This window comes from Crateriforma spongiae (genome assembly GCF_012290005.1).
Classification (GTDB): domain Bacteria; phylum Planctomycetota; class Planctomycetia; order Pirellulales; family Pirellulaceae; genus Crateriforma; species Crateriforma spongiae.
This window is the reverse complement of record NZ_JAAXMS010000004.1, coordinates 403,701-756,015: the sequence shown is the minus strand read 5'-3', so window position 1 is coordinate 756,015 and position 352,315 is coordinate 403,701. Positions and strand designations below refer to the sequence as shown.

General features: G+C 58.3%; 230 protein-coding genes, 1 tRNA gene and 2 pseudogenes (1 of these 233 running past the window's edge). 110 read left to right on the top strand and 123 right to left on the bottom strand.

Translation table 11 applies throughout. The features are described from left to right. The 6 genes and pseudogenes from HFP54_RS14120 to HFP54_RS26195 all read right to left on the bottom strand — a co-directional run. A pseudogene (locus HFP54_RS14120) lies at nucleotides 1-406 on the bottom strand (glycoside hydrolase family 2); the annotation flags it as partial. A 52-nt stretch (nucleotides 407-458) separates the two neighbouring features. Next, a complete protein-coding gene (locus HFP54_RS14115) occupies nucleotides 459-1,892 on the bottom strand; it encodes a sulfatase family protein (RefSeq protein WP_168565608.1) in 1,434 nt (477 codons plus the stop codon). Between the two features lie 27 nt (nucleotides 1,893-1,919). Then, nucleotides 1,920-3,302, bottom strand: coding sequence for a sulfatase family protein (locus HFP54_RS14110; protein ID WP_168565607.1), 1,383 nt, complete (start codon nucleotides 3,300-3,302; stop codon nucleotides 1,920-1,922). 5 nt (nucleotides 3,303-3,307) lie between these two features. Beyond that, nucleotides 3,308-6,712 (bottom strand): DUF5107 domain-containing protein, encoded by a 3,405-nt coding sequence (locus HFP54_RS14105; RefSeq protein ID WP_168565606.1) that lies wholly within the window; start codon nucleotides 6,710-6,712, stop codon nucleotides 3,308-3,310. 86 nt (nucleotides 6,713-6,798) lie between these two features. Next, nucleotides 6,799-8,373: an SLC5 family protein gene (locus HFP54_RS14100; RefSeq protein WP_168565605.1), complete on the bottom strand. Its 1,575-nt coding sequence runs from the start codon at nucleotides 8,371-8,373 to the stop codon at nucleotides 6,799-6,801. Nucleotides 8,374-8,909: 536 nt separating this feature from the next. Further along, nucleotides 8,910-9,239 carry a hypothetical protein gene (locus HFP54_RS26195; protein WP_231604687.1) on the bottom strand — a complete coding sequence of 110 codons (330 nt, stop codon included), beginning with the start codon at nucleotides 9,237-9,239 and terminating at the stop codon, nucleotides 8,910-8,912. Between HFP54_RS26195 and HFP54_RS14095 the strand changes: the two genes are divergently transcribed. Next, nucleotides 9,129-9,971 carry a substrate-binding domain-containing protein gene (locus HFP54_RS14095; protein ID WP_231604679.1) on the top strand — a complete coding sequence of 281 codons (843 nt, stop codon included), beginning with the start codon at nucleotides 9,129-9,131 and terminating at the stop codon, nucleotides 9,969-9,971. The two genes, HFP54_RS26195 and HFP54_RS14095, sit on opposite strands and share 111 nt — an antisense overlap. Nucleotides 9,972-10,060: 89 nt before the next feature. Here HFP54_RS14095 and HFP54_RS14090 read toward each other — a convergent pair whose 3' ends face one another. From HFP54_RS14090 to HFP54_RS14080, 3 genes are all read right to left on the bottom strand, one after another. Then, nucleotides 10,061-12,091 (bottom strand): alpha/beta hydrolase, encoded by a 2,031-nt coding sequence (locus tag HFP54_RS14090; protein WP_168565603.1) that lies wholly within the window; start codon nucleotides 12,089-12,091, stop codon nucleotides 10,061-10,063. 168 nt (nucleotides 12,092-12,259) lie between these two features. Further along, nucleotides 12,260-12,655 (bottom strand): TM2 domain-containing protein, encoded by a 396-nt coding sequence (locus HFP54_RS14085; RefSeq protein ID WP_390657384.1) that lies wholly within the window; start codon nucleotides 12,653-12,655, stop codon nucleotides 12,260-12,262. A 229-nt stretch (nucleotides 12,656-12,884) separates the two neighbouring features. Then, nucleotides 12,885-14,444, bottom strand: coding sequence for a glycoside hydrolase family protein (locus HFP54_RS14080; RefSeq protein WP_168565602.1), 1,560 nt, complete (start codon nucleotides 14,442-14,444; stop codon nucleotides 12,885-12,887). A gap of 638 nt (nucleotides 14,445-15,082) precedes the next feature. Between HFP54_RS14080 and HFP54_RS14075 the strand changes: the two genes are divergently transcribed. Further along, entirely contained in the window at nucleotides 15,083-20,866 is a 5,784-nt protein-coding gene (locus tag HFP54_RS14075; protein WP_168565601.1) for a PAS domain-containing protein, read from the top strand. A 50-nt stretch (nucleotides 20,867-20,916) separates the two neighbouring features. Here HFP54_RS14075 and scpB read toward each other — a convergent pair whose 3' ends face one another. Beyond that, on the bottom strand, nucleotides 20,917-21,792 hold the full coding sequence (scpB, locus tag HFP54_RS14070; protein ID WP_168565600.1) for an SMC-Scp complex subunit ScpB: 876 nt from the start codon (nucleotides 21,790-21,792) through the stop codon (nucleotides 20,917-20,919). A gap of 352 nt (nucleotides 21,793-22,144) precedes the next feature. Here scpB and queD point away from each other — a divergent pair, with 352 nt between their 5' ends. Then, nucleotides 22,145-22,576, top strand: coding sequence for a 6-carboxytetrahydropterin synthase QueD (queD, locus tag HFP54_RS14065; RefSeq protein WP_146413583.1), 432 nt, complete (start codon nucleotides 22,145-22,147; stop codon nucleotides 22,574-22,576). 41 nt (nucleotides 22,577-22,617) lie between these two features. Here queD and HFP54_RS14060 read toward each other — a convergent pair whose 3' ends face one another. Next, nucleotides 22,618-23,100, bottom strand: a complete 483-nt coding sequence (locus HFP54_RS14060; RefSeq protein ID WP_168565599.1) for a MarR family winged helix-turn-helix transcriptional regulator — start codon at nucleotides 23,098-23,100, stop codon at nucleotides 22,618-22,620. 260 nt (nucleotides 23,101-23,360) lie between these two features. Here HFP54_RS14060 and HFP54_RS14055 point away from each other — a divergent pair, with 260 nt between their 5' ends. Together HFP54_RS14055 and HFP54_RS14050 are read left to right on the top strand one after the other, a co-directional pair. After that, nucleotides 23,361-24,761, top strand: coding sequence for an efflux RND transporter periplasmic adaptor subunit (locus HFP54_RS14055; protein ID WP_235951749.1), 1,401 nt, complete (start codon nucleotides 23,361-23,363; stop codon nucleotides 24,759-24,761). Further along, entirely contained in the window at nucleotides 24,758-27,940 is a 3,183-nt protein-coding gene (locus HFP54_RS14050; RefSeq protein ID WP_168565598.1) for an efflux RND transporter permease subunit, read from the top strand. The genes HFP54_RS14055 and HFP54_RS14050 overlap by 4 nt, the downstream gene beginning before the upstream one ends. 21 nt (nucleotides 27,941-27,961) lie before the next feature. Here the strand turns inward: HFP54_RS14050 and HFP54_RS14045 are convergent, their stop codons facing one another. The 7 genes from HFP54_RS14045 to HFP54_RS14015 are packed head-to-tail and all read right to left on the bottom strand — an operon-like array spanning nucleotide 27,962 to nucleotide 34,270. Continuing rightward, nucleotides 27,962-29,293, bottom strand: a complete 1,332-nt coding sequence (locus HFP54_RS14045; RefSeq protein ID WP_168565597.1) for a BatD family protein — start codon at nucleotides 29,291-29,293, stop codon at nucleotides 27,962-27,964. Next, nucleotides 29,290-29,880 carry a tetratricopeptide repeat protein gene (locus tag HFP54_RS14040; protein ID WP_168565596.1) on the bottom strand — a complete coding sequence of 197 codons (591 nt, stop codon included), beginning with the start codon at nucleotides 29,878-29,880 and terminating at the stop codon, nucleotides 29,290-29,292. The genes HFP54_RS14045 and HFP54_RS14040 overlap by 4 nt, the downstream gene beginning before the upstream one ends. A gap of 3 nt (nucleotides 29,881-29,883) precedes the next feature. Next, nucleotides 29,884-30,810 (bottom strand): vWA domain-containing protein, encoded by a 927-nt coding sequence (locus HFP54_RS14035; RefSeq protein ID WP_168565595.1) that lies wholly within the window; start codon nucleotides 30,808-30,810, stop codon nucleotides 29,884-29,886. Next, the gene (locus HFP54_RS14030; RefSeq protein WP_168565594.1) at nucleotides 30,807-31,844 is read right to left on the bottom strand and encodes a VWA domain-containing protein; all 1,038 of its coding nucleotides are present in this window, start codon (nucleotides 31,842-31,844) and stop codon (nucleotides 30,807-30,809) included. The genes HFP54_RS14035 and HFP54_RS14030 overlap by 4 nt, the downstream gene beginning before the upstream one ends. Nucleotide 31,845: 1 nt before the next feature. Continuing rightward, nucleotides 31,846-32,352 (bottom strand): DUF4381 domain-containing protein, encoded by a 507-nt coding sequence (locus HFP54_RS14025; RefSeq protein WP_146413590.1) that lies wholly within the window; start codon nucleotides 32,350-32,352, stop codon nucleotides 31,846-31,848. After that, a complete protein-coding gene (locus HFP54_RS14020) occupies nucleotides 32,352-33,284 on the bottom strand; it encodes a DUF58 domain-containing protein (protein ID WP_168565593.1) in 933 nt (310 codons plus the stop codon). Before HFP54_RS14020 ends, HFP54_RS14025 begins: the two co-directional genes overlap by 1 nt. 26 nt (nucleotides 33,285-33,310) lie before the next feature. Next, the gene (locus HFP54_RS14015; RefSeq protein ID WP_168565592.1) at nucleotides 33,311-34,270 is read right to left on the bottom strand and encodes an AAA family ATPase; all 960 of its coding nucleotides are present in this window, start codon (nucleotides 34,268-34,270) and stop codon (nucleotides 33,311-33,313) included. A 952-nt stretch (nucleotides 34,271-35,222) separates the two neighbouring features. Between HFP54_RS14015 and HFP54_RS14010 the strand changes: the two genes are divergently transcribed. From HFP54_RS14010 to HFP54_RS13995, 4 genes are all read left to right on the top strand, one after another. Then, nucleotides 35,223-42,122 carry a polyketide synthase gene (locus HFP54_RS14010; protein ID WP_168565591.1) on the top strand — a complete coding sequence of 2,300 codons (6,900 nt, stop codon included), beginning with the start codon at nucleotides 35,223-35,225 and terminating at the stop codon, nucleotides 42,120-42,122. A gap of 70 nt (nucleotides 42,123-42,192) precedes the next feature. Continuing rightward, complete coding sequence (locus HFP54_RS14005) at nucleotides 42,193-45,675, top strand: non-ribosomal peptide synthetase (RefSeq protein WP_168565590.1); 3,483 nt, start codon at nucleotides 42,193-42,195, stop codon at nucleotides 45,673-45,675. A 1-nt stretch (nucleotide 45,676) separates the two neighbouring features. Beyond that, nucleotides 45,677-46,504: an alpha/beta fold hydrolase gene (locus HFP54_RS14000; protein WP_168565589.1), complete on the top strand. Its 828-nt coding sequence runs from the start codon at nucleotides 45,677-45,679 to the stop codon at nucleotides 46,502-46,504. Then, on the top strand, nucleotides 46,501-47,451 hold the full coding sequence (locus HFP54_RS13995; protein WP_206036198.1) for an alpha/beta fold hydrolase: 951 nt from the start codon (nucleotides 46,501-46,503) through the stop codon (nucleotides 47,449-47,451). The genes HFP54_RS14000 and HFP54_RS13995 overlap by 4 nt, the downstream gene beginning before the upstream one ends. Before the next feature lie 173 nt (nucleotides 47,452-47,624). Here the strand turns inward: HFP54_RS13995 and HFP54_RS13990 are convergent, their stop codons facing one another. Continuing rightward, entirely contained in the window at nucleotides 47,625-49,202 is a 1,578-nt protein-coding gene (locus HFP54_RS13990) for an arylsulfatase (protein ID WP_146413598.1), read from the bottom strand. Between the two features lie 426 nt (nucleotides 49,203-49,628). Continuing rightward, nucleotides 49,629-50,138, bottom strand: a complete 510-nt coding sequence (locus HFP54_RS13985; protein ID WP_168565587.1) for a TIGR03067 domain-containing protein — start codon at nucleotides 50,136-50,138, stop codon at nucleotides 49,629-49,631. 524 nt (nucleotides 50,139-50,662) lie between these two features. On the opposite strand from HFP54_RS13985, the gene HFP54_RS13980 reads away from it, so the two are divergent. From HFP54_RS13980 to HFP54_RS13960, 5 genes are read left to right on the top strand one after another with little or no spacing between them, the layout of a single operon-like run. Then, nucleotides 50,663-51,097, top strand: coding sequence for a CsbD family protein (locus HFP54_RS13980; protein WP_145298166.1), 435 nt, complete (start codon nucleotides 50,663-50,665; stop codon nucleotides 51,095-51,097). A 22-nt stretch (nucleotides 51,098-51,119) separates the two neighbouring features. After that, nucleotides 51,120-51,536 (top strand): hypothetical protein, encoded by a 417-nt coding sequence (locus tag HFP54_RS13975; RefSeq protein WP_168565586.1) that lies wholly within the window; start codon nucleotides 51,120-51,122, stop codon nucleotides 51,534-51,536. Nucleotides 51,537-51,546: 10 nt separating this feature from the next. After that, nucleotides 51,547-51,807 (top strand): hypothetical protein, encoded by a 261-nt coding sequence (locus HFP54_RS13970; protein ID WP_168565585.1) that lies wholly within the window; start codon nucleotides 51,547-51,549, stop codon nucleotides 51,805-51,807. A gap of 4 nt (nucleotides 51,808-51,811) precedes the next feature. Then, complete coding sequence (locus tag HFP54_RS13965; protein WP_168565584.1) at nucleotides 51,812-52,375, top strand: phage holin family protein; 564 nt, start codon at nucleotides 51,812-51,814, stop codon at nucleotides 52,373-52,375. A gap of 2 nt (nucleotides 52,376-52,377) precedes the next feature. Continuing rightward, nucleotides 52,378-52,623 (top strand): hypothetical protein, encoded by a 246-nt coding sequence (locus HFP54_RS13960; RefSeq protein ID WP_168565583.1) that lies wholly within the window; start codon nucleotides 52,378-52,380, stop codon nucleotides 52,621-52,623. Between the two features lie 239 nt (nucleotides 52,624-52,862). On the opposite strand, the gene HFP54_RS13955 is transcribed toward HFP54_RS13960, so the two are convergent. From HFP54_RS13955 to HFP54_RS13940, 4 genes are all read right to left on the bottom strand, one after another. Then, nucleotides 52,863-54,341: a sigma-54-dependent transcriptional regulator gene (locus tag HFP54_RS13955; RefSeq protein WP_168565582.1), complete on the bottom strand. Its 1,479-nt coding sequence runs from the start codon at nucleotides 54,339-54,341 to the stop codon at nucleotides 52,863-52,865. 534 nt (nucleotides 54,342-54,875) lie between these two features. Beyond that, entirely contained in the window at nucleotides 54,876-55,103 is a 228-nt protein-coding gene (locus tag HFP54_RS13950) for a hypothetical protein (protein ID WP_168565581.1), read from the bottom strand. A 176-nt stretch (nucleotides 55,104-55,279) separates the two neighbouring features. Next, complete coding sequence (locus tag HFP54_RS13945; protein ID WP_168565580.1) at nucleotides 55,280-56,659, bottom strand: deoxyribodipyrimidine photo-lyase; 1,380 nt, start codon at nucleotides 56,657-56,659, stop codon at nucleotides 55,280-55,282. A 167-nt stretch (nucleotides 56,660-56,826) separates the two neighbouring features. Beyond that, the gene (locus HFP54_RS13940; RefSeq protein ID WP_168565579.1) at nucleotides 56,827-57,216 is read right to left on the bottom strand and encodes a hypothetical protein; all 390 of its coding nucleotides are present in this window, start codon (nucleotides 57,214-57,216) and stop codon (nucleotides 56,827-56,829) included. Here HFP54_RS13940 and HFP54_RS13935 point away from each other — a divergent pair. Then, complete coding sequence (locus HFP54_RS13935) at nucleotides 57,202-57,546, top strand: Hpt domain-containing protein (RefSeq protein ID WP_168565578.1); 345 nt, start codon at nucleotides 57,202-57,204, stop codon at nucleotides 57,544-57,546. The two genes, HFP54_RS13940 and HFP54_RS13935, sit on opposite strands and share 15 nt — an antisense overlap. Nucleotides 57,547-57,627: 81 nt before the next feature. On the opposite strand, the gene HFP54_RS13930 is transcribed toward HFP54_RS13935, so the two are convergent. Continuing rightward, complete coding sequence (locus HFP54_RS13930; protein WP_168565577.1) at nucleotides 57,628-61,044, bottom strand: PAS domain-containing hybrid sensor histidine kinase/response regulator; 3,417 nt, start codon at nucleotides 61,042-61,044, stop codon at nucleotides 57,628-57,630. A 758-nt stretch (nucleotides 61,045-61,802) separates the two neighbouring features. Between HFP54_RS13930 and HFP54_RS13925 the strand changes: the two genes are divergently transcribed. After that, nucleotides 61,803-66,701, top strand: a complete 4,899-nt coding sequence (locus HFP54_RS13925) for a chemotaxis protein CheB (protein WP_168565576.1) — start codon at nucleotides 61,803-61,805, stop codon at nucleotides 66,699-66,701. 95 nt (nucleotides 66,702-66,796) lie between these two features. Here HFP54_RS13925 and HFP54_RS13920 read toward each other — a convergent pair whose 3' ends face one another. Further along, nucleotides 66,797-67,159 (bottom strand): SpoIIAA family protein, encoded by a 363-nt coding sequence (locus tag HFP54_RS13920; RefSeq protein ID WP_168565575.1) that lies wholly within the window; start codon nucleotides 67,157-67,159, stop codon nucleotides 66,797-66,799. A 208-nt stretch (nucleotides 67,160-67,367) separates the two neighbouring features. Then, nucleotides 67,368-67,856: a DinB family protein gene (locus HFP54_RS13915; RefSeq protein WP_168565574.1), complete on the bottom strand. Its 489-nt coding sequence runs from the start codon at nucleotides 67,854-67,856 to the stop codon at nucleotides 67,368-67,370. A 312-nt stretch (nucleotides 67,857-68,168) separates the two neighbouring features. Here HFP54_RS13915 and HFP54_RS13910 point away from each other — a divergent pair, with 312 nt between their 5' ends. Beyond that, a complete protein-coding gene (locus HFP54_RS13910; protein WP_168565573.1) occupies nucleotides 68,169-68,441 on the top strand; it encodes a hypothetical protein in 273 nt (90 codons plus the stop codon). Between the two features lie 77 nt (nucleotides 68,442-68,518). Beyond that, nucleotides 68,519-68,698, top strand: a complete 180-nt coding sequence (locus tag HFP54_RS13905; protein ID WP_145298124.1) for a YqaE/Pmp3 family membrane protein — start codon at nucleotides 68,519-68,521, stop codon at nucleotides 68,696-68,698. Nucleotides 68,699-68,742: 44 nt separating this feature from the next. On the opposite strand, the gene HFP54_RS13900 is transcribed toward HFP54_RS13905, so the two are convergent. Next, the gene (locus HFP54_RS13900; RefSeq protein ID WP_168565572.1) at nucleotides 68,743-69,441 is read right to left on the bottom strand and encodes a ZIP family metal transporter; all 699 of its coding nucleotides are present in this window, start codon (nucleotides 69,439-69,441) and stop codon (nucleotides 68,743-68,745) included. A 170-nt stretch (nucleotides 69,442-69,611) separates the two neighbouring features. On the opposite strand from HFP54_RS13900, the gene HFP54_RS13895 reads away from it, so the two are divergent. Beyond that, nucleotides 69,612-70,532 (top strand): YihY/virulence factor BrkB family protein, encoded by a 921-nt coding sequence (locus HFP54_RS13895; RefSeq protein WP_168565571.1) that lies wholly within the window; start codon nucleotides 69,612-69,614, stop codon nucleotides 70,530-70,532. Between the two features lie 29 nt (nucleotides 70,533-70,561). On the opposite strand, the gene HFP54_RS13890 is transcribed toward HFP54_RS13895, so the two are convergent. Both HFP54_RS13890 and HFP54_RS13885 read right to left on the bottom strand, forming a co-directional pair. Then, nucleotides 70,562-71,293: a hypothetical protein gene (locus tag HFP54_RS13890; protein ID WP_168565570.1), complete on the bottom strand. Its 732-nt coding sequence runs from the start codon at nucleotides 71,291-71,293 to the stop codon at nucleotides 70,562-70,564. A gap of 98 nt (nucleotides 71,294-71,391) precedes the next feature. Continuing rightward, nucleotides 71,392-72,609: an AI-2E family transporter gene (locus HFP54_RS13885; protein WP_168565569.1), complete on the bottom strand. Its 1,218-nt coding sequence runs from the start codon at nucleotides 72,607-72,609 to the stop codon at nucleotides 71,392-71,394. Nucleotides 72,610-73,045: 436 nt separating this feature from the next. On the opposite strand from HFP54_RS13885, the gene HFP54_RS13880 reads away from it, so the two are divergent. From HFP54_RS13880 to HFP54_RS13865, 4 genes are all read left to right on the top strand, one after another. Further along, on the top strand, nucleotides 73,046-73,432 hold the full coding sequence (locus HFP54_RS13880; protein ID WP_168565568.1) for a hypothetical protein: 387 nt from the start codon (nucleotides 73,046-73,048) through the stop codon (nucleotides 73,430-73,432). 324 nt (nucleotides 73,433-73,756) lie between these two features. Continuing rightward, nucleotides 73,757-74,182 (top strand): response regulator, encoded by a 426-nt coding sequence (locus tag HFP54_RS13875; protein ID WP_168565567.1) that lies wholly within the window; start codon nucleotides 73,757-73,759, stop codon nucleotides 74,180-74,182. A 481-nt stretch (nucleotides 74,183-74,663) separates the two neighbouring features. Further along, nucleotides 74,664-75,725, top strand: a complete 1,062-nt coding sequence (locus HFP54_RS13870) for a MamS/MamX family magnetosome protein (RefSeq protein WP_168565566.1) — start codon at nucleotides 74,664-74,666, stop codon at nucleotides 75,723-75,725. Nucleotides 75,726-75,858: 133 nt separating this feature from the next. Further along, entirely contained in the window at nucleotides 75,859-76,410 is a 552-nt protein-coding gene (locus tag HFP54_RS13865) for a DUF421 domain-containing protein (RefSeq protein WP_168565565.1), read from the top strand. Here the strand turns inward: HFP54_RS13865 and HFP54_RS13860 are convergent. Together HFP54_RS13860 and rbsK are read right to left on the bottom strand one after the other, a co-directional pair. Then, nucleotides 76,394-77,113, bottom strand: coding sequence for a response regulator transcription factor (locus HFP54_RS13860; protein ID WP_168565564.1), 720 nt, complete (start codon nucleotides 77,111-77,113; stop codon nucleotides 76,394-76,396). The two genes, HFP54_RS13865 and HFP54_RS13860, sit on opposite strands and share 17 nt — an antisense overlap. 675 nt (nucleotides 77,114-77,788) lie before the next feature. Next, complete coding sequence (gene rbsK / locus HFP54_RS13855; RefSeq protein ID WP_168565563.1) at nucleotides 77,789-78,700, bottom strand: ribokinase; 912 nt, start codon at nucleotides 78,698-78,700, stop codon at nucleotides 77,789-77,791. 271 nt (nucleotides 78,701-78,971) lie between these two features. Between rbsK and HFP54_RS13850 the strand changes: the two genes are divergently transcribed. Beyond that, nucleotides 78,972-80,033, top strand: coding sequence for a ThuA domain-containing protein (locus HFP54_RS13850; RefSeq protein WP_168565562.1), 1,062 nt, complete (start codon nucleotides 78,972-78,974; stop codon nucleotides 80,031-80,033). Nucleotides 80,034-80,516: 483 nt separating this feature from the next. On the opposite strand, the gene HFP54_RS13845 is transcribed toward HFP54_RS13850, so the two are convergent. The 17 genes from HFP54_RS13845 to def form a co-directional block, all read right to left on the bottom strand. Beyond that, nucleotides 80,517-81,923, bottom strand: coding sequence for a phytoene desaturase family protein (locus tag HFP54_RS13845; protein ID WP_168565561.1), 1,407 nt, complete (start codon nucleotides 81,921-81,923; stop codon nucleotides 80,517-80,519). A 170-nt stretch (nucleotides 81,924-82,093) separates the two neighbouring features. Further along, nucleotides 82,094-82,345 (bottom strand): acyl carrier protein, encoded by a 252-nt coding sequence (locus HFP54_RS13840; protein WP_145298092.1) that lies wholly within the window; start codon nucleotides 82,343-82,345, stop codon nucleotides 82,094-82,096. 75 nt (nucleotides 82,346-82,420) lie between these two features. Beyond that, on the bottom strand, nucleotides 82,421-83,680 hold the full coding sequence (locus HFP54_RS13835) for a beta-ketoacyl-[acyl-carrier-protein] synthase family protein (protein WP_168565560.1): 1,260 nt from the start codon (nucleotides 83,678-83,680) through the stop codon (nucleotides 82,421-82,423). A 355-nt stretch (nucleotides 83,681-84,035) separates the two neighbouring features. Next, nucleotides 84,036-85,058 carry an NAD-dependent epimerase/dehydratase family protein gene (locus HFP54_RS13830; protein ID WP_168565559.1) on the bottom strand — a complete coding sequence of 341 codons (1,023 nt, stop codon included), beginning with the start codon at nucleotides 85,056-85,058 and terminating at the stop codon, nucleotides 84,036-84,038. Between the two features lie 54 nt (nucleotides 85,059-85,112). Continuing rightward, nucleotides 85,113-86,171 carry a hypothetical protein gene (locus HFP54_RS13825; RefSeq protein WP_168565558.1) on the bottom strand — a complete coding sequence of 353 codons (1,059 nt, stop codon included), beginning with the start codon at nucleotides 86,169-86,171 and terminating at the stop codon, nucleotides 85,113-85,115. A 356-nt stretch (nucleotides 86,172-86,527) separates the two neighbouring features. Then, on the bottom strand, nucleotides 86,528-88,258 hold the full coding sequence (locus tag HFP54_RS13820; protein ID WP_390657382.1) for a hypothetical protein: 1,731 nt from the start codon (nucleotides 88,256-88,258) through the stop codon (nucleotides 86,528-86,530). Nucleotides 88,259-88,460: 202 nt separating this feature from the next. Beyond that, on the bottom strand, nucleotides 88,461-90,896 hold the full coding sequence (locus HFP54_RS13815; protein WP_168565557.1) for a polyketide synthase: 2,436 nt from the start codon (nucleotides 90,894-90,896) through the stop codon (nucleotides 88,461-88,463). A 75-nt stretch (nucleotides 90,897-90,971) separates the two neighbouring features. Next, the gene (locus tag HFP54_RS13810; protein WP_168565556.1) at nucleotides 90,972-93,767 is read right to left on the bottom strand and encodes a VWA domain-containing protein; all 2,796 of its coding nucleotides are present in this window, start codon (nucleotides 93,765-93,767) and stop codon (nucleotides 90,972-90,974) included. After that, nucleotides 93,764-96,307 (bottom strand): N-terminal double-transmembrane domain-containing protein, encoded by a 2,544-nt coding sequence (locus HFP54_RS13805; protein ID WP_168565555.1) that lies wholly within the window; start codon nucleotides 96,305-96,307, stop codon nucleotides 93,764-93,766. Before HFP54_RS13805 ends, HFP54_RS13810 begins: the two co-directional genes overlap by 4 nt. Before the next feature lie 94 nt (nucleotides 96,308-96,401). Then, nucleotides 96,402-97,283 carry a DUF58 domain-containing protein gene (locus HFP54_RS13800; RefSeq protein WP_145298071.1) on the bottom strand — a complete coding sequence of 294 codons (882 nt, stop codon included), beginning with the start codon at nucleotides 97,281-97,283 and terminating at the stop codon, nucleotides 96,402-96,404. Then, nucleotides 97,273-98,367 carry an AAA family ATPase gene (locus HFP54_RS13795; RefSeq protein WP_168565554.1) on the bottom strand — a complete coding sequence of 365 codons (1,095 nt, stop codon included), beginning with the start codon at nucleotides 98,365-98,367 and terminating at the stop codon, nucleotides 97,273-97,275. Before HFP54_RS13795 ends, HFP54_RS13800 begins: the two co-directional genes overlap by 11 nt. A 435-nt stretch (nucleotides 98,368-98,802) precedes the next feature. Further along, complete coding sequence (locus tag HFP54_RS13790; protein WP_168565553.1) at nucleotides 98,803-100,176, bottom strand: Gfo/Idh/MocA family protein; 1,374 nt, start codon at nucleotides 100,174-100,176, stop codon at nucleotides 98,803-98,805. 90 nt (nucleotides 100,177-100,266) lie between these two features. Beyond that, nucleotides 100,267-101,961, bottom strand: a complete 1,695-nt coding sequence (locus HFP54_RS13785; protein WP_168565552.1) for a sulfatase-like hydrolase/transferase — start codon at nucleotides 101,959-101,961, stop codon at nucleotides 100,267-100,269. Between the two features lie 129 nt (nucleotides 101,962-102,090). Further along, the gene (locus HFP54_RS13780) at nucleotides 102,091-104,325 is read right to left on the bottom strand and encodes an alkaline phosphatase D family protein (protein ID WP_168565551.1); all 2,235 of its coding nucleotides are present in this window, start codon (nucleotides 104,323-104,325) and stop codon (nucleotides 102,091-102,093) included. A gap of 442 nt (nucleotides 104,326-104,767) precedes the next feature. Continuing rightward, on the bottom strand, nucleotides 104,768-105,982 hold the full coding sequence (xseA, locus tag HFP54_RS13775; protein WP_168565550.1) for an exodeoxyribonuclease VII large subunit: 1,215 nt from the start codon (nucleotides 105,980-105,982) through the stop codon (nucleotides 104,768-104,770). Nucleotides 105,983-105,985: 3 nt separating this feature from the next. Then, complete coding sequence (gene fmt / locus HFP54_RS13770) at nucleotides 105,986-107,002, bottom strand: methionyl-tRNA formyltransferase (protein WP_315853892.1); 1,017 nt, start codon at nucleotides 107,000-107,002, stop codon at nucleotides 105,986-105,988. Between the two features lie 22 nt (nucleotides 107,003-107,024). Beyond that, nucleotides 107,025-107,609: a peptide deformylase gene (def, locus tag HFP54_RS13765; protein WP_146413634.1), complete on the bottom strand. Its 585-nt coding sequence runs from the start codon at nucleotides 107,607-107,609 to the stop codon at nucleotides 107,025-107,027. Between the two features lie 276 nt (nucleotides 107,610-107,885). Here def and HFP54_RS13760 point away from each other — a divergent pair, with 276 nt between their 5' ends. Beyond that, on the top strand, nucleotides 107,886-108,854 hold the full coding sequence (locus tag HFP54_RS13760) for a hypothetical protein (protein WP_168565549.1): 969 nt from the start codon (nucleotides 107,886-107,888) through the stop codon (nucleotides 108,852-108,854). Nucleotides 108,855-108,872: 18 nt separating this feature from the next. On the opposite strand, the gene HFP54_RS13755 is transcribed toward HFP54_RS13760, so the two are convergent. The 3 genes from HFP54_RS13755 to HFP54_RS25970 all read right to left on the bottom strand — a co-directional run bounded on the left by HFP54_RS13755 (nucleotide 108,873) and on the right by HFP54_RS25970 (nucleotide 111,819). After that, the gene (locus HFP54_RS13755; RefSeq protein ID WP_168565548.1) at nucleotides 108,873-110,069 is read right to left on the bottom strand and encodes a trans-sulfuration enzyme family protein; all 1,197 of its coding nucleotides are present in this window, start codon (nucleotides 110,067-110,069) and stop codon (nucleotides 108,873-108,875) included. Further along, nucleotides 110,066-111,391 (bottom strand): trans-sulfuration enzyme family protein, encoded by a 1,326-nt coding sequence (locus HFP54_RS13750; protein ID WP_168565547.1) that lies wholly within the window; start codon nucleotides 111,389-111,391, stop codon nucleotides 110,066-110,068. The genes HFP54_RS13755 and HFP54_RS13750 overlap by 4 nt, the downstream gene beginning before the upstream one ends. 299 nt (nucleotides 111,392-111,690) lie before the next feature. Continuing rightward, a complete protein-coding gene (locus tag HFP54_RS25970; RefSeq protein ID WP_261346887.1) occupies nucleotides 111,691-111,819 on the bottom strand; it encodes a hypothetical protein in 129 nt (42 codons plus the stop codon). On the opposite strand from HFP54_RS25970, the gene HFP54_RS13745 reads away from it, so the two are divergent. The 3 genes from HFP54_RS13745 to HFP54_RS13735 all read left to right on the top strand — a co-directional run bounded on the left by HFP54_RS13745 (nucleotide 111,818) and on the right by HFP54_RS13735 (nucleotide 115,371). Continuing rightward, complete coding sequence (locus tag HFP54_RS13745) at nucleotides 111,818-113,335, top strand: hypothetical protein (protein ID WP_168565546.1); 1,518 nt, start codon at nucleotides 111,818-111,820, stop codon at nucleotides 113,333-113,335. The genes HFP54_RS25970 and HFP54_RS13745 overlap by 2 nt on opposite strands. A 245-nt stretch (nucleotides 113,336-113,580) precedes the next feature. Further along, on the top strand, nucleotides 113,581-114,282 hold the full coding sequence (locus tag HFP54_RS13740; protein WP_146414401.1) for a hypothetical protein: 702 nt from the start codon (nucleotides 113,581-113,583) through the stop codon (nucleotides 114,280-114,282). 75 nt (nucleotides 114,283-114,357) lie between these two features. Continuing rightward, the gene (locus HFP54_RS13735) at nucleotides 114,358-115,371 is read left to right on the top strand and encodes a hypothetical protein (protein WP_168565545.1); all 1,014 of its coding nucleotides are present in this window, start codon (nucleotides 114,358-114,360) and stop codon (nucleotides 115,369-115,371) included. Nucleotides 115,372-115,393: 22 nt separating this feature from the next. Here HFP54_RS13735 and HFP54_RS13730 read toward each other — a convergent pair whose 3' ends face one another. Continuing rightward, on the bottom strand, nucleotides 115,394-115,957 hold the full coding sequence (locus tag HFP54_RS13730) for a DUF4416 family protein (RefSeq protein ID WP_146413640.1): 564 nt from the start codon (nucleotides 115,955-115,957) through the stop codon (nucleotides 115,394-115,396). 133 nt (nucleotides 115,958-116,090) lie between these two features. Between HFP54_RS13730 and HFP54_RS13725 the strand changes: the two genes are divergently transcribed. Next, a complete protein-coding gene (locus HFP54_RS13725; protein ID WP_168565544.1) occupies nucleotides 116,091-117,194 on the top strand; it encodes a pyridoxal phosphate-dependent aminotransferase in 1,104 nt (367 codons plus the stop codon). Between the two features lie 836 nt (nucleotides 117,195-118,030). Here HFP54_RS13725 and HFP54_RS13720 read toward each other — a convergent pair. The 6 genes from HFP54_RS13720 to HFP54_RS13695 all read right to left on the bottom strand — a co-directional run bounded on the left by HFP54_RS13720 (nucleotide 118,031) and on the right by HFP54_RS13695 (nucleotide 126,462). After that, nucleotides 118,031-118,738 (bottom strand): hypothetical protein, encoded by a 708-nt coding sequence (locus tag HFP54_RS13720; protein ID WP_168565543.1) that lies wholly within the window; start codon nucleotides 118,736-118,738, stop codon nucleotides 118,031-118,033. Nucleotides 118,739-118,841: 103 nt separating this feature from the next. Further along, on the bottom strand, nucleotides 118,842-121,475 hold the full coding sequence (locus HFP54_RS13715) for a sulfatase-like hydrolase/transferase (RefSeq protein ID WP_390657379.1): 2,634 nt from the start codon (nucleotides 121,473-121,475) through the stop codon (nucleotides 118,842-118,844). Between the two features lie 153 nt (nucleotides 121,476-121,628). Next, the gene (galK, locus tag HFP54_RS13710) at nucleotides 121,629-122,825 is read right to left on the bottom strand and encodes a galactokinase (protein ID WP_168565541.1); all 1,197 of its coding nucleotides are present in this window, start codon (nucleotides 122,823-122,825) and stop codon (nucleotides 121,629-121,631) included. A 240-nt stretch (nucleotides 122,826-123,065) separates the two neighbouring features. Next, nucleotides 123,066-123,449 carry a holo-ACP synthase gene (gene acpS, locus HFP54_RS13705; protein ID WP_145298024.1) on the bottom strand — a complete coding sequence of 128 codons (384 nt, stop codon included), beginning with the start codon at nucleotides 123,447-123,449 and terminating at the stop codon, nucleotides 123,066-123,068. Between the two features lie 98 nt (nucleotides 123,450-123,547). Then, nucleotides 123,548-124,519, bottom strand: a complete 972-nt coding sequence (gene trpS, locus HFP54_RS13700) for a tryptophan--tRNA ligase (protein WP_168565540.1) — start codon at nucleotides 124,517-124,519, stop codon at nucleotides 123,548-123,550. 74 nt (nucleotides 124,520-124,593) lie between these two features. Next, the gene (locus HFP54_RS13695) at nucleotides 124,594-126,462 is read right to left on the bottom strand and encodes a carbon starvation CstA family protein (protein ID WP_168565539.1); all 1,869 of its coding nucleotides are present in this window, start codon (nucleotides 126,460-126,462) and stop codon (nucleotides 124,594-124,596) included. Nucleotides 126,463-126,874: 412 nt separating this feature from the next. Between HFP54_RS13695 and HFP54_RS13690 the strand changes: the two genes are divergently transcribed. Continuing rightward, nucleotides 126,875-127,948: an NAD(P)/FAD-dependent oxidoreductase gene (locus HFP54_RS13690; protein WP_145298015.1), complete on the top strand. Its 1,074-nt coding sequence runs from the start codon at nucleotides 126,875-126,877 to the stop codon at nucleotides 127,946-127,948. Here HFP54_RS13690 and HFP54_RS13685 read toward each other — a convergent pair. Beyond that, the gene (locus tag HFP54_RS13685) at nucleotides 127,924-128,202 is read right to left on the bottom strand and encodes a hypothetical protein (RefSeq protein ID WP_206036195.1); all 279 of its coding nucleotides are present in this window, start codon (nucleotides 128,200-128,202) and stop codon (nucleotides 127,924-127,926) included. The two genes, HFP54_RS13690 and HFP54_RS13685, sit on opposite strands and share 25 nt — an antisense overlap. A 749-nt stretch (nucleotides 128,203-128,951) precedes the next feature. Here HFP54_RS13685 and HFP54_RS13680 point away from each other — a divergent pair. The 5 genes from HFP54_RS13680 (at nucleotide 128,952) to HFP54_RS13660 (ending at nucleotide 139,958) form a co-directional block, all read left to right on the top strand. Next, nucleotides 128,952-130,400, top strand: a complete 1,449-nt coding sequence (locus tag HFP54_RS13680; protein ID WP_168565537.1) for an NRAMP family divalent metal cation transporter — start codon at nucleotides 128,952-128,954, stop codon at nucleotides 130,398-130,400. Between the two features lie 137 nt (nucleotides 130,401-130,537). Continuing rightward, nucleotides 130,538-131,932, top strand: coding sequence for an asparagine--tRNA ligase (gene asnS, locus HFP54_RS13675; RefSeq protein WP_168565536.1), 1,395 nt, complete (start codon nucleotides 130,538-130,540; stop codon nucleotides 131,930-131,932). After that, entirely contained in the window at nucleotides 131,919-132,944 is a 1,026-nt protein-coding gene (gluQRS, locus tag HFP54_RS13670) for a tRNA glutamyl-Q(34) synthetase GluQRS (protein WP_168565535.1), read from the top strand. The genes asnS and gluQRS overlap by 14 nt, the downstream gene beginning before the upstream one ends. A gap of 216 nt (nucleotides 132,945-133,160) precedes the next feature. Further along, the gene (locus HFP54_RS13665) at nucleotides 133,161-134,324 is read left to right on the top strand and encodes a WD40 repeat domain-containing protein (RefSeq protein WP_168565534.1); all 1,164 of its coding nucleotides are present in this window, start codon (nucleotides 133,161-133,163) and stop codon (nucleotides 134,322-134,324) included. A 222-nt stretch (nucleotides 134,325-134,546) separates the two neighbouring features. Next, complete coding sequence (locus HFP54_RS13660) at nucleotides 134,547-139,958, top strand: SdrD B-like domain-containing protein (RefSeq protein ID WP_390657377.1); 5,412 nt, start codon at nucleotides 134,547-134,549, stop codon at nucleotides 139,956-139,958. A gap of 880 nt (nucleotides 139,959-140,838) precedes the next feature. On the opposite strand, the gene HFP54_RS13655 is transcribed toward HFP54_RS13660, so the two are convergent. Beyond that, nucleotides 140,839-142,137 (bottom strand): hypothetical protein, encoded by a 1,299-nt coding sequence (locus tag HFP54_RS13655; protein ID WP_168565532.1) that lies wholly within the window; start codon nucleotides 142,135-142,137, stop codon nucleotides 140,839-140,841. A gap of 633 nt (nucleotides 142,138-142,770) precedes the next feature. Between HFP54_RS13655 and HFP54_RS13645 the strand changes: the two genes are divergently transcribed. After that, nucleotides 142,771-143,340 (top strand): DUF2975 domain-containing protein, encoded by a 570-nt coding sequence (locus tag HFP54_RS13645; protein ID WP_206036194.1) that lies wholly within the window; start codon nucleotides 142,771-142,773, stop codon nucleotides 143,338-143,340. 9 nt (nucleotides 143,341-143,349) lie between these two features. Continuing rightward, nucleotides 143,350-143,574 (top strand): helix-turn-helix domain-containing protein, encoded by a 225-nt coding sequence (locus HFP54_RS13640; protein WP_168565529.1) that lies wholly within the window; start codon nucleotides 143,350-143,352, stop codon nucleotides 143,572-143,574. Nucleotides 143,575-143,684: 110 nt separating this feature from the next. Here the strand turns inward: HFP54_RS13640 and HFP54_RS13635 are convergent, their stop codons facing one another. Continuing rightward, nucleotides 143,685-145,448: a ShlB/FhaC/HecB family hemolysin secretion/activation protein gene (locus HFP54_RS13635; protein ID WP_168565528.1), complete on the bottom strand. Its 1,764-nt coding sequence runs from the start codon at nucleotides 145,446-145,448 to the stop codon at nucleotides 143,685-143,687. Nucleotides 145,449-145,877: 429 nt separating this feature from the next. On the opposite strand from HFP54_RS13635, the pseudogene HFP54_RS26435 reads away from it, so the two are divergent. From HFP54_RS26435 to HFP54_RS13610, 6 genes and pseudogenes are all read left to right on the top strand, one after another. Next, nucleotides 145,878-146,519 (top strand): annotated as a pseudogene (locus HFP54_RS26435) (two-partner secretion domain-containing protein); the annotation flags it as partial. 2,238 nt (nucleotides 146,520-148,757) lie between these two features. After that, complete coding sequence (locus tag HFP54_RS26430) at nucleotides 148,758-153,713, top strand: beta strand repeat-containing protein (RefSeq protein ID WP_390657375.1); 4,956 nt, start codon at nucleotides 148,758-148,760, stop codon at nucleotides 153,711-153,713. Nucleotides 153,714-154,057: 344 nt separating this feature from the next. Continuing rightward, nucleotides 154,058-155,392, top strand: a complete 1,335-nt coding sequence (locus HFP54_RS13625; protein WP_235951745.1) for a tetratricopeptide repeat protein — start codon at nucleotides 154,058-154,060, stop codon at nucleotides 155,390-155,392. Between the two features lie 384 nt (nucleotides 155,393-155,776). Next, nucleotides 155,777-159,160: a carboxypeptidase-like regulatory domain-containing protein gene (locus tag HFP54_RS13620; protein ID WP_168565526.1), complete on the top strand. Its 3,384-nt coding sequence runs from the start codon at nucleotides 155,777-155,779 to the stop codon at nucleotides 159,158-159,160. A gap of 317 nt (nucleotides 159,161-159,477) precedes the next feature. Beyond that, a complete protein-coding gene (locus tag HFP54_RS13615; RefSeq protein WP_168565525.1) occupies nucleotides 159,478-161,601 on the top strand; it encodes a glycoside hydrolase family 32 protein in 2,124 nt (707 codons plus the stop codon). A 14-nt stretch (nucleotides 161,602-161,615) separates the two neighbouring features. Continuing rightward, the gene (locus HFP54_RS13610) at nucleotides 161,616-162,956 is read left to right on the top strand and encodes a sulfatase family protein (protein WP_206036193.1); all 1,341 of its coding nucleotides are present in this window, start codon (nucleotides 161,616-161,618) and stop codon (nucleotides 162,954-162,956) included. A gap of 104 nt (nucleotides 162,957-163,060) precedes the next feature. On the opposite strand, the gene HFP54_RS13605 is transcribed toward HFP54_RS13610, so the two are convergent. The 5 genes from HFP54_RS13605 to HFP54_RS13585 all read right to left on the bottom strand — a co-directional run bounded on the left by HFP54_RS13605 (nucleotide 163,061) and on the right by HFP54_RS13585 (nucleotide 169,686). Next, nucleotides 163,061-164,188, bottom strand: coding sequence for a patatin-like phospholipase family protein (locus tag HFP54_RS13605; RefSeq protein ID WP_168565524.1), 1,128 nt, complete (start codon nucleotides 164,186-164,188; stop codon nucleotides 163,061-163,063). Between the two features lie 185 nt (nucleotides 164,189-164,373). Continuing rightward, nucleotides 164,374-165,153: a phosphatase PAP2 family protein gene (locus tag HFP54_RS13600; protein ID WP_146413661.1), complete on the bottom strand. Its 780-nt coding sequence runs from the start codon at nucleotides 165,151-165,153 to the stop codon at nucleotides 164,374-164,376. 445 nt (nucleotides 165,154-165,598) lie between these two features. Then, nucleotides 165,599-166,066: a hypothetical protein gene (locus HFP54_RS13595; protein WP_146413662.1), complete on the bottom strand. Its 468-nt coding sequence runs from the start codon at nucleotides 166,064-166,066 to the stop codon at nucleotides 165,599-165,601. Next, nucleotides 166,063-167,820 carry a hypothetical protein gene (locus tag HFP54_RS13590; RefSeq protein WP_168565523.1) on the bottom strand — a complete coding sequence of 586 codons (1,758 nt, stop codon included), beginning with the start codon at nucleotides 167,818-167,820 and terminating at the stop codon, nucleotides 166,063-166,065. The genes HFP54_RS13595 and HFP54_RS13590 overlap by 4 nt, the downstream gene beginning before the upstream one ends. Nucleotides 167,821-168,048: 228 nt before the next feature. Next, the gene (locus HFP54_RS13585) at nucleotides 168,049-169,686 is read right to left on the bottom strand and encodes a sulfatase family protein (RefSeq protein WP_168565522.1); all 1,638 of its coding nucleotides are present in this window, start codon (nucleotides 169,684-169,686) and stop codon (nucleotides 168,049-168,051) included. A 249-nt stretch (nucleotides 169,687-169,935) separates the two neighbouring features. Here HFP54_RS13585 and HFP54_RS13580 point away from each other — a divergent pair, with 249 nt between their 5' ends. From HFP54_RS13580 to HFP54_RS13570, 3 genes are all read left to right on the top strand, one after another. Continuing rightward, nucleotides 169,936-172,407, top strand: a complete 2,472-nt coding sequence (locus HFP54_RS13580) for a glycoside hydrolase family 3 protein (protein WP_168565647.1) — start codon at nucleotides 169,936-169,938, stop codon at nucleotides 172,405-172,407. 139 nt (nucleotides 172,408-172,546) lie between these two features. Continuing rightward, complete coding sequence (locus HFP54_RS13575) at nucleotides 172,547-172,762, top strand: hypothetical protein (protein ID WP_145297938.1); 216 nt, start codon at nucleotides 172,547-172,549, stop codon at nucleotides 172,760-172,762. Nucleotides 172,763-172,986: 224 nt separating this feature from the next. Continuing rightward, on the top strand, nucleotides 172,987-174,168 hold the full coding sequence (locus tag HFP54_RS13570) for an FG-GAP repeat domain-containing protein (protein WP_168565521.1): 1,182 nt from the start codon (nucleotides 172,987-172,989) through the stop codon (nucleotides 174,166-174,168). A gap of 301 nt (nucleotides 174,169-174,469) precedes the next feature. On the opposite strand, the gene HFP54_RS13565 is transcribed toward HFP54_RS13570, so the two are convergent. Together HFP54_RS13565 and HFP54_RS13560 are read right to left on the bottom strand one after the other, a co-directional pair. Further along, nucleotides 174,470-175,840 carry a Gfo/Idh/MocA family protein gene (locus tag HFP54_RS13565; RefSeq protein WP_168565520.1) on the bottom strand — a complete coding sequence of 457 codons (1,371 nt, stop codon included), beginning with the start codon at nucleotides 175,838-175,840 and terminating at the stop codon, nucleotides 174,470-174,472. Nucleotides 175,841-176,067: 227 nt separating this feature from the next. Further along, entirely contained in the window at nucleotides 176,068-177,402 is a 1,335-nt protein-coding gene (locus HFP54_RS13560) for an excinuclease ABC subunit UvrC (protein ID WP_145297928.1), read from the bottom strand. A gap of 232 nt (nucleotides 177,403-177,634) precedes the next feature. Between HFP54_RS13560 and HFP54_RS13555 the strand changes: the two genes are divergently transcribed. From HFP54_RS13555 to HFP54_RS13535, 5 genes are all read left to right on the top strand, one after another. Then, entirely contained in the window at nucleotides 177,635-179,206 is a 1,572-nt protein-coding gene (locus tag HFP54_RS13555) for a vWA domain-containing protein (RefSeq protein WP_168565519.1), read from the top strand. A gap of 38 nt (nucleotides 179,207-179,244) precedes the next feature. Then, the gene (locus HFP54_RS13550; protein WP_145297923.1) at nucleotides 179,245-179,547 is read left to right on the top strand and encodes a P-II family nitrogen regulator; all 303 of its coding nucleotides are present in this window, start codon (nucleotides 179,245-179,247) and stop codon (nucleotides 179,545-179,547) included. Between the two features lie 274 nt (nucleotides 179,548-179,821). After that, entirely contained in the window at nucleotides 179,822-182,329 is a 2,508-nt protein-coding gene (locus HFP54_RS13545; protein WP_168565518.1) for a PSD1 and planctomycete cytochrome C domain-containing protein, read from the top strand. 43 nt (nucleotides 182,330-182,372) lie between these two features. Continuing rightward, entirely contained in the window at nucleotides 182,373-183,821 is a 1,449-nt protein-coding gene (locus HFP54_RS13540) for a DUF1501 domain-containing protein (RefSeq protein WP_146413669.1), read from the top strand. Between the two features lie 155 nt (nucleotides 183,822-183,976). Continuing rightward, nucleotides 183,977-184,900, top strand: a complete 924-nt coding sequence (locus tag HFP54_RS13535; RefSeq protein ID WP_168565646.1) for an NAD(P)-dependent oxidoreductase — start codon at nucleotides 183,977-183,979, stop codon at nucleotides 184,898-184,900. A gap of 18 nt (nucleotides 184,901-184,918) precedes the next feature. Here the strand turns inward: HFP54_RS13535 and trhA are convergent, their stop codons facing one another. Further along, a complete protein-coding gene (gene trhA / locus HFP54_RS13530) occupies nucleotides 184,919-185,674 on the bottom strand; it encodes a PAQR family membrane homeostasis protein TrhA (RefSeq protein ID WP_315853891.1) in 756 nt (251 codons plus the stop codon). Nucleotides 185,675-185,761: 87 nt separating this feature from the next. Beyond that, nucleotides 185,762-186,781, bottom strand: coding sequence for an alpha/beta hydrolase (locus tag HFP54_RS13525; protein WP_168565517.1), 1,020 nt, complete (start codon nucleotides 186,779-186,781; stop codon nucleotides 185,762-185,764). Nucleotides 186,782-186,922: 141 nt separating this feature from the next. Between HFP54_RS13525 and HFP54_RS13520 the strand changes: the two genes are divergently transcribed. Beyond that, nucleotides 186,923-188,233, top strand: coding sequence for a hypothetical protein (locus HFP54_RS13520; protein WP_168565516.1), 1,311 nt, complete (start codon nucleotides 186,923-186,925; stop codon nucleotides 188,231-188,233). 71 nt (nucleotides 188,234-188,304) lie between these two features. Further along, nucleotides 188,305-189,459, top strand: coding sequence for a quinolinate synthase NadA (gene nadA, locus HFP54_RS13515; protein ID WP_168565515.1), 1,155 nt, complete (start codon nucleotides 188,305-188,307; stop codon nucleotides 189,457-189,459). A gap of 34 nt (nucleotides 189,460-189,493) precedes the next feature. Here the strand turns inward: nadA and HFP54_RS13510 are convergent, their stop codons facing one another. Together HFP54_RS13510 and HFP54_RS13505 are read right to left on the bottom strand one after the other, a co-directional pair. After that, nucleotides 189,494-190,387 (bottom strand): aldo/keto reductase, encoded by an 894-nt coding sequence (locus tag HFP54_RS13510; RefSeq protein WP_206036190.1) that lies wholly within the window; start codon nucleotides 190,385-190,387, stop codon nucleotides 189,494-189,496. Between the two features lie 773 nt (nucleotides 190,388-191,160). Then, complete coding sequence (locus HFP54_RS13505; protein ID WP_206036189.1) at nucleotides 191,161-193,533, bottom strand: arylsulfatase; 2,373 nt, start codon at nucleotides 193,531-193,533, stop codon at nucleotides 191,161-191,163. 307 nt (nucleotides 193,534-193,840) lie between these two features. Between HFP54_RS13505 and HFP54_RS13500 the strand changes: the two genes are divergently transcribed. Then, nucleotides 193,841-195,415 carry a mechanosensitive ion channel family protein gene (locus HFP54_RS13500; RefSeq protein WP_168565514.1) on the top strand — a complete coding sequence of 525 codons (1,575 nt, stop codon included), beginning with the start codon at nucleotides 193,841-193,843 and terminating at the stop codon, nucleotides 195,413-195,415. Between the two features lie 89 nt (nucleotides 195,416-195,504). On the opposite strand, the gene HFP54_RS13495 is transcribed toward HFP54_RS13500, so the two are convergent. Beyond that, entirely contained in the window at nucleotides 195,505-196,965 is a 1,461-nt protein-coding gene (locus HFP54_RS13495; RefSeq protein ID WP_168565513.1) for a BBP7 family outer membrane beta-barrel protein, read from the bottom strand. 455 nt (nucleotides 196,966-197,420) lie between these two features. Between HFP54_RS13495 and HFP54_RS13490 the strand changes: the two genes are divergently transcribed. Both HFP54_RS13490 and HFP54_RS13485 read left to right on the top strand, forming a co-directional pair. Continuing rightward, the gene (locus HFP54_RS13490) at nucleotides 197,421-199,436 is read left to right on the top strand and encodes a preprotein translocase subunit SecA (protein WP_390657372.1); all 2,016 of its coding nucleotides are present in this window, start codon (nucleotides 197,421-197,423) and stop codon (nucleotides 199,434-199,436) included. A 418-nt stretch (nucleotides 199,437-199,854) separates the two neighbouring features. After that, the gene (locus HFP54_RS13485) at nucleotides 199,855-203,286 is read left to right on the top strand and encodes a type II secretion system protein GspD (protein WP_235951741.1); all 3,432 of its coding nucleotides are present in this window, start codon (nucleotides 199,855-199,857) and stop codon (nucleotides 203,284-203,286) included. A 154-nt stretch (nucleotides 203,287-203,440) separates the two neighbouring features. On the opposite strand, the gene HFP54_RS13480 is transcribed toward HFP54_RS13485, so the two are convergent. The 3 genes from HFP54_RS13480 to HFP54_RS13470 form a co-directional block, all read right to left on the bottom strand. Then, the gene (locus HFP54_RS13480) at nucleotides 203,441-204,928 is read right to left on the bottom strand and encodes an SLC13 family permease (protein ID WP_168565511.1); all 1,488 of its coding nucleotides are present in this window, start codon (nucleotides 204,926-204,928) and stop codon (nucleotides 203,441-203,443) included. 163 nt (nucleotides 204,929-205,091) lie between these two features. After that, nucleotides 205,092-207,149, bottom strand: coding sequence for a hypothetical protein (locus HFP54_RS13475; protein WP_168565510.1), 2,058 nt, complete (start codon nucleotides 207,147-207,149; stop codon nucleotides 205,092-205,094). Further along, the gene (locus HFP54_RS13470) at nucleotides 207,146-209,899 is read right to left on the bottom strand and encodes an efflux RND transporter permease subunit (RefSeq protein WP_168565509.1); all 2,754 of its coding nucleotides are present in this window, start codon (nucleotides 209,897-209,899) and stop codon (nucleotides 207,146-207,148) included. The genes HFP54_RS13475 and HFP54_RS13470 overlap by 4 nt, the downstream gene beginning before the upstream one ends. A 112-nt stretch (nucleotides 209,900-210,011) precedes the next feature. Between HFP54_RS13470 and HFP54_RS13465 the strand changes: the two genes are divergently transcribed. Continuing rightward, entirely contained in the window at nucleotides 210,012-211,268 is a 1,257-nt protein-coding gene (locus tag HFP54_RS13465) for an NAD(P)/FAD-dependent oxidoreductase (protein ID WP_146413679.1), read from the top strand. Nucleotides 211,269-211,322: 54 nt separating this feature from the next. Here the strand turns inward: HFP54_RS13465 and HFP54_RS13460 are convergent, their stop codons facing one another. The 3 genes from HFP54_RS13460 to HFP54_RS13450 all read right to left on the bottom strand — a co-directional run bounded on the left by HFP54_RS13460 (nucleotide 211,323) and on the right by HFP54_RS13450 (nucleotide 214,361). Beyond that, a complete protein-coding gene (locus HFP54_RS13460) occupies nucleotides 211,323-211,928 on the bottom strand; it encodes a hypothetical protein (RefSeq protein ID WP_206036188.1) in 606 nt (201 codons plus the stop codon). A gap of 30 nt (nucleotides 211,929-211,958) precedes the next feature. Next, the gene (locus tag HFP54_RS13455) at nucleotides 211,959-213,272 is read right to left on the bottom strand and encodes an NAD(P)/FAD-dependent oxidoreductase (RefSeq protein ID WP_206036187.1); all 1,314 of its coding nucleotides are present in this window, start codon (nucleotides 213,270-213,272) and stop codon (nucleotides 211,959-211,961) included. 84 nt (nucleotides 213,273-213,356) lie between these two features. Next, the gene (locus HFP54_RS13450; RefSeq protein WP_235951739.1) at nucleotides 213,357-214,361 is read right to left on the bottom strand and encodes a proline racemase family protein; all 1,005 of its coding nucleotides are present in this window, start codon (nucleotides 214,359-214,361) and stop codon (nucleotides 213,357-213,359) included. Between the two features lie 461 nt (nucleotides 214,362-214,822). Here HFP54_RS13450 and HFP54_RS13445 point away from each other — a divergent pair, with 461 nt between their 5' ends. Then, nucleotides 214,823-216,472, top strand: coding sequence for a hypothetical protein (locus tag HFP54_RS13445; RefSeq protein ID WP_168565508.1), 1,650 nt, complete (start codon nucleotides 214,823-214,825; stop codon nucleotides 216,470-216,472). Nucleotides 216,473-216,710: 238 nt separating this feature from the next. Here the strand turns inward: HFP54_RS13445 and HFP54_RS13440 are convergent, their stop codons facing one another. Further along, nucleotides 216,711-218,852, bottom strand: a complete 2,142-nt coding sequence (locus HFP54_RS13440) for a vWA domain-containing protein (RefSeq protein WP_168565507.1) — start codon at nucleotides 218,850-218,852, stop codon at nucleotides 216,711-216,713. A gap of 287 nt (nucleotides 218,853-219,139) precedes the next feature. Here HFP54_RS13440 and HFP54_RS13435 point away from each other — a divergent pair, with 287 nt between their 5' ends. The 5 genes from HFP54_RS13435 to HFP54_RS13415 all read left to right on the top strand — a co-directional run bounded on the left by HFP54_RS13435 (nucleotide 219,140) and on the right by HFP54_RS13415 (nucleotide 225,717). After that, a complete protein-coding gene (locus HFP54_RS13435; protein ID WP_146413683.1) occupies nucleotides 219,140-219,805 on the top strand; it encodes a metallophosphoesterase family protein in 666 nt (221 codons plus the stop codon). Between the two features lie 487 nt (nucleotides 219,806-220,292). After that, the gene (locus HFP54_RS13430; RefSeq protein ID WP_168565506.1) at nucleotides 220,293-221,951 is read left to right on the top strand and encodes a BBP7 family outer membrane beta-barrel protein; all 1,659 of its coding nucleotides are present in this window, start codon (nucleotides 220,293-220,295) and stop codon (nucleotides 221,949-221,951) included. Nucleotides 221,952-222,367: 416 nt separating this feature from the next. Then, on the top strand, nucleotides 222,368-222,787 hold the full coding sequence (locus HFP54_RS13425) for a PaaI family thioesterase (RefSeq protein WP_197137284.1): 420 nt from the start codon (nucleotides 222,368-222,370) through the stop codon (nucleotides 222,785-222,787). 246 nt (nucleotides 222,788-223,033) lie between these two features. Continuing rightward, nucleotides 223,034-223,951 carry a TIGR03009 domain-containing protein gene (locus HFP54_RS13420; protein WP_168565504.1) on the top strand — a complete coding sequence of 306 codons (918 nt, stop codon included), beginning with the start codon at nucleotides 223,034-223,036 and terminating at the stop codon, nucleotides 223,949-223,951. 230 nt (nucleotides 223,952-224,181) lie between these two features. Beyond that, nucleotides 224,182-225,717 carry a sulfatase gene (locus tag HFP54_RS13415; protein WP_315853890.1) on the top strand — a complete coding sequence of 512 codons (1,536 nt, stop codon included), beginning with the start codon at nucleotides 224,182-224,184 and terminating at the stop codon, nucleotides 225,715-225,717. Nucleotides 225,718-225,738: 21 nt separating this feature from the next. On the opposite strand, the gene HFP54_RS13410 is transcribed toward HFP54_RS13415, so the two are convergent. Genes HFP54_RS13410 through HFP54_RS13400 form a run of 3 tightly spaced genes read right to left on the bottom strand, consistent with a single transcriptional unit; the run spans nucleotide 225,739 to nucleotide 227,557 of the window. Next, the gene (locus HFP54_RS13410; protein ID WP_145297850.1) at nucleotides 225,739-226,056 is read right to left on the bottom strand and encodes a P-II family nitrogen regulator; all 318 of its coding nucleotides are present in this window, start codon (nucleotides 226,054-226,056) and stop codon (nucleotides 225,739-225,741) included. Next, a complete protein-coding gene (locus tag HFP54_RS13405) occupies nucleotides 226,047-227,045 on the bottom strand; it encodes a Gfo/Idh/MocA family protein (RefSeq protein WP_168565503.1) in 999 nt (332 codons plus the stop codon). The genes HFP54_RS13410 and HFP54_RS13405 overlap by 10 nt, the downstream gene beginning before the upstream one ends. Then, the gene (locus HFP54_RS13400) at nucleotides 227,042-227,557 is read right to left on the bottom strand and encodes a gamma carbonic anhydrase family protein (protein WP_146413688.1); all 516 of its coding nucleotides are present in this window, start codon (nucleotides 227,555-227,557) and stop codon (nucleotides 227,042-227,044) included. The genes HFP54_RS13405 and HFP54_RS13400 overlap by 4 nt, the downstream gene beginning before the upstream one ends. A 254-nt stretch (nucleotides 227,558-227,811) precedes the next feature. Between HFP54_RS13400 and uvrA the strand changes: the two genes are divergently transcribed. The 7 genes from uvrA to HFP54_RS13365 all read left to right on the top strand — a co-directional run bounded on the left by uvrA (nucleotide 227,812) and on the right by HFP54_RS13365 (nucleotide 242,280). After that, nucleotides 227,812-234,402 (top strand): excinuclease ABC subunit UvrA, encoded by a 6,591-nt coding sequence (gene uvrA / locus HFP54_RS13395; RefSeq protein ID WP_168565502.1) that lies wholly within the window; start codon nucleotides 227,812-227,814, stop codon nucleotides 234,400-234,402. Beyond that, the gene (locus HFP54_RS13390) at nucleotides 234,399-236,591 is read left to right on the top strand and encodes a protein kinase domain-containing protein (protein ID WP_168565501.1); all 2,193 of its coding nucleotides are present in this window, start codon (nucleotides 234,399-234,401) and stop codon (nucleotides 236,589-236,591) included. Before uvrA ends, HFP54_RS13390 begins: the two co-directional genes overlap by 4 nt. Nucleotides 236,592-237,259: 668 nt before the next feature. Beyond that, nucleotides 237,260-237,886, top strand: coding sequence for a sigma-70 family RNA polymerase sigma factor (locus tag HFP54_RS13385; RefSeq protein ID WP_145304866.1), 627 nt, complete (start codon nucleotides 237,260-237,262; stop codon nucleotides 237,884-237,886). Next, nucleotides 237,886-239,376, top strand: a complete 1,491-nt coding sequence (locus HFP54_RS13380) for an anti-sigma factor family protein (protein ID WP_168565500.1) — start codon at nucleotides 237,886-237,888, stop codon at nucleotides 239,374-239,376. The genes HFP54_RS13385 and HFP54_RS13380 overlap by 1 nt, the downstream gene beginning before the upstream one ends. Nucleotides 239,377-239,586: 210 nt before the next feature. Further along, nucleotides 239,587-240,579, top strand: a complete 993-nt coding sequence (locus HFP54_RS13375; RefSeq protein WP_146413692.1) for an NADPH:quinone reductase — start codon at nucleotides 239,587-239,589, stop codon at nucleotides 240,577-240,579. A 5-nt stretch (nucleotides 240,580-240,584) separates the two neighbouring features. Beyond that, nucleotides 240,585-241,361, top strand: coding sequence for a VIT1/CCC1 transporter family protein (locus tag HFP54_RS13370; protein ID WP_146413693.1), 777 nt, complete (start codon nucleotides 240,585-240,587; stop codon nucleotides 241,359-241,361). Between the two features lie 37 nt (nucleotides 241,362-241,398). Continuing rightward, a complete protein-coding gene (locus HFP54_RS13365; RefSeq protein WP_168565499.1) occupies nucleotides 241,399-242,280 on the top strand; it encodes a LamG domain-containing protein in 882 nt (293 codons plus the stop codon). 68 nt (nucleotides 242,281-242,348) lie between these two features. Here the strand turns inward: HFP54_RS13365 and HFP54_RS13360 are convergent, their stop codons facing one another. Next, on the bottom strand, nucleotides 242,349-242,846 hold the full coding sequence (locus tag HFP54_RS13360; protein ID WP_146413695.1) for a low molecular weight protein-tyrosine-phosphatase: 498 nt from the start codon (nucleotides 242,844-242,846) through the stop codon (nucleotides 242,349-242,351). Nucleotides 242,847-243,354: 508 nt separating this feature from the next. Here HFP54_RS13360 and HFP54_RS13355 point away from each other — a divergent pair. From HFP54_RS13355 to HFP54_RS13345, 3 genes are all read left to right on the top strand, one after another. Beyond that, a complete protein-coding gene (locus tag HFP54_RS13355; RefSeq protein WP_197137286.1) occupies nucleotides 243,355-243,567 on the top strand; it encodes a hypothetical protein in 213 nt (70 codons plus the stop codon). 475 nt (nucleotides 243,568-244,042) lie between these two features. Next, nucleotides 244,043-246,772: a pyruvate dehydrogenase (acetyl-transferring), homodimeric type gene (gene aceE / locus HFP54_RS13350; RefSeq protein WP_146413696.1), complete on the top strand. Its 2,730-nt coding sequence runs from the start codon at nucleotides 244,043-244,045 to the stop codon at nucleotides 246,770-246,772. A 100-nt stretch (nucleotides 246,773-246,872) separates the two neighbouring features. Then, the gene (locus HFP54_RS13345) at nucleotides 246,873-248,348 is read left to right on the top strand and encodes a 2-oxo acid dehydrogenase subunit E2 (RefSeq protein WP_168565498.1); all 1,476 of its coding nucleotides are present in this window, start codon (nucleotides 246,873-246,875) and stop codon (nucleotides 248,346-248,348) included. A gap of 76 nt (nucleotides 248,349-248,424) precedes the next feature. On the opposite strand, the gene HFP54_RS13340 is transcribed toward HFP54_RS13345, so the two are convergent. Together HFP54_RS13340 and HFP54_RS13335 are read right to left on the bottom strand one after the other, a co-directional pair. Further along, nucleotides 248,425-249,195, bottom strand: coding sequence for a metallophosphoesterase (locus HFP54_RS13340; RefSeq protein WP_146413698.1), 771 nt, complete (start codon nucleotides 249,193-249,195; stop codon nucleotides 248,425-248,427). After that, nucleotides 249,188-249,424: a hypothetical protein gene (locus tag HFP54_RS13335; protein WP_168565497.1), complete on the bottom strand. Its 237-nt coding sequence runs from the start codon at nucleotides 249,422-249,424 to the stop codon at nucleotides 249,188-249,190. The genes HFP54_RS13340 and HFP54_RS13335 overlap by 8 nt, the downstream gene beginning before the upstream one ends. Nucleotides 249,425-249,486: 62 nt before the next feature. Between HFP54_RS13335 and HFP54_RS13330 the strand changes: the two genes are divergently transcribed. From HFP54_RS13330 to HFP54_RS13320, 3 genes are all read left to right on the top strand, one after another. Then, nucleotides 249,487-251,334: a hypothetical protein gene (locus HFP54_RS13330; protein WP_168565496.1), complete on the top strand. Its 1,848-nt coding sequence runs from the start codon at nucleotides 249,487-249,489 to the stop codon at nucleotides 251,332-251,334. 45 nt (nucleotides 251,335-251,379) lie between these two features. After that, nucleotides 251,380-253,116, top strand: a complete 1,737-nt coding sequence (locus HFP54_RS13325; protein WP_206036186.1) for a BamB-related PQQ repeat family beta-propellar protein — start codon at nucleotides 251,380-251,382, stop codon at nucleotides 253,114-253,116. Between the two features lie 87 nt (nucleotides 253,117-253,203). Then, nucleotides 253,204-253,842, top strand: coding sequence for a PIG-L family deacetylase (locus tag HFP54_RS13320; protein ID WP_235951799.1), 639 nt, complete (start codon nucleotides 253,204-253,206; stop codon nucleotides 253,840-253,842). Nucleotides 253,843-254,027: 185 nt separating this feature from the next. Here HFP54_RS13320 and HFP54_RS13315 read toward each other — a convergent pair whose 3' ends face one another. Both HFP54_RS13315 and HFP54_RS13310 read right to left on the bottom strand, forming a co-directional pair. Beyond that, nucleotides 254,028-255,017, bottom strand: a complete 990-nt coding sequence (locus HFP54_RS13315) for a DUF1573 domain-containing protein (RefSeq protein WP_145297803.1) — start codon at nucleotides 255,015-255,017, stop codon at nucleotides 254,028-254,030. A 365-nt stretch (nucleotides 255,018-255,382) separates the two neighbouring features. Beyond that, a complete protein-coding gene (locus tag HFP54_RS13310; RefSeq protein ID WP_146413701.1) occupies nucleotides 255,383-257,173 on the bottom strand; it encodes a hypothetical protein in 1,791 nt (596 codons plus the stop codon). A 490-nt stretch (nucleotides 257,174-257,663) separates the two neighbouring features. Here HFP54_RS13310 and HFP54_RS13305 point away from each other — a divergent pair, with 490 nt between their 5' ends. Both HFP54_RS13305 and HFP54_RS13300 read left to right on the top strand, forming a co-directional pair. Beyond that, entirely contained in the window at nucleotides 257,664-258,350 is a 687-nt protein-coding gene (locus HFP54_RS13305; RefSeq protein ID WP_146413702.1) for a redox-sensing transcriptional repressor Rex, read from the top strand. 109 nt (nucleotides 258,351-258,459) lie between these two features. Beyond that, nucleotides 258,460-258,531 (top strand) — tRNA-Gln (locus HFP54_RS13300). Here HFP54_RS13300 and HFP54_RS13295 read toward each other — a convergent pair. From HFP54_RS13295 to HFP54_RS13285, 3 genes are all read right to left on the bottom strand, one after another. Then, a complete protein-coding gene (locus HFP54_RS13295; RefSeq protein WP_168565494.1) occupies nucleotides 258,507-258,905 on the bottom strand; it encodes a hypothetical protein in 399 nt (132 codons plus the stop codon). The genes HFP54_RS13300 and HFP54_RS13295 overlap by 25 nt on opposite strands. Nucleotides 258,906-258,943: 38 nt before the next feature. Then, nucleotides 258,944-259,141: a restriction endonuclease subunit S domain-containing protein gene (locus tag HFP54_RS13290; RefSeq protein WP_168565493.1), complete on the bottom strand. Its 198-nt coding sequence runs from the start codon at nucleotides 259,139-259,141 to the stop codon at nucleotides 258,944-258,946. A gap of 118 nt (nucleotides 259,142-259,259) precedes the next feature. Further along, on the bottom strand, nucleotides 259,260-259,685 hold the full coding sequence (locus tag HFP54_RS13285; RefSeq protein WP_168565492.1) for a GxxExxY protein: 426 nt from the start codon (nucleotides 259,683-259,685) through the stop codon (nucleotides 259,260-259,262). 195 nt (nucleotides 259,686-259,880) lie between these two features. Between HFP54_RS13285 and HFP54_RS13280 the strand changes: the two genes are divergently transcribed. Then, complete coding sequence (locus tag HFP54_RS13280; RefSeq protein WP_168565491.1) at nucleotides 259,881-260,165, top strand: hypothetical protein; 285 nt, start codon at nucleotides 259,881-259,883, stop codon at nucleotides 260,163-260,165. Nucleotides 260,166-260,637: 472 nt separating this feature from the next. Here the strand turns inward: HFP54_RS13280 and HFP54_RS13275 are convergent, their stop codons facing one another. Further along, nucleotides 260,638-268,620 carry a DUF7619 domain-containing protein gene (locus HFP54_RS13275; protein ID WP_168565490.1) on the bottom strand — a complete coding sequence of 2,661 codons (7,983 nt, stop codon included), beginning with the start codon at nucleotides 268,618-268,620 and terminating at the stop codon, nucleotides 260,638-260,640. Nucleotides 268,621-269,248: 628 nt separating this feature from the next. Between HFP54_RS13275 and HFP54_RS13270 the strand changes: the two genes are divergently transcribed. Beyond that, nucleotides 269,249-272,299: a carbohydrate-binding domain-containing protein gene (locus tag HFP54_RS13270; protein ID WP_168565489.1), complete on the top strand. Its 3,051-nt coding sequence runs from the start codon at nucleotides 269,249-269,251 to the stop codon at nucleotides 272,297-272,299. Nucleotides 272,300-272,329: 30 nt separating this feature from the next. On the opposite strand, the gene HFP54_RS13265 is transcribed toward HFP54_RS13270, so the two are convergent. From HFP54_RS13265 to HFP54_RS13230, 8 genes are all read right to left on the bottom strand, one after another. Then, nucleotides 272,330-273,250 (bottom strand): SMP-30/gluconolactonase/LRE family protein, encoded by a 921-nt coding sequence (locus tag HFP54_RS13265; protein ID WP_168565488.1) that lies wholly within the window; start codon nucleotides 273,248-273,250, stop codon nucleotides 272,330-272,332. A 236-nt stretch (nucleotides 273,251-273,486) separates the two neighbouring features. Next, the gene (locus tag HFP54_RS13260) at nucleotides 273,487-274,566 is read right to left on the bottom strand and encodes a Gfo/Idh/MocA family protein (protein WP_168565637.1); all 1,080 of its coding nucleotides are present in this window, start codon (nucleotides 274,564-274,566) and stop codon (nucleotides 273,487-273,489) included. A gap of 2 nt (nucleotides 274,567-274,568) precedes the next feature. Then, entirely contained in the window at nucleotides 274,569-275,816 is a 1,248-nt protein-coding gene (locus HFP54_RS13255) for an extracellular solute-binding protein (protein ID WP_168565487.1), read from the bottom strand. A gap of 52 nt (nucleotides 275,817-275,868) precedes the next feature. Continuing rightward, nucleotides 275,869-277,017 carry a CaiB/BaiF CoA transferase family protein gene (locus tag HFP54_RS13250; protein ID WP_168565486.1) on the bottom strand — a complete coding sequence of 383 codons (1,149 nt, stop codon included), beginning with the start codon at nucleotides 277,015-277,017 and terminating at the stop codon, nucleotides 275,869-275,871. Next, nucleotides 277,014-278,549: an alpha-L-fucosidase gene (locus HFP54_RS13245; RefSeq protein ID WP_168565485.1), complete on the bottom strand. Its 1,536-nt coding sequence runs from the start codon at nucleotides 278,547-278,549 to the stop codon at nucleotides 277,014-277,016. Before HFP54_RS13245 ends, HFP54_RS13250 begins: the two co-directional genes overlap by 4 nt. Nucleotide 278,550: 1 nt before the next feature. Beyond that, nucleotides 278,551-279,084, bottom strand: coding sequence for a MaoC family dehydratase (locus HFP54_RS13240; protein WP_168565484.1), 534 nt, complete (start codon nucleotides 279,082-279,084; stop codon nucleotides 278,551-278,553). Further along, nucleotides 279,077-280,222 (bottom strand): CaiB/BaiF CoA transferase family protein, encoded by a 1,146-nt coding sequence (locus tag HFP54_RS13235; protein WP_168565483.1) that lies wholly within the window; start codon nucleotides 280,220-280,222, stop codon nucleotides 279,077-279,079. Before HFP54_RS13235 ends, HFP54_RS13240 begins: the two co-directional genes overlap by 8 nt. Continuing rightward, the gene (locus HFP54_RS13230) at nucleotides 280,219-281,385 is read right to left on the bottom strand and encodes an ABC transporter substrate-binding protein (RefSeq protein ID WP_168565482.1); all 1,167 of its coding nucleotides are present in this window, start codon (nucleotides 281,383-281,385) and stop codon (nucleotides 280,219-280,221) included. The genes HFP54_RS13235 and HFP54_RS13230 overlap by 4 nt, the downstream gene beginning before the upstream one ends. A gap of 173 nt (nucleotides 281,386-281,558) precedes the next feature. Between HFP54_RS13230 and HFP54_RS13225 the strand changes: the two genes are divergently transcribed. The 4 genes from HFP54_RS13225 to HFP54_RS13210 all read left to right on the top strand — a co-directional run bounded on the left by HFP54_RS13225 (nucleotide 281,559) and on the right by HFP54_RS13210 (nucleotide 284,963). Beyond that, entirely contained in the window at nucleotides 281,559-282,353 is a 795-nt protein-coding gene (locus tag HFP54_RS13225; RefSeq protein WP_168565481.1) for an IclR family transcriptional regulator, read from the top strand. A gap of 1 nt (nucleotide 282,354) precedes the next feature. Then, nucleotides 282,355-282,810, top strand: coding sequence for a MaoC family dehydratase (locus HFP54_RS13220; protein ID WP_168565480.1), 456 nt, complete (start codon nucleotides 282,355-282,357; stop codon nucleotides 282,808-282,810). Next, nucleotides 282,803-283,876: an L-rhamnose/proton symporter RhaT gene (locus tag HFP54_RS13215; protein ID WP_168565479.1), complete on the top strand. Its 1,074-nt coding sequence runs from the start codon at nucleotides 282,803-282,805 to the stop codon at nucleotides 283,874-283,876. The genes HFP54_RS13220 and HFP54_RS13215 overlap by 8 nt, the downstream gene beginning before the upstream one ends. Before the next feature lie 193 nt (nucleotides 283,877-284,069). Next, nucleotides 284,070-284,963 (top strand): family 43 glycosylhydrolase, encoded by an 894-nt coding sequence (locus tag HFP54_RS13210; RefSeq protein ID WP_315853889.1) that lies wholly within the window; start codon nucleotides 284,070-284,072, stop codon nucleotides 284,961-284,963. A gap of 332 nt (nucleotides 284,964-285,295) precedes the next feature. Here HFP54_RS13210 and HFP54_RS13205 read toward each other — a convergent pair whose 3' ends face one another. Then, the gene (locus HFP54_RS13205; protein WP_168565478.1) at nucleotides 285,296-286,456 is read right to left on the bottom strand and encodes an AraC family transcriptional regulator; all 1,161 of its coding nucleotides are present in this window, start codon (nucleotides 286,454-286,456) and stop codon (nucleotides 285,296-285,298) included. Nucleotides 286,457-286,718: 262 nt separating this feature from the next. On the opposite strand from HFP54_RS13205, the gene HFP54_RS13200 reads away from it, so the two are divergent. From HFP54_RS13200 to HFP54_RS13170, 7 genes are all read left to right on the top strand, one after another. Further along, nucleotides 286,719-288,434: a sodium:solute symporter family protein gene (locus HFP54_RS13200; RefSeq protein ID WP_168565477.1), complete on the top strand. Its 1,716-nt coding sequence runs from the start codon at nucleotides 286,719-286,721 to the stop codon at nucleotides 288,432-288,434. After that, nucleotides 288,431-290,710, top strand: coding sequence for an FAD-dependent oxidoreductase (locus tag HFP54_RS13195; protein WP_168565476.1), 2,280 nt, complete (start codon nucleotides 288,431-288,433; stop codon nucleotides 290,708-290,710). The genes HFP54_RS13200 and HFP54_RS13195 overlap by 4 nt, the downstream gene beginning before the upstream one ends. A 75-nt stretch (nucleotides 290,711-290,785) precedes the next feature. After that, nucleotides 290,786-293,866, top strand: a complete 3,081-nt coding sequence (locus tag HFP54_RS13190) for a glycoside hydrolase family 2 TIM barrel-domain containing protein (protein ID WP_168565475.1) — start codon at nucleotides 290,786-290,788, stop codon at nucleotides 293,864-293,866. A 53-nt stretch (nucleotides 293,867-293,919) separates the two neighbouring features. Further along, entirely contained in the window at nucleotides 293,920-295,038 is a 1,119-nt protein-coding gene (locus HFP54_RS13185; RefSeq protein ID WP_168565474.1) for a glycoside hydrolase family protein, read from the top strand. Between the two features lie 89 nt (nucleotides 295,039-295,127). After that, the gene (locus tag HFP54_RS13180) at nucleotides 295,128-296,387 is read left to right on the top strand and encodes a family 16 glycosylhydrolase (RefSeq protein WP_235951735.1); all 1,260 of its coding nucleotides are present in this window, start codon (nucleotides 295,128-295,130) and stop codon (nucleotides 296,385-296,387) included. Between the two features lie 697 nt (nucleotides 296,388-297,084). Continuing rightward, entirely contained in the window at nucleotides 297,085-298,326 is a 1,242-nt protein-coding gene (locus HFP54_RS13175; RefSeq protein WP_168565472.1) for an enolase C-terminal domain-like protein, read from the top strand. A gap of 26 nt (nucleotides 298,327-298,352) precedes the next feature. Next, nucleotides 298,353-299,888, top strand: coding sequence for an alpha-L-fucosidase (locus HFP54_RS13170; RefSeq protein WP_168565471.1), 1,536 nt, complete (start codon nucleotides 298,353-298,355; stop codon nucleotides 299,886-299,888). Nucleotides 299,889-299,924: 36 nt separating this feature from the next. Here the strand turns inward: HFP54_RS13170 and HFP54_RS13165 are convergent, their stop codons facing one another. The 3 genes from HFP54_RS13165 to HFP54_RS13155 form a co-directional block, all read right to left on the bottom strand. Next, nucleotides 299,925-300,956 carry a TIGR00341 family protein gene (locus tag HFP54_RS13165; protein WP_168565470.1) on the bottom strand — a complete coding sequence of 344 codons (1,032 nt, stop codon included), beginning with the start codon at nucleotides 300,954-300,956 and terminating at the stop codon, nucleotides 299,925-299,927. Nucleotides 300,957-301,100: 144 nt separating this feature from the next. Next, complete coding sequence (locus HFP54_RS13160; protein WP_235951733.1) at nucleotides 301,101-304,277, bottom strand: mechanosensitive ion channel domain-containing protein; 3,177 nt, start codon at nucleotides 304,275-304,277, stop codon at nucleotides 301,101-301,103. A 245-nt stretch (nucleotides 304,278-304,522) separates the two neighbouring features. Continuing rightward, a complete protein-coding gene (locus HFP54_RS13155) occupies nucleotides 304,523-305,992 on the bottom strand; it encodes a TonB-dependent receptor (RefSeq protein ID WP_146413769.1) in 1,470 nt (489 codons plus the stop codon). A gap of 318 nt (nucleotides 305,993-306,310) precedes the next feature. On the opposite strand from HFP54_RS13155, the gene aqpZ reads away from it, so the two are divergent. Then, the gene (gene aqpZ, locus HFP54_RS13150) at nucleotides 306,311-307,045 is read left to right on the top strand and encodes an aquaporin Z (RefSeq protein WP_146413770.1); all 735 of its coding nucleotides are present in this window, start codon (nucleotides 306,311-306,313) and stop codon (nucleotides 307,043-307,045) included. Nucleotides 307,046-307,048: 3 nt separating this feature from the next. On the opposite strand, the gene HFP54_RS13145 is transcribed toward aqpZ, so the two are convergent. Beyond that, nucleotides 307,049-308,116, bottom strand: coding sequence for an L-threonylcarbamoyladenylate synthase (locus HFP54_RS13145; protein WP_235951732.1), 1,068 nt, complete (start codon nucleotides 308,114-308,116; stop codon nucleotides 307,049-307,051). Between the two features lie 69 nt (nucleotides 308,117-308,185). Beyond that, the gene (locus tag HFP54_RS13140; protein ID WP_168565468.1) at nucleotides 308,186-309,238 is read right to left on the bottom strand and encodes an NHL repeat-containing protein; all 1,053 of its coding nucleotides are present in this window, start codon (nucleotides 309,236-309,238) and stop codon (nucleotides 308,186-308,188) included. A gap of 97 nt (nucleotides 309,239-309,335) precedes the next feature. Between HFP54_RS13140 and HFP54_RS13135 the strand changes: the two genes are divergently transcribed. After that, a complete protein-coding gene (locus HFP54_RS13135) occupies nucleotides 309,336-309,911 on the top strand; it encodes a sigma-70 family RNA polymerase sigma factor (RefSeq protein WP_145297690.1) in 576 nt (191 codons plus the stop codon). Between the two features lie 100 nt (nucleotides 309,912-310,011). Here HFP54_RS13135 and pheT read toward each other — a convergent pair whose 3' ends face one another. After that, nucleotides 310,012-312,048 (bottom strand): phenylalanine--tRNA ligase subunit beta, encoded by a 2,037-nt coding sequence (gene pheT, locus HFP54_RS13130; RefSeq protein WP_168565467.1) that lies wholly within the window; start codon nucleotides 312,046-312,048, stop codon nucleotides 310,012-310,014. A gap of 313 nt (nucleotides 312,049-312,361) precedes the next feature. On the opposite strand from pheT, the gene HFP54_RS13125 reads away from it, so the two are divergent. From HFP54_RS13125 to HFP54_RS13090, 8 genes are all read left to right on the top strand, one after another. Continuing rightward, the gene (locus HFP54_RS13125) at nucleotides 312,362-312,805 is read left to right on the top strand and encodes a TadE/TadG family type IV pilus assembly protein (protein ID WP_146413774.1); all 444 of its coding nucleotides are present in this window, start codon (nucleotides 312,362-312,364) and stop codon (nucleotides 312,803-312,805) included. A gap of 5 nt (nucleotides 312,806-312,810) precedes the next feature. Next, nucleotides 312,811-313,257: a TadE/TadG family type IV pilus assembly protein gene (locus HFP54_RS13120; protein ID WP_146413775.1), complete on the top strand. Its 447-nt coding sequence runs from the start codon at nucleotides 312,811-312,813 to the stop codon at nucleotides 313,255-313,257. A 91-nt stretch (nucleotides 313,258-313,348) separates the two neighbouring features. Then, complete coding sequence (locus HFP54_RS13115) at nucleotides 313,349-314,662, top strand: vWA domain-containing protein (protein ID WP_235951730.1); 1,314 nt, start codon at nucleotides 313,349-313,351, stop codon at nucleotides 314,660-314,662. A gap of 276 nt (nucleotides 314,663-314,938) precedes the next feature. Further along, nucleotides 314,939-315,439 (top strand): hypothetical protein, encoded by a 501-nt coding sequence (locus HFP54_RS13110; protein WP_146413776.1) that lies wholly within the window; start codon nucleotides 314,939-314,941, stop codon nucleotides 315,437-315,439. Nucleotides 315,440-315,587: 148 nt separating this feature from the next. Next, on the top strand, nucleotides 315,588-317,609 hold the full coding sequence (locus HFP54_RS13105) for a hypothetical protein (RefSeq protein ID WP_168565465.1): 2,022 nt from the start codon (nucleotides 315,588-315,590) through the stop codon (nucleotides 317,607-317,609). 200 nt (nucleotides 317,610-317,809) lie between these two features. After that, nucleotides 317,810-318,802, top strand: coding sequence for a sigma-54 interaction domain-containing protein (locus HFP54_RS13100; RefSeq protein ID WP_390657368.1), 993 nt, complete (start codon nucleotides 317,810-317,812; stop codon nucleotides 318,800-318,802). An 860-nt stretch (nucleotides 318,803-319,662) separates the two neighbouring features. Then, on the top strand, nucleotides 319,663-321,216 hold the full coding sequence (locus tag HFP54_RS13095) for a BBP7 family outer membrane beta-barrel protein (protein WP_168565463.1): 1,554 nt from the start codon (nucleotides 319,663-319,665) through the stop codon (nucleotides 321,214-321,216). A gap of 241 nt (nucleotides 321,217-321,457) precedes the next feature. Then, nucleotides 321,458-325,810, top strand: a complete 4,353-nt coding sequence (locus HFP54_RS13090; RefSeq protein WP_168565462.1) for a beta strand repeat-containing protein — start codon at nucleotides 321,458-321,460, stop codon at nucleotides 325,808-325,810. A gap of 228 nt (nucleotides 325,811-326,038) precedes the next feature. Here HFP54_RS13090 and HFP54_RS13085 read toward each other — a convergent pair whose 3' ends face one another. The 5 genes from HFP54_RS13085 to HFP54_RS13065 form a co-directional block, all read right to left on the bottom strand. Then, the gene (locus HFP54_RS13085) at nucleotides 326,039-326,530 is read right to left on the bottom strand and encodes an FxsA family protein (RefSeq protein WP_168565461.1); all 492 of its coding nucleotides are present in this window, start codon (nucleotides 326,528-326,530) and stop codon (nucleotides 326,039-326,041) included. 100 nt (nucleotides 326,531-326,630) lie between these two features. After that, nucleotides 326,631-327,212, bottom strand: a complete 582-nt coding sequence (locus HFP54_RS13080) for a hypothetical protein (RefSeq protein ID WP_168565460.1) — start codon at nucleotides 327,210-327,212, stop codon at nucleotides 326,631-326,633. Nucleotides 327,213-327,324: 112 nt separating this feature from the next. Beyond that, nucleotides 327,325-328,560: a competence/damage-inducible protein A gene (locus HFP54_RS13075; protein ID WP_168565459.1), complete on the bottom strand. Its 1,236-nt coding sequence runs from the start codon at nucleotides 328,558-328,560 to the stop codon at nucleotides 327,325-327,327. Nucleotides 328,561-328,698: 138 nt separating this feature from the next. Beyond that, the gene (locus HFP54_RS13070) at nucleotides 328,699-329,271 is read right to left on the bottom strand and encodes a DUF6702 family protein (protein ID WP_168565458.1); all 573 of its coding nucleotides are present in this window, start codon (nucleotides 329,269-329,271) and stop codon (nucleotides 328,699-328,701) included. A gap of 9 nt (nucleotides 329,272-329,280) precedes the next feature. Beyond that, the gene (locus tag HFP54_RS13065) at nucleotides 329,281-331,695 is read right to left on the bottom strand and encodes a M1 family metallopeptidase (RefSeq protein WP_168565457.1); all 2,415 of its coding nucleotides are present in this window, start codon (nucleotides 331,693-331,695) and stop codon (nucleotides 329,281-329,283) included. 274 nt (nucleotides 331,696-331,969) lie between these two features. Here HFP54_RS13065 and eboE point away from each other — a divergent pair, with 274 nt between their 5' ends. Together eboE and HFP54_RS13055 are read left to right on the top strand one after the other, a co-directional pair. Next, nucleotides 331,970-333,160: a metabolite traffic protein EboE gene (gene eboE / locus HFP54_RS13060; protein ID WP_168565456.1), complete on the top strand. Its 1,191-nt coding sequence runs from the start codon at nucleotides 331,970-331,972 to the stop codon at nucleotides 333,158-333,160. Further along, a complete protein-coding gene (locus HFP54_RS13055) occupies nucleotides 333,157-333,876 on the top strand; it encodes a pyridoxine 5'-phosphate synthase (RefSeq protein ID WP_168565455.1) in 720 nt (239 codons plus the stop codon). The genes eboE and HFP54_RS13055 overlap by 4 nt, the downstream gene beginning before the upstream one ends. 59 nt (nucleotides 333,877-333,935) lie before the next feature. Here HFP54_RS13055 and HFP54_RS13050 read toward each other — a convergent pair whose 3' ends face one another. Further along, nucleotides 333,936-334,793, bottom strand: coding sequence for a hypothetical protein (locus HFP54_RS13050; protein ID WP_168565454.1), 858 nt, complete (start codon nucleotides 334,791-334,793; stop codon nucleotides 333,936-333,938). Nucleotides 334,794-335,097: 304 nt separating this feature from the next. Between HFP54_RS13050 and HFP54_RS13045 the strand changes: the two genes are divergently transcribed. Beyond that, nucleotides 335,098-335,574, top strand: coding sequence for a hypothetical protein (locus HFP54_RS13045; RefSeq protein ID WP_146413789.1), 477 nt, complete (start codon nucleotides 335,098-335,100; stop codon nucleotides 335,572-335,574). On the opposite strand, the gene HFP54_RS13040 is transcribed toward HFP54_RS13045, so the two are convergent. After that, nucleotides 335,559-335,909: a LapA family protein gene (locus tag HFP54_RS13040; protein WP_146413790.1), complete on the bottom strand. Its 351-nt coding sequence runs from the start codon at nucleotides 335,907-335,909 to the stop codon at nucleotides 335,559-335,561. The genes HFP54_RS13045 and HFP54_RS13040 overlap by 16 nt on opposite strands. 140 nt (nucleotides 335,910-336,049) lie before the next feature. Between HFP54_RS13040 and HFP54_RS13035 the strand changes: the two genes are divergently transcribed. Then, entirely contained in the window at nucleotides 336,050-337,261 is a 1,212-nt protein-coding gene (locus HFP54_RS13035) for an ImuA family protein (protein ID WP_168565453.1), read from the top strand. Beyond that, nucleotides 337,182-338,948, top strand: a complete 1,767-nt coding sequence (locus HFP54_RS13030; RefSeq protein WP_168565452.1) for a Y-family DNA polymerase — start codon at nucleotides 337,182-337,184, stop codon at nucleotides 338,946-338,948. The genes HFP54_RS13035 and HFP54_RS13030 overlap by 80 nt, the downstream gene beginning before the upstream one ends. Nucleotides 338,949-339,259: 311 nt before the next feature. Here the strand turns inward: HFP54_RS13030 and HFP54_RS13025 are convergent, their stop codons facing one another. From HFP54_RS13025 to HFP54_RS13005, 5 genes are all read right to left on the bottom strand, one after another. Beyond that, nucleotides 339,260-339,649, bottom strand: coding sequence for a hypothetical protein (locus HFP54_RS13025; protein WP_168565451.1), 390 nt, complete (start codon nucleotides 339,647-339,649; stop codon nucleotides 339,260-339,262). A 187-nt stretch (nucleotides 339,650-339,836) separates the two neighbouring features. After that, nucleotides 339,837-340,589, bottom strand: a complete 753-nt coding sequence (locus tag HFP54_RS13020) for a polyprenol monophosphomannose synthase (RefSeq protein ID WP_168565450.1) — start codon at nucleotides 340,587-340,589, stop codon at nucleotides 339,837-339,839. Between the two features lie 35 nt (nucleotides 340,590-340,624). Further along, a complete protein-coding gene (locus HFP54_RS13015; protein WP_168565449.1) occupies nucleotides 340,625-341,050 on the bottom strand; it encodes a hypothetical protein in 426 nt (141 codons plus the stop codon). After that, nucleotides 341,050-342,981: an ExeA family protein gene (locus tag HFP54_RS13010; RefSeq protein ID WP_168565448.1), complete on the bottom strand. Its 1,932-nt coding sequence runs from the start codon at nucleotides 342,979-342,981 to the stop codon at nucleotides 341,050-341,052. Before HFP54_RS13010 ends, HFP54_RS13015 begins: the two co-directional genes overlap by 1 nt. 293 nt (nucleotides 342,982-343,274) lie before the next feature. Further along, entirely contained in the window at nucleotides 343,275-344,174 is a 900-nt protein-coding gene (locus HFP54_RS13005; RefSeq protein ID WP_168565447.1) for a hypothetical protein, read from the bottom strand. Between the two features lie 191 nt (nucleotides 344,175-344,365). Here HFP54_RS13005 and HFP54_RS13000 point away from each other — a divergent pair, with 191 nt between their 5' ends. Both HFP54_RS13000 and ahcY read left to right on the top strand, forming a co-directional pair. After that, complete coding sequence (locus tag HFP54_RS13000) at nucleotides 344,366-345,034, top strand: phosphoribosylanthranilate isomerase (RefSeq protein ID WP_168565446.1); 669 nt, start codon at nucleotides 344,366-344,368, stop codon at nucleotides 345,032-345,034. Nucleotides 345,035-345,325: 291 nt separating this feature from the next. After that, nucleotides 345,326-346,663: an adenosylhomocysteinase gene (ahcY, locus tag HFP54_RS12995; RefSeq protein WP_146413799.1), complete on the top strand. Its 1,338-nt coding sequence runs from the start codon at nucleotides 345,326-345,328 to the stop codon at nucleotides 346,661-346,663. 70 nt (nucleotides 346,664-346,733) lie between these two features. Here the strand turns inward: ahcY and HFP54_RS12990 are convergent, their stop codons facing one another. The 3 genes from HFP54_RS12990 to HFP54_RS12980 all read right to left on the bottom strand — a co-directional run bounded on the left by HFP54_RS12990 (nucleotide 346,734) and on the right by HFP54_RS12980 (nucleotide 349,914). Further along, on the bottom strand, nucleotides 346,734-347,183 hold the full coding sequence (locus HFP54_RS12990; RefSeq protein ID WP_206036184.1) for a GNAT family N-acetyltransferase: 450 nt from the start codon (nucleotides 347,181-347,183) through the stop codon (nucleotides 346,734-346,736). 56 nt (nucleotides 347,184-347,239) lie between these two features. Beyond that, nucleotides 347,240-347,671, bottom strand: coding sequence for a hypothetical protein (locus HFP54_RS12985; protein WP_146413802.1), 432 nt, complete (start codon nucleotides 347,669-347,671; stop codon nucleotides 347,240-347,242). A gap of 185 nt (nucleotides 347,672-347,856) precedes the next feature. Next, complete coding sequence (locus HFP54_RS12980) at nucleotides 347,857-349,914, bottom strand: multiheme c-type cytochrome (protein WP_168565444.1); 2,058 nt, start codon at nucleotides 349,912-349,914, stop codon at nucleotides 347,857-347,859. Between the two features lie 352 nt (nucleotides 349,915-350,266). Here HFP54_RS12980 and HFP54_RS12975 point away from each other — a divergent pair, with 352 nt between their 5' ends. Continuing rightward, nucleotides 350,267-351,598 (top strand): DUF1015 domain-containing protein, encoded by a 1,332-nt coding sequence (locus HFP54_RS12975; protein WP_146413804.1) that lies wholly within the window; start codon nucleotides 350,267-350,269, stop codon nucleotides 351,596-351,598. A gap of 316 nt (nucleotides 351,599-351,914) precedes the next feature. Beyond that, nucleotides 351,915-352,315: the 5' portion of a ParA family protein gene (locus HFP54_RS12970; protein ID WP_168565443.1), read on the top strand. The gene runs 346 nt beyond the window's last position; only the first 401 of its 747 coding nucleotides appear in the window; the start codon lies at nucleotides 351,915-351,917; its stop codon lies beyond the right edge, outside the window.

Sequence of the window (352,315 nt, the reverse complement as noted above, 5' to 3'; positions counted from 1 at the left end):
CCCAGACCGTGGTCTCCCAGATCACTCGTTCCAACACCAGTTCGATTTCACGGTCTTGCCATGACGGGACTAAGTCAAAGCTGCGCGAGTACCAAGCTGCACCGATGTATTGGAACCGCTGATGCAAGTGGTGAAAGACCTCTCTGGTCAGTGCGGGTTGCAAATCCAGCGGCTTGCCCAGCGAAGCCTCGCCGGTGGTACCTGGCAACTGGATCGGTGTCCCCGCAACCGAATCAAACCAGGCCTGCGACTCACCGACATCGTGCGGATCCAGCTTGACGCTCCACTGCCCCGAAAGGTCCAACCCTGTTGGATTCAGCGAAGCGGCCTGCAAGGTGCTAGCCAGAGTAAACGCTACTAGTGCGAATAACGAAAAGCTATTTCGGATGCGATTGGGATGATTCATGGTTCGTTCAAAAACACAGGTTGTCGGTCACGTCTGAATCGGTTCAGGCTGGCTACGGCCGGCGCTGCATGATGGCTTCCATTTGTGCGTTGAGCCGCTCGGTCAGTTCAGGCTTCTGCCCACTCAAATCGTTCGATTCGCCGGGATCTTCCTGAAGGTCATACAACGCGAGTTCTGGTACCAGAGAGTTTTTCAGTCGCAGGTGCGCGTTGTACGCGGCACCACCTTTATTGCGGGCTATTTTCCATCGACCTTCGCGGTAAGCGAATCCACCCCAGCCGCCATTGGCTTGTTGAACCAGAGCATCGCGCCCCTTGGCATTGGGTTTCCCCAGCAACGCGTCCATCACATTCTCGCTGTCGATGAACGTATCGCCCGACTGGTTCAACATCGCCGCCATGCTGGCTGCTAAATCGATCGTGCAAACCATTTGATCGTTGACACCGACCGGAACCGTGCCCGGCATCCGAGTGATGAACGGCGTTCGCGTGCCGCCTTCAAAAACGTTGTACTTCCCACCGCGGAACGGACCATTGGGATCATGGTCGCCAAGCATTTTGACCGAACCGTCGATGTAGTCGTCGTTCAGAACCGGGCCGTTGTCGCTGCAGAACACAAACAACGTCTGCTCCGTCAAACCGAGCTTGTCGACGTGATCGACCAGCTCACCAACGCTCCAGTCCAGTTCGGCAATCATGTCACCACGCGGACCCAGCGACGTTGTTCCCTGAAACCGCTCGTGAGTGATCCTCGGTGCGTGGATGTCATGCGAGCTGAAAAACAGAAAGAACGGCTCGTCTTTGTGGTCATTGATCCAGCGTTTCGACGCATCGACCCAGCGATCGGCCAGGTCTTCATCACGAAACCGCGCCGAGTGGCCTCCGGTGTAAAAACCGATCCGACCGACGCCGTTGTAAAACGTGTCGCGATGGCCTCGCATGGATTGGAACCGCAACTTGTCTTTGTTGTTGGCAACGGTCGGATGATCGTCGCTGGGTTTCTTGTTTCCCACCCATAGTGGGTCGCTGGGGTTAAGGTTGTCGACGTGATGGTCGCGTACGTAAACCTGAGGAACGCGATCATTGGTTGTGGGCAGCAGCAGGCAGTGATCAAAGCCAATTTCCAGCGGACCCGGCGCGATCTTGCCATTCCAATCGGGGCCCTTTCCCGGTTTGCCCAACCCGAGATGCCACTTCCCAATCACGGCAGTCGCGTAACCCGCATCTTGCATGACCGATGCCAGTGTGGGTGTGCCAGCGGGAATCAACGCCGGTTGATTGGGTGGAGCGATGCCAGTGCCAGGCGTCCGAAAAGCATACACGCCTGTTAACAATGAATAACGAGTGGGAGTACACGTCGATGCGGAGCAGTAGCCGTTGGTGAACCGAGTTCCCTCCGCGGCCAAGCGATCGATATTCGGTGTTTGAACTCCCTTGCCTCCGTAGCAAGAAACATCGCCGTAACCCAAGTCGTCGGCAAGAATCAAAACGACGTTGGGAGAGCTCTTGCGTTTCTAGCTCTGCTTCATCGCAGCCAAGCCACGATCGTCGGTGTCCTTTAACCATTGATCCAGACGACCCCGCAAATCCTTTATCGTTGCCGCGTAGTCTGCATTGCCGGCCAAATTGTGGATCTCGTGTGGATCCGCGACGACATCGTAAAGTTCTTCGACTGGTTTGCGTTCTTTCAGAAGCAGCTGCTGTGTTTCGGTCAGTTTGCCTTCGGATGCCAACCGCTGGATCTCGGGCCACATTGGTCGATGGTTGCAAACGTACTTGCACTCGCGGTATCCGTTTTCCGGCGTGTAGTTGCGAATGTACTTGTATTGCTTGGTGCGAACGCAACGAATGTGGTCCATCACCTCGTCGACCAGGTCGCGTGCTGCGAAGATTTCGGACCGCTGCTTCGCTTGGCTACCAATCAATGGTCGACCATCGAGCACCTCGGGCAGTTCGACGCCCGCGACGGAGAGCACGGTCGCCGATACATCGATCATGCTGACCAGATCTTCCTGGACCGCAACATTTTCCTCAGCCAGCGGCTCGGGCCAACGAATGATTAGCGGAACCTTCAAACCGCCATCGTACAGCCAGCACTTGCCGCGAAGATGACAACGACCGTTGTCACCGCAGAAAATCACCACGGTATCGTCCGCGATACCTTCGTCTTCTAACCGCTGCAGAATCTCGCCAACTTGCGAGTCGACCAGTTCAATGGAATCCAAGTACTCTGCCCAATCCAGGCGCGTGATCGGCGTATCGGGTAAGTACGGTGGCAGCTCCACTTTGGAAACATCGACGGGATCGGTGGAACGCTTGCGAATGCCCGCCCAGCCTCCTGACCAATGGGGTTCCAAGCGGTGCGAACTGTAAAGCGTGATTTGGGCAAAGAACGGTTGATCCGGTTCTCGTTCCTTCCAATCCTTGCCATCGAACAGCGGCTTTTGGGTTGTGAAATTCAGATCGGTTTTCTTGTTGTAACCACAACCCAAGGCCGCGAAGTATCCGACGTCTTGTAACAGATGGGGGATGGGCTTGATGGCATCGGGCAAAACGACGCCGCCCCGGCGTTGATCCTGCGTATCAGTTCTCGTTTGATAGACCCCAGTGATCATCGCGTTGCGAGAGGGTGTACACGAAGGCGCTGTGCAAAATGCGTTTTCGTATTTGGTACCCTGCTTCGCAAGTCGATCCAGGTTTGGCGTATCGACCGCAGGATGACCATAACAGGCCAGTTCCGTGCTGATGTCTTCGGCCATGATCCAGATGATATTCGGTCGCTTGGATGCTGCACCGTCATCAGCCGAGACTTCGGAAGTCATCTGCAGACAAGTCAATGACAGGACAATCATTCCAAAATTCCAAAGCTTCATGCTCCAGCGGTTACGGGTATTCATAAACACTAAGCGTTTTCCAAAGAATACGATTCGAGTTGTTTTGCCAGTTCATTGGCCTGTTGATGACTTCGGTCGAACTCCAACACCTTTTTCAGATGGGTTTCGGCATTGGCCATCAAAGTCTCGACTTCGTCAGCGGAGCATTGGCAAAGACCATGGCAGGCGAGCGCCGCCAAGAAATGGTTTTCCGCATCGCGGCGGCACTGTAGTTCCTCATCGAAAACCAATAGGTTCGGCAGGCTGGTTGCGAAGTAATCGATCTTGGCTGGTTCACCAATTTTTTCATTCGCAAACTGAAGCAACTGGGCAAACAAAGCCGCTGCTTCGTCGCGTCGTCCCAGTTCGCACATTGACAATCCGCGGTAGTAGGTCAGCGGACTGAACTGAGTCACAGCCATCTCGGAAAAGTCGCCTTCTTCTTCGGCCGAAAGTTGAAAATGTTTCACCGATTCGTCGTGGCGTCCCATCGCCGCCAGACTGCGACCGATCCAGTAGTTCACGTCGGACTGAGCTTGCAGCGGATGGTAAGCCTCGCCGAGCGAGTCCGGCGTTTCCATGGCCTTTGTGAAGTGGTCATGGGCTGATTGAGCATCGCCGTTTTCCAGGTCGGCCTTGCCCAGTAGCAATCGAGCCAACGTGTACTGTCGCAGCACCGCGCCTTCGCCGCCTTCCCAAGGATGGAACCGGCGCGAGAGCAACAAGTCGAGCGATTCTTTTGCATTTCCGGTCACGTTGTACAACGCCGCAAGTTCGACCGTCGCATCGTCACGCAGCAAAACAAGCTCACGATTGGATTGCAAGAAACTCAGTCGGTCCTCGATCGCGATGTTGCGTTTCTTGGACAACTGATCGAACTCACTAACCAACCGAGCATCTTGCGGGTCTAGATCCATCGCTCGCTGGTAATACGCGCCCGCCTGCTGGCCATCGCCTGAGTGGTTCCATATCGCGATGCCCAGGTTTCGATAGACCTGAGGAACAGTGGACTCTTGCTTGGCCGCGACTTGCCAAACATCGATGGCATCTTGGTGACGACGCTTGTCCAGCAGCAGGTTGCCAAGGGCGTAGGCGGCAAGCGGATCTGAACCGGGCTGCCCCATTGCCCATCGCAGCACATCCATCTCTTCCAAACGCGATGGGAAGCAATGGTCCGCCGATTGGCCGCGTGCCTGATTCAGCACCTCGCCGGCATCTGAGGAATTCGTGCGATGTTTCAGCCACGCCAGCAAATAATGCGTCATCGCGGAACGTTCCAGCGGATTGGGAACCGCAACCGGTGTCACTTCGTTGGCGTGATGCAGCTCAATCAAATCGATCGCATGTTGGTAGAAACCCGACTCGATGTAATCGAATGCCAAATCAAGAATCGTTTGCGCATCGTTTCGGGTTTTGGCCAGAAACTGCTCGATTTCTGCCGACCCAGAATTGTCCGCGAATACCGTCAGCAGGTGGTAGGCCCAATGATCCAGCGGATCGACCGACAATACCTGCTGCACTTGTTTGCGGGTTTCAGCAGCATCGGACGACTCACCACGTTGCTGAGCAAGTTGTGCCTGAGCAAGCGCCAGCAACAAGCTGGCCTTGTTGTGTTGCCGATTCGTATCCAGGGACGCATTGAGGTGATCACATGCGGAGGACCAATCAGCTCGGAGGCAATCAAGCGTGGCAAGTTGATAATAGGCCGCCGACCGCCACTCGTAGTTCCAAGTTGACTTGTACAACGCCGCGTAAGCATCTTGGACATTGCCCAAAGCCCGCAGGGTCAGGCCGAGGAAATAGTGTGCCTCGCCCGTCTCGGGATTCGGATGCAGACTGGTCAGTCGAGCCACCGCCGACTGCAAGTGTTCACCAGCGGCTTCGTACTGCCCACGTTGCAGCAGTCGTTTGCCCAGTGCCAGGTGACAGCGATAATCGCCCGGATCGCGTCGCAGTCCTTCTTGCCAATAGGGTCCGGGCGAACGCGTCGGGTGTCGGTACTGTTCCAAGTGACTGCCAATATGGAACAGCTCATCGACCGATGCGACGTCCTCGGGGGCTGGCGGTTCGGTGGCGACTTGCCGATTGCGAGTTGGAACAGTCGCTGGATCAATCGGTCGATGATCCAGCACTAACTCGCCCCCAGCCGAACGTAGTTCTGCCAACAGGTTGCTTACTTGATCGCCCTGGAACTGCAACTCTGAGTTTTGCCAAGATTGTCCCGGTTGAAGGTTGATTTGCGTTTGCTCAAGCACACGGTCGCCTTCGCGCACCGTCAACTCACCTTCAAACGCGCTGCTAACACAAACACCCAATTCGATTTGGCGATCCGAGCGAACACGAAAGGCCAATGCCGCATCGCAGTTGGCTTGCTGCACCGGACCAATGTCCTGGATCGGCCACCAGAACTGGGAAAACGTTTTCGTCTCGTAGGGAAGCAAATACGAGAAGTCCGGCTGGTTATCCGTGTAGACACCAGCCATCAACTCGACATAGGGACCGCCTTGGTCGGTCAATTCGCGGTCCCAAGTCCAACCAAAACGCTCGTTGCCCCACGTCCACTGTTTCTTGCCGGGGGCGATGTGCCGATTGGCAACGTGGACGAATCCGCCGCCGGCGGCGTGGTCGTAGCCCCCAAAGAAATCCAGTCCGGTTTCGCAGATCATGTAGCTGGTCGGCACCGGGATGTTCTTGTACCAACTCAGGTCATTCGCACCGGGGCGATTGTGATAGTCGACGCCGTAGTAATCTGTGTTGGCCACCGGGAACGAGGACATCGCTCGTACCGCGTGGTCAGCGACGTAATGAACGTCGGGCGGAAGGAAGGATTGGTACTGGTCGTGAACTCGGGCGGCGACGTTCGCCCACCAAAGGAACGTGTGAGTCAACGGCGTGCGGTTGTACAATCTGCCCTTTAGTTCGATCAGCGATGAATCCGGACGCAGACGTACCCCATGCATGCCTTTGAGACGATTCAGTGGATCGTGCTCGCTCATCCAAACCGTTTGGGAACCATCAGACTCTTCCTCGATGTGGACGTCAGCCGGCATGAATGTTCCAGGCCGGTGGTGCTGTGGCCAGTTGAATTCCACCCCACCGGAAATCCATGGCCCGGCCAAACCGACCAGCGCCGGCTTGACGACGTCTTGGCGATAAAAGAAATCGAAATCGTTGTTGGTTTTGTCCTGCCCCAGCCAAATCCGTCCGCCGATTTCCGGCATCATTTCCAGCCGCACAAAGTCGTTTTCCAGGCGAGCGATTTGGTACGTCACGTCCTGCGGTTGGTCAAAGACTTTGTCAACGAATGGCACCGGGTAGACCTTGCCGCTGCTTCCCTGATAAACCCGTTTCTCAAAGAACAGCGGATTCTTTTCAGGTTCTCCGATCGGATAGGTCGGAATGGCCTGACATCCTAAGGTTGCTTGAGTTTTCATGTCGTTTCACATGAGAAAAGGGTGAGAAAAGGGCTGGCGTGCAACCGCGCTCCCGAAGAAGGTGAAAATCGTTTTCAAACACGCGGTTATCGAAATATCAGAAACATGACAACCACGCTGGTAACAACCATCGCGGCGCATACCCGGACGATCGGTTCCGTTTTCAGCTCGATGTCTTCTCGAACAGGAAGTTTTTTGGGTGTTTGGTTAGGCCGCAGGAATGTCATGATCCACATCGTGGCAAAGATGATCGCGAAACAAACCAAAACTTGAGTCAAGAAATGCAGATGAAGAACTCGCTCTGACAGCACATCCGCAAACAGTCCTTCCTTGTTTAGAATCTGTAAAATTGCGTACATCACCGGGCCCAACAGAAGTGCAACGGAACCGGCGGCGGCGGGCGCCCTGGGCAACAAAAACGCTCCCAAAAAAGCAGCCACCACGCCCGGCCAAATGAATCCCTGGAACTGCTGGATAAAAGTGAACACGCCGTCGGTAAGTAGCGGGGCCGTGAAGCAACCCATGACGACAAATGTCACGGTCAGGATCCGCCCCAATCGCACCACTGTTTTGTCGGATGCCTGCGGTCGAATGAGTCGCTGAAAGATATCGATCGACGCGATCGTGGACGCCGAGTTCAACAGCGACGCCAAGGTCGAGATGATCGCTCCGGCAATCGCGGCAAAGATGAAACCTCGAAGCCCTGGCCCGACCAAATTCTTGATCAACGTCGGATACGCCGCATCCGACTTTCCGGCCAATTCGTCGGCATAAAGATTGCCTGCCATGATTCCCGGCATGACGATTGCGAAAGGAATCAACAACCACAAAGCACCGGCAAAGAGCATTCCCAGTTGACCATCTCGCAGGGTCTTTGCCGCGAGATTCCGTTGCACGATGAATTGATTCAAACCGCAGTAGTAGATCATCACGATCCACATACCGGTGAACACGGTGTACCACGGCAATTGGTCGTAACCGGGATGCCCTTTGAATAACAGCAGCTTCAATTTGTCCGAGTTCGCAGCACTGAAATCGGCCCAACCGCCGCTGGCGGAAAGCCCGAGGACAAACACGATCAACCCACCAATGAGCAGCGCGCTGCCCTGAATCAAATCGGCATAGGCAATCGCTTTCAGACCTCCGGTTGCCGCGTACAAGGTCCCGATTGCACCGATGATCCAAACCCCTGTGGACATTGGCACACCCAGCAGCACTTCCAGCGCCGTTGCGCCCGTGTAAAGCACCGCGGTCAGCAGCACACCGACGTAAATGGCGACCGTCACAATCGCCATGATGCTGCGGGCCAGCGTGTTGTATCGATATTCTAAGAACTCGGGCATCGTGTAGATCCCCGCCTGCAGAAACCGAGGCAACAACGTGATCGCAACCAGGCAGATAAACACTGATCCCATCAATTGCCAGGCGGCCACGGCAAGTCCCTGTTCGGCAGCACCGCTGCCGGCCATTCCAACCATCTGCTCGGATGAAATATTGGCAGCGACAATCGAAATACCAATGATCGGCCAAGACAGTGACCGGCCACCTAGGAAGTAATCCGATTCGTCTCGCGACGCCCCCTCTCGAAGACTCTTCCAAAGACTGATTCCGACGACGACAAGGAAAAAAGCGACGAAAGAAACAACATCGATGCCAGTCATATCGGGAAGGCCTCATGGGAGCGGCCGGCATCGCTCGGAAGGTGCATCCCCCTAGCTTTTTACCGACCTATCGTCGTCACCACGTCGGTCCAAACGGCGGCATCAGTCGATGCAACGCACGGCCTTCTGACGAAGACGGACGAAACACTCGGCGACAGAAACGTTTTCGGTCATTCTGGCGAATTTCGCCTTGAGCCGGCGAACGCTTCAATGCCCCATTGTCACCGGCGAAAGACCGTCCGACATTCCCTACGATCTCCAATCCGTTTCGTTTTTTTGTCAGCCCGCCAAGCGTTGAATGTTTGCCTGATATCGGCAGATGACGTAAATTGTCGGGCTTCGCCGTGGCCGCCGGCTGATTCAGGCCATTCCTAGATTACGGCTTTTCTCCAGGCAGGCGACGAATGTCTCGGCTGGCACGCATTCTCCTTCTGATCGAATCGTCCAGGGCTTACGGCCGTGGATGCTTGGCCGGAGTGGCGGCCTACGTTCGCGCCCATCCACACTGGTACGTGATTCATGTCGAGCGAAGCCTGTCAGAAAGCCCGCCGGCTCTTTTGAAAAAGATCGTTCCTGATGGAGTCATCACCCGAAGTGAAACGATCGAAATGGCAGTGGCGATCAATCGCCTGAATGTTCCGACGGTCGATCTTCGTGGGGCTCATCGACCAAGTGCCGGAGTAACGCTGGATACGGATCCGGTGTCTTGTTCCCGGCTTGCAGTCGATCACTTCATCGAGCGTGGCTTTCGTCACCTGGCGTTCTGCGGGTATCCGGGCGTTGGCTTCTCTGACCAGCGTGGTGATGCCTTTGTACAGTATGTTGCCGACCGAGGTCTTTGTGCGGAGCAGTTCATGCCATCCCACCGCTCACCCAATTTCGGCGACACGGTGGCGCGAGAAACTGACGCCGAATTCGGCGAGCGCGGTTTAGACAGTTGGATTTCCAAACTCGCGAAACCGGTTGCGGTGTTCGCATGCAACGACGTTCGCGCGCGCCAGGTGCTTGCCGCATGTGGACGAACTGGCCTTCGCGTGCCCGACGATGTTGCGGTACTCGGAGTTGACAACGACGAAGTGATTTGTGACCTGTCGTTTCCACCGCTAAGCAGCATCATGCCCAACACTTGGAGAATCGGTCACGAGGGGGCATCGCGACTGGACCAGATGCTTTCCGGGAATCCGATTACGGAGAAGCGAGTGTTGATACCGCCTGAAGGCGTTCAAGTGCGGCGATCTTCCGACGTGGTCGCCGTTGAAGACCCCGACGTTGCTGCCGCCCTAAGCCACATTCGTGATCATGCGTGCGAGGGCATTTCCGTTAGCGACGTTGCCCGATGGCTGGCGATCAGCCGCACGACGCTGGATCGCCGGTTTCTTAGTATCCTTCAACGCAGCCCAAAGAGCGAAATTGATCGCGTGCGAATTCAACGGGCAAAGCAACTGCTGGAGCTGACCGAATACAAGCTCGCGACGGTTGCGGAAATGACCGGTTACGCGTCGGCTCCTCAGTTCCTGACAGCATTCAAGCGTTTGACGGGCATCACGCCAGGCGAGCATCGCAAGCGTCATTTAAGATCACCTGAATCGTTTCAGTAGACGCTATTTTCGTGCAGCGAAAGGCGACGATGTCGGCCGCTTCGGCGCTGACCGCAGGTCGTCGTTCACGACCGATGGTGTGGCTTATTTCATTGCCGGCTGACGTGCACGTTTCCGATTCGCTGTCGTGCCATATCGATCACGTGAGGCAATTGGACGACCCGGCTAACGTTCAATAGATCGGGTGCCTGGCGATTGGATGAAGGCAAATCGCGGAGATGAAGTTCGTCGATGCCATCGACAAACAGAGACGCCCACAGCACCCAGAAAGCGGCATCGCCTTGGCCGTGAACGACGGTGGGCCCCGTCAACGCCGAGAGTCTGTCCATGTTTTGCACGGACCGGAGTGCACGAATCACATCATAGACTTGCATCCCCGCGGCGGTCTGACCCAGCAACATGAAACGTCGACGGATGTGCGTCCGCGGACGTTCGTCACGTGTCCACTGTGTCGGCCCCACGCCACGCGGCGCCACAAACAGAGTGGGCTGCTTCCGTATTGACTGCTTTGAATCGGCCCAAGCATCCGGAAGTGCTTTGACCAGGTCGGTGGCAGTGGTCTGGTTGATCCGGTACCAGTCGAAATCACCGAACGTGCTTTGCCAGCCGTCTTCATCCAAAACGTGAACATCGACCGACGATTCGGTCCCGCGATTCTGATCGGTGGGACGTACCAAGACCATCGGCAAACGATACGGCGACTGGCTGTGATATTCCAGAAAGTCGACTTCGACCCCAGAATGCTGAACCGTTCGCAGCGACGTAAGCGGTGCGGGTTTGTCACCATCGTCCGGCCATCCCGCGAAGGTCAGCTCAAGAAGCTTTCGAACCTTTTTCGATACATCATCGGGACCATCAATGGTCTGGTCCGCGGACGCCGGTGGGACAAAGGTCTCATGGATCGTCGTCACTCGTTGATCACCTGGAAGACGATCGAAGACTTTCAATTCCTGGGGCGTGAACAATGGACGGGCAACCGATTCGATCAACGATTCATCATCGCGTAAATACTTGTTGAACCAGCGAAACGCGTGGACACGTAATTCTTGAGTGTCCTGGTGCGGCCCCGATGTGATTTGCAAACCCAGATTCGGTTCGGCGTCGTACAACGCGTAGATCTGCCTGACCTGAGAATGCAAATCGACGACGCCGTCGAGCGGAAAGATACTGTCGCGATCGGTATTGGAGATCAACAGCGGCCGCGGAGCCACCAACGCCGCGACCTTGGCGAAATCCCAACGGTGTGTGTTGACCATGTACATGCAGTCACAGTGGCCGCTGACACAACCGTCCACCACGTGATTCTTCATGTTCGTGATACCGGCGACGGGGACTGCGACCTTGATACGTGGGTCGATCGCCGCGGACCACCACGAGTAAACGCCACCGCCGCTGCGCCCGGTCACGCCGATACGTTCGGAGTCCACGTCGTCGCGTGATTGCAGCAAGTCGATCGCGCGCAGACAGTTCCAAGCTTCGACGCCGGCGGGCGTGTACCCGCGATTGTTCCACCACCACATACCCTTGCGATACGTGCCATGATGGGTGCCTTCGATTTCGCCCAACTGAATCGTATCGATGACCAGGCACACATAGCCGTTGCGTGCGAACCAAGCACCGTGATGTTGGTAGTGAACCTTGTTGCCATAGCTGACACCGTCTTCGACGACTTTTCCGTGGCCACACACGTACAAAATGGCGGGCAGGGGTTCGTCCACTTTGGCCGGACGGTAGAGGTTTCCGGTGACATATAGTCCTGGCAAAGACTGGAAATGAATCTTTTCAACCACGACGCCTTCGCGCTGAACCTGGCCCGTCACCGTGGTTTGAAGATCGCCACGGGGCGGCATGGGATTCAGCCCCAGCATGTCCAGCAATTGTGACCGATAGAGTTCACGATGCTGAGTCCAATCGTCCAGCGCTTGGACATCGGACAAACATCGATCACGGATCTGCCTGGTCTGTTCGGCGAAGTACTGGTGTACCAAGTCATCCCCGCGAGATGATTCGGTCTGATCCGACGATCCCGCCGGATCATCCGCGGCATCGCAGATTCCCGCTGAAAAGAAAAACGACAGCAGCACAAAGTGCGCAACAAACAAACGAAGCGTCGACGACATTGGGCGGTGCCAATTGATGCGAGGGCGGGACAGGCTGGCGGGAATGGGAAGCTCAGACGTTCGTCAGGTCCCATCGTTTGACCATTGTAAAACAGCCGCGCCCAAAGGTGGCCCATCAGCACGGTGGCCGATCCAATCAGTGGCCCATCCACAACACCGGCGTCCGTGTCAAAAGCGTCGGTTCGCCGAATCGACTTGTTCGTTCAATGTCCACAGGTCGTACAGCCAACCGATTCCCAGCAAGCCACCGGTCAACAGATAGATGGCACCCGTGACCCATTTGCCCAGATAGAAACGGTGGACGCCGAACACCCCCAAGAAGGTCAGCAGAATCCACGCAACCGTGTAGTCAAACGGTCCGGTCGCGAATCGCATTGTTGCGCGACGGTCCATCCCAGGAATCAACAACAGATCGATCAGCCAGCCGATTCCACACAATCCCAGCGTGAAGAACCAGATCGTGCCGGAGATCTGTTTGCCATAGTAAAAACGGTGGGCACCAAAAAAGCCGAACAGCCAAACGACGTACCCGATCACGATCGAATGCGTTTCGGTGGGCGGCATCAGGCCACCAGTCGGGTACTCGTGATGGTACTGGTGTTGCGGGGTGGACGTTGCAGTGCTCATGGCGGATGGCCAGACCTTCGGTGTGGACAAATCAATTGCTTCACGTCGTCATTCGTCAGACGTGTCACGACCTTGGTGCACGCGGCGCGCCGATGCCAAAATTGCAGTCACGAACGATCTGCCGCCCGGATTTCAGGCTGATCGGCGACGCGGCCACCCGGTGTTGCTAACCGTTGGCCAGATGTTCATCGGTCTGCAGCGGTGGCGTTAGTTTGTCCACGTGCAGATGGTCGACCAACAATTGTCCACTTTCGATATAGAAGCCGGCGGCACCCTTCGAAAACGCCTTGTCGGCCAACGACAGAATGACTTTGTCGCCGATGCTGAACTCCAAATAGCTGCCAAAGGCCAACAGCCGCACCTTTGCTTTGCCCGGCGTTTCGTTTTGCCAGTACCCGCTTTGCAGCGAATCGAAACGCATCATCTCCTCGCCGCTGCCTTCGCCGTTGCTCCCCCACGATCGAAACTGGGCGACGCCTTTGAACAGATCTAACGACAAGTAGTATCCGTCGCGGGTGTCTCGATCAATTCGAAACAGGATCCCGCACTTTCCGCTGTCCAGCATTTCCAGTTCCGCATCCAAACGGAAGCAGCTGACGTTTTGCGGCAAGACAAAACCTTGAAAGCCTGACAAGCATTCGCACATCAGCCCACCGGACTGGCGACATTCGACGTTCGATTCACGCCCCAAATCCAGTGGCTGCAGCTGTGTTGTATCGATCGTGCCGTCAACGAATTCGTCAAAGCGTTCAAAGGACCGAACTTCCAAATGCCCGGTCGAACGCCGCACCAACCGCTTCGGCGGCGGCATCAAGTTGAACGTCACCCGGTCCACGCCGCCGGGCGTAAAGAAGCTGAATAACAAATAGCCTTCATCGTCGGCACAGACGCGTCCGGCATAATTTCCCGAGGCCAACAAGACGTTATCGGCATAGCTGCGCCATGGTGCGTCGACGTCGCGCGTGTGCCAGTATCGAATTTTGGCGTCTTCGCGAAGGCTGCCGATTAGGTAGTATTCGCCGTCGATTTTGATCAAATTCGGAACTTCGACGTCGTCGTACAGCCCCGGATGGTACAGCGGCGGTCGAGCCTCAAATTGATTCGGTGCGACCTCTTCCATCCGCGCCACGCAACCGCGGCGGACCACCGGTCCATCTTTGATTCGGCCGGCGGCCAACAACCATCGGTGTTCGTCGTCTTGATAAAAGAACGGATCCCGCCATGAAATCCAGTGACGGCCTTCGCAAACATCGCTTTCGTAATACTGCGGGTCGGGGTCCAGCGGGAAACAACTGTCCGGATTGTAGGAAAACGGTGGCTGGGGTGGACGGCCCGGCAATTCATACGGCAGGGGGCTGCGACGATCTTTCCAATTCACCGGCGCCTTGGTCCAGTGATACAAATCATCACTGACGGCCATCCCGATGCGTTGCTTGGATCCCTGATCGCGTCGTGACAGACCGGTGTAGAACATCCGCCACGAACCCGGTTTGTGCGGATCGGGTGTGACGTGAATCGTCCACAACATCGAATCGTCCCAACCGCCCGGGTCGCCCAGGAACAACGCATTTTCGACGCGTCGCCATTGCAGACAATTATTGCTGACCGCGTGAGCGATAAAGTCGTGGTTGGGAAGCACCAAATGAAACAGGTGATAAATACCGTCGTGGTAAAGAACATCGACATCACCAAGTGTTTTGCGGGTTCCAGCAGATTCCGAGTACATCGATCAGTGGGCAATTCGTATCAGGCAGTGAAGGCTGTGGTTTTTTGAATCATCGCGGATAACGCGTTTGCCCCCAACCAGACTAGTTTTTGGACAAGCCGGATCGGACCGCGTTGCCCGCTCTCGAGAAGGCGAACCGATTCTGAGGTTCGCGATGCCGACTGGCCGCTGAACGACCAAGTTGGCTGCAAATGTGGCGATCGTGTTTGATCGCTTTTCACCCTTCGATTCCCGACCGCCACCGATACACTAAGCGGTCCGCAAGACGTCAAATCGTTGGGCAATGCTGGTCGACAGATCCGCACCGGAACACGCGTGGTTTTGCCTGCGTTTGGCATCCGGTTCGCGATCGCGGTCACCGCCAACTTGGGTCGTAACCGCCCCACTTGACCCAACACGCACGGTCAACAAAGCACCAGGTCGAAGTTTCCGGATCGTACCGGTCGCCAAACGATTCAAGGCACTAATCTGGTAACGATCTGGAATTGCAACCTGAAATGCCAACCGCGAACTCGAACACCGCCTTTGCGGCATCGCAGGGGATCCCGCGAACAGACTTTTGCCCAGATCGCTGATTTTTCGACTCGCACACCATCGCCTTTTCACCACCTTTCATCGATCGGATCGATCATCCTTCCATGACCAAAGCCGACGAAACTGCAATCCCGCTTCGCCGATCGGCCGACGGAACTCTGGTCGCCATCGGCGCGGCGGAAGGCTCGGTTGATTCGTTAAAAGAGATGTTGGCGGCGGTGGATGTGCAGTGCCGCGATACTTTTTTGGTGGTGATGAACGGCGGAACCACCGCCGTTCCTTGGGACGTCGCCGCATTGCAAGCCGTCTGTCCGATTCCTGTGGCGTTGATCGACGGCGAAACCTTGGTTCGCCCCGGCACGGTCTATTTGTCGCCGCCGGGGTGTCCACTGCGTCTGCAGGCGTTGCGATCGGTCGACCCGGTGGGTTCCGACGACCGCGCAAATGACCAATGCGTCGCCTTGGTTCCCGGCGACCCATGTGACGATCCGATCAACCAATCGTTTGCCGCCGTGCAATGCATGTGGAAAGGGCCACTGGTCGGCGTTTTGCTATCCGGGCGTGGCAACGACGGTGTTGATGCATTGGCACAGTGGGCGGATTCCGGGCACACGACGATGGTCGAATCGCCTGAGTCCGCGGCGATCGCCGACAAAGTACAGCGGGTCTTGGATCGGTTCCAACCTTGCGAAGTTATCCCCGCCAAGGAAGTTCCGTCGGCGGTCTGTCGTCCGGCGGCCGACTCTTTTCGCGACAGCGATGCCGAAGACGTGGACTCAAGCGACGGATTGAGTGCGGTCGTGGCCCGCGACATTCGCCAAGTCATCGATGACCTGTGCGAAATTTTGCGCAAGCAGACGGACCACGATTTTCGGCACTACAAACAATCCACCGTGATGCGACGGATCGCGCGTCGCATGCAAGTCCGCAAGGTCGCAAACGCGGAAGCCTATTTGGACTTGGTACAGTCGGATCGAGACGAAACCGACCACTTGTTTCGCGAATTGCTGGTCAACGTGACGTCCTTCTTTCGCGATCCCGACGTGTTCAACGTGCTGCGTGACGAAGTCACTCCGGCACTGGTCGAAACTTTGGGCGACGATACGTTGCGCGTTTGGGTGCCGGGTTGCGCCAGTGGTCAAGAAGCCTACTCCATTGCCATCGTCTTGGCCGAACATCGTCGACGTCACCAGCTGGATTTTGAAATCCAGGTCTTTGCAACGGACATTGACCGCAAATCACTGGCGGTGGCACGTCAGGGACACTATCCGCTGTCGATCGCTTCGGAAGTCCCCGGTCCGCTGCTGCAACGGTACTTCACGAAAAAGTCTGATCATTACGAAGTCAACAAACTGTTGCGTGACCTGTGCGTCTTCACCTATCACGACTTGATTGCAGACCCACCGTTTTCGCGAATTGACTTGATCTCGTGCCGTAACGTGCTGATCTATTTCGGTCCGCATCTGCAGCAAAAGGTCATCCCGCTGTTCCATTTCGCTTTGCGTCCCAAAGGTTTCTTGTTGCTGGGCACCAGCGAAAGTCTGGGCAATCATCAAGAACTTTTTCGCGTCGTAGATCAGCGTCAGCGAATCTCCCAACGTCGCCCGGCTTCGGCTGATCCGATGCCCCGATTCATGTCCCACAGTCCATCGTCCAACGCCATTTCCGACAACAATCATCAGCCGGCATCCGATTCGGAAATCGATCGTTTCGCCCAACGCATCATCATCGACGAATTTTCGCCGCGCTGGATCGTCATCAACGGCGATGGCCAGATGGTCGCCGGTTCATCGAAACTGGATCCGTATTTGGAGATCCCAAGCGGGCCGTTTCGCAACGACGCGATCAAGCTGGTCCGGACGGGATTGCGAAACGGATTGCGGACCGCGTTTCGTGAAGCGTCCGAGCGAAAGGACAAGGTCGTACGCCAGGATCTGCGGATCCGTCAAACCGACGGAATTCGTGCGGTTCGTCTGACGGTCCAGCCCATGCCATCGCCCGGCGACGACGATCATCTGTACATGGTGGTCTTCGAAGACATGGGGCCGCTGATCAGCGAACATCCATCGCGCGACGATGATTCGCATGCCTTGGTCGAACAGTTGGAACAGGAAGTCGACCGCACGCGTTCGGAACTGGAATTGACCGTCCAACAATTGGAATCATCCAACGAAGACCTGACGGCGTCCAATGAAGAACTACGCTCGCTGAACGAGGAAATGCAGGCGGCGAACGAAGAACTGGAAGCTTCGAAGGAAGAAGTTGAAACCACGCTGCAACAACTGGCCACTGCAAAGAACGACCTACAGGCACTTTTGGCCAGTTCGCAAATCGCCGCGATCTTTTTGGATGGTGACTTTGTCATCCGCAGTTATACCGAAGCGGCCAAGGAGATTTACGATCTGCTGCCCAGCGACGTCGGGCGTTCGCTGTTGGGTTTCCGGGCCAAAGTCCAACAGATGCCGGACATTCCGGATGTCGGATCTTTAGTCGGAAAGCCACCCACCGATGATTTGATCGAAGCCGACAACGGCCGGTGGTTTGTGCGTCGCGTGTTGCTGCACGAATCCGCGGCCACCGGAAAGCCCGGCATTGTGGTCACGTTCCATGACGTTTCGGAATTACACGAGCGTCAACGGGAATTGCGTGAACGTGAAAACCAATTGCGGACAATCACCGACGCGATCCCGCCGATGATCATTTTGGTCGACAACGATGAACGCTATCGCTTTGTCAACAAAGCCTATGCGAATCAGTTCGGCCAAGATCGCCAGGCCATCATCGGTCGAAAAGTCGTCGACGTGGTGGGACCGGAGAACTACGAAACGGTCCGCCCCCATCTGCTTCGCGGCTTGGCAGGTGAAACCCACACCGTCGACCTGCAGTTTTCCGGCCATCGATTTACCAGCGACAATTTCTATCAAGTCAACTATGTCCCGCAACGAGACAGTTCCGGCGTCGTCGACGGGTGCCACGTCATCGTTACCGACATCACCGAACGCAAACGCAATGAATCGGCGCTTGCCGAAGGTCAGCGGAAACTGGACCTGGCGTTGCAGGCCGGCCATCTGGGAGCTTGGGAATGGGACATCGCTAGCGATCGAGTGACGTGGTCTCGATCGCTGTATGACACGTTGCGATATCGCGAGAACGAGTTTGATGAAACGCTGAACGGTTTCATCGACTTGATTCATCCAAGTGATCGTGGAATGGCACGCGATCGGATCGAAGCCGCATTGTCGGGTGCAGCGGAACAGTACGAAGTTGAAATCCGTATGCTGCGCGGTGACGGACGATACGTTTGGGTGTTCGGCCAAGCGGTCGTGATGCGTGACGCCGAAGGCAATCCCCGCGCGATGATGGGCGTGGCAGCGGACATTAGCAGCCGGAAACAGCGCGAATTGGACTTGGCGTTTCACGCTTCTCTGCAATTGGAATTCAATCGTCTACAAGATCCGGCCGAATTGATGCGTGCAACCACCGCCCGCTTGGCGGATTACCTCGGGCTGTCACGATGCTTATTGACCGAAGTGGACCCGGACGCTTTGATCAGCACGGTGATCCACGACCACCAGACGCACCCGGCGGAGTTCGACGAATCTGCCGTCGGCCAGTACCGCATCTCTGACTTTCACACACCGGATGAATGCGATCGATTGCGTCATGGCGAACAAGTGGTTCTGAACGACGTCCGCGACGGCGATCGTGACCCCCGCTTGGTTGAACACTTTGAATCGCTGGACATCCGATCGCTGGTGGATTCGTCCTATGTCGATAACAACGGTTTGAAGTTCGTCATCGCCGCGATCAAACAGACGCCCCATCAATGGACCGCCTACGAAACGGCCTTGTTGCAAGAAACTTGCAACCGATTGTGTTTGCGACTGGAACGTGCACACGCCGAAGCCCAACTGATCGATCGCGAAGCTCATTTGCGTCGTGTCATCAACAACCAGTTGGGACTGGTCGGTGTGATCGACGCACAAGGCATTTTATTGGAGGTCGATGATCGTTCATTGGCCATCGCCGGTCTGCAACGTGATGACGTGATCGGCAAACCGTTCGCTTCGTCACCCTGGTGGAACTACGACCGCAACGTTGCCGAAAAGATCGAATTTGCCGTCACGCAGGCGCTTTCCGGGCAAACGGTACGCTTCGATATCGGACTGTTCCACCACAGCGGCGAACCACTGATGATCGACTTCATGTTGGCCCCGGTCCGCAATGCCGCGGGAGACGTCGAATTTGTGATTCCGTCCGGTGTGGACATCAGCGCGCGCTACCGTGCCGAACAGGTGCTAAGAGAAGCCAACGCGAAACTGCGAGTACTGTTTGATCAATCGTACTTCTTTACCGGGATCGTCAGCACCGACGGCACGCTGACCGACATCAACGATGCGACACTGACACGTTACGGATTTGGGAAAGACGAAGTCGTCGGAAAACGATTGTGGAACCTGCCCTGGTGGTCTCAGCAAGTCGAAGTCCACCGACAGTTGCGTCAAGAATTCCACAGCGTGTTGGGCGGACAAACCTTTCACCAGGAATTTCGGCTGTTCGATCGAAACGGTCGACCGCATTACATCGACCTGGTTTTGACGCCCGCGTTGGACGAAGAAGGCGAAGTCTTGTTTGTCGTGCTTAACGGCAGCGACGTGACCGAACGTCATGAGTACGAAACGTCGCTGCACGACGCACGTCGCATGGCCGAACAGGCCAACGCCGCCAAGAGCGAATTCATTGCCAACATGAGCCACGAGATCCGCACTCCCATGACGGCGATCTTGGGTTACGCCGACCTGGCACGCCAGCAATCCGATAGCGATGAACTGGATGAATTGCTGGGCACGATTGTTCGCAATGGCAACTTTCTGTTGGACATCATCAACGACATTCTTGACCTGTCGAAGATCGAAGCCGGCAAGATGGAAGTCAGCCGTGAGAGGTTCTCCGTCGTGCATTTGATCGAAGACGTGCGTTCGATCATGAACGTTCGCGCCAAAGAAAAAGGGCTGTCGCTGGACGTCCGCTATGACGGCAAAGTTCCCGAGAAGATCGAATCGGATCCAAGGCGATTGAAACAAGTGCTGATCAATCTGGTCGGCAACGCGATCAAGTTCACTCAAGAAGGCGGCGTCGAAATCGCCGTCAGGCACGACGAATCCGACGAAGATCTGCTGCAGATCGAAATCGAGGATTCGGGAATCGGGATGTCCGATGAACAGCTTCAGAAACTGTTTCGGCCGTTTACTCAAGGCGACGCGTCGGTCAATCGCCAATTCGGTGGGACCGGACTGGGACTGACCATCAGCCGCCGATTGGCCGGGATCCTGGGCGGCACGATCGAAGTCGATTCGGAGATCGAAAAAGGCAGCACGTTTGTGTGCACCGTTGCGATCGGCGACGTCGACGATGTCTCGTGGATCGATGGTCGCGACGTCGCCCAACAAGCGGTGTTGGAAGAAAAGGACGACGCGCCGCCAGAATTGGATTGCTATGTCTTGGTCGTCGACGATCGTCGCGACATTCGATACCTCAGCCGGCATTTGCTGACTCGGTGCGGCGCAACCGTCCGCGAAGCCGAAGACGGCCAGGAGGCTGTGGAATTGGTCGAATCGTTGATGGAACAGGGGCCGCTGCCCGATTTGATCTTGTTGGACATGCAGATGCCGCGTCTGGACGGATATCAAACCGCACGACGGTTGCGGGAAATGGGATTCGATCGGCCCATCATCGCACTGACCGCCGACGCAATGCAGGGTGACATGCGAAAGTCGTTGCAATTCGGGTGCGATGACTATTTAAGCAAACCGATCGACGCACAAGCGCTGCTGCGTACCGTGGCAAAGTTCACCGGACCGACGCCCCGAGACAATGCCGCCGAATGAGCCTACGGCGTTAGCAGCCGCATGCGTCTGGGCCTAACGAATACTCCTGATCAGCTGGCGAAGCCTTCTTCGACGTGCGGCAGGTCTTCCAGGCTTTCCAATCCGAACAGCACCATCATCCGCTCGGTCGGCTGGTAGAAATTGGTCATCTTTCCGGTTTCCTCGTCCCGGGCTCGTGTCAATTCCAGCAACCGTCGACGGACCAGTTGATTCAGCAGCGCGCCGGAATCTTTGCCCCTTTGGTCGTTGACCTTGTGGACGGAAATTCCCGGTTGATAGGCGACCAACGCCAACACCTCGATCATCGCTTGATTCAATCGCGCCTCGCGAACTTTACCCAGGAATGATCGGCGAACCGTTTCCACCTCCGGTGCAATCGTCAGCTTGAATCCATGCTGATCGGGAACGACCCGCAACGCCTGACCCGCATCACGGTACGACTGGTTCAACCGGTCGATCACCTCACGAACTTCGTCTGGGGTAAAGTCACGCATCAACGACGCGATCCGCTCCAACGTGACCGGTTCGTTCTTGGGGTGCCCGACAAACAAGACGGCTTCGACGATGGATTCCGGCGTGACCGGGTCTGCGAAGTCATCCGAATCGCCAGCGGAATCGGCAGGCCCCGATTCTTCCTCGCTGGTTTCAGCTTCATCCCCATCGATCGCGCCATCGTCGGATTCGAGTTCCAGCGTTTCCGGATCGACGAAGGCGTCGGGGTCGTGTGCCGCCGCCGCTTTGGCGTAGGCGGCCCCCAAATCTTCTAGCGAAAACTCTTCCTCCAGGTCATCGTCGGCATCGCCAGCGTCGTCTTGCGAAGCCAAGTCGTTGACGGGATCGGCGGATTCCTCATCCGCCTCGGGCGACGCCGAGGCCGACAATTCGGAGTCCAGTTCGTCGTCGCGACCATCCTTGGGGTCCGTCATGCGTCTTGCTTCGCAAAAGGGTTGAAACACGCCGCCGGGCCGGACGACACGTCGGATTCATCGATCGAATGTTCCGTCGAGACGGCCACGCATGCCCAAACACCCACCGCGACAACCAAAGTGAGCGTCTCGGTGTTATCGATCCCGGACGGTTTTGACCGCCGGCTATGGTACCAACGTTACCCCCGCCCGGCCCACAGCATTGCTAGGCCTTTGACCAAGGTGTACGGACCGGCGTCCACCCCACTCGACGAACCGGCCGTCGGGGTGACATGATTTTCTACAGTTTTCCACGTTCCGCAATTCGCGTTGGAACGATTCCCGATTCCACTCTTACCCCTGATTCAAGCCCGTGGCGATCCGCATCAGCCGACGATTCACCTTTTGTGCCGGACACCGATTGCTGGGGCACGAAGGCAAATGCCAAAATTTGCACGGCCACAACTACGTGGTCGAATTTCATTTGACAGGCGAAGAACAGGATTCGGTCGGCCGGATCATGGATTTCAAGGCGCTCAAGAATGTCTGCAAGGGCTGGTTGGACGACAACTGGGATCACGCGTTCGTGTTGTGGGACCAAGACGAGAACGCATTGCAGGCGATTCGATCGTCCAAGCCGCACCGGATCTACGAATTGCCGTACAACCCGACCGCGGAAAACATGGCCAAGTACTTGTTGGAACAGGTTTGCCCCAAGATCCTGGACGGTACCGGCGCGTCGGCCTACATGGTGCGACTTTGGGAAAGCGAAGAAACCTGTGCCGAGGTCACTTTGGACGACTGAACAAAGGCTTCTCACTCACGTGGCACCGGTTTTTTCACCGATCACTGGTCGGATGCATCCAGGGCGGCGCGAACCTTTTCCATCAAACGGCTGACTTCCTTGAGTTCGGCCTTCGTCAGAGTACCACTGATTTGGTGATGCAAGTCGATCAGCGGCGCATCGATCTTTCGTAGCAACCGCTTGCCGGCCGCGGTGATCTGGACATAGACCACCCGTCGGTCCTGATCACAGCGGCGACGAACGACCAAATCTTGCTTTTCCAACCGATCGATCAAACCTGTGATCGCCGGAACGGTTTGGACCATTCGCTGCCCGATTTCCAGCGACGGCAGTGCGGCGCCTTCGTTCCGCAAAATCCGAAGCACGTTGTACTGCGACGTCGTCAAACCGTAATCGCGAAAGAATTTGCCACAACGATTGATCATCTGGTCGGCCGTCCGAATGACATTCAGATTGGCCTCTTGTTGCGCAGAATCAAACGGAGTCTTTCGCTTTAATTCACGCTGTAGTCCGCCGGCTTTCATCTTGTCGTCTCCCCTGAGTGAAAATACAGTACCGGCAAATGGTTGATACGACAACTATTTTCCGGTCATCTTTACGGGGATGCCTTCCGCCACAAGTGGGGTGGACCTTTGTCTGACCGCCCATTTTGGCGGATTCACGGTCGGCAACTCTATTTCACCGAACCTAGCCTGCGACATTTTGGTCGCCTGTGATTGATACCGGAATCCGGTCCCACGCTATGCAAGTTCAACGCGAGAATCGTGTTTTGAATTCAAACATCATGAAATCTACCTTCGCTGGAATGCTGGCCCTGTCGCTGGGCATCACGATGATGGCGTCACTCGGGTGCAAGCCCGAGCAACAGACGGCGGGTGAGATGCCCCCTCCGACGGTGACCGTGGCCAAGCCGGTTGTTCGACCGATTGTCGAATGGGACGCATACACCGGCCGCCTGGAAGCCACCGATTTTGTGGAGATCCGCGCCCGTGTCGGTGGCTACTTGGAATCGATCCACTTCGACGAAGGGCAAATCGTCAACAAGGGCGACTTGCTGTTCGTCATCGACCCCAGACCTTTCAAGGCCGAACTGAGTCGCGCCAGGGCGGCGTTACAGGAATCGGAATCACAGCTGCAACAGGCGAAAGCGCGACTGAAAGAAGCCCAAGCACTGAAACGCCAATCGGATGCACAATTGTCATTGGCATCCGCACGGGTCGATCGCGCCCGCAGTCTAAAGAGACAGAACGCGGTTTCACAGGAAGAAGTCGACCAGCGTGAGGCCGAATTTCTGCAGGCCGAAGCCGATGTCCAGGGCAGCGAAGCGGGAATCAGTTCGGCCGAGGCTGCGATCGCCACTGCCACGGCGTCGATGGAATCCGCCAAGGCAGAACTGGAAACGGCTCGGTTGAATCTCGGGTACACCCAGATCCATGCACCGGTCACCGGGCGGATCAGTAGCGAATTGGTGACCGAAGGCAACTTGGTCAGTGGCGGAACTTCGACATCCACGTTGCTGACCACGATCACGTCGGTGGACCCGATCCACTGCACCTTCGATGTGCACGAGCAAGATGTGTTGAAGTATGTTCGCTTGGCCCAACAAGGTCGACGTGAAAGTTCACGTGTCGCGAAGAACCCAGCCTACCTTAGCTTGATCGATGAAAAGGGGTTTCCGCACCGAGGCCATATGGACTTTGTCGACAACCGCTTTGATACCGACACGGCAACGCTTCGTGCCCGCAGCATTTTTCGCAATGAATCCGGGACGCTGGTTCCCGGCATGTTCGCACGTGTGCGTATTCCCGGCAGTGCATCGTACAAGGCGATCCTGATCCCCGATTCCGCAATCGGTACGGACCAGTCCAGCCAATTCGTGTACGTCGTGGTCGATGGGAAGATCGAACGGCGACCGATCGACACCGGCCCGATCGCGGATGGTTTGCGTGTCGTTCGCGAAGGCTTGCAAGGCGACGAAGCTTTGGTCATCCAAGGACTGCTGATGGTTCGGCCCGATATGGATGTCGCCGTCAAGGATGGAGAAATCATGGTGGTCGACGACGGACTGCCAGATAAGAGCGATCCGCTTACGCCCGATCAGTGGATTTCGCCCGAACCGACTCCCTTGCCGCAAGATGCCCAAACGGGTGAAGGCTTGGCGATGTACGGGGGTGTTTCCAAATGAAGTTTCCCCACTTCTTCATCGATCGGCCGATTTTTGCGTCGGTGCTTTCGTTTCTGATTCTGTTGGTCGGCGGCATCACGTATTTCTCGCTGCCGGTTTCGCAGTATCCCGACGTCGCACCGCCGACCATCGTCGTCCGCGCCAGCTATCCGGGGGCCACGCCGGAAGTCATCGCCAACACGGTCGCCACTCCGATCGAGCAGGAGATGAACGGCGTCGACGACATGCTGTACATGGAATCGTCGTCCAGCGCCGATGGAACCATGCAACTGACCGTCACGTTCAAGTTGGGTACCGACTTGGACGACGCGCAGGTGCTAGTACAAAACCGCGTGGCGATCGCCGAAGCACGTTTGCCGGAAACGGTGCGCCAAATCGGCGTGACGACGCGGAAACAGATCCCCGACATGCTGATGGTCGTCCACCTGACGTCGCCGGATGAAAGTCGCGACAACCTGTACATCAGCAACTTTGCGTTCTTGCGGGTTCGCGATGCGTTGATGCGTTTGGACGGTGTCGGTGACATTCGAATTGCCGGCGGCAATGAATATGCGATGCGGGTGTGGCTGGACATCGAAAAGATGACTCACGTCGACCTGACCGCCGGCGACGTGTTGGATGCGATTCGGCAACAGAACGTCCAAGTCGCCGCGGGCGTGATCGGCCAACCGCCGACCGACGGAACGGGCGCGTTTCAGTTGAATGTGACGACCCAGGGTCGTTTGAAAGACACCGATGAATTCGGCAAGATCATCGTCAAGCGAGGCGAAGACGGTCGTGTGACTCGTCTGAGCGATGTCGCCAGGATCGAATTGGGGGCCCAAGACTATTCGCGACTGAGCTACTTGGACGGAAAGCCGGCGATCGCGGTGTTGGTCTATCAGCGACCCGGCACCAACGCCGTCGACACGGCGGCGGAAGTCCTGAAGACGATGGATGGTCTTAGCAAAGACTTTCCCGAGGGCGTGGAATACCGTGTCGCGTACAACCCGACCCAATATGTCGAAGATTCGATCAGCGAAGTCTTTCAAACACTATTCATCACCACGATCCTGGTGGTGTTGACGGTCTTTGTGTTCCTGCACCATTTTCGCCCGACGATCATTCCGGTCGTCGCGATCCCGATTTCACTGGTCGGCACGTTCGCCGCCATGCAGGTGTTGGGCGTCACGCTGAACACGCTGTCATTGTTTGGCTTGGTGCTGGCCATCGGAATCGTCGTCGACGATGCGATCGTGGTGGTGGAGAACGTCGAACGTCTGATCCGCGAAGGCATGTCGCCTCGTGAAGCGGCCCACCGTGCGATGGACGAGGTGGGTTCCGCGTTGATTGCGACAACGCTGGTGTTGATCGCAGTGTTCGTGCCGACCATCTTCATCCCCAGCATCAGCGGCCAGTTTTATCAGCAGTTCGCTTTGACGATTTCCATCAGCACGGCCATCTCCACGTTCGTTTCGCTGACATTGACGCCGGCGCTGTGTGCGTTGTTGTTGAAGCCCAAGGCAGAATCCCCGCGACCGCGAAAGACTCGAATCGGCCGCTGGTTTTCGGCGGTGGTTTCGGCTCCGGCTCGCTGGTTCAACGCGACCTTTGATGTGGCCAGCAATGCATATGCAGCCATTGTTTCGCGTCTGGTCCGCACCGCTTTCGTTTCGCTGGTTTTGTACGGCGGCCTTTTGATTGCAACCGGCTACAGTTTCTCTCTGGTGCCGTCCGGGTTCATCCCGCAACAGGACCAAGGTTATCTGATCGTCAGCATCAACCTGCCCGACGGCGCGTCGCTGGCGCGGACGGACAAGATCACACAGCAGGTCGCGGAGATCGGCAAAGGCATCGACGGTGTTGCCCACGCGGTTGGTATCGTTGGGCTGAACGGATCAACCTTCACCATCAGCCCTAATGCCGCGGTAACGTTCCTGCCGTTGAAGGATTCAAAGGAAAGAGCCGAGCGTGGCCGCACTGCCGAAGCGATCGCTACAGACATGCGGAAGGCGGTTGCGTCGATCAATGAGGCAATGATCTACATCATTCCTCCGCCCCCGGTCCGTGGGATCGGTCGTGGCGGTGGATTCAAGATGTACATACAAGACCAAAGCGGCGCGGGTTTGGAAGCGCTGGAGCAGGTCAATCAATCCATGGTGGCCGACGCCAATGTGCATCCGGGCTTGCTGCAGGTGTTTTCAAACTATCGCTTGGGCGTTCCGCAAATCCGCGCCGAAGTCGATCGTACCAAAGCTCAGATGCTGGACATCCCGATCGACAACGTTTTCGAAGCATTGCAGGTCTACTTGGGATCGTCGTACATCAACGACTTCAATATCCTGGGGCGAACCTATCGTGTGACGGCACAAGCCGAACCAGAATTCCGCGACGATCCGGCCGACATCTTGCGGCTGCGCACCCGAAGCGCACGGGGCGCGACGGTTTCGCTGGGCTCGGTCGTCGAAGTCGAACGCGTGGTGGGCCCCGACCGTTTGGTCCGATTCAATCTGTTCCCCGCAGCCGACATCAACGGTGTGACCGTGCCTGGTTTTAGCACCGGACAAGCGTTGACCGCGATGGAAGACATCGCCGAAGCAAAGCTGCCGCCCGGATTCGGTTATGCGTGGACGGAAATTGCATACCAGGAAAAGCAGGCCGGAAACACGATCGTCTATCTGTTCCCGTTGGCGGTGCTGTTCGTCTTCCTGACACTGGCCGCTCAATACGAGAGTTGGCTATTGCCCTTGGCCATCATCCTGATCGTACCGTTGTGCTTGCTGTTCGCAGTGATCGGTATCTGGATGCGAGGGATGGACAACAACATCTTGACCCAGATTGGCTTCATCGTTCTGGTCGGACTGGCCTGTAAGAATGCGATTCTGATTGTGGAGTTTGCCAAGGCGGAAGAAGACGCCGGCAAAGACCGTTTCCAAGCCGCGGTGGATGCGTGTCGTATGCGGTTGCGTCCTATCCTGATGACGGCATTCTCGTTCATCTTGGGGGTGATCCCGCTGTTGATCGCCACCGGTGCCGGTTTTGAGATGCGGCGTGTCCTGGGCACGGCCGTCTTCAGCGGCATGCTGGGCGTGACAATCTTTGGATTGTTTCTGACGCCGGTGTTCTATGTGGTGCTGCGGCGGTTTGCACGAAAGCCCGTTGCCGCTGAAGAAGAAATCCCGCTTTCGAAGGCAGCTTAGTCCGCCCCATGAACGCCGCACCTAGACCGGATTCAGCGGTGGCAACGCATCAACCGAGCCTTCGGCGTCGTCTTTGGTTGCGGCCAAGTATTCGGTCACCGAGCGGCTAAGTTGGGTACCATCCCATGTCGCATCGTCACCGTTTCCATAACGATGACGATGCAGGTCGGTCACCGCCGATTGCAATGCGGGTGTGAAAGTCGGCGGACCAGGCAGACTGTTTTGCCATTGCTGCCAGGCGGCTTCGGCGGCCACCGGATCGTTGTTGCGGCAGGCACGCCGCAGGCGTCCGACCGCCACGCGATCCGGCGGATACAGCCGTGACCAAAACTGTTGCAGGCGGCTTTTCAGTGTCCGTCGCTTCAATACGGCGATGCAGCCAAGCAAGACCACCGCGATCATCAGGCCCAAGGCCCACCAACGTGGGAACGCACCGCCGGACGATTCATCGCTGACAGCGTCGCCACCGGTCGTGGCACTCGCGACGGCTGCGACGTTGTAGGTGACCGCCGGTAAAGTCGTCCAGTCGTACTGATTCTTTGTCGGGTCCCACCAAACGTACTTGGCCGCAGGAAACGTGACCGTGCCGCTTTCGCGTGGCACATAAGTGATCACATCGGTGCGACGGCCGGTGAAGGCGCCGCGCTGCATGTCATCGTCCACTGCTGGATCGTCCGGGTACACGCGAACGTTATCCGGGGCGGTCAAGATCGGCGGTGCCAAGGCCATCGCAGCGACGTCATCGGCACTCTGTTGAATCGTTCGACGAATCAGATCGCCTTGTCGAATGTCGCCCGGCGGTGGTTCCCAGGATTGATTGACTTCCAACCGATGGGTGGAAACGACGAAGACATCGGGGTCGTAATTGTCCGGCGTCTGAATCTGGACGTCGATCCCCGGCGATGTTTCGACATGATCGCTGACCGGTCCGGTGTAGCCGCTTCGGCAACTGAATCGCACCTGGATGTCGGGAATCGATACGGTCCCTGTTGCCTGGGAAAACAAAGCGAACTCATGGGTCTGGACCGTCCAGTCCTGGTCGTCGTCTCCGGTTTCCGATGACACCACCGGTGTGCCCACTTTGACGATCAACGCACGCGGAATGCTGGGGACCGAAAATCCGGCCGCGCCGACGAACGGCCCCGGTGCCTTCAGCTTCACAAAGAATGGCAGCCGTTGACCGACCCATGCTTTCGGCTCCGGTGCATCGGTCTGCACGTGAACGACCACCGACTCGGATTCGCCTCTCGCATCCGAGTCTTGTGAAAAGCACGGTCTGGCCATCACGGCCAGTGCGGCGAAAGCAATGAACCCGGGCCAACGGCGAACAAGAGCGACACGAATGGCAATCACGGTGATGGTTCCTCCGATCGTGACGCCTGCTGATAAGCGAACTTGGATTTCAAGAAATCCGCCGGCTGTGTCTGCACCTGTCGCAACCAGATGGCTTGCACGTTTGCGTCGGTGGTCGCACGGCTGCCTGCCACTTCGGTGTCTTGGCCCTGATTCGATTTCTTTTTGTCAAAGACAATCTTGTCCGCTCCCAAACGCTGGTCGCCCATGTCACCGCCGGGTGCATCGGTCATTTTTTGGCGTGCTTCGGCGATCTTCAAGTTGTCTTTGGCTTCTTTCCAATCCGGGCGTTGTTCGATCGCTTCCTGATAAGACGCAATTGCCTTGTCGTACTTGCCCAACAGCATCCAAGCATTGCCACGGTTGTAGGCGGATTCAGGCGAACGGACTCGCGCGAACGATTGAACCGCATTCTCGAATTCACCGGCACGGTACCAAGCGACGCCCGAACGCATGGGATCGTCAAAGGTTTCCGCAGCCGCCGAAAACTGTTCGGCGTTCATCAATCGTTGGCCCTGCTGATCCGGGGTCAAGAACCAAGACGCCCCAAGCATCCCCGTCAAAACCATCAATGTCCATCGAGCCATGATTCACCGCCCCGCCGCTTGTTGACGACGAAATCCCAAAGCCACCATCAACGTGATCAATGGCGTCAACCAGTATCCGAATTCTTCCCAACGTTCGGTCTGGCCACCGGCTGTCCCAGCCGATCGTCGGTTGGCTTGTGCGATCACCGCATCGATGTCTGAATCATCAACCGAATCCACCTGCACCGTCGCCCTCAACGCTTCGGCGACGTCCTTGATCGACCGATCGGCATCGGTTCCCGGCGGTGACATCGCCAGAAACTGGATCAGCGGCCGGCCCGCTTTCTGGTGCGATTCGGCAACGGTTTTGGGGTCAGCGTCGATTCGATCGGCAACCACAAGCAGCGATCCCGCACCGTCAAAAGCCTTCAGCAATTCCACGGCGGCTGGAATCGCCAAATCCAAGCGATTCCCTGGCACCGGCATGATGTCCGGCGACACCTCCGCAGCCATATCGGCAACCACCGCCGTGTCTTCGGTCGGTGGCAAGACGACATGGGCCGAACCGGCATAGGCGATCAGCCCCAGCGGTTCACCGGCACGGCGATCGGCCAAATCGTCGATTTTGATCTTCGCACGGTCCAGCGGGTTGGGCGACACATCGATCGCTGCCATGCTGTCGCTGGCTGATAGCAGGATCACCACCGGCGGTGCGTCCTTGGCAAACGGATTCGCCATGCGTTGCCAAGTGGGTCCGGCAACCGCCAGCGAAGCGACGATTGCGATCACAAGCCATTGGTAGCGTCGCCAAGATGCGACGTCGTGTTGGTTCTGGGTCAAAGCATCCAACAACCCACGATCCATCTGTTGCCGCCACCCCCGCAACGGATCGGCCGACCGGTGGAAATACCAACCGATGGCCAGTGCCAAAGGTATGGCTAGCAACGCCCAGGGTCGAATGAAATGAAAATCGGTCCAAGCCGCAATCATCGGGTGACCTCCAATTTGCCGGTCATCGCATCGACACGAACTTTCGGTGCATCCTGTTTCAGCGCCGTCTGTCGCGCCGCGGCCATCGCCCGAACCAATCGATCGATCAACAAGATCAGCAAGACGACCGCCACCGCAGCGAAATAGACATCAACACGGGGTTTGTGGCTGACCGTGCGGACCTTGCGGACTTCGATCTGATCCAGCTTGTCATAAATGGATTCCAAATTCTTTCGGTCGGCGGCAAAGAAGTAGTCACCACCTGTTGCCGATGCGACGTCACGCAGTGCCTGCTCGTCCAGCTTGTCTTCACCCACCGTCGTCGGATCACCGATCGCAACGGTGTAGATTTTGATGTCGCGCTGCTTCGCCACTCGAGCCGCTTCGACAGGCGGCACCCGGCTTTTGGTGTCGTTCCCGTCGGTCAACGCAATCATGGTCTTAGCCGGCGCGTCGCTGTCGTCGAACAAGTGAACGCCTAGCCCGATCGCATCGCCCAGCGCCGTACGTGGCCCCGCCATGCCGACTTGACACTCGTCCAGCAACTTTCGCGACAGTTCCAAGTCGGTGCTGAACGGTGCCTGAAGATAGGCTGCGTCACCAAAGACCACCAATCCAACGCGGTCACCTTTGCGTCGCATCAGAAAATCGCCCAAGACTTCCTTGACCGCCGATAAACGATCCACCTTTTTGCCGGCCGCATTGACAAAGTCTTCCTGCTGCATCGATCCCGATAAATCGACCAACAGTAAGAGATCACGCACCGGAAGCTCTTTCTGGATCGGTGGCAAGATCCACTGCGGACGTGCCGTGGCGGCCAGCATCAGCGTCCAAACCGAAACCGCGACCAACCAACGCGGCCATCCCCAAGTGTCGACCGAACCGGCGGATGTCGATGCGTTGGCTTCCTGCAATCGCCGGCCGAACGGAACCTTTACGGTCGTCACCACCGTTTTCACCGGAGGAAAAAGCCAGCGGACCAACCACGGAAGCGGCCACAGCAAAAACACCCACGGATACATCCATGACAACATGTCAGCGTCCTCCGTCCGATGAAGTCACCCTGGGATGCTTCGTCGCGGAAGCGGAAGTCATCGCGGTATGCCGACGGACCCAATCTTTCGCATAGTGCACCGACGCCGCCAACGCATCGTCCGATCCGGAACCCCCATCATAGATTCCCTGTGTCAACGCGACCCGAACCACATCGGGCATCGCAACCGGGGCCGAATCGGCCAGCCACTGTGCCCAGTTGGTCCCCGACAGCCCCGCGATCAATGTTCGATCATTCACCGCCAACGCGGCACGACGCAGCACGGCGGAAACATCCGCAACCGTTGACGCATGATTCAGTTCCGCCAATGCGGATCGTCGATACGCGTCGGCTTGATACCGTTGCCACCATCGAAACATCACCCAAATCATGATCGCCAAAATCATGGCCATGACGACGTACCATCCCGGCGCCGGTGGCCACCAAGACACATCGGCCGGCTGCACGATGTCGTGCATACGATCCAGACTGGTGGACGCATCGTTCATCAGTACCCCCGGCTGCCGAACATCGCCCGCACTTGGCCGGCAACATCATCGGCGGTGCAAATCGGAACGATCGGGATCCGCAGCGATCGGAAAACGTCACGCCAATGATCCAACAAACGTTGAAACGCTTCGCGGAAATCGTCGTGAAACCGTTGGCCTTCGGGGATCCGCCAGACCTTGCCGCGATCACTGGCCAGCATGCCCGGTGCACCCGTCAGCCGAATTCCCAGCGGATCATAGACGGCGATGACAATAACATCGTTATGCGAAGCCAACTCGGTCGCCAGCCTGCGCGTCTGGTCGTCCGCACCGTCCAGATCACTGATCAAGAATACCAGGTGATCATGTTTCGCTAACTGACATGCCTTTCGCAGCACATCATTGATGGAAACCTGATCCGCGGTCTCCGCCGCTTCATCGCCTTCGTCGGCAAGCCGCTGGTTCATCGAAACCACTTCGCCAAACAACTGGAACAACCGTGATTGGCTGCGATGCGGACGCACTTCGACGATCTGATCTTCGTTGAACACCAGTCCGCCAACGCGATCGCCACTGTCAAGCGACTTCCACGACGCCAACGCCGCCATCTCCGCGGCCACAACGGATTTCACCGTTCGCCGGCTTCCAAAGAACATCGGTCGCCGCTGGTCCACCAACACCAACGTCGGCCGCTCGCGTTCCTCGGTGTACACACGGACCTGTGCCGAACGCATCCGCGCCGTCGCTTTCCAATCGATCAGCCGAATGTCGTCGCCTTGTTGATAGTGCCGCAGTTCTTCGAAAGCCAAACCGCGCCCACGAATCCGTGACGAATGACGGCCCGCCAGCAAGGACCCGGCCGGCTGCGTCTGGGAAAACGTGAACCCACGGGCATCGGCTTTCAGCTGCATCAGTTCGCCCAAACTGATGGTGATTCGCGCATCGTTCACCATGGTCGCCTTTGCTTGCCCCCGGACGATTAAACCGCGACGACTTGTTTCAGCAGAGCCTCGATGACCTGAGGACGCGTCACGCCGGCGGCTTCCGCTTCATAGGTCAAATGAACCCGGTGTGCCAGACAAGCCGGTGCCACCGCGCGAACGTCGTCGGGCGATACAAAATCTTGTCCCGCCAGCCAAGCGTGCGCCCGAGCCGCCGCGTCCAATGCGATGGTTCCACGCGGACTGGAACCCAAGCGGATCCAGCGTGGCAAGTCTCCTTCGAATCGTTGCGGTTGGCGTGTCGCCATGACAAGATCGACGATGTACTTTTCGGCCGGCTCCGCCACCGCCACCGCATTAACCTCTTTGCGGGCGGCGAACACCACGTCTTGGGAAATCGGCGCCGGCGGCGTTTTTCCGTCACCAGATTTCTCACCACGTACCAATCGCAAGATCGCTGTTTCATCTTCACCCTGCGGATAATCCACCCGCACATACAGCAAAAACCGGTCCATCTGGGCTTCGGGCAACGGGTACGTGCCCTCTTGTTCGATCGGGTTCTGCGTTGCCAGGACCATGAACAGTTCTGGCAAGTGATGCGTTTGCGACGCCACCGTGACCTGTCGTTCTTCCATCGCTTCCAACAATGCCGCCTGGACCTTTGCCGGAGCCCGATTGATCTCGTCCGCCAGAATCAGGTTGCCAAAGATCGGACCATTCTGAAAAACGAACTCACCGGTCTGTTCACGATAGATCTCTGCCCCGGTGACGTCCGAAGGCAACAGGTCAGGCGTGAATTGGATTCGCCCAAATTCGCTGTCGACCAACTTGGACAACGTTTTGACCGATCGCGTTTTCGCGGTTCCGGGGAAACCTTCCATCAAGACGTGACCATCGGCCAAGATGGCGATCAAAATGCGCCGGACCACTTCCTCTTGGCCGATCACGGCCGCATTCATGGCGTCAAAAATGTCGGCGAAAGCCTCACGCGGCGTCATCAGTCCGGATTCCTTCAGATTTAAGACGTTCGGCCAAAATCACGATGCCGAAAACAGATGTCGATCTTATCACGCCACGCCCGACTTGGGCGACAGGCGGGAACGCAGAACTACCAGGATCGTCCAAGCACCGATGACGTTCACCCATCCTTGCAGCACCTTTCATCGTGCAACTGGACAGCATGTGCGAGCTGTCACCCATGCCGATCGTACCGTGCTGAATCCGATTCTATTGGGGTCCGTTGTCGATCCATTGGAGCGTGTTGGCTTCGACCAGGGTCATCAGAGCGACGCGTCGTGTTAACGAATTCGCGCCAAATCTCCGTGTCTTGGTGCCTCCGTGAGAAACCCCATATCCGTCCCAGACAGAAGTCTCTCACAGAGGCACGAAGGCACAGAGAGGAAGGCCAGGAAGGATCGCGGTGAAAGTAGATTATCGGTGGACGTAGGACGACGAACTCGAACAGCCAATCCCCCACTCCCGCACCCTCGGCAATCAATTCCCAAAAGCCCTCATCGCGAACCTCACTCGCCCCAAACCTCCGTGTCTTGGTGCCTCCGTGAGAAACCCCATATCCGTCCCAGACAGAAGTCTCTCACAGAGGCACAAAGGCACAGAGAAGGATCAGGAAGGATCAGGAAGGATCGCCGCGAAGTACTTCTGGTTGAAGAACGACGGAAACCGATCAGAAGGGACCAGACGCGTCATCCGGCAGCCGATCTTGAAACGTTCGTGATAGTCATGCTGCATCCGACCGTTTGAACCCGCGCTATCTGCGCGATTGAAACATCGCGAATAATCGATCGTGCATTCTTCGCTTCAAACGAGATTCCTGCTCGGCAGCGCTGCGTTCGTCACCCGGAAGTGATTCCGACGTAGCTTTCAGACGGAGCATTCCCGGACCCCGCTCCGGCAAGAGCCTTCGCCGATATCTGCCGACGATGATCACGCATGATTGACGCTGCTGAGTACTATCAACGCATCAACGCACCGACGGTTCGCGACCTTCCTCAACTTCCCGTTCACGCGCTGATCGATCAGGTATGCGAACGTCGCCCCGACACGATCGCTGTTCTGTCCGGTGATGATACGCAAACGTATCGCCAACTGAAGGCCAAGAGCGATCAACTGGCCGTTCACCTTCGGCGACACGGTGTCGGCCTCGGTGACTTGGTCGGACTTTGCAGCAACCGTGACGTTGACACCCCTGCGCTGTTGCTAGGCATCTTGAAGTCCGGCGCGGGCTACGTCCCGCTTGATCCCGAATATCCGCCCGATCGTCTACAGCTGATGGTCGAAGACAGCGGCCTGGGCCACATCGTTTCGCATCGTCAACAAGCGACGTTGATCGGATCGTTCGACGTGGAAACCACCGTCGTCGACGACTGGTCGGCGTTAGCGAACGATTCAGACAATCACACCGTTCCGAAGCTTCCCGCGGCTGGCGACATCGATTTGGAATCGGATGTGGCCTACGTCATCTACACATCGGGTTCGACCGGGAAACCCAAAGGCGTGATGGTTCAACATCAAGCCATGCTGAATCTGTTATCCAGCATGTTGGAATCGCCTGGATTCGCCGAACAAGACCGCTTACTGGCGACCACGACCCTGTCTTTCGATATCAGCGTCGTTGAAATGTTTCTGCCGCTGTTGGCCGGTGGCAGCTTGGTCGTTGTGGATCGACAAACCGCCAAGGACGCGAATGCGCTGAGTGCGGCGATCGATCGTTACGCCGTCAATTTCATGCAAGCGACGCCCGCGATGTGGCGGATTTTGCTGTCCGGCGGATTGCCGAATCGTGCCGACATGCGGTTCGTCTCCGCTGGCGAACCGTTGACGCATGACCTGGCGATGAAACTGCTGGACCATTGCACCGAACTTTGGAATCTATACGGTCCGACCGAAACCACGGTCTATTCGACCGGCCAGCAAATCGAGCGCGAGCAGAGTCGAATCCTGATCGGTCGACCTATCGCCAATACCCAGATATTCATCGTCGACTCCAACGATTCACTTTGCCCGCCCGGCGGTCCCGGTGAACTGCTGATCGCCGGCGAGGGCGTGACGTTGGGTTACCGGAATCGGCCCGAACTGAATCAACAGCGATTCACCGATTGGAAGGGTCATCGTGTTTATCGCACGGGCGACTTGGCCAGACTGACCGACGACGGCCGTATCGATCACCTCGGCCGCATGGACAGCCAAATCAAGTTGGATGGTCACCGAATCGAACTCGGTGAAATCGACGCCGCGATGCTGAATCACCCCAACGTGGTTCAAGCGGCCACGGTTCTGCGAGAGGACATCCCGGGCGAGAAACGCTTGGTCGGATACGTCATCGCGTCCAACCCTGGTGCTGCTGATCTTTCGCAGATGCGGCAAATGCTGGAGCAACGATTGCCGGCGTACATGATCCCCCAGCGGTTTGTTGAAATCGATCAGTTTCCTCAAACCCCGTCAGGCAAACTGGACCGTGACCAGTTCCCATTGCCTCCATCGGATCGCCCCGACGTCGGCACCGACTATGTCGCACCGAAAACCGAAGTCGAAAAGCAGCTTGCGAAGATTTGGTGCGAACTGCTTCAGATTGACCGCGTCGGAATCGAAGACAACTTCTTGCACCTGGGCGGCAGTTCGCTGCGTGCCGTTGCGATGATCGCTCGAGCGGATGAGGAGATCGGACTGAACATCACGCCCGCTGAATTCTTCGATCATCCCACCATCGCATCGCTGGTCACTTTTGCCGACACCAAACAAGAAATTACCAATCGAACGAATTCCAAGCCCGATTCTAGAATTACCGATTCGAATTCAATCGACAGGGACGCTTACGCGATCGTCGGAATGGCAGCCCGAATGCCGGGCGCAGCGAATCTGCAGCAGTTTTGGAGCAACCTGATCGAAGGTCGTGAATCGATTCGCTTCTTTCAGCCAAGTGAACTGGACGCCGGTTTGAAGGAAAGCGTCACCTCGCATCCTGGCTACGTTGCCGCTCGTGGCGTTGTTGACGATGCCGATCAATTCGACCGCAAATTCTTTGGCATGACGCCGCGTGATGCGGAACTGACTGATCCCCAACAGCGGATCATGATGGAACTTGCGTGGACGGCACTGGAAGACGCCGGTGCCATCCCCGGAAAGACCCAAAACCGCATCGGAATCTGGGCCGGAACCTATGCGACGACCTATCTGACCAAGAACTTGCTGACCCATCCGCGAGTCGTTCGTGAGGTCGACGATTTCAAACTCGGCATTCACAACGAAAAGGACTACATCGCGACGCGAGTTGCCCACGCACTGGATCTTCGTGGCCCAGCGGTCAACGTGAACACGGCTTGCTCCACATCGCTGGTCGCGGTGATCCAGGCGTGTCAGTCGCTTCGACTGGGCGATTGCGATGTCGCACTGGCCGGCGGTGTGTCGATCACATTCCCACAAAACCAGGGACACCTTCACCAAGACGGCAGCATCTTTTCGAAAGACGGACACTGTCGCCCCTTCGATGCGGATGCGACCGGGACGTTGTTCAGCGATGGCGCCGGCGTGGTGGTATTGAAACGTCTGCGGGACGCCATCAATGACAGTGACCGTGTCTATGCGGTGATCAAGGGCTATGGGATCAACAATGACGGCGGCCAGAAAGCAAGTTTTTCGGCCCCCAGTCTGCAAGGCCAAGCAAACGCGATCACCGCCGCCCATCGGATGGCGGGATTCGCCCCGGAATCGATCTCCTATATCGAAGCCCACGGAACAGCAACGCCGCTTGGCGACCCGATCGAAGTATCAGCATTGTCCAAGGCGTTCGGCCCGTCATCATCCGGGAAGCCGTTCTGTGCCATCGGAAGTGTCAAATCGAATATCGGACACACCGTATCCGCCGCGGGCGTCGCCGGCCTGATCAAAGTCGCGATGTCGATGCATCACCAAACGATCCCCGCGACCATCAACTATCGCAAACCCAACCCGCAAATTCCGTTTTCCAATAGTCCTTTTTACGTTTGCGACCGGCCGACGCCTTGGCCATCGTCCGATGTTCCTCGCCGCGCCGGTGTCAGTTCCTTCGGCGTCGGCGGCACCAACGCCCACGTTGTGCTGGAAGATGCATCGGCAACTGCGGTGAGTGGTGATCACCGGACCGGACACGAACTGCCGTTCAGCATCCTGCCGATTTCGGCCAAAACGGAACGCTCACTGGATGGCAACGTTGGGGAACTGGACGCCTATCTGCAGCAATCCAATCGTGACGATGACCTAAGCGATATCGCCGCGACTCTACAGGACCGACGTCAGCATTTCCGTCACCGCGCCGCGGTCGTCGCAAGGTCCGCCGAAGAAGCCCAACGCAAGTTAAACGAAAGGTTGCCGCAAAACTTCATTCGCAGTCATGCTTCCCCCCGACCACGCGACCTCGTGTTCATGTACCCGGGCCAAGGGGCGCAGTATGTCCGGATGGGTCAGGATCTTTACGAACACTCGTCGGTGTTCCGTGATTGTCTGGATGAGTGCAGCGAGATCTTACTGCCCTTGCTGGGACGTGATCTTCGTCAAGTCATGTTTCCACCACATGGTGACGAGGCGGCCTCCGAAGAGATTCTTCGCAACACACGGTTCACTCAACCGGCACTGTTCTCACTTGGCGTCTCGCTGTCGCGGATGTGGATGGCGTGGGGCTTTGAACCATCGGCGATGATCGGGCATTCCATCGGTGAATTTGCCGCGGCCTGTGTGTCGGGCATCTTCACGTTGGACGTCGGACTGAAACTGATCGCCCAGCGTGGCCGACTGATGCAAGAACTGCCCGGGGGCAGCATGCTGAGCGTGCGGAAACCCGGCAGCGATGTTGAAACGATGCTGTGGGGCGACATGGCCATCGCATCGTTCAACGGTCCCAACCTGTGCGTCGTCGCCGGCCCCACCGATCAAGTCAGCCAATTGCAGACGAAGCTTGAGGGTGACTCGGTCGCTTGTCGACGATTGCACACCTCTCACGCCTTCCATTCTCCCATGATGGATCCGGTGGTTCAGCCGTTCCAGCAATTTGCGGAGCAGTTCGAATTTGCAAAGCCGAACATTCCGATCCTTTCAACGGTGACCGGACAATGGATGACCGATCACGAAGCGACGGACCCGGGATATTGGGCAAATCATCTGCGAGCACCCGTGCGGTTTTCATCGGCGATCCAAAGGGTCTGGTCCGAGGCCGATGGCGACCCGACGAGAATCCTGTTGGAACTGGGACCGCGAAAAACGCTGTCCAGTTTGGCAAAGCAGCACGCCGCGTCACCCAAGCAGCAACTGGCCTATCCCACCCTGTCTGATCGAGCTGATGACCAGGCCGAATGGTCGGCAACGACGACCGCAATCGCCCGGCTGTGGGCCAGCGGGACCGATGTGAACTGGTCAAAACTGTCGTGCAGCGGTGCGCCACGAAAGAAGTCGGCGCCGGTCTCCATTCCCACGTACAGCTTCGATCGAGAACGTTTCTTCATCGATTCACCGACCGTGGAAGAGCCCCCGACCAGTGAAGCCACTCGTTCCTCCGTCTCGTCGACGCAAACAACGCCCCCAGCCCAACACGCAACGATGAATCGATTGCCCCAACTTATCGAACGTATTCATCACGTCTTCGAAAACTCCTCTGGCTTCGATGTCAGTGAATTCAGCGACGACACGACCTTCTTCGAAATGGGGCTCGATTCACTGGTGTTGACACAGACCGCGTCTTCTTTGACCACGGAATTTGAGACGGAAGTGAACTTTCGGCAATTGCTGGAAGGAACCGTCACCGTCGGATCGCTTGCCCAATGGTTGGACGAAACTCTTCCCGCCGAAACTTGTGCGTCACCCGAACCCTTGCAATCGCCCGCGCCGGCTGAAATGCCCATTGCTGACGAAGCCAATCGCGTTCACACCAACGTGCCGATGCAAGTTCGATCAGAGGCTGAAGGCGATCTACCGGTCAATCCACTTAACGTTGAATCCCAAGTGATGGCGTCGTCGCCAAGCGTTGCGGAAACGAATACCAAAAGCGGTCTTGAGAGCATCGTGCAGTTGCAACTGCAAGCACAAATGCAGCTGATGCAGCAACAACTGGCCGTCTTTGCACAACGCCCAGTCCCACCAACGGCGCACCCCCTGCCCACCGTTACCGCCCAGAAAACACGGCACACCACGCTAGAACCGACAGCCGACCAGCCGCAATCATCCGACCACGTTTCATCCAAACACCAGGATGCTGATACGGCGAAAACGACCGATACGGAAACAACCGTTAGCGATGTCGCTCCTCGAGCGAAACGCTATGACACGGTCAAACTGCAAGACGGTGAACTGGATTCCGACCAGCAACAGGCGCTGGATGCCATGATTGCAATGAATCAGAGCATCATGCCACGCAGCAAGTCTTACGCCCAGGAACATCGCCGGTATCTAGCCGACCCACGAACCGTCTCCGGTTTCCGTCCCAACTTGAAAGAGATGACGCATCCGATCGTTGTGGATCGCAGCAAAGGCGTCCACCTTTGGGACATCGATGGAAACGAGTACATCGATTTCACTTGTGGTTTCGGCTCCAACATCTTGGGGCACGGGCATGACGTGATTGTAGACGCGATCACCGACCAGATTCAAAAGGACTTTTCAATCGGGCCGCAAACGCCACTTGCGGGTGAAGTCGCCAGGATCTTTTGTGAATTGACCGGCCACGATCGGATGGCCTTCAGCAACACGGGGTCCGAAGCCGTTCTCGGGTGCACGCGTTTGGCACGCAACTACACCGGCCGTGACTTGATCGTGATGTTCAACGGCGATTATCACGGAATCCTGGATGAAGTGGTTGTCCGAGGTAGCAAGAAACAAAAGAGTTTTCCTGCGGCGACCGGAATCCCCAAGGACTACGTCACGAACACACTGGTCCTGGAATACGGTGCCGAGCAATCGCTACAGATCATCGAAGACAATCTGGATCGCTTGGCCGCGGTTCTTGTCGAGCCGGTGCAAAGCCGCAAACCTGAACTTCAGCCACAGGCCTTCTTGAAATCGCTGGAACGCATGACGGCGAATCAGCCCACGGCGTTGATCTTTGACGAAGTGATCTCCGGATTTCGGATCGGTCTGGGCGGCGCTCAAGAACATTTTGGAGTCAAGGCAGATCTGGCGTCCTATGGAAAGATTGTCGGCGGCGGCATGCCGATCGGTGTTGTTGCCGGTCGATCCGAATACATGAATGGCCTGGACGGCGGTTTTTGGAGTTACGGGGACGACAGTCGACCGGAAGCGGGAATGACCTACTTCGCCGGAACCTTTGTCCGCCACCCGCTGACCCTTGCGGCGTCCAAAGCGATCCTGACACACCTGAAGAAATGCGGACCTGCCGCGTACGCACGCATCAACGCTTTGTCCGACGATCTGGCCGAAAAGTCGAATCGCGTGTTCCAAGAATTGAACGCACCGATGTTCCTGGCGAACTTCGGATCGTTGTTCAAGATCCAGTTCCGTGAAGACATGCTTTACAGCGAAGTGTTCTTTGCGGGGTTGCGAAGACGTGGAATCCACATTTGGGACCACCGTCCTTGCTTGCTGACACTGGCACATCGACCAGAGCACGTCGATCAGTTCGTTGCGGCGTTGCGTGACACCATCGTCGAGTGCCAGCAGTACCGATTTCTGCCCGGCCAAGGGGTTCCCCAGACCATCGACGCCAACGATGCACAGCAGCCCACTGACCAGTCGGCATCTCCGCCTTGTTTGAATGCCAAACTGGGTCGTGACACGAACAACAACCCCGCATGGTTCGTCGCGGACACGCTAAATCCTGGCCAATACGTCCAAGTCGGTTTGCCGTCTTAGCCCTCAGTGAACAACGAACAATCATCCTTCGGTCTCGACCACCTTCCAACCATTGCCTTCGACTGAATCCATGGACACGTTTCCGTCTCCGAGCTCGACCACCTTTTCCGGCGCTACGTCCCATGGCACCGTTCCCGTCGTCGTCCAGTCCCGAGCGACCAACGATCGGTTCCCGTGCAGCGAAGCGCAGTTGGAAATCTGGTTGGCCAGCCAACAGAGCGAGGAAGCCAATTGTGCCTACAACGAAATCAGCTCGCTGACGTTTCATGGCGCATTGGATGTGGATGCGTTAAGGTCCGCGATCAATCGAGTCATGGAAAGGCACGCGTCCTTGCGATGCGACTTCGCCGATGACGGAAGAACCGTGCGAATTCATGATTCCGTCGCGCCGTCGATTCGCTTTCTGGACTGGTCGACGACATCTCAAGAACAGCGTGAACGGCTCACATACCAATTGATCCGCGACGAAGGCAGCGAGCCGTTTGACTTGACGACAGCACCGTTGATCCGATTCGCGCTGCAGAAGTTTTCGAACGATCATCACAAGCTGACCTTCACTGCGCATCACTTGGTCATGGACGGTTGGTCTCTGTCCGTTTTCTGCCATAACCTGGGCGCCTACTACGATCAGGAAATCGGTGTTCGGCCGCGGCAAGACTTGCCACCGACGGATTATCGCGATTACGCATCCGCGATGAAGGAGTACGAAAATTCTGATCAACGACAAGCGGATGAATCGTTCTGGAAAAAGACATATCACGGCGGAATCCCCAGCCTGGATCTTCCACGACAAGGTCGTCGTCGAAAGCTGCGCACGTATGCAGCGGCCCGCTACGATCACACCTTACCCCCGCATTTGATCGCAAAGTTAAAGCGTGTCTCGGCGAAATCGGGATGCAGTCTTTTCGGCGCGATGTTGGCGGGCTTCGGAGCCTATGTTTCACGGATCTGTGGGACCAATGACCTGATTCTTGGAATCCCCACCGCAGGTCAGGCTGCCACGGATCTTCCCGAACTGATCGGTCATTGCGTCAACACGATGCCGCTGCGTATCACTGTGGATGATTCGCTGTCGTTTGCCGAACACTTGACGACGACACGAACTGCGATGCTTGACGCACTGGACCATCAACGACTGTCGTTCGGGTCCCTGCTCCGCATGCTGGCACCACCGCGTGACCCCAGTCGTCCGCCCATGGTCAGCGTGTCATTCAACGTCGATCCGATGATCGATACCAACCAGATCGGTTTCAGCGGACTGTCGGTCACGCCCGGAATCGAACCGAGGGCGTTTGAAAACTTCGACTGGTTCGTCAATGGCGTGATCCTGAATGACGATTCCATCGAAATGCAGGTTCAGTACAACCGCGATCTCTTCACCGCGGAAGCAATGCGTTTCTATCTGCAGGGATTCGAAGCATTCTTGGACGCTGCGATCCATTCGCCGTTACAGCCGATCGGGCTGTGCCCGGTGATGAGTGTCCCGCAACGACAAACAGTCATTGCGGATTGGAATGAAACATCGCTAGACCTGCCCGACACTGCGACGCTGCACGAGTTATTCGAAGCCCAGGCGAAGAAATCTGCGGATCGAGATGCGGCTGAGTTTCAAGGACGTCGATTGACCTACGGCGAATTGGAAACGAAGGCCAATCAACAAGCCCGCGTCCTTCGCAATCGTGGCGTCCAATCCGGTGATCTTGTCGGCATCTGTATCGAACGAAGCGAACAAATGCTGGTGCATCTGTACGCGATCATGAAAGCGGGCGCGGCGTACGTTCCACTGGATCCGGCCTACCCGACCGACCGTTTAGCGTACATGTGCGATCATTCGGGCTTGAAGATGATTGTCACCCAATCGCACCTGATCGATCGCGTTGCGCAGTTCAACAAACCAATGGTTGCGTTCGATCAAATGACGCAGCAGATTTCCGAACAGAGCCCGGAGCCATTGGGCGTCGCTGTCGCTCCGGATGACCTGTGCTATGTCATCTACACCTCGGGATCGACCGGAAAGCCGAAGGGCGTGCAGGTCCCTCATGGTGCGGTCGTCAATTTCCTGATGTCGATGCAACAGGAACCCGGGTTCACACCGGATGACGTTTTGCTGGCGGTGACCACGCTGTCGTTTGACATTTCTGTTTTGGAGTTATTCCTGCCAACGGTCACCGGCGGAAAGGTGGTGATCCTGGACAGTGTTTCGGCCGCCGACGGAAACGCGTTGTCGGACGCAATCGATCGACACGCAATCACGGTGCTGCAGGCGACTCCATCGACTTGGCGTCTGCTGATTCAGTCCCGATGGTCATCGCACAAGGCTCTGGACCGTCAGGCTGATACAGTGGGTCAAAGCGATCCGCCTAAAACCTTGAAGGCCTTGTGCGGTGGTGAACCCATGCCGGGCGAGATCGTCGGCCCGTTGCTGAGGCACTGTGACGAACTTTGGAATATGTATGGGCCTACCGAAACCACCGTGTGGTCCGCAGCCTATAGGATCACCGATGCAAATGCACCGATCCTGATCGGCAAGCCCATCGGAAACACCCAAATCTATCTGTTGGATTCACAAGGTCGCGAAACGCCGCCGGGTTGCGAAGGCGAACTTCATATCGGCGGGGCGGGAGTCACCCGTGGCTATCGAAATCGCGTCGATCTGAGCGATGAAAAGTTTATCGAAAACCGGTATCGCAACCCTTTTGCCGACTACGTCAGCGATCGACTGTACCGGACCGGCGACATTGCGAAACTACGTTTTGATGGACAGTTGGAATTTGTCCGTCGCAATGACAAACAAGTGAAGGTTCGCGGGTTTCGAATCGAGCTGGGTGAAATCGAGACGCATTTGAAGTCGCATCCCTTGGTCGCCCAGAATGCAGTGATCGTTCGTGAAGACAAGCCAGGCGATAAACGTTTGGTTGCCTACATCGTTGCCTTGGACGGCCAATCGATCGATACCAGTCGGTTACGCGAACACTTGCGTCAGTTCGTTCCGCCCTACATGGTGCCACAGCACTTTATCAGCTTGCCGCAAATGCCGTTGACCAATAATGGCAAAGTGGACCACAAGTCGTTGCCCAAGCCGGACGAATTGACCGACGTACGCGCCGTCCATGATGTTCGGGCGACCGAACACAGTCACTCAGAATCTTATCTGATGTCACTTTGCACGCGTCTGCTTGAGCATACCGACGTGGCATTGGACGACATCTTCTTTGATGTCGGTGGGCATTCATTGCTCGTGATGCAAATCATCGCCACCGTGGAACGCGATAAGGGGTTCAAGTTCAGCCCACAAGATTTCCTGGTCAACACTTTGGGTCAGCTGGCGTCCAAGTTGGAAGCTGCGACAGAATCCAAAGCGGACGAACGTTCGGCAAAACAGCCTGACTCTCAACCCGACGTTCCAGGTGTGGATTGTTCTGCGGATCAAGACATCGAAATCACGCAGCCGAAACGCTCGTTCGCGTCGCGTTTTCTATCAAGGTGGAAAGCCGCGGTACCAACGCAAGAACACACGAAGGATGCTGCGGAACAGAAAGGATTCTGGGACTGATATGAAAGTCGAGTTCTTCGGTGACCGCAAAACGCAACTTCTAGGGGTCACCCACCGGCCATCCCAGACCGATTCGACGTTGCGAGCCATCGTTTTCGTTCCGCCGATCGGGCATGAGTACATCCGGACACATTGGGCGATGAAGTTGTTGGCAAAGCAACTGGCTCGCAAACATATGCATGTGCTGCGGTTCGATCTTCGCGGCCACGGCGATTCTTTTGGAAATCCCAGCGAAGTGCGTTCACTGGACGCATGGCGAAGCGACATCAATAACGCCATCGATCACTGCAAAGAACGCAGCGGTTGTGACTCGGTGGCTTTGTTGGGGCTGCGCGCCGGTGCTGGCTTGATCACCGATGTCGCGACCACCCGAGACGACGTCCACTCGATCATCGCATGGGAACCCGTTTTGCATGGCCGCCGATATCTGACAGAACTTCGCCGGCTGCATTCGACCATGTTGGATCTATGGTTCGAGAGAACGCAAACGGTCGATGAATCTGAATATGAGGAGATCATCGCATGGAAGTACCAAAGATCGCTAGTTGAGGAAATGGATCAGTGGCGGCCACCGTTTGAATCATTGGCACTTCCTCATTTGGTCGTCGAATCGCAATCGAATCCGAATCCTGCTCTCACGCCGACCAATTCGATGCGTAAAACCGTCCCGGTCGCAGAAGACTACTCTTGGAATCGGCTGTGTGATTTGGAAACCGCATGGTTGCGTCCCCATTCCACCCGCACGCTGGTCAATCAGATCCAAAACCTGTTCGAGCGGTTGGAGCAAAAAGGCATGCTGACGCCGAAACGGGAGTTATGCCTGACATGAATGAAACCGTTTGCAGCTTCGGAAGCAACGATGACCTCGTGGGTGTGATCACACGACCGCACGAGACATCGTATTGGGCTCCGACCGACTTGTCGGAATCGATCGCGACACAAGACGGATTCGAAAGCGAAACCATCTTGGAAACCAAGTCCCTTGGGCAACAAACGCGTCGGCGGCCGGACAACCCGTCGCGACCACCGATGGCATTGATTCTGAACGCCGGTGTGGTGCATCGCAGTGGTCCCTTTCGTCTGCACGTCGATCTGGCTCGTGCGTTGGCGTCCGCAGGCTATGAGTGCATGCGGATTGATCTGTCAGGTCTGGGCGATAGCGCCGTTCGGCTGGATCCGAAACCGGGCGAAAACAGGGCCTTGCTGGATGCGAAGGATGCGATGACGCGCATGGCAGACGTCTCGGGGTGCGATCGCTTTGTGATGATCGGACTGTGCAGCGGCGCGTACAACGGACACAAGGTCGCAAGCCAGGATGACCGTGTCGCCGGAGCCGTCTTTTTGGATGGTTTGGCTTTTCCGACGCGGAAGCATCTGCGACGCCGACGTTGGCAAAAGGCGATGCGTTTCCGATTTTGGAGAAACGCAATCAAACGTCGCTTGATTCCCCACGCGATGCAACCAGTTTCTGCAGACGTGCCCGGTGCCGAAGAATTTTTCGAAGCCAGCGAGTCAGCCGCCGTCGTTTCACAGCAGATCCAGCAGATGTTGGATCGCCACGCGAGCCTGTTGTACATCTACACCGAGGGCTACGGGGAACTGTTCGACGTCGAACAGTTCAACGAAATGTTCGGCTTGGTTCCCGACCAACGGTCTTTGCAAGTCGAATACTATCGAAATTTCGAACACACGTATCGACTGTCGAACCACCGCGAGATGGTCGTCGATCGTATTGTCCGTTGGTATGCGGATCGCTTCCCGATCGCCCGCAGGTAAACCTTCGGGCGTCCAACGCTTACGAAACGACATTTCGCTGCAACAGTCAAGCCGCGAGTCAACCGTTGGTGATTCGCAACCGCAAAATCGCGGCGGCCCCGAAGGGAACCGCCGCGGCGAGATTCAGTCGTATACGTCAACGGGCACGAGTGCCATCGGTTGCCGGTGGAAATCTAGTTCCGCGGATAGTCCAGCTTCTCAAGCTTGTCCAAGACTTCCTTGGCCTTCAACGTTTGGTAATTGATACCCGCTGCATTCAAACTTGATCCTGCCTGGAACGGATAATCCGGAATCGTGTCCAAGAACTTTTGGATAAAGTTCTGGGCGGGCACGAAGGTCCACATGTTGTCGGCGTACCAGCGGAAGTATCCGAGTTCGCCTTCCTTCCACATCTTTTCGTACGGATCCGCTTTCAGGTTGATGATCAGTGGCCAACCAGGAACCGTTCGAATACCGGTTGCAATGTTGCCCGTCACAATGGCAAAGTGGATTTTCCAGTTTTGGACACGAATCGCGTTCAATTCGCCGCCCTGACCAAAGTAGTAGATCTCTTTCCGCGGTCCTTCGTCGGCTTCGCCCTTGAAGTACGGCATGAAGTTGTAACCGTCCGGGTGGACCTTAAACGTCTTGCCGTTGGCCATGTAGCCGCTCTTCAACTTGTCGACCACGTTCGGTTCGCCGGCGGCAGCCAATAGAGTCGGCATCCAATCTTCTTGGCTGATGATGTCGTTATAGACGGTTCCTGGTTTGATCGTCCCCGGCCAGCGAACCAACAGCGGGACGCGGAATCCGCCTTCCCAAGTGGTTCCCTTTTCACCATGAAACGGCGTGATTCCACCGTCCGGCCATGAAAAGGTTTCGGCACCGTTGTCGGTGCTGTAGATCACGATCGTGTTGTCGGCGATGCCCAGATCATCAATCTGCTTCAACACTTTTCCGACATAGTCGTCGTGTTCCACCATTCCGTCGGGATACAGTCCAATGCCCGTCCGACCTTGCGATTCCTTTTTCAGGTGAGTCCACACGTGCATCCGGGTGGAGTTGTACCAAAGGAAGACCGGCTTTTCGGCTTTCACGCCGCGCTCCAAGAAGTCCATCGCCTTGGTGTGAACTTCTTCATCGATCGTTTCCATCCGTTTCTGCGTCAGCGGTCCGGTGTCTTCGATCTTGCCGTCGGCGAACGAGTGGATCACGCCGCGTGGGCCATACTTCTTTCGAAATTCCGGATCTTTTGGATAGTAGTACGTCTCGGGTTCTTCTTCGGCGTTCAAGTGATACAGGTTGCCGTAAAATTCATCGAAGCCATGATTGGTCGGCAAGTGCTTGTCTTGATCGCCCAAGTGGTTTTTACCGAATTGCCCCGTCGTGTAACCCTGTTCTTTCAACAAATCGGCGATGGTCGGCGTCCAGTCCGGGATACCGTGATCGCTGCCGGGCATTCCGATCGTCAACAAACCGGTACGAAACGGATGTTGGCCCAAGATGAAAGACGCACGACCGGCGGTGCAGCTTTGTTGTGCGTAGGAATCGGTGAACATCGCACCCTGTTTCGCCAGGCTGTCAATGTTCGGCGTGCGATAGCCCATGATCCCGTGGTTGTACGCACTGATGTTGTGAACCCCGATGTCGTCACCCCAGATGACGACAATGTTCGGTTTCTGGTCGTCGGCGTTGCAAACACCAGGAACAAAGCTTGCCGCCGATAGCAGGATCGCGGCCCATACAAAAAGTCGATTCATGCCGTGTCTCATGAACAAAGGAAAAGCAGATTGCGAAGATCCGTTCCGCGGATCGATGCCCTCGATTCGATCGGGGCGACGCGGACAGGATTATTTAACCTGCCACCCGATCGTTCAATCGCTGGCAGAACCATTTGCGCAAAATTCAGTGGATCTGATCATCGGCCTGTGTGGATCGTTCACTTCCCAGTGGCATTCTGCAGTCGGTGATCTCCCGACAACCAACTTGGTGCATTCTGCACCTTCACGACTGTACACACCCGTTTCCGGTCACTCTGGTGAATGGAACAGAATCTTCCCATTCGGTTCGATTGCCCTTCGTTCGGCAAAGAAACGCAACATGACGCCGCGCAATCACCGCCGCGGCCCAACGAAAACGCCCGATGCAATCCGCGATCGCATCGGGCTCATTCGAATCAGTCGTCATGAGAGGATGGATTAATCAGACAGTTGCCCGGCACCATCGACCGACGGGGTCAGCCCTTGCTTTGATTCATCACGACGCAACTTAAAGTACATCACTTTGCTGCCCTCTGGCGATTGAAATTTGGTGGGCCGGTCGTTTCCCGGCAGTGCATAAGCCAACGACCAACGATCGTCGCCGTTCATCTTCAGGATGCCCAAAGCGATCGAGCGCTCTTGCCCTTTCATGTCCGTGACCATGTTGATCTGCATGGGTTGTTCGGATGCATCAATCGAATACTTGGCCCGATACAGTTCGTTCTTATCCGCATCGTAGGTAACGATCGCGTCCTTATCGACGACGATCGTCGCCCCGTCTTTCTCTTGCTCGGTCATTGGGCGTCCCATCGTGACGCCTTCCTTGATGTCCCAGACTCCCGACAGGGTTTTCGACCAATCCTTCGTCGGCTCTTTGGCGGCCAAAGGAGTGAACGCGGTCAATGTCAGGCCGGCGACAATCACGCCGATTTCCAATAGGTCTTTCATGTTTCGATTCGATTCTGGTGAGGGAAAGTTGTGTCGATCGGCAACAGAGCGATCGCGAAGTCGTGAAGAACATTTGTCACCAGGGGTGTTGTCCCAGCAACGAAATGCAAAGCGTGTCGACTTGCTGATTCGGAGATTGCAATTCGCGGACCGATACGGAACCTGACGCCACGGCCATCTCTATCGGGTATGACGTTGATCGGTTTGCCAACAGGTTGAAGGGTCACCCGTCAGCCGCAATGCGCGCTTGCCGCCGGATCATGCCTCCGCCGGTAAATTCGCGGTGCCGAGATTCCGGCCTTCACATCGGCCCCCAACGAAATCGGTTTCACCCGGTAAATCGCAGTCGATTTCGTTCTCTTTCGCGATGGTCAACCGTTCCACAGATGACCGAATCCGGACCGCTCCGTTGACGGTTTGGTACGGCCAATGCATTTGATCCGTCGTGTAACCGGCGATGACGCAGTGACGTGATCGTCGAGATTGATACGAGATAAGCCTACGAGCAATGAAGGATTGAAAAGATGATTAAACGAGAAGAACTATTGGGTCGCTGGAACGAAGTGAAAGGCGAATTGCGTGAGCATTGGGGCCAGTTGACCGAGGACGACTTGCAACGTGCCAAGGGTTCGACCGAACAACTGGTCGGCATGGTCCAGCAAAAAACGGGCGCCACCCAGCGTGAAGTTGAAAACTTTTTGGACCGCTTGATGTCCGGCGGATCGGTCTCGCAACAGGTCGGTGACGCGGCCAAGCAATACGGCGAAACCGCTCAGCAAATCGCCGACGACGCCGCCGCCTACCTGCGTGACGGCTACCGACGTGTTTCTGACCAAAGCGTCGATTACTCGGCCAAGGTCGCCGATTCGGTGCGGTCGCGTCCGGGCGAAGCGTTGGCAGTGGCATTCGGACTGGGACTGGCCGCAGGTGCGCTGTTCTTCATGAACAAGCGCCGGTGAAATTGTAAGACGACGACTGATCATGACCAAAACGCTCGCCACCGAAAAACAGGCCGAAGCGATCAAGAGACGGATGAGGGAAATTCGGACCGAATTGCCCTACGACGTCGACAACGCCCGGCACCAAGTCCAACAGCTTACCGATTGGCGGTACTACGTCCGCAGGTTCCCCGTGCTGACGTTAGCGACGACTGCCGCGGTCGCGTACGCCTTGGTGCCTCGGCGAAAAGACGCTTCCTCACCAGGGACGCATCACGTCGCTGCCGCCCGACATCACCGCGCGTCGCCATCGGACAGTCCGCCTGTTCCCAAGAAGAGCATTCTGGGCGGTTTGGCCGGGGCAATCGGCGCGATCGCAATGCGTCAGGCGACACGATTCGCCGCCAGCCAACTGGAGTCCGCCTTCCTAGGACGATCGTCCGGGGGCAACCGAAAGTGATCCAACAACCATGATTGCACCACCAAGAAACAACGGCCGGCCGGACTATTACGATGACGGCCGTCGCCAAACGAGTTCGCCATCGACCGGACATACCGTCGCGTCGCGTCCGTCCACAGCCCCAATGCGGGGCGACCCTTCGGACGTTTCGGGACCATCAGTCAATCAACGTGTTCGCAACCTGATCGGTCGCCATAGTGTCGCCGCCGTAATCGCGGCGGCAACCGTTGGGGCGACGATGGGGTGGATCGTCAAACGAAAGCTGAAGTGATCCGATGACGAAAACAACACCCATCCGACGTGTCTTGCGCGACATTCTGGATTTGTTCGAACTACAGATCCAGCTATTCAGCGTGGACGCCCAGGCGGCACAGCGAAAAGCAACGAAAGCCGCCGCATTGTCGATCACCGCGCTGGCACTCGGCGGCGCAACCCTGACCGTGTTCATCATGGCACTGGGTTTTGTGCTGCACGAGCTATCGGGACTCTCCACGGGAGCTTCATTGCTGATCGTGTCCGTACTGATGTTCGCGATCGTCGGCGGGCTGCTAGCACTGGCGGCATCCGCCGTCGGAAAAGTTGGTGAAGCCTTGGGCCAATCTCAGTCGGAAATGGCGGAGAACTTCCGCTGGTTGAAAGCCACTTTGGTTGCACCGGAAAGCTCGCCACGCAACGTCTTTCGCGACGAGTCTTTCCCAAGACACAAAGAACCGCCCACGGATTTTGATCCGCGGTACCACGACGTTGATTCGTCGTACGTCACCACCACGTCGCCCACACCCGGCGACGAACCATTCCCGGTCGATCCGACCACCACCACGCCATTGCACAGGAGATAATCATGGATAACAGCACCACCACCAATCATCCGGAAACGGGCCAGGCAACCGAGCAAGCTCGTGAAACCATGCAGAAAGCCGCAAACACCGCAGCGACCTACGGTTCACGCGCAGCCGATCATTACGTGAAGGAGCCGGCACAAGATCTTTTCAGCTTGGCAAAATCTTACGCCAAAGATCATCCGGACGTCGCCGCATGTTGGGCGTTCGCGTTCGGAGTCGTGGTCGGCTGGAAAATCAAACCCTGATCCGACCATCAGACCTTGTTCAACGGTCGCTTTATCTGAACGCGACCGTTGACCTTGGCAAAGACATTGAGCTGCATGAGATCCATGCAGCTCTTTTTTTTGCGTGATCAACGGCCAGCCGGCAAAGATGCCGGCCCAAGAATTCGCACATTCAATGTGCGTGGTACCGGCCGGCCTCTAGACGCTTCGGCCAGAAACCGGAACAGCAACCGTCCCAAACCATCCAACCAAGTCTTGGCTCAATCAACCGCATCGACTTGAACGTCTGCTTTCAGTGTGATGTTGTACGAATTGATTCGATCGCGAAGCTTTCCACGGGTGATGCCCAGGATCTCCGCCGCCTGACTTTGATTCCCATCGGTGTGCCGCAGCACTTCGGCGATGACGAAGCGTTCCATGTACTCCATCGCTTCGCTGTACAGACTGGTGGACTTTTCCTTCAACAGTCGCGAAACCAAATCGGGCAAAGCACGCCCTGGTTGCAGTGTCGAACCTGCATCGCCGCCGCCTTGATCCGTTGCGGATGATTGGCCTTCCGGCGAAGCGACGCGACGGATTTCACTGGGGAATCCTTCGGCGGTGATCACCGGCATGACGGCGTCCAGCACCGCGCGTCGAATCACGGCACGAAGCTGTCGAACATTTCCCGGCCACTGGTACTGGGTCAGCAGATCGACGGCCTCGGGCGAAAGGCCTTCCAAGTCGGGCTTGTTGAACTCCTGCTTGGCTTGGACCAAAAAGAAGTGAATCAGCGCCGGGACATCGCTTAAGCGTTCACGCAGGGGCGGCAATTCTATTGTGACGCCGTTAAGCCGGTACAACAGGTCTTCGCGGTAATCACCATCATCGACCATCTGTTCCAACGGCCGATTTGTCGCGGCGATGATCCGCACATCGGTCGTCAGTTCTTTGTTGCCGCCGACCCTTTCGAAACGTTGTTCTTGCAGCACGCGCAAAACCTTGGCCTGCACCGAAGGCGCCATGTCGCCGATTTCGTCCAGGAACAACGTGCCGCCGTTGCACTGTTCGAACTTACCGATCCGCCGCGATTCTGCGCCGGTGAAGGCGCCTTTTTCGTGGCCGAACAACTCGCTTTCGAGCAAATTGTCGGGAAGCGCGGCGCAGTTGACCGCCAGGAAGGTTTCGTCGCTGCGATGGCTGTACTGATAAAGGGCCCGTGCAACCAATTCCTTCCCCGTGCCACTTTCGCCGCGGACCAGGATCGGAACGTTCTGTTTGCTGACTTTGCCGATCGACTTGAAAACGCTCAGCATGGCCGGAGATCGACCGATGAAAAGCTCGCCGTTTGATTGCTCATCGCTCTCATCGGCGGAAATCGCCACCGGAACGCTACTGATCTGACGCTGCTCGATCGCGCGTTCGACCAGATCACGCAGCGGTTCGGCGCTCAGCGGTTTGGCAATGTAGTCGAACGCCCCCAGCTGCATCGCTTCGATGGCGGTGCCGCTGGCCGCTTCGATCGTCATGAAGATCACGGGGATCCGGCGATCGTGTTCACGGATTTCACAATAGACGGCCAAACCATTCTGATCTGGCAGCTGAATATCCAACAAAACCGCGTCGAAATCGCCGTTCCGCAGTTCCTGCAATCCCGCTTCGGCACTCGATGCGGTCGTCACATCGGCGATCGGCGCCAAACATCGTTCGGCGAAAGTCAAAATGGTGCGATCGTCATCGATCACCAACAGATTGGGCATAGGTTTGCACCACTTCGATTGTGGGGCCGACTGAGTTTCGGTGGAGGCGAGTCCGGAGGTCATAGAGCTTTGCGTCACAAGAGAATACTGGTTGTCTGGACCGTTTGTCGATCAGCATGACTGACCGGAGTCCAATCGACGGACGCAAGTGGCGTGCCAGCGTCGTAGAGAGACGCGGCGTGAGTGCCCAGAATGGGCAGAAACGGGTCATATGTTCAGGGCGACGTCTGAACTTGGTTCATCATCCGGCAACCTGGATGTTTCGCGAGATTCAACGTCGCTTCGCGGGCTGCGGCGTTCGCTTGGCCGAATGCATGCGATCAACCGCCCGACGGCGATCGCGGCGACAGTCGCCGACAATTTGCAGTCTCGGCATCACCAGCACACTCGGAATACCCCGCACCGCCGGAATCACCTGCTTCCAACTACGGGAAAGGCCAGCGGGGCCGCGGCCGGTCGATGATTCCGAAAGAGCTATCCGTTCACAGCAGGCCGTCGGTGGGAACGACCAAGCCGCACTATCGCCGTTGCGGTTCAGCGATTGCGGGGGGTGGCGTCGCCGGTCGCCAGATCACCGACCTGAGCACCGTCCGGCGTATTGGCCACGGTGGCGGCCCGCTTGGTTTGCCGTTGAATCTCCGGTGCATCGGGTTGTTTCGTGCAACCGCATGGGGGCTCCGTTTTGCGATTCAAATCGGCAACACCGACGACCGGAAACGTGATTCCGTGATTGGTTTGAACCATCAGTTCGTTGGCAAGCATTTTCGTATTCCTTGAGATCGGTTTTTCGATGAATGGGATCGGTTTTGAACGCTTCGGTTTTTCAAATTGAGACCGTTGCGTAGCCATCGTGATACGACGGGCCGCTTTTCCCACCGTTAGGTGTGGTTCCGCGACATAACCAATGAAAAAGCAACCACCGTGCCAGTGTGCGGGAATTATGCCTTGGATGCCGCGAAACGTTCTGCGATCGATCGCACATAGGCGTCCGTGTCGATCTTTCGGTCCAGCCCGCTGGCCGACATCGTCCGCACTTTTCCGAACACGTCTCGTTCGCCGAACGCACGATCGTGATTACCGAAGACCCATGCGACGTTGGCATAGGAATTGGGATCGTTTCCGTCGTAGAAGTACTTGTTGTTCAAATCCAGAGTGACGCGATACGCGTGTTGAATGGTGTTCGTCCAGCCCAAAATTCGCTTGCCCCAGTACATCCGCAAATGGTTGTGCAGGTATCCGCGACACCGCATCTCCGTCATCGCGGCATTCCAAACCGGATCGTCCGTCTGGCCGTCTTCCAATTCCGACGCGGTGTAGTGATCCGGTCGCGGGTCGGATTCGTGTTTCTCCAGCGTTTTGCGGGCCCAATCGGGCAAACAGTCCAGACCGTCATAATCGGAATCGAAGTAAACGAAGTTGATCGCCAGTTCACGCCGTACCAACAGTTCCTCGATGAAATCCGCCGTGCTTTCTCGGTTCGCGCCGGCCTGCCTGACTTCCAAAGCCACCTTGAGCGGGCTGATCTGTCCAAAGTGCAAATAGGGGCTCAACATCGAACAATGTGGCTGGATCACCGAGACGTCGTCACGGTATTCGTCCAACGAATCGCTTAAGAACGCATTCAATCGCGACCTGGCTTGCGATGTTCCGCCGTCGAACTCGTCACACTTGGCGACCGTGTGATCCAAGTCCAGTGATTGGACGCAGTTGTCCAGATCATCCAGATCGATCCCGTTGACCGACAGACCATCGGCCGTGTTGTCGACCGGCGTGGTCGCCAATTCATTCAACGTTTTCTCCGCCGCCTCTTGTAGCTGCGAGCGGATGGTTCGTGCCGCGTACTCACGATCGTCTGACGCCATTTCAACCGGGACGATCACATTCGATTCGATCTGCCAAACCGGTCGGTTGGCTTCGCGTTGGAACCTGTCCACCCAGCGCCGGTCATGACGTAGGTATCCACGGTCGCAAACGACTTCACAAGCATCGCCCGCCAACTTCATCGCCACATCGATCGGACTTTCCCTGCGGACGACCATCGCAATGTTTCGTCGCTGAAGCGCGCCGGCGGTTTCGTGCAATCCCTCCAGCTGGAAACGCATCTGTCGCTCGGTCCTTACCGACGGGTCGTCACCGATGCCGACGCCCACCAGAAGCGGCTTTCCCAGATCGTTCGCGCGGCGGACCGCGAATTCCAAAGCGTGGTTTTGTTCGCTGCGTTGGCTGTGCCGCATCCAATACAAGACGTACTTGCCGTCGACGGGGTCGAGGTCGTTCAGGCGTCGGGTTCGCGATTCGGGGATCAGTCGGCTGGTCATGATGCAGGCTGGGGGCAACGGATGAACGAAGCGGTGTTGTTTCGGCTTGTCTGGGGCAGCGTTGCGGCGTCGACGTCGCTATGAATTGAGACACGCACCGCGGAAAACCGCGGGGCGGCTCTGCGAACGCACCTGGGGTCGCAAAGACCGCGCCGCTGATGGTTTGGCTATTCGTCTGACTTGATCATCCGTATAAGTGGGCAACGTTTGTACGCCCAGCCCTGACCGACCAGCGTCCAGATCGGTGCATTTACAGACACCTGAAAGTCGCGATCCAGACTCGATCCCGTCGAACGGTTGCGTTCCAGACGGTGCGTTCCCGACGGAACCGACGCTGTGGCACGAAAATTGCCTCTCAAGAACCCTCCGGCAGTCAATTCGGGGTGCCCGTTGTGCAATTCCATGACATCGCGCCATGACATCGCCTTGCGCGGTGGCGTCACGCTAAGCTCCTGGACTTTGACGAACCGCACCGGCCGATTAGTTTGCCATCCCCAACGATCGACGAAGAAAAACTTTTCATCACCACGCAGGGTTTCAGGTTGAACGAGACGCAACGAAAACGATTTTCCGACGCACTGGTTCGAGTCGGCGATGACGAAGAAATCTTGTGTGAACTTGCTGCGATCGCTTACGAGGATGGCCAGCCGTTGTTGCAGCAGTTGGATCAGGCGATTTCACACCAGGACATGGAACAAGCCTCGCGCAGCGGCCATTCGCTGAAGGGAACCCTGAGCGGATTCGAAACCGGGCATCCGACGACATTGCTGCAACCAATCATTGATGCGGCACGGCGGGAGGACCCCAACGAAGCCAGTGTGTTGTTCACCAAGGCAAAGCCGCAATTGCAGTCACTGCTGAAAGAGATCCACAGCATCTCCGGCTGAACGCCGCGGCTGTACAACTTGCCTAACTCGGCGACGCTGGCGAATCACCGCTTGTTGCCAATATCGGTTGGGCCGGCCCCATTACACGGGCCGAGTCAATCGGGCGACCAGCCGCAATAAATTCTGGGCGTTGATCGGTTTGGCCAGATAGTCGTTGCATCCGCATTCCAAGCACCGCTTCATGTCGCCCTGCATGGCATCCGCAGTCAAAGCCACGATCGGCCCCGCGAACCCAAGCTCGCGAAGCCGCACCGCGGCTTGATAACCGTCCAGGTTGGGCATTTGCATGTCCAACAGAATGACGTCGAACGGCCTTCCCTGTTCGATTGATTCAACGACCTTGTCCAGAGCCACCTGGCCGTCTTCGGCTTCGGTCACCGTCGCTCCCGCGTCGACCAAGATTCGTCGACTTAGAAAGCGGATGTCGCGACGGTCATCGGTCACCAAGATGTGGCAATCCAGCGACACCGGGGCCGAATCGTCTTCCGACGGCGGAATATCCACCAGCGGTCCGGGCTGAACCATTTCCACATCGGTCAAGTCGCCCGGGTCGATCCGGACGGTGAAAGTGCTGCCGTGCTCCACTTCACTGTCGACGACAATGTCGCCGCCCAGTGATTCGGCCAAGCGACGACTGATCGCCAGCCCCAACCCGGTGCCACCGAAACGACGTGTGACCGACGCATCCCCCTGCGAAAATGGTTGAAACAGCTTTCCCAACTGTTCGGTCGGAATACCAATTCCAGAGTCATGGACCTCAAACCGCATGGCATCGTCGCCATGCTGTTGTTCATGTGCCACGACCAAACGGACGTCGCCGGTTCGGGTGAATTTGATCGCGTTGCCGACCAAGTTGATCAAGATCTGCCGCAAACGTTTCGGATCGCTGTAGATCTGTTGTGGGATGCGACCGTCATAGTCGACCTGCAATGACAAGCCTTTCTCTGCCGCACGAACCTCCATGATGCTGCGAACGTCCTCGACGACTCGAGCGGGATCAAAGACTTCCTGCTGGACTTCGAACTTGTCGGCCTCGATTTTCGATAGATCCAAAATATCGTTGATCAAGTCCAGCAGATAATTGCCGTTGCGGCGAATCGTTTGGATGTAATCCGACGTCTCATCGTCGCTAACATTCTCTGCGACCAAGTCGGCATACCCCAAGATCGCCGTCATGGGTGTTCGGATTTCGTGCGACATGTTCGCCAAGAATGCACTTTTGGCTTGGTTGGCGGATTCGGCATCGATCCGCGCCGCCCGCAATTCCGACTCGTACCGCCGTTGATCGGTGATATCCAGCAACGTTCCGATGATTTGAACCGGTCGCCGGCCGGACCGATCATCGTCGCCGCAAATCGTGCGGGTCTGCAGCCGGACCATGCGGACTTCACCGTCGTAACAGACGACACGATGTTCGATCGACGACGTGTGATCCTCCGCTCGCAAGATCTCGTTCTGAAAATGATCCTGAATCATGTCCAGATCTTCGGGATGGACCCATTCGGGAATCGTTCCCAACGGCCCGTCAAGGTTTGCATCCGGCGGATACTTCAACAGCGATTTCAGTTCGTCGGAAAAGAACTGCATGCCCGATTCGACATCGGCGTGCAGTGTGCCAAATCCGGCCAATCGCGATGCGTCTCGCAAACGCTGTTCGTTCAGTTTGATCGACCGTTCGTTGCGTCGTTGCTGGGTAACGTCACGGCCATGGGCGATCACAAACATGATCTCGCCGTCGTCGTTTCGCGCCGGAACGTACCAGATGTCGACGATCTTTCGGCTGCCGTCGGGGCCGCGGTAACTCAGATCGCGATGGAAACTGTGTCCCTCCAACACAGCGCTGAAGTTGTCTCGTAAAAACTGGCGGCTCTTGGACATCCCTTTCCACCACGGCGTTTCCCAAAACAAGTGTCCGACCATGTCATCGCGTTTCAAACCCCACGGCTGCAGCGCCGTATGGTTCACTTCCGACAACGTGCCGTCCAAGTTCAACACGCCAATGAACGCCGGACTTTGATCAAACAAAGCACTCCATTTCGCATTGGCCGCTCGGATCGCTTTTTCGACCAGATAGCGATCCGAAATATCGACACCGGAGGCAACGATGTTGATCAGGTTGCCGCTGTCGTCGGTCACCGGCATCAATTGAAAATCAATCATCATGCGGGTGTCTCCCGCCATCCGAACCATCGCGTCATAGCGAACGGTTTCGCCGGATTGGACACGCCGGATGTCTTGTTCCAATCGCTCGGCCACCGACGGGTCGTAATTCCACCAGTAACAGTCCCAGAACTTTTTGCCGATCACGTCTTCGCGGCCAACACCACCGGCGGTGATGGCCGGCTGGTTGGCTTCGGTCAGCGTCCCGTCCAAATCCAACACGCCGACAAAGCCGACGACGTGATCGATCACTCGTCGAAGATGTTTTTCGCGGTCCAACAGTTCGGCGGTCTGTTGACGCTGCTTGGTGACATCGCGTGACACCGCCACGTATCGCGTGACGTTCTGGTCGCTGTCGTAGACCGGTGACACGACCACATCCCACCAACGCATGGTGCCTTTGGCCGTTGGACGTTGCGCTTGGAAACGGGCCACTCCATCCTTTTCGGCTTGTCGAATGCTGCGTTTGACCAAACTGCGCGTCGCATCCGGCCACAGTGACCACCAGTATTCGCCCCGCAGCGGTGCGAAGTCATCCAGCTCCATGTGCTGCAAGCCGGCCCGATTGATCTGCAGCAAGCGTCCCTGCGTATCCAGCACTTTGATCCCGTCCGGACTGGTTTCCAATACCGCTTGATTGAATCGATCCAGATTGCTGACCCATTTCAACAACGATGCGTCGGTCGGATTGGTCGCCAAACAGGATTTCAGCAACCGCGACAGTTCCATCGCCACGCTGGACGGGTGATTCGGTCGAAAGGGATCGTCGTCGCCCTGCTCTGCCGGCGTGTTGGGTGCGACACATCGTGGGCATGTCAGACGCACCGCCCAACCGCCGACCTTGCGAATCGCGTCCAAGCCTTCGCCGATCGATGCGTCCGATGCCGGATCCACCGACCCTGGTTCGACGTCTCCTGAACGCAACACAATTCCCGCCGCCGACGGTCCGGCCACTGCGGCGACCGATGCAAGAAAGGTTCCCCAAAGTCCGTCGGTCGCACCATCCGTTTCGATCCATTCGACACAACCGGCCTGCCTCATTCGGGGAACCCGACCCGCCGGACAAAACGCGACCTGCCCCGGCCCGATGTTGCGTGTCGAATCCAACAAGATGGCGTCGTCGCCGATCAGCCGTTGCGTCGCCTCGAAGACCGACGTCGTATCACCGCCATCGGCCCGGTACACCACGAAACGCATCGCCGACCGGTCGACAATTTCTTCCAGCAACGAAACCAACCATTGATCCGACGCCGCATCGCCGGAACATCCGATGGTGACCAGCAATGAAGCGATCTCCGGCGTCGGATTCCAGCCCGATGGTGACGTATCGTCGGTCATGAAATTTGCCACAGGCGAAACGATCCAACCAAACACGGCGTGTCCGAAATCGGACTGCCAGGATTCTTAACGATTGGGCTGCGATTACAAGCGGTTCACAGTCAACAGGATGACGCCTGGACGTGCCCGAAGCCATCGACCGTCGACCCGTCACGCACCAACCTGGCCGATTGCCGGCCAGTCTTCGCCGGCGGCTTTGGTCATTCGCCGACCACCGCGTCTGCGGAAGCCCGCGGATGACGGGTTTCCAAACATTGCAAGCGATCGGGTGATACCCGGAACGATTTTGGCACACCGATTTCTAAGCGGTGACTGTCGGCTTTGCCCCCGCTGTACTTTTGCGCCAGTATCGCGGGCTCCCGTTTCTAAATTCACCGATTCACCTATGGCAGTGGGCCGACACATGAGATGTATCAAAAACTAATAGCCGGCCGACCGTGACACATTGAAGGCCACCCGACGCCCTGATTCTGCAACCTCGAGCGTGCAGCCCCGTTTGTGAATCTGGTTGCCGACCTTAACCTTGGACACAGGACCTACGATCGACAGCGTACGACAAACTGAAGCAATTCGACCACCGCATCATCGCGACGGCTGTGGCAAGCAGTCACGTCACGCCTGCGGCAACCAAGACACACTCACACGCGATCCAATCCAGCTCGATTCATTCCGCAAGGCTCCGTTGAACCGCTCCAATGGCCAAGGCCTGCCGTCGACGGCGTTTTTGGACGGCACCTCGCCCACGACCACCCAATTCTGTGACCGAAGCAGCATCCAACCCATCATCGTCCGAGCCATCCGGCGGGTCCGGTTCCATCCAACATCACGTCGTCGGGGTCGGCGCGTCCGCTGGTGGGTTGGAAGCTTTGGAGACTCTGTTCCGCAACATGCCACTTGATACCGGCATGTCCTTCGTGGTGATCCAGCACTTGTCGCCGGAATTCAAAAGCCACATGGACCAGTTGCTGCAACGCGTCACCGACATCCCGGTGGAAGTGGTCGACGACGGCGTGGACGTCCGGCCGAACAAGATCTATCTGATTCCGCCCAAGATGGAAATGATCGTCAGCGGCGGAAAGCTGTTGCTGACCGAACGCAGTCGTGAAAAGGTTCTGTCCCATCCGATCGATCAGTTCTTTCGATCGTTGTCACAAGATGCCGGCCGGCTTGCCGTCGGCATCATCTTGTCGGGAACCGGCAGCGACGGTTCTCGCGGGATCAGCGAAATTGCTTCCAACGATGGACTGACGGTCGTCCAAGACCCGGCGACATGTAAGTTCGACGCGATGCCGTTGAACGCCCAAGAAACCGGCCACGTTCACTTGGTGCTTTCGCCCGAATCGATGGGTGACATGCTGATCAAGTACTCCTCAGGGGATTTCTCGCCCGGCCAGTTGCGCGACGAAGCCGACGAACCGCTGGACGAAAAAGGCATCTCACGCGTCTTTCAACTGCTGCAGCAGAACCACGGTATCGATTTTTCCCACTACAAATCGGGAACGGTCGGCCGCAGAGTCCAGCGTCGTATCGAACTGTTGCACTTGGAAAACGTCGAACAGTACGTCCAATACATCGATTCGCATCCGTCGGAGGTCAACGAGCTATACAAAGACCTGTTGATCGGCGTGACGCGATTTTTTCGCGACATCGAAGCCTATGAGGTCTTGGAGAACGTCGTCATCCCCGAATTGTTGGCCAAGTGTGGCGAACAACTTCGCGTTTGGGTTTGTGGGTGCGCGACCGGCGAAGAAGCCTATTCACTGGCAATGCTGATCCAAGAAGCGTTGGATCGTGGCGGCCGTGACGTGGACTTCAAAATCTTTGCAACCGACGCACACCGACAATCGCTTCAGTTCGCCGCCGCGGGCGTGTACGACGAACCACGGATGAAGGACGTTTCGCCCAAGCGACGCAAACGATTCTTTCACGAACGTCGTGACGGGTTCTTCGTCAACAATGATTTGCGTCGACGTGTGGTGTTCGCACCGCACAATATCATCAACGATCCGCCGTTCACACAGATGGATTTGGTGACTTGCCGCAACCTGTTGATCTATTTGCAAAACCCGGCACAGCGAAAAACGCTGTCGCTGTTTCACTTTGCCCTTCGGCCCGGCGGCGTCTTGTTCCTCGGTCCCAGTGAAACGGCCGGCGAGATCAGCGACGAATTCGAATTCATCGACGTCCACTGGAAAATTTTTCGCAAGCGTCGTGACATCCGTTTGCCCATCGACACACGCATGACGATGCTTGGGGATCTGCCGCTGCGCGGTGCGGGATCAACGCGGACGTCCGGCACTGCATCTCCGCCGCCCCGCCGCAATACGGAAGTCCTTTCCGAAGCGTATGACATCCTGTTGGGCGAACTGATGCCGCCCAGCGTTCTGGTCGATGCCCAGTGCCGGATCCTGCACATCTTTGCGGGTGCCGATCCGTTCTTGCGTCTGCCCACCGGTCGTCCATCGATGAACCTGATGGAGATGGTTTATCCGGAGGCAAAAAACAGCATCGCCGCAGCGGTTCAGCACGCTTTGAAAGACGGCCAAACCGTGAAATACAGCGGTCTGCGACATCCCGATCCGGACGGTCATTCTCAAGTCCGATTGGTCGTCCGTCCGATCAAGCTGCCCGTTCAACGCGACCTGTGTCTGTTGGTTCAGTTCGAAACCACTGAAAAACTGGCCATCAATCGATCCGACGACGAAGGGTTCAACGAAGTCGTCGCTAGCGAATTGGCCGCATCGCGGATCGAATCACTGGAACGCGAACTGGACTACACCCGCCAAAACCTTCAGGCCACCATCGAAGAACTGGAAACGTCCAACGAGGAACTGCAAGCGACCAACGAAGAAATGGTCGCGGCCAACGAAGAACTTCAAAGCACCAACGAGGAATTGCACAGCGTCAACGAGGAACTGTTCACCGTCAACGCCGAACACCAAGCCCGTGTGGCCGAATTGGATGAAGCCAACGCGGACATGAACAATTTGTTGGCCAACACCCGCGTCGGCGTGCTGTTCCTGGACAATCATTTTCACATCCGTCGGTTCACCCCCGAAGTCGGCCGCTTGCTGTTCATGGAAGAACACGACATCGGACGCAGCATCGATGGCTTCATCAATCGTATCGACGATCCAAAATTCGTCGACCACTTGGACGAGATCCGCCAATCCGGCCAGGAACGCGAATGGGAAATTCGCGTCGGCGGTGCGGCCTATCTAGCGCGTGCTTTGCCTTACTGGCGCAATCATGAGTGCGATGGTGTCATCGTTTCCTTCATCAACATCGAAACGCTTCGACAAACCGAACAGGAAGTCATCCAGTTCAAATTCATGGTCGACGGCAGCGTCGATGGGCAGTTGTTGATCGATAAAAACGCCAACGTTTCCTACGCCAATCGACAAGCCTGCAAGCTGTTGGGATGTCCGACCGATGGGGTCAAAGATCTGTCGGTCTTGCGATTCGAAGTCGCACAAAGCCAACACGATTTTTTTCGCCGATTCGACGACGTCCATCGCAGCGGTGGCGAAACGGTGGAATCGGTTTTCCGGCGCATCGACGACTCCACGGAATTTCCCGTGGAAATCTCCTACACACCGGTCACGCTGCGAGACCAACCGTTCGTGATGGCGTCGGTCCGCGATATCACGGTACGACAACAGCGGCAACGTGAAATGCAGTTGCTGTCCAAAGCCGTCGGGTCGGCCGCCAACGGGATCATCGTCACCGACGTTAACCTGCCCGACAATCCGATCACCTTCGTCAACGAAGGCTTTTGCAAGATGACGGGCTACAGCGAAGAAGAAGTGCTGGGCCGCAACTGTCGGTTCCTGCAAGGTCCCGATACCGACAAAACAGCCATCGCCGAAATCCGCAAAGGCGTCCACGATGGCAAAGCGGTTCGCGCGCTGCTGGAAAATTATCGCAAGGACGGGTCGAAGTTCTGGAACGATCTGTACATCACCCCGGTCGAAAACGAACGCGGCGAAGTCACCCACTTTGTCGGCATCCAAAACAACGTGACCGACAGCATCGCCGCAGCGGAAATCGCTCGCATCAACGAACGCACCATTCGGTCGCTGTTGGATTCGACCGCCGAAGGCATCTTTGGCATCAATTCCGGCGGCAACTGCACGTTCTGTAACAACGCGGCCGCTCGCATGCTGGGATACAAGTCCGGCGATGAACTGGTGGGACGCGACATGCACTCGGTGGTCCAGCCGCACGATGCCCACAACGTGCCGATGCAAAGAGACGAATCGGCGATCATCCGATCAATCAAAACCGGCCAACCGTTCCACAGCGAAAACGACGCCTTCTGCACTCGTGACGCCGGATGTTTTCCTGTTGAGTTTTGGTGCCACCCGATCTCCCAAGACGACGAGGTGGTGGGGTCAGTCGTGACCTTCGTCGATATCACCGAACGCTTGGTTTCCGAACAAAACCTGAAACAGGCTCGCGACGAAGCCACCGCTGCGAACGAAGCGAAGAGTCGTTTCCTGGCCAACATGAGCCACGAATTGCGGACCCCTTTGGCCGCCATGCTGGGATTCACGTCGATCCTGCAGGAAGAAACCGACGACGAATCGGGTGCCCAAGAAAAACTGGCCACCATTCAACGCAACGGCGAATACCTGCTGCGACTGTTGGGCGATGTTCTGGACCTGTCACGCATCGAAGCCGACAAGTTTCAAACGGCCAAGGCGATCGTTTCATTGGACGAACTGCTGGGTGACATCAACACCACGATGCAAATGCGGACCGATGAATACGAAACCGAATTGCATTTCCATCTGAAGAATCCTTTGCCCCAAACCATCACGACCGATTCGGCTCGTTTACGTCAAATCTTGATCAACCTGATCGCCAACGGGTTGAAGTTCAGTCCCAAAGGCCGTGTGGATGTTTTCGTCCGCGAAGAATGCCGCACGTACCAAGGCAAGAGGGTAGAGTTTTTGTCCTTCACCGTTCAAGACAACGGCATTGGAATCTCAGAAGAGAAGCTGAAGACCCTGTTCGAGCCATTCGTCCAGGCCGACAAAAGCATCTCTGAACGTTTCGGTGGCACCGGCCTGGGCCTCAGCATCACCAAGCGTTTGGTCAACGCGCTCGGTGGTGAAATGTCGGTCGAAAGCGAACCGGGCCACGGAAGCACGTTTAGTTTCGAAATCCCGGTCGCTCCGGTCGGCGAACGACGTGAATTGTCGTTGGATGCCGAAGACGACAACAACGACGATGCCACCGCCAATCGCGAAAAGTCGGCGACGCAGGTCATCCCGCTGAACGCGAAAGTCTTGATCGCCGACGACATGCGAGACGTGCGTTTTGTGGCCAAACACTTCCTGGCCAAAGCCAAATGCAAGGTGGACGTCGCCGAAAATGGACGCCAAGCGGTCGACATGATCGTTCAGGCCGCCGAATCGGGCGACCCGTTCCAGCTATGTCTGATGGACATGCATATGCCGGAATTGGACGGCGCCGGCGCGGTGAAGGAGTTACGCGAACGGGGCATCGAATTACCCGTCATCGCCCTGACTGCCGACGCGATGAAGGGCACCCGACGACGGCTGATCGGCATCGGATTTGACGAATACCTGACCAAACCCCTGAACGTCCGCAAGCTGATGCGGATCGCCGACCAACTGCTCAATAGCTGATCCGATCGAATCTTCCTTGGGGGTTCGAGCACTGTGCTTCGCGTTTCGCAGCGGCCAGTGTCCTGCGATTTTGCACACAAAGTGACCAAACCCGGTCAGTCAGCGATCCACAATGCTGCAGCTTCGACGTCGCCGGCCGGAAAGTGCTTGATCTCCGCGGCGACAAAATGAGATGCCAGTCGCTCGGCCACATCCCCCAGAACGGAATCCGTGACGATGGCGACCTTCTGGATACGCTGATGGTGGTCGCGAACGAACCGAAAGTGCGCAACCATCGCTCCGAAACTTTCCCAGCCCGGAAACGTCGGCGCGTCGATGATCAGTCCTCTCAGCCCGCCACTGGATTCGATATACGAATCCACCTTTTCGGCCAAGCCGACAAAGTCCGCTTCCTCCAGCGCCGCCTCCGGCCGCACGAGCAAAACGGAACGCGTCTCATCCAAACGAAACTCAATCATTTCTTCACCTTCGACTCTCTAAAAGGGGTCAGCTCTCTAAAAGGGGTCAGGCTCTCTAAAAGGGGTCAGGCCTCTTTTTCAGGCTCGGGATTGCGGTTGACCCTAGGGTTTCGACTGTTTCCATCGTGAAATCGGTGCGATTTGCAGTGATTGTCGAACAGGCCATTTGCAGCACTTCACCGTCGTGTGATCCTTTGGCCAAAGGCACCTAGAACAATGCGGCGTGTCCGGCGGACCGTCGGCAACTGGAAAGTTGGGATAGATGAAACGCGAAATGATTGGTCAGCAACAGAGCAATCATATCGGCGACGGTAACGATCTGCGTCCCTGTCAACACCGGCACTCCATGCGGACGCTGGAGCAGAGAATCGTCGGTTACTGATCCGGCCAGTCCTCGCAGATCGCGATAGCCGTCGACGACCGCATTGGTCATCAGCGATAGCGAAAGGCTTGCGTCCGGCGTGTCAGTATCAACCGAGTTTGGACCGAACCGTTCGACCCACTCGGGGTGCGTTAACGAACCACCGAGCATGTGCTGTCCCAATTCGGCACAAATCGCTAAGTGACCGAGAATCCACGCGGGAGAATGTCCATGCCCGGGAAAGTGTTCGAACAACGAGTCTTCCGATAAGTCGCGTGCTACCTTCGCGAAATGATCAAGCTGGAATTCATTGTTTGTCCGTTCGCGGTTGAACATCGAGAGACCTGCGGGGCTGTTGGGGTCGTTGACTGAACTCTGGCCAGGCCAGCAACGCGAGTGGTGATCGGTGGCTGGGATTTGATGATTTCAGCTACAGAATAGGCGATTCGCTGTGCGGCGAGGGAAGATCAGGTGAGATGGCTGCGCGATTCGGATTCAGCTTGGTCGCCGAGCGAACGGACGGCCCCGGATTTCATGACAAAGGAAGCTTTGGCACAGACGTTGCAATTCGTTGGGGGTGTCGGAAGAAAACAAGTCCCGCGACCCGTGCTCCGACAGTCACGGTGATCGCATCAATCGAGAAAAAACATGAAGACTCCACTGCTTACCACGCTGCTTGCTGGCTCTTTGGCTTTTGCCACCGTCGGTTGCGACGTCGATCAAACGCAACCTGGCGAAATGCCTGACGTCGACGTCGACATGGAACCGGGCACCATGCCCGAGTACGACGTGGAAACCGCCGACGTCGATGTTTCGATGGAAGAACAACCGGTCGATGTGCCCACCGATATCGATATCGAGACGGAAGAGCAAATGATCGAAACCCCGGACGTCAATGTCGACCTGCCTGACGAAGACTGATCGCACCGTCGGCTGAACCGGCCGGCATGCAAACGATCGCTTTGTCGAAACACGCCATCTGTTAGGAGCACATGAAAATGACCACTGCTGTACGCAACGAAAACACGATTTTGAAAGTCATCCTCGCCATCCTGCTTCCACCGCTCGCGGTCTTCATGGATCGCGGAATTGGGGTCCAATTCGTACTGAACGTCGTGTTGACGTTGGTCGGGTTTTGGATCGTGGGAATCATCCACGCACTGATTCTGATCCTGTAGAACGATCAGTGTTCGAAGCGGCGGTGGAGTGCCGGGATCAACCGTTATCGCTCCATGAGATAGCCGATCATGCCAAGCAAAAAACCCAGCACCGCCCCGAGCGCCGGGGCGTCGGCGTTTTTCAACTTTGCATCGGGTGCGACGTCGTCGATCACCAGATACAAGATACCGGCTGCTGCGAAGACGCTGAGATACCCCAAAACGGTGTCGTGGCCGGATAGGAACCAGTATCCCAGCCCGCCAAATACTGGTCCGAGAAGCGCTGCGACACTGAACCAAAACAGAATACGCTTCTTACACATCCCATTTTCTTTCAATTCGCGGTACGCATTGAAGCCTTCGGGAAGGTTCTGCAACGCGATAATGACCGCGATCACCAGACCGGGGCCACCGGACGCGACCGTCGCCCCCAATGCGATGACCTCCGGAATGTAATCGGAAAGCATCGCAATCAATTGGCTGACCGATGACGTGGATCGGCTGAGCAAACGCTTCAGCATGTAAAAGAACGCACCGCCCGCGACGAACGCGATCACGGATTCGGTGATGCTAAGCTTGCTGGTGCCATCCGGGATCAGAACCAGCGCGACGGCGGACAAAAGCGCGCCGCTGGCAAAGGCAATGATGGAATGCCGGACTTCCGATTCCAGCCAATCGGGCCGAATTCGTTCCACCGACGCCAAGATTCCTCCGACAGGAATCGCCACCCCGGCCAGCAACGACATCCAAAGCATTTCTTCCATTCGAGGTGTCGTCTTTCTTAGGTGCCGTGGCTGGTATGCGAGTTGCGACTGGGAATTCTATCGGCGCTAGCCGCTGGGAACGTTTCGACAGGGCTGAGCACTTTATCGTTCTCACGACCATTTTCAAAGCGTCATCCATCCGCCACTCCGTCCAAAACGCCGCCGCTCCCATGAACTATCTGAAAGAGACCTTTGCCCAGTTTTCCAAGGACCGCTGCACGACGCTTTCCGCCGCGTTGGCATTCTACACTGCACTGTCTTTGCCACCCTTGATTTACCTGTTGACCTTGGTACTGACGCTTTCTTTGTCGGCGATGTACGACACGGATCAAGCGGAAGCGAAAGCTCAAAATGTGATTCAGACACAGGCATCGGAGTTGATCGGAAACGAGGCCGCGGCGGACGAGATCCAAAGCTTATTAAAAAGTGAGCGTGAAACGTCGGGCAAGTGGTGGAAGGCACTGCTGGGCATCGCCGGTACGATTGTGGGTGCGACCGGTGTCGTTGCGGCGTTGCAAGCCGCGTTGAATCAAGTTTGGGAAGTCCGCCCTGACCCGGAATCATCGGGCATCCTGGACGTCCTGCGCAAACGCATGCTATCACTGGGCATGATCTTGGGACTGGGCTTTCTGTTATTGGTATCACTGGTGCTGTCGTCCGTCGTCGGTGCCGCCGGCAAGCAAATCGGTGGATGGTTCGGCATGTCCGACGTGGCGGTGACGTCCATCAACTTTGCGACTCAGGCGCTGGTCGTTTTCGTCATGGTGGCGGCGATCTTTCGATTCATGCCTGACGCGATCGTCCGATGGAAGGACATCGTCGTTGGTGCATTGATGACGACTGCCTTGTTCCTTGTGGGGCGTGCGGTTCTGCAGATCTATTTTCAATACGCATCACCCGGACAGGAATTGGGCGCTGCCGCGGCTTCGTTGGTGATCTTTCTGGTGTGGGTGTACTACACCGGCATGATCATGCTGTTGGGGGCCGAAGCGACGCAAGTTTACGCACGGATGTATGGTGCCGGCATTCGGCCGGAACCCCATGCGGTTAGGGTCGAAGAAAAGATCCGTCGCGAACCCGTCGCGGGGTAGTCGGGCCACAGCGACAAGGCAGCGGATAATCAGACGCTTTGTCGCGGCCGATACGCCGCGGCAAAGCGAGCATCAAATTCTTGGAACGTCTTTAAGACCGATGGTCGATTCATCAGTTGTTGTGCGTCTCGCACTTGTTGGCTGTCTCGAATCGTTTCCACGGTGCCCGCCACATTGTTCTTCTTCTCCGATGCGGTCTTTGAGAAGGCCTTTGCCGCCTGTCGCCAAGGTTTCGTGACGCGTCGTAAGTCAGAAATACTGGAACGCAGAAGCCGAAAGTCGATTCCGCCAAATGCCTGGTCAAAGGCGGCCTTGAACCGCTCGATTTGTTCCCGATTCGGGCTGGTGTCTTGCACTAACTCGGTCTGTTTCCACTGCTGCATTGCACGGCCCAGCAACACCATCCGCAACACATCCAGCGGAACTCCGCGGATCGAGGTCACCAACGCGACGATCTTTCGGATCGGAAACAGCAATAGCTTGACTGGCGCGCGCACCGCCGTCGATGCACAACCCGATAACCAACCACCGCCACTTGAATACAGGTCCGCCACATCCGACGCATCTTCGCCGGCAAAGTCTTTCAGTACCGTTTGCACGACGTACTGTCGACAGCGTTGACGAATCACATCGTCCACGAAGGGGACCGGAACAAATCTGGCCGACGCGTAAACGAATCCTGATGCCAGCCATCGCGACATCTGAATCGATGAGTACTCGATTGTCGGGCCGTCTGTTGTTTCATCTGGGTTGGTGGGCATATCGCTTCAGTCTTTGGGGATCGCGTTGGGTGCTTGCAAGTTGTGTAGGACGTACAGCAGGTGTGGGATGTGAAAGCTTGGTCGTTGACGGGGCCCGATCAGTGGGCCATTTCTTCGATGCTTCGCTGATGATCCACTTGGACGGCGGAGGTGTCTTGGTAACAAGCCGATTCTTCGCTTCGCGATGCGCCCAGAATCACGGCGATCGGACGAGCGGCGGGCAGGTGGCAACACACTTCGCGAATCGTGATCACCATCGGGATTGCTAGGAAAACGCCCAGCAATCCCCACAGAAAACCAAACGCGGCAACCGAGAGCAGGACCACCAAAGGCCCCAAGCGTAACGTTTTCCCGACGATCATCGGCGTCACCAGCGAGCCTTCCAGCACGGTCACGCTGTAATACAGGCCCGCCACCGCCGCGGCATTGATCAGGGGCTCGAAAACGCTGCTAGCCGCCAGGAAAACCAGGCCCGTCGCAGCCAATGGTCCCAGATAGGGCACAAAGTTGAACAAGCCGGCGATCGCCCCCCACAACAACGGCGTCGGCATGCCGACGCCCCACATCACCAGTGATGAAACCGCAGCCAAACCGACGTTGATGGCCGTGATGCTGGCGAAATAAGTGCCAACGTTATGCTGGACGCTGGCCAGTGTTTTCATCACTTCATGTCGCGAACTGCCACGATCGATCACCTCCAGACAACGGTTGACCAGTTCGTCACCATCGCGAAGCATGAAAAACGCCAGGGTCAACACGACCGCGATGAACGCGATCACCTGCCCTGTCGTATTGATCAACAGTGTTTCATTGAGGACTCCTGGCTTCTGGACGTCCACATTGATCTGCGGACGATCTTCCGTGATCGGCTCGCTAGCCTTCTCCAGTTGCGATTCCGTTTCGTCCAAGATGGTCAGCGGCCGAACGATGCTCTGAAAGTTCTCCTTTAGTTTGGCAATGTTCTTCGGGGCCTCCCCCAGCCAATAGGTCAGCGGGCCATACAGCACCGCCACCAAGAACGCCAACACCGCGAACGCCGTCAGCATCAACGCGGCACTCGACAACGTTGGCGAAAGGCCACGTTTCGCTAAACGCACCGTTGCCGGACGTAACGTCAGGTAAGCCAGAAAGGCCATGGTCACCGGGACGATGACTCGGCTGGCGAAATACAGTCCGGCGGCAACCATCACCGCGGCGATCACCGCAATCCCAACCGACATGACCGTGCCCCGGCTGACAGATTCCTGCTGGTCTTTGGAAGAAGCACCACGGACCCAACGATGGTCATGGTCGTTGTCTTGATCGCGGTCGGTCATTGAATTGTGCCATTGGGTGGATGAGATCAAACCAGCGTGATGGATCATCAACCGGGGGTCGGGTGACGATCCGCTGAATCGTTGGTTGGGGCGATGCCATCGCGCCAACCAACCTGATCGCGGTGTTTTTGAAACAAATCCCGACGATCGCATTTGTCATGCCGAGGCATCGTTGCCCAACAAACCCATCAAGCAAACTGTCCACGGCAGCTATCACGGTGGATCCGGCATGAATTGCACATCGGTGTCGGAATGACGCCTCCGCATTGCCGGAATCTCGCCATCACACACCGATGCAAAATTTTTGAAGACCGACTACGGCATACCGGTTGCTACTAACCCCTGACGCCCAGCGTGCCGGCGCGACGGAAACGCCGACATTGACTGGGCTGAAGACGCACCCATCTGATCACCCTTACAAAAGGAAACCCATTCCATGCGTTTCATGACCAGCATTCTGACGCTCGCGCTCGGACTCGCCTTCGTCGGTTGCGACGATAGCATTTATGACGAACAGGCCGAGCAAGTTCGCGATTCGGCACAACAGCAGGCCGCCGACATTCGCGACAGCGCCGACGCCGTTGCAGAAAACACTCGCGAGTCGGCCGAACAGATGGCCGACAACTTGGAACAACGATACGAATCGGCGAAACCCGCTGTCGAAGACGCAGCCGAAGAAAAGGCGGATGCGATCGAAGCTTGGGGTGAAGAGAAGGCCGATGCGGTTGAAACCGCTGGCGAAAACAAGGCTGACCAAATCGAAGTCGAAGGCGAAGAGACTGCGGACGCCCTGGAAGAAATCGACGACGAATCAGTCGAATAATCGACGCTCGATCGTTGATTCGATTCTATCACGCCAGCGTCCGAAACTTCGGCCGCTGGCGTTTTTGTGTTGGTCAACATCGAACAAAACCAAAACACAACCACTGATCATCAATGATTCGGTCGATGGAAAGACAATCGCACGCCGCTGAAATGCCACACAAGGATCTCATGCGTTCCTATGAGTCGGACCTCACCGTCATCATGATCGCACGCGATGAATCCAATCGTCATGCGATCACGCAGAACATCTAGTTAAACAATTGCAGAATCATCGGTCACTGTAAAACGAACCGATGCATTCAAAAACCCAGTAGTCAGTCTCATGTTATCCTCACCGCAAATCTCAGCACGCCATTCAAGTGGACCGGTTGCGGTGGTGGTCGACGATAATCGCGTTACCCGTCGATTGATCCGAACACTTCTTCATCGTCTGGGCATTCGTTCGGTGACCGCACCCGACGGACAGGCGGGACTTCAAACGGTGCAACGTATCCAGCCCGACTTGATCGTAACGGACCTGGAAATGCCCAATATGACCGGCGAAGAACTGGTGCAAGCAGTTCGATGTAACGTCGACCCCAGGATTGCGAATCTTCCGATCGTCGTCTGCAGTAGCTGTAGCGAGACCTTTGTTGCATCCGCCATCGGCAGCCTGCGTACGGATGCTTTTGTGCCCAAGCCAATCGGGAACGACGATTTCCGCACCGCGGTCCATCAGGCAATGAATCAAGACAAAGGTCTCGAATAAGTTCTGCGGCAACTCTGGCCGCTATGCGTCTGCCCACGCTCACGCTCCACTCGCATCGGGACGATCCACCAAACTGGTCGATCATCAATCGAGTCCGTCGATCTATAAGCATTGTGCTGTGCCACGTTATCGAAAAATAGGCGGGCTGATCTTCTGGAGTTTGGCAACCCGATGCGTGAGCAAAAAGAAGGGAATGCTGATATCGCCTCGCTCACGCTTCGAGCTACCAAAAAACAATGCCTCGGGTGAATGCACAACTTCAAAACTCACGCGTCGGGTTGCCATTTTTCGTTGAACTCTTGTCCGCCTGTTTAACACGCCGGGTCATCCGCCCATTTCCCGCCCCGCCTATCAACCAAACTCGAGTTGTTGCGATTTCTTTGCGTGAAACATCCTCTCCTGGCATCGGTGTTGCACGTTGCATCAAGCAACCGAGGCGAATGGCCTTGGATTTATATACGACTTCCCTAGGAGACCTATGATGAAGATGACTAAGAAACGAATGTTGCTTGCCGCCGCCCTTGGTACTGCCGTGTGCACGCCTGGTGGATTCATCGTCGCCGAAGAAGTCAGCACTCGTGGACCGTACTATGAAGATGACGCATGGTACGATATCACGGAATGGTTTGACGGAAATGATTACAATCCGACCGATGAAGCTTTTGGCCGGATTGATGATGAACGTTACAGCTTTGCTGATGATGCGACCAGCGACGACCGGGACAACGACGTCGAAGATGGCGAAACCAATTACGGGTACGCTCGTCGCAATGATGTCATGGAAAGCACCGGCTTTTATGACTACTACGACGACGGCTACGGTACTTGGGAACAGCAGTTCTTCACCAAGTACTACGACGTCGATGACGACGGATACTACGACGCTTACGCATCGTATACCGACACAGACGGCGATGGCGTTTACGACGATTTCGAATACCTGTCTTTCAATGACGCCGGATCGGACGCGCAGCAACAGGCTCGTAATGACAGCAAGGACACCCGTGCGGAACTGAAGCGGGCTGAAGGACAGATTGCCGACACGAAAACGGTGAAGGTTCGCGGAACCGAGCACTTGGTGGCGATGGTCAACGTTCAGAACTCCACCTGGCCTGTCGACTTGGGTCCGAAATCCGAGATCCAAAACTTGAAACAGGGTGATTCACTGACTGCAACCGGCCACGTGCTGACCGTGGGTGACAAGAAGATCCTGGTCGCGACCGAAGCGCAATACGCGGATCAGTCGTTGGACATCCAACGAGGCGGACGCGAATTCAAGGGTAAGGTGCAGAACACCAAGACCGTCAACGTCCGCGGCACCGAGCATCAATTGGCCAAGATCAAGACGGATGACGGCAAAAACTTGATGGTCGATCTGGGACCGAAGAATCAGCTGGACGGCAAGCTGGAGGACGGCAAGTCGATTACCGTTTCCGGTGTACCGGTGAAGGTCAACGACCGAGCGCTGTTGATGGCACGTGAGCTGCATTGCGATGGTGACACGATGCAGATTGCTCGTCGCGGAAATCAAAACCGCAGCTAGTTCACCCGATTGCATCGCGACGGTTGAAAGCCTTGCGATGCACCATGATTGTGGCCGATTCGTTCTATCCACAGCGATAGGGCGAATCGGCCTTTTTTTGTTTCCACCAATTTCGAAGATCCGGACCGTCGTAATGAAAGATCAGTGGAGCGTTTTGTCGTTGGGCGATGTCGTCGTCTTGGTCTTGTCGGCATGGCTGGTATACGCGGCAATCATCATCTACACGCGGCTTTCGGGACTGCGTAGTTTTTCCAAGATGTCCGCCCCCGACTTCGCGATGACATTGGCCGTCGGATCATTGTTTGCGTCCTCGATCTCGGCTCCGCGTCAGCGAATGATCGCAGGCTTGGTCGCGTTGGCAGTGCTGTTTTTGACGCAACAGATCATCGCCTGGTTTCGGACACGGATTGGTCCGATACGGACGTTGATCGACAATCGCCCGGTCTTGTTGATGGCGGGAGATCAGATTTTGGGGGACAATTTGGAACGAGCAAACGTGACGCGATCCGATTTAATGGCCAAGCTTCGCGAAGCCAATGCCGTGAGCCGTTCCGACGTCATCGCCGTGGTTTTCGAAACGACCGGTGACATCTCCGTCCTGCACGGCGATCGCGACTCGGTTGACCCCGAATTGTTTTCGGGGGTGGACGGTGCCGAGCGGCTGAAGCTTAGAAGTGCTCGTTGATCAAACCGTTTTCTTCCAGCCGAACCAGCATCTTGACGATCTCGATGGGGCGATCGAAGCCCATCAAGTCCATAATCTTTTGACGGCGGAGTTCCACCGCGCGCGTCGTGCGACCGACCGCCGAAGCAATTTCTTTGGTGGTGTCACCGCGAGCGTAGCCGCGACAGATGCTGCGATCCACCTCGTCCAGCTGAACCAACAATTCGCGCACTTCGGTCAACGTGCGTCGATATTCCGATTCGGTACGGTCCATCACGCTGGATACACGACCGATCACCAAGATTGAATATCGCGGATCCTTGATCTCGTGCATCCGCCGCTTGTAGGTGGTCATCGTCGCCGTTCGACCGTCGGCAATGGGCCACAGATGTTCCAGTTCCAGATTGCTCACACCGTCCAACAGCATGCTGTCCGAATCACGCGACAGCTTGGCGAAATTGGCCGCCATGTACGAATCGGTCGCCAAACCAACGCTTGATTGCCCGGCAGCGGTCAGGCGGCGAAACGCCGCGTTTTCGCAGGTGATCATCCGCTGTGTGTTTTTCAACACGATGCTGGATTCGAACCTGTCGAGGTTCAGCGGTTCGGTCTGCCCCCTTGCGTTCCACCGCAAGATGAAGCTGATGACTTCCGCTTTTTCCTCTTCGAGCGATGTTTGGTATTCCCAAACATCAGGCTGATCGCCTTGATGTGAATCGTGCATTAAGTGTGCCCTCTTTGATGCAACTGCGATCTTAACGAAGGCTGGCTAAATAGAAACAAGCAATTCGCAATAGCGCAACTTTTTCGCATCGCGAATATTTGTGTGATGATATTTAACGAATATCATCATTCCACGGTTCGCGGCATGCGGAGATTCCCCCACATTTGCAAAAAACACGCGGAGCGAACGTATGAGTGGCGAATACTGTTAACAGTTTCGCAATGGGGCACCGCAACGGGGGCAGTCGAGCGGATACAACGCGAGCGGGGCGGAAGCAACTGGCTGACAGGGACTCGTCGAACGAGGGGCAGTCTTCAACAAGTCCCTGTCATGCCAGTTTGCCAGAACGAAATGGACGTCGGCTCGCTTAAAGGGGGGCCGTGGATCGCTGGGCTGTGTCGACGACGGCATACGGGGCAGAAGAGTGATGCCGAGTCGGCCTGTTTGCGATCACGAGCGACGTTCGATTGGCTGGATTTCGTCCTGACGAAAATAGTATCGCTTGTGCGCAGAGTGACCCCCCAGAGTTTTGCGGATCTTCACCCCGAAATGACCCGGCTGAGCATGACGTGGCCGGCAAGTTCGAATCATCCGTCATAACGGGGCACGGTCCTGATCTCGCGGTGAACCGACAATACGATCATCGTACGGCTGGACGGGGGCCGGTCATGACGATCAGGTCGAAGAATCGGCCAAGTCTTTCCGCGTCGGGCAAGAGCCCTGCGCGCCTTGCCGGGTGACCGCGATCGATGCGGCATGATTGGCCAAACGGACTGCATCCACTCGAGCGGTCCCGAGAGCAAGTTCCGCCGCCAGGGCGCCGTTGAACGTGTCACCGGCCGCCGTTGTGTCCACCACCTTTGCCGGAATTGCGTCAACACACCCCGTGAAATCATCGGACTGGATCCATGCCCCGCGATCGCCCATGGTGATGATGACCGTGGGAACGCCACGCTGCTGCAGCCTTTGCGCGGCCGACTTGGCCGAATCGTCACTGTTGATCGTGACCCCGGTCAACTGATGGGCTTCATGCTCGTTCGGGGTGATGATGTCGATCAAAGCCAACAAGGCGTCTGGCAAATCTTGGGCGGGTGCAGGATTCAAGATCGTGGTCGCCCCCGATTGCTTTGCCAGCTGGGCGGCGGCTTGCACGGTTTCCAGCGGTGTTTCCAGTTGCATCAAAACCATGGAAACATCATCGATCTGTTTCCATGCCGATTGGACATCCGCGACAGACAAACAAGCGTTCGCACCGGAGGCGACTGCGATGCAGTTTTCCCCTGATTCGTCGACGGTGATTGTCGCGACACCGGAAGCCAAATCAGGGTCGACACCGATGAACCGTGTATCAACGCCACAGTGTTGCATGTTGGCCACCGCATCGCGGCCCAGCGAATCGTCGCCGACTTTTCCGATGAAAACAACGTCGCCGCCCAGCTTGGCTGCGGCGACCGCTTGGTTGGCTCCTTTGCCGCCAGGGTTCATCAAGAAGGTTCCCCCCAGGACAGTTTCGCCTGGACCAGGCAATCGCCGGGTGCGGATGACCATGTCGGTGTTGATGCTGCCGACGACGACGATCTTGGACATTTTCAGAAACACTAGGAGAAAACGGAGTTCAGAAAAACAACAAGTCTACCGTGGTGGCGGTTCACCTTGGTGACGATGATCAGGGTTTCGCGCTGAAGTGTCACGCGTGCCAGAACCCCAGTTTTCGGGCCATCACAAACGTCCGCTCGGGCTTTCGGATATTCTTTTGATCCCTCCGTCGAACTCGTGCCTTGGGTTTTTGCTTTGTCCCTTACCCTTGGCTGCCACGACAACGCGTATACGTCCAAGTCCACATGGAGTCACACCTGCGATGAATCATTCTTTGCGTATCAAGCCCATTGGGTTGTTGCTGTTCGCTGCCTTGGCATGGACCTCTTTGATGTCGGCCGAATCATCGGCCCAGTCACCGCTGGTTTACGAGGGCAAGTCCGGCCCCGGTGCCGGCAAGCACATCGTTTTCTTGGCGGGTGATCACGAGTACCGTTCGGAGGAAACGCTGCCCGCGATGGCGCGAATCTTGGCACAGCATCACGGGTTCAAATGCACGGTTTTGTTCACGATCGATCCAGACACCGGCACCATCGATCCCGACGCGGACCACATGCCGGGGACCGAAGTGCTTGCCGATGCGGACGCGGCGGTCATCTTTCTGCGGTTCAAAAATCTTCCCGACGACCAGATGCAGCCGATCGTGGACTATCTGAATCGCAGCGGCCCGGTCGTCGGTTTGCGTACCGCCACCCACGCGTTCAAGATCCCCGCGGATTCACCCTTCGCCCGGTACGATTATCAGTACAAGGGACAGGAGTATTCACGGGGTTTTGGTCGCCAGGTGTTGGGGGAAAGCTGGTCGGGCCACTACGGCAAGAATCACGTCATGAGCACGCGGTTGATCGTGGCGAATGACCAGGCCGATCACCCGATTTTGAAAGGCGTCACGCAACCGTGGGTCCAGGCGGGTGGTTACTGGACCGAACCGATGGACGACGTGACGGTATTAGCGACCGCCCAACCGCTTAACGGAATGACCGCCAACGCACCGGTCGCCGATGACAAGTCGCCGTGTCCAGGCGTTTGGGTGCGGACCTACGGGGATGGCGACGGCCGAGTGTTCACGACCACCTACGGCGCATCGGTGGATCTGTTGGACACCGATTTTCGTCGCATGATGATCAACGCGTGTTTCTGGTCCTGTGGCATGGAGAACCAGATCCGCGAAGACCTGAACATTGATTTTGTGGGCGCTTATCAGCCGTCGAAATTTCAGTTCGGCGGATTTCGGCGTGGCGTGCGTCCGTCGGATTTGGCGGACTTCAACAGCCCGATCATGTCGCTGCGGTACCCGGTCGAAGTGCCCAAGCGACGCAAGTGATCCGTCATGATCGTCGACTTGTCGCCCAGCGACGGTTGCCCCGATTTACATCATCGGCCAACCGTCAGCGCGGTGGAGATGAACACGACGGCCACCAGGATCGCAAACAGATTCAGCGTGAAGATCCAGCGGATTACGTTTCGGTGTTTTGCAGCGGGCGCCAACATTGATCGCACAGCCTGTGAATAGATCAAGCATCCGGTGTCGTCGAAAATTCAACGGTTGAATTTCGAGAACCGGTCTGCTTGATCCTATGCCGCCAACAACCGCGAGATCCAGCGGCACAACGACGCGGCCGCCGGCCCAAATCGAAGGCCAAACACGCTGCGATTCCGCCCGGCCATGGCTCGCTGGTACCGCAAAACACGGCAAGTTTGTGACATCCGGCGCTTTTTGAGTCCGCTTGATCCCACCGAAATCGGCCGGTCGGACGCGACCAATTACCGCACCTTCAGTTGCGAAAAATGGCGGTCCAAGAAAGAGTCAGGCTGCCGTGTCGTCAACCAAGCAGTGGCGGTTGGCCATGCTGATCCCACTAACGATCGCCCCGACGATGCCCACGAATCCTTGGTCGGTGCCGCAAAGGAACAGATTGGGCAAGTGCGTGGTGCCGTCCAGCTGTTTGTCGGGCGCCCCGTAGACGGCCCCGTTGTCGTGCCAAGTGAATCGACGGATCGTCTTGGGCGTGAAGACGTCGGTGTCGACCACATGCCGACGAAAATCCGGCATGAAGCGGACCGATGCGGCGATGGCGGCATCGTACTGCTGTGCCTTGGCGGCCAAGTATAGCTTTTCGGGCAAAGCACACCATCGATCGTGATTGGCCAGCGTGGTGATGCGAATCACCCCTTCGGGCAATTCGCCTTCGTCATCGGAATAGACGTAATTGTTCGGCGAACAAATCACTCCCGTGCGGAAATCACATAACTGATCATCGGGCCGCGTCCAATGAAACGTCGGGCTGTCGTTGTAAAAAACGATCGTCCGATCGAAACCGATCTCTTTGGGTTGACGATCCAGGATGCTGATCGATTCGATGAAGGACAACTGCCCCGCTTTGGCCACATCGACGTCGGTGATGTCATCACACATCCGCATCGTTTCGACGTTTCCGGCAGAAGACAGAATCCGCTTCGCTTCGATCTCCGTTCCGTCGTCCAGAACCACCCCGGTCGCACGTCCGTTATCGACGTGGATCCGCGACACACCGCTTCGCAATTTCAGTTCACCGCCCAGCCCACGAAACTTGCGAACCAGGTTTTTCAAGATCAACCGCACGCCTTTGTAGGGTCGGCCAAAGCCTTCCAGATAACACGCACGAAACATGATGCAAAACTGGCCGAAATCCATATCGTTCTGGCGTGCGTTGCCGTACCACATCAGCGGGCACAACAGCATTTCGATCAACAGCGGTTCGCTGATGTGTTCGGCCAAGACGTCACGGGCCGAACGCATGAAGTTCGCATCGGTGCCGTCCATATCGCTGTAATCCAACAACGACGAACACAGCGAACGAAAGCCATCGATCTGGTCTGGAAACCGTTCGGCGATTTGACTTTCCAACAACGCGATGTCGTTGTTGAAATCCAAACTGACATCGGGAAAGCGAATGCTGCTGCCGATTTGTTCGGCCAGCTGAAAATCTTCCCAGCGAAAACGCAGTTGCCGGATCAACTTGGCCAGCGGTCCGCGGCGATCTCCCTTGCGGGCGAAATTGGTCATCGCGTGCAAGCCGACGTCATAGTCGCGACCGCCCATGCGATAGAACGAATTCAGACCGCCGATCGTGTAATGCTTTTCCAGAATGCAGACGCGCTGGTCATAGTGTGCCAGGCGGATGCCTGCAGCCAGCCCGCTCATTCCGGCGCCGATGATGATCGTGTCGTACATCGATGGCATTCCAACTAGCTTGGACACACACACGCGTAGCGGCGTCAGGCGCGATGATCAAACGATGCTGCACGTAAAGAATGCGGGGACAGCGTCGGCATCACCCGTTGATGCGTCGCCGCGTGCCGGCGGACGCACAAAAAAACTGGGGCGACGCGACGACACCGCCGCTACAGGTCCTTCATCTTCGGTTCCAGGTAAGTCACCGTCGACTGCATGCTGGCCAAATTGCCGTAATCTTCCTCGGGAATCTGAACACGATGGCGCTTGCGCAGCTCCATCACGATGTCCAGAAAGTCCATGCTGTCCAGTTCCAGCTGTTCGCGAAACGGCTTGTCGTCGTCCAGGCTGTCCAGGTCCTCGTCGGGCGAAATATCGTCAAGGATGTCCAGAATCTCGGATCGAATTTCTTCAGGGGTCATATTGATTTTGGCTGGGGATGACAAACGAGAATGACGCCGAGGCGTCGACAAAATGCTGGTCGCGGCAGGGCCGAATCAAACACGGCCGATGATGACGACGGAATTGATACCCAGCATTCCGAAGGAGTTGTTCAGGATGTAATCCACCCGCGAAACTTCCTGAGGTTCGTTCAGAACCAAACCGGGAAGCTCACAGGACGGATCCAGGTCGTCGACATTGATGGTCGGATGGACCACGCGGTCTTCGAAAGACTTTAGGTTGCCGGCCAGTTCCAAAGCGCCCGCGGCGCCCATCGCGTGACCGATGTAGCTTTTGGTGTTGTTGATTTTGGTGCCCGGGGAATCACCGAAGACCCGCCGCAGTGCATCGCATTCTTGGGTGTCACCGCTGTTGGTCCCGGTGGCATGCGTGCTGACGATGTCGATGTCTTCGGCGGCTAAACCAGCGCGGTCCAAAGCCATCTGGACACACTGTGATTGCCGTTCGGGATTGGGCAGAACAAAATCCGTGGCGTCGGTGTTCATCGCGTAACCGACCAGTTCGCCGTAAATCTTGGCGTCACGGGCCTTGGCATCGCTCAGCCGTTCCATCGTGTACAGACAACCGCCTTCGGCGACGACGATACCATTGCGTTGGGTGTCAAACGGCCGACTGGCTCGGGTCGGGTCATCGTGCCGGGCCAAAGCGTTTTGGCTGTTGAAGCTGGCAAAGATTCCGAAGGTGTGAATGCTTTCGCTTGTCCCGCCGGCGATGGCCAAATCACATTCGCCCAGTCGCAACATTTGCGCGCCCTGGATCAATCCCGCGTTACCCGCGGCACAGGCGGCGCCGATCGTGTAGTGCGGCCCGGTAATACCCATGTTCAACGCGATTTCGCCGGCCGGATTGTTGGCGACCGTTCGCGGATTGTGGTGATGCGACCAGCAACTGGTGTCGTAATCGAAACCTTTGATGACGTAGATTTCGTTCTCGGTTTCGACGTTCCCATGCTCGGTCACGCCGACATAAATGCCGACTCGCGAGCGGTCGATGTTTTCCCAATCCAGCCCGCTGTGCTTGACCGCTTCGTTGGCCGCGTACACGCCGACGCTGCCGGCACGAGTCCCACGACGAATCTCTTTCTTTGCCTGGTAACGCTTGGTGTCGAAATCGCAGACGCCGGCCAGGGTCTTTCCGAAGTACCGAATTTCATACGGCTGAACGCCGCTGCGTTTTTCCAGCAACGATTCCCGCATGCTTTCCCAATCGTTCCCATTGGGCGCAGTCAGGCCGATACCGGTGATGACGATTCGTTGATCGTCGGGCAATTTGGAGGCGCGGTTGGGTGCGATCACAGCAGCAAAGGGGCTCGACCAATCGAGCCGTCAGAAGGGGGCACAAAGCCGGGCCGGACGAATGATCCGGCGGCGTCAGGCGGCCGGTGGGTCCGGCGAGGGCGACAATCACAAAAAACTAGCGTTCGCAACGCAGATTGACAACATCCCGGTGGCCGAAGTCCCGCAGCGTTGCGGCCCCGCCCCCCATGCGAATCGTCACGACCGCCCGGCTTTTCGTCCCCACAATCAACCGCCACAAACGTCACCGCCAAGCAAATCGCCCGTGGTTTCGCGACCGGGCGTCCGCAGCCTTGATCCGGCGGATCGCATCGCCCGTTGGGTCGGCAGCCCGATGTCGCATATTTGCCCGATGTTATTTGCCCGATACCGTCCGGTCGCCCAGCGTCCGCAGGTAATCGGCGGTGGCGTCCAGCCCTTGCTGCATCGTCAACAATGGCTGGTACCCCAAACGTTCGGTCGCCGCGGTGCCGTCAAAATAGTGATCCCGGGCCAGCTGTGCCGCGACGAACCGAGTCATCGGCGGTTCGCCCGATCGTGCGGTCAGATGATAGGCGGCCTCCAACATCGTTCCGATCATTCGGGCCGTCCGCAGACTGACTTGGCGGCTCGGCGGCTTGACCCCCGCGGTTTCGCACAGACGCGTGATCCAAGGCCAGCAATCAACCGGTTCGTTTTGGCCGATAAAATAACTGCGTCCGGCGGCACGATCCGGCGACGTTTGCAGTGCGTCGATGGCACACACATGGGCATCAGCCGCGTTGACTACGTGCACCATGTCGATCCGGTTGTTGCCATCGCCGATGATCGCCAGCCGTCCTTTGGCGGCCCGGTCGATCAGCCGTGGCAACAGGTGCGGGTCGCCGTCGCCCCAAATCAAGTGCGGACGCAGCGAACACGTCCGCAGCCGCGACGCGTCGTCCGCTTGGATCACCATCGCTTCGGCCATCGCTTTGGATCGCGGGTAATTGCACATCCACTTGGTCGGATACGGCACCGACTCATCGACGCCGCTTTGGTCCTGGCCGTCGAACGTCACACTGGGGCTGCTGGTGTACACCAATCGGCCGATCGAGTGACGGTGACAAGCGTCGATGATGTGCCGCGTGGTCAGCACATTGTTCCGCAAGTATGGCGGCATGGCGCCCCAGACGCCGGCGATCGCCGCGGTGTGCACGACCACGTCGACATCGCGTACGTGCCGCATGGTCCAGTCGCGATCGGACAGATCCCCACGCCGATGCGTCATCCCGGCGTCGACCAAATCGGGATACTCGCGACGCGAAACACCGATGACTTCGTCACCCCGCCGTAACAACTGGCGGACGATTTCGGCGCCCAGAAAACCGCCACACCCCGTAACCAGGCACCGCGTCATGGCGCCGGAGCCCTGAAAGATCGATTCAAAGCCGCCGTTGATTGCCGTGAAAGATCAGCCTTGGTCGGTCGCCATCTTGCGGAAATAGGCTTCGATGGCGTCGCGGTAATGAGTCGGCAAGTCACGGCTGATCTGTTGAATGGCTTCGTGTCGTTCGGCCGGCGGCAGGTTTCCCCAAGCCGGTCCCTGATCCACATCCTTGCGATCCACATCGCCTTTGCCAAGCGGGTTGCCATCCGCCATGCTGTCGGCCATCCCGCCGCCGGGCTTTCCACCAGACGAACCACTGGAACCGGCCGACGCGGCCTGTTGTTGCTGCTGTTGTTGTTCTTCGATCTTGTCGATCATCTTCGTCAGTTTGTCGATGATCTGTTGTTCGCGTTGCTCCACTTCTTCGTTGGCACGCCCCAGATCCAACCGCCGCTGAACGTCGGTCATCATGCGCGAAATTTCGTCCAACGAATCCGGTTTCATCGGCCGGATGTCGGCGACCATCAACTGCGCCGTTTTGACGAACCGCTGTGGCGCGTCATCGGGGTTTTCCATCAGCCGTCGCAAATCCGCGAGCGCTTCGGTCTTCATCAACAGCGCGTGGTAACACACGCCACGGTAGAACAACAAACTGGCGGGCGCGACCGACGATATCGCGTCGACTTCCGCGATGACGGGCAACGCTTCGTCGTACAGTCGCTGCTGGGTCAGTTCACGCCCCATCCAAATCCGCACGGCGTCACGAGTCGATTCGGGCAACGAATTCAACGCGGCGTAATTTGGTCCGCTGGGGTCGATGCTTCCCGCCGCGGCCGTCAAGTCTTGGCGCGAAAGATCCACCAAGTCCGCCATCGATCGATCGATCCCCGCCGCCAGTTCGACAAACGCATCCAGCGGATCCACGTCTTCGGTTTGCACGGCGTGCAGAAATTGATCGGACGCTTGGTCGATGACATCGGGCGAAACGCCCAGGCTGTCCAAATCCGAACGTAAGCGAGTCGCCCACTGGTCGGCCGACAAGGTTTGCCAGGTGCTTTGTTTCTTCAGCGCGTCGGACGCGGTCGCCGGGGTGCCGATTGGGCCAACGGCAACCGCCGCCAAAGTCAGGAAACCGATGATCAAAGACGAAGTGAGTCGAGCCGATGTGTTGCGGGGCTTGGTCGCGGCGGCGAAAGAAAATTGGGAAGCGACTGATTCAGAAGATTTTGGGCAAAGGACGGAAGACCGAAAGTCTGGACAATCCGCGTGTCCGCTGGTGCGGGGGCGGGCACCGAATGGGGTGGCACCAAGCATTCGGGTGGCACCAAGCTTTCGATCCGACTTCATCATCGTCTTTCCTCGACCGTTCCACTCCGACCTGCCCCCGCATCCATCCGCAAAGGCAAATCGTGTCTAACTAACAAAATCGTTGTTTGACCTGGGACACCGCCCGTCGAATTTCGCGAATCCTTTCGAATTTGCGTCCAACGATGGGGCGTTTACTGGTTGCGTTCCAGGGCCAAATCACGAGTGATTCGGTACAGCCGACTCTGGCGTTCGGCCAAATCTTGCAGCAACGGTTGGACTTCCTCCGACGTCGTTTCGCCCGTCTGGATCAGTCCCGAGTATCGCCGCGTGGTGGATTGTATGCGTGTTTGAATCGTTCGGATCAATTTTAGTTCCGCCAGTGCCTGGACCAGCGGTTCTTCGCCCGGTTGTCCGGGTTGTTGCGGTTGCTGGTTCTGTTGTTTCTTCTTTTCCAGATCGTTTTGAGCTTTCTGTAACGCCGCAATCATTTCCTCCAACGCGGCCAAGACGTCTTCCTGCATCCCCTTGGTCACGCCATCGATCTTGGTTTGCGACAACCGCTGGGCGATCACCACGGTGTCGTCACGAATTTGCGAAATCACTTCGGGGAACGCGACACTTGATCCTTCCTCGCGCAACAACAGCATCGCGCGATCCGCGTCCAAGGTCACTTTTTTCTCCTCGAACGCTAAATCCCCCGCCTTCAAATCGGTCTGACGGTTCCGCTGTGCTTTGGGCGTTTGGGACAGCGCCGTGGTGTCGTCCAAGATCTTGGATTGCATCGCCGCCATTTGACGAAGCCTAGCTTCCAGTTTGGCCAATTCCCGCTGCATCTCCTCTTCACGCAGCTGGCGCAGGATTTGTTCCAGCTGATCGATCGCTTGGCGAAGCTGTTTTTCCGCTTCGCGTTGCTTTTCGACCGCGTCGTCACGCTTGGCTTCTTCCAGGTCCTTTTCGGCCTGACGCATCTTTTCGATGGCCTGCTGCAGCTGATCGTTCGCTTTGGCTTGTGGCGATTGCGGCGGCTGGGGCCCAGACGGCTGGGAATCCGAGGATTCCGATTGCTGGGATTCGGACTGCTGCGAGTCCGACGGCTGGGATTCCGATTGCTGAGACTGAGATTCTTGAGACTGAGATTGCGAGGGCTGTGAATCTTGTTCCGATTTCGGCGACGATTCCGAGGGTGACGATTCGGATGATTCGGCGGACGAATCTTGCGGCTCCTGTTTGTCGCCCGTGTCCGATTCGGATCCATCTTTCGGATCCTTGGCGTCTGATTCATCCGGCTCCGGTGCATCGCCCTGTTCGCCGTCAGATTCGTCGGATTCAGAGTCTTTAGAATCAGCGTCTTCGGATTGCGGCGATGATTCATCGTTCGATTCATCCGACGGTTCGGATGATTCCGATTCGCCGTCGTCCAGGTCATCGGACAACGATTCGGCACGCTCGCTAAGCGATTCTTGCTCGCGCTTCAGTTGATCGGTGTCGGCGCCGTTTTCAGTGCGGGCACGAGTGCTGCGCTGCGAACGTTCGACGCGTTTGAGTTCCCGAATGACTTTGGCGATGCGTTGTTTTTCGTCACGGATACGCTTGCTGCGATCTTCGGTCAGCAACAACTTCAACAACGCGGCCAATTCCTTGGTGGCCGTTTCCTGTTGATCGACGGCGTCTTGGAAACGCTGTTTGTCCAGTGACGATGCGGCGTCTTGCAGCTTGGTCAACACGAACCGATCGCGCGACTGTTTGGCGGCCCGTTTCAACAGCGATGCACGCTCGGGGTTCTCCGCGGCCTCCATGTCGGCCAGACGCAACAACAACGCTTCCAGTTTTTGAAATCGCGTCGCCAGACTGATTTGACGTGCCGAAAGAGCTTCGGTCGCATCGTCGGCCCTTGCAAACGATCCCAGCGTGGGGACCAGCACCGTCAACAACAGACAGATTAAGGAGAAGCGGATGCCGTGAAGTCGGAAGCCGCAAGAAGCGTTGTCGCCCGAAGCCACCAAAGCTGACCGACGACCAAAAACTGCGAAGGAACGTTCAGCCCGTGATCCGCCAGTCCGGCCGACCGTCATCGGGCTGGTCCCATGCTGGGACGGTGTTTCATCGCTCAAATTCAGGCATCCATCAGTCGAAGAAGCTCTTGATTCGCGCTTTTTGCTGTTCCTTGGTTTCTTCCAGCAGTTGTTCCTGGTCGTCAATCAGACCGCGAACCATGTCCAGAATTTCATTGTAGCTTTCCAGGTCAAGCATCTTTTCCAAAATCGCAGAAAGCTGCAACAAAGCCTGGTCCGCGGCCAGGACCGCCGCCTGACGTGCCTGGACGGCTTGCCGGCCGGACGGGCCCGATCCCGCGATGCTGTCAGCCGCGGCGTCGTCAGAACCTTCTGGTTGGGTGGTTTCGTTGTTCGAGTTGGGGGCGTCGGCCGCGTCGTCTTTCGCTTCGGCGGCCAACATCAATTCGGCGATTCGAGCCGACAGACGTTGCATTTCGTTGTCCACCACCGACCGCAGTGGATCGCGGACGGATTGGCCGATACGTTCCCGCCGGTCGACCGAATCGACACGGTTGTTCACCATTTCTTCTAGCAGATCGCCCAGGGCCGCGACGATACCATTTAGTTCCTCGCTGCTCTTGGACGCTTGCAATGCCGCTTGTTGGATACGAAGCCGCAATATCTGCCGTTGACGATCCGGCGAAGCCTGTTCGTCGGAATCCTCGGACGTGCCGGACACCGGTTCGCCTGGCATTTCCAGTCGTGCTAAACCGTCGCGAAGCGTTTGGGTTTCGTCGATCGTTTGTTCCAACCGTGCCCGAAGCCCCAGTTCACGCCGCTCCAACAGTGCCAACAAATCTTCCGGGGTGACGATCTGTAAGCGAAACATCTCGCTTTGTGACACGTGACGGCCATCCAGATCGTATGCGTCGGTCGCCTCGGCATACACGCTGATCGATCCGCCCGGTTGCAGCGTTTCGATCGTTCCCTGGTCGGCCAGATCACGCAAATCAATCGCGCCTTCGCTGCGTCCGTCGCGATCCGGCGTGGGCCGGAAAACGGAAAGCGGTTCGTTCGGTGTCCCCGACGCTTCGGGCGACGACACGACCAAGTCGACGGTGCTTTGGTCGATCCCATAATCGTCTGTCGCCTGGACAGCGATCGGCAACCGAGCGATGGGTGTCACGGCGGACCCGATCCCCGGCAGCTTCAACGAGACCTCCGGCGGCTGGTCTCGGATCACGCCAAAGAAATAGCGATACGGTGCTTGGGCACTGATGCCGTCATCGCTGATCGGCACCAATTTGACCGTCGTCGCTTCGTCGAAATGATCGATCGACAAGCTGGCCGACATCGCATCATCGACGATGCGTGGTGCAATCCCCGGAACGACCTGACCACTTTGGGTGACCTGGTGGTCGATGGCCCCGATCGGCGAACTTGCATGCGCGGTGACTCGAACTCGGCTGCCTTCGCGGATTCGCAACCCTGCCTGATACGGCGTGTCACGGTCGATGACCTGTTCGCCCTGGGGCAGGTCACCACGCAAGTAATCGGGATAGCGAATCTGTACGTCCAATTGCTTGACCGCCGGCGGCGTGACCGCTTCGATACGGTACCCGTCCAAGCGATCATCCAAACCGCGAATGGAAATCGACATCGATTCGCTAAGTCCGGCCAGTGGCGGGCCGTCCAGCAAGAACGCTTGGTACCCATCACGTTGCCGACCGACACGACGCAAGTTGGCTTGGCCGCGTGTGCCGGCGTCGGTTTGGTAATACGCCGTACAAACATCCGGCACGATCGCGTCATCGTCCGCCTTGGCGCGAATACGCAGTACCGGATCGCTGCCGCGAGGCAGACGAACCGTCGTGCCATCGAATTCGACGAACAGCGGTTCCGCATCGTCTTGTTCACCCGCGGTGATTCGCGGCAATTCCACCCCGACCATTTCCAAAGACGCACGTCGCGGCCATGGCTGGTCGCTGAACAACATCAACCGTGACGCGGCGGTCCAAGCGGTCTGGGGACTGATCACCAACAGCAACAATGCGGCCAAGGCCAGCGGCAGTAGCACACCGATTTTTCGAAGCAGTGGTCGCCACTGGAATACCGACCCCAAATCCACGTCGTCGGCGCCGGTCACCGCTTCACGATGCACGCGTCCCAGCAAACGGTCATCATGCGAATCCCCCTGGCGCCCCGGTCGCGTCAACTGCACCGCCGTGACCAGTCGTCCGCCCAACGATGGATGCTTGCGTTCGATCAACAACGCCAAAGAGTCATCGGGCAACGGCCGCGTCAGACGACCGATCAGCAGCCGCGACACCACAAATAACAATAAAGCGGCGATGGCAATTAACAACAACATCCGCGCCGACCGCGGCATCTCCGTCCCGCCCAACTTTACCGGCAGGTAATCCAACGCCAATCCGATCCAAAATCCGGCCAACACAATGACCAATGCCGCCAACAACGCATCCCAAGCGACGTACCGGCGGATTCGCGATCGCAACTGATCGATCAGCGAAGCCAGTTTCGGGTCAAGGGAACTTGCGGAAGACATGGAAGTTGGATTCAGTCGTTGCGGCGTTGGATCAAGGTCAAGCAGTGGTCAAAAATGAACCGTCGGTAATGGCCGTCATGCCAGACGGTGCAGACGTCGGGTCACCCATTCGAAGGTCAAAAACGTCGCGATCAGCCACATCAGTGCGGCGTTTCGGCGTCGAGTAAAGTCTTGGTCAGTGTTACCGGGCAGGACCGTGGTCTGTGGTTGAGGTCGTATGACGCGCACCAATTCATCGGCCACCGTGTTGGTCGACGCCGGATCATCCAATGGGAAGAAGCGGCCGGCGGTCAGATCCGCCAACGACGTCAGGGCGTCATCGTTTCGTCGCGGTCGCTCCAGTTCAACGGTTGGTAATCGCACTTGAACGCTTTGCCGCAGCACCTGTTCGGCCAAAGCATCGCCCAACGTCAATCGAATTTCATATCCGCCGGCCTCGCGCACGATCAGACGTCCGCCATAGGTTCCCGGGCGTGGTTGGCCCGGCGTCGGCGTCAAATCCAGATCCATCACGGTGCCACCGGGCGTCAACACCTTCACCGGAACCTTGGGTACCTGCAACGGTTCGAACTGGTCGTCGGTTAACACCGCGCGGATTGCGATCGTATCGCCCACCATCGCTTTGGAATTGTCGACCAACAGCACACCACGATTACTGTCACGCAGCAAACGTCCTTCGCTGGCCCAGCGGATCAACTGCGTGTAATAGCGGTCAAAGTAGGCGTCGCTGGCTTGCCGCAATCGCCACATTTCACCGCTGGCCTGAAAATACGTTCGACCCGAACCGTAAAACTGTGACGCCATGAAGACCGGCAATTCGTCACCGACACGCGTGGTCGGATCGGAAAATCGTGAATACGCTTTCGCGCCCGGTTTCAGTCCTTTGACACCCACAAAGTCATAGACGCCATCGAATTCGTCCCAGATTTGGAAGCTGGACGTCGGGTCTTGATCGATCCACAAGAATTCCGCTCGTTGCGCGTCCGGCGTGAAGTCCAGCGGCCAAGCATCATCACCGCCCTGGCGACCCCCACCCAACAAAGCACCGCGTGTGGCCAGATCGACCGGAAAGAACCCTCGTACGGTGCTGATGCGGGGATCGGTTCGCCCGCGGAAAAACAGGGGGTGATAAACCGGACCGGCGACCAAAATCAGCCCACCGGCCTGTTCGGCCAACCATCGTTCGATCAACTGCAACGATTCCGCATTGAACGATCGCCAATCGGGATCGAACATGATGATCGCGTCATACTCGAACAGGTCTTCGGGTGTTTCGGGAAAGTCCGTCAGAACCAAATCCGCGTCTTGGCTCATCCCGGGTTGCCCGGTCTGCAGCCAGACGTCCAGTTCCACCGAATTGTCCCGGTACAACAAGTTTCGCACGAACCGGTATTCGCGGGTGGGACCACCGGCGACCGCCATCACTCGCAACTTACGGGACACGACCTCGTATCGCGCCGCCTGGGCGTCATCACGCACGTTCGTGTCACCCTCCGGTGCAACGATACGTACCGCCACGCGACGTCGGCCGACGGATTCTGGTTCCATTTCAAAACGCAGTCCCGACAACGTCCCGTCCACCGGCAAAGTCACACGTCGGCTGTCGATCACGTTGGGCGGCAAATCGACGGCGGTATCGCCACCATCGGTGGACGCATTGCCGTCGCTTCCGGCCGTTTGATCCAATCCGTCCAGCAATTGGACTTCGACTTCGATCGGACGGGCGCCGCTGCCCTGCAACACCGCCGACACGGCAAACTTGTCGCCCGGATAGACGCGTTTGGGGGCATCCAGATCGACCACGCGAACGTTTGTCGCCGGACGACTGCTGCCCAAGCCGACCGGGTACACCGAAACCCCGGCACGTCGGGCCAGCGCCGTCGCACTGCCCAAGTCCACGCCGCCATTATTTTGGCCATCGGTCATGACCACGATTCCCGCCAGTGTGCTGGGTTCGTGGTCGGTCAGAACCGTGCGAATCGCGTCCCCGATCCGGCTCTCGCTGCCGACGGCGGCCACCTGAGTCTGCCAGTCCGCCACGCCCGATGGTCCCTGTGACGGGTCCTCGGTCGATTCCGGTTCCTCGGTCGTATCGTCCGCATCAGAGGGCCCCGACAAACCTAGAATCGACGCCAGCGATGCAGGGCTTTGCACACAATAGACGCTGCCCAAAGATACCCCGCCGATCAACAGACAACTGGCCGAGGTGACCAGGAACCAGCCGACCGATTGTCCACGTCCGGTGGCACCAATGGCCAAGGAGATCAAGGCCAGCAACAAGCCGACCGCGATCGCGAATCCGCCGAACCAGGCTATCCGGCGCGCGGTCGCTGAAATTGTTTCGTCCCCATTGGCTGGCTGCGGCTGTGCCGCCGAATCGGTATCCGATGATTGATCCGCCGTGGCGGTGGACATCCAAAGCGTCGGTTCTGATTCCGCATCAAAACCGTAAACGCTGACGCGATGTTCGTCGCGCATCTGCGTCAACAACGGCGAATCATCCAGCAGGGATTCAGCCAACTGCACTCGACTGGGCGATCCCGGATCGATGCCGCCGGCCAGCGACATGCTTTGGCTGGTGTCGACCATCACGACGACTTCGCTGGGCCGCGTCACCACCCGCTGCGTTCGACGTTGCAGGTCAAAGAAGAAGAACACCAGCGCGATCACGGCGGTCACCCGCAAAAGCATCAGCGTCCAGCCGACGGGCCGCGAAATCTCCACGACGTCGCGTCGATAAAAACGCACGCACAGCGTCAGCAGGGCGACCACGCCCAAGACGACCACGGCCCAAATCCACCACCCGTCCAGCGATCGGGCTCGCATGAATTCGTAAACGACTTCGCTTCGGTCCGCCAGTTGTCCGATCATCCGACGCGATCCCCCGTCAAATCACCGGTCGCTTGCGAACCTGTGGTCGATCGGTTCGACCACGACGCCGGGGTGCTTCCCACACCGCCGCCACGCGGACCACTTTTGATCGACGATGGGGCCGCCGCGTGATAGCTGGCCCAGTACGCCAGAGCCTGTTCGATCGCAAAAAACAACACCAACAATCCCAACAGAACCAGCGACACCAACGAACTGCCCGCTTGGCGTGTTTGGTCGTTCCAACGTCCACGGTCGATGAACTCCGCATCGACCGGCTGCAAGTCACGCAAGACCTCGGCATGCTTGCTGCGCTGCAAATCGCTTTCACCCACACGAATCGTCGTCGCCACCGGCCGCATTTCCGTTTGGCCGTCCAGCGCCGTCAACATCCATTCGCCCAAACCGGGACGCATCAGATCGGTCACATCGACACGTCCGTCGACGATCGCACCGACCGGATCCAATTCCAGCGTCTGCTGCCGGCCACCGTCACCAGATGCTGCACCGGAGCCCGCATCGGTCGAATCATCGTCGGCCAGGTCATCACGGGACAGTTCGATCGGCAATCGCGGCGGTTCGTTGGCCGGTAACCAAGTCAACACCGGGGCGTATCGATCGGCGGGCAAGGAGACACGCATCGGGTCGTCGACCGATCGAGCCGTTGGGGGCGACGCCGCGCTCCATAGATACGCATTGGTTTGCAACAAGAACACCACAAAAGTCGGATCACCCGTCCAGTTGGTCCATTGTCCGTCCAGCCCCGCGGCGACCGTCACCACGCGACCACGTCCGTAATCATGTTGCATCACCACCGGCACACCATCGGTGCGTCGCAGCGGAACTCGCACCGGTCCCATTTCAAGGTTTTCCGATTCCGTGGCGGCCGCGTCGTCAACATCGCCGGACACCACGTCCGTCGAAATGCCGGTGTCGTTTGCATCGTCATCTTTCAAATCCAGCAACCATGAATCGCTGAACCGAACCAACGAAAACACGCCGTCGCCGGCGGATGCCAGTGGAAGCAACAGATCCGATGAATCATCCATTCGCACATCCGCCGTCACGCCATCGGGGCGATCACGCAGCGGTTGGATTTGCAGCAACGCGGCCGGTAACAACCGTCGATCCGCCGACACCAAGGTTTGGTTGTACACCGTTCGATCGACCGATTCGCCCAGGAACCACGCCAGCCCGCCACCGCTGCGGACATACCGGTCCAGCGCCGCGGCGGCACCTTCGCCGATCGTCGGAACATCGATCAGATAGACCGCTCGAAACTCCGCCAACGATTCCGGCGTGATCGATCGCAAGAAACTGGACGATTCCACCTGCGGAACCGCACCAATGTTGACTTGGCCGCCGGGATTCAGAACCGATCCGACGTGATAGGCACCGCGGCCGTCGGGGTCATCGTCGATGACCAGAACCTTTTGCGTTTCGGATAATGGCAACGTGCAGATGCGGCGGTTGTCGATCGCCAAGGCATCCTCGGGCAACCAAGCTTCGATCGCATGAGTCCCCGGTTGCGCAACAAAGACTTGAAACGTCTTGGTGACTTCTTCGCCACTTTGCAGCGATTCGATCACGATGGCGGGCAACGATTCGACGCGACCGCTTTGCGGCAACCCCGGTTCGGGCGTCGTGACGTCGTCGCCGTACAAGACCATCCGCACGCCGATCGTCACGTTGTTGACCGGACCGCTGCCATAATTTTTGACTTTGGCTCGGATCACCACCGGAACGCCCGCGACCCAGACGTCTTGCTGGGGTGAAAGATCGGTGATCGCCAAGTTGCCCGCCGCCGCCCCGGCGCAATCGACCAACCGAATTTCCGCATCGCCATCGATCCGACGAAGCTGCTGAGTCAAACGCTCGGGCGCCGACCAATCGCGACGTCGAAAATCGCTTAACAAATAAACGTGTCGTTCATCGGCCGAATCGTTCTCCAGCAACTGAGCGGCCATCTCCACCGCCGCGGTCATGTCGGTCCGCAGCGGTGATGCCGCCGTCGCCATCACGCGTCGAATCAAACGTGAATCGCCGGTGATCGTCTGGGACGACAAATCCGCCGCCGTATCACCCCGCTGGATCCCGCCTCGGGTCGCCAGAGCCGCGCGGCTGGATCGCATCACCGTCAAACGATGTTCGCCGTCTTCCTGAGCCAATTGGCGGGTCAAGTCCTGCAGGGTTTGCAACGCCGACTGATAGGCGGTCGTGTTGCCGCTGGAATCCCCCATCGAATAGCTGTCATCCAACAGCACGACGTGGTGAACCGTTTTGCCGCCCAGCATTTGCATCAGCTTGCCGCCGCCGGTCCAACCGGCCAACAAGGCGATCAGCAAGGCCGCGAGGGCCAGACGCGACAGCAACAACAACAGTTGCCGCAACACCACCCATTTGCGTTGCTTGCGATAACTGGCCAGCAAAAAGTCCATCGCTGCCCACGGTTGTCGGCGATGGCGCAGCATGTTGATCAGGTGGACCAACAGCGGCACCGCGACAAACAGAAAACCGATCGTCAGGACGGGAAACAGAAACAAGTCGAAGACTTAACGGAAAAAGGAAGACGTGGGGTGAAAACCAATCAAAGGGTCCGGCGGCCGAATCAACATCCGATCGACCGGGCGACGAAATTTACTTACGCAAGTTGGGCAACCTTAAACGCGTCGACAAAAACTTGGCCAACACCGCATCCAATGGTTCACTGGTACGTGTCAGCATGTAATCGATCTGCAACCGGCCACATGCACGGCGGGTGGACTCCAAAAACTCGTTGAGCGCCTCCAGATAACCTTCCCGCAACGCCCGCGGGTTGCAATTCAGAATCTGGTCGGTTTCCAAGCCTTCGAATCGGGTCGCACCGTCGAATTGAAAGTCGACTTCGTGGTCATGCAGCACATGAAATAAGGCGACGTCGTGACCGCGGGCGCGAAACACCTGCAGCCCTTCCAACAATGAATCGACGCCCAGCAAGTCGCTGATCACCACGACCAAACCCCGTCGCGGAATCGTTTGTGCGATTTCCATGGCCACCGATTTCAAATCGGTCCGTCCGTCTGCACCGACTGATTCCAACAACGCCAGCATGCGAGCAAGCTGTTGTTGGTTGCTGCGTGCGGTGATGCTGTCGCGGACCGCGGTGTCGAAGGTGTACAGGCCCGTCGCGTCTTTCTGCCGAAGCGCCAGGTACGCCAGTGACGCGGCGATCGACGCGGAATAGTCGAATTTGTTCGAATCGCCATCGCCGTAAGCCATGCTGGCCGAACGGTCGACGACCAACTGCAACCGCAGGTTGGTTTCTTCTTCGTATTGCTTGATGTGCAATCGGTCTTGCCGCGCGTACACCTTCCAATCGATGTGCCGAATCTCGTCACCGGGCACGTATTGCCGGTGCTGAAGAAATTCGATCGATTGGCCGAAGTAGGGGCTGCGGTGCATCCCGCTTAAGAAGCCTTCGACGACCCGACGAGCCGTCAACTCCAAGCGGCGGATGCGACCGGTAACCTCAGGACGCAAATATCTTTTGGAACCGGGCATCGCGTGACAGGGCGTCTTCGGTGGTGGGCGTGGCGTCAATGATCCGATCGATGACTTCGTCGCTGCCGATGCCTTCGCTTTCGGCCGCGAAGTTGACCACCATGCGGTGACGCAGCACCGGTTTGGCCAACGCTTGGATGTCTTCGATTTGGACGTGGAATCGGCCCTGCAACAATGCCCTGGCTTTTCCGCCCAGAATCAAAAACTGGACCGCCCGCGGGCCGGCACCCCAGCCGACCAATTCGTCGACAAATTCCGGCACACCGTCGCTGCCGACCCGGGTTTGACGAACCAGCGACAACGCGTAACGAATGACGTGATCGCTGACGGGGACCCGACGCACCAAGTCTTGCAGACGAATGATTTCTTCGGCCGCCATCACCGGCTGGACATCTTGATCGTTCATTCCGGTCGTTCGCCGGGCGACTTCGAATTCCTCGTCAAACGTCGGATATTCGACGAAGATTTTGAACATGAACCGGTCCTGCTGCGCCTCGGGCAGCGGATAGGTGCCTTCCTGTTCAATCGGGTTTTGGGTCGCCAACACAAAGAACGGATTGTCCAGCGGGTGCCGCGTTCGCCCCACCGTGACCTGACGTTCCTGCATCGCTTCCAACAACGAAGCCTGCGTCTTGGGCGGCGTCCGGTTGATTTCGTCTGCTAGCACGACGTTGGCAAACAACGGCCCCTTCATGAACCGCAATTCGCGATGCCCGGAATTGCGATCCTCCTCGATGATTTCCGTGCCCGTGACGTCGGCGGGCATCAAGTCGGGGGTGAACTGGATCCGGCTGAAACTGAGATCCAACGTCTGTGCCAACGTGCTGATCATCAGCGTTTTGGCCAAACCAGGCACGCCTTCGAGCAACACGTGACCGCGGCTGAACAGCCCGATCAAGATTTCTTCGATGACATCGTCCTGTCCGACGATGATTTTGCCCAGTTGTTGACGGATCCTCTCCCGAGCTTCCGACAACCGCTTCGCATCATCTGTCCCCAAAGCGGCGTCGTCTTGCGGCGGTCCACCGTTGACGGTCCCGCCGTGATCGGCATCAGCGGCCATGCAATATCCTTGACGTGTTCCATGGATTGGCAGTGAAAAGATCGCTCCGACGCCTCAGTGTATGGCAAAACACATCCGCGGTGCGTCGCCCGGCGAATTTGGCCGTCGGCGTGAAGTCATTCGCCCCACAGTGCGGGCGACCGTCCGTCTGGCGGACCTTAACGCCGACCGCATGTTTCCGCAATTCAGGCCGACAACGACGCAGAATCAGGCAAAACCCGACGGCCGACCATCGACAATCGCTCGATCAAGCGACCCCACTCCGTACGACCGATTCGCCGCCGTTGGTTCATGGCGGTCCGGTCCGTGGTGGCAAGAATTCCGGACTTTGTGCCGACACGACCACCCGTCCGGTATTCGGCCACGCACCGCAGTTCGGCTGCCGCAGTCGTTCGGCCGGTGAAATACTTCGGCAGCCGCAGCAAGTTCAATTCTCTACATCTGGATCTCGTAGCCCGATCGGTACGGACGTGCCAGCATGCTGTCGGCCAGTTCGTCCCCGATCACTCGCTCGGCCTGGGGATCCCAACGGATCTCACGCCCCAGACGGCAACAAATGCCGGCCAAATGACAAACGTGCAGCGACCGCATATGCGAATGCACGTTGGCGATCGGCAACTGACGCGTGTTGATGCAGTGGATCAGGTTGGCCCAGTGCGCCGGTCGATCGTTGCCTTCCATCGGCATGCCCCGATAGATCTTTGCGATCGCATCGTCCGGAAGCGTGTCGTGTGCCAAGTCCTCCACCGGCTTGCCGACCAACTTGCCGCGATTGACGAAGATGCGTCCTTGGTCGCCTTCGAACAAGATCCCACGATCGCCGTCGTGCCGGATGTTCATCTCCACGTCGCCGCCGGCAAATTTGACCGTCAAATCATATTCACGCGCCGTGTTGTAACGATCGTCTTGCTGTGGAACACCATCGACAAAAGGAACGTCATGCATCGCGGTCCCGCTGACCGAAACGGGTTGATCGTTCAAGCCGGCCGCGGCAATGCCCAACAGACCGATGTCGATATGGTGAGCGCCCCAGTCGGTCAGCTTGCCACCGGAATATTGATACCACCAACGGAAATGCGTGTGCCCGTTGGTGTACCACTTGTTGTTGGGCGATTTTAAAAAGCGGTAGTCCGCCTTCGGTGCCGGCCCCAGCCAACGATCCCAATCCAAACCGCTGGGAACATCGGCCAGCGGAATCTCTGGACTCCAACCACCGGCATTGATTCGCACGGTCACCTTTTTCAAATTTCCTAACCGACCATCGGCGATGATCGCCAACGCTTTGTTGAACTTGTCAAAGCTGCTGCGTTGCTGCGTGCCGACTTGGACGACGCGTCCGGTTTCTTTTTGAACTCTGCGAATCAGCTTGCCTTCATCGATGGTCAACGTCAAAGGCTTTTCACAATACGCATCTTTGCCCGCCAACATCGCTTCGACCAAGATCTTGGTGTGCCAGTGATCAGGCGTCGAAATCTGCACCATGTCGATGTCGTCACGTTGCAGAATCTGTTGATAATCCGAATACAAATCCGCCTTGCCGTCACACAGCAGTTCGTTACCACGCTGAAGGTGACTTTTATCGACATCGCACAACGCGACCAAGTCGGCAAATTCTTTGCCCACCGGCGACGTTCGCGTTCCATTGCCGCCGCAACCAATCAACGCAAACCGCAGACGCTCGGACTTTGAGGCCGCTTTTGCGGTGGTCGATCCGATCGGCCAGGCGGCCAAAGATGCGGCCGACGCGGTCTTCAGAAACTGACGGCGTGACGGTGCGTGTGCTTGATAGCTTTCGTTCTTGCGATTCATTGCGGTCTCCCGGCGGTGGGGCGGTGGGAAGGGAAGGGGCAGAAGGTGGTGATATCGACTGGCATCGATCGCGTCGACCGAAAGTCGCGTTCAACGGTTGCCAGATTTCGATTGTTTCGATGCAAGCTGGCGTTCCAGTTCGCTTTCGTCGGTGTAACGCAGCACCGCCGGTGGTTCGGTGCCACGAGCCTGTCGAAGTTTCTGACGCCAAACCTTGCGAAGTCGATTCAGTTGACGCGCGTGTTTCGGATCCGCGGCCAGGTTGTTCAACTCACTCGGATCATTGGCCAAGTCGTACAGTTCTTCGTAGTCGGGAAACGGTGTACGCAGCGACGATTCCACCAAATCACGATAATGGAACATCATCGGATCGCTAACGCCGTACAACGCCGCGGTCTGCTTCAATCCCAACTGAGCCGCCGCTTCGATTTTCGCCTGGGCAGACATGCAATTGTTGCGATAGTAGCGGATGTACTTCCATCGCTTGTCTTGAACCGCTTCGATCTTGGGATTCCCAAAGTGGGTGACCCAAAGGTTTTCGGTGAAAATGTAATCGTGCACTGCGTCGCCGATCTGGTCGACCAAACCTCGCAGCGATTTTCCTTGCATCGTTTCGGGGACATCGACGCCCGCATAGTCCAACATGGTCGGGGCCAAGTCGATCGTCTGGACCAGTTCATCACATCGCCGGCCACGCGCATTCGATTCGGACAATGGGTTGAAAATCATCATGGGAATATGGGTGACCTTCTCATAGCAAAGTGCTTTGCCACCAAGCCCCTGTTCACCCATGAACAATCCGTGATCGGACGCGAACACCAAAATGGTGTTTTGATCCACGTCCAACTCGGCCAGCTTTTCACGCAACTGACCGACCATGCGATCAATCCCCGTCATCGCCTGCATTTTGCGGATGATTCGTTCTCGGTTGTCGTCCGGGTTGTCGACGTGGTCGTATCCGGTTTGACGATCCGACACCCGCCACACGTCGGCGGGGACTTTCGGCTGTTTGATTTCGGCTTTGGCCACATAGTGCGGCGGCATCGGGATTTCTTGATCGCGATACAGCGTTTTATAGATTTCATCATCCGAATCACGTAGCGCCATCGACCCGGCACCCGCATTGTGCGGCAGATTGAAACAGACGCTCAGACAAAACGGTCGCTCGGTCGGGCGAACATCCAGAAAACGGATCGCTCGCCCCAAGCGGTGTTCGTTTGACAAAAAATCCGTGGCCCCTTCGGCCAAGATCTCCACCTGGGTATCGAAAGCCGCGTCATTAAAAATCGCGTGCCGATCTTTGGGATAAAACGTCAAATGCCGATGGCCGGCGTAAAAGTAGTCGAACGACTTTTCCATCAGCCCGCTGTCATAACCGCCATCACCAATCGGTGCGTGGTTCTTGCCGACGTACCCGGTGTAGTACCCGGCATCACGCAATAGCACCGGGTACGACTTCTTCCAAGCTTTCTGCGCAACACTGGTCCCGGAGTTGAAATTGACACCGTGTTTACGTTCAAACTGGCCCAGGAAAATCGATATCCGACTGGGCGTACAGATCGCACTAGACACATAGGCGGAATCAAAAAAGATGCCATCTTTTGCCAATTGGTCCAGGTTAGGTGTCGACGTCCGTTCGTTGCCGTCACAACCCATCATCCCGTACGACTGATCGTCAGTCAGAATGAACACGAAATTGGGTCGCGTGTCGGCATGACACGGCTGCAAACCTAACCAAAGTCCGGCCCAAAACAGGCCCAAGGTCATCAATACGAATAGCTTCATCACAGGTGGGACGTTCGGATGAAAGGATGGGGAAAGGAAGGATTCACGGAAATCGCGATTTGGCTGCCATTGTTTTGACTTCCACGTCGCAGCCGTTTGGCATAGCGAGGGTATGGTTCGCTACGCCGTCTATTTGGAACGAGAACGTATTTGAATGGTCTGGGGAAAACCTTCGAACATTTCTTCTTGGTCGCCCAAGCGATACAGAGAAATCTTGGCGGATCGCCGATCGGGGGAAAAATCCACGACGCCATACCCGCTGCCTTTGCGATATCCGATTTCCATCGGGTCGGTCGTCTTGGGCAACAGGTTGCTGCCCGGCTGTGGATTGCCGACCGCCAGGACATGAATCGGGTGGCCGGCGTCGTCACGGAACTTGCCGGTGTAATCGCCGCCCGGTTCCGGTTGGCCTTTGTCCACACCAGGCCACCAAGCACGTGGGAATCCGTTCGCCGTGCCGGGAACCATGAACGCGTAACCTGCGTCATCGAAATCATCGACACCTTGCCGCAGCAAAACGCCCAGGTGCTGGTCGCCGTGAATCGAAAACGCTTCACAGTCGCCCAGGATTCGCACCGCTCGGTTGCGTGCCTCCACCGGCCACGCACCGCTGTCATGATAGTAGCGCCCACGCTTTAGGTTTTCGCCAACGTAAGTGGCCGCATTGCAGAAAATCGTTTGTGATAACGCGACCTTCACACGTTGTCCCGTCCAGTCGTCGGCCCATTGTGCCAGGAACGCTTCTTGATCAGGCCCCAGCAGATCGTATCCATCGCCACGTGGACGATCAGAAGCGGGAATCGCATTGGGACCCGTTTTGAATTTACGATCCTCTAAGATGGCAAATCCAATCCCGGCATAGGTCAGGTCCGTGAAGTACGGTTTGATCCCGTGAGGCAAGACTTTGTCGATCGCGGGATCGGGCAGGCTGCCGACCTGCGTTCTTTCCACGGCATTGACCCAATCGGCGGGCATCAGATAGCCGCCGGCGGCCCAGTCGTTCTTCTTGTCCGACGGTGGCAAAGCGCGTCCGCCGTGCCCCCAAATGTTGCCTTGGAAAACATCGTGATCGTCCGGCAGAATCACGCTGGGACGATCCTTCAGCAAGTCGCGCCACGTCCATCCGAATTGATAGTACTTTCGCAAATAATCCAGCATCGCGACCGGTGTATCGGCACTACGTACGACACCAAAGCCGCCATAACTTTCGTAGATCTGGTCGCCCGCAAAGAACATCATGTCGGGATCTTGCCGACTGACCTGCCCAACCATCGCGGGAATCGGAAACAGGTATCCGTTGTCGCAAGAAAAGCAGGCCAGCTGGAACGGTTCGTCCGCCGCCGGTTCCGCTCGGATCGTGCCGGTCCATCGATAAGTCTGCCCAAGCCAATCAAACCGGATCTGATAGTCTCGATCGACAGCCCCGGCCCAATCGTCCAACGTAAACACCGCGGTGCGGCTGAGCTTTTCAACGGGCTGTTTTTCGAATTCGCGAAAATCACCCTGATTGTCTTCGCCACGAAGACACAGCCGTGCCTTGGATCGATTTCCCTTTCCAAGCGGCGCGAACTGCACCATCAATCGGACACGGTTTTGATCTCGCGTGTACTGCGACCACAGGATCGGTCCGAACGAACGATCCGGATGCGACGAGATCAACGATCCCTTCAGGTCCACATTGGCAAACTTGCACATTGCCGCAGGGCGAGACCCACCGGCTCGTGGCGGCCCGTCGGCCAGCAATGAAATGCCGCCTATCACTTGGTCCAAGTCAACGGTGTCTTGAATCTGCCAAGTCTGCTGTCCGTTATCAGCGGACAACGTCAATGCGATCCGCTGGCCGCTTCGTTTCCCAGTCAGCGTCAGCCGGATGGAGGCATCGCCGATCGTTACGGATTCATCGCTGGTGATGGATCCCAGAACAAGCCTTCCGTTGGATCGAAGTCCCGCGTCGAAGAACTTCGTTGCCGACACCAAAGCGTGCCGGTATTCGGCAATGCCACCGCGGCGTCCAATGCGAAAGCCGGCGGTGATCGGGCGCGAGCTCTTGTCGCCCTTTTTTGGCACAAACGCAACGTCGACTGATAGATCCAGATTTTGACCGTCCGCCGAATCAGGATCCGTTTCCACTTCCGCCGGCAACCAGCACAACGTGCGATCTTTGCCGGCGGCGGCATGCACCACGCCGTCACGGATTCGCCAATCAGTCAGCGGGTTGGCCCACCAATCCGGTCCGATCCAAATGCGACTGCCTCGCCACGTGCTGCCGGCCGTGCGCGGTTGATCCATGCTGGCGTCTTCAGCAACGATCGTGGTCGACATCAGCATGGCGAAGGCGACGATCGGGAAGATCAAGAAGCGCATAGCGTTGGTCCTTTCACCGGCCACGGGGGCCGTGGGGAAGATTGACACTCACTGTCTGCGAATGATCATACCCACATTCGCATCCCCAGTGCGAATCACCGCAGGTTAAGAATCGACATGCCGAGATTATGTCGGGCTATGGAATTTGGACGTCGCGAATCGAAGATGTTCCCTGAGGAAGTGCGCGCGAAGTGCCACAAGAATGGGGCTCAAAACACCGGGGAAAGGCTGGCATTTCGCCGACGGTTCAAACGTTACGAAGCCACAAACAACGGCGATGCCGGAGTTTATAACGACGCGGTTTCAAAATCGCCGGCGTCCCAAGCGGTGGAAGAACCACAGGCCGGATTACCAAATGCCAGCACTGCGGTACGCCGGTTTTGATAAGGATGGTTGGCAGGCAATTCCGTGTGAAATTTTTTATCACAGCCGATCAGGCGGTCTATTTCGCATCGTTGATCGACTGAACGGTCGATTCGATGTGACCCTCCGATAGCCGCGTGCGAATGACGTCGCCTGGCTTGACCGATGTGGCATCGGTCATCGGGTTTCCATCCGGGCCATAGGTCAGGCTGTACCCGCGGCCCAACACTGCCAGCGGTGAAAGCGCGTGCAGCGAACTTGCGGCGGTAGCCACCCGGCGTTCGGCAGCTTGCAAACGACGCTCCATCGCGACGCGGCCGCGACTGTCCAGTTCGTCCAGAATGCGACTGCGGTGATGCAGAAACTCCATCGGACTCTTCAACACCGAGTGTTTGGACAGTCCGTCCAAACGCAATCGATGTTCACGAATCTGGCTCAGCATCCGCTGGCTCAGCCGTTCACGCCAACCCGCGATGGCACCGGCCAAAGCATTGGCATCCGGCAAGACTTTGGTCGCCGCATCGGTCGGCGTCAACGCGCGCACGTCGGCAACAAGATCACACAGTGTGACGTCGATCTCGTGACCAATCGCCGACACGGTGGGCAGTGGAAAATCGGCCACCCGCCGCACGACGGCTTCGTCGTTAAAGCACCACAGGTCTTCCAGACTTCCGCCGCCACGCGTTAGGACCACCGCGTCGGGCGGATCCGACATCGCGTCGACCGCATCCAACGCGGCCAAGATTGACGGCGTCGCGCCCACGCCTTGCACCTGAGCCGGCACGATCAAGATTTCCGTGCCACGATATCGCGCCGACGCCGCTTGCAAGAAATCAGCAATCGCCGCACCGGTCGGGCTGGTGATCACCGCGATGCGTGCGGGAAACACCGGAAGATCTCGTTTTCTTTCGGCCGCAAACAATCCTTCGGCTTGCAGCTTGGTCCGCAATTGATCGAACGCCAGTTGCAACGCGCCGACGCCTTGCGGTTGGACTTTTCGAACAACAATCTGGTAGGTGCCGCGAGGCGGATAGACTTCCAGCCCGCCGTAACACAACACCGCCTGGCCATCGGTCAGGTCGAAGGGAATTCGTGCCGCGGTGCTGCGCCAAATGACGCCACGAATCTGTGAATCTTCATCTTTCAGCGTGAAGTACATGTGGCCGCTGCGCGGCTTGGCCAGATCGCTGATCTCCCCGGCCACCCACAACGGCGGAAACGTGGCTTCGACCACCGCTTTCAAATGGCCATTCAGTTCGCTGACCGACAGAATGCGTTCGGGTGATTCGGCCATTGATCAAGTCGTCCCGCCTTTGCCACCGACCGCCGCATCACCGCAAGTGGCTGCGAAACAGGCGTCGGGTCCGGGTTGATAGCCGTTGGCAAACGCCGCGCCGGTCATCGGTTTCTTGCCGGCCGGTTGGATCTGATCGATCCGCAAGACGCCGTCGCCGCTGGCCACACACAATCCTTCACCCGATACCAAATGGCCCGGTTGCGACTGGCCTGGGCCATTGTCACTCATGGGCGTGACCTGGCGGATCTGCACCCGAACCGGTTTGCCACCGTTGCCCGGATGAAAGAACGAAAACGCCACGGGCCACGGTTGCATCCCGCGGACATGGCAATCGATCATGCGGCTGGACTGTTGCCAATCGATCTGGGCCTCTGCCTTGGAAAGTCGTGGTGCTTTGCTGACCAGCGAGGAATCCTGTGGATCGCCGATGACTGATTCTTGATCCCAATCCAGCAACCGGTCGATCGCTTCGACCGTGGCATCCACGCCGATCGTCGACAAGCGCTGCTCCAGTTGGCCGGCGGTTTCATCGTCACGAATCTCGGTCACTCGTCGCGCCAAGATCGGGCCGCCATCCAAACGCGGCGTCATGTGAATCACGGTAACGCCGGTTTCACGATCGCCAGATAACACGGCACGTTGAACCGGAGCCGCGCCGCGATACTTGGGTAACAGCGAACCGTGCAGATTGATTCCACCCAGCGGTGCGGTTTCCAACGCCGCGGGTTTCAAAATCTGGCCATAGTCGCATACGACCAGCAAATCCGGACGCAAGGATCGAAGCTGCTGTACCGTTTCATCGTCGTTGATACTGTCGGGACGAATCACGGTCAGCGATCGCTTTTCTGCCCAGTCGGCCACGGGTTGTGGCGGCGGACCACCACGGCTTTTGACCGGCGGTAATGGGCGCACAATCACCTGGACGATTTCGTGGGGACCATCGGCGATGCGATCAAACGACGGGACCGCAAACGGTCCGGTGCCCATCAGCACCAGCCGCAACTTGGAATCAGCCACTGGAAGACATCCTTTGTTTTTCTCAGGCGTATTTCTTTTCCCACGCCGACAACGCTTCGACCAATTTTTCGTCCGACGGCAGCGAACCGCTACGCTGTCGCGATAAGTGATCGGCTTGGAATTCGTCCAGTGCCGGCATCAATTCCTTGGTCGCTTGTTCGGGCATGCGGTCAAAGAACAGCACGCCGTTCAAGTGATCGTTTTCATGCTGGACCACGCGAGCGAAAAAGCCGTCCAAGACGCGATCGATTTCGTTGCCTTGCAAATCGAACGCCGACAAGCGGATCGTTTTGGATCGCTTCACCTGGCCATACATTCCCGGCAGACTGAGACAGCCTTCCTGGCCCGATTCGGTGCCACGCGGTTTGCTGATCACGGGATTGATGACGACCAGTTCTTCGCCCTCGCCGCGGACGCCCGTCGGGTTGCAGACGAACAACCGCAGCGGCAGATCGACTTGGTTGGCGGCCAACCCGACACCCTCGGATTCGTACATCAAATCCAGCATCTCCGCGACTATGGATTTCAATTCGGCGTCGACGCGGCGAATCGGCTTGCTTTCGTATCGCAGCGTCGGGTGGGGGTACTTGATGACTTCGAGCGGCATGATTTCCAGATGAATCGTTTCGGCGGGCTTGGGAGGGCAGCGAGCGACCCGGGACGAACCGGGCCAACGGCTAAGGATGACCGATTGATCGGTGCCTGGGGAGCCCCAGCCGAATCGGCGAACCCGGGCACTCAGTCAGCCGAGCGAGCCGACGCAGCAGTCGATTGACAGTGAATCCATCCGGCGACCGCCGATCGGGGCAGCAACGCACAGGTGGTTCCGCTAGCCTGCGTTGTTCAAAAGACCCGGAAAATGCCGTTTGAAACAAGTGAGCCGATGTCAGAAACCCGCGAAGCGAACTCGCTGCCCGTCGGCGACCGGATATCGCGCGAGTCTGACGATGCGCGACGATCGCTATTGACGGCACTCGGCCGACTTCTGGCGGTGTTCGCCATCGCGACCATTTTGGCGTCCGTGATGATGTGGCTTCGAAACCGGTCACCGTTCTTCTCGACAAGCTCACAATGGATGTGGGCGTTTGCTCCGGCTTCCGGCATCGCCGAACAAATCGCCAATGTCGTCACCGTGCAAGTTGTCATCGCGGCGCTATGGCCCGTGCCGCGTCTGTTGCGCTGGTATCAATGGCTGACCGTCGCGATTGTCATCGTGGGTGTGATGGGATTGCGAGCGGTGGTCCCGAGCTATCCGGAACTGAATCCCATCAACCGGTGGGTCATGGTCTTGATGGTCAGTCAATCACAGCTACTGAGCTTATTCTTGTCCGCATTTGTCATGGCCGCCGCGGCGCCCATCGTGCAGACTCACTTGGTTGCAAGAAACCAACCATTGATATTGCCGAACCGACAATGGACCATCGCCGGCATCATGGCCGTCACTTTGTTGACCGCCAGCGTGTTTCTAAGCCAACGTGTTTATCGGACGTTGGTGGAATGGTATTGGGACGCCGACGACATCGTCGATTCAAACTTTTGGCAAATGCTGTTCGGCTATGCGTCGTACATCTTTCCGCCGGTATTGATCGCCTGGGCCGCGGCGTTTCGCGGGGCCGGTTGGTCTTGGATGTGGGCGTTCCTATTCGTGATTCTCGCTTGGTTGTTCCAAATAGCCGGACAACTGTCCATCATGATTTCCATGAACGCAAGCAACCTGTTGATGGTCCTTGGCATTTCCGGGTTCCACTATCTGGTGGCCGACGGATTCGCGTTTCTAGTCCACCGGTGGTGTTTCCGGCGTTGGCGCAAGGCCGGGTACGACCTTTGGGTGCACGTGCGGTGGGCCGCGTGAATCGCACGGCAGCACAGTTCAACCGATCGCCGCGTTCAAATCGTCACGCAGATCGTCAAAGGACTCCAAGCCCACTGACAAACGGATCAGCCCATCGGTGACGCCGAACTTTGCACGATCGGTCGCGTCGTAACTGGCGTGGGACATCGTCGCGGGTTGTTCGATCAAAGATTCAACCGCACCCAGGCTGACCGCCAGATGAAACAACTGCGTCGATTCGCATACCTTTGCGGTCGTCTCCAACGACGCATCCAATTCGAACGTCAACATGCCGCCGAAAGCACCATCGAATTGTGATCGGGCCAGGTCGTGTTGCGGATGGTCTTCCAGGCCGGGATACAACACCCGAGCCACACGCGGATGCTGGGAAAGCCACAACGCCAAACGCATCGCCGTTTCGCTTTGTCGTCGCACCCGCAGGTCCAGCGTCTTCAACCCCCGAGCCACCAGAAAACAGGACATCGGATCCATCACCGCACCCGTTGCATTTTGGACATAGGCCAATTCGCGATAAACGTCTTCGCGTCCGGTCGCCAGTGTCCCGCCCAGCACGTCGCTGTGCCCGCCCAAGTACTTGGTGGCCGAGTGCATCACGATGTCGAAACCGAATTCCAAAGGCCGGCAAAGCGCGGGCGTTCCGAATGTATTGTCGACTGCGGTGATCACTTGATGACGCCGACCGATGGCCGCGATCGCCGCCAAATCGGGAACGGTCATCTGAGGGTTGCCGATCGATTCCACCCAGATCAGCTTCGTTTCGGGCTTGATGGCCGCTTCGATCGCCGCCGGATCCGTGGCATCGACCAGGGTCGGCGTGATGCCGGAACGATCACAAATTTTGTGAAGCAATCGATAGGCACCGCCGTACAGGTCGCTGCCGGCAATGACGTGATCGCCCGATCGCAACAGCATGGTGACCGCATGAATCGCCGCCATACCGGTGGAAAAGGCCAACGCCCCGCCGCCGGATGATTCATCGTCGCCGACCGCGGAATCCAAATTTGCCAAAGTGGTTTCCAACCTTCCGCGCGTCGGATTACCGCTGCGGGAATAATCAAATTCGCCCCACTGGCCGGCACCGGGTTGGCGAAACGTCGATGCGAAATGCACCGGCGGGACGACGGCACCGGTCTGTGGGTCCAAACCGTTACCCACGTGGATTGCTCGGGTGCAAAAGCTTGTCTTGCGTGAGCGTGCGTTGTCACCTTCGCTCATGCCGACAACGCCTGATCCAGGTCTGCGATCAGATCATCCGAATTTTCGATCCCGCATGAAAAGCGAATCATGTTGTCGGTGATGCCGAATTGCCGACGTTCCTCGGCCGTGTAGTGGTAATAGCTCATCACGTACGGCTGCTCGATCAACGATTCGGTGCCGCCAAGGCTGGGTGCGATTCGCGCAATTCGCGTCGCGTCGACCACACGGGACGTCTGTCGCCAATCCGCATCCTTGATTGTGAACGTGACCAAGCCGCCAAAGCCGGACATCTGCGCCGCGGCAATCGCGTGGGTCGGATGGCTGGGCAACCCCAAATAAAACACTCGATCGACCCGAGGGTGCTGCTGCAAAAACCGGGCGACGGCCATGCCGTTTTCGTTGTGACGCTGCATCCGCAGGTCAAACGTCTTCAAGCCGCGTTCCAGCAAATACAAGTTGTGTGGCGAATTGATGTTGCCAAGGCATCCGCGCATCGCCCGCACCGGGTCCAGGTCTTCTTTGCGACCGCACAACACACCGGCCAGCAAATCGTTGTGTCCGCCCAAGTACTTGGTTGCCGAGTGCAAAACGAAATCGATGCCATGTTCCAGCGGCCGGACGTTGGCCGGTGTCGCCAACGTGGCATCGATCAAGGTTTTCACACCGAACCGCCGACCGATGTCCGCAAAGGCGTCCAGATCGATCGCGGTCAAATGTGGGTTGGTGGGCGATTCGCTGACCAGCAATTTGGTACGGTCGGTGATGGCGGCGGCCATCGCATCCATGTCGCCAGTGGGGACTTGGATGGTGCGGACACCGAACCGGGCCAAGTGCTGGGCACAAAACTGTCGACTTCGATGGTAACACTGGTCAAAGAAAACGATCTCGTCGTCTTGGCCCAGCGACGTCATCAACAATCCGACCAAGGCGGACATGCCGCTGCTGTACAAGATCGCGTCTTCGGCGCGGTCCAGCGCCGCCAATTTGGCTTCGACCGATTTCTCGTTGGGACAACCGTATCGACCGTACTCTTCACGCTCGTGACGACCTTCGACAAAGTCGATCAGCTCGTCGGTGGACGAAAACGTGAACGTCGACGCGGTGTGGATGGGCGTGGTGATCGCACCGTCGGCTTTTTGCCGGGGTTCGCCCGCATGAACGCACTGCGTGGACAATCCGTACGACGACGGATGCGTCACCGGCACGGGCCGTGGCGAAGAATCGCCGGGAATACCAAACCGCTGGATTTCGCAGGCATTCGCCTTGGCGGTTGGTTCAGAAAGATCGACTCCCGCAGAGTCGCCCGAGCCGTTGGCCCGGAAATCGACATTCAATGACATCTCGATTGGCTCTTTAGCAGGTAAGGCTGCAAGCGGCCGCAAATCCCTAAAATACGAGTCGAACCTGAATGGGACCCCAGATCCGACGATCGCCAAGACTAGCCGGGCCGAATCTGGCCAGCAAGCCCTTTTCCACTTTCCAAGCTGGCGAATGTGGGTGAAAATGCAATCTTGCCTTTTCCGTGCCGACGTCGTCCCCCTTTCGTTCACTTCTCCGATCGACAACTCCTTGCCGCCGACCACCGGGCCCGCAAAGCTTGCATCGCCCTGCCCGACCGATATCGACTGCATCGCAACGCTCACGCCGCCGCGACCGCCCCGCCGAAGTCTGGTTTCTCCTGTTCGACATCCGCGTTTTCCATCATCGAGGCCATGATCGTGACTAAACGCGAAATGCATCCGCGTCGCACAGCAACGTCGCCGATCATGACCGCCTTCGCTTGGGCGGCGTTGACGATGGCCGGCATTCCAGACTCTTCGGTCGTGGCACAGCAAGCCACCACGCCCCCGTCGGCGTCGTCGAATCCGGCAGATTCCTCCGGCCAGACGGAAGCCAGCACATCACCACCGAAACCGATCGCCCACATCGCGCCGCTGTCGCCCGATCGGTACGAACAGGTCTTTGCCGAAGCCGACCCCGAACGCCAGTGGCGATCGGTCACCGGACCGCTGCGTTCGCAATCTGCCAGTGACGAGCCAAATGCGAACACACAAGAGGTTGCACCGGAGAGCCCCGATCGGGAAACATCCGATGCGACATCGCCACGATTGAAAAGTCGGCAAGAATTGGCCGAACAGTTTGGTCCGGCGTTGGAGACGATCGAGACGTTGATCGACCAACTGGGATCGTCCGACTTTGCCGTCCGCGAACGAGCATCGTCCAGTCTGTTGGAAAGCGGTTATCCGATCGTTCCGATTCTGCAACGCGGCGAAGCTCTATCGGGTGACCCGGAAGTGCGTCTGCGTCTGGGCCGCCTGCTGGCTCGACTGGAGGATCAGTATCAACGTTCGATCGAAACGGCATTCCTGGCGGGTACCGGAAATGACATGCCGGGCTGGTCGGTCGCGAAGAAGCTGATGGGGGATTCCGGTTGGGTTCGTGGCGAAGTGGTGATGATGTACCGCGAGGTTCCTGATCTGCTGCGTTCGCTGGAAGGAACCACGGACGACCGACGCCGGGCGATTCAAAAGGCTTTGAACACGCCCAACGCCAACTTCCGTTCGGTGATGGGCCCCGACACTCGTCCCGCACTGACGGCATTGCTGATGGCGGCGGCCGACCCAGATTTTGCACCGGAGCTGGCAACCGAGCGCGCGATGCTGAACCAATTGCGTCGCAGCCAAGGCGGATTGTTGTTGAACGGGAACGCATCGCGATCTTACGGAACCAATTTGTTTGGATCGTTTTTGCTGAAGACTTCCGATTCGGATCGCCCCGAATGGCTGTTCCACGCGTCGGATCGCAATGTACCCGCGGCGGGTGATTTGGCCGTTCGGACACTGGATGAAACCGACCAACCGCAAAGTTTGGTCCAGGCGATGGCCACGCTGGTACGCTTCGACCGTGACGACCAGGTCTTGAAGGTCACTGAATTTTTGGACGACCATCGCATGTTGGGACTGAACCAGATCCGCGACGGATCATTGCTGGACGTCCGCGTCAGCGACGTTGCGATGGCGACCGTGGCGGGGTTGTTGGGGCGTTCGACCATGGACATCGGATTCCCCGAAGACGCTAACTATCGCCAAGTCGGGTTGGACTACAACCGGCTGGTCCTGCCGGTCATCGAGGACGAAAAGACAAAACAGTTACGACGCAACATTCGCCGGAATGTCGACGAATTGGTCCGTCGTCACCGCGATCCGTCTGACCCGACTGATCAGCCAGAAGACGCCGATCAGCCTGGCAGCAGCGACCAGCAAGATCAGCCCAATCGACCATAATGAACTCGATATTCCGTTACGCCCCTTCCGTTGAACATGCCCGTTGCTCGTCCGTTTTGGACGCGTCACGGTGCTGGCCGTGTGGACTCGGCCACGAACAAGTCCACAACCTTGTCGGGCAATGCCCATCTTATTGACGTGTCGCCGTCGTACCGCGACACCGTCACTTTTTCATAAATCGATGATCGAAAGGAACATGCCACGTGCTTGGATACAGCGATTACTGCGACGAGTATTACGTGAACATGAACTTGAGCACCGAAATGAGCCTGCCGCAGACCCGCGAATCGGTGCTGCACTATTTTGAACAGGTTCGTCGTCGCTATCCCAGCATGGTCAACTTCTACAGTCGCGAGCCGAACGAGTTTGTCCTGGAAGAAGAAAAGGACAACGGCACGTATCGCTGGGTCGGAACGGAGACGAAGCGAGTCAACAGCGGCGTGGTCAATCCGGAATCCTATGATTCGGCGTGCCAGCAACACCGGGCCGTTTTGGATTTGGTGCCCTATGAACTGTCCGTCAGCCCCCTGGATTGCGAATCGCTGAGCGTGATGCTGGGGTTCGACTTTGCCTACAAAGGCAACCACAACGAAATCCTGACCGAGGCGATCGGCATCGCGCCGGGCTTGGAAAAATTCGCCAACCTGCCCTATGGCAAGGTATTATCGAATGAACCGGCGATCCAGTTTTCGCTGGACGAAGAATGCCGAACACAGTGCCGAATCGGCTTTGAATCAAGGACCAATGCGTACCAAATCCGCACGGGCGAATTCACCGAAGACCAGCTGAGCGTTTATTTGACGGTCCGCCGTTACGACAGCTTGGCTCCGACCGAGACGTATGTGTCTGAATTTGATCGCCTGTCGTCACTTTGTCGCGATTTGGTCGACGAGTATTTGATTGAAAGCGTTCTGCAACCACTGCAAAAAACGATCAGTTTGCGCTAATTCGCCCCAGCGGCACGATCGTTGCAACCGACCGATTCGGACCCACCCCAGATGACTTTCGGGAGACCTTCGAAAGTGTGCACGAAATTGAAACGATACGCCGCACTGGCATTGGCCGGTTGCCTGTTTGCCGGTGTCGATTCGGCCCGCGGCCAAGACATTGCCCCGGGAATCACCTACGGCGGTGAACTGCCGGCCCCGGTCGGTGAACCGGATGAACTGTCGGGCGCCGACGCCGAATCCGGCGCCGTCTTTGACGCACCATCCCAAAACGACTCGGCCGATGCAGCGACCGACACCGACAACACGCGGCGGGCCAGCGATTCCGCCGAGGCAGCCGATGATTCGACGCCCGAGTTTGATCAGCTGGTTCAGTCGATCGATCGGCTTTCGCGACTGATCCGTGGTTTGCCCAGCAGCGTGAACCGTGCCGACGAGTGGCAGTTCACCGTCAATCAGGTTGCACAAGACGTTCGCGATTTGGCCGACCAAGACGATCAACAAAGCATTGAAACCATTCGCGCGATGAGCCAGTCGTTGCGTTTGCTGGAACGTTCGATCCGCGACGTGATGAGCCAAGGGATGCCGACCGATCAATTCAACGCGGTGCGTCAACTGCGTGACGTTTTGACGGGCGAAGTCTATACGGCGCTCTCACCCTGGGAACAAGGTGCCGGAATCACCCCGGAAACTTGGTCGCCGTCGACCCGTGGTCGCGTCGTCGGCCGGGCGCCGATCCAATCCGGCGGCGACCGCGTGATCGCGCGGCCGGTGATGCCGGTGCCCGAAGCCACCATCGATCCGTATTCGTCGTATCGCCCATCGATCACCGAGGAATACCGATACGTGCCGGCGCGTCCACGATTCGAATTGGAGATCGACATTCCCGCTCCACCAATCGCACCCTACGGTGTCGCCGTCCCGTATCCGCCGGCACGCGGCTATCGTTACGGCTATGGGCCGATCTATGGTCCCCGCGATTACTTCTATCGCGGCTACGCCGTTCCGCCGGTTCCGGTCGCACCGCTGGGAGGTCTGCGGATCGACATCCCGATCGGACCACTGGGGCCCTTCGGAATCGGGTTCTAAATCCGGACGATCGCCAAGCGATTCAAGCCGTGACGGTTCGCGTCAGCCCGTTGGCCAGAATGTGGTCACGCAAACGATCACGGCAACGCATCGCAAAATCGGCGATCGGATCCGTGCGATAACTGGGATACGTCCAGCGGTGGTGGATCCACCGCCGGCCGACGTAGTTCAAGGTGACTTCGGCGAAGATGCCGTCACGTAAATACATCCGGTGGTCCCGATCCTTGACCGTCGCCAAGACCCACTTGGCTTGGGTGATGTAGCCGACGTCCAAGTTGATCGGCCGCGGCACATCGGCGTCGATCCGTTCGGCTAATTCGGATTCCCACCGGTTGGTCGAAGTCTTCCACGGTGCCAGTCCGGCAGGATCCGCAAAGCCCTCAAAAGCGACCACCTGTTTGACCAGGCCATCGCCCATCGTCGGCGTGTAGAACCCGCCGGCTTCGAAGGCCAGCGGCTGACTGGTTTCACAAACCGGCCCCCAACGCTGGACCAGCCAATCAATCGCCTCCTGACGCCACGCTGCCTGTTTTGCGATGACGCCGCAAATGCGTACGACCGGTTCGACGGGACGCAGATCGCTCACGATAACCGTTGGGTTCAATGCCGGGGAACAGAACCAGCCGTTGGTCGGCTGCGCGAAATCGGGACGAGCGACTAGAATCCTACGCCGTTCGACCTTTCGCCATCATTGAATCTTATCCGACGCCGGAAACCCTATGCACCCTTGGATCGCCCAGCGCACCACGACGTTCGACAGCAGCGGTATTCGCAAAGTCTTTGACCTGGCCGCCAAACTGAAAGACCCGGTCAATCTGTCGATCGGTCAGCCGGATTTTGATGTGCCGCAGCCCATCCAAGACGCGGCGATCCAAGCCATCCGTGACGGCAAGAACGCCTATTCCCCGACGCAAGGGATCGCACCGCTGCGTGATGCGATAGGAAATCGCGTACAGAAACAATTCCGGCACGACGACCGCGACGTTTTCATCAGCAGCGGCACCAGCGGCGGACTGGTGTTGTCGATGCTGGCGATGATCGACCCGGGCGATGAAGTGATCTTCATGGATCCCTATTTCGTCATGTACCCGGCACTGATTCGGCTGTGTGGCGGGGTTCCCGTACCGGTCGATTCGTATCCCGATTTTCGGCTGCACGTTGATCGGATCGAAGCCGCCATCACTGACAAAACCAAGATGATCCTGGTCAACAGCCCGGCCAACCCGACGGGCGTGACGGCGACGGAACAAGAATTGCGCGACGTGGCGTTATTGGCGAAAGACAAAAACATCGCGTTGTTGTCCGATGAAATCTATTCCCAGTTCATGTACGACGCGCCGTTCTATTCGCCGGCGACCGACAACGACCAGACGATCGTGATCGACGGCTTCAGCAAGAGTCATGCGATGACCGGTTGGCGGGTCGGATACGTCCACGGACCGTCGGAAATCATCGCGACGATGCTGAAGATTCAGCAGTATTCGTTCGTCTGCGCCCCTCAGCCTGCACAATGGGCCGCGCTGTCGGCGTTGAACGTTCCCTTGACCGGACACATCGATGATTACCGCCACAAACGTGATTTGGTGATGCAGGGGTTATCGGAAAAGTACGAAATCGAAAAACCCGGCGGCGCGTTTTATGCGTTTCCCAAAGCCCCTGGATCCAGCGGCGAAGCGTTCGTGCACCGCGCGATCGAAGCGGGGTTGCTGATCATTCCCGGCAATATCTTCAGCGAACGGGATTCTCATTTCCGAATCAGTTTTGCCGCGAGTGACGAAACGTTGCACCGGGGAATTGAGATTCTGAATCGACTGGCGTCGTGATTCGTGGTGGGGTCGCGTTTCTTTGCCAGCCACGGGTTCGGGAAACTTCGCCAACACGCCCGACGCTAGCGACTTCATGAGCCGCAAGGCGCTAGCCGCGGGTTTAGGACCAACGGATGAACGCTACTTTCGGCGGAGCGAAAGGCGACTTTGTGAGCCGCACGGCGCTAGCCGCGGGTTCTGTAGCGTCCTGTTTCGACTGCTTGTTAACCGGACCGGCGGCTAGCGCCTTGCCGCTGATTCCTGCGCCGCAGGGCGCTAGCCGCGGGATTAGGACTGACGGAAGAACGCTACTTTCGGCGGAGCGAAAGGCGACCATATGAGCCGCACGGCGCTAGCCGCGGGTTCTGTAGCGTCCTGTTTCGACTGGTTGTTAACCGGACCGGCGGCTAGCGCCTTGCCGCTGATTCCTGCGCCGCACGGCGCTAGCCGCGGGTTTAGGACCAACAGAACAACGCTACTTTCGGCGGAGCGAAAGGCGACTTTGTGAGCCGCACGGCGCTAGCCGCGGGTTCTGTAGCGTCATGATTTGACTCGTTGGCAATCGAACCGGCGGCTAGCGCCTTGCCGCTGATTCCTGCGCCGCAAGGCGTTAGCCGCGGGTTTAGGACCAACGGAACAACGCTTCTTTCGGCGGAGCGAAAGGCGACTCTGTGAGCCGCACGGCGCTAGCCGCGGGTTCTGTAGCGTCCTGTTTCGACTGGTTGTTAACCGAACCGGCGGCTAGCGCTTTGCCGCTGATTCCTGCGCCGCAAGGCGCTAGCCGCGGGTTTAGGACCAACGGAACAACGCTTCTTTCGGCGGAGCGAAAGGCGACTTTGGGTTCGCCCGCACGGTCACTGGCTGGCGATCATGCCGTCCAGGGCGACGGTTTCACCGAAATCATACGGGTGGAACAGTCGGCCGACGCGAGCAGCCAGAACCGACAGGTACAGCTTTTCAAACTTCGTTTCCGTCGTTTCGCTGACGTGCTGGCCGGCGTTCTCCGGATAGGTGAACTCGTCGATGTCTCGCGAGAACAACAAACTGCCGTCGGCGGGATCGATCAATTCGACTGTCGCGCTGCATTGGCCGCGATAAAGACTCTGGCCGTCACGCAGCGAAAGATCTGTCACGTCAACGACCAACACTCGATCCGCTTTCAGGTCTTTGCCCAGCTGAGCAAATTCCATGTTGTCAAAGCCGTTTTCGTCGCGCCACTGTTGCACTTCGTCTTCGCGAACCAGACGCAAGTCTTTCAATTCGCTGGTCAAGATTTGCCCCACCTGGCGGCTCAAGAAACGGCTGGCGGTGTCGTTGCTGTACCGGCTGGCTTCGGTCAGCGTGACGACGGCGATCCGTTTGTCTTTCAGGTCTTTGTAGTTCTCGTATTCCGGCGGGATTTTGTCGGCTCCCACCGCGTGCATCAGGTTGGCGGCGATTCCCAGGCAACCACACTGGGTGGACGTCAACGTCACAGCAGCGAAAACGGCCAAGCACACCATGGGTGTCAGGCGTTTCAGGATTTGTTGGACATCAAACGGACGGAATCGCGGTCGTTTCATCGTGAAGCTCGAGTCGGGAAAGCCGGCAGGTGCGTCTGGCGTGATACGAAGTTCACCAAGGGACGCGAAAGCCCGATTTATCCGAAAACCCGCACGAAAACGACTATTTCGATTCGCTCAGACGGCGGATCAGGTCCGTTTCGGCCGAATCATAGGCCCGACCGTCGGTGTGAAAGATGTCGTGAAACCAAGGATCGGGCATCGACGTGTAGGCGGCTTGCCAAGAATCCCAAGGATAGATCGTTTGAGACCGGCCGTTGACGAAACCCCAGTTGTACGCCCCCACGTTCAGTTCCTTCAGGATCGGCAACACGCCGGCGAAGGTGCTGTTGTTGCCACGCGCCATGTATTCGGTGCACAACAAAGGTCGCCCCAGAGCCAACAGACCCTCCATTTTGCGACGCGCCGTCTGCGGCCCACCATAGGTGTGAAACGAATGGACGTCGTTGTTGTCCAGCACCAAGCGGTCGATCGGTCGCGGACGATTGATGTAGTCGCCTGTCCATAGTCCGACCGTCAGCGGTTGTGACGGATTGACCTTTCGAGCCCAGCGGAACGTTTTTTCCAACAGTTCTTGGGCCCGCTGTCGTTTGACATCCGGATTCAATTCCAAGTTCTGGCCGGCCAGGCCATAGGAGTTTCCGTTGCCATTGTCCGGCTCGTTGAACAAGTCCCAGATCAGCACTCGTGAATCGTCGGCGTAGCGACGCAGCACCGATTGCACATAAGGCTTCAGTGCGTCCTGCCCGGCGGGATCGTCCAAGATCTTTCGGCCGGGCGATTGGACCCAGCCGGAATTGTGAACACCGGGCAACGGTTGTGGCTGTAAACCCGCAACAGGGTTCGGATGCCAGACGCCGTCAAAGAAAACGAACATCGTACGGATACCGTGCGAATCGGCGATCTCCAGATACCGGTCGACACGGCGAAAGAATCCTTCGGCATCGGTTCGCCAAGGAATGTCGTGCAAGAACACCCGCATCGTGTTCATACCGATCTTTTCGGCATAGCCCAATTCGCGGTCGATCGTGTCCGGATCGAAGGTGGCTTCCTGCCACATTTCCAGTTGGTTGATCGCGGTGGACGGGACGAAGTTGGCGCCCAGTGGCCAATCGATTTGGCGGTACCAATTGTTCGCACGCTTGGCTGACCAGCGACCGGCGATGGTGGACGATTGGGCGTCCACCGCAGCGGCCTTTGGCTTGGCTTGCCCCTTGCCGTTCTTCTTTTTACCGGCGGCAGATTTCGTTCCCGCTCGCGGGACAGCCTGTGGGTACGTTGCCAGAATCGCCGACAAGCGACGCACTACTTGCGGCATGTCGGCGGCCAAGTTTTTCGTTTCCAGCGGATCCGATTGGTAATCGTAAAGTTCGTATTCCGCGTCCAAGTCGGGTGCCCCGATTCGCTTCCATTGGACCAGGCGATAGCGGTCGGTACGAATCGCGCGTCCCATCATTTTTTTGGGGTACGCATGGTAAGCGTGATCGCGAACACGCGCATCGGGGTCTTTCAACACCGGCACCAAGCTGACACCGTCGATCGGCTGTGGACCGGTGGGTTTCGGCAAGCCGGCCAGTTCCGCCAGCGTCGGATAAATGTCGACCGTCTCGGTCAATTGACCGGTGGACGATCCCGGCTCCGCGATTCCCGGCGCGACAATCACGATGGGAATCCGATTGGCTTGTTCATAATTGGTGTGCTTGGTCCAAATGCCCAAATCGCCCAAGTGGAAACCATGATCGCCCCACAGCACGATGATCGTGTTGTCGTCCAAGCCTAGTCGGTCGACCGCTTGGACGACTTTACCGATTTGTGCGTCGACAAAACTGGTCGCCGCGTAATAACCGTGAATCAGATTCCGTTTCAAATCATCGCTGTACGACGCCTCACGCTCTTCCGGTACCGGCTTGTAATTGCTGATTTCACCGCCGCGTTTGCCGGCCACCTCCGGTGCACCTTGTGGTAACTGCTCGTTGTCCGGCATGGGCAACTCGGCCGGATCGTACAGGTCCCAGTACTTTTTCGGGGCCGAAAACGGCAGGTGCGGTCGCGCGAAACCGGTGGCGATGAAGAACGGTGTGCCCTCGGTTTGGCGTCGTTTCTTGGCGGCTTCCAATCGCCGGATGGTTTCTTCGGCGACCCGTCCGTCGGCATAGGCCGTGTCGGCGACGTCGGGTGATTCATAGGCGGCGCCGCGAGGCAGCGACTTGATTTCGCCCAATTTCTGGTTGGTAAAGAAGGCTTCTTCGCGAGTCAGATTGCCGCCATCGGTGCTGGCCGGATCGACGTATTCGATCACTTTTTCTTTGAAGTGCGGCACCTGGAACGATTCGGGATCACCGATGTTCCCGTGTCCGATGTGAAAGACCTTGCCCAACGATTCGGTGCGATACCCGTTTGCGGCAAAATGCTGGGGCATCGTTACCGCATCGGGATGCGATTCACGCAACCGATTGCCCAGCCCGTACAGCCCCGTGGACGTGCTGTGCGATCCCAACATCAACGTGAACCGGGACGGTGCACAAACGGCTTGGTTGCAATATGCGGCGTCGAAACGCATGCCCCGACGTGTCAGATCGTCCAGATTCGGCGTCTGGGCCGTTTCGTTGCCGAACGCGCCGATCGCCGGCTTCAGGTCGTCCACCAGGATCAACAAAACGTTGGGACGGTCGTCGGCAAGACCGATCGACGTGGCAGCGAAAGACACCGCGAAAAAGGCAGCCAGCAAAATGCGCATCATGGATCCAAGACCCGTCGGGAAAGATGGGGTGGGAAGCAAGGTGGGATGGGGGCATCATGCGCCGGATTGAACCCCGACGCAAAATCGTTCAATGACAGACATACGATCCGAGACGGCAAAATCTGTTCACAGGGATTCGCATTGAGCGAATCAGCCGAGATCGTTTTGAACAATATGAGCGCCGCGTGCGGGGCGACTGGCAAAAGCGTCCGCGGTCTTTCCGGTCGCTTTTTCGTAGCCGTCGGCCATGGCCGCGATCACGTCGGATGCCTTGGCCGAATCCACCAGGCTGACGGTACAGCCGCCGAAACCGCCGCCCGTCATACGGGATCCGTAAACGCCACCCTCGGGGCCGATCTTTTCGGCCAAGTCGACCAGACAGTCCAATTCACCACAGCTGACTTCGTAATCATCGCGCAGCGAGTTGTGGCTGTCATACATCAGCCGTCCGACGGTATCCAAATCACCGCTTTGCAGCGCTTTGGCGGTTTCCAAGGTTCGTGCGATTTCGCCGATGATATGACGCGCGCGTCGGAACCGTTCGTCGCCCAGTTCGTCTTTGCATCGTGCTAGATCATCGGCGGAGACGTCACGCCAGTTGTCGGCCTCCAGAATTTGCTTGGCTTCATCACACTGTTGACGTCGTTGTGCGTATTCGCCGCCGGCCAACTCGTGTTTGACGTTGCTGTTGGTGATGACGATCGACACGTCGTCTCGGGCGAACGGCACCGCTTCGATTTCTTGGCTGCGGCAATCCAACAACATGAATTCGCCATCGCGGCCAAAGACGCTGCTGAATTGATCCATGATCCCGCACGGCACGCCGGCGAAATCGTGTTCGGCTTTTTGAGCCAAAAGCGCTTTGTCGGCCAGGCCAAGCGTCTTGCCGCTGATGGCTTCGACCAACGTCGCGGTGGCGACTTCCAACGCCGCACTACTGGACAATCCGCCGCCCAGCGGAACGTTGGAGGTGAAAGCCGCGTCGAAAGCCAGCGAGTCGATGCCCTGCCCCGCAAAACCCGCCAGGACACCTTGGGGATACTTCGACCAGCCCTTTTCGCCCGGCTGGTGGTCATGGCCGGTCTGATAGGCGGCGTCTTGCCGAAGATCCACGCTGTACAGACGGACCGCATCGTCGTCGTTGGTGTCGGCCGCAATCACGACGTATCGCTCGATCGCCATCGGCAATACAAAACCGTCGTTGTAGTCGATGTGTTCGCCGATCAAGTTCACGCGACCGGGAGCCGCGACGACGATCGTAGCCGGACGACCGAAACGAGACTCAAATTCGTCGCGGGCCCGGCGGCAAAGCGCTTCGGTGGATTCGGTCGGTGATAGCGCAGTCATGCGAAAAACCTGAGATCGGCGGAGATCGGAGAGTAGCGGGGCCCCGAGTGTAACCACCCGACCGGCGAACCGACAATTGACGCTGACGCACACCTGCACACTGTGCGACGGTTTGAAGCACCGGGCTGGTGGAGGTAGGCGGGTGGAGGGCCGGCGGGTGACAGGTGGTGTCGGGCGTGAGGCGAATTGGAGAATCGCAGAGCAAAGTCGCCGATCGATTTCGCTCGCCGAGCCGGTCACCTAATCCTCATCGGTCGCCACGACGTAGGCGGTGGCGTGAGTCCGACAGGCCGCCAGACTGACATGCAGCGTTTCAATGCCGTGCATTTCAGCCCACTGCTGGGCTCGCCCATACAGACTGATCGACGGCCCGGTCGCGCGATCCACGACGACTTCGATGTCCGTCCACATGATCTGTTGGCGGTAACAATTCATCGCCTTCAACGTCGCCTCCTTGGCCGCCCAGCGGCTGGCGAACATCTGTGACGCCTGAGCCGATTCCACACAGCGATCGATTTCCGATCCCGTGTACACGCGCAACAAAAACTGTTCACCGTGTCGGTCGATCATGTTGGCGATCCGGACACATTCCACAATCGTGGTACCGATCCCAAGTGTGGCCATCGCCCGTCGCATCCCTTGTAAGCAGACCGGCGGAGCCAAAGGTCACTGGGGCCGCAACATGATCGAACCGCGGCGATCCGATTGCGTCGCCGGAAACGTCAAACCGATTCCTGCAGTCCGCAATTCTTCTTCGCCCGGCTCAGCACCAACGCGGCCGCTTCGCGGGCCCGCCGGGCGCCATCGCGAAGGACTTCATGGACATAGTCCAAATTAGATTCTAGTTCCGCGCGGCGCTGCCGTGCGTCGGCAAAGTAGGCTTCGCTGGCTTCGGCCACCGCTTTTTTGACTTCCCCGTACCCAAAGCCGCCGCGACGATACATGGCCGCCATTTCGTCGATCTGATCTTGTTCGGCGAACAACTGGAACAGCTGGAACAAGTGATCGCCTTCGGGTTCCTTGGCGTCTTCCATCGGGCGACTGTCGGTCGTGATCCGCATGATCTGTTTGCGGATCTTTTTCACTTCGCCGAACAGCGGCAGCGTGTTGTCGTAACTTTTGCTCATCTTTTCCCCGTCGGTCCCGGGCACCTTCGCACCATGGACCAGCGTCTGGGCTTTGGGGATGACGAACGTTTCGCCGAAGTGATGGTTGAACGCCTGGGCCAAATCACGGGTGACTTCGATGTGCTGGATCTGGTCCTGGCCGACGGGCACCAGCTGGCTGTCGTAGGCCAAAATGTCAGCCGCCATCAACACGGGGTAATTGAACAGCCCCGCGTCGGCCGCCAGCCCCTTTGCCTTTTTGTCTTTATAGGCATGGCATCGTTCCAGCAAACCCATCGGTGTGCCGGTCATCAGGATCCAACACAATTCGCTGACCTCCGGCACCTGCGACTGCACGAACAGCGTCGCCTTTTTCGGGTCCAGTCCCAACGCCAACAAATCCATCGCCGCGTTGATCGTGTTTTCACACAACGCATCGGCCTGGCGGACCGTCGTCAACGCATGCAAGTTGGCGATGAAGTAGAAGCCTTCGTTGTCCTCTTGCAGATCAATGTACTGGCGGATGGCTCCGAAATAGTTGCCCCAGTGGGGACGACCGGTCGGCTGGATACCGGAAAGACAACGCATAACGCAGACTGAACGGGTTTGGGCGGAAAACGGCGGATCGTGAATCGACGCATCGGTCGACGTTGTTGTGGCGTCTAATTCTGCGCGACCGCGACGTTTTCGCGAAGCGGGGCGGCACGACCAGCGGGCATCTCCGGCGGTGGTTCCAAAACCCCGCGGCATCGTCGCCAAAACAACACGCCTTCGACCGCCATCCAAACCTGCAGCCCCAGAATCACGATGCCGAACAAAACCAACACCGTCGACCCCGACGGGATCCAGTTCCAATACAGGTCATAGGTGATCGCCCAGGCCGGCATCAGCATCATCACGATCATCGGAAACAGAATCGCAGCCAACGGCTTGCTGCGTCGTGACAGATAAAACAACGCGACCATTAGTGCCAGCCCGGCCAGCAACTGGTTGGTCGCACCAAAGAGCGGCCACAGAATCAAACCGCCCTTGCCCGGCTGATCTCCGGCGAACACGGCGATCGACAGCCCCACGACCACTGCGATGGCCGTCGCCACGTACTTGTTGGCCAACACCGGTGCGCGAGCACTGAGTGCCAGTTCGCTGATGACATAGCGTTGCAATCGAGTCGCGGTGTCCAGCGTGGTGGCCGCGAAACAGGCCACCAGCGTCGCCATTAAGGCCACGCCCAGCTTCAGCGGCAAGCCGACGGCGGTCAAAAAGTTCGCTCCGCCGTCGATGAACGCGGCCAATTTCTTCGACAAGTCCTGCTTTTTCCATCCCGCGTTGGGATCGCCATCGGCGCCGGTGCGATAGTAGTCTCGCCAAGCCTGTTGGCCCGTCGCCGCTTGACGGCTGAACGAGGCAATGCCGTCTTCGCCCACCGTCCGTGTGACTTTGCCCATTCCTACACCGGCACAACACGCCAGAATCACGATCACCGCCAACATGCCTTCCAGCAACATGCCGCCATAGCCGACCGCTTGCGCATCACCGGCTTTTTCCAATTGCTTGCTGGTCGTTCCGCTGCTGACCAAACAATGAAACCCGCTGCAGGCGCCACATGCGATGGTGATGAACAGGAAAGGCAAGATCGGTGGCGCATCAGCCGGGATCTCTTTGGCGATCGCCGGCGCGGACTGCGTCAGGTCGGCCGCACCGGTGGTCGACGCCACGCCCACACCGACGACGATCAACGCCAATGCCAAAAACAATTGCAGACTGTTGATGTAATCACGCGGCTGCAACAACAACCAGACCGGCAACACCGACGCGACATAGGCATAGGCCAACAAGATGACCGTCCATACGACCACCGGATTCAAGTACTTTGAATCTGCAGGCAAGATCCCGGCCAAGTCCAGTGGCATCACGTAGGCGCCGACATAGACCGCCATATACAGCAACGTCAGCCCGATCAGGCTGGGCATCAACAACCCGCCGCCACGACGGTACACCCACCATCCGATCATCACCGCCACGGGCATCGCGATCCAAACGCTCAACACCGATTCGGGATACAACGCAAAGATCACCGCGATGACCAAACCAAAGATCGCCAGCACGACCGACAAAGCCATCGCCAAGACGGTCAGAAACAGAATCTTTGCCCGCGGCGACACCAATCGCCCCGCCGCTTGGCCGATCGACTGGCCCTTGTTGCGGATGCTGATCACCAGAGCCGACAAATCGTGGACACCGCCGATCAGGATCGAACCGAAAACAACCCACAACAGCGCCGGCAACCAGCCCCAAAACACTGCCAACGCCGGGCCGACAATCGGGCCGGTTCCCGCGATGCTGGTGAAGTGGTGACCGAAAACGATGCTACGCCGGGTGGGAACGTAATCGACATCGTCACGCAATTCTTCGCTGGGCATCACCGCGTCGTCGGTCAGGGCGAACAGCTTTCGCGCCAGCCAGCGGCCGTACGTGTGATAGGCGACCAGAAAGCCCAGCATCGAAGCGACGGCGACAATCAGGGTGCTCATTGGCGATGGTTACGGCAAAGGGTTGGCGACCGGGCGGATCGTCGCGGCAAACGCGTCGGACGGTTTCCACCACGCCAAAAGGTTCAGGCGGTGCCGGAAATTAGGTCCGTTTTTGACGCCGGAATTCCGGGCAATGGTCGCCCCTGGGGCGGATATTGGTGGCCACCTATACTAACGCTGCCGAACCGGACGCACACGGCGCTGCGGAGCCCCGGCGGGCAAAATTCGGCTTGCCCGATTCCCAAAATGCCGCCCCGGCATGACGGGCGTTTTGATCCACGCGGCGCCGCTTTGGCACTCCTCCGGTTCCTTTGGTCATTGCAATGATGACGCCTTCGTCGATGGCCCCCCAGCGACACGAACGATCCGACAACGACACCAGCATTCACCTTCTGTGAGGAAAGACAGATCCATGGCTGACTCCATCGAAAAAACCATCATCATCGGCAGTGGACCGGCCGGCTGGTCGGCTGCCATCTACGCCGCCCGCGCCAACCTGAACCCGGTCTTGTACGAGGGAACCGTCAAACCGGAAATGATCCCGCTGGGACAATTGGCTTACACGACCGAAGTGGAAAACTTTGCGGGCTTTCCCGCCGGTAACATCCGCGCGTTCGTCGAATCCGCGGTTGACAAGGACCGGCATTACAACTTGCCCATGGTCCCCCAAGGCCACGAAAAGGACGGCCAGCCGCACTACGCGGTCCAAGGCGTCGAGCTGATGGAATTGATGAAGCAACAGGCGCTGAATTTCGGCACCAAAGTCGTTTCCGATGACATCGTCGGCGTGGATTTCAACAGCGGCGGCGTCCACACGCTGCACACCGGCAGCGGCGAATCGGTGAAGACTCATACCGTGATCGTGGCCACAGGCGCGCGTGCGAATTACTTGGGCCTGCCCAGCGAAGAAGCCTACAAAAACAAGGGCGTCAGCGCGTGTGCGGTCTGCGACGGCGCTTTGCCGATCTATCGCAGCAAGCCGTTGGCCGTCGTCGGCGGTGGCGATTCCGCGGTGGAAGAAGCCACGTATCTGGCCAACCTGAAGAACGCCGCGACGATCTACATGATCATCCGTCGCGACGAAATGCGTGCCAGCAAGGTGATGCAGGACCGCGCGATGAATCACCCCAACATCGAAATCAAGTGGAATCGTGTCGTCGACGAAGTCTTGGGCGACGGCAACCAAGTCAACGCGTTGCGGCTGAAGAGCACCGTGGATGACGAAACGGAAAACTTGGACGTCGGCGGATTGTTCCTTGCGATCGGACACACGCCCAACACGGCGTTCCTGAAAGACGCCCTGAAGATGAACGACGAAGGTTATCTGCAGTGGACCAAGCCGTTCCGGACCAACACCGAAGTCGACGGAGTGTTCGCCGCCGGTGACGTTGCCGACGATTACTACCGTCAAGCGATCACATCAGCCGGCACCGGGTGCATGGCCGCTCTGGATGCCGAACGCTACCTGGGCGAAAAAGACGTTTGATCGGCATTGCCCCTGACCTCGCGGGTCGGCATCCGATCCGCGTTGTGGGCCGGCGATGGGACCGTGCGTCCGGCGGTTTGCCGTGAAAGCCGCGAATCGTTGAAACGCAATTCTTTCCCGACGTCGCCGCCGTTGGTGGCGACGTTGACCGGCCGCAGTCGCAACTTTCCACCAGGTTCGCTTTGCCCGGACAAGCCTGATGCGGCAAGTAAACCGGTCAGACAAACGACGAAGCTGAACAGCGTCATCCGCATGATTGGGTGCCCCGAATAAGACGGTCAGAAAAGATGGGTCGCCGGATCGCTGGTGCCTTCCATCGATCAACGACGCCCCCGCATCGCCGACCGTTGCATCCGACAAGGAAACCCTAGGCCGAATTGTCGGACGATTCGGTAAGTTTTTTGGGCGTGCGACATGTTGGCACGATTTCACGCCCGGTGGGTATCCCGCGGTGAAGACTTCGCCCGTTATCCATCATGGCTCCGCCGCATCTGTGCAAAAACCTGGGGACGAAACGCGAACCATCGGCGGTCGTTTCCTTCCGGCTCGGTCACAGTGGATCAACGCCAACGCTGCCGACGGGGTTCAACGCCAACGCTGGCGACGGTGCAAGGCTTGTGACCGATTCTCTGGCTTGCAACCATTCTCAGGCTTGCAACTGAGTCTCGCGCGTCGTTGTGTTTGGGTGGATGATCTTTGCGCCCCCGCTGAACCTTTCCTGCTAGTTTCGTCGGCCCACAGCGTCTGATATTCTGTCGATCCCTCGCTGTGCGTCAGGCGGTACTTCGATCGATGTCCTCTGCGCGTTGCCTCCATTCCCCCCTGTGTTGACAGCCCCCCTCAGGACTCAGCAATGTCAGAACAAGCAAGCTCGTCACAAGCAGCCGTTTCGGATGCAATGAAAGCTGAGATCGCTGAGCTCGAACGTCTCAATGGGCTGCCCTTTGCATCTTCCGCGTTGGGCTACATTAAACGGACCGGGCCCGGGTTGTTGCAAAGCGCCATGACATTGGGCGCCGGAAGTGCTGCGGCATCCGTGATCGCCGGTGCATCGTTTGGATACAAACTGTTGTGGGTCCAGCCGGTTGCGATGTTCTTGGGCGTCATGATGCTCGGTGCACTCAGCAATGTGGTTTTGACCACGGGCGAACGGCCTTACAAATCGTTCGGACGCGAGATCGGAAAATGGCTGGTCGTCTTGTGGGCGCTTGGCACGATCATGTCGTCGATCATTTGGCACTTTCCGCAATATGGTTTGGCCGCCAGTGCCGCGCGTGACCTGGGTGCGTTGCAGGAAATCGTTAGCATCCCGCCAGAAATCACCGCAGCCAGCAGCGCCGTCGACGAGGCGATGAAAACGAATGATCCCGCGATCATTGACCAGGCCAAAGCGAACCTGAGCAAGGTCACCAGCGAAAGCACGCCCTTGGGTCTGGGGTTCACAACAGCCGGCTTGGCAATCAGTTTCGGGATCGGAATTTTGATCTTGTGCATCAATATCGTGACCACGTTCAACTACGGCGGCGATTCCAAGGGCGTTCGAATTTACGAGTGGTTTCTACGCGGCTGCATTGCCTTGGTCGTCGTGATGTTCGGAATCGTGGTGGTCGCCAAAATTGATGTCGTGGCGGCCGAAGCGGGGGAGATCTTCAAAGGCTTCATCGGCTGGTACGGAATCCCGAACCTGTGGAACGTCGATGGTTCACTGAACAACAGCACGGTCACCCAAGTGCTGGGGATGCTTGGTGCCGCGGTCGGTATCAACATGACGTTCCTGTACCCGTACTCGCTGTTGAAAAAGGGTTGGGGCGTTCACCACAAAAAGCTTGCCCGCTGGGATTTGGGCATGACGATGTTCTTGCCCTTCGTGCTGGTGACCTCGCTGGTGATCATCGCGATGAAGGTCGGCGGAGTTTATGACGGCGCGGATGTCGTCAACACAACGATTCGCCCGCTGGGCGCGGCCAAGGCGCTTGGTGGTGTGCTTGGTGAAAACGCCGGCCGCGTGATCTTCGACTTGGGCTTGATCGGGATGACCTGCGGTGCGATCAGCACGCACATGGTCGTTTGCGGATTCACTTTCTGTGAAATGCTGGGGCTGGAACAAACCAAAAAGCGTTTCCGATTGTTCGCCCTGACTCCCGCGATCGGCATCCTGGGCGTTGTGGCGACGTTGCCAATTTGGTTCCCGGTCGCGGCATCGGCCGTCTGCTTTACGATGTTGCCGATCGCATACCTGACGTTTTTGATCATGAACAACAAGCGAAGCTACATCGGCGATGCCGTTGGCAGTGGGGTTCCGCGATTTCTGTTCAACTCCATCTTGGTGATCGCGCTGGCCGTTGCCACCATCGGATCGGGGATCAAAATCTACGGCAACGTGATCAAGAAGATCATGCCAGCCAAAGAGCCTGCGGCCGAACTCGTTGTGCCGACCGATTCGAAGGTCTAATCAGTTCATCCGCCTTGCGGATTCCAATGATAAAGTCGGCTGCTAGCGACAATACCGGTTTGCAAAGATAAGCCCGTTTCCAACATTGAACCCCAGAGCGTTCCTACGAGAGTGCCCGGAACAAGGACGAAGACAAGATGAGCACTTGGACCTCTGTGGCGGAAGCCCGAAAAGAATCAGCGATTGGACCCGATGTCGAAATTCGCGGCTGGGTACGGACACGCCGTGATTCCAAAGGCGGGTTCAGTTTCATCGAAGTGAACGACGGCAGCTGTTTCGGCAGTCTGCAGGTCGTCGCGCCCGGCGAACTGTCGAACTACGAATCGGAAATCAAACGCCTGGGGGCCGGGTGCAGCATCGTCGCGATCGGACGCTTGGCCGAATCGCCCGCCAAAGGCCAGGCGACTGAAATGCAGGCCGACGAGATCCGCGTCTTGGGTTGGGCCGACGGCGAAACGTATCCGCTGCAGAAAAAACGCCACAGCTTTGAAAAACTGCGTGAATGGGCCCACTTGCGGCCCCGAACCAACACGTTCGGTGCTGTGATGCGGGTCCGTGATTCGATCAGCCGGTCGACGCACGACTTCTTTCACGACGAAGGCTTCTTTTATCTGAACACGCCGATCATCACGGCCAGCGATTGCGAAGGGGCGGGCGAAATGTTCCGCGTCACCACGCTGGACTTGGATCGTTTGGCCGCGTCGGGCAAACCCGTCAATCACGAATTGGACTTCTTCCATCGGCCCGCCTATCTGACCGTCAGCGGCCAACTGAACGCGGAAACCTATGCCACCGCACTGGGCCGTGTGTACACGTTCGGACCGACGTTCCGCGCCGAAAATAGCAACACCAGTCGGCACCTGGCCGAATTTTGGATGGTCGAACCGGAAGCCGCCTTCTTCGACCTGTCAGACAACATGGCGTTGGCCGAACGATACTTGAAGCGATTGCTGCGGGATTGCCTGGATCGCTGTGACGAAGACATGCAGTTTTTTAACCAGCGAATCCAGCCGGGTATCTTGGACCAGTTGACCGCCGTTGCCGAAGCACCGTTTCGTCACATGACGTACACCGATGCGATCGACGTGTTGGAAAAGGCCGACGCGAAATTCGAATACCCGGTTTCCTGGGGCGTCGATCTGCAAGCCGAACACGAACGGTATCTGACCGAAAAATATGTCGACGGCCCGGTGATCTTGACCGACTATCCATCGACCATCAAACCGTTTTACATGCGGCTGAGCGATGACGAGAAAACCGTTGCCGCGATGGACGTGTTGGTTCCCGGCGTGGGTGAAATCATCGGCGGCAGCCAACGTGAAGAACGACTGGACGTGTTGACCCGCCGAATGGACCAGGCCGGATTGAATCAAGACGATTATTGGTGGTACATCGATCTGCGGCGGTACGGAACTGTCCCGCACGCCGGATTCGGCTTGGGCTTGGAACGCGTCGTCCAGTATGTTTCCGGCATGGCCAACATTCGCGACGTCATTCCGTTCCCTCGAACGCCCGGCAATGCCGAATTCTGACCGCCCCCAAAGAACGCCTGCCACAAAACCCCCGCACGACAAAACGTCGGTCAAAGGTCGCCTGGCGCCGTCGCCCACCGGCGCCCAGCATCCCGGCAACGCGCGGACGTACTTGGTCGCACATTGGTCGATGATCCGGCAATCGGCCCCGATGGTGCTGCGGATCGAAGACATCGATTCGCCTCGCGTCAAACCCTGGGCGATCCAACAAGCGATCGACGATCTGCGCTGGCTGGGCATCGAATGGGACGAAGGCCCTGATGTCGGCGGCCCCAGCGGACCGTACATCCAAACGCAACGTACCGATCGATACGACCAGGCGATCGCCAAGCTGCGATCTCTGGGCCGCGTTTATCCGTGCACTTGCACGCGACGCGACATCGAAAGCGCCGCATCGGCACCGCATGCCGAATTCGGACACATGGTCTATCCCGGCCTATGCAGCGATTGGACCGAAGGCGATCCGATCCCAGCGGAAGGCACGTATTGCTGGCGATTTCGAGTCCGCGACCAAGTCGTGCACTTTGATGATGCCGTTGCCGGTTCCCAGTCGTTGAACCCGAGACGCGACTTGGGCGATGTTCCGGTGACACGCAAGACGGGTGAAGCGGCCTATCAACTGGCCGTGATCCTCGATGATGATGCAATGGGGGTGACGGAAGTCGTTCGCGGCGACGACTTGATCGACAGCACGTTCTGGCAAATCGAATTAGCCGACGCATTGGGGCTTTCGGTGCCCAGCTATGCTCACGTCCCGCTGGTCATCGGGGACGACGGACGTCGACTGGCCAAACGTCACGGCGATACGCGGCTGGACCATCTGCGTCGCTGTGGCGTTGACCCGCAAGACGTGATCTTGTGGGCCGCCGGGTCATTGGGGATCGGCGATCTGCCGACCGCCGGCGAATGGGAAACGGACCGCTTGCATCGCCACATCGCCGCCCAAATGGACTGGACAACCGTGAACCGTGACCGCGTCGTGGTGCCGTCAAAATGGACACGATTGGGCTGATCCGACGCCGCGGCCGGGGAAACCTGTGTTTCACTCAGTTTTCCGATTATTCGGGTCATGCGGGCCAACGGGCGGGCCGATGAACGACAAAGCCACGCCGTGCGCCACCGACGCGCCGGTACCGCAGACGACCCTGCCGGTTGTCGCGGTCCGCCGTCACCAAGGTCCGGCGTGGGAATCGTTGTTTCGCCCCCGAATTCCCCCACGGTCCGATCCATGCCATCGAATCCATCCCGGGCGTCCGGCCCCGCCGATGTGTCGCGGTTGCCCCGAATCGTGTCCCGTCGGTCCGCCCTTCGTCGCATGTTGGCCGCCGCACTGATCGCTTCGCCCGTCGATTGGACACAGCCGTCCAGCGCTGCGCCGCCAGATGCCACGCAGCTGACCGTCAACATGCGAGTCCCGCACGACGGCCAAGTCCTGCGACTTCGACACGTCACCAAAGACGACCAATCGGTGGTGATCACCGCGATCGCTTCGGATCCGGCCGGCCGTCTGATCGCCGCCGCCGGCGACGACTTGGCCATCCGCCTGATCGACGCGGAGACGATGGAAGTCGTGCGAACGGTGACCGACGATGCCACGCATCACCATCGCGATGTGATTCGGACACTGGCCTTTGACGATTCCGGACACCGGCTGGTTTCATCCGGAAACGACGGTTGCATCGTGATCCGTCACAGCGCCGCGGACTTTGCCGCCACCCAGCACATCGACGGTGCCCCGGCGCTGACCTGCGTCCGATTCCATCCGTCCGGTCGTCAAATGGCGGCGGTCGGATTCGACGAAGAAGTGTTTCTGATCGGAAAGCCGGCCGCACAAACCAAGCTGCGTTGTGGATGTCGCGACCTTCGCAGCATCGCCTTCAGCCCCGACGGCAAAGTCATGGCCGTGGGCGGTCGCGTGGGCGACGTGCATCTATTTTCCACCGATCCGGTCAAAGCCAACGGTGACCACTCGTTGCACCGGGGCCGGATCCGCAGCATGGCGTTCCGTCGCGGTTCCGATTCGATGGTTTCGGTGGGCGAAGACGGCGACGTGGTGGTTTTTGACGTCAACAATCGCAAGATCGCCCGCCGCGTGCACGTCGGAAACTGTCGTTTGTTCTGCGTCACGATGCTGGATAGCCGCATTGCCGCAGCCGGTGGCAGCGACAATCGCATCCACTTGATCGACACCGACGCTGGCCAACTGATCGGACATTTGGCCGGACACCGCGGGACGATCAGCGATGTCGCCCAGGCCGGCCAATGGCTGTATTCCGGAAGCTATGACGCCACGATCCGCCGCTGGGATCTGCATTCGCTTCAGGAATCCGTTCCGCAATTGGCCGGTCGCGAAGACCGCATCGTCGAACGGCCCAACCGTCTGGATCGCTAAGTCCGCCAGGCAACCGCAAACGTCCAATCGACGGATCATCATCCCGGCGATCGATGATCCCCCATCCATCCTTTCCGCCAATCAAATCGTCGCCCATCGGATGGGCGTCACACTGCCATCAGGGGCACGGAGGCATCCAACGTGATCTGGAAACGGAAACGAAAAAAACGAACCGCTTCGACACCCGCCAACGGATCCCGTGCGGCGGTCTCACGACGCGGTCTGCATCCGGAACGCTTGGAATCACGACGGTTGATGGCGGCCGATCCGATTCATGTCGGTGTGGTCTATCTGGAAACGGACTACTTGGAATCGGACCAAGACGTCGGCAGTGATTCACGCGGCGACCGATTCATCTTGTCCTTCACCGGTGGTGCCCCGGGGACGGAACTGACCGAGTTGCGGATCAACACCGACAAATACGGCGACGGCGTCAGCATCGGCGATCCGATCTTTGACACCGCCATCGGCGGCCTCGGAAAAAACGGTGCCCACGACTTTGAGATCGTCAAGATTGAAACGGCCGATGGTCGGGTCGCCACCGCGCAAGCCTTTGTCGAAGACGGCGGTCAAGAACTGATCCTGCGTCTGACCAACTTCCAAGCCGGTGACCGCTTGGAGTTCACGATGGACGTCGACGAAGTCCTGCGGCAAAGTTCCGACCTGGACACGTTCAACGCCGGCTTGGACGTGATCACATCGGGACAAGAGTTCCAGGATTCCATTCTGGAAGCCACCTTCAACGCGCCGCACTACGAAACGTCGGTCGCCGATGCGCTGTTCGTCAACGACTTTGGCGATCCCGCGTCCAGCCACGGCTTGGACTTGCCGCCGGACGAAGGCACCCATATCGACAGCCGTCCCAACCGTAGCGCAGCCGCCGTCGGAACCACGGTACAAACACCAAAGCCGGTATCGATCAGCGGATACGTCTGGGTCGACAACGACTTGGACCTGAAACGCGAATCAGGCGAACGCGTCCTCGAAGCCGTTGAAATCGCGTTGTATCAAAAACAAGGCAACTCCTTTGTCGATACCGGGCTGCGTGCCGTGACCGGTGCCGATGGACACTATGAGTTTGCAAAATCATTGGGTCTGATGCCCGGCGAATACAAAGTCGTCCAAGCACAACCCGACGGATTGTTCAGCGTCGGTGCGGTTCTGGGTCAAGTCGACGGGCAAACGGTCGGCAGCGTTGAAAACGTCAACTCACTGTCCAACATCTTGATCGTCGACGGTGATACCGAAGCGATCCTGTATGACTTTGCCGAAGCCGATCCGGCATCGGTGTCCGGATTCGTCTATCGCGACGACAACGACAACGGCCGTCGTGATCCCGGCGAAGTCCCATTGTCGGGCATCCGCGTTGAATTGATCCCCGTCGATACGATCGCCGCGCAGTCGGGTCTGATCGCGACGACCAACGCCGCCGGTGCGTATCAATTCACCGGCCTGGCACCGGGCAACTACCAAATCGTCCAGTTGGACCAGCCGGTCGACTTGCAGGACGGAACCGACGCGGCCGGAACCATCGACGGGACCGTGGTCGGATCGGCCATCAACCCGGGTGACAGCATCGTCGGTGTTCAGCTGGACGGCGGCGACGACGGAATCGAATACAACTTTGGCGAACTGCCCCTGGGATCGCTTTCCGGCTATGTCTATCTGCTGGGGCCCGGCCAAGATTGCGACGGAATCCGTGAAGCGGAAGGGAACACGCCGCTGCAAGACGTCGAGATCATTTTGGAAACGATGGACGGCCAGTTCATCGCTCAAACGGTCACCGATGTCGACGGTCGGTACTTCTTCGACGACCTGACCAAAGGCCAGTACCGTATCCGCGAAATCACACCCGATGGTTTGATTGATGGATCGTCCCACGTCGGTCGAATCGGAACGGTCACGGTCGGGAATTCGATCGACGGCGGCCTGATTCAAGACATCGTGATGATCGCCGGCGGCCACGGCACAGAATACAACTTCTGTGAAGCCGCGCCGGCCGACATCAGCGGCTACGTTTATCACGACGCCTCCGATGACGGACAACGCGATGCATCGGAGACCGGGATTGCCGGTACGCGATTGGACCTGGTGGACTCATCCGGCAACGTGATCGCGACGACCACCACCGATGCCAACGGCTTTTATCGCTTTGCCGACATCTTGCCGGGCGATTACACGATTCGCGAACACCAACCAGACGGTTACTACGACGGTAAAGATTCCGTCGGCACGATCCGCGGCACGCATGTCGGCCAGCTGGGCGGCGACGGTGATTCCTTGGCCGCCATCGAATTGAAACAAGGTGACCTTGGCGTCGAATACAACTTCGGCGAACTGCTGCCGGCGTCATTAGCGGGCCGGGTCCACGTCGACTTGGACGAAGACTGTGAACTGGATCCCGGTGAACCGATGCTGGAGGGTGTCGTGATTCGCTTGCTGGACGCCAGTGGCAACGAAATCGCCATGACGACCACCGACGCGGACGGAAACTACAAGTTCGACAACTTGGTTCCCGGCCGTTACACGGTGATCGAAGAAACCCCCGCAGGCTACTTCGAAGGCGGATCCAAACCGGGATCCGCGGGTGGATTGTCGGACGGCCCCAACCGCATCGGCCAAGTCGACCTTGCCTCCGGTGAAGTCGCGGTCAACTATGACTTTTGCGAACGTCCGCCGGCGGAAATTTCCGGATACGTCTACAACGACGCCGACGGCGATTGCGTGTTTGATCCACAAGAGATCGGCATCGATGGCGTCACCGTCGAACTGTACGACGCCGATGGGAACTTGATCGCCACAACACAAACCGATGCATCGGGGCACTACAGCTTCACACATCTGCAGGCCGGCATGTACACGGTCCGCGAAATTCAGCCCGCCGGTTGGCTGCAAGGCGGGCAGCAAGCCGGATCGGCCGGTGGCGACGATTCGGTCCAAGACACGATCAGCAGCGTGCCGATCTCCTGGGGCGATCGACTGATCCAGTACAACTTCTGTGAACTCGAACCGTCCAGCCTGGCCGGCACCGTGTACGTCGACCGTGACGGTGATTGTTTCCAAGACGACGACGAACCACCGCTTCAAGGCGTTCGCATCGATCTGTTGGACGCCGACGGTCGCATCGTCATGACGACGACCACCGACGCCGACGGCAATTATCGATTCACCAATCTGCGACACGGAACCTACCAAGTCATCGAACATCAGCCCGACGGCTACTTCCAAGGCGGGCAGATGCTGGGCAGCGGCGGCGGCCAAATCTTGGGCGACGACCACATGGCCGTGGACATCGGCATCGGCAAAGACTTGACCGACTATGATTTCTGCGAACTGCCGCCGTCCAGCCTTTCGGGGACCGTTTACGTCGACGCCGACCGTGATTGCGTCTACGATCCGGAAGAAGATCCGTTGGCGGGCGTTCGCGTCGACTTGATCGATGAAGCCGGCAACATCGTGGCGACGACAACCACGGATGCCGACGGCAATTATCAGTTCGACAACCTGGCCCCGGGCACCTACCAGATCTTTGAACACCAACCCGACGGTTACTACCAAGGCGGCCAGAAACTGGGCAGCGGTGGCGGTACCATCTTGGGCCAAGATCACATGTCGGTCGACGTGATGGCCGGCGTCGCACTGGTCGACTACGACTTCTGCGAACAGTTGCCCGCCAGTCTTTCGGGATACGTCTGGAGCGACCAAGACCTGGATCGCCAATTCGATGGTGACGAACTGGCTCTGTCCGGCGTCGTCGTCGAAATCATTGACGCCGAAGGCCAAGTCGCCGGTCGGACCACCACCAACGCGTCCGGATACTACCAGTTCACCGATCTGGCACCGGGCGTCTACTCGGTTCGCGAATTCCAGCCCGAAGGCTACTTCCACGGTGGCGAGACCGTCGGCAGCCACGGCGGAACCGTCGGCGGCGATGACTTGATTGTCGCTGTCGAACTCCGCGGCGGTGACGACGCGGTCCAGTACAACTTCCCGGAAGTCCCGCCGGCAACGATCAGCGGCTATGTCTTTCAAGACGGCGATTCGCTGAAGTTGCAGTTCGTCCCCAGCGCCGAAGACCTGCGTGACTATCGCGACGGGATGTTCACCGCGGACGACACACCGCTGTCCGGCGTCACACTGGAACTGCGGAACGTGCTGGGCCAGATCTTCACCTCCGATCGAATGCTGCCCGGCATCTACAACGACGGATTGGTGCGCATCACCACCGACGCCAACGGCTACTACGAGTTCACCGGACTGCGACCGGGTACCTATCACGTCTACCAAGTCCAGCCCGATGACTACATCGATGCGTTGGACACGCCCGGTTCGACCGGCGGCGTCGCGATCAACCCGGCGGATGTCATCGTCGATCAGGCGGCACTGATCACGTTCCAAACCCTATCGGCCAGCGAAGCCACGGATCCTGGCAGCGACGCGATTCTGAACGTGACCGTCGCCGCCGGGGAAACCAGTGCGTCGAACAACTTCAGTGAGATCTTGGTCGATCCCACGCTGCCGCCGCCGCTGACGGAAAACCCGGAATCGATCCCCGAAGTCGTCGCGCCGATCGAAACGTTTGATCGCCCGATCCGGCTGGTCGGATACGCCGCGCCGTACACCGTTCGCACGCTGGCGCTGCACCCGATCGAATGGGCTGTCAGCTGGCACCTTAGCGTGATCAACGCCGGGTTCCCACGCGGCGAAAACGCCGGCTCGGGCATCGTTCGCACCGCCGGCGCGGAATTCAATGATCCGGCTTGGACCGAAGGCGAATATGCCGCCGGCACATGGTCGGCGATGTCGGGCGATGGCGTGAATCTGTTGTCCGGCGTCAACCTGGGCGGTGGAGACGCGATCGCATTGACCGGTGACTTTAACGGCGATGGTATCGACGAAACGGCGATCTATGTCGCCGGCCGTTGGTACATCGACTTGAACGGCAACGGCGTCTGGGACGAAGGCGACTTGTGGGTCCAATTGGGCACCAAGTACGACCGACCAGTCGTCGGCGATTGGGATGGTGACGGCAAAGACGATGTCGGGATCTTTGGACGCGAGTGGAACCGAGATCCACAACGTGTGGAGATCGATCCGGGGCTTCCCGACCCCGCCAACCGACGGCGCACCGAAGTCGACATCGCCCGTCTGGCCGCCGCGCGAATACTAGAAGAAACGGAAGACCACAAAAAACAGCGTCTGCTGCGACGTGGCAATCGGGGTGATCTGCGTGCCGACGAAGTCGACCACGTGTTCAAGTATGGCGAACACGTCGACCAACCCGTCGTCGGTGATTGGAACGGCGACGGCATCGACCAGATTGCTGTCTTCCGCAGCGGCCAGTGGCTGTTGGATGACAATGGTGACGGTCGCTGGACATCGAAGGACAGTCCCATCGAATTCGGCAAGCCCGGTGACCAGCCGGTGGTCGGTGATTTCAACGGCGACGGCATCGACGAAATCGCCGTGGTCCGCGGCGACACCTGGATCATCGACACCGACGGTGACCGGCGTCTGACCGCCAATGACCAACGCATCGTCGTGCCACGCGGCAGCGCCGACAGCCAACCGGTCACCGGCGACTTCGACGGCGACGGCAAGGACGAACCCGGCTACTACGACGAAGCCTCCTAGCGGCTTCGAACCGATGGCCGCTCCAAAAGGGGTCAGCCGCTCCAAAAGGGGTCAGGCGTCTTTGTTGCGGTGACGCCTGCGGGTTGACAAGCCTAGAGAGTCGTACTCGTCACAAGAGACACCGATATCGATCGCTCCTTGAAGCTTGTTGTGGTGGAGACAGGGCGTGATGTGCGGGACCGACGGAAGGGGTGGTGCCTCAATGCTGGCGCATCCAGCTACGGGACGAATCATCCCCGGTATTGCTCTCCATACCCAGTCTCAACGTACGCCGGTTCGCGGAGCGCAGCGACGAGGCACCGGCAATAACGCCGAACTCTAGATCACGACGACCCCGCCGACGCTCGAAAAGGGGTCAGACGCTCGAAAAGGGGTCAGGCGTCTTTGTTGCGGTGACGCCTGCGGGTTGACAAGCGCAGAGAGTCGTATTCCTCACAAGAGACACCGAAATCGATCGATCGATCATTGAAGCGTGTTGTGGTGGAGACAGGGCGTGATGTACGGGACCGACGGAAGGGGTGGTGCCTGAATGCTGGCGCATCCAGCTACAGGACGAAGCACCACCGGTATTGCTCTCCATACCCAGTCTCAACGTACGCCGGTTCGCGGAGCGCAGCGACGAAGCACTACAGAAACAACCGCCGAACCCTAAATCACGACGTCTCCGCCGGAACTGCGTTGCGTTTGGCACGGCCTACCAAATCTCCTCGTGGCATGTGCCTGGTATCGTCCCGAACGCGAAGCGTGCGTCTTGGCCGCCCACCGACAATGCCGCCTCGCAGCAGCTTCATCAAGCATCGTTGCACACCAATGCTCCGGCTGGATCACTTGCCAAAGACGCCTGACCCCTTTGTTCCCTCAAAACATTTGAAGCGACGCGTCAATCACCTCCGGATCCAGACTGTTTACGAAGCTCCTTCATCGCCTTCCGGTTCAATGCGATTCGCCAACCAGGAAACTCTAGCTCGGCGCTCGAGTTGGGAAGCCCAGCCAGCGTCCTAACGATCGCATCACTCGGGGTCAAAACTGTGTCGTCCCTTCGCTCACTTTCTGTGAACAAATTCGCGCTCATGGTTCGCAGCAAACTCTCGGGGATCTCATTCGCTTTCGTTTCATCCCATTCAAACATCAACTCCACAAGCCAATTCGCACGTTGGAGATCAACTTCCAAACGCATCAATCGCAATTCTTCGTCCGCATGCTGCTGAGCCCAATTGTTTAACCAGCGAATGAAAAACCCAATTGACAAGAAGAAGCCGACCGTTGATGCAACCTGTCGAGAGGCCAGGAAGTAGTCAAGTCCTTCGGTCTCGCTTCGCTCTTGGAACAAGAGGTATCCGGCAAGCGTGCCGAAAGCAACGATCAATACCAAGAAGAATCCCCCAACGGCCCAGAATCGGTTTCGAGTTTCTTTGCTCAAGGAGAAACTGGAGATCCGCGTCGCCAGCATCTTCTCGAGATCAGAGCTAAGTTGCCGTCTTACATGAGTATTGGTCCTGTCATCAAAATCTGCCTTTAACCGTTCAAAATCTGCACGATCTTTCTCCAGTTGCTGACGGACCGCGTTCCGCTCTCCTTCGATTTCAACTCGAGATTGCTCTAGCTCTTGTGCAATCTTTTGCCGCTCGGCGATCGCCTCTTCATAGTGTTTCGCCTTCGCTTTTTCCAGATTCTCTATCAAGCTCGCTTGCAGCGACTCCAATCGCAGAAGTGCTTTCTCTCGTGCATCAAAATGTTCCCGCTGATCTTGGTCCAGAATTGAGTCGACATTGGACGGATTGAATTCACCACACGCGTTCTGAATTACTGCCACCAATAAAGGCAACTGATCCGGACGACGAGTTTTTCGATCCTGAACATTCAACGAGATGGTGGGATTCCGTGGCTGTTTTCCTGCGCCATAGTCAAATTGCCGGTGGATCTGGATGTGTAACGCGTCGGTTCCCCACCGAAGCGCCTTAATTGCGTTTCCGTTGATTTCCAGGAGTTGGGGAATCAATACATGATCGCCGATCTCTTCGAAGCTTTCGAGTTTGCATTCGGGCAATATGTCGCCAGCAAAGTCGATCTTTAGTCCCTTAATCCCCAACTCCTTGGCGACCTCCGATTCACTGATCCGTCGAAGGATCCGGAGGTAGTCTGCGTCGCCACCGGGAAGAATTTCAAAAGTTACCGCCACGATTGACCCCTAGTTTTTGCTCACGTTCATTTGGACCGCCATCTTGGCGGTTCTCTCCATCGACTGAGACTAATCAAAAGTTCAAGACATGAGCAGTCACTAGGCAATTCATTCACGGAGGAAGATGAACCTCCGAACCGGGACAGGCCGCTGTGGGTGCGGACGTTGGGAAACCGGACGTTTCGATCACCCTCGACATACGGTTTCCCGGAAATGGCCTACAGCCCCGCACAACTGTCCTACCTGACCGAACTTGGCATGGCCCCCGACGCCTCTGACGCCACGAGCAAGCCAAAGGGGTCAGGCGAGCAAGAAAAAGGGGTCAAGCACGAAAAAGGGGTCAGGCGTCTTTTCCGCCTTCCCACGCCGGGATTCAGCGGGTTGTTCAATCGGAATGCTGATCGATCCTGATGTTTCCGGATGCATCCTGACGGCATTGACCGATGAAGGCTTGAGATATGGGGCGTGAATCACGACCAAAGTTTTTATCGCAAAACAATAAATCGGCCGTTGCCTCGACCGAGCCCCCAGTTTATCGTTTAGCGATAAATCCAATGGAGGTCCTCGATGTCGTCAAAGCCGTTCTCTTTTCGGTGCTTAAAATTCGTCCTGGCGTGCTGGTGGTGGCTTACCTTGCTTGGGTTCGCCACCTGCCTGTTGTTTCTGATCGCGGCACCCTCTGAAAAACTTTCCTTCGCCGTTTTGGGGTATGCCAGCGACATTGATACGACGGCCTTCTCGGTCCATGACCGGCAAGGGCGATCACTTGATTTTGCTTTCCCCGACGGAGTCCCGGTCACGCTGCAGTTCCCTGAGTCGGGTAACGGCGTTCGGGCCGGCTTGGTTCAGCGCGCATTCGCCGCGTTGGTGATCGTGCCCTGCTTTCTTGTCGGCCTGTTCTTTATCAAGCAGCTCCGCGACATCATGAAAACGGTGGACCAGGACGATCCTTTCGCCGTCGCAAACGCGCGTCGAATTCGCATCATCGGGCTGCTGATTCTTGCGTTTGAATTGATCGTCTGCTTCGGGCGTTTGGCGATGTCCGGATTTGTCGACATCATGGCTCGCCCCAAAGGATTCAACTTCAACGGACGAATCCATCTTGACCTGGAACTGTTGGTGGTCGCGCTTGCGATGCTAGTCCTATCCGAAGTCTTTCGGCACGGCACAAGGTTGCGCGACGAACAATCGTTGACGATTTGAGGTGAATCGATGGCGATCAAAGTCAACTTGAGTCGGGTCATGAAGGAGCGTGAGATCTCGTTGACCCAATTGGCGGATGAAGTCGGCATCACCCTGGCCAATCTATCCATCTTGAAGACGGGAAAGGCCAAGGCGATCCGCTTTAGCACTCTGGACGCGATCTGTCGTGTCTTGGAATGCCAGCCGGGCGACATCTTGGTCCAGGAAGACGAGTCGAATGCGAAGTCGGGTTAAGACGTCGATTGGCGGTGGAGCTAACCCTGAACTCTGGCGAGTCCAGCTACGTGGGCGGGCGTGTCGGGCCCTGAACTCTGGCGAGTCCAGCTACGGGGGGTAGCGATGCGTTAGCGAACGCGTGGACCGAACAGGGACACGAAGCCGATATGGACCCGGTCGCGACTTGCGGCACCGGGGATCTTTTCGAAACCGTGACCATAGGACGCTCGCAGGGATGTCCGATCGGTCAGCGTCAGACGCATTCCCAGGCCCATGCTGATCAAGAACTCGTCGCCGAATTCGCCCGGCAACGGATCGATGTTCGATCCACTGCCCATGTCGACAAACGTGAAGGCGCGAAAGGTGTTCGGATTGGAACAGCAACCGAAACGTTTCATTCGCGGACCGAACTCGAGCGATGCAAACCAGCCGTCATCACTGCTGTAAACACGCTGATCATAGCCGCGAATCGAATCATAGCCGCCGAAGCCGAGCGTCTCGCTGAACAACAGTCGTTCCGATGCCAATTGACCGACAAAACGCCCCATCAATTGCCAGTTCTGCTGCACGTTCCACAGGCGTTCGGCACGCAGTCGTGTGTAGAAATAGTCCGGTGTTGTGTTCGCACGAATTGTATTGAAAGCGGCCGTATTGTGATCGCCGGTGAATCCGGCACCGGGACCGACAAACGAATCCCACATCAGCAATCCGTACTGGTCGCGGCACCCACGGCGAAGATGCTGGAACGACAATCGAAGCTGGATCAAGTCGGCTGCCGAGTTTTGCACCAACTGACCGCCGAATTCAAGGTTGTTGTTCGTCTGTTTGAAATCAACGCCCAGCGACCAATTGGTGTCCACCCATCGAGTCTTCTGTAGGTGATGGGTGATGCCCATTCCCAGTTGCCAGCTTTCACCGTCTTGATTGACCGTTGGGATCGTTGGCGTCACACCGGCCCAACTGCCGTAGGCGTTCCAGCTGATTTTTCGATTCACCGGTTGGGCATAACTGACGCTGTGAGCATTCAGCCGATAAAACTCCGCATCGGCCGTGTACTGATAGCTAAGGATGCCGCCTTTGCCGAATGCATTGCCATAGATCATTCCGGCATACAACCGTTCCAGGCCCAACGTCCGCACGCCCGTGTCTTCGTATCCGGAATACACTCGTATCGGGCAAACGTCATCGATGTCAAAGATGATGTCTGTCGTGCCTTCGATATCACCGGGCCGCATGTCGACCGAAACACGTCGGAACGGATTCTGGTTCAACCAGAACAAGTCGTTGTTCAGTCTACTTTCATAGATCTTGTCGCCGCGGCGTGTACACTGAACCCAATGGCATAGATCTTCCGCTTCAAACACACAGCCATCGGTCATCGTGACCGAACCGATTCGTGCTTCGGTTACGACGATCTGGACGACGCCCGACGTGATCTTCTGTTCGGGGATGACGACGTCGACAACGGGCTGACCGCACTTGCGGTAATAGGTGATGATGTCGCGCGACATCTGGTTCAGCCGACGTAGCGTCACCGGTCCATCAAGATAGCGGTAGACGATCGACTGGACGCCCGATCCATAAACCAGCGACGATCGATCGTCAAAGTCATGCTGGATCCCGGCGACCCCATCATGGGCATCTTCGGCGTCCACCTTGTCGGCATGATCCAGAATGATGACGCCCGCCAGCGCGTCCACCAGCACTTTGTCGCTTCCTTCGACCGGGGCCAGCGATTCAGGCTGAACCGTCGGTTGATTGAACCTGTGGCTCGGCACCGACAGCGGCTTGTATCGTTCGTAGTTTTGGGCCTGCGTTTGCGTGGCAGGAGTGACCAGCGCGGCGGCGACCAGACATCCGGCTAACGCGGAGCGTCTCCATGAAATTTTCATCCTTGGTAATCCTTCACCAATGGCCGATCGCGTCCGGCAGTGCATCAAGGGAGGGCGATTAACGGGGCGCGGCATGGGGCATCGTGCGCTATGACCGAGCAGCATTCAGATCGGAAACCTGCCACCCGGATCGGAGGGTAACGCGGACAGAAACGGGGGTTTCCAGGGACACGCGTACCAGGATGCGGAACGACCGGATTGCTTGGGTTTTTCCGATAACACGCCGGTTTTGGTGACATTGCCCCGCGTTGCCAGAAAAAGTTTGACTCTGTTGGGGGGGCTATCCAAACTAGCCACGCTCCAGGGAGTCCGTTTGAGTCAACCGCAACGGTTGGTTCAGCAACGCTTTCTCGATCCGCACTGTTTTTAAGAATCCTGCTTGCCCGGCAACGATCCGTTGGCCGAGGCGCTTGCGACGAATTGAACGCCATGAGCCAACGACGCCGACGACAAAAGCGTGCCGAACTTCGTAACTTGGTTCTTGGCGGCGTGCTGGCCGTCAGCACGGCAACCACCGCATCCGCTCAAAACCCGACCGGCGGCAATGTGGTCGCCGGGGCCGCGACGATCTCCAACGCCGGATCGACGTTGAACGTCAACGCGTCGACCGATCGAGCGGTGATCAATTGGCAAAGCTTTTCGATCGGCCAAGGCAACACAGCCAACTTCAATTTGCCGTCGGCATCGTCAGCCGTCCTGAACCGCGTGACCACGCCGAACACACCGTCGGCGATTCATGGCGCATTGAACTCCAACGGCAACGTCTTCCTGGTCAACCCCAGCGGTGTGTTGGTGGGGCCATCGGGTGTGGTCAACACCAATGGGTTCACCGCGTCGACGTTTGACATCGGTACCAAAGACTTCATGAATGGCGGTCCGATGACGTTCCGTGGTTCTTCCACGGCGGACATCGTCAATCAGGGAACGATCAACACGGGATCCGGTGGCGCGCACTTCATCGCCAACCAATTCAATAACTCCGGCACGATCAACAGCCTGGGCGGATCGGTCACGGTGGGCAGTGGTCAAAGCGTGACTTACAGCAACGGCGTCACGCATGTCGAAGCGGACATGGCCACGCTGCAAAACGGCTACAGCGAAACGGCATCCTTGATCAACAACACCGGTACGATTCGTGCGACCGGTGCGGTGATGGCGGGCGGCGAGGTTTACCTGACCAACCCAGGTGGCAAGGTCTTCAACAGCGGGACGATCGCGGCCAGTCAGTCCGTCTCCGTCAACACCGGACAACTGAATCACATTGGAACCATCGACACCAGTGGAACCACCGGTGGTTCGGTCACCGTGACGTCCAATGACGCTCTCGTTCAAGGACGCATCGATGCCAGTGGCACGCAGTCTGGCGGTGACGTTCAAATCCAATCCAACACGGTTGACCAATACGCGGCGATCGACGCATCTTCGGATGCCGGGACTGGCGGCAATGTGCAGATCGAAACAACCAATGCCTACACCGCAACGACCGCGGGAGACATCGACGTGTCGGGTGTCGATGGCGGTTCCATCGGCATCACCGGACCGGGCCGCATCGTGACGTCGGCAACACTGGATGCAACCGGGGCGACAGGCAACGGTGGTTCGATCGACGTGTCCAGCAGCACCAAGACGTCGATGCTGGGGGCGACCTTTGACGCATCCGGTGCGGTCGACGGTGGGACGATTCGTGTCGGCGGTGAATACCAAGGCGGCCGCGACCTGACAACCGACGAACTGGCCAACTCCGGGCAGACTTTGATCAGCCCTGGCAGCCAAATCATCGCCACCGGTGAAAGCGGGCAAGGCGGAACGGCAATCGTCTGGAGCGATGACCGTACACAGTTCTACGGCGGCGTGGATGTCAGCGGCAGCGGAGCGGACGGGACCGGCGGATTCGTTGAACTGTCGTCGGCAGGTCTGCTTCAGTATCAAACCACCGACGAAGTTCAAACCGGCGGCGGCACCGTGCTGTTGGATCCTAAGAATGGTGTGATCGTCGATACCGCTCCGTCCGGCATGGACATGATCACGTTTTCGCTGTTGGGTTCCGGCGACACGTTCTTGGACGCCTTTGATCGGTTCGGTGTATCGGTCGGCCTGAACTCGGCGGGTGATCGTTTGGCGGTCGGAGCGATCGGTGACGATGGCGGTTCGGTGTTGAAAGGGGAATCCGGCGCGGTTTACCTATTCGATCTTGATACCAACAGCGTTCTGGATTCCGTGTCGCTCGCACAGATCTTGCGTGATGGTGCGGCACTTTCCGGCGGCGGCACGCTGGAACTGGAAGCTGACGACCGCTTCGGCAGCGCGGTTGATTTCGACGGCCCCGGCGGCATCCTGGCGGTCGGTGCATCGCGAGACGATTTCCTGGGCTTCGACCAATCACTCAGCCTGCTGGACGATACGGGTGCGGTTTATCTGTTCCAGCTGAGCACCACCGATCTTTCACAAGCACCTGAGTTGCCGATCGTTATTCGCGATGGCACACCGTTGGTGGGCGGTGGCGTCTTTGATCTGCGTGCCAACGAATCGAATTCCATCAACGCACAACTGGGCGGCGATCTTTTCGGAACCAGCGTCGCGTTGGACGAAGACGGAAACCGTCTGGCGGTCGGTGCCAACGGGTTCACCAATTCATTCGTCTATCTGTTCGAAATCAACCCGACCAATCTGGCCGCTGCGCCTAATCTTGCGCAACGACTGGGCAGCGATACGCTAACCACTTTGGGTGACCTGGACGCGGCCGGCTTCGGCGAAAGTGTTGCGTTGAACGCATCGGGCAGCATCCTAGCCGTCGGTGCCCCCGAGCTGAACAACCGCGCGGGCGGCGTCTATCTATTCAACCTGATCAGTCAAAACTTTGGTCAGCCGGCAAGGTTCCGACAGTTGGTCGAAAACGGTGCCGGCGGACCGGTTTCAGTAGGGCAAGCCGAGTTTGGCAGCGGCGTTGCACTGAACGCTGTCGGCGACCTTCTGGGCGTCGGTGCCGAAAATCTTGGATTCCTCAACGGTGGCGTTTTCGGTTTTCAATTGGACCCATCGGACTTGACCGCTGCGCCTAACTTGCTGATTCAAGTCTCCGACGGCGTACAGATCGGTGACACGACCATCGAAATCGGCAACGAATCTTATGGAGCGGACATCGCGCTGGATGCGGCCGGTACGCGTGTCGTGGTGGGTGCACCGGGTTTTGATGGTGACAACCGCGTGGCACAAGATTCCGGGGCCGTGTCGCTGTTTGATTTGGAATTCACGGGGACCTCGTTCCGCTATGAAGGCCGACGACTCAGCACCGATGCCATTTCAACCACGATGCCAGACGTGTCAGGCCTTGGACTTGCAGTCGAACTAGGGTCGAACAAAACACAACTTGCCGTCAGTTCGCTGGGCCCTGAATTTGGTGACGAATTCGGCCAAGTTCATTTCTTCTTGCTGGACGAAGACAACCTGAACACCGTGCCCACCCTGGTGACCACCCTTCGCAATGGTGTGGGCATTGATACGCCGGTCGGGTTGGAAACGCTTCAGTTGGACGATCAAGACATGTTCGGCAGCTCGATCTCCATCGCCGACAACGGGAATCTGCTGGCGATCGGTGCAGCGGGTGATGATGGCGTCGGAAACATGGACATGAACTCCGGTGCAATCTATCTGTTCGAGGTTGATCAGACCGATCCGGTGGTTCCACTTTCGTTGCCGCAAGTCATCCGCAATCAACAATCTCTGAGCGGCGGACAAACGTTGATGCTGGGCGACAACAGCGGCTTTGGTGGTGCCATCGCGCTGACCGAAGACGGCCAGCGGCTGGCGGCCGGAGCATCGGGCGATTCCAAGGTCTTCCTGTTTGAATTCGGTGCCGGCGGATTCATGGGGCCGGCGACACTTGCACAAACGATTCAAGATGGAACTACGTTGGCTGATGCCTCGACGCTTGACATTCCGTTTTCGCCCATCGGTTATGGCCTGGATGTGAACGCCGATGGTTCCCGGCTGGCGGTGGGAGAGCGAAACGGTGCGGGCGGTGGCGTCTATCTGTTTGAGTTAAACGCCAATGATTGGAGCCAGACACCCGACTTGGCCCAGGAGCTTCGTCGTGGTGTGACGCTGGCTGACAGCAGCACTTTGTCTTTGGTCGCCGGCGGTGAATTTGGTCGCGGCATCTCGTTCAATGACGCCGGCGACCGCTTGGCCGTTGGACAGCCGTCTGACTTCAATCTCAACAGCGTCTTCTTATTCGAACTGGATACCAACGACCTTGGCGTTACGGCGGATCTGAAACAGGTCATCCGCAACGACACGCCACTCGCATCCGGCGACACCTTCCAGGGCGGCGATTCAACGTTCGGCCAATCCGTTTCACTTGACGGCAGCGGCGACCGACTGGCGGTCGGCAACCCGGACCAAAATCGTTTCCATTTGTTCGATTTCGGCGGCGGCGGATTCGAGCAAACGGTCAATTTGGCCCAATCGATTAGCAACGATTCGCCGCTGGGCGGATTGGTTGAATTGCCCGCCTTCAGTGGATTCGGTGGCGCCGTTGCATTGAGCGGGACCGGCGAACGATTGGCGGTCGAAAGCAACCGATCGATCTATCTGTTCGATGTCGACACAACCTTGGCATCGGATCCCGTGCTGGGACAAGTCCTACGTTCCGGATCGGGGCTAAGTGACGGGACGATCCTGGACATCGATCTTTCCGATTCCGATTTCGGCAACTCGCTCGCGCTCAACGGCGCCGGTGACATCTTGGCGGTGGGCGATCCAGAAGACCGCGGCGCGGTGTTCTTGTTCCAACTCGACGAAACGGACTTGAGTCAACTTCCTTCGCTGGAACTCTTGCTGACGGATACGTTTGGCGCCCCAGTTGAATTGGATCTGGGCTTTACGGATCGATTTGGTTTTTCGGTCGACTTGAATGACGCAGGAAATCGGTTGGCGGTTAGCGCCATCGGAGACCAAGGCGCATCGGATCTTTCAGGCAACAGCACGGGAGCGGCCTACGTCTTTGATCTTGATCCGGACAACTTGTCTCAAATGCCAACGTTCCGGGCTTTGATTCAAGATGGAGCGACATCGGGGATGGGGCAGGTCGTCGACTTGGACGCTGTGGATTTATTCGGTTTTTCTGTCGCATTGACGAATGACGGAAATCATCTGATTGTCGGTGCGCCCGGCGACGACGGCGTCGGTAACCTGTCGATGGATGCGGGTAACGTCTACGTCTACCGCGTCCCGGCGGTCGGAGTGCCTTCGAGTGACACATTCGATCTTGCTTTTGATTTCGCGGGTTCTCAGAATCTGATTGGTCCCGAATTCGCCATTGAGGCAGGAGATCGATTTGGCGCATCGGTTGCTTTCGCCGGGCCAGGCGATTTCTTCGCAGACACCGCCAACAACAACATCTTTGGCCAAATCGATGGCCACGGATTAGCGGTCGGTGCTACCGGTGACGACGGAGCATTCAACAACTCGCCGGACTCCGGTGCGATTTATCTGTTCGCCGAAGCGGCGTTCAATGGAGTTGACGATACCGGATTTGAAAACGGTGGCTTGACCACTTTCTTTGATGTCCTGAGATTTCCCGGATCCGATGCGCTCGGCAGTGCTGTCAGTCTAAATTCCGGAGGGACGCTGCTGGCAGTTGGAAACCAAGCTGATTCAATCGGCACGAATGACATCCGCCCCGGTGTCGGTAGCGTTTCGCTGATTTCATTTGGTAGTTCCTCAGGGTTTTCACTGACCGGCGATTTGACGTTTAGCGATTTCCCCGCCGACACCACCTTCATTGATCCCGATGACATCGTGGCGATCTTGAACGCGGGCAACGATCTGGTTCTGCAGTTCAGTAACGATCTAGAGATTCGATCCGACATCATCACGGCACTGACCAGTACGGGTGAATTGACGCTCGAAGCTGGTCGAAATATTGATTTCAACCCCGGTACCACCATTAATGTCGCAGATGGTTCGTTAGAGCTGATCTTCAATAATACGGAAGATTCCAATCCCGCTCAGCGTGAACCCGGCCCCGCACGTATGAATCTGGACAACGTCACGCTGACAGCGACGGGTTCAGATTCGCAGATCGGTTTGAGGACCGCCGGTTTTGGATCAACGGCCAATCGAGACGCGATGATCAGCATCACTGGTGGTTCCCAGATTTCGTCTTCGACGATTTTCATTGGCCCGGAAAGTGGTTTGCTTGGAGTGGGGGCTGTTTCCGTCAGTGGTGGCAGCACCATCGAGGGCAATGGCGTGGCCATCGGAGGCGTATCTATCCAGTCCAGTGATGCTGCGCTCGATATTTCGGGACCCGGCACTTCGATTACCTCGAGAGACGGGATCTTTGGCGGTGCCGTTGGATCGGCCCGATTTACCAATGGTGCCAGTATCCGCAATACCGGGTCGGGGCCGATCTTTTTCAACCTGGACGAAGAAGTGAACAATTCGGTCAACCCATTCGGGCTTGTCATGGACAAAGCAAGTTTGACCAATGCCGATGGCGATATTCAGATCTTCTACACGCAAAACAACGAAGCCACGAACGGAACCTTCCTTTCGCTGACCAATTCACAGATCATTGCCTTCAATTCCGGCTCCGTGATCCTGAGCGACAGCAGCACAGGCGGAGTCGATGTTGATTTGGCGGGCTCCGTCATCTCCGGACGAGAAGCATTGATTGTCCTTAACAACGGATCCTTCGATGCCAACCCCGGCACTTCCTCGATCAACCTTGAGGCCGGATCGCAGATCAACACTGGTGACGGTGGCGAATTGCGAATGTTTTTACCGCTGCAGGCCGGCGTAAATATCAGCAACAGTTCCAGCTTCAATGGAATCTCGGGTGGCAACCTGTTCGACGAGAGCGGTAATTTGCTGAATAGCTTAGGGATTGGCGAGCAAAACGATTTGCTGGCGGTGGAAGAGCTGCAAGGCTTCCAATACCAAGGCGTTCCTGACGCTAATTATTCGTTCTATCTGGCATCGATCGACCTCACCCCCGGATTGTTCTTCACCGCCAACGACGGCCAGTCGACGTACGGTCAAACTCCAATCGATCCTGGTCTGTCAATCACGCGTGGCGTGTTGCAAGAAGGCGACACACTGCAGAGCATCGGAGTGGGAACCGATTTTGACCTGACCCAGTTCTCCGATGCGGGAACCTACACCATCAACGTCGAAGCGTCGGACCTGGATCCCAAGTACCGATTGTTGGGCACTGCCAGCGGAACCTTCACGATCCTGCCAGCAGATTTGTTCGTGACCGGCGGCACGTACACCAAGACCTACGGCGACACGTTTGTCTTCCCTGACAACGACTTCACTGTCGAAGGCCTGGTCAATGGTGAAATGATCGGTCCGGTTCAGTGGCTTAGCCTTGGCACCCGTCCCGATGCCGATGTCATGGAGACTCCCTACGCGGTCGGCCTGAACGTTAGCGGACAAGGGACTTTCAATCCACTGAACTACAACATCTCGTTCTCCAATGGTGGATTGACAGTCGTACCGGCCGATTTGGTCGTCAATCCTTTGAGCCAGCAGAAGACCTACGGCGATTCGATGTTGGACCGCACTCGCTTCGAAGCGATCGGGCTGAAGAACGGCGAAACGATCCAACAAGTCAGTTTCAGCTCGCCGGGCATCGCCGCAACCGCGAACGTTGGCAGCTATGAATTGGCCGCATCGGGAATTGCTGCGGGCGGCAATGGGTTCGACGCCACCAATTACAACATCGAACTCGGATCGCTTTCCGGTGGATTGATGGTCACTCCCGCACCGCTGGTGATTTCGGCGAACAACCAGTCAAAATTGATTGGCGTCGAATTCGTGTTCAATGGCACGGAGTTCACGGCGTCCGGCTTGAAGAATGCAGACACGATTGACCAGGTCGACTTGGCCAGTGAGGGAACCTTCGCCGATGCCGAATTGGGGCAGTATCCGATCATCGCCATGAATCCGATGGGCGATCTTGATTTTGGCAACTACGAAGTCACCATCAACAACGGCGTCTTCACCGTCCGCGATGAGATCCCGTTGCCCGAAGTGGGCATCCGTACCGACGACTTGGTCTACGACCAGTTTGGACGGTATATCGATTTCGCCAACACGGTCGATGTGTTGACGCCCACCAACACCGGTACGATCAACCTTGGCCCTTCCCCGTTCAGCGCGAACGAAGGCGCCGACTCGGATGACGCCACGCAGACCGATGAACCCAGTGGCGACGTTTACCTTCCAAGCGCCATTCGCAACAGCAGCCGAGACTAGACACGGCTTGTCGTAGGGTCGGATCCCGACATCGGAACCGACGTCGCTAGCCGAGATTGCAATTTGTTGCAACGAGTTTTCAATTCCCACGTTGTGACGAACGTTCCCTCGCCAACGTGGCCCTGGTCACGCCAAGCACGGACGAATCGCCCCTGACAAAATCGCCGATGGGTGCCAGGGCCGATTGCACTCGGGCCGGCCGCTTTTTCGCTATCAACCGATCGAACCATACCGATTGACGTCGGATGAGTTCGATCTGGCCCGGATCAGACGTTCGAATTGTTCCCGTCTGATCTAAACTGCACGATCTCACTGTTGCACGCCCCCCCCCCGTGAAGATTCCGATGAAACTGTTCGCTATTGTCTGCATGCTGTTGCTGGTCAGTCCGGCGCTGCATGGTCAAGAGTCCGCTGACAGCACTCAGGCGACCACCCAGCAGGCCCCACACCCGGCGCAACCGTTGCTGGACAAGGCACTGGCCGCATTCAAAGAAAGTGACGCCACAGCCGCGATGGAGTTGTTCCAATCGGCATACAACCAGCATCCGGATCTGCCGCCGGGCGAAGTGATGTTTGCTCGCCTTGCCTACGCGACCGGAAACCGAAGCAGCGGACGCACCGCTCTGGAACGTGCCGCCGAGAATCATGGCAGCGACCCGGAGGTTTGGAACATGCTTGCGGAACTGGCCATCGGCGAGGGACGCATCGCTGAAGCAAAGGTGTTGTTCGAAAAAGCGTTGGAGCTGTCGGAAAACTACGATCGTAATGAGACTCGGAAAAACAAACTGACGGCGACGGCTCATGCCGGCTTGGCCACGATCTATGAACGACGTCAAAAGTGGGCCGCGGCAAAACCACATCTTCGTGCTTGGATCGAATTGGACCAACGCAACGAAGCGGCCTGGAATCGGCTGGCGGCGGCACATTTCCAGCTGGAAGATTATGAATTTGCCAAACAGACGCTTCAGAACCTCAGCACGTTTTCAAAGTCCGGTGTCGTTCCCGAAGTCGCCATGGGGCGAATGTATCAGGCCGATGGAAAGCATGAACTGGCAAAGAAGGCGATGCTGAATGCGAAGCAGGCTGGTCAAGATGACGCGCAAACACAGATCGCCGTGGGACTGTGGGCGATGGCGGCGGGCGAGCAACAACTGATGCAGCAATGCGTCAATCGCGCTAAAGATCTGGTGCCGGACTCTCCCGCAGTCAACGCGATGCTGGGAACCGTCAAACGTTTTGAAGGTGATTCTGTGGGCGCCGAGAAGATCTTCGCGGAACTGCACCAGCAGAATCCGGCAAGCTTCGACGCGACCAATGGCTTGGTACTGTCATTGCTATCGCAAGACACACCTGAAAAGCATCAACTTGCGCTGCGTCATGCGGAAGTACTGTTGAAAAGCAACTCCAACACGAAGACTCAGAAGGGACGCGCCGCGGTGGCCACCTACGCGTGGGCTTTGTTTCGGATCGGCAAGACCAAGGAAGCCGAACAAGTCATCCGAAAAGCAATCCTTGGTGGCGAATTTTCACCCGAAGTCGGATACTTCGCCGCCGCCATTTTCGAATCCGTTGGCGAACTGGACGCCGCCAAACAATTCGTCCAGGCGGCCCTCAACAGCTCCGTCGCCTTTCCCGAAGAAGACGACGCCCGCGCGTTGCTGACACGCTTGTCGAAGTAACGACACCATCCGGATCGATCCGGCGGCCGGAAAACGTCATCAACGCGACACTTTACACGCAAACGCAGTCCACCTGAGCCATCCGAAGCGCACTTCCAAAAGTGGAGTTGTCGTTGCCAACATCAGTGACCTGGTTCCATACAATCAAGACCTGTGGATCACGAATGCTTGTTGGTTCTTCAATTATCCCGCTGTCTCTATTTGGCATTTAGCGGGTACGTTTTCGATGGCCGCGAGCGAGGAGCTGGAAAACACAGCAGGGGTAAGACGATGCGTCGTGCGTTGATGCGATCGGTTGGTTTAGTATGTTTGCTGCTTTTGTCAGCAGAGCCTGCATCTGCTAACGTTGCGCAGGGCGACATCGGCATTGCGATCGCGGGAACTGTGACGAATGAGTCTGGTGATCCGATCGAATCTGCCGAGGTCTATGTCCTGGGTGAACTAGCGAAGTTTGCTCAGTCAATGTTTCCGTTTCGTTCCCCTGGACAGACCGCAACCACCACTGATGCAAATGGAAACTGGTCGGTTCTGATCATTCGTGGTGATCAAAGGTTCGTGCAAGGCAAGAGCGTACGAATCCTGATCACTGCCGAGGGCTATCAGGCGACTGTCCGCGAAGTCACGTTTGCCCGATGCTTTTCCGGAGAACCAATCGCAACGTCGCTCAGCCCAACGAGCAATTGGAACTTGACCGTCTTTAATTCGACTGGTCAGCAGGTCGAAGACGGGATGCTGTATCCCGCGAACATCAGCGGTGTCGAACTGCCGCAACGATTCGACGATCAGTCCGAAGCACCACTGGCAACAAACGTTGATGCGAACGGGGTTGCGACGATCGGCTGGACAGATGCAGCAAAGCTTTCGTCCGTCTACTACGGATCTAGCGAAAGGGGATACCAAAGGCTCGACCTTTCGTTCGATTCCGACCACGCCCCACACGTCATGTCGCATCCCGTTCGTCGGCTATCTGGCGAACTGTTTGTTACCAGGGGCGAAAACGACGACGAAGGCTTTCCTTCTCATCCGCACTTCGATGGTGTCAAGTTGGTCCTTGCGACTCGTCGCACCGGTGAAGCGCTGGACCAAGCCACCGCGTGGAGCGAAGCCACGGTCGATCGCCAGGGTCGATTCACCAATCTGGCGATCGTCGATGGCGATCCACTGATTTTTGCCGTCTTCCCAGACGACTTTCCGTTTCAGCTTGGGCGACAGTTTCTGTACAAAGAACTCGTCCTTCCGACGGGAAATGATCGACTGAGAATTCCTTTGGTGCCCGGCGTCCATGTCAGCGGCGAGGTGCGACATGCGGCCACCGGCGATCCAATTGGCGGAATTTTCATCGACACACATGACGTCACATGCCGACCGGCGATCTCGACTCGCGACGGAAGATTTTCCTTCTGGTCGGATGAAGGACGGATCGGATTTTATCCCGTCGACGCGTTTGGCTCCTACCTGATTGATGAATCGTCATATCAATACCCTCAGCAGATCCCCAAGGATCGCCGGGTGGAGGTCAACGCGGTGCGACTGAATCCGATGTCGTCAGCCAAGGGTAGAGTGGTCGATACCGGCGGTCGTGAAGTGGTGGGTGCCGAAGTTGCTTGCACGTTCAAACGCGGCCGATCGACGGTGGAAATGCAGTACTTCACCGATTCGCACGGCCAGTTCCGCTTTCATCGCGTTTCCGACGGAACGTCGGTGACTTTGACCGCTCGACATTTGCAAAGCATGACTGAGCAACCGATCACGATGGAGCTTGCCGCCAAATCGGAAGTCACGTTGGTGCTTCAACCGCGATTCGCGCTTCGAGTGGTCGGCCGGGTGGTCGATGCACTGGAGCGTCCGGTCAAGAACGCTCGGGTGCAAGTTCGTGTGCGTCATGACGTTCAACCTGAAAACATCCGTGGCCGCAGTTCACTTGCCCATCCGCTGTTTGAACAACAGGCATTCTTGCTGACAGATGCCGATGGTCGCTTTCACTCCCCGACGACACTCGCCTGGGACCGACCAATTTCGCTTAGCGTTCGAGCCCCAGGAAAACGGACCTTCAATACGTACTGGATAAATGCCAAATCGAAAGCGAAGCAAAACGGTGTGTTTGATTTCGGCGACCTGCGGATGTTCGATCAGCCAAATTCACAATTGCACAAAATTCGGGTCGTCAATGAGTCAGGCCAATCGATCCCGAAAGCCCGCGTCGTGTCGATTGGTGCACGGACGCGGCGTGCCGCGGGAATCAGCGATGACTCCGGCAAGGTAACTTTACAACTGATGAAAGGAACGCAAATCATCGCAGCCCACCGACACGGTTTTTTGCCCACGTTCCACACTGTAAACGATCCCGCAGAAATCGAATTGCTTGTGCTCCGCGACGAGGATGCTCGCGTCCCCAAACGAACCGCAGCGGTTGTGACTGACGCGGCAAAAGAAACTGCAGCAAAGCGGCTTTTGAGCCGATTGCCCCAACCGGCCACCGATGATCCCCGGGCCAGGCGTTTCGCATACCTGACGGCACTGGCCGTGGCCGATTTTGACCGGGCAGTGGCACGACTTCGCGACCAGGCCGATCACCTGCGCGACGAAAGCTTGCTTCTCCCAAGCATCATGCGGTTGGGTGCTCGCGGCGTGCAGTCCGAACAATTGATGACGCTTGTCGACGATGACTGGAAAGCCTCGTTCTTGCTTCAACAGGCCGAACATATCGACGACAAAAAACTTGTCGAACAGAAACTGTATCAGGCGCTGTCATTGATCCAACCAAGCAGCGGCCAGGACGCCTTGTCGTTGACCGGCCTCATTGCGAATGCACTATTGAAAGCCGGCTTGACCGACGTGGCCGTCAATTTGCTGCATGAAACTTGGAAACAGCATCACGAATTGCAATTCATTTTGGACGACGGCGAACGTTCAATAGGCACTGCACTATCACGAACATTCGCGCCCTTCTATGCAATCGTTGATTTGGAAAAGTCCAGGAGACTGATCGAGCTGACCGCGTTGGCTGATGAAGTCGAATCGTTGAAAGCCAAAGCGGATTTGCTGGTGGCGATGTACGCGCCACATCATTGGGAAGCGATCCGTCATTCGGATCCTCAACGCCGACTAACCGCAAATAGTTTTCTGAGCTTTCGCGACGAATTTCCAACCAGTGACTTTCAAATCGGTCGACGTCTGTTGGACCAGATCGAACCTGATGGACGGAAAGCCCGGCTATTGTTACTGCTGGCCCGACAAGCCCACGACGCATCGCCAAAGCAACGTTTGACGCTCGCGGTCGACGCTTTGAGGCTTCATCGCACTGCAATCGAACAATCGCAAAGCGGACTTGATGGGGAATCGGCTGCCGGCGCGGTCGCGATGGTGGCCCAGTGGGATGCCAAACTAGCTGAGCAGTATGCTTTCGAGGCGTTCTGGCAGAGTCGTAAAGATGAAACGATGACTCAGTTCAATGTGCCTTCAACCTTGGCCGGTGGGTTGGCCGGATGGGATCGTGGAATGGCCCTGGCTCTGGTGGAGCCCTGTTTCGATGATTGGTCTTGGTTGTTCGGTGAGCGGGACTTCGACGTGATCTTTACTGTGATTCATCCGTTGAGAGCCATGGCGCACATCGATCCAACACGAACGGTACGGCTGGTGAATGAATTACTTGAGACACATTTATCCGAAGACATTGGCAGGCACTACGACGTCGTGCGAGGCATCGTCAACGAGTTTCGTCAGTTATGCCGCACGGATTTAGGTGTCAGAACGCCCGACGGAAGTTGACAAGAATCCCGGCTGGAGCGGCTGCATTGCGTCTGGAATCGATCGCATGTGAAATCCGGTCGCAAGATACCAACGGCACCTTTCGAGTTCGATACGATGGTGGCGGGGAAACGGGGCATGCGTATCGGTGTTCCGCTACCCAATAACATTTGAAACACCGGTCAATTCGGTACGGCTGCATCCATCCGCACCTCCGGTCATTCATGACCCAACAACAACACGATCCGCGCCGCCTTTCTGTTTGGAAAGCCCCCAGGAGACCCGCTGTGAAAGCGTTCACCGCAACGTCATGTGTTTGCGCCCTTTTTACCACCGTCATGTTTGTGCAACGTGTCGACGCGCAAACTCCGGCGCGTCCCGATCTTCTGGTCGCCGACTTTGAAGGAGCGGACTATGGCGCGTGGAAAGTCGAGGGTGACGCGTTTGGTACCGCCCCGGCCAACGGAACTTTGAAGGGACAAATGCAAGTCAGCGGCTTTCGTGGCCAGCGTTTGGTCAATTCATTTCATCAAGGCGATCGCAGCACCGGAACGCTGACATCACCGCCGATCACCATCGAACGACGCTACCTGACGTTTCTGATTGGTGGTGGCGGGCACGCGGGCAAGACTTGTATGAATCTGCAGATCGGCGGACAAACAGTGCTTACCGCGACGGGTACCAACACGCGTCCGGGCGGCAGCGAAGCATTGCAACCTGCTTTCTGGGACGTCGGCGAATACGAGGGCCAGACGGCGAAGATTCAAGTCGTCGACTCCGCGACCGGTGGATGGGGGCACATCAATGTCGACCACATTGTCCAGTCCGATACGAAACCGAGGCTGCCCGATTTTGCGGCTCGCGAAAAGACGTTCACGATCGATCATCGGTACCTCATCATCCCCATTGAGAACAAGCCAAAGGCCCAGGGTCGGATTCAAGTCTTTGTCGACGACCAAGAGGTTCGTCGTTATGCGTTGAATATCGCAACGTCGGCGGAAACGACCGACTGGTACGCGTTCTTTACGTTGGATGCCTATCGCGGCCAGACGGCTCGCGTTGTGGCCAACAAAGTGACCGCGGAAGGATTTGCGCTAGTCCGACCATCGGATCACATTCCAGGTGAAGACGACTTCTATCACGAACCCCACCGGCCTCAGTTTCATTTCACGCAAAAGGTCGGCTGGAACAATGATCCCAACGGGATGGTCTATCACGACGGCACATGGCACTTGTTCTTCCAGCACAATCCGGTGGCCCTGCCTTGGGGAAACATGACATGGGGTCATGCGACCAGCAAAGACCTGCTGCACTGGCAACAGCATCCCAACAAACTGTTTCCCAAAACGATGGCCCAAGGTGACTGCTTCTCTGGCGGTGCCACGGTGGATCAGCACAACACGGCCGGTTGGGGCGAAAACACGTTGGTCGCTTTTCTAACCGATACGGGTGCCGGCGAATCGATCGCGTACAGCCAAGACGGCGGGAAGACGTTCACGTGGTACGAAGACAACCCGGTTGTCGAACACAAAGGTCGCGATCCCAAAGTCATTTGGTACGCCTACGATGACGCCGACTCGCCACTGAACGATGCGGCAAAGAAGTTGGGTGGCCACTGGGTCATGGTCGTCTACGACGAACATCCGGAACACAAACGCAACGCAGCGTTCTATACGTCGACGGATCTGAAAGATTGGACCGAACAGAGTCATCTGCCCGGGTACTATGAGTGCACCGAATTGTTCGAATTGCCCGTGGACGACCAGCAAGACAACACACGCTGGGTCGTGTTCGCCGCCGATGCCAAGTATGCGATCGGAACGTTTGACGGCCGCGTATTCACTCCCGAACACGAAGGCAAACACCAAGTCCACTGGGGACCGTACTACGCATCACAAACGTTTGACAATGCCCCCGACGGCCGGAAGATTCAGATGGGCTGGCTCCGAGTTTCTTCGCCTGGTCCGTACAACCAACACTTCAGCTTTCCGCATCGCCTGACCCTGCGAACGACCGAAGACGGCATCCGAATGTTCGCCCAGCCGATCGAGGAGATCACACAACTGTGGGCGTCCAGCCATCGCGCAGAACCACAGCCGATGATCGGCGACCAACCGGTTCGGTTACCTGTGGAAAGCGACCTACTGGACGTGCGTGTCTCCTTTGAGGTCGGGACGGCCAAAACAGTCAAGCTTGAGATCCCAGGGCGTACGATCGTCTACGATGCGAAGGCACAAACGTTGAACGACGTTCCGTTGAAGACGATCAACGGCCGCGTTGACATTCAAGTCCTGGCCGACCGCAGCCTGACCGAAATCATCGGCAACGACGGACGCGTTTTCATCAGCGGAAGCGGTCCGGCCAAGATCGGCGGGACGGAGATAACTATTTCCGCGATTGGTGGAAACGCCAAGCTTCTTCGGCTCGATGCCCACGAACTGAAATCCATCTGGAACCAATAGAGGGTCAACCTGCGATGCTATCCATTCAACATACTACCGTCGGTTTGCGACTGATGGCCGGCCTGTTGTTGGTCGTTGCTTCGGCGGCACCATCGCTGGCGGCGGAAAAGCCAAACATTCTGATCATCTTCACCGATGACCAGGGCTACGCCGATCTTGGCTGCTACGGCAGTCCAACAAACAAGACGCCGCGACTGGACCAATTGGCCGCGGAAGGGACACGATTCACGTCGTTCTATTCGCAAACGGTATGCGGCCCCTCACGGTCCGCTCTCTTGACGGGCCGTCAACCGATTCGCAGCCGCGGCTGGGGAATGCCGGCTTCGGAGATCACGTTTGCCGAACTGATTCGCCCTGCCGGATATCAAACGGCATGCATTGGTAAATGGGATGTTTCCAATCGCAAAGCGATCATCGAACGCATGCCTCTGGCACAGGGGTTTGACTATTACTTTGGAACGCTGGGCGCAAACGACAACGGCAAAGTCGCCTTTCACGAGAACGATGAACCGGCCGGCTCGACCCGCGACATGGGAAGCCTGACCGAGCTTTACACTGACAAAGCGATCGACTTTCTTCGGCAACGTCGAGATCCGGACAAGCCGTTCATTCTGTACGTCGCCCATACGATGATGCACACCATCATCGATGCCTCGGACCGTTTCCGCGGCACGTCGGACGGCGGACTTTACGGTGATGTGGTCGAAGAGTTCGATTTTCAAACGGGGCGACTGCTTGATGTCGTCGATGAACTCGGCCTGCGTGACGACACGCTGGTGATCTACACCAGCGACAATGGACCATGGAATCAAGACAAGTACACGAAACGGAAGAAGGGGCATCCCGAGGGATCGATCTTTTGGGGCGACGCCGGCCCGCTGCGAAATGGTAAAGGGTCTCCCTACGAAGCCGGCTATCGCCTGCCTTGCATCGTGCGGTGGCCCGGCAAGGTGCCTGCGGGAAGAGTGAGTGATGCCATTTTTGCCACGATCGACTTCATGCCGACATTTGCCAACCTTGCAGGCTACGCGATTCCCGACGACCGCCGAATCGACGGAATCGATCAGACCGATCTGTTGCTGGGTAAACGAGATACCGGACGAGACTTCTTTTACTTCTCGCGTGCGGGCGTTCGGCAAGGTCGCTGGAAATACTTGAAAGCCGACGCGCATTTCCATGGTTACGCCGTTGAAGACGATCGTCCGAAAGCCGAAGAGCTTTATGACTTAGCCGCCGATCTAGGCGAGCAGCAAAACCTTGCAGCAAAGTATCCAGACAAGGTCGCAGAACTACGCGACCTGATGCGTTCGATCGAAGGCACTGACGCCCTCCGGCCACAAGACAGCATCCGTTGACCGCACATGGGGGCAGGCTTCTGGCGACGCGTCTTTCCGGGCATGAATGCTGGCGCATCCAGCTACAGGGATAGACACCGCGTCGATAGGCAGCGTCAACTACGCTAGGCCGCTTTGAACTGGACGTGATCTTGTGGTTGTGTTCGCAGCAACTTGTCCCCGTGCTTGACCATCGTTGCGTCGGCGACCTCGTAACCGTGTCGAAACAGCAAGCTGAATTCGCCGTGGCTGAGTCGTCGCAACGTGGTTTCCATGTCGGCAACCCGTTTGACTTCGTCTTCGGTCAACGCATCCTGGCCGTTCAATCGGCTGCGGGCGTCGCTGCCTTTGCTGCGCAGCCCCAATCGCAGATAGGCTCCGCATCCGGGATTCTGTTGGAAGAAGTCGATCAGCATGCGGGCGCGAAGACTGCGGATCTGATCCGTCGCAACGTCGACCAGTCGCAAGGATGCCTCCACATAACCCGGATGTGCTTTGGATCGGCGTGGGGTGCCCGCAAGTGCACGTGAGGCATCGCTGACCAATAGAAAGTCGGTTCCTTCACGCAGACCGGCACCGGGCTTGAACAATGATTCGACGCCAAGGTTGTCGTACACACCGCCATCCCACAAGTTCAAGCGTTTGTAACCTGGCTCGACGACTTGCCAACGATCCTGTTGATGCTCGGCCCATCGGTGGTCGCGTGTTTTGACGACCAGAGAACCGATCAAACCGGGAACGGCTGCGGATGCGGCCAGAGCGTGCGAAAGACGAAAGTCAGGATTGCGCACGTACTTGGTTTGGTAGTCCCCCATCACGTCGCGCTGGAAACGCCAGTTTTTTCCCGTTTGGTAGCACGTGGCGTTGATGATGATGCGGGGTGATTCGGGCAGGTCGGCCAATTTGCCGTCGATACCCCAGTGCCTACGCAGCGTGTCGCCCAGGACCGATGCTCTGCCACGTGCAAGACGCCAAGGGAACGTCAGCGATTTGAAAACAAACGACCGCTGGACGTCCTGTGTCGTCAGCAACTGGTGAATCTCGGGCACGACGTGACGCAGGTATTCTTCGCTGGACGGCCAACGGTAACCCGATCGTGACAGGACAAGACCGGCCGCCAGGCTGCCACCGGAAACACTGCTGAGCGTGCTCACATTGCCCAGCAAGTCTTGACGGGCAAGACGCGCGAGCACGCCGAGGTGAAACACGGTGGCACGAACGCCGCCGCCGGAAAACGCGAGTGCAATCTTCATGGATCCGGCGGAATACGGGGACAGTCGGCGCGTGAAACGCGGCTTTGCGGCAGAACGAATGCGAGGCACACGAGATCCGCCGATCGGGTTAGTTCGAAACGTGGGCAACGGTAGCCGTTTTCGGTCCCTGAAATCCAGGCAGGTTTTTGCTTTCGCTTTGTCCCCACGGCAATCGGCCTGAACCTTCAATAGGTGAACTCGAACAGAGCACCATATCCATCCGATGTGGCCATCGGATAAAGTTGCAGACGACCGTCAGCGAATTGTGTGCGGTCCACGGCACTGGCCGCCACAAAGGCCATCCACCAGCCCAGGGCAACCTGAGACGGATAATGAGCGTCGTCGTTGACACGTGAAAGCGGACCGAGAAGTGAACCTGCGTAGTAGGTAGTTTTCAGCCATCGGTTCTCCGTCATCTTTGCCGCGTTGATGAAAGGCAACGACGACATGAATGCATGCCCGCTGACCCCGTTGTTGTCCGCCCAGGGACTCCAATGGGACGAGTCAACTCCGTCTTCGATAGGGCGAGAGCCACCGGTCAACTTTTGAGCCAAGATGAGTGGCGGTGCCCCCACCAAAAAGGAACGCAGTGATCGCTCACCCCACTCCGACGATACGGCCAACGGTGGCGAGTCGTGAAAGTATTCTCCTAGCGCCCAAGCGCCGGCAAAAACAGGCAATGTATAGATCCCATTGCCCAATTCCTTGTTCGCGTGAAGAAACTCGAACCACTCGTCACTGGTCGCGCCGCGCACGCTGGATTGAAAGTGGTCTTGAATCTCGTGATCCAGTTGCGTGTTGGCAATGGCCGCGCCCGCCAAGAAACCGCCCGCAAGCATGCGAAGCGATTTCATTCCGTAATAGTTTCGGTGGTCGTCCATGACTCGGTGCCAAAGCGTCGATTGCTCGGGACGCTTCGATTTCAGCGGCGGCGAGCGGATTTCCCATTCACAGTCGGATGGCAAGGCGGGAAAACCAAACTGCGCATTCAACGAGTTCAGCGAGTCTGATTCCGACTCTGTCGTGTTGTTGCGGCTGAAATCGTCAGAGTCGACGTGACGCCACGAACCGAACGACAAGTCCCCTGCCCCGGCGGTTTGACTTTGTGGGCTCGGTACAGATTGTGCGGAGGTCGACGTCTCCTGAGTCAGCAAGAAGAACAGGCCCCCAGCCAGAACGTGGGAGACGCGGGAGAATCTTTGTTCACTCGACTGGCGTTGCGTCCAAAAAAGTTTGCAATCGAATGACCCTCTGAACAGCCTCGGACCGAAGTTCGGCCATCCATGAAACATTCGATCGCTGAATCCGAGTTTTGACTGTACCATTCGCTCCTCGTTTCTGGGGTGGCGGCACGGTAGCGAATTTCAAAATTCATCGAGCGAGGGATTTTCCTGACGCAGCGAGTTTCCATCAAACGGTCGTGGCGGGGACCAGAGCGGCGGCCTGGTTTTGGATCCATTCATGCAGGTCGTCATGCATCACGATTTGGACATCGTGCACGCCGGTCACGGTGTACCGCCAACAATTGCTGATCAGTCCCCACCGCGTCGGCTCCATGTGAATGTCGCGATACAGCAACTGCAGTGGCGGGTGAAAAAACGAAAACGGCGGCATCAACGACAGCAGGATGCCATCGTCGCCGACTGACACCGTGACGATGCCCTTGTAAGAATTCCAGCCGATGTCGCGTCCAGTCAAAAACACCGTCTGCATGGTGCGTTTGGCGACAACGGGCGTCACCTGGCGGGTCGGTCGTTGATCAGCCCGATACTTTGCGGCCAGCCGATTCCACCGCCGTGCATGGGCTTTGGACACCGTGACCATCAACGCAATAAAAACGCTATAACCGAATAGGTGCAAGATAATCTTTTCCGTCATGATTCGCTTCTCCCCACTTGGTCGTCTTCGTATCGTTTCAAACGGTCAGCAACCCGAGAACGTATCCGCTTGATGGATTGATCGGATTGGCCGGGAAAGAATGGCATGTCCGACTCCGGTACGCCCATGCGTGCCAGAGCGAATCGCCACTGGTCCGCTTCCTTGGACGTTCGCATGATGGGGGATGGGCGACGCAGAAACAGTTTGCGAATTTTGGGTGCGGCCGCGACTCCATCGGGACCCATCCGGACCAAAGCTTCGCGAATGCCATCGACCAATCCGCGACGTTGTCGGTAATCATCTAAAGTCACCGCGTGATCCAAAGCGGAGTTCAGCATTTGCATGGCGACGGCTGGATCCAAATCGGCCAGCGTTGCCATGAAAGGTCCCGCATGGCAATAGAGTTCCGGTGTGTTCCAAATCTTGCGGTGTTCGAGCGTCGGTTGGGCAAACGTTCCGGGCGGAAGTGTTGCCAGAAACTTTGCAAGCCGATGCCGTAAATCCGCAGACGTATGCTCCATCACGATCCGCTTGGCATAGGCATCTCGCATGGCAACAGGAAACTTCTTTTCGGAAAAGACATCCCGAATTGAATCGTCGATGTCGGTCACGCGATCATCGGCAACGATTCTTGCGATCAGCGCATGGTCAGTTGCCACCGTGTTGAAGAAAAGCAGACCGAGATACCGCTTGGAAAGCTCCAGCCTGGCCTGTGGCGCGTCTGGATCATCCAGTGCTTGAGCGACTTCTTCGCGAAGCGTGTCCAGTAATTGGGGATCGGTGCGAGGCAAAGACAAACCAATCGCGGACAACAATTCCGTCTCGGGACGCAATGAAATCGGTCCTGTCGTCAGCGTTTGACGTCCGATGTGAAACGATGCACTGGAGATCGTTCCGGCACCACAGCTGACATGAAAGCCGAAATAGAACATCGGGGCCGGCACCGATTGCTTGTGAAAACGTTTGCGAAGGCGCACCGTTCCGTTAGAGTCGGCGACGGTGACCTCGCGCAAATCGAGTGTCGGGTATCGTCGCTTTTCCTGGACACGAATGACCCAGTCCGCGGATTCCGCTTCAACGGGATTCACTCGATGCAAACGTTCGTTTCCGCACAAACGCAACGCCCAGTCCGCCTCAATGGCTTTGCGTGCGACGATGATATTTCGCCCCGTGCGAGTTTTGATCAGCGGAGGATACTCATGGATCAATTGCCCAGGATTGCTGGGGAACAGCCCAACCGGATCCGTCGGGTCGGCGTCGACCAATTTGTAAGCGTTTGTTTGGACGGTGTTACGGTTCCGTGCCGGCTGAACGTCCTGTCCAATGGCTACGGTGACACTGTTCACATCTGCTGAATCCAATAATACGGTGCACAGATAATCGCACTCTGGATCGCCACGACGATCCGGAATCTCGACTCGCACGTCTCCGTCCAAGTGGATCAACGCGTCGGGCGACACATCCGGTGCTTGTTGTGCGTGATAATCCCGAAGTGCGGCCGTTCGGAACGGCTGCATGACGGCCCAACCCAACAGCAACGCCAAGCCGAACGCAACGACGGTTGATGCCACGACAGAGGTGATCGGAAGCACGCGGCGGATCAGCGCCGTCGCCGCCAGGTAGACGAAAACCGTCGGGGCCGCCGTCAAAACCAACCCGGGAATGATCAGAAAGAGATAGCCGAAGACAACCGACATGGGGGCCGCCATCGCCAGACCGGCCAACAGACCGGTGATGATCAACGCGTATTTCATCCGCAGAATCGCTACAACACGCACGGTGTTTTAGGAGCAACCGTCCGAGCCGTGCCAACCGGACGCACCGCAACCCGGCAACCTGCCGGAAGTCACACGGAAACATAGGTCGTGCGGGCAGACGAAATGGGCAGAAAGTTCAGGCGTTGTGGCGTGAGATATGTTGCGACGATGCCGCGTTGGCTTGCGATACGTTCACAGAGCGAAAGCTGACTTTGGTTCGGCCGTCTACTTTCCGAACTCGCCGAACGTTCCCGGAAGTCGCGATACATGGGCGTTCAATATCTGTTTCATCTCACGCAGCTTTCCCGCGTACTCCGGCACGCCGGCCAAGTTGTTCCGCTCGCCCGGATCTTCGTCCAAGTTGTACAGCTGGTCGCGGTCATGGTATCCCGGCAGACTGCCTGTCGAACCGCTTTCGGCATCACCGCCACCGGGGATCGCGGTCAGATGGCTGAACGGCAGACTCGGGTCTTCGGTCACGATCCGAACATGCCGCCGTCGCCGGGCGGCGTTCCAGTTTTCCAGAATTCGTGTCCGCTGTTCCATCGACATGTTTTCAATTTCGGCCGGGTACCGCACCGCCAAGTACTTCCACGATCCTTTCCGGACGGCGCGGGTGTAACCCAGCTCGAAATACAAGACGCGATCGCTGGGTTCGGGCATTCCGTTCAGATAACCCAGAAAGCTCTCACCATCGAAAGCCCCCGTCGATGGATCCAGTCCGGCGATTTGCACGATGGTCGGTGCAAAATCGACGACGTGAACGATCGCATCACTGGTCGATCCGACCGGGAAACCGCCCGGTCGCCACACAATGCTGGGGTTGTGCACGCCGCCTTCGTACAAGGTGCCTTTGGCTTTCTGACCGTGATCGCTGTAAAAAAAAATGACCGTGTTCTGTAACTGATGGGTCTGTTCCAACTTCTCGATCAGTGCGCCCAACGCGTCGTCCAGCCACAACAGATTGCACGTGTCGTCGTTGACCGAAAGCCCGGCTGTGCGAATTCGTTTTGGAATTGTTTGTCGCGCGGGTTGGACATCGGGAACACGATCCAAATAACCAAGTGGCGAAATTAGCGGATCGGCGTTCCATGATTGCGGACCATTGGTGGGACCATGAGGAACAGTCGTCGCGATGTACAGAAAGAATGGGCGATCATGATCCTGGTCCAGAAAGTTGACCGCCCCTTCGGTGATCCATTCCATGTTCTGCACCGCGACTTCGTGAAGCCCCAAGAAGTGCGGGTTGTTGTGATAAACACGATCAACGTAATCGAATCCAACCTCACGAATTGCCTGGCAAACCTTGTCATGATTGGCTTTCAAACGTGCAACGTTTTCGGGGGCCTTGGCACTGGCATCAAAATCCGGAAACGTCTTCAACCCCGCGACCTCGACCACGTGATTCTTCCCGACCATCGCAGTTTCATAGCCCGCCTGCTTTAGCATTCGCGGCAGCGTCGGCGTGTCCTGCATGATGTGCGTGTTGAACTCCACCTTGGTCTGACCACCATTGTCCTTGGTGGTTTGCAGGAAAGCGGGGTTCGTCGCGCGACTGGCATAGGTACCGGTCAAAACGTTGTAACGGCTCGGGGTACAAATCGGCGAAGCGCAATACTGGTTCATCATCACCACGCCCTCGCCCGCCAACCGATCCAGATTCGGTGTCAGATTGCGTCCTTTGCCTTCGGCCAAGCAATTGAAGTGACGCGGCAGCATGTCATCGGCAATGAAGAAGACGACGTTGGGCCGATCGGACTGGGAATGACTCGTATCCGCGCCCCGCGCGTTCGCACCGGCGAGGGTCGATGCGACGGCGATCGCCAACAATCCGATGAGTTCCCGAATCGGTACGTCGTTCATGGTGTCCCAAAAACTGCGATAAAGCGAAAAGTGAGCCAGAAAAGCCGCCGCGCAGCCTGCCGCGCCGGGTCCCGATTGTCAATTCGGCTGGGCCCCACTTGGACGATTCGCCGCCACAAGTCAAAAAAGACCCCCGTCCCCTTATGGGTAAGATGGGGCAAAACGAAGCATCGCCGCGCGAGCCGGGGCGGAGGTGCTTAGAATAACGATGGCTATTGTCTCCACCTTTTCTGTCTCTCCGTGAAATCCATGTTTCAGTCTCGAGTCGCTCTGTTTTCACTCATCTGGTTGGTCGCCCTTGCCGGCGTCGCATCGTCACAAAACGATGGCGAAATTCATCCATCGATTTGGCCAGAATCCGAAAGTCCGGTGGGCTTGGATCCGAAGATTGAATCGCGGATTACGAAGCTGATCAGCCAGATGACGCTGCGGCAGAAGGTCGGCCAGGTCATCCAGGCGGACATCGGTTCGATTCAGCCCGATGACCTGAAATCCTATCCGCTGGGGTCCGTATTGAACGGCGGCAATTCGGCACCCGGTGGCGACAATCGAGCCGATGCACAGGCGTGGCTGGATCTGGCCGACGCGTTTTACCAGGCCAGCCGTCAGTGCGATCTTCAGGGTGGCCCGTACATTCCGTTGATGTGGGGTACCGACGCCGTTCACGGTCACAACAACATCGTCGGTGCAACCTTCTTTCCGCACAACATCGGACTGGGCGCGACACGCAATCCCAAACTGTTGCGTGAGATCGGCGCCGTCACCGCCAAGGAGATTCGCGTCACCGGTCAAGAGTGGACGTTTGCGCCGACGATCGCGGTGGTGCGAGACGACCGTTGGGGACGAACCTATGAAGGTTATTCCGAAGATCCGGCGGTGACCGCCAGTTACACCGGAGAGTTGATCGAAGGCATCCAAGGCGTTGCCGGACATGACGACTTTTTGACGGGCGCTCACGTGATCGCCACGGCCAAACACTTCGTCGGCGACGGTGGCACGTTCGGCGGGAAAGACCAGGGCGACAACCAGATGTCCGAGGAAGACCTGCGTGACTTACAGGCTGCGGGCTATCCGGTGGCGATCAACGCGGGTGTCCAGTGCGTGATGGCTTCGTTTTCCAGTTGGCAAGGCAAAAAGATTCATGGCCACCGCGGTTTGCTGACGGATGTTTTGAAGGGCCGCATGGGGTTTGACGGATTCATCGTCGGCGACTGGAACGCACACGGCCAAGTCCCGGGCTGTACCGTCACCGACGCATTGCCCGTGTTAAACGCCGGCCTGGACATGTTCATGGCACCGGACAGTTGGAAGGGGATGTTCGAAAGCCTGATGCAGCATGCCGAAGCGGGCGAAGTCGACATGGCTCGACTGGATGATGCGGTCCGCCGAATCCTGCGGGTCAAGTTGCGGGCCAAGCTGTTCGATGCCGGCTTGCCATCGACCCGCGCGTTCGCAGGCGACTTTGACCAGCTTGGAAAACCTGAACATCGTGACGTCGCCCGCCGAGCCGTCCGACAATCGCTGGTCTTGCTAAAGAACAACGAGAACACGTTGCCGTTATCACCTTCGTCCACGATCCTGGTCGCCGGCGATGGAGCGGACAACATCGGCAAACAGTGTGGGGGTTGGTCGTTGTCTTGGCAGGGCACGGGCAACAGCAACGATGATTTTCCCGGCGGCACATCGATTTACGACGGGTTAAAAGCACAGATGACGGCAGCGGGCGGCGACGCGATCCTTGCGTCCGAAGCGGCCCCCGGGATCAAACCCGACGCGGTTCTGGTCGTCTTTGGCGAAGACCCGTATGCCGAATTCCAAGGCGACGTCGAAACATTGGCGTACAAGCCGGAAGACCGCTCCGATCTGCAGTTGTTGAAACAATATCACGATCAGGGTATCCCGACGGTCGGCGTGTTCCTGTCGGGACGACCGCTGTGGGTGAACGCAGAAATCAACGCGACCGATGCTTTCGTCGCCGCTTGGCTGCCCGGTTCGGAGGGCGTGGGTGTCGCCGACGTTTTGCTGGCGAAATCCGATGGCACGCCACAATATGACTTCCAAGGCAAACTGCCCTATTCCTGGCCGCGGACTCCGGACCAAACGCCGCTGAATTTGGGCGATGAAAACTACGATCCGTTGTTCGCGTATGGTTACGGCTTGACGTACGGCGATCAGGTGACCGTTGGCGAACTGGCCGAATCATACGACGCCCGAAACCTGGCCGGTCGGTCCCGATTTTTCCAGGCGGGTCGCGCGGTCGCGCCATGGCAGATGACGCTGTCGGCGGGTGACGAAACCGTGGCCGTTCGTGCCACCCGAGCCGCAACGACCGATGGGACCTTGCAGATCTATTCTGCCGACGAAAAGGCTCAGGAAGACATCCGCGTCGTTCGCTGGAACGGATCAGGTCCGGCCGCTTTTGCCTTCACGTCGCAAACGCCCGTGGAATTGGCGTCCGACCAAAAGTCGATCCGAATTCGGATGCGTGTCGACCAACCGGCCAGCGAAGACGTGACGCTGCGTCTATCGGCGGGCGGTTCATCCGCCACGGTGTCGATCACTGACCGGATCGCAGCGGCCGGTGAGGGACAGTGGGTGAATTTGACGGTCCCGATGACGTCGTTCTCCAATGCCGACGCCGCCCTTTCCGGTTGCTCGGGGATCGAGATCGCCACCGATGGGCGTCTGCAGATCAGCGTTTCCGACATCGATTTGCGGTAAATTCAGGGCAACGCCGGGTAACCCGCGGGCGGTTGTCACCACCAGACACCGCCGGTGCTTTTTCCGCGGTCGATTGCCAAGAATCCGCTGCCGCCAGCGAATCGACCGCTCGTAACCGAGCTTCATCACGGGAGAGACCATGTCGGATTTTTTCACCAGCCCATTCTCCATTCCGATCGTCGCGATCGTCTGCGCCGTGGGAATCCCGATCCTGGCCAAGACGTGGGGCGATTGGGCAAAACACCAGGAGACTTGTCGGCTGAAGGAGTCGATGATCCAGCGTGGCATGTCGGTCGATGAGATCGAACGAGTCATGGCCGCCGGAGACTCGAAATCCACCGATTGCCGTCTGTAGGTCCGACCGGCCGATCGCGGGTCGGTTATGCTTCGCAAAACGAATCGTTGCTTATCGAATGGCCGCACGATAATCAGAAGAAGTGGACAGCCGCAGCGGTTTGATGCTGCGTTTCGATCATGCGGTGGTGGGGCGCAGCGCAGGGCCGACGGCAACCGGGAACAGTCAGCGGTGAACGGTGCATGCCAGGTGCCCTTTCCCTTTTTCCGGACAAATGCAGAAGCATGTTGAATCGAATCACGACGCAGCTTTGCGTGGTCAGCCTCCTGGTACTCTGTCAATCGACTCTTACATTCGGCGACCAAACGACGCCCCAGTTTCAGTGGTCCGTTCAAACGGTCGATGAAATCCAAATCGGCTATGGCGTTCAATTGGAAGATGTCAACGGCGACGGCAAACGCGACATCGTGCTGGCCGACAAACGGACGATCCAGTGGTACGAAAGCCCGTCTTGGACGAAGCACGTCATCGCGGAAGACCTGACCAAGCGGGACAACGTCTGCGTCACCGCTCGTGACATCGATGGTGACGGACGCTGTGAAATCGCGATCGGAGGCCAGTGGAACTATCGCGAGAGTGTGAAGGACGGCGCAGTTTTCTATCTGGTTCCTCCCCAGGATCAAACGCAGCTTTGGGAACCGGTTCGACTGCACAATGACCCCAGCACGCATCGCATGCACTGGGTCCGAACCGGGACCGATCAATATCGTCTGATCGTCAAACCATTGCGTGGCAAGGGAAGCGTCGACGGTGACGGCCCCGCCCTGCGGATCTTGGAATACACGATGCCGCAGGATCCACGCGAGCCTTGGGGTTACTCGGTCGTCAGCGAATCGTTGCACCTTTCCCACAACTTCCACCGCGTCAATTGGGACGACGATCCCGAAGAAGAGTTGATCGTGGCGGCAAAGGAAGGCGTGTGGCACTTCGACCGCGGCGAAGATGGCTGGACACCGCGTCAGTTGACCGAGGACTTCGCCGGTGAAATCCGCGACGGACGACTGCCCAACGGAAAACGATTCATCGTGACGATTGAACCGAAACATGGTTCGACCAGCGCGGTCTACGTGCAATCAGACGACGGTGGTCTGTGGCAACGACAAGCCATCCTGGATCAGGCACTGAAGGACGGCCACGCATTGGCCTGTGCAGATTTCCTAGGTGTCGGTTCCGACCAGATTGTGGTCGGATGGCGAGCAATGAATGATCCGGGGGTGCCCGGAATCAAGTTGTTCGTTCCGGCAGCCGATGACGGATCGCGTTGGACCGAACAGAGGTTGTCCGCGGAAGAAATCGCAGTCGAAGATCTGAAGGTTGCCGACATGAATGATGACGGCAAAGTCGACATCGTCGCTGCGGCTCGTCAGACCAAGAACCTGGTGATCTTGTTCAACGAGACGCCTTGATTGTTGGGCGATTTGGGGTGTGAGCGGACGCTACTTTCGCGGAGCGAAAGGCGACTTTGTGAGCCGCGATGGCCCTAGCCGCGGGGCTCGTTTTCGTGACCAAGACCTGACGATAGCAGGCTAGGCTTCGGTTTGTTGGCCGGGGGCGGACGCTACTTTCGCGGAGCGAAAGGCGACTTTGAGAGCCGAAACAACGCTAGCGGCGGGTGGACCTTTTTGACGAGGCCACCCGATGCTAGCGAGTTTGGCTGAGGGTTACAGATAGGCCGACCATTGGTCGGCCGTAGGTGCAGGTCGAAACCTACATGTCGATCTCGTAACCCTTGCGGCTTTCGCGCGACAGGAACGAGTTCGCTTCTTCATCGCCGACGATTTCGCGTTTGGCGGGATCCCAATTCAATTCACGGCCCAGACGGATCGCGATGTTGGCCAAGTGGCAGGTTTCCAACATGCGGTTGTGCGACCAAACATCCGAGATCGGCTGGGTGCGATTTCGCATGGCTTGGACAAAGTTGTCCGTATGGTTTTCAGCCACCGGGCCGCCGTAGACGTCTTCCACCGCGCCTTCGGGAAGCGGGTTCGATTCCAAATCCTCGACAGGTTTGCCCACGATCTTTCCTCGGTTGACGAAGAAGCGACCTTTGGTGCCCTCAAACAAAATGCCATTGTCGCCTTCACTCGTGATGACGAGCGGAATGTCGCCCGGCATGTTGGCGTGAATCTCGAATTTCGTTGGCGAGTTGTATTGGTCGGCAACGGTTGGGTATCCGTCTTTGTAGTCCACCGGCAACGAATAGCTGACAGGTGTGATCTTGTTCGGACCTGTATCACTGGCTCCCAATGCCCAAGTCGCGATGTCGACGTGGTGGGCACCCCAGTCGTTCATTTGACCACCGGAGTATTCGTACCAGTTCCGCCAAGCGTAGTGGCAGTTCGTGTAAAGAGGCACACCGCCGCCGTAGCCTTTTCGCATTTCTGGCAACGCACGGTAGGGAACCTTAGGTGCTGGTCCGAGCCAGAAATCCCAATCGAGACCTTCGGGAACATCGATGGCGGGAATCACCGGAGAACCAGTGGCACCGTTGATTCCGCAAGTGACCTTCTTGATGTCGCCGATTCGGCCTTCGCGAATGAGTGCGATGGCTTGGAGGAAGCGTTGCTGGTTCTCGGTCCGCTGCATTGTTCCGACTTGGAACACTTGTCCGGTTTGCTTGACGATCTTTTCGATCAATTTGCCTTCATCGATCGTCAGCGTTAGGGGTTTTTCGCAGTAGACGTCTTTGCCCGCCAGCATGGCTTCGACGGCGATCTTGGTGTGCCAGTGATCGGGGGTCGCGATCATCACGGCGTCGATGTCTTTGCGTTCCAGTACCTTGCGGTAATCCGCATAACCTTCGGGAGCCGTGCCCTGGCGTTCTTTGACCTTCTCGATGTTCTCGCCCAAAACATTCGCATCGACGTCGGCCAGCGCGGCGAAATCGGCGTACTTGAACGACTTGCTGGTGATCGTCCACCCTTGATTGCGCAGTCCGATCGTCGCGAAGACCGGGCGTTCGTTCGGCGAGATCGCGGCCATCGATCGTGGCGATGCGGCCAGGGAAACGCCGGCCGCACCGGTGGCCGCCATGGCTTGCAGGAAACGACGGCGTGAATGGATGGCGACTCGGGACATGGCTGGTTTCTCCGGAAAAAAAGGGGGGGCAGGCAGGTTCGATTCGCGGCCGAGCCTGGAAAACAGGCGTTCCGCGGTGGCTGGTGAAACGCCACAGTTTAGCAGCAAGTCGGGACGTGTCGTTGCGCCGGAGCGGGACTGCGACCATTTTTGGGGTCGTCCGGTCGCCGGTGTCAGGTCGCCGGTGTCAGATTCGCCGGCTTTTGGGAATAGGCGAACGAATCGGCCTAGCGATCATCCAGCGTGGCTTTGGACCGCAGGATGTGGTGATAGTGCTGGGCAAAGCGGTGGGATTCGTCGCGGACGTACTGCAACAACCGCAGGGCGAAGGCACTTTTGCTAAGCCGGATCGGTTCGCTTTCGCCGGGTCGAAAGATTTCTTCGTCTCGCTTGGCCAAACTGATCACCGTGGGCGGAGTGATTTCCTGGTCACGGAACGCCGCCATCGCACTGTTCAACTGGCCTTTGCCACCGTCGATCAACAGGATGTCGGGGAACGTTTCGCCGTCGTTGCTGAGCTTGCGGAAACGTCGCGAGACGACTTCATAGATGCTGCGGAAATCGTCGATCCCCGAAACGTCCTTGATGCGAAAGCGTCGATAACCGGGTTTGAACGGCAGACCGTCGATGAATTGCACCAGACTGGCGACCGTCTGGCCACCGCCCAGGTGCGCGATGTCGACGCCTTCGATCACCCGCGGCGTTTCGCTCAGGTGCAACACTTTGCGCAATCCCGCCAACCCCTTTTTCGGATCGATATAAAAGACTTCCGGCTGGGCATGGGTGTCCAGTTCGCCGCGTTCGTCCAGACGTTCCAGCATCCGGATCTCATCCCGCAACACGGCCGCGCGTTCGAAGTCCAGGTTCTTGCTGGCCGACTGCATCTCCTGGGTCATTTCCTTCAGCAGTTTCGTTCGTCCGCCTTCCAGGAAGGTCTGCAGCCGCCGGATGTCGCGTCGATAATCTTCCTTGCTGATGCGAAAGTTACACGGCGCGGTGCACTGTTGAATGCTGGCCAGCAAGCACGGCCGAAACCAGTTCCAACGTTCGTCCGATTCGCTGATATCCAAACTGCAGGTGCGAAACTTAAAAATCCGCTGCATCACCTGGATCGCCCCCCGAAGCGCACCGGCGCTGGTGAACGGGCCATACAGCTTGACGCCTTTTTGCTTGGGTTCGCGGGTGACCTCCACGCGAGGGAATTCTTCGCGGGTGGTGATCATCAGGTACGGAAACGTCTTGTCGTCCTTCAGATCTTTGTTGTGCCGCGGCTGGATGTCTTTGATCAGCCGCGATTCGGTCAACAACGCGTCGACTTCGCTGTCGGTTTCCAAGAAGTCGATGTCCGCGATTTCGCCGATCCAATCGGCGGTCCGCATGTCTTCGGCGGCGGCTTTCAAAAAATAGCTGCCGGCGCGGCTGCGCAGGTTCTTTGCTTTGCCGACATAGATCACCACCCCGGCGGAGTCTTTCATCAGATAGACGCCGGGGCTGGTCGGAAACGTTTTGACTTTCGCAGCGGCTTGTTGAAAGCCGGGCGTGTCGGGCAGAGGCTGAGTCATCCGGTGACAAAATGAAGGTGATTGAGTGACGGGGGATACGAGTCGCAGCCGGCGAGCGTGGCAAAGGCGGTTCGTGGATCGCTTCGACGCGAATTGCCTTAAACGCCGTCTGTGTCGTGGATTGATTCGTTCGACAAGAAGAACCGGATTGCGGGGCGGGCCGGATTTGCAAGCCGGACGGACCTTGTCAGAATAGGCGGGTGTACACCAGTTGCCGATGGGATGATTGACTTTGACCGATTCGCAAGCTCCTGATCCCGCCGATCAAGATCCGACCGACGGCTGGCCCAACGATCCGGTCCAGCGACGAAAGGCCATTGAAGGTGAACTACGTCGGGTCCGCCAGCAGCGTTCGTTGGCCGAACTAAGGGCCAAGGAACAACAGTTGGAATCGCTGTTGCGCCAGCTGGATGAAACCGACAGCGGGGCGACGGCGGTGGCCGACCCGCCACGTTTTAGCGACTGGAATGACGTCGCTGCGGCCCAAGCCGTTTCGATGGGCGGGCCGATCGATCAGGCGGTGGTCGAACCGACCGGTCGATCCGCTTTATTGGACCAGCCGCAAGTCCGCCGGGATTCACCGCACGACGAAATTCGCCGCCCCCATTTCGATCGCTCTCGCGACGCGGATCCGACCGAAACGCCCGAATCCACCATCGATGGCGACGTGCCAGACCAAGTGACCGCCCGCGAAGCGTCGTCCGATCTGGTGGGCACCGATGCCGAGGCCCCCGATTTCAGCGGGCTGGACGCGACGGCGTTGTCAATCGAGCAGACGTTGGACGCGGCCGAACACGATCTGGCATTGGCCAATGATTCTGCCCACGACGGCGACGGACCCGACTTGGTCGATGCCGAGGAATCAGACGAGGACGAAGCGGGACGCCGCGTGCGGCCGATGCCGTGGCTGATCAGCGGCGGTGTGCACCTGGTTTTGTTGTTGATCTTGGGTTGGATGACGCTGCAAGCGACGCGGCCCAAAGACCAGATCGCGATGACGGGTTCACCCAGCGATCCAACGCCCGAACCGACCATCGAAACCCTGTCGATCGAAACGAACGAACCGGAAGTCCAGCCGGAGGACCCGTCGACGACCGATGTGCAATATGAACTGAGCCCCGTGGGGGAAGTTTACGCGGCATCATTTTCGCCCGACCCGTCCGATGCACCGGTGGCCGTCACGCCGGCGGCACGTTCGCTGAGCCAGTCCAGCGGAACGGCAATGTCGTTGGCCGGCGGCGATTCGATGGAAAAGATTGAGTTCTGCGGGATCAAGGGCGGCGGCAACCACTTTGTTTATCTGGTCGACAGTTCGGGCAGCATGGGCGACGCATTCGCATCGGCACGTTTGGAACTGTTGCGCTCGATCGCAGCATTGCGAGCCGACCAACGTTTCTATGTGGTCTTCTTTGACGCCGAGAGCGATTACATGCGGTTGTCCGACGCCAATCGCGACGAACCACGCAGTGTCTTGGCGACGCCGGAAAACAAAGAAAAGCTGCGTCAGTGGGCGATGCGGATCAAGATCGACAAAGGCCGCGCCCCGTACGACGCTTTGCGTTTCGCACTGGGACTGAAACCCGACGTGATCTTCTTGCTGTCCGACGGTGAATTCCCGCAGGGGATCGTCGAACTGTTGGATGAAGAAAACCGCGTCGAAAACTTGTTCGGTGACGCAAACCCGATCAGCATCGTTCACACGATCAGTTACCACAATCGTGAAGGCGAATCTCGGATGCGTTTGATCGCGAAGAAGAATCAGGGACAATTCCGATACGTTCCCGACCCCAGCGAAAAACGATAGCCGCCACGGTTCATCGGTTGCGATACGGACCCATCGTCGTGAAGCAGATCATCACCGTCATCCGACCTCATCTGGCCGAAAAAGTGCTGGCGTCGCTTCGCCGTGCTCCGCTGGAGGCCCTGACGGTGACGGAAGTGAAGGGATACGGTCGCCAGAAAAGCTATTTGGACGAATACCAGCGAACCGAATACGACGAAGCGTTTTTGCCGAAGGTGGAAATCACGATGTGGGTCGACGATTCGCGGTACGAAGAAGTCCTTCAGAAGATCACCCAAGTGGCCCGCAGCGGACGCATCGGCGATGGCAAGATTCTGGTGACGTCGGTCGATTCGTTTCTGTAACGGTCGCGGAAATTTCAAAGCCGCCGCGAAACATCCAACGCGATGGTGAGATCTCCGTGCGGTGCGGTGGCGGCATGACAGCTTTGCCCCCCGATTCGGATACCGGTGTCGGCCCCCGTTTTTCTTGCCGTGGGCCCCTGCGATGCATTAAGCTGGTGAGGCATGACGGCCCGCGCCGCCCCGTCGATCGGCGATAGCGGTGCGTTTCGCCCCATGCGTCCCCCCCAGCCTGCCCCGCCTTTCCGCACCTTCCCACCGCAAGAGGCGCCGTTTGATGACGCGCGGATCCCTCGACCGATGCCTCCGTACCACGACGGCACGACTCGCGATCGGTCTCTCGGTCTTCCTATGCGGGCTGATCAGTGCCACGCGGGCGGCGGAATCGGCCGACGCCACGCTGGTTTCGGTGGAAACCTCTCGCTCGAATGCCAAATTCTTTGAAAGCGAAGTCCGACCGCTGCTGATTCGCCGGTGCTATGAATGCCACAGCGAATCGGAAAGCGAAGGCGGTTTGCGTTTGGACGTGGCGACCACGATCACCCAGGGAGGTGACAGCGGCGTGGCCGTGATTCCCGGCGACGCGGATACCAGTTTGCTGATGGCGGCGGTTCGCTACGACGGTCTGGAAATGCCGCCCGACGAACCTCTGACCGAATCGGAGATCGAGACGCTGCGTCGCTGGATCGATCAGGGTGCGTACTGGCCGGAATCCTTTGATCACGCCGGCGACGATTCCGAACCCGCCGCCGATGCGGATTCTTACTGGGCGGCGAAACCCATTCGCACCGTTCCGCCGATCGGCTTGGTCCCCACCGGCGACTTCCCCGCGGCCGCCGGCCTGATCGACCGTTACATCGACGATGCGCTCGCAACGGCCGGATTGTCCCGATCGCCGTCCGCCGATCGCCGTACGTTGCTGCGTCGCTTGTTCTATGACGTGACCGGCATGCCGCCGCGTTGCGAAGACGTCGATGACTTTTTGGCAGACGATTCGCCCGATGCCTACGCACGAATCGTCGACCGCCTGTTGGCCGATCCGCGTCACGGGGAACGCATCGGTCGTTTCTGGTTGGACCTGGTTCGCTTTTCTGAATCCGACGGTTATCGCCAAGACGCCTTTCGCCCGTCGGCCCATCGATACCGCGACTGGGTCGTCAACGCTTGGAACACGGCGATGCCGTACGACGAATTTGTGACGATGCAAATCGCCGGCGACGAAGTCGATCCGAACAACGAAGAAGCGTTGACGGCCGCCGGTTTCTTGCGACAAGGCATTTACGAATACAACCAACGCGATGCCGAGGGCCAATGGGAAGTCATCGTTGACGAATTGACCGATGTCACCGCCGATGTTTTTTTGGCGACCGGTTTGGCCTGTGCAAAGTGCCACGATCACAAGTTCGATCCGATCCCACGCAGCGATTACTTTCATTTCCGCAGCGTGTTTGAACCGCTGATGTTCCGTGACATCACCAACCCGCAGTGTTCCCCATCGGCAGATCCGCAGAACAAGGCAAAGATCGACGGGCTGGTCGCGGAATTGAACACCATTGATGCGGAAGCGTTGGCGTGGTCCGGACGCGCCGCGGCGGAACTGTTCCCCGACGAAGTGCTGGCGATGTACGACAAGCCGGCCGATCAACGCAACAGTTACGAATCACAAATCGCACACCTGGTTCACTTGCAGGTGTTGGATCGACAGGCACGCGACAGCGAGATTGAAAAGAAGATCGGCAAAGAAGCCACGGCGCGGCGACGCGAGATTTTGGCGGAATTGAAACAACTGGGATACAACCCGCGTCCATCACGGCGGGTGATGACCGTTGCGGATGCCAGTGGTGACATTCGTCCCACGCGGTTGCCCGGCCGACAGAGCGGACGAAACTTTGCACCGGAGGTCCCCGAGATTTATGGCGGCGTGCCGCTGGACGTTGCACCGCCCCCGGCAAACCCAAAATCGACCGGGCGTCGGCTGGCGTTGGCACGTTGGATGACGTCGCCGGAAAACCCGGTGACCGCTCGCGTGATCGCCAACCGCATTTGGCAGCACTACTTCGGCCGTGGCATCGTCGCGTCGCCCAATGACTTTGGCGCGCTCGGGACCCCGCCGACTCATCCGGAACTGCTGGACTACCTGGCTGACCGTCTGCAGCGAACCGGTTGGGATTTGAAACGGCTCCAGCGTGAAATCCTGCTGAGCGAAACGTACCGGCAATCGGCTCATCATCCGCGACGTGCCGACGGTCAACGAATCGACGCAATGAATCGGCTGCTGTGGCGTCGCAGCGTCCGGCGGCTGGATGCGGAACAGTACCGGGACACGCTGCTGGCGGTGATGGACCAAGTGAATCACCAGATCGGTGGCCCCAGTCCCAGCGGCGCGCCGCCACGGCGAACGATCTATCTGCAGCGGAAACGTAACACGGGTGACGAGATGCTGCAGTTGATGGATGCCCCGACCGGAATCGTCGGCACCGCACGCCGCGACGTCACGATCACCGCCACCCAGTCGTTGATGATGATCAACAACGATCGTCTGATTCATGTGTCCGCAAAGTTTGCCGATCGCGTCCAAGCGGACCTTCGCCGCGATGGCATCCACCGCGATTCCGACGATTGGGCGGAACAATTCGTTCGTCATGCGGGCCTGGTCCTGACGTGCCAACCGATGTCCGACGATGACGTTGAATTGTTGACTCCGCTGGTCCAGGCGGGTGACGACGGATGCCGCGACGTTTGTCACGTGTTGTTGAACGCCAACGCGTTTCTGTTCGTCGAATGATCCAGCCCATTTTGTTCATCCAACACACTCACTGGTTTCGCCCATGACTTCATCGCTGTGTGATCGCATCGGCGTTCCGCATCATCGCATCCTGCGCGACCGTCGTGACTTTTTGGTCAACGCCGGTGCGGGGTTTGGCGCGCTGGCCCTGCGCGGCATGTTGGCGCAGCAATCGGCGGCCGCGGGCGCCTTGGCCGGCGGCGGTGTTCACCACACCGCGACGGCGAAAAGCGTCATCTTTTTGTTCATGGAAGGCGGCCCCAGCCAGCTGGACACGTTCGATCGCAAGCCGTTGTTGAATGAACTTGCGGGCCAGCCGTTGCCCAGCAGTTTCAAGGAACCGATCACGGCGATGGGCGAAAAGAACACCGCGTTGCTGGCGTGCAAGCGGAAGTGGGATCGCTATGGCGAAAGTGGGCTTGAGATCAGCGATTGGTTCCCCCACGTCGCACAGCACGCCGACAAACTGGCCGTCATTCGTTCTTGCTACGGCGAAGGCATCAACCACGCCGGCGGCTGCAACCTGATGAACACCAGCAGCATCCTGGGCGGACGTCCGTCGCTGGGGGCATGGACAACGTATGGACTGGGCACCGGCGATGCGGACCTTCCCGCGTTCGTCGTCATGCAAGACCGCACGACGCCGGTGGTCAACGGGGTTCGCAATTGGGGCAACGGTTTTTTGCCGGCCACGTTCCAGGGAACACCGGTGGGCAGCGATGATCCGACCCAGCCGATTCGCAACCTTTCACCGCCGAAACAGATCACCGACATCCGGCAACGTGAAAAACTGGATTTGATCGCAGAGATCAATCGCCGTCATGCCAGCCGGTTGCCAGAAGTCAGCGAGTTGGATGCGCGGATTCGATCCTACGAACTTGCCTATCGCATGCAAGCGTCTGCACCGGAGGCGGTGGATTTGTCACAAGAGACCGCCCAGACACACCAGTTGTACGGCATGGACGATGACAACACCCGACCGTACGGCCGCATCTGCTTGCTGGCGCGCCGATTGGTCGAACGTGGTGTGCGGTTCATCCAGCTTTACAGCGGCGCGGGCAGCAAATGGGACGCCCACAAAGGCATCGAAGGCAACCACACGAAGTATTGCCGGGAAGTCGATCGGCCGATCGCGGGATTGCTGACCGATTTGCAGCAACGCGGTCTGCTGGACGAAACCTTGGTCGTGTGGGGCGGTGAGTTCGGACGCACGCCGATGAGCGAACAGGGCGACGGACGTGATCACAACCCGACCGGCTTTACCATGTGGATGGCCGGCGGCGGCGTTCAGGGCGGCCAGACGATCGGCGAGACCGATGAACTGGGGTTGTACGCGGTGCGGGATCGTGCGCACGTGCACGACATTCACGCCAGCATCTTGCACCTGATGGGGCTGGACAACATGCGGTTGTCCTACAACTATCAAGGACGCTTGGAGCGGCCCACGGTCAACGAAGGCGCATTCATCCAGCAACTGGCCAAGTTGGGCTAGTCAGGCTCTGGATTCGATTCGCACAATCATCTGACTTGCACGGCGTCTGAATCACACCGTGTCTTCAGCAATGGCAAAGCCCACAACGCTTTGCCATCGTTCAGAAGATCCGCTTCGGCCGAAAACGTTTTCACCCCCGCAATCCAAAGGCAATGATGTCCGTCAACGCGATCGAACCTGGAAAGACACGCATCGGATGGATCGGAACCGGCGTGATGGGTGCCAGCATGTGCGGACATCTGATCGACGCGGGCTTTTCGGCAACCGTGTTCAATCGAACTCGATCGAAAGCCCAGACGTTGATCGAACGCGGCGCGACCTGGGCCGACAGCCCTCGTGCGGTAGCCGAAGCGGCTGATGTGATCTTTACGATCGTCGGTTTTCCGCATGATGTCCGGTCGGTGATCCTAGACGACGAAGACGGTGTCTTGGCCGGATGTGAAAGTGGGAACATCATCGTCGACATGACGACCAGCCAGCCCTCGTTGGCCGTGGAGATTGCAGAGGCTGCGGCCAAGAAAGATGTTCTGGCGTTGGACGCACCGGTTTCCGGCGGCGACAAAGGTGCCAAAGAGGGCACGCTGTCGATCATGATCGGGGGCGACGCTGGGGCGGTTGCGGCGCTGCAGCCGTGCTGGGACGCAATGGGCAAGACGGTCGTGCATCAAGGCGACGCGGGTTCCGGCCAACACACCAAGATGGTCAATCAGATTTTGATCAGCACCGGCATGATCGGCGTTTGCGAAGCGTTGATCTATGGCCACCGCGCGGGTCTGGATTTGCCAACCGTTTTAAAAAGTGTCGGCAGCGGTGCGGCGGGCAGTTGGTCACTGTCCAACTTGGGTCCTCGCATCATCGACAACAACTTTGATCCCGGCTTTTTTGTCGAACACTTCATCAAAGACATGGGCATCGCGCTGGCCGAAAGCCGCCGCATGGGATTGTCGATGCCGGGCTTGGCGTTGGCTCAACAGCTTTATCAAGCGGTCGCCGCTCAGGGGCACGCCAAAGACGGAACCCACGCGTTGGCACTGGCACTGTCCAGCCTGAACGGATTCGACTGGAAAACGCGAAATTAGCAATCCGACGACCGTCGCTTAGCTCGATGCCATCGCCAAGTCGACGCAATACCAATCGATGCACCGGTAGTGCACGAAAGCGGCCGCCATCACAAAGGCGTGCCAGACGACGTGGGCGTATCGGAACCGACGGTCGTTGATCAAGAAGATCACGCCGATCGAATACAGCACACCACCGGCAAACATGCCCAACGCCAATGCCCGTGGGACTTGGCCGATCAACGGCACCGCGGGAAACCAGCCCAGCATCAAATAGGTGACCGTGCTGATTCCGTTGATCCGGTGTCGCAGCGCCACCTTGGCGACAAATCCGGTCAGCGCAGCCGTCCAAACCGCGATGCTTAGCCAGATCCGATTCGTCGGTCCCGCGTGGGCGATGATGATGGGCGTGTAGGTGCCCGCGATCATGCAATAAATCATCGCTTGATCCCAGGCACGGAAACGGTTCAACCAAGGCTGGCGAAACACGGTGTGCGACAGAGTCGACGCCAGAAACGTTCCCACAACCGACACCGCATACGCGGCACAGGCGATCCCCATCGTCGTGTCGACCCGCCATGCTTTGGCGACCAACATCACGCCCAGGATCACGGCCGCCAAACAAGCGCCGCCGTGCGACAGCGCGTTGGCCCATTCTTCACCGGGCTTCATCGGCGCTTTCGATAGCGTCGGATCGTGGTCCCGGGCCGATGATTCATCGGCGGCAGAATCAGTGCCGTTGGATTCGCCGTCTCCATCAGGGCAATCGGACTGAATCGGCTGTGGCTGTAACACCGGGCGCATCCTTGTTTGTGATCTCTTGCGTCGTGGGAAGTCAGTGGTCGTTCAGCGACGCAGCGCCCGGCGTTGATTGCCGCCGGGCTACTTGGCCATGCCGATCTGACGCAACCAAGTCGCACACAGGTCGGGCCATTGATCGGTCGGGGAATCGGCCTGACGCAGACCGAACCCGTGTCCACCACCGCTGAACACGTGCAGCGACGACGGGATCCCGTTTCGCTTCATTTCCGTGAACAACGCCACGCTGGACAGGCAACTGACACGGTCATCGATGGCGTGTGCAAAAAACGCCGGTGGCGTGTTTTTGTCAACCGTGATCTCGTCGATCAATGTCAAATCTTCATCCGATTCGACCAGCCAGGCGGGATAAACCAGCACGCCAAAGTCGGGCTGGAACCGAATTTTGCCGTCGCCCGGTCGATGTGCGGCATAGTGTAGCGTCGACGCCGTCAACGCCCGCGCCGATGCGTTTCCGCCCGCCGAAAAACCCAAAACGCCAATCTTTTGTGCGTTCACGCCGCTGACTTTGCTGGTTCGCAGCATCACGATCGACCGCTGGATGTCCTGGACCGGCGCCAGCCATTTCTGGTCCTCCGATCGAGTCGGCACGCGGTATTTCAACACCACCGCGTCGACTCCCACGGAATTCAGCCACGCCGCGATCTCTGTGCCTTCCAAATCCCACGCCAGGATCGAATAGCCGCCGCCCGGCGCGATCACGACCGTCGATGTGCCCGGTCCGTCGGCATGGGCGGGATATACGTGCAGCTGGGGTGTCGACACATTTCCCAGACGGATCACCGAGCGACCGGCGACTTTACGACCGTCCGGTCCGCTGGTGTCACTCTCCTCGGCCTGCGGTGCATTCCAAGCCGGTGCGTCGCCGTCCCAGATGTCGATAACGGCTGTCGCTGCTTCGTCGGCGGATGCCTTCATAGAAATTGCCGTGCAAAGGAGTCCCAAAACGATGGCGGCGGACCAACGGGGCATGCTGCAAACCGGAATCATCGGCCGCGGGCCGGAGGCCTGTCTGGCGGGATTCGGCGCGAGCGAGTTGAGAACATTGGAATGAAACTTCTTGGCAAAGTCAGGGTGTGTCATCGGAATTCCTTGGTCGAAGTGCAAGACAGGGACGTTTATAATCCACCGCGGCCGGTGACACACGCAAAGCCGTCACGAAGCGTGAATCGAAAGGTGGATGGACCCCAAGTCACTCGGCCAGCACCAGGAGGGCCCTGGCCCATGGACACTCGGACCCGTCCAGAAAAACGAACCGACGATACCAGCGACGGCAATGCGAACGTCGACGCGGAGATCGTGACATCAGGCTTTGCCGACGCCTGTCGTCGTGACGGTTATGAACTTCGTTGGCTTCGCCGACGGACCAGGATTGAGCGAACGATTGGACTGACGTGCAGCCGGCTTGGCAATGATCCGCACCGTCGACGACAGGTCTGTCAACGTTTGCGGCGGATCATGACCGACGCCCGCAATCGTAACGCGGCCTTTGTCGTTTCGGCGGGATCCGCCGTGCTGCCTTGGGCCAGCCGAGCCGCGGAATTGTTCGGCGCGTCACTGGGGGTTCTGTCGCCTTGTGATCCCCCGTCGCCGGGCGAGACCGACCGACAATCATCGCCGCAGCGTGGGAACGGCAAACGCCTTGACCGCAAACGCAGCGACACGACCGCCGGCGATCGGTGTTTGATTCAAAACTGTGACGCAATCGATGCGTTGTACGTTCGTCGCGGCGGATCGATCCAGCGTTTCATCACGCAACGATTGAAATTGCGACCGTCCCCGAACGTTCGCATCGCGGTGACCGGACTGGCCGATTGTGCATCCGGCCCGTTGATCCGCGGCGGTGCCGTCGGGCACTGGATGTACGACCAAGACGTCGCCGGCGGTGACCATCCCGTCAGCGATCGTGGCTGGATCCACACCGATGCCGACTGGATTCAGCAATCGGACCGGTGGCTGGTACACTGCACAAGACCTTGCACCGGAGCCTGGCCGGGCCAGACTTCACAGCAATGGATGGACGATTGTCTGTTGTCGGTCGACCGGGACCGCAGTGCCCTGGGGACGCTTCATCGAATCATCACGACACGGCGTCTGGTGGCATCAGCGGTCGCATCGTCGCACCAGTATCCCGTCGTTTGCTTTTCCGCCGTTTCGGTCAGTGAATTGATGCAACGCCGAACGTATCGGTCGCACCTGCGGCGGTGGGATTACCTGCCGTTTGGCATCGCGATCCGGAAATCAGCGGCTTTGGACTGCGGAATTCGCCCGGTCGTGTACGGCGATCCCGAACAGTCGTCGAGGCTGGACGAAGCGGATCGCTATCGTTTCCAAGCTCGTGGAAAGACCGTCGACTGGACGGCGGAACGCGAATTTCGGGCTTCGGGCGACGTGGATTTGGATGCTTTTTCGGCCTCAGATTTGCGGGTATTTGTTCCCGATGCCGAATCGGCGGCTGAAATCCGACGCGTCTGTCCATGGTCGATTTCGGTGGTGGAACCTACAATGGACTCCTTGGAGCACGGCGATCGCTAGGCATTGCCGACCGGTTCCAAAGCCGGTGTCCCGCCCCACCATTCCCCATCAAATGAGCCCCGAAAAAGTCGATGACTGCATTGCCAACAGCCAAAGTTGCGAAAGACGATTCGCTGCACCCGTTGGCTTCGTACAAAACAATGGAATCCGACGAACTGCATCAGCGGATCGAAGCGGTGCGGCAATCGATGGGCGATTCCCTGTTGCTGTTGGGTCACCACTATCAACAGGACGAAGTCATCCAGCACTGTGACCTGCGGGGAGACAGTTACAAGCTGAGCGAGTTGGCCGCGTCCAGCGAAACGTGCCGCACGATTGTTTTCTGCGGCGTACACTTCATGGCGGAAACCGCCGACATCTTGGCCAACCGTCCGGAAAAATTGGAATCACGTGGCGGCGACCGGGTCACCGTGATCTTGCCAGACATGGCGGCGGGTTGTTCGATGGCCGACATGGCGGCGATCGCCCAGGTGGAAGACGCTTGGGCCGACATGGGTGAAATCATCGACACCAGTCGCGTGATTCCCGTGACCTACATCAACAGTGCGGCCAGCTTAAAGGCGTTTTGTGGTCGCCACGGCGGCATCGTATGCACCAGCAGCAATGCCGCATCGGTGATGGACTGGGCGTTTGAACGGGGCGATCGCGTTTTCTTCTTTCCCGATCAACACCTCGGCCGCAACACCGCGTTGGGCATGGGCATTGGTACCGAACAAATGCCCGTCTGGGATCCCTATGCGTTGGAACTGGGGGGGAACACCGAACAGGCACTGCGCGACAGCCGTGTGATTTTGTGGAAAGGCCACTGCAGCGTTCACCAAATGTTCCGGCCCGAACATGTCGAGGGTTTTCGCAAGAACCATCCCGGCATCAAGATCTTGGTGCACCCGGAATGCCCGCGTGAAGTCAACGACATCGCCGATGTCAGCGGCAGTACCGGAAAGATCATCGACACGGTTCGCAACAGCCCGCCGGGAACAAAGTGGGCAATCGGCACGGAATTGCACTTGGTCAACCGGCTGAAGGCGGAGCACCCCGAACAGGAAATTCATTTCTTGTCGCCGGTCGTCTGCATGTGCGCGACGATGTACCGGATCGACTTGGCCCACCTGTGCTGGTGCCTGGAAAACCTGCGTGACGGATGCGTGGTCAACCAGATCCTGGTCGACGATGAAACGACGCATCACAGCTTGGTCGCACTGCAGCGGATGCTGAAGGTGAAGTAAACGGGCTGAACAGATTCAACAATTCAGCCGCTCGCTAGACGTCGGCCAACAATTGATCGATCTGCGCCAGCGTCGATGCGTCCAAGGCGGTCGCGTCGGCCGTTTCCAAAATCTGATCAGGCCGACGCGCACCGACCAGTGCACCGGAAACGCCGTCTTGGCTGACCGCCCAGCCGATGGACAGGCTGGCAACGCTGCGACCGATCCCTGAACCGATGTCGCGCAATGCATCAACAATCCGGTGCGCTCTTTCGCGTTTCTCTCCCTGAAAGACATCGTATTTGGGCCGGCTGTCGCCTTCGGGAAACTGATGATCGCGGCCGATCTTTCCGGCCAACAAGCCCTTCATCAACGTCCAGTACACGTGACACTGGGCACCGTCCGCCGCGGCTGGGCGAATCAATGTGTCCAGTGAATCTTGCTGCAACAAGTTCAACGGGCACTGAATCGCATCGCATCCCGCGACGGCGGCGAACTGTTTCCGCTGATCTTCGTCCGCGTTGCAAATGCCGATGCGTTTGGCTTTTCCGCTTCGACGCATTGCATCGATCGCCGCAGCGGATTCGGACAGCGGCACGTCGGGATCGGGGCTGTGCAACATCAGCACATCGAAGTGATCCAGACCCGCGCGACGAAGCGATTCTTCGACGTCGGCGGTCAGAGTCTGCGGCCGTCCATCGACAACGCGTTTGCGATCCGGCGTCCAACGTTGCCCGGCTTTGCCGATCAGTTCAAAGGCATCACGATCGGTCTGCAGAAACTCACCGATCAACCGATCACTCTCGCCGTCATACCCATAGCTGTATGCGGTATCGAATCGCCGTATGCCAGCATCGATGGCCGCGGCGATCGTCGATCGGGCATCATCACGGCTGACACCGACGGTGGTCACGCCGGCGATCGGCCAAAGTCCTAGGATGACTGACATCGTGATATGGTGCTTTGGTGGGTGGCAGCGTTTGAGATGCGAACGTGGATCATCCGGCGATTCAAGCCGGCGTGTTCGGTGATGATCTGGGCCGAGGCCTTGGTAAAAAGTAAACCGAACTTTCAGCGGTGAATCCGGCACGGCGGATTATCTCAGATGCGGCCCGACTCATCACCCCTCATCACGCGAATTTCGCAGTAGCCCGGCGTCGCCGGCATTGTCCGTTGCCCGATCGGATATGTGTTACCAAAAGCTTGCCCATGGCATCCCGATTCCATGGGCAAGACGACCAACAGTCCTGATTAATCGTTCGCAGCGTCCAGTGACCGTCGCTTGTTGTTTCGTTTCCTTCGTCGTCCAAAAAGAGCAAGCGAAAAGAACACCAGGCAATGTTTTACAAACTGATCTGGCGAAAATGGAACGCATCGAACAGCCTCCCGGAGTAATGACCAAAGTGCTCCAAGGAGGAAGCGAAATGCCCCGACACCGTCTCACGGATCGAGAGCTCATGAAATCCATCGAGCGTTGAACATGCTCGCTGGCCGAAGCTCTCGCGAGCCCGTCATCGCCGCACGCAAATCAGCCTGGGCATCCGCCAACGCCCCCTACCATTTTCATAACCTGAGTACGTCCCTTGTAGCTGACTCTCGAAGTCTCACTTCCCGATGACACAAATCAGAACGTGTTTGCCGACGAAGCCTACGTCATCGGCTATGGATTCTTGATCAACCACTCCTTCATAGCAGCAGCGGAAGCCAACGATGGCCGTTGGATCAATCCAAGGTGACGACAACGCTGTCGATGGTGCCTTCGATTTCGTAAGGACGCTGCTGCAGATAGTCCAGCGACACGGTGGATCCCAGATCGAGGCCCACGTCAAGCGTTTCGCTCGCGGTGAACGCCACCGGTACGGTTCGCTTCAATGCTGTCGACGCGACCTGCTGATCATCGACCACTAACTTGACTGTGCCCGACTGTCCTGGCCCCTCAATCTGAGTCACGACCTGAATCGTGTGGGGGCCCGCCGCCAGCGGCTCGGACGCTTCCGCCGTGTACTGTTCGATGATGAACAAATTATACAGGTACTTCAGACGACCATCCTTCAAGTACAACGTCAAACCGCCGCCGGCACCGCCCAGTGCGTACAACACGCCGTCGGCGTTTTCCTGCAAATCGACTTTGATGGTGACCGTGTTGCTTTCCCGTCCGAGCCCCGGCGCCGCGAACTCCGGCATACGGCGAGTGTCTCCGGTGAACTCCCAGCGTCGATACGACGGGGCGACACGATCTTGCGGGTACAAGCGGAGCCACAAGCCCGCGCCGATGGGAAAGTCCTGGTTGTTCTCCGCCATCATAGCGAACTGATCTTTCAGCTCTTCAAGCTTTTCCGGTTCCGTCGTCGCCAAATCCTGGGCCTGGGAAAAATCATCTTCCAGGCGATACAGTTCCCAGGCGTCCGTCGCGGAATCCCAGGCTTTGATCCTAGGCCCCGACGCCGGTGTATTCCATGGGATCAGCGGTCCGAACGTGCAGGCGAACCAGCCATCACGATAGATGCCACGGCTGCCGTTGTTGTCAAAGAACTGAGCATCCTTTTGGCCAGCGGCGTCTGGGGAGTCAAAAGTGTATGCCAGACTGGTTCCATCGATAGGAATTTGCTTCTGGCCGTTGACCTGATCGGGTGGCGTGATTCCCAGAATCTCATAAATGGTCGGCGCGATATCAATGACGTGATGGAATTGGTTCCGGATGTTGTCATCGGGACGAATCTTCTTTGGCCAGGAAACGACCATCGGATTTCGGGTGCCGCCAAAGTGCGACGCCACCAGCTTGGTGGCTTTGAACGGCGTGCTGCCGGCCCACGCCCAACCGGCGTGATACATATTGTCCGTCTTTGGCGTTCCCAAAGCATCCAATCCGCCGACCTTTTCAAGCGCGTCCAACTGTTGTTGCACCGTGTTGGCGATATTGTTCTGGGCCAGCAATTCGCTGATCGATCCGTTTTGCCCTTCGGCGCTCGATCCGTTGTCGCCCCAGATGTAGAAAACCAGCGTGTTTTCCCGCAGCCCACGCGATTCCAGCCCTTCCACCAGACGGCCGACTTGCGTGTCGGTGTGCTCCACGAACCCGGCGTAGATTTCCATACCGCGTCGTTGAAACGCCAACTGTTCCGGCGGGATGTCGTCCCAAGCCGCCATCGTTTCATTGCGGGGCGTCAGTTGGGTTCCCGGCGGAATGATCCCCATTTCCAACTGACGTTGATGGACGCGTTCGCGATAAGCGTCCCAGCCGTCATCAAACTTGCCCTTGTATTTGTCGGCCCACTCGGGGAACACGTGGTGGGGACCATGAACTGCACCGGGTGCCCAGTACATCAGAAACGGCTTATCCGGTGCAAACGCTTGTCGCTGGTCCAGCCAGGTCAACGCCTTGTCGACCAGGTCTTCGGTCAAGTGATAGCTTTCGTCGATCGGTGGCTCGACGAAATTGTAGTTTTCAACCAACCGAGGCTCCCATTGCGAAGTTTCGCCGGCCAGGAAGCCATAGAAATATTCAAATCCGTAACCATTCGGCCATCGATCCTTGGGCCCCATCGATGTCGTTTCGGTCGCCGGCGTGTTATGCCATTTACCAAACGCCGATGTGTGATACCCATAGTGTTTCAACACTTCAGCGAAAGTGGCCGCCGTCTTAGGGATGACGCCGGTGTATCCGTCGAACGCGACCGCACGTTCGGCAATCGTCCCTGAACTGACGCGAGTGTGATTTCGTCCGGTCAGCAATGATGCTCGCGTCGGCGAACAAATGGCGGTCGTGTGAAAACAGTTGTACCGCAACCCTTCGTCGGCCAGCTTGGAAAGCGTCGGCGTGTGGACTTCGCCGCCGAACGTTTCCGCCACACCGAAGCCGACATCGTCGATCAGGATCACCAGAATGTTGGGCGCGTCATCGGGCAATCGCTCCTTCGGATTGGGCCACTGCATTGTCGAATCTTGCAGTCGCGGTTTGGTCACGCTTGCCATCGGTTGCGGCGGAAACGGCAACACCGATCCGTCATCCGGAAGCGATTGCCCGCCGGCGGGATCCAGAGTCAAAGCACACAGCACAATGGTGTTGACCAGGAACAGAGGGCCGAAGTGTCTCATGAATGGTTTGCTCGAGAGATTAGATGTTGAGCTGCTAGAGTAGAGGTCGCCGCCAGAGTGACGACCGGTGTGGGTGTCAGTGTACGCCCAGAACGAGTGGATGACAGCGAACGGCATCGCGTGACCCGGGTTTAGCAGTTGTGGGTCGTGCTTTACTTTCTCGCAGCGACACGCGACGACGGTGCGATAGACGGCACTGGTGATTGGTTTGGATGCGACCGGTTGTCGTCGGTTCGATCATTCGTACTGTCTTACAGGTAACGATTGATCGCCATTCCGTCTCTATCCGATTCGCACGCGTGTACGAATGATCCGTCCAATATTGTCTGATTCACGATTCGTCCTGACCTTTCTGCTGTGCTTCGCCGTCGGTTCGGCCGTCGCCCAAGATGCATCGGTGTCGAATGATGCATCCACTGCCGAATCGCCAGCGCCCCAGCCCACAACGACGATCAATCCGGAGGTGCCTCTGGACGTCCTGCGGGTCTTGGTCCGCCCGCTGGATCAAGACGAACTGAAGGTGGAAGCGGACGCTTGGTTCAAATTACTGAAGAACAAAGCGCGTCAGATCGCGGCGGCGAAGCTGGCGGTGAAGAAGACCAACAGCGCGATCGAATCGCAGGATCCGACCCAGGCGGCCGACATCCTGCAGAAGGCCGAAGCATCCAAGCAGGCGGCCGACGCCAGCGCGAAAGAAGTTGAACAGGAGATGGCCGAAACCGCCAAGAGCACGCTGGGTCCGACCGCCGACGCGGCTGACATCACAGATCCGGATGCAACGGAAGACGAGGCGGACGAAGAAGATACGCCCGGTGACGACGCCGATCCGCAAGCGGAAGCAGACGAGGCAACGTCCGACGATGACGCGACGGCCGCCGCAGAAACGTTGAAAACCGAATTGCTGGAATCTGTCGCGACCCTACAAGACGAACGAACGGCGATCAGCGACCGTTTGGAAATCGTCTTGGATTCGCTGGAGGCCAAAGGCGGCGAGGTGGAAACGTATCGGCAATACGTGTTGGCCGTATCTGGCGTCGACTTGGACGCGTCCGATGCCACCGCGACGTGGTCGGCGATCACGGGATGGTTTGTCGCTCGTGAAGGCGGCCAGCGTTGGGCTTGGAACCTGGTCAAGTTCGCTGCCATTTTGATCGTGTCATGGGTGCTTTCCAAAATCCTGGCATCGATCGTCAACTGGTTGCTGGAGCGAAAGATTCGTTTGTCCCAGCTGGCCGAACGACTGATTTCGGGCACGATCCGCAACGTGTTTTTGCTGGTGGGATTCGCGGTGGCACTGACGGCTTTGGAAATCGACATCGCACCGATCATCGCAGCGATCGGGGCGACCGGTTTGGTGGTCGGTCTGGCGCTGCAGCAAACGCTAAGCAATTTCGCCAGTGGTTTGATGATTTTGATCAACCGACCGTTTGACGTTGAAGACGTGGTCAACGCGGGCGGTGTCACCGGCAAGGTTCACAAGATGAATCTGGTGTCGACGACCTTTCGCACATTCGACAACCAGACGATCTATGTCCCCAATAATGAGATTTGGAACAACGTGATCACCAACATCACGGCGAACCACACCCGCCGCGTGGACTTGGAATTTGGGATCGGATACGGCGACGATTTCGAACAGGCCGAGCAGATCATCATGGATGTTTTGAAGAACCACGAACTGGTGCTGTCCAGTCCGGAGCCGGTGGTGATCACTCACGCGTTGGCCGATTCGTCGGTGAACATCGTTTGCCGGCCCTGGGCACGCACCGCGGATTGGTGGCAAGTGAAAACGGAAGTCACGCGTGAGGTCAAACGGCGTTTCGACGAAGCCGGCATTTCGATTCCGTTCCCCCAACAAGACGTGCACGTGTATCAGTCGTAGGTGCGGCGGGCGCATAAAAAAAGCATGCCTGAACTTTTCAGCTCAGGCACACTTTGTGTCGTTCCAGTATTCCCGATTGGTGGTGGCAATCAGAAGTCGATGACGACGCCCAGGTCGATGCCTTGGACGATCAGGCTGCTGTCTTTCCAGACCAGCGGCGGCTGACCAAACGGTCCTCCGGTCGCACGTGTCGTGGCATCGAACACGGGGTTCACGTACTCACCAGCGGTGGCCACATTGCTCCAGTACAGGAAGCTGTAGCCGGCGGTGAACAGCACGTGATCGCGGAATCGATAGCCAAGTTTGACGTTGGCTTCGGGAACGAACGCGAACACGTCACGTTCGTATTCGCCTTGCGAATCCAAGGCCAGCAAACCGCCATCGGTGACGGTGACCGTCGGTGGAGCACCTGCGATGGTTTCGGTGGCCGTGCCTTGCAGGCTGAGCTGTTGGTTCATGTTCCCCAAGTGGACCTTGGTCAACGTGCTGAACATCCAGCGGCCGCGTGACAGCGTGGTTTCGAAACCGATTTGTCCACCGTGGAAATCGTTGTTGGCGGTGAACGTGTCGCTGAAGGTGAACGAGTCACCGGTCGGCGGGGTCACTTCGACGCTGGTGCTTTCGATGAACAGCGAATCGTCGATTCCGAAGTAGGTGTAACCGCCGATCAGATCGGTGCGGTATTCATCGCCACAGGCGAACATCAACCGGCCGTAAGCTTCACCGGCGATCATTTCCAGTTTGCTTTCGGCGGTGATCGAACCGGCGAACAGCGTGTTGCCGCCGACGTCGGTCGCGCCGACCAAGATGGCGTCGTTTTGGCTGGCGTTGGTGTCGTAGATCGGGCGTCCCAAGTTGAACGCGGTCCCATCGCTTTGGGCCGAATAGGATGATTCGTCTTCGCCCAAGAACCAGAAGCGTCCGCCGATGCCAAAGTTCTTGCTGAGGTATTTGCCAGCGTCGATACGGAACCCGGGGGTCAGATCACCGCCCAGTCCGTCTTCGCCGCCAAAGACGACTTGGGTGTCCGGGTAGGCAGGCCCGATGATCGGGGCCAATCCGGGAGGCGCCGTGGTGATCAACGGTGCGCTGGTGCGGGCTTGCGGGAACCACATCAGAAATTCGGCGGTGGTCCACATGTCACTGGCTTGGCAGGTCGCCAGCGATCCGATCTTGCGTCGCTTGGGCTTGCAAGCGGGCGTGGCGCAGCTGACCGTGCTGGTCGGCGAACAACCACCGTCGTAGGCCGAACCGATGGGCATCGGTGTGGGCACGGTGGCCATATCGCTGTAGCTGATCGGTGCGTAATCGACCTCGGTCGGGGACGATTTGGTGTTCAGGTCGCCGGCCGAATACTGTTCGGATTCGTACGCGGCTTCGGCGGCATAGAAATCTTCGTCGGTGTATCCGCTCAGATCGCCAATGCTATCTTGTGCCTGGGCCGTCATCGCAGACGAAGCCACGACGGACAGCAACATTGCCGTTGCCAGCCGTTTGCCTCGGCTCGATGCCTTGAGGAGACTGCGGGAGCCTCGCAAAATGGTTTTCATAGGACGTCTCGTGCAGTCCGGGAATACTGGTATGACTAGTCCCAGTAGATCGACCGCACCAAGCCGGACGTTCAGATCGGTGGGAACGCTTGGCAGACTTGACATAACCCTCCCATCTTGACACCCATCTCGGGCGGGACAGGCCAATCGCCCCTTCGAATCGGTTCGTTTGCGGACCCTGTTCGTTAAACTGGGTGTTTCACACGTCGCCAAAGCCGAAAAATTTCTCGTTCGTCTTTCCACGCCTTCCGGAGCCAGCACGTCCCGTGTCATCAAGCCCCACCAGCCGCGACGCGACCGACGAAACGGTTCCCGATCCCACGGCCGACAACGCATCCGCGTCCACACCCGGCGATGCGAAGCCGCCGGCCGATGCCGTTCCCGATCCGGTCGCCGACGCGTTGGCCCTGCCCGATGAAGTTGCGACCGAGCCCCTGGCCGACGTTCCCGCAGAACTGCTGGCGGAACTTCCCGCCGTTGCAACCGACGAATCGGCCGACAACCAGGCGAACAAGCGACGTGGGGCGGCAAAGCAAACCAATCGGCTGACCGCCAAAGGCGCGCGGCTGAAAATGAGCCGCTGGCGTGCCCAACTGGCTCGAATCAACGAGTTCGAAAGCGTTCTGCAACCCGAAGACGACGCGTCGCTGCGGAAACGATCGTTGGCCCTGCGTTATCGTGCAATGGCCGGCGAAAAACTGGGCATCTTGTTGCCCGAGGCCTATGCGCTGGCTCGCGAAGCCGGTCGACGCGCCCTTTCGATGCGGCACTACGACGTGCAAATGATCGGCGGCATTTCGCTGTTCGAAGGCCACATCGCCGAAATGCAAACGGGGGAAGGCAAAACGCTGACCGCGACTCTGCCGCTGTACCTGCATTCGCTGGTCGGCAAAGGCGCCCACCTGGCGACGGTCAACGATTACTTGGCCAAACGTGACGCGGAATGGATGCAGCCGCTGTATGCCATGCTGGGCGTCAACGTCGGGATCATTCAAACGCCTGACGACCAGGGATCACGACGGAAATCTTATGCCGCGGCGGTAACCTACGGGACGGCCAAAGAATTCGGCTTTGACTTTTTGCGTGATCGGCTTCTGTTGCGTGCCCAGAACCGCATGCAGACCGAATCGCTGGGCGATGGTGCGGGTGGCTTTTCCGGCAGCGGTGACCAACCGGTGATGCGAGGCATGCATTTCTGTTTGGTCGACGAAGCGGACAGCATTCTGATCGACGAAGCCCGAACGCCGTTGATCATCGGCAGCATCGAAGACAACGTGCGTGACCAGATCGTCGAAACGTACCGCTGGGCGGCACAACACGCGGAAGAATACGAAGAAGACGAACACTACGACATCGACAACGAAACCAAACAGTACGAATTGACCGCTCGCGGCCGTCAAAAGGTCCGGTCGCTGCCTAAACCTGACCTGGTCCGCACGATGGGATTGGTAGATTTGTACGAGTACACCGAACGGGCGATCAAAGTCGCCCAGGAATTCCTACTGAACCGCCAATACGTCGTCCGTCCGGGCGATCAGGGCACCGACGAAATCGTCATCGTCGACGAATTCACTGGTCGTCTGGCCGAAGGACGCAAGTGGCGTGACGGCATCCACCAAGCGATCGAAGCCAAAGAAAACATTGAAATCAGTGTTCCCACCGGCCAAGCGGCTCGGATCACCGTCCAAGACCTCTTTTTGCGTTATCCCCACCTGGCCGGCATGACGGGAACCGCGGCGACCAGTGCCGCGGAGATGAAGAAGATCTATCGAACGCCGGTCATCCGTGTCCCGACCAACCGTCCGCCCCAGCGAAAACAGTTGCCCGACCAAGTGTTCGGCGACATGTTGGCCAAGTTCGAAGCCATCGTCGACGAAGTGAAACGCATCCATGAAACCGGGCGACCGGTGCTGATCGGAACGCGATCGATCGACAAGAGCGAAATCGTTTCCCGGTTGTTGAACGAGATCAACATTCCGCACGAGGTCTTGAACGCGAACAACGTCGAGCGCGAAGCGGAAATCGTTTCGGCCGCCGGCGGACGCGGCAAGGTCACCGTGGCGACAAACATGGCCGGACGCGGTACGGACATCAAACTGTCGGACGAAATCGAAGCGTTGGGCGGGATGCACGTCATCTGCACGGAACTTCACGACGCCGCACGGATCGACCGCCAGTTGATCGGCCGTTGTGGACGCCAAGGAGACCAAGGTTCGTATCGACAGTACCTGTCGCTGGACGACGACATCTTGAAAGTCGGCTTGGGCGTGGAAAAAGCCAAGCGGATGAAAACCAAAGGCGAAAACCTGCGTGGTGCGGCCAACCAGTACGCCAAGATGTTCCGTAAAGCCCAGCGAAAGGTCGAACGCAAGCACTTTCGCGACCGGATGGTGTTGATGCACCACGAAAAGGAACGCAAGAAAATGCAGCGTGAAATCGGCCAGGACCCTTATCTGGACACGCCGGATTGATCCGTCGCAGTGCTGGGAACGTGTGATCTGAAAATTTTCAAGATCATTTTCGACCAACTGCCCTTGACGCATGTTTTCGTCGCTTCGTATTCCCCTGCGTAACCAGGGAACTTCTCTGCGACCGATGTGGCGGAGGATCGTGTTTCTGGAGGCATGGATGATCGCCGGGTGGTAATTCCCAAACGCTGGGAAAAACCACGCGGCCGTCTTCCGATAGTCCGGCGGCCAAGCCAAAACCGGACCGAGCCACCAGAGCCGACATGATTCACCGCGGCGGGATGACGATTGGCCATGGAAGACGCCATCGCCCCGAACGAATCGCGAGATCGGACTATTGAATGTTCGAGACGCCTGAATCGGCAACCCGAAGATCGAACCGAATCGTATCGAAGTCTCACCGCGAAGAAGGAGAGTCGCGTTGAATCGCCCAATCCCCGAGAATACCGCAACAGGGCAACCGACCGGGTGTAAGCGTTGCACCGGTTTCTCGTTGCCACGGAACCGCAAACCACGGATTCGACGTCGACTGGCCGTCTTGCAGGTCGCGGCCGCGTTCGCCGTCGCGCCCCACATGTTGGCCGGCACCGCCGTCGCACAATTCGCCTTGCCCGGCGAATTGTCGACCGCTCCCGCCACCGAAGCTTCGGCACCCGCTGCGGCATCGATCAGCGCCGGCAAAGCGTTGATCCAGAAAGCCAAAGCAGCGGTCGCCGCCAAAGACTACGCCACCGCGGTGAAGCATTACCGCGAAGCCGGCAAGATGACCGCGACCGTCCCCGCACTGGGTCCGGACGTCTTGCGACTGTCCAAACAATTGGCCGACGCCGGTGTCGACAAAGAACTATTGTCGCCGCCGAAGAACTTCAGCGTCGGTGGCGCCAAGCCGATCGCCGCTGCGGCACCGGCCGACGTGAACACTCGGAAGGCCGAAGCGTTGCGTTTGATCGCCGTCGGACGCGCCGCACTTGATCGTGGCGACATCGCAACCGCCGTCACGATGGCCCACCGCGCCGAATCGCTGAACGTTCCCGAATCGGCCTACGCCGCCGGCGAACCTCGCGTCTGGCAATTCATGCTGGACGCCAAATCGGCCGCCAGTAAATCAGGCGTTGCCATGACCGCCGGGACATCCGACGCCGGCAACGTCATGCAAACCCCGTTCAACGGTGCCGCCCCGGGTCAAGCCGACGCCCAAATTGCTCAGGTGCAAAACGCTGTTCCGATCACCGTCGGAACCGGCACCTACGGCGAAGATCTTTACCGCGATGGTCTTGAACTGCTGACCAAGGGCGACGCCCCGGCGGCACGCGAAAAGTTCGTCGAAGCTTGGAAGTACGAAGGCCAGCTTCCCCTCGAAGTTCGTCGCGACTTGCAAGACAAGCTGACCCTGGTGCAGCCTTCTCGCTTGCCCGCGGCCGGCGCGACCGAGCCGAATCGCCCGTTGACGGCGATGGAAAAGGCCGACATGGAAGCACAACGTGCAACCCGTCGCCTGTACCGCGAAGTCACCGCTGAATTGGCCAAGACCAACGACATCAAAACGGATCAACCGCTCGAAGCAATCGACAACTTGAAATCGTTGCTGCGTCGCGTCGAAGGTGCCAACGTCGACCAAGCGTCCAAGCGTTCGCTGGCCAGCATGGTCGAACGTGCCCTGCGTGATCAACAGACATATGTCGAAGCTCACCGAGCCGAAATCGATCTGGAACTGCAAAATGATGCGGTTCGTCGGACGATTGACGAAGAGAACGCTCGCGAAGCGATGATCGATTCCAAAGTCAGTGCTTTGGTCGACGACTACAACGTTCTGATGCGTGAAGGACGCTTCGAGGAAGCCGAAGTCATCGCCAAGGAAGTCGCCGAACTGAAGCCCGACGACACCATCGCGATCAACATGTTCCAGAAAAGCCGCACCGGTGTGCGGATGAAGATGTACAACGAGATCGCCGCCGACAAGGAAGACGGGTTCGCCCGCCAAATGTTGGGCGTCGACGCCAGTGCCGTCCCGATGGATCCGGCCCTACCGTTCCAATACGGCGACGCTTTGGACTGGAGCGAAATGTCACGTCGTCGTCTGCAAGACGGTGCACGCGGACGTGGTCGCACCGCAGCGGAAGAAGTCATCTATCAAAAGCTGGACACGCCGATCGACGCCAACTACGTCAATCAGCCGATCAAGAGCGTGATGGATCAAATCAGTGCACTGACGGACATTCCGATCGTGATCGACAACCGTGCGTTGCAAGCCGAACGCATGGACAGCAGCCAGCCCGTCACGCTGGACTTGCCGGGTTCGATCCCGCTGAAGAACGCGTTGAACCTGATGCTTCGTGATTACGACTTGACCTACATGGTCGACAACGACGTCTTGATGATCACGACCCAGGACGTCAAACGCAGCAACGTTTATCCGGTGACCTACCGTGTTACCGACTTGGTCACGCCGATCCCGAACTTTTCCACGTCGAACGACAACGGACTGCAAAGTGCGATGCAAGCGGCGTATCAAATGGCCAACCCGGTGGCCAACGTCCAAGTCATGCCGGTCAGTGCGACCGACCTGGGTGCCGGCATCGCCGGACCGATGGCCGGAAACCAAAGCGGCATGAACAACCCGATGGCACTGGGACAGTATTCGCCCAGCGGTCTGACCGGTGCGGGCATCCCGCAATCCGAGCCGCTTGGTGGTGGATCGATGGCTGACTTTAGCCAGCTAATGATGCTGATCCAAACCACGATCGAACCGGAAACTTGGGAAGCCATGGGCGGTACCAGCACCATGTTCCCGTACAGTGCCAACCTGTCTCTGGTCGTCAGCACCACCAGTGACGTTCACGATCAGATTTCGGACCTGCTGGAATCGCTGCGTCGTCTGCAAAACCTGCAGATCACCATCGAAGTCCGCTTCATCACGCTTAGCGACACGTTCTTCGAACGAATCGGCGTCGACTTTGACGTCAGCTTCGATGACAACGCTTCGCAACTGCCCGATGATGACAGCGGCCCCGAAGTCACGATTGGTCTGAGCTCGCCGGGAATCCCCACGCCAGACTTGGACATCACGCTTAGTAACAACTTGTTCGAAGCCACGACGCCAACCTTCGGCGGCTTCGACGTCAACAGTGCCTCGTCGATTGGCTTTGCGATCCTGTCAGACATCGAAGCGTTCTTCTTCTTGCAAGCCGTGCAAGGAAACGGGCGAAGCAACGTCATGCAGGCTCCCAAGGTCACCCTGTTCGACGGCCAATTGGCGACGATCAACGATACCAGTGCACGTCCTTTCGTGACCAGTATCACCCCGGTCGTCGGTGACTTTGCCGTCGCACAACAGCCGATCATCACGGTTCTGAACGAGGGTACCCAGTTGCAAGTCCAAGGCGTCGTCAGCGATGACAAACGCTATGTGCGACTGACACTGGTGCCGTTCTTCAGCCAGATCGGTGACGTCAACACCTTCACCTTCGAAGGCCGTCGCAGCACGTCACGCAACGTTGCCGCCGAACGCGATACCAACGGCGACGGAACGATCGACGAAACCGACGAAGAAACCGAAGAGGACATCATCGAAGGTACCACGGTTCAGCTACCGACGTTCGCGTCGACCTCGGTCAGCACGACCGTGAACGTTCCCGACGGTGGTACGATCATGCTGGGCGGAATCAAGCGGCTGTCGGAAGGCCGCACCGAACGTGGTGTGCCGTTCTTCAGCAAGATTCCGTACGTCAGCCGCCTGTTCCGCAACGTCGGTATCGGACGTGAATCGTCCAGCCTGATGATGATGGTGACCCCACGGATCATCATCGAAGAGGAACAAGAACTGATGCAAACCGGTTTCACCTCGCAACGCTAATGCCGTCACCGGCCTTGGCAATCCACTGACAACTGAAAGACTTTCACGGTCCTTCGCGTGCGACGCCAGCGAACTGCAATTCGCTGGCGTCTTTTTTATTGGTTCGGATCAATCACTGACATCCGGATCATTTCGATCGTGTGCATGTCGAAGATCAAAATCCAAACGCGGACATCTGATAGCTGACCACGGTGATCACCACCGCGGCGGCCAAATTCAGAAACAGCCCCGTGCGTGCCATTTCGTCCGTGCGGATCTTTCCGCTGCTGAAGATGATTGTGTTGGGCGCCGTTGCCACCGGCAGCATGAAAGCGCACGACGCGCTGATCGTCCCCGGCACCATGATTGATTCGGGCCGGATTCCGGTTTGAATCGCCATCGCCGCCAAAATCGGCAACAACAGCGTCGCCGTTGCGGTACTGCTGGTCATCTCCGTCATGAAACTGACCAGCAGGCAGACCGTCAAAACGACCACCCACAGTGGCGCGTCAGCGATGAACGTCAATTGTTGGCCGATCGTTTCGCTCAGTCCCGATTGTTCGAATCCTTTGGCCAGCGCCAGTCCGCCGCCGAACATCACCAAGATGCCCCAGGGGATTTGTGCTGCGGTGTCCCAGTCCAACAATCGTGATGTTTCTGTCCTGTCGTCTCGATGGGATGCCGGAACATTCCCGGTGGCCGGAGCGTCGTTCTTGTCAAACGATTTCAGGGTTTCGCCCGCCGGGCAGATGAACATCGCCAATGATGCGGCCAATGCCACCGTCGCATCGCCAATTGAATCGCCGCCGGGCATCCACGCCGACCATCCGCCGTAGGGCCCTTTGCGAAAGATCCACAGCGCCGCAGCAATCGCAAAGATGACCATCACGCGAATCTCGCTGGGCCGCCAAGATCCGACTTCCGGCATCGTGATCCGTCCGGTTTGCGACACTTTTCGCGTCACCCACCACCAAATCAACGGAATCAACACCGCGACGATCGGGATGCCGTACATCATCCATCCCAGGAACGTCATTTGTCGATCGAACGTCGACGCCAACACGCCCATGAAAATCACGTTGGGCGGCGTGCCGATCGGCGTCGCCATGCCGCCGACGCTGGCCGCATAGGCCATCCCCAACAACAACGGCTTTTCTAACGTCGGATCGTTGGCGCGATCCAGGATCGCAAGTGCGATTGGCAACATCATCAACGACGTCGCCGAATTGCTGATCCACATCGACAACGATGCGGTGGCCAGCATGAAACCCAACACCAAACGTCGGCCGCCGGTCCCACCGACCAAGCGGACCATTTCCAACGCGATTCGACGGTGGGCGCCGCTGCGTTCCATCGCCGCCGACAGAAAGAAACCGCCCATCAATAACAGGATCATCGTGTCGCCGTAGGCTGCGGCCACGCTCTTGTGCGACACCACGCCGGCCAACGGGAAAACGACGAACGGGACCAGGCCGACGACCGCGATGTGAAGGCATTCGAAAATCCACCACAACGCACAAATGATCGCGACCGCCGCGCACACACTTGCCGGAAACGACAGTCCGTTCCAATAGCATGCGGCACCGACCAGAAAGGCAAGAACCGGCGCCGCCGGCAGAAACCACGATGAAAGCTTGGATTGCAAGTGCCCGGACCGAATCATTCGCGCGACAACACCACCGGCAACGTCTGCCGGACTGGAAAACGCACGAATCTAACAGCGCCGACTCCGCCCGTGTTTGACGCGGTGCCGGGTCGAGGATTTAAAGGCAGCGCGGGCCTGAATGCTGGCGCATCCAGCTACGGGAAGGGTTCGTCGCATCGGACTAGCCTTCGTCGTCGGCCACGACCAGGGGCACACTCTGGACTTCCTTGTCGCCGTACTTGCCCACCAAACGGACACGCAGCGGACCGTCGCCCCACTGTGATCGCGAAATCGGAAAGCTTGCCGATTCTCCGTCGGCGTTGTCCGCGTCTTGGCCCCAGATTTTCAGCGTCAACGAATCGGCCCCCGGTGCACTTGCCGACACCGTGACCACCTGAGCGTCCGAGGAGGACACGGACAACGTCGGCGTTTCGATCGGTCCCTTCAAATCCAGCGTCTGGCGGTACGATCGCCGGATTCCCAGTGGGCCGCCACTGATCAACGCCAACCGAATGTCCACCGCACCGCTGGCGTCATCGGGGATCCGCAACTTGATTTCGCGGCTGGGGTTGGTCGCGCGGCTGAACCGACCGTTGGCAAAGATTTCCATCCGCTGGGTCGCCACCGGGTCGGCCAACAACTGCGGCGTTTCGGTCTCGATGAAAATCCGGACATCGTCGTCTCGCTGAACCCGCATTGCCACCGTGTCGGTCGACGCTTTGGCGAACGGCTGGCAAACCGGATCGCCCACGATCAACAATTGATACGGCGACGAAAGGGTCAGATAGAACGCTTCGATGGCCGTCACCCCTTCGGCGTAATACGCGTGGATCGAGGGCAAAGGAAACTTGAACTGCAGCGAAAACGGTTCGGTCACCGCACCACTGCTGATCGCCGCACCGGCGTGCAGCAATTCGGTCAACTTGGTCTGCGAAGCGGTTCCGAACGCGGCCCCCAGGCTGGTCAAACTTTCGGCGATCGCCCCTGGCGCCATTCGAAAGTTTCGGTCGCGCAGGTTCATCGTCGCCGTGCCCAACATCAATCCCGCATAGGTTTGCGCGTCGTCGGGCAAAGGCTTTTTGAAGATCGACGGTTTTTGTCCCTGTGACAACAGCCGGCCCAGCGCCGCAGGCAACCCGGGCATCCGCGTCTTGGATCGCACATCACCGGTCTTGGAATATCCGAACACCGCATCCGGAAATGTTCGGTCCGCCGACGCGGCCAATTCCAAGTATTCGACGATCTGATCGACCGTACTGCCTCGCTCATGCACCACGCCCAGCACACAGGACTGCATGTATGGCAATCCGCCTTTGGTGACCGGGATGGGGTAACCGGACGACGTCCAACCTAACTGGCTGTCGAACCCGATCGGGCTCTGCAGCACCGCCGGCGCATCGCTGATTTGATCCAAAGCCTTCGACACTGCCGACATGCTGACCACATCCGACAAATCGTCCGACTGTCGCAGGTACGTCGCGTTGGTCCATCCGGCACGCAGGGCATTGACGACCCACCGGGCCGCGTTGGCGGTATCACCGGCGCGACCGTAGGCTTCAGCCGCACGCACCGACAACGGGCAAAGCGTCGGAAACTCCCGAGCCAAATCAGCGAACGCTTCCGCAGCCGCCTTGGGGTCGTCACTGTTGAGATCGACCACCGCCTGATCGAACCGCTCACCATTTTCGCCGCCAAACGGATTCACAAAGCTGCGTTCGATCGCACCCCGGCAATACAGGTTCGGCCCCCAACCCAAGTACAACGGGTCGTCGGCAAACAGGAAGCGATACAGGTACGTCAGCCCGTTGATGGATCCCAGCGGACGCTGGTACTTCTTTTGGTCTTCGTCGGTCAGCTTGGCCGTGTGTTCATTGATTTTGACCGAGGTCGGAAACCCAGCCGAATAACAAATCACCCGAGCCTGAGCGGCGATCTTTCGCTCGTTCAGCGTTTCCAAAACGGGCTTCAAAATGCGGTTGCGAAAATCGTTCAACGACACCGACAAACCCGTCGGCACGTCATCCAATACGACAACGTTGATCGACGGGATGTCACGCAGGTGTGCGTAATGATTGGCAACCGTCCGTGACGCCTTGCTGTTGCCGTTGACGACCAGAATGACGTTTTCACCGGCCAGCCCACCCCGACATTGCGCGGCCGGACCGAACATTGCGGCCCCCGCGACGATCGCCACGACGCAGACGTTGCGGGCCAAGCCCATCCAGGTCGGGCCAGTCAAGATTTCGTTATTGTTTCGCGATCTTGCCATGGAACTTCGTGAACGCTGTGGATCAAGTTATCGGTGGATTCGGCGGACTCATGCGTCAACGACGCTTCGGGGTCCGACCCGACCGTTCTGGAAAGATAATTGCCCAGCGGGCTGGCCATCATCGCGGGCAACAAAAAGACGTCACCGAACAGCGCCGCCGACAGCAGGCTGAACATCAGCACCGCAAAATGGCTGGTCGGGACAAAATCGCTGAACCAGTACACCATCAACGACAGCCCGCAAATCATTGTCGTTTCCAGCATCGCGATGCCGCATTGGTCCAGCGCACCAAGCGCCGATCGAGGCAGGCTGAGCCCGCGAGCACGCCGTGAACCGAAACGGCTTAGCAGGTGAACGGTATCGTCGACTGCGATGCCCAGCGCCACGCTGGCCGTCATCACCGACCCGATGTCCAGCGGCGAACGAATCAGACCCATCAGCCCGAAAATCGTGACGGTCGGGAACAAGTTCGGGATCATCGCGATCAAGCCGCCTTGAACGCTTTTCAACAACAACACCATGACCACCGCGACGACACCGAAGGCGGCCAGGAAGCTGCGGAACAAATCCCGCAGCATGACTTCTTGGGCCTTTTGAATGATCGCGACTTGTCCGGTCAAATCCACATCGATCTTTTCCGCCACCGCCGGATCGACCTCGAGCGCGGCCAAGGCATCGGCCAGCGCCGCATTGGCCGTCGCGTCGATGCGAGACAGATCGCTGCCGTAATCCGCTTCGACTTTTTGCGGCAACCGAAAACTCAGTCGCCACAGATAGTCGTCATCGCTGTGGGAAATGAATCCCAGCGATCCGAGTGATGAATCGGGATCCCGGATCAACGAACGCGCCACGGTCCGGCTGGCCGATCCGGCCAGCCCACGACTGCGGCTGACCGGCGGAATGAATGACGCCGCCGACAACACCGAACTGATCCGCGGTTCATCGATGGCCGCCTTGTGGACCGCCTGGACGATTCGCAACTGGTCCAGCGGATCGACCAAGTCCACGGCTTCCGTCGACTCCGGTGCATCCACTTGTTCGCCATCACCTGACGCGACAACCGCGGGGGGCTTTGGAAACGTCACCAACAGATCACCACTGACGGTCGCGCCGATGTTTTCTTCGAACCAATCGTACTGGGTGCGAATGAAACTGTCGGGCAAAAACATTCGCGGAACGCTGACGGATGATTCCAGTTGTGTCAGCCCTTGGCCGGCACCGAGCGTGATCAATGCAAACCCAAAAATCATCGGCCAAGGTCGAGCCAAACGCGCCCGGACAAAGTCTTTGTACTTTTCAGCCAACCAGTGCGTCAGCCATTTCGCGGCGACAAAACGAGGCGGACGTTTGGGGCGTTTCGGATCGTCGTTGCGAAAGCCCGCCATCACCATTGCACCGGGCAGACACCACAGCAACAACAGCAGCGACATCGACACGCCAATCGATGCGACAAATCCAAAGACACGGATCGGATGCAAGCGGACCAACGTCAGCGATCCCAGCCCGACCACCGTGGTCCCGACCGCCAACAGACAGGGCACCATGCCGGCCCGCAACGCACGCTTGGCCGCCAACGCCGGTGTCAGGTCGGCAAATTCTTCGGCAGCGTCAAAGTAGTAGTTCGAAAGGTGGATGCCGGACGAGATCGTCAGCACAAACACTAAAGGCGGCAACACGATCAACACCGCATTCATCGGTGTGCCGGTGTAGTAAACGATCGCCAAAACCAGGCCTTCGCACACCACCGCGATCGAAACGATCGTCGCCGTCAGCGGCAACGAACGCAGACACAGAAAACACATCAGCGCGGCCACGATCGCCGACGGCGGCGCGAAAAATTCGACACTCCGCACGCTGGCATCGTCCACGGTCGCCCCGTCGATGGGGCCGCCCACCATCACGATCTCCGTGGGATCGTCGGGGTCTTTGCCGACCGTTTCGGCGACTAAGGATCGCAATTGTGGCAACAGAGACCGGCGATGCGTCGCGCCGATGTCGGTCAAAGCGATCAGCAAACAAGTCTGTTCACCATCCGGTCCGACAATGGATCCTTCCAAACGCCGCTGGGCCGCACCGCGCGGAAAGTTCGCCGGCGACGCCATCATCCGCCGCACGGTGTCTTCGCCGCTGCGAACCCAGATGATCGGGTAATTCGGATCGTGGTAGGGGCCGGTTTCGTCAGTGGGCGGCGGCGAAAGTTCCGAAACGGTACGGGTTTCGACCAAGATTTCGTTGATCCGCTCGGCGATCGCGGTCAGTTTGGCTTCATCCACCGGATAGCCATCGGGCAACGCGACGGCCACGTCATCATTATTGACCAAGCGTATCGGTACGGTGCCATCGGCGGTCGCCACGCCTTCGACGCTAAGCAAATCTACCATCGCGGCGGCCGCGTCCAGCTGTGGGGACTGTAAATCCGCCCCCTCCCAGCTGACCATCAACAGATCGGCCAAGTCGAACCGGGTCATGAACCGATTGAAGACAACCTTTTCGGGCAGGTCATCGGGCAACCAATTGGGCGGACGGTTGACCAATCCGTCCATTGCAGATTTCGTGTGGATGACCGCGGGAACGGCCAAGATCACCAGCAAAACGACGCCGATCGTCAGCCGTCGGCGGTAACGCTGGGCGATTTGACGTGATTCAGCGTCGTCAAATCGGGCCGACCCCAATCCGGACGGGGCGTCCTGCGAACTTTCGGTGGGATTGTCGCTAGCCAATCGTTCGCGGGGGGTTCAATGGAGGTGGGGATCCGACCGGTTAACCTGTCGCTATGCTAACGGTACAAGCAGCGTTCAACCAAGCGTGTCAGCGTGGGAGTTTTTTCGAAAGATGCAAGCCAGTTACGATTGTGTGGTAGTGGGTGCGGGTCCGGCAGGCGGTGCGGCCGCAGCAGTGGTCGCCGAAGCCGGCCACTCGACGCTGTTGATCGAACGCGAACCGGTCCCACGTTTCCACGTCGGCGAATCGTTGATGCCGGAAACCTATTGGCCTCTGCAGCGTCTGGGGCTGAACGAGCGGGTCCGCGATGCGGGATGGCAAATCAAGAAGTCCGTTCAATTTGTGTCCGGTCGCGGCAACGAATCGGAACCGTTCTTCTTCCGCACCCACGACGATCGCGATTGCAGCGACACCTGGCAAGTTGAACGCAGCGAATTTGACAAAATGTTGTTCGACCGCGCCGGTGAACTCGGCGCCGATTGCCAAGACCGCACTCGCTTGATGGATGTCCATACCGATGATGCGGGTCAGGTCACCGGGGTGACGGTGAAAGATTCTGACGGTCAGTCAAAACGAATCGATTGTCGGGTCGTGATCGACGCGACCGGCCAGCAAGCGTTCATCGCGAACAAGCTGGGCCTGAAGCAGATGAACGAAGAACTGCGTAAGGCGGCGATCTGGACTTACTATCAAAACGCTCGTCGTGGTGAAGGCGATAACGAAGGTGCCACGATCATCATGCACACCGAATCCAAGGACGCTTGGTTTTGGTTCATCCCCCAATCGCGCGGGATCACCAGCGTCGGTGTGGTGTCAGACAACGACTACCTGTTGAAAGGACGCGGAACCCCGGCGGAAGTCTTCGCCGAAGAACTGGAACGTTGCCCAGGCATGAAGTCGCGTTTGGCGGATGCGACCCGCGTCGGCCAAATCCGCACGGCCAAAGAGTTCTCGTACATGACGACCCAGCATTCCGGCAAAGGCTGGGTCTTGGTAGGCGATGCGTTCGGTTTCCTGGATCCGGTGTACAGCAGCGGCGTCTACTTTGCCTTGGAAATGGGCGTCCGTGCCGGTGATGCCGTGGCGGAAGGATTGGCGAAGAATGACGTTTCGGCCGATCAACTTGGCAGCTGGTGTGGCGAATTCAAGGAAGGCATGACTTGGCTTCGTAAGCTGGTGTTTGCTTTCTACAGCAAAGACTTCAGCATCGGCCAATTCATGAAGAAACACCCGGAACACCGTGGTGGCGTCACGGACCTATTGATCGGTCGCATCTTTCACGAAAAAGCCGGCAAGCTGTTCCCCGACATGGATGCGATGATTCAAAGCGTCCAGCGTCCCGAATCGGACATGATGCCGACCAACTAGACGGTGACTGCGGGAATCGCACGCTACGACAGAGCGCTGAAGATTCCCTTCGCTCTAGATTCCCGAACCGACCGATTCGGTTCCGTCCCAGACGTCGGTGTCGGGGGGCCCGGCCGGATGTACACGCGTGTGGAGCGTTGACTCCGGTGCAAAGGCTAGTTCGACCGTGCGTTCCCATCGGCTGCGCAGCACGTGCATTTGGTCGGTACTGAATCCTTGGCCGATCAGGCTGGCGATGTGTAACCCCGCGATGACCAACAGGCAGACGGGGATGACGGCCAAGGCCCAGGGTGAATCGCCCATGAACCATTGGACATAACCCCAAATCGCCGCGGCAAAGATGAAACAGCCGGCCGAGAAATAGACCGCCATGAACATCGTCCATATTTCTGGACGGGGCGAGAAACGGCAATACGCTTCGCTTTGCTTGGCCTGGTCCACGCCGGCGGATTCGTCGGCACAAACATGCACCGACAAGTGGGGTGACCAAAACCGGCGTTTGGTTCGCTCGATTTTGAAATCGACCACGTGTCCGGCCGCGACCGCTTGCCCGGAAAGCTCGTCGGTCGCAATGGCTCGTCGGATCCGCCGCATCGCTTCGTCCGGTTCGGCCGGCAACGCTTGGACAAACATCGGCTGCATGCGTAGCGGTGAATTCATCGGCGTTCCGGTGCAGGATTCGGGGGCGGCTTACACCGCAAATCGCTGGGGGCGATACGGCGTCGGATCCAGCGCCGGCGTGGTCCCGCTGATCAATGATGCGACCAACTGGCCCGAAGCCGGCGCCATGCTGATCCCTAGCATATTGTGTCCGGCCGACACGTACACGTTTTCGTACGCTCCGCAGCGACCGATCACCGGTGTGCTGTCGTAAGTCATCGGACGCCAGCCTTGCCAAGCTTCGTCCTGCGGTGCCCCATCGATCGCGTCGGCCACATCGGATCGCAAATAGGTCCGCGTTGCCCCGGTCAACAGCCGCAAGCGTTTGGGCTGGATCGATTCGTCATAGCCCACAAATTCCATGATCGATCCCAGCCTCAAGCGGTCGTTCATCGGCGTCACCGCCACCCGGTGCTGGGGAAAGATCATCGGCGACTGGGGCCCACCGGCGGGCGCGGGCAAGGTGATCGAATAGCCTTTGCCCGGCTGGATCGGTACGGTCATCTTCATCCATCGCGACAACAGCGGTGTCCAAGCCCCGGTGGCGAACAAGAAGACGTCGCCGTCGACCGATTCATTACCGGCGGACGTTTTCAGCTTGGCATGACGGGCGACACCATCCTGGACCACCAAGTCCGTCAGTTCCGCATCGGGAATGAAACGCAAACCACGGCCGCGCAGTGACGAGACCCATGAGTTCAACAACTTGTCCGGGCGCAAGTGCGCGTCGTGTTCAAACCACCAGCCACCGGCCAAATCGTCACGCAGCGCCGGTTCAAGTTCCACCAATTCGCCCGGCCCAAGTCGCACCGCCGATTCGTTGAAACGTTCGCCCAACAGCCGATCCGTCGGGGCGTACGCGTCCAGCGGCTTGGCATCCCGATAAACGAACAACAAACCTCGTTTGGTCCAGTCGCAACGGATATCCGTCGGCGCGTCATCGCTGACCAGTTCCTCGTAAAGCCGCATCGAATGCAGCAACAGCGGTTGGATCGCCGTCGCGGATTCCAGCATGTCCCGCTGGTTACATCGACGGTTGAAGTTCCAAAACCACGACCACAATGACGGATCCAAACGCGGCTTGACCCGAAACGCGCTGGCCGGATTCAACATCGAACGGATCGCCGACCAAGGTGCACCGGGTTCGGCCAGCGGCAAGACGTGGCTGGGACAAACCAGTCCACAATTGCCATGCGAACAAGCCCCGCCGATCGAACCCTTGTCCACGACCACCACGTCATGCCCATCGTTCTTCAAGAAATGAGCCGCGGCGACACCAATGATTCCTCCGCCGATGATCACGACGCGGCGAGACTGAATGTCATGGGGGTTCATATCGTCCATCGAATCGGATTCCGGTCATCGTTTCTGTCTGCGCTGCCATGATGTTCGAAGCGAACACCGGGCCGGCCGAGGATCATGATCGCTTCACCAACGGGCATCGGCGGCCAGCGGGTCGTCAGTGTCAAAAAGCAGCGTCCCATCGGCGGTGATCCAAGCGTCGCCTTGGATGGTCGGAATCACCTGGCCATGATCGGCCGCTTCGTAACTGGCTTCGAACCAAGTCCCCGTCACACTTTGCTGACGCCATTTCTGGCCCGGCTTCAAATGCCCATCGGCCGCAAGGCAGGCGACTTTGGCACTGGTCCCGGTGCCACACGGCGAACGATCAAACTGGCCGCCCGGGCACAGCACGAAATTGCGTCCCGCTGATGTTCCCACCGACTGAAAAAGTTCGATGTGATCGATTTCGCGACCCTGGTCCCCGGAAATGCCCTGACGCTGAAGCGCGGCTTTGATTTGTTGACAATGGATCGTCAACGCGTCGACGTTGGGCATCGTCAGTGGATGATCGTTGTGTTCGGTCAAGAAAAACCAATTGCCGCCCCACGCCACGTCACCGAGAATCGTTTGTCCGTCGTCCAGGGTCACCGCAACGTCATGAGCAAGACGATAGCTGGGCACGTTTTGCAATCGAACCGTGTGTAAGTCATCGGACAATTCGAACTGTACAGGTCCGACCGACGTTTGAATCGTATGGCGTCCCGAATCGATACGCCCCAGATAGGCCAGGGTCACCGCGACACCGATCGTCCCGTGGCCACACATGTGCAGCGGCCCGACGTTGTTGAAAAAGACCACGCCGATGTCTTGAGTGTCGGGCAAATCATCGATCAACAAGGCACCGACCAAGATTTCGCTGCCGCGTGGTTCGGCCAAGACCAGATGTCGAAACGCATCCTGTTGCTGTACCAAGCGACGTCGGCGATCCGCCACGCATTGCGTCCCCAAATCGGGCAACCCGGCAACAATCGTGCGGGTCGGTTCGCCGGCGGTGTGCGAATCGATGAAGTGAACTCTGCGCAGCATCCAAACGATTCCTCGTGCTGGGATCGCCATCGAATCGATGTCCGATTCGTTGGTCGCCGACATGTTGCCCGCTGTCGGCAACGTCCGCAAGCGATCCAGAAAATTTCGTAACCGGTACGACCGGATCCTTTTCCGTTGATCGCCAATTCTTTCTTGATCCGAACAGAACCCCTGATCGTTGATTGGACGAAGAAGCTTGTGAATTGATTCCCCCGCCGTCGAGAGTCAGCCATTTTTGGACGCTCGGCGGCAGGCATCGATTTCGAAGAAGATTGATCCGCTGTCGGTGGGCGACCAACCAAGTCCCGCCTGAAGTCGCCTGATCCGGCCGACAGTGATGGGCAGGTCGTTTCGTGGTTTCCTGTACTGGTGCGTCGTGCACGGAAGCGAAATGGACCAGGCCGCATGGAGGCGGCATCGTCGGCGTTTGGTGCCGGCGGTGCCTGTCTTTTGAATCAGGGTCAGCATCGCCAAAGCAAAACCGTTCATTCCCGGTGATGCGGGCCTGTGATCTTCGTCGATCGATGTCGCAACGTCATGAGGACGATCTGATGATGACCAAAGTCATGCCCCGTTTATCGCGGAAGTGTCACGCCCGCCGCCGACCTTTGGCCCGCCGCCGTCTGGCTTGGCTGATGACCGCCGCATTCACTTTGGCTCCGTCGCTGGGCACATCCGTCGCCGCCCACGATGGCCCCGTCGATCGCTCTTGTGACGTTGCGAAGAATCCCGCCGCCCTTGCCGCCAAGTCAGACTTACGGCCCCTTCCCTTCAGCGGTAAGGGCGGCGTCATGATGTTCGTTCTGGACGAATCGTTTGAACAAACGTCCTGCAAACCGGAACAGTCGCGCAGGGAAGCCGATCCGACGGCACTGTCGATCCAAGATTCGTTGACCTTTGCTGCGTCGACGTTGTCGGCACGCTTCGGTGCCGGTTTGCAACAGATCATCGAACCGCTCAGCCTGACCGCCGCCGATTCACGCGACTTGATCCAGGACGTCCGTGATTTCATCGCCAAGCATGCACCACCGGTGACCGATGCTTCCATCGTCGCACAGGACGTTGCACCGGAGACCGCCGATCCTTTCGCCCCCAGCGATGCCGAAGCAAAACTGCGCAGCCAACTCGACGCGTTGGCACAGTATGAACCGCTGGACGTTGGCCAACCCGATGACGCCGCCCAATCGGCGTCTGAGCAATCGGTCGTCGCCGCCCCAATCGATGATGCCCCCTTTGCCGGTACCGGCCCGTTCATCGTCACACTGGAACAGGCTCCCGAAACGGAGTCAGTCGCGGTCGCAGAAGCGGATTCCCCGAAAGATGCTTCACCCGCCAGCGATTCACCGTCGGAATCGGTGGGGCCCGTTCCTTTTGTCGACGAGATCGACGGTTTAGCCATCTTTGAACCGGCCATCGCGGGCCCGGAACGCACGATTGCCGACCTGATCGCCCAACAGTGGCATCGCCCCGCCCCCATCAAGCAAGAGATCGCCGAAGAAGTCGCCGCTGCCAAAGAAGTCGCAGCCGCTCAGCCTGCCGAGGCGCCGGTGACCGAGTCGTACATGCCGTACGACGTAGCGGCCAAGGACCTTCCGATCTGGGGCTATCAGCCTCTGGTGGCGCGTCCCTTCTGTATTCGCCACCGTGCCGTTTTTGACGACTTCGTCACCGCCCCGGAACCGGAAACCACCGACGATTTCGTTGCTGCGATGCCGCCAACGGATACCGAAGTGATCGGCTCGGGTTTGGCGAAACCAGCCCCGGTGGCCCCCACACAACCAACGACGACACCACAGCAGTGGATCGCGCCGATCGAAGGTTTGGCCGCAGGCTTGGCCGCGGTGACAGGCGATGCTTGGAACGACTACCAGGACCAACAGCGTTCTATCGCCCATGACGTGGTCTTGCTGTCACAGTATGCACGTCAAAACTGGAACCTTCGCGAAATCAGTCGCGGCTTGGTCTCCGCGTCACAGGTGCGTGCCGACGCCAACATTCAACTGGCCGACGCACTTTCGGATCTTCCGCTTCAGCGTCCAGCCGTTGCACCGGAGTTCGATCCCCAACAGTGGAAAGCCGTCGCGGAATTGGCCATCGATTGGTTGAACCAACTGGACCAATGGGGCCAGCGTATCGCAACGGTCCCCGACACCGACGGCACCCTCAACCGCTAGTGTCACCCGCCCGGCATTGATGCGAGATTTGAACCGCTGCGTCTATTGAGTCACCGGCACACGGTTGAGCTTGATGTCAGGCGGCCCGATAATCCCGTTGCCCGCAGCGAGGTCACGGGATGATAGATACGGTCGCCGGATTTCAGTGTCCCGAGGCCTGACGGCCGGCGGCTCAGGCAGAAAGACAGCGACGTCGCGTTTCGAAGTCGCGGACCGTGACCGAAAAGCGGTGTGAATCTTACAGCTTCGGGATCGGGCGGGTGGGGGCCTTTTGTAGCATCCGCGCTTGATCGTCACGGGGTGGGCGCGGGTTGGGGTTGTTGTTGCCCGGACGATTCGGTCGCGGTGGATCGGGGGCGGTGAACTGTTCGGTCCATTGCCAACCGATCGGCGTGGACAGTTCTTGGCTGGCCAGCAACGCCCAAGGCGTCTTGGGATGGTTGTCGACGACACTCTGCAGCAGCGTCTTGGCCGTTTCGGCTTCACGTTGCCAGCGGCTGCCCACGGTGATTTCATCGGCGGGCTTCAGGACCCATGTGTTGTTCTTTGCATCGCTGAACGCCATCCCACGTTTCGCCTTGGCCAACATTGCGTTGTAGGTTTCGGTGCGAACCTTTTGCGCCAACACACGTCCCATCGCCAAGTCGAAACCGGCTTGCCAACGCGGACTGGTTTCATCATCCCGATGCTCCATCCCCGGCATCAACGTTTGGGCCATCATCAACAACGTCGGTTCCAACTTGGCGGCGTCCTGTTGGGCCCGCGTCAGGTCGGCGACCAGCCCGGCGTCATTGCGTTTGACGAAACGCGTGCGTGGCGCGTCGATCCCCTGGGCCGGTTTCATCCGCGCCGCTTGCACCAACGCTTGACGCAAAGGACTTTGACGGACGAATTCCAGATAGTCTTTGGGGCTGAGATAATCCGGCCGGTAACGTGACATCACGTCGGGATCAAAAAAGTACCGCAGGTCGGACGCATACGGATCGACTTCGCCGCGATACACCGCGCGATTCATGTTGCGGTTCGGGTGAACGGTGAAATAGATCCCACCGGTTTCATAGCAAAGCCGGGTCAACGCATAGGGACCAAACCCACTGTCGACGGTCGGTTCTTGTTGGAAGTCGCCGGTGAAGCCGACTTGCACTCGCTCGGGCAACAGCGTCTCCGGTCCCTGATCGACTTCGGCCCAACGAGCGGATTGATCGAACCGCGGATCGGGGTCGACGTATTTCACGTACGTGTGTTCGCGGCCAAAGGGTGCCGGGACTCCGATCACGTGCACGGGGATGGCGTAGCGACGACAGGTGCCGATCGCCCGCTCCAAACGCTCCGCGTCGTCGCCACGTTCGTCGGTGACCACGATGAAGATGACGTTGCGGGCCGGGCCGTCGCCGGTGTTTCGTCGAAAGCGTTTGAATTCGTTGGCGGCTTCTTCCACCGCCGTGAAGACGCGTTCGACGCCGGAGGAATCGACATTGATGGAGTTAATGATTTGTTTGATCGCCCCCAGATCGTCGCTGGGTTTCTCGTTGTACAGCTGGACGGTTTGTCCGAAGCCGACAATGGACGTCAACAGCGGGACGTCGACCCCCTTGCGTTCTTTGAACCGTTCGTCGTTTTCTTGGACGATCCCTAGTTCTTCATAGATGCGATCAAAGCGTCCGATGATTTGCTGGCGTTGTCGGTGCAGCGAACCACTTTGGTCGAACAGCCAAGCGACCAGAGTCGGACGTTCTTCCATCGACTTTAGGATTTCAAACGTGATGCGATCGATCGCCCCGGCGGCTCCTTGCGTGCCTTCGCCGACTTTGCCCTTTTGGTTGGTCAGCCGTTGCATGGGCGCGACGGGCTGAGAGAACACTTCGCTGGCGATCACTTGGCCGAAGTCCACCGGCGGCGTGTCGACCGGCGAAGGGATCTCCGCGATTTCGGCGAACTCGATGGCGGTTGCCGTTGCGGCTTCGGACACGCTTAGCGAATCGGCGCCAATGCTTTCTTCCGGGTCGTCGCTGTACTGCAGCGTGTCGATCAAATTGACCGGATCCGGAACATTCTCACTCTTGGCCGCCATCAGCGCGACCTGTTCTTCGACCGGTTGGTGCAGCCGGACAAGCGCCAGGGTCAGTACGACGATCAGGTGCGCGACGATGCTGGTGACCAAGACGGCCGCCCAATCGCTGGCCCACCACGGCGGGTCATCCCAGTCATCCAATTCGTCCCAGTCGGGATCGGTGCCGTCCGCCGCGTCGCCCATCGAATCGTGGGGCGTCTGCGCATCGGCCGCCTGGGCGTCATCGTCCAGACGATCCGGCGGGATCGCCGTGACGGCGGCCGGAGTGCCTGTCGGCGTCGGTATTTCGGGGGGCAGCGTCGTCGACATTCAATCAGTCTGACCCGATCCGCGGGCGGATGCAATCAGAATGGAGGAGCAGGAAGAGGGCATTTTTGGAACGATCGAGCATCTACATTGTACTCATTGTCGCAGGCCACACCGTCATCGGCGGCATGACGGATGCACACCAACGGCAAAGCCCGAGTATCGCGTCAACGTTCGCCCCCGTGCGATGATTCGTTGCAACCGATACATTCGTTCGTTCCGTTTCCAGCCACGCGACAACGGATGGCGTGGCATGCCCAAATTACAAGAACCCGTAGCGAGCCCCGTTAGTGAGCGGTCGTCTGATTGCGATTGGTGATATACACGGTTGCACCGTTGCCTTGGAAAATCTGCTGCGACACGTCCAACCCGATCCGGACGATCTGGTCGTCGCCTTGGGCGATTATGTCGATCGTGGTCCCGATTCGCGTGGTGTGATCGATCGACTAATCCAATTGGGCGGTCAGACTCAGTTGGTCTGCCTGATGGGCAACCACGAAGAGATGATGCTGGAGGTGGTTCGCGGGGAAGCCCCGCACCACGAATGGCTGAAGCACGGCGGGATTGAAACGCTGGACAGCTATGGTTTTGACGGCGATCTGGATTTTCTGCCGCCTGAGCATCAGAGCTTTCTGGATAACCTGGGCGACTTCTTCGAAACCGATGCGTTTTTCTTTACGCACGCCGCGTACGATGCGGGGCTGCCGCTGGAACAACAACCGGTCGATCTGCTGCGTTGGCACAGCCTGATGCGGGGCGTCCCGCCGCAGCATTACAGTGGCAAGACGGCGATCGTCGGCCACACGGCCAACCGCGACGGTGAAGTCGTCGATCTGGGGCACCTGATCTGTCTGGACACGTATGCCTATGGCGGACAATGGCTGACCGCGATGGACCTGAACGAGCGATCATTCTGGCAGGCCAACCAGCAGGGCCAAGTTCGCGTGTCAGAGTAGGGGCAGCGTGTCACAGTAGGGGCAGCGTGTCACAGTAGGATCAAGCAGTTCGCTTGGTGGCCAAGGCGACTCAGAGTTTTCCTCACCGCGGGATGTTCGAGTCAAAGCGAGGGGAGGGCGCGCCACCCAAAGCACCCGCCCCGGAATCTCGTTCCTCGATCCCGACCGTCCCGCAAGCGGGAGGATGAAGTGCTGAAACCATCAGCATTTCGTTGCCAAAGTCTCCTTCCGCTCTGGGCAAGTCGCGTTCGACCCGTGATCGAGTTCCGTCACCGCACTCGCCGTGTCTTGCCTGGCTTCTCATTCAGTCGTCGGCAAAACCGTCACAACCGGTAAACCTTGCCAGATTTATTTCATCGTCACGACCGTCATGGTCGAAGTTGAAGGTACGACGACAGCTCGTAGCGGCGCCACCGGTTTTGCGCCGCGATCCGTGTGGCTGTGGTCGTGTTCGTCCATCAACTTCTCGCCTGCCGAGATCAACGCGATGACCACCTGGCCGATTGCAAACGCCGCCGAATTCAACGACGCCCGCACCGTTCCGCCCGCCGACCGATCCGCCGTCGCGACCCGTTGGGTCCGCCGAGGCGTGATGGCTTTGGCGACGGTGGCCGTATTTCATGCGACCGCCGCGAACGCGCAGGGCATTCGAATGAAGAAGCCCGATCGCGGGACCTATCAGCCGCCGGTGTCCGACGCCGTCGCGGCCGATGACGACCGTTACCGCGAAGTCGACGACGCACGATATCACCGATCCAAAGCCGGATTGGTGGACGCCAGCATCGATCCCGGGATGACGGTGGCACCGGAACCACAACTACGTCCGGTATCCCATGCCCAATCAGTCGCGCCCGATCCGCCGTCGCCGATCCCAATGGTCAGCGAATCGGTTCCATCATCGATCACATCGCCGACGGTATCGGCCGATGCAATCGCCGGTGAGGTCTTCTACGACGGGCAGTACTACGGCGAACCCGCTTGCGGGATCGAATCCACCGCCTGTGATGCGTTGACGTGTGACAGCGGAATCGCCGGATGTGATTCGCTGACCTGTGACGGGTGTTCGGCGTGCCGACCGACCGGATACATCGTACGCGCCCCGCATCGTTGGTTCGGATCGATTGATTTGCTGTCCATGTGGCGAAAGGGCGATCGGTTGCCGCCGTTGGTGACGACCGGATCGACGGGCAACTTGGACGATGCCGACACCACCGTGTTGGCGGGCGACCGAACCGTGTTCGAAGGCGCCACGATGGGCGGCCGTTTGATGATCGGGACTTGGTTGGATGAAGCCCAGTGTCGAAGCCTGCGATTCCGTGCTTGGGCGGTCGGCGAAGACACGTACAACTTCAGCGCCGACGAATCCGATTTTGACGTGCTGACGCGACCGTTCTTCAATGTCAGCGACGGTGACACACCGGGCAACGAGACTTTGCAGATCGCCTTTCCCGATGTCGCGTTTGGATCGGTCAGCGTGAACGGTTCCAGCAACGTGGCCGGCGCGGACATCGCCGTCTATCAACCTTGGATGCGCGGCTTTGCCGGTCGAGTCGACGTGTTGTACGGATACCAGTACATGCGTTTCGACGAATCGCTGCGGATCCATTCATCCAGCACTTCGATCGATCCCAACGTGACGTTGCCGCCGATCGGATCGATCATCGATGTCACTGACACATTCGACGCGGAGAACGAATTCCATGGCGGCCAAATCGGCTTGGCCACCAGTCACACGTCCGGGTGCTGGTCATTCCGCAGCCTGTTCAAATTCGGCTTTGGATCGCTGCAACGTGGCGCCCGCCGCAGCGGAACCACGGTCACCAGCGTCGACGGCAACCAGTCGATCATCAACGAAGGCTTGCTGGTCCGCAGCACCAATTCGTCACCGCTGGACGACAACACGTTCGGATGGATTCCGGAAATGGATCTGTCGCTGGGCTGGCACCGCTTTCCCCGATTCGACGTCAAATTCGGCTATCACTTGATCGCCATGACCGATGCCCTGCAGGTGTCGGGAATGATCGACCCGGACCTGGCCGTCAACAGTGCGATCCCGCCGACGGGCCAGCAGAGTCCAGCGTTGGCAATCCGCACGGACACGATCTATGTGCACGGCATCCACCTGGGGTTGCACTATTCCTACTAGGCACTGCTTATCAATTGGTAACCCGAAGCGTCAGCGAGGGGCCGAAGTTATTCATTCATCAAGAATCCCTCGCTGACGCGTCGGGTTACCGTTTTCATTGGCCTTCGTGTTGAATTGATAAACAGTGCCTAGCACGTAGCCAAGTCTCTCCGAGACTTGTATCCAAAGCTCACGACCTCGGCGAGGCCGGGCGACGTGGTGCACACGCGAAAGTCGCGCAGTCCTATCGGGATCGCGAAACGCTCATGCGGACGTACCGGCCCCCCATAAAAACGCGGCCAATTCTCAGCATCAAATTCAGGTTGATTTGGCCGCCGTTTGAGGGATCGCGGGAAGTATCGACCAAGCGCTACAATGAACTGTTTAATCACCTGGATCCCCCAGGTCGCCCGTCATTCCCAAAGGTTCACAGCGTCTTGCCCGTCCAATCCGAACGCTTCTCCACCGCGCCGATCAGCCGTCTGGTCGGGTTTGATGTCCAGCCGCCGGCCGACCCGGATTCCGGCACGCCGCTGGGTCATGCGGTCGTGCGAATCCAGTGTGGTCCCCAGCACCATAACCCGATGGGACGGGTGCACGGTGGCTTGGTGTCGGCGTTGGCCGATGCGGCGATGGGCATCGCTTTCGGCCGCACGCTTTTGGAAAGCGAAGACTTTTCGACGATCGAGATGAAGATCAACTTCATCCGGCCGGTCAAAGACGGCTTGCTGACCGCGACCGCAACGGTGGTCGAACGAGGCCTGCGGATCGGTTTTGTTCAGTGCGACATCACCGGCCCCAAGGGCAAGCTGGTGGCCACCGCGACCAGCACCTGCACGGTGCTGTCCCAGTCCTGATCACGAGTTTCGCCGCTTCGAGACTCGTCGCACACCAGCGACGGCGGTCAAGGCCGGCAACCTGGAGTGTCTGGGAAACCGGGACCCGAGGATTTTCCAGCGCGAATTGATCCAAATTCGCCTTTCGGATCGGGGAAACATCCTGCTAGTTTCCCGCTGTGGCGGCGGATCGGATCTCCGTGGCCAATCCGCAGGCACGTGCCGCGGATCCACCGGACTTTGCAGTCAACACAACGGGCGTCAAGGATGATGCGACACGCAACGGTCATGGCGATGGCCTTTCTGACCTGGCACGGCATGACAGCCGGCTTTACCGCACCGGCCCAGACGGCGAATCAGCCGCAGGAACGGATCGCTTCGGCATCGCGATCGGGCGGACAGCAGGCCCCCGACCAAAACGAAGCTCTGGCACCGTTCCAGTTGTCCGCGGCCGAACAAGCACGCTTGGACCAAATCCTGGCGGCTTGGGAAAAGCAAAGCGGCAGCACCAAGACCCTGGAATGCACGTTCCATCGTTACCACTATGACACCGCATCGGCACCGGCCGGAATCTATGCGTCGGCATCGCTGGGTCAAATCAAATATGCCGAACCGGACAAGGGTCTGTTCCGCGTCGACCAGAAGGTGTTTTACAAAGGCATGGAAGGCGGCAAGCCACAACATGCCGCCATCGACGGCCAGTTCGGCGAACACTGGGTGTGTAACGGCAAAGAGCTGTTGGAATTCGACCGCAGCAACAAAGAATGCCGCATCCAAGCATTGCCGCCGCAATTGCAGGGTGCCGGGATCATCGACAGCCCGCTACCGTTCGTTTTCAACTTGAAAGCCAACGACATCAAGCAGCGTTATTGGGTCCGCCAAGTGATGGCTCCCAAGCCTGACTTGATCATGATCGAAGCTTGGCCGAAACGTCAGCAAGACGCGGCCCAATACAAGCTGGTTCAAATCGTGTTGCAACAAGACACGTTCTTGCCGGCCGGTTTGGTGATGTACGCCCCCAACTATGACGCTCGTACCGCACCGCACCGCGACATCTATGAGTTCAGCAAAGCGACTCGCAACGGCAGCATGAACCGGTTGAGCAACTTCATGAACAACTTCATCCCGGAAAAGCCGCCGTCGGATTGGAAGATCCACCGCGACACGTTCGCGCCGGGCAACTGACGCACGCGTGAAAATCACGACGGCAAGTCTTCTGGGAACTTCATCCCTGTGACTTGAGTTCGGCACCTGTGATGCCGAGAACCAGACGTTGTGAATGTTGGCTATACTGGACGCCGCATGAAGCCGCATCGGTCCACTGGATCGATGCGGTTGTTTCGTGTCCCACCGGCCGTGTCGCCTCACGGCACGCCAAGCGTTCCGCCCGCCAACTTTCCATCGACGGTTTCATCGTGCCCAAGATCCCTTCGCTCTCGGTCTTCGCGGGGCTCGCACTGTGCGTCCTGCAGCTTCAAAGCATCGCCACCGCCGACGACCAAACGCCCAAGAAACCCAACGTCTTGATGATCGCCATCGACGATCTGAACGATTGGGTCCAGCCGCTGGGCGGACACCCGCAAGTCAAAACGCCGGCGATGCAACGCTTGGCCAGCCGCGGGGTCACGTTCACCAACGCCCACTGCCAGGCACCGCTGTGTAACCCCAGCCGCACGTCGATCATGACCGGTCGTCGACCGACGTCCACTGGTGTTTACGGATTGGCGCCGTGGATCCGCAACGTCGATGAACTGTCGGACTTGGTCACAATGCCCCAGCACTTTTCCGCCAACGGGTACAAGACGCTACTGGGCGGAAAGATCCATCACGGCGGACACGGACGCGGCAAAGGTTCCGATGCCGAAGCCGACGTGTGGGGACCGCCGGCACGTGTCGGCGCCAAACCGGAAAAGAAACTGATTCCACCGACACCGGGCGGTGATCACCCGCTGATGGACTGGGGGACGTTCCCGCACCGCGACGAAGACAAAGGCGACTGGGTGGTCGCATCCTGGGCCGTGGATCAACTGGATCAGCTTTCCAAAACGCGTGACCAACCGTTCTTTTTGGCCGCCGGATTCTTCCTGCCGCACGTGCCCTGTTATGTCAGCCAAAAGTGGTACGACATGTACCCGTTTGAATCGCTGACCATGCCGCCGATGCCCCCAGGCGATCGCGACGACACCCCAATGTCATCGTGGTACATCCACTGGGAACTTCCCGAACCGCGGACCAGTTGGCTGCGTGAAAACAATCAACTGAAAAACCTGACACGGTCCTACCTAGCATCGGTCAGTTTCGTTGACAGCCAAGTCGGCCGCATCTTGGACCAGTTGGACGCCAGCGGACTTTCCGATTCGACCATCGTGGTGTTATGGAGCGACCACGGATACCACATGGGTGAAAAGGCCGTTTCGGGCAAGAACACCTTGTGGCAACGCAGCACGCGAGTGCCGTTGATCATCTCCGTTCCCGACGGATTGACCGATCATCAGATCGCCGCCAACGTCAAATGCGAATCACCGGCTGAGTTATTGGATTTGTATCCAACGTTATGTGAATTGACCGGTTTGTCGGTCCCCGAGGGTCAAGAAGGTTTAAGCCTGGTTCCGCAACTGGAAGACCCCGCCGACGTTCGCGAGCGCCCGGCGATTTGCACGCACAATGCCGGCAATCATTCGGTGTGCGATACGCGTTGGCGTTACATCGTTTACGCCGACGGCGGCGAAGAATTGTACGACCGGGCGGCCGACCCTTTGGAACACCGAAACCTGCTGGCCGGCGATAGCGATCGATCGCAATACGATTCCGTAGTGAAGCGTTTGTCGGCGTATCTGCCGGAAACGGAAAAACCGTTGGCCCCGGGCAGCGCGCACCGCATCCTGGAAAAACGCGATGACGGGTTCTATTGGCAGGACAAAAAAATCGTCATGGAAGACTGGGTGCAATAGACCCAACCGGAAATCGCGTTCTCAGAAATCGATCGAATCGGCGATCGGCATCAGAAAGATTTTGCCATCGCCGATCTGACCTTCCGTCCCCGTTTTGGCGACCTTGCCCAGAGTTTCCAAGACGGATTCGATGTCTTGATCGCTGACGACCATTTCCAGAATGATTTTCCTCAGCAGGTCGACCTTGTATTCGTTGCCACGAAAACTGGGACGTTGACCACGCTGGCGGCCATAGCCGGTCGCATCGCTGATCGTCAAATTCTGGACGCCCAATTCGGCCAGCGCATCACGCACGGTCGACAGCTTAGTCGGTTGGATCACGGCGCGGATCAAATGCATGACGTCGGCTCCTGTGCGGACGAAGTTTCCAGCGACCGATTGATCGCATCGACCATGGCTTGTGTGTCGATCGCTTGGGCGTGCAAGGATGCCAAGTCGTCTTCGCCGATCAGCGTTTCGATCATGCGAATCTCTTGATGCCCCTCAAAATCCAACTGGTCGACTTTGCCCGACGCGTCGTGGATCCAACACCGTGCGGGCTTGTCCGGCCAAGGTCGTGAAAAGTCGTCACAGATCAGGGACGCGTCGCTGCCGGCGATTTCAAACCACTTGCGCGTCGCGGTATCGTAGCCGCAGGAAATGGTGGCCGACCGATCATCATCGAATCGCAGGACCGCGGTACAGCGGATCGGCACGTCGCCACGATAAACGGCCGTCGCCATGACATCGCGACAAGGTTTGCCAAATGCGAAACGTGCGACGCCACAGGCATACCAACCCAAATCCAAGACGCATCCGCCACCGAGTTCCCGTTGCAGACGGTGTTCACCGGATTGGAAAGGCTCGAAAAAGGAAATCGCCACGCTGACATGACGCACCGTTCCCAAACGGCCGTCGCGGATCAGATCCGCAAACGCGGCGGTGCGGGGGTGATGCAGCCAACCGGTCGCGTCCAGCCAACGGACACCGTGTTGCCGGCAGGCATCATCGATCTGTGCGACTTCGGCGGAGTTCATCCCCAGCGGTTTTTCGCACAGGATCGATTTACCGGCTTCGGCGGCCGCCACGCACCATTGGCGATGCATCGACGGCGGCAGGGACAGATACACCGCGTCAACGTCATCACGGGACAACAGGTTTTCGTAACCCTGCACCGCGTCGGCGATCGCGTACTGTGACGCGCACCACTGGGCACGCTCCATCGTGCGGCTGGCCACCGCGGTGACTTCGCAACCCGATGTCGACTGGATGTCGGCGACCAAGCGGCGGGTGATGCGGCCGGTGCCGATCAACCCGAATCGGGTCGTTGAAGCAGATTCCTTGGTCATGATTCCTGTGCCGCTTTGAAACGCTGTCCGTTTTCCACGTAATGCTGCATGTTGCTGGTGATCCGATCGCGATCGTCTTCGGTGACGTCACGGATCACTTTCGCCGGCACACCGACGGCCAAACGGCCGGCGGGGATTTCCGCGCCCTCGGTCACCAAAGCTCCGGCGGCCACGATCGCACCAGCGCCGACCTTGGCACCACTTAAAACAATCGCGCCGATGCCGATCAACGCATCGTCTTCGACCGTCGCGCCGTGGACGACCGCACTGTGGCCGATCGTGACGCGACGCCCGATTTGACAAGGCAACCCGCGGTCGGTGTGCAGGACCGATAGATCTTGCACGTTGGAATCTTCGCCGACGACGATCGGTTCCAGGTCGCCACGCAGCACCGCGCCGAACCAGACGCTGACGTTTTTGCCCAAGCGGACGTCGCCGACCACCGTCGCGGTGTCGGCGATAAAAGCGGACGGGTCGACCAAGTCGGCGTTGTATCGGGTGGGATCGGGCATGGATATCCAGGTGGTCGGGTGGGCCGCTCGCGGGTGGACGGACGGCCTTAGGTCGTATTTTTCAGGCGCCAAGTATCCTCGGATGGGCTGTCCGGGGACCAGGGGGCCTGCGCGGGCTTGATCCGCTGCCACAATCCGATCGCACAATTGACGAACCGCCCCCGGCGCGTTGTACTCGACCAACTTTCCCAGTGCTTTATCGCCCTCGGGGCGATCCACCGACAGTTCACCACACGGAAGCCGAACTCGAACGAATGGCGAAGACCGATCCCACGCAGACCATTCGCGTCAAAGGGGCCCGAGAGCACAATCTGCGTGACGTCGATCTGTCGATCCGCCGCGGCGAATTGGTGTGTTTCAGCGGCGTTTCGGGCAGCGGCAAATCATCGCTCGCGTTCGACACGTTGTACGCGGAAGGCCAGCGGCGGTACGTCGAAAGTCTCAGCAATTACGCCCGGCAATTCATGGGCCAGATGCCCAAGCCGGACGTGGACTTGGTATCCGGGCTGAGCCCATCGATTTCGATCAGCCAAAAGTCGACCGGCAACAACCCGCGATCCACCGTCGGCACTATCACGGAGATCTATGATTTTCTGAGGGTTCTGTACGCACGGGTCGGCAAGAGCTATTGCCCACGGTGCGACGTCCCGATCGCATCCCAAACGCACGACGCGATCGTCGGCCGCATCGCCGAAGCCCCGATTGACGACACGCTCTGGATTTTGGCTCCGCTGGTGCGCGGCAAGAAGGGCGAATTCAAGGATCTGTTTGAAGACCTTCGCAAACAAGGCTTCACCCGCGCCCGGGTCGACGGCGAAACGATCTTGCTGTCCGAACCGCCACCGCTGGACCGTCATTCACGACACCATGTGGAAGTCGTCGTGGACCGCATCCCGCCGGACGATCGCGACCGCGGCCGGTTGGTCGAAGCGGCACAGATGGCGACGCGTCTGGGCGAAGGCACGATGATGGTGTCGTTGACCGACGAGAACGCTGCCCAAGCCGGCACGGTCAAAGACGACCGGTTGTTCAGCATTCAAAGTTCATGCCCGTCGTGCGGCACCAGCTATCGGCCGCCGTCACCGCAATTGTTCAGCTTCAACAGCCCCCAAGGGATGTGCGAATCCTGTGACGGGCTGGGCCGACTGTACACGTTCGTTCCCGAATTGTTGGTCCCCGACGAAAAGCTGTCGGTCCGCAAAGGCGCCATCGTGCTGCTGGGCAAATGGGGCGACATGGGACGGTACCGACGCCACATCTATCGCGACGCGGGTTTGGCACTGGACCATCGTTTCGGGTTGGAAAAGGGCACGATGCTGGAAGGCAAGTGGCGCGACTTGCCCCCCGAAGCCCAACATGCGTGGTTGTGGGGCATCGACGAAGACCTGGAGTTCACATGGCGGGGCGGTCGCAAGTCACGTAAGTACGTCGGTCGCTTTCGTGGCTTCATTCCCGAATTGTTGGAACGGTACAAGACGACGCGCAACAAGATGCAGTTGCGTCAATTCGAAAAATACATGAGCCGGATGGATTGTCCGGACTGTGAAGGCCGACGGCTGAACCGCCAAGCGTGCAGCGTCCGACTGGCCACGCAATCGATGCGTTTGACCAAGCCCGACCGGACAGCGGAGTACTCGCTGCCCGAATTGTGCGAATTGTCGATCGACGAACTGGCCGAGTTTTTCATTGACGTCGATCTGTCGCCCACCGACGCCCGGATCGCCGCCGAAGCCCTCAAGGAAATCCGTTCGCGGCTGGGTTTCTTATTGGGCGTTGGGTTGGATTACCTGACGCTGGCTCGCACCGCGCCGACCTTGTCCGGCGGCGAATCGCAACGCATCCGCTTGGCCGGCCAGATCGGTTCGGCATTGGTCGGCGTGCTTTACATCTTGGACGAACCGTCGATCGGTCTGCACGCCCGCGACAACGACCGGCTGATCGAAACATTGCTGCGTTTGCGCGACGCGGGCAACACGTTGATCGTGGTCGAACACGACGAAGACACGATGCGGGCGTCGGACACCATCGTCGACTTTGGTCCCGGCCCGGGCGTCAAAGGCGGTCGCGTGGTGGCCGCCGGCAACATCGACGATGTGACGTCATCGCGTCGCAGTGTGACGGGTCAATTCTTGTCAGGCCAGCGTCAGATCACGCCGCCGGAAACGCTGCGCGAAATTTCCGACGATGCACAGCTGACGATCCGTGGTGCTCGCTTTCACAACTTGAAAAACGTCGATGTTTCGATCCCGCTGGGCACGGTGACTTGCGTGACCGGCGTGTCGGGCAGCGGCAAAAGTTCGTTGATCGGTGGCATCCTGGAACCCGCGCTTCGCCGCGATCTGAACCGTGCCGAAAGCGAACCGGGTGAACACGATGCGATCGAAGGCATCGATTTGCTGGACAAGACCATCGCGATCGACCAATCGCCGATCGGCCGCACGCCACGCAGCAATCCGGCAACGTACGTCAAAGTCTTTGACGAAATCCGCAACCTGTTCGCCCAATTGCCCGAAGCGAAAACACGCGGCTACAACGCCGGTCGGTTCAGCTTCAATGTTGACGGCGGTCGCTGTGCGGCCTGTGACGGCAACGGCGCGAACAAGTTGGAAATGGATTTCTTGGCCGACATCTGGGTCACTTGCCCGGTTTGCGGTGGGCGACGTTACAACCGCGAAACGCTGTCGGTCACCTTCAAAGGAAAATCGATCGCCGATGTTTTGGAAATGGACATCAGCGAAGCGTTGGATCTGTTCATCAACGTCCCCAAGATCGCAGAAAAGCTGAAGACGCTGGTCGACGTCGGCCTGGAATACCTGAAACTGGGGCAACCGTCGCCCACACTGTCCGGCGGCGAAGCCCAACGGATCAAGCTGTCGCGTGAACTGTCCAAACGCGAAACAGGTCACACGCTGTACGTGCTGGATGAACCCACGACGGGTTTGCACTTTGCCGACATCGAACTGTTGCTGAAAGTCATCCATGGCTTGGCCGATCGCGGCAACACGATCGTGATCGTTGAACACAACATGGACGTCATCAAGACCGCCGACTGGGTCATCGACTTGGGCCCCGACGGCGGCAGCGGGGGCGGCACCGTCGTCGCCGAAGGACGACCGGCCGACGTGGCCAAGGTCGCCGAAAGCCACACCGGTGCGGCGTTGGCCAAAGCGATGGGGATCAAGCGGCGTGGCAAAAAGACGAAATCCAAATCGACGTCCGGCGGCACCGCTCTGGCCGCACCGTCGGCCAAGGCTCGCACGCACGTCGTGGTTCGTCATGCCGAAGAACACAACTTGAAATCGGTCAGTGTCGACGTCCCCCGCGATGCGATGACGGTGTTCTGCGGCCCCAGCGGCAGCGGCAAGACGTCGCTGGCGATGGACACGATCTATGCCGAAGGTCAACGACGCTATGTCGAATCGTTGTCGTCCTATGCCCGGCAATTCATCGGCCAAGTGGAAAAGCCACACGTCGAATCGATCGAAGGTTTATCGCCCGCGGTCGCGCTGGAACAACGTAACCTGGGCCATTCACCACGCAGCACCGTCGGCACGGTGACGGAGATCTATGACTACTTGCGGATCCTGATGGCACGGCTGGGCACGATGTACTGCCCGGACTGTCAGCAACCGGTCGGCACCCAAACGCCCGACCAGATCGTCGACAAGGTCATGGCGTTGCCCGCGGAAACCAAAGCGTTGATCTTGGCCCCGATCGAAGTCCAGGCGGGCGAAGCCAGCTTGGATACCTGGGCGTCGCTGCGCAGCACCGGATACCACCGCATCCGCGTCGACGGCAAAACCATTCCGCTGGAAAACGCCCCCGCACTGGACCCTCGCAAACGCCAAGTCGTCGAAGTCGTTGTGGACCGGGTCGTCATCCGCGACGACGAAGTCTCGCGTATCAGCGACAGCGTTGAACAAGCGTTGTCCCTGGGTGTCGGCATCATGCGAGTCGCCATCGTGCATGCCGACCGCGATGAACCCAACTGGGACGTGCAAACGCACAGCCAACATTTGGTCTGCGGCTGTTGCGGACGTTCATTGACACCGGTGTCGCCGCACCACTTTTCGTTCAACTCGTCGATCGGTTGGTGCCCACAGTGCGAAGGATTGGGATCGCAAACGGGCACGAATCCTGCCGCGTTGTTGCGGTCGCCGATGATGAATATGCGTCAAGGCGTTTCGCTGCTTTGGCCCGACGTGGCCAAGCCCTTGTCGGTCGCGATGCTGCGTGCCTTGTCACGCACGACCGGCATCGATATCGACGTGCCGTTTGACGAACTGAAAGTCGTCCAGCGACGCCAATTGTTCCACGGAACCGGCGGCATTTGGGTGGAGGTACGTGCCGATGACTTTGACGATCCAGACGATGCGACGTCGATCCGTCCCGCCGGCGGTTCGTCCGTGTTGTTCCGCTATCAATTCAAAGGTTTCTATCCGGCCCTGGCCGAAGCGGCGCGTTTAACGCCGGGACTGCGTGGCAAGCTGGAAAGCTTTACCGACGAAATTGCGTGTTCGGCGTGCGACGGATCACGGCTGCGTGACGAATCGGCGGCCGTGCGGTTCCGCGATTTCACGATCGCCGACCTGGTTCACCAGCCACTGGACCGGCTGAGCGAAACCGTGACCGCATGGAAGCTGGACACACGCGAAAAGAAGGTCGCCGGCGAACTGGTTCGCGAGATCAAATCGCGTTTAAGTTTCTTGCTGGACGTCGGGCTGGATTATTTGACGCTGCATCGTGGTGCGGCCACGCTGTCCGGCGGCGAAGCCCAGCGGATTCGGCTGGCATCGCAATTGGGCAGCGGACTGTGCGGCGTGCTGTACGTCTTGGATGAACCCACGATCGGCCTGCACCCGCGCGACAACGACCGGCTGATCGGCGCACTGCATCGCTTGCGCGACCTTGGCAACACGTTGCTAGTGGTCGAACACGATCACGACGTCATCGCGGGCAGCGATTACTTGTGCGACTTCGGTCCCGCCGCCGGTCGTCACGGCGGCCGCGTCGTCGCCCAAGGACCGCCGGCCGACATCCAACCGGCCGACCAAAGCGTCACCGCGGGATTCATCGACGGCAGCCGACAGATCCCCGTACCGCCATCGCGACGTCCGGTCATCGTGGGCGATCAACAAGCGGTGAAATTTTTAAACGTTCGCGGTGCCCGAGAAAACAATCTCCGGGGCATCGACTTGGAACTGCCGTTGGGCGTGCTGACGGCGATCACTGGCCCCAGCGGCAGCGGCAAGAGTTCGCTGATTGATGACATCCTGTACCCCGCCCTTGCACGACGACTTCACCGCGCCCGCGTGCGTGTGGGCAAGCATGATGCGATCGAAGGCGTCCGCTACATCGACAAAGTCATTCGCGTCGACCAATCACCGCTGGGCAATTCACCGTCCAGCAATCCGGCCACTTACACGGGCGTCTTTGACGAAATCCGTACGCTGTTCGCCAAGCTGCCCGATGCCCAAGAACGTCGGCTGACCGCACGATCATTCAGCTTCAACGTGTCCGGTGGCCGCTGTGAAGGCTGTGAAGGCACCGGGCAGCGTCGGATCGAAATGCATTTCTTGCCCGACGTTTGGGTGGAATGCGAAGACTGTCAGGGCCGGCGATACAACGACACCGTGCTGGAGGTCAAATACCACGGCCATTCGATCAACGACATTTTGAATCTGTCGTGCCGCGATGCGTTGGACGTGTTTGCCGGCCAAGCCAAAATCATTCGCATCGTGCAAACGTTGTGCGACGTCGGGCTGGACTACGTCACGCTGGGCCAGTCCGCGCCGACGCTGTCCGGTGGCGAAGCCCAACGGGTCAAGCTGGCTGCCGAACTTTCGCGTCCGATGGTGGGCAACACGCTGTACCTGTTGGACGAACCGACCACCGGGCTGCACTTTGGTGACATCGCAAAACTGGTGCATGTCGTCCAGCGGTTGGTGGAAGTCGGCAATACCGTGGTGATCATCGAACACAACATGGACGTCATCAAATGCGCCGACTGGATCATTGATCTGGGGCCCGGTGCGGGCGTGGACGGCGGACAGATCGTCTTTGCCGGTACCCCCGAACAGATGGCCGACACGGTGGATGCGAAAACGATCCGTAAGGCACGTGGCGGCGGCAAAGCCAAGAAGACTTCGCGGCGTCGTCCCGGCAATCGATCCGCCAAACGGTCCGCGTCGAAAACCGCAACCAGCGTCACGGCGCCCTATGTCGCCAGGGCGCTTCTGCAAGCCAAAGAATCCGAACACCAGCTGCTCAGCGATTCGGCGATCCGTGACACGCACCTGTCCAATGGCTCGGTGGACGAATCGACGTACGACGTCGTCGCCGAAGCTTCACCGGGCGACGATTTGGATTCGGTCACCGATGGCGATTCCAAACTGCGGGTGGATCCACCCGCCGGTGCGGAAGCCATTTTGGAACCGTGGCGGGCGCTGGGCCGTCGCTGGCATTCTTTAAAGAAAGGGTTTCCCGATCACCAAGGTCCACAGTGGCCGATCGAATTGGCCGAACAGACACTGGCGATGCTCGAACGCATCGCGGGAGCTGAACGGTTGCGGTTCGAGGCGGCGGATCGGGTCAAAGTCACCGATCCCAAAGGACGCATTTGGGGGTTACTGAAGACCAAGACACCGGAATCGCTGCAGTTGGAAATCCGCGGACCGGCCAATTCTTTTACGGCGGAGATTGTCTCTGCGATCGACACCAGTGACCCAATCCGCCCCCGTGGCAAAGACAAGGCCAGTGTGACTTTGAACCTGACCGACCCGAAGCATGTCCGTAGTCGTAAACTACGATCGTTCTTGAAACATCATTTCGAGTCACGCCTATGACCACCGTGAGTGGCAATCTGCTGCAGACGATCATCGCCGACCAAAACCTTTCGGATCGTCTGGCATCAATGCCCGCCGATTCCAAAACGGTTTCACTGTCCTTCGTCGCCACCAACCCGACATTTTCTCACCCGGCATGGCAACGCACCGGTGATGCGGCCGATCACACCGAAACGCACATCATGCCCGAGGGTGCGGCCGCCAACCCATCGACCGATCCGTTCGACATCGGACAGTTCATCCGATCCCAAGCGGAAAACAACGTCCCCATCCGCCGGGTCGCCACACTGGAACAAGGCAAACGCCACGACGCCGAATACCGTTTGGTCGGAAAATTGGGCAGCGGCGGAACGGGCATCGTCTACCAAGCACACCAACGCGCGATCGATCGCGAAGTCGCCGTCAAGCAATTGCGGGATGACCTGAGCCGTGACACGCAATCGCGCGAACGCTTTGTCACCGAAGCTCGCGTGATCGGCGGGCTGGATCACCCCAATGTGATCGCCCTGCACGAACTGTGCATGGACGACCAAGGCCGCCTGTTCTATTCGATGAAACGCGTCGACGGTTCCAGTTGGGACCAACAGATCGCGGACATGTCGATCGAAGAAAACCTGCGTGTCCTGCTGCGCGTGGCCGACGCGATCCGATACGCCCACTCCCGCGGGCTGGTGCACCGCGACATCAAACCCGAAAACGTGATGTTGGGTCGTTTCGGCGAAGTCTTGTTGGCCGACTGGGGGCTGGCGATCAGCCACGGTCCGACCGATAGGATCGACCGCGAAATCGATTCCACCATCGGCGGCACGCCCGCCTACATGGCCCCCGAATTGGCGATGGGCGACACGTCAAAAGTCAGTTTCCAGACCGACGTCTACTTGTTGGGCGCGGTGCTGTTCCAAATCTTGACCGGCCAAGCACCGCACCACGGGGAAACGCTGTTGGCGTGCATCCACGCGGCGGCCAACAATGTCATTCGCCCGACCGACGTCGAAGGCGAACTGATGGACGTTGCCATGCAAGCGATGGCGACTCGCCCCGCAGACCGCCACCAGGGCATCGAAGCTTTCATCAGCGCGATCGAAGACTATCAGGTTCATCGCCAAAGTGTTTCGCTGGTCCGTCGCGCCGAACAGATCCTGCACGACGCACAAGACAATGCACCGGAGCAAGGAAAGCGTTCATATGAACCGTACCGTTTGGCCGATGCCATTTTGAACGAAGCGGTCCAGGCGTGGCCGGGCAACAAACGTGCGCATCGCGCCCAGACCGAACTGCACCGACAATTCGCATCAATCGCCGCATCCAACGGCGACCTGGACTTGGCCATTTCGCTGTACGAATCCTGCGGCGACGGTGAATCGGAAGTCGCGATGCGTTTGCGTCGCCAACGTGACCTGCGCAACGACCAGGCCGACCGCGAAGCCCGTTATTCGGCTTTGTTCACGCGGTCACCCGAAGCCGGTTTGTTGGTCCGCATCACCGACGGCGAAGTTTTGGAGGCGAACGAAGCGTTCCTGACTCTGCTGGGCTATGACGTCAGCCAGATCGTCGGCGCGCGGATGCCCGAGCTTCAGATTTACAAGTGTCCCGAAAAACGTCGCGAATTTTTTCGACGACTGCAGAAATCCGGCAAGGTCGACAACTTCGAAGCGGTGTTTTTGCGGCGTGACGGTTCGGAGATCCACGTGTTGATCAGCGCTAGATCAATCGAATTGGGCGACGAAAAGGTCGTGATGTCGACGATCCGTGACATCTCGCTGCGCAAAGACGCCGAAAATGCGCTGCGTCAAAGTCGTTGTCGTCTGCGTGATCTCCAGCGTTTGGCCGGTTTGGGGACTTGGGGCTTCAACGTGATGACCGAAGAAATTAGTTGGAGCGAGGAGACGTTCCGCTTGGTCGGCCGTGACGTCCGCAGCGGACCGCTGTCGTTCGAAGCTTACCTGTCGACGATCCATCCGGATGATTCACCGCACCTGCGTGAAGCCGTCAAGCAATCGGTCGAAAGTGGGACGGCGTTTGAAATCAATTTGCGTCAGGGGACGATCGGCGATGTTGAAAAAATGCTGCCCGTCAATCAGCGTGCCTATCGACCCGCGATCGCACGCGGTCAACCGTTGTTCGATGACGAGCAAAAGGTGATCGAAATCTACGGCGTGTTGATTCCGATCGGCGCGGCGACCACGTAACGCCATCGTCGCTTTTCGCTCCGCGAAAGTAGCGTCCGCACCTTGGATCGCGTCTCTCATTCCTCAGCCGATCACGGTTACGTCGGGCTGTGGTGGCGAAACATTCCGACCCGCGGCTAGCGCAAAGTCGCCTTTCGCTCCGCGAAAGTAGCGTCCGCACCTGCAATCGCGTCTCTCATTCCTCAGCCGATCACGGTTACGTGGGGCTGTGGTGGCGAAACACCCCGACCCGCGGCTAGCGCAAAGTCGCCTTTCGCTCCGCGAAAGTAGCGTCCGCACCTGCAATCGCGTCTCTCATTCCTCATCCGATCACGGTTACGTCGGGCTGTGGTGGCGAAACGTCCCAACCCGCGGCTAGCGTCATGCGGCTCACCCATCGTCGCCTTTTGAAGTTGCGTTTTTCTGGTAACCCGACGCTTTCTGGTAACCCAGAAAACCACTGCCTCGGGTAGAAGCGGAACTTCAACACACCCGTCCCGCCCTCAACACCTGTCCAAAACCACCAGCCCCCCAATTCTCCCATCATTGTGAATCGCCGAATCATCCCCCCGGCGACCGGAACCTCCTCTCTTGGCCGTGGTTGAATCAGGATAGAATACACGTCGTCCTTTTCACCCATTGCCGCCGACCAAAGCGGGGATCGCTTGATCGTCAGCCCGTCCACCGCGATGCGTTATCAGCAGTCCGATCCGGACGTTCGCCTGATGATGCGCGTGAAGGAAGACGATGCGGCGGCGTTTGAAACGTTGGTGCGACGTTACCAAACACGTTTGGTGCGAATGATGCAGCACATGGGCCCCAAGGGAATGGCCGAAGACCTGGCGCAGGAGACTTTTCTGCGGGTCTATCGTGCCCGCCATCGCTACCAACCGGGCGCGAAGTTTGCCACGTGGCTGTACACGATCGCGGGGAACGTCGCACGGAACGCGAATCGGTCCGCCGGACGACGCCAAGAGGTCAGCGAGATCGACGCCCCCCTGCCCGACCAGCCCGATCAACCGGCGACGCTGTTGGCCGGGACCGCAGCCGACGCCAGCGGATTGATGCCCGCACGCATGGTGGAAAAAGGCGAACGAGCCGAGATCGTTCGTGCGGCCATCGAAAGTCTGGGGGAACGCCAACGCATGGCTCTGATGCTGTCGCGTTTTGAAAACCTCAGCTATGCCGAGATCGCCGAAGCCATGGGCATGTCGGCCAAGGCGGTCAAGTCGTTGCTCAGCCGCGCGCGAGTCAATCTGAAAGAACTGCTTCAGCCCTACATCGACGCAGGCGTCCTGCCACAGGAGCCGAAGTGATGAGCACTCAAATTTTGACCGACGACACGCCGGTCGATCCCGACGACGAACAACTGGTCGCCTACCTGGACGGCGAACTGGGGCCACAAGATCGCGACGCTCTGGAGCATCGTCTGATCAACGATGCCGATCTGCGCACCCGGTTGCATGACCTGCAGCGCGGCTGGGACATGCTGGACGATCTACCCGACGTGACGCCCAACGAAAAACTGGTCGAAACGACGATGGAAATGGTCGTCACCGACGTGATGCGGGCCGGCGGTAAGAAACCGGCTTGGTATCAACGCGTCCCCATCGCCGTCTTCGTGGCGCTAGGTTGTCTGTTGACCGCGACGATGGGTTACGCCGCGGTCCAGTGGCGACGCACCGCCATGCTGAATCGGCAATTGGATGATCTGACGATCGTTGAAGATTTGGACGCGTACTTGGACGGCGACGATTTGAATCTGATGCGTCAATTGGCTGGCATGGACGCTTGGCAGGATGTGATCATCAAGTTGAAGGAGATCCAAGCGATCGAACCGATCGACACGGGCCTGTCGGAACTGTCGACCGAACAGCGAAAGACTGCGTTGGCGGAATTGCCGGGACCAGTCGCCGGTCACTTGGCGGCTAACTGGGACAGCTTCCGCAATTTCGACCCGTCACGCCAGGAATCCTTACGCGAGTTCGCAGATACTGTGGCCCTGCAGACCGACGCCCAGCGTTTGCTGCAAACGATGCGTGACTATTCGCTGTGGAAAGCCACCTTGCCGCCGTCACAGATCGATGCGATCGAATCGCCCGAAGTTTCGGATCCCGGCGACGCCGTTGAAATCGAATCCAAACGCCGCGACGCAATCGATGAAGCCATCGCGTACAGCAACCAACGCATTCAACGACAAAGTGCGTGGATGTTGAACGAAGAAACCGTGGACATCTTGAACACGGGGCTTTCGATCATCTTGGAAGAACGCCTGAGCGATCCTGAAAGCGCCACATCGTTGTACCGCGACCGCCGATTGCAAGCCGATGATCTGCCACCGTTCGTGCGAGAACACATCGATCGAATCCTGTTGTGGGAAATCGTCAGCGATGCTCCGCCCGGATTCGAACGCAACGACGGCGCGCCGAAGTTGACCGACCAAGAATTCGAGATGCTGGAGTTTTGGATCCCGACCAAGGATGCGGAAAACCTGGACATCTTGGCCGGCGACGATCCGATGCTGCGTGCGTCGGTGCTATTGCTGTGGGCCGAATCGGCGCTACGTCGATCGATGGACGACGGACGATCCACGCCGCTGCAGCGCTACCAGATGATGAGCGACTATCAACGGATGCGTTTGGATCTTTCTGAACCCGAGAAGATTCAAGAAGAAATCTCACGTACCCAGCGTCGACGCAGCTTCGGTGGTGGACGCCGTGGCAGCGGCGGTGGTGGTGGTCCAGGTCGCGGCGGTCCCATGCCGCCTCCGCCACCAAAGGACGAACAACGCGATTCGATCGACTGATGCGGTGATCGACGGGCTGCTGCTTTTTCCCGCCGCCTCGACCGCTTTAGATCACCTGCGCCGGCCGTCTGGCGGTCGACTTGTCGCGGGGTTTTCTTTCCGATGCGATTCGCCGAACATGAAACCATCCTGTTCGGCGATACTGTTGGCCCAACCCAAGTTGCCGATCGCATTGTTCCCTGAAAACCCCACGACACGAAAGTCTGCTCCATGAAAGCCGCTTGCGTCCGACGGACCGGTGCCCCTGATGTCATTCAGATCGAAGACGTCCCATCGCCACAGGCCGCCCCCGGCCAAATCGTGATCGATGTCGAAGCGGCCAGTGTGAATCCGATCGACACCTACGTGCGGTCCGGAGTGATCGCCGCCGAGCTGCCCGACCCTTACTTTCCCGGATGCGATGCCGCCGGGACGGTCGCCGCACTGGGCGACGGAGTCAAGGACTTCAACGTCGGCGACCGCGTCTGGTGCACCAACCAAGGTCTGGTCGGACGCCAGGGCACTTTCGCCCAGCAGATCGCCGTGGACGCACAGTGGTGCTACCCCACACCCGATTCGGTCACCAGTGACGAAATCGCATCGGTCGCCCTGGTCGGCATCACCGCCCACTTGGGATTGTTTCGCGAAGCCCACTTGGAACCCGGAGAAACCGTGTTGGTCATCGGCGGCAGCGGTGGTGTCGGTTCGATGGTCGTGCAAATGGCCAAGATCGCCGGGGCCACGGTGATCACCACCGCGGGATCGGACGAAAAAGCACAGCGTGCGGCCGACTACGGTGCCGACGTGGTGATCAACTATCAGAAACAATCGATCACCGAAGCGGTGATGCAGGCCGCCCCCGCCGGTGTGAACGTGATGTGGGAAACCCGCCGCGAGCCCGACTTTGATGCCGCCGTCGGCATGCTGGCTGAACGAGGCCGGATGGTCTTGATGGCCGGCCGTGACGCGCGACCGGAGTTTCCCGTCGGTCCGTTTTACGTCAAGGAATGCAGCCTGCACGGATTTGTGATGTTCAAAGGCACGCCGCTGGAGCTGCGCAAAGCGGCCGACCAGATCAATCAATGGATGGACGACGGTCGTCTGAAAGCCAACATCGGTGCCACGTTCCCGCTGCAGCAGGCCGCTGACGCCCATCGATTGCAAGAAGAAGCCACGCTTCACGGAAAAGGCAATCTGACCGGAAAGATCGTCGTGAAGGTCTAGCAATCATGAACCAGCCGCCGGCCAAACCATCGTTGTCGCCCGAACACTTGGCCGCCACCCACACGTCCGAGCTGATCGGCAAACGTTTGCGTGCGGGACACAAGCCGGACTATCTGCCCGACTTTATCTATGGCGCGATCGACGGCACCGTGACCACGTTCGCCGTCGTGTCGGGCGTCGCCGGCGCGGAACTGTCGTCGACGATCGTGATCATCCTGGGCTTGGCCAACTTGATCGGTGACGGATTCAGCATGGCGGCCAGCAATTACATGGGCACGCGTGTCGAAGGCCAGTTGCGTGACCGCGCCCGCATTCGCGAAGGTTTGGAGATCGACGCGTATCCAGACGGTGAACGCGAAGAGATCCGTCAAATCTATGCACAAAAGGGATTCACCGGTAACGATTTGGACCGAGCGGTCGATGTGATCACATCCGACCGACAGCGGTGGATCGACACCATGGTCGCCGAAGAAATGGGCATCAGCCTGACGTACCGGTCCCCGTGGATCGCGGGACTGACCACGATGGTCGCATTCTTAATCGTCGGCTTGATCCCGCTGCTTCCATTTGTCGCCGTTTGGTTGACGCCGCTGGAGTTGTCGGCACCCTACGTCGTCAGTAGCGTGATGACAGGCTGTGCGTTTTTCTTAGTCGGCGCGATCAAATCACGCTTTGTCGAACAGTGGTGGGTCTGGTCCGGTTTGGAAACGTTGGTCCTGGGTGGTTCCGCAGCCGTCTTGGCTTACATCGTCGGATGGGCACTTCGCGGCATCGCCGTTTAAGCATCTCTCGTGCCTTTGCATTCTCCGGTTCAACATCATGTTTCGCTTCCCCGGCACCGTCCTTGCGTTGGCCCTTTGGTCGCCAATCGCTTTTTCACAACAGCCATTTTTTCAGGACGGGCAAGACCCCGCACCGGCGGGCCAAGCATGGCAACCGGTCGTCGAATTGTCCGACGACTTCGACGGCACGGAACTGGACGCCACGAAATGGCAATCCAACCCGATCGGCAACGGTTGGCGTTGGGACGGGCGTGCGCCGGGGCTGTTTCGCGCCGAAAACGTTTCGGTCGCCGATGGCATGATGCAAGTCACCGTCGGCAAGCTGGAAAAGCCGATCAAGCGTCACGGCGAAACGTACACGCATCAAGGCGCGATCGTTCGGTCGCTGCATCAGGGACAACCCGGCCAGTACTTTGAATGCCGCATGAAGGCCAACCGGACGGAAATGTCGTCGACGTTTTGGTTGATGACCAAAGGCAAGCACGCCAAGAAACTGGAACTGGACATCCAGGAATGCGTCGGACGCACCAGCGAATTGACCGATTCTTGGGCCAAGAACTGGGACCAGATCTTTCACAGCAATGCCATCCACCGGGCCAACCAGAACAACCCCGACAAGGTCCAGGTTCAAGCCAGCGTTCCGACCGACGTCAAAAACAGCGATCGCTTTTTCGTTTACGGCGCTTGGTGGAAAACGCCGCAAGAAATCATGTTCTTCTTGGACGGCAAACACACCTACACCATCAAGACGCCGGTGGACTATGACATCCCCGCGTTCATTCAGTTGGCCATTGAAACGTACGACTGGAATCCGTTGCCGGCCGATGGTGGTCTGGTCGAAAGCGGATCGCGGGCCGACCGCACCACGATGTACGACTGGGTTCGGACCTGGCGATTGGAACCATCGGGGGACCGATAAAACGCGGCTTAGGCTAACGCCGACGGCCCCCTGCGCTGTGGAATCAGATCGCGTCTGGAATTGGCGGTTCAGACTTCGTCGCTAAAACCCGCGTCAAAGATGCTTTCGCCCATCATCGTTTGCAGGATGACCGGACAGCCTTCTTCCAGCATGTCCAAGACTTCGTCGAAGCCTTCTTCGCCACCGTAGTATGGATCCGGGACATCCTTGGGCCAATTGTCGTCCAGATAGTCGCCGAACATACGGATGTGCGATTTTTCTTCGTCCGCCATCGCCAGCAAGATCGAGTGGTTATCGCTGTCCATCGCCAGCACCAAATCGAATCGTCCCGGCTGCAGATCGGCGGTGGTCACCTGACGGGCCCGGCTGGTCAGCAAATAGCCACGAGCCTCCGCCGCAGCCATCATCCGTGGATCGGCCGGTTTCCCCACGTGGTAGTCGTGCGTTCCGGCCGAGTCGATTTCGACATCCAGGCCGAATTCTTCGGCGAAACGTTTCATCACCGCTTCGCCCGCCGGCGAACGGCAGATGTTCCCCATACAGACGAACAGCACACGTTTGGTCATCGGACGAAATTCTATTTTGAAAGTGCAGCGAACAAGGGTGCCCCGGTCCGTGTCATCAACATCGGTGTGGGGCGGTGACGTGCCCAAATCCTAGGCGATGAAAGCTTTCGGCCAAACCGCTGGACTGCGGCAAATCGTCCCGATTTCGCACCGTTTGTCCCGTTCGTCCCAAGTTTCACCCGCAAACTTGGAAATTTGTTTTTAAATCCCCAGGGCCCCCAAAAAGCCCGAAAGTGCACATTTTGAGCCGCCGGGCAGTAGCAGACCGAAGCCTTACAGTACCATTTGAGGGGATTCCTGGGCGGATTCGCACGCATATCTTGCAGGGACCCAACGAGCCCTGAGCACCGATCGTTTGACGGCGATAAGTCTTCCGAAGGGGATTCTAAATTGCTTTAAACGATTGCTTAGGATACTTTACGGCTCACTCGGAATTGCACTGCGACGCATGAGGTACAGTAGTATGTCGATCCGGTTTAGTCAGTCTTGTCCAACTTGCGGCCGACGCGTGGAGATTCGCGCCTCGTTGCTGGGCCACATTGTGGCCTGCCAACACTGCGGCAGCGAATTTGTCGCCAGCGATTGCGACGGCGACGGTCATCAGCCCCGCAGCACCGAAGAATTGATGCGACGCGTTGATCAGGTGCTGGCCCGTGCGGAGGTCCCCCAGACGCCGCCGGCCCCCATCAACGCTCCGGTGGCCACCGTTCACCACCGTTAAGGGACGCCTGGTCCACGATCAACGCCCACAACCAACGCCCGCGTGATCCGTTGCCGATTCGGCGTCCCCAACCCAAGCATTGTCATCACGGCCCGGCCCCACGGCACCGGGCCGTTTTTCTTTGGGGCAATGGGCGATCCGCCGGTATGATTTTGGTGCGTCTTCTTTGTGGCCGTTATCAGCCTGCCGTCTTGCCGGGAATCACCGTGTCTGGCTACTCTAAACGTTCCAGGCGGAGGCTTTTTCGTCGCACCGATCGGCCGTCGGACACGACGTCGACGGCGACCAGAAAGATGCCCGACTTTCGTGGCGGTTTCCAACCGCCCGAGCGATCGGACATCCCTTTCCGGTGTGGCATCCAGCCAGACGATGCAACGCCCGTTCCGCCCCATTGCTTGCGGACTATTCTAGCCTTGGAATGCCCGCGCCCACGGCCGCGATAAAGCCGTTTCAACCATCGGGAAATATTAGCGTCATGCAGGAATCGAAAACCGTCGCGAAAGCCGAAGTCGCCCAACAGCTTGGCGAATTACAAAAGGCCGCCAAGTTTGACACCGACGCAGCGGAAACGCAGGAATGGTTGTCATCGCTGGACTATGTGCTCAAAAGCAAAGGGCCGGACCGTGTTCGATTCTTGATCGATCAATTGCGCGATCGTGCCGCGGCCGAAGGCGTTCCGTTGTCGGCCGACACGGCGACGCCTTACGTCAACACGATTCCGCTGAAGGACCAACCGGCGTATCCGGGCAACCGCGAACTGGAACGACGCATCAAGTCGATCGTTCGCTGGAACGCGATGGCGATGGTCGTGCGTGCCAACAAGCGTGGCGGCGGCGTGGGCGGTCACATCAGCACGTTTGCCAGCAGCGCGACGCTTTACGAAGTCGCGTTCAACCACTTCTTCAACGGTCGCGGCGAAGACGGCTATTCCGGCGATTCGGTTTATTTCCAAGGCCACGCTTCGCCGGGGATGTATTCGCGTGCTTTCTTGGAAGGCCGGCTGGATGAAGCCAAGCTGGAAAACTTCCGCCGTGAATTGGAACCCGAAGGCGGGTTGTGCAGTTACCCACACCCGTGGTTGATGCCCGACTTCTGGGAATACCCGACGGTCAGTATGGGCCTGGGCCCGATCATGGCGATCTATCAAGCACGCTTCAACGAATACCTGCGTGACCGCGGCTTGAAAGACACCAGCGGTCAAAAGGTTTGGGCGTTCTTGGGCGACGGTGAATGCGACGAACCGGAAACGCTGGGCGCGATCGGTCTGGCGGCTCGTGAAAAACTGGACAACCTGGTCTTCGTGATCAACTGCAACTTGCAACGTCTGGACGGTCCGGTCCGCGGTAACGGCAAGGTGATCCAAGAACTGGAATCGATCTTCAACGGTGCCGGCTGGAACGTCATCAAGGTCATCTGGGGCGGCGAGTGGGATGAACTGCTGGCCAAAGACACGACCGGCTTGTTGGCCAAGCGGATGAACGAAGTCGTCGACGGCCAGTACCAAAAGTACACCGGCATGCCGGGCAGCTACATTCGCGAACACTTCTTCGGCAAGTACCCGGAACTGCTGGAACTGGTCAAACACCTCAGCGACGAAAAACTGGAAAAGATCCGTCGTGGTGGCCACGACCCGGAAAAGGTTTACGCCGCCTACAAGCGGGCGACCGAACTGAATAACGGCAAGCCGACCGTGATTTTGGCCAAGACCGTCAAGGGTTACGGGCTGGGCGAAGCCGGCGAGGGCCGCAATGTGGCCCACAACCAAAAGAAGATGAACGAAGACGAACTGTTGGAGTTCCGCACCCGGTTCGGCATCCCGATCAGCGACGAAAAGGTCGGCGAAGCACCGTTCTACAAGCCGCCGGAAACCAGCCAAGAAATCAAGTACTTGCGGCAACGACGCGAGTCGCTGGGCGGATACTTGCCCAGCCGTCCGACCGAACATCCGACGATGGAAGTCCCATCACTGGACGATTTCCGCAAGACGATCGCCAAGCTGGAAAACAAAGAAATCAGCACCACGTTTGCCGTCGTGCAAACGCTGGTCGCGATGTGCCGCGACAAACGGATCGGCAAGAACGTCGTTCCGATCGTCCCCGACGAATCACGCACGTTCGGGATGGAAGGCATGTTCCGCCAGTTCGGCATCTATGCCCACGCGGGCCAGTTGTACGAACCGGTCGATTCAGACTTGGTGACCTATTACAAGGAAGCCCAAGACGGCCAGATCCTGGAAGAAGGCATCACCGAAGCCGGTTCGATGGCCAGCTTCAACGCCGCGGGAACCGCGTACAGCTGTCACGGGATCAACATGATTCCGTTCTATATCTATTACAGCATGTTCGGATTCCAACGGATCGGTGACCTGATCTGGGCAGCGGCCGACATGCGGGCCAAGGGATTCCTGATCGGTGGTACCGCCGGCCGCACCACGCTGAACGGCGAAGGTTTGCAACACCAGGACGGTCACAGCCTGCTCAACGCAATCGCGTTCCCCACCGTTCGGGCCTACGATCCGGCGTTCGCTTATGAAGTCGTCGTGATCATTCAAGAAGGCTTGCAACGGATGTACGCCGACGGCGAACAGTGCATCTATTACATCACCGCCGAAAACGATCCTTACAACCACCCGGAAATGCCCGAAGGTTGTGAAGAAGGCATTATCAAGGGGATGTACAAGTTCCGATCCAAGGACGTCGACAATGCGAAGGCTCGGGTGCAACTGTTCGGCAGCGGTGCGATCCTGAATTCCGCCTTGGCCGCACAAGAACTGTTGGCCGAAAAGTACGGCATCGCCAGCGACGTCTGGAGTGTGACCAGTTACACGCAACTGCGTCGCGATGCCCAAAGCTGTGCACGCTGGAACATGCTGCATCCGACCGAAACGCCGCGTAAGAGCTATCTGGAAACGATTCTCGATGGCGTCGAAGGTCCGTTCATCTCGGCCAGCGATTACGTGTGTGCCCTGGGCGAACAATTGACACCGTGGATCCCGGGCGACTATTGCGTGCTGGGGACCGACGGCATGGGACGCAGTGAAACACGCGAAGCATTGCGACGTCACTTCGAAGTCGACGCGGAATCCATCACCATCGCAACGCTCAGCCGACTGGCAAACGCCGACGTGTTGTCCGCCGACGATGTCGCCGCGGCAATCAAAGAACTGGACTACGACCCGGAAAAGGCGGATCCGTACTATGCATGATCGGCCGGACGCCGATCCGCATGGCCACGCCTGATCCCCATGATCTTTTGAACCTTTCGACCTTTTCCGAACACGAACACCATCCCCCCGCATTAGCAACATGACCGAAGTCAAACTTCCCGAGTTGGGTGACGGCATCGAATCCGGCGATGTCCTTGAAATCTTTGTCAGCGTCGGCGACGTCATCAACGCCGGCGACGACATCGTCGAAATGGAAACCGACAAAGCCACCGTTCCGGTCCCGGCATCGGTCGGCGGCAAGGTGACCAAGATCTCGATCAGCGAAGGCGACACGGTGCCGATCGGCGCCGTCTTGCTGGAAGTCGAAGAAGCCGCCGGTGCCAGCGGCGGTGGCGATTCGGCCCCCAGCCAACCGGAAGCCGCCCAACCAGAAGCCAAGGAACCAGAACCCGCCGCTCCGGCGACGCCTGAACCCGCGGCAGCGCCCGAACCGGAACCCACACCACAACCGCCGGCCGCGGCGACTCCGCCTGCTCCGGCACAACCTGCTGCACCAGCGCAACAACCCGCTGCCCAGCCACCAGCGGCCGCGCCGCCGTCCACTCCCGCGCCGGCTGCTCCGGTGCAACCGCCTGTCGCTGCACCGGTCGCCCCGCCATCGGGCGCCGTCATCGCCGCTGGTCCGGCAATCCGACGCTTCGCACGCGAAGTCGGTGTGGATCTGTCGCGTGTCCAGGGTTCCGGCGAAGGCGGACGCATCACCCGTGACGACGTCTTGGCCGTCGTGCGTGCGACCAGTGGCGCGGCACGTCAACAAGCCGCCGCTCCCACCGCTGCGGCGGCCCCCGCGGCCCCGTCGGCAAGCCCCACTTCGCCCACCCCGGCAGGTACCGCCGACGTGGATGACTTTGGGCCGATCCGTGTGGAACGGATGAGCAAGATCCGTAAGACGATCGCCGCTCAAATGCACAACTCTTGGACCACCGCGCCTCGCGTGACCAACTTCGACGACGCCGACGTCACCGACTTGGAACGGTTGCGATCCAGCAGCAAAGAAGATTACGCGGCACAGGGTCTGAAACTGACCACGATGCCGTTCTTGATCAAAGCCGTCGCGACCGCGTTGCGTCACCATCCGGTTATCAACGCCGTGGTCGACGAAGAAAACGGCCAAGTCATCTACAAGGATTACGTCAACGTCGGCATCGCGGTGGACACCGATCGCGGGTTGGTCGTGCCGGTGATGCACAACGCCGATCAAATGGGCGTGCCGGAAATCACACGCAACCTGGCTGAAATGGCCGGCCAAGTCCGCAGCGGCCAGTTCGCCGTCAACGATTTGCGTGGCGGCACATTCACGATCAGCAACTTGGGCGCGATCGGCGGTCAATTCAGTACGCCGATCATCAACGTTCCCGAAGTCGCGATTCTGCTGGTGGGCCGCAGTCGCAAGCTGCCGGTCGTCATGCCCGATGAAACGATCCAGCCTCGCTTGATGATGCCGCTTAGCCTGTCGTACGACCACCGCTTGGTCGACGGTGCCGCGGCGGCACGTTTCTTGAACGACGTGATCGCGTACCTGGAAGCCCCCAGTCGTTTGCTGCTGGCGCTGTAGGCAAGAATCACTCGTCACAGATCACGGACCGGTCCGGGTACGACGTGCCTGGACTGTGTGGGTCCGCGGACATGGTTCACCTCGGGTGCGGATCCATCACGATTCGTACCGGCAAGAATCCGACGTGTCGGATGGCGGCGCCGCCGTTGTAAAAACGCACTCCGCCGACCTCGCGACCATCGATCCGTTGGTGCGTGTGGCCAAACACGATTCGGTCGACTCCGCGTCCGTCGGTCGGATGTTGATGTCGCATCCAATGCAACAATCGCCGGCACGTTCGGTCGATCGGATGCACCATCTTGGCGGTCGCCCAGTGCAACCGAAACGCGATCGCCGCATCGTAGGCTCGATTGTGCAAATTCCCGGCCGGCCGCTTGCGGCTCCACTTGTGCCGATACTTTTCAAACGATTCTTGGGTACCCTGTTTTTCGATCACGTCGCCGTGAACAAACAGGGTGTCGGCAATCCGCATCGCGTCCAGCCCGTTGGCCAAATTCGATCGTGAATCGGACCACGTGGCGATGCGATCTTCAAACGGTTGGTGGGCGTCATGGTTGCCCCGCAGATACACGAACATGTGATCCGGGAATTCAACGCACCACTGGTCCAACCACTCGATGGCCGCATCAATGGTTTGGTGCGTCGAACCGACGCGGCTCCAGCGAAAATCGAACAAGTCGCCGCCCCACACACACACCTGACTCCACCGGACCGCTTGTCGGATGGCATGGGCATGTTGATCGGCGACACAGCGGGAACTGAACAAATGCAGATCCGAGATAAAGCTGACGCGTGCCGGCAGCGGCCGATTCTGGGTCAGCGGATGCTGTGTCCAGTGGCTAATCATGGTCAAACTTCAATGCGTCAAACTTCAATGCGTCAAACTTCAATGCGTCAAACTTCAATGCGTCAAACTTCAAGGCGACGACTCGGGGGACGTCAAAGTGGGGGCAATCGGAATCTTCCGTGTCGAGTATCCACGACTTCGGTGCCAATGCCGTGCCAGTCACCCGGCGTCGCCCCATTACAAAGATCGAATCATTAGAATCGTTCCAGCCGGCCACCACATCCGCCATCACAGATGATGACCGATCGGCCTTTGGCGGCTCCACCCCCAGTGACCGTATAGTACGACACGATGCGATCGAAACAGCAGCTTTCTCCGGCGGAAGAAGCCCAGCTTCGGCGACAAAAACGCGACAAGAAACACCATCGCAAACGCTGGATCAAGGAAAACCTGTACTGGCTGGTTTTTGCCGGCGTTTCCGGTGTCGCCGCGATCGGATGGCTCAGCTACATCGCGGTCGAACACTTTGCCGGCACGCGGATCGCCGAGGCTCCCGACACATCGTTGCAATCCATGGATGCTGCCCTGGCCGTCTATCGCAGCGGTGACGTCGAAAAATCAATCCAAGACGTCTATCAGCTGACGCGTTGGGAAGAAGGCGAACCGATCACCAAAGCGATGGACTACGCCAACCACTGGCTGGCGGAGTTTCTGGTCGACAAGCAGTACCACATCCAAAGCCGCGAAGGCATGTCGCGACTGCGTCATCACTTGCGTAACGCCGCCGCCGGCGACCCCGAGAACAACCAGCGTGACATCGACGCCATTGTTGCCCTGTCCGTTTTGGAATCGTCGACCGGCAAAATGGACGGAGCGGTGTATCTGCAGGAAACCGTCGTCGACGACCGCGGTGACGTGCGGTTGCCGATGATCTGGTCACTGATCGAACTGGGCCGCATCGACGACGCCGACAAAGCACTTCAAAAGGCCGAAGAAGCGTTCGCCGCATCATGGCTGCAATCCAAAGAATCGTTTGCCGCCGGCATGCGAATGGCCGAGTGTCTGATGCTGCAAAGCCGATTCGACGAAGCCATTGATGCCATCAATGTTGTCGTCGCCAAAAACGATACCCAACGTCGCTGTCTGGATCAGATGCGACAACGCGTTTTCTTGGCCGACTTTGCCGAACGTCACGCGAATCAACGTCCGGAATCCACACTCGTCGGACCACTGACCAGCCTGCTGGATCGCCACCCGGACTGTTTGCTGGCTTGGCGTCTGCTATTGCGTCTGGGAACCGGGCTGACGGCGGACGAAGCCGCCAATTTGCAGCGTGACATCATGCAAATGGTTCAGGAACCGGTCGCCGCCGCGTCACTATCGATCGCCCGCGCGCAAGTCGCTGTTGAAAACGAGTCACTGGAAAAAGCGGAATTGTTGGCGCGGCGGGGACTGGAACAGGCCCAAGCCCTCGCGGCCGGCCAGATCGATGCGGCGTCAAGGGCTGGAACAACCACCGATACCGACACGGCTGATTCAAGCGATGTTTCCAATCGCGTCATCCAGCCGCTGCCAGAACTCTCGCTGCGCGATGCCGCCAATCTGGTGCTGGCCCGAACCCTGCTGCTGCGCTTTCGCAAAGAATCGCTGGCCGTTGATTCGGATGAAACGGACTGGTCGACATGGTTGGACGAAGCGTCACAAGTCATTGCACCGGTGGTCCAGCGAAACCCCGACCACCTGATCGTCAAAGCCACCGAGATTGCGATCGACTGGCCCAAGCTGTCGCAAGAACAACGCAACGCTGCCGTCGCGACTTTGTATGCCGCCTGCAGCGACTATCCCCGTGACCGCTGGTTACGCAGTGAATTGTCCATCGCGCTGCTGGCACAGAATCGGATCAAAGAATCGTCCCGAGCCAGTATCGAGGCAACCGAAGTCTCGCTTTCCGGGAGAGATGCCGACCTGGACCGTTTGCCGCGGACCATCAACACCGCCGTCATCGCCGTCGAAGGCGGAAACGACCAGGATTCGGTCATGGAAGTTTCATCCATGCAGCGTTGGTCGCAAATTGCCGTACGTCACTGGAATGTTCGGCTTGCCACCACGATGGACGAACTGACCGACGTTGACCGGCAAGGGCGTTTGGGCAATGCTCCGCTGGACGAAACGATCTGGGGCCTTCGCATTGGTCGCTGACCGACGTGCCCATCGACACGGTCGAACAACGGAATTTCCAGCTTGATGAACGATGTATCCAATGCCCCCCAGGCGACGTCCACCCCGGACGCGACGGCCGGTCGCCTGATCGTGATCGGTCTGGCCGTCTTGGCGGTCACCGCGGGGTTGATCTACTGGTTCTACACCCGTGCACACGAAACGGATTTTCAACAATCGTTGATCCACTCTCTGATCGCCGGCGGCATCGGTGGATTGGCCGGATTGGTGATGATCCAGATTGGTTTGCGACGCCTTGGATACCGACCGGTGTTGCCGGCGGTTTTGGGGACCGGCCTGTTGCTGGCGATCGCCTGTCTGCGTTTCGAAGGCTTCAGCGGTGAAATGGTCCCCACCTTTGCCTGGCGATGGTCGGGAACCGGCCGCATCCAACCGATGCAATCCGATCCCAAAGGCACCTCGGCCGCGGACGCGCCGATCCAGTCGATGGACGAAGACGAAGCGATCGATTCGGTGCCTGACCATTTGATCGCCCGATTCCCACAGTTTCTCGGCCCCCATCGAAACGGCGTTCTGCCCCAACGTTCATTCGCGATCCCCACCTCGGTCGGCGAAGTCGATCAGCTTTGGAAAATCGGCGTGGGAAGCGGCTGGGCCTCCTTTGCCGTTTCCGACGGGCTCGCCGTGACGTTGGAACAACGCGACCGGCAAGAATGGGTCACCGCTTACGAATTGATTTCCGGCGATCTGATTTGGAAAGTCACCACTGACGCGTATCACTTCAACGCGCTTGGCGGCGAAGGCCCACGCAGCACCCCAACGATCGTCGGCGATAAGGTTTACACCCAGGGGGCCAGCGGACGTGTCCACTGCATCGACCTACACCGTGGCGATGTCCACTGGTCGGTCGACTTATTGGAACTGGCCGGCTGGGATCAAGCCGCATCGGAATCCGAAATCGAATGGGGACGCTCCGGTTCACCTTTGATCGTCGACAACCTTTGCGTGCTGCCCTACGGTGCCGATGAATCGTCCGACGATGCAAACCAGCGCAGCCTGATCGCATTGAATGCCGACACCGGCGACGTGGTTTGGAAATCGGGTGACGCTCAAATCAGCTACGCATCCGCCCAGCTGATCCAGTTTGCGCCCAATGGTGCACCCGATTCGCGACAGATTGTGATCGTCAACGAGGCGTCCATCACCGGGCATGCGGTTTCCGACGGCACGGTCCTGTGGTCGTTCCCGTGGGACGGCGATTCATCGGGCGGTGCCAACTGTGCCTCGGTCATTCCCGTCGGTCAGGATCGCTTCTTGATCGGCAAAGGCTACGGTGGCGGCAGCGCACTGGTGCAGTTGTCGTACACCGGCAATGCATGGTCGGCGGATGAAATCTGGGCCAGCTCTCGACTGGTGAAAACCAAATTCAATCATGCGGCAATCGACGGCGACATCGCCTGTGGCATCAGCAACGGCATGTTGGAATGTGTCGATTTGACCGAGCCTGATCGACGCTGGGTCCAGCCGCGGCGCGATCGATGCGGCCAGGGTCAACTGTTGCTGTGCCAGGATGTGCTGATCGTGCAAACCGAACCCGGTGCCATCAGTCTGTGCGAGGCCAACCCGAGGGAGTTTGTCGAACTTTTGCGTTTGCCAGCCTTGGAATCCAAGACATGGAACATCCCCACCGTGGCCGGACGATACCTGCTCGTTCGCAACGACCGTCACGCCATCTGTTTTCGGTTTCCAGAACTTGCACCCGAGTCCACAGACGACGCCACCACCGATTCTAGGGATCCATGACCCGTGATCACTGACCCACGCAGCATTGACGTTGAACCGCTGGATTTCCTGGTCATCGCCCCGCATCCGGACGATGCCGAATTGGGCATGGGCGGGACCATCGCCAAGATGATTGATGCCGGCATGCGTGTCGGCGTGTTGGATTTGACCTCCGGCGAACCCACCCCGCACGGCAGCGATTCGATCCGTCAAGCCGAAACCGCGTCAGCCACCGAAGCCCTTCGTTTGACGTGGCGTGGCAATGCCGGCCTGACCAATCGAAAACTGCAAGCCACCCTGGAAGCCCGCGAATTGTTGGCCAGTTTCTTTCGGATGCTGCGGCCGCGATGGCTGTTCGCACCCTATTGGATGGACGCACATCCGGACCATGTCGCGGCAACAGAACTGGTTGAAGCGGCAAGGTTTTGGGCAAAGCTAAGCAAGACGGACATGCCCGGCGATCGGTTCCATCCCGAACGAGTCTATTACTACTTCTGTATCCACCTGCGATTGGCAGTTCAACCCAGCTGGATTGTTGACATCAGCGACCACTGGGACCAAAAGATCGCCTCGGTGATGGCGTACGAGAGCCAATTCATCACCGGACGGCCGACCGAACCACCGACAATGATCGATCGCGTCCGCGACGATGCGGCGTACTGGGGCAAACTGATCAATCGTCGATACGGCGAACCGTTTGCAACCAAGGAACCATTGGCGATCGATTCGCTGCGCGATTTGATCTGAGATTTGATGTCGGTTGTTGCACCGTGGCTTTGTCGGCGCACGAAAAAAACCGAGTCGATCCAGTGGGACTGACTCGGCTTTTTGCTGTAAATGTCTAAGGCTTTGCTTGGCGATTGGATCGTCAGGTGACGTTTGGCTGACCGATCGTCTTGATCACCGTATGCATTCTCTCGGCGAACGCGTCGTTATTGAACGTCGGCAGTCAACATCGCCTTGGCGGTCACCGGTTTGTCACCACCGGTTTTGATAACAACCGTCTGTTTTTGAGACGTCGCAGATTCGGTTGGGGTGAACTTGACCGTGAAGATGTGCATCTTCTTGGCTTGCGTGATGGGTTCGAAAGCGATGTCCCATCCTTCACATTCGATCGCGTCGATCGTGAATGGTTCCTGGCCGCGGATCACCAAACGTTCCTCAACGGCTTGACCGATCTTCAGTTGTCCCAGCGCCAATGACTGCGGGGCGATCGTCAACGCGGCGTCGACACGTCCGCTGACGATCAGCGGGACTCGCGGCATGGAACGGTCGTTCGTCGTCACAACGACTTCGTTTTGGAAGAACCCGATCGGTGCGTCTTCGCGAATCGCGACGTTGATTTTGTATTCGACCGATCCGCCGCTGCGTTTGACTTCTTCTTTGCTGGCTTGGATCCACGGCTGGCTGCTGCGGACGTCGACGATTTGCCAATCGCCACGTCCGGCGTACAGAACGCGAGTCGACTGGTCCACCGAATCACCACGGTTGATCATGCCGAAATCGATTTCGCCCGGGTGGAAGACCATATCGCTGCGGATGTAACCGTCCACACGCAAACGGACTTCGGTGTAATACGGTTTGTCAATCACGACCGTCAGCGTGGCACCTTTCTTTCCACGGAAGGTCGGCGTATTGAACCGAGCCAAGATGGATCCCGATTGACCGGGTTCGATGTACGGCGTCTCGACGATCGGCGTGGTGCAACCACAGCTGGCACGAACCGTTTGAATATGGATCGGCTGGTTCAGCGGGTTGTAAATCGGAAACCGAAATTCGGTCTTCGCCCCGACGGCGACGGTCCCGAAGTTGTGCGATTTCACCTGAAATGCTTGGTCCGTCCAATTGGCGGCGGCTTGGCTGGTGAAAACGACGGCCGCCGCGGCGACGGAAAGTAGACAGGTGAAAGGCCCGCAATTCATGGTGATTCCCCGAGCGAATGGATCTTGTTGACACCCAACTGTAGGGCGGCGGAAGTGTGAAATTGGGAAAGAGAGCAAAAAAAGGGCCGAAAGTGGCAAAATGAAACCACCACCAGCATCACAGACCGCACCAACAGGGGCCCCTCCTTGCACCACTCCAAGGGTAAGGTTAACGCTCTGGCCGGGCGGGTCAAGTTTTTTGCTGCTTCACGCATCGCCGCCGCGTGTCACGGCTTGGCAGGATCGCCGGGTGAACCAACGAAAAAAGGCGGATCGAATCTTCTTTCGAAGACTCGACCCGCCGTCGTAGCTAACGTCCTAATTTTGGTTGCTTCGCCGCGAAGGCGAAACTTCCAACTTCCGGATTAGCATCCGCAAGCCGGAGCGACGTCGCAGCAGCTGTTGCAGCTACGGCCACCGAACAGCTTGTTCAGCAGGCCTTCGATGCAGCTCTTCTTGGCCGGGCAGCAAGCGGGAGCCGGAGCGGCACAACCGCAACCGGCGTCGCAGCCGCAGTCGGCAGCGGCGCCACAGCCGCCACCGCAGCTGCTGTCGCCACATCCGCATGCACCCATGTCGCTGGCGCTGCTGACGGACGAACCGCAGCAGGTCGGAGCGGGGCAGCAAACGGTGACCGGGACTTGCTTGCACACGACTCGCGGCACGCACTTGGTGACGGTGTAAGGTTCGCAAACCTTACGGCACTTGGCGACCTTGACGATCTTCGTGTAGCACTCAGGACGGCAAACGGTGTAGCAAACTTGCTTGGTGCGGCACTCGGGGACCATCTTGCAAACCTTGTAGGTGCAGGTCTTGGTGCGGCACTCGGGGACCATCTTGCAGGTCGTGTAGTTGCAAACCTTTTGACGTTGTTCGCAAACGTAGTTGCAAACTTTGTAGGTGCAGGTCTTGGTTCGGCACTCGGGGACCATCTTGCAGGTCGTGTAGTTGCAAACCTTTTGACGTTGCTCGCAAACGTAGCTGCAAACGGTGTAGTTGCAGGTCTTCGTGCGGCACTCGGGGACCATCTTGCAAACGGTGTAGTTGCAGGTCTTGGTGCGGCATTCGGGAACCATCTTGCAAACTTTGTATTCGCAAACCTTGGTACGGCATTCCGGAACCTTGCGGCACACGGTGTAAGGAATTTCGCGGGTGCGGCATTCCTTGACGTACTTCGTGCAGGTCACTTCACGCTGCTCGCAGCTCGGGACCCAGACCTTCTTGCAGATCGTCTTCGGCGGGCATTGCACGCACTCGACGCGGCATTCACCGGGGGTGTAGACGCACTTGCAGCTGCAAGGATCGTACGACCAAGTGCCGGGTTCGCGAACGACGCGGCGTTGGACCGGACCCGGGATGGTTTCGGTTTGGGTTTCCCACGATCCCGTGTTCACGGTGATCGTCTTGGTGTAGGTTTGCGGAACCATGACGCTGTACGTCTCGGTGCGAACCTTGTTTTCCTTCACGGTGTTGTAAACCGTGTAGTTGATCGTACGAGTCTTGGTTTCGTACGTCGGGACCATCACGGTGTAGTTGATGGTCTTCGTGCGAGTCTCGTGCACGGGCTTCATGACCGTGTAGTTGATCGTACGAGTCTTGGTTTCGTACACGGGCTTTTTGACCGTGTAGTTGATCACCTTTTGATGTTGCTCGTAAACGGGCTTCATCACGGTGTAATTGATCGTGCGAGTCTTGGTCTCGTACACGGGCTTTTTGACCGTGTAGTTGATGACGCGCTGGTGTTGTTCGTACACCGGCTTGTTGACCGTGTAGTTGATCGTACGAGTTTTGGTTTCGTACGTCGGCACCATCACGGTGTAATTGACGTCTTTGGTCCGTTGTTCTTGGACCATCCGAGTCGCTTGAACTTCCTTGTCTTCGTAGTACGTTTCGGTCCGCGTGCGATAGCGAGTCTCTTGGACTTGCTCGTAAACGGTTTCTTGAACCGATCGCATCACGGTGTACGAACCACCGGCAGCCGCGCCGCCGTCAGCAACCACGGCGCCATCGGCAACCGCACCACCTTCGACAACCGAACCACCACATCCGCTACAGCCTTCATAGCTGATTGCGCCACAATAAGCGGCGCTCGCGGAATTTGCGCCCGAGACGATGCTGATCATCGTCAAGGCAGGCAACAACCACAGCCTTTTCATCTTTAACTTCTCCACAGGAAACAACGCGAGTGTCGCTAGGACGTAGCGTGAACGCCGCCGAGCAACTTGCTCGGATCGCGGCGTCTGAATCGGAATTTCGCGGCCCCGGCGCTCGATACTCTCGAGTCGCCTCGCCGGCTCCCCCGTGCTGTAGTCCGCTGGTACGAAGTGCGGCCTGGGAGAACTATCGGGCTGAGGGAAAATCCATGCCCTAACGAAACTGGTTCCGATGCAGTGACTACATCGACCACGTTGAAAACGTTGCCCACGCAAACCGCACCACCGAGGCAATTTGGGACGTTTGGGTCGGCCTTTGCTGACAAAGCTTCGGGTTGTACCGGTTGTGCGGGTCAGCGGATAAGCCAAGGGGTTTCCCGAGGGGATTTATCCCACCTGCCCACGATATTTGGACATTGGTGTCCCCCAAAAGGGCGGCGGTTTTGCCGACTTGACTCGTGCGGATTCGCCCCATTCGTGACACAATGGCGGCATGAATGATGCGGCCAACGATTCATGCGACGACGATCCGTCACCCGAAGTCCTCCGGCAGATCGCCGCCGATCTGCCACGCGCCGCCGTCGGACGCCTGTCCCTGTACCACCGCGAATTGCACCGCGTCCTGGCCGGTGGAACGACGTCGATCAACAGCCGCGAAATGGGCAAACTGGTCGACGTTTCGCCCGCGGTCGTTCGACGTGACCTCAGTTCACTGGGCAGCGTGGGCCGCCGCGGGGTGGGTTACGACGTTGCCGATTTGGCCGATCGCATCGGCATGTTGCTGGGCAGCGGCGTCCGGTGGAAGGTCATCCTGGTGGGCGTCGGATCGCTGGGCGACGCCCTGCTGCGATACCGCGGCTTCGACCAATTGGGGTTTCACCTGGCGGTCGCCTTCGACATCGATCCGGCGAAAATCGGCCGCAAGCTGGGCGGGATCCGGGTCGCCGACTTCAACATGCTCGAAGGCGTGTGCGCGTCGATCCAGCCCGATCTGGGAATCCTGGCGGTCCCCGTCGATGCCGCCCCGGAGGTCGCGTCGAAATTGGTGGGTGTCGGAGTCACCGGCATCTTGAATTTCACGCCGATGACGATCAAATTGCCGTCGTCGGTGGCGGTGATCAACGTCGACCTGGCCCGCGAACTGCAACGACTGGCCTTCGCCGTTCACGCCAATCGATGACCCAAAATTTTGGACGCAAAGCGACGGCCGTTGGGGGCAAAAATCTGGGTCGCAATGCCGCAGGTGCTCTTTAGCAAATCCACATCGACTGCTACACTCTGCTCCGTCCTACCCCGTGGTGTAATCGGCAACACTACTGATTTTGGTTCAGTCATTCTAGGTTCGAGTCCTAGCGGGGTAGCTGATCGATAAGCCAGCCAAAGCCGATTGAAGACATCCCCAGTTTTTTGCGGGGTTTTCTTGATCGGCTTTTTTCGTGTCTCGATTTTGGGCCGGCTTTTCTGGCATGGTCTGGGGTACTTTCAGAGGTACTTTTCTAGGCACCCCACAAGTCACCCCTGTGATGCCAGCGTCTGCTGCCACGGCACGGTCAAACGACGCCTGCATCGTCATGGCGTCGTGCTTGTTCGCCACATTTGGGCTGCTGCCCAGCCAGCTGCAAACATCTTTCGCCGGATAGTGGGCCAGCAGTTCGGCTTCCCGGGTTGCCCGCAGGTTTCGCATCAGCTTCGGCTCCCTTGGCGTTTGTTGACGTTGGTAACAGGCGTAGTACATGCCGACGTTGCCTGTGATTTGGTTGTTTCGCTTTGTTGTCACTTGGTGCCCTCCAAGATTTGATGGATGAGGGCGGTGAGGAGGGCGTCGGTGGTGGACTGGCGGCAGCGCAATCGCGCGGACAACTCGTCGAGCTGCGACAAAAGGACCGACACCTTCGACACGATCCGCTTTTGTTCGGTGCGATGAGTGAAGTTCTCACGCGAAGGCGCTAAGTCGCGAAGATTCTTAGTCATGATCTCTCCTCCTTCGCGGCTTCGCGCCTTCGCGTGAGATCAATACGTTTCGGTTTGAATGCGGAGGCGGTTTTCGGGAAGGGCTCACGCGAAGGCGCTAAGACGCGAAGTTTCTTACTCATGACCTTCCATCCTTAGCGGCTTCGCGTCTTCGCGTGCCCCAGTCATCCACGCCATTTGCAACTCGTGAAATACCGTCTTTGATTAGCTCCTCACCAAAGTTGATGAGATACCCGAGGCGTTTATCGGCGAGACGAAGGTAAGTGAGCAGTTGCTTCTTGTGGACTTTGTGAACGGATTCAACAGACTTCAGTTCGAGAATGACGAGTCCTTCGACGATGATGTCAGCTCGGAATCCTTCCTCAAACTGAACTCCGTCGTATTGAACTGGAATCGGAACCTGCCTCTCGGCATTCAGTCCGCGTTTGCGTATGTCGTGAAGCAATGCCACTTCGTAGACCGACTCCAGCAGACCTGGTCCGAGTGCCTTGTGGACTTGAAATGCACAATCGACGACTACTTTTCCAAATTCGTTTTCGTTCATGTGATTCTCACGCGAAGCCGCGAAGCTCGCTAAGGATGTTGCTGGGATCTTCTTAACTTCGCGTCTTAGCGCCTTCGCGTGAGCCCTCTCCACTAGAACTAATCCCGGCGGCGAGTTCACTTGGCGTGCTCCCCAAAAACTGGTCCATGAGTTATGAAAGTGTACCGGCCAATAACGGCAAAGGAGACTCTCGAGATGAAACAAGCACGAAAGCGACGTAAGCCCGAACAGATCGCCGAGGGTGAAGCCATGTTGACCACCACCCATCGACTAGGAGTTAGTTACTTGTTGGACAAATTAATCAACGTCTGCGTTACGGTTGTCGTTTGTATTGCGCTTGTTTTAGGGAGCATTGTGGCTGTGTTTTTTGATGGCTTTCTGATTGATCGCCAGTACAAAAAGCTTGACGAAGCTGAAAAAAACCGAAGCGACGCAACAAAACGCAGGCTGGACAAGAAACTTAAAAAAGCTTGCCAGTAGGCAGGGGCCGACAACTACGTCGGCTTTTTTTTGGCTACTGGATGTACTGGATATGTCAAACGGCGACAACAATTCGGCGGCGGTCGCTACTGGGGCACTGGCCGGTGGAGCTCTACCTACGCCGGCGACATTACAAGCCCGTAGAAGCAGCGATGCAATTGTCAAAGCGATTCAGGCCGCGAAGGAGCACGGCAGCGTTGATGACTTGGCCAGCCTGGTTCGCACTGGCGATAGATGTCTATAGGGTAGAGCTCGCAACGAGTAACCGGCAGTCTGGCGGAGCGGTATCTAGCAAATCTGCGCAAGCGTATCTGACCTCGGCCTGCTTGAGCGCAAATGCGATCTGCTCGTTCGTAAAACGGGACTTCTTCATGGTCATCATCTTCTTCAAAATGATGGCCAAATTCGAACCCGATTTTCTCACTTCCAGTGGCTCAGTTTTTCGGTTGCAGGTCACATTCAGTCGGAAGTCTTATCTGCTGTTTTGGTCGATCGGCCATTCACCCAGCAGTTTCTCGTCTTCCAACAACTCCGTCGTTGACGGACCAGACACTGCATCGCTAGGGCTTGGGGTCGCCAAGACACTCAACAGCCCCACGTCCCAGTCGTCATGGCTGGTCGACACCGATGGGTCGGAGTCAAGATTAGAACTGGTGCCCAAACTTTTGGTTGCCAGGTCATCATGAACGTCCAGTGTCAGTTCTTCTATTGAATTAAGCTGATCCACGGACGTTGCCGTCGGAGCAGGCATCGATGCATTCAACGTGGACGGCGATTCGGGTTCGCCCGTTTGCGATCGACGGATCAAAAAGTTGATCACTTGCAGAGCATCAAGTGCGGTTGCCTGACCGTCCTGGTTCACGTCCAGAAACGGACCCGAAAACCCGTCGGGTGTTGTCGACGGCAAAACCGATGTCTCAGGATCGCTGTACGACCGCCGCAACAACTCGTTAATGACGCCCAGAGCATCCGCCGCCGTCACGCCGTCGCGCGCATTGACATCATAGCGATTTGTCGGGTTGGTCCACGGGCTAGCAACCACGCGAGTGGTCGCTTCCACCGCCGGTGTTGCCAATTCGCGGAGACCAACATTGTCAGTGGCCGTTGCGTAGAACGCATACTCGCTTCCGACCTCGCCGCGGAAGAAACGACTCGTTCCACTGACGCCGTCAAGCCATTGCTCGAAAGGACCGTCATCGGTCGCGACGAAGACGTCGTAGTTTGCGATCCCCGAACCATCAACGTCGATACCGTCCCAGGAAACCTTGAACAACGACAACGACGTTTCGGGTAACTGGTCGACGGTCGCCTGTGGCGGGTCGATGTCGATCGTATTCAGAGTGCTGTTGGTGATCAGCGGATCGTTGACATCAAAGACGATTTCCGCACTGCCGGTCAACTCAGTGCCGGTGGCCAGATCGGCTTTGGGGCGAATCGAATAGTTGACTTGTCCTTCACCTCGCCCGGTTTCATCGTTGACCGGCAGGAATCCGGCATCGAACTCGGCGGTCAGCAGTCCGGTTTCGGAATCGATCGTTGCGAAGGTCCAGGTGACGGTTCGAGTCGGGAAGTCGAGTTCGGCTTCGATCGAAAGGATTAGGTCAAACTCGGGATCTTCTAGCGGAAACTCGGTCGACCAAGCAGTTCGGTCGGACGGAACTTCGATCAGACGATCACCGACCATCATGTCACCGAGCTCGAACGTGGTCAGGTCGAAATCTTCGTCTAAGACTTCGGTGATGAAGACTTCTTGAGCCGGCAAGGTCGCCTTCTCGGGATCATTCTCGAAGAAGATCGTGTAGGGCAGTTGCATGCCGTTTCGCAGGAAGCCTTGTTCGCCGAATCCCGCGGGTCCAACTTTCTCATTAGGGTCAAACGACCGACCACGCTCGCCTCGCACTTTTCCTTTTTCAGGCTTTGTCGTTTGATCATCGCCGACGGTTGTTGTCGCGCCGCCACTGCCTTTGGAATCGACTTGATCAATGGAAAGATCATCTAACTGGCCGGAAATCACGGGATCTTGCAAGGGAAACCGAAGCGCGCTTCGATAACCTTTTTGAATGTCTTCAAACTCTTGATACACCTCGTACTGCTGTCTTTGAGCGACGGTCAAAGCTTCGACGTCCACAGACTCTCCGCGGCCGAAGTCGTTCTGACGCAGTTTTCCGTCGCCGTTGTAATCAGGGATGACAGCTTCGGGTACGCCATCAGCGTTCAGGTCCACCGCAAAGGAGTCCACGACGCCATCTCCGCTGGTGTCAATGCCAGTTGCATCACCGCGTAATTTTTGTGCCTTTGCGATGACGTCGGCGATGGGAACATTTCGCACGATGCCTTCGCCACGTAGCGCCTTTTGAAAAGCGTCACTTTCACGAATCAACCGAGCCCCTCTAGCGGACACATCCTGCGTGTACGCGTTTCGCTGCGCTTTCGCGGCAGATGCGACGGCCTGTTCAAGGCTCATATTCGGATTATTGCTTAACAGCGGCGTCAACTGGCTACTGAAGCTAGGAGAGTCCTGTGCGACCTGGTAGTAATCTGTCGCAGAAATCGTTGTGAGGTTGTCACCCGATAGCTGTGCGATTAACGCTCCGCTGTAGCATGAATCGAAGACAGCGACGGTTCGTGTATTGCTTTGCAGTTTTTGCTGCAGTTCGGACCCGTTAATCGCTCGATCGTTGAATCGCAGGCTACCGGATTCCGGGTCGAGCGTCCCATCCTCGTTGATTCGGCATCCGTTGCCGTGGCCCGAGTAAACGACGAATAGTAGGTCGTCATCATCAGCGGCTGCTTGGGCCGTTTCGAGGTTCCGTAGGAAACCACCAGCGGTTAGATCACGCTCGCCGTCGTCGGTCTCAAATGCTGAACCACTGCCAAAGACTCGCGCACCTTCTTCCGATCGTCCGGGAATATTTAGTGTTTTCGTAAAGAAATGTTCCCACTGTCGAGCGTCCTCCACAGAGCCTGGAAGATCAAAGTCTGGGTCGCCAACGATAACTGCATAGACCTCTTGGTTGCCATCGCCGCCGCTCTCACCTTCGGCTTCAGAAAAGGCGACCGGCAATCGTTCTGTGGTAATGTCGAAGACTGCGGCGGTCAGAAGTTGAATGTCATCGAAGTCACTATCGACACTGCGAAGCCGAATTGGTCCCCGTGGACGCTCGGGGGTTTCGAATTGCCACTGGCCGTTGACGAACAAAATCTCTTCGTACCCGTCTTGGCCAAAATCGCGGATCTGGTTTTCGAGAAAACCGAACAGGCTTTCAAACGTCTCTCCGTAGCGAGCGCGTTCCTCGGCAATGAAATTGTTCCAACCATCATCGAGCGCGGTTTCTGGACGCAGCGTGACCGCGTACTGGTCCCACGGTAGCGGCGTGGCGGCGAAGTCGGGATCGTCGATCGAATCGGCCCAGACGCTGATATCAAAATCGCCTTCGTCCAGCGGCACGTTGTAAAAGAATTGAATCTGTCCCTGCCCGCCGGCCGGGATCTTTGACGAACCAGGGACGACCGGCGGAGCCAGCATCACCAACCGCTCGCTGCTAACGCTGCCAATCGTCGGCCGCAGCGTTCCACCGCCGCTGACCTGCGCGGTGATGAACGGAAGCGTCCGGTCGACATTGGAATCGTTGGTGTAGTTCACCGTGTAGCGAACGGTGCGTCCGCTGCGGACTCGGCTGCTGCCCAGCAAATCAATGCGAACGTCTTCCAAGCGGTTCGATTCAATCACGACCGCATCGTCAAGCTGCGTGACGACTTCGCTGTCCAGCAATGCTTCCAGGCGATAAGCGCCTTCAGCGACGTTGTCGAACTCGAATACCAACGTGACTTCGGTCGTGCCGTCTTGTCGCATCTGAATCGGCGACAGCGCCTGTGATCCGTCTCGCACCAAGCGATACTCCAGGTCGCTGGCCAAACGGTCGCCCGCGACAGTGACCGTTACCGTACCATCATTACCGACCGCGTCGGGCGTGACCGAGTTGACGCTGGCGGGCAATGTGACGGCGGAAATCGAGATCGACGCAAACTGCGGATCGAACGACGCTGGAAACGCGGTGACATACACGAAGGACGAATCCGCCTGAGACGCAACCGCCAAGGTGACGTTGGCCGCGCCGCGCTCGGCTTGCTGCTGATCAAAATTGAATCGGTCAGCGATCGCCCCGCGAGCCACAAACAGCTCGTTGACGACCGACGACAAATCAGTGCCTTCATCGGCGTCGACGTTTAACTCGATGCCCACGCTGGCCGCGGCGTCGACCGCAACCTTGAACCACAGCGGTTGGTCCTCGCCAGCGAACTGCGACGATACCCCCGTTCCGTTGACTGAAAGTTCCGGCAAGTCGACTGAGATAGAGGCGTCGTCGGTCAGGCTGTTGTTGAACTTGCCATCCGCCTCCAACACATCACTTTGACGATTGGTTTCGACCACCAGTTGATAGTCACCGGGCAGCAATCCCGGAACCCGCAGCACGGCGTCAAACGTGATCGACTGGCCTGGTGCAAGCTCGACGCCTTCGCCGACTCGCACTCCACCGATGATCGTTTCGGTGGCCGGTTCGATCATAATCCCGTTAGCGGTCGTGACTTCTTCTTTGAACAACGAGAATTCATCGAACCACGGACCGACGGCGGGATCGCTGCCAAAGTTTCCGATCGTCCACTGAACCTCGATCTCGTCGCCTGAGATGACGTTGGCGGGGCCACTGATGAACGAAGGCACCAAATCCACTCGAGGAGCACGCTGGAAGAACGCGAACACGGCTTGGTCGTCGACGATCGTTTCAAAGTCGGTTGCGATCAAGTTATCGAATTCACCCGAAAGCGTGTCCCCGGAGATCACGCGATACGAATCGCCGACCTCCGATGCCAACGTTGTCGATGCGTAAATCTGCAAGTCGCCGTCAATCGTCACGGCACCATCGGCAACGATCGTTGCAAAGTCTCCGCTGGCAGGCCGATCGCCAACGGAAAGCTGAACCGTTCCGATCGTTTCAAAATCACCCGCGACGCGAACGTCGACGTCACCGTCCAAGCGAAGTGTTCCGACGGTTTGGTCAACGATCGGCGACAATCGATAGATAGACCCACTGGTATCACCGATCAGTATTTCGCCGGTATCAGAATCGATCGAAACATCCGATACTCGACCAAGTGAAACGCCGGTGCGTTGCAGATCAACATCTTGAATGAACGTTCCGGTGGCCGTCATCATTCGCAGCCGAGCATTGTTTTCCGCCGCAATCAGCAACTCGCCCGTCGACTCGATGACATCGATTCCGCCAAAGTCGACACTGAAGAACGGACCACCGGTTGGTCTGGCCGGAAACTCAGCAAGCACGGATCCATCGTCAGGATCGATCTCGCGAATCTGACCGTCGCGGCCAAGCAAGAACAGGCTTTCACGGACCGGATGATACGCGATACCGGAATGGTCACGATCAAGCGTGCCGAGCGACAGTGACGCGAGCACATTTCCATTGGCAAGATCGATGGCATAGACGACCGGTGTTTCTGATTGGTCGCCTTCGCCAAAACCAACGTACAACAGTGACCCGGCAGGAATCGTGGTGCCCGATAGAACCATTTCGGATTCGGTCACGTCCAGGCCGCTGGTGGTCACCCTCGATCCGGGTGCCACAATTGGATCGCCGACCTGAAAGCCGATGCTCGTTTCGCTGAACCGTCGAAAGATTCCCTGGCCGGATTCGTTACTTTCGCTGCGGCCATGAGTGATCACCGTACCGTCGGCCGCTTTCGCTAGTCCCACCAGCGTGCCGCCAAACGTTTTGATCAGCGAACGAGGTGTGACCCGCGCTGTTTGGTCGCCATTTTGTAAGTCGCCCGGCAAATCGAGTGTTCGGCTTCCACGCAGTTCCAACACGCCCGCGTTGGTATTCAACTCGTTGATGGAATCAAACGTCGCTTGCGTTCCAAGCAGCCGAATGTCCGCCTCGTTGATCTTAACCGGGACATCAAGCTCGTCCTGCGAATTGTCGTAGAACTTCAGCGTCGCCGAATCCGCGACTTCCCAGATCCCGCCCCGCAATACGTTCGGGTTCCCATTGAGGCCAACCGCATCGGCATCGATTTCCAACGTTCCGCCAAGCACCGAGATTCGGCCGGCATTGATCAATCGCGGGTTGGACACGATCTCTTCGATACGAAGGACTCCATCGCCACGTTTTTCGATCCGTCCGAAGTTGAACAATCCGGCACCGGACCCACGAGCACTGGCAAGCTGGATCAAACCGCTGTCTTCGACAATCCAGTCGCCTTCATTAATGACGGTGACCAAATTTCCAAACTGCAACTGAGTCCCCGCCGCTTGCACAATCGTTCCTTCGTTCACCAACGTGGCGGCCGAACGAATGAAGTCGGGTGAATCGATTGTCATGAATCCGGCGTTGGTGATGACACCTCCCATCAGCTGCTCGCCCAACGTCCCGAGCGTCAGCATGCCTTCGGGGAAGTCCAACGTGAAATCTCGGCCATCTCCGCTCAGTCGCCCTTCGATGATGACTTCGCCACCGCCCGTTCCCGTCAGCGTGCCAGATGACACCAGATAACCTGACGCAATGAAGGTCGCACCGGTAGCGATCTCTAACTGGGCATCGCTACTGACAAAGCTGCTGGAGTGATTCGCTCGCAACGTTCCTCCGTCGACGCGAACGGTTCCACCCAAGTGTTGCAGTGCGACTCCCAGTTCTTCGATTCGCGACGTCCCACCGCCGGTCTTGTGTAACAGCCCCGCGTTTTGGAACGTGGGAATCACCAAGCCGACGCCCGCCAGCGACGCATCGTCGACTAGTTGCCACTGCGAACCCGACGGGTTCACGATGCCGCCGGTAACCGTGATGACCGTTCCGGCCGATTGAATGACGACGCCCTCGTTGGTGAACGTGTTGTCGATCTCGAGCGGTCCCGCATCAGGCGAGTCAGTTGTGATGACGGTGACTTCACCCAAGTTTCGGATGTCGCGCACGAACTCACCGCCGGACCACTGGAACAAACCGGGTTGAAAATCGATCGCGGCGCTATTCGATGTGGAATCAAATCGTCCATTACGAAACTCGATTTTGCCATCGCCCGAACCCGAAACGACCGCCCCATCACGAAGGATCACGGGGTCATGAAAAGCTGACGCGTCGAAAACCAGTTCCGCGGCATTCGCGACCATCAGTTCCGTCGACGCGAACGATCCACCTCCGGTAAGACGCAACGTGCCCGAACTTACTTCGACGCGGCTGCCTTCTTCGGCCAAGAGCGCCGAATTCAGTTCGGTCGTGTCGCCGGTCGATTCAATCACGCCTTCGTTGGCAAGCGTGCCGCCGACAAGCGATCCGGTGTCACGAAGTTGAATCACCGCGCCGGACGCATTGGTCAGCAGCGTTCCCTGGCCACCGGCATCCAACAAGCTTTCGCTGCTTCCTTCGTGGACGATCTTTCCAGAGTTGACGAACATCCGCCCGCGCAGGCTGCGAGCCCCATCATCGCCCGACCAATGCATGAACCCCTGGTTTTCGATGGTGCCGTTGTCGGCTTGAACCAGCCCACCGGTCCAGTGCAGCATGTCCTCGGGAAAGTCAAAAAGCGTCGGTGAGAAACCGGTTTGAAACGATGCACCGCTCGCGATCTCAACTCGCCCGTCTCCGACTCCGGTGTAAGTGCCCGTGTAGTGCCCGATTCCCTCCAGCAAATCCAAGGTCGCGCCCGCCGCCACGTTGAACGTTGCACCGGTCGACGGTTCGCTGCCCGTGCCCGAGGTCGGCAGCGACAGGGTTCCGCCGTTGACGACTATCTGGCTGCCTTCAAAGTGCGTGAATTTACTGCTGGTATTGGGAAAGAAGGCGTTGGCGTCACCGGTCTTCTCAAATACCCCACGGTTATTGAACGTCATCGCGAAGCCCGCTTCGCTGGCCAAACTGCTGGTCGTTGTCCAGGTTCCGCTGGCGGCGTTTTCGATCACGATGGACCGCGCCGTCCGTACGAACGATACCGATTGATCCACGGTCCCTTCGTTGCGGATGCTCGACGACAGCGATCCAGGCGTCCCAGTGATTTCAAAGCGTCCTTCGGGTTCGATCGACAATCCGTTGGTGAACAGGTCGCCGTTGGACCATCGCAGCGTACCGGCAACATCCAGCGTTCGATTGACGGTCAATTTGTTGGTCACGGCCAGCGTCTCCGCCGTAACGATTTCATCCACCGTGGTCACCGAATCGATCGTGATCACCGGATCGGCCCCGGGACGATCGATGACCACCGTATCGCCCGACCCGGGAACACCGGTGACCGATGTCCCTTCGGTGACCTGCCAATTACCGGCATCCGACCAGGCCCCGTCCCCATCGCTGCTCCAAAGAAAAGCGGCCAGAACACGACGCGCATCCAGCTTTTCCAAAGCCAGACGACGCCTACGGCTATTGCGCTGCTTGGACCGATCAATCAACATTATGAACCAGTTGTTAAAGCAAGCTGAGCGAAACGTTGTAGCGAGGCTACAGATTTATTGAGGCAGCAGAAACATTCATCGCAACTCGATGGCGCGTTCTGCGAAGCACTTCTCGTCCCAAATCGCGACGCATTTTGCGTCATCTTTCAGGGCAAAAGTTTACTTATGCCCATGCGCCAGCGAAAGCATTTCCTACGTCCAGCGACACGCAAAACCAGTCCGATCGCGGTGCTCGCACATCCACGAATCACCAAAACAGGCGACCCAGGCCGCGGCATGTATCACATCGTCGATCTTGGTGGGTGCGGAATCGCAACCGCCTTTTGATGCTGCGTTTTCGGTCTGCTGTGATTGATAGCCGCCCGCTTGCTTGCGAGAGGGCCGGCCTCTTTTGTTCGGGACGGACGTCGCGATACCCGGGCAAGTCCGATCAGGTGCCGAATTGAAGCTTGTAAAATCGGCGCGCCGCAAAGAGACTCGGGGACTCAGATAGCCCGTCAGTGCCCCTTCTTGCTCCCGCGCCATGTTCGCCGCTCTCAAAAGACTCGTCCCAAACCGATTCCGCCAGCGCCGTCAATCATCGCACCAAGCCCAGCCTTGGACGTGCGGTCCGCTGGAGGAAAGGCACATGCTGTCGGCGATCTCAGTGCTAGCCGCCGGCACGACGGGCGACGAAACCATCCGTCTGTACGCCGACGATGAACTGGTGGGCACTTACAGCGACTTGGGCAGCGGCGCCGACAGCGGACAGTTCGTTCGGCTGGACGCCGACACCGGTGCCTCGACGCCTTCGCAGATCCGGATCGAATTCATCAACGATGTCTATGAGCCTCAGCTTGGCATCGACCGAAACGTTCGAGTCGACCGTATCGAGGTTGACGGGGTTGGCTATGAAACGGAATCACCCAACGTCTTTTCAACGGGAACTTGGCTGGCCGAGGATGGAATCACGCCGGGTAACCGGCAAAGCGAATACCTGCACGCCGACGGCTTCTTTCAGTACGATCTGGCCGGCAATCCCACCGGATCGCTGATTGTCGTCACCGCTGACGGCAGCACGGGCAACGAGAACATGTCGCTGTTGATCGATGGGGAAACCGTTGCCAACTGGGACGTCGGCACGACGACACAGACCTATTCATTCGTGGCGGCACAGACCGTTTCGGCCGACCAAGTCCGCGTCGCGTTCACCAATGATCGCTACGAACCGGATGTCGGCATCGATTACAACCTGCGCGTCGACAACATTCAAATCGACGGTGTGACGTACGAGACCGAAGATCCGAGTGTTTTCTCAACCGGCACTTGGTTGCCCTCTGACGGCATCGTCCCTGGCAACCGTCAAAACGAAACGTTGCACACCGACGGTTATTTTCAATACGCAAGCGACGACGTGCAGGCCGGCTTCGTTGGTTTGGCTGTCACGCAGGTGACCGTCAATGAGTCCGACGGTACGGCACAAATTGGGATCGACCGGTTTGATGGAACCGATGGTCCGGCATCAGTCTTCTATCAAACCTTTGGCGTCGAAGCCGAATCGGGCAGCGATTTTGTCGGCACCGATTCTGGACGAGTCGATTTTGCTGATGGTCAATCGTCCGCATTCATCACCGTCGATCTGATCAACGACGAAGAATTCGAAAGCGTCGAGTCGTTCAGTGTGTCGCTGTTCCGAAGCGAGGGTGCAGAACTGGCCGAACCGCGAACCGCAATCGTGACCATCGTCGACGATGAATCTGGACTCGGGCTGGTCGGCCACTGGCGACTGGATGAATCGGCGATCGGTCAAAACGTGGCCGACTCCTCGGGCAACGGCAACTCGGGAACGCATACGAACATTGCCGCGCCCGCCGGTCCCACCGCAAACGGCGTCAATTTTGATTCCGCCAATGCCGGTGCACTGCTGTTCGACGGCGACAACGATTTCGTCAGCATCGCAGGTGATCCGTCGCTGGATCTCAGCGACGGTCAGTTCACGCAGTCCGTTTGGGTTCGTCCCACCGCAACGGGACGCACGTATCAGGGCGTTCTTGGCTTCCAAGGCAGTGGCGGAGTCGCCGGGCGGTATCCGGGGATCTGGGTTCAGAATGACACACAAGTGCATGCCGGCTTTGGTGACGGAAGCAACTGGAACAGTTTGAGTACCGGAGAAGTCTTGACGCTGAATGAGTGGAACCATGTCGCGACGACTTTCGACGGTACGAACTATCGAGTCTACGTGAATTCCGCGGAGGTTTACTCGACCGATCAGTACGCCGGACGCACACCGACCGCTGAAACACGCGTCAACATTGGACGTGTCGACAATTACTTTTCCGGTGCTGTCGACGACGTGCGGATTTACAACCGCGCTCTGACCGCTGCGGAGGTGGCCACCCTGATCGATGGTGCCGATGTACCGTCTGTGCCGCTGTCCAATGGACAGTACGTGACCAGCCAACTAGCCGCGGGATTTGATACACCGATTGAGGTGGAACAACTGGCCGATGGCCGCTTTCTGGTTGCCGAACAAGATGGTGTCGTTCGCTTGGTCAATCCAGATGGATCGGTTCAGTCGACGCCCGTGCTAGACATTCGATCGATCGTCAACTCTGGCACCAAAGATCGCGGAATGATCGGTTTCGCCGTCCATCCGGATCTGGCCAACAATCCATACATCTATGCGTCGTACACCTACGATCCGCCAGAGATCACCGGTGGTGGTTTGGGCGGCGTCGACGGAAACGGATCACGCGTCTCCCGCATCTCGCGCTTCACCGTCACGGAAAACAACGGGGTCCTAACGGCTGACCCAGCGACCAACGTTGTATTGGTCGGCAACAACAGCACTTTCGACAACATCGGTGATCCAGATTCCAGAGTGGGACTGGAGGGTCCACACAGTTGCGTCGACGCCGGCGGCAACCCGATCGAAGACTGCATCCCGGCGGATGAAACCAGTCACACGATTGGGGAACTGGAATTCGGTCCCGACGGCATGTTGTATGCCGCTAGCGGGGACGGCGGTTCCTTTGGTCGTGTCGACCCGATCAACCTGCGTGCTTTGGATGTCGACTCATTGGCGGGCAAGATCCTTCGCATTGATCCGATCACCGGCCAAGCCCCCAGCGACAATCCACTTTTCAACGGCGACCCCGACGCCAACGAATCAAAGGTCTTTGCGTATGGCCTGCGGAATCCGTTCCGATTCGCGGTGGGTGGTACAGCCAGCAACCCTGAGATCTTCGTCGGCGATGTCGGATGGACTCAGTGGGAAGAAGTCAATCGAGGCGTTGGCGGCGAGAACTTTGGTTGGCCGGCTTTCGAAGGCGGCGATGGCGAGAGCCTACAAACCGGACGATACCGTGACTTGGCTGAGGTGCAGGCCTACTACGCAACCAATCCCGACGTGACCGCACCCATGTGGGCGCGACTTCACAGCCAGGGCGCCCGCGCGATCGTCATGGGCGACTTTGTCGGTCCCCAAAACGCTTCGGGTACCGGGACGCTGCTGTTCACCGACATCGGTGACCAAATCCTGCGAGCGGCGACTTTCAGCGACAGCGGTGAATTCCTGGGCGTCGAAGTCGTCTCGGGTAACGTCGGATTCATCGTCGACATGCACACCGGCGTCGATGGATTCACGTACTACGTGGACATCACCGGAAGCATCGGACGTTTGAATTTTCAAACCGTCTGAGCGAGCGATAAGCGAATGGCCGCGACGTGTCTATCGAAGTCCCGTCGTCGCCATCGGAATCGTAAAGACGCTGTCACCGGCGGTGATGAACAACTGGTCGAACTTTGGCCCCGCGAAAGTCACGTTCGCGGTCCAGCCCTTGGGCACCGCAATGGTGTCGATTCGCTTCCCAGTCTTGTCAAAGACCATAACCCCCTCACGGCCGGTCAGATAAAGATTACGATCGACGTCCAGCGTCACACCATCGCTGCCCGACGCACAGAAGAGCTCTCGTTCGGTCAGCTTGCCGTCTGGATTGATCACATATCGATACATCTTCTTATCACCAATATCCGCGACATATAGATGACGCTTCTCTGCATCACCGATGATGCCGTTGGGTTGGACCAAGTCACTGGCGACTTGCGTGATCGATCCATCCGTTGAAAGCCGATAGACGCCACGCGGGTGATCGTCGGCAATGGAGTGCTTCCAGTACGGTCGCTTGTAAAGCGGGTCAGTGAAATAGATCGCGCCGTCTTGATCGACCCAACAATCGTTGGGACCGGAGAAACGACGGTTTTCAAACTGGCCGACCAGCAACTCGTGCTCTTTCGTTTTCAAGTCGATACGCCAGAGTTCGTTGTTTTCATCCGCGCACGCGATCAAGCTTTGCGGTGCCACAAAGTAGAGACCGTTGCTGCGTCCGCAGGGTGAAAGCCAGTCCGAAAGTTCTCCGGTCTTGGCGTCCCACCGAACGATTCGGTCATTCGGTTGGTCGGTGAAGTAGACGTTTCCAGCATCATCGGCGGTCGGTCCCTCGGTGAATTTGTAACCGTCGCCAATCAGCTTCAGCGTCGCGCCCTCAGCAACGACGGAGTCGCTTTGCGTTTCTTGTGCTTGCACGTGCGAGAGCAACGGGAAGAGCGGCAAGAGGATCAGAATTCCCGTCAGTCGTATGGTTGATGGCATCAGTGTTCTTGATCTCAAAGGGAAAATGTTTCAGTCGTTGCGCGAAACGGTTTCGGCTTAGCTTCGCGGTCTCGTGGGAGCACACGATCTTACTGAATATCCGATGACAGGAGATAAGGCATGTCGAAAGTTGTGCTGTTGAGTCGCTGAAGAGAGTCGTGTCCCCAGATGAAACCTCAACACCTTCGCGGCCGTTCTGATCCAGCAATGAGCGTCAACCACCGCCAAAAAGTGGATCATTTTGCCGCGGCGTAGTCGACGACGCATCCGCCGGTGTCGTTCGATTCATAGGCGGCTTCGACACAGGCCCTGGTGCGCATGACATCGTCGATCCCCGTGGGCATGACATCGCAACTGCCTTCGGCGTGACGCTGGACCGATGCCATGGTTCCGATGAAGGCCTCCGGAAACCAAGATCCTTCCAAAGCAATGGTCTCCCATTTCGGCGGCTGATCGTCTTTCAACAAACAGATTTCGAACTGATCCGGTACGCCGTCAGGATAGTTCATCAGCAATCCCATCTTCGCTTTGACCGCCCCGCGGGTTCCCTCCCATTTGATATAGCTTTGTTGATTGTGCAGTCCGAAATCGTAACCGTGATTGGTCAAAATCGTGGCTTGGATTTCGTCACCATAGTCCATCATGATCGTGCTGCGAGTCGACGCCAATTCGCGCTGCTTGGGATGCTTCACCGTCCGCGCGTACACCTTTTCGGGGTCCCCAAAAAACGACCGAATCAAATCGACATAGTGAATGCTGTGCTGCTGGATCTCCACACGCGGCAACGGATGAATGTGGGGGAACAGGTGCCAGGGCGTGAAAACCTCCACATGCACTTCCATGTGATGCAGTTCCCCCAGCAATCCTTGCTGCATCAACCAACGCGTCGCCAGCACGAACGGTGCAAACCGCAACTGGCAATTGATCGCCGCGTTGTGCCCTTTGCGCTGACAGACATCGCGAATCGCTTGGGTCTGTTCCCACGAATCGCCCATCGGTTTCTGGATCAACACGTGTGACCCATCGGGCAACTGATTCATCACGTCGACAAATTGCGGCGGCATCAGGGCCAGATCCCAGACGACCGATTCCGGCGCGTCGGCGACCGCTTGTTGCACCGACGTGTAGACATTGGGGATCCCATATTGATCCGCCAAGTCTTGCGCCTTCGCGATGGTTCGATTGTAGATGCCGTGTACTTGAAAACCGGCTTGGCGGTACGCGGGCAAATGGGCGTCTTTGACGATCCCACCGGCGCCAAGAATGATGATCGGACGTCCGCTTTCGGGCAGTTCGGGCTTGTATTGAATGTCCATCATCATGATCCTTGAATTTCATCGATGCGAGACTGTGCGAGAGCCGTGATTTGCTCGACCGGCTTTTCCGAATTCATTGCTTGAATGACCAAGTCATCGATGACGGCGGCCAATTGCGACCAGTTGGCCAATCGCGGCAATGTGCGGGCAAATTCATGCAGCGATTCCAGACGATGGTAATACGGGACTTGGCCATTCACGTCTGCATCACACCAAGTGCTCCTGCGACATCCCGTTCCACCATTCAACGTCAACCGTTTGTCGTTTTTACGATTGACCATGAACCGAATGAAATCGTAGGCAACCGATGCATGCATTGACCCCGCCCGGATCGTGTGCAGCCAATAACAGTTCAATGAAGCCGACGAACCATCAGGATCGTGTGGGATTGGGGCCAAGTCGACCTTTCCTTTGACCACGCTTTCATCCACGACTTCGCTCATCGATGCGAAGCCAAACCAATTCACCATCATCGCGACTTCGCCCCGTGCGAAGGCCAGCCCCGATTTCACCGAATCGAGGTCCCGGCAATCGGGATGAATGGCGGTCGTATCCTGCAACAGTTCGCGATAGAAACGCATCCCACGATGGGCCGCCGGCGAATCCACGATCACTCGGTTGGTCGCCGGATCCACCAGTTCACCGCCACGTGTCCAAACGTGAAGCGCGAAATCAAATACCGTGTTATGACCATCGGGGAATCCTGCCACCACGGTTCCGTACTGATTCCGCTTTGGATCGGTCAGAAAACGTGCGACTTGGTGAAAGTCGTCCCACGTCGCCGGCACCGCCAATTCGCGACCGGTCCGCTTGAAATAGCGATCACGGTTGCCGTCGTCTTCAAACAAGTCCTTGCGATAGATCAAGCATTCCGGACCGTCATGAAACGGCAATCCGACGATGGAATCGCCAAAGTCTTGAAAGCCCAACATCGACGTTGACCAGCCATCGGGAAAATCTTCCGGCGGGTTCGCTTCGATCATCGGCCGCAGGTTCATCAACGCGCCGGCCGCCTGCGCTTCGGCAATCCAGTCGGTCGTCATCTGGGCGATGTCCCAGTCGCCGTTTGATAGCCCGCCACCGCCCAGCGTCGCCTCGTACAGTGGATGCAAGTCCAACGGCACCGCTTCGATCCGCATGGTACATCCGGTCGATGCACAGAACGCGGACCACATCTGCGCGATCGAACGCTCAAAGGGTTCGAAGCGTCGAACCGCAATTCGCAACACGTCTTGTCGTTCCGAAGTCACTTGCTTTGCCTGGAATGTCCGGTGGGGATCGGAAAATTCGTTCAGCCGGCGATCATCCACCGGCAATCGCAAGTTCGCGATCGATGGATTCGTTGTGTTCGCCCAGATCACAGGACCCGCGTGCCGCCTTGAGACGCTGGCCATCAATGCGAATCGGACAGCACGTGGTTTGATAACCGGTTCCGTTGCCGCGGGTGACTTGCTGGGTCATGTCCAAAACCTGGAAACCTTCGGAGTGCATCAGACGATCCCAGTTCAACACCTCGGCACACCAGATGTCTGCCGGTTCAAGGATCGCCAACCAATCCGCGGTCCGTCGTGTGACCAGGCGGTCGACCAAGATTTGTTTGATCTCGTCCCGCTGGTCATACCAGCTTTTCGGATCGGTGTACCGTGTCAGCTCTTGGCAATCCAACAGTTCACCCAACTGAACGATGCTGCCCATCGCCAACGCCAAGTATCCGTCCGCGGTTTGGTAGACGCCGTACGGTGCCCCCAGCAACGCGTGTGCGTTGTTCGTGGCGGTCCGTTCGGGTTGCGAACCGTCTTGAAGATGCACGGTCAGCGGTTCGAATTGATAATCCAACATCGCTTCCAGCATGTTGACTTCCACCAAACCACCTTCGCCACGAATCGATCGCCGGACCAGACAAGCCAAAACACCGGTCACCAACAACGCGCCGGCCCAGATGTCCGCAATCGCAACACCGACCGGAACCGGGCCGTCGTCGGCGTTACCGCTAAGCCACGTCATGCCGGATAAGGATTGGGCCAGCAAGTCCTGCCCCGGTTTGGATTTCCATGGCCCTTCTTTGCCATAGCCGCTGATTTCGCCATAGACGATGCCGGGATTGATGGCTTTCACGCTGGCGTAGTCCAACCCAAGTCGGTCGATCACACCGGGCCGAAAGTTGTGCAGCACCACATCGGCTTTCGAAATCAGTTGCCGGACCTTGGCAAGATCTCCGGCGTCTTTCAGATCCGCAACGTAGCCTTCCTTGTTACGATTGATCGCATGAAAGATCGTCGATTCGCCATCAATCTCACAGTCAGAAACGTACAGGTGACGGCAGATGTCGCCGGTCGCCGGACGTTCGACTTTGATCACCCGAGCACCCAAATCCGCCAGCCGCAAACTTGCCGACGGACCGGACAAGAACTGACTGAGATCAATGACCAGAATGTCTTCCAACGGCCTCATGATTCACGTCCGATTTTGAAGACATAGGCGTACTTGCATTCGGTCTTCTCGGGGATCTGAATCTTCAGTCCGTCCTTGGTGCGTTCCCACTGGATTTTTCCCTCATGTCCCACCAAGGTGACGTCGGTGATTTCCCCACGATAGGTCGATGACCCCAGCCATACGATCTGCACCTTTTCACCTTCGGCCGGTCGATCCAACGCGATGGCATAAAGATTGCCATGGTTGGTCGTGTAGCGAATGTCCTTGCTGCCGAAACCGTTGAACTTCACGTCAGCCAGGTGCCCCACCGGCGTCGACGTTGGGCCTTCGCCAAACATCAACCACGGCCGCGATCCATAAATCGCTTCGCCGTTGATTCGCAACCAATCGCCAATGTCGCGCAACACCTGTTGTTGATCCGACGGGATCGTGCCATCCGGTGCGGGCGCGATGTTCAGCAACATGCATCCATTCTTGCTGACGATATCGACCAGGTCGTCGACGATCCGATCGGCCGAATACAATTTCATGTCCGACGCGTACGACCAAGTCGATGGTGAAATCGAAGTGTCAGTCAGCCAGGGATCAGGATAGACATCGGGCATCCGGCTGCGTTCCAAATCGACCGTGGCAGTCCCGATTGCCAAGTCGGGACGTTTATAGGTCAGTACGGGCTGCTGGCCTTGGGACAGCGCATGGTTGTAAAAGCAGGCAACCATCTTTTGTCGCACCGATTCCGAAAGGATCTGCATGCGGTTGTCGAACCACAACATGTCCGGTGAATAACCCGTGACGACTTCATTGACCTTTTCCAACCAAGTGCGTTCGAACACGTCCGACGGCATCGGATAGGTCGACTTATTGGAATCCGATCCGTATGGCAACGACCGAGCCTGGACCTCGATCGAGTTCATTTTCGGGCCATACAACGAAGCGAACTTCGGATCCGATGCGTCAGTGTTTTGATCCCACGTCGGGAACCAACCCCAGTGCCATGAATGGTGCATACTGACCAAGAATTTCAAGTCGCGTTTCTCCACCGCCGCCTTCATCTCCGCCACCACGTCACGGTGTGGTCCCATCTGTGCCGCGTTCCATGGATTCACCTTGGAATCCCACATCGAAAACCCGTCGGCATGCTCGCCCACCGGTCCGGCGAACCGTGCACCGGCCTGGACGTACAGGTCCACCCACTGGTCGGCGTCGAACTTTTCCGCCGTCAGCATTGGAACGAAATCCTTGTACCCAAACTCCTTCAGGTCACCGAATCGTTCCAGATGTTCAACGTTGTTCGGGTGTCCGGTCTTGTACATGTTGCGGCCATACCAATCGGTGTTGGTCTTGCCGCTGGGTGCAGAATAGACACCCCAGTGTGCATAGATGCCGAACTTTGCATCACGAAACCACTCCGGACACTCGTAAGCTTCCAGTGATTCCCAAGTCGGCTGGAACGGTCCGCCGGCCGGTTCGTCCGCAGTGGCCGGCGACATCGACAGGAATGCCAGAACCGTCACAACGGAGATCGACAAAGTCGTCACTAACGTCTTCATATCACTTCTTTTCGATTTGGTCTGTCCACTGGGATGGATCACGATACTTCACGGTCTGCAAATGCTCGGCGTACAAAACCAAGTCGCCCGACACACCATCGCCCGGCGTCTTGAAATTCTCATAGCTGACCACCACCAATCCCATCGATTCGTACTTGGGACGTTTCGAAAGGTGCGTGCGGATGGTGTAAATCGTGTCGCCGATAAAGACGGGCTTGATGAACCGCAGTTTGTCATAGCCGTAGCTGAAGGTGTGGACGTTGTTGTTGGCCATCAGCCCCAGCCCATAGCTGAAGACCTGCGACCCGGCCACCAAGCGTTTTCCAAAGTTGCCGTCCGATTCGGCGAACGGTTGGTCGGCGACGTAGGGATGCATGTCCAACACCATCGCGTTGAACATCATCGCCTCGCCTTCGGAGATCGTCCGCGAGATCGAGCGACGTTTGTCGCCGACCTGGAAATCTTCATACATCCAGTCCTCCACGTGGTGCATGGGGATCTGATGATGGACGGCGACAGGCGTTGATTCAGGCATCTTGCAATTCCCGGGTCAGCGTGTCGTTGTCGGCACCCACAACAGGCGCCGCCGAACCACAGAACAATCGCTGGCCGTCGATTCGGATCGGACATCGCAGCGTCCGCACCGATGCGTTGTCCCGCTGAACCTGCTGTTCCATCTGCAGAACACGGTACCCGTCACGCTGCCGCAGTTGTTCGTAGGTCAACACCTCGGCGCACCAAACGTCCGCCGCTTCCAATTGTTCCAACCAGTCATCGGTACAGTGCCGGGCAAGCCGATCGGCGATCAAGTCACGGATCGCGTCGGCATGCTGAAAACCCGACCTGCTGTCGACAAACTGCTTCAGCTGTGGCAATTGCAACTGAACGGCCAACTTTGGCAGCGATCCCATCGCTAATGCCAGGTAACCATCGGCGGTCGGGTACACACCATAAGGCGGCCCCTGGTACGGATGCGCGGCAAACCCGTGGCTGCGGTTTGGCAAACGGTGGCCATCGTTCAGGTACGTCGTCAACGCTTCGAACTGCATGTCGATGGTCGATTCCACCAAGCTGACTTCGACCAAAGCACCCTGCCCCGTTTTCCCCCGCCGCACCAACGCGGCCAGCAACCCTTGTGCGAAATGCACGCCGCAAATCGCGTCGGCTGCGGCAACGCCAATCGGAACCGGCGGACTGTCACGACGACCGTTCAAATACATCAGCCCCGTCATCGATTGAGCCAACAAATCCTGACCCGGCTTGTCTCGCCACGGCCCTTCTTTGCCGTACCCCGACACCTCGCCATAAACAATCCGCGGGTTCAACTGCCGGACGACGTCATAATCCAAGCCCAACTTATTCATCACGCCGGGTCGGAAGTTGTGCGTCATCACGTCGGCCCGCTTGACCAACTGCTTCACCTGCTGCAAATCATCAGGGTCTTTCAAGTTGGCCGCAAAGGATTGCTTTCCGCGATTGATCGTGTGAAAGACCAGGCTGTCACCGCCGACCATCAAGTTTTTGGTCGCCAAACTGCGGCACGCTTCGCCGGTTCCCGGTCGTTCGACCTTGATCACCTGGGCTCCCATGTCGGCCAGCCTTAGCCCGGCCCACGGCCCCGCCAGGTACTGGCAAAACTCCAAGACAACCAGCCCTTCCAATGGACGCATCATGACGCCACAACCTCTCTGCAGTCGCGATACATTTCGTTCAACGTCTGCAATACGGCCTTCGGGTCACCACCGTCGATCAAGTACCGTCGGATTGGCGCCCCGCCACCATCGCGGTCTTGGAAACGAAGGCTGCCGTAGAATCGAGGACGCAAATACGCCCGATCCAAGCAGGGCAACGTGTTGGCAAAGTAGTCGCATGTGCGTCGGTTGTTTTCCGGATCGGTCCAAGCACTGCGATGCCCCGGTTGCCCGCCGTTTTCGACGTACTGTGTCCGTTGGTAATCCGGCTCGGCAACCATCTGTGCAAACAGCGCAGCGACGTCCATGTGTCGGCATTGGCTGGAAATCGCCAAACCCGTACCGCCCAACGTTGTCCGCAACGGATCGCCGTCCATCGAAACGACGTCGCCGAAATGCAACAACCGGCGGGCGTAACCGGCACGACTGTAGTTGCTGTACCCGTACGCGAACGGACAATAGGCGATGTCGTCGCCTTGCGTCATCGCTTCGTAGACTTGGATGGGATTCCAATCGAAGGTCACCGACGGCATCAACGACGCCAACTCACGCAACTGTTCAAGTGCTCGCACGCCCAAGTCTTCGTTGACCACCACATCCGGTGATTCACACAGATCGGATCCCGGTACACAACACAGCATGTAAAAGTTCATCAACGTGTCTTGCGGAATACCCGGCATGGCGACCAAGCCACGTTTGGCCAAATCAAGCAAGTCGTCCCACGTCCGAGGTACCGACGAATCGTGCCGCTGCAGCAGATCCGGTCGCCACGAAGCTACCGGCGTGGCAGCGTCGATTGCCAAAGCCCACTGGCGATCGGCGTAACGATAACTGCCGTGTGACACCCCGACCGAATTGGCGGCTTGATCGACCAAGAAGTCCGCCGGCATGACGTCTTCCAGCGACGTCAGGATTCCGTGCCGTGCGGCGAAGCCCGCCCAAGGGTGATCGATCACCAACAGATCAAACCGTGCGGCCAAGTCTCCCAGCGGCTGGTCAGCGAATTCTTGTAACGAACGCTTCTGCCACTGGATCGTCACCCCCGGATTCAGTTCACCGAACCGCTGCGCCGCGGCGATCATCGGCACAAAACCACGAGTGTGGTTCCAGGTGATCCCTTTCAACAGAATCGGCGACTCAGACATGACCGTGACAGTCTCAGTTGTTGGCTTTGCGGGCCCGGATTGCCTTCTCGCAGCCCCGAACCCCTTTTCCTTGGGTGGAATTTTATTTCCGTATATTGAAGCCGGTCCGTTGACGCCGGTCAAGACACGTTTTTAAACTGTGAATCTTTGATTCACCTAGGGAAACCCAGAACGTGCAGGAATCCGCCCCTCCCACCGCCGCCAAGCCGGAACCGGCCAAGTACAGCGTGCCCGCGTTCGAACAGGGTTTGGACCTGTTGGAACTGCTGATGGATTCGCCCCTGCCGCTGTCGCAGAAGACCATCGCGGGCCGCATGCAGCGTCCGGTCAGCTCGGTCTTTCGGCTACTGAACTGCTTGGAACAACGTGGCTATGTCCAACGGGATCCCGAAACCAGCGGCTACAGCCCGACCATGCGGTTGTACCGCTTGGCCCACACTTGCCCGGCTCATGTGCGGTTTCGCGAACTAGCCATGGCTCCGATGCAAGCGTTGGCTCGACGGGTCGGTGAATCATGCCACCTGTCGATCCGCGAAGGCGATCGTGTGCGTGTGATTTACAACCAACCCAGCCCACACATGCATTCGCTGAACGTCAGCGAAGACACGACTTACAGCCTGATCGACACGACCGCCGGCAAGATGCTGTTGGCTCATTTGCCGGCGTCTATCCGCGACGGCTGGCTGACAGGGCTGAGCGATTTCCAAGCTCTGAACAAGACACAACAAACCGAACTCAAGCAGCAATTGCTGTCGCTCCAGCGAAAGAAGTTCATGACCGTCCCCAGCCGTCTGACACCCGGCGTCTTGGGCGTCGACGTTTTGCTGGAAGACGCTTGGCTGGGTGAAAACGCGGTCTTGGCCGTTCCCTGCATCCAGAAACGAAGCAAGACCGAAATCAAAACCGATTTGCTGCCCACCATCCAAGATGCGGCATCCCAAATCACCACCCTTTTGAAAGGCATGTGACGTGTTCCAGGAGATCTTTTACGAAGACTACCAGGTGGGTGATTCCCGGACGACGCTGGGACGCACCATCACCGAAGCCGACATCGTGTTGCACGCGGGCCAGACCGGCGACTTCTTTCCCCATCACATGGACGCCCAGTGGTGCGAGACCCAGGACTTTGGGCAACGTATCGTGCACGGCACGCTGACGTTTTCCGTTGGCGTCGGACTGACCGCCGTGGTCGTCAACCCGCACGGCATGAGCTATGGCTATGACCGACTGCGGTTCATCAAACCGGTTTTCATCGGTGACACGCTACATACGGTGGTCACGATTTCCGAAAAGAAGGACCACAAGAAACGCGACAACGTTGGCATCGTGACCGAACACCTGGACGTACAGAACCAGCACGGCGAAACCGTTCTGGTGTGCGACCATCTTTTGATCGTCAGCAAGAAGGCGACCGAGAATGGCTGACCCGGTCATCGGCGCCGCTCTGCACAGCATCGGCGCTCTTTCGTCGTCCAGTTGTTACACCCCACAAAAAAAGACCAAGCTTTGGGCGTGGGAAAGCTATTGGATTTCGCAGGCCACCTTTGCCTGGCTGATCTTGCCCGTCGTCGGCGCTTTCCTGACGATCCCAAATTATATGGACGTGCTGGCGGCCAGCCCCACCGACGCGATGCTGAAATCGTTCACACTGGGCGCGTTCTATGGCGTCGGCGGGCTGACGTTCGGACTGGGCATTCGCTACATCGGGTTTTCATTGAATTACGCGATCGCGATCGGCATCTCGGCTGGCTTGGGCACGATCTTTCCACTGATCTGGACGCCAAACGAAGGATTCGTGTGGTTGATCTTTGACAAGTTTTCGACCCTGCCCGGGCAGATTGTTCTGGCGGGCATCCTTTTGTCATTGGTCGGAATCTTCTTTTGTGGTTGGGCCGGTGCGCTTCGTGAAAAATCGCAAGGCGACGTGCCATCACAGTTCTCTTTCAAGACGGGCGTTCCGTTGGCAATCATCGCGGGAACGCTGTCGGCGGTGTTCAACTTCGCGCTGCTCGCCGGCCAGCCGATCGAAAAAGCCGCGTTGGACGCCGGAGCCAACGACTTGATGAAGATGAACGCAATCTATCCGTTCTCCAACGGCGGCGCGTTCTTGACCAACTTCGTTTGGTGCGTGTTTTTGTTTCGCCGTAACCGCACCGGGTCCCAGTTGTTCCGCTTGCCCGACCAAGGTAGCGGCAAGCTGGCGTTCTATTACTTGATGGCACTACTGAGCGGGACGTTCTGGTATTTCCAGTTCTTCTTTTATGGCATGGGGCATGCCAACATGGGCGATACGTACGGGTTCACCAGTTGGGGGCTGCACATGTCGATGCTGATTTTATTCAGCAACATTTTCGGCACGGTGTTCCGTGAATGGGAAAACGCCGGCAAGCTCTCCAAACGGATCCTGCACATCGGGATGCTGATCATCGTCGCATCGACGCTCGTCATCACCTACGGCAACTACCTGGGCCAGCAAACACCGGTACACTGATCGATCAACAGCAAACCAGCGCTTCGTCATCCGTCGCCTTTTCGCCCGCGAAAGTAGCGCCCGCCATGGACAAGAATGCAACAGTCTTGAATCGCTCAGATCTGCAGGAAACAAAGTGAATCCCATCACTCTCATTTCACTTTTGTTGTGCGCCTTTTGCACCTCGCTCGCCAGTGCTCAAGATTTCCCTACAGTGACCGTCAAACGAACCCCAGTTTCGGGTATCGGCATGCAGGAGGGCGTTTGTCGCCGCGACCCTAGCGACATCATCCGAGTGAATGAACGCTACTACATTTGGTACTCCAAAGGCCCGATCAAATCGGGCTATAACGCAACGGTCTGGTATGCGACCTCATCCGATGGAATCGATTGGACGGAGCAAGGACAAGCGATCGGCAAAGGAGAAGCGGGAGCCTGGGACTATGGCAGTGTGTTCACACCTGGAATCCTAATCGCCGAAGATCGCTATTGGCTGTTCTACACGGGCACCTCGCATCCGTTTCAGCAAGGAATGCCCGATTCGAAAATTGGCTTGGCCGTTGCCGATTCGCCCGATGGACCTTGGCAGAAACTGGGCAACAATCCGATTCTACGCAACAGCGATAATAAAGACGACTTTGACAGCCTGTTGATTGACGATTCCTGCGCGATGATCCGAAACGGAAAAATCTTCCTCTATTACAAGGGTCGCCAATTCGGGAAATCACCTCACGAGACAAAAATGGGATTGGCAGTCGCTCGGTCGCCTCAAGGTCCCTACCAGAAGCATGAGTCGAATCCGGTCATTCAAGGTAATCATGCAATTCTAAACTGGCCGCAAGGCAAGGGTGTTGCGGCGATGATTGGTGTGACGGGTCCCGAAGATCTGAGAAACTCGGTTCAGCATTCCGAAGACGGAGTCCATTTCGCCAAAACTCACAACGTCATCGATGGTCCTCGTGCCGCAGGCTCGTATCGTCCCGATGCATTCACTGGCAGCCTGAAGGCCGAGAGAATCAGCTGGGGAATCGAAATTGGAAAACACCAGGGCAATCAATTGCCTTATCTGGAACGTTTTGAATTGCAGTGGCCCGACAACGAACATTGAGAGGTAGCAGAGGCGACTGGCATCGCTATCGGAAGGACACGATTTCGAAACGAATCATACGACGTTGCCGGACGTTGCGGCATCCATACTTGACGTGCCTGCAAGGCTGAACCCCCAATCTGTCATTGCCGATGGCCTCATCGTCGTCTTTCGCTCCGCGAAAGTAGCGTCCCGCACCCAACGATCCCAAAATTTCCCCCGTCCCCTTATTGGACGTCCCAAAATTCCCCCCGTCCCCTTAATGGACGTCCATCGTCGCCTTTCGCTCCGCGAAAGTAGCGTCCCGCACCCAACGATCCCAAAACTCCCCCCGTCCCCTTAATAGAGGATTGCTAGCCGCCGCGGATCTGCATTCGGTATTTAAGTGGCGTGATGCCGAATTCGCGTCGGAAGACTTGGGACAGGTATTCGGGTGAACCGAAGCCGGCACGATCGGCGATCTCGGGGATGGTGCGGTCTGTATCGACCAACAACGCCTTGGCCCGCTCCAGATGCACGCGACGAATCTCTGCGGCCGGCGAGCGTGCAAGCACGCGTTGAAACTCGCGTTCCAATTCACGCCGCGACATCGGAACCGCTTGCAAAATATCCGCAACGGTGATCGGTTCGGAAGCGTGATCGCGGATGAAGCGAACGGCCAACGCCAAGTCGGGTTGATCGATCGCCAACACTTCCGTCGATCGTCGTGCGTGGATGCCCAGCGGCGGGACCCGCAACGCACGCTTGGGCGGCTTGCGACCGTCAATCATTCGATCCAGAACCTCAGCGGCGCGATAACCGATCTGTTCCGAATCCACCTGGATCCCCGACAGCGGCGGGCTGCACGTTTCGCAAAGCAAGTCATCGTCGTCACCGGCCAGAACGGCGACTTGTTCGGGCACCAAGATCCCCGATTCTCGGCACACCTCAATCAATTCGCGTCCGATGCGGTTGGCCCAAGTCAGTATCCCGATGGGTTTTGGCAATGCCCGGACCCACCGCGACATGTCGGATCGCCTGGCTTCCCAACTGGTACCCGTCCCACGCTTGGGCCGATAAACCAGACAATCGTTGCCCGATCGCTGCACGCTGTCGACGAACGTGTCGCAGTGCAGACCAACCCACGCTATCCGGTGCGGGCCACAGTAACCGAAGTGCTTGAGGCCTCGATCGACGAAATGGGTCACCGCCAATTCGGCGGATCCGACCACGTCGTTGGTCACCCGCGGCAAGTCGACGCTGCCCAGCTGGATGGATGAAACGTTGACGATCGGCACTTTGGCGGCTTGCAGTTCTCTGGCCAGTTTCGTCGTTGCGACGCGTGCCAGAATGCCGTCGCCGGACCAACCGGGCGGCAGGTGCAGCGTTTCATCTTGGCCACGGGCTTCGATCCAAAGATGCCAGTGTGAACGCTGGTGAGCGTACCGGATGATGCCCCGAACCATGCGTCGGCCCCAACCCGTCGCGGTATCGACCAGCACGGCAATCTGTTTCTCTTGTTTCGTCTTGGGCATCGTGTCGGCCGGCGAAGCGACGCGGAACATTACCCCGCCCAGACTACCACATCACCTGACGCAAATTCTAAGTTTTCTTGCGCTTTCTTTTCCTGGACTTTGATACCACGTCGGGAACAATATCAGTCACGATTTCTATTCTTCCCGCCTCCACCACCCCGCCCCGTTGCCGCCCACCGGTTGACCCGAGCCGTCCAGACGCGCAATCACCAGCGTGCTGCGGCACGCCGATCGGGGCCACGCCAGCGGATCCATCCCCGCCATGACACTGACCGATTATCTGGTGCTGCTGACCTACCTGCTTGGCATCTTTGCCGTGGGGGTTGGGTTGAGCGCGAAGGTGAAGAACACCGGTGACCTGTTTTCCGCAGGCGGTCAATCGCCGTGGTGGGCGTCGGGGTTGAGCGCTTTCATGACGATGTTTTCCGCCGGGACGTTCGTCGTCTGGGGTGGCATCGCGTATCGGCTTGGGATCGTCGCGGTGATGATCAACCTTTGTTACGGCGTCGCCGCGGTGCTGGTCGGATACTTCGTCGCCGGTCACTGGCAGCGGATCGGGATTCGCACACCGGCGGAGTTTATCGAAAAACGTTACGGCGTCGGCCCGCTACATTTTTACACCTGGTCGATGATGATCTATCGCATGGTCGGTGTGGCGGTGGCGTTGTATTCGTTGTCGGTATTGTTGGTCGCGCTGATGCCGCTGGCCGAAGGCAACCCGCTGCGTGATCCGGCGACCGGCAACCTGTCGATCACTTGGGCGATCCTGGTGTTCGGTGGCATCGTCGTTCTGTACACGATGGTCGGTGGGTTGTGGGCCGTCCTGATGACCGACGTCTTACAGTTCATCGTGTTGAACTTGGCCGTGCTGTTCATGATCCCGCTGATCGTGGCGGACGCGGGCGGAATCAGCTCGCTGATCGATCGCGCACCGCCGGGATTTTTCAATCCTGTTTCGGGCGATTACACGTGGTTCTTCCTGGCCGGATGGGTGGCGATCCACTTCTTCATGGTCGGTGCCGAATGGGCGTTCGTGCAACGGTTCTTGTGCGTGCCGAGTGCGGGTGATGCGAAAAAGAGTGCATACCTGTTCGGCATTCTGTACTTGGTCAGCCCGATGTTGTGGCTGTTGCCGCCGCTGGCTTATCGCGTGATCAATCCCGATGCGGATCCCGAACAAGCGTACGTGTTGTCGTGCCAGCATGTTTTGCCGATCGGCATGTTGGGCTTGATGATCGCGGCCATGTTTTCGGCGACGGCCAGCATGGTCAGTTCGCAATTGAACGTCTTCGCCGGCGTATTGACCGAAGACATCTACAAACGTGTGCGTCCGCAATCCGATCAGCCGCACTTGTTGCGTGTCGGCCGCGGGATGAGCTTCGTTCTGGGAGCGATCCTGATTGCGTTGGCGATTGCCGTTCCCGCAATGGGCGGTGCCGAAGACGTGATCGTGACAATCACAAGTTTGATGGTCGGTCCGCTACTGGCGCCGACGATTTGGGGATTGTTCAGCCGACGCATTTCACAGACCGCCGTTTGGTGCACCGCAGGCGTTTGTTTCTTGGCCGGTGCGGCAGTGAAGTTCGGCTGGCCTGAAGTTTTTGCCGCCTATGGCAAGTACCCCGACGTGGTCGTGGGCGTGATCTTGCCCGTCACGGTTTTGACCGTCGTGCAGATGCTGTCCAAGGGCACGTCGGACGGTTGGTCACGAGTTCACCAATCGTCCCTCGTTTCTCTCGACGCAAACACCGACCCCCAAGCCGTTCAAAAGACGTTTGATCCCACACCCGCCTTCATCGTGTCGGGCGCGTTGATGGTCTGTGGCTTGATGATGTTCGCGTTGTTGTTCGTCAATACGCAGAACTTGGCGACGATCGGCTGGTTTGCCAGCGCACTGATCGTCTTGTCTGCCGGAATCGGTTACGCCGCCCATCGCAAATCTCGCACGCACCTTTCACGGATTTCCACATCATCATGATTACCGATGGCCCCGTCGCCGAAACCAGATCGCCTCTGGTTAAGCAAATTCAAACTGACCTTGTCGTTGTCGGCGGCGGATTGGCCGGTGTGTGCGCCGCCATCACCGCGGCACGCGCCGGTATCCAAGTGGTCTTGATCCAGGACCGACCGGTGCTGGGCGGCAACGCATCAAGCGAAGTCCGCTTGTGGGCGTTGGGCGCGACGTCGCACATGGGCAACAACAACCGCTGGGCCCGCGAAGGCGGTGTGATCGACGAGATCTTTGTCGAAAACACGTATCGCAACAGGGACGGAAACCCGTTGATCTTGGACACGATTCTGTTGGAAAAGGTCGTCGAAGAACCCAACATCACGTTGCTGTTGAACACGGCCGCGTTCGATGTCACCAAGAGCGATCCCGACACGATTCAGTCAGTGCGAGCGTTCTGTAGCCAAAACAGCACGATGTACGAAGTGTCGTCGCGGTTGTTCTGTGACGCGTCGGGTGACGGCATCGTCGGATTCATGTCGGGTGCCGCGTTCCGCATGGGAGCGGAAACGAAAGAAGAGTTTGGTGAACAGTTCGCGCCGGACGAAAGTTACGGCCAACTGCTGGGCCATTCGATTTACTTCTACACCAAAGACACAGGACGACCGGTTCGATTCGTACCGCCCAGCTTTGCGATCAAAGACATCACGGCCATCCCGCGTTGGCGAAACTTTGCGGTCGGCCAAGACGGTTGTCGGCTGTGGTGGATCGAGTACGGCGGACGCCTGGATACCGTCCACGAAACCGAAACGATCAAATGGGAATTGTGGAAGATCGTTTACGGCGTCTGGGACTACATGAAGAACTCGGGCAAATTCCCCGAGGCCGAAACGTTGACGCTGGAATGGGTTGGACAGATCCCCGGCAAACGCGAAAGTCGTCGTTTCGAAGGCGACACGATGATGATCCAGCAAGACGTCATCGAACAACGACGATGTGACGACGCGGTCAGTTTTGGCGGCTGGGCCGTCGATCTGCACCCGTCCGATGGCGTCTACAGCGACCTGCCGGGCTGCAATCAGTGGCACAGCAAAGGCGTCTATCCGATTCCTTTCCGTGCGATGTACAGCCGCAACATTCGCAACTTGTTCCTGGCCGGCCGGATCATCAGTGCCAGCCACTTGGCTTTCGGATCGACTCGCGTCATGGCCACCTGTGCTCACAACGCCCAAGCCGTCGGTATGGCGGCGGCGATCTGCCATCGAGACAACTTGGTTCCCAGGGATTTGCTGGATGGCGATCGGATGCGGGGGCTGCAGAAGGAACTGCTGCGGACCGGTCAACACATTCCACACGTCCAGATTGACGATGAAGACGACTTGGCCACCAAGGCGACGGTGTCGGCCAGCAGTGAACTGCAATTGCAAAGTTTGCCCGCAGGCGACGACTCGATCCCAATGGAAAGTCCCATCGGGATGCTGTTGCCGATCGTGCCCGGCAAGCTTCCGCGATTCCAGTTCCATGTGGATGCGAAGACAGCCACCAAGATTCACTTTGAACTACGCGGCTGCACTCGTGAAGACTCCTTCACGCCCGACGAAGTCCTGGCAAGTCGCATCTTGCCGGTGGACGCTGGACGCCAATCGGTGGAAGTCGACTTTGACATCACGATCGCTTCGCAGCGTTATCTGTTTGTCTGCTTGATGGCCAATCCCAATGTCGCCGTGTCACTCAGCGATCGTCGGATGACCGGTGTGTTGTCGGTACACCACACGCTGGAACGCAAAGTCAGCAATTCGGCGGTCCAAGATCCGCCGGACGACATCGGCGTCGAACGCTTTGAATTTTGGCTGCCGCAGCGAAGGCCCGCCGGCAAGAATCTGGCCATGCAGATCACACCGCCGCTGTCCGGGTTCGGCCCCGGCAATGTCATCACCGGGCCCGAACGTCCCACGTCGGGCATCAACGCTTGGGTGGCATCGCCGGATGATTCATCGCCGAGTTTGAATTTGACCTGGGATCACCCGGTCACGATTCGGCGCGTTGTCGTTGCGCTGGACACCGATCTGGATCACCCGATGGAAACGGTGCTGATGGGACATCCCGAATCACGCATGCCGTTTTGTGCAGCGAACATTCGTGTGATGGATGACTCGGGGCGTTGCTTGGCCGAGCGTTACGACAACCACCAAACACGTTGCGAGCTGACGTTTCCCGCGACGCAAACCCGCGGGCTGAAGATCGAAGTCAGCGGAACCGACAACGGCATTCCCGTCAGCGTGTTTCGCGTCCGCGTGTTCGAGTGACCGACTGTTTGATTGACCGCCAACTTGACTTCAGCCGACTGACTCCAGTCTTCCCACCTCAATCAATTCCCACCGATGTCCCGCCCCATTGATCTGTCGCGCTTCAACATGGTTCGAATCTGTTTCGTTGTTGCTTGGATTCTTTCGACTCCGCTGGCTTTTGCCCAACAGCCATCCGGCGAAGGCGAACAAGTCGTCTCGCTTGGCGGCGAGTGGAAATTCAAAACGTTCTTCGGCGAAGGTTCTGATCCGCGTCGCATTCAGGCCGGTCCCGATGACATGGTGATCGACAATGCCAACAACGATCGCGTCGAGGTCATTGGAAAGTGGGGCCGCAAAACCGAAGGCGATCGTGACACGAAACATTGGGGCGATGACTATCGGACACGGTTCTATACCGACGAAGACTTCATTCCCGGAAAATCATTGCCGGCCGTACGATTCGACACCACGCCACCAACGGCCGGGCTGTTCGAACACTTCGTCTACTATCCCTTTGGTCATCACTTGACCACGCGAGTGCGGATTGCTCACGCCGACGGAACCGACACACAACACATCAGCCAGCGTGTTCGATGCGGACAATGGGTCAGCCTGGGCGTCTATCGATTGCATCCCGGCGGCGATCATTTCCTTGAAATGTCCGCCATCACGCCCGGTGGTGTTGCCGCTGACGCAGTGATGTTGCGTCCCGTTTCCGATGCACAGTGGATGGCGTCACGTGCCGATACCCGCAACGCACCGTCGCCCGAATTGGATGATTCCGAATGGGATGCGATCCCGGTGCCGGGTCACTGGGGGATGCGGAACAAGTACAGCAATTACAACGGAAAAGGTTGGTATCGACGATCGTTCACCTTGCCCGAAACATGGCAAAGAGATGAGAGTCGACGCATCCGCTTGCGTTTCGAAGCCGTCTATCACGTGGCTCGCGTCTTCTTGAACGGTCGCTACATTGGACGTCATCAAGGTGGGCTGACCCCGTTCGAGTTTGATGTCACGGACCAATTGAATTTCGACGGCACAAATGTGCTTGCGGTCCAGGCCGACAATGACTTCTTGGTCGGTGCCACCTGGAATTGGGGCGGCATCATCCGCGACGTGTCGTTGGTTCAGACCAGCGACGTCCGTGTGTCTTACCAGTACGTTCATGCGGAACCCGATTTGGACGCTGGGACTGCGGCAATCCAAACAAGAGTCCGCGCGACCAACGACAGCACGCGACAACGCACCGTCGATTTGCGAACGGATTTCTACGACGGTGATCGGTTGCTGGGTTCCGCCGCGGCCACCGTCACGGTGCCAGCGATGAACGATCGTGAAGTTTCGATCGACTTCGACTTAAAGCCCGCCGACGTGCACCTTTGGCATTTCGACCGCCCTCACCTGTATCGCGCCAAAACAACGCTTCGCGAAAAAGGTTCGCCACAACATTCACGCAGCGATCGATTTGGCATTCGTAAAGTTCAGATCAAACCCGAGGGCTTGTGGCTGAACGGCGAAAAGGTCCGCTTGGCGGGATACAACCGCGTCAGCGACCATCGTTACTGGGGCAGTTCAGAACCCGAGCATGTGCTGCAACACGACGTTCGGCTGATGAAGAACGCCAACGCGAACTTCATGCGGATCATGCACGGCACACAAAACAAGCGGCTGATCGAACTGTGCGATGAAAACGGCATCCTGTTGTTCGAAGAGGTCAACGTTCGCGAACTAACCAATCCGGAATTCACACCGCCCGATTATCCGCTGACGCGTCAATGGTTGCGGGAGATGATCGAGCGTGACGTGAACCATCCGTCCATCATCGGATGGAGCGTCGGCAATGAACTGAGCAACCACTACACGTACGTCGCCAAGATGATCGACTACGTGCGACGCGAACTGGACCCGCACCGCTTGGTCAGTTGTGTCAGCAACACGGGCTATCGCGATCACGAAACCCCGGAAACCGATCCGCTTGGCGAATCCGATGTGATGCTGCAGAACTGTTACATGCAGCGGCCGACGACGATGATCGAAGCCCTGCATCGGAAATGGCCGAACAAGCCGATCTTCTTTTCCGAATTTGGCTTGGGCAAATTCACCGAAGCCAGCTTGGACGGTTTTCTGCCCGAACTGGATCAGTGGAACGCGTGCATCCGCGGCAATTTTCCATTTGTCATCGGTGCATCACTGTGGACCTACAACGATTACCGCAGCGGGTATGCACAAACCCTGGAAGACGAAAATCGTGCGTGGGGCTTGGTCAATGTTTGGCGACAGAAACGACGACTGTTCACGCAGTGCCAAGCGGAAAACAGCCCCGTTCTGGACATTCAAATCGACGCAATCGATCCCAATCGAAACCGTGCGTCGGTGACGATTCCGATTCGCGGTCGCGATGACTATCCCTGTTTCACCATGCGAGACTATGACCTGGTGTGGCAGTTTCGCGATTCCGATGGCAACACGCTGCTGACCGAGTCGATCGATTTGCCAACGCTACAGCCCGGAGATGCACCGTGGACGGGAACCATCCAGTGGCAAACCATCCCGGTCGACGCGTTTGACTTGGTCGCTCGCTTGGTGACACCCAACGGATTCACACGCTACGAAACGGTCCAGCGGTTTGCCGTACCGCCCAAGCCGACCGGGGCAAAGGCGATCGCAATCGATGATTCCATTCGCGTTTTCTTTGACCGGCCCGCGTCAGCCGACGAGTGGTTTGTTCGCTGCATTGGTCCCGACGGAACGACCACCGACAGCAAACGGACAATCGATCCCTACGTCGATCTGAGCGGACTGACAAGCGGCGTCGACTATCAAGTCCGTGTGATTGCGTCCAACACGAAAGGCGACAGTGAGACGTCGCAACCGATCGATGTGACCACCGACGGCACAATCTTGCCGCCAGTCATCTGGCACGCTTTCGTTCATGACGGGCGGCTGGTCGTTGGATACTCCGCCCAGCCGGATGATGCGACCTATGTCGTTCAGTACGGGGAAGACGCATCGAATCTGTCCGGTGAACTGCAAACCGATCTGCGAGGCATGTTGTCAGTCGATGTCGACGGTGCCAAGTCAGTTTCGCTTCGCATGAAACGAATCGCATCGGGCAAAGAAAGCGGGTGGTCGAACATCGTGACCGCCACCGAAGACGTCTTTGCCGAATGATTTCCCGCCATCCTTCCACACGTTTTGAATCCTTACCCCACAAGCCCACCCTCATGACAGTCATCAAGCCCGTTGTTTCAACGCTGATCCTGTGCTGCATCGCTTCGATCGGCATCACGAGTTTCGTTCACGCTGAAAGCCCACAGTCCGATGATCCGGCCCAGATGAACCTTCACGCAATGTTGGGACCGGTTCCCGCATCGGCAAAGTTCATCGACGAAGGCTATTACATTTGGGGTGGCAGTATGGTGCGTGACGCCGACGGAAAATGCCACCTGTTGTACAGCCGCTGGCCGCGTGATTTGAAACACGGTGCCTGGGTGACTCATTCGGAAATCGCACATGCCGTCGCCGATCATCCGTTGGGGCCGTACAGGCACGTGGACGTCGCGTTGCCCGAACGTGGTGCCGAATACTGGGACGGGCTTTGCACTCACAACCCCACGGTGCATGAGTTCGATGGAAAGTATTACCTGTACTACATGGGCAATACGGGCGATCGGAAACCAACCGAGCGTTTGAATTGGACGCATCGTAACAACCAACGGATCGGCGTCGCCGTTGCCGATCATCCGGAAGGTCCGTGGAAGCGTTTTGATCAACCGCTGATCGACATCACGCCTGATGAATCGGCCCCGGACGCGTTGATGACCAGCAACCCGTCGATCCTTCGGCGGTCCGATGGAACGTTCGTGTTGATCTACAAAGCGGTGGGTCTGAAACGCGAGCGGCCTTTCGGAGGTCCCGTTGTTCACTTGGCGGCGACCAGCGATTCGCCGACCGGTCCGTTTGAAAAGCACATGAAACCGCTGTTCACGGTCCCGGGCGAAAACTTCTCCGCCGAAGATCCCTTCATCTGGTCGCAGGGCGAAACCTGTTTGGCGATCGTCAACGACCACCACGGCGCATTCAACGGCTTGAACACCGATTCACTGGCACTGTTCACATCCAAAAACGGACTGGATTGGGAAGTCGCCGCCAACCCGCTGGTCACCGCCCGCGAACTGACGTGGGCCGACGGGACTCATCAAAAGCTGAACCGTTTGGAACGTCCGCAACTATGGATGGAAAACGGAAAGCCCGCCGTGCTGTTCTGCGCCGGCGAAGAAACCGACCAGCAACTGCATTCGTTCAACGTCCATATCCCGCTGACTTCGACCGACGCGAAGTAGTCTGCTTCTAAATCCCAACCTCATTCCTTCCGCCCCACCATCACCCAATGTCTCGCCTTCACCCTTGTCCTTGCCTTGTAACGATCGGCATGCTGACCATCGTCCTGGGCGCCGTCGTTCCATCGTCTTATGCGGAAACTCCCGGCGATCCTTCGCCGTCTGCCACTCAGCCGCAGATGGATTTGTCAGATTGGAAACTCGTGTGGCAGGACGAGTTTGATTACCCCGACGAAGAATTGGACAAACACTGGGAATCCCAGAACGCCCCCAGCCATCACATCTTGTGCAGCCGATGGCGTGAAAACGTGGTGGTCAAAGACGGAATCCTGCACCTGGTCAATCGGAAACAGCAACGCGGCGGCCAAGACTGGACGTCCGGCAGCATCTGGACGCGAAAGAAATTCAAGTACGGCTATTTCGAATGCCGCTATCGCTATGCCGAAGCCACGGGGACAAACAATTCATTCTGGCTAATGACACGAGGCGCCGATCCGGACGAAGGCAAGCGATTTGAAATCGACATCAACGAAGGTCACTATCCCAATGAAGTGAACACCAACATTCACAATTGGTCCGACGTGGTGGTCGGTGATGATGGAAAGAAGACTCATCCGTCGGCCCACAAAGGTTTCGCTTTTGGCATGCGTCCAGACTATTCGCTGCCGCTGGAAATCCCCATCACGACGACACGTCTGCGTTTGACCTCCAACACCAGTCCTCATTTCCACATCCGCGAACTTCGCGTCTTTGGTGTCGGCGACCGTTACCCGGACCCACTTTCGGAAACGGCCGATCAAGACATCAACGGCTTGGTCAATCACGCCACCGACCCATCCGTCCGAGTCACCGCCAGTGGTATGCACAACCCAAACACACGTCCCGAACATGCGGTCGACGGAACGACACTCACCAGTTGGACATCGCCCGACGAAGGCGAAAAATGGATCGAACTGCGATGGCCCGAGCCGATCACCATTGGCTGCATCCAGTTCATCAATGGTTGGCAAAAGGATGGACATTGGACCGGATGGGGCCAAGTCAGCGATTACAAGATCCAAGCCCATGACGGTAAAACGTGGCATGATGTGGCCACGATGAATTCCAAGGACGAAGCCGACTTTGGTGCCAACTATCACACCTACGGTCTGCTGTGGACCGAAGACGAATTGGTCTTCTACCAGGACCGCAAGGAACTACGCCGCATGCCCAACGAATTTTGCAAAAGCGAATGCCCGATCTGGCTCAGTGAAGCCATCATCCGATGGGCCGGCACCGTTTCCGACCAAATCGACGGGACCAGCATGAAGGTCGATTGGGTTCGCTATTACCAAAAGGAAAGCGATCAATGAATGCGGTGTTCATTGCGATTCGTGTGCCGGTCGCGTTGAACCTAGTTCACCATTGATGCTTGGTGTGACGATTGATAAGGCGACAATGGGTTGGTAGTCGTCACGTCGGAGAACGGCAGCATCACTTTTCATGGCGAAATACTGCGGGTCAAAGCGTCGCCGTATGACAACGGTGTTCATGATCCGCCGGCGATCCTCCGTTTGGCAAGAATGTCGAGTGATCAAGTAGGTCAACCTTTCCTTGGCGGATAGCAAAGACTTTGGGGTGATGTCTCGGAGAAACATCGCTGCGTGAGGTTGCTGTTTCAATCACGTCGAGATCGTTTGGTGGCGAATCGTGTGAAACGATCTGCTGCGATTATCCTATCGCCAATTCTATATGTTTCGGTTGTGTGGGAAGCCTGGCTGTTCCGGAGTGGATTGGTCAGCGCGGCGAAGATGACGCGCCGAATTGGAACACATTGACGCAGTGGCAGGTGAAGTTCAATCAGTGCGATATGATAGGGAGGACATGTCTGACGCTTTTTGTTTTGCTGACATCGGAGACGTTAGAATCGCAAGCTTGATAATAAAAGAGATTGAATGGGGACTGCTTGCCCGCTGTGGCATGGCACCGTTCATCGCAGTTCATCGTGAGATCTCCCAATTTGTTTTCTAACAATATCGTGGAAAACGGGGACAAGCAAAACGACTCAATATGCCCACCATCAAGATGATCGAAACACGCGACGCCCGTTTTCCGTTGAAACCGGGCGAAGGGGTTGATGCGGTTCACAGTGAACCGGTTTACTCCTATGCCGTCACGCATTTGAGGACCGACACCAACGACGCAGGGACGGGCATTGCGTTCACCTTGGGTGGTGGAAATCGATTGGTTTGTGAAGCGATCGAGTTACTCACGGATCGACTGATTGGCCAGGATATCGAAGACCTGATGAGTCGTTGGGGCGTCGTGTCGCGTGAGTTGGCCGACCATCCGCAACTGCGTTGGCTCGGGCCGCACAAAGGCGTCGTGCATCTGGCGCTTTCGTCGATCGCCAACGCATGCTTTGACTTGTGGGCGAAGGCTCGGCAAGTCCCGCTGTGGAAGTTGTTGATTGATTTGTCGCCAGAAGCCATCGTCGACACATTGGACTTGACCTATTTGGAGGAAGTGCTATCGCGTGAACAAGCGATCGAGTTGTTAAATGTCAATCGTCCCGGGCGTGAAGATCGAATGCAAGTCGTCCGGAACGGATACCCCGGATACGATACATCGGTCGGGTGGTTTACGTACGCTGATGATGTGATCGTCGCCAACGCGAAAAAGGCACTCGACGCAGGATTCACCGCGATGAAGCTAAAAGTCGGGTCGGCGGACAGTGCACGTGATCTTCGTCGCGCCGAACTCGTCCGCGACGTGGTCGGCGAGTCGACGCGTCTGATGTTTGACGCCAACCAAGCGTGGAATCTTCCGCGAGCGATGGACATGTGTCAGAAACTGGCGGACTTGAAAGCGTTTTGGATCGAAGAGCCGACTCATCCGGACGACGTTTTGGGCCATCAAAAGCTTTCCAAAGCCATCGCCCCATCAGCGATCGCGTTGGGTGAGCACGTTCCCAATCGCGTCATGTTCAAGAACTTCATACTTGCCGGTGCCATGCAATTTGTCCAAGTTGACGCGGTTCGTGTCGCTGGGGTTAGCGAATTCATTGCGATCAGCATGCTTGCTCGGCAAAAAGGCCTGAAGGTTGTTCCGCACGTCGGCGACATGGGACAACTGCACCAGCATTTAGTGTTGTTTAACCATATTTCGTTGGGGCATGAACGTGTCTTCCTGGAATATATTCCACACCTTCGCGACCATTTCGTCCACCCGGCGGATGTCGACGCAGGCATCTACCGCACGCCCGACGTTCCCGGGGCAACCTGTGATCTGAAAGAGGCGAAAAGCACCTAAGGAGACGCTCACGCGTCCATTTACCCATGTCTCGACTCAGCAAGACCGCTTCCACGTTCTCGCCCGCATTCGCAATGCTCGCCGTCTTCCTGGTGACGGTTGTGCAGGCGACGGCCCAGGAAGAATCGCACTACGAGCCCAACTGGGAATCGCTGCAGAAGTATCAAATTCCTGACTGGATGGCCGACGCCAAGTTCGGAATCTTCGTCCACTGGGGTCCGTCGTGCGTTTCCGAACACGAGACCGATTGGTATCCGCGTTGGATGTATGAGGATACGGTCCAGCGACATCACGTGACCGGTGAAATCAAAGTCCATCAACCTCATCCGGCGTACCTGTATCACGTGAGGACTTACGGCGATCCGTCCGAGGTGGGTTACAAGGATCTGATCCCCATGTTCAAAGCGGAGAACTTTGACGCGAAAGAATGGGTGGATCTATTTGTCGAGGCCGGTGCGAAGTATGTCATTCCGGTGGCCGAGCACCACGATGGCTACGCGATGTATGATTCGTCCCATACACGCTGGAATTCGGTTCAGATTGGTCCCAAGCGTGATCTGTTGGCCGAGCTGCGTGATGAAATTCGGCGACAAGGATTGATCTTTGGCGCGTCATCGCACTATGCGTTTAATTGGCGGTACTATCCGCAAGATCCCGCTTATGACACGGGGAACCCCGCGTACTCGGACCTGTACGCGCCGCTCCACGATCTTGGCGCGCCTGCGAGCAAAGAATTCTTGGAGATGTGGTGGGTTCGCACCAAAGAGATCATCGACAACTACCAGCCGGACATCTTGTGGTTCGACTTCGGGCTCGATTCCCCTGAGTTTGCTCCGTACCATCCAAAGCTAGCCGCCTATTACTACAACCATGGCCGGGCACGTGGCGTGACCACGGTCTTGCAAACCAAGAACCTGCGATTCCCTTCGTATCCCAAGGGAACGCATATGCTGGATCTGGAACGCAGCAAATCAGACGAAATGTTGAACGAACTATGGCAGACTGACACATCGGTGGGCAGCAATTCATGGTTCTACTGTGAGGACTGGCAATCCAGATCCGCCAATTCCTTGATCGATGATTTAGTCGACATCGTCAGCAAGAACGGCTGCTTGCTACTGAATATCGGGCCGGATGGCAGCGGTCGCATCCCAGATCAACAGGCCGATGTGTTGCGGGAGATCGGTCGCTGGCTGGCGGTCAACGGCGAAGCCATCTATGGCACGCGGCCCTGGAAAGTCTTCGGCGAAGGCCCCACCAAAGTCGCGACTGGCCACCTCAGCGAAGGTAAAAACGCCGACTTCACTAGCGCTGACATTCGATTCACGGCAAAACCCGGCACCATCTACGCAACGATCTTGCAGGCTCCTCAAGGCGAAGTGCTGATTCAATCATTGAACGCCAACGAACACCCAAGACTAAAGCAGATTGATTCCATCACTGTGCTCGGTTCAGACCAAACCTTGAAATGGCGATTATCTGGTGAGGGCCTGACGATTGAATCGATCGTTGATCCGCCGTTCGAGGACGCGATCGTGCTGAAGATTAATGTGCCGCAATAGCGGCAAGTCCCTTGGTTTTTCGATGTGGCGTGCTGGTCAGTCGATCAGCGTCTCGTTGTTCTGATAGACCAACAGGATGGCAATCAGTGCGATCAACAACGTGACCCAGATGGCGATCGCAATCCGAGTCGATCGTCTGGCCTGCTCCTCTTCCCACCACGATCGTGGCCGTACGCCTTGAGCAATGAAGGTTGCGACGCCCGTCAAATTGACGCTGACCACGTTGGCCATTACCAGCATCATCGCCCCGGCGGCAGATCGATAGGCTCCTTCGGCGAATAACATGCCGAATGTGACCAGCGGCGGCATCAATGCAACCGCCACCATCACTCCGATCACCGCGCTGGACATGCCACGGGTGAAGGCAAACGTTCCCGCGGCACCGGCGGCCAATGCCAAAGTCAGGTCGCCAAGATTGACTTCGGTCCGTGACTGAATCGCAGGAATGGTCGGATCAACTTCCAGCATGATTCCAATGCCCAACGCGACCAACAGTGTCACGGTCACCCCGACCACGTTGGTCAGCAAAGCCCGACGCAACAACGCAAGATCGCCCAGGGTCGTCGCCAACGACATGGCCACATTCGGCCCCAACAGCGGCGCGATCACCATGGCACCGATGATCACCGCGACGTCGTCTCGCAACAGTCCGACCGCTGCGACGACCGACGACAGGATTGTCATCGCCAGAAAGACTCGATCGATGCCCAGCGTTTCGGTGATTTCACTGTACAACTCTTCGCGGCTGACCCGACCGCTGTCGCTGGTGCCTTCCTGATCCGAGCCATCGTCTGCGTCAGTGTTTTGATCCGTTTCCTTGGTGACGTCGGGGCGTGGCAGAACCGCCTCGACCGGCAGCACAACAATACAGAAGCCTTCGTATTTCCCAAACGCTTCCTCGAACCGGTCCATGATCGGCTCGGTGGCTTCGGCGGGCACCAGCAAGTGCAATACAATCCGTTGATCGGAAGTATCGTCACGCCAAGTACCAAGAACCTTCTGGCCCTCCAACAAATCGTCGAAGTTACCGTCGGCGTTCTCGGGGATGAATATCTGCAGAAATCTCAACGCAATCTCATTCTATACCCCGACGACCACAGGGTGGCCAAGCGCTCGGCCGCCAAGCGAAGACTATATCACGGTCACCTGACCCAAGCATCCACGGCACCCAAAGTCGACCGCAAAGGCAAACAAAGACGCCTGACCCCTTATTCAGGCGCGGCGGCGTCGACGGGCGGGTTTGGAGAGGTTGGGGGTGTCGAAATCGTCGTCGAAAAGGTTGTCAAGTTCGTCGCCGCCGGGCATGACGTCGGCGAGTTCGGGTTGCGACGGCTGATTGCCGGCCAGCAGGTCCCGTTCGCTTAAGAAGGTGCGGATCAACCGCAGCATTTCGTCACGATATCGGGAGACGCTCTTGGTCTCTTCCACCCAAAGCCGGACTTCGATTCGCTGTGACCGCTGGCCCACGCACACAAGCGTCGCTTGTGGGGCCGGGGTCAACAGAACGTCCGGTTGATCGATCATCAATTCCTGTAACATGCGGCACAGGTCGGCTGGTCGCTGGTCGCGGGTGGTCGACACCTCCATCGCCACCACACTCAGCCGTCCCGCCCCCATCCAGTTCACGACATCGGTACTGACGAAGTTCTTGTTGGGAACGATGACTTCGCGTCCGTCATCGTCGGCCAACACCGTGGTCCGCAATCGCTGCGCCGCCACGCGACCGGTGACCTTGCCCACCGTGATGCGATCGCCCAGTCTGGCTGGCTTTTCGAACAACACGATCATGCCACCGAACAGGTTGCGGACCATGTCTTGCAACCCGAATCCCAGCCCGATGGTCAACCCGACCGCCAACCACTGGATCGTCTGCCAACGCAAACCGATGAATCGTCCAGCAACCAGACATCCGACACCGAATATCAACACGCGTCCAAGGATGAAGGTGAAATGTTCCATGCCTTCGTCAAAGGAAACACGCTGCAGAACCAACGCATCGAATAGCGCTGGCAATAGCTTTGCCAGTTGAAAGGCCACAAACAGGGTGGCCGCTGCCAGCACCAAATGAAACGCGGTGACCGGGCGCGGTTCGGTCGTTGACTGAAGGCTGCTGGTGCCGTCCGCATCGATCACCGTTTGGGTCACCACGTCATCGACGGTCCAGACGACCGGATTGCCGACTTGTGCATTGGGAAAGACATCGATCCAAAGCCATCCGAATCCGAACACCGCGACCAAGACCAAGCCACACTGGCACAGGAACGCCAAGTGGTGTTTCAGTTCCAGAAAGTGTTCGCCCAAGGCCCCGGACACCTTGCCGGTTTCCGCATAGCCACCGATCACGTCACCGTCCGCTTGGTCGCCCGCCATTCCGGTGATGCGTTCCCACAGTTCTTCCGACGCGTATTTCAAACCCGGCCAGATCATGGCGGCCGACATCGCGATCACGGATGTCCAAATTGCACGTCGAATGATCTCCGCTGTCGTGAATCCGTATCCTAGTAAAGACAGCCCGATCATCGCGAACGGAAAGGCCAGGGCGGCGATGTAAAGCAACAATCGTGCGTGGTGAATCACGCTGCCACAGTATCTTTCGATCAGCGGTTCCAAGAATCCGCCGGTCGGTTTGAACGAACGGTGCAGTGTCCAGGCGACCAACAACATGGCGGTAATGAAACCGATTCGCGACACCGACCCACGCCACATTCCCTGGTTCATCAACCCCATCAGCGTCACGGCATAGGCGGCAATGACCAAACCGGTGCCCACGATGGTCAGGTAGGTCATCGCCCGAGGCCGGCGTTCCAGTTCGATGTCGACGTGTTGGTCCAAGTACCCGCCGGCACGCAACCATTGCCGGGGAACTTCGATCAACAGAGCGACCAGACTGCCGGCCGCAAAAGCGCTGGACGCATACAGCGTGGCTTCGGAAACGATGCCGTCGCCCAACCATCGCGAAATCAAAAAGAAGCACGATGGGATTCCCGTCGCGACGACCACGGTCAAAAGGCCGGCGTACAGCTTTCGCCGCATCGGATGCGTTTTGCGAAGACGCTTTTTATTGCCGATACCGATCAGCCATGACTTGGCCAGCCAGCGGACGGCTAATGCGACAATGATCCAGGCCAACGTGCTGATCCCCGCCACGGGATTGTCACGCAATTTTCGTTCAACGGTCGGTCCGAAATCGGCGCTTCGTTGGGCGTCGAACAGCGCGCCCATCCCGCTCTTAAAGTTCTGCAGGTCGGCCAAACTGATCGGATCGTCGCTGCGAATCCATGCCACATGCCGATCAATCAGCGCGCGATATTCGTCGGCCAAGTCACGCGACGCATTGGTCACCGAATCCAGTTCGCTCAGTTTGTTTTGATAGTCGCCATAGGCCGTGCGAAGCGAATCCAACCAAGCGTACCGCTGGTCCAACAATTCTTCGACTTGTCGCCGCAGCGGGTCGTGATCGGGGACATCGCGATAGCCGGCTTTGGCCAGCAAACGTGACGCTTGAGCGATCGGGTCGGAACCGTCGAATTCGACCAAGTCCAGCTTCAACTGCTGTTGGCGGGCGTCGGACAAGGCTTGATTGACGAACGTCGCTTGGCCGTGTTCGACCTGCCACTGGTCCAGTTGTTCTTTCTTGTGCCGCAGCAGTAATCCGACGGTCGGCGTCAGCCCGTGGTGTTCCAGTTTCTGTTGAACTTCTTGGAAATCATGCAGCGTGGATCGGCGGTTGCGATCCGCATCGTGAACCTGATCGGACAGCCGCAGGTACGATCGCGCCGCTTCGATCCATTGCCTGACATACTGTGCGTTCTCGTAGGCGACGTCTGCGATGACCGGTGCCCCCGATCGATGGATCGAATCGAACCGGTCGATGGAGTCTCGGGCCGATCGCAGATGTTGGTCCGCATAGACCGATGACGCCCAATCGTCAGGTTCCCGATGGTCTCGGGGCAACAGCGGATAACTGGCCGGGTCAGCGTTGACCGACGCCGGATTGGCTTTGACGCCCGAATCGGCCGACGATCGAGACGAACGGGGCGAACCGAAACGCGACGTCGTGTTGGATCGCGTGTTGGCAAAGGTGGATTTTCCGTTGGCCTCGGTCGACGTTGTGTTGCGGATCGGCCGCGTTACGATCGTCGAACCGGACGTCGGCTGGGTGCTGCGAGTCACCGATGCGGATGACGAAGATCGCACCGGACGTTCGGAAATGACGCGTTCCGAAACGATGACCGGCCGGCCGACGGGTGTCGACGAGATGACCTGGCCGTGCAGCGGCGGCGCGACCGGACCGTGGACGATGATCTGTTGAGCCGTCGACAATCCGGGAAGCAACGCGACGATGATTCCCAACGCCAATGCGTGGCCGGACGCCGGAATCCGCCGCAATCGGGGCCCGATATTCGTGTGCGGCCACGGCCGAGGCGAAAAGCCGGATGAAAAGGTGATCAGTGAGGGGCGCATCGAAACCGCAGCCTGAAAGTCGAGTTGGCGGCAGGAAAAGCCGGATTCTTTGCCGCCAATTCAGGACGGACCGGTTGTCCATACGCCAAAACGCCCTCTCGCCGCCACAGCGATCCAGTTTCACGCTGCGCCCGAGTGCCGATGCGGGCCCGGGTGCCGATGCGGGAGCGTCAGATGTTCGCCGGCATGCCGATGCTGGGGGTCGGGGGCAACATCGCGGCCAGTCGAGATTCCGTCACGCCCGCTTTGTGGCCGAAGAATCCGCGTCGCTTGATCACGCTGGCCACTTCCGCCGGAACATGGTCTTCCCAAGCCGGGTCGCCCGCGTCGATCATCTTCAACACTTCGCGAGAGAACGTCGAAAGGTGTTCCGGGTTGTACGCGTCCAGCTGTTCGATGCACCCCGTGTCGACCAAGTAGTGGTACAGCTTGTCCAAATCGGGCGAAACCGAAAGGTTGTCGACCGTCGTCAGGGTGCCCGTTTCGCGATCCAACAGCGGGTAGATGTACAGCTTCAGATCGTTTTTGAACATGCGTCCGAACGATTCCAAGATGCCGCCTTCTAGGCCGGTGTAATACTTTTCGTTGAACAACTCGGCCAGGCTGCCGGCGCCCAGCGTGATCCCGATCCGCTCTTTCGTGTACCGCGAAAGGTAGGCGGCCAAGCGATAAAACTCGAAGTAGTCGGAGATCAACACCGTCATGCCACAAGCAGCCAGCGTGTCGGCGCGGGCCAAGAAGTCACGCAGATCAATGTCGCCGTTGGCTTGCAAGTTCCGCATGGTGATTTCGGCCAACTGGACGATGCGGTCCTCTTCCACATCGGCTTCTTTCTTGAAGCTTTCACGTGCGGCCGACAACATGTCCAAGTTGACGTGCGTGACCGGACGGAAACTGCCGCGTTCGACCAGAATTGGTCGCTTGTAAAGGACCTCCGACGGCTGCAGTACGTCGCCCGATGCCGAGAACATCGCGGCGCTGCTGAGTCCCAGCTGCACCAGTCGCAGACTCATCACGCGGTTGTCGACATGGCGGAATGCGATGCCGGAAAACTCGATCATGTCGATCTCGATCCGCTGCGTTGACAGATTATCCAGCAACGATTCGAGCAATTGTTCGGGTTCGTGGTGCATGAAGAACGCACCGTACAACAAGTTCACGCCGACGATGCCGAGCGCTTCCTGCTGCGCCTCCATGTTCTTGTCCAGCATCCGGACGTGAATGATGATCTGGCTGTCTTCGTCCCGCGGGTGTGCCTGGAAACGAATCCCCATCCATCCGTGACATTCGTTGGTGCCGTGATAATTGCGGGCCGAAACGGTGTCGGCAAACGCAAAGAAGGCGGTCGAATCCCCACGGCTTTCACGCAACCGTTCCAAGTTCAATTTGTGTTCGCGATCCAGCATGTCTTCCAACCGCTGGCGACAAACGTAGCGGTCGCATTTGCCATAGATCGCGTCGCTGACGGACATGTCATAGGCGGACATGCTCTTGGCGATCGTGCCGGCGGCGGCACCGACGCGAAAGAACCACCGAACGACTTCCTGGCCGGCACCGATCTCGGCGAACGATCCATAGCGGCGGGAATCCAGATTGACTTGCAGAGCTTTCCGGTCGGTGGTGGGGCGTTCGCTGGGCATGGTTCGTTTCGTTTTCCGTACTGCCTTGGAAGCTTTCAGCCGCCTGAAAGCGCAATGGTTAGACAATAGGTTCTTGCCGACAAACCAAACGCAGTCGGTAAAAAACCCGGAAAACTACGGCCACGCGCAGCCCTCAAGCGAAACCTGCCCCGATCGATCCTTTTAACCCCGACGACCGGAAAGTCGTGGGGTGACGATTGAAACCGGGTTGAGAATCCCGCGTGTGCGACATTTGCGGTGCGGTCGGGACCAGGCGAAGCCGCGAAAGAGTGTGTCCCCAACACCCCACACTTTGATTTCTGGCGAAGGATGTCGCAGATGCATCGCAAGTTATTGGCCGAGATGATCGGCACGTTCATTCTGGTTTTCGGCGGCTGCGGTGCAGCGGTCTTCGCGGCCAACATTCCCAACGAAGAATCCGCCGCATTGGCTACCAACATGGGATTCGGATACTTGGGCGTCAGTTTCGCGTTTGGTCTGACCGTCCTGGGATGTGCGTACGCCTTTGGTGGTGTTTCGGGTTGTCACCTGAATCCCGCGGTGACGGTCGGCCTAACGGCGGCGGGTCGGTTCAAGCCGGCGGAGCTTCCCGGCTATGTGATCGCCCAAGTCGTCGGTGCGATCGCCGCGTCGGGCTTGCTGTATTTTCTGTTGCAACAGGGCCCCGATGGTTATGTGATCACCGAGGGCCGATTGGCGGCAAATGGATACGGGGAATTTTCGCCCAGCGGTTACAGCATGCTGGCCGCTTTGGTCGCCGAAATCGTTTGCACGTTCATCTTCTTGATCGTGATCCTGGGGGCGACATCCAAACACGCTTCACCAGCCGCCGCAGGCATTGCCATCGGTTTGACGCTGACTCTGATTCACCTGGTCGACATCCCGCTGACCAATTGCAGTGTGAACCCGGCACGTAGCACCGGGCCGGCCGTCTTTGTCGGTGGATCCGCAATCGGCCAACTGTGGTTGTTCTGGGTCGCGCCGCTTGCCGGTGCCGCGTTGGCTGGTGTGGTCAGCCGCATCGTCAACGCCGATGACGCGGATGCCGCGTAAGACCTATTGGCTTTGATCGACCGACCGCGTCGCACGACGCAGTCGGTCCATGATCGCGCGGCCGATACCGATTTCTTCACAGCGATCGATCACCAACAGATCACAATCGCTCTGGTCGGCTTCACGCAAGACGGCAAACAAACGTGACGCGATTCGGCGCAGGTCGCCCGTTTCATCGACGATCCAGACTTGGTCAAACTGCGACCGCTGGGCATCATCCAGTCTGCTGAATGCGATGCGTCCGATTCTTTGCGGTGCTTGAAATGACGGTTCGCCAAGCAGCGTTTCATACCGGTCCACGAACACCAGCGACTTGTCGGGTGAATAGTGCGTTGGCAGTTGACCGGGCGCGACCTGAGCCTTGGAGTGATTGACACCTTGTTCGGGAACGTCGATCCGGCCAAAGACGCTGCGAAGCTGTTCCGCCGTGATGCCACCGGGTCGCAGCAGGCGTGGGCCGTCGGCATCCAACTGGATGATTGTTGATTCGACCCCCCAGTCACAACGGCCTCCGTCCAAGACCATCGCCACGGATTGCCCCAAACCATCGGCGACGTGCCGGGCGATCGTCGGGCTGACGTAGTTGGACACGTTGGCACTGGGCGCGGCCAAAGGAAAGGGGCACTGTTTCAACAGTTTTCGCATCACGGGATGATCGGGCACACGAATCGCAACGGTGTCTCGACCGGCGGTGACGATGTCGGGAATCGATGACGATCGTGGGACCACAACCGTCAATGGTCCGGGCCAAAACGCGGATGCAATCTTCCATTGGTCGATCAGCGTCGGGTCCGAGCCTGCGTTGTGTCGGTCACCCACAAACAATGACGTGTACCGTCGCGCGGCGGTCGCGTCAGCGGCATGCACGATCAACGGATTGGTACTGGGCCGTCCCTTGGCTTGATAGATCTTTGACACCGCGTCATCGCGGGTGGCATCGGCGGCCAAGCCGTAGACCGTTTCGGTGGGAACGCCCACCAGATCGCCCGCGGCCAATGCGGCCGCGGCACGGCGTATCGCCGAATCGGTGGGCCAGTGAATCAGCGAAGCGGGATCGGTGTCTTGGTTCAACGGACGACGGGGTTGCCGATGGACAGATGTGGAAAATGAAATGCCGTGTGATTCGTAGCCGCCGGTTTGTCACTGATCTTCGAACAGCAACATTCGATCGTTCTCCGAATCCGCCAGCCAGAACGATCGGCCCTGCCCCGTCGCGGCGATCCCGTGCGGTCGCTTCAATTCGGTCGTCTTCGCAGCCTGATTGCCGCCCAACACGGTTTCGATACGGTCCGCGGCGACGTCAACACGGCGCACGCAGTGGTTTTCGGTGTCGACGACCAGCACACCGCCTTCGGCATCAATGTCCAGCCCCTTGGGACCGTTCATCGTCGCGGCTTTGGCGGATCCGCCGTCACCGTCATAGCCTTTCTGGCCGTTGCCGGCGATGTGATGCAGCGTATCGGTCGCGCGATCTAAACGCCAGATGCTGTTGCCTTCACGCAAGGCGATCCAAATCGATGCGTCATCAACGGCAAGTGAACGTGGACCGAACAGAGAAGCCTGTTGGCGAGCTTGGCCGTCCTTTGGAAGTTCGGGTGAACCGTCGCCGCAGAATGGCGAGACAACACCGGACTTCAAATCCAACTTGCGAATGCGGTGATTCTTGGTGTCGGCAATCAACAACGTCTTGGCGTCCAGCACCACGACGCTGTGTGGCTGGTTAAACAAGGCTGATCCGCCGGGACCATCGGCAAAGCCGGCTTTGCCCGTTCCCGCGATGACTTGGTAGCGATGGTCCGCCGGATCGGTTTGTTCGGCACTGCCGCCGTCGGTATCGACGCGAATGATTCGGTGGTTCCGAGTGTCGGCGATGTACAACTGTTTGGCGTCACCGACGCGGACTTCATGCGGCCACTGAAACACACCGGCTTCGGCGCCACCGATCAGCGGGCGATAACGATCATCGGGGGAAATCAATCCAACGCTTTCATCGGTGATGCTGGTGACCCAAACGTCATCGCCGTCGACTTCCACGCCGAACGGCATGCCGACCGGAACGGTTGCCGTGACGGTTTGCGACCAGACGGCCGGGACGTCCACGGACAACAGCATCAAAACCACCAGCGCAAAAGAAATCGGATGCGGGCGGCGGAACCAATCAGGCGTGGTTCGCACTACAATACGGTGACTCATTTGGCGGTATGTCTCCCAGACGCAAAATCGTGTCGGCGGTTTGTCGCGGCGTTGCCCCCGGCGAAGACAACGGCTGCGTTTTCACGGCCAGGATATCATGAACGACGAAACCGAACCGGACATCGACTTGACCGACCCTTCGGTGATCGCCCGATATGAGCCGTATCTGCGAATGCTGGCCCGGACTCAATCGCGTCGTGCGTACCAGGCGAAGGTCGGTGCCAGCGACATGGTCCAACAGGTGATGTTGCAGGCCGTGCAGGGATTCGACGGTTTTCGCGGTAAGACCGAAGCCGAACTGCGGGGCTGGCTAAGACAAATCTTGGCGAATCATCTGTGTCACCTGGATCGCGACATGCACCGTGACAAACGCGATGTATCCAGGGAACAATCGATGCAGCAAGCGGTGCATCAATCGTCGATGCGTCTGGAACAATTGCTGGCCGGCGACATGGCCACGCCCAGCCAGCACATGGCGGTCGGCGAGAGTGTGATTCGGCTGGCGACGGCGATCGAAAAGCTGCCGGACGACCAGCGTGATGCCGTGCGTCTGCACTATTTGGATGGCTTGAAATTGGCCGAGGTGGCACAGCGGATGGGGAAGTCCAATGGTTCAATCGCCGGCTTGTTGCACCGGGGAATGAAACAGTTGCGCCGGGAATTCGAAGCGTAGGCCATGTAAGGCGGGGCGCGGTGCGGGTGCGTGCCCCTGACCGCCGCAAAGCGAAACGCTGTCGCGAAGCGAAATGCGGCGATGCCTCAACCGGTTCGGATTACTGGAGCAACTTGGCACTGAGCTTTTGATCGCATGCGTCGACGATCGATTGGATCATCGTGTCGGCTTGCTGGCCGCTCAGCGTTTCGGTGGCGCTTTGCAATTCGACCGACAACAACACGCGTTTCGTATCTGGCCCGTCCTTGTCGGCATCGCGATACGTTTCGACATACCGCACGCCGGCCAGGTTTTCATCGACGGCCGATCGCACCACGGTTTCCAGTTCACCCCAACGGACGGATTCGGCCAGAACGAAATTCAAATCGCGTTGGATCGACGGGAACGGGCTGATCGACTGTTGCTGTGGCACCAGGTTGGCCAATTCGAAAACGACCGGCAGCGACAATTCCGCAACCTGGACCGGATCGGGCAACTTCCACGACTTCAGCGTGGCCGCATCCACCGTCCCCATGTATCCGATCTCGTACGACTGGCCGTCCACTTGAATCATCAACTTTGACGCGGTACCAGATTGAATCCCCTGGCAATCCACGACGTCGACCGTCAAACGTCCGTGCACCCCGAGGCGACTGCACAGTGATTCCACGATCCCCTTGAGCTGGAAGAAATCGCCGCCGCGAACCAGACCCAACGCGTAGGTCTCTTCGGGCAGCCCGTCATCGTCCTCCGATGGCAGATAGATGTGTGCGATTTCAAACAGGTCCGCGTGCAGGCTGGAGGCCGACCAATTCCCCGCACGACTGGAAAGCAGGCTGGGGATCAGCGAACGCCGCAGCCGACGCGATCCTTCCAACATTGCCGTTTGCGTTTGCATCGCGGGTCGATCGGTCCAGGGGCTGATCGATTCGTCCAGCTTTCGGGTCACGACGCTGGGGGTCATCGCTTCGGAAATCCCCGCCGACGTCAACACACGGCGGACTTTCGAAACGGCCGTATCGAACGGGCGAGCCCGACTGGGGGCGACCGGAATGGATGCGTTTTCGGGGATCTTGTCATAGCCATGGATCCGCGCGACTTCTTCGATCAAGTCGGCTTCACGTGTCAGATCATGACGCCACGTCGGCGGAACGAACGCGTGACTTTCTCCGACGGTCGACTTGTCTTCCTTACAGCCCAGGGCGGTCAAGATCCGCTGAATTTCCGTTTGGGCAATGCGGATCCCCAAGATTCGTTCGACCTGTGACAAACGCAAAACGATCGGCGGACGCGCGGGTATCTCCGGTGCAGTGTCTAGAACGCCGTTGCAAACCGTGCCGCCGGCGTGTTGGGCGATCAGTTGGCATGCCCGGCGGCTGGCCCAATCGATCCCGGCCGGGTCGACGCGTCGTTCGAACCGGTACGACGACGGACTGTGCAGCTTCAACGCCCGCGCGGTCCGTCGAACGGAAAGCGGCGTGAAGTCGGCGGCTTCGATCACCAAGTTCGTTGACGCTTCGTTGATCTCCGAATCAGCACCGCCCATCACGCCGGCGACCGCCGACGCTTTTTCGGCATCGGCGATGACGCACATCGACGGGTCCAGTGCGTACTGGCGGTGATCGATCGCTTCGATGGTTTCGTCTTTGTCGGCCGGACGGACGACGATCTTCTGGCCGGCGATCTTGTCATAGTCGAATGCGTGCAACGGTTGGCCGCATTCCAACATCACAAAGTTGGTGATGTCGACGACATTGTTGACCAGGCCGATGCCGACGCTTTCCAAGACGTCCGCGATCTCCGCCGGGCTTGGGCCAATCTTGACCCCCTGGATGACGCGGGCGGTGTAGCGGGGGCAAGCGTCGGGAAACCGGTTCTCCACGCTTAACAGTGATTTCACCGCCGTATCGCCTTCGGTCAATTCGACCTTGGGCACGCAAACCTGTTGATCGAACAGCACGCCGACTTCACGGGCCACGCCCAGATGCCCCAAACAGTCGCCGCGATTGCTGGTGACTTCCAAGTCGATCACGACGTCGTCACCAACCGTTTCACTGGACTCGTGATTCAATCCGGAAAAGCTGAATCGGTCCTCCAATTCCTTCTGTGGCATGTCCAGATTGACGTAGCGGGAAAGCCATTTCCAGGAAACAAGCATGTCGCTGTGTTGGGTGTTAAGCGGAACGGAGGCGGTGGAGATGGACGCACAGACGGAATCGACGGCGACCCGCCGGGGGCCACCGGCGCCGTCATCGAGCCACGGATGATAGAAAAAGTCGCCTGCGAAGGGGAGGCATGACGCGGTGACGGCACACAAACCGGTGACCGTCAAATCGTGCGACAAAAAATTTTGGCGATCGGCCCGTCATGCCGTGCAAACGCGAGCTAGGTTTCCCAAAGAGGATCAGTCCCGCGTCATCGTGGGCCGATCCCGCCCTTTTTCGCTCGTCCACTTGTCCCGAAGAACCGTCATGTCCGGAACGATTGCCAGAACCGTGCCGCGTCGATCGCGTCAGCAGCGCCGGGGGACTGCCACGGTGGAAGCCGCCATCGTGTTGCCCGTGCTGTTGACTTTGACACTGGGCACGATGGATTTGTGTTCGCTGTTTTTCCTTCGCGAAACCGTCACCTTGGCCGCCTATGAAGGTGCCCGAGCCGGCGTGGGATCCGAGGCGACCAACGGCGATGCGATCGCACGAGTCAACGAATTCCTGAGTCAACGCGACGTGGAAACCGGCGGCAACGCGGTGTCGATCGCGGCCCCCGGATTCGACGGTGCGGACACTCTGGAAAACGTCACGCTGACCGTCACCGTGCCGGTCAGCGGCAATCTGTTGCTGCCGGGATCGATCTATGACGGCTGGACCGTTTCGTCCAGCGTCACGATGCGCAAAGAATACGCCAACCAGGATTGATCAACATGCGGCAACCAAAAATCAATCGCCCGCGTCGAATCCGCACGCGTCGTCCCGCCGATCGTCGCGGTGCCGCGATGGTGGAATTCGCCGTCGTGGCCAACGTCCTGTTCCTGGTCATCTTCACCTGCTGTGAATTTGCCCGCATGAACATGGTCCGCAACCTGACCCAGGACGCCGCCTACTTTGCCGCCCGCCAAGCCATCGTGCCGGGCGCGACGGCCGCCGACGCGGAAGTCGAAGCCGAACGGTTGATGTCATCGATGGTCGGCGAAGGCTACACCGTGAACGTGGCGGAACTGGGTGAAAACAGTGAAGAAGTCAGCGTGACCGTCAGCGTGGACTTGGACGAAGTCGCGTTCTTTACGTCCATGTTCATGCCCAGTGCGACGATCGAGTCGACCGCTCGGATGCGAACCGAACGCTACGCCGGTTTCTACCAGCCGGATTGATCGGCCGAAACGCCGAAACATGCCAAGCCAACTTGATTGATCTCCTTTGCCATTTTCGTTCGCCGACCAGCCCACCATCGAGACCGCCGACATGAACGAGACGCTCCGCATTACCGCTTCGAACGAAAAACACTCCGGAACCACCGTCAACGCGTTGCACCGGAGAGTTCAACGGATGCCACGAGGCCGACGACGGGGAAGCGTGATGGCTCTGATGGCCTTCATCCTGCCGTTGCTGGCTTTGATGGCGGCTTTCTGTGTGAACCTGGCACACATGCAATTGACGCGGACCGAGCTGATTGTCGCGACCGACGCGGCCGCTCGCGCCGGGGGCCGTGCGTTCAGCGAAGAACAGACGGTCGACGCGGCCAAAGATGCCGCGGTTGCCACCGCATTGCTGAACAGCGTCGACGGGATGCCGTTGCAGTTGCGTCGTGAAGATGCCGCCAATGAGATCGAATTCGGCAGCACGTCGCAGCCCGGTGGCCTGGGCAGCCGATACTACTTCACCAAGGTTTCCACCGCCGACGTCGCCGCCAACCAAGTCATCGCCAGCGCCGTACGCGTCAATGGACGCCGCGATGCCAGTTCGCTGGGCGGCGTGATTCCGCTGGTGTTCCCCAAATTCTTTTCACGCGAATACTTTGAACCCACCCAACGTTCGGTCGCCATGCAGGTGGACCGAGACATCAGTCTGGTGCTGGACCGCAGCGGATCGATGGAATGGCTGACATGGCCCGATGGCGATTCGCCGTGGAACTATGACGTCTATGCCGAAGCTGCCGACGCGGGAATCCTGTATCGCAGCCGAGGCGGTTACTACTACAGTCGCGGCGAAGACCAGGCGTCGTTCGAACGCTGGGCCTGGGACAACTACTTCGATTACGACGTCCCACCGGCGGTGAAGTGGAATAGCCTGGTCGATGCCGTCGAAGCATTTTTTGATGTCTTGGACGACACCCCACAAAGCGAACAAGCGGCGATCGCCAGCTATGCCAGCACCGGATCGCGTGATTCTTGGTTGGACCCGGACTTTGACGTCGCGATGAATGCCGTTGACAACCTGAACACCGGCGGTGGAACAGGAATCGGCCGCGGCATGCGTGAAGGCATCAAACATTTTCAACATGCCAATGCACGCCCCTTCGCATCGAAAACGATGGTGGTGATGACCGACGGGAACCACAACACAGGCGAAGACCCTCTGGACGTGGCTCGTGAATTTGCGTCGACCTACAACATGACCATACACACGGTGACGTTCGGATCGGATGCCAACCAATCCGACATGCACGACGTGGCTGCGGCCTGTAACGGTAAACACTATCACGCCGAGAGCGGCGAACAGTTGATCGAGGTTTTTCAAGAGATCGCGAACAATTTGCCGACGCTGTTGACCGAATAAGACGCGTCATCAAAGACAGCCCCCGGAACGATCCGGACGTCCATCTGATTTGACGTTTTTCGTTCAACGTCGTCGTCATGACGACATTTTGAAAGCTAGACTCCATCGGGTCGATTGCCTCGACCGGTGGAGTTTGTCATTTCAGCTCCGCTGCAAGCACCTGTCAGCACGTCCGCTTTGCGAACGTTGCTTGATCGACCAGAAACTAATCCTTGTGCACTTCGCCGCCGATTTCAGCGCGGCGGGTGATTCCGGATGTAGAGAATTTTCCGTTTGATGACGCCCAATCAATCCCCGTCCGATGACCGCCAACGCAAGGCAGGGCTGACGCACAAAAAGCTGCTCGGCTTTGTGGTGTCTGCTGTCGTGACGCTCGGCAGTTTGATGTGGATCGTCAGCCTTTCGTCGCGGATCGTGGATCACCAATCGAACGAGGTGGACGCACGGGATGTTTCGTATTCACCCGGTGATCCGGAGTTTGACCGACTGTCACGTTCCGAAAAGGTGGAGGCCCTGCGCCGCGAGGCCGCTCGAATCGACGAAAACCTGATGTGGCGCCGGTCGTATCGATTACGCGAACAGCGACGAAGAAATCAGCCCGGGACCTATGAGGTCCACGAGTCTTGGAAACGGGAAGTCGAAAACTTGGAGAAGCAGGTCAAAGCGTTTCGCAATCCTGTTCCCGGATCCATCGGCTGGGACGTCCGAGAGCGGTTGAAGGAACTGAAGGCCGACCCGGCGCTTAATTCATCCGACCGTGAAAGTCTGCGCGACTGATTCGATCGCCATTGCGGTCGCCTCGGAAGCCCCTTCGCCAGCGGCCGACCGTTTGCGGCGATGGAATTCCCCGACCAGCGACTATGCTGTGTTTGCCGTTCTTGTCCGCCACGGCCTTCGTGACCACGCCGATCCGAATCGAACGTCCATGCAATTGCTTTTCCCCAAGCCGTGCCCGAAATTTCCGGCGCATGTGTGTTTTGCCATCGCCGTCTGCTGTGTGATGACCCTGGGCGGCGTTCTGAAGGCCCAATCTCCCTTTGACGCCCCGGCAATGGATGACGCCGGTTTTGGCGACAGCGATTTTGGAGACGGCGGTTTTGGCGATATGGATTTCGGTGGTGATGACTTTGGAAATCCGGGTTTCGATGACGATCAACCGGACGCCACCGGTGACGGCCAAAGCGGCACGGAAGAAGATCCGGATGCCCCGCCAGCGATCGCCGACACGCCGCTGGTGCGACAGACGCTGGACCTGGCATCACGAAAGCCGTCGACGATTCCAACGGCGGTGAAGTCGATGGCGACGATCGGCCAGTGGGCGGCGGTCGAACAACTGCTGGCGGGATTGGACGAGCCTGATGATGCGACGCTGCGCCGAATCGCCGTCGAAATGGGGCCCGCACTGATCTTGCGAGCGGGCGGTCGAGAGGAGTTGTCCGACGCGTCGCGAGACATCCTGCGGAAAGCTCAATCCGCGTTGGCCGATCAAAACCAATCGGACGAACGATTGTCCGCCGCGATCGACGACGTGCTGAGCGATTCCATTGACCGCCGCCTGGGCGGCAACCGCGTGCTGTTGCGTGGCGGCAACGCATCGATTCAACAAATCATCGGTCGCATGTTGGAACAGCCTGAATTGGCATCCAATCGCGACTTGATCGCGCTGCTTCGACGACTGGGTAAGGGCGGCGCCCGATCGCTGATCCAGCACGCCATCTATGGCGACGCGTCGGCCCAACAAGTCGCGCTGACCGCGTTGGCCGGGCTGCGAAGTCCTTGGTCGGACTTGCTGGCCGCATCGGCGCTTCACGGTCAAAACACTTCACAGGAAACACGCGAGACGGCGGCAAGCCTGTTGGCACGTCACGGAAAGGGGCTGCCGTCAAAGAATGCGACCGTTGCCGCTATCGGCAAAGCGATCGACATGCAGTCGGACCGAATCAGTCGCGTCGTCCCCGGCCAAGACATCGCAACGGCTTGGACGTTGGATCCCGACACAGGCGTGGCGGCTCCGGTGCAAACCGATGCATTGGCTGCCGAACGACGTCGCGCGACCGACCTGGCGTCGATTTTGCGTCGTATCGCTGATGTGCCCGCGTCGTTGATGCGAGACGCCGCGATTGCCGATGCCGGCTATCGCGTTTTGGTGGATCCGGATTTCGGTGACAACGAACAAATCAAATCGATGCTGGCGGCCTATCCCGAGCTTTCGACGGCGGTCGGCATGAACGACTTTTTGGACAAGGCTTGGGACAGCAGCGACTTCAAAGCCATCTCCGCCGGATTGGCCATCATCGGCTCGGGCGTCATCGACGTTCCCTCCGAACTGCTGGACAGCCACACGGCGACGCCCACCACGCTGGTCCGTCTGGCGTCCAGTTCATTGCCGCGGATCCGTTACGACGCGGCCATGACGATTCGCAAAATCGATCCAGGTGTCGCGTTCGCCGGCCGCAGCCAAGTCGACCGGACCATCGCTGCGATGCAGAAACTTTCACCAGGGCCGGTCGCGATCCTGATCGAAACGCGTCCCAATGTCCGAGCCGAATTGGAAACCGTACTGACCCAGCTGGGCTATCAAGTTCGCACCGTGGGAACGGTGGCCGGTGCACTGAGTGAAATCGTTGCCGGCGGCGACATCCGTTTCATCCTCAGCAAGACCCAGTTGTGGGATGCACAGAAGACCGAGCTGGCCGATCGAGTTCGCCGAACGTCGCTGGGCCGTCGTTTGCCGATCCTGTTTTTCGTCGACGACACGACCACCCCGTTTGATTTGGACCAGCTGGAATACCCACGCTGGCCGGCGATCACCCGAGTCATCGCACGTCCCTACAGCACAGCGGGGCTGATTCCCGTTTTGCAAGAGATCGAAATGCGGCAACCGGTCGTTTCGCTGGAGGCCGTTGATCGCGAACTGTACCGTCGCTGGGCCACCGAATCACTTTAAAGACCAACACGGGCGTGCGATCGTCATCGGCACAGAATCAGTCATTTCGCAATCGCGGCTTTCGCGGTATGGTCATGTCGGTAAAGCGTGATCGTTGTTGTCCTGTTTGAACGCACCCGCCATTCATGTCGCTGATCGGCAGCTCGACGACCGGACCCGATGAACCGCTTTTGCCGGGAATCATCGGTCGATCCGCCGGAATGCTGCAGGTGTATCGGATCACCCGTCGGGTGGCGGGCAGCAACGCGTCGGTGCTGATCCTGGGCGAAACCGGTGTCGGCAAGGAACTGATCGCTAACGCGATTCACGTGCTGAGCCATCGCAGTGGCGGCCCGTTTGTGAAGGTCAACTGTGGCGCGCTGAGCGAAAGTTTGCTCGAAAGCGAATTGTTCGGCCACGTCCGTGGCGCGTTCACCGGCGCGGTGGCCAATCGCGCCGGACGTTTCGAAGCGGCCGGCGGCGGAACGATCTTCTTGGACGAAATCAACAGCACCACCGGAACATTGCAGGTGAAGCTGTTGCGGGTGCTGCAAGAAAAGGAATTCGAACGTGTGGGGTCCACCAGCACGCTGCACACCGATGTCCGTGTCGTCGCAGCCAGCAACCGTGACCTGATGAAAGAGGTCCGCGAGGATCGGTTTCGCGAAGACCTTTATTGGCGTCTGAATGTGGTGCCGATTGTGATCCCGCCGCTGCGTGAACGTCGCGACGACATCCCCGCGTTGGTGTCGTATTTCTTGGACTACTACAACGAGATCAACGACCGTTATGTCGCGCACATCGGCGACGGCGTGATCGAAGCGATGCAGGATTATCACTGGCCGGGGAACGTCCGCGAGCTGCAAAATTACATCGAACGCGCCGTCGTCATGGCCGAAACGGATGAGCTGACCGTGGATCTGTTGCCGTTCTGTGTCAGCCAGCCGGCGGCGTTCCAGTCGATGTCGGGCGAGCCGCCGGAAACCGTGGACTGGCAATCATTGACCGACCAGTACGTCGAACGTGGGTTGAACGAATCGGGTTCGGAATCACAGAACGTCCACGCTCAAGTCGTCGAACAGGTCGAACGAGCGTTGATCGCTCAGGTCTTGCAGCAATGTGACGGCGTGCAAACGAAGGCGGCGGCCCGGTTGGGGATCAATCGCAATACGCTGCACAAGAAGATCAAGGATTTCGGGCTGGGCGGGGAATAGCCGTCTGTGGCTGCGGGTCGGAATCAAGGGACGAGATTCCGGGGAGGGTTTTTCGGCGCCCGCGCCCTCCCCTCCCTTTGGCTCGACCCTCCCGGAGGGAGGGTGAAGGAAATCCTAACTCGGCTTCACCCTCCCGCTCCGCGGGAGGGTCGGAATCGAGGGACGAGATTCCGGGGAGGGTTTTTCGGCGCCCGCGCCCTCCCCTCGCTTAGGCTCGACCCTCCTGGAGGGAGGGTGGAGGAAATCCTAACTCGATTTCACCCTCCCGCTCCGCGGGAGGGTCGGGATCGAGGAACGAGATCCCGGGGAGGGTTCTTCTGCCAGCGCGCCCTCCCCTCGCTTTGGCTCGACCCTCCCGGGGGGAGGGTGAAGGATATCCTAACTCGGCTTCACCCTCCCGCTCCGCGGGAGGGTCGGAATCGAGGGACGAGATTCCGGGGAGGGTTTTTCGGCGCTCGCGCCCTCCCCTCGCTTAGGCTCGACCCTCCCGGAGGGAGGGTGAAGGAAATCCTACCTCGGCTTCACCTTCCCGCCCCGCGGGAGGGTCGGGATCGAGGAACGAGATCCCGGGGAGGGTTCTTCCCGCCACCGCGCCCTCCCGGAGTGAAGGTGAATAAAAATCCGACGCCGGTTCGGATCTAGCCCGATGTCAAACTTTGCGGGTTAGGTGGCTTTTGACGATTTTTCGGATTTTTCCGAATTTGAATCGATGAAGCTGCACATTCTGGTCGATATCGCTGGTGAACGACGAATCGGCGGCCGGGGAACCGGCTGTTGATTGCGTCACGCCCCCCCTTCCGATCCAATTCAATTAATGGGGAAAGCCAGTGACTCTCTCTCGCGGCAACCTCGGTTTCACGATGGCTTTGGTGTTATGCCAAGCCTGGTTTACGTTTCACGGCAACTCCGCTGCGGCGGCAGGCCCCGGCCAGAGCACCGAATCGGCGGCTCGCGCCTCCTGGCGTCCTGTTCGCGGCGCTTCGGCACCTGACCTGGCGACCGGCTCGGCAACGCCCGCGTCCAATGCCGCTCGCGTCTCGGTGGTCCGTCAAGCTTCGGCTCAAGAAGAAATCATGCCGGCACCGATCGTCGACGCCGGCGCGGTCCCGATGGACGGCCAAATCGTGGTCCATGAAGGCCACCATGAGATCGTCATGGGCGACCCTGCGATGGTTTCCGGCGGCTGCGGTTGCGGCGACGCCGGCTGTGACGGCTTCGCCTGTGATTCGATGGGCTGCAACAGTTGCGGACCGGCGGGTTGCGGCGAACTGATCGGCAACAACACTTGGCGACCCTGTTTGACCCTGTGCTTGCCTCAAGACGGCTGGTTCAGTGCCGAATACCTGGGCTGGTACCAAGACGGCATGTCGTTGCCGCCGCTGGTCAGCAGCAACACGACCACCGTCACGCGTCCCCAGGCTGGCGTGATCGGTTCGCCCGGCTATACGACTTTGTTCGGCGACGATGAAATCCTGGACAGCGAAATCGAAGGCGTGCGAATCGGGTTCGGAATCTGGCTGGACAACTGCCACACGTGGGGCATCGGCGCGGACATGTTCAACGTCGGCGAAATCAGCACACGATACGAAAACAGCAGCGACGGCAGCCCCATTCTGGCACGCCCGTTCTTCAACACAGCGACCGGTCTGGAAGACAGCGAACTGGTTGCCTTTCCCGGCGTGGTCAGCGGCCGGGTCACTGTCGACGCGACCAGCGAATTCCAGGGCTGGGGCGTTCATTTCAAGCGACTGCGCTGTGCCGACGAAGGCTGCACCGGCGGCTTCCTGTGTGGATGTCCCCAACACTTTTGTCGTCGCACCGAAGGCCTGTTCGGCTACCGCGGCCTGCAGTTGGACGAAAGCGTTGCGATCCAAGAACGTCTGACCGGCACCGCTGGTGAACAGTTTGTGATCTCCGATTCGTTCACCACCCGCAACCAGTTCAATGGATTCGACCTGGGTTGGACCCAGCGATTGGTCCGAGGCTACTGGACGCTGGACACCGGTGTACGTTTGGCACTGGGAACCAACCGTCAAACCGTCACGATCGCCGGCAGCAGTGTGATCACCGATCCGGCTGGTACGCCGTCCACGCCGCAAACGTTCCAAGGCGGCTTGCTGGCACAGCGGTCGAACATCGGCAGCTACACGCAAGACGAATTTGCGGTCGTCCCGGAACTGAATGCCAAGTTGGGATACCAATTGACGGACAACCTGCGACTGACCGTCGGCTACACGTTCATCTACTGGTCCAACGTGGTGCGACCCGGTGAACACATCGATACCGACCTGAACCCCGCGTTGTTGCCGCCCGAATCGGATCCATTCACCGGCGTTCTGCGACCGTCGTTCGCCTTCGACACGACCGACTACTGGGCACAAGGCATCAGCGTCGGCGGCGAATATCGCTGGTGATCCACCCTTTCGGATCGAAACGGCCGGTTATGCCGACCGTGGCGATTGGGCGAGCGGGTTTTGCCTGACAGGCACCAATCGCCTGACCCAAATCAATCGCCTGAATTGCCCGACCCGATACCCATCACTACTTGCGCACGACAGTTGCCGTTTCGGCTGAACGTGCGTCTTTACCGCGGCCGGTCTGCCACCGATCGGCCGTGAACCTAGGCGACACAGTTTTTGATACGGAATCATCCCCATGGTCTTGCATCGATTGTTCCATCGTTTGACCGCTTCGGACCGCCGCGACCGATCGACCGGACGCCGCCGAATGGCTCGTCGACGCATGCTGCTGGAGCGTTTGGATCGACGTGAAGTGCTGGCCGCCAACATCGGCCAGATCGTCGGCGTGGCCTTCACCGACCAGACCGGCGACGGATTGACCGGGGACGACCCGCGATTGGGAAACGTCCAAGTCCAACTGTACCTGGACAACGGAAACGGCGTCTTCGACAGCGGCGTGGACACGTTGCAGGGGACCGTTTTCACCGACGCTGCTGCTGATCCCAATCCCGGCCAGTATGAATTCAACGACTTGCCGGCCGGCGACTACTTCGTCGTCCAGGCGACCAGCGGCACCCTGACCGCTCCCGATCCGACCCTGGTCACCGTCACCGCAGACAACGCGGACGGTGAGACCATCGTCACGATCGACGAATTCACCACCGGGGACCAATTGGTGACGGCCACCGGCGGAGCGACGCAGACCGGATCGGTCGCCGCCGGATCGGCACTGGGTGGCCAGCGGGACATGCAGCTGATCCACACCAATGGTGCCGGGAACACCAACCTGCAAGTCGACACGGGAACGGAACTGTTAAGCCTGTCGACCGGTGGCGGCGCGACGGCGATCGGAACCGTCGAATACGACGGTGCCGACGGCGCGTTCGGGTTGAACCTGCCACCGGGTTTCGCCACGCAGTCCTTGGCCGGTGCAACGGCGGGCGAAGCGGCACCGACCAACACCGGTTTGGAAGTCTTGGCTCGTGCGGAAAACCAAGATGAAACACTGCGGCTGATCGTCTATTCGTCGGCCACCGAAGCGTCCGAAGCCACGATCACCATTCCCGTCAACGCGACGCTGCAATCGGTGTTCGTTGACTTTGCCAGCTTTGCCCAAAGCGGTGATGCGGGAATCGCCGGACCGGCCGACTTCAACAGCATCGTGGCCGTCCGCGCCCAAGCGGAAGTCACGCTGGCGGACAACGACATCTTCTTTTCTGTCGTCGAATCACGTGGTCCCGATCCGGTCACGGCAAACCTGTCGAACACTCAACTGGTTCAACTGGGCGGAACGGTCTTTATCGACAACGGGCCCAACGCAGGCGAACAGAACGACGGCATCCAGCAGGGCACCGAAGCGGGCGTGGAAAACGTCGTCGTCGAATTGTACGAAGTGGCCACGGCCGGGGGAACAATCAACACCGCCACCGACACGCCGATCGATTCGGTGCAAACCGGCCCCGGCGGCGATTACCTGTTCACCGACCTGGATCCCGGTCACTACGTTGTCGTGATTCCGAACGCCGAATTCGGTGCGACCGAGCCACTGTTCGGGCACCAAACCAGCACGGGCAACGATCCGGCCCCCGATCCCGATGACAACACCGACGACGACGATAACGGTTCGTTGGTTGCCGGGTTCGGCATCGTCAGCGGCACGATCACGCTGGAAAGCAACAGCGAACCGACCACCGAAGCGGACGACAGCGACGCGGACGGTTTGAACAGCAATCGCAACCTGACGCTGGACTTTGGCGTCATCCCGGTGGTGGACCTGACGATCAGCAAGACCGTCAACGCGGCACTTAGCGGCGACGACGAAGACGATCAGGCGGTGTTCGACATCGCGGTGACCAACAACGGTCCGCTGACGGCGACCAACGTCGAAGTGGAAGACATCATCCCGGCCGGATTGACTTTCAACAGCTTGGCGAATGAAGGTTCCGCCACGGCCACGGTCAACGGTTCGACCATCACGATCGACCTGGGTGACATCACCAGCGGCGGAAGCTTTACTTTCCAAATCGTCGCCGACATCGATGCCAACCAAACCGACGATATCGTCAACACGGCAACCGTCGATACAGCCGACCAAGTGGACATCGATCCCAACAACAACAGTTCCACCGCGACGCTGGATCTGCGTAGCACCCCGCTGACGATCACCAAAGTCGATTTGACCGACCCTGTCGTCGCCGGCGGTCAATTCAGCTACGAAATCACGGTCACCAACACCAGCACGACCGACACGGCCAACGGTGTCCAAGTCGAAGACGTGTTGCCGACCGGCCTGACGTTCAGCAGTGGTCTGGTCACCCTGCCCGACGGCAGCACCAACGCCAACTTGGTCCAGTCCAACCCGGACGGCAACAACGCCGCCCTGGTCCGCGGCACGATCGGCAACCTGGCACCGGGCGAATCGGCCACCGTGACGATCACCGTGGATGTCGCGATCGATGCCAGCACGACAATCAACAATACCGCGACCGTCACCGCCACGCCCAACACCATTCCTGCGGGCAACGACAACGACGACGATGAACAAACCACGGTGACCCGCGAAGTCGATGTGCAAATCGACAAGCAGATCAGCACGCAAACGCCCGTCGCCGGCGGATCCGCGTTCACGTACACAATCACGGTTCAGAACAATGGACCCAGCATCGCTGAGAACGTGGAAGTCGACGACGACCTGGATGACCTTCTTTCCTATGTCGCCGCCAGCTTCAACGACAACGGCAGCGGCATCACATTCACACAAGACGGAACCGACCCGACGCTGTTGAACTTTGACATCGGCAGTCTGTCACCCGGTGCGGCCAACGCGGTCACGTTCAGCTTTGACGTCACCTTGGACGCGGCGGCCACCGGAACGCTGGACAATACCGCGGTCGTTTCCACCACCAGCACCGATACCGTTGCGGCCAACAACACGGACACCGAAAGCGTCACGATCAGCCGTGACGTCGACTTGGCGATCACCAAAGCGGTCAACGAAACGACTTTGGTTCCCGGTGAAATCACCGCAGGCAACCCCGCGTTGGTTTGGACGATCGAAGTCACCAACAACGGCACCTCGGATGCTTTCAACGTGGTCGTGTCCGACGACATCAACGACGAATTGAACGTCAACGGGCAAATCACCACGGTCACCGTCGACGCCGGAGCGTTCACGGTCACCAACCCGGACAGCACGCCGACCGTCTCGTTCGGCACGATTCCCGCGGGCGAAACACGGTCGTTCACGATCAGTGCGGAAATCCCGGCGGCTGCGACGGGCGACATCGTCAACAATGCGGTGGTCGACGCCGACGATATCAATCCGGTGACCAGCAACACGGTCACCACGACGCTGACGCCCGACTTCGACCTGACCGTCGACAAGACCGTTTCGGGGACCGCCAGTTTGAACCCCGGCAACCAAGTCACGTTCCAGATCGATGTGTTCCATGACACGGCAGGTGCCGAGACCAGCCCAAGTCGTGCAACCGGCGTGGTCCTGACGGACTTGTTGCCCGACGGCCTGACGTTCGTTTCGGCCACCGCGGCCGGATCATCAGTGACCCCGACCACAACGGTCAACGGCGACGGGACGACCAGCGTGGTCTTCAGCAGCTTTGACTTGGATCCCGGTCAAACACGCACCTTCACCGTCACCGCCAGCGTCGACAACGATGCCGACGGAACGCTGACGAACAACGCCAGCTTCGTCACCGACGCCGGCGAATCCGACACCAACAATAACGATGACGATGCCAACGTCACCGTCACACCGATCGTCGATGTCAGTGTCACCAAGACGGTTAATCTGGCTGACGCACAGGTCGGCAGCGAATTGGTGTGGACCGTCACGGTGACCAACGGCGGCCCGTCGATCGCCGAAGCCGTCACCGCGGTCGACACCCTGCCCGCCGGCGTGACCTTCGTCAGCGGCAGCGGACCCAACGGCGAATCTCTGACGCCCAGCGGCAACCAAATCACCGTCAACGGCGGCGACCTGGCATCAGGTAGCAGTTACTCCTTTACGATCCGTGCTACGATCGACAGCGGTGCCAGTGGCGATTTGCAAAACCAAGTCGCGGTATCGACGACGACCAACGAAACGGTCACCAACAACAACAGTGCTCTGGCGGTCACGTCCGTCGATCCGGTGACCAGCGAATTGTCCGGACGCGTCTACGTTGACGCCAACGAAAACGGCCAGTTCGACACGGGCGAAGCGGGAATCGAAGGCGTCACGATCGCTTTGACGGGCACCGATTCGCTGGGCAATTCGGTCAGCCGCACGGCGACCACCGATGCCAGCGGCGAATACGTTTTTGCCAGCCTGGCACAAGGCACCTACCGGTTGGAAGAAACCGAACAACCGGCCGACTTCCTGGACGGTGACGAAGACGCCGACAACAACTTGAACCCGACGATCACCGACGAAGTCTTTGCCGACATCGCACTGGATCCGGACACGATCGTCCCAGGATTCAACTTCGGCGAACTGGAACGGCCGCCGGAAGGCTTGTCCAAACGACGCTTCCTTGCCAGCAGCACTTGATGCGTTTCACATTGCAGCGGTAGCGACGCGGCTTCGCGGAGCCGGTGGTAAAACGGCCTCGTCGCCAACCGATTTGCAACGATCGAAACCGTCAAGCCAGCCAACGGCATAGAGAGAAAGGAAGCGTTGAACGCTCGGTCTTTTCTGGGGGGGAAAGACCGAGCGTTTTTTGATGCGCCGACCAGATACCCGCGCGACGACGCACAAACCAACCGTTTCCGGTCGCGGTTAAGCTCGGCGTTCGACCGAGGTCGCGTCGATCGTGTCACAGTCATCATGACGCCGCGGTTGGCGATGCGGGGCCTGGCCGAAGGGTCCCGGCCCCGAAGGTCCGCCGCCGCTTTGAAACACTTGAAACTGAACGCTGCCACGGTAACGCCGCGCAATGAATTGACGCACCATCGTTCGGCCGGCTGGAATCAACAGCGTGAATCCCAACGCGTCGGTCAACAAACCGGGGGTCAACAACAAGGCGGCGGCGAATGCGATCATCATGCCGTCCTGGATTTCCGTCCCCGGCATCCGGCCTTCGGCCATCGCCAAACGAAAACGACGCCATGCATTGACGCCTTCGCGGCGGGCCAGAATCGAGCCCAAAATCCCGGTGACCAACACGATCAAAAACGTCAGCCCCACACTGGTCACTTCCGCCAATTGGAGCAGCAAGTACAGCTCCATCAATGGAACCAGGATGAACGCGGCCAGCAGTTTGAAAAACATAGTGCACCAAATTGACAGGTGTTGTCGGTGATGTCACGCAGAGGATGCACGTGTCATACCAATCGGTCCGCCGGCACCGAAAATCAGGGGGACCACCCCATCATTGGTCGCCCAATTGGCGGATCGTTCCGAATAAGTGGCCGCCCTTGTCGTCGTGCGTCCACGTTCCCGCATAATGATCCTTGTGAATCATCACACGCGACGAAAACGTTCCCATGCCGGGAATCCACATCGAATCGATCGTGATGACCGGCGTGTTTTCCGCCCAGACGATCTTCAGATCCAGCGGGACTTCGGTATCGGTGTCGCCGTACGTGATCTTCGCCGTCAAACGATACATGTCCTTGGCGGGCAGCTTTTCACAGCGGCTGATCGTGTAGGCTTCCGGCTTGGGTGACGCATCAGGCTTCCCGTCGACAGTGAACCGACCCACGAATTGTGATTGGTTCAAATAGGCCGCCAATTTCGTTTCTCGTTCCGTCGGTGCGGCGTCGCCTTGGCTCGGCGTGCTGACCTGCCCGGGCTGCGTGATTGCCGATTCGTCCGCTTGACGGACTTCTTGGGCCGACGCCGATGAAAAACCCCAACAACACACCGTCAGCGATACCGCCAGGATCGGTGACACGGTGAGGGCCGGTGAACACAACAACTCCGGCGCACGCAATGAATCAGGAAAAGTCATCGTCTGTCTGGTTCCCCGCAGATGGATCGAAAGCGAACAGTTCACACGGCACCATGCAAAACCGTGACACGCAGATTGGTGATGCCGTGAAGCGCACTATACCCGCACCGCGTCATGATGTCGCCGAAAGCGTGGATCGCAAAAAAGCCAGCGCGGCTTTGGCGAACCGCGGCTGAACAATCGAAGGGTGCCCGCCCAAGGTCACCATCTTTTCCTGATAACCGTCTTCACCGCTCAGCACGATGATCCGCACATCGGCCGCCGGCAAAGGCCGGTCGTCATGCAGTTCCAAAGACGGGTATCGATCAACCGCCAAAACATGCGTCGCACCAAAACGATGAGCCAGCGTCCGCGCCGAAGCCACCCAGTCGTCGCCTTCGGCCAATTTGATCACGTCGTCGGTCACCGCCAGTGATAATCCGCCACGATAGGCCGGTGTTTCGCCGAGCGCCGCAAACCAGTCCCCCAGCGGCGCAGCGAAACCGAATTCGATCACCAGCAACGATTGCCCCGTCGACCGCAACATCTGGTCGACCGCATGATGTTGTTCAAAGTTTTCACCGCTGCCAAAATAGTAGTGGCCGACACGACGCATGATCTCCGCTTCGGTTTCCCGGATCGCTTCGTCACACTGTTCTTGCGAGCTGCCGGTCGCTGTGATCCGCAGCGAAATCGTCGCCGCCGAAACCGTGATGCCGACCCGAGGTTGACGATCGCGGGCGATCATGTCCCCCAGCTGTTGTTCCATGTCACTTTCGCCGGTGCCGAAAAACCGCATCACGTGATGACGGATGACGGTGTCGCCACCGGCCATCGCCGCGATCCTTGGGGCCACCGTCTGGTCGAACATGGTTTTCATTTCGGCCGGCACGCCGGGCAAGGCAAAGATCCGTGACGGAATCCGTCCTTCGCGGTCCACCGCCAGATCGACGCCCGGTGCGGTGCCTTGGGGATTGACGATTTCATCGGCCGACGGCGGAAACATCGCTTGCAAACGATTTCGCTGCGGCATCTCGCGTCCACGCCGGGCGAACATCGACTCGATATGCTGAAGCGACGATTCCCGCAGCTCCAGCGGCTGGCCGACCAAGTCCGCCATCGCCTGACGTGTCAGATCGTCCTGCGTCGGCCCCAGGCCTCCGGTGCAAACGATCGTATCGGCACGCTGAACCGCTGCTGCAAAGACGTCAATGTTGTCTTGCAAACTGTCGCCGACGGTGGTGTGAAAATCGACGGTGACGCCCAATTCGCCCAATCGGCGACTGATCCATTGCGCGTTGGTATCCAGACGAGCCCCACTGGTCATTTCGTCGCCGATGGAGATGACTTCCGCGTTTAGGTGACTCATGCTGCGCCGGGCCAGTGGATGGGTGGGGGACCAGTGAAGTGGTGGGAAACCTGTGCGATGGTGACGCCAAGACGAACGGGACCTACGCCAGCCGCCGGAAGCCCACGCCCGCCATTCACAACAGCCACCTGGATCGATTCACCAGGTAGCCGGTCGCACGGTGTTTCTGGCATCGAACTGTAGCGTCACCGGCGGCGTGGTGCCTAGCAGACGTACCCGGTGGACGTACCGCGAATCATGGTCGCGAAGCAACGTGCACCGCAGGCGATCCGGCGCCCCTGACCGTCGTCCGTCTGCGTCACCCGGCGGCGAAGCGTCACCGTTCACGTCGATTTCGATTTCGAAATACCACCACACATAGGCCCCGTCGGGTTCTTCGCCGACCCAGTGGTATCGTCCGGCCGCATCACCGGTCGGCTCGGCACCGATACCGAAATTTCGTGCCAGATAGACAAGCCGTTGTCGTGTCGGCAACGACAGGGTTTCATCATTTCCATCGCGCCCCGCCGTCGGCTCGGGTTTGGCGTCGGGAACGGAAATTCGTGACGCGATTTTATCGATCAGTTCCGCGTCCAACACGTCCAATCGCAAAGCGACTTCCAAACGGTTGGATTTCGCATTGAACTCCACTTCCGCCTCGGTCGCGTGGACCGGATGCAGAAAAAGCAGACCGAACAAAGCGTACGCGGGCATCAACATCACCGTCTCCATCACGTTGCCTCACTCCGATGCATCATCCTGTTTTTCCTTGGCGTCCTCCGGCTTGGGCTTGTCGGATTCCTTTTTGCCAAGCCCCGCCTTTTGCATCGGGTTCTTACCGGATGATTTCGACTTGTACAGCTGAAAGCGAGACGGCACCACACGGGGCGGGAAATGGTTGTTCGACAGATCGACGTCGGCGGTTTGCCGTTGCGGGTCGACTTCGATCCGCAGGATGCTTTTTTCAGTGATGAACAGCTTTCGCACTTTACGGCTGTTGGCCCGCCAGATCTGTGCAGGGATCGTCACCTTTTCATTGGAACCATCATCAAAATACAGCCGCACGATGATCGGCATGACCAGCCCGCCGACGTTTTCAAACGTGGCGACATAAAAGTTGGATTTGCTGCGCAGCATCGCCCGCTGACGGTCATCCAAGCCTTCGATCATTTTATGAAAGGCTTTGCGTTGGTCTTCGTCGACACCGTCGGGGTCATAGTCAGGGCTGTTGTAGTAGTCCTTCAGTCCCGGTTGCCAATCGATGCGACGTCGCAGACCGGCGTTGCGTTCTTCACTGAGCGTGAGTTCCTTTTCGGCCTTTTCATCACGCCGCCGATCGGCCGCGTCATCGGGGTCCCCGTCATCGATCGTGTACAGCTGCAGATCGGTGATGGCGATGTCCACGTGATCGGTCGTGTAGAACCAACCGTGCCAGAACCAATCCAGATCGGTCGCCGAGGCGTCTTCCATCGTGCGAAAGAAATCCGCGGGCGTGGGCCGTTTGAAACGCCAGCGTCGACAGTATTCACGAAACGCAAAATCGAACAGTTCGCGTCCCAGGATGGTTTCCCGCAAGATGTTCAGGGCCGTCGCCGGCTTGGCGTAGGCGTTAGCGCCGAATTGCAAGATTTCTTCGCTGCCCGTCATGATGGCGCGTTGATTGCCGCCCTTCATGTATCCGGTGATCTTTTCCGGCTCGCCGCGACGCGACGGATAGTCTTCTTCCCATTCCTGTTCGGTCAGATACTGCAGGAACGTGTTCAGTCCTTCGTCCATCCACGTCCATTGCCGTTCGTCGCTGTTGACGATCATGGGGAAAAAGTTGTGGCCGACTTCATGGATGATGACGCTGATCAAACCATACTTGGTGGCTTTGCTGTACGTCCCATCCTTTTCCGGCCGCGGCCCGTTGAAACAGATCATCGGGTACTCCATCCCATACACCGGGCCGTTGACACTGATCGCGGTGGGATAGGGATAGTGAAACGCATAACGGCCATAGACGTCCAAGGTGTGGACGATTGCTTCGGTGCTGTACTGGCTCCACAACGGTTCGGCTTCGTTGGGATAGAACGACATCGCCATCACCGATTGATCACCGGAAACGGTTTGCATGGCGTCCCAAATGAATTTGCGACTGGCGGCGAACGCAAAGTCACGGACGTTGTCGGCGTGGAAGACCCACGTGTGCAGATTCTTCGACGGGTCCGCCGATTCGTTGGCGGCAGCTTCGTCGGGCGTCACGATAAAAACCGGCTTGTCCGACTTTGTGGCCTGTTTCAGACGTTTCTTCCAAGCCGGCTGGTAAACCTGATCAGGATTTTGCAGCGTGCCGGTCGCCGCAACCACCATGTCGTCGGGCACGGTCAAGCGGACCCGGTAATCCCCCAGTTCCAACGTGAATTCGCCGCGTCCTAAAAACTGTTTGTGCTGCCATCCGCAGTAATCGGTATACGCGGTCAGACGCGGGTACCACTGGGCGATTTCATAGATCCGGTTTCCGTCATCAAACGACTCATAGCCGCCGCGACCCCCGATGACTTTGGTTTCGATGATGTTGTAGTGGTATTCGACGCTGAAGCGGATCGATTGACCGGGCATCAAGTCGTCGGGCAGATCCACACGCATCATCGTGTCAACGATCGTGTGCGGCAGGTCTTCTTGTTCGTCATTGCGAACCGCATCGATCTTGAACCCGCCGTCAAAGACTTGCTTGGCCAGCAAGCCACGCATCGCGCCGAACGACATTCGTGATCCGAAACTGGGGGCCGTCTGGGTCATCACGGCCGCCGAATCGGGGTGGAAACGATTCTGGTCCAATTGCAGCCACAAGTACCGCAGCGGGTGTGGCGAATGATTGTGATAGGCAATCCGGCAAGTGCCACGGATCGATTGATCGTCGTCATTCAGCGTTGCATCGATTTGATAGTCGACACGTTGCTGCCAATAGGCCGGGCCGGGCGCTCCGCTGGCAGTTCGCGTCGGCCCCGGTGTGGGCAACCGAGCATCGATCTGGGCGAACCGGTCCAGCGGATCAACGTGCTTGGCGTTTTGGATCCCTTGGGCGGTTGCCGGTCGCCGGCCGAAGCGGTCGCCCAGACCAGGGAAGCCGAAGACCAGGGCCAACGCGCAAATCGTGATTCGGTGTGCGGGCATGAAGGATCGCAATCGTTTTCGGCGGAGGAAACGCGTCAGGGCAGGGAAACTCGGCGGGTGGCCCATCGGGCAACAGGACGGCCGGTCCAGACAGGGCGACGGTCCGACGCGATTGCATCATAGTCAACCGAAGAACGAAACAAATCGCGGGGACCCTTTGAAACCCACCAGAAAGTGCATCCGATTCGGGTGGCCGAGGGGATCCCAACCGGGCCTACGCCGGGCCGTCGGCGGGCCATACAATCGCGTCCCCGAATCCGTACAATCCCACCCCATGCACAGGAACACGGCCATTCACAGTCACGCGACGACGATCGGTTATTGCACCAATGTCCACGCCGGCACCGATCTGGAATCGATCCGCGAGAATCTGATTCGATACTCGCTGCCGGTTCGAGACTTGGTCGGCGGTCAATCGCTGGGCGTCGGACTTTGGATCCCCAACGACGCGTCGAAGGAATTGATCGACGGCGGCGCGGCAGAGTTTGCCGAATTTCTGCGTTCCCGACGTCTGGCGGCCTTCACGATCAACGGGTTCCCGTTTTCCAACTTTCACCAGGACGTCGTCAAGCATGACGTCTATTCACCGGCCTGGTGGGACGACGCACGGCTGGAATACACGCGGCGGTTGGCAGCCATCCTGGCGGTCATTCTGGACGAATCACAAACCGTGGGATCGATCAGCACCCTGCCGATCGGTTGGGGCAAATCCCCGGGTGATGAAAAGATCCACAGGGCGGGGGCGAATCTGCGGGCGATGGCGGATTCGCTGGAAAAACTGGAATCGACCAGTGGACGTCGCATCGTGCTGGCGATCGAACCGGAACCCGGGTGTTACCTGGACACCGTCGGGGATTGTCTGGCGTTTTTCGAAAAGGAATTGCCGGACGAATCGCACCGGCGTTACATCACCGTATGTCACGACGTTTGCCACAGCGCCGTGATGATGGAAGACCAACGTGACGTGCTGTCACGTTTGGCGACTGCGGGGATCGGCGTCGGCAAAGTCCAAGTCAGTAGCGCGATCCTGGCCGACTGGGAAAGCATGGCGACCGGTCGACGCCATGAAGCGATCGATCAATTGCGTGACTTTGCCGAAGACCGCTACTTGCACCAAACCGGACGCAAGAAATCTGACGGCAGCTTTGAACTGGTCGAAGATTTGCCCGGTTTGTTGGACGGCCTGCCCACCGACGGCGATCCCGTTGCCGGTGACCAGCGATGGGTGATTCACTTTCATGTTCCCATCTTTCTGGAACGATTCCGCCATCTTTCCACGACGCACGACGAAGTGGGCGTGGCGCTGCGAACCCTGGACAACCTTCAGGGCTCGTTGGACTTTACCGGGCACTTGGAAATCGAAACCTACGCCTGGACGGTGCTGCCCGAATCGATGCGTCGTCGCGGGTTGTCCGAAGACATCGCAAGCGAAATTGAATGGCTGAAAAGGCAACAAGATCAATGATCCATCTGGGCATCAACGTCGACCATATCGCAACGGTCCGCCAAGCACGCCGGACCTATGAACCCGATCCCGTGATCGCCGCGGCTTTGGCCGAACAGGGCGGGGCCGATGCGATCACTTTCCATTTGCGTGAAGACCGCCGGCACATCCAGGAACGCGATGTCGAAATGCTGATGCGGACGGTGACGGTCAAAACCAATTTTGAATTGGCCTGTGCGCCGGAGGTCGTCGCGATCGCCTGTCAGTGGAAGCCCGATTGCGGGTTGCTGGTGCCCGAAAGTCGCGAAGAAGTGACCACCGAAGGCGGACTGAACTGTACCGGTGACACGTCACGGATCGGCGAAGCAATCACCCGGCTGAAGGACGCGGGAATCAGCGTCAGTCTGTTTATCGATCCCGACGTCGCCCAAGTCGAAGCGGCCGCCGCCTTGGGGGCCGACTCGGTGGAACTGCACACCGGTCCTTACGCGCTGGCAAAGGGTGCGAAGCTGGACGAAGAACTTGGTCGCTTGGCCAAAGCAGGCGACGTCGCCGCAACGGCTGGGATGCAGCTGCACGCCGGTCACGGGTTGAATTATCAAAACGTGCGCCCCGTCGCGGCGCTGAAGAACATCCACGAATTGAACATCGGCCATTCGATTGTCAGCCGCGCCGTGATGGTCGGGATGAAGGACGCGGTGGCCGAAATGCGACGCATCCTGGACTTGTTCGTCTAGCGACACAGGCCGTGCGGGATGGCAATGCCGATGCCCGCCGATCAAGCGTCAGCAGAGCATCAGTCGTCCAGCGAGACGCCGACGACGCGGCGGCACCAGAACGCAAAACGCGTGGACGTGGGCCACAGCCCCAAGATACCGGCGATGGCCAAGAACACGGTCACTTCGGCCGCCCAAGATCGACCGGCAAACTGAGTCGCCAGTAGCCCGGCGATCGCAAACGCTGCGGTCGTCGCCAACGTCAGCGTGAAATGGGCTCGCGCCAGATCGCGGCTGCCACGGCATTCGGACAACATCCTTGTTCGATCGTTGTCCCAGGCCGGGGTGAAATCGATGATCGACAAACCGTCGGGACGGTGGCTGTGCCGGCGGCGAATGTGTCGGCCTCGCGTGGCCTTGAACAAACGCGAACCGGACACCCAAATTCCAATGGCGACCAAGAAGGCGATCGTGATTGCGGTGCCGGCAACGGAGGCACTCATCCAGGTCAGATCGATGCCTTGCCGTTCCAGCCATGCCGTCATGATTTCGCTGATCAGGATCATCGACGAAGCGGCCACCAGAATCGTGCGGTGACAGTTCAGCACGTCGTTGATGGCCGGGCCGAAAAACATCTGCTCCGGCAACCAATCATGGATCGGGCCATAAAACGCCGGCGCCAACCAACGCTTGATCCGCAAGGTCAACCAGCCGGCCGGGATCAGCATGAAAATCCAAATCAACGGTGTCGCCACCGGAGGCTTTTCCCACAACTGGCCGATCCCGATGGCGATCAACGCGATCGGATAGACCGCCAGAACGGCCAGCGCCGCCGACGCCACCCACGTCAAAACCGCCGCCAAACGGATCGGCCAATTGTGGTCGGATTCCGACCGCCGGGCTTCGGTGGATGAATAGGGAAAGGCCGCGTCGCTCATGCTGTGTCTGTCGTTGAAAGAATCACCGTCGGTTGACCACGGCCGGGTCGGTACACGCCGTCGGATAAAGACGATGCGAGCCTAGTTGCCGCGGGCCGAAACGCCGGTCCGAAGTCGTGTTGGAGTCAAAGATTGGTGGCCGGGGATGGCCCATTGGGTCGGCTGTAGGGGTTTTGGCGAAAGGAATTTCTGGGCCGATGGTTCCGGTCGTGACCAGACGTGTCACGGGGTCTTCGAAGAATGCGAACGCCGTGGTGGTGACACCACCGGAGGCGATTTTCCAGTTCTTTCGGAGACCCGATCGATGACCCAGCTTTCACTGTTCGACTTTGGCTTTGCGAACGTCACCGGCGGCCCAAGCGTTGCCGGACACACCGATGCCGCCGCCAGTCCTGTTCCGGCCAACCCCGTTTCGGCCAGTCCCGTCCCCGTTGTCCGGCCGTCGGTTCGGTTTTCGACGCTGTTGCCCGAGACGTCGCCGACCGCCGCGAACCCCGCCGATCATGTCGACGGGGCGGTTTATGAAGAACGCGAAAAGTTTCACACCGCTCCGCCCACCAGCGGCGACCGTCCGTCGCTGAAAGAACTAGCGATGGCGATCCACCAAGGACGCCAGCAGCTGGAACGAGCCCCCAAGAATCACGTCAACCGCATCGGCGACTTGGCCCAAATCGTCCTGCGACGCCACCAGATGGTCGCCCAGCGTCGTGCACGTCATGCCGCCCGTCTGGCGGAATCCGAAGCGATCCTTGCGGGGGACACGGTTCACAGCAACGGGTGAGTGTCGCCTTGACCGCTGCCACCGCCCGATGGACCGGGCGCCGCAGCTGTGGATGCCTTTTCTTCCGCTTTTCGACGACGTTTTTCGGCTTTGGCCGCTTTGCCGGCCCGTTGCCGAGCCTCTTTTCGTTTGCGTCGGCCACGCTGGTGCCAAAGCGTCGCCAACGCCCCCAACAAGAATCCCGACGCCGTCGTGGCCAACAACATCAGCGTCAGCGAATGCGTGCCGCGATAGGTCAACAAAGCCAAATCGACCGGCGTGCTGTTTTGAAACGCCACGATCACCAACAGCACGATGGCCGCCAACAAAAAGAACCAGCGGATTTTTTGCAGCACGCGATTTCCTCACGCCGATGAATGAAATTACTGTACGCGGTTACACCGAATTGCTAGCATAGCTTTCGGCGTCCCCTTAGCCGTCTCGACAGCCGTCGTCCGTCATCCTTTGCCACCAACGTACATCGAGAATCCACCCGATGGCGACTCAACAGCTTTTCGACTTTGCCGCTCAAACGCGACCGGCCGGCACGGTTCAGGCGGATCGATCGGACAATCGGGGCGCAGATTCGGGTTCTTTTCTGGCACCACCAGCGGTTGCTTGCCCCGTCGACGCCCCTGATTCGGTCGCCGCTTCAGCCCCTGATTCGGTCGCCCGTCCGGATCGCCGTTCGGAAATCGGGCACACGGAAACAGAGCATGCGGAAACAGGGTCCGAGGATCGGCAGGCATTGCTGGGCCGGTTGTCCAAGATGATCGGGGGCCACACCGCCGGCGAAGCGGAGGCGGCCGACACGACCGACCCGAATCACGTCGGCCCGACGGCAAAGTCTTGCCATCCAAAGGTCTCCCAAGCCCCCACGTTTTCGACCGGCTGTGACGCCGTGGACGCTTGGCTGCCCCGTGGCGGATTGCGAACCGACGGGATCACCGAATGGATCAGTTCGGTACCCTCTGGCGGCGCGCTGACGTTGGCGATGGTCGCCGCGGCGGGCTATCTGCGAAACGATTTCCTTCCCGACCGACGCCCCATCCCCGCCGGGCCGGGACGCTTGGCCGTGGTCGACCCGCACGGTCATTTTTATCCGCCTGCCTTGACCGGGTTCGGGATCGATCCGGCGGGGCTGTTGTGGTGCCGAACCGAATCGGATGCCGACACGATTTGGGCGACCGACCAGTTGTTACGCAGCGGTTGCGTGGGTCTGGTGATCGCCTGGGCACCCCGGCGACTGGACGACCGTGACGCGCGGCGGTTTCAGTTGGCGGCCGAAACGGGACGCACCCCGGGCTTGTTGCTGCGGGGTTCGACATCACGGGGCCGCCCCAGTTTTGCCGACACGCGATTTCACGTCGCCAGCCGTCCGCTGACGTTGCCCCGGCGCGATGAAGCACGATCCCACCGACATCGCGAAACGTCACACTTGACGCTCCCAAACTCCGGTGCAACACGTCGTTCGCAACGACCATCGGATGGTCTGCGCGGCCCCGCCCGTCGACAACAGCGTTTGTTTCAGATCACGCTGGACCGCTGCAAAGGCGGCATGACCGGACGCAGCGTTTTGCTGTCGATCGATCACCGATACCGCATCCAAGTTCATTCGGAACCGCTGCATGAAAAGGCTGCTATGCGTCTGGCTTCCCGACTGGCCGATCCAAAGACTGCGGATGCGCCGCGGCGCGACGTCGGCTGACCCCCCGACGGTTCTGTGGCAAAACGATCCTCGTCGCGGCCGTGTGGTCGTGGCGTGTTGCCGGCGCGCGGCCGCCGAGGGCGTGCGATTGGGCATGTCGGTGGCCCAGGCGACCGATTGGCTGCAACGTTCCGGCGCGCCGGATTCGTATCAGCTGATCGAACATGACCGGCACGCCGACGCAGGGGCGATGGACCAGTTGGTCGAACGATTCCGAAGTCGTTTGACGCCGATGATCGGCACCGAAGTGTTGGACCGTTTCCGCTGGGCGGGGCGATCGCTGCATTGTCGCGAATCGCTGATCGGCGACCTGCATGGTGTGACGCACTTGTTCGGTGGTGAATCCGACGTGATCGCCGCCAGCGACCAAATCTTGGCTTCGTTGAACTTGTCCGGCCGGATCGCGATCGCCGACACGATCGGTGCCGCCTGGGCGGTGGCCAATCACGGGCCCGGACGAACCCGAATCGTTCCCATCGGATTGACCGTCGACGCGGTCCGCGACCTGCCGACATCGGGACTAAGGATTGCACCGGAGACGGTGACGATGCTGCGGCGTCTGGGCGTGGACACGATCGGCCAAACGTTGGCGTTGCCCCGAGGCGGGCTGGCCACACGGTTGGGTCAGCACGTCGCCGACCGCTTGGCCCAACTGGTCGGCGACGTCGAAGAACATTTCCCGGTCGCCCATCGTCCCGTGTGCGACAGCGAATCGATGCCGCTGGAATACCCGACCGAAGACATGGCGATCCTGGTGGACCGGATCGGCCGCTTGATGGAAAAAGTCAGGGCGGGCTTGGCGACACGATTGTGTGGGGCACTACACGTGACATGTCGCCTGGACCTTTCAGTCCACCCGCCGCTGACTGTGGATGTTGGCTTATTTGCGCCGACGCTGGACACCGGTCACTGGTTGACTCTGGTGCAACAATCGATCGAATCCCAAGGCTTGCCGGCACCGGTCCATCGCGTCACCGTCTCGGTTCCCCACACCCAGATGATGGCGACACGACAGCAAGACCTGTTCCGGCATGGAGATGACTCTTGCGGCGGCAGCACCGTCGCACGGCTGATCGATTCGCTGTCCAACCGCCTGGGTCGCGAAAACGTTTGCGGAGCCCGCCTGACTCGGGATGCCCTGCCCGAAAAAGCCTTCGAAGAATTCCCGCTGGCCGGACGATCCGCCCGCTGGTTCGCCCAAGCGGAAAAGTCGTCCGCATCGTCGCGGTCGAAAGATGGCCATCAAACCCGATCCTCATTCTTGCCCCACACCGACGAAATCATGCGTCGGCCGTTGGAACTATTCGTTACACCACACGTTTTGGTCGCCCAGAAATGCCATCCGAATGCCAAGTGTGACAATTTGTCCAGCAGCGCCGACCTGGGTAAGGAAGAATCGGACACGGGGCCGTGGCATCACGCCAACGCACGTCTGGCTGAACACCAAACGGCCATCGGACCGGGCGGGATTCCCCGCGGATTTCAATACGCCGGCCAGCATCATGCGGTCATCCGTAGTTGGGGCCCCGAGCGGATCGAGACCGGCTGGTGGGCCGGCCCGTGCGTCCGCCGCGATTACTTTCGCGTCGAAACGAATCGGGGTCAGTGGTGGTGGGTCTATCGTGATCTGACCGCCGATCCCCCCAAAGACACACACAAATGGTGGCTTCACGGCATCTTTAGCTGATCCGTACCGTCGTTCTGACGTCACGAATGAGCTGGGCGAAACGAGAACACAGAGCGTCTGCGTGTTCAGAACCGCGACAAAACCAAGCTTTCAAACAGCCGTTTCGCAACCCTGAACACAGTCTCCGAGGGTATTCGCGTGCTCCCGCCGCAATCCCCGCATCGAAATGCGAAAAATATTCTGCTGGGCTTTCCAACGTCGCCACGCCGGCCACGGGTTCGCCTGGCAGACCATCGCCCCACCGCCCGAAAAGCGAGGTTTCCTCGGACCGTGTCTTTCCGGACCAGAGACCGACCAAAGCGGCGGGATTGCTAGGCAGATTGTCCGGAAACGTCGTTGCTGTCCGGCCTGGCCCTGCGAGGCCCGACCAGCACTTCCGCGTCCAAGACGCCTTCGTCGACCAAGACTTCATCCACACCGGGAGTCTGATCCAATTGCTGCAGCATCAATTCACCCAGTTGAGCCCGATTCAGATATCCCATCTGGATCGCCACGCGTCCGAAAGGCAGCCGGGTGTCGCTGGACTGGGCCAAATCACGTTGCTGCGCCAGGACGTCAAAGACCTCGCCCATCCGCATCATCTGATTATCGACCGCCAACTGGCCCACCGGCTTTCGCAGTGCCACTTGGTGACGCAGCGCTTGGACCAACTGGTCCGACGAGACCATGCCGCGGTCGATCAATTCAAACGGAATATACATCGGCGTATCGCCTGTGCCCTCAATCCCAACAAGACCCATTGCCCAGTTGAAAGCTATGTCAGGGACGTCGGGGAAAACGGCAAAATCCTCGGCGAATCTGGCATTCTGTGGGGGCTTTCCCGGACGCGTCGGCCGCACAACCGTTGCCACCCGCCGTATCGGCCATCCAGAGAGCCCGAAAAAACGCTCAGCTGCTGGGCGAACGCGAGAGTTTGACGATGGAAAGGGCCGACGAAACCGCTTCACCGATCGTCAGCTTGCTCTCGCCGACTTGCCGCTCGGTGAAGCAGATCGGGACCTCCGCCATGCCTGCCCCTTGTTGACGCAGACGCACCAACAACTCCTCCAACAACGCATAGCCGTTATTCCGCAGGCCGTCCAAATCCAACCGCGATAAGGCGTCGACGCGATAGCAACGCATCGACCCGCTGCAATCGCTGACGGGCAATCGCAGCCAATGGACCGCAAACGTGTTGACCATCCGGCTGAGCACTTTGCGGCGCACCGGCCAGCCGACGATCGAACCGCCACGGATGTATCGCGACCCCACGACGACATCAGGCCGGTCGTCTTGCAAAGCCCGCTGCAACAACCGCGGCAATTCCGCCGGATCATGGCTCAGGTCCGCATCCAGATTCAGAAAGAAATCGTAGCCCTGATCGACCGCTGTCTGCACCGCGCGCCGGATCGCCCCCCCGAGTCCCCGCTGGTCATGACGCACGATGACTTCGGCGCGGCCGTTTTTTGCCGACCAGTCTTGGGCCAATTCCGCCGTCCCATCGGGCGACCCGTCGTCGACGACCAACAAATCCGCGTCGGGCATCGATTCGCGCAGCCCACGCAACATCGCGACGACATTGCCGGCTTCGTTGTAGGTGCAAATCGCAATCAGCACTCGCCCCGGCGGCGGCGTGGGTGCCGGTGAATCAGAACTGGGCAAAGCAAACGTCTTTCACGTGCAACGGCGGGTCGCGTCTAAGCCGCCCGAGGTCGATCGCACAGTGGGACCGGCGTCACCCAGGCGGGAAATTCCGTACCCGCTTGAGCATAGCCCACGACGATTTCGCCATGAATGCCGCCTTGACGACCGATCATCAACGGTCGCTCAATGGACCAGTCGACGGTCGATTCGGATGACGCTGACGGATCGCGTCGCAGCATCGTCATCCAACGATCCCGCCACCCCGTGGAAACCGGCAACAGGGCGTCGATACGCAATCGCGTCGTCCGGCTCGGTCCGCCATCGCGATCCAGGCCGTCGGCACAGCGTGCGACTTGTTCGGCCAACGCCGCAAAGAACGCGCGTCGCAGGCGAACCGAATCGGGAACGACCAGCGTGGGCGTCGATTCCGTTTCCCGCACGACGCACAACAGATGCTCAGCCAGCGGGGCCAAGTCCATCAGCCGTTTCCTCGCATCTTGGCCAGCATCGCCTGGAAGTCGACCGCAACGGGTTCGTCTTTCTTCGTTTCCGCAGCCAGAGTGACCGGTGCCGCCGCGGTCGGAACCTCCGTGGGAACGTCTTCTTCGACGACCAAGATGTCGCTGTCATCACGGCTGGTCACGTTGCCCGCTTCGTCTTCGTCGAACCAAGCGACAGGCGACTCGGCTCCGGTCGCCGCGGGTTCATGCAGCGACAGCGGGGCGACCTGGTCGTTGCCAGAGTCCACCAAGTCGTCTTCGCACAACACGACCTCCGGTGCATTGATTCGCAATCCGGCATCCATGCTTTGGACGTCGATCGTTTCTTCGACCATGTCATCGTCCTGGCGATCGGCGGCCGCCTGGGCCTCGTCCGCTATTTCGCTGACTTCCATTTGCAGGGACGATTCCAAATCATCCGACGTGGCGGCGGCTTCGGCCGATTCCGCATCGCGACGGGCCACACCGACGGCCAATTCTTCTTCCTCTTCAAAGTCGCCGAACAATTCGGATTGCTCGGGCGTGGGGTCGGCCGCGACCGGTTCGGACATCATCGGTTGGATGTCCGTTGATTCATCGTCTTGGCCGACCTCCGCATCGCCGGACAGATCGATATCACACGATCCGACCACGTTCACAACGCCGCCGTTGGTGCTGAAGACTTCGTCGCCGTAGGGATCCTGCACAACGACGTTGCCGGAAACGATCGACGATGTGTTAACAATGTCACAGCTGGATTCACAAGCGGTGTCACAGTCCGAACCACAGTTGGCTTCGGCCGGCAGATCGTCCTTGGTGCCGGATTCGATCGGTTCCGGATCTAGATCTAATTCAAGCTCCAGTTCCAACGACGATTCGGCGTCGGTGACATCGGATTCGTTGCGGCACGGCTGGCTGCGGCAAACGCCGTCGCCACATTCCGGGGCACCGCAGGGCGAAGCGGCTTCCGCTTGCGGTTGAACGTTGGGCGTTTCGATCATCCCGTCGTGGGCGCCCAGATCGCTAAGAGCGCCGAATTCGACATTGCTGGAAACCGTTTGATCGGCGCGGTCGCCGGCCGACATCGATGGTTCTTCCATGATCGGGCTGGGCAATTGCTGCAGCGTGGCCCAGGCGTGATCGATGATACGATCGGAGATCAGGGTTTCGCCCAGACTTTCGGCGCAATCGATCGCCTGGGTCATCAACTGGTTGACCAGCCGCGGAATCCCCGCACCGGCGTGATGCACCGCCGCAATCGCCTCCGGTGTAACGGTCTGTTCCGGCTGGCCGCCACAGCTGCGGATCGCTTGTTCGATGTATTCGCGAGTTTCCTCGCCGTTGAACGGATGCAGATAGCACCGGGTGGCAACACGCTGGGACAGTGCGTCCAACGACGGAGTCGCCAAGGTTTCATCCAGGCGAGGCCCGCCCGATAGCACGGCACAAACACGCGGTTGGCCGGCAACCATGATGTTGGTCGCCATGCGAATGGATTCCAAGACGTCGGTGCACAACGATTGGGCTTCGTCGATCAGCAACAGCAACCCGTGTCCGACGGCGGCGTTCTGCTTGACGTGGTCGACCAATGCCAAGTGCAAATCGCCGGCGTGCAGCGAATTCAGGTCGACGCCAAGAGCGTGCAACACGTGACGGAAAAAGGCTTCGGGACTTTGCAGCCCGGCGTCACCCAACTGGACCACCGTCCGCGATCCGAAAAAGTGCTTGGCGACCAATTGGATCAACAGCGATTTGCCCGTTCCGGGCGGCCCGATCACCAACGACAGGGCTTCGCGGGCATCAATGCTGCGGACGACGCGGTTCAGCGAATCGCGGAGCGTCCCGACGGGAATGTATCGATCCACGCTGGGGAATGCCGGGAAAGGCGGCACGCGAAACATCGGATTTCGATTCGCTTCGGGAGATCGCATCGTTATGTCAACCAATCAAAATGTAGTGGAGGATGTTGACGTGATCGGCGGCCATTGGCGTCGGATCGATCGGGTGTCCCGTCGCCGCCCATCAGCCGTCCACAGACGGTTATCGATTCATTTCGGATCGTTTCACCGACGAACTGAAATGCAAGTCACGTCAAGTTTGACGATTCGCCAGGATTTTTCGCTTGGCGCGATTTCGCGGCTGCCGTGGTCGGACGATTCGGCGTACAAGCGTCCAGGCGGCGAACGAATCCGGGCAGATCCGAACGTCATCAACCCCGAAACGCTCAGGCCCCGGTCACGTTCCAAACGCTCAGCAGTGCGGCGCAAGCGACGCTGATCACCAGCAGACGTCGAACGTGAAACTGGGCACCCTGCCGGATTTCGATCCAGTCTTTGGGCAGCGCGATGGGTAACTGATGCGAAAGTTTGGCATCGTCGGTCAAGACCGCATCAACGCTGGAAACGGACGCGGCGGTTTCATGCCCCGAATGACCGACCGAGTCATCGGCCGATGGGGGCCGTTTGATCGCCGTCAATCGCCAACCGGGGCAGCAGCGGCACCAAAGCGCGTGAGCGGCGCCCGACGCAATTGCCAGCATCAGTGACACGGGCAAACACCAAGGCGTGATCGGACCGGGCACAGTGCCCAGCAATTGCACCGGAGATTCGCCCAGTTCCCGGCGAAGTTTTTGAACGCGTTGATCAATGTCGGCCAAGACGACACGGTTGTGGTCGGCTAGGCGTTTCCAGTCCACGCTTCGGGCCGTGTCCGCGTCGTCTTTTGCCAGAATTTCGGCCGGCGATGTCGTTTCGTAGCTGACCGGAACCACGGCGTCGTCCGCGTCGTTTTGGGTCGGTTGCGGCTTCACCTGATTCAACTGGTCGTAATGGCTGGCCGTTTCCATCAACCAACGATGCCAAGCAATCTTGGCCACCGGTTCGGTGACATCGCGGTTCTCGATGCGGCGGCGCAGGAAATTCAGTTCGCCGGCACTCAAGTTTCGGGCAAACCGCTGGACCGAACCATCGGCTCTGCGCAGTTGGATCAACTGCATCGCTTCGCCACGCGGCCACCAGCACCACGCCAACAACGCTACGCTGCAGCCGACGACCAAGGTTCCCACGGTGTGTGACCGAGCTTTGATCGTGAAACGCTTCATCTCACCGGCACCACGCCTGGTCATTCCTGATGATCCCTTCCGCAAGACAGTTCCCCTTGGTGGGTCCGAGCCCAGAAAGGTGGGCCGGATCCGAATCGGCGGCATCACGGCTGAACGGTAGCACCGCCTTGCCGAATGCTCCAACCCCAGATCATCATCGGCGTTGGCGACTGGTTTCGGTGAGTGGATCTTTGCGGGTCGAGAGGGCAAGTGCGATGTTTCAAGTCAAGATTTGCGGAGTTCGATTGAAGAGCGACGTTGCGGCGGTCGGAGCGGCCGGCGGCGATGCGGTGGGCCTGAACTTCTTCCCCCCCAGCGTGCGATTCGTCGACCCGATGTCCACCGACGCGTCGCAATTGGCCGATGCGGCGCGAGGCCACGCGTTGCGAACCGTCGGAGTGTTCGTGAATGAACCGGTCGCACGGATCCGCCAGATCAGCGAATGGTTGAACTTGGACGCGGTCCAGTTGCACGGCGACGAATCGATCGACCAGGCGATCGAATTGCAGGGCGACGGCTTGACCGTGATCCGAGCCATCAAGTTGCCGGTGGCCGACTTGACGACCGACCTGATCGACGCGGCGACGGGGCCGGCCGCCGCCGCGGGACTGCACTTGTTGTTGGACGCCGACGCGGGGCGCATGCACGGAGGCTCGGGAAAAACGCTTCACTGGCCGGCGATCCATCAATGGTCAGCCGAGAATCCGGAGGCTCGCTGGACCCTGGCCGGCGGACTGGATGACGACAACGTCCGCCAAGCGGTCGAAGTGTCTGGCGCGACCAGCGTGGACGTCGCCAGCGGCGTCGAACGCCCGCGCGGCGTGAAGAATGACGATCGAATCCGGCGTTTTGTTTCCGAATTCCAGGCGGCCAAAGCCGGCTGACCGCCGCTGGGCCGCCGGACTGACCGCATATCCCGACCTCCGGGGAGGACTTCGGGCCAAGTATCCGTTCGACAGCACTGTCCAAAATCGTTTCGACACTTAGACTGTGTGGCAGTTGGGCGCAGCTTGCGGTTGGGTCCAGTGAAATTGTTGTCGCAACCGCGTTCGGCGGATTGTGGACCAGCGGGAGTCCCCGTGATCGGTCCATAACCCCTCTGACGCGGTCGCCCGTAGTTCGGCCGGCGGTATCGGCTGATGACTTTTCGTTGATGAAATTCGGGAGAATCCCACGTGTCGCAAGTTCAATCCGAACGCTTGCCTTACAAGGTCAAAGACATCTCGCTGGCCGATTACGGCCGCCAAGAAATCAAGTTGGCCGAAAACGAAATGCCGGGCCTGATGGCTCTGCGTGCGAAGTACGGTGAAAGCAAGCCGCTGAAGGGCGCTCGCATCGCCGGCTGCCTTCACATGACGATCCAAACCGCCGTCTTGATCGAAACCTTGGTCGAACTGGGTGCGGAAGTCACCTGGTCCAGCTGCAACATCTTCAGCACCCAAGACCAAGCCGCCGCGGCGATCGCCAAGGCCGGCATTCCGGTTTACGCCTGGAAGGGCATGACCGACGAAGAATTCGACTGGTGCATCGAGCAAACGTTGCACTTCCCGTCCGGCGAACCGTTGAACATGATCCTGGACGACGGCGGCGACTTGACCGCCATGGTTCACGACAAGTACCCGGAACTGCTGACCAACATCCGCGGCATCAGCGAAGAAACCACCGCCGGTATCCACCGCTTGATGGCGTTGCACAAATCCGGTCGCCTGCGTGTGCCGGGCATCAACGTCAACGATTCGGCCACCAAGTCGAAGTTTGACAACTTGTACGGATGCCGCGAATCACTGGCCGACGGTGTCAAGCGTGCGACCGACGTCATGCTGGCCGGCAAGGTCGCCGTGGTCTGTGGCTATGGCGATGTCGGCAAGGGCTGTGCCCACAGCCTGCAACGTTACGGCTGTCGCGTCATCGTGACCGAGATCGACCCGATCAACGCGCTGCAAGCCGCGATGGAAGGTTTTGAAGTCACCACGATGGACGAAGCCTGCAAAGAAGGCCGTCTGTTCGTTACCACGACGGGCAACAAAGACATCATCTTGGGCAAGCACATGGAACAGATGCCCAACGACGCGATCGTCTGCAACATCGGTCACTTCGATACCGAAATCGACGTCGCTTGGTTGGAAGGCCAGGTCGCCGACGGCAAGGTCAGCAAGGAAGAAATCAAGCCGGCCGACATCGGTGCGGTCGATCGCTATACCTTCGCCGATGGCCATAGCGTGATCGTGCTGGCCAAGGGACGCCTGGTCAACTTGGGCTGTGCGACCGGTCACCCCAGCTTTGTGATGAGCACCTCGTTCACCAACCAAGTGTTGGCACAAATCGAACTGTTCAACAACGGCGACCAGTACGAAATCGGCGTCACCATGCTGCCGAAGAAGCTGGACGAAGAAGTCGCTCGACTGCACCTGGGTGCCCTGGGCGTCAAGCTGACTCAGCTGACCGAAGACCAAGCGGAATACTTGGGCGTGCCGGTCGAAGGCCCCTACAAGCCTGATCACTACCGCTACTAATCAGCCCTGATCGGCCAGGTCACTAAAAACGTTCCTGGCCGACCATCGAATACACGCCAACGCTCGGCCCCTACGGCCGAGCGTTTTTTTTGCGCCGCATGGCGATGTGGTCGATGGCGTCTTCCAAATAGACATCGCCGAAGGGGACGTAGCCGAAGGCGGCGTAAAAATCCTTCAGGTACAACTGCGCACTGATCCGGGATGACGGGCTGTCGGGAGACAGCGTTTCGATCGTCTGCACACAACGCCGGACCAACGCCTTGCCCAGGCCGATGCCGCGATAGTCGGTGGTGGTCAAAACACGACCGAATGACGGTTCGTCGTAACGCGTCCCGGCCGCCAACACCCGTGCGTACGCGGCAACGCGATCACCGTCGACGCACAGCACATGCTGGGCTTCAAAATCCAGGTCATCCAAGTCTTGGCAGATAACGTGTTGCTCGATGGTGAAGACTTCCTGGCGAGCTTGCAGCAGCCGATACAGCCAACGACGCGGCAAATCATCAAACGAACAAACCATCCAACGAAGCGAAGAGTTACCGTTTGACGAATCAGTCGGATCGGACGGCACCATCATCACTCCTTCGCGGTGTCACTGGCGGGGTCACCGGTGGGCGGCGTCGCCGGCTGCACCCCGCCGGCTTTCCACGCGATCGATGCCACCGCCAACCACATCAATGCCGCGCCGAGGGGTGCCAAAAAGACGCCGGCACCGGGATCACCGTCGTAAATGAAAATCCCGCCCAGTGCGAAGCCGCCGGGCAGCAACACCGATGCGGCCATCAAACCACGAGACGCCAAAAAGTTTCCCGTCCCCCACAGCATCGGCGTGATCGCCACACTGGCCGCAAATGCGATATGCACCAACGACAACAAAGTTCCGTGGGCGTGTGCAAGCGTCCACATCAATCGCCGCACTTCGTAGGTTTCATCCAGGTACCAGCCGACTTTCAGCCCGTGCATCGTTTCCAGCAGAATGCCGGCGGTCACAAAAAGCAACAACGACATCCATCCGAACCGAAGGTGTCGACGAACCAAGGCGGAACTGTGACCGGAAGGGGCTGGTGAAAGGCTGGACACGTGATGCGGCTCGGGTCAGTGACGTCGGGGATGACAGGTTGGCAAAGGCAGGGGCGTGTTAACGTCGATCGCCGCCACGCGATCGTCGCCGGACAGGGGATTCCGACGCCGGGTCATTCCAATAGTTGCATCGGAGTATCGTCCCGCTGCTGCAACAGTTCATCGAAGGCCTGGCGGTCGAACGCCCCGTCTTGTTTCCATAGCACCGCCGACGGTGTGTCGGTATCGACGGCGACTTCCGATTCACGATCCGTCATGGCTTCCCAGCGGCGCAGTGCTGCCTTCGCCGATTCGTTGATCGAGTCGGCGTCGGACATGAACTCGAACTGAAAGTCTTCGAAGCCGGGCACCGTTTTCAGTGAGCGGTACGCGCTGAATCGGACCACATCATAAGGGTCGCGTAAAAGCTGAGTCAGGAACGGGACCGTCCATCGTTTCCCAGACGCCGCTTGGGCCTGGTCCCATCCCAAAGTCCACGCCGCGATCGCTCGTGCACCGGCGTTACCACGAACGGCCATGTCCGCCATCAGGGACAGATCCTTTTGCTGCGGATCCATGTCGGGAACCGCATAGCCGTACCAGTCGCGCAGGTGCTCGGCCGTCCAAGCCAACGACTTGTCCATGTGACACTGATTGCACGCGTTGGGACGTCCGGTTTCCAAGGTCGTCTGGACCGACGGCGTGTCGATCATGTGGCTGCGGATCGCTTTCATCAGCCCCGTCACCGTATAGCTCATGTGACAGTTCATGCATTGGCTGCCGGCCGAGCCCGGGGCGTGTTTGGTGTGGGCTGCGATGACTTTTTCGCTACGCATGTCGTCGTGACACTGCAGACACGCCTGGTCCGAATGCATGTCGATCGCCAACTGGTCGTTGGCCCACTGCTTGGGGTCGCGTGGATCGTCATGTTCGCGATGCATTTGATGGCAAGACAAACACGACATTTCACCGTTTTGAAAACACGGTGCTTGAGACATCCCCGTCAGCTCGCGACCGGAAACGCGAACCATCCCGTCGGACCAGAACCAGTTGTCCAGCTGCATGTCGGGTTTTGTCAGCCGTTTCTTGAATTTTTCCGCCAATTTTGGTGTCGAACACTGCACTAGGTCTTCCATGCCGCTTTCGAACAGGTCGTCGCCTGGCCGAAATTCAAAGCCGTCTTTGACGTACTGGGTGAATTGTTCAAAGTCTTTGAACATCCGAATGCTGTGACAGCTGCCACAGATCGATGACGCGCGCATGTGATCCAGCTTTGCCGGATTGATGATCGTGTCGTCGGATCCACGCAAATGATTGGCGTATCGATTCAGCGGATTTTTGTTCGCATCCACGTGGTCACCGCCGGGTCCGTGACAGGCTTCGCACGAAATCCCCAGCTCCATCACGGTCGGATCAATGGCACTGAATCCCTGGCGTTCGTGATCGATCTGCGATGCATGCAATCGGCCACCGGTCGCATGACATTTGATACAGGTCTCGTGCCAAGCCCCCGGCGTGGTCAGTGGGAACGGGTATTCATCGGGCGGTTGCAGGAAGCTGGCCTGTCGCGGAATCCACTGGCCTGTCGTCGCCAAGTAGGAATAGGGGGCCGGCAACAATTGCGGCACGTCGTCCTGAGCCTTCAGCCAATACTGCTGCTCGTGATGCATCCCGGTTGCCAGCACCACCGGAAAAGATTCGCGAATCGGGCTGGCACCCTGCCCCGCCGCAAAGGGTGCGATGTTCAGATCCATCATGAACGTGTCGCCGTCCCGATAAACCTTCACCTGCGCATTGGCCGGTCCCAGTGTTCGACCATCGAAGGGTGCGATGACATTTTCCGGGGTGGCATCCTGGGTCATGGTTCGGTGCCAGGAATCGTGCCAAGACTGGTGTTGGCCCGGATGGCAACTGCGGCAGGTATCCGATCCGACATAGCGATCATGTGGACGCACCTCCGGCCACTTGGCTTTGGCCGACCGAACGGTGATCGGATCACGATGGCTGGCGGCCGCCGCGGCAACAACACCGACCAATCCGATCCAGCCAAAGATCGCCAACCAAGACCGCCCACGACGAACCGGCCTGCCGTCCGGCGACGAATCCGCCGCCAGAGAGAGAAAGACCACCAAGCCCGCGGCGACCAACAGCATCGCCACCAGTCCCGATTCGATCCAGGTGAATGCCAGCACGCCAGCTGCCTCCTGCGGCAATGTTCTCGAAGGGATGAGAAAGAGAGGGGGGGGAGGAAAAGGCTGGGGAGCGATGCCGGGGCACCGAGATCTGCGGGTGCTCGCAACAAACTTTCCCCAATCGCCAGAGCATCCTTTGCACCGGACCGGTCGGGTGCCGGGTGCCCAGCCGAGGCGATCTAATTTACCATCCCGGCGCACAGGGTGGCCGAAGCCTTCAAAACGCTCCCCACTGGTGCAAAACCACAGCCGGCCACACCCCGTCAACGCCCGAACCACGGGCATCCCAGCGGGTTCCCACACCGGCCCAATCCATCGACAGCCCGTCTCAGCCCCGAACTGATCCAACAAGATGCCTCAGATCACTCCTTTTCAAGCCGTCCGTTACAACTTGGACCACGTCGGGTCGATCAGCGACGTCATCGCCCCGCCCTATGACGTCATCGATCCCGAGCTGCAGGACCAGCTTTACAAGCGACACCCCGCCAACGTCATCCGAATCATCCTGAACCGACCCGAACCGGGCGACGGCGGTGATGAAAAGTACCAGCGTGCCGCCGACTTCGTTCAACAGTGGTTGTCCGAAGGCGTCCTGAAGCAAGACGATCAACCGGCCTATTACGTCTATCACCAGCAATTCGAACACGACGGGCAAACCATCAACCGCCGCGGGTTCATGGGACGCGTCCGGATCCAACGGTTCGGCGAAGGCAACATCTATCCGCACGAAGAAACGCACCCCAAGGCGAAAGTCGACCGGCTGAAGCTGACCAAGGCCACCGGCCAAAACAATAGCCAGATCTTTGGCCTGTACCCCGATCCGTCCAACGAGATCATCGAAACGCTGGACGCCGCTTGCCAAGGCGTCACGCCGTTGGAAGCGGTCGATCACTTGGGCGTCAAGCACATCCTGTGGCCGGTGACCGACGAAGCAGCGTGTGAGAAAGTCAGCCAATTGATGGCCGATCGACCGATGTTTGTCGCCGACGGCCATCACCGCTACGAAACGGCTTGCAACTACAAAGATCACGTGATCGAAACCGAGGGCTCGATCGACGACGCCCATCCGGCCAATTTCGTGATGACGATGCTGGTCGGAATGAGCGATCCGGGCATGATCGTGCTGCCGACGCACCGATTGCTGCGTGGCACGCCGAAGTTCACCAGCGACCAGATCGTTGAAAAGCTGGGCGACGCTTTCGAATGCGAGAAGCTGTCGGGCGGCTTGGATGCGGCCGGCGAAGCGTGGGGCCGCATGGAAAAGGCTGACGACCAGGGGCTGGTGGCCGTCTACGCCGCCGAAGACGACGTTTGGGTGCTGGCCAAAGCCACCGATGCCGCCGCAGGCTTGATGAAAGAGATCGCTGGGCAACAAAGCGATGACTGGCGGGGACTGGGCGTCAGCATCCTGCACCGACTGGTGATCGACCGATTGCTGGGCTGCGAAGGCCATCCCAAGCCGACCTATGTGCACGAAGTCAGCGAAGTGATCGACGGATTCCGTGGCCAGGGCAGCCAAGCCGAATCGGACGGCGACGAGCCCTACACTCTGGCGGCCTTGGTCATGCCGGCCAAACTGTCGGACGTCGAAGCGATTTCGTTGCACAAGGAAAGAATGCCGGCCAAGAGCACGTACTTCTACCCGAAGCTGCTGAGCGGTCTGACGTTCAATCGCCTGAAGTAAACGCCACAAGCATCGGCCCCAAGCCGGCGCCGGGCAGATCGTCCCCGCGACATACGCCCCGCCACTTTTGCGTTCTCTGCCCCGCCCCGACACGGATCTCGCGTCCGATCGGGCCGGGGCTTTTTCGTTTTCGGTCGAATGCCGGTAAACGTTCCACGCGAAACAGGCAGACCAGGCAACCTGGGCGGAACAAGTTTCCTATGAAACCAATCTTGCCCTCTTCACGCCTTTCTTCGTACCTTCCCACCGTCGTCGGAACGCTTTCGCAGCCGAAAATGCGAGCCTCACCGACGCTAGGAACAAGGATGATCGGGTCGTGGGTAGGATCCTGTGCGTGGTAAATCAGAAAGGCGGCGTGGGTAAGACCACCACGGCCGTCAACCTTTCAGCGGCTTTGGCCATGTCCGGCCAAACGACGCTGTTGCTGGATATGGATCCACAGTGCAACGCGACGAGCGCGATCGGCTTGGCCCCCTGTGACGGGCACGCCTTGGTTCGCGAAGAATCGATCATCGACGGCATCCAGACATCATCCATCGATAACCTCAGCGTCATCCCCGGCAGCCGGACGTTCCAAGACGTCGACCGGCTGGCCAATTCCGACGCCAACGAAACCCAAATGGTCCGCCGACACTTGGACACCCTGGCCGAAACTCACCAGTTCGTCCTTTTGGACTGTCCGCCCAGTGTCGGTGCACTGACCCAGTCGGCGCTGAA

Excerpts from the sequence above, each read along its gene's own strand:
- HFP54_RS14110 (WP_168565607.1), bottom strand. The coding sequence starts at position 3,302 with ATGAATACCCGTAACCGCTGGAGCATGAAGCTTTGGAATTTTGGAATG.
- HFP54_RS14105 (WP_168565606.1), bottom strand. The coding sequence starts at position 6,712 with ATGAAAACTCAAGCAACCTTAGGATGTCAGGCCATTCCGACCTATCCG.
- HFP54_RS14100 (WP_168565605.1), bottom strand. The coding sequence starts at position 8,373 with ATGACTGGCATCGATGTTGTTTCTTTCGTCGCTTTTTTCCTTGTCGTC.
- HFP54_RS14090 (WP_168565603.1), bottom strand. The coding sequence starts at position 12,091 with ATGTCGTCGACGCTTCGTTTGTTTGTTGCGCACTTTGTGCTGCTGTCG.
- HFP54_RS14085 (WP_390657384.1), bottom strand. The coding sequence starts at position 12,655 with ATGCCGCCCACCGAAACGCATTCGATCGTGATCGGGTACGTCGTTTGG.
- HFP54_RS14080 (WP_168565602.1), bottom strand. The coding sequence starts at position 14,444 with ATGTACTCGGAATCTGCTGGAACCCGCAAAACACTTGGTGATGTCGAT.
- HFP54_RS14075 (WP_168565601.1), top strand. The coding sequence starts at position 15,083 with ATGACCAAAGCCGACGAAACTGCAATCCCGCTTCGCCGATCGGCCGAC.
- scpB (WP_168565600.1), bottom strand. The coding sequence starts at position 21,792 with ATGACGGACCCCAAGGATGGTCGCGACGACGAACTGGACTCCGAATTG.
- HFP54_RS14060 (WP_168565599.1), bottom strand. The coding sequence starts at position 23,100 with ATGAAAGCCGGCGGACTACAGCGTGAATTAAAGCGAAAGACTCCGTTT.
- HFP54_RS14055 (WP_235951749.1), top strand. The coding sequence starts at position 23,361 with ATGAAATCTACCTTCGCTGGAATGCTGGCCCTGTCGCTGGGCATCACG.
- HFP54_RS14050 (WP_168565598.1), top strand. The coding sequence starts at position 24,758 with ATGAAGTTTCCCCACTTCTTCATCGATCGGCCGATTTTTGCGTCGGTG.
- HFP54_RS14040 (WP_168565596.1), bottom strand. The coding sequence starts at position 29,880 with ATGGCTCGATGGACATTGATGGTTTTGACGGGGATGCTTGGGGCGTCT.
- HFP54_RS14035 (WP_168565595.1), bottom strand. The coding sequence starts at position 30,810 with ATGATTGCGGCTTGGACCGATTTTCATTTCATTCGACCCTGGGCGTTG.
- HFP54_RS14030 (WP_168565594.1), bottom strand. The coding sequence starts at position 31,844 with ATGTTGTCATGGATGTATCCGTGGGTGTTTTTGCTGTGGCCGCTTCCG.
- HFP54_RS14025 (WP_146413590.1), bottom strand. The coding sequence starts at position 32,352 with ATGAACGATGCGTCCACCAGTCTGGATCGTATGCACGACATCGTGCAG.
- HFP54_RS14020 (WP_168565593.1), bottom strand. The coding sequence starts at position 33,284 with ATGGTGAACGATGCGCGAATCACCATCAGTTTGGGCGAACTGATGCAG.
- HFP54_RS14015 (WP_168565592.1), bottom strand. The coding sequence starts at position 34,270 with ATGACGCCGCGTGAGGCTTTCGCCGACATTTTTGACGCCATGAATGCG.
- HFP54_RS14010 (WP_168565591.1), top strand. The coding sequence starts at position 35,223 with ATGATTGACGCTGCTGAGTACTATCAACGCATCAACGCACCGACGGTT.
- HFP54_RS14005 (WP_168565590.1), top strand. The coding sequence starts at position 42,193 with ATGGACACGTTTCCGTCTCCGAGCTCGACCACCTTTTCCGGCGCTACG.
- HFP54_RS14000 (WP_168565589.1), top strand. The coding sequence starts at position 45,677 with ATGAAAGTCGAGTTCTTCGGTGACCGCAAAACGCAACTTCTAGGGGTC.
- HFP54_RS13995 (WP_206036198.1), top strand. The coding sequence starts at position 46,501 with ATGAATGAAACCGTTTGCAGCTTCGGAAGCAACGATGACCTCGTGGGT.
- HFP54_RS13990 (WP_146413598.1), bottom strand. The coding sequence starts at position 49,202 with ATGAGACACGGCATGAATCGACTTTTTGTATGGGCCGCGATCCTGCTA.
- HFP54_RS13985 (WP_168565587.1), bottom strand. The coding sequence starts at position 50,138 with ATGAAAGACCTATTGGAAATCGGCGTGATTGTCGCCGGCCTGACATTG.
- HFP54_RS13980 (WP_145298166.1), top strand. The coding sequence starts at position 50,663 with ATGATTAAACGAGAAGAACTATTGGGTCGCTGGAACGAAGTGAAAGGC.
- HFP54_RS13975 (WP_168565586.1), top strand. The coding sequence starts at position 51,120 with ATGACCAAAACGCTCGCCACCGAAAAACAGGCCGAAGCGATCAAGAGA.
- HFP54_RS13970 (WP_168565585.1), top strand. The coding sequence starts at position 51,547 with ATGATTGCACCACCAAGAAACAACGGCCGGCCGGACTATTACGATGAC.
- HFP54_RS13965 (WP_168565584.1), top strand. The coding sequence starts at position 51,812 with ATGACGAAAACAACACCCATCCGACGTGTCTTGCGCGACATTCTGGAT.
- HFP54_RS13960 (WP_168565583.1), top strand. The coding sequence starts at position 52,378 with ATGGATAACAGCACCACCACCAATCATCCGGAAACGGGCCAGGCAACC.
- HFP54_RS13955 (WP_168565582.1), bottom strand. The coding sequence starts at position 54,341 with ATGCCCAATCTGTTGGTGATCGATGACGATCGCACCATTTTGACTTTC.
- HFP54_RS13950 (WP_168565581.1), bottom strand. The coding sequence starts at position 55,103 with ATGCTTGCCAACGAACTGATGGTTCAAACCAATCACGGAATCACGTTT.
- HFP54_RS13945 (WP_168565580.1), bottom strand. The coding sequence starts at position 56,659 with ATGACCAGCCGACTGATCCCCGAATCGCGAACCCGACGCCTGAACGAC.
- HFP54_RS13930 (WP_168565577.1), bottom strand. The coding sequence starts at position 61,044 with ATGACCGACGATACGTCACCATCGGGCTGGAATCCGACGCCGGAGATC.
- HFP54_RS13920 (WP_168565575.1), bottom strand. The coding sequence starts at position 67,159 with ATGATTGAGTTTCGTTTGGATGAGACGCGTTCCGTTTTGCTCGTGCGG.
- HFP54_RS13915 (WP_168565574.1), bottom strand. The coding sequence starts at position 67,856 with ATGTTCAACCGCGAACGGACAAACAATGAATTCCAGCTTGATCATTTC.
- HFP54_RS13910 (WP_168565573.1), top strand. The coding sequence starts at position 68,169 with ATGAAGACTCCACTGCTTACCACGCTGCTTGCTGGCTCTTTGGCTTTT.
- HFP54_RS13905 (WP_145298124.1), top strand. The coding sequence starts at position 68,519 with ATGACCACTGCTGTACGCAACGAAAACACGATTTTGAAAGTCATCCTC.
- HFP54_RS13900 (WP_168565572.1), bottom strand. The coding sequence starts at position 69,441 with ATGGAAGAAATGCTTTGGATGTCGTTGCTGGCCGGGGTGGCGATTCCT.
- HFP54_RS13895 (WP_168565571.1), top strand. The coding sequence starts at position 69,612 with ATGAACTATCTGAAAGAGACCTTTGCCCAGTTTTCCAAGGACCGCTGC.
- HFP54_RS13890 (WP_168565570.1), bottom strand. The coding sequence starts at position 71,293 with ATGCCCACCAACCCAGATGAAACAACAGACGGCCCGACAATCGAGTAC.
- HFP54_RS13885 (WP_168565569.1), bottom strand. The coding sequence starts at position 72,609 with ATGACCGACCGCGATCAAGACAACGACCATGACCATCGTTGGGTCCGT.
- HFP54_RS13880 (WP_168565568.1), top strand. The coding sequence starts at position 73,046 with ATGCGTTTCATGACCAGCATTCTGACGCTCGCGCTCGGACTCGCCTTC.
- HFP54_RS13875 (WP_168565567.1), top strand. The coding sequence starts at position 73,757 with ATGTTATCCTCACCGCAAATCTCAGCACGCCATTCAAGTGGACCGGTT.
- HFP54_RS13870 (WP_168565566.1), top strand. The coding sequence starts at position 74,664 with ATGAAGATGACTAAGAAACGAATGTTGCTTGCCGCCGCCCTTGGTACT.
- HFP54_RS13865 (WP_168565565.1), top strand. The coding sequence starts at position 75,859 with ATGAAAGATCAGTGGAGCGTTTTGTCGTTGGGCGATGTCGTCGTCTTG.
- HFP54_RS13860 (WP_168565564.1), bottom strand. The coding sequence starts at position 77,113 with ATGCACGATTCACATCAAGGCGATCAGCCTGATGTTTGGGAATACCAA.
- rbsK (WP_168565563.1), bottom strand. The coding sequence starts at position 78,700 with ATGTCCAAGATCGTCGTCGTCGGCAGCATCAACACCGACATGGTCATC.
- HFP54_RS13850 (WP_168565562.1), top strand. The coding sequence starts at position 78,972 with ATGAATCATTCTTTGCGTATCAAGCCCATTGGGTTGTTGCTGTTCGCT.
- HFP54_RS13845 (WP_168565561.1), bottom strand. The coding sequence starts at position 81,923 with ATGTACGACACGATCATCATCGGCGCCGGAATGAGCGGGCTGGCTGCA.
- HFP54_RS13840 (WP_145298092.1), bottom strand. The coding sequence starts at position 82,345 with ATGACCCCTGAAGAAATTCGATCCGAGATTCTGGACATCCTTGACGAT.
- HFP54_RS13830 (WP_168565559.1), bottom strand. The coding sequence starts at position 85,058 with ATGACGCGGTGCCTGGTTACGGGGTGTGGCGGTTTTCTGGGCGCCGAA.
- HFP54_RS13815 (WP_168565557.1), bottom strand. The coding sequence starts at position 90,896 with ATGTCTTCCGCAAGTTCCCTTGACCCGAAACTGGCTTCGCTGATCGAT.
- HFP54_RS13810 (WP_168565556.1), bottom strand. The coding sequence starts at position 93,767 with ATGATCGGACAACTGGCGGACCGAAGCGAAGTCGTTTACGAATTCATG.
- HFP54_RS13795 (WP_168565554.1), bottom strand. The coding sequence starts at position 98,367 with ATGGCCGCTGATGCCGATCACGGCGGGACCGTCAACGGTGGACCGCCG.
- HFP54_RS13790 (WP_168565553.1), bottom strand. The coding sequence starts at position 100,176 with ATGAATCGCAAGAACGAAAGCTATCAAGCACACGCACCGTCACGCCGT.
- HFP54_RS13785 (WP_168565552.1), bottom strand. The coding sequence starts at position 101,961 with ATGAAGCTATTCGTATTGATGACCTTGGGCCTGTTTTGGGCCGGACTT.
- HFP54_RS13780 (WP_168565551.1), bottom strand. The coding sequence starts at position 104,325 with ATGCGCTTCTTGATCTTCCCGATCGTCGCCTTCGCCATGCTGATGTCG.
- xseA (WP_168565550.1), bottom strand. The coding sequence starts at position 105,982 with ATGGCCGAATCACCCGAACGCATTCTGTCGGTCAGCGAACTGAATGGC.
- def (WP_146413634.1), bottom strand. The coding sequence starts at position 107,609 with ATGCCGCTCGAAGTCATCAAGTACCCCCACCCGACGCTGCGATACGAA.
- HFP54_RS13760 (WP_168565549.1), top strand. The coding sequence starts at position 107,886 with ATGTCAGAAACCCGCGAAGCGAACTCGCTGCCCGTCGGCGACCGGATA.
- HFP54_RS13755 (WP_168565548.1), bottom strand. The coding sequence starts at position 110,069 with ATGAGCGAAGGTGACAACGCACGCTCACGCAAGACAAGCTTTTGCACC.
- HFP54_RS13750 (WP_168565547.1), bottom strand. The coding sequence starts at position 111,391 with ATGTCATTGAATGTCGATTTCCGGGCCAACGGCTCGGGCGACTCTGCG.
- HFP54_RS13745 (WP_168565546.1), top strand. The coding sequence starts at position 111,818 with ATGACCGCCTTCGCTTGGGCGGCGTTGACGATGGCCGGCATTCCAGAC.
- HFP54_RS25970 (WP_261346887.1), bottom strand. The coding sequence starts at position 111,819 with ATGATCGGCGACGTTGCTGTGCGACGCGGATGCATTTCGCGTTTAGTC.
- HFP54_RS13740 (WP_146414401.1), top strand. The coding sequence starts at position 113,581 with ATGAACTTGAGCACCGAAATGAGCCTGCCGCAGACCCGCGAATCGGTG.
- HFP54_RS13725 (WP_168565544.1), top strand. The coding sequence starts at position 116,091 with ATGCACCCTTGGATCGCCCAGCGCACCACGACGTTCGACAGCAGCGGT.
- HFP54_RS13720 (WP_168565543.1), bottom strand. The coding sequence starts at position 118,738 with ATGAAACGACCGCGATTCCGTCCGTTTGATGTCCAACAAATCCTGAAA.
- HFP54_RS13715 (WP_390657379.1), bottom strand. The coding sequence starts at position 121,475 with ATGCGCATTTTGCTGGCTGCCTTTTTCGCGGTGTCTTTCGCTGCCACG.
- galK (WP_168565541.1), bottom strand. The coding sequence starts at position 122,825 with ATGACTGCGCTATCACCGACCGAATCCACCGAAGCGCTTTGCCGCCGG.
- acpS (WP_145298024.1), bottom strand. The coding sequence starts at position 123,449 with ATGGCCACACTTGGGATCGGTACCACGATTGTGGAATGTGTCCGGATC.
- trpS (WP_168565540.1), bottom strand. The coding sequence starts at position 124,519 with ATGCGTTGTCTTTCCGGTATCCAGCCGACCGGTCGTCCCCACTGGGGC.
- HFP54_RS13695 (WP_168565539.1), bottom strand. The coding sequence starts at position 126,462 with ATGAGCACCCTGATTGTCGCCGTCGCTTCGATGCTGGGCTTTCTGGTC.
- HFP54_RS13690 (WP_145298015.1), top strand. The coding sequence starts at position 126,875 with ATGGCTGACTCCATCGAAAAAACCATCATCATCGGCAGTGGACCGGCC.
- HFP54_RS13685 (WP_206036195.1), bottom strand. The coding sequence starts at position 128,202 with ATGCGGATGACGCTGTTCAGCTTCGTCGTTTGTCTGACCGGTTTACTT.
- HFP54_RS13680 (WP_168565537.1), top strand. The coding sequence starts at position 128,952 with ATGACATTGGGCGCCGGAAGTGCTGCGGCATCCGTGATCGCCGGTGCA.
- asnS (WP_168565536.1), top strand. The coding sequence starts at position 130,538 with ATGAGCACTTGGACCTCTGTGGCGGAAGCCCGAAAAGAATCAGCGATT.
- gluQRS (WP_168565535.1), top strand. The coding sequence starts at position 131,919 with ATGCCGAATTCTGACCGCCCCCAAAGAACGCCTGCCACAAAACCCCCG.
- HFP54_RS13665 (WP_168565534.1), top strand. The coding sequence starts at position 133,161 with ATGCCATCGAATCCATCCCGGGCGTCCGGCCCCGCCGATGTGTCGCGG.
- HFP54_RS13640 (WP_168565529.1), top strand. The coding sequence starts at position 143,350 with ATGGCGATCAAAGTCAACTTGAGTCGGGTCATGAAGGAGCGTGAGATC.
- HFP54_RS13635 (WP_168565528.1), bottom strand. The coding sequence starts at position 145,448 with ATGAAAATTTCATGGAGACGCTCCGCGTTAGCCGGATGTCTGGTCGCC.
- HFP54_RS26430 (WP_390657375.1), top strand. The coding sequence starts at position 148,758 with ATGCCAGACGTGTCAGGCCTTGGACTTGCAGTCGAACTAGGGTCGAAC.
- HFP54_RS13625 (WP_235951745.1), top strand. The coding sequence starts at position 154,058 with ATGAAACTGTTCGCTATTGTCTGCATGCTGTTGCTGGTCAGTCCGGCG.
- HFP54_RS13615 (WP_168565525.1), top strand. The coding sequence starts at position 159,478 with ATGTTTGTGCAACGTGTCGACGCGCAAACTCCGGCGCGTCCCGATCTT.
- HFP54_RS13610 (WP_206036193.1), top strand. The coding sequence starts at position 161,616 with ATGCTATCCATTCAACATACTACCGTCGGTTTGCGACTGATGGCCGGC.
- HFP54_RS13605 (WP_168565524.1), bottom strand. The coding sequence starts at position 164,188 with ATGAAGATTGCACTCGCGTTTTCCGGCGGCGGCGTTCGTGCCACCGTG.
- HFP54_RS13595 (WP_146413662.1), bottom strand. The coding sequence starts at position 166,066 with ATGACGGAAAAGATTATCTTGCACCTATTCGGTTATAGCGTTTTTATT.
- HFP54_RS13590 (WP_168565523.1), bottom strand. The coding sequence starts at position 167,820 with ATGAAATACGCGTTGATCATCACCGGTCTGTTGGCCGGTCTGGCGATG.
- HFP54_RS13585 (WP_168565522.1), bottom strand. The coding sequence starts at position 169,686 with ATGAACGACGTACCGATTCGGGAACTCATCGGATTGTTGGCGATCGCC.
- HFP54_RS13580 (WP_168565647.1), top strand. The coding sequence starts at position 169,936 with ATGTTTCAGTCTCGAGTCGCTCTGTTTTCACTCATCTGGTTGGTCGCC.
- HFP54_RS13575 (WP_145297938.1), top strand. The coding sequence starts at position 172,547 with ATGTCGGATTTTTTCACCAGCCCATTCTCCATTCCGATCGTCGCGATC.
- HFP54_RS13570 (WP_168565521.1), top strand. The coding sequence starts at position 172,987 with ATGTTGAATCGAATCACGACGCAGCTTTGCGTGGTCAGCCTCCTGGTA.
- HFP54_RS13565 (WP_168565520.1), bottom strand. The coding sequence starts at position 175,840 with ATGTCCCGAGTCGCCATCCATTCACGCCGTCGTTTCCTGCAAGCCATG.
- HFP54_RS13560 (WP_145297928.1), bottom strand. The coding sequence starts at position 177,402 with ATGACTCAGCCTCTGCCCGACACGCCCGGCTTTCAACAAGCCGCTGCG.
- HFP54_RS13545 (WP_168565518.1), top strand. The coding sequence starts at position 179,822 with ATGACGCGCGGATCCCTCGACCGATGCCTCCGTACCACGACGGCACGA.
- HFP54_RS13540 (WP_146413669.1), top strand. The coding sequence starts at position 182,373 with ATGACTTCATCGCTGTGTGATCGCATCGGCGTTCCGCATCATCGCATC.
- HFP54_RS13535 (WP_168565646.1), top strand. The coding sequence starts at position 183,977 with ATGTCCGTCAACGCGATCGAACCTGGAAAGACACGCATCGGATGGATC.
- HFP54_RS13525 (WP_168565517.1), bottom strand. The coding sequence starts at position 186,781 with ATGACACACCCTGACTTTGCCAAGAAGTTTCATTCCAATGTTCTCAAC.
- HFP54_RS13520 (WP_168565516.1), top strand. The coding sequence starts at position 186,923 with ATGGACACTCGGACCCGTCCAGAAAAACGAACCGACGATACCAGCGAC.
- nadA (WP_168565515.1), top strand. The coding sequence starts at position 188,305 with ATGACTGCATTGCCAACAGCCAAAGTTGCGAAAGACGATTCGCTGCAC.
- HFP54_RS13510 (WP_206036190.1), bottom strand. The coding sequence starts at position 190,387 with ATGTCAGTCATCCTAGGACTTTGGCCGATCGCCGGCGTGACCACCGTC.
- HFP54_RS13505 (WP_206036189.1), bottom strand. The coding sequence starts at position 193,533 with ATGAGACACTTCGGCCCTCTGTTCCTGGTCAACACCATTGTGCTGTGT.
- HFP54_RS13500 (WP_168565514.1), top strand. The coding sequence starts at position 193,841 with ATGATCCGTCCAATATTGTCTGATTCACGATTCGTCCTGACCTTTCTG.
- HFP54_RS13495 (WP_168565513.1), bottom strand. The coding sequence starts at position 196,965 with ATGAAAACCATTTTGCGAGGCTCCCGCAGTCTCCTCAAGGCATCGAGC.
- HFP54_RS13480 (WP_168565511.1), bottom strand. The coding sequence starts at position 204,928 with ATGATTCGGTCCGGGCACTTGCAATCCAAGCTTTCATCGTGGTTTCTG.
- HFP54_RS13465 (WP_146413679.1), top strand. The coding sequence starts at position 210,012 with ATGCAAGCCAGTTACGATTGTGTGGTAGTGGGTGCGGGTCCGGCAGGC.
- HFP54_RS13460 (WP_206036188.1), bottom strand. The coding sequence starts at position 211,928 with ATGAATTCACCGCTACGCATGCAGCCGATGTTTGTCCAAGCGTTGCCG.
- HFP54_RS13455 (WP_206036187.1), bottom strand. The coding sequence starts at position 213,272 with ATGGACGATATGAACCCCCATGACATTCAGTCTCGCCGCGTCGTGATC.
- HFP54_RS13450 (WP_235951739.1), bottom strand. The coding sequence starts at position 214,361 with ATGTCGGCGACCAACGAATCGGACATCGATTCGATGGCGATCCCAGCA.
- HFP54_RS13445 (WP_168565508.1), top strand. The coding sequence starts at position 214,823 with ATGTCGCAACGTCATGAGGACGATCTGATGATGACCAAAGTCATGCCC.
- HFP54_RS13440 (WP_168565507.1), bottom strand. The coding sequence starts at position 218,852 with ATGTCGACGACGCTGCCCCCCGAAATACCGACGCCGACAGGCACTCCG.
- HFP54_RS13430 (WP_168565506.1), top strand. The coding sequence starts at position 220,293 with ATGACCACCTGGCCGATTGCAAACGCCGCCGAATTCAACGACGCCCGC.
- HFP54_RS13420 (WP_168565504.1), top strand. The coding sequence starts at position 223,034 with ATGATGCGACACGCAACGGTCATGGCGATGGCCTTTCTGACCTGGCAC.
- HFP54_RS13410 (WP_145297850.1), bottom strand. The coding sequence starts at position 226,056 with ATGCATTTGATCCGCGCCGTGATCCAACCGACTAAGCTGTCGACCGTG.
- HFP54_RS13405 (WP_168565503.1), bottom strand. The coding sequence starts at position 227,045 with ATGACCAAGGAATCTGCTTCAACGACCCGATTCGGGTTGATCGGCACC.
- HFP54_RS13400 (WP_146413688.1), bottom strand. The coding sequence starts at position 227,557 with ATGCCCGATCCCACCCGATACAACGCCGACTTGGTCGACCCGTCCGCT.
- uvrA (WP_168565502.1), top strand. The coding sequence starts at position 227,812 with ATGGCGAAGACCGATCCCACGCAGACCATTCGCGTCAAAGGGGCCCGA.
- HFP54_RS13390 (WP_168565501.1), top strand. The coding sequence starts at position 234,399 with ATGACCACCGTGAGTGGCAATCTGCTGCAGACGATCATCGCCGACCAA.
- HFP54_RS13385 (WP_145304866.1), top strand. The coding sequence starts at position 237,260 with ATGCGTTATCAGCAGTCCGATCCGGACGTTCGCCTGATGATGCGCGTG.
- HFP54_RS13380 (WP_168565500.1), top strand. The coding sequence starts at position 237,886 with ATGAGCACTCAAATTTTGACCGACGACACGCCGGTCGATCCCGACGAC.
- HFP54_RS13375 (WP_146413692.1), top strand. The coding sequence starts at position 239,587 with ATGAAAGCCGCTTGCGTCCGACGGACCGGTGCCCCTGATGTCATTCAG.
- HFP54_RS13370 (WP_146413693.1), top strand. The coding sequence starts at position 240,585 with ATGAACCAGCCGCCGGCCAAACCATCGTTGTCGCCCGAACACTTGGCC.
- HFP54_RS13365 (WP_168565499.1), top strand. The coding sequence starts at position 241,399 with ATGTTTCGCTTCCCCGGCACCGTCCTTGCGTTGGCCCTTTGGTCGCCA.
- HFP54_RS13360 (WP_146413695.1), bottom strand. The coding sequence starts at position 242,846 with ATGACCAAACGTGTGCTGTTCGTCTGTATGGGGAACATCTGCCGTTCG.
- aceE (WP_146413696.1), top strand. The coding sequence starts at position 244,043 with ATGCAGGAATCGAAAACCGTCGCGAAAGCCGAAGTCGCCCAACAGCTT.
- HFP54_RS13345 (WP_168565498.1), top strand. The coding sequence starts at position 246,873 with ATGACCGAAGTCAAACTTCCCGAGTTGGGTGACGGCATCGAATCCGGC.
- HFP54_RS13340 (WP_146413698.1), bottom strand. The coding sequence starts at position 249,195 with ATGATTAGCCACTGGACACAGCATCCGCTGACCCAGAATCGGCCGCTG.
- HFP54_RS13335 (WP_168565497.1), bottom strand. The coding sequence starts at position 249,424 with ATGGCGGATGTGGTGGCCGGCTGGAACGATTCTAATGATTCGATCTTT.
- HFP54_RS13330 (WP_168565496.1), top strand. The coding sequence starts at position 249,487 with ATGCGATCGAAACAGCAGCTTTCTCCGGCGGAAGAAGCCCAGCTTCGG.
- HFP54_RS13325 (WP_206036186.1), top strand. The coding sequence starts at position 251,380 with ATGAACGATGTATCCAATGCCCCCCAGGCGACGTCCACCCCGGACGCG.
- HFP54_RS13320 (WP_235951799.1), top strand. The coding sequence starts at position 253,204 with ATGGGCGGGACCATCGCCAAGATGATTGATGCCGGCATGCGTGTCGGC.
- HFP54_RS13315 (WP_145297803.1), bottom strand. The coding sequence starts at position 255,017 with ATGAATTGCGGGCCTTTCACCTGTCTACTTTCCGTCGCCGCGGCGGCC.
- HFP54_RS13310 (WP_146413701.1), bottom strand. The coding sequence starts at position 257,173 with ATGAAAAGGCTGTGGTTGTTGCCTGCCTTGACGATGATCAGCATCGTC.
- HFP54_RS13305 (WP_146413702.1), top strand. The coding sequence starts at position 257,664 with ATGAATGATGCGGCCAACGATTCATGCGACGACGATCCGTCACCCGAA.
- HFP54_RS13295 (WP_168565494.1), bottom strand. The coding sequence starts at position 258,905 with ATGTACTACGCCTGTTACCAACGTCAACAAACGCCAAGGGAGCCGAAG.
- HFP54_RS13290 (WP_168565493.1), bottom strand. The coding sequence starts at position 259,141 with ATGACTAAGAATCTTCGCGACTTAGCGCCTTCGCGTGAGAACTTCACT.
- HFP54_RS13285 (WP_168565492.1), bottom strand. The coding sequence starts at position 259,685 with ATGAACGAAAACGAATTTGGAAAAGTAGTCGTCGATTGTGCATTTCAA.
- HFP54_RS13280 (WP_168565491.1), top strand. The coding sequence starts at position 259,881 with ATGAAACAAGCACGAAAGCGACGTAAGCCCGAACAGATCGCCGAGGGT.
- HFP54_RS13275 (WP_168565490.1), bottom strand. The coding sequence starts at position 268,620 with ATGTTGATTGATCGGTCCAAGCAGCGCAATAGCCGTAGGCGTCGTCTG.
- HFP54_RS13270 (WP_168565489.1), top strand. The coding sequence starts at position 269,249 with ATGCTGTCGGCGATCTCAGTGCTAGCCGCCGGCACGACGGGCGACGAA.
- HFP54_RS13265 (WP_168565488.1), bottom strand. The coding sequence starts at position 273,250 with ATGCCATCAACCATACGACTGACGGGAATTCTGATCCTCTTGCCGCTC.
- HFP54_RS13260 (WP_168565637.1), bottom strand. The coding sequence starts at position 274,566 with ATGGACATTCAATACAAGCCCGAACTGCCCGAAAGCGGACGTCCGATC.
- HFP54_RS13250 (WP_168565486.1), bottom strand. The coding sequence starts at position 277,017 with ATGAGGCCGTTGGAAGACATTCTGGTCATTGATCTCAGTCAGTTCTTG.
- HFP54_RS13245 (WP_168565485.1), bottom strand. The coding sequence starts at position 278,549 with ATGAAGACGTTAGTGACGACTTTGTCGATCTCCGTTGTGACGGTTCTG.
- HFP54_RS13240 (WP_168565484.1), bottom strand. The coding sequence starts at position 279,084 with ATGCCTGAATCAACGCCTGTCGCCGTCCATCATCAGATCCCCATGCAC.
- HFP54_RS13235 (WP_168565483.1), bottom strand. The coding sequence starts at position 280,222 with ATGATGCGTCCATTGGAAGGGCTGGTTGTCTTGGAGTTTTGCCAGTAC.
- HFP54_RS13230 (WP_168565482.1), bottom strand. The coding sequence starts at position 281,385 with ATGTCTGAGTCGCCGATTCTGTTGAAAGGGATCACCTGGAACCACACT.
- HFP54_RS13215 (WP_168565479.1), top strand. The coding sequence starts at position 282,803 with ATGGCTGACCCGGTCATCGGCGCCGCTCTGCACAGCATCGGCGCTCTT.
- HFP54_RS13205 (WP_168565478.1), bottom strand. The coding sequence starts at position 286,456 with ATGCCCAAGACGAAACAAGAGAAACAGATTGCCGTGCTGGTCGATACC.
- HFP54_RS13200 (WP_168565477.1), top strand. The coding sequence starts at position 286,719 with ATGACACTGACCGATTATCTGGTGCTGCTGACCTACCTGCTTGGCATC.
- HFP54_RS13195 (WP_168565476.1), top strand. The coding sequence starts at position 288,431 with ATGATTACCGATGGCCCCGTCGCCGAAACCAGATCGCCTCTGGTTAAG.
- HFP54_RS13190 (WP_168565475.1), top strand. The coding sequence starts at position 290,786 with ATGTCCCGCCCCATTGATCTGTCGCGCTTCAACATGGTTCGAATCTGT.
- HFP54_RS13185 (WP_168565474.1), top strand. The coding sequence starts at position 293,920 with ATGACAGTCATCAAGCCCGTTGTTTCAACGCTGATCCTGTGCTGCATC.
- HFP54_RS13180 (WP_235951735.1), top strand. The coding sequence starts at position 295,128 with ATGCTGACCATCGTCCTGGGCGCCGTCGTTCCATCGTCTTATGCGGAA.
- HFP54_RS13175 (WP_168565472.1), top strand. The coding sequence starts at position 297,085 with ATGCCCACCATCAAGATGATCGAAACACGCGACGCCCGTTTTCCGTTG.
- HFP54_RS13170 (WP_168565471.1), top strand. The coding sequence starts at position 298,353 with ATGTCTCGACTCAGCAAGACCGCTTCCACGTTCTCGCCCGCATTCGCA.
- HFP54_RS13155 (WP_146413769.1), bottom strand. The coding sequence starts at position 305,992 with ATGCCCAGCGAACGCCCCACCACCGACCGGAAAGCTCTGCAAGTCAAT.
- aqpZ (WP_146413770.1), top strand. The coding sequence starts at position 306,311 with ATGCATCGCAAGTTATTGGCCGAGATGATCGGCACGTTCATTCTGGTT.
- HFP54_RS13140 (WP_168565468.1), bottom strand. The coding sequence starts at position 309,238 with ATGAGTCACCGTATTGTAGTGCGAACCACGCCTGATTGGTTCCGCCGC.
- HFP54_RS13135 (WP_145297690.1), top strand. The coding sequence starts at position 309,336 with ATGAACGACGAAACCGAACCGGACATCGACTTGACCGACCCTTCGGTG.
- pheT (WP_168565467.1), bottom strand. The coding sequence starts at position 312,048 with ATGCTTGTTTCCTGGAAATGGCTTTCCCGCTACGTCAATCTGGACATG.
- HFP54_RS13125 (WP_146413774.1), top strand. The coding sequence starts at position 312,362 with ATGTCCGGAACGATTGCCAGAACCGTGCCGCGTCGATCGCGTCAGCAG.
- HFP54_RS13120 (WP_146413775.1), top strand. The coding sequence starts at position 312,811 with ATGCGGCAACCAAAAATCAATCGCCCGCGTCGAATCCGCACGCGTCGT.
- HFP54_RS13115 (WP_235951730.1), top strand. The coding sequence starts at position 313,349 with ATGAACGAGACGCTCCGCATTACCGCTTCGAACGAAAAACACTCCGGA.
- HFP54_RS13110 (WP_146413776.1), top strand. The coding sequence starts at position 314,939 with ATGACGCCCAATCAATCCCCGTCCGATGACCGCCAACGCAAGGCAGGG.
- HFP54_RS13105 (WP_168565465.1), top strand. The coding sequence starts at position 315,588 with ATGCAATTGCTTTTCCCCAAGCCGTGCCCGAAATTTCCGGCGCATGTG.
- HFP54_RS13100 (WP_390657368.1), top strand. The coding sequence starts at position 317,810 with ATGCTGCAGGTGTATCGGATCACCCGTCGGGTGGCGGGCAGCAACGCG.
- HFP54_RS13095 (WP_168565463.1), top strand. The coding sequence starts at position 319,663 with ATGGCTTTGGTGTTATGCCAAGCCTGGTTTACGTTTCACGGCAACTCC.
- HFP54_RS13090 (WP_168565462.1), top strand. The coding sequence starts at position 321,458 with ATGGTCTTGCATCGATTGTTCCATCGTTTGACCGCTTCGGACCGCCGC.
- HFP54_RS13085 (WP_168565461.1), bottom strand. The coding sequence starts at position 326,530 with ATGTTTTTCAAACTGCTGGCCGCGTTCATCCTGGTTCCATTGATGGAG.
- HFP54_RS13080 (WP_168565460.1), bottom strand. The coding sequence starts at position 327,212 with ATGACTTTTCCTGATTCATTGCGTGCGCCGGAGTTGTTGTGTTCACCG.
- HFP54_RS13075 (WP_168565459.1), bottom strand. The coding sequence starts at position 328,560 with ATGAGTCACCTAAACGCGGAAGTCATCTCCATCGGCGACGAAATGACC.
- HFP54_RS13070 (WP_168565458.1), bottom strand. The coding sequence starts at position 329,271 with ATGGAGACGGTGATGTTGATGCCCGCGTACGCTTTGTTCGGTCTGCTT.
- HFP54_RS13065 (WP_168565457.1), bottom strand. The coding sequence starts at position 331,695 with ATGCCCGCACACCGAATCACGATTTGCGCGTTGGCCCTGGTCTTCGGC.
- eboE (WP_168565456.1), top strand. The coding sequence starts at position 331,970 with ATGCACAGGAACACGGCCATTCACAGTCACGCGACGACGATCGGTTAT.
- HFP54_RS13055 (WP_168565455.1), top strand. The coding sequence starts at position 333,157 with ATGATCCATCTGGGCATCAACGTCGACCATATCGCAACGGTCCGCCAA.
- HFP54_RS13050 (WP_168565454.1), bottom strand. The coding sequence starts at position 334,793 with ATGAGCGACGCGGCCTTTCCCTATTCATCCACCGAAGCCCGGCGGTCG.
- HFP54_RS13045 (WP_146413789.1), top strand. The coding sequence starts at position 335,098 with ATGACCCAGCTTTCACTGTTCGACTTTGGCTTTGCGAACGTCACCGGC.
- HFP54_RS13035 (WP_168565453.1), top strand. The coding sequence starts at position 336,050 with ATGGCGACTCAACAGCTTTTCGACTTTGCCGCTCAAACGCGACCGGCC.
- HFP54_RS13030 (WP_168565452.1), top strand. The coding sequence starts at position 337,182 with ATGAAAAGGCTGCTATGCGTCTGGCTTCCCGACTGGCCGATCCAAAGA.
- HFP54_RS13025 (WP_168565451.1), bottom strand. The coding sequence starts at position 339,649 with ATGTATATTCCGTTTGAATTGATCGACCGCGGCATGGTCTCGTCGGAC.
- HFP54_RS13015 (WP_168565449.1), bottom strand. The coding sequence starts at position 341,050 with ATGGACTTGGCCCCGCTGGCTGAGCATCTGTTGTGCGTCGTGCGGGAA.
- HFP54_RS13010 (WP_168565448.1), bottom strand. The coding sequence starts at position 342,981 with ATGCGATCTCCCGAAGCGAATCGAAATCCGATGTTTCGCGTGCCGCCT.
- HFP54_RS13005 (WP_168565447.1), bottom strand. The coding sequence starts at position 344,174 with ATGACCAGGCGTGGTGCCGGTGAGATGAAGCGTTTCACGATCAAAGCT.
- HFP54_RS13000 (WP_168565446.1), top strand. The coding sequence starts at position 344,366 with ATGTTTCAAGTCAAGATTTGCGGAGTTCGATTGAAGAGCGACGTTGCG.
- HFP54_RS12990 (WP_206036184.1), bottom strand. The coding sequence starts at position 347,183 with ATGGTTTGTTCGTTTGATGATTTGCCGCGTCGTTGGCTGTATCGGCTG.
- HFP54_RS12985 (WP_146413802.1), bottom strand. The coding sequence starts at position 347,671 with ATGTCGTTGTTGCTTTTTGTGACCGCCGGCATTCTGCTGGAAACGATG.
- HFP54_RS12975 (WP_146413804.1), top strand. The coding sequence starts at position 350,267 with ATGCCTCAGATCACTCCTTTTCAAGCCGTCCGTTACAACTTGGACCAC.